The following is a 461,373-nucleotide window of genomic DNA, read 5'->3' on the forward strand; positions in this document are numbered from 1 at the left end:
GGGGCATGGATGTGCAGCAGGCCGTCTCGCTGCCGCATCTGGTAAACCGGTTCGGCACCTATGACGTTGAACTGGGGACCACCGCCGAAGGTTATGTCGATGCCCTGACCGAGCTTGGGTTCGAGGTGAACCCCCGCGACCTGACCTCGGGCCTGCACGCCATCGAAATTCGCGACGGGCTGAGCGGTGGCGCGGACCCTCGGCGCGAAGGCATCGCGCTGGGCGAATAGGTCTTGGGACTTGTCCCGCGTTGCCGGGCCTTTTAGTCATGAACTGAAAAGCCCGGCACCCTGTCGGGCAGGGGAGAACCAAGATGGTGCAGGCAACCGCGCTGCCCCGCAATGACGCGGGTATTGAAACGGCGATTGGAATTCTGAAACAGCGCTTTGGCGACCGGCTTCAAACCAGCGCCGCGATCCGGGAACAGCATGGTCACACCACGACGTGGATCGCGAACCAAAGCCCCGATGCCGTCGTCTTTCCGCAGACGACCAGCGAGGTCGCCGACATCGTAAAAACCTGCGCGGCCCACAAGGTTCCGGTGATTGCCTTCGGCACCGGCACCTCGCTTGAGGGGCACGTCAATGCGCCAGCCGGTGGGGTTTGCGTTGATCTGATGCAGATGAACAGGGTGCTGGCGGTAAATGCCAGCGATCTGGATTGTGTCGTGCAACCCGGCGTCACCCGAGAGGACCTGAACACCCATCTGCGCGATCAGGGCTTGTTCTTTCCCATCGATCCGGGGGCCAACGCTTCGCTGGGTGGAATGGCCGCAACGCGGGCCTCGGGCACCAATGCCGTGCGATACGGGACCATGCGCGACAACGTGCTGAGCCTTGAGGCCGTGATGCCAGACGGGCAGGTGATCCGAACCGGGAACCGCGCCAAGAAGTCTTCGGCCGGCTACGATCTGGCCCGGCTGCTGATCGGGGCCGAGGGGACGCTGGGCATCATTACAGAACTGACACTGCGGTTGCACGGGATACCCGAGGCGATCAGCTCGGCCCGCTGTTCCTTCCCAACCGTCGATGCCGCGTGTCAGGCGGTGATGATGACAATCCAATACGGCATCCCGGTCGCGCGGATTGAACTGCTGGATGAGATGTCGGTTCGGGCCGCGAACGCCTATTCTGGCCTGACGCTGCCCGAAACTCCCCTCTTGCTGCTGGAATTCCACGGGTCCGAGAATGGTGCCGCGGAACAGGCCGGCACCTTTGGTGAGATCGCCGCCGAGTTTGGGGGAACCGACTTCGCCGCAACCTCGACCACCGAAGAACGCAACAAGCTTTGGCAGGCGCGTCATGATATGTATTGGGCCTGCCTGCAATTGCGCCCCGGCGCACAGGGCATATCGACGGATGTCTGCGTTCCGATCTCGCGCTTGGCCGAAGCGGTTGGTGCCGCGCAAGGCAAAGCCGCCGAACTGGACCTGATTGCCCCGATTGTCGGGCATGTGGGCGATGGGAATTTCCACACGTTACCCCTGATCGATATGGACAACAAAGATGAGGTTGCCAGGGCCGATCAGTTCGTCGGCTGGCTGAACGATCTGGCGATCTCGATGGATGGAACCTGCACGGGTGAGCACGGAATTGGTCAGGGAAAGCGCCCTTATCTGGTCAAGGAACTTGGCGCTGCGACCCGGTACATGGCCACGATCAAGGCTGCGTTGGATCCGGACAATATCATGAACCCAGGAAAGATCGTTCCGGACCAATAGCCCGCTGTATCGCGGGCCATATTCGCTGTCTCACTGCGGCTTTTTAGGACACTGATTCAGCCTGCGGGTCGTTTTTTTCTTATCACCGGTCGGATGAATGTCGCGCCGCGCCCTGGATTTGCGCCATATGGGTGCAACTGAATTCAAGGGGAGACGCCCGGTTATGAAAACCCAAGTCAAAGCACTGGTTGTTGGCGGCGGCGCCGTCGGCACCTCGATTGCCTATCATCTGGCCAAAGCGGGCTGGGACGATGTGATGCTGATCGAACGGGATGAGCTGACCTCGGGCTCGACCTGGCACGCGGCGGGCCTGCTGCCGCTGTTCAACATGTCCTATGCGACGACCCACATCCACAAATACTCGGTCGATTTCTACAAGACGCTTGAGGAAGAGACCGGCCTGAACGCGGGCTTCGCCGTGGTGGGCAACCTGCGCATGGCGCAGACGCAGGAGCGTATGGATGAATACATGCTCTATGCCTCGACTGCCGAGACCTGCGATGTCGCCTATGAATGGCTGACGCCCGAGCAGATCAAGGACCGCTGGCCGCTGATCGAGACCAGCGACCTGAAGGGCGCGATTTATCACACTGAAGATGGCTATATTAACCCCGCCGACGTGACTCAGGCCATGGCCAAGGGTGCCCGTCAGCGCGGCGTGGACATCGTGCGCAAGATGCAGGCCGATGCCTTCCACTGGAACGGCACCCATTGGGAAGTCACCTGCACCAAGATGGTCGAAAAGGGCGGCAACCTCATCCCGTCGGATGAGCAGGTGGTGATCACCGCCGAGCATGTGGTGACCGCATCGGGCAACCACGCGCAGCGCACCGCCAAGATGCTGGGCATCAAGATGCCTGCGATCCCGGTCGAGCACACGTTCATCGTCATGGACAAAGACCCCGAACTGGTCAAATGGCGCGAAGCCGGCAACCCCGAACACCCCGTTGTCCGCGACGCCGACAACGAATCCTACGCGCGTGAGGAACGTGGCGGCTGGATTCTGGGCATCTACGAACATGGCGCGCCCGCTCAGTTCGAACATGGCGTGCCCGACAGTTTCCGCGCCGACCTGTTCCCGCTGGATCTGGACCGGATCGCCGATCAGTACATGGCCATGGCCGAGCGTGTGCCCTCCTGCGCCGAATCCGGTCTGAAAGACGATTTCAACGGCCCGATCTGCTACACCCCTGACGGCAACCCGCTGGTCGGACCGGCTCCGGGTCTGCGCAATATGTGGCTGGCCGAGGGCTTCAGCTTCGGTATCACCGCTGCAGGCGGCACCGGCTATTATCTGGCGCAGATGATGGTCGATGGCGAAGCCGAGATCGACATGGCCTCGCTGGACCCCAAGCGGTACTCGTCCAACTGGATGACCACAGAATTCGCAGCCCGAAAGAACGAGGAATGCTACGAACACGTCTACATCCTGCACCACCCGGATGAAGAGCGTGAAGCCTGCCGCCCGCTGCGCACCGTCCCTGCCTACGACCGCCAAAAGGCACGCGGCGCGCAATTCGGCTGGGTCAATGGCTGGGAACGTCCCAACTACTTCGGCCCGCTGGACGCGCCGGACAATTTCGACAAGGAAAGCCGCAGCTTCCGCCGCGGTGGCTGGTGGCAATATGCCGTCGAAGAAGCCAAGGCGATCCGCGAAGGCGTTGGCCTGATCGACGCGTCGGCCTTCACCAAGCATGTCGTGAAAGGCCCCGGTGCGACCCAGTTTCTGGATTGGTTCACCTGCAATAAGCTGCCCAAGGTCGGGCGCATCAACCTGACCTATGCGCTCACGTCGCATGGCACCACCCGCACCGAATACACCATCGTCCGCAATGGCGAGAACAACTACTACATCGTCTCTGCCGGTGCCTGGACCGAGTATGACGCCGACTATCTGCGCAAGGCGGCCGAGGACAAGATGGAGGAGTTCGGCTATATCGAAATCCAGGACGTGACCACCCAGTGGGGCGTCTTTGCCATCGCCGGACCCAAGTCGCGTGACGTTCTGAAAGAGGTCATCAAGGACACCGACCCGGACACCGCGCTGTCCAACAAGCGCTTCCCATGGCTGTCGGCGCGTCAGATCGAACTGGGTATGTGCCCGGTCAATGCGATCCGCGTGGCCTATACCGGCGAGTTGGGCTGGGAACTGCACCACCCGATCGAGATGCAGAACTACCTGTTCGATCTGCTGGAGAAAGCCGGTGAGAAACACGGCATGAAACTGGTCGGTGCGCGCGCCCAGAACTGGCTGCGACAAGAGAAATCCTATCGCGCCTTCGGCACTGAATTAGGTCGCGATGCGACCCCGCTTGAGGCCGACCTGCCGCGTTTTGTCGATCTGTCCAAGGATTTCCACGGCAAGGCCAAGCTGGAAGAGACCGGCGTGCGCGTGAAATGCTGCACGTTGCTGATCGACGGGCCGGACGATGCCGATCCGTGGGGCCGCGAGGCGCTTTACACGCCAGACGGTGAGCGCGTGGGCCGTCTGACCTCGGGTGGCTACTCGGTGGCGTTCGAAAAATCCATCGGTTTGGGATACGTGAAACCCGAACTGGCGGTCGAAGGCACCAAGCTGCAGGTCAAAATGCAGGACAAACTGTGGGATGCGGTTGTCACTTGCGACAGCCCGTATGACCCGAAAAACGAGGTCATCCGCAAGGACGGCTAATGGGTCGCAATAAATGGGCCGCCTGCGGCGCCCCATGCCTCCGGCGGAGGTATTTTTGAACAAGAGAAGCGGGGGCTGGTCACAAGATTCAGCCCCCCTGCTTTTGGCGAGGGGGGCCTTCTCCTGTTACGGTCATCGGCGCCTCCGCCTGTACCGCAAAAACACTGTCGCCGATCAGAGTTAACGATCCGTTACTTCTTCTGTTCAAAAATACCTCCGCCGGAGGCAAGCCTGCGACAGCAGGCTTTTTGAACAAGGCCGGCTGACTTATGCCGTGGCAATGAAGGCCAGATTGTTTGCGGGCATTTCAACGGTTTCGACGCGCTTCATCCCCTTGGCAAACAGCATTGATCGAATGTCGGCATCGTTTTTGTAACCAATTTCGGGGTCCTGCAGGACAAGCGCCTCATGAAACCGTTTATCTCCGTCACTGGTCAACAGCCCGTCCCGTTTGAACGGGCCGTACAGAATAAAGCGCCCACCGGGTGAGAGCTTTTTTGCGGTTTCCGACACCAGAGTTTCCGCCTCTTCCCAACTGATCAGGTGCAGCAGATTAATCAGCACGATCAGGTCCTTCGGCGCGAATTGCTTGCTCCAACCCGCTTGCGTTGCGTTCAGTTCCAAAGCCCGTGCGATGTTGGGGAGATTGAGTGCATATGCATCAATGCTGGCGCGGCGTTCGGGATCAATCTCTGTCGGCTGCCAGAACAGGTTGGGCAAACGCTCGGCAAAGGCGCAAACATGCTGGCCCGTGCCGCTGGCGATTTCGAGGGCGGAGCCGTCGGAGGGGGCCCACGCTTCCAAAAGGTCACTCAGAACGCCTGCGTTCCGGGTGGCGGCGGGCGCGACCAGTTTGCCGTTTTCCGCCGGGGTGGCGACGCTGGCATTTGGCGGAGGGATGCGCTTGCTCATCTGTTCAATCGGTCCGGGGTTAGCATGTCGATGATGGTTTGATCAAATATCGGAGTGTTTCCGACAACAAGATCTGCCAGAAACTGAGAAGCGGCTGGCGCGCTTTGGAACCCGTACCCGCCCTGACCAACGCACCAGATAAACGACCGTTCCAGCGGGTCGGGGCCCAACACCAACGTCCCATCTGGCGCAAAGCTGCGCAACCCGGCCCAGTTTGTCTCAATCCGCGTGACAGGTTCGGTCACCAAAGCCTCATACCGCGCCAAGCCTTCGGCCAGTACCATGTCGTCCGCATAGGCGTCATGCGGTGTAACCGGTGTTGCGTCGGCCGGAGATACCAGCAACTTGCCCGCATCCGGTTTAGCATACCAGCTTTCGTCTGTGCCCAGCATCATCGGCCAGCCCGAGACGTCGTGCCCTCCTGGGGCCGGGATTCGCGCCATGGAACGGCGGCGCGGGGTGATGCCGATGGGCTGAACGTCGGCCAGTTGTGCAATCTCATCCGCCCATGCGCCTGCCGCGTTGATCAGGTGGCGGGCGTCGAATACGTCTCCGGCCTCGACCCGCCAATGCGCCGATTTGTGAATGGCCGTCACCTTGTGCTTTGTCAGCACGGCCCCGCCATTTCTGCGAATGGTGCGCGAGAAATCCTGCATCAGGCGGTCCGTGTCGATGTCAAACGCGGCTTCGCTGAGTGCGGCATAGCCAACACCTGCGGGATCAAGAATTGGTATTCGGGAAACTGCATCTTCGACCGACACCCTGCTCATACCGAGACTGGTCAGATCAGCATTGAAGGCTTCACGCTGATCTTTGGCTGCGACCAACATCAGTCCGCGGGGTGTCAGGTAGCCTTCGTTCTCTGTATGCAGAAACTGGGCGCTGGCTTTGTTCAGCTCTACCACCGATGGCGGGCCGTAATTCTGCTCGAACAGGGCGGCCGATCGACCGGATGCATGATACCCCACGGCATCTTCTGCCTCAAACACGGTTACGGACCCGTGCTGTGACAGCCGGGCGCCTGCGCTCAGCCCCGCAATGCCGCCGCCGATGATGAGGAAATCAATCATATCATGTGCTTTCATTTAGGCAGCTACCCCAAAGGGTTTCAGGTTTCATATCGGTGTCTGAGGTCCCTGTTCGTCTCGACAGTCGGTCCGTGGACTATAAGCAAGCTTGAATTTGTGCTTCAACCCGGTCAAAGAAGTAGCAAAACAAACAGGAGGGTAAGGTGACCGCAGCAGAGCTTCATCCAATGGCCACCGGGCATATTCCCAGATACGTCGTCGCAGCTGACGGGAGCGATTACCTTTTCTCCGCCATGGTCGTTTTCTTTGTGGTGCTTGTGGTGCTGATCGGTGTTGGCTACCTGACACTTCATTCGGTTCCCGAGAAAATGGCGCATGAAAACAACCATCCGCAGTTCCAGTTGGTGGGAATTCTGGCGCTGTTGGCCCTGTTCACGCATAACGGAATTTTCTGGATTGCGGCCATTCTGGTTGCCGGGTTCCAGTTCCCGGATTTTGCGACGCCGATGAAGAACATTGCCGACGCTATTCGATCTTTGGGTCGGTCACCTGTGCCAGAGACGCTGCCCGAAGCGCCGCCCCCAGCCGCGCCGAGTGCGGACAAAACCGAAGCGCAGGAGCACTAAGTCATGATCGAGACGATGATCTGCGCCCTGATTACGGTGCTGCCCGACTATCTGTTCCGCCGCTTTGTCCAAGGTAAGCGGATCGGGCATGAGATTACGTTGTTCACCATGTGGTATGAATTGCGCTGGGGGCTGACCACCTGCGCCATTCTGGCCCTGACGGTCATCACCACGCTGTTCTATTTCCACCCGGCCAGCACAACCGCTGCGTCCTATTTCAGGACAGTCACCATCCTGCCGCAACTGGGTGGGCGCGTGTCCGAGGTCTATGTCCGCAACAACGAATTGGTGCAGGCGGGCCAGCCGATTTTCCGGATCGAAGACTTCACTCAGCAGGCGCAGGTTCAGGCCGCGCATGCGCAGGTTGCTCAGGTGCAGGCCTCGTTGAAAGTGGCCGAAACCGATCTGGCTGAAGCCGACGCCGGGATCGCCGGTGCCCGCGCCGCGCTGGATCAATCGCTTGAGGATCTGGAACGCAATACCACGCTGCGGGACGAAGGATCGAGCGCCGTTCGTCTGACCGAGATCGAGCGGTTGGAGAACCTGGTAGAGGAGCGCGAGGCGCAGGTTACGGCTGCGGAATCCCGGCGCGCGGCGGTGGTTCAGCAGATCGAAGAGTTGATCCCGGCCCAGTTGGCCAGCGCAAATGCGCAACTGGACGCCGCGCTGACCGAGTTGGACAAGACCGTGATCAACGCCGGAGTGACCGGCCGGGTCGAACAATTCGGGCTGCAAGTGGGGGATTACGTCAGTCCGCTTTTACGTCCTGCCGGTATTCTGGTGCCGTCGCATTCCGGGCATGACAGGTTTCAGGCTGCGTTCAACCAGCTTTCTGCACAAGTCATCAAACCCGGCATGATCGGAGAGCTGGGTTGCATGACCAAACCCTTTACCGTGATCCCGATGGTCGTGGTCGAAGTGCAGGACGTGATCCCCTCGGGCCAGATCCGCCCGTCGGATGAGTTGCGGGACGTGCAGACCAACAACAACCCCGGTTCTATTCTGGTGTATATGGAGCCACTGTATAAAGGCATGACCGACGACATTCCGCCGGGCAGTAACTGTCTGGCAAATGTCTACACCGACAACCACGAACGGCTAGAGCATGAATACCTTGGGTTTTGGGAAGGGGCCTTCCTGCATGTCGTCGACACCATCGGCGTGGTTCATGCTGCGGGATTGCGTCTGCGACTGATCCTGATGCCGGTGAACACTCTGGTCCTGACCGGCCATTGATCTGTCTTTGACCCCGGTCGTCAGACCGGGGTCGTATGCGGACCGGTAAAATTCCAGCACGCAAAGCGGTTTGAATTGATCTGTAGGCAGGCCGATGTGCTTCAGGTGACAGATGAAACTTTGAGGATGAATGCCCCGTCAAATCCCCAGTTGTGACGCTGCCAGATTGCGCAGCACCTCATCCGTGCCGCCGCCGATGGTCATCACCTTCACTTCGCGGTAAATCCGTTCCGAGGCCGTCCCCCGCATATATCCCGCACCGCCCAGAATCTGCACCGCCTCATCGGCGCAAAATTTCAGCGCGTCAGTTGCTGTTACCTTGGCCATCGAGGTGCGGGCGACGTGGATGTTCAAGGGGTCAGCGCCCTGCATGTAGCGCCAGATGATGTCATAGGTCAGGGTTCGGGCCGCATCGATCCGGGCCGCCATGTCGATCAGCTTGTGCTGAATGGCCTGACGCGCTGTCAGTGGTTTGCCGAAGGCGGTGCGTTGTCTGGCCCAGGCCAGGGCCTCGTCGTAGCAGACCTGCGCCATTGTGTAGGCATGCACCGCCAGGGCCAGTCTTTCATTGTTGAAGTTTAGCATGGCCGCCAGAAAGCCTTCGCCTTCCATACCCACCAGATTTTCAGCCGGAACGCGGCAGTTGTCGAAATGCAGATGCGCGGTGTCCGACGCCCACCAGCCCATCTTTTTCAGTTCTGTCCGGGTCAGCCCCGGCGTGTCGCCTTCGACAACCAGAAACGAGATGCCGGTCATGCTTTGATCGTCAGGATCTGTGCGCACAGCCACGGTCAGTTGATCGGCCTGCATGCCCGAGGTGATAAAGGTCTTTTCCCCGTTCACGATGTAATGGTCACCATCCCGGATCGCCGTGGTGCGCAGGGCGGCCACGTCCGATCCTCCGCCGGGCTCGGTTATGGCCAGCGCCGCGATGCGGTCGCCTGCGATCACCGGTTTCACGAACTTTTCAAGCAGTGCCGCGTTGCCGCTTTGCGCGATCGGAGGCAGCGCAATCGAAAAAGACCCCAGCGAGGCTGCAACGCCCCCCGCACCACAGCGCGCGATCTCTTCGGTGCCAACCACTTGCATGAACAGATCACCGTTCGCGCCCCCCAGATCTTCGGGGAAGGCGACGCCCTGAAATCCAACCTCGGCAGCTTTCTTGTACAGCTCGCGGGGAAGGCGACCGGCGTCTTCCCATGTGTCGATATTGGGCATGATCTCGGCCTCGACAAAGGCGCGCAGGCTGCTGCGGAAGGCCTGATGTTCTGCGCTGAAATGACGGTCGGGCCGCGTAATGTCGTACATGATGCTCTTTCCCCGGAACTGTGATCAGGTGCTTTTTCTGGACTGAACGAATTGCCAGACGATTTTTGAGAACTGGTCGATTTTGGATTGCAGGGCCATCGGGTCCGGCGCAAACCGCGCCTGAATCAACAGCCCGCGCAAATAGGTGCGGCAAAGATCCCAGACCGTCACCATCAATTCCGGATCATCGGGATAGGTGGCGCGCAGTTGCTGGTTCAAATCCGCGTCCCACTGCGCCAGCATATCGTTAAGCGCGAATTCCAGATTGGGGTCGGTGCGCGCAGCCACCATCAGTTCGACAAAGGCGCGCCCGGCCGAGGTGTTCACAACCCTTGACCACAGCAATTGCGCGATCTGCCCATAGTCCCCGGCGCTGTCCTGACCATGCGCGCGTCCGAAATAGCTGATCGCACCGGCGCGGGCGTTGTCCAACATCAGTTCCGCAGCGGCCACGATCATGTCGTGACGGGTTGGAAAGTGATAGTTCACCGATCCGCGCGACAGGCCTGACCGGCTTTGGATCGCGCTGAAACTGGTCTCGGCATAGCCAAGTTGGTCAAGGCATTCGATCACGGAATCCAGCACCGCGCGCCGTGTCGCAACGGCGCGATCCTGCTGGCGACGGGGCGATGTACCAGTTGCGTCAGACGAAGTCGCGTTGGTTTTCATGTTGACAGGCTGCTCTGGACTTGTGAAAAAAACAGGACGTCCTGTTTTATATGAGAGCCACAGTGCCATATCAATCATCAATTCAGACCAGCAGCGAAACTTTTCACGAAAATCAGGCGGCGATGCTGTCTCTGGTCGAAAAGCTGCGCGAGCTTGAGGCGCGGCCCGTGAAGCTGTCGGAACAGAAGCGCGAGCGGTTCGAAAAGCGCGGGCAGATTTTACCGCGCGAGCGTCTGGCCCGGCTGCTTGATCCCGGAATGCCGTTTCTGGCGCTGCACACCATTGCTGGGTATCTGATCGACAGTTCGAAAGAAGAGAAATCGGTGCCGGGGTCTTCGCTGATCGCGGGGATCGGATTTGTGAAGGGCGTGCGCTGCATCATCTGGGTGGATGACAGCGGCATCAAAGCTGGTGCGATGGGCGTCAAGGGGCTTGAGGCCGGGCTAAGCGTGCAGCGGTTGGCGCTGCGGCACAAGCTGCCCTTTGTTCATCTGGTCGAAAGCGCGGGGGCCGACCTGACCAATTACAAGGTCGAAATGTGGGCGCAGGGCGGCACAGCCTTTGCCAATCTGGCCCGGATGAGCGCGGCAGGCATTCCCACAATCGCAGTTCTGCACGGGGCCTCGACCGCGGGCGGGGCCTATATGCCCGGCTTGTCGGATTATGTGATCGGGGTGAAAAAGAACGGCATGGCGGCGCTGGCCGGGGCCGCCTTGGTCTATGCGGCCACCGGGGAAGAGGCGGACGAGAAAGAGCTCGGCTCGGCCGAGATGCACGCCTCGGTCAGCGGTCTGGTCGAGTATCTGGCCGAGGATGATGTGCAGGCGATTGCCATGGCCCGCGATGTGGTCGGCAAGCTTGACTGGAACAAGGGACAGTCCATGCCGCCGCGCCGCGCGTTTGAACCTCCGGTCTATGACCCGGCGGAACTGGCCGGGATTGTGCCTGCCGACCCCAAGGTGCCCTATGACGTGCGCGAAGTGGTGGCGCGTCTGGTCGACGGGTCTGAGTTTGAGGATTTCAAACCGGATTTCGGCCCGGCCACCGTCTGTATGCGCGCCTCGATCCACGGGTTTGCCTGCGGCATCATTGGCAATAATGGTCCGATTGATACGCAAGGGGCAAACAAGGCCACGCAGTTCTTCCAGCTTTGCGATCAGGCGGACATCCCGGTCATCTTCCTGAACAACACCACAGGTTACATGGTCGGCACCGCCTATGAACAAGCGGGCATGATCAAGCACGGCTCCAAGATGATTCAGGCAGTCACCAACATGCGGGTGCCCAAGATCACTATGTATATCGGGTCCAGCTTCGGGGCCGGGAATTACGGCATGGCCGGATGTGGCTTTGCGCCCGATTTTCTGTTTGCCTGGCCGAATTCGAAATCCGGTGTGATGGGGGGCGAACAGGCTGCCAAGACCATGGGTGTCGTGCAGGCCATGACCGCCAAGCGCAAGGGCATAGACGTGCCGAAAGAGGCGTTGGAGCAGCAAGGCAAGATCATCCGCCATATATTTGACGAACAATCCGACAGCTTCGTCACCTCGGGGCGTGTTCTGGACCATGGCATCATCGATCCGCGCGACAGCCGCAAGGTTCTGGCCATGTGTCTGGAAACGGTCGAGGAAGGCCGCAATCGCCGTCTCAAACCCAACGCATTTGGCGTGGGGCGGATGTGATGGACGGCGCTGCCTATAAGCATCTGGACCTTGAACAGCAGGGCGGGTGGCTGACGGTCTGGTTCAACGAACCGGCCCGTCGCAACCCGCTGACGTTCGAGCGGATCGATGAGTTGCTGGCCCTCTGCGCCAATTTGCTGGAACGCCGTGACATTCGCGGCGTGGTTCTGCGCGGTCGGGGCGGAGTGTTCTGCGCCGGAGGGGACCTGCGGGCGTTTCAATCCGCTTTCCAAGGAGCGGATGCGCGCGATGAGGTCATCGCGGCGTCGGTCCGTGGGGCTATGGTGTTCGATGCCATCGATCAGTTGCCGCAATTCGTGGTCATCGTGGTCGAAGGGGCCGCCATGGCCGGAGGTTTTGGCATGGTCTGCTGCGGTGATCTGGTGATCGCCGAGGAAAACGCCAAATTAGCCCTGACGGAGACCCGGATCGGCATCGTTGCCGCCCAGATCGCGCCCATGGTGCAGCGGCGGCTGGGGCGGCGTCAGACACGCCGTTTGATGCTGTCTGCTGCCACTCTGACCGGCCAGCAAGCCGTTGAGGTTGGGTTGGTCGATCAGTTGGTCAGCGGCGCAGACGGGATTGATGCGGCCTTGACCGACATTCGGGCGCAGATCACCCATGTATCCCCCAATGCTCTGGCGGTGACCAAGGCGCTGTTGCGCGACATGGAAAGCCTGCCACGACAGGACCAGATTGCCCGCGCCGCCGACGACTTCACCGGGTGCCTGCTGTCGCCCGAAGGGATCGAAGGCGTCACCAGCTTTATGCAGAAACGAAATCCGAAATGGGCCGAGGCCGAAGATGTTTGACACAATTCTGATTGCCAACCGGGGTGAGATCGCCTGCCGCGTCATCGACACCGCTCGGCGGCTGGGCCTGCGGACGGTCGCGGTTTACTCGGACGCGGATCGCGACGCGCGCCATGTGAAACTGGCGGACGATGCGGTTCATATCGGTGGCTCGGCCCCGGCGGACAGCTATCTGCGCGGCGATGCCATCATTGCCGCCGCACAACAGGCGGGCGCACAGGCGATCCATCCGGGCTATGGCTTTCTGTCCGAGAATGAGGCGTTTGCCGCCGCCGTTGGCGCGGCGGGGTTGGCCTTTATTGGCGCACCGGCCAGCGCAATCGCCGCGATGGGCAACAAGGCAGCCGCAAAACGGCTGATGATAGCGGCCGGGGTTCCCTGCGTGCCGGGTTATGAGGGCGAGGATCAATCCGACGCCGCGTTGACCGAGGCCGCCGCCAAAATCGGATTCCCGCTGATGATCAAGGCCGCTGCCGGTGGCGGCGGGCGCGGGATGCGGATCGTGCGTGGTGCCGACGATCTGGCCGCAGGATTGCAACTGGCCCGGTCCGAGGCGGAAAATGCCTTTGGGTTCGGCGAATTGATTCTGGAAAAAGCCGTCATCGCACCGCGCCATGTCGAGGTTCAGGTCTTTGCTGACGATCACGGCACAACCCTGCATCTGGGCGAACGCGATTGCTCGGTCCAGCGCCGTCACCAGAAGGTTCTGGAAGAAGCGCCATGCCCGGTGATGACGCCCGAACTGCGCAAGGAGATGACCGACGCGGCAATCGCCGCCGCCCGAGCGGTGGACTATCGCGGCGCGGGTACGGTGGAATTCCTTCTGGACGCCTCGGGTGCGTTCTACTTCCTGGAAATGAACACGCGGTTGCAGGTCGAACACCCGGTGACCGAGGCCATCACCGGCCTCGATCTGGTCGAGTTGCAGATCATCGTGGCGCAGGGCCTGCCCCTGCCGTTGACGCAAGCGGATGTACGGCTGGACGGGCACGCCATCGAGGCGCGGCTATATGCCGAAGACCCCGGCGCCGATTTCGCGCCCGCGACTGGCCCGATTGCCCTGTGGCAAACACCCGACGGCGAAGGGATGCGCACCGATACCGGCATCGAAACGGGGGGTGAGGTCTCGCCCTTTTACGATTCGATGCTGGCAAAGGTGATCGGCTTCGGCCCCAACCGCGACGTGGCGCGTCGTCGTCTGGTCGCCGGGCTGAAGGAAACCGCGCTGTTGGGTCTGACCACCAATCGCGGCTTTCTGATCGACGCGTTGAACCAGCCCGGTTTCGCCGACGGGTCGGCCACCACGGCCTTTATCGCCGAGACCTATCCCGATGGCGTCGACCCGGTTCAGGCCCGGCCCGCCGATTTCGCGTTGACCGCCGTTCTGATCCATTGTCAGGACCGCGACCGCCTGTTTGCGCGATCCACCGTTGTCAGCGAAGAACTGCTGGACTGGCACAGCGTTGCGCCGCTGCCGAACATGGTCACACTGATCCACGGCGAGGCCGAGGCCAAGGTCTCTGTCTCGCCGGTTGGCGATCATTTCGACGTCCGTTGCGGCGATGACAGCTTTGTCGTGACGGTTCAGGCCATGGGCGACACCAGCGCAACCCTGACGCTGGACGGGCGGCGCGTTACCGTCAGCTTCAACCGCTGGGGCAATGGCCAATTCGGTCTGCGCCGCGACACCGTTGACCTTACCTTCACGATTTTCGATCCGTTGGCCGCGTCAGGCGACGATGCGGGCGGCAGCCGGATCGTGGCTCCGATGCCGGGGGTTGTGGTCTCGATCAACGTCGCGCCGGGTGATGAGATCGAAAAGGGCCAGACGCTGGCCGTCCTCGAAGCGATGAAGATGCAGCACCAGATCACGGCCACGCGCGACGGACAGGTCCGCGAGGTTGTCACCCAGGCCGGTGCGCAGCTGACCGCTGGCGCGCTGATGATCGCGTTGGAGGAAGACACGCCGTGAATTCCGATCTGTGCAAAAATATGGGGCTGGAGTTCCCGCTGTTTGCTTTCAGCCACTGCCGGGATGTGGTCGCTGCGGTGTCGCGGGCAGGTGGGATGGGTGTGTTCGGCGCGGTGATGTACACGCCCGAGCAGTTGCGGCAGGAACTGGAATGGATTGACGCCAACGTCGATGGCAAACCTTATGGCGTGGACCTGATCGTGCCGAACAACCTTGCGGCCTCTGGCGCCGGGCTTGACCCCGACCAATTGTTGGCCGCGTTGCCCGCCGAGCAGAAACAACTGGCCGAACAAGTTTTGCAAAGCCATGGCATCGACACGTCCGGGATTGACGAGGATCGGATCAGGTTCCTGGATTTCGCCCGCAACATGGATGCAGAAGGCGCGCAGGCTATGCTTGAGGTTGCGTTCTCGTTCCCTATCAAGCTGATCGCAAACGCTTTGGGTGAGCCGCCGAAGATCATGATCGACATGGCGCATGAGCGGGGCGTTCCGGTGGCCGCTCTGGTCGGGGCAAAGAAACACGCCGAACGGCAGATTGCCGCCGGGGTGGATATTCTTGTGGCTGCGGGCGGCGAAGCGGGTGGTCATTGCGGTGAGGTTTCAACCATGGTGCTGACGCCCGAGATCGTCTCGGTCGCGCAGGGCAGGCCGGTTTTGGCGGCGGGCGGTATTGCCACCGGTCGGCAGATGGCGGGCGCGATGGCGATGGGGGCCGCGGGCGCGTGGTGCGGTTCGGTTTGGCTGACAACTGCCGAAGGGGAACCGGCGCAGCCGATCAAGGACAAGATGCTGGCGGCCACGTCCTCGGACACTGTGCGCAGCAGGTCGCGTACCGGTAAGGTGTCCCGACAGTTGAAATCGGCCTGGACAGATGCGTGGGAGGACAGCGAAGTTTCCCCCCTGCCGATGCCGTTCCAGACCATCGTCAGTGAGCCGGCATTGCATCTGACCGAAAAACTGGCCTCAGCCGGGCATCAGGGTGCGACCGAACTGGCGACTTATTGGGTCGGACAGGCGGTTGGATTGATGAATGAAACAACCTCGGCCGGGCAGGTCGTTCAGGATTTCAAAGCCGATTTTCTGGACGCCGTTGACCGGCTCAATACTCTGTTGGAGACATAATGGAACAGGTCACTGCCTTTCTGGAGGAAAGCGAAGCATTGGCTGCCGTAATCGAGGCGCAGTGCAACGGACGTTGGGATGCGCCCACCCAGTTCAAGGGGTGGACGGTGAATGATGTGTTGGTGCATCTGCATTTCTGGAACCGGGCTGCCGATCTGTCGCTGACCTCGGCGGATGCGTTCAATGCGATGCTGGGTGAAAGCCTGCCCAAAATCCAGACACTCGGGTTTCGGGCCATGGAAAACGCCGCCATCCCGGAACGGGGCGAGGCGCTGCTGACCCTCTGGCGGGATTACTTCCGCGATATGGCCACCCGCTGGCAGGGTGTGGATCCCAAAACGCGACTGCCCTGGGTGGGACCGTCGATGTCGGCGCGTTCGTCCATCAGCGCGCGCCAGATGGAGACCTGGGCCCATGGGCACGAGGTCTTTGACCTGTTCGGCGCGGAACGCGCCGAGAGCGACCGGATCAAGAACATCGTCATTCTGGGCGTCAACACATTCGGGTTTTCGTTCCAACTGCGCGGGAAAGAGGTGCCGCCTGCGATGCCTGCCGTCGAACTGACTGCGCCCTCGGGCGAGGTCTGGCAATTTGGCGACGCATCGGTGGGGCAGATCAGCGGTTCGGCCCTTGGGTTTGCGCAGGCGGTGACGCAGACGCGCAGCTATGTGGACACCGATCTGACCGTTTCGGGTGATCTGGCGCGGGAATGGATGGAAAACGCCCAGTGCTTTGCTGGCCCGCCTGAAACCACGCCGCCGCCCGGATCGCGGTTCCGGCAATAAACAGTCCTGACTCCGGAAAGGACGAGATGCAGCCGATCGACGCCAATACCCTGAAGCCCGTACCGCTTCACCTGATCGACACCGTCAGGCGTCTTGGGGATGCGCCCGCCTATTGGCACGAGGTTGATGGGGATTGGCAATCGCAAAGCTGGTCGGGGTTCGGGGCCGAGGTGGAACGGGCGGGTCGTGCATTGATCGCCTTGGGGCTTGACCCCGGACAGGTCGTTTGCATTCTCGGCCGCAATCGCCCGGAATGGGTGGTCATGGCCCATGCCGCAATGGCGGCCGGGTGCAATCCGACAGGGATCTATTTCACCTCATCAGCCAAAGAGGTCGATTATATCATCCGCCATTCGGATTGCCCGTTGGTCTTGTGCGACACCGACGAAAACCTGTCGCGGGTGCAATCGGTGCGGGCAGATGCCCCGGATCTGCGCCACGTCGTGTCCATGAACCGACAGGTGGCAGAGGCCGATGTGCTGTCCTGGCCCGATTTCCTTGGGCTTGGCGGGGCAGAGTTTCAGCCCGAATTGGACGCCCGCCGCAATGCGCTGACGCTGAAAGACACGGCACTTCTAGTCTATACATCGGGGACCACCGGGAAACCGAAGGCGGTTGTGCTGTCGCATCGCGCCGCGATCTGGATAACGCAGACGCTTGGTGAGTTCATGCAGGTCAAGGACGGCGCGCGTATGCTGTCATACCTGCCGCTGGCCCATATTGCAGAGTTCAACAACTCGATTTTGGGCCAAGCCGTGTTTGGAAGTCAGGTCTGGTATTGTCTGGACCCTTTGACCATGCGCGATGTGCTGCCCCTGTGCCGCCCAACGGTGTTTCTGGGCGTGCCGCGCGTCTGGCAGAAGATCGAAGAACGGATCACCACGGGTGTTGCTGCGGCAAAAGGGGCCAAAGGCGCGATGGCGCGCTGGGCACTGGGTGTTGGGCAGGAGGTGGCTCAAAAGCGGCTTGGGGGTCAAAAGCCCGGCTTTGGCCTTGCGCTGCAATACCGTCTGGCTGATCGGCTGTTGCTGAGAAGGGTGCGCCGCGCATTGGGGCTGGCGGATTGCGGTACGATCCTGTCCTCTGCGGCACCGATCTCGGTTCAGACACTGCAGTTCTTTTTCGGCCTCGGCATCGATGTCTATGAAGGTTACGGCCAGTCCGAGGCCTGCGGCCCCAGCACGATGAACTGCGCCAGCGCCAACCGATTGGGCAGTGTCGGCAAACCTCTGCCGGGCATCGAGGCGCGCGTTGCCGAGGACGGTGAGGTTTTGGTGCGTGGTCCGAACGTCTTTGATGGGTATCTGAAAGACCCTGAATCCAGCAGCGAAACCCTGACCGAAGATGGCTGGCTTCTTACAGGTGACTTGGGGCAGATCGACGAGGATGGGTTTGTCACCATCACCGGGCGCAAGAAAGAAATTCTGATCACCACCGGCGGCAAGAACATCTCGCCCGCCGCGATTGAAAATGACCTGACGGATATTCCGCTGGTCGAACACGCCATGTTGTTGGGAGATGGGCGCAAATTCGTGGCCGCGCTGCTGAGTATCTCAGAAGATGCGCTGGCCGCCTTTGCCAAGGCTGAAGGGTTGGACAATCCGACACCGTTGCATCCCCGCGTGCAAGAGGTTGTCGCTGCCGCCATTGCCCAGATCAACCCTCGTTATTCTCGCGTCAATCAGGTGCATGAATTCCGTATTCTGGACCGACCTCTGTCTCAGGACGCCGATGAACTGACCCCGACCCTTAAGATGAAGCGCCGGGTGATCGAGGAAAACCATGCCGCTTTAATCGACGCAATCTATGCAAATCCCCCCGAACAGGAGCCTTTATGAGCCCCCATTTGAACGACCCAACCACCCCCATCAAACCCGCTGCGTTTGGTGCCTGCCACGGCCTTAACCATGGATAAGGCGATCCTGACCTGTGCGCTGAACGGGGTGCTGACCAACCCGGCGCAGCATCCCGTTCCGGTTACCCCCGAAGACTGCGCAGCCTCGGCGCATGAGGCTTATGATGCAGGGGCGTCGATCATTCATGTCCATTACAGGGATCAGGGCCCCGGTCGCGGTCACTTGCCCAGCTGGGATCCAAAAGTTGCCCGCGACATTACTGATGCAATCCGCGATGCCTGTCCGGACGTGCTGATCAATTCGACCACCGGCTTGCCCGGTGCGGATATCAGCGCACCGGTCGGTGTGTTGCGTGAACTCAGGCCCGAGATTGCGGCCTGCAATGCCGGGACGCTGAACTACCTCAAGCTGCGGGCCTCGGGCGATTGGGCCTGGCCACCGATGGTCTTCGATAACCCGCCCGAAAAGGTGCAGGGCTTTTTGGACGTAATGGCAGAGACCGGAAGCATTCCCGAGTTTGAGTGCTTTGACGTGGGCATTGTCCGCTCGGTCGAGATGTATGTGCGTGCGGGAATGGCCAGGCAAGCACAGTATAACCTTGTGATGGGTGTCGCCTCGGGCATGCCGGTGGATGGTGATCTGCTGCGTCTGCTTCAGAAATACATGATCCCCGGATCAAAATGGCAGACAACGCTGATCGGGCGGGCGGACATTTGGCCAGTGCACCAGCTGAGCGCCGAGTTGGGTGGTATGTTGCGCACCGGGGTTGAGGACACGTTCTATCTGCCGTCAGGCGACAAAACCTCGGGCAACGGGCAGTTGATCGAAGCGCTGGCCACATGTGCTGGCAACGCCGGGCGCGCGGTCGCATCTCCGGCCGAGGCGCGCGCGATCTTGGGGATTGGCTGACCAGTCAGGCCGATTTCGTCTGCGCGCGACCAGCCTGCCACGCTTGCTGGGCCGAAAAAGCATGAGCCATTATTGACTCATGCTGCACTAGCACAATAGGAGGGGTCGGTCCGGTCGCATCGGGTGACCGGCACAGCCTTCCCGATGGAGCATATCGAAATGTCTGAACTGCGTGACACCGCAATGTCGTCCAAGGCCTGGCCTTTTGAAGAGGCGCGCCGGTTGCTCAAACGCTATCAGAAGAATGCGCCGGAAAAGGGCTATGTTCTGTTTGAAACGGGCTATGGCCCTTCTGGCTTGCCGCATATCGGCACGTTTGGCGAAGTTGCGCGGACCACGATGGTCAAGCGTGCGTTCGAGGCGCTGTCGGATATCCCCACCAAGCTGATCTGTTTCTCAGACGATCTGGACGGGATGCGCAAGGTTCCGACCAATGTACCGAACCCTGAGATACTTGAACAGCATTTGCAGCGCCCGCTGACCTCGGTCCCGGATCCGTTCGGTGAATACGACAGCTTTGGCGCGCACAACAACGCGATGCTGCGGCGGTTTCTTGATACCTTTGGGTTCGATTACGAGTTCTATTCGGCCAAGGAATTCTACGAGTCCGGGCAGTTTGACGAGATCCTCAAGCGCGCGGTCGAACGCTATGACGAGATCATGGCAATCATGCTGAAAAGCCTGCGGGAAGAACGCCAGCAGACCTATTCGATCTTCCTGCCGCTGCACCCGGAAAGCGGGCGGGTCATGTATGTGCCGATGAAAAAGGTCTGCGCCGAGACCTTCACGGTGACCTTTGACGATGAAACCGGCAAGGAATGGACCGTGCCCGTCACCGGCGGCCACGTGAAGCTGCAGTGGAAGCCGGATTTCGGCGCGCGCTGGGCGGCGCTGGGCGTCGATTTCGAGATGTACGGCAAAGAACACGCGACCAACGAAAAGATCTATGACGCGATCTGCCGTGCGTTGGGTGGCCGTGCGCCTGAGCATTTCAGCTATGAGCTGTTTCTGGATGAAAACGGTCAGAAGATCTCCAAGTCCTCCGGCAATGGCGTGTCGATTGACGAATGGCTGACCTATGCGCCGACCGAGTCGCTGGCCTATTTCATGTATCAAAAGCCCAAGACCGCCAAGCGGATGCATTTTGATGTGATCCCAAAAGCTTATGACGAGTATCATCAACAGTTGCGTGCCTATCCGGGTCAGGACCTGAAGGCGCAGTTGAACAACCCGGTTTGGCATATCCATGGCGGAGAGGTGCCCGAGTCGACCCTGATGGTGCCCTTTGCGATGTTGCTGAACCTGGCATCAGTGTCCGGGGCCGAGGACAAAGAGGCGTTGTGGGGCTTTATCCGCCGTTACGCGCCCGACGCGACTGCGGAAAGCCATCCCGATCTGGATCAGGCGGCGGGCTTTGCCGTGCGCTACTTCAACGACTTCGTCAAACCGACCCGCAAGCACCGCGCGCCAACCGATCAGGAACGCGAAGCGCTGGAGGCGCTGAAAGCTGCGCTTGAGGCCTATGACGGCCCGGTCGAGGACGAGGCGCTGCAATCAGTGGTCTATTCCATCGGACGCGAGCGGTTCGACCCGATGCGCGGTTGGTTCACGGCGCTTTATGAGGTGCTGCTGGGGGCCTCGCAGGGGCCGCGCTTTGGTGGTTTCATCGCGCTTTACGGCGTGGCCGAGACGATCGCACTGATCGACAAGGCCCTGGCCGGAGAGCTGGTCTGATTTGACCTGATCCCGCTTGGGGCTACCCTTCCGTCAGGAGGTGGCCCCATGCGTCGATTTTTGCTTGCTGTATCCCTGAGTGTCGCTCTGGCTTCGGGTGCCTATGGTCAGAGCGAAGAGATCGAGGCCAATATCGCGGCGCAGATCGAAGCGTTCGAAGCCGATGATTTCGCCACCGCCTTCACCTTTGCCAGCCCGAATATCCAGCGCCTGTTCCAGAATCCCGACAACTTTGGTGCCATGGTGCGCAACGGCTATCCGATGGTGTGGCGGCCGTCCGAGGTGCGGTTTCTGGAACTGCGCGAGATTGCGGGCGCGCTGTGGCAAAAGGTCATGATCGTGGATGGTGACGGCCGGGTTCACATTCTCGACTACCAGATGATCGAGCAGGAAAACGGTTGGAAAATCAACGGCGTGCAATTGCTGGGCAATTCCGACCCATCAGCCTGAGGCAACGCCACCGTCACGGTGGGATGAGCCGCAGTTAATCCCTTTTGGATACTCAGACTTTCGCGTTCGGGGTGGACCCGGGCTGAGGGTTTGAACGTGTCGCTGTTCTGTGCGGCGCGATTGGGAAAGGGATTTCTATGAACAAGGCAATCACCGACGGCATCGTTTTCATGCCGCCTCAATTCGCGGATGGTCTGGGGGTTTGGTCTGCGGGGGACGGGACACCGGGCTCGCCCACCTATGCCGGGTCGGGCACGGGGGCATTTGTGCCAGCGGATGCGGATTTTGGCGGCTGTCTTGAGATTCTGAAGGTCAATCCAACGCAGCAATTGCGCTATATGGGCCAGACGCCACTGCTGCCCGGCTGCTATCTGCAGATCAAGGCGCGTGTCAAAGCCGTCAGCGGTCCGTTGCCCGAGGTTCGGATTGCGGCCTGGGCTGGCGGGGCCGGGGATACAAACCTGACCGGCGTGATCGAAGAGGGGCCGGCGACGCAGCTTTCCGGCTATGGGGCAGTGCATGAAATCACCGCAATCGTCGGCACCGGGCGTCGCCCCGGGGTGGACATGCCCTGGGGTGTCGATGCGCTGTACGGCCATTTTGGTCTGGATATCCTTGGTGCCAACGGCGCACTGGTGCGGGTCGATGACATCGAGATCACGGATGTGAGCGGCGTGTTCCTGCGCGAGATGATCAGCGTTGTGGATGTGCGCGATTACGGGGCCATTGGCGACGGTGTCACCGATGACTCGGCTGCGTTCGAGGCGGCGGATCAGGCTGCGGGCGGTCGTCGGGTCTATGTTCCGCAGGGCACGTATCATTTGGCCGAAAATACCAGCATGGCGTCCGAGATGGATTTCGAAGGCACGGTGACCATGCCCGACGACAAGATGCTGCTGTTGACCAAGAATTTCGATCTGCCTGCCTACATCACCGCTTTCGGGGATGAGGAACTGGCCTTCAAAAAGGCATTTCAGGCTTTGCTGAACAACTCGGACCACGACTCGCTGGATCTTGGCGGGCGCAAGGTCGCGGTGACGGGGCCGATTGATATGGCGGCGGCTGTGCCCAACAAGCAAGGCTTCTCCACCCGACGTGTGATCCGTAACGGACAGTTCGACGTCAAAAGCAGCACGGATTGGGACACCGAGACCTTCACCTCGGTCGCCACCTATGACCCTTCCGACAATACCCGCCTTACGGATGTGGCCAATGTGGCGAATATCCCTGTTGGATCACTGGTGCAGGGCGCAGGCGTGGGGCGCGAGATTTACGTGCGATCCAAGGATGTCGGTGCGGGCGAGATCACGCTGAATGCGCCGATCTATGACGCCTCGGGCACGCAGACCTATACGTTCCAGTCCTTCAAATATCTGCTGGATTTCAGCGGCTTCAGTACGCTGCGCAAATTCGGCATGGAGCAGATCGAATTCCAGTGCAACAGCCGGTGCAGCGCCATCCGTCTGGCGCAGTCGGGCAGCACGTTTTCGCTGAACGATTGTTTCATCAGCCGCCCCAAAGATCGCGGCATCTCGTCAACCGGGACCGGGTGCAAGGGGATGCTGATCGACAATTGCCAGTTCCTGTCCGCCGAGGAATCCTTCACCGTGCCCGAGCGTAACTCGATTGCGCTGAACACAAACGCGAATGACATCAAGCTGCGCCATAACCGCGTCGTAAGGTTCAAGCATTTCGCCGTGGTGGGCGGCGACAACAACATGATTTTGGGCAATCATTTCTTTCAGGGGGACAGCATTCCGCAGGGCGTTCGCACCGCTGGCCTGATCATGATTGGCACCTACAACAGCTCGACCATTGCCCAGAACTACATCGACAACTGCTTTATCGAATGGAGCAACGAGCGCGACGCAGAACCCAGCTATGTTTCGGGCAATTCGTTCAGCGCCATGAGCATCACGGACAACATCTTCTATTCCAGCGAAGCACCGCCCTGGTTCAGCTATATCGTGGTCCGCCCCCATGGGCCGGGGCATTTTCTGAACGGGCTTTCGGTAACGGGGAACGTGTTCCGGTCAAGCAGCAGCGACATTGAACGCGCCGAGCGGGTGGATACAACGTTTGCTGACCTCAATAAGGATCGCCACGTCAATGTGACGTTCCAGAACAACACCTTTCACGGTATCGACAAGAAAGTAGCGAACCCTCTTCGGCTTCGCCATACACAGAACACGGCTGCCGGGACATGGAGCGTTTGGACCTCTGCCCGCTTGCCATTCAAGGGCAAGGCGCGAAGCTGCGATTCCGTCACCGCGCTGGGGGCGCTCAGAAGTACGCTTGGCACAGTTCGCTATGCCACGCCCTATGTCGATGTCGAGCAGGGGAACAACGAAGACGGTGTTCGCCTGCGGTGGCAGGAAAACCTGAGGGGTACGGCATCTGTTCTGGTGCGAATGGAGCGGTAAGTGCTCAGGCGGTCGCCCCAAGCGGGCGGCCGTCATTCTCTTGCCAAAATTACAAGAATCCAAGGAATTGCGCGACTTATAGGTTTCCTGTGCTAGGCTGAGATCAGCCAAAGGAGGATCAGATGCCGACCATCGCCAAAACCGCAACCGTGCAGACCGTCATTACAACATTTGAAATGACACCGGGAACCTGTCAGGACCTGTTGGAAGCGCTGACGGATGCCTATTCCAGCTTTATCTCCAAGCAGCCGGGATTCGTATCAGCGGGCCTTCATGTGAACGACGCGCAGACCCGCATTGCCAACTATTCACAGTGGGAACGCCGTGAGGATTTCCTGGCCATGTTGCGCACGCCCGAGATGCGGGACCGCAACCGCAAGCTCAATGAATTATGCAAGAGTTTCGAACCGGTCATGTACGAGGTGGCCGAAACCTTTGACCGATCCTGACCTGGATCAAGGCCTCTGATTTCCGCGTGGTTTACTATGACTGCGGTTAAACGGAGGCCCTAAAATGTATCACAACATTCTTGTCCCCATTTCCTTCGACACCGAACGGGATACGTCCGGCCCGATCAAACTGGCCGAGGTATTGGCAACACCGGACGCAAAGGTCACCTTGCTGCATGTTGTCGAGCATATTCCCAACTATGCGATTTCCTACATGCCCGCCGAATATCTGACCGAAGCGCGCAAGGCCATTCAGACCGAGCTGGATGACCTTGCCGCAAAACTGCCCAATGCCGAAGGGCTGGTGATCGAGGGGCATTCGGGCCGCAGTATCCTGGACTGGGCCGAGGCACACAGCCCGGATCTGATCATCATGGCATCGCATCGGCCGGGGATGCAGGACCTGCTGTTGGGGTCTACCGCGACGCATGTGGTGCGCCACGCAAAATGCGCGGTTCACGTGGTCCGATGACGTCTAGAAATCCGCAGGGCTCAGACGGTAGGCTTTTCCGAACCCTGCGTTGAGCAGCCCGTCGGTGATGTCAAAGCGAACAAACCCGAAGTCTGCAAAATCGACATAAAGCTTGGCTTTCGGGCGCAACTCCAGATAGCGCAGGCGCAGGTCCTCATGATCGGGTGTGCCTCGGGCGACCAACTGTGCTGTGGCGTGCAACGTCAGGCGCGGATGGGTCAGCGGATCGCCCTTGTCCGCCGGTTCTCCGATCAATAGCGCACAGGCTGGGTTCGCGTGCAGAGCACGGGTGTGATCGGACAGCGTTGAAATCAACGAGATCGGTTGCCCTTGCTCATCCGTCGCCAGTGCAATGCGCGACGATGATGGCAATCCGTTGTCCGGGCGCAGAAAAGACAGTGCCGCAAAAGTAGCGCTGCCCACCAGATCCCGCGCCAACTTGCGCGCTGCGTCGTCCGTGGGTTGGTATGGGTCGGCCTTGGGCATCGCACTCGGCTTACTGTCGCGTCAGAGGTCACCATTTGATACGGGTTTGGGGGACACAGTTCCAGCCCGTCGGGTCGCCGCCGCCTCGGCTTTGCCACAAATCGCGTGTACAGACGGGTATGGATTTGGATCGCCTCACGCAGGAACAGGATAACCTGACCCCGCAGCCCTCAAAGCGACACCTGCGCGCTGATGCGACGCGGCGGCGGGCTTTGTCGCCTTTTCGTATTGGGCTGATGGTCGTGGCCTTACCCCTGACAACCGCACTGATTGCGGCTAACATCTACATCCGAATGTCCGAGTTCGACCGGAACGGAGCGATCCTGCACCTCATCGCCCTGTCAGGCTGCGAAGCACCCGCAAAGCTTGGCTTTGGTCCATTCCGCAAAGGTTATGCCGGGTATCACGAACGCTATGACCCGGACCGCAACGGTGTCTCGTGCGAAAAGTCGGGTCAGGTGCGCGCCAACAAATCACCCACATCCGGCACGGCAACACAACGCGCTGTGGGGAACGCGAAATTCGTGCGCCCCTGATCCGGTCGGCCTGATTTCTTCACCTCAGGACAATTGAGCCCCGGCACAGTCGCGAAAGATGCGAACCTGCGGCGCGGCACCGTCCAACGGGAACTCGGCCAGCCCGTCCTGAGTGAATGCATAGGCGGTCTGATTATATTCCAACCCGTCCAGAACATTTCCGAACCCGGTATCCGCGACGGTCAGCGAAGCCGCGCCGTCCGACAACACATGGCGCGAGGTGGCAATTTCGATCGGGCTTGGCCCCTCAAACCGCATGGCAAACCATGGGGCCTGTGTCCAGGCCTCGGTCTTTTGCGTGACCGTCAGCGTGTAGAGAGGTTGGGACGGGTCGTAGGTCAGGAAGATTTCGGCCTGTTCGGTGTCATGCGACAGGGTGCAGATTTGACCCACCGAGGCCTCCCATGCGGTGGCCGGGGTGGCGAGGAGTATCGTGAGCAGAAGAAGGCGCATGACGGAAACTTAGCTGTCGATGGGCCTTGGGCAAGGGTGGTGATCTGTCTTTACGACAGACGTTAGTAGTGCACGAGGCGGCCTGATTGAAGGCGCTGACGGATTTTTCATAAAACTGCGCCAGATCCTCGGCCAGCACCACGCGGGTGCCCCGTACCCGGTCAATGGCGCTTTGGAATTCGTGCAGGCTGTGTGGGGTGTTCGTCATGACAACCGTTTTGAAAACACAACCTGTTTTTTCAAACGTGGAGGAGAGGGCGTTGGGCTGTAAGGGTAGTGTCGGGCTGTAGGATGGGTGATTTCACCCATCAATGTTCATCACAAAAAAGATGGGTGCGAGCACCCATCCTACGCTTGCTGACAGATTTTCCTGAGAAGCGCGCCTGGTCCTTTGCCTGTACCACACGAGCGCCGTGCACTCGGTGAATGGCGCATTAGATCTCACGCCTAGAGAGAACGTGTTGGGGTGCGTCACGGCAACCGTTTGGAACCACAATTTGTGATCTCAAACGCGAAATAGAAGGGTTTTGGCTGCAAGTTCTTAGTATACGTTTGTGAGTAGGTAAGGGTCATATCCCCTTTTTTGAGTTTAGAGAGCATTGGAGGAATGAGTTGAAAATCCATCCAGCGCCTTTGGTAAGATTATGAGATGCCAAAAAAAGATGATAAGGTATGTTGGTTTTTGAGGGTTTGGTATGAAACGTAGTTTGTATTTGCAATCAATAGTTGTGGTATTTGCACTATTCAGCACAACCACATTCGCACAGTTTTCAGATTCAACAGCCGAAGATGAAACGGAGCAAGATGATGCATCGGCTGGCCAAAGCAGCGAGCTTGAGCAGGAAGGCGGTGGCTGTAAGCTACTTACACTAAAACGGAAATCCGGCGAGACGTTGAGTTTAGATGAATCAACACAGCTGCTAAATTGTTTCGAAAGCCCACTTGAGTTTGGTGATGACTGGGAGGGCTTCATGGCAAACCAACCATCACCAGATGCATTCGGAGATCCAAACAACTTTGCCCCGTGGCTAACACTGGATGAACTCAATGTATAAAATTGATTTGTTACTATCTTTGGAGAAAACAGCAGTATTGTTTGGGTGCAGTTTAGCACTGGCCCTAACTTCAGTCTTAGCGTTGTTTTTGTTCAATTTGGTGAGGGACAGATGCGTTAGCGCCGAAGCCAAAATGGACGTTTCTTACGGAACGATTTTAGGACTTGTTCTGGTTTTTGGATGTTTGGCAGGCGTTATCGGGTTACTTATGGGTAGTAGCCGTACTGCCGCTGCAGGTAATGTTTTGCCGGTAGCATTGACGTTTATTGGCGGGTTGGCGATATTTTTGATCACAAAGGAAGCAAACAAAGCCGTTAACGTTTCAGCTTCTGTTTTGGCATTTTCATTGATGCTTCTCTTTGGCACGGTAATCGGTTCGTATGAACGAGCGAGAGCGACTGAACAGGTAGCTCTAAAAACCTGGGATATTGAGAGACAAAAGTGGTTGGCGCAGCGAGAATTTGCGATAAATGCCTATCGAGATACCCTGGGTTTGAAGCCACTTGGCGAAAAAAAGTAGAGGCTATCACCTCTTCCGCCGCTTCACATTCCCACCCCGTTGGCCCGGCCTCCCAGCCGTTGACCGCCCACGCGACCTAACCGCGTCTTCCGAGGCTTTCTCGACCGCCCACTGACGCGCCATGGGGTCGTCGGCGACGGCCAGGTCGACCGCTTCCAGACGTTTGATCTCATCCCGGATGTTGGCGGCCTCTTCGAACTCCAGGTTCTCGGCGGCTTTGCGCATTTGCTCGCGCAGACCGTCCAGATGGGCCTCAAGATTGGCACCGTGCATCGGTTTGTCGATGGTGGCGGTGACGCGGTTCATGTCCACGTCGCCTTCGTAGAGACCGGCCAGAACGTCCTCGACATTCTTCTTCACCGTTTCCGGCGTGATGCCGTGTTCCTCGTTATAGGCAAGCTGTTTGGCGCGGCGGCGGTTGGTTTCGCCCAAGGCGCGCTCCATCGAGCCGGTGATCTTGTCCGCATACATGATCACCCGGCCATCGGCGTTGCGGGCGGCGCGGCCAATGGTCTGGATCAGTGAAGTCTCGGACCGCAGGAATCCCTCTTTATCCGCGTCCAGGATGGCGACCAGTCCGCATTCGGGGATGTCGAGCCCTTCGCGCAGCAGGTTGATGCCGACCAGCACGTCAAACGCCCCCAGCCGCAGGTCGCGCAGGATTTCGATGCGTTCCAGCGTGTCGATATCCGAGTGCATGTAGCGGACCTTGATGCCCTGTTCGTGCAGGTATTCGGTCAGGTCCTCGGCCATGCGTTTGGTCAGCGTCGTGACCAGCGTACGAAAGCCGTTGGCGGCGACCTTGCGCACCTCGTCCAGCAGATCGTCCACCTGCATCGACACGGGGCGGATTTCGACCTCGGGGTCCAGCAGGCCGGTGGGGCGGATGACCTGTTCGGTGAAGACGCCGCCGGTCTGCTCGATCTCCCACTTGGCGGGGGTGGCCGAGACAAAGACGGATTGCGGGCGCATGGCGTCCCATTCCTCGAACTTCAGCGGGCGGTTATCCATGCAGGACGGCAGGCGGAACCCGTGCTCGGCCAGCGTGAACTTGCGCCGATAGTCGCCCCGGTACATGCCGCCGATTTGCGGCACGCTGACATGGGATTCGTCGGCAAAGACGATGGCGTTGTCGGGGATGAATTCGAACAGGGTCGGGGGCGGTTCGCCCGGTGCGCGGCCTGTCAGATAGCGCGAATAGTTCTCGATCCCGTTGCAGACGCCGGTGGCCTCGAGCATTTCCAGATCGAAATTGGTGCGCTGTTCCAGCCGTTGCGCCTCCAGCAGTTTGCCTTCTCCGACCAGTTGGTCCAGCCGGATGCGCAGCTCCTTTTTGATCCCGATGATCGCCTGCTGCATCGTGGGTTTCGGCGTCACGTAGTGCGAGTTCGCATAGACGCGCACCTGCTCCATCGTCGCTGCGCGTTCGCCGGTCAGCGGGTCGAACTCGGTGATCTGTTCCAGTTCCTCACCAAAGAAGGACAGTTTCCAGGCGCGGTCCTCAAGGTGGGCGGGCCAGATTTCCAGCGAGTCACCCCGCACCCGGAACGAGCCGCGCTGAAACGCCTGATCGTTGCGGCGGTATTGCTGGGCCACCAGATCGGCCATCACCTGCCGCTGATCGTATTCATTGCCAACCTTCAGGTCCTGCGTCATCGCCCCGTAGGTCTCGACCGAACCAATGCCGTAGATGCAGGACACCGAGGCGACGATAATCACGTCATCCCGTTCCAACAGCGCCCGCGTGGCCGAGTGGCGCATTCGGTCGATCTGTTCGTTGATCTGGGATTCTTTTTCTATGTACGTGTCCGAGCGCGGCACATAGGCCTCGGGCTGGTAGTAATCGTAGTAGGACACGAAGTATTCTACTGAGTTCTCGGGGAAGAAGCCCTTGAACTCACCATATAGCTGCGCCGCCAGCGTCTTGTTGGGGGCAAGGATGATGGCGGGGCGCTGGGTTTCTTCAATCACCTTGGCCATGGTGAAGGTCTTGCCCGTCCCGGTCGCGCCCAGCAGGACCTGATCGCGCTCGCCGTCGAGAACGCCGCCGGCTAGTTCCCTGATCGCTGTCGGCTGGTCTCCTGCGGGGGCAAACTCGGTATGCATCACGAACTGTTTGCCGCCTTCCAGTTTCAGGCGGGCGCGGACGTCTTCGGCGGTCAGTTGGGTCTTGTCGGAATGGGCATAGGGCATGGGCAGGCTCCAGGTCAGGCCCTTACATTTGTTCTTATTTTGTCCAACTGCAAGTCCTGATCTGGTTTTTGAAAACGCCTTTCAGTAATACGCAAGCCGACCGTCCGGGATTTGATCCGATTGCACCTGTGGCGGAAATTCGTCAGTGTTCATAAACCGGCTTAGAACGGCCCGGTTGGCCTCGGGCCGGGCATCGATTTCAAGGGTTCTTTCGTGGTGGATCAAGTTGCAATCCTCATCATGAGCTGAACCCTTTTTAGGCCACGTTGATGACAGTTTCTGGCATCAGTCGGATCGCTGAAACCCGCGACAATTGCGGACTTGTCCGCGCCGCTCGCGTGGCGCATAAACATGATCAGCCAAGTGAGGACGGAGAGGCGACATGCGCGCACGGATTTACCAGCCTTCAAGAAATGCGATGACCTCGGGCATGGCAAAGACCCGCAAATGGGTTCTGGAATATGCCCCCGCCTCGGCGCGCGAGGTTGATCCGCTGATGGGCTGGACCTCGTCCAATGACACGCAGACTCAGGTTCGGCTGAAATTCGATACCAAGGAAGAGGCGCTGGAATACGCCAAGGATAACGGTATCGAGGCGCAGGTCAGCGAGCCGCATAAGCGCAAACCCAACCTGCGCGCCCGGGGCTATGGCGAGAACTTCGCCACCGACCGGCGCGGCCCCTGGACGCACTGAGTGATCGACATTCGTCAGGCCGACCCCACATCGGACGCTTTGCGCCCGGTGGTCGAGGCGCATTTTGCCCATAGCCAAACGGCTGGCCCTGCGGAAAGCAATCATACAATGGATGCCGATGCGCTGTCCGGGTCGGGGATCCGGTTTTGGGCCGTTTATGACGGCGATCAACCGGTGGGATGCGGGGCGCTGAAGCTGTTGCCGGACCAAACGGCCGAGGTGAAATCGGTGCACATCCTGTCACAAGCGCGCGGACGCGGGCTTGCGCGCGCGATGATGGATCATCTTGCGGAACACGCCCGGTCGGAAGGGTTATCCGCGCTGGTTCTGGAAACCGGCGCGGCGCATTTGCCGGAATATGACGGCGCCCGCAAACTGTACGAAGCATTGGGATATTCCTATTGCGGCCCGATCTACGGCTATGAGGATGATCCCAACAGCGCCTTCATGCGCTTGGGCCTTGAACCCCGCCCGTAAAAACCGCAAGAAGGGCGCAGCGGTCCCTTAGCTCAACTGGATAGAGCAGCTGACTTCTAATCAGCAGGTTGAGGGTTCGAGTCCTTCAGGGATCGCCATTTCCAACCGATGCAACCGACCCATCGCGCGCGAAATCTCGTTTGTGTGATCCGGGTCACTGACCGGCCCCACAGAATCAGTCAAAGTGACCCTATTGATGAGTTGGCGTCAGTTGGTTTTATGACGTGAGTTTTTTTTAAAGTTCTCCCCAAGACACTTGGCGCGTTTGTTTCAAACGCGCCATTTTCTTTTGGCCTTGGGGGAGGGTGAGGGGCTGGGTGAGGGGGTCAGGCCAGCCCCTCGTAAGGGGTTACTGAGTGGTAGTGTAATCCGCTGACCTCAAACTAGCCCAAGTCTAAGGTCTCGGATATTGGGGGATTCCCGTACGGATCGCCTTTTCTGGTCGGATTTTCTGCGATTTCCCACAAAATTCGAGCGATTTTCGGGGCCTTTGATCAAAACAGGGCCAACCTTAGGCGTGAGTCTGACGGGTGATTCCCATCCGTCAAAAGGCGCTTGGCCTGTGTTTGCCTGTTTCCTCGTGGCATCCCGAAAAAAAATCTTGCAACCGGTTGCAAAGAGCAACATTGTGACGCCAAGTAAGATTCGGGAGAATTACATGCTGAAGGTCGGGCTGCTTGGTGCTGGTCGTATCGGACGTGTCCACGCGCAAGCCATTACGTCGCATTCGGAAAGCAAGCTATGTGCGGTGTCGGACGCAATGGCCGAAGCCGCGACGCAACTTGCCGAGGCGCATGGCGCGCAGGTGCAAAGCTCGGTCGAAATTATCGATAACCCGGATATTGATGCGGTACTGATCGCAACGCCGACCGACACGCATTCGGACCTGATCGAGGCTGCAACGCAGGCAGGCAAGGCGGTTTTGTGCGAAAAGCCGGTCGATCTGGACCTGCAGCGGGCGCTTGACTGCCAGACTGTTGTGGCCGGGCGCAAGCCACCTGTCATGATTGGGTTCAACCGCCGGTTTGATCCCAACTTTTCCGCGATGAAGGCCGCTGCCGACGCAGGTGAGATTGGCAAGGCTGAGCTGTTGTCGATCACCTCATTCGATCCTGCACCCCCGCCGGTCAGCTACATCAAGGTTTCGGGCGGGCTGTTCCGTGACATGATGATCCACGATTTTGACATGGCGAACTATCTGATGGGGGAAATCCCTTCCTCTATTTCCGCGGTCGGGTCCTCGGTCGTGGACCCCGAGATCGGGCAGGCCGGGGATGTTGATACCGCTGTTGTCACAATGACTTACGCCGATGGTCGGATCGCGGTCATCAAGAACTCGCGCCGTGCGGCATATGGTTATGACCAACGGGTCGAAATGCTGGGATCAAAGGGACTGCTGCAGGCCCAGAACATGCTGGAAAACACGGTGATCAAATCGACGGCGGACGGTGTTGTCGGTGCCAAGCCTACCTACTTTTTCCTTGAACGCTATATGCCCGCGTATCGGGCCGAATGGGATGCATTTGTCCAGGCCGCAACGTCGGGCGCGGCGGTTCCGGTGACTTTGGATGACGGTGTCGCTGCGTTGGCCATGGCCGAAGCGGCAACGCAATCCGCGCGGTCGGGCGCACCCGTCCAAATGGCGGAAATTTTGAAACCGGTTGCAAAATGAGCGAATTTCTTCAAACTGAAAACGGCTCGGTACCACTTCCGGCTACGACAGATTCGGTCCGACCGAGTGAATGGGGCGGATAGCCCAGGACAAAAACAGACGGTTTTTATGGGAGGAAACCAAATGAACAAGTTTGTGAAACGAGTGCTGATGGCCAGTGCTGTGGCGGTTGCGGCGGCCACGGGCGCTGCGGCGGAAGGCGAAAAGTACATCCTGGTCAGCCATGCCCCGGACAGCGACAGCTGGTGGAACACGATCAAGAACGGCATCGCGCTGGCGGGTGATCAGATGGGTGTCGAGGTCGAGTATCGCAACCCGCCCACCGGCGACATTGCCGATATGGCGCGGATCATCGATCAGGCGGCAGCCTCGGGGCCGAACGGGATCATCACCACTCTGGCCGATTATGACGTGTTGAAAGGTCCGATCACATCTGCCGTGGACTCGGGCATCGACGTTATCATCATGAACACCGGCACGCCGGATCAGGCGCGCGAGGTTGGCGCGCTGATGTATGTCGGCCAGCCCGAATATGACGCCGGTCTTGCCGCCGGTCAGCGCGCGAAAGGTGACGGCGTCACCAAATTCCTGTGCGTGAACCACGCGATCCAGCAGCCCACGGTGGGTGAGCGTTGCCGCGGTTTTGCCGATGGTCTGGGTGTTGAACTGGGCGATGCGATGCTGGACAGCGGCACCGACCCGGCGGAAATCAAGAACAAGGTTCTGGCCTATCTGTCCGCAAACCCGGATACCGATGGCATCCTGACTCTGGGTCCGGTGTCGGCTGATCCCACCGTTGCGGCGCTGAAGGAAAACGGCATGGCCGGTGACATCTATTTCGGTACCTTCGATCTGGGTGAGGAAATCGTTAAAGGCATCAAGGACGGCACCATTCAGTGGGGCATCGACCAACAGCCCTTCCTGCAGGCCTATCTGCCGGTTGTGATCCTGACCAACTACCATCGCTATGGCGTTCTGCCGGGCAACAACATCAACTCGGGCCCCGGTTTTGTGACCGCAGACGCCCTTGAAAAAGTCGAGGAACACGCGGGCGAATACCGCTGATCCCAACCGGGTGGCGCCAAGGCGCGCCACCCGCCTGACTTCAATCCGCACCTTTCAGATCGTGGAGGCACCCCATGTCCACCACCCAAGTCGCTGACGAACGCGTCAAGGAAATGTCCGCGCTGCGCCGCTGGCTGATCCGCCCCGAACTGGGCGGGATCGTTGGAACCGTCGCAGTCTTTACCTTCTTTCTTCTATTCGCCGCTGATTCCGGCATGTTCAACGCGCAGGGCGTGATGAACTGGGGCACCGTGTCCGCTCAGTTCATGATTATCGCTGTCGGCGCGTGCCTGCTGATGATCGCGGGTGAATTCGACCTGTCCGTCGGCTCGATGATCGGCTTTTCGGGCATGATGATTGCCATCTTTCTGGTGATCCTGGGCTGGCCCGCCTGGATCTCGATCATTGTGACTTTCATTCTGTGCATGCTGATCGGTGCCTTTAACGGCTGGATCGTGATCCGCACCGGGCTGCCCAGCTTTATCGTGACGCTGGCGGCGCTGTTCGTGCTGCGGGGCTTTACCATCTATCTGCCGCAAACCTTCGAGAACAAGACCATCATCGGCGGTATCCGCGACGCGGCAGAAGGCGACTGGCTGGCCCCGATCTTTGGCGGGAAAGTTCTGCAGGGGCTGTTCGTCTGGCTGGGCGACAACGGCATTATCGCCACGTTCGAACGCGGTACGCGCGCCGGCCAACCTGTTGTTGACGGTATCCCCATGCTGATCGTCTGGGCGATTGTCATCATTATCTTTGGCCATGTGCTGTTGACCAAAACCAAGTTTGGCAACTGGATCTTTGCGGCCGGTGGCGATGCCGAGGCCGCGCGAAACTCGGGTGTGCCCGTGAACAAGGTGAAAATCCTGATGTTCATGTTCACCGCCTTCTGCGCCACCGTATTTGCGACCTGTCAGGTCATGGAGTTCGGTTCGGCCGGGGCGGATCGTGGTTTGCTGAAAGAGTTCGAGGCGATCATCGCCGTGGTCATTGGTGGCGCGTTGCTGACCGGCGGCTACGGCTCGGTTCTGGGGGCGGCGCTGGGTGCGCTGATCTTTGGTGTGGTGCAGCAGGGGCTGTTCTTCGCAGGCGTCGAAAGCTCTCTGTTCCGGGTGTTTCTGGGCGTGATCCTGCTGGGTGCGGTGATCCTGAACACCTATATCCGTCGCATCATCACAGGAGAACGCTGAGATGACCGAAGACACCAAATTCCACCACGGCGACTCGCAAGAGCAAAAGCCGATCATCCGTATGGTCGACATTCAGAAACACTTTGGTTCGGTGATTGCGCTGGCTGGCGTCAGTTTCGACCTGAAACCGGGGGAATGCCATTGCCTGCTGGGAGATAACGGCGCAGGTAAGTCGACCTTCATCAAAACCATGTCCGGTGTGCACAAACCCACCGCGGGCGAGATTTTCTTCGAAGACAGGCCGATGCATTTCGAAGACCCGCGCGACGCGATTTCAGCGGGTATCGCCACGGTGCACCAGCATCTGGCCATGATCCCGTTGATGAGCGTCAGCCGCAACTTCTTCATGGGCAATGAACCGACGCGCAAAGTGGCCGGGATCAACTTCTTCGACAAGAAGCTGGCGGATGAGATCACCATGGAAGAGATGCGCAAGATGGGCATCAACCTGCGTGGCCCGGATCAGGCCGTCGGCACGCTGTCGGGTGGGGAACGTCAGACAGTTGCGATTGCCCGCGCCGTGCATTTCGGTGCGAAGATCCTGATTCTGGACGAGCCGACCTCGGCCCTTGGGGTGCGTCAGACTTCGAACGTTTTGGCGACCATCGACAAGGTGCGCAGTCAGGGTGTGGGCGTCGTGTTCATCAGCCACAACGTCCGCCACGCGTTGGCGGTGGGCGACCGCTTTACCGTGTTGAACCGGGGACAGACGCTGGGCACGGCCAAACGGGGTGAGATCACGCCTGAGGAACTTCAGGACCTTATGGCTGGCGGTCAGGAACTGGCCGAACTGGAAGGTTCGCTGGGCGGGACCGTTTAAAACACCGGTGCCCCGCAGGCATGCGGGGCGCCCGATCATTCAGTGGTGCAAGGCCACACATAAATCACAGGTCAGATTGGGTGGCCTGGAACCTTCAGAAATGTGAAAACCGACCTAAAGCCCATGGCGGCTTCGTGTTGAAAGGGATCATGATGAGCAAGACAGTCCGACTGACCGCGGCGCAAGCTCTGGTGCGCTATCTCGGGGCGCAGATGAATGAGGCCGGAGAGCCCTATATCGCCGGAGTCTGGGCCATTTTCGGCCATGGCAACGTGGCCGGTCTGGGTGAGGCTTTGCACGCCGTCAAAGACAGCCTGCCCACCTATCGCGGTCACAACGAACAGACCATGGCCCATTGCGCGATTGCCTATGCCAAGCAGATGCGCCGCACGCGGGCGATGGCCGTGACCTCATCCATCGGGCCGGGGGCCACGAATATGGTGACAGCGGCGGCATTGGCTCATGCGAACCGACTGCCGGTACTGATCATCCCCGGCGATGTGTTTGCCTCGCGCGGTCCGGACCCGGTGCTGCAGCAGATCGAGAATTTTGGCGACGGCACGGTCAGCGCCAATGACTGTTTCCGCCCGGTCAGCCGCTACTATGACCGTATCTCGCGGCCCGAACACCTGTTGACCGCGCTACCGCGCGCCTTCCGTACCATGACCGACCCGGCAGATTGCGGTCCGGTGACGCTGGCCTTCTGCCAGGACGTGCAGGCCGAGGCCTACGACTACCCCGAAAGCTTCTTTGAGCCCCGCGTCTGGTATCAGCGCCGCATCCGCCCGGACGAGGGCGAACTGGCCCGCGCCGTTGCCGCGATCAAGGCGGCGAAGCGCCCGGTCATCGTAGCCGGAGGCGGGGTGCATTACTCGGGCGCGACCGATGCGCTGCAAAGCTTTGTTGAAACCCACAACATCCCCGTCGCTGAAACGCAGGCGGGCAAATCGGCCTTGGCCTGGGACCATCCATTGAATCTGGGGCCCATTGGCGTCACCGGTGGAGAACCGGCCAATGATGTCTGCGCCGAGGCTGATCTGGTTCTTGCGGTTGGTACGCGGTTGCAGGATTTCACCACCGGGTCATGGGGCCTGTTTTCGAACCCCGAACGCGAGATGATCTGCCTGAACACCGCAGCCTATGACGCCGAAAAGCACGGAGCAATGCCATTGCAATCCGACGCACGCGTGGGCTTGCAAGAGCTGGGCGCAGGCTTGCAGGGCTACAGCGCCGATCCAGTGGCCGATACCCTGAAAGCCGATTGGTTCGGCAAGGTCGACAAGCTGACCGACGCGCCCGGCGACGGGAATGCTCTGCCTACCGACATGCAGGTGATTGGCGCGGTTCAGCGGGCCTCGCACAACGACACGGTTGTAATGTGCGCCGCCGGAACAATGCCCGGTGAGTTGCACAAGCTGTGGAAGGCCCCACGCCCCGGCGCCTATCACATGGAATACGGGTTCAGCTGCATGGGGTATGAGATCGCAGGTGCGATGGGTATCAAAATGGCCCAGCCCGAACGGGACGTGATCTGCTTTACCGGCGACGGCACCTATATGATGGCGAACTCGGAAATGGCCTCTGCCGCGATGATGGGCGTGTCTTTCACTGTTGTCATCACCGACAACCGGGGCTTTGGCTGTATTAACCGCTTGCAGATGGGCACCGGCGGGGCCGAGTTTAACAATCTGCTGGATCACGCGGTGCATGAGACACCGTCGGCTATTGATTTTACCGCCCACGCGGCGGCGATGGGGGCGACCTCGGTCAAGGTCAGCTCGATTGCTGACTTGGAAGAGGCTTTGGCCAAGCGTGCCGACATCAAAGGGCCTTATGTGGTGGTCATCGACACCGATCCGTACCCGTCCACCGAATACGGCGGTACCTGGTGGGAGGTTGCGGTGCCCGAGGTCTCAATCCGCCCCGAAGTCAACGAAAAACGCGCGGCCTATGAAGTTGCGATCAAGGAAAGAAATACGAAATGAGCGTGAAGATCGGTATCTCTCCGATTGCCTGGCAGAATGACGATCTGCCCGACCTTACGGCAGCCTATACCATGGAACAGGCGCTGAAAGAGGCCAGAGAGATTGGTTATACAGGCGTCGAGCGCGGCCAGCGGATGCCCGGCGATACCCAAGGTTTGCGCGCCTATCTCGACGGCAACGACATCGCCCTGTGCGGCGGTTGGTGTTCCGGTGCGTCGCTGGTCAACGACTTCGCGACCGAACGTGAGGCGGTGCGCGAACAGGTCGAGCAATTCGTGGCGCTGAACAGCCCGTGCATTGTCTATGCCGAATGCTCGAACACCGTGCAGGGGCAGATGGGCACGCCGGTCAATCACCGTCCGAAACTGTCGAAGGATGAGGTCAAGGCCTACGCAGCCAAGATCACCGAATTGGCGAAATGGATGGCCGATCAGGGGATGCCGATGGCCTATCACCACCACATGGGCACGATCATCGAAAGCGAGGATGACGTGAACTGGCTGATGGAGGGATCGGGCCCCGAGGTGAACCTGTGCTTTGACACTGGCCATCTGCTGTTTGGCGGCGGCGATGTGATGGCAACCCTGAACCGCTGGGGCGACCGGGTGCATCATGTGCATTTCAAGGACATCCGCCCTCAGATCGTGCAGACAACTCGCGAGAATGACCATTCTTTCCTGGATGCGGTGGTCGGCGGCGCTTTCACCGTTCCAAGCGATGGTTGCATCGACTTTCAGGCGGTCGCAAACGCGCTGAAAGCGATGGATTACGACGGCTGGATCGTGGTCGAGGCCGAACAGGACCCGGCCAAGGCACCGCCCTATGAATATTCCAAGATGGGCTACGACCACATTGTCGAGGTTTGCACACGGGCGGGATTGGAGATCACGGCGTAACACCCAGCCCCAAAGGGCAACACCAAAAGCCATGAGAAAGGAGACTGTCATGGTGACTCAACAGCTTGGATATGTCGGCTATTTCGACCGGGAATCCTGTGATCTGGATGAATTCAAGGTGTTGACCGCTCAGAACCTCTTGGCTGAAACGGTGCCTTTTGCGGCCTCCGTCGAAAAGAACGTGCCCGTCTATGACATGCAGGCGCTGCGTCAGATGTTGGAACAGCCTGATACACGCCGGGCTTTGCTGGCGGAGTGGGGCTGGGTTCTGGACAAATCCGCTGGTGTGATCGCTTTGAAAGGGGCATATCCGGACACCTCGATCATTGATCGGGCGACGGATGTGTTCCGTCAGATTATCGAGCAAGAACGCCTAAGCGGGGCGGGTGAGGGTGATCATTTCGCCGCCTCAGGCGCGAATGACCGGATTTGGAACGCGTTGCAAAAACAATGCCTGCGCGACCCCGAAGGCTTTGCGCTCTATTTCGGGAACACGGCGATCTCGGCGGCTTGTGAAGCATGGCTTGGACCGAACTATCAGGTGACGGCGCAGATCAATCAGGTGCGCCCCGGTGGCAAGGCGCAACAGGCGCATCGGGACTATCACCTGGGGTTTCAAAGCGCGGACAGTGCAGCCCGATACCCGGCCCATGCGCATCTGGTAACAGCCTCGCTGACGCTGCAGGGCGCAGTTGCGCATTGCGACATGCCGGTAGAAAGCGGTCCGACCAAGCTGCTACCGTTCTCGCAGCTCTACCCGCCGGGCTACCTGGCTTTCCATGATGAGGCCCACCGGGCGCATTTCGAGGACAGCTATATCCAGCTCCCACTGGAAAAGGGCGACGCGGTGTTCTTCAACCCGGCCCTGTTCCATGCGGCGGGCGAGAACAGCAGCACCAACATTCACCGCATGGCGAACCTGCTGCAAATCTCATCTCCCTTCGGGCGTGCGATGGAGGCGGTGGATCGTCAGGCGATGTCGCTGGCAGTGTTCCCGTCACTGGTCGCCTTGAAGCAGCGCGGGGCGTTGGACGCTGCGCAGTTGGAGGCCGCGATTGCGGCCACGGCTGAGGGTTATCCTTTCCCTACCAATCTGGACACGGACCCTCCGGTCGGGGGCAACGCGCCTGAAAGCCAGGCGGACATACTGCGCCGCGCTGTTGCGGAAGGCTGGACCGAGGCGCAACTGTCCAAGGTTCTTTCGGCCCTGAACCAAAGGCAAGCTGCCTGAAACAACAATCGGGCGGCCCGAATGGCTGCCCGCAAGGAGAACAAAATGGCAGATCTGCTCAAGAAACCCTTCGGCACGCGCGGCAAGGTCCACGATATCACCCCGGCCAGCGCCGGGTGGCGGTATGTCGGGTTTGGTCTCTATCACTTGCGGGCCGGTGACACCGCGTCTGAGGTCACCGGGGATCGTGAGGTCATTCTGGTCATGGTCGAGGGGAAGGCACAGATCACGGGGGCCGGGCAGGATTGGGGTGTTCTGGGTGACCGGATGAACGTGTTCGAGAAGACGCCACCGCATTGCCTGTACCTGCCGAACGGAACCGAATGGGAGGCCGTGGCACAAACCGACTGCGTCATCGCCGTCTGTTCCGCGCCGGGCAAAGGCGGGCACGCCGCGCGTCGCATCGGCCCCGATGGCATAACCTTGACCGAACGCGGCAAGGGCGTAAACACGCGCTATATCAACAACATAGCGATGGAGGCCGAGGACTACGCCGATAGCCTGCTGGTGACCGAGGTCTTCACGCCAAACGGCCACTGGTCGTCCTATCCCAGCCACCGTCACGACGAGGACGACTACCCCCGCATCACCTATCTGGAAGAGACCTATTACCACCGCCTGAACCCGTCCAACGGCTTCGGCATTCAGCGGGTCTATACCGATGACGGCCAGTTGGATGAAACTATGGCGGTGTCTGATGGCGACGTCGTGACCGTCCCGCGCGGCCACCACCCCTGCGGCGCGCCCTATGGGTTCGAGATGTACTACCTGAACGTCATGGCCGGGCCGCTGCGAAAATGGCGGTTCGTCCCGGCCCCCGAGGTCGAATGGATCATGGAGCGTGACGCTTAGCGCCTGCTGGATACCGGGCCCCGCCATTCCGGGGCCTTTTTGCTTCTATCGCTGCGACGGCGCACCAAAAGCGCGGATCACCATGCGAGCAGCAGCCTCGACGGGGTCATGCGTTTCCTTCAGGATGGTCACGCGGTCGAACCTGTCGGGGTCTGCATTCACGGCCTCGCGCAGGGCCTGACCAAAGGCCATGCGCAGTTCGGTTCCGATGTTGAACTTGCAAATTGCGGTCTCGCGGGCGAGGCGCGCGCGTTGTTCGACCGGCACGCCTGAACCACCATGGATGACCAGTGGAACCTCGGTCATGGCGTCGATCTGGCGGATGCGGTCTTCGTCGAGCCCGCCTTCCTTGTTTTGCTGTAAATGGACATTGCCGACCGAGATCGCCATCGCGTCCACGCCGCTGTCGCGGGCGAACTGCGCAGCCTCGGTCGGGTCGGTCCCGTTCGAGCCTTCGCCGCCGGAATAACCCACGAACCCGATCTCGCCCTCGCAGGAAATGCCTGCCGCGTGGGCCATCTCGGCAATTGCGGCAGTCTCGTCGATGTTCTGCTGCAGGGGCTTGCGCGATCCGTCGAACATCAGCGAGGTAAAGCCGCTGTCCAGTGCGATCTTGCACTCCTCAAACGTATAGCCGTGATCCAGGTGGGCCACTACCGGCACCGAAGCGTTCTCGGCCAGATGCCGGAACATCTTACCCAGAATAGGCAGGGGGGTGTGCTCGCGGCAGCTGGGTCCGGCTTGCAGGATCACTGGGGCATTTTCGGCGTCGGCCGCGGCCACATAGGCGCGCATGTCCTCCCAGCCGAGGGTCACAAGCCCGCCCACGGCATAGCCTTGTTCGTAGGCCGGTTGCAGGACGTCTTTCAGTGTGACGAGGGTCATTTGAACTTCGCGATCATGTCTTTGATGCCTGGAATCGTTTCGATCTGATAGGCATGCGTGGGCTGAAAATACTGCACCAGAGACCGCTGGCTAAGACCGCCGAGGATGGTGAAATAATACATCTCGTACCCCGGCAGCACGCAGCAGGGGTGATAGCCCTTGTCGATGCAGATCGTCGAGCCATCGACGATGTGATAGGCATCGCCCGGCTCGTTGTCCTCGCGCTGCAGCATTTGCAGGCCCGAGCCCCAGTTGGGCTTGAAGCGGAAGTTATAGGTCTCGTCATGGCGCGACTCGTCCGGCAGGCGGTTGGTGTCGTGCTTGTGGCTGGGGAAACCTGACCAGCCGCCCTGACCAACCGTGAACAACTCGCTCACCAGCAGGCGACCAACCTTGTCATGTTGTTTCTGGCCAAGGATGTGCTTGATTTTACGATGGGTTTTGGTGTCATCGCTGCCATATTGCACAAGGTCATGTTCGCGCACGTCGAACGGATCCAGCACCTTGTCGAACTTCGCGCCTGCGATGAAAACTTCGGCCTCGTCGGACACGCAAACCAGTTGTGCCTTGGCCCCGACCGGAACGTATACGCCCTCGGGCTCGCCATCCCAGACATCCTCGCCCCGGTTGCCCAGTTTGGGGAATTGCACCCCTTCGACATCTACATCCACACTTCCGGTGGCGGGCACGATGCAGGTCTCATACCCCGGTACCTGATATTCGAACGCCTCGCCACGGCGCAGTTTGACGATGTTGAAATAGTTCAGCGGCACCGTCGGATCGTCGGCATCCACAATGGGTTTGTTCTGGTTGTCATAGGGCGCGATGTGCATGGGAAACTCCTATGTGGTCGGGCCGGGATGATCGGCAAGGAACGCATCCAGTTCCGGGGTTGTGGGCATGGCGGGCGCGCAGCCGGGATTGGAAACCACGATGGACGCACAGGCTGAACCGCGCAGGACGGCCTGTTGCAGCGAAGCGCCAGCAGCGATCGAGGCCAAAAGCCCGGCCATGAAACTGTCACCCGCGCCAACGGGTTTGATCGCATCGACCGGGTAGATGCCCGTTTGAATCTCTTGCCCGTCGGTCAGGGTCACGGCACCCTTTTCGCCCATCTTGTAGATGACAACCCGGCCCGGTTTCGAGGCCAGTTCCCGGGCCTTGTCGAACCCTTTTTCGATGCCACCGGCCATGAAACCGAATTCTTCATCATTGCCGACGATCAGGTCGCTGGCCTCTCCGGCGCGGGACAGGACATCGGCGGCCACCTCGGGTGAGGGCCAGCTATAGGGCCGGTAATCGACATCGAAGATCACCGGCAACCCGGCTTTGTGTGCATTGTCAAAAGCGCGGAACGTGGCGCTTCGGGAAGGTTCCGAGGCGAATACCGTTCCGGCGGACAGGACAGCCGAGAATTCCCCATAGTTGACCCGGTCCACGTCATCTTCGGTCACCTGAAAATCGACGGCCCCGTTGCGATAGATGACGTTCTGGAAGTTCTCGGTCCGGCTTTCATACAACGCCAGAGAAGTGCGATATTCGCCGCCCAAAACGCGAATATAGGACGTATCCACCCCGTAATGCCGCAGCCGGTTCAGGCAAAAACGCCCGATTGCGTCATCCGAGACCGAGGTGACCAGCGATGCCTGACTGCCCAGCTTGACCAGACCCGCGCAGATATTGGCCGAGGATCCGCCAAGATCGGCGTGGAACGTCTCGGCATCTTCGCTTTTGACGTTGATGGGATCGGCAAACAGGTCCATGCCAGCACGCCCGAAAACTGCAAAACGGTTCCCTTTGATACCGTCCATCAAAGCGCTCACGTCATATTCCTCCGGCTTAGGGGCGTCGGCAAAGTTTGGACCTTGCGTTGAATCGATTCACACGATACTGATTTTGCAACCGGTTGCAAATGATATGTTCGGAGCCGTGACAGATGCCTGAAATCGGAATTGGAATCGTTGGTGGCGGCTATATGGGCAAGGCGCATTCCGTTGCCATGTCCGCCGTTGGTGCGGTGTTCAACACGGCGCTCAGACCTCGGCTTGAGGTGATTTGCGCGTCCACGCCAGCAAGCGCCGAGCGGTATCGGGAAGCCTATGGGTTTCAGCGCGCGACCCATGACTGGCGCGCTTTGGTCGAGGACCCAAAGGTCGAGGCTGTGGTGATCGCGTCCCCGCAGGAAACCCATCGCCAGATCGCCGAGGCAGCTTTTGCTTTGGGCAAGCCGGTTTTGTGCGAAAAACCGCTGGGTGCGTCGCTTGAGGACAGTCAGGCGATGGTCAACGCTGCCGAGGCTGCGGGTACCGTAAATATGGTCGGTTTCAACTATATCCGCACGCCTGCCAGCCAGTACGCCCGCCAGTTGATCGCCGAGGGCGAGATTGGCAATGTCACCTGGTTTCGGGGCGAGCATACCGAGGATTTCTATGCTGACCCGCAAGCCCCCGCCACATGGCGCACGACGGGGATGGCCAATGGAACAATCGGTGATCTGGCCCCGCATATGGTGAACGGCGCGATGGCTTTGATCGGACCAATTGCGCAGGTCATGGCCGATGTGGAAACCGTGCACCGCACCCGCCCCGGCGGAGAGGTCACAAATGACGATCACGCGCAGATGATGTGCAGGTTTGAAAATGGCGTGATGGGGAACCTCTATTTCAGCCGCGTCGCGACGGGGCGGAAGATGGGCTATGCCTATGAGATTTCGGGAACAAAAGGCGCGATCCGCTTTGATCAGGAAGATCAGAATGCCCTATGGCTTTATCGGCGCGAAGGGCCCGAGGCGCAGCGGGGATTCACCAAAATCCTGACTGGCCCGGCACATCCGGATTACGAACCCTTCTGTCAGGGACCCGGCCACGGCACCGGCTATCAGGATCAGATCATCATCGAGGCCAAGGATTTCCTGCGGGCTATCCACACAGGCGAAGCGATCTGGCCCACATTCCGCGACGGGCATCAGGTCAACCGGGTGCTGGCGGCGGCGCTGGCTTCCTCGGACCAGCGGCAGTGGAAAAACATCAGCGATTTCTGATCGCTTAACGATACAATCGATAGAGAGACCAAGACCATGGCAAAGCTGAAATGGGGCATGATCGGCGGTGGAGAAGGCAGCCAGATCGGGCCCGCCCACCAGTTGGGCGCGCAGGCGGACGGGATGTTCGAATTCGCCGCAGGCGCGCTGGATCATCGGCCCGAGGTGGGCCGTGAATATGCGCAACGGTTGGGTATTGCTGCCGACCGCGCTTATGGCAATTGGCAAGAGATGCTGGCGGGGGAGAAAGACCGCGATGATCGCGTCGATCTGGTGACGATTGCCACGCCAAACTCGACCCATTTCGAGATCGCCAAGGCGTTTCTGGAAGCCGGGTTCAACGTGCTGTGCGAAAAGCCGATGACGATGACGGTTGAAGAGGGCGAAGAGATCGTTCGCGTCGCAGAAGCCTCGGGCAAGATCTGCGCGGTCAACTATTGCTATTCGGCCTATCCGATGGTTCGTCAGGCCCGCGCCATGGTACGGGCGGGTGATATTGGCAAGGTCCGTCTGGTTGTCACCAATTTCAGCCATGGGCACCACGGCGATGCCACGGATGCCGACAACCCGCGCGTGCGCTGGCGCTACGATCCGGCGATGGCGGGTGTCTCGGGCCAATTCGCGGATTGTGGCATCCACGCGCTGCATATGGCCAGTTTCATCTGCGATGACGAGGTGAAGTCCTTGTCCGCTGATATGGCCTCGACCATCTCCAGCCGGGAACTGGAAGACGACGCGATGGTGAATTTCCGGATGGAAGGCGGCACGGTCGGGCGGCTGTGGACTTCATCCGTTGCCATCGGGCGGCAGCACGGGTTCGACATTCAGGTGTTCGGCGAAACCGGTGGGTTGCGCTGGGCGTCCGAGCAGCCGAACCAGTTGATTTACACGCCTGTCGGTGGGCGCACCCAGATCATCGAAAAGGGCGAGGGCGGGCTGCACGATGAAGTGCAGCGCCTGTCGCGGGTGGCGATTGCGCACCCCGAAGGCTTTCCGCTGGCCGTGGCCAATATCTACTGCGATCTGGCTGACGCGATCCGGGGCGAGACGCGCGACGGCTTGCCCGGCGCTGCGGATGGGGTGCGGTCTATCGCGGCAGTCCACGCCGCTGTCGCGTCCGGCAACGAGGACGGCGCTTGGAAAGACGCCCGCCCGCCGATGTTTCGCTGATCAAGGGCGGGGCCGCCGCAACGTGCCCCGCTCGATCACCCGACAGGGGAAAATCCGGGCCTCAGGGTATCTCTGAGGCTCTTTCAGCATCTCCTCGACCAGATCAACGGATGAGGTGATGATCTGCTTGATCGGCTGGTGAATGGTCGTCAGATCGACGCTTTCCCACCGGGCCATTTCCATGTCGTTCAGGCCGATGACGCCGATGTCCTTGCCGGGTTTCAGCCCATGATCCTTGAGCGCTGACAGCGCACCGATAGACAGGATGTCGTCGCCGCAGAAATACCCTTCGGCGGGTTTGCCTTGCAGCAGGCGCAGCATTTCCGCGCGCCCCGCCTCGAACGAATAGTTGTCGGCGAAGGAATGCGACACGTCCAGGTCGGGGTGCTGATCGGTTTCCTCAATGAACCCCCGATACCGATCCATGGCCGAGGTCGCATCTTTTGGCCCACCGAGGTAGCCGACGCGCTTGTACCCGCGCGAAACAAGCTCGCGCGCCGCCATGCGCCCGCATTCAACGTTATCGATGCCGACCACATGCACCTCGGGCGAGGTCGCCGACCGTCCGAAGGTGTGCACAACCGGCACGCCCGCATCGTGGAACGCTTTGGCAAAACTGGGGGGCAGGGTTGATGACGCGACAATGACCGCATCGACTGAATACTGACGCAGCATTCGCACGGAATTGGCAGGCTCGGTCTCGTCCGTCAGGTTTACGATCAGCGGGCGCAAGCCGCGCTCCTGCAGCGCGCGGGTGAACTGGTCGAACACCTCAAGAAAGATCGGGTTGTGGAAGTTGTTGGAGATCAGGCCGATCAGCTTGGTCCGCCCGGTCGTCAGCGATGAGGCCAGCGCATTTGGGCTGTAGCCTAACTCACGCGCCGCTTTTTCAACCTTACTGCGCGTCTTGGCCGAGACCGAGGCCCCTTCGGTAAAGGTTCGCGAAACGGCGGATCGGGACACCCCGGCAAGCGCCGCAACATCTTTCAAAGTCACGCTCACAGGGCGTACCGTTCATGCGGTTGGGGTGTGGGTGGGGTCGCGATAATCATTGGGTTTGATTATGCACTATTGCGAAGCGGCTGCAACCGGTTGCAACCTGCCTGAGGTGGTACGAGGCGGCTTGAAAACCGCCTCGACCGGGTATCATCAGCTCGCGCCTTGGGTTTCCAGCGCAGTCAGCAGCGTGCCCAGATTATGCTGGAACATCGCCAGATAGCTTGTGGCCGGGCCACCACGCTCGGACAGGGCGTCCGAAAACAGACGGCCACCGATCTCAATACCGGTTTCGTCCGAGATCTGCTGAACCAAGGCCGGGCTGGTGATGTTTTCAACAAACAAGGCTGCCGCACCTTCGGCTTTCAGTTGGTCGATCAGAACGGCCAGTTCCTTGGCGGACGGCTCGGCTTCGGTGTCGATGCCGACTGGCGCCAGGAAGGTCATGCCATAGGCGTCCGCCAGATAGCCGAACGCGTCATGGGCAGTGACGACAGTGCGGCGGTCTGCGGGCAGGTTCGCCAGTTTGGTTTTGGTTTCGGCGTCCAGTGCCTCCAGCTTGGCGATATACGCGTCGGCATTGGCGGCGATTTCATCCGCATGCTCGGGCATGGCGCCTTTCATCGCGTCCGCCACGTTGGTCACGTAGATCACGCCGTTCAACAGCGAGTTCCAGGCGTGGGGGTCAATTGCACCGTCGACCTCGACCGGCGTGATGCCGTCGGTTGCGACATGCACGGTGGCTTCGGTGCCCGATTCCGCGATCAGCGTGTCGGACCATGTCTCAAAGCCCAGACCGTTGACAAAGATGATGTCCGCTTGGGCCACGGCCTTGGCGTCCGCAACCGATGGCTGATAGACATGCGCGTCCGCATCGGGGCCAACGATTGTGGTCACTTCGGCCAGATCGCTCACGACCTCTTCGACCATGTCGCCGAGGATCGAGAAGCTGGCGACGACCTTGACGTGGTCTTCGCCTGCATAGGCTGGCAGGGCAACCAGTGCGAGGGATGCCGTGGCAATACCGGAATAGAGGGATTTCATAAGAGTCATTGAGCTCTCTCTTCTTGTGGAACTTGCGCAACGGGGATGTCTTTCGAAACGGACAGTTTGCGCAGCCGTCCGCCAAAACCAAGCGGCCCGAAGATGGCCGAAAACAGGAAGAACCCGCCCGCGACCAGCACGATGGCCGGGCCGGATGGCGTGTCGGGGAACAGGTAGGACAGGGTCAGACCGATCCAGCAGCTGGACAGGGCAAAGATGAAGCCCAGAACCAGTTGTGCCGTGATGGTGCTTGCCCAATACCGCGCGGCGGTTGCGGGCAGGATCATCAGGCCGACGGCCATCAGCGTGCCCAGCGTCTTGAACGCGGCCAGCAGGTTCAGAACCAGCAGCAGCATAAAGCCCTGATCGACCAGCCAGGGGCGGCGCGTCTGGGTTTCGAAAAACACCGGATCGCAGGTGCTGACAATCAAGGGGCGCAGCAGGACAGCAAAGGCCACCAGCGTCACGGTCGCGACCCCACCCACCAGCATCATCGACGCATCGTCAATCCCCAGGATCGAACCGAACAGGAAGCTTTTCAGCGGAACGGCGGATCCGGCTGCGGATAGAATGAATATCCCCACCGCCAAGGCGATCAGGTACAGCGAGGCAAGGCTGGCATCGCTGCGCAGGATCGTCCGGCGCGCCAGCAATGCCGTCAGAATGGCCACGCCGACGCCTGCAATCAGCCCGCCGACCAGCAGCGACATGACCGACAGACCTGCCGTCACGAACCCGATGACGATACCGGGCGTGATCGCATGGGCCATGGCTTCACCCGCCAGAGACAGGCGGCGCAGGACAAGGAATGCCCCCACCGGTGCGACCGAGGCCGACAGAACGGTGGTCGCCACAAAGGCGCGGCGCATGAAGGCAAAGCTCCACATTTCGGTAAGCAGATCAAACACGGGCATGCTCCGATGCTGAAGGGTTTCCACGGAACATCCACGAGGCCTGACTTTCGGACAGATACCCCTGCGCGACCAGCCGGTCGGGCGTCAGGACGTCATTCACCGGACCATGGGTCGCTTCTTGCCCGCCCAACAGCAGGGCATGGCTGCAATGGTCCAGAACCGATGACAGGTCATGCACGACCAGCACAACGGCGCGGCCCTCATCCCGCCAGCGGCGGATGATCGTCAGCAGATGCGCCTCGGTGCTTTGGTCAACGGCGGCAAAGGGTTCGTCCAGCAGGATCAAAGGGGCGTCCTGCATGATGACACGCGCGAACAGGGCGCGCTGAAGCTGGCCACCCGACAGCATGTGAAGCGGACGGTCGGCGATGTCCAGAACCCCGGCCTCGTCCAGTGCTGCGGTCATCCGGTCGCGCGCGGCGCGGTCCAGACCGGATCGGAAGCCAAACCCACGCCAGGCCCCCATCGCGGCCAGATCGCGCACGCGGATGGGAAAGCGGCGGTCAAACTCGGTCATTTGCGCCAAATAGCCGATGGCGCCGGGGCGGCCATTGGGCCAGTTCATGCTGCCCGAAAGCGGATCCAGCAGACCCAGCAGCATCTTCACAAACGTGCTTTTGCCCGACCCATTGGCCCCCAGAACGGCCAGAGTTGTGCCGGCTTCAATATCCATGGACAGGCGACGGAACAGCGTCAGATCAGGGTATCCAAGCGTCAGATCGCGGAGTTGCAAGACAGCCGTCATCACAGCACCACGTAAATCGCAAGACACAACACAGCCGACACGGCCAAAGCGCCAGCAATCAGCGCCACAACGCTGAATTCGGTTAGGCAGCGCCCTCGTGCACCCGAGTCGTCATGGGTAATGTGCCGCGTCATCGGGATACCCCAATGGCTTGCGCGCAAACAGGGGTGTTGCAGGTCACCGGGGCAACGGTCACCTGATGCGGGTTGCAGGGTGGAAATTCATTTGTTTGCAATGACAAAAGCATCGCCTCCTTCGCGAGGTCGAGGGCAAAGCGAGTGCAAGGTTTTGGACGGCACAGGCCGTTTGAAACATTGTCATCTCCCTCTGGGACACCCCGCCCAGGTTCATTCAAATTCGGATGGCAGGTCTCCTGACTTGCGGGTCAACGCTGTCCCGATCCTTCCCAGGCAAATGCCCAGTGGACGATCTCGGGTCGCTCGCCGCCTACAGTTGCGGGGGCAGTCACGGAATTGGCTATGGGGCCGCACCGTATTCCCTTTTATCCCTACGCGCAGAACGCGGTCGGGAACCATCGCGGGCGACAGAACACGAAACACCTTGATTCGACAAGAGCACGTTCTAGAACGTTGTTGTTATCGGACGCGCCGGTTTCGACGGGCAATAGAGCTTCGTGGCAACTTGTGGCATAAAAAGCGTGGTTTTGGGGCGGCGGGTCCGAACGGAGATCCGCAAGCGAAAAGGCCTGCCAAGCGTACGTTATAACCGCGCATTGCGTTGATTTCATGTATATGGAGAAGTGGTGGGCGACCCTGGAATCGAACCAGGCGTGCGTCTCCGCGAGGGAGTTACAGTCCCCTGCCACACCTTGCGGCCTGTCGCCCACTGTCAGGCGTTGCACCTGACGTGGAGGCGTGATTACTAGCGCACCAAAGGAGCGTCAACAGGAAAATTCCGCTTTGACGCAGGAAACCGAATTCCCGGCCCGGAGGCCCCCAAAATGAAAAAACCCAAGTGGGTTGTCGAAAAGGAACAGGCGCGAAAAGCCGCTGCTGCAGAGACCGTTTGGTTGTTCGGCCTTCACGCCGTACGCGATGCTCTGATGAACCCCAAACGCCAAAAACTGCGCCTGATCGTGACCCGAAATGCCCGCGACAAACTGGCCGAAGCCATTGAGTTTTCAGGGATCGAGGCCGAGATGGTCGATCCGCGCAAGTTCACGGCACCCATCGATGCAGGCTCGGTCCATCAGGGTGCGGCGCTTGAGGTCAAGCCGCTGGAGTGGGGCGGTCTGGCTGAAAACTGCATCGGGCGCGAACACCCGCGCGTGATCCTGCTGGACCGGGTGACCGACCCGCATAACGTGGGGGCGATTCTGCGCTCGGCCGAGGTTCTGGGCGCAAGCGCCGTGATCGGAACGCGGCACCATTCGGCCCCTGAAACCGGGGCGCTGGCGAAAACGGCCAGCGGCGCGTTGGAGCGTCAGCCCTATCTTCGGGTGCGTAATCTGGCCGACACGATCACCGAATTGCAGGAAATGGGCTTTCTGGTGCTTGGGCTGGACGGTGAGGCGCAAGAGACGATCGAAACCGCCCTGGGCGATCAGCGCGACCGGCCCGTGGCCCTGGTGCTGGGCGCCGAAGGGCCGGGATTGCGGCAAAAGACCAAGGAAACGGTTGATCAGCTGGTGAAAATTGACGCATCCGGCGGGTTCGGGTCCCTGAACGTCTCAAATGCGGCGGCAATCGCCTTATATGCCTCACGTCACCATTGAACAGGAGAGCGTCATTTCCGGACCATCCAAAATCGCCACCTGCTGTTACTGCGGGACCCGGGCTGCGCTGATTCTGACCGGTAAGAACCGGCACGAGTTGAGCTGTTCCAATTGCGGCGCGCCGTTGCATGACCTGAAGAAGCTGCCAAAGCGCAAAGTGGCAAAGCCCAGGCAGGAACGCACCGCAATCAGCCATGTTGCCCCGCCCAAGGCACGCAAGAAAAAAAAGAAGAAAAGCGTGTTGTATCGGGTGCTGGACGAAGCCTGGGACGTGATCGAGGATATTTTCGACTAAACTGCAACCCAGGCAGCACAGGCGTTCACAACCGCGTCAACAGGGGTTCCCGAAGCGTCAAAAAATTGCACTTTGATACTCTCGATTCTCAGTTGTGGGTTCCGTGATGCTTTGTCGTCGCTCCATCTTTGGTGCAATATTTGCTTTGGCCTTGGCGCCTGCCGTTCAGGCGCAGGATAAACCTGTCTATTTCGCGACCGAAGGGGCCGCGATGGCGGGGTACGATCCCGTGTCTTATTTTGACAGCGACGTTCCGATTCAGGGTCAGCCGACGATTGCCGTGATGTGGAAAGGGGCCGAATGGCATTTCGCGTCGCAGGAAAACCGCGAGCGTTTTGAAAGCAATCCGCGCGCCTATGCGCCGCAATTCGGTGGGTATTGTTCCTACGCGATGGCCAAGGGTGTGCTGAAAAGCACCGACCCGATGGCGTGGCAGGTGGTAGATGGCCGACTGTACCTGACGCATTCGCCGGAAATCGAGCAGATCTGGCAGCAGGACAGGTCGGAATACATCCAGATGGCCGAACAGAACTGGCCGGTGGTTTTGTACGAGGAATAGGCCGGTTTCCGCTTTTTGTGAAAAGTCATCACAAAAAAGAAGGCCCCCTCTTTTTTTCATCCGGATCATGCTTAAATGTCACAGTGACCGCGGAACGGAACTGCCGCGGGTCATTTCACTGTCCCTCGTTCCAACAACTGGCGCCCAAGGCTTCTTGGGCGCTTTTTTCTTTTTGCGGTCTGTGCTTAGGATGCCGCTATGCCTGACTATTCCGATGATCATCTGAAAGGTATCCTGCAGTGCACCAAACGTGTTGCTGTTGTCGGCGTTTCGATGAATCCTGTGCGGCCCAGCTATTACGTGGCGCGCTACCTGTCGCTGAAGGGGTATACCGTGATCCCTGTCAATCCGGGCCACGCGGGCAAGGACCTGTTTGGTCAGACAGTGCGCGGCAGCTTGGCCGAGATTTCCGAGCCCGTCGATATGGTGGATATCTTCCGACGGTCCGAAGCCGTTCCGCCGATTGTGGATGAGGCGTTGGAGGTCTTCCCCGATCTGCAGACCGTCTGGATGCAGATCGGCGTCGAACACGCCGAGGCCGCTGCCAAAGCGCAGGCGCGCGGCGTTGAGGTGGTGATGAACCGTTGCCCGAAGATCGAATATCAGCGCCTGTTTGGCGAGTTGCGCATGGGTGGATTCAGCACCGGCATCATCTCATCCAAGCTTTAGCTTATTCAGCCGGGTAGGGCCTCAGCCGGGCCACCTGCGTCTGGCGACGCTTTTCCAGAACCACATTGCGTGGCACCCAATCGTATCTTGTGTCCTCGGACAGGGGGGACCAGTACAGCACGCCGCCATAGCGCCACGGGTCCAGCACGATGCCTTGGTCCATAGGGTCTCCGGCGCGGCTGATGATGGCGGTGCTGTGGTCGATTCGGAACGGATTGTCCGCATTGGCGATGGCGCGGTGCAGGGTCAGTGTCTGGAACTGTTCCTGCTTCAGACGTCGTTCGACATCTTCGGCCCAATGCCAGCACAACCCGCGCGGGCGCAGCCCATTGTTGACCTTGGCATTGTGGATCAGGGGCGGGTCGGTGATCTGGTATTCCTGCACCAGTTGCGCGGTATAGGCATAGGCGACCCGGGCGGCGCGGTCGGCCTCTTCGGGATCGATGCCGGGGCCCAATTCGCGAATTTCGGTGGCCAGACGCTGGGCTTCATCGCCGGTCGACGGGGGCGGGGACGCACAGGCCCCCAACGTCACAAGGGCCAGAACAAAGGCCAAAGCTCTGATCATTCTCATGCCCTTAGGGTTACAGACCGCACAGCCCGATCATAGGGCCGGGGCGGTCGCAGCGAAACCCCGCAGCTTACCCCTTGGGGCGCGCGGCCTTTTCGGCGATACCGCTGAGGCCCTGACGCCGCGCCAGTTCGGCCAGCACATCGTCTAGTGCCACGTCCCGCGCCGCCAGCATGACCAGCAGGTGATACAACACATCCGCCGCCTCGGAGGTCAGCCCCGCCTTGTCATTCTTGACGGCTTCGATGATGGCTTCAACGGCCTCTTCCCCGAATTTCTCGGCGCATTTCTCGGGGCCTTTGGCCAGCAGCTTGGCGGTCCAGCTCGATTCAGGGTCGGCGGTTTTGCGGGCCTCAATGGTGGCGGCCAGATCGTTCAGAATGCTCATGTCAGCCTCATCGGGATGCCAGCGGCGGCCATATGTTCCTTGGCCTCGCGAATGGTGTATTCGCCGAAATGGAAGATGGATGCCGCCAGAACGGCACTTGCGCCGCCTTCGGTCACACCCTCGACCAGATGGTCCAGATTGCCGACGCCCCCGCTTGCGATCACCGGAACATCCACCGCGTCCGAGATCGCGCGAGTCAAAGGCAGGTTGAACCCCGCCTTGGTGCCATCACGATCCATCGAGGTCAGTAGGATTTCCCCAGCACCCTTGGCCACAACGGTCTTAGCAAATTCCACCGCGTCTATGCCGGTGGGTTTGCGGCCGCCATGGGTGAAAATCTCCCACTTGCCGAGGCTGACGGTCTTGGCGTCGATGGCGCAGACGATGCACTGGCTGCCAAACTGATCCGCAGCCTCGGCGATCACGTCCGGGTTTGCCACCGCAGCCGAGTTGAAGCTGACCTTATCCGCCCCCGCCAGCAACAGGGCCCGCACGTCGTCCTTGGTGCGCACGCCGCCGCCCACGGTCAGGGGCACGAAACACTGCTCTGCCGTGCGCTGCACCACGTCGAACATGGTGCCCCGGTTTTCATGCGTGGCGTGGATGTCCAGAAAACAGATCTCATCCGCCCCGGCGGCGTCATAGGCCTTGGCCGATTCCACCGGGTCGCCCGCATCGCGCAGGCCCACAAAATTCACACCTTTGACCACGCGGCCATCGGCAACATCCAGACAGGGAATGATACGGGTTTTCAGCATGGGTCGTCCTTTGTTGAGCGCACCTCTACCGGCAAAGCCCCGCCGATGCCAGACTTGTGATTGCCACCCCTCTCAAAGCTGTGAAAACTGTTCCCAAATTCAGCAGGAGATCAATGAGATGCGAAACCTCTTTTTGACGACCACATTCATTTTTGCAGGAGCAGTCGCCGCAATGGCAGACGATATCATCAAGGTGGAAACCGACAAATCCGTGGCCGAGGCGCTGGACGCGCTTGAGGCTGCAGTGGGCAATGCAGGCGCAACCGTCTTTGCCCGGATCGATCACGCGGCAGGGGCCGAGAAGGTTGGCACACCCATCCCGCCCAATCAGCTTCTGATCTTTGGCAACCCCGCACTGGGCACGCCAGCGATGCAGATTGATCCGCGCGCTGGTCTGTTCCTGCCGCTGAAAGTGCAGGCTTATGAGGACGAAAACGGGCAGGTCTGGCTGGCCTATGAAGACCCGAAAGAGACCATGGACGAGCTTGATGATGTCGAAAACTCGCCCGTGATCGAAAAGATGCGTGGTGCGCTGAACAATCTGACTTCGGCTGCCGCGCAGTAGGGGTTAAGACAGGGCGCGAATGGCCTCGGCCAGGTCAATCGCGCCATCATAAAGCGCGCGACCCGAAATAGCGCCGTTCAACTCAACGCCGCAGTCGCGCAGGGCGATCAGGTCGTCCAGTGAACTGACACCGCCCGAAGCAATCACCGGGATCGACACAGCCTGCGCCAGAGCGGCCGTCGCCTCGATATTCGGGCCCTGCATCGCGCCATCGCGGTTGATGTCGGTGTAGATGATCGCGGCAACGCCTGCGTCCTCGAAACTGCGGGCAAGGTCAGTGACCTGCACGTCGGTTTCCTCGGCCCAGCCTTTGGTCGCAACCATACCGTTGCGTGCATCGATGCCCACGGCGACTTTGCCCGGGAATGCTTTGGACGCTTCGCGCACCAGATCGGGGTTTTCGACGGCGACAGTGCCCAGAATGACGCGCGCCAGTCCCTTGTCGATCCAGGTCTCGATGGTTGCCATGTCGCGGATGCCGCCGCCCAGCTGCGCGGGTACATCGCAGGCTTTCAGAATCGCCTCGACCGGGGCGGCATTGACCGGCTCGCCCGCAAACGCGCCGTTCAGGTCGACCAGATGCAGCCATTCACACCCGGCCTCGACAAAAGCGCGCGCCTGCGCTGCCGGGTCCTCGTTGAACACGGTGGCTTTGTCCATTTCTCCGCGCAGCAGGCGAACGGCGTTGCCGTCTTTCAGGTCGATGGCGGGGTAGAGGATCATGTCGGGCGGCCCTATCTAAGTGTTACACGCGCGGCATATCGCACAGGCGGGGCAGGGGATGCAACGCGACGCTGGGTCATTCTTGCCCACACGCACGCCTCGGGTCAGACTGCCCGCAAATCAGGGAGGTTGATTATGAAGAAACTCACTCTTGCCGCCGGTTTTGTAGCACTGGCCACCGGTGCTTTTGCCGATCCGGTCGATGGCATCTGGAAAACCCAAGCAGGTGATGAAGGCGGTTACCTGCACGTATCCATTTCGGAATGCGGCAGCGCCGTCTGCGGAACCATTGACAGTGCATTTGATGGCAGCGGCAATCAAAACTTGGAATACGAGAATCTGGGCAAGCAAATCATTTGGGACATGGTCCCTGAAGGTGACGGGAGCTATGACAATGGCAAGATCTGGGCCCCAGACCGCGACAAGACCTATAACTCGAAGATGACTCTGGACAGCCAGAATCAACTGACCGTCAAAGGCTGCGTTGCTGGTGGTCTGGTCTGTCGCGGGCAGACCTGGACGCGCGTTCAGTAATTGCTCAGGGGGTCCAGGTCAGGAAATTCCCGATCATGCGCAGGCCCACATCCTGACTTTTCTCAGGATGGAACTGCATCCCAACCATTGTGTCGCGGCCGATCACGGCCGTGACCTCTTGCCCATAGTCCACATGGGCCAGCCGCTGCGCCGGATCGCTGACCCGGAAGTGGTAGGAGTGAACGAAATAGGCATGATCGCCTGAACGCACCCCATCGAACACCGGATGGGCGCTTTCCAGAACCAGATCGTTCCAGCCCATATGCGGCACTTTCAACGCGCGATCTGACGGCTCGATTCGAACAACATCGCCGCCAACCCAGCCCAGCCCGTCGGTTTCTGTGTATTCGTGCCCCTTCGAGGCCATCAATTGCATTCCCACGCAGATGCCCAGAAACGGGCGGCCCTTTTGTTCGACCGCCTCGACCATCGCGTCATAGATGCCCTTGTGCCCGCGCAACTCGGCAGCGCAGGCCGGGAACGCTCCATCGCCTGGCAACACCAGGCGATCCGCACGCGCCACGACATCCGCGTCCGATGTCACGACAACCTCACCCGCGTCCACCTCACGCGCCATGCGCTGAAACGCCTTCTCGGCCGAGTGCAGATTGCCCGACTCATAATCAATGATCGCAGTCAGCATGATACGGACCTGTTCTTCTTCTTGTTCCAAATACGGCGGGGTGAATTGGCCGCAGGCCAAGAGGGGCAGCGCCCCTTACGACCGCCTACAAAGCACCCTTGGTCGAGGGAATCGCATCCGCCTTGCGCGGGTCGGTCTCAACCGCCAGCCGCAACGCGCGCGCGACAGCCTTGAACGCCGCCTCGGCGATGTGGTGGCTGTTGAACCCGTGTAACTGATCTATATGCAGTGTGACACCGCCATGGGTGGCCAGCGCCTGAAAGAACTCGCGCACCAGTTCGGTGTCGAAATTGCCGATCTTGGGCGTTGGCAGGTCAACGTTCCAGATCAGGAACGGACGGCCCGACAGGTCCAGCGCACAGCGGACCTGCGCGTCATCCATCGGCAAATGACACTCGCCATAGCGACGGATGCCCTTCTTGTCGCCAAGGGCCTGCGTCAACGCCTGTCCCAGCGCGATGCCGGTATCCTCGACCGTGTGGTGATCGTCGATGTGGTAATCACCCTGCGCCCGGATCGTCATGTCGATCAGCGAATGGCGCGCCAGCTGGTCCAGCATGTGATCGAAAAAGCCAACGCCGGTCTGATTGTCATACTGGCCGGTGCCGTCCAGATTGACCTGAACCGAAATCTCGGTCTCAGCGGTCTTGCGGCTGATCGATGCGCTGCGCATGGGCGAATTCCTTTTGCTTCGAGGGAGCTTATAGACGGGGTGGGGCGGGTTGATCCAGACCATGTGTGGCATTCGCCGCAAACTGTTGCAGGGGATTGCACCCGGCCCGGCCCCGTGCCAGCCTGCCCGCAAGTCAATTGAAGGACCGACGCCATGTCCACTTGCGTTTTCATCCAGATTCGCTGCAAACCCGGCACCACCTACAGTGTGGCCGAGGAAATCGCGCTGCGCGAAATCCATTCCGAACTCTATTCGACAAGCGGCGAATATGACCTGCTGCTGAAGCTCTATATCCCGGAAACCGAGGACGTGGGCCATTTCATCAATGAAAACCTGCTGGTCATCCCAAACATCGAACGGTCACTGACCACGATGACATTCAAGGCTTTCTGAAGGTTTTTGGTATCTGGAGCGGGCGAGGCGATTCGAACGCCCGACCCTAACCTTGGCAAGGTTATGCTCTACCCCTGAGCTACGCCCGCATCAGATACATATGTGTCGGTCCAAAGACCTCTCAATGGAGCGGGCGAGGCGATTCGAACGCCCGACCCTAACCTTGGCAAGGTTATGCTCTACCCCTGAGCTACGCCCGCGCCGTTGAGTGAGGAGGGATGTATAAATTCCCACGCGGGGCTGCAAGTGGAAAATGCGGCGCAATCGAATTTTCTTTTGCGCCGCCGGGGCCCGTCAGATGGCAAGAACGAAGCTGGTGATGGCCGTACCCAAAAGGGCGATATAGGTCAGGATCATCCCGTACATCCGCAGCGGCTGAATCTGAGGCGTGCGGCCGAAACCATAGGCGTGCATCAGGCGTCCGACCAGAAGGGCCGCGCCAAATGCGTGGATCAGCCAGCCTTCGGCCCCCTGAATTTCGATCATCGCCAGCAACAGCAGGGTGAAGGGGGCGTATTCCAGGCAGTTCTCCTGCGTGCGCATCGCCTTGAGCACTTCTTCCTTCCCGCCATCCCCGAACGAGACCAGGCCCGAGCGGCGATACCGGACGACGAGAAGGCTGAGCACAACATACAGAATGGCGATGGGGGCCGCATAAAGCGGGGTGATCGATAGCATTGGTCCTGTTTCTCCTCGGGCCGTTATGCAACCGCCGGGTCGTCCGGGCGGCTTTACAGGCAAGGGGACTAAACCGGTCGGTTCAGTTCAGCCAGTCACAGTTTTGTGTAGATGTGGCATGTCGGTCGAATGCGTGCGGAAATTGCCACGATAGTCCTGTTGGACCCGAGGTGACCTGACGATTAGCGGCAGTTGTGGGGGCAGTTGAGCCCTGAGGTAATGGGGTAAGGCCGGAAAGCCGACCCGTGACGGTTGTACCTTGCAAAAACAAAGGCGCGCCGGTGGCGCGCCTTTTTTCGTTGATTGCTTGAATGTCAGTTACTCAAGCTCAACCAACAGGTCCTTGGCGTCAATCTGACCGCCGGGCTGAACATGGACAGCTTTGACAACTGCGTCGCGTTCGGCGTGGATGCCGGTTTCCATCTTCATCGCTTCGATGGTCAGCAGCATGTCGCCTTCCTTGACCTCTTGCCCGGCTGTCACAGCGACGGTTGCCACGACACCCGGCATCGGCGCGCCGACATGGTTGGGATTGCCGGCTTCGGCCTTCGGACGGGCCTGTGTGGTCGAGGTCACCATGCGGTTCGGTACCCGGATCACGCGGGGCTGGCCGTTGAGTTCAAAGAACACTTTGACCTCGCCCTTTTCGTCGGTGTCGCCAATGGCCTGACAACGGATTTCCAGCGTCTTGCCGGGATCGATTTCCGCCGTGATCTCTTCGCCCGGCTCCATGCCGTAGAAGAAGGTGCGCGTGGGCAGGGTGCGGACCGGGCCGTAAACCCGGTGGCGGCCCATGTAGTCCAGAAAGACCTTGGGATACATCAGGTATCCGTTCAGGTCCTCGTCATCGACCTCCATGCCTTCCAACTGTTTGGACAGATCGGCACGGGTGGCTTCCAAATCGACCGCTTCGACCCCCTTGCCGGGGCGCTCGGTATTGGGCGTTTCGTCCTTCAGCACCTTCTTGATGATCGACTCGGGGAACCCGCCCGGAGGCTGGCCCAGATTGCCGCGCATCATGTCCACCACCGAGTCGGGGAAGGCCACATCGGTCGACGGGTCTTCGACCTGTTCCCGGGTCATGTTCTGGCTGACCATCATCAGCGCCATGTCACCGACCACCTTGGACGACGGGGTCACCTTGACGATATCACCGAACATCTGGTTCACGTCGGCATAGGTCTGCGCGACCTCGTGCCAGCGTTCCTCAAGCCCGAGGCTGCGGGCCTGCGCCTTGAGGTTGGTGAACTGACCTCCTGGCATCTCGTGCAGGTAAACCTCAGAGGCCGGGGCTTGCAGACTGGATTCGAAAGCCGCGTACTGGCCGCGTACTGCTTCGAAATAGTCGCTGATCTCACGGATGGCCTTGATGTCCAGCCCGGTGTCCCGCTCGGTATGACGCAGCGCCTCGACCACGGTGCCCAGCGTCGCCTGTGACGTGTTGCCGCTGAAGCTGTCCATCGCGCAATCCACCGCGTCTACTCCCGCCTCGGACGCGGCCAGAATGGTCGCGCTGGCGATACCAGCGGTGTCGTGCGTGTGGAAGTGGATCGGCAGACCGACCTCTTCCTTCAGCGCGCGGATCAGGATTTTGGCCGAGGCCGGTTTCAGCAGGCCCGCCATGTCTTTCAGGCCAAGCACATGCGCCCCAGCATCGCGAAGCTCTTTCGCCATACCGACATAGTATTTCAGGTCATACTTGGCGCGGTCCGGGTCCAGAATGTCGCCGGTATAGCAAACTGTGCCTTCACAGATCTTGCCGCTCTCAACAACCGCATCCATCGCAACGCGCATATTCTCGACCCAGTTCAGCGAGTCGAACACGCGGAAGACGTCGATGTTCTTCGATGCCTGACGCACAAATTCCTGCACGACGTTGTCGGGGTAGTTGGTATAGCCAACCCCGTTTGCGCCGCGCAGCAGCATCTGAGTCATCAGGTTCGGCATCGCCTCGCGCAGATCGCGCAAGCGCTGCCACGGGCATTCCTGCAGGAAGCGGTAGGCCACATCGAAAGTCGCACCGCCCCAGCATTCCACCGAGAACAATTGCGGCAGGTTGGCCGCATAGGTCGGGGCAACCTTGATCATGTCGATCGAGCGCATCCGGGTCGCCAGCAGCGACTGGTGCCCGTCCCGCATGGTGGTGTCGGTGATCAGCAACTGCCGCTGCGCCTTCATCCAGTCGGCAACCGCCTGCGGGCCTTTCTGTTCCAGCAGGTTGCGGGTGCCCATCTGCGGTTCGGCCTTAGCGGCCGGGGCCTTGGCCTCTTTCAGATCAGTGCGCGGTTCCGGGCGGTCTTTGGTTTCGGGATGCCCGTTCACGGTGATATCCGCGATGTAGGTCAGAACCTTGGTGCCCCGGTCGCGGCGGCGCTTGAACTGGAACAGGTCCGGCGTCGTGTCGATGAACTTGGTGGTGTATTCATTCGACAGGAATGTCGGGTGCTTTAGCAGGTTGATGACAAAGTCGATATTGGTGCTCACGCCGCGAATACGGAACTCGCGCAGGGCGCGGTCCATTCGGGCAATCGCAGCCTCCGGCGTCGGCGCCTTGGCGGTGACCTTGGTCAGAAGCGAGTCGTAATAGCGTGTAATCACCCCGCCCGCATAAGCCGTGCCGCCATCCAGACGGATGCCCATACCAGTGGCCGAGCGATAGGCGGTGATGCGGCCATAATCGGGAATGAAGTTGTTCTGCGGGTCCTCGGTGGTGATCCGGGTTTGCAGCGCGTGGCCATTCAGGCGCACATCGGCCTGGCTGGCAGCACCGGTGGCTTCGGCCAGCGTTTTCCCCTCGGCGATCAGAATCTGGGCCTGCACGATGTCGATGCCGGTGACTTCCTCGGTGACGGTGTGTTCCACCTGCACGCGGGGGTTCACCTCGATGAAGTAGAACTTGCCGGTTTCCATATCCATCAGAAACTCGACGGTGCCCGCGCATTCATAATTCACATGGGCGCAGATCTTGCGGCCCAGTTCACAGATTTCCGCGCGCTGATCTTCGGACAGATACGGGGCAGGGGCGCGTTCGACGACTTTCTGATTCCGGCGCTGAACCGAGCAGTCGCGTTCGTACAGGTGATAAATCTCACCGTGCTTGTCGCCAAGGATCTGAACCTCGACGTGGCGGGCGCGGGTGATCATCTTTTCCAGATAGCCCTCGCCATTGCCAAACGCGGCCTCGGCCTCACGCCGACCTTCCAGCACCTTTTCTTCCAGCTCATCCTCGGACTCGATCGGACGCATCCCGCGCCCGCCGCCGCCCCAGCTGGCCTTCAGCATCAGCGGATAGCCGATCTCTTTGGCCTCAGCCCGGATCGCATCCATGTCATCGCCCAGAACCTCGGTCGCGGGGATCACCGGAACACCTGCCTCAATCGCCACGCGCCGCGCGCTGGCCTTGTCGCCCAGGGCGCGCATGGTCTCGGCCTTTGGTCCGATGAAGGTGATGCCGTTCTGAACACAGGCATCCACAAAGTTGGGATTTTCGGACAGCAGGCCATAGCCCGGATGGATCGCATCCGCGCCGCATTCCTTGGCCACCCGGATGATCTCATCAATCGACAGATAGGCCGCGACCGGTCCCATGCCTTCGCCAATGCGATATGCCTCATCCGCCTTGAAACGGTGCAGGCCCAGCTTGTCTTCTTCGGCGAAGACGGCGACGGTGCGTTTGCCCATCTCGTTGGCTGCGCGCATGACGCGGATAGCGATTTCGCCGCGGTTGGCGATCAGGATCTTGTTGAAGTCGGTCATTTTAGGTCCCGGTCATTTAGGTGTGGCCGTTTAATAGGCGGACAATACGCGCACGTATATCAGTCGTTCTGGGTAGAACCGGCATGTTATCGCTCGCAAACGCCGCCTTATGGCGGTTTCTCTTTAGCGTTGCTGCGGCGCAGCATCAATCGCAGAGTTGACCTTGCGGCACCTGATCCGGCGAAGCGATGCCCATTTGTCCCATATTGGCCAGCAAATCCTGCCGCAGAATGTCGATCACATGGGTCGGACCCTGCGCGCCAAGGGCCGCAAGCCCATACAGAAACGCCCGCCCCAGCATGACAAAATCCGCACCTTTGGCCATGGCGCGCAGAATGTCCAAACCACCCTCGACGCCGCTGTCGAAAATCAGCGGCAGGCTGCAGGCGGCGCGAATCTCGGGCAGCACGTCGATGCTGGCCGGTGCAGCGTCAAACTGGCGTCCGCCGTGGTTCGAGACCCAAAGCGCATCCACACCTGTTTTCTCAAGCCGTTCCGCATCTTCGGGTCGTAATACGCCCTTCACGATAAACGGCCCGTCCCAATGATCGCGCAGCCATTTGACATAATCCATGTCGGGCGAGGTGCGCAGCAGATACCCGATATGGGCGGTTGGGGGCAGGGTCTGCTGGCCATCGATATACTTGTCCAGGGTCCGCATCCTGGGCGTTCCGTGTCGCCACATGCCCATGGCCCAGGCCGGGCGCATCGCAACCTGAGCCAGCAATCGCGGCGTCAGACGCGGCGGCTGCGTCTGGCCCGAGCGCGTCTGACGTTCGCGCCGCGACGCAACCGGCACATCGGCGGTCAGAACCAGAGTCTTGAACCCGGCGGCACGTGCGCGGGCCAGCACATCGCTGCGAATCTCGGGGTCTTTGGGCGGGTAGAGTTGAAACCACGCGTTCCGGCCCAGATGCGGTGCCATATCCTCGGGCGATTGGCTGGCGACGGTCGACAAGGTGAAGGGCAGACCGGCCTGCGCGGCCGCACGCGCCAGCAGTGCCTCGGCATTCGGCCAGATCAGGCCGCACATCCCGATCGGAGCGATTCCAAAAGGCAAGGCGCAGGTCTGCCCCAAAAGCTCGACCTGTGTGTCGAACGTTAACTCTCCATGTAGGATCGAGGGGTACAGTCGCACATCGTCCAGCGCCTGCCGGTTGCGGTGCAAAGTGGTTTCCGTTCCGGTGCCACTGTCCACATATTCCCAGACAAAATGCGGCAACCTGCGCCGGGCGCGGCGTTTCAGATCCGGGATGCCGGGATACAAGCTGTGCAGGTCCATGCGGATTGATCCGACCTGCACGGCGATTCGGCAAGGGTGTAGGGCGATACGCTTCTTAGGGCGCGCATCTACTGATCAAGACAAGCCGTTCGAAGTACGCGTTGCTCCGAGTGTCCCGCGCGCGTTAAGAAAGTTGAAAGCGCGTGTGAACAAGCCGTGAACAAACTCTTTCCCTTGGCGCGCATCCGGCGTAGTTTGGAGCCATGAGCAGTTTTGACGAAATGGACGCCTTCGAGGGCGCATCGCTGTCGCAAAGAGCCATGGCTCGCTTTGGGCAGAACGAAGGCTTGTATCTTAAAGACCTTAACTCCTCGCAGCGAGAAGCGGCTGAACAAATTGAGGGGCCACTACTGATTTTGGCCGGTGCAGGGACGGGCAAAACAAAAACGTTGATGGCGCGTGTCGCACATCTTGTGCAGAGGCACGGCGTTAGATCAAACGAGATTCTTGCGGTGACGTTTACAAACAAAGCCGCCAAGGAAATGAGGGATCGGCTTGAAGTCACTCCTTATGAAGTCAAAGAACCGTTGAGGTGGATGGGTACCTTTCACTCGATCAGCGCTAAGCTGTTACGGCGGCATGCCGAACTGGTCGACCTGAAACCGAACTTCACCATTCTGGACAGCGACGACCAATTGCGTCTCGTGCGCCAAATTTTGGATGCAGAAAAGGTTGATCGAAAGAAATGGACGGACCGTTGGTTCCTTCATGAAATCGGAAACCACAAGAATAGAGCGGAGACGGCAAAAAAGGTTGGCGCTGGAAACGGTAAGCGAGCGGATCGTATTCCCGGAGCCGCAGCAGACGGTACAGGGTACCAGCGTTCAGTGGGTGATGTTTATATCCAATACCAAAATCGGTTACGCGAACTAAATGCTGTGGATTTCGATGACCTCCTGATGCACATGATCGCGATCTTCCAGACTCACCCGGACGTTCTGGAACAATACCAACGCTGGTTCCGCTATATCCTTGTGGACGAGTATCAGGACACCAACGTCGCCCAGTACCTCTGGCTGCGTTTGCTGGCCGGGGGGCACAAGAATATCTGCTGCGTGGGCGACGACGATCAGTCGATCTATGGCTGGCGCGGGGCCGAAGTGGGCAACATCCTGCGGTTCGAGAAGGATTTTCCCGGTGCTTATGTGGTGCGGCTGGAACAGAACTACCGCTCGACCCCGCATATTCTGGCGGCTGCGTCGAATGTCATTCGAGGCAATGAAAGTCGCTTAGGCAAAGAGCTATGGACCGACCGGGAAGAAGGCGAAAAGGTTCGTCTGATCGGCCATTGGGATGGCGAGGAAGAGGCGCGCTGGATCGGCGAGGAAATCGACGCGATGCAGGGCGGCACGCGCGGCGTGCGGCCGATGAACCTCGATGAGATTGCTATTCTGGTCCGCGCCTCGCATCAGATGCGGGCGTTTGAGGATCGATTTCTGACCATTGGTTTGCCCTACAAGGTGATCGGCGGCCCTCGGTTCTATGAACGGATGGAGATTCGCGATGCCATGGCCTATTTCCGGCTGGTGGTCAGCCCCGAGGATGATCTGGCGTTTGAGCGGATTGTGAACACGCCCAAACGAGGCCTCGGTGACAAGGCGCAGCAGACGATTCAGATGACGGCGCGGGAACACGGGGTGTCTCTAGTCGATGGTGCGCGGATTGCCGTTGATAACGGGCTGATCAAGGGCAAAGGCGGGAAGGCGCTGCGTGAACTGATCGATGGTCTGGCGCGCTGGAATGCGATGACGCGGGGCCCTCGGATTGAGGTCGATGATGACTCGGTTATCGACGATGGCGTGTCGCCGATCCGCTATGGCGCGCCCGAGCATACGCATATCGAACTGGCGCAGATTGTTTTGGACGAGTCCGGCTATACCGGTCACTGGCAGAACGACAAAACACCCGAAGCGCCGGGACGGCTGGAGAACCTCAAAGAACTCGTCAACCAGTTGGACAATTTCGAGAACCTGCAAGGGTTTCTGGAACATGTCAGCCTGGTCATGGATAACGAGCAGGATTCGGATGGGGCCAAGGTTTCCATCATGACGCTGCACGCGGCCAAAGGGCTGGAGTTTCCCGCCGTGTTCCTGCCGGGGTGGGAGGATGGGTTGTTCCCCTCGCAACGGTCGATGGACGAATCGGGCCTCAAGGGCCTCGAAGAGGAACGGCGATTGGCGTATGTGGGCATCACGCGGGCGGAAGAGGTTTGTACGATTTCTTTCGCGGCAAACCGACGGGTGTTCGGGCAGTGGCAGAACTCGATGCCGTCGCGGTTCATCGACGAATTGCCCGAGGATCATGTGGAGGTGCTGACGCCTCCGGGGCTGTATGGTGGTGGTCAGACAACGGCAGGGATCGAAACCCGCGCGGCGGAGGCGAATGTTTATAACTCTCCCGGTTGGAAGCGGATGCAGGCGCGGCAGGGCCAGTACGGTATGTCGCAACCGCGTGAGAGCCGGAATACGGTGATCGATGCCACGGCTGTGGCCAGTTTTACCCTGGGTGAAAGGGTCTTTCACCAGAAATTCGGCTATGGCGGTGTGGTTGGCATCGAAGGCGACAAGGTCGAGGTCGAGTTTGACAAGGCCGGGACGAAGAAGGTTGTTTCCCGGTTCCTGTCTGCCAAGGACGACGTGCCGTTTTGATCTTTTGCGAGGCTCTGCCTCGCGCTCCGAGGTATTTTTGAACAGAAGAAGCAGGGGCGTTCGCGCCCCTTTTTGCTGTGCGCAAAAGAAAAGCGGCGGTTCCCAGGGAGGAGGAGGGGGAACCGCCGCTCTTTGCAACATCAGAGCAGGGAGGAGGAGAGCCCTGATGTATCAGCACCCGGGTTTGAGCCCGGTATGGGTAAGACGCGGCGACGTCAGGGAGGAGAAGGACGTCGCCGCGCGCTTTCAACATCAGGGCAGGGAGGAGGAGAGCCCCGATGTATCAGTTTCCGGCGTTCAGGGCCGGTATAAGGTGCGGCAGCGTCAGGGAGGAGGAGAGACGCTGCCGCTGATTACAGACCCTAAAGGGAGGAGGAAGGGTCTGATCTCGGGTATTTCGGTGCGCTTAGCGAGCGGTGTAATCGTCAGCCGCCTGCATCGCTACGCGGCGGATCATCGAGCGGTGCAGGCCCAGATCGGCCAGCTCGCGGTTGGACAGGCCGGACAGTTCGTTGACCGTCTGGCGGTACATGCGGTGACGGGCAAAGCGGGTTTTTGCGGCTTCGATCAGCGCGCTCAGCCCGCTTGTGTGTGCGCCCTTCAGCGCGGTGGAATTTGCTGCAACAGCCATGTGCTTTACTCGGTCTCGTGTGTCTGTGCCGGTGTCGTCCGGCGCTTGCTTGAGACTGAAAATAGGCAAATGCTGCGATTGCACAATACCGGGCGACGTCAATGCTGCTATGCAGCAAATGCATAGATATCAGAATGTTGAGCGGGCACCCGTAGATTCCCCTTATAAATATGGGTTTTGGACACGCCTTTGCTTGTGGTTTGCGAAGCGGAAAAAAGTTACCGCAAGCATTCGCCATATGTTTGGGCGCTAACTTGGAAAATTTGTGCGTTGTAAAAGCCCAAGATTTCAGCAGCGCCTGCCTGTTTGGGGCTGTGACGGGCCCCACTTGGGAATTCATGGGATGTTCTTTGGATTGATGATCCAAGCAAGACTGCCGTGGATTTTGAGGTCATTGATTCGGGATTGGTGTCACGGTTTTTAGGCGGTATTTCCAGAAATCTGGGGTAAATCCGAAAAAAGTTGGGAAATCGTGGGAAGTCTTTTTCGCTTATAGAAATTGGAACATATGGGTAGTTTAATGCCCTTCTTGTCTATATGCAGTGTATATACGTCTGTGGATCATAGTGATATGATGGTCGCATCGCAGCTTGACGAACGCAGTGACCAAATTTTCCAGTTGATTTCCATGATTTCCCATGTCATCCCTTGTTCATCCGATGAGGACGAGGCAGCAGGGGCACATAACGACCCCAACCAATAATAATCAGGTTTCATACAGGCATCTCGCTTTCATCTATCAAGAGATCCGGCGCGCGGGCGAGCAGACATCCCCCCAGGTGGCGCGTGCAGCTGGACATCCCGCAAAGCGGGTCAATGCGGCGGGTTGATCAGTGGCAGCAGATCAACCCGCCGTTTTTCATCCGGGGGGAGCGTGAATTTGAGGTGGGGCGCAAGCGAAAGGGACAGTCGTCTTGGCGCGCAGGTTTAGAGGTGAAAGCCACCATAAGGTGGACACAAAGGGCAGGGTCTCGATCCCGGCCTCGTTTCGCCGTGTGCTTGAAGCGTCCGATCCCAACTGGCAGCCCGGTGACAATCCTGAGCTTGTGATTGTCTATGGCGATCACCGCCGCAAATATCTTGAATGCTATACAATGCAGGCGATCGACGAGGTTGATGCCAAGATCGATGCACTGCCGCGCGGCTCGATGGAGCGCAAGATGTTGCAGCGCATGTTCCACGGTCAGTCCTTCCCGACCAATGTGGACGAAACCGGGCGGCTGGTGCTGCCGGCAAAGTTGCGCAGCAAGATCGACCTTGAGAATGAGGCGTTCTTTATTGCCGCCGGTGACACCTTCCAGATCTGGAAGCCCGAGACCTATGAGGTCGAGGAACTGGCCAAGGCCGAAGAATGGATGGACGATCTGCCCGACGATTTCGACCCGATGGTCTATCTCGATGGCATCGGGGACGCGTGACGGCATGTCCGGCGCTGAGACCCCTTCCGATAAACCTCATATCCCTGTTTTGTTGCGCCCGTTGCTGGGCGCGGTGGCGCCGGTTTCAGGCGTGTGGTTGGACGGAACCTTCGGCGCGGGCGGGTATACGCGCGGCTTGTTGGAGGCCGGGGCTGACAAGGTCATCGGCGTGGACCGCGATCCGCTGGCCTTTGAGATGGCGGCGGGTTGGGCTGCCGAATATGGTGACCGGCTGGTGATGCAACCCGGCGTGTTTTCCCGGATGGACGAGTATGCCGAAGGTCTGGACGGCGTTGTGCTGGACCTCGGGGTGTCGTCGATGCAGTTGGATCAGGCCGAGCGTGGGTTTTCCTTCATGAAGGACGGGCCGCTGGACATGCGCATGAGCCAGGAGGGCGAAAGCGCCGCCGATCTTGTGAACCAAGCGACCGAGGCGCAACTGGCCGATATTCTGTTTCACTACGGTGAAGAACGCGCCAGCCGTCGGATTGCCAAGGCGATTGTCAAAGCGCGGGCCCAGGAACCCATCACCACAACCCTGCGTTTGACAGAGATCATCGAATCCTGCTTGCCGCGCCCGAAGCCGGGGCAATCGCATCCTGCGACGCGCAGCTTTCAGGGGCTGCGGATCGCGGTGAACGCGGAATACGAAGAACTGTTTCAGGGCCTCATGGCCGCGGAACGGGCGTTGAAGCCGGGCGGGCAACTGGCTGTTGTCACCTTCCATTCCATCGAAGACCGCATGGTCAAACGGTTCTTTCAGTCCCGCGCGGGCAAAACCGGTCGGGCAAACCGCTATGCGCCCGAAATGGAACAGGAATTGCCGCAATTCACTTTGAAAACACGCAAGGCCGTGGGCCCGGATGATCAGGAATTGCAGGAAAATCCGCGCGCGCGGTCGGCCAAGCTGCGTGTTGCGGTGCGAACCGAGGCACCGGCGGGGGAAATTGACGCCCGCGCAATCGGGATGCCGCAATTGGGGGGAAGGGCAAGATGAAGAGTGTTTTGTATGTGTTGACCGCTCTGTCCGTGTTCGGATTGGCGCTTTGGGCGTATCAAGAGAATTACCGCACCCAGCAAGTGTTGAAAGAAACGCAGAAATTGCAGCGTGAGATCGGCATGGCGCAGGTGCGTCTGGCGGTTCTGAACGCCGAATGGGCCTATCTGAACCGTCCTGACCGGTTACGGGAACTGGCGGATCTGAATTTCGAACGTCTGAGCCTGCTGCCCCTGCGGGCCGAGCAGTTTGGGCGTGCCGATCAGATCGCATATGCGGAAGACCCTGATCTGCCCATCGTGGATCCGATTGAATTGCAGGCGATTACTGACTTGCAGGCATTGGGCGAGGTGCAGATTCCATGACACGTACACCACTCCGCCCTTTGGCCCGTGTTCTGGATGCCCGTGCGCGTGGGGAAAATCCGAAGGTCATCGAACGCGAGAACATCCGTCAGCGTCATGAACAGATGAAAGACCGCGCCCGTGCCAGGGCCGAGGGGCGCCTGCTGGTGCTGGGCCTTTTCTTTTTCTGTGCCTTCTCGGTTGTTGGCTTCCGGATGGGGATGTTGGCGACGTCCGAGGCGCAAGAGCCGCTGGCCAGCGCGCCGGGGGCGGCGATTGCCATGCAGCGCGCCAATATTGTGGATCGTGAGGGTCGGATTCTTGCGACCAATCTGGACACTTATTCGGTCTACGCCCAACCGCCCCTGATGATCGATCCGATTGCGGCGGCGGATCAGTTGGTGGCGATCTTCCCCGATCTGGATAAAGAGCGTCTAGTCAAGGACTTCACTGGCGAGCGCAAATTCCTTTGGATCAAAAAGCGCATCTCGCCCGAGCAGAAGCAGGCTGTTCATGACATTGGCGATCCCGGCATCCTGTTTGGTCCGCGTGAAATGCGGCTGTACCCGAATGGTAAACTGGCCGCACATATTCTGGGTGGCTCGGGCTTTGGTCGTGAGGGCGTGAGTGCTGCCGAAGTGATCGGCGTTGCTGGAGTCGAGAAGAAATTCGACGACTATCTGCGTGATCCGGCCAACGGCAACAAGCCGCTGCAACTGTCGCTGGACCTGACCATTCAGGCCGCGGTCGAGCAGGTGCTGTATGGCGGCATGAAGATCATGAACGCCAAGGGGGCTTCGGCCGTTCTGATGAATGCGCATACGGGTGAGGTGGTCTCGGCCGCGTCGCTACCGTCTTTCGACCCCAATGATCGCCCGCGCCCGCCGACCTCGGGCTTTGATCCGTCGGACAGCCCGCTGTTCAACCGCTATGTGCAGGGCGTGTACGAGCTTGGCTCGGTCTTCAAGATCTTTACTGCCGCGCAGGCCGTGCAGCTTGGGTTGGTGAACTCCGAGACCATTATCGACACCTCGGGGCCGATGAAAATCGGTCGCTTCCCGATTGGTGAGTTCAACGGCAAGAACTACGGCAAGATCAGTGTTGCGGATGTGATCGTCCATAGCTCGAACCGGGGAACCGGGCGGTTGGCCTTGCAGATCGGTTCCAAACGACAGCAGGAGTTTCTGCAGACTCTGGGCATGTTTGAACCCACACCGTTCGAGATTGTCGAGGCCGCCGGGGGCGCGCCGCTGAAGCCCAAGAAATGGGGTGAACTGAGCACGGTGACCATTTCCTATGGCCATGGCCTGTCGACCAGCCCGATGCATCTGGCGGCGGGATATGCGGCGATTGCCAATGGCGGGCACTATGTCAGCCCGACGATCCTGAAGAAAAACGGCCCGCAATACGGCCCACGTGTGCTTTCGGACAGCGCCGCGTCGCAGGCGCAGAAGATGCTGCGCAAAGTGGTGACCGACGGCACCGCCAGCTTTGGCGATGTCAAAGGTTATGACGTTGCGGGCAAAACGGGAACGGCGGATAAACCCAAGCCGCGTGGCGGGTATTACGATGACAAGGTCATCGCGACCTTTGCCACCATCTTTCCGGCCTATGATCCGAAATACGTGCTGATCGTCACGCTGGATGAACCGTCAATCGTGGCCTATGGCGAAAAGCGCCGCACCGCAGGCTGGACGGCTGTCCCGGTTGCGGCTGAGCTGATCGGGCGGGTTGCCCCTTTGCTGGGCCTGCGTCCCCGGCTTGAGCCTGAGGCGGGCGCTGCTATAACCCTGACCTCGAATTAGGGTGCCAGAGAACAGGTGGGTCATGGGCGCAAGAACAAAGAAACTCAGCCAACTGGCCCTGACCGCGCGCGGCGGCGCAAATCCGGATATCACCGGGCTGGCGGTTGACAACCGCGAGGTCAAATACGGCTATCTGTTTGCAGCCCTTCCCGGCACCCGCGTCCACGGCGGCGAGTTCATCCAATTTGCCCTGCGCATGGGGGCCGCAGCTGTTCTGACCGACGCCGAAGGCGCACGGATCGCGGCAACCGAACTGGCCGCTTCCGACGCCGCCCTGATCGTGGTCGAAGACCCGCGTCAGGCGCTGGCCGGGTCGGCGGCGCTGTGGTTTGGCCAGCAGCCGCAGACCATCGTGGCGGTTACCGGCACCAACGGTAAAACCTCGGTTGCCAGCTTCGTGCGCCAGATCTGGACCGAGCTTGGCCATGCCGCCGTCAATCTGGGCACTACCGGTGTCGAGGGTGCCTGGACCGCTCCGTTAGCTCATACCACGCCCGAACCGATCACCCTGCATCGCTGTCTGTCCGAGGCTGCCGAGAATGGGGTCACTCATGCGGCGATGGAGGCGTCTTCGCATGGGCTAGAGCAGCGCAGGCTGGATGGCGTACAGCTAACCGCCGCCGGATTTTCGAACTTCACGCAGGATCATCTGGACTACCACGAAACCTTCGAGGCCTATTTTGCAGCCAAGATGGGCCTGTTCGACCGTGTTCTGCCCCATGACGGAACCGCAGTGATCAACCTCAGCGACCCAAAGGGAGCCCGCGTGCGCAAGATTGCCGAGGCGCGGGGACAGTCGGTGCTGACAGTCGGATTGGGCGAGGCCGATCTTTGCCTAATGAACCAACGCTTTGACTCGACCGGGCAGGATTTGCGGTTTTCCTGGCAAGGCAAGACCTTCCAGACCCGCCTGAACCTGATCGGAGGGTTTCAGGCCGAGAACATCCTGCTCGCCTGTGGATTGGTCATCGCCGCCGGGGATGAGCCCGAGCGGGTGTTCGAAACCCTGCCGCACCTGACAACGGTTCGGGGGCGCATGCAACTGGCGGCCACCCGTGACAACGGCGCAGCAGTATTTGTGGACTATGCCCATACGCCAGACGCCGTTGCCACGGCGTTAAAGGCGCTACGCCCGCATGTGATGGGCCGTCTGATCGCCATTGTCGGCGCGGGCGGAGATCGCGATGCCACCAAACGCCCGCTGATGGGTAAGGCCGCGACAAACCATGCGGATATCGTATTCGTCACCGATGACAACCCGCGCAGCGAAGACCCGGCCGCCATCCGCGCCGCCGTGATGGACGGCGCGCCGGGTGCGACCGAGGTGGGCGACCGGGCCGAGGCCATCCTTCGCGGCATCGACGCCTTGCAGCCGGGCGACGCGTTGCTGATCGCAGGCAAGGGGCATGAAACCGGCCAGATCGTCGGCGATCAGGTTCTGCCCTTCGACGATGTCGAGCAGGCGAGCATTTCCGTGGCCGCTCTCGACGGGAGGGTCGCATGACGCTCTGGACAGCGGCAGAGGCTGCCGAGGCCACCGGCGGGCGGGCAACCACGGATTGGCAGGCAAATGGCGTGTCGATTGACACAAGAACGTTGCAGCCGGGCGATCTGTTTGTTGCGCTGAAGGCTGCACGTGACGGGCATGATTTCGTGGCTCAGGCGCTTGAAAAAGGTGCAGGGGCGGCGCTGGTTTCCCATATCCCCGAAGGTGTGTCCGAAGATGCGCCGCTGTTGATCGTCAAAGATGTGCAAGCCGGGCTCGAGGCGCTCGGGCAGGCCGCGCGCGCGCGGACAGAGGCGCGCGTGGTCGGGGTGACAGGTAGCGTCGGCAAAACTTCGACCAAGGAAATGCTGGCAACCATTCTTGAAACTCGGGGCAAAACCCATGCCAGCGTCGCCAGCTACAACAATCATTGGGGCGTGCCGCTGACACTGGCACGGATGCCGCAGGATACCGAATATGCGGTGATCGAGATCGGGATGAACCACCCCGGCGAAATTGCTCCGCTGGCCCGCCAGGCCCGCCCGCATGTGGCGCTGGTGACAACCGTGGCTGCGGTTCATCTTGAGGCGTTTGAGTCGGTTGCAGGGATCGCCCACGAAAAGGCGGCTATTTTCGAGGGGCTGGAACCCGGCGGCGCAGCCATCGTGAATGCCGATATCGACCATGCCGAAATTCTGCGTCACACGGCGCAAGATCACGGTGCAGGGATCGTTGAATTTGGCCGTCAGGCCGCAGATTACAAGCTGGCGGGTGTGACTGCCGGGCCGGATTCGGTTCAGGCCCAAGCCGCGGTTGGTGACACGCAGTTCACCTTCAACGTCCAATCCGCCGGTACGCATTTTGCGATGAACGCTTTGGGTGCTTTGGCCGCTTGTGTCGAACTGGGTGTTAATCTGGATCAGGCCATCACCGGTTTGCGGCAATGGTCCCCGGTCAAGGGGCGCGGCGTGCGCGAGACCTTGCCGCTGGCCGCTGGCGGACAGATCGAACTGCTGGACGACAGCTACAACGCCAACCCGACCTCGATGGAGGCCGCCTTGGATGTGCTTGCTGCATCGCAAGGCGCGCGTCGCATCGCCTTTCTGGGTGACATGAAAGAACTGGGGTCGCAGGAACAGGCCATGCACGCAGCCATGGCCCAGGTCGATGCGATGGCGCGTGTGGACCAAGTGCATTGCATCGGTCCGCTTATGCAGGCTCTGCATCAGGCCCTGCCGAATGACAAGCGCGGGCTGTGGTTTGAAACCAGCGCCGAAATGGCCGAGCACCTGACTGATCTGATCAAAACCGGCGATACTGTGCTGGCCAAGGGCTCGCTGAGCATGGCTCTGGCGCGGATTGTTGACGGTCTGCGCAAAATGGGGCAAGGGGGCGCGCTTAACGGGTGAACGCACCCATGAGCCTCGTGTGAGAAGGGTTTTGTAATGCTGTATTGGTTGACCGCCTTGTCGGACGGAGGGGATTTCTGGAACCTCTTCCGCTACATCACCTTCCGCGCAGGCGGCGCCTTTATGACCGCGCTGATCTTTGGCTTCATCTTCGGCAAGCCGCTGATCAACGTGCTGCGCAGGAAGCAGGGCAAAGGCCAGCCGATCCGCGATGACGGGCCAGAGGGGCATTTTTCCAAGGCCGGAACGCCGACCATGGGCGGGTTGCTGATCGTCGGCGCGCTGGTGACATCGACGCTTGTCTGGGCGCGGTGGGACAATCCCTATGTCTGGATGGTGCTGTTCGTGACACTGGCCTACGCGGCCATCGGCTTTGCCGACGATTACGCGAAGGTTTCAAAGCAGAATACTAAGGGTGTTTCGGGCCGGATGCGGCTTGCGCTGGGCGTTATCATCGCCGTTCTGGCCTCGCTCTGGGCCACTTTGCATCATCCTGAAATCCTGCAAAACCAGCTGGCCGTGCCGGTGTTCAAGGACACTCTGGTCAATCTGGGCATCTTCTATATCCCGTTCGCTATTGTCGTTATCGTGGGGGCCGCAAATGCGGTGAACCTGACCGATGGTCTGGATGGTCTGGCCATCATGCCCGCGATGATCGCGGCCTCGACCCTGGGGATCATCGCCTACGCCGTGGGCCGGGTCGACTTTACCGAGTATCTGGACGTGCACTACGTGCCCGGCACCGGTGAGATCTTCATCTTCACCTCGGCCCTCTTCGGCGCGGGGCTTGGCTTCCTGTGGTACAACGCGCCGCCTGCGGCTGTGTTCATGGGCGACACCGGATCACTGGCGCTGGGCGGCGCGCTGGGCGCCATCGCCGTGGCCACCAAACACGAGCTGGTTCTGGCCGTCGTCGGCGGTTTGTTCGTGGTCGAAGCGCTGAGCGTGATCATTCAGGTCCTCTATTTCAAACGCACCGGCAAACGCGTCTTCTTGATGGCCCCGATCCATCACCACTATGAGAAAAAGGGCTGGGCCGAGCCGACCATCGTGATCCGCTTCTGGATCATCTCGCTGATCCTGGCGATGATTGGGTTGGCGACGTTGAAGGTGCGGTGAGCGATCAACCCCTTCGTGCATTTGTCGACTCTAAGTTGAAATGCATCTTCCAAAAGTGGTTGGAACACCTATGCTGATCGAAAGCTATTTGGATCGGTGCGGAATTGGATTGGTTTCTCGCGTTTTTCTCGCAATATGGAGTTCCTCTGGGCGGAGCTGCCGCTGCTCTCGCTATCATCGAAACAGTGTTCAAACCATTTCGGAAGCACTTTGGTGGCACTCAAACCGTAAAGTTGGATGAAGATACCAAAGCAGCGCTTGCTCCGTCGAAGGTTGCAGATAGCCCTACGTTAACAGTGCCCGAGTTCATCCGGCTTCGTCGAGAACTCAAAGCGGACCTCGAAGAAGAACTCGCTGCTGCTCACGAGGACGAGAAGGATCAACTGCGTGCACGAATTGCAACGCTGGAAAGCCAGATCACCCACCCAGAAGAAGGTCTGGCCGAGCTCCAAAAACGCAATGCGGAACTAGAGACGCTGCTGGAACGATCAGGTAATGAACTTGGCGAGGACCGTCTGGCAGAAGCACGCGCTGCTTTGGAAAAAGGCGACTACTCCATCGCGGATGACCTTTTTGCGGAAATCGAAGAAAGACGCAAACTGGAGATTCAAGAAGCCGCCCGCGCAGCGTTTGGACGCGGAGAGATTGCAGAGGCCGAAGTGCGCTGGGCGGACGCGGCAGAGCACTACGCCCGTGCGGCAAATCTAGATGCAAGCTTTGAGACCTTGCAAAAGGCAAGTGATTTTGCTGAGCGATCCGGCAACTATAACGCAGCCTTGCGTTTCAGTGGCGAACTTCTTGATGTTGCGCGAGGGGATGAGACACTGGAACGACTCACTTCAGCGTTGAACGAACATGCACTCAATTCTAAGAAACTCGGCCGCTTTCGACAGGCCGAGTTGCTTTATCGCGAGGCACTGGAGATCGACCAAGAAACGATTGGGACTGAGCATCCCAACCATGCTACACATCTCAACAATCTCGCTAGGCTCCTGGAGGACTCGGGCCGGTATGATGAGGCTGAACCGCTGTATCGCGAGGCGCTTGAGATTGATCGTAAAACGATAGGAGTTGAGCATTCCGATTATGCCACCAACCTCAACAACCTCGCGGGGCTGTTGAGGGCAACGGGTCGTTATGATGAGGCTGAGCCGCTCTATCGCGATGCGCTGGAGATAGGCCGAAAAACGATAGGAGTTGAGCATCCCAACTATGCCATCCGACTCAACAACCTTGCCGGGTTGCTAGAGGAGACGGGCCGTTATGACGAGGCTGAACCGCTTTATCGCGAGGCGCTTGAGATTGATCGCAAAACGATAGGAGTTGAGCATCCCGGTTATGCAGTCGACCTCAACAACCTCGCTGGGTTGCTGAGGGCGAAAGGCCGTTATGATGAGGCTGAGCCGCTCTATCGCGAGGCGCTAGAGATTGGTCGAAGAACGATAGGAGTCGAGCATACCGGCTATGCTACCCACCTCAACAACCTCGCAGGGCTGCTGAAAGTAACGGGTCGTTATGATGAGGCTGAGCCGTACTATCGCGAGGCGCTGGAGATTGATCGCAAAACGATAGGAGTTGAGCATCCCGATTATGCAATCGACCTCAACAACCTCGCTGGGTTGCTGAGGGCGAAAGGCCGTTATGATGAGGCTGAGCCGTTCTATCGCGAGGCGCTGGAGGTTTTTGAAACAGCTCTTGGGGTTGAGCATCCAAACACAATTGCGACTCGCAAAAACCTGAACGTCCTCCTCGCCGAAAAGCCCGACTAGCCCCGCTTGCATTCCTGCCAGCCATCGGTACAGGGTGGTCCCCGCCATCAAATACAAAGACGGAGCGTATGGATGATCCCGGTCAAAGGGTTTTCAGGACAGAAGGTTGCGGTTCTGGGGCTGGGCCGGTCGGGGCTGGCCACCGCGCGGGCGTTGCGCGCGGGGGGGGCACAGCCGGTGTGTTGGGATGACAATCCGGATGCGCGGGAGAGGGCTCAGGCCGAGGGGTTTGCTTGTACCGATCTGCTTCGGAACGGGGCGTTTGATCAGATTGCGGCGTTGATCGTGTCTCCGGGCATTCCGCATTTGTATCCGACGCCCAATCCGGTTGTCGCGGCAGCTTTGGACGCGGGCGTTCCGGTCGATAATGATATCGGGCTGTTCTTCCGCTCATTCGCAGGGCCGGAATGGAACAATTATGACACGCCTCCACGTGTGATTGCGGTGACCGGGTCGAATGGAAAATCGACTACGGCGGCACTGATCCATCACATTCTGACCGAGGCTGGGCGTGATGCGCAACTGGCCGGAAATATCGGGCGCGGGGTGCTGGATATTGATCCGGGCGGCGATGGCTCGGTCGTGGTGCTGGAGCTTAGCAGCTATCAGACGGAACTCGCCCGCTCTCTGACGCCGGATGTGGCGGTATTCACCAACCTTTCGCCGGATCATCTGGACCGTCACGGTGGTATGGGGGGCTATTTTGCTGCCAAAAGACGGTTGTTTGCCGAAGGCGGCCCGGATCGTGCTGTGATTGGCGTGGATGAGGCCGAGGGCGCGTTTCTGGCTGGGCAGATGGCCGAGGGGCCAGCGGATGATCGGGTGATCCGCATATCAGTCGAGCGCAAGCTGACCGGTCCGGGCTGGCAGGTTTTTGCCCGCAAGGGGTTCTTGTCGGAATACCGCAAAGGGCGGCAGGCGGGTTCGATCGATCTGCGGGCGATCAAGGGCCTGCCGGGGACGCATAACCACCAGAACGCCTGCGCGGCCTATGCGGCCTGCCGTTCGCTGGGGTTGGCGCCTCGGGTGATCGAAGACGCTCTGCACAGCTATCCGGGCCTGCCCCATCGCAGCCAGATCATCGCCGAAGCCGGGGGCGTGACTTATGTGAACGATTCCAAGGCCACCAATGTCGACAGCGCGGTGAAGGCGCTGGGCGCGTTCAAGCGGATTCGCTGGATCTGCGGCGGGTTGGAGAAAGAGGGTGGGCTGGACGCGCTGAACGATGCTGCAAGCGATGTGCTGAAGGCCTATGTGATCGGGCGCGAGGCGGCAGGTTTCGCCATGCAACTGAACGTGGATGCGCAAGTGTGCACGACCATGGTCGCAGCGGTCGAGCAGGCGATGGCGGATGCCGAGGCAGGTGAAACTGTGTTACTTGCGCCCGCTGCTGCAAGTTTCGACCAATATGATAACTTTGAACAACGCGGTGAGGATTTTGCCGACAATGTGCGGCAAAGGCTGGCTGAATAACGCGGTTGCAATCGACCGCCGGTTCATCTGCTCTGGGTCGCTATCGGCTTGACGCCCCACCGGATTTGGTCTTGCCTTGGCGGGACGTTAGAAAACGAGGTTACGGATATGTCCAACCGAAAGAAATTGATGGCCTTGCCAGCGGTGCTGCTGATTGGGGCCTGTGCAAGCTCGGGTGCCAACTATACGCCGATCATCGACGGCAATATTGGTCCGAATTACAACGCGGATCTGGCGCAGTGTCAGGCTCTGGCCCGGACACAGCCAACTGTTGATGGCCGAACGGCCGGCGCGGCGGCCATTGGTGCTGCGGGTGCGGCGGGTGCGAAGGCGATCATTGATGACAGCGCCAGCGACCTTGGCCGGACGGCTGTCGCAGGGGCGTTGCTGGGCGCGGGGGCAAGCGCGTTGCAGAACAACCAGAATCAGGAAGTTATTGTGCGCAACTGCATGCGCGGGCGCGGGTATAACGTCGTCGGCTAAGGGTGCTGACGGCTTGCGATGGCGGTTCCGGCGGAATGCCCCGAGGACCACGCCCATTGAAAGTTGTAACCGCCCAGCCAGCCGGTGACATCCACAGCTTCACCAATCGCATAGAGGCCGGGGATCTCCCTGGCCTCCATCGTTTTTGACGACAGGTCATCTGCGTCGATCCCGCCCAGAGTGACCTCGGCGGTGCGATAACCTTCTGTGCCCGAAGGGGTCAGGTGCCAATCGGACAGGGCGGCGATCAGGTCTTTGAGCGCCGCGTCGGACTGGTCGGCCAGATTGCGCGGCATCGGGATATGCTGGCTGAGGTAGTCCACCAGCCGCGCGGGCAGGTGGCGGGCCAGTTCCGTGGTTAGCGCCTTGCGCCCGCCGCTTTGACGTTGATCGCGCAGCAGGTCGAACAGGGGCAGATCGGGGATCAGGTTGACGCGGATCGCCTCGCCCTCGCGCCAATAGGACGACAGTTGCAGCACCGACGGACCGCTGAGCCCGCGATGGGTGAACAGCAGCGCCTCGTCAAAGCTAGTACGGTCGTTTGACAGCCGCGCTGGCAGCGAGACGCCCGAGAGGTCTTTGAATTTCCCGTCCGAGAAGGTGAACGGGACCAAAGCGGCACGTGTTTCGGTGATTCGCAGCCCGAATTGCTGCGCGATGTCATATGCCAGACCAGTCGCCCCCATCTTTGGGATCGACTTGCCGCCGGTGGCCAGCACGAGGTTGCTGCAAGTAAGGCTGAGGCGCTGACCTTCGCGGTCGACCTCAAGTTCAAACCCGGCCTCGGTCTTGCGCAGGTCCCTGAGTTCAGTTCGCACCCACAGCTCGGCCCCGGCGCGCTCCATCTCGGTCAGCAGCATCTGGATGATCTGTTTCGAGGAACCGTCGCAGAATAGCTGCCCCAGCGTTTTCTCGTGCCACGCGATATTGTGGCGCCCGACCAGATCGACGAAATCCCATTGCGTATAGCTCGCCAGGGCGGATTTGCAGAAATGCGGATTCTGGGACAGGAAATTTGCCGGTCCCGCATACATGTTGGTGAAATTGCAGCGCCCGCCGCCCGAGATGCGGATTTTCTCGCCGGGGGCTTTTGCATGGTCGATCACCAAAACGCGCCCGCCGCAGTGGGCGGCGCACATCATACCGGCTGCACCGGCCCCGAGGATGATCGTGTCGTAGGTCATGGGCGGGGGATGGCGTGGATTGAAGGGGATGGCAAGTGCACTCGGATCGATTGGAGCGAATTCGAGCGCAAAAATAACTCGATGGGGCTGGATCTAGTCTAGAGGAACTCGAAGCTTCTTGGGTCTGCGTCTTCCAAGCGGATCGACTATTTCAGAGCGCTTGCCACTATTGCCGAGATACTCTCTTGAAGATCGACGTCCATTGCGATCTTCGATGGTGATCACATATTTATTTCCGCTTGACTGAGATATAAAGCGCACCAGAAAAGCGGTGTAGTCAGAATAGTTTACTTGGTTTTGCTCGCAAAAATCAGGGAACGCGTTTCTGAACAGCGGAAGAAAGGTTGCCAACTCATCGTCGAGCAACTCACCGCAAGCCCGGCCCGTTAGGAAGTTGGCGATGAAATAGCCGTTTATATGTCGAGCCGCCTCGGCAAACACCGAAATTCCGATCATGTGGCCCGGCACAACGAAGCTAAGGCCACCAGCCAGTGAATCGGTGAAGTTATGGGCTACGCTATGAAGAATGCTGTGTTTCATGCCGCAACTCTAGCCTCGACGCTGAGCAGAGAAAAAGTAGGGTTCTGTTCTTTTGTGCGTTGCCCTTCATTTCCCTAGCCCAATCGCCAAAATCCCTGTAGACTCTCAACCAGATCCCGAAAACGGGACACGAGTGAGGCAGTAAGTGGCGGTATCTCATGACTGAGATGGTGTATGGCGCGGTCCAGGACCAGCGCGGGGAACCGATTCTACCAAAGTGGTGGCGTACGATTGATCGCTGGACGATGTCCTGCGTTCTGATCCTGTTTGTCATCGGGCTGTTGCTGGGGCTGGCCTCATCGCCGCCGCTGGCCGGGCGCAACGGGTTTGATCCGTTTCACTATGTTGAACGGCAGGTGTTGTTCGGCGGGCTGGCGCTGATTGCGATGCTGCTGACGTCGATGATGTCTCCGACCCTTGTGCGCCGTCTGGCGGTTCTGGGCTTTCTGGGGGCGTTCGTCGCGCTGGCCTTCCTGCCGATCTTTGGTACCGATTTTGGCAAAGGGGCGGTGCGGTGGTATTCGCTGGGCTTCGCCTCGTTGCAGCCTTCTGAATTTCTGAAGCCCGGATTTGTGGTTGTGGCCGCATGGTTGCTGGCGGCCTCGCAGCAGATCAACGGCCCTCCGGGGCGGTTGTGGTCTTTTGCACTGTGCATGGCGATTGTCGGGATGCTGGTGATGCAGCCCGATTTCGGGCAGGCGTGTCTGATCCTGTTCGGCTGGGGCGTGATGTATTTCGTGGCCGGGGCGCCCATGCTGCTGCTGGTTGGCATGGCGGGCGTGGTCGTGCTGGGCGGTATGTTCGCCTATTCCAACTCGGACCACTTTGCGCGCCGCATCGACGGGTTTCTGAATCAAGAGGTCGATCCGACCACCCAACTTGGCTATGCCACCAACGCCATCCGTGAAGGCGGTCTGTTTGGTGTTGGCGTGGGTGAGGGGCAGGTGAAGTGGTCTCTGCCCGATGCGCATACGGATTTCATCATCGCTGTGGCGGCCGAGGAATACGGCCTGATCCTGGTGCTGATCATCATCGCGCTCTATTCGCTGATCGTTGTACGCTCGCTTTTGCGGCTGATGCGCGAACGGGACATGTTCATCCGACTGGCGGGCACCGGTCTGGCCTGCATGTTCGGCGTTCAAGCGATGATCAATATGGGTGTTGCGGTGCGCCTGCTGCCTGCCAAGGGCATGACGCTGCCCTTTGTCAGCTATGGTGGTTCGTCCCTGATCGCAGGCGGCATCGCCATCGGCATGTTACTGGCCTTCACCCGCACCCGCCCACAGGGCGAGCTTGGCGATATTCTGCGCGGACGAGGTTGATGAGCAAACCCTACCTTCTGATTGCGGCGGGCGGCACCGGGGGCCACATGTTCCCGGCGCAAGCGCTGGCCGAGGCGATGCTGCACAAGGGCTGGCGCGTGCGCCTGTCCACCGATCCGCGCGGCGCGCGCTATACCGGTGCCTTCCCCGAAGGCGTTGAGATTGTCGAGGCATCCTCGGCCACTTTCGCGCGTGGGGGTCTCGCTGCCAAGGCGCTGGTCGGGCCAAAGATTGCTGGCGGCGTCGCCAGCATGGCCTTTCAGATGATGCGCGACAAACCGGAAGTGGTCGTGGGCTTCGGGGGGTATCCCTCGATCCCGGCACTGGGTGCGGCGACACTGCTGAAAATCCCGCGCATGATCCACGAACAGAACGGCGTTCTTGGACGTGTGAACCAACTGTTTGCCACTCGCGTTGCGCAGGTGGCCTGCGGCGTATGGCCGACCGACTTGCCGGAGGGCGCGCATGGTATTCACACCGGCAATCCGGTACGCGCCGCCGTTCTGGATCGTGCGGCTGCCCCCTATATCCCGCCGGGCGAATACCCGATGTCGGTTTTGGTGATGGGCGGATCGCAGGGCGCGCGCATCCTCAGCGATGTCGTACCCGGAGCGATCGCTGCATTGCCCGAATTCCTTCGATCCTACATCCGCGTCTCGCATCAGGCGCGGGACGAGGATGGCGACCGCGTCACCGCCTTCTACGCCGACCATGGCATCCGCGCCGATGTTCAGCCGTTCTTTGATGATGTGCCCCGCCGTATGTCGGACGCGCAACTGGTGATCAGCCGCTCGGGCGCGTCCAGCGTGGCTGATATCTCGGTCATCGGGCGACCTTCGATTCTGATCCCGTTTGCCGCCGCCGCTGGCGATCACCAGACCGCCAATGCCCGAGGTCTGGTACAGGCGGGCGGGGCGATCATGATCCCTGAAAATGCTCTTGACGTCGCCGCGTTGACCGAGCAAATGACCACGGTTCTGACAAACCCCGAAGCCGCACAGAAAATGGCCCACGCCGCCTTGTCGGTCGGGGCACCGGACGCCACCGAGCGTCTGGTTGCCCAGGTCGAGCAACTGGCGCAGAAGGAGACCACATGACCCCAGCAACCAAACTGCCGCAGGACGTAGGGCCGATCCATTTCGTCGGGATCGGCGGGATCGGGATGTCCGGCATTGCCGAGGTGTTGCTGAACCTTGGGTACAGGGTTCAGGGATCGGATCTGAAGGCGTCGAAAATCACCGACCGTCTGGCCTCGCTGGGAGCCGAGATTTTCGTGGGGCAAAAGGCCGAGAACCTCAAGAACGCTGCAGTGGTTGTCACGTCGACCGCGATTAAACCGGGCAACCCGGAACTGGATGAGGCGCGCGCCCAAGGCCTGCCTGTTGTCCGCCGGGCGGATATGCTGGCCGAACTGATGCGCTTGCGGTCAAATATCGCGATTGCCGGAACCCATGGCAAAACCACCACGACCACGATGATGGCCGAGCTGATGGTCGCGGGTGATTTCGACCCCACCGTGATCAATGGCGGCATCATTCACGCCTATGGCTCGAACGCGCGAATGGGGCAGGGCGAATGGATGGTGGTCGAGGCCGACGAATCCGATGGCTCATTCAACCGCCTGCCTGCAACCATCGCCATCGTCACCAATATCGACCCCGAGCATATGGAGCATTGGGGCGATTTCGACACGTTGCGCGATGGGTTCTATGAGTTCGTCTCGAACCTGCCCTTCTACGGTCTGGCTGTCTGCTGCACCGATCATGCCGAGGTGCAGGCTCTGGTGGGCCGTATCACCGACCGCCGCGTGCGCACCTATGGCTTTAACGCGCAGGCGGATGTGCGGGCCGAGAACCTGACCTACAAGGGCGGCGTCGCGCATTTCGACATCCACTTGCAATACGAAGACAAAGTGATCGAGGGCTGCACCCTGCCGATGCCGGGCGACCACAACGTTTCAAACGCGCTGTCTGCGGTGGCCGTCGCCCGCCATCTGGGCATGAAGGCCGCGGAAATCCGAGAGGCACTGGCCAATTTCGGCGGTGTGAACCGTCGCTTCACCAAGGTCGGCGAGGTCGATGGAGTCACCATCATCGACGATTACGGCCACCATCCGGTCGAAATCGCTGCTGTGTTGAAAGCCGCGCGTCAGGCGACCGAAGGCCGTGTGATCGCTGTCCACCAGCCGCACCGCTATTCCCGCCTGTCCAACCTGTTCGACGATTTCTGCACCTGCTTTAACGATGCCGACGTCGTCGCCATTGCCGAAGTGTTTGCTGCCGGAGAGGACCCAATCGAAGGCGCGTCCCGTGACGATCTGGTCGAAGGTCTGATCCGTCACGGCCACCGCCATGCGCGCGCGATCCTAAGCGAGGATGATCTGGAACGTCTCGTTCGGGAACAGGCTCGTCCGGGCGATATGGTCGTCTGCCTCGGGGCCGGTACGATCAGCGCGTGGGCCAACGGGCTGCCTGAGAGATTGCAAAGAAAACAAGCAGTTTGACGTTCATCCTCATTTGTCGCACAACCTGAAAGTGTGATAGAGTATTCACTGATACCGCGTACCCGTGGAGGGGGCGAATGGACTATTCGATGATCTTTGCCGCACTTTGGGTGATCTGCGCGACTATCGTGGCGCTGTTGCCGATGCGGCTGCAATTCCCTCCGGGAATCTTGCTGCTGATCTGCGCGCCGGTCCTGATCCTGTGGCTGGGTTATGATCACGGCTGGTTCTGGTCGGTTGCGGCCTTTGCCGGGTTCGTGTCGATGTTCCGCAATCCCATCCGCTTTTACTGGCGCAAATGGACGGGCCGGGAGGTCACGGAATGAGCTGGTCGATTGCTCTCGCCGCTGCTTGGGGTGTGGCCGCCAACGTGCTGGCGATGATCCCCAGCAAGGACAACCACTGGACCCGCGCCTACATCCTGATCGCGGTTGGCATCCCAATCGTTGGGTATGTCACGTTCGAGCATGGCCCCTGGATTGGCTTGCTGGTGCTGGGAATGGGGATGTCCGTGCTTCGGTGGCCAGTGATTTATCTGGGGCGGTGGCTGCGTCGGCGGGTCTGAGAAACGTATCCCTTATACGTCTTGCCTTGGACGCCTAAATCCGCGATCTAGCGGCCATGAGCACTCTTCCATCAACACGCGGCAGGCTGTCCCAAAATCGCAGCCTCAACGACCTGACATGGCTCCGTGTCGGAGGGCCGGCGGACTATCTGTTTCAACCTGCCGATCTGGAAGACTTGCGGGGCTTTCTGCGCGATCTGCCCGCAGATACTCCTGTTTTTCCGATGGGCGTCGGGTCTAACCTGATCGTGCGCGATGGTGGTTTGCGTGCCGTGGTGATCCGGCTGGGGCGCGGTTTCAATGGTATCTCCATCGACGGTAACACCGTCACCGCAGGCGCTGCGGCCTTGGATGCGCATGTGGCGCGGAAGGCGGCGGATGCGGGGGTTGACCTGACGTTTCTGCGCACCATTCCCGGATCTGTCGGAGGCGCGGTGCGGATGAACGCGGGCTGCTATGGCAGTTACACAGCGGATGTTCTGCGCAAAGCCACCATCGTCACGCGGCAGGGTGAGGTCGTGGACCTGACCCCAGCGGATCTGAACTTCCGATACCGCCAGACCGATCTGCCCGAAGGCGCGGTGTTGGTTTCGGCGACGTTCGAAGGCCCCTCGGGCAATCCGGAAGAACTGCACGCCCGCATGGACGCACAATTGAAAAAGCGGGATGAGACGCAGCCGACCAAGGACCGTAGCGCCGGATCGACCTTCCGTAACCCGGCGGGGTTCTCGTCAACGGGGCGGGAAGACGACGTGCATGACCTCAAGGCGTGGAAGGTGATCGATGACGCGGGGATGCGCGGGGCCACCAAGGGCGGCGCGCAGATGAGCCCGAAGCACTCGAATTTCCTGATCAATACCGGTGACGCCACCGCTGCCGACCTCGAAGGGCTGGGCGAAGAAGTGCGAAAAAAGGTTTACGAAACAAGCGGCATCACGCTAGAGTGGGAAATCATGCGGGTCGGCGATCCGCTGACAGAATAAAGCCCCAACCGTCAGACCATAACAGGCAAATTCAGGCGACGGATCAAAGGCATAACGCAGTACGGACCACGACATAAGGTCCGGGGACATTGAGGCGCACAAAGTGGGACTGTCGAGCAGGACAAACCCCAAAGTGGCGGTATTGATGGGCGGCCCCTCGGCGGAACGCGAGGTGTCACTCAGCAGCGGGCGCGAATGCGCAGCCGCCCTTGTGGGAGAAGGCATTGAAGTGGTCGAGCTGGACGCGGGTCCCGACCTCTATGCGCGCCTATTGGACATCAAACCGGATGTTGTATTCAACGCCCTGCATGGCCGCTGGGGTGAGGATGGCTGTGTGCAGGGTCTGCTGGAATGGATGCGCATTCCCTATACGCATTCGGGCGTGCTGGCCTCGGCCCTGGCGATGGACAAGCAGCGCAGCAAAGAGGCGTTTCGGGTGGCCGGGCTGCCCATCGCGGAAAGTGTGATTGCCGCCAAGTCGGATGTGATGGCCGATCACGTCATGCCACCGCCCTACGTGGCCAAGCCCAACAACGAAGGGTCCAGCGTCGGCATTTATATCGTGCATGAAAACGCGAACGGCCCGCCGCAGCTGTCCGAGGACATGCCCGATCAGGTGATGGTCGAACAATACGTGGCGGGGCGCGAGTTGACGGTGACGGTGATGGGCGATCGCGCCCTGACCGTGACCGAGATCATGACCGATGGCGGCTGGTATGACTATGACGCCAAATACAAGCCCGGCGGCTCGTGGCATGTGTTGCCTGCCGAGATTCCGTCCGAGATTTTCGATCTGTGCATGGACTACGCGTTGCGCGCCCACAATGTGCTGGGCTGCAAGGGCGTCAGCCGGACCGATTTCCGCTGGGACGACAGCAAGGGGCGCGACGGCTTGTTCCTGCTGGAGACCAATACTCAGCCGGGCATGACGCCGACCTCGTTGGTGCCCGAGCAGGGGCAGCATCTGGGCATGACATTCGGCCAGCTTTGTGTGTGGATGGTGGAGGACGCCTCATGCGACCGCTGACAGCCACCCGCGCGCCAGTGATTCACCGAACCAAGGCCCTGGCCGGTCCGGATGCCGATTTTGAATCTGCGGATACGGAACCCCATGACACTCAGCCCGTTCTGCGCTTGAGCGGAGTAAAGCTGTTCAACCGCACAGCGCGCCGGGCTGATCCTGCGCCGTCGCGGCTCAGCTATCGGTTCCAGCGGTGGATGCTGACGCCGGGCATTCGACTGGGTGTCAAGCTGGGCCTGCCGATTTGCGCGGTGGCTGCTGCCATCGGCCTGTACTTTGCGTCGGAAGATCGGCGCGAGGCGGTCAGCACCTATATCGCCGACATCCGCACCTCGATTCAGGAGCGTCCGGAATTCATGGTCAACCTGATGGCCATTGATGGCGCAGGGGCCGGTCTGGCCGACGATATTCGCGAAGTGGTGCCGTTGGATTTCCCGATCAGTTCCTGGGATCTGGATGTCGAACAGATGCGCGACACGATCACCGGGCTGGACCCGGTGAAATCCGCGACCGTGCGAATCCGGCCCGGAGGCATCCTTCAGGTCGATGTGGTCGAACGGCAGCCCGTGATCGTCTGGCGCACCCGTGACGGCGTTGAGCTGTTGGATGAGACCGGTGTGCACGTGGATCAGGCGGCCTCGCGCAAGGATCATGCGGGCCTGCCCTTGATTGCGGGCGAAGGTGCGGATGCGCGTGTGGCCGAGGCGCTTGAGATTTTTCAGACCTCGCGCAGCCTTGGCACTCGTGTACGGGGATTGGTGCGCGTGGGTGAGCGCCGCTGGGATCTGGTGCTGGATCGTGGTCAGCGGATCATGCTGCCGACCGAGCGCCCGGTGCGCGCGCTGGAGCGTGTGCTGGCGGTGAACGAGGTGCAGGACCTGCTGGAGCGTGATGTGGCCGTGGTCGACATGCGCCTTGGGAACCGGCCAACTATAAGAATGACCAAAGCCGCCAGCGAAGACTGGTGGAATACAAAAGTGAACGCGAGTAACGGGCAGTAGCAACCATGATGACCGATCTTTATCAGTCCCAGCGCGCCATGCGGCAGATGCGCAGACAAGCGATGCAACGGGGCGTTATCGCCATTCTGGATGTGGGCAGTTCCAAGATCGCATGCCTTGTGCTGCGGTTTGACGGGACCGGTCGGCTGAGCGAAGACAACACCATCGGGTCGATGGCCGGGCAGACCGGGTTCCGCGTGATTGGCGCGGCGACCACACGCTCGCGCGGGGTGCAATTCGGTGAAGTCACCGCGATGCAGGAAACCGAGCGCGCCATTCGCACCGCATTGCAGGCAGCGCAGAAGATGGCCGATATTCGTGTCGATCACGTGATCGCCTGTTTCTCGGGCGCAAACCCGCGCTCTTACGGTCTGGACGCGCAAGTCGATCTGGAAGGCCAGCTTGTGACCGAGGCCGAGGTGGGCCGAGTGCTCAACGCTTGCGACGTGCCGGATTACGGGGCAGGGCGCGAGGTGCTGCATGCCCAGCCGGTGAATTTTGCGCTGGACAACCGCTCGGGCCTGATCGATCCGCGTGGGCAGTTGGGGCAGAGCCTTGCCGTGGACATGCACATGCTGACTGTCGACGCTGTGGCGATTCAGAACATCGTGCGTTGCATCAAACGCTGCGATCTGGAATTGGCGGGGATTGCGAACTCGGCCTATGTGTCGGGCATCTCGGCGCTGGTCGAGGATGAGCAGGAATTGGGTGCCGCCTGTATCGACATGGGCGGTGGCACGACCAGCGTCTCGATCTTTATGAAGAAACACATGATCTATGCCGACTGCGTGCGCATGGGCGGCGATCACGTGACGCAGGACATCTCGATGGGTCTCGGCGTGCCGACTGCCGTGGCCGAGCGGATCAAGACCTTTAACGGCGGCGTCCATGCCACCGGGGCCGATGATCGCGACCTGATCGATATCGGCGGCGATACCGGCGATTGGGAGCATGATCGCCGTACCGTCAGCCGGGCTGAATTGATCGGTATCATGCGGCCTCGGGTCGAGGAAATTCTGGAAGAGGTCCGCGTGCGGCTGGATGCCGCCGGGTTCGAACATATGCCCAGCCAGCAGATCGTTCTGACCGGGGGCGGCAGCCAGATCATGGGGCTGGACGGTTTGGCCACGCGCATTCTGGGTCAAAGGGTCCGCCTGGGCCGTCCGCTGCGCGTTCACGGCCTGCCGCAATCGGCGACGGGGCCGGGCTTTTCCTCAGCCGTAGGTCTCAGCCTGTTTGCGGCACATCCGCAGGACGAATGGTGGGATTTCGAAATTCCGGTCGATACCTATGCCGCGCGCCCGTTCAAGCGCGCGGTGCGGTGGTTCCGTGACAATTGGTAAAACCCTTGGCGGCGCCGCTCTGGCGTTGTGGCCGGGTCTCGCCCCGGCCCAAACCCTGATCACGCCCGAGGTTTTTCTGGACGCCGTTATCGGCAAAACCGTCATGTTCTACGAGATCCGCAGCGGTGATCTGGTCGGAACGGAGGAATTCCTGAACCACAGAACTTCGGTCTGGCGGGAAGCAGGGAGGGGCTGCGTCTACGGGCAGATCACCACGCCCAACGGCCAGATCTGCTTTCTATATGACAATGACCCGGATGGCATTCCGGTCTGCTGGTGGCCGTTTCTGCATGAAGACCGCCTGATGGTCCGGCTGGCGTCATTGACAAACGGCGAAATTCAAGAGGTGCGCAGCATCACCGAAAACGGCTTGGACTGTCCAAGTGCCCCGATCAGCTAAAGAAACCGGTTGCGGCTGCGGGATTTATCCCTAAAGATATCCACAAGGCCCGTCAGAGGCCCGGCGGCAGGACATTGAGCAGTTTTCCGCCCTACCAAAACCGGGATTTCCGTCCGTGTGCAAATCAATCGCCACGGCGCGGTTTTCGGCTGTCTTGTGGCATCTTTAGGCCACTCCGCAAGATTTGGCGGCTGGTGCGAAATACCGCCGTTTGATGCCTTATTTCCTCCATATTTTGTGGATTTGCGCGATTTTTGACGTGACCTTTGCGCATCACAAGGATAGAATCGAACAAGGATAGGTAAGAAAAACACCGCTTTGGCGGAACAAAAATACAGGCGGACAGAGCATGACATTGAATCTTTCGATGCCCGGGCACGACGAACTGAAGCCTCGGATTACAGTATTTGGCGTTGGCGGCGCAGGCGGCAACGCGGTCAACAACATGATTGAAAAACAGTTGGACGGCGTCGATTTTGTCGTCGCCAACACCGACGCGCAGGCGTTGCAGCAAAGCCAGTCTTCGGCGCGGGTGCAACTGGGTGTGAAGGTCACCGAAGGTCTGGGGGCAGGGGCCCGTCCGACGGTTGGGGCCGCCGCCGCCGAAGAAAGCATCGAACAGATCGTCGATCATCTGGCAGGTGCGCATATGTGTTTCATCACCGCCGGTATGGGCGGGGGTACCGGTACCGGGGCCGCGCCGATCATCGCGCAGGCCGCGCGGGAACTGGGTGTGCTGACCGTTGGCGTTGTCACCAAACCCTTCCAGTTCGAAGGTGCCAAGCGCATGCGTCAGGCCGAAGACGGCGTTGAAGCGCTGCAACAGGTCGTTGACACGCTGATCATCATCCCGAACCAGAACCTGTTCCGTCTGGCCAATGAAAAGACCACGTTCACCGAGGCGTTCTCGATGGCCGATGACGTTCTGTATCAGGGCGTCAAGGGCGTGACTGATCTGATGGTGCGTCCGGGTCTGATCAACCTCGACTTCGCGGACGTGCGCGCCGTGATGGACGAGATGGGCAAGGCGATGATGGGCACGGGCGAGGCGACCGGCGAAGATCGCGCCATTCAGGCCGCCGAAAAGGCCATCGCCAACCCGCTGCTGGACGAAATCAGCCTCAAAGGCGCGAAAGGCGTGTTGATCAACATCACAGGCTCGCACGACCTGACACTGTTCGAACTGGACGAGGCCGCCAACCGCATTCGCGAGGAAGTGGACCCCGAGGCCAATATCATCGTCGGTTCGACCCTCGACACCGCGATGGAAGGCGGAATGCGTGTTTCGGTCGTGGCGACCGGGATCGATGCCACGGAAAAAACCAGCGATGTGCCGGTTGCGCGCCGTTCGATGTCCGAGCCGCTGACCCGCACCGTATCGGCCGAAGAACCTGTGCGTGAAGAAGCACCTGCCGCGGCAGAAGTGGCAGAGGCCGCGCCTCAGATGCCGGAAAATCGCGAACCCTCGCTGTTCGAGGCAACCGAAGAGCCCGCGCAATTCCAGCCGCGTGACGAACAGGACGATGATGGCCTTCCGCCGCCCGCCTACCAACCGCGTGTCGCTGAGTTCGAACCGCAGCCGGAACCTGTTGAGCAGGCGCCGGACGCCTACGCCGCGCAACCGCATGCGGCGGGAACGCCTTCGCCCGAAGCGCTGCAGCGCTTGCAGGCGGCGGTGCAGAATGTCCCCTCGGCAGCACAGCGTCTGACCGCAACACGGTCGCCGGAACCCGCGCCGCAGCCGCAAGCTGAAGCCGAAGAACGCCCCCGCTTTGGCTTTAACCGTCTGATCGACCGCATGACCGGTCACGCCGCGGATACCCCCACGCAGCCGGTCCGTCAGCAGCCCGCGATGCGGCAGGCTGACGCCACGGCACCAGCGCATGAAGAAGCGGATCCCGACCAGGAGCGGATCGAAATTCCGGCTTTCCTGCGCCGTCAAGCCAACTGATCGCGGTAACAAAATGAGCATCAGGGGTCGCCATCAAGCGGCCCTTTTTCTATATTTGTTAAGGATTTATGAGCAGATAAGCAGGGTTTTGCCGATCTGTTACATTGATGTTTCATTCAGTTACAAAGAGTGAGTTGAGCCTGACCGCCCGCTTCCTTAACTGGGTGTCCAACACAGCCGTCCGAGGCTGGACACCACTCGCTGAGGCCCATTTTGCAACATACGCTCAAATCTCCGGTCACGTTCAAAGGCGTCGGACTGCACGGCGGTCAGCCTGTTGTCATGGTTCTGAAACCGGCAGCAGCGGGTCATGGCATCTGGTTCAAACGGACGGATATCGAGCTGGGCAACGCTTTGATCCCTGCCATCTATGACATTGTCGAACGTACGCCGCTGTGCACCCGGCTGATCAATGATGCAGGCGTGTCGGTGTCGACCGTCGAACATATCATGGCGGCGCTGGCGGGTTGCGGCGTGCACAACGCGCTGATCGAGATTGACGGGCCTGAAGTGCCGATCATGGACGGGTCGTCCATCGACTTTGTCCGGGGCATCATGGCCAAGGGCGTGCGCCGTCAGGCCAGCCCGGTTTTGGCCTATGAAGTGCTGAAACCCGTCACCGCCTCGCGCGAGGGGGCCAGCGCATCTATCGCTCCGGCGGATGGGCTGATCATCGATTTCCATATCGACTTTGAAGATGCCGCTATCGGCAATCAGACCAAAACGCTGGATATGCGCAACGGATCCTTCGTGCGCGAGCTAAGCGATTGCCGTACCTTCTGCCGTCGCATCGACGTGGAAGCCATGCGCGAAAACGGTCTGGCACTGGGCGGCACGCTGGAAAACGCTGTTGTGGTGCAGGGTGACGAGGTTCTGACCCCGGGTGGCCTGCGCTATGCGGACGAAGCCGTTCGCCACAAGATGCTGGATGCGTTGGGCGATCTTTATCTGGCGGGTGGTCCGATCCTGGGTCATTTCACCGGTGACAAGTCCGGCCATTCGATGACCAACACCCTGCTGCGCAAGCTGTTCGAGACACCCGGCGCCGTGCGTCCGATCCTGTGCACACCTGAACAGGCAGCCCGCTTGCCGGGTCAGGGCCTTGTTCTGAATGAAATTCCGGCGGTCGCCTGATTCAATCAACTCTGACGACATTTGCGACAGAGCGCGCATAAGGCGTTTTGCACCGGAAATATCTATGCTAGACCATGGCTCAATTCGGGGCAAACCTCGTTGAGTATGATGACAAGGATGGGCGGTATGGTTGGCAGCAAAGCGGCAGTCAGGTTCGCGGGCGCGATTCTTCTGGCAGCAGTTTTGACAGCATGTGGTAACAGGGGCGCTGACCGCGAACAGAACCTTGAAGGCTTCACGCCCGAGCAGATTTATACGCGTGGCGAATATGAGCTGTCGCAGAATCGCTCGGACGACGCGGCTTGGTATTTCTCGGAAGTCGAACGGCTGTACCCCTATTCGGATTGGGCCAAACGCGCGCTGATCATGCAGGCGTTTTCATTCCATGCCGACAAGAATTACGAAGAAAGCCGCGCCGCCGCGCAGCGCTATATCGACTTTTACCCCACCGACGAAGATGCGGCCTATGCGCAGTATCTGCTGGCGCTCAGCTATTATGACCAGATCGACGAAGTTGGCCGCGACCAGGGCCTGACCTTTCAGGCCCTGCAAGCGCTGCGCACGGTGATCGAGGTTTACCCCGACAGCGAGTATGCCACCTCGGCAGTGTTGAAGTTCGATCTGGCCTTTGACCATCTGGCGGGCAAGGAAATGGAGATCGGGCGCTATTACCTGCGTCAGGATCACTATATCGCGGCCATCAACCGCTTCCGTGTCGTGGTCGAGGATTTCCAGACCACGTCGCACACAGCCGAAGCGCTGTATCGTTTGGTCGAGGCCTATCTGTCCTTGGGTCTGTTTGATGAGGCGCAGACCGCAGGCGCGATCCTTGGGTACAACTACCAGTCCTCGGAATGGTATGACGATGCCTACAAGCTGTTGACTTCGCGCGGGCTGGATCTGAAGAGCCGTGGCAACAACTGGCTCAGCCAGATCTATCGCCAGACGATCAAGGGTCAGTGGTTGTAAGCTGGTGACGGTCTGGGGATGCTAACACCCGATGCTGCGCGCCTTAGATATCCGTGACATGCTGATCATCGACCGGTTGGAACTGACGTTCCAGCCGGGTCTGAACGCGCTGACGGGTGAGACCGGGGCGGGTAAGTCGATCCTTTTGGATTCGCTGGGGTTCGTTCTGGGTTGGCGCGGTCGGGCCGAACTGGTCCGGCAGGGTGCAGCGCAGGGTGAAGTTGTAGCCGAGTTTGAGCTGCCCGACGGCCATCCGGCCCATGCGGTTCTGGCAGAGGCTGGATTGCCGGGCGGAGAGGAATTGATCCTGCGCCGCGTCAACACCGCCGAGGGCCGCAAGACCGCCTGGGTCAATGACCGTCGTTGCTCGGGCGAGGTGTTGCGGGCGCTGTCCGAAACGCTGATCGAATTGCACGGCCAGCATGATGATCGTGGATTGCTGAACCCGCGCGGCCACCGGGTTTTGCTGGATGACTACGCTCAGGTCTCGGGTCAGTTGGCATCGGTCCGCCGCGCGTGGTCCGAGATGTCGCGCAGCCGCAAGGCATTGGCCGAGACCGAGGCCGCGCTGGCCGCGATGCGCGCCGAAGAGGAATTCCTGCGTCATTCCGTGGCCGAGTTGGACAAGCTGGACCCGCAACCGGGTGAGGATGCCGATCTGGATGCGCGCCGCCGCATGATGCAGGGGGCCGAGCGGATCCGCGATGATGTCGCCCGGGCATTTGACCTGTTGGGCGGTGAGGGGGCCGAAGGCGCGATGTCGGACGCAATGCGCTGGCTCGAAGGTGTGTCCGACAATGCAGGCGGGCAGTTGGAAGACCCCATCGCTGCGCTGGGGCGTGCCCTGATCGAATTGGGTGAGGCGCAGGACGGTGTGAACGCCTGCCTTCAGGCGCTGGACTTCAATCCGGCGGAACTGGAAGCCGCCGAAGAACGCCTGTTCGCGATCCGCGCGCTGGCCCGCAAGCATAACGTGGCACCGGATGATCTGGGCCCGTTTGCAGATACTCTGCGGGATCGTTTGGGGCAGTTGGACGCCGGTGACGCCGATCTGGCCGAGTGTCGGGCCGCCGTCGAGGCTGCGCAGGCCACATATGATACGGCTGCGGCCAGGCTCAGCGCGACCCGCCAAAAGGCCGCCGGGCAGTTGGATGCGGCGGTCATGGCCGAGCTTGCGCCGCTGAAAATGGAACGGGCGGTGTTTCAGACAGAAATATCGCCAGCCGATCCCGGCCCCGAAGGCACTGATGCGGTGGCCTTCACGGTTGCCACCAACCCCGGCGCACCGTCGGGGCCGCTGAACAAGATCGCCTCGGGTGGTGAGCTCAGCCGGTTTCTGCTGGCGCTCAAGGTTTGCCTGTCCGGTGATGACAGTGCCCGAACGATGATCTTTGACGAGATTGACCGGGGCGTCGGCGGTGCCACTGCCGATGCGGTTGGGCGCCGACTGGCAGCCCTTGCGCAAGGCGGGCAGGTGCTGGTCGTCACACACTCACCCCAAGTGGCCGCGCGGGCTGCGCATCACTGGCGGGTGCAGAAGCAAGTAAGCGCGGGTCAGACCCTTTCGACCGTTGTGCCCTTGGCCGAAGGTGATCGCGTGGATGAGATCGCCCGAATGGTGTCGGGCGACACGATCACCGACGAAGCGCGCGCTGCCGCCCGCGCCTTGCTGGACGCCTGACGCCGTTTGTGGCGTTTCCTGGTGCCCCCACCGTCGCTATCGCACTTTTATATGGCCGCCCCGTGGCTTACTAAGGGGTATGTATTGATCCCCGAGGGCCAATGACCCAGTCAACCCGCACCGTTCTGCGCAACCAGCTCAATCAGGCCATGGCCGCGATCAAGGATGCGTGGCGGGTGATGCGGCGTCGTGGGCCCAGCCAGATTCAGTTCTGGTTCATCGCGCTGGCCATCGGAATCGCCGCCGGGTTCATGGCGCTGGGGTTCCGCAAGGCGATCCGCGCGCTGCAGGCGTATCTCTACGACACCGAGGATATTCTGCTGTTGCACAGCCATGCAGAGATGCTGCCGTGGTTCATGGTGTTGATCATCCCCATCATTGGCGGTCTGATCGTTGGTATCATCCTGAACAAGTTTACCGATGATGGCCGCGTGCGGTCTGTCGCGGACGTGATCGAAGGGGCCGCCGTCAGCGATGGCCGGGTAGAAACCAAGGCTGGTATCGCCTCGTTCTTCGCCTCGCTGATCACGCTGAGTTCCGGCGGCTCAACCGGTCGGGAGGGACCGGTGGTGCATATGGCCGGTGTCATCTCGACCTGGGTCAGCAACCGCATCCACGCCGACGGGATCACCGGGCGGGATCTGCTGGGGTGCGCGGTCGCCGCCGCCGTTTCAGCCAGCTTCAACGCGCCCATCGCCGGGGCGCTGTTCGCGCTTGAGGTTGTGTTGCGCCACTTCGCCGTGCACGCCTTTGCGCCCATTGTCATCGCCTCGGTCGCAGGGACTGTGATCAACCGGCTGGAATATGGCGATGTCACTGAATTCACGCTGGATACACCCGGATCGCTGCAATTCTACGTGGAACTGCCCGCCTTTCTGATCCTCGGGCTGATCTGCGGGTTTGTGGCCTTGCTGCTGATGCGCTCGATCTTCTTTGCCGAGGATATTGGCAACCACATCCAGAACCGCCTGTCTCTGCCCGGTTGGCTGCGTCCGGCTGTGTCCGGTGCGATGCTGGGCCTGCTGGCGATCTGGTTCCCGCATATCATCGGTGTGGGGTATGAAACGACGACCCGCGCCCTGACCGGCGATCTTGTGTTGACGACGGCCATCCTGTTTGCCGTGGTCAAGACCGTTGCGGTTGCCATCACCATGGGCGGGCGCATGGGGGGCGGGGTATTCTCACCCGCGTTGATGATCGGCGCGCTGACGGGGCTGGCCTTTGGTCTGATTGCCACCGGTTTGTTGCCCGACGTGTCGGGAACCCACACGCTCTATGCCTTTGCCGGAATGGGGGCGGTTGCGGCGGCTGTTCTTGGTGCGCCGATCTCGACCACACTGATCGTGTTTGAATTGACCGGAGACTGGCAGATCGGTCTGGCCGTGATGGTGTCGGTGTCGATGTCCACAGCGCTGGCCTCGCGCCTTGTGGATCGGTCGTTCTTCCTGACCCAGCTTGAACGTCGCAATGTGCATCTGGCCGCCGGGCCGCAGGCCTATCTGCTGGCCATGCTGCGAGCCGGGGCGGTGATGCGACCCATTGGCGACGCGCGCTCGATCACCGCTGACGAGGCGCGCGCGCTGATCGAGCAGGGCCTGTGTGTCAAGGCCAGCGCCACGCTGGAGGCTGCGATGCCCTATTTCGACCGGGACGACATTCCATGCATCCCGGTGATCATCCTGGAAGACGACGGGACCGAAACTCCGGTTGGTGCCTTGTATCATGTAGATGCGCTGAAGGCGTATAACCGCGCCTTGGCCGCCACAGCGGCCGAAGAGCATTCCTAGCCGCGATACACGCTCGCCGCATCGCCCAGATAGTTGTCCCACGCGAACCAGTACGAGATATGCCCGGCCACCCGTGGCAATTGTGTGCCATCCGGGCCGACCAGCATTTCTTCGGTCAAGGTCCACTTTCGGCCTGCTTCATCCACCAGACCGCCATCCGCAGCCTTGAACCTGTGCCCGGCACGTTCATAGGCGCGTACGGTGCGCCGATCCGGGTTGCCGATCAGGACCAAAGGCCGGTTCGCAATCGCATCGTTGATCACGCGGGTTCGGCTGAACGCATCCAATGGCCAGGCCCGTGCCGCGCCAAACTGACGGATCGCAAACACATAGTCCTTTTGCCGGTGCTGTGACTGATCCACCTGCGCCGGGAACATCAGTTCGGGTGAGGCAAAATACTCGCGATACACCACGCCCGAGCCATAGTTCCGTCGATGCCCGGTGTTCAACGACAAGGCCCGCGTGTCAGGGTGCGAGGTTTTCCAGCTATCCCAGGTGGTGATGACAACCGGCCGCTGTTTCAGTTCTATCCCGCTGTCAACCAGTGGGCCGACGACGGGCTTGCCGGTATATTGGTTCCACAGCGAATGTGTCTCGCGGTCAAACATCAGCTTGTTCGAACGGTAAAGGAACCCTGACGAGCCAAACACAAAGGGCTTGCGCCGACCCGCGACCTGCGTTTCGAACAAAATACCGGACCCGCATAGGGTGCAATAGGCCAGGGCGACAGGGACCCCGCCGATCACCTCGTTAAACATCTCGTGCCAGCCCATGATCCGCAGCGGATAGGCGCGCGTGTCGCCGTTGATCGAGACGCCAAAGACCAGATCATCGTCCCTGAGGTAACTGGCATCCGAGGCCGAGATCAGCGTCGGATTGTCCAATGAGGGAATGCCATCCTTGTAAACGCCGCCCCATGCGATCTCTTCCAGCCGGATTTTCATCCTGTCGCGCGTCAGGTATTCGGGCCGCAGGAACAGATCGAAATTCTGATCGATCCCCAACAGAACTTCGCGTTTGAACGGGATGAGCGACGGATGGGGGACCAGTTGCGGGTTCCGTTCCTGCCAGAGCATCCAGTCAAACCAGTCAGTGCCGTATTTCTGGCCCGAGAGGGTTTCAATCACTTCGGAAATCTCGTCCCGCCGCCGGTCAGAAAACCGCATCGCGGTGATCAGGGCCGGAACCACATCCGGGTTTCCTCGCCGTATCAGGTAAGCCATCTGTGCTTCAAAATCGGTACGACCGGAATACAGCGTGCTGCGTATGGCCTCCAGCACCGGATCGCTTTGCGCCCATACCGACCCCGGCACTAACGCTCCGACCCCGATCAACCCGGCAAATCTGCGACGTGAAACAGACATGGCACCCTCCTGTTCGCATCCACATTCAGTGTGCACGCCACACGCTTCACATGCACACCACAGTCGCGTGAGCAGGATACGCGAATTTGAAATTGGCTTTGCGTCGAAATTCGAATCTCGTCATGGTCGCGTCAGAATCCCGGAAACGGGACCAACACATGCGGTTGTTTCATCTGCCAGGAGCCAGCGATGTCGAACACAAATGGCGCGGTTGCTCTGAAAGATCAGGGGCTTGTTCTCCACACCGGTGGGCAGGACGTCTATTTCAACTATTACTGGCTGCGGGACAATTGCACCTCGTCTTTTGATCCCGAACTGCGTGAGCGCACGTTTGACATTACTTCGCTGACTCAAGCCCCGCAGGCCAGATCGGCCGAGGTTGAGGGCAATGATCTGATCATCGATTGGCTGGGTGAAGACCACCAAAGTCGATATTCAATCGACTGGCTGATGGGTTTTCAGACACGCGGCGGGCGGGATGATCCGGCGGTGCTTCCCAGAAAGCTCTGGCGGTCCGGGCACAGCGACAGCTTTCCACGGTTCAGCCAACATGACGTGATCCACGACATGCCAACCCGCGCGGCCTGGGCCCGTGCCTTGCTTGAAGAAGGCGTCGCCGTCATCACGGATATGGAGGACAGCGACGAGTCCTTGACCAAGCTCGCCAATTGCCTCGGGCTGGTCCGGCCCTCGGTCGCTGGTGAGTATTTTGATGTGAAGGTCCACATAGACCCCGTCAATCTTGCGTTCACGGCCAATGCGCTGGAGATGCATACCGACACACCGTCAGAAGAAATGGCGCCCGGTGTTCAGTTTCTGCATTGCCGCAGAAACAGCGTGGATGGGGGCTACAGCCTGTTTGTCGACGGGGCCGCCGTGGCCGAAGACTTCCGCGCCGAACATCCCGAAGACTTTGATCTACTGGTCCAGCATCAAGTGCCGTTTTTCTATGACCACGAAGATTTCGACTGGCGCGCGCATCAGCACGTGATCGAACTGGATACCAATGGCACCGTGTCAGGCGTGACCATCTCGCAGCATATGGCGGATGTGTTTGATTTGCCCCAGGACGTTCTGGATGCCTATTACCCGGCTTTCAGCAAGTTCCTGCGGGCAATCAACAGCCCCAAATACCTCAACCGCTTTCGCATGCAGGCCGGAGAGTGCTTTGTCTTCGACAACCACCGGATCGTTCATGGCCGCGAGGCGTATTCTGCCACAAGCGGAGAACGCTATCTGCGGGGATGTTACATCGACCGGGGCGAGATGCGATCAAGCTACCGCACGCTGGTGCGCAAGGGCTATGTCTGATCCGCGCCGCAGCCCAGGGCAAATACAGGTGAGCCAAACAGGTTTAAATCTGTTCAACCTTCACTGACTCCGCCGGATAAAACGCCAGATAACCCTTGATCTCGGCCATGGCAGGGATCGGGTTTTCATAGCTCCAGGCGGCGTTTTCTGTCACCGATGACTTGTTCACGATCGAATAATGCGTCGCGTCGCCCTTATGCGGGCAATGCGTAACCTTGTCCGTCTGATCCAGAAACGCCATCGCGATATCCGCGCGAGGAAAATAGACCACTGGATCCAGATCGCCTTCCAGCAGTACCAGAGCATTGCTGCTTTCGCCCAGAACCGCACCGCCCGAGCGAACGCTCCACTTTCCGTCCGCCTTCTCGATTGTGATCTCAGTCATATTTCGTCTTTTCCTCGCCTTTTTCGGGCCTCTCCTCTGCCCGTTCCATGTAACAGTCCGATGTCAAATCGGCGCTGTTGCGGCATCCAACCACAGTTGAGCCTCAGGGCCCAGCCTTGGCCGGATCTTTTCTGCAACGGCCTGATGATAGCTGTTCAGCCAGGCGCGTTCGGTGGAGGTAAGCATATCTACCAAGATCAGGCGCCGGTCAATCGGCACGTAAGTCAGCGTACGCCATTGCAGCATGGCGCGTTCATCATCGCCGTCAGGCAGGTTGGGGGCTTCTTCGACCACGACAAGGTTTTCGATGCGAATACCAAACGCGCCTTCGCGGTAATATCCGGGCTCGTTCGACAGGATCATGCCGGGCTCCAACGGCACGTGGCTGATCCGCGACAGGCGCTGCGGGCCTTCGTGCACGCTTAGGTAAGCGCCGACACCGTGACCGACCCCGTGATTGAAATCCTGTCCCGCCTGCCACAGCGGCACCCGGGCGATGCATTCAATGTCGCGCCCGGCCAGCCCGACCGGCCAGCGCAGCATCGACAGATTGATCATGCCCTTCAGAACGCGGGTGAAGCAGGCTTTTTCGACCTCTCCGACCTCGCCGATTCCAATGGTTCGAGTAATATCGGTGGTCCCGTCCAGATATTGCCCGCCACTGTCCAGCACCAGCAGATGGCCGTTTTCCAACCTGCTATCGGTCGCCTCGGTCACCCGGTAGTGCATGATCGCACCATGGGGGCCGGTTCCCGCGATTGTGTCGAACGAAATGTCCTGCAACGCATTGTCTTTGCGCCGGTTCTCTTCCAGCCGTGTCACGACCTGGGTTTCAGAGACGGTACCGGGGCCTTGTCCATCCAACCAGCATAAGGTTTCGATCACCGCAACCGCATCACGCAAATGCGCCTCGGCGCTGCCTGCGATTTCAGCCGGGTTTTTACAGGCTTTCGGCACGGCGCAGGGATCGCCGCCATCAACCATCTTGTCCCCCAAAGCGTCTGCAACGATCTGAGGTACCGTGTTCGGATCAACCTGAACGCGCCCCTCCAACCGACCGACAGCATCCAGAAACTCCGCAGGGTCCCGGACCGAGACCTGATCCCCCAAATGCTCGCGTACACCGTCCAGCTTTCCGGCGGCCATGAACAGATCAACCTGCCCAGCGGCGTGCAAAATCGCGAACCCGTGCGCCACAGGGTTATAGGCGATGTCCGAGCCGCGAATATTCAGCAGCCACATGATCGAATCCGGCAAGGTGATCAGCGCCGCCGCGCGCCCGGACGTATTCAAACCCTCCGCCAGTCGCGCGATCTTGCTTTCGGCGGTTTCCCCGGCAAATTCAATCGGATGGGCTGCCACAGGGTTCATTGGCGGGGCAGGCTGATCCGCCCAGATCCGGTCTACCAGATTGTCACTGCGCACCAGTTCAATACCGCTGCCCGCAAGCTCTTTCGCCACGGCCGAGACCTGACCGGCCGCGTGCAACCAGGGGTCAAACCCGACCTTGCCGCCCTGCGGCAACTGCTCTTTCAACCAGGTGCTCAGGCTGACATCCGGCCATGGGACCGGAGTGTAGACCTCGGCAACCTGCGCCTTGACTTGCGTCCGATACCGCCCATCGACAAACACACCGGCCACATCGCGCAGCGCAGCGCAGAACCCGGCCGAGCCGGTAAACCCGGTCAACCAGCCCAGCCGCTCATCCCGCGGGGCCACATATTCCCCCTGATGCGCATCCGCGCGCGGGATCAGAAACCCGTCCAGCCCCTCTTGCTCCATTTCGGCCCGCAATGCAGCCAAGCGCGGCGGCCCCTGTTCCGGACGCGCCGTAACTTCAAAAGACTGAAACATCGTTCCCTCCCTCAAACCGAAGGACGGCTTGAAACGCCGCCTCTTCTTCTTGTCTAAAATACGGCCGCCGGAGGCAAGGCCAGCCTTAGCTGGCCTTTTTCATTCCCATCACACGGGCGCGGGCGCGTGGATCGCTGTCGAACAGCGCCGCCAGTTGTTCGGTCATCGCACCGGCCAACTGCTCGACATCCGTGATCGTGACGGCCCGATCATAATACCGGGTCACGTCGTGGCCGATCCCGATAGCCAGCAATTCGACCATCTTGCGTTTTTCGACCATGGCGATCACATCGCGCAGGTGTTTTTCCAGATAATTCGCCGGGTTCACGCTGAGTGTCGAATCATCGACCGGAGCGCCATCCGAGATCACCATCAGGATCTTGCGCTGCTCGCGCCGCGCCAGCATCCGGCGATGGGCCCATTCCAGCGCCTCACCGTCGATATTTTCCTTCAGCAAACCCTCTTTCATCATCAGACCCAGGTTGGCCCGCGCGCGCCGCCAGGGCGCATCGGCCCCTTTGTAGATGATATGGCGTAGGTCATTCAGGCGCCCGGGTTGCTGCGGACGGCCATCGTTCAGCCATGCCTCGCGCGCCTGACCGCCTTTCCACGCGCGCGTGGTAAAGCCCAGAATCTCGACCTTCACATTGCAGCGCTCCAGCGTCCTTGCCAGAACATCAGCACAGACGGCGGCGATCGAGATCGGACGCCCGCGCATCGAGCCTGAATTATCCAGCAGCAGGGTCACCACGGTATCGCGGAACTCGGTGTCTTTCTCGACCTTGAAGCTCAGCGGTGTGGTCGGGTTTGCCACGACACGCGCCAGACGCCCGGCATCCAGAATGCCTTCCTCGCGGTCAAACTCCCACGACCGGTTCTGTTGCGCCTGCAAACGGCGTTGCAGCTTGTTGGCCAGACGGCTGACAGCCCCTTTCAACTGGTCCAGCTGCTGATCGAGATAGGCGCGCAGGCGTTCCAACTCGGCCGGTTCGGCCAGATCCTCGGCGGCGATCTCTTCGTCATGCGTGTTCAGGTAGACCTTGTAGTCCGGGTCAGCCTCGGACGCGGGGGGCGGGGCAGGCGGTTCCAGCGGGGCCTCGCCGTCCGGCATCTCGGCCTCATCGCCCATCTCATCTTCGGCCATCTCATCCATCGAGACCTGTGCCTGAGACTGATCTTGCTGTTCTTCCTGCGTTTGCTCGGGCGTGGCGTCGGCGTCTTGCTCGTCCTGATCATCCTGCCCGGTGCTGTCGGGATCGGGCTGTTCGTCCGCGTCGTCCTCGGCCTGATCTTCCTGCTCGTCATCCAGCTCATCCGGGTCATCGCCCAGCTGGTCGCCATAGCCCAGATCCTTGATCACCTGACGGGTGAATTTGGCAAACTCGGCCTGATCCGAGAGAATATCGTCGAGGTTTTCCAGCGTGCCGCCCGCCTGTTCCTCGATAAACCCGCGCCACAGGTTCATGACGTTTTCCGCTGCAGGCGGCAGATCGCGCCCGGTGGCCAGATGCCGGATCAGATAGCCTGCCGCCACCGACAGGGGCGCTTCGGCCGGTTGCTTGCATTGATCATACCCGCGCCGCAGCGCTTCGTGGCCAATCTTTACGTCGATGTTCGACGCCGTGCCGGGCATATCCCGCGCACCCATCGCCTCGCACCGCGCGACCTCCATCGCTTCATAAAGATCCCGCGCCATGTCGCCCGGAGGCGCATAGCGCGCATGGGTCGCGTCATCATGGTATTTGCGTTGCAACGCCAAGGCATCCGCCGTGCCGCGCGCCAGCAACACCTCTTCTCGAGTCATCCGGCGCGACACCTGAGGCAGCCGCATCGACTCACCCGACATGCCCGAGGGATCGACTGTATAGGTCACCGACAGTTCGGGATCATCGGCCATGACCTTGGTGGCCTCGGCCAGGGCCTTCTTGAACGGATCAGCAGGGTTGTCGTTCTTCTGTGCCATGTCCTAAGCCCTCATCAAAGTGACCTGCCAAACGCGGAGAAGACTAACGGATCCGCCTTCATCTGGCCAAAAATATCCCCGCCGGAGGCATTGCGCCCGAAACGGGCGCAATTCGGGTGCTTACCCCAAGCTCGCGCTCGCCGCGCTTTCCGGCAGTTCCTCATCAAAGCAACGCTGATAGAACTCGGCCACGGTCTGACGCTCCAACTCGTCGCATTTGTTCAGGAAAGACAGACGGAAGGCATAGCCGACATTACGGAAAATCTCGGCGTTCTGGGCCCAGTTGATCACGGTCCGTGGGCTCATGACGGTGGACAGATCGCCATTCATGAACGCGGTCCGGGTCAGGTCGGCGACTGTGACCATCTGGCTGACGGTCTTGCGGCCCTTCTCGGTGTTGTAATGCGGGGCCTTCGACAGAACGATCATCGTTTCGGCGTCGTGGCTCAGGTAGTTCAGGGTCGAGACCAGTGACCAGCGGTCCATCTGCGCTTGGTTGATCTGCTGCGTGCCGTGATAAAGGCCCGTGGTGTCGCCAAGACCAACAGTGTTGGCGGTGGCGAACAGGCGGAAGTTCGGGTTCGGCGTAATGATCTCGTTCTGGTCCAGCAGGGTCAGCTTGCCGTCATGCTCCAGAACACGCTGGATCACGAACATCACGTCGGCGCGGCCTGCGTCGTATTCGTCGAAAACGATGGCAACGGGGTTGCGCAGCGCCCAGGGCAGGATGCCTTCGTGAAATTCAGTCACCTGCTTGCCGTCGCGCAGCTTGATCGCGTCTTTCCCGATCAGGTCGATCCGGCTGATGTGGCTGTCCAGGTTCACACGTACGGCGGGCCAATTCAGGCGGGCGGCGACCTGTTCGATATGGGTCGATTTCCCGGTGCCGTGATAGCCCTGGATCATCACCCGGCGGTTATGGGCAAAGCCTGCCAGAATCGCCAGCGTCGTCTCCGGGTCGAACTTGTAGGTGTGATCAATGGCAGGCACACGGTCGCTGGCCTCGGCGAAGCCCTTGACCGCCATGTCGCTGTCAATGCCAAACACTTCACGGACCGAGATCTCTTCGGTTGGTTTTGCGTTGATGTCGATCGATCCGTCAGCCATGCGCCTTGTCCTTATCCTTTGACCCGTATTGCCGGGTTTGAACCCGTGTGTGGTGCAACATATTGCAGGCAAGGGCAAGGGAAAGCCGCCACTTGAAGAAGCTGACCGGATGTTTCTTTTCAACTGGCCTTATCGGTTGGTCTGAAACGATTACTGCAGGATCTCCTTACGCAATCTGATCAGGCTGCGCTCATCAACAAATCGTGGCGTTTGGCGCATGTAGTCCTGAAAGGAGCGGCCATAGCCCTGAAGCAGCCATCTTTCTTCGTTCAGAACGAACAGAAAGTAGATCAGGAACAGAATGGCGGCCAAGGCCAGGGTCAGCCACGATCCGCTGGAGATCCCCAGACCCACCGTTGCCAGCACCGAGGTAACATATTGCGGGTTGCGCGAATAGGCATACATGCCGCTTGTCACCAACCCGTCGCTTTCGCAGTAGGTATTGTCGAGCCCCAGAAAGCGGTACCCGCGCAGCGTGATGCCGAAGGAAAGCACCATGATCGGCACGCCGATGGCGTAGCGCACCCAATGGCCCCAGCCGTTCACCCAAACCTCGGACAAGGCGAACACGACGGTGGCGCCGCAAAACAGCCGAAACAGCCCGAACGCCGCGTGATGCCGCCACCCACTGGCGCTGGGCCACAATCCCAAACGCGGCAAGCGCAGGTTCAGGGCAAGATACAGGCTCAGCATCAGGGCCGAACCAAGGGCCAGCACCAATGAGACCTCTTGTACGGTGTAGATCAGGTTGTCCATATCGCAGTCCAAACTCGCTGTTCGCGCCAAATCGGATATGGGCAGAGTACACGGCCCACGGGATAGGCCGTAACAAGGGTTTGTAACAGGTTGAGGACGACGAGATGCTCTGAACGATCAGGTTCGTATTGGACGTCACGTTTGAGGGCTGTGGGGCCACCGCATGCAGGCGTCAGAGTTGCAATTTTCCAGCGCCGGTGATCGGCCAGAACCGCTCAGTCCTGATGCGCTTTTTCATATTCCAGCCGCGCAGCCTTGACCTGCTCCTGTCGCGTGCTGGACCAGAAGACCAACGGTTTCAGATGCTCCAGAAGGCTACGACCCAACGGGGTCAGTTCGTAAGACACAGCGACGGGAGGACCAGGATCAACGGTCCGTGTCAGATACCCATCGCGCTGAAGCCCCCGCAGGTTTTCGGTGAGAACCCGCTGTGTCACATCGCCGATGCAGCGCTTGATCTCTCCAAACCTTTTCGGTTCATCCTCAAGCGACAGGATGATGATCATGCGCCACTTGCCCGTAACATTCGACAGAACGGAGCGAATGGGGCAGTTCGATGCTTCGGCTTTGCTTTCAACGCCTATGGGTAGCATTTTTGCCTCGGTGCAAATTGTATACCAGCGTCGATTACCATACCGACGTTCGGCGCTTCAAGCGCCCTTGGACCAGATCAGGTATCCTAAAACATACCTTGTTTCATTTTAGTGCGTAATTGAAACGTAGTGCGATTTTGATACCAACTATTGCCGTAACGCGAATCAAAAGGACGCACGATGACACCTAAGGAACTGGTTATGGCTCTGTTTACAGCAGCCTTTGTCGAACATGACCCGCAAGCGGCCAAAGATCTGCTGGCCCCGGATTACATTCAACACAATCCCTCAATTCCAACCGGGGCCGACGCATTGCTGAGCGTTATTCCGGCAATCGAAGCCTCAGGCATGACCGTCACAACCCACCGCGTCATTGCCGAGGGGGATTATGTCGTCTTGCACAACACTTTTGAAAACGCCGATGCTTTTGGCGCCCCGACCCTTGTTGCCTTCGATGTGTTCAGGGTCGAAGACGGGCTGGTTGCTGAACACTGGGACAACTTGCAAGCCCCGCCTGAGACCTCGGCGTCGGGACGCTCAATGACAGATGGGCCGGTCGAGTTGGCCGATCATGGGAAAACGGCTGAAAACAAACAGCTTGTCGTCGGCTTCGTGCGGGATGTCCTTGCCGGAAATGCCCCCGAGAAAGTCACCGATTACATGGACCCTGCCGTTTATCGTCAGCACAATCCGAACATCGCGGATGGCTTGGATGGCCTAATGGCAGCGGTCGAGGCATTTGCGGCGCAAGGGATGGTCATCACCAAGTTCGAACCGCAGATTGTTGTTGCCGAGGGGAACTTTGTCTTCGTGGCGTCGGATGCCGTCATGGGTGGCGAGCCGTGGGCGTTTTTTGATCTTTGGCACGTCGAGAATGGCAAAATCGTCGAACACTGGGACGTCGTTTCGCCCATCCCAAACGAAATGGCCCACGACAACGGTAAATTCTGATTGTGCTTGGCAAGACCTATTGCATGGGGTGGGGGATTCCAGCCCGTGCAATTCGATCTTCAAATCAGGCGTATCTGATGATCCCACAACCCTGTTAACAAGCGAGGCTTGGGCCAGACGTCACTTGAAGTTCCGGCTATCCTTGATCTGATCCCAGGCCCAGACGACCTCTTGCAGCTGTTCCTCTTGCGAGCGGTCGCCGCCGTTCATGTCCGGGTGCAGTACCTTGATCAGCTTCTTGTAGGCCTTGCGGACCTCGGCTTTGGACCAGCTGTCATTGGCTTCCAGAATCTCGATTGCACGACGCTCGGTGGGCGGCAGGCGACGGCCTCCTCCGCCTGAGGTGCGGCCCTTGTTCTGGGTGCTGTTCGAACCCAACACCTGATGCGGGTCTTCGATGCCCAGGCGGGCCCAGGCACGGGCTTCGGGATCGCCCATGGGTTTGGTTTCACGTTCCCAAACCTTGTCTTTCGAACGCTGCGCGTTCAGCTCGGCCTCGGTCGTGCCGTCGAAGAAGTTCCATTTCTGGTTATATTCGCGCACATGCTGCTGGCAGAACCAGTAGAAATCATCCAATACATCCGGTGCTTTGGGCGCGCGGTACTTGCCGGGTTCTTCACATCCCGGGTGGTCGCAGATCCGCACCGAGGTCTCAGACGCGCCCGACATACCCCGACGCCCGCGCGGGTTCTTTTTCTTGGCGCTGGAAACGGACATATCAAATCCGAAGGGGTCTGACTTCGCCATGCTGTGATCCTCACGAACGCATCTTTTCGACTCGGAGGCAGCAGTTTAGTCTAAGCAGCCGAAAGTAGAAGAGGGGCGCGGCAAAATTTTTGCCGCTGAGCATAAAAATGAGCGTGACCGACGAAATCCGAACCCGCCTGCAAGCCGCATTCGATCCGCGCGAGCTTGAGGTTGTCGATGACAGCGAAAGCCATCGTGGGCATGCGGGGTATCAGGACGGAGGCGAGAGCCATTTCAACGTCCGCATCCGAGCCTCTGCATTCGAGGGGCAGTCCCGCGTCGCCCGCCATCGCGCGGTGCACAAGGCGTTGGGGGATATTGTGCCCCGGATCCATGCTTTGGCGCTGGATATCGACGTCTGACCCTGTTCCAAGCAAATCACAGAATCGCTTGGGCCGTTTTCCAGCGGTCGCCGTCAAAATTGCGTTTCTAATTCGCATGGGATTCCGGACTTGCAGAGCGATTGTTCAGGCTATGACTTTGGCGAGAGTTATAGAAACAGGCCAGGGACCAATTAGAGCGCCGTTTTTCGTCTTAATTTTAATTTAACAAACGATTTGTTGTATGAACATCTGGCGTGGTTTAGCGTCACGAAGCCTGCTGATTTGTTTTAGGGTGTTTTGGTGCGAGTACTATTTGTACAGGCCGGATTTGGGCCGGGTGGGGCGGAAAAAGTCATCTCAATGTTGTCGGGGCATTTCGCCCGGCGTGGGCTGAAGGTGCATGTGACGGCCTTCAGCATGCCCGAGCAGGGGCCGTACTTCGAAAATCACCCCGATGTTGAAATCAGCGCGCTGACCGGGAAGTCGGGGCAGCTCAGGCGCTTGATGCACATCCGAAAAACAGTGCGCCAATTCAAGCCAGATCTGGTGATCTCATTTCTGACCAAGGTCAACGTGCTGACCTTGCTGGCGACGCTGGACAAGCGCATTCCAGTCATCATTTGCGAGCGCAACAACCCAAAACGGCAAAATGCCCATCCCTTGTGGTTGAAGCTCAAGGCCGTGTTGGGGATGCGGGCTGCCAAAGTGGTCGCTTTGACACAGAAAGGTCTGGCGGATTTGCCACCGACACTGCGCAAGCGCGGCATTGTTATTCCGAACCCGATTACGCCCTTTGATGTCGTTGCCCCGACAAAGACCGGACCCGCGAGTCAATTGGTTTCGATCGGACGGCTGGTGCCCCAAAAGGGCTTCGATATGCTTTTGCAAGCCATGCAACGTATTCACGCGCACAGCCCCGAAACGACTCTGACAATATACGGAGAGGGGCCCGAACGCGGCGCATTGGAAACGCTGCGTCGGGATCTGGGGCTTGAGGGCGTTGTGAATTTGCCGGGCAATACGCCCGAGGTCGGTCTTTGGGCAAAAAACAGTGAGATCGTTTTGGCGACGTCCCGCTTTGAAGGGTTTCACAATGTTGTCGCCGAGGCGGCGGTCAGTGGTATCCCCATTGTGTCCTTTGATTGCGACTATGGCCCATCCGATCTTATTGATCACGGTCGAAATGGTTTTTTGGTGCCGACCGGAGATGTCGATGCGCTGGCCGCGTCTGCCTTGCAACTGATACAGGACCCGCACATGCGCACGGAAATGGCGGCCAATCACACGGACATACGCCACCGGCTGGCGCCGGACCTTGTGTTTTCGGTCTGGGATGACCTGATCGCCGAAGTCACGTCTTAGCGGTCGGGTACAGTCGGCAGGGTTTAGGCTTTGTCCGGCTCTTTTGCCGCATCATCGCTGTGTTTCAGCGTCAGGGGCGGCTCGTCTGCTTCTTCGGCGATGGGCTCGGGCGCTTGCACGGCCTCCGGCCCCGGAACAGGTTGCGCAAGCGGCACGCCTTCGGGTGTTTCGGTCGGCGACGGGGTGGGCACAACGGCCGCCGCGATCATCCGCCGGAACACCAGAACATTGCGCCAGTTCGTGGTCGATTTGGTCAGGCCCGAGCGTTCCTCGCTAGGCAGCAGTTCCGCCCGCTGGTATTCCCACCCCTCCTGCGCCATTTGGTTCAAAACCTGCTCAACCGAGGCCGCAAAGCGCCCCTCGACCGTTTTGACGCCCTTGGCCTTGGTGCCTTTTTGCGGGGCGGGGATCACCTTGTATTCGTAGCGCTGCATCAATTGTTTCCTAATGCCTGTTGCGGCCAACTTAGCACGCCAGTCCATGGGCGAAAGGGAGGTTGCGAAAATGGCGTCATTCAGCCGGTTTTCTGCGCCGCCTTGGCCACAACCGACAGGCACAGTTCGGTTGCCTGTGCCATGTCCTGTACCGAAATCCATTCCAGCGGCCCGTGAATGCACTGCATCCCGGTGAACAGGTTGGGGCAGGGGGTTCCGAACTCGGTCAGGCGGGATCCGTCCGTGCCGCCCCGGATGGGAACGGACAGCGGTTCGACGCCAAGTTCCTGACAGGCTTCGCGGGCCAGATCGACCGGCGTCATGTCCTTTTCCAGCCAATAGCGCATGTTGCGGTATTGATGGTTGATATCGCATGTGACGGTCGCACGCGGTTCGGTGGCCTGCACGGCGTCGCAGACCTGACGCACGATCTGCCGTTGCGCCTCAAGCCCCTCCATCTCGAAATCGCGCAGGATCAGCTTGATCTCCATCTCGGATGAGCCGCCATTCATATCGGTGACATGGATGAATCCATCACGTCCATCGGTGGTTTCCGGGGTCATGGTCGCCTGCGGCAAGGTCTGCACGATCTTGGCGGCGAGGTGGGCGGCATTAACCATCTTGTCCTTCGCCAGTCCGGGATGGATCGAGACGCCGGTAATTTTGATCACCGCGCGGTCGGCCGAAAAGCTTTCGTATTCGATCTCGCCCACTTCCTGACCGTCCAGCGTATAGGCGAAATCGGCCCCCAGGTCTTTGGGCAGTTGCGGGGTCACACCACGGCCGATTTCCTCGTCGGGGGTGAAGGCGATGCGGATCGGGCCGTGGGGGATGTCAGGGTTTTCGATCAGATGCCGCGCCATTGTCATCAGGATGGACACGCCCGCCTTGTCGTCGCCGCCCAGTAGGGTGGTGCCGGATGCGGTGATCAGGTCATGACCGATCTTTTCCGCCAGATAAGGATGTTCCGCAGGTGACAGCACCAGATCGGGATCATCGGGAAAGGAGATATCGCCGCCGTTGTACCCCTTGATCACACGCGGTTTGACTCCGGTGGCGTTGAACTGGGGCGCGGTGTCCACATGGGCCAGAAAGCCGATGGTCGGGCCGGGCGCGGTGCCGGGGATGGTCGCCACGACGACGCTGTCGCCGGTCAGTTCCACATCCTGCGCGCCGATTGCCGTTAGCTCATCCCGCAGCAGGTTCAGCATGTCGAACTGAATGTCGGTGCTGGGGGTGGTGGCCGAGGTCTCATCGCTTTGGCTGTCGATGGCCGCGTAGCGGACCAGACGGTCCTCGAGTTCCTGATCAAATCTGTTCTGCATGGCACCCTCCGTCATCTCTGCCGAAGAAAGGGCGCAAATGAAAACGGAGTCAAGCCGGTGGCCTGACTCCGTTCAATCCGGGTGAGCGGGGGCTTACGATCCCAGCTTTTTGCTGACCAGTTCGTTCACAGCCTTGGGGTTGGCCTTGCCGCCGGTGGCTTTCATCACCTGACCGACAAACCAGCCCGCCAGTTTCGGGTTCACCTTGGCCTTTTCGACCTGCGCCGGGTTGGCGGCGATGATCTCGTCCAAGGCGGCCTCGATGGCGCCGGTGTCCGTCACCTGCTTCATGCCGCGTTCTTCAACGATCTGCGCCGGGTCGCCGCCCTCGGTATAGACGATTTCGAACAGATCCTTGGCGATCTTGCCGGAAATGGCGTCTGACGCGATCAGGTCGATGATGCCGCCCAACTGCGCAGGCGAAACCGGCGAGTCGGTGATCTCGTGATCTTCTTTCTTCAACCGGCCGAACAGTTCGTTGATGACCCAGTTCGCTGCCAGCTTGCCGTTGCGGCCCTGTGCGACCTCTTCGAAATAGGCGGCGCTTTCGACCTCGGCGGTCAGGACAGAGGCGTCATAGTCGGTCAGGCCAAACTCGCTGATGAAGCGCGCTTTTTTGTCGTCGGGCAGTTCGGGCAGCTTGGCGGCGATGTCGTCCACCCACGCCTGTTCGATTTCCAAAGGCAGCAGGTCAGGGTCGGGGAAATAGCGGTAATCATGCGCCTCTTCCTTGGACCGCATTGAGCGTGTCTCGCCCTTGTCCGGGTCATACAGACGGGTTTCCTGATCGACCTTGCCACCCGCTTCGACGATGGCGATCTGGCGGCGGGCCTCAACCTCGATCGCCTGCTGAATGAACCGCATCGAGTTCATGTTCTTGATCTCGCAGCGCGTGCCCAGATGCGAGAAATCCTGCGTTTCCTGATACTTCTCATACGCACCCGGCAAACAGATCGAGACGTTTACGTCCGCCCGCAGGTTGCCGTTCTGCATGTTGCCGTCGCAGGTGCCCAGATAACGCATGATCTGGCGCAGCTTGGCGATATAGGCGGCGGCCTCTTCAGGGCCACGAATATCGGGGCGCGACACGATCTCCATCAGACAAACGCCGGTGCGGTTCAGGTCCACAAAGGACATATGCGGGTCCATGTCGTGGATCGATTTGCCCGCGTCCTGCTCCATATGGATACGTTCGATGCGGACCATGCGTGCGGTGCCGTCGCCCATTTCAACCAGCACTTCGCCTTCGCCCACAATAGGGTGATACAGCTGGGAAATCTGATAGCCCTGCGGCAGGTCGGGGTAGAAATAGTTCTTGCGGTCAAAGGCCGATTTCAGGTTGATATCCGCCTTCAGGCCCAGCCCGGTGCGCACGGCCTGTTCCACACAGAACTCGTTGATCACCGGCAGCATCCCCGGCATCGCCGCGTCCACAAAGGCCACGTTTGCGTTCGGCTCGGCCCCGAATTGGGTCGATGCGCCGGAAAACAGCTTGGCATTGGACGAGACCTGAGCGTGCACCTCCATCCCGATCACCAGTTCCCAATCGTGCTTGGCCCCGGCAATGGTTTTGACTTTGGGCATATCGTATGTCAGGTCGAGCATGGCGCGCCTCATATCCGCAGAAATCTAAGCCTGCGTATTAGGCCCGGCAGGGGCTAGGGGCAAGGGGGAAGGCGCGATTCAGTGCTGCGAAAACCGCAGGCCGGTCGGAGTGAAGGTCACATCCTTGCCGCTGCCCAGCTCATCCCGGAAGAAATCGCCAATCGCTCGCAAAGCATCGCGCTGTCCGCGCGCGGCGAACCGCTCGGGTGAGTTGATGCGGACCGAGTTGTTAAATCCGGCCGCCGCATGGGCCCAGATCAGCGGGTGAAGCTCGGTCAGGTGATCGCGGATCAGCCAGTTTGCAGCCTCGCGCATCTGGCTGCGCACCAGATCGGCCTGTTCGTTCAGGCCCAGCCCGTTTTGCAGCGTGATCGCGCAATAGGCGGACAGCATGTTGACCATCTGCTGATCGGGTCGCCGTTGCAGGATATCCCGCAGACCTTCCAGGAAATACTCGACATCCAACCGCGCGCAGGCCTCTTCGTCCAGCGCGATGGCGTCGAACTGAACCCAGGTATAACCACCTGCGCCCCATGTATTATGGGTACGGGCAGCGTTGCGCAGGGCCTGAATTTCCAGCTCCTCATAGCTGCCGAACCAACGGGGCAGCAGGTGACTGCCCATCGCGCGCATGTGGCGCTGGTTGTTCGGGTCCAGGGTGATCAGGCGTTCATATTCATCTGCAACCCGCGCCGTCGCCTTGCGTTGACCGGCCAGCAAGGCACATGCCGCAGCCGCGATCAGCGGGCTGTTGGGGGCGGCGGCTTTGCAATCCGGCAAGATTTGCGCCGCCCGGTCGAAATGCGCCGCACAGCGCGATCGATGCAGCGGCGGTAGGGTCGCATCCGCCGCGTTTCCGCGCCACGCCCATGCGATGTCGATATGGGCCAGCGCCACGACCAGAGCGATCATCGGGTCGTCGGGATTGTCGCGCAATTCGGATTCCAGATCTGAAATGCCACCCAGAAGGTCGTAATCCGAAATCGGTTTGCCGTCGGACAGGGCATGTTCTGCCGCCAGCACCACATCGGAACGCGCGCCAAAGGCCAAAAGATCGGCGATTGGCATCCCGTCCGGGGCCGCCTTGCACGCGTCGTCAGCGGCACGCATTTCCTTGGACAGTTCAGCCCAGCGATCCTGACGCGCCAGATGGCGGCCACGCTCAATCGTTTCGCGCCCGACCATGTCCTCGGGGCCCAATTTGGCCACGGGAATATTCAGCTGACCCTGCTCGGGCAAGGCTGCGGCCAAGGCGGACGTTGCGCTGAAATCAGACGCGGTTTGGGGTTTGGAAGCTGTCAATCGGGCAGAAAGCGCCCGTGCAAACCGGAACATGGTGGAACTCGAAAACTTAAAAACTGGTAACGTACGACTCAAAATTGGCCGGAAACTGCGGCTATTTCAAGTTAAATGCTCGTTACCTTTTATGAATTCTGCGCAATCTTGCATTGTTGCACGGATCGTTTCAGAAAACGGTAAAATGGTGGCGTTTGACGCGAAAACCGGCCTGTTCCAGCACGGTTTCGAATGCGCGATGCGGTGGAATCGACTCATCCGGCAGGCGGACCTTTTTGTCCGAGTGCAGAACCAGTGAGACGCGGACCGAGAAATCCCAGCGCGTGTCAAAGCGGATGTATTGGATTTCATCCAAGGCCATTTCGCCCTGTCTTTTGCCTGAAAACCAGCGCAGGCGATGCTGATCCAGTTGAACGCTGGCGCTGCTGTCCTGAACGACGTCCCAGATGGCGGGCAAGGTCGCAAGGGACAGCAACCCGACGATCCACCACACCGCGTCGAACAGGATGATCAGCGACAGCAATGCGGCATAGATACCGATCAGAATCAGAATCGTGCGCGGATTCCGGTTGTGCCGCGTGAACGTGTAGGTCGTCATGCGCCCAGAATGCGCGACACCATCTCGGTCGTGTCGCGTGACAGGTCTGGTGTCTCGGAAATGCGGGTCAGATGCGCGCGGATCAGGTCCTGACGGTCTGCGTCGTATCGCCTCCAGGTCTGGAAGGCCGAACACATGCGCGCGGTGGTCTGTGGATTCACCGGGTCCAGGCGAATGAGCCAATCGGCCAGCAAGCGATACCCTGCGCCATCGGCCTGATGAAACCCGGCATGGTTCATCGCCAGCCCGCCCATCACAGCGCGGAAGCGGTTGGGGTTTTTCCAATTGAAATCAGCGTGCTGTGTTAGCGTTTGGGCGGTTTTTGGCGTTGCCTCGGGCGCGGCCATCGCAATCTGCAGCCCGAACCATTTGTCGATCACCAGACGGTCATGCTGCCACTGATCATAGAACGCGGCCAGTTCGGCCTCGCCCTTGCGGGCGCGCAACAGGCAGGACAGGGCCGAGAGTTGCAGGGTCATGTTGTCCGATTTGGAATAGGCCTCCGCCGCCATCGCGCCGCCGTCCAACCGCGTGGTTAGGGCCAAAGCCGCACCTCCCAGCGCGCGCTTGCCGGATTGTTCCGCATCCGGCTTGTAGGGCGCGTCCACCAAAGCCTCGCTGTGCAGGCGGGGCAGCAGGTCTTGCAGATGCTGTGCCGTGGCCTGCCGCAGGGTCTCGGTCGCTGTCCAGATTGCCATCGGGTCGGGCGTTTCGCCCCGTTCATACAAAGCCGCCGCCAGTTCGGATTGCGTGGGCAGGCCCAGCATCAACGCGCGGTAGGCCGGGTCCAGATCGCCATCGCGTAATACCGCCAGCAAACCATCCAGGTAATCGGCATCCGGCACCGCCTCATCCGAGATCATCCGCAGCAACGTATCCTCGGCCAGCGCGCGCCCCGCCTGCCAGCGGTTGAACGGGTCGGTATCATGGGCCAGCAGAAACGCCCGTTCGGCATTCGAGTGATCTTGTTCCAAGATCACCGGGGCCGAGAAATCGCGCAGGATCGAGGGCACGGGTTTGGCCGCCAGACCGGTGAAGGTAAAACTCTGCTCGGCCTCGGTCAGTTCTAGCACCTCGGTTGCGCGGACCTCATCGCCATTGGGGCCAAGCAGGCCCACGGCGACGGGGATCACCTTCGGTTCTTTGGTGTCCTGACCCGGCGTGGGTTCGGTGCGCTGGCGCAACGTCAGGGTATAGGCGCCATCTTCCCAATGTTCGGCAACCGATACCCGAGGCGTTCCGGATTGGCTGTACCAGCGCTTGAATTGGGTCAGATCGCGGCCTGTTGTGTCCTCGAACACCTTGATCCAATCCTCGATGGTGCAGGCCTGCCCGTCATGGCGGTCGAAATACAGGCCCAGCGCCTTTGCGTAGGCTTCATCCCCGACAAGTCGTTTCAGCATGCCGATCACCTCGGCCCCCTTTTCATAGACGGTCGCGGTGTAGAAGTTGTTGATTTCCTGAAAGCTTTCTGGTCTCACCGGATGCGACAGTGGCCCGTTATCCTCGGGGAATTGCCGTGCACGCAGATCGATGGCGTCATGGATGCGCTTTACCGGGGCCGAACGCATGTCGGACGTGAACTGTGCATCGCGGAAGACGGTCAGCCCCTCTTTCAGACACAGCTGGAACCAGTCGCGGCAGGTGATGCGGTTGCCGGTCCAGTTGTGGAAATACTCATGCGCGATGATCGCCTCGATCCGTTCGAAATTCACATCGGTCGAGGTTTCCGGGCTGGCCAGAACGGCCGAGGAGTTGAAGATGTTCAGTCCCTTGTTCTCCATCGCACCCATGTTGAAATCGTCCACGGCGACGATGTTGAACACATCCAGATCGTATTCGCGGCCATAGACGTCTTCGTCCCATTTCATCGACTTTTTCAGGGCTTCCATGCCAAAGGCGCATTTGCCCTCGTCTCCGGGGCGGACCCAGAGGTTCAGGTCCACGTCGCGGCCCGACATGGTGGTGAAGCGGTCGGAATGCGCGATCAGGTCACCTGCGACCAGCGCGAACAGGTATGCGGGCTTGGGCCATGGGTCGGTCCATTCGGCCCAACCTTCGCCCTTGCCGGACGGGTTGCCGTTGGACAGCAGTACGGGCAGGTCGCCATTGATGCGCACAGTGAATGTGGACATCACATCGGGCCGGTCGGGGTAATAGGTGATCTTGCGAAACCCTTCGGCCTCACATTGGGTGCAGTACATGCCGTTCGACATATACAGCCCTTCCAGCGCGGTGTTGTTGCCCGGGTCGATTTCGACCTCGGCCTCCCAGATGAACGGCGCATCCGGGGCGGCGGCGGTCAGGCCCTTGTCGGTGAGTTCGGGCGTGACATCGACACCGTCAATGGCGGCGCGGATCAGGGTCAGGTCTTCGCCATGCAGGAAAAACGTGCGGTCTGTGGCCTCGCGGTTTGGCCGGAATGCAATGCGCGAGGTGACGCGGGTTGCGTGATCAGCCAGATCAAAGGTCAGATGCACATTATCCACCAGATAGCCGAAGGGCGCGTAGTCTTTCAGGTAGATTGTGGGGGCGGCGTCGCGCATCGGGGGCCTCGCATCGGTTCGTGTCTGGCGCGACGTTAGGGGCTGCGCCGCCGGGCTGCAAGCAGGGTGGCGTCGGCCATCCAGGCCTCGGGTTTTGGTTTGATCTGGTGTGTGTGGCGGGTTTGGGGGATGAATTTCCCAACAAGAGTTGCCTATCGGAAACATCCGTCCTAATTGAGGACGGCATACAGTGGCGTACAAAAGCGGGAGAAATGGTAGATGAGCAGCAGAGAAACCCGGAGCGGCCTGCAGATCTCCGCAGAGTTGACAGGTTTTATCGAGGGTCAGGCGCTGCCGGGTACGGGTGTGTCGCCGGAAACATTCTGGTCCGGCCTGTCCCGAATGGTCGAAGAGTTGGGGCCGAAGAACAAGGCGCTGCTGGCCAAACGCAACGAGATTCAGGGCCGCATCGACGGCTGGCATCTGGCGAATATCGGTCAGGATCATGACGCCGCCGCCTATCAGGCCTTCCTGCGCGAGATCGGCTATCTGGTTGAAGACGGCGCGGCGTTTCAGATCGAAACCACCAATGTCGACCCCGAGATCGCGCTGACCCCCGGCCCGCAGCTGGTGGTGCCGATCACCAACGCCCGCTTTGCGCTGAACGCCGCCAATGCGCGCTGGGGCAGCCTGTATGATGCGCTGTACGGCACCGACGCGATGGGTGATCTGCCCGAAGGTGGCGGGTACGATACCGAACGCGGCGCCCGCGTGATCGCCTGGGCCAAGTCGTTTCTGGATGATGCCGTGCCACTGGCCGAGGGGTCGTGGGCAGATGTTACCGGCCTGCACGTCGCGGGCGGTGCGCTGGTGCCCTCTCTGGCCAACCCGGCGGGCTTTGTGGGCTTTGGTGGCGCCGCGGACGCGCCCGAATTTGTGCTGCTGAAAAACAACGGCCTGCACATTCAGATCATGATCGACCCAACAAGCAATATCGGCGCGACGGACCCTGCCGGGATCGCGGATATGCGTCTGGAATCTGCGCTGTCCACGATCATGGACTGCGAGGACTCGGTCGCCTGTGTCGATGCCGCGGACAAGGTGGTGGCCTATAGCAACTGGCTGGGTCTGATGAAGGGCGACCTGACGGAAGAGGTCACAAAGGGCGGCAAGACCTTTACCCGCAAACTGGCGGACGACTTGGGTTACACCACCGCTGGGGGAGAGCAGGCAACGCTGAAGGGCCGCTCGCTGATGCTGGTGCGCAATGTGGGCCACCTGATGACCAACCCCGCCGTACTGGACGGTGAAGGGAACGAGATCGGTGAAGGGCTGATGGATGCGCTTTGTACCACTCTGATCGCGATGCATGACCTCAAGCGCGAGGGCGGCAACTCGGTCGCCGGGTCGGTCTATGTGGTCAAACCCAAGATGCATGGCCCGGAAGAGGTGGCCTTCTCGGTCGAGATTTTCGACATGGTCGAAGACATTCTGGGCCTGCCGCGCAATACCGTGAAGCTGGGCATCATGGATGAGGAACGCCGCACGTCGGTGAACCTTGGCGAGTGTATTCGGGCTGCGAAATCGCGGGTGGCCTTCATCAATACCGGGTTCCTTGATCGGACGGGGGATGAGATCCACACCTCGATGGAGGCCGGCCCGATGCTGCCGAAAGGCGACATCAAGAACACGCCGTGGATTGCGTCCTATGAGGATCGCAATGTCGATATCGGCCTGGCCTGCGGCCTGAAAGGCAAGGCACAGATCGGTAAGGGCATGTGGGCGATGCCGGACCGGATGGGCGACATGCTGGAGGCCAAGATCGGACATCCGCAATCCGGGGCCACCTGCGCCTGGGTGCCGTCACCAACTGCCGCAACCCTGCACGCGACGCATTATCATAAAGTCAGTGTTCTGGACCGTCAGGACGAATTGGCCGCTGGTGGACCCCGTGGCACGCTGGAGAATCTGCTGACCATCCCGCTGCTGGGTGGGCGCAACCTGAGCGCGGATGAGATCACCCGCGAGATCGAGAACAACGCGCAGGGCATTCTGGGCTATGTGGTACGCTGGGTCGATCAGGGTGTGGGCTGTTCGAAAGTGCCGGATATCAACGATATCGGCCTGATGGAGGACCGCGCGACCTGTCGGATTTCGTCTCAGGCCCTGGCCAACTGGTTGCACCACGACGTGGTAAGCGAAGAAAAGGTCATGGCGGCGATGCGGAAGATGGCAGCCGTGGTGGATCGCCAAAACGCGGATGATGCGGCCTATGTTCCCATGGCACCCGGCTTCGACGGTATTGCTTTCCAGGCCGCCTGCGATCTGGTTTTCAAGGGCCGCATTCAGCCTTCGGGCTATACCGAGCCGGTTCTGCATGCGCGGCGGTTGGAATTCAAAGCCAGCCGGGGCTAGGCGGCAATGGCGGGAACGAGGGGGCTGTCTGCCCCCTCGCACTCCCCCGAAGATATTTTTGGCCAGATGAAAGGGATCAGGTATGGGCATTTCCTTGCGCAAGGCGCGCACCATCATTCGTAAGGCTCTGGAAAAGGGGCATGAGATGGAGCTGAAGCCTCTGTCCGTTGTGGTTCTGGACGCGGGCGGTCATGTCATTGCGTTTGAGCGCGAGGATGGCGCGGCCCCCGGTCGGTTCGCGATTGCGCAGGGCAAGGCCTATGGTTCTGTCATGCTGGGCATGGCGGGGACGGCGCAGATGCAACGGGCCGAGGCGCAGGCCTATTTCATGGCCTCGGTGAACGGCGCCTATGGTGGTCAGGTCATTCCTGTGCCGGGCGGCATTCTGTTGCGGGACAAGAAGGGCGCTGTGATTGGCGCGGTTGGCGTGACCGGCGATACCTCGGACAACGACGCCGTGGCGGGCATGGCTGGGATCGAGGCCGCCGGGTTGACCGGAGAGATCTGACCAGCCGGTCGAATAGTTACGCTTGTGCGCAGTTGAACATTGCGTTGCGCTGTCATGCAGGGCGTGTTCTGTTGCACGTTCCCAAGTCTGCCGTTAGCGTCCATTCCAATCAGTGCAACAGCAAGGACATTGGAATGGCGCGGCCCGTCGTAGGCATCATTGGCAACTCTTACCTGATGAATGATCAATACCCGACCCATGCGGGCGGGACGATGAATTCGGATGCGGTGGCCAATGTCTCGGACTGTTTGCCACTGCTGATCCCGGCGGATCCGCGGTTTGTCTCGGTCGATGAGCTGCTTGAGACCTGCGACGGGTTTCTGCTGACCGGTGGTCGCCCCAATGTGCACCCCGAGGAATATGGCGAGCCTGCAACCGATGCCCATGGCGATTTCGACCGGGCGCGGGATGCGATCACCTTGCCGCTGGTGCGCGCCTGTGTGGAGCGTGGTCAGCCTTTCTTGGGCATTTGCCGCGGGTTTCAGGAGGTCAACGTGGCCATGGGCGGTACGCTGTACCCCGAGATCCGGGACTTGCCGGGCCGGATGAACCACCGGATGCCGCCGGACGGTACGCTGGAGGAGAAATTCGCCTTGCGCCATGTGGTGACGCTGACCGAAGGTGGCGTTTTCCACGACCTGTTTGGTGCTTCCGAGGTGATGACCAATACGTTGCACGGGCAGGGGGTCAAGACCGTCGGCCAGCGGGTTGTGATCGATGGTCACGCGCCGGATGGCACGCCAGAGGCGATGTATATCAAGGATGCGCCGGGCTTTACGCTGTCGGTACAGTGGCATCCGGAATGGGATGCGGTCAACGACCCGGTATCCCGCCCATTGTTCGAAGCCTTTGGGGCGGCTGTGCATTTGTGGAGTTGCGGCCGCAAAACAGGTGCCTTTCAGAAATCGGCCTGATACGTATCGGGCGTTTGCACATCCGCCACATTCTCAAATTTAGATTTTATTGTAGTCAATTTGGCTTGTCTGGCCGTGTTTGCGTTTGAGAGGCTTGAGCCATCGTGCTTTGCCTTGGGCCTTTTGCCCGAAACGCAACTTTGGGGCCTGATATGCGACGACCTTTAAAGCGGATGCGGCGGTACTCTGGTCTTTTTATGGCCGCGTGTTTTGCGACTTTTGGTATTGCCGCTGATGTAGCGGCGCAGCAATGCGGTTCTTTGGGTGAGTTACTTTATATCGGTCGCACCCCGAACTCGGCGTCATCCGTTTGGCTATCAGCGACCGGGCAAGGGAATTTCCGTCTTGAAGCCGCACAGCGCAACACAACGGTCGATACATGGAGCAGGTCACGCAATGGCGTTCATCTGAGTTTTTCACCTTTTGTGTCGAACGGAAACGGCGGCGTGCATCGGCTGTTCGAGGTAGGCGGAGCCCCAAACGGTCGCGATTGTTTGATCGACACCCAAAACCAACAAAGAAATTGGAGCTTGCCCGGTGGTGGCGGTAGCTCTGGTGGCAGCAACGGCGGGTCCGGTGGAGGGAACGGTAGCGGCGGTTCCGGTGGCAGCAGTGGTGGAACCGGTGGCGGCAGTGGAGGCTTCGGTGGCGGAAGCAGCGGTGGCGGCTTCGGTGGCGGAAGCAGCGGTGGCGGCTTTGGCGGCGGAAGCGGCGGCTTTGGCGGCGGCAGTAGCAGCGGCGGCACCGGCAGCAGCGGCGGAACGGGTGGTTTCGCGGGGAGTTCTGGCGGGTCTGGCGGGTTTCCCGGAGGTGGGTCGACAGCGGTCGTTGTGCCGCGTACACAGCCCGGCTCGTCTGGTGGTGGAACCGGCGTTGCCCGAGCGGAATGTGTAAACGCGGCGACAGGCAAGCTGGATCCCGCGCTATGTGACCCTCAAGTTGTTCCTATTGTTGCCGGGCCGCCATTGACGGAAGGCCGGGATCTTGCGCCGCCATCGCCATGGAACGTCTGGACGGATTTCTCCTATACGGAAATTGAGGATACGCGCGGCGCCAATGAGGTTGATGTCAATGACAGGTATTTCGCTGCTGGTATCGATCGGCTGGTACGAGAAGATCTGGTGATTGGCTTTCAGGTCGAGATGGAAAGTATTGATGTCGAAGGTTTTGAGGGTCAGTTCACTCAGGACACCCAAGGATTCGCGGCCGGTCCCTATTTCGCCTGGCGCATGTCAGACCGATGGGTTCTCAATGGCGTGGCAACGTTCGGCGAGTTTTCAACAGATGTCGGTGTGCTTGAGCTGAGCGGCGACTTTGACCGCACGCGCTGGCGCGCCAATTTGGAAGCTATTGGCCAATACGAGGCCGGGCGGTACCTGATCAGACCGTCTATCGCCTTTGACTACTACAATTACAGCGCCGAAGAGTACGACCTGACCGGCACGGTTCTGGGCCAGCCTACCAACATAATCGGCGAGGTTGCCAAAGTCAGATACAGTGCCCTAACGCCGGAGTTGGAGGTGAGCAGGCCGTTTGTCACGTCGCGGTCCGTTGTATCTCCGTTTGCGTCGCTCAGCGCAACCTACTGGTTCGAGCGGGACGAAATTGGGGTCAGCTCAACATCGCAGTCAGATGTGACATGGGCTACGCGTATCGGTGTACGGGGAAGAGCCAGCGAGGCTGTTTTCCTGGAAGCGACACTGGGGTATCTGGGTCTGTTCGAGGATGATTTGGATGCGACCGAGGCATCCATCTTCCTGTCGGTCAATTTCTGACTGTGTCGAGGGCAGATTGATCCCCGGCCCTGTACGGACAGGACCGGGGTGTTCGCTCAGATCAGCAGATTGAACTGCTTCATCAACGGCAGGGTGCGGGCGCGTTCGCCGGTCAGGTCGAACAGTGCGTTGCCTAGTGCTGGCATTGAAGGCGGCGTGCCGGGCTCGCCCGCGCCGCCCATATGACGGTTGGTTTCCAGCACGCGCACCTCGACCTGCGGGGCTGTGTGCATGCGGATCGCGTCGTAGTCGGGGAAGTTGTACTGCTCGACCTCGCCTTCGGCAAAGGTGATCTCGCCGTAACAGGCCGCCGACAGGCCATACATCATGCCGCCAAACAACTGGGCCTTGACGTTTTCCGGGTCCAGCGCCAGCCCCATGTCGCAGGCGATCCACGCTTTGTTGATGCGGATGGTGCCGTCTTCGTCGACCACTTCGATGACCTGAGCCACAGGTGTTCCGAAGCTGTACGTAAAGGCCACGCCGCGCCCGACGCCGTTGGGTGTTTGACCCGTCCAGCCGGACATTTCTTTCACTGCTTCCAGGCAACCGGCCGAGGGTGCATGTTCGCCCTTCATCAACTCCAGCCGGAATTCCAGCGGATCGCGGCCAGCGGCGTGGGCCAGTTCGTCCATGAAGGTTTCATGAAAAAACCCGTTGTGGCTGTTCCCGACCGAGCGCCAGAAGCCAACGGGGACATTCAGATCGGCGATATGGCCGCTCATGCGATAGTTCGGAACGGCGTAGGGCTGGTTAAAGAACCCTTCGACCAGCACCTTGTCCGGACCCGCGCCGGGAAGGCCGGTGTAGCGCCCGACCGCCTGCTGCGTGCAGGATTGTGCCGCCACTTGACCGTCGATCAGAACTGCCTTGCCGTCCTGAACCGCGCCCCGCATCCGGGCGATGGCGCCGGGGCGGAAATAGTCGTGGCGCATGTCTTCTTCGCGGCTCCAGGTGGTTTGCACCGGGGTTCCGGGCATGGCCATGGCAACCTTGGTGGCGATCTCGCCAAAGTCCAGCTCTCCGCGCCGACCGAATCCGCCGCCCAGATAGGTGGTGTGAATCTGCACCTGCTCGGTCTCTAGTCCGGCGGTGTTGGCGACGCGGAACTGGATCAGGGTCGGGGCCTGATTGCCGCACCACAGCTCCAGCGCGTCTCCGGTGTAAAGCGCAGTGGCGTTCATCGGCTCCATCGTCGCGTGGGCGAGGTAGGGCAGCTGGTATTCCGCCGTGATCTCGGTTGCGCCTTCGGGCGTGACGCTGACATCGCCGTCGTCGCGCATGGTCGAGTTCGGCGAGTCGTCAAAGGCTTCGGCGATCTTGGCGAAGATACCATCGGTGTCGGGCGGATAGGGCGCGTCGCCCCAGTCGACATCAATGGCCTCGACTGCCTGATTGGCGAGCCAGGTGTTGTTGGCGATGACCGCAACGCCGGTGCCCAGATCGACGATCTGTTCGACGCCAGGCATGGATTTTGCGGCGCTGTCATCAAAGCCGTTCATCGCGCCGCCCAGTTTGGGGTTCATGCGAATGGCGGCGAATTTCATGCCGGGCAGGCGCACATCGACGCCGAATTCCGCCGTGCCGGTGGCCTTTTCCACCATATCCAGACGCGGCTGGGTCTGACCCAGATAGCGCCATTCGGACGGATCGCGCAGGGGTACCTCGATCGGTTCACGCGCGGCGGCGTCCATCGCAAGCTCGGTATATGCGATCTTGTCGCCGTTAGGTGCGATCACATGGCCCGATGCGGTTTGCAGTTCCGACGGATCAACGCCCAGCCGGTCAGCGGCGGCTCGTTTCAGTGTTTCGCGCGCCGATGCCCCGGCCTGACGCATCCGTTCGAACCCGTCCTTCATCGAGGTCGAACCGCCGGTGACCTGCAGGCTGAGTGTTCTGCCCAGAACGCCCAAAGCCTCAGCCAGATTGTGCTGGAAATTTGAGATATCATAGCCCTTGTTTGGCAGACTTTCGCCAATCAGGGCCGAGTTGTAATAGGCCGCTGCAGCCGGGCCGTGCAGAACGGTGATCTGATCCAGATCGACGTCCAGTTCCTCGGCAATCAATGCGGCCCAGGTGGTTTGTACGCCCTGTCCCATTTCGGCGCGGGGGGCAAACAGCGTCACACCGTTCTGGTCGATCAGGATGAACGGGTTCAGCGCGGCCTCGCCTTCGCCGGGCTTCAGCGGGTTGGCGGCGGGGCGGGTGACGTAATAGGCCCCAAAGGCGACACCGCCGACAATTGCGGCAGACCCGATCAGAAAGGTGCGGCGCAGGATTTTTCCAACTTTGCCCATAATTTACGCCTCCTTCAATTTGCCAGCAGCGTCGTGGATTGCGGCGCGAATACGGGGATAGGTGCCACAGCGGCACAGGTTGCCTTGCATCGCTTCGTCAATGTCGCCATCGGAGGGTGAGGGGTTTTCGGCCAGCAAAGCCGCCGCCTGCATGATCTGCCCGGACTGGCAATAACCGCATTGCGCCACCTGATGGTCAACCCAAGCCTGCTGGATCGCCGACATCGCATCGGGCGCGCCTACGCCTTCAATCGTGGTCACATCGCCCCAGACATCCGAAAGGGCCACCTGACAGGAGCGCACAGCCTCACCATCGATATGCACGGTGCAGGCCCCGCAGGCGGCGACACCGCAGCCGAATTTGGTGCCGGTCAGGCCGACCTCGTCCCGCAAAACCCAAAGCAGGGGGACATCATCAGGCAGATCAACCTGATGCGCTGTTCCGTTTATTTTCAGGGTGGTCGCCATGGCGCACCTCTCGCTAGCTGTGGCAGTTTCTGACATAATTGGTGAAAAGTGTCAGTATGTCAATTGACAAAATAGACGAAAACTGTCAGAGCTTTGGAAATGAAGGATTCAAGTGAAGACAGACGGCAGGCAGCCATCCTGAATTCGGCGTTTCAGGCGTTTTCCAGCTATGGCTTTCGCAAGACCTCGATGGATGACATAGCGCGCGGCGCGGGAATGTCCCGTCCCGCCGTCTACCTTCACTACAAGAACAAAGAGGCGATCGTTCGCGAGCTGACGCAACTGCATTACGCAGAAAAGATTGCCGCCGTGGCCGAGGCTCTGGCGGGCGAAGGATCGGTTTCGGACGTCCTTGCGTCAGCGGTCAGGGCACAAATGGATGGTATGGCGGCTATTCTGGCCTCGCCCCATGGGGTTGAAATGCTGGATACGACCAAATCCATGTCGACCGACATAGTCGAACAGGGGGAGGCCGATCTGACCGATCTTTTCGCCGCGTGGCTGACCAGGATGCAAGCCGAAGGCCGTGCGCAAATCTTCGCCGCGCCGCATGAGACGGCCACGACCATTACAGCAAGCCTGAAGGGCATCAAGCTGACCTCATCCAGTGCTCAGGATTTTGAACAGCGCATTGCCCAGTTGGCGGCGTTGATCGGGGCCGGGTTGGAGGTCAGGTAACCCGCTGGCGGATCTTGTATTCGGGCCGGTCCCAAAGCCGGTTGCTCATGATATCCGCCAGAATTTCGACGGCCCGATCCACATCCCCTTCATCGATATAAAGCGGTGTGAACCCAAAGCGCATGATGTCCGGGGCCCGGAAATCTCCAATCACGCCACGGGCAATAAGCGCTTGCATCGCGGCATAACCGTTGGAGAACCGGAATGAGATCTGGCTGCCGCGCTGGACCGGATCACGGGGGCTGGCAAGTTCCAGATCGGGGCAGGTGGCCTCGACGCGGGTAATAAAGCGCTGGGTCAGTTCAATGGACTTGGTGCGCACATCGTCCATCTCGGCCATGTCCCAGATGTCCATTGCTGCCGACAGGGCGGTCATCTGAATAACCGGCGGGGTCCCGACCCGCATCCGTTCGATCCCGGCGCCGGGGCGATAATCCAGATCAAAGGCAAACGGAGCCTCGTGGCCCAACCAGCCGGACAAGGCCGGGCGCACCTGGTCAGAAAGGCGCGGCGCGACGTAGATAAAGGCGGGAGCACCCGGTCCGCCGTTGAGATATTTATACGTACAGCCGACGGCGAAATCGGCATTGCACCCGGCCAGATCCACCGGGATCGCACCTGCCGAATGCGCCAGATCCCAAACCGTCACCACGCCTTTGGCATGGGCCTGGTCGGTCAGCGCTTTCATGTCATGCATCCGCCCGGTGCGGTAATCGACCTCGGTCAGCATCAGAACGGCGATCTCATCCGTGATCGCTTCGGCCACCTGTTCGGGCTCAACCACGCGCAGTTCGTAGTCCGCGCCGAGCGATCGCAACAGCCCGTCGGCCATATACAGATCGGACGGGAAGTTGCCATTGTCCGACAGCACAACCCGGCGGTCCGGGTTCAGTTCCAAAGCCGAGGCAACCGCCTGATAAACCTTGATCGATAACGTGTCGCCGACAACAACGCTGCCGGGTTCGGCCCCGATCAGCCGCCCGATCCGGTCGCCCAGACCTACCGGCATCCCCATCCAACCGGCCTTGTTCCAGCCCGTGATCAGCATCTGGCCCCATTCGTCGGACATCATGGCCTGAACCCGGTCGGCCGCCCCTTTGGGTACAGGCCCCAAAGAGTTCCCGTCCAGATACACCATGCCATCTGGCAGCGTGAACATGGCCTTGGTTGCGGCGAAATCAGTCATGGCAGCTCACTTTATCGTTTCAAAGTCGCGGGTTACCTTGGGCGTAAACGATCCCCGCCGCCCTGTCCATTGAATGCGACATACTGAGGTTTTGCTATTTTGGCCTGAAAACGATAGGACAGCGCCCAGAAACGACACGTGCCCTTACGTGGCGTCAATCTTCGAGGATTGCGATGCGCTGGATCGATGTTCCCCCTGTTTGGCTTGCGGGTTTTGTCCTGTTGGCCTGGCTGCAGGCGCGGTTCCTCAGCTTTGGTCTGTCGCTTGACGGGGGGCTGACTGATCTGATCAGCGGAGTGCTGATCGGCGGCGGCATCCTTCTGGCGGTCCTGGCCGTTGTCGAGTTTCGGCGGCATCAGACCACCGTCATCCCCCATGGAACGCCCAGCGCGATGGTGCAGTCCGGCATCTACAAGCGCAGCCGCAACCCGATCTATCTGGGCGACGTTCTTATTTTGGCAGGGCTGATCCTGCGGTTCGACGCGGTCGTGTCGCTTGCCCTTGTCCCGATCTTTGTCTGGGTGTTGGAGCGGCGCTTCATTCTGCCCGAAGAAGACCGGCTGCGCCGCACCTTTCGCGCTGATTTCGCCCGCTACGAACGCAAGACACGGCGCTGGGTTTAGGAGGGGGCGGCAATGACACAACGTAACAAATGCTGCGCTTGCGAAATAAAATTGCGCGAGATACACGTTTTCTTAACAATCAATACCGAGGACCTGCTCGGCCTTGGAACCACGGGAGATTGCCAGTGAAAATAGGCACACCAAGAGAGATATATGAGGGTGAGAATCGGGTTGCGATGACGCCTGAGTCTGCTGTTCAGTTGCAGAAGCTGGGGTATGAGTGCCTGATTGAGACGGGTGCGGGTGCTGCGGCCGGGTTTTCGGATGCGGTTTATGAGGCGGCGGGTGTTGAGGTTGTGAAGACCGCGGCGGCGCTGTGGAAAGAGGCTGACATTGTTGCCAAGGTGCGCCAGCCGAATGCGACGGAACTCAAGCGTCTGACCAAGGGCAAGACCCTGATTTCCTTCTTCAATCCTGCCGGGAACGAAGAAGGCATGGAGCTGGCCAAATCCAAGGGCGCGAATGTGATCGCGATGGAGATGGTGCCTCGGATCAGCCGCGCGCAGAAGATGGACGCGCTGTCCTCGATGGCCAATATCGCCGGTTATCGTGCGGTCATTGAGGCGGGCAACAACTTTGGCCGGTTCTTCACCGGTCAGGTGACGGCGGCGGGTAAGGTGCCGCCTGCCAAGGTGCTGATCGTGGGGGCCGGTGTGGCCGGTCTGGCGGCGATCGGGACCTCGACCTCGCTGGGTGCGATCACCTATGCGTTCGACGTGCGCCCCGAAGTGGCCGAGCAGGTCGAATCGATGGGCGCCGAGTTCGTCTATCTGGATTTTGAGGAACAGCAGCAGGATGGCGCGGCCACCGGCGGCTATGCCAGCGTTCAGTCGGAAGAATTCCGCAACGCGCAGCTGGCCAAGTTCCGTGAGTTGGCGCCAGAAATGGATATCGTCATCACCACGGCGCTGATCCCGAACCGCGAAGCGCCTGAGCTTTGGACCAAGGACATGGTCGAAAGCATGAAGCCGGGCTCGGTCATCGTTGACCTTGCGGCGGAAAAGGGCGGCAACTGCAAGCTGACCGTGGCGGATGAGAAGATCGTGACCGACAATGGCGTGACCATCATCGGCTATACCGACTTCCCCAGTCGGATGGCGGCGCAGTCCTCGTCGCTTTATGCGACGAACATCCGTCACATGATGACTGACCTGACGCCTGAAAAGGACGGCCAGATCAATCACAACATGGAAGATGACGTGATCCGCGGCGCGACCGTGACCCATGAGGGCGAGATCACCTTCCCGCCGCCACCGCCGAAAGTGCAGGCGATTGCGGCGCAGAAGAAACCCGAGGTCAAGGAACTGACCCCGGAAGAGAAAAAGGCGCAGGAAATTGCGGCCTTCAAAGCGCAGACCAAACAGCAGTTCACCCTGCTGGGGGTCGGCGGCGCGCTGATGCTGCTGGTGGGGCTGATCGCTCCGGCCAGCTTCATGCAGCACTTCATTGTCTTTGTGCTGGCCATCTTCGTGGGCTTCCAGGTGATCTGGGGCGTCGCGCACAGCCTGCACACACCGCTGATGGCGATCACCAACGCGATCTCGTCGATCATCATCGTTGGGGCGTTGATGCAGATCGGGTCGGGGTCGTTCCTGGTCATTCTGCTGGCGGCGCTGTCCGTCTTCATGGCCGGGATCAACATCTTCGGCGGCTTCCTCGTAACCCGGCGCATGCTCGCCATGTTCCAGAAATCTTAAGGAGGCCGGGCACATGGAATTTGGCTTCACTACTGCCGCCTATGTCGTTGCGGCTGTTCTGTTCATCCTTTCGCTCGGCGGTCTGTCGAACCAGGAAAGCGCCAAGCGCGCGGTCTGGTATGGCATCGTCGGTATGGCGCTGGCGGTCTTTGCCACGCTGGTTGGCCCCGGTTCGGGTCTGTGGCTGCTGTCGCTGCTGCTGATCGCGGGCGGTGGTCTGATCGGTCAATATGTGGCGCAGCGCGTCCAGATGACCGAGATGCCGCAGCTTGTTGCCGCGATGCACTCGCTGGTGGGTCTGGCGGCTGTGTTCGTGGGCTTCAACGCGCATTTTGAGATCGGCAACGTGGCGCAGGTCATGGCGATTGCCGACAGCGCGTCTCAGGCGGATCTGAGCGATCTGGGCGCGTTTGCCAAGCTGATCGCCAAGAAAACCTCGGCCGAGCTGGCGATCCTGCATGTCGAGCTGTTCCTGGGCATCTTCATCGGTGCGATCACCTTTACCGGGTCGGTCGTGGCCTATGGCAAGCTGGCGGGCAAGGTGACCTCGGCGGCGACCAAGCTGCCCGGCGGTCATGCGCTGAATGCGGCGGCTGCTGGTCTGTCGCTGATCTGTCTGGTCTGGTACACTATGTCGGGCGGTCTGCTGCCGCTGATCCTGATGACACTGGCGGCGCTGTTCATCGGTTATCACCTGATCATGGGCATCGGCGGGGCCGACATGCCGGTGGTTGTGTCGATGCTGAACAGCTACTCGGGCTGGGCGGCTGCGGCGATCGGCTTCTCGCTGGGCAACGACCTGCTGATCGTTGTTGGTGCGCTGGTGGGCTCGTCCGGTGCGATCCTGTCCTACATCATGTGCAAGGCGATGAACCGTCACTTTGTCAGCGTGATCCTGGGCGGCTTTGGTGGCCCGCAGGGTGAGCAGATGGCCGTTGAAGGCGAACAAGTGGCCATTGACGCCGATGGTGTTGCAGCCGCGCTGAACGAGGCCGACAGCGTGATCATCATCCCGGGCTACGGCATGGCCGTGGCGCAGGCGCAGCAGTCGGTCAGCGAGCTGGTCCGCAAACTGCGCGCCAAGGGCAAAGAGGTGCGTTTTGCGATCCACCCCGTTGCCGGTCGTCTGCCGGGCCACATGAACGTGCTGCTGGCCGAGGCCAAGGTGCCCTATGACATCGTGCTTGAGATGGACGAGATCAATGACGACTTCCCGGAAACGGATGTGGCCATCGTCATCGGTTCGAACGACATCGTGAACCCTGCGGCGCAGGAAGACCCCAACAGCCCCATCGCCGGGATGCCGGTTCTGGAATGCTGGAAGGCCAAGCAGGTGTTTGTCTCGAAACGCGGTCAAGGCACCGGCTATTCGGGCATCGAAAACCCGCTGTTCTTCAAGGAAAACACCCGCATGTTCTATGGCGACGCCAAACAGTCGCTGGACAAGCTGCTGCCCATGATCGACTGATCAAACGGGTCGTAATCAAAACGCAAAGGGCGCCAATGGGCGCCCTTTTCTTTTTTGCGGCGCGTCGAATGGCCGTTCAGAAATCGATCTCGCCGGTTTCATCGTGGATCACCGCATCCACGTCGATCTCCACCATCAGACCGGGTTGCGTCAGACCCGCCTGAACGGCGGTCAGGACCGGGTCGATACCCTTGAACACCTCACCATGCACGCGGGCGAACTCGCCTGCCTTTGACAGGTCGGTCAGATAGGCCCGCACCCGGCCCACATGGCGCAGTTCGGCTCCTATCTGCTTTAGCGCGTCTTCGGTGCGGGACAGGATATAGCGCGTTTGCGCGCCCACATCGCCGGGCGCATGGATGCGCCCCGTGGGTTCGATTGCCGTCGTGCCCGCGACCCAGACAAATGGCCCGATCCGCTTGGCCCGGGAATACGAGGCAACCTCTTCAAACCGTCCGCCGGATTTCCAGATGCGGACCGTCACAGGCCCAGCCTCAGCCGGATGGCATCCGCAGCCGCTTGCAGCGCCGCCTGTTCTGAGGGCGTCAGGCGCAGTTCCTCGACCTCGACCAACCCGCCCGCGCCAAGATGGGCGGGCACGCCCAGTACCACGCCATCAATGCCATATTCGCCCTGCAGCATGACCGAGACCGGAACCGGGCCGGTCCGCGCACCCCGGATGTGGTCAATCAACTCGATCGAGGCATGGGCCGGGGCAATCGTCGCGGACCCCGATTTCTTGAGCGCCACAACCTGCCCGCCCCCGGTGATCGCATCCTGCACGCAGGCATCGATCTGCCCGGGCGACAGGAACACGTCCAGCGGTCGACCCTTGATGCGGGCGCGGCTGGGGATCGGGGCCATCTCGTCGCCATGGCTGCCGAGGGTAAACGCCTCGACATCCGCAGGTGTGACACCGGCGGCCATCGCCAGTGCGTTGCGGAACCGGCTGCTGTCCAGCGTACCTGCCATGCCCAGCACCCGTTCGCGCGGGAAACCCGTGGCGCGCAGCATTTCGACCGTCATTTCGTCCAGCGGGTTGGTCACTACGATCACGATGGCATCGGGGGCGGCGGACCGGATCGCCTCAGCCGCCTGACGGATCACACGGGCGTTCACGTCGATCAGATCGGCGCGGCTCATGCCCGGGCGGCGGGCGCGGCCTGCGGTGACGACGACAACCTCGGCCCCGGCCACCAGATCCAGAGACTCTCCGCCGGTACACCGGGCGCGGGCACCGGTGATGCCGGATGTGTGGTTGAGGTCCAGCGCGGTCGAGGCCGCCAGCCCCGGCGCGATGTCGATCAGCGCAATCTCATCCGCGATATCCGCCATTGCTGCCAGATGCGCGATGTTGCCGCCAACGCCCCCGGCACCAACCAGAGCCAGCTTACCAAGCCTGCGCGCCTCGCGTGGCGCGCGCGACGGGGCGACCCATTTGGGCGAGCGGCGATAGAGCACCCGGCGCATCGATACCGCGCCATCGGTGCGCGGCGGTTGCGGACGTTCCAGTGGCCCATCCACCAATGTGATGCCCACCCGTTCCGCCGTTTCGCGGGCCAATGCGGTCACGATGTCACCGGGCAAAACCTCGAACACGATCCGGCCGCGGCGGCGGGCGTCTTCGACCGCGTCCGAACCTATGACGCGCGGGGCAGCCATCACCCGGCCTGCCCGTCCACGGCCTCAATGGCGCGGGTGGCAGCCTCGACAGCGGTTTTGACCGAGTTTTCCGAGCCCGAGATAAACAGACGCCCGAACCGCCCCACGGCACGCACCTCGACAATGTCGATCTCGGCGGCTTTTTCAGCCTCATTCGCGGCGATTGAGATATAGGCGGCGGGCGCGCATTCCACGATGCCCAGCGTCTGCCCGGGCACGATCAGCGCCCCTTTGCGCCATTTGTTCAGCAATTGCGCCTGATAGGGTTCGACGCTGGTGATGATCTGCGTCGAACTGATTGCGGGCTTCAGCCGGTCCGACATCGACGCGCCAAGTTCCGCCAGCATCGCATCGCGCGCGGCGGACACTTCGGCATTCGAGGGTGAGCGCAGGATGAAAAACCCGAACTCGCGTTCCACCATTTGCGTCGTCGCCTCGACCGAAGACGCCTTGAGCGCCCGGTCGATCAGCGAGAACACCCCGTTGCCGGGCGCAAACTCACCAATCAGCACGGTGTCGCCGGACAAGGGCACCGAGCCCTGCACCGTCGCGCCGTTATAGGCGGCAAATTTAGGTTGCAGGTTGTCGATCTGCATCAGCGCCCGGATGGTGATCTCGCTCATGCGCCATACTCCTCGTAAATGTCGCGCCAGGGTCTGCTTTCATAGGCGACCCGCTTGATATTGATCAGATGCAGGGCCGTCACGTTGTCCGAGGTGATCGAGCCCGACCACGTGCCGGTGCCCAGCATGAAGGATGGTTCCAGATCGGTGGAATAGCCCATGCCGCCCATGATCCCCGGCGTGTTCACCAGCACCCGGCCTGTTGGGACCGTTGCGAACCGGGCCACCACCTCAGGGTCATCGGAGTGGATGACCGAGGAATGGCCCCAGCCTTCGAATTTGGCGATGGATTGTGCCAGCTCAATACCGTGATCGGTGGATTTCGCCTCATAAAACGCCAGCACCGGGTTCAGCTTTTCCGCCGAAAGCGGGCGGTGCCAGCCCACTTCGACCTCTTCCGACACCAGACAGCGGGTGCGCGGCGGGATCGAGAATCCGGCGGCATCGGCCAGCGCCTGCGGGCTTTGCCCGACCCGTTCCGGGTCCATCATCCGCGCGCCTTTGAAGATCACTTTGGCCAGCCGGTCGGCCTCGGCCGGGGTGCAGAAATAGGCCCCTTTGAGTTTCAGCTCGTGCCGCAGGTCGCGGGCGATTTCGGGGTCGGTAACCACGGCCTGCTCGCTGACGCAGGCGGTGCCGTAATCGAAACTTTTCGAGGCCACGATCATCTCGGCCACTTCGGCCAGATCGCGGGCTTTGGATTTATGCACGTAACAGGGCACATTGCCCGCCCCAACTGCCAGCGTCGGCTTGCCGCTGGAATAGGCGGCCTTGACCATCGCCGGGCCGCCCGTGGCCATCACGACCGAGGTGCGGCGGTGTCGCATCAACTCGGCTGTGCCCTGAATGGTCACCGCATCAAGGCATTGGATCAGCCCCTTGGGCGCACCCATCTGTTCGGCCACACGGGCCATGATGCGCACGGTTTCGATCCCGCAATTCACGCCGCGCGGATGTGGGGCGCAAACGATGGCATTGCCCGCCTTCACCGCCGACAGCACCTTGTAGATGATGGTCGAGGTTGGGTTCGTAACCGGAATCAGCGCGGCCACCACGCCCATCGGTTCACCAAAGGCGGCGACCTTGGTGGCATCGTCGCGCCAGAGCAGACCAAGGGTGGTCACATCGCGCAGATAATCCGCCACCGACAGGGCGTTGAACAGGTTCTTGACCCGCTTGTCGGGCACATTGCCATACCCGGTTTCCTCGACCGCCAGTTGCCCCAGCCGTTCAGCCTCGGGCTCGATGGCGCGGGCCATGGCGTCAACGATGGCATCCACCTGCGCGGGGTCGGTGCCCAGTAAGGCGCGGTAGGCCTCGAACGCGGTTTCAGCAGCGCGGCGGGCAGCGGCGATGGAGTTCAGGTCAGCGTCCATCACGCGCCTCCGGTGGCTATGGTGTCAAAGATACGGCGGGCCTGATCGACGTCGCCTGCTGTAATTCCGATCGTTTCCAGCCGGCGACCAGCGGCAGCCACGTCTGCGCCCAAAATCCGGTCTGACATGGCGATCAGGCTGCTGGTCAGCGGCGTCGGAATGCCTGCCAGTTCCCCGGCTGACACAAGTGGCACCAGAGAGCCCAATACCCCGTCGCGCATCAAACCGCGCGCGGCCCGCTGATCCGGGATCGGACGCGCACCGGCCCCCCGCTCGGCCCCGGCAAAGGTCGAGACCCAGTCTTCGGTCTGCGGCAGGTTGCGCACGCCAAAGGCGGCGGCAATGCGCCGCCTCTCGTCGGCGAGCCCGTGAATCACCGCCATCTGGTCGGCCCCGATCAACGCGCCAAAGGTCTGGTTCTCCGCAAGCGGAACACCACCCATCGGCACGGCGGGACCGCCGCTGCCCATCGCCGCCCCGCCAAGGATCAGCGCCGGTATCTCAACCGCGGCGGACAGGTCGCTGAATCCCGATGCCAGAACCGACTCGACCGGGTGCAGGTTCGGCAGGTAGCGCGACAGAGCGTCCAGGACCTGATCCCGCCCACGAGGTAAGGTCGCCGCAGCCATCGGTGCGGCTTGCGAGAGTGTCAGGCCCGAGCCCTCGGCCCGGTACCAGTAAGGCAGGCCCTGAACCTCGACCAGCGTGACATCGGCGGTGCATCCGCCGATCCGCAGCAGCCATGCGGTTTCAACCGCACCCAGCGACCGGCCCGGGGCCAGAACCAGTATCTGCCCGTCGCTCAGGTGATCGGCCAGCACCATGGCATAGGTCCGTTGTTTGTGGATCGGACCGGTCAGGAAAATCGCCTGAGCGTCGCGCACCGCCGCATCAAGTTCCGCGGTGGTGCGCACCGATGGACCGTCGCGGTCCACCTGATAGGTGCCCACCGGCCCATCGCCCTGAATGCCGATGCCCGAGGATTGGGCCAGCAGCGCCAATTCGGCCCCATAGGCCGAAAACAGGGTGACATCCGCCCCTTCAGCCAGACACAGCGCCGCCAGCAGGCGGGCGTCCGGCCCGCCGCCCAGAACGCAAATACGGTCGAGCCGGGGCGGCTCGGGCGCGTCCCGCGTGGCGCCGCGTGTCACGGCGCGGGTGAAATCCTCGAATCCGGCTGACATGAGACCTCCTCAGACGGGATCAGGCCGTCGATCCGGAACCGAGGCTGTCGATGATCCCCTCAAGCTCGTCATGAGGGCGCGCGATGACGTGGACCGAGACCACTTCGCCGACCTTGTTGGCCGCTGTCGCACCTGCGTCGGTGGCCGCTTTGACCGCGCCGACCTCGCCGCGCACAAGCGTAGTGACCAGCCCGCCGCCGGCTTTGGTCTGGCCCACGATTGCAACGCTGGCCGCTTTGACCATCGCATCGGCTGCTTCGATTGCACCGACCAGACCCCGGGTCTCGATCATGCCAAGGGCCATCTGCCCTGCCGCTGGTTTCGCCATTTTCTGTTCCTCCGAAGATAAAAGTTCCGCGTGTTGTGACTCAGGTGATCGAAACGCGATCCACCACTGCGACGATGGCCAGATCGACCGGAGCGGTGGACAGCCCCGCAGCCATGCGCGCCGCCGATCCGGTGACAAGCAGCACCGTGTCGCCGACCCCCGCGCCGCAGGTGTCGACCGCGACAAGCGCCGGGTCGATCAGTTTGCCCTTGCTGTCGATCAGATCGGTCAGCAGCAGTTTCGATCCCACCAGCTTGGCGTCCTTGGCGGTTGCCGTGACGGTTCCTGCGACCTTGCCCAGATGCATCAGAGCGTCCTCAGATAACGGTCCAGTTCGACCTGCGTGACCTGCTGGTTGAAGAAATCCATCTCGCGCTCGGCCTGTTGCACCACCAGTTGCCACTGCATCTCGCCCAGCACGTCGCGCAGCCAGTCCGAGCCCTGCGCCAGCGCAATGGCCGTTGGCAGATCGGTCGGGATCGGATCGCCGATACCCACTTCATAGGCGTTTCCGGGTGTGGGATCGGTGGGGGTCAGCCCCTGTTCGATCCCGTCCAGACCGGCGGCAATCTCGGCGGCGAGCAGCAGGTAGGGGTTCGCATCCGCCCCCGCATCGCGCTTTTCGACGCGCACGGCACTGTCGGAGCCCTCGATCACCCGAATGCCCACGGTGCGGTTGTCATAGCCCCAGCTGGTGTTGATCGGGCAGAACGTATAGGGCTGCCGACGGCGATAGCCGTTGACCGTCCCACCGCCGCAAATCGACATCTCGCACATGCGCTGTTGCAGACCAGCAATGAAGGATTTTCCGGTGTCGTTGATCTTTCCATTGTCGGCAAAGACGTTCACGCCATCCTTCCACAGTGAATAATGCGTGTGGAACCCGTTGCCGGACTGATCGAAGAACGGCTTGGGCATGAAGGTCGCCAGATAGCCATGGGCAATGCCCAACTGGCGGATCAGGGATTTGAACAGAACCACGCGATCCGCCGCTGCGAGGGCTTCGCCATAGCGGATATTCACCTCGATCTGACCGGCTGCGTATTCCGGGTTCGACTGTTCGATGGGAATGCCGCATTCGTTGATCTGCTGGCGGATCGGGCCAACGATATGTTCCATCCGCGCCGCGCGGCCCAGGCCATAGACCTGAATGCCGCTGTCGCGCGGCTGGCCGGTTTCGGGATCGAGCAGGTAGAACTCCAGTTCGGTGCCCACATTGACCTCAAACCCCATGTCGCGGGCGCGGTCGACCTGACGGACCAGAGCCTGACGGGGATCGATCGGCACCGGCTTGTGATCCATGCCCTCGGCGCGGCCAAAACAGACCGCAACGCCGGGTTCCCACGGTACCGGCACGGGCTGCGTCAGCGGAAATACATGCATGTCCGGATAGCCATTGTCGAAATTGACATAAGGCGTGTCCCAGACATCGCAGGTCATGTCGATGGCCAGCAGGGCAATCGACAGCGCATTGCCGCTTTGACAGACGTGATCCCAATGGCTGGCCGGAATGCGCTTGCCGCGCATGATGCCGTTCAGATCACCCACACCCAGAATGACGGTATGTATGCCCTCGGGCAGTTCAAACCCCGAACTCATTTGCGCGCGCTCCCTGTTTTTGGCTTTATAATTGCTGTATTCTGTATACAGTATTCACAAAGCCAGCCCGGAAACAAGGAAAATCTGCGCCATGTCCAAAAGCTCTGTCATCGTTGTCGGGGGTGGTATTGCCGGGGTCATGACCGCGCTTACCCTGCAACGGCGCGGCGAGACCGTGACGCTGATCGACCGATGGGAACCGGGACATTCCCGTGCATCTTCAACGGATTACAACCGGGTGATCCGCGCCATTTCCGGGCGGGATGAGTTCTATACGCGGTGGGCGCGCGAAAGCCGCCTGCGGTGGTTAGAGCTACAGGCCGAGAGCGGGCAGAACCTGATGTATGAATGCGGCGCGCTGATTCTGGCGACCGGCGGGCATTGCGACTGGGAAGATGCCACTGCCGAAACCTTCGACCGGGTCGGCGTGCCCTATTACAAGTTCGCGCGGCAGGACATCGAGGCCCGGTTTCCGCAATTCCGGGTGCCCGATATCTACTATGCCCTGTTCGAGCCCGAGGCCGGGATGCTGATGGCCCATCGCTGTGTGCTGACCGGGTTGGACCTGTTCCGCCGCGCGGGCGGCACCGTGCGGCGCGGCCGCGTCACCACCGACGGGTCCGAGCGACCGATGCTGGACGGCAAACCGCTTGAGGCTGATCTGATCGTCATCGCCACCGGCCCCTGGATGGCGGATATGTTCCCCAAAACGATCAAGCCGATCTCGACCGTGGTTGGGGTCAATGTCCTGTATACCTCGACCCCCGACGGGTCCGAGGATTTCGACATGAGCCGGATGCCCTGCTGGATCGATCACGGGCAGGGCTCGTTCGGGCTGCCGTCCTCCGAAGGGTCGGGCGTCAAGGCGGCGGTGGTGATCCCCGACAAGATCGATCTCGACAATGACGAACGGCTGATCCGCCGGGAAACGCTGGGCCGCACCCGCAGCTATATCCGCCACCGCCTGCCGGGGCTGGACGGGCAACGGGTGGTGGATTCCAAGTTCAACCAGATCATCCTGACGCCTGACACCCATTTCATCGTCGACTGGCACCCCGAGCATGACAACGTGCTGTTCGCCGGTGGGTGTTCGGGGCATCTGTTCAAACACGCGCCGGTGTTCGGAGAGTTCGTGGCAGGCGTCGGATTAAAGGATTTCAGCACCGCCGACCGGTTCAGGATCGCCGGTCGCAGAAAGCTGAGCCCCAAGGAAAGCCCCAGCGGGCGTTAACCCCCTTTAGTCGGGCCTGTAGGTTCCGCGAAACAGATCAACGGCCTCAGACACCGCCAGATCCAGGGGCACGTCGCTGCTGTGAAGGTCGGCCAGACCGGCATCAGCCTCATACCCGGTCAGAAACACATCGCGCCCGCGCTGGAACAGGTCGCGCAGGTGGACGGCCTGGTATTCGGGGTGAAACTGCACCGAACGCGCCGGGAAATCATAGTCCAGCGCCCCAACCGGGCAGTGACTGGCCGCCCCCGTCACCCGCGCGGATGGCGGCACCTTCGTCACTTGGTCCTGATGCCAGACATAGGCGTCCACATGATCGCCGCCATACTCAAAGCGCCGCGCGCCAACGATATTGCCAACCGCCGCCTTTTCGGCTTTGCCGCCATAGACATCGGCCATGATCTGATGGCCAAAACAGATGCCAAAGACCGGCTTTTGCCCGGCTTTGCACTCCACCAGAAACGCCCGCAAGGGCTGCATCCAGTCGGCGTCATCATAGACCCCAAACTCCGAGCCTCCAACGATGACGCCATCGAAATCCTCAAGCGCGGGCAGTGGCGCGCCGTCCACCACATCGGTTGCGGTAAACCGTGCCTCGGGCAGGTGCGGCGCAAGCCAGTTGCGGATCTGCTGCGCCGTGCGCGGCAGATCGTGCAACAGCGGCAGCGGATGGCCGGTCAGTTCAAGAAGCGCAATCCTCACCAATCAAACGCGCGGTCGATCCCGGCCATCTTGACGCCGGTAAAGGCCGAGGCCTCAAAGCTGAGCGCGCGCAGGTCTTCGACCTCCAGATTATGGACCGAGGATTTGCCGCAGGCCTTAGCCAGTGCGGTGATCTCCATCGTCATCGCGGTCAGATAGCGGGCGATGCGCTCGGCCCCGGCATGGGGGTTCATGCGCGCCTCAAGCGCGGGGTCCTGCGTTGCCACACCCACCGGGCAGCGACCCGTGTGACAGTGGTGGCACGCGCCCGGAGAGGTGCCCAAAGCGGTGTAATCCTCAAGATAGCGCGGGCTGTTGCACCCAAGGGCCACCATCGCCGCGTTGCCGATCATCACCGCATCCGCGCCCAAGGCCAGACATTTGGCGGCGTCCACACCCGACCGGATGCCACCGGCGGCGACAAGGGACACTTTGCCGGTCATGCCGCAGTCGTCCAACGCCTCGCGCGCGGCGCGAATGGCGCTCATGGTCGGGATGCCGGTGTGGTTCAGCAGCAGTTCGGGCGAGGCGCCGGTGCCGCCCTCGGCCCCGTCCACCACAACCACATCCGCGCCCGCTTTGGCAGCCACGGCGACGTCGAACCGGGGACGGGTTGCGCCCATCTTGATGAAGATCGGCACCTGATAGTTGGTGGCGATCCGCAATTCCTCGATCTTGACCGCCAGATCGTCGGCCCCAAGGAAATCCGGATGCCGGATGGTCGAGCGTTGATCGACCCCTTCGGGCAATGTCCGCATCTGGCTGACGCGCGGGCTGACCTTCATGCCCAGCAACAGGCCACCGGTTCCCGGCTTGGCCCCCTGCCCCACCACGATCTCCAGCGCGTCCGCACGGCGCAGATGGTCCAGATCGACCCCATAGCGCGCGGGCGACATCTGATAGAGTAGGCGTTGCGAGGCTTCGCGCTCTTCCTCCAACATGCCGCCTTCGCCGGTGCAGGTCATGGTGCCCACTTTCGAGGCCCCATAGCCCAGCGACGCCTTGGCCGAGGCCGACAGCGCGCCGAAAGACATGGAGGCGATGTAGATCGGGATTTTCAACTCCATCGGACGTTCGACCAATCCACGCCCGCCACCCAGAACGGTCGTCGTATCACAGCTTTCACGGTAACCTTCCAACGGCAGGCGGGTCATTGTCGCCGGGACAAAGGTCAGGTCGTCAAAGGTCGGCATCCGCTTGTTGAACGTGTTGTAGCCGCGCACCTGATACCGGCCCAACTGCGCCAAAGCGTGAACCTCCGAGATCGCCTCGGGCGTCCAGCGCGTCGATCCGCCTTCGTCGTATGAGGAGGGCACGCCCGCCGGGCGACCCTCGATTGCGCCTGCGTCGCGGAACCGGATTTCCTCCTCGGGGGCGACGTCGAATGGATACTCATAGGGTTTACTCAGATCATGAGCCATGCGCTTGCGTCCCTGCTTTCAAAATACCAAAGGCGTTGACCGGAAACCATCTTGCGCCAGTTCCGGGAGCTGTCGACCAGACCGAGCGGGTCGAGGATCGCATCGACCTCGGCCACTTCCTCGGCGGTCGGTTCGATCACGTTGACATCGACACCGACGCTGTCGACCTCGCCCGCGACCCAAACCTCACCTTCCCACAAAGCATCAGCGCAGGACTCGCCCGCGCCACCCAATGCGATGATCCGCCCGGAATGCGCCATAAAGCCGGATTGATAGCCTATCTTGCCTTCGACCACGATATTGCCGCCTTTCATGGCCACCCCGACACGCGGCCCGGCATCGCCCTTGACGTGGATCGTGCCACCAATCATCGCGGCCCCGCAGGACATGCCCGCATAACCACCGACAGTGATGTGACCCTTGGCCATGCCTTCGCCCACAGCCCAGCCGCAATTGCGTTCGATGGTGATACTGGCCCCGGTATTCAGCCCGCCGCAGTAATATCCAACCGAGCCTTCAAAGGTGATGTCCACATTATCCGGCAGGCCCACGCCCAGATTGTGCCGCGACAGCGTATCCACCACGCGGATCGGCCGACCTGTGGCACAGGCGGCCATGATGTCCCGGTTCACCTCGCGGATATGGCGCTTGCCAACCTCGATAACGATCTCATCCATCTGTGCTGCCACCTCGCTCATGCTGCCAGGGTCCGGTTGCCGACGCCCCAGATGCCGGTCAGCGAGGGGCCGTCATAATTGATCACGTCACATTCCTCGGTCATCACCCGGCGCACGGCCTGTTCCTCGGTCGCGGCGGCCAGATCGCCGTTGCGGTTGACGACGACCAGCGGCTTCATCGCAAAGCGGTCCTTGGCAAAGCCGATCCCGTCCGGCGTTGCGATCATGTAGGTAAAGACCCCGTCGATCGAGGTGATCGACTTTTTCAACGCCTGCTCCATCGTCAGGCCCGCTTTCATCTGGTCGCTGACCCAGACCGCGATCAACTCGCTGTCATTCTCGGTCAGGAACCGATAGCCCGCGCGGGTCAACCGGTCGCGCCAGGTGAAATAGTCGGTGATCTGCCCGTTATGGACAATCGCCACATCCGAAAACGGCCGCGCCCAGAACGGGTGCGAGGCATTGGGCAGAACCGAGCTTTCCGTCGCCAGCCGCGCGTGGCCCAGCCCATGGGTGCCGATCATGTCGCGCACGCCATGTTTCTCGGCCACCGCCTCGGCCCCGCCGATATCCTTGATGATCTCAAGACTGCGGCCGCAGGACTGAACCTCGATCCGGTCGGTCAGTTCATCGGCATCTGCGACCCAGGCCTGCAGATTCGACGGGTCCGAGATCTCGATCCGAAAACAGTAATGGCGGTTTTCATCCGTCACGATCCGGGGGTCGGACAGAAAGCTGCTGCCATGTTCACGCAGAACGGATTCAAAGGCGGTCAGGTCCGCATCCTGCCGGGACTTGTCAAACCCCATGCCACGCAGGACATACCCGGTTTCGCGTGGCACGCCATAGACAGCAAACCCGGTGCTGTCCGCGCCCCGGTGTTCCTGCGCATCCATCAGGTCAACCAGATCCGCACCAACCTTGCCGGGCGCGGCCAGTATCCTGCCAGCTATTCCACACATGAAGAGCTCCCTGTTCAATCGCGTTTGTATACTGTATACAGTACACGAGTAATAGCAACCCTATTCGCCTTGGCACCTGTTGGATTTTTGAATACAGAATTCAAAAGACAGAAAGAGAGGCTGCGAGTGGCTCTGAAACAAATAAAGACACAACGCCGACGGCTGGCGGATGAGGTCTATGATCAACTGGTCGACGCGATCATGAGTCGCGAGATCACGACCGAGGACCGGCTAGTGCAGGAAAAACTGGCCGCCGAGCTGAACATCAGCCGCACCCCCGTGCGCGAGGCCTTGATGCGGCTGGAAACCGAAGGCGTGCTTGAGGTTGCGGCCAGCGGCGGCTTTCGTCTCGCCCAGATGGATCAGAACGAGGTCCGGCAATTATATCAGGCGCGGGCCGCAATCGAAGGGCAGGCAGCACGGATTCTGGCCGTTCACGCCGAACCGGACGTGCTGAACCGGCTGCGAGATCTCATTCGTCGCGAAGAGGATCTGACAGACCCGTCCACCCGCGACTATTTCATCGCCAACCGCCGTATCCACCGGGCCTTCATGGTCGAGGCGGGCAACAAGTTCCTGTTGGACATGTTCGACATGATCTGGGGCAAGGCGATGGCGTTTCACCTGTTTTCGGCCATTGAAAACGTCGATATTTCAAAGTCCCTCGGAAACCATCTGATGCTGGTCGACGCCATTGCTTCGGGTGACGCGACCGAAGCGCTTGAAACCTTTACCGCCCATATTCAGGCCGGTTTTGACCTGCAGATCGAAGGGCTGAAGGAAGAACACAAAAACTGAAGCCGGTGACGGGCGGTCCAGACGGCCAGCCCGTCCGTGGATGACGCGACGATACAAATGCAAAGCAGGGGCCTCCGTGTCATCGTTTGTCAGAAATGACAGAAATGAACGTGAGCGCCATGACCACATCCGCATCAATGAGCCACCTGCCCACGCATGAGGTGCAAAACCAGCCCGTCCCCCGCGATGGTTTTGATCTTTGGGCCACCGACCCGATCCTGCGCGATCACATCGGGCTGAGTCAGGCCGATACCGCACAGATCGCCGATATGGGTGCCCGACTGGGCAGCGCCGAGATGCGCGAAGCCGGACGCGAGGCCAACCGGGTCGAGCCCAAACTGATCAGCTTTGACCGCTCGGGCCGCAGGCTGGACGAGGTGCGGTTTCACCCCGGCTATCACAAGATCATGGATCTGGCGTTTACCTCGGGCATTGCCGCAGCGGCCTGGGACGGGGCCAAGGGTGGGCACACTCACTACATGGCGGGCATGTATATGCTCAGCCAGGTTGAACCGGGAACAAGCTGCCCGGTGACGATGACCTATGCCGCCACGCCCTCGCTGATGGCCGCGCCCGAGCTGGAGCGGATCTGGCGGCCCAAGCTGACCGCGCGGGCCTATGACACGGACATGAAACCGGTACAGCAAAAACGCGCCGCCACCCTTGGCATGGCGATGACCGAGAAACAGGGCGGCTCGGATGTGCGGGCCAACACCACCGTGGCCACGCCCGATGGTGACGCCTATCGGCTGCGCGGGCACAAATGGTTCTGTTCGGCCCCCATGTCCGACGGCTTCCTGACGCTGGCGCAGGCCCCCGGCGGGCTGACCTGTTTTCTGGTGCCCCGCTGGCTTGAGGGCGAGCGCAATTCGCTGCATGTGATGCGCCTTAAAGAGAAGCTGGGCAACAAGGCCAATGCCTCGTCCGAGATCGAATATTACGACACGCTGGCCTATCGCGTGGGTGATGAGGGGCGCGGCGTGCCCACCATCATCGAAATGGTGCAGCACACCCGTCTTGGCACCGCCATGGCACCCGCCGGTCTGATGCGCGGCGCGCTGGCCGAGGCGAAATGGTGGGTCGAAGGACGCTCGACCTTTCAGCGCCGGTTGATCGACCAGCCGATGATGCGGTCGGTTCTGGCCGATCTGACGCTGGATTTCGAAGGCACAACCGCGCTGGCCCTGCACATCGCACGCGCCTTTGACAGCGGCTCGGCAGATGACATGGCCTATGCCCGTATCGCGGTCGCGCTTTCCAAGTTTCTGGGCAACAAGCTTGCGCCAACGATCGTCTATGAAGCGATGGAGTGTCTGGGCGGCGTTGGCTACACCGACGACACGCCCCTGCCCTTGCTGTTCCGTGAAACGCCGCTCAATTCGATTTGGGAAGGGTCCGGCAATGTGATCTGTCTGGACGTGTTGCGCGCCCTGACGCGCGAACCGGAAAGCGGTGAGGCACTGCGCGCGGATCTGGACAAGGCGCGCGGGGCCAACACCGCCTTTGATGCCGCACTTGATCAGCATTTTGCCCGCTGGCCTGCCCTTCCGGCAGAAGCGGAGGCCCGGTGGTTTGCCGAAAGCCTGGCCACGTTGATGACTGCGTCGGTGCTGCTGCGTCATTCACCCGCCGCAGTGTCGGATGCCTATGTCGCAACCCGCCTGAACCCGGAAGGGCGCGGCCGGATCTACGGGGCCGTCAGCGGCATGGACACCAGCGCCATTCTTGAGCGGCTGGGTTAACCCCCAACAGCCAACCGGTCCAGCCGTGCGGCGCGCGGCTGGGCAGCTTGCCTGATGCCTGAATGCAAGCCTTACATGCGCAAGACTTAGCTGTGCCCTTCCTTACCTGACCTGAATTCATCAGCGCCAGGGCACCCCCCGTTGCACCCCTGAATGACGCAATCGACAAACAGCTCAACTGCGCGTCGTTGCAGGTTGGACGTCCGCGTCGCCAGAAAAAAGGTCGAGGTCCAGTGCAATCGATCAGGGGCCAGCGCCTTTAGGTTCTTCTTCCGGCCCATGCTCTCGGCGTAATGAACCGGCAAAGGGCCCAAATAGGCTCCGGTTTCGATCAGCGTCGCCATCGCCTCCATGTTTGCCACAACGGCCTTGGGATCGCTGGGTTGAAGTTCGGGCGGCATCAGCGCGCTGTACGAGCGCTGGCAAATCTCGAAACGTGACGCGACACTCAGGTCAATATCCTCGTCCGGCCAGTCGAACAGCGGATGACCCCGACCGCAATACAGCCGGTGCTCCTCATCACACAGTTTGGTATAGCGCAATTCGGGTACCTGGCTTCGGAACGGCGCAATGGCCACGTGCACATCGCCCGAAATCAGCCTTTGCGTCAGTTCGGTCGGTGAGGCCACCACCATTTCCAGCCTGACCTCATTCGGGCGGTCAAGGAATTGTTGCAGGGACCGGGTCAGGTGCAGATCGGTCAGGGTATTCACCGCATCTACGATGCCGATCCGCAGATCGCCTGTGACGGCATCCCGAAGCTCCAGCAATTCGGCATCGAAATCCCGGATGTTGCGCAGGATCTCACCAGCCTTGCGATAGGCGATCTCACCCCGCTCGGTCAGGCGAAACCCACCGCGCCCACGTTCGCAGATCCGGTACCCCAACGCCTCTTCCAGATCACGGATTCGGATGCTGATCGCGGATTGGGTGATGCCCAAAGCGTATTGCGCATCCGTGAAGCCGCCGCATTCCACGACGGTCACGAAAGTTTCCAGCAGTGTATTTCTGAACAGTTTCAACGGCGTCAGCTCTGGCAGATTGTGCCGTTTACTTACACAACTTTCATTTATGTGAACATAAGCAATATGATATTTTTTCGTGTAATGATCTGTGCTGTGCTTCTTCCCAACAAGACCCCCAAAAGGATAAAAGGGAGGACCCCCGCATGACCTTCACTCTACGACAAATGCGCACGACCGCAGCCGCCGCCCTGCTTGGCCTTGCCCCGCTCACCGCCTTGGCTGAGGACTGGAAATTCGCCATCGAGGAAATTCCGGGCTCGATCATGGATGCCTATGCGCAAGAGTTCAAATCGCGCATCGAGGCCGCAACCGACGGCGAAGTCACCGTCACTGTCTTTCCGATGGGCACGCTGGGCACGCCCACCGAAACCGTGGAACAGGCCGCTGATGGCGTGATCCAGTTCACCAACGTTTCGATCGGCAACCTGGGTACTGTTGTGCCGGAAAGCCAGGTGTTCCTGCTGCCCTATCTGCTGCCCTCCGACCCGGCGGCGATTTCAGAGGTGCTGAGCAGCTCGGAAACCATCTATGGTCCGCTGAATGACGATTTCCGCAAGCGCGGTCTGGAAGTTCTGACCATGTATTCCGAAGGTCCGCAGGTCTGGACCACCAACCGTGAAATCCGCACCCCCGAGGATTTCGATAACTTCAAAATGCGTGTGATGGTCTCGCCTATTCTGGTCGAAACCTACAACAACATGGGCGCCAGCCCGACGCCGCTGCCGTTTGGCGAAGTGTTCGGCGCGCTGCAACTCGGTGCCATCGACGGTCAGGTCAACCCGATCCCGACCATCGAAGAGATGAAGTTCTACGAAGTCACCAGCCACCTGATCTGGGCTGGCGAGCAGGAACTGGTCACCACCGTTGTCGCCGGATCCGACTGGTTCGAAACCCTGACCCCCGACCGTCAGCAACTGGTACGTGACACAATGGCCGACATGACAGGCTTCATCGACGGTGTTGTCACCGATTTCAACCAGCAGCGTCTGGACATCATCAAGGAAGACAAGCCCGATATCGGTCTGGTCGTCCTGAGCGAAGAAGAGCGTGACGCCTTCCGCGCACGCAGCACCGGCACATCGGCAGCCTATGTCGAGACCGTAGGCCCCCGCGGTCAGGAATTGCTGGACGCCCTGCAGGCCGAACTGGCCGGAAATTAACCACTCCCCCACCACTCACTCCAAACTTCCTCACGCGCTCTGCGCGTGAGGCTTTCTAAAAAGGGGGGACACCATGGAAAACGGGACTGCCACTCCTTTCGGCATTTTGGGAAAGGTCGACGCCGTCATAGGCCGGATCGAAGTCTGGATCCTTGGCTGGGGCATTATCCTGATGGCCGTCAACACAATCGCCAATGTCTTTGGCCGCTATGTGTTCAACCAATCCATCTATTTTTCCGAAGAATTGAACGAGTTCCTGATCGTGATCGTCACCTTCATGGGGCTGGGCTATGCCACCCGCAAAGGCATCCATATCCGCATGTCGGCGATCTATGACGCGCTGCCGATCAAGATGCGCAAGGGCCTGATGGTCGTCATCGCCGCCACCACCGCCGTCGTCATGGCCGTCCTGGCCTGGTACGCGCTGGAATATGTGCAGAAAGTCGCCTCGCGCGGGCGGATCACCCCGGCGCTGCAACTGCCGCTGTATCTGACCTATGTCTGGGTGGTGATCGGTCTGGCGCTGGCCTCGTTCCAGTATCTGCTGACCGCAATCCGGAACCTGAATTTCGCCGATGAGGACGTCTACGTCTCGTACCTCGAAATTGACAGCTACGAAGACCCCGAAACCGCAGCCGCCATCAAGAAATTTGAGGAGGCCGACAAATGACCGAGTTGATGCTGGCCGTCATGATCGTCCTGCTGCTGGCGGGCTTTCCGATGAAAATGCCGCTGATCTCGGCCGCGGTGCTGGGGTTCTTGGTCTATTTCCCCACGATGAACATGCAGATCCTGATCCAGCAGATGATCGGAGGGGTCAAACCCGCCGCGCTGATCGCGGTGCCGATGTTCATTCTGGCCGCCGACATCATCACGCGCGGCCATTCCGCCAACCGTCTGATCGACCTTGTCATGAGTTTCATGGGCCATATCAAGGGTGGTCTGGCCATATCTGTCACCTCGGCCTGCGCCCTGTTCGGCGCAGTCTGCGGCTCGACCCAGGCGACCGTTGTGGCCATTGGTGGCGCGATGCGGCCCCGGATGCTGAAATCGGGCTATAGCGACAGTTTCTCGATCGGTCTGATCGTGAACGCCGCCGACCTTGCCTATCTGATCCCACCATCCATCGGCATGATCATCTATGGCGTGGTCTCGGGCACCTCGATCTCGCAATTGTTCATTGCGGGCATCCTGCCGGGGCTGCTGATCGTGGTGCTGTTTTCGGCCTATTGCATGTTCTACGCTTATCGCCATGACATCCCCGTGCTGCCGCGCGAGGGCTGGGGCAAGCGTTTCACTGCCCTGCGCAGGGCGCTGTGGCCCATGGGCTTCCCGGCCATCATCGTCGGCGGCATCTATGGCGGCGTGTTCTCCCCCACCGAGGCGGCGGCGATCTGCGTGCTTTATGCGGTGATCCTTGAGGTCGTGATCTTCCGCTCGATCAAGGTAAAAGACCTGTTCGACATCGCGTTGTCCACCGGGGCCATCACCTCGGTCGTGTTCATCCTGATCGCGGCGGGTGCGGCGTTCAGCTGGACGCTGAGCTTTGCGCAGGTGCCGCAAACCATCATCGCCGCGCTGGGTCTGGAAAACGCCAGCCCGCTGATGGTGCTGCTGGCGATCAACGTGGCCTTCTTTGTGGGTTGCATGTTCGTGGACTCGATTGTGGTGATCCTGATCCTGGTCCCGATCTTTGCCCCGATGATCAAGTCCAGCGGGCTGGACCCGGTGCTGGTCGGCGTGTTGATCACGCTGCAGGTCGCCATCGGTGCCGCCACGCCACCCTTCGGCTGCAACCTGTTCACGGCCATCGCCGTGTTCCGCCGCCCGTTCATCGAAGTGGTACGTGGCGTGCCCCCGTTCCTGATCATTTTGTTGATTGTGACAGGGTTGCTGATAGCTTTTCCCCAAATCGCGCTGTTCCTTCCGGAATTGGCCTATCGTTAAACCATAAGAAACGGAGAATTCATGTCGGGACATGGTTATGAATCTGGTCGTCTGAACCTGCCTTTTGTCGGCATTTCGACCTTCGGCAAGAAACCCTATGTCGAGAACTGGGACGAGATTGACGCCGATGTGGCGATCCTGGGCGCGCCGTTTGATTTCGGCTGTCAGTTCCGCTCGGGCGCGCGGTTTGGCCCGCGCTCGGTGCGTGAGGCATCGACCCTGTTCAGCTTTGGCCATGCAGGCGCTTATGACCACGAGGATGACGCCACTTATCTGGGCGAAGACGTCCGTATCGTCGATCTGGGCGACGCCGATATCATCCACACCAAGACCGAGGAAAGCCACGCCAATATCGAAAATGGCGTCAAGAAAATCCTCGACGCGGGCGCGATCCCGGTCACCATCGGCGGCGACCATTCGGTCAACATCCCCTGCATCAACGCGTATGCCGAGGATTGCGAAAAGAACGGCCCGATCCACGTGATCCAGATCGACGCGCATCTGGACTTTGTCGATGAGCGCCACGGCGTCACCATTGGCCACGGCAACCCGATGCGCCGCGCCATCGAAAAGGATTACGTCTCGGGCATGACCCAACTGGGCATCCGCAACGTGTCTTCGACCGCGAAAGAGGGGTATGACGACGCCCGCGCCCGTGGTTCGGACATCCTGTCGGTGCGGCAGGTGCGCAAGCTGGGCACCGAAGGTGTGCTGGACCGCATCCCCGAAGGTGTTCGGTATTACGTCACCATCGATATCGACGCCTTCTGCCCCTCAATCGCGCCGGGCACGGGCACGCCCAGCCATGGCGGATTCCAGTATTACGACGTTCTGGAAATCCTGCAGGGCCTCAGCAAACGCGGCGACGTGGTGGGCATCGACCTGGTCGAAGTTGCGCCCGCCTATGACCCCAGCGAAAGCACGCAGATTCTGGCGGCACAATTGCTGCTGAACTTCATCGGGTTCATCTTCCACAACAAGTAAGACGCACTGATACGAAAAACGACAGGCCCGCCAGATCACTGGCGGGCCTTTTTCTTGGACCAACACGCGTCTGAACCGCCAGTGGGTCCGGACGCAGGCATCGCTTGCGGCGTCAGAACTTCAGCTCATATTCGCCGCCCAGGCTCAAATACCCGGCCGCATCCACACCGGCGCGGGCAGTGACCTGCCCCAGCTGCAATCGCCGTGACACGTCAGCGGCAACAGACAGGGTCGAGAACCCGTTTCCACGCTCTCCGCTGATGCGGATGCCGTGCTGCCAGCCATGTGCTGTTTCATTGAAGCTTTCGTATTCAAGCTCGGCCCCAAGGCTGCAGGCATTGTCGAAACTTCCCGACGAGGCATAGCACGCCACAACCGGACTGAAGGCCAGAAGCGACGCGCCGTCGTTCACCTCGCGCTCGATCCGCAGTTCTGCAAAAAGCCGCGTGTTGGTCAGCGAGGCCAGTTCCACCAGACCCGATTCAGTGATGCTCTGGAACCGTGCAACCACATCCACATCGACCGACGGCGAATACGCATAGTCGATACCCGCGCGCGGGACGAAACGATAGGTCTCGCGGTCGATCTCACCCGACAGGGCCACGCCCGCGAAACCGGCAAAATACCTGTAATCGCCGGTCGCCGCGATGGTGCCAAAGCTTCTTTCGAAATCCAGATCGAAATCATGACGCCCGACGGCACCGCCCAGATAATAGTCGAGATACAGACCATTGCTGAACCGGTTCGCACCGAAGACACCGGCATTGACGCCAAAGCCCTGAATCTCGCCTCCGCCCTGCTGGTCACATCACCGGTGCTTCCATAAATCCCGACAAAGTAGCCGCGCACCCGGTCGTCGCTGACAAAGCGTTCACGACGGTATGACAGTTTCAGCAGGGTCTGCGACAGGCCGCTGTCTGTCTCGAGGAAGTTCAATGAGCCTTCGATGGTCTCCCACACGTCGCGCGCGCAATTGTAGTTCTGGTGAAACAGCCCACCATCCACCGCCACGTCCGAGCCATTGGCCTGCAAATTGAAGGTTCGGTCCAGGTCCGATGTGTTCTTGCAGGTGTCATACTGTTCCTGCGCTTCGATCGGAGTGAATTCGACCCGGCGATTGCTTGCCTTGCCTTGGGCCGTCGCGTTTGTGTCGATCGGACGGCTTTCGCCATACCCGCGTGCACGATACCCGACTGTGTCCACGCCACGGGCCGTCAGAGCCTGCAAAACCGCATCAACCCGCCGTTGGCTAAGCGCCAGATTGTAGGCATCCGATGCGTCGCTGTCGGTATGGCCGGCAATCTCGAATGCGCTGCCCTCACAGCTTCCCAGAATCTCGGCGATCTCATCCAGAATGGGATCGCTTTCCGGCTTGATAATTGCCTTGTCGGTATCAAACAGGATCGGCCGGTCGTTCAGATGATCGTTCACGGCGGTCGCACATTGACGCGCGCCGCGCTGTCTGAGGCGATCCAGCGCTCCGGCGGCAAAATCCCGGGCCTGCTGGCTTTGCAATTCGACAGTCGTGTCGCGATCTTCCTCCAGAATTGCAATCAGGTCCTCGGCGATCTCGTCGATCAGCGATGGGTTCGACACTTCCACACTCATCCGCGCCGTATCGCAGTTCGTGGGGTTCAATGTCTCGCAAATCTCGTAGGTAAAGACATAGGTGCCTGCGGTCGTGCCCGGAGCCACCTCGATCTCGCCCGCTGCGTTCATGGTGATGGAACCCGTCGCCGGGGCCACGTCCAGACCCAGAACCGTGACACCGTCGCGGGCCGTGCCCGTGTTGGTCAACGTGACTTCCGCCGGGTTCAGGGCGATGCCGTTCAGCGTGTCGTTATCCATAACCGAGGCCGTTGTTGCGCCGGTGATCCCATTCACCGCCGTCGGCGCATCATCCACCGCGTCAATCGCCGCTGCATCGACCATAACCGTCGCCTGCGCCGTGTCGCAGTTGGTGGAGTTCAGCGTCTCGCAGATCTCATAGGTGAAGACATAGGTCCCCGCCGTGGTGCCCGCAGCGACCTCGATCTCACCCGCTGCATTCATGGTGATGGAACCCGCCGTCGGGGTCACATCCAGACCCAGCACCGTCACCCCGTCATTCGCTGTGCCGGAGGTGCCCAGCGAGATATCCGCCGGGTCCAGAACAGAGCCGTTCAGAGTATCATTGTCCAGAACCGAGGCCGTTGTTGCGCCACTCGCCCCATTCACCGCTGTCGGCGCATCATCCACCGCGTCAATCGCCGCTGCATCAACCGAAACCGTCGCCTGCGTCGTGTCGCAATTGGTGGAGTTCAACGTCTCACAGATCTCATAGGTAAACACATAGGTCCCCGCCGTGGTGCCCGCAGCGACCTCGATCTCACCTGCCGCGTTCATCGTGATGGAACCCGCCGTCGGGGTCACATCCAGACCCAGCACCGTCACCCCGTCATTCGCTGTGCCGGAGGTGCCCAGAGAGACATCCGCCGGGTCCAGAACAGAGCCGTTCAGCGTGTCATTGTCCAGAACCGAAGCGGTCGTCGCGCCGCTCACCCCATTCACCGCCGTCGGCGCATCATCCACCGCGTCGATGACCGGGATCGGCAACACAATCGGGGTCGGGGTGCCCGGCCCGCCGGGGTTCGACGTTGGGTTTGTTCCGTTGTCGGACGCATCGGATACCGTCGTGCCGCCCAGATCATCGCCGCTGGCGGTCGCCATGTTGTTCAGGCTGGCCGGCGCCCCTGCCGCAGTGGGGTCCACATTCACGGTGAATTCGACCTGATAGCTGTCACCCGGCGCCAGAACGCCGTCGCTGCCCACAAGCAGGTCATTTGTGCCGTCATAAGACGCGCCATTGCTCGTCGGCAGGCTGGATCCTGCGCCGATGGTCACAGCACTGACCACCGGGGCTGACGTCACCCCATTGAAGGTCGAGCCGAGCTGATCCGATGCTGTCAGGTCGTCCACCAGGCTCAGCGTATCCAGCGTCAGGTTCCCGGTGTTCTGCACGACGATCGTATAGGTCACATTCGCGGTGCGATCGGCCAGCAATGCCCCCACAGAGGCCGATTTTGCAACGCCAAGCTGCGGGGCGGGCGTCAGCGTGAAGCGGGTCGGATCATCGGCCCCTGCCCCTTCGCCAAAGGCGGATTCATCCGACAAATCCGACTGGGGCGACCCCTCGGCGTCGACTGCATTGGCCGAGGCCTGGTTGTCCACAAATCCGGCAACAATGTCTGCTTCGGTAATGGCATAGGTCGCCCGGTGAACCGTTGTCTGTGCCAGCGTGAACGGGTCTGTCGGCTCGGTGCGACCGACAAGGTCTGCCTCGTCGCCATCACCATCGACATTCCCGCCACCTCTGACAAAGGCAGGGACCGGAGGTGTGCCGGTGCCCGTAAAGCTGGATCCGTCCTCGATCACATCGATGTCGAACATCGTCACGTTACTCAGGTTGCGCGTGGTGTATGTATAGGTGACGATTTCACCGGCCTGAGGCGGCGAGGACAATGCGGATGTATCTACCGCCTTGGTCACGGCGATGAACTGGTTGGGCTCATCGTGGTCAAGGAACCCGTTCTGGTCCCAAACCGCGCCGGGAAAGATGACCGAGATATCGTCAAACGTGAAATTGTCGCCGGTACCGGCTCCGTTATAGGTAATGGTCACGTTGCTGACAGGATTTGACAGATCGTAATTTCCGATAAACCCAAAGACCTGATTGCCCAGCGTCACCGAAGCGCCGGTATTCGAATCTGTTACGGTGCCGACCAGATTGCTTCCCACCCAATCCGTGCTGTCCCAAACCGGTGTGCCATCGAAGGAAATCTGCAGGTTCGAGATCGCACCGCCATCATGAATATCACCCAGATACAGACCGAACCCTACAACGGGTTGATTGAAATTGATCGACACGATTGCGGTCTCGCTTGGCGACCCGCCGATCTGGACCGTTGCCTGACGCGATCCGGTTCTTGGGGATGTGCCATACTCGGCGTTGTCGATATCCAGATCGCGGGGAAGGGCGCTGGAATGTGTCGCGGTGATCGAGAACCGGGAGTTTCTGAAGCCGTTCAGCGGTGAGTCGATTGCCGCGCCTTCGAAACTTTCGGAAAAGAACTGGCTGGAGGGTAAAGCGGCAAGCACGCTGTCCCACGCCGCCCCGTCCGTAAGGGTTCCGGTGCCGACGATGTTGGAGATTTGCGTGCCATCCAGCAAGGTGCCGAAGCCTTCCAGAGCGTCAGAGACACCATCGCTGTCGCTGTCCTGCGCAAGGGTCTCGACCGGTGTCAGTATCAGTCCCAACAAAAGCGCCCAAACGAAGAGGGTTTTGGCCAGGAAACCACCGCGCACAGGCAACGCGTTCACCTTCATTCTCATCACCACTTAACAGGCCCGCCGGGGGGCACAAATCACTTTGCCAAAGCGCCAGATATCAAAGTCCTGACCGCCGTTTCCATTGTTAAGGTGCTGGAGTTGCAGGTTGAATTTCGAAAAAAGCTACCGCAGAAGCGCCGCAGTTGCGGTCGCTTTCCTTAGGAAAACGCAATTTCGAAACGGATTTTTTTCAGCGCAATCAGAGTGTATTTGGTGCTGCCGAACGTTACTTGCACGCCCCATCTTGAAGGGCTGGCTTCTACTGACATTTTGTTAAGATCGCGACCAAATGCGGTTTTTGTGACTAAAATTTAGGCAATGTCGCGGCGCAGCATCGCCGCGACACGGCGGTCGGCTGTTGATCCCAGGGCTGAGGGCGCCGCACTAGCATCCGTGTGCCGGGCCACCCGCTGAATTCAGGATCTGTCCTTCTTGTCTTTAACCCACTGATCTGACATTTGTTTCTGCCCCGTTGCCGTCGTCATTCGACCGGGGACAGCAACCGATAAACAGGCAAAAGCCGTCGGAAATCATCGATGGATCGCCGCACCAGGTCCGGCCTGATAACACTTTCGTGATCAGCCCGGTCAATCCATGCCGAATACCCCTTGCGGCGCAGCGCATCTTGATTGGGGTGATCTTTGTCGAAACCGGATGGTACGCGTTTCAGATCGGGTTCGCTGACCCAAATGCCAGCGCCCTGCAACTCGGCAGTCAGTTTCAGCAACTCGGCCCCTTGTGGCCCCGCCATCGCGGTCCGAAACGCGGCCAACGCGGTTTTGTCATACTGGAACACTCCGCATCCCAGCGACAGCTTGCCCGGTGACAGCCCAAAGAACCACATCGGCGGCTGGCCCGCCTGCCCCTCGGGCGTGAAGGCAATGTGGAGATGCGCGTTGTACGGAGTCTTATCCTTGGAAAAACGCACGTCCCGATGGGTGCGAAAGATCTTGCTGGAATGGCTCTGACCGGTCAGGCCATGCAATGCCGTTGCCACGTCGCCTGCAAACTGTTTGCCGGGCTCTTTCAGGTGACGTTCATAGATTGTCTTGTTCGCGGCAAACCATTCTCGCGTGTTGTTCGCCTTCAACCCCTCAAGAAAGCCAAGCGCCTCGGGCGAGAAACAGTTGAATCCGGCCATCACATCCTCCGTTCAGTCTTTTGCGGGCAGGGCTGCGGCGTGTTCAAGGCACATCTGCAACCAGTGCTGCAGGGCATCGTCGTCACAATCCCCCTCATCAACACGGATAAAACCGCCCAGTTTGCGGGTTCCGTGAATCACCGTTTGGGCCGTTGGGTCCGTCAGCGCCGTGGCCTCGTTCGCCTTGCCGACCCGAAACATGAACCGGCCCACGCCGTCCTTGTGCCGTCGCACGCCGCCCAGCATGTTGCCGTTCAAAAAGAAACATTGCCCGCCCATCATCTGTTTCTCGGAAATCCCCACATGCGCGGCCAAAGCGTCACGCATGCGGGCGTTCAGTGCTTCGTCCACTGGCATCAGACGCCCGCGCCAAGGTGCCAGAGGATCGCCAGCGCCAGCACGAGCATGGTCAAGGTCGTCAGCCCGGCCCCAATCGCGCGGCCCTTGCCGTTGGTCGAGGCGCGCAGGCTGAAATAGTGAATCAACCGCGCAAGCAGCAAAACACCGCCACAAGTCGCCACCAGCCAGGTCGGGGTTCCCGCAACCTCGGCCCCCGCAAGGGCCAACAGGGCCAGCGGAACATATTCGACAAAGTTCCCATGCGCCCGCATCAGGCGCAGCAGCCCTTCATCCTCGCCATGCAGCAATTGGATCCCGGTCTGGGCGCGGCGCACTCCGACGGCGATGGCCATCGGAATGCTGATCAACACAAACACCGCCGTCACGGCGAGGGTGATTTCGGGGATATGTACCATCTGAACCCTCCTTCCACGCCGCGCTTAAGACGCCATGCTTTCATATGTGATCAGCGCGAACCGGGCTCCCTGAGGGTCGGTCAGCGTGACCATGCGCCCAACGCCCGGCATGTCCATCACCGGCTGAATGACCGTGGCACCCTTGGCCTGCGCCGTGGCAATACTTGCGTCCACATCTGCAACGGTGAAGAAGATCGTCCAGCTGCCATCGTCCTCGGGCATCGGGGAAAAGCCGCCAATGGCGGTTTCACCGACCACCGCAGCCGAATAGCTTGACCCGTCCTGCATCGGCATGTCGTTGATCGCCCAGCCCAGAACGTCCTGATAAAACGCCTTGGCCTTGCCCTGATCCGGGCCGGAATGGCCGATCCAGCCGGAATTGCCGATTGCGGTCATCTCAAGAATACTCATGGCTTTCTCCCTTGGTTGCGCCCGCCACATGCGGGTCTGATCCAAGGACGCATGAGCGGGGCCGTATCCCTACATCTCGCCCAATTCTTTTTGACTGATTGCGATTTTATCTGTGATTGCAACGCGTTCCGGGCCTGTTGGGGCGAGGGTCAGCGCCGTCTCAAACGCTGCAATCGCCGCCTTGTGGTCGCCGATGTCCTGCAAAAGACCCCCTCGCATCGCGTGAAACCAGCGATACGAGGACAAATCCGCAGCCAGCACTTCCATAGCCTTCAGGGCATCGCGCGGCCCGTACAGCTTGGCTTGCGCAGCGATCTGGTTCAGCCGCACAACCGGGGTTGGTTGCAGGGCGTAAAGGGCAGCATAGTGACTTTCGATGAAGGCCCAATCCGTCTGATCAGACGAGGCCGCGCGGGCGTGTTCCGCCGCAATCGAAGCCTGAATGATATAAACACCCCGATGGCCAATCCGCTGCGCTTTTTGCAAATGCGCCGTCGCCTCTGCGATGTTGGCCTTGTCCCACAGGCTGCGGTCCTGATCGTCCAACGCAACCAGCTTGCCCTGCCCGTCCATCCGCGCGCGCCGTCTGGCGTGTTGCAGCAACAAAAGCGCCAGCAGCGACGCCTGTTCGCCCATCGCAGGAAACAAACCCGCCAGCAGGCGGGCAAGGCGGATGGCCTCTTCACACAAGGTCAGCTTCATCTGCGTCGGCCCGGCGGAAGAGGACCAGCCTTCGCTGAACATCAGGTAGATCATCAGCGACACCTCACCCAACCGCGCGCCGCGTTCCGTCGGGCTGGGCGTTTCAAAGGCGACCCGGTTGCCGGCGATCTTCTTCTTGGCGCGGGTGATACGTTGTTCCATCGTCTTGGGTTTGACCAGAAAGCCACTGGCAATCTCATCCACGCTCAGCCCCGCCACGATCCGCAGGGCGATGGCGATCTGGTCGCGCCGGTCCAGTTCCGGGTGGCAGCAGATGAACAACAGCCGCAAGACATCGTCGCGCAGCTCATCAGGGTCAGGCGTTTCGGCGGGCATCGGCTGAAACTCTTCAGCGTGGAGCGACAGGATTGCGCTGCGGCGGCTGGACTTGCGCACGTGGTCCAGACCCGCGTTCCGGGCGGTGGCCAGCAACCACGCCAGCGGATCGCGCGGCGCACCGTCCTTTGGCCAGACCGTCAGCGCCTTTACGCACGCATCGGCAAAGGCTTCTTCGGCCATGTCGATATCGCCAAACACCCGTGTCAGCGCCGCAAGGGCGCGGGGGCGGTGTTGGGAAAATGTGGCCTCCAGCCAATCCGACATAGGCTATTCCGACGAAATCAGACCACCGGCCCAGGCAACAGGGCGCACTTCTAGCCGTGCAACGGGTGACGAGATCATCTTTGCATACTCCAGCGCCTCATCAAGATCCCGGAAATCTGCGGCGTAGAATCCCAGAAAACTCTCTTTGGTTTCCGAAAACGGCCCATCCGTGATCAGCGGCGCAGCGCCCTCGGCCGTTGCAGGTTCTATCGTGACGGCTGCGGTGGGCGGCATCAGTTTCATCGTCACAAACTCTCCCCGCGCCTTCAGGGCAGTTTGCAATGCGCCGTGGCCCGACATCACCTCATCCTGGCGATCCTTGGGCAATGCCTCGAACACGCCCGCCTGCCCGTAAATCGAGATTACATAGATCATTTCAGCCTCCGCAGTTCGGTTACATGCTGCAAGGACGCGCGAAGACATGCAAATCCGACAGCGGGTTTTGGCTTCGACAAAACCGTCCGGCACGCCCAAGTGCAAATCGCGGTGATTGTTCCAAGCTATGTACCCGTGGCGATAAAGATGCCGTAAGCTGGGGTCGAATGCCTGCAAGGGAACCTTCCGAATGATTGCCTATGTCACCATTGGTGTCGACGATATCGAACGGGCCGAGCGGTTTTATTCCGCGTTTCTGCCTGCCCTTGGATACTCGTTAGAAAGGTATCACGGGGACCTCAGCTATGCGCTGCCAGTGGAACCCGGCCAGCCCCCCTTGCCAGAGTTCTACGTCAAGTCACCGTTTGACGGACACCCCGCCTCGGCCGGGAACGGGACCATGGTCGCATTCGAGGCGCAAACCCAACGCCAGGTTCGCGATCTTCACGCGGCAGCCCTTGCAGCAGGGGGATCTGACGAAGGGCAGCCGGGGTTTCGCGAATCTTACGGCCCGCAATTCTATGTTGGCTACCTTCGGGACCCTCAGGGCAACAAGATCGCCTTGTTTTCCAGCAATCCGAATGAACCCAGGCGGGACGACTAGGCCGAGCGCAATCAGTCGCTGTGACGGGCAAGGATTTGCCCTAGGTAGCTTGTCGAATGCCATGTCTGGCTGGCACAGAATATCCCCGCACAGCCTTTCAGTTTCAAACTGTGCCCGGATGCAGCGCGAATGGATCCCCGAAACCGTCGCCCGGTTTCGGGGTCAAGCAACGCACCCCTCCAAACGGCCCCGTCCAGTGTAAGGTCGGTCAGGATCACATCGCCAATGCGCGCATGGGGGGTCTTGTCCTGGTCCCAGACCCAAACCAGACGACCGCATTTGGTGGTGGCCTCTGCCGTGCAGGGTTCAAACCTGACAATGACGCCCAGCCCCGGTGAGGCGTAGCTGCCAGAAAGCTCGAACGCATCTCCCCGGCCTGCCAGACACACACTGAAAATGACAAGGACCAGCGCCCCGGCTTTGAGGCGGTTCCCGGAGATCCGAGGGGCCGCCTTTGCGAACGCCTGCAGATAGTGCGGATGCTCGGTTTTCATCAGGCGATCCCACCACGAGAAGTAGAGGCCAAGATTGTAACCCGCATGGGCGTGGTGCAGATCGTGATGCGTCACCGTGGTCATCCAGCCAAAAACGGGGCGTCCTGTGGCTGTTGCGGGAAAGACCTCGACCCCGCAATGACCCACGGCATTTCGCAACATCATATGAGTCACAAAGATGAACAGCGCCACGGGATGTGCTGGGATCAGGATCAGTACCAAAGGCAGATAGGCGGCGTTCACCACGGCCTCGCCCAAATCAAAGCTGTAGGACGTGAACGGTGTCGGCTGATACGATCTGTGGTGCAGCCGGTGAAACCTCCGAAACAGAGGCGGATAGTGAAGGGCGCGATGGGTCCAGTAGAACCACGCATCGTGCAGGACGATCAGCAAGACTGTGCTGAGCAGGAAATAGCCCCACCCATAGGCCGCAACGTCCGGGTAGACTGTCATCAGGCCGGCTTTGGCCCCCAATGCGATTGACGTTCCAGCGGCGGCAAAGATCAAAACAGTGCGCAGGCTGGCCAGAACCTCTTGCCTGATCTGGCCTTTTGGCGGTTCCGTGGCTCTGATTTTCTGACCGCGCAGACGGCGGGACAGGAAAACGCTGATCACCAGATAGGTGCCGCCCGCGCCCACAACGTATCGCAGCAGGTCCGCGCCGAAGATATCGGCATAGATGGATGGTATTTCTGAAAGGGCTGTCATTGTTCGCTCCGTCATCAAAAGGGATATGGGCGGAACATGCGCGGGCGTGGTGAGCGCTGGCGCGCCGATTTCGAAACACGGCGCGGATTCTTCAGGATCGGTCAGGATTTTTCACAATCGGCAAGCCTGTGCCGTTGACCCGCGCGGGAAACCGGAATTTGCTTATGGCCACGATGCCGGACACAGCGATCTTTGATCTTTTCCTTCGGGGAAGCGCCTTCGGTGCGCTTGCGCTTTGCGCCCTGGTGTTTCTGACCAACGGCGCGCGGACGCGCAAAAGCGTGTCTGTTGCTTTGCTTTGTCTTGGCCTTGGCCCCTACCTTGTCCTGTCGTCCCCAAATATCGAGCTGGCCCCAGCCGCGCAGTCCGCGCTTATTATGGTGGCCTCGACCATCCCCGTTTTGGTGTACTGGGCCGCCATTGAACTGTTTCAGGACAGCGTTGGGATCAGGCCATGGCAGATTGTCATTGCCGCAATCCTTGTGGTCTCGGCCTGGCTGGCCCATCTGAACCTTCCCACAGGGGCTATCCGGGGTGCCTGCGCGTTGGTTCTTTTTGCGCATATCCTTGGCATTGTCATAAAGGGCGACGCGGATGATCTGGTGGCCACCCGCCGCCGGTTCCGGCGCTGGTTTCTGGCCTGGGTTCTGTGCCTCGGCATCATCATTACAGCGCTTGAGATCACGCAACTGGACCGTGCCCTGCCGCATTGGGTCTACATGTCCCAAGCGACGCTGATCTTTCTGTCGGCAGGCGCGTTCCTGCTGTGGTCGGTGCGATTGCGATCGGATATCTGGATCGTCCAGCCCGCCGGGCAACCAGAGGACGTGACGCTCAGCCCCGCGCAGGCCGCACTGATCGGGCGGATCGAAAAGACAATGTCAGACGGGCTGTGGCGCGAGGAAGGTCTGACCGTGACGCGAATGGCCGCCCATCTTGATACACCCGAGCACCGTATCCGGGCGGCCATCAATCAGGGCATGGGCCATCGGAACTTCCCCAGCTACGTCAACACCTTTCGCATTGACGAGGCTCGGAAACTGCTAATCGCGCCGGACATGGAGGACAGCACCGTGCTGAGCATCGCGTATGAAGTCGGGTTTTCGTCGCTTGGCCCGTTCAACCGGGCGTTCCGGGCCAGCACCGGCATGACACCGACCGAGTTCAGAAAACAATATGGCAAAGGCACCACCCCGGCCCCGGCTTAACGGCGGCGGAGCTTCCTTGCACGTCAATCTCCTAGCCCGTGTCGCCCGACATCTCGGCGTCCAAAAACGCTTCGGCGCTATCGACTTCCCTCAGCTTTCGGCCCTTGATCCACCAGAACCGGGTTCCGACAGTGCGGATGAACTGCCTGTCATGGCTGACCAGTAGACAGGTGGTATCCTGGGCGATCAACTCTGCCTCCAACAGTTCTTGCCCGGCGATGTCCAGGTGGTTCGTGGGCTCGTCCAGCAGATAGAAATTGGGATTCTCCAGCCGCAGGACCAGCATGGCCAGACGCGCTTTTTGCCCACCTGAAAGCTGACCGATCGGGCGGTCCTGCCGCGCAATCTCGATCCCTGCCCCGGCCAGAACCTGACGCGCGCGCCGGTCGCCAATGTCGGACCGGTGCGTGACAGCGATCATCGGCGTTGCCGCATCGTTCAATTGCTCAAAACTCTGACCTGAATAAGCCGGAATGATCGAGGATGCGCATCGGATCTGCCCCTCTTCACCAGTCAACGCACGCCGGACCGCCTGGATCAGCCGGGTTTTCCCGGCCCCGTTTGTGCCCAGCAAAACCACGCGGTCGCCCTTGGTGATCCATTTTTGACCGGTTCGGTACAAGGGCGCGCCATCGGGTTTGGTGATGGTCATATCCTCCAGTGACACCAGTGCCCTTGCATGGGTGCCGCTATTTGCCAGCCTGATTTGCCCCGCATCCTTTTCCTGATGTGCTGGCCTTGCCATCTCCTCAAGGCGTTCGGCACGTTCGGTCAGACGCTTTGTCTTGGTCAGCAACAGGTCCGAGCCCGAATTGATCCCGACATTCTTGAGTTTTGCCGCCTGGCGCCGCAATTGCCGCACCTTGTTCATGTCGTTGGAATACTGCCGCGCATCGGCCGTGTCCGCCTCGTCCAATGCCTCCCGCGCTGCAGAAAACGGCAGGTTGAACACGCGCGAATGGTCCGGCCGGATAAACAGCGTCCTGTTCGTTGTTTCGTCCAGAAACGCCCGGTCATGCGAGGTCATCAAAATGGCGACACTGTGCGGCAGGGCTGCAAGCCAATCCTGCAACAAGGCGATCCGGCGCAAGTCCAGATGGTTGGTGGGTTCGTCCAGTAACAGAAGATCCGGCTGATTGACCCAAGCCGCGGCAAGCAGCGCCGTTCGCTGCCAGCCCCCGCTGAGTTCGGCCAAAGGGACCTGCTGAACCTCGAACGGCACCTGCAAATCCGCAAGGGCCACGTCGACTTTCCAGCTTTCATACTCTGCCACCTCGGGCGGCAGGTTGCGAAGAACCCAGTCATACAACGTAACCGACAGCGCCGCATCGGGGACATCTTGCGGAACATATCCGACGCGCAGCCCCCTGCTGCGCGTGATTTCGCCGGATGTTTGTTCGATCAGACCAGCAAGGCATTTCAAAAGCGTGGATTTACCACGGCCATTGGCTGCAATCAGGCCAATGCGGTCACCTTTTGAAATGGTCAGATCAAGGTTCTGAAAAAGAGGAGTCCCCAGCGTTACGCCAAGCGACTTGGTATTGAGAAGAGTCATAACGGTCTCGTGTCACAAGAAATGCGCCGCCACGCGGCTTTGGGCAGACCGTCAATCGGATAAGGATTTGGTCAGCCCTGCAAACGGATTTGCAGGGCAAAACAGGGACCATGCTGAAGTCGGCGTGTGATGCGCATGCTCAGCAATTGCCCTCCTCTTGTGACCGTTCAGACAGGGAAAGGTTAGCCGGGCTGAGGTGTTCAGGCAAGTCGCAGCGGACGTCTTGATCTTGCATTCTTGCTGAAACAGGGGTGATGTTCGGGTGCCTACGGCGTGATTGCGACAGGAGCAGGCAGTGGATTCGCGTTCAATCGTCCTGACAATCGGATTTGGTCTGGTCCTGATCAACACCATGCCGGTCTGGATTGGCGATCTGGCGTCAAATGCCCGTCTGTCTGACGCTCAGGCCGGGGGTATCGGCAGTCTTGTCCTGTTGTCCGCCGCTGTGGCCTGCGCCACTGCCAGACACGCAATCCGTGCCGGTCTGGCAAAGATCGGCGTGCCGGTGTGCCTTGTCTATCTGGCCCTCAGCCCGCCTTTGAACGCTGTCTTCACACTGGTCGCCTGCTGTATTCTCGGGCTGGCGATCGGGTCTTTGGCCGGGTTCGCGACACGCGGTTTGGGCAGTCTTGGCACAGGGCTTCGCGTTATCAGCACGGCGATGACAGTCGGGTTGGTGGTCTCACTGATCGTCTATCTGGTATTGCCAGTATTGGGTATTTCGTCCTTCTGGGTTCTGGCTGTGATCTCTCTCGGCCTGCTCGCTGCGCCGCTGCAGACATCACCCGCCGGGCAGCACGTCAACTGGCGCAGCATCCTCGCGGATGTGCCTGCCCGATACCTTCCCTTTTTCGTGCTGATGGGTGCATATTGGACCTATCTGGAGCTTTTCGGAGGCAGGTTCGAGGACGCGCAGAACCTGCCCTTCTGGCTGCTTTCCAGCCTTGTAACAGGCGCGTTGGGATCAATCCTTGCCTCGCAGGTGCCAGCAAACTGGCGCGGCAGGGCCCAATCGCTGTCGATGTTCGCCGCCGCGCTGATCGGGGCGCTGAGCTACGTGGCGCCAACCCTGTTCCTGTTCGGCCTGACAATACTCTTGAACGGGTTCGCCTTGTTTCTGTTCTTTCCCCTTTATTTGGGAACCGCCGGTGACCGGGCACCGGGGGCGATGGCCGGATACCTGCTTGGGTTCGCTATTGGAGGGGTGGCCGGGGCCGTGCTGGTTCATGCTGCGGGATACACATCGCTGGCGGCCGCGATCCTGTTGTCCGGCGTTATTGGCCTTCTGCCGCGCCGGTAATGGTCAACCCTGCCCTGCGCCAGCTTGACAAGGCCTGCTCGACAAGGTCCGAGTTCGCCTCCCACATCGCCAGTTCCTGAAAGACGCGGGTTTCGAAGTCCGGGAAAACCTGCTTCAGGGCCAAAACCTCTTGCTGCGCCGCGTCCAGATCGTCGAGGGCGACATACAGCCAGACAAGATGCGCATGGTACCAATAAAATCCCGGCATCGGGACTTTCTGAAGCTCGACCAACGCCGCCTCGTTCAGTCCCAGTCTGGCGTATCTCCAGACCTTGGCGAAATGGTACCAACCGGGATGTTCCGGGCTGATGTCCATGGCCCGGTCCAACAGCTGCAATGCCTCATCTTCCCGGCCCAGAAATGCGTAGCAATGGCCGATTTCCGACAGCACATCCGAATGCCCCGGATTCAAGGCTAGCGCCTTTTGCGCCGCCTGATCAAAGGCGGCGACATCCATTGCGAACAACCGACACATAGCCAGTGCAACCCAGGCAAACGCATTGCGCGGGTCTGAGACAGTCGCCTTTTCTGCCGCCTCCGTCGCCAAGGCCAGGGCATCGATACCGGGCCTTTCGTTGACGTGATACCGAAACTCTTCCAGCAAGATGACAGAATAGGCCGCCCATCCGTCCGAGGCATCCGGGTGGCGATCCAATGCCTGCGGCAGTTCCTCGCGCAAACGGGCGTGCAATTCTATGTCGTAGGTGCGGTAAAACCGGCGAAACTCGGACACCAGACGAAAGATCGTCCAACTGGAATGGGACGTTTCGGTTCGGATTTCTGCGGCGATCCTGTCGGCCACCGGCCCATGCGGGCCAGCAAGTCGGCCTGCGCAGGTCAGGGCGATCTTGTCCTGCACATCAAACAGCGACGCAACCGTGGCCTCGCTATCGAACTGATCGGTAACCACAATCGCGCCGGTTTCCGTCGATACCAGTTGCACGCTGACACGCAATCTGGCTTCGGTCTGACGAACGCTGCCTTCGATGACAAACTCTGCCCCATAGCGGCGGCGGATCTCGTCATGATCCAGTTGAGCAGCCTGAATGGCGTCTGCGGTGGTGCGGGACAACACCTTGAAGTCCCGGAACCGGGACAGGCTTGCAATGATCTCGTCCGTGATCCCGTCGCAGATGAACTGGGCCTCTGCATCCCGGCTTGTGTTCTTGAAGGCCAAAACAACCAGACAAGGGACAGCCGGTTCAGGTCTGCCCCGCTCAGCCACCGGGGCGGGATCAAGGGCCATTCGGAATCCCACACCATGAACCGTCTTGATGACCCGCTGCGCCGTGCCGCTGTCCCCGACTGCGCGCCGCGCTTCTTTTATGGCGGTCGAAAGGGTGGCGTCCGTGACAATGCGATCCCCCCAGACTCTGAGAATCAGGTCATCCTTGCTGACGACAGCTCCGCCAGCCTCAAAAAGCGTGCGCAATATCCCTAGCGACTGCCGGGTCAGCCTAAGGGTCTGACCGCCATGGGTGGCCGTCACCTGATCAAAATCGATCTCGGCATCTGAAATCCGGACTTTCATGACCTCACACTAGCTGCACTGCAAATCCACGCAAAGCCTCAGACATTCTCAGGGTTTTCTCAGGTTTGCCTCAAGCCCGCATAGCGCCGCCGGGGTAGCACATCCTCATCACTGAACGAAGACACCCCATTCTCAGGAGGGAGGAAAGATGAAATACCGAAACGCTCTGCCGCAATTGTCCGGACATTCGATGATCACCGATGGTGGGTTAGAAACCTTTCTGATCTTCCAGAAGGGGATCGACCTGCCGCTGTTTGCCTCTTTCAAGGCGCTGGAGACCGAAGAGGGCGTGGCCGCCCTGGACGCCTACATGATGCAGTTCGCCGAGATGGCCGTCGCGGAAAAACGCGGATTTGTCATGGACACACCGACCTGGCGCGCCAGTGCCCGTTGGGCCGCCGAACTGGGCATCAGCCATGACACGTTGCGCGCGGTACACCGGGAAGCCATCTGCAACCTCAGCAAGCTACGCGACCGGATGGAAATCGAAGGCCGATCCCCCTTTGTCATCAACGGCGTCCTTGGCCCGCAGGATGATGGATACGCGCCGACGCGCATTCTGACACCGGATCAGGCCCAAGCCTACCATGACGCGCAGGTCGGCTGGTTCGAAGAGTTCGGGGCCGACATGGTCTCGGCCATCACGATGACCTACTCGGCCGAGGCTTTGGGTATCGCACGGGCCGCCAAGGCACGGGGCATTCCGGTGGCCATCGCCTTCACGCTCGAAACCGACGGGCTGTTGCCCTCGGGCGAGACCTTGCAGCAGGCGATCGAGGCGGTTGATGCCGATACCGACGCCTACCCTGCCTACTACATGATCAATTGCGCCCATCCGGACCATTTCGCCCATGTTTTGAACGGCGACTGGACCCGACGGATCATGGGGCTGCGTGCCAACGCGTCACGGCAAAGCCACGCCGAACTGGATGCTGCCGAAACGCTGGATGACGGCAAGCCGGCCGAGCTTGGGGCGCTTTATGCAGGACTGTCGGCGATGCTGCCGAACCTGACTGTCATGGGCGGATGCTGCGGCACAGACCACCGCCATGTCTCTGCGATCTGCAAGGCAACGGAACCCGCCTGAGATCGCCCAACCCTTCGGGCTTTTGGCCCTGACCAGATCGCCGCCTGCGGACAGGTCCGCGGGCGGGTGATGACCCATTGAAAACTGAAACTGAAAGGAAAATTCAATGTTCAAATCAATTCTCTCAACGCTCGCAATCATGGCGTCCACCGGAATGGCCTATGCGCAAGAGCCGCTGATGGCGTTCGATGTGGCCGAAGATCACACGCGGATCTTCATGGCGGCGGACCCTGTGCACGAAAACGGGATGCCGGCCCATGGCAACGCATTCGTAAGCCAGGGTTACATCTACCCCGCCGGCACGCTCAGCGATCAGACCAAAGGCGTCAATCAGGATGGCAGCCCGGCCTTTCCCGGACTGGTTCTGGGGACCTGGACCTGTGATGGGTACTTTGTCGGCGAAGGCGGCAACGCGACCTCGGGTGTCTGGGTCATCAGCCGACAGGTTTTTGAATTCAACGACGGGGACACCGTGATCACGCAAGGCCCCGAAATCGCTGATATCGGCAAGGAAAACCTGCGCCCGGTTACCGGATCGACAGGCGAATTTGTCGGGATTGAGGGAGGGCTGGTTCAAACCACACTGGGCTTCAACGAATTCATGGCCATCAACGCAACTTTCAAGTTTGAAACCGCCGAGAAGGATCACGCCTCTTACAAGGTCGATGACGGTGACTTTCTGGAATGGGACTCGGGCGTGCCCGTTGGCCCGATCGAGTTCACAGCCGACGCCAATTCCTGATCGCACTTAGCAGCGCCATGCCCGGTATCCGACCGGGCATGGTGCCTTGTGCAAATTCATCCAATTCACGCGTGGACGTTATGAAAGACACAACACTCCCTGAAATTCGACCTGCGTCCAGAAACGACGCAAAAGACCTTGCCAAGCTGATCGACATTGCAGGCGAGGGTATCCCCTCATGGCTGTGGGCAAAGTCAGTGGCCCCCGGACAAACCGTGCTCGACGTCGGCATGGCGCGGGCGCAACGCACCAGCGGCGGCTTTTCCTATACCAACGCTATTCTCGCCCGGAACCAGAACCACGTGTTGGGCATGGCGTTGACCTATCCGATTGAAACGGTGCCCGAAGGAAACATCGCGGACCTTCCGGATCCGATCAAACCCTTCGTCGAGCTTGAGGCGCTGTCGACCGGGACATGGTTTGTCAACGCGCTGGCCGTCTACGCCTCGGCCCGAAACCGGGGCATCGGAAGCGCGCTACTGGCCGAGGTCGAGAACACTGCCCGCCGGGCCGGGTACCAAAAGCTGAGCATTCAGGTCTATGGCCAAAATACCGGCGCGCTGCGGCTGTATCGCAGGCTTGGCTTTGAACCGGTCGCGCAGGCGCCCGTGCGGAACCACCCTTGCCAGCCCTACTACACCGGCGACGTCGTCTTGCTGATCCGCAACCTGCCCTGACCTGCCGTTTGACCGGGTCTGCACCCGCCCAGTGCTTGCCCCAGCCTTTTCAGGAGTTGAAAACAATGCACATCAGTTTGAGATCTTTGATTGTGACGCCCTTATTGGGCGTCATGCTCTCAACCTTCGCCCTGCCGCAGGTTTCCTGGGCCGAGCATTGGTTGCCCTTGCCCGATCCGCTGGAGGACACGGATTTCCTGTATGACGGTGCACCCTCGGACACGTTGGTCGAGTTGGGCCGCAACCTGTTTTTCGACCCGATCCTGTCCGGAAACAAGAACATATCCTGTGGCACCTGCCATGACCCCAGCCTGGGGTCGGGGGATGGTTTGGCCTTGGGCATTGGCGAAGGCGGTACAGGGACCGGGGCGCATCGCGTCACACATGATGCCGTCAACGGGCGCATTCCGCGCAACGCTCAGGCGCTTTGGAACATCGGGGCACGGGCCTACACAAGCATGTTTCACGATGGGCGGGTCGAGGCGATGGGCGCAACCATTCGAAACCCGGCCGGATCAGCCCTTCCGCCTGATCTGAGCAGCGTTCTGGCGGCTCAGGCGTTTTTCCCGGTGACATCGCCATTGGAAATGGCCGGTCAGTATGGCGAGAACCCAGTCGCCGATGCCGCAGCAACCGAGGACAGGGCGACAGTCTGGGCGCTGCTTGCAAAGACGGTTTCCGAAATTCCCGCATATGTCGCCCTTTTTGATGCCGCCTTTCACGAGATCAGGCAGCCATCAGACATTACCTACGCGCATATTGCCGAAGCACTTGCAGCCTTTCAGACCGTGGCTTTTCGATCTGACAACAGCCCGTTTGATCTGGTGTTGCGGACAGGGGATATGTCGCATCTGTCCCACGATGCGCAGGCAGGTCTGCAGCTGTTTTACGGCAAGGCGGGCTGTTCCGGCTGCCACAGCGGGCCGCTTTTGACCGATCATGGTTTTCACGCTATCGCCATGCCGCAGATTGGGCCCGGCAAGGGCCACGGGGCGGATCTGGAATACTGGCGCGAGACCGGGTTCTTTGCCCGAACCGAGGATGAGGGCCGATACAGGGTCAGCAAACGCGGCAAAGATCTGTTTGCGTTTCGTACCCCGTCTTTGCGAAACGTCGCGATTACAGGTCCGTGGGGGCATAGCGGCGCGTATGACACGCTTGAAGACGTCATCCGTCACCACATTGACCCGGTCGGCAGCCTGAACCGCTATGGTCTAAAACCCGATATCTTGCCTGAACTGAAACATGTCCAACGGCTTTCGGCGCGTGGGTCGGCCTTGAGTTTCACCGCAGTCGAACCCGACCGCCGGGGCGCTTTCGATACCCGCGATGGCTGGGTTCTTGAATCCCCCAACCTGAAAGCACGCATCGCCGCCGCGAACCAGCTCGAGCCGCGCCCCGATCTGACAGATCGCGACGTTGCGCATCTTGTGGCCTTTCTGAACGCGTTGACGGATCCAGCCACGAACACCCTGCGCCACTGGGTGCCCGATGACGTACCCTCGGGGCTTGATCCGCAGCCAAACTAGGTTGGAATTGGGGTTGCCGCACCCGGTCGGATCGAGACGGACCGAGATGCCATTCTGAAACAGCACCTTCGGGCTTTCGGATACCGCAATGCTGGTGAATCTGGCTCGTTCCGAGGTGTCAGCAGGTGCCCTTGGCGTCTCATGTTGAGGCTCAGCAAGATGCGACCAAAGACGTCAGGGCTTTACGAACAGTTTCCGGGGGCGGTTGCAAAAACACTCTGCCGGGCCGGACTCGCGGATCAGAATGGATTCAGTGATCTCCAGACCCCAATCCTGCATCCACAGGCCCGGCATGAAGTGGAAGGTCATTCCGGGTTCCAGGATGGTCTCGTCCTCATCCCTCAGGGAAATTGTCCGCTCGCCCCAATCCGGCGGGTAACTCAGGCCAATCGGATAGCCGCACCGCGCGCCGCGTTCGATCCCGGCGCGTTCCAGAGGGGCTGCCAGAGCGGCTGCAATATCCCGCGCCCGGTTGCCGGCGCGCGCCGCGTCCAGCCCGGCCTCCAACCCTTCGACCAGCGCCGCTTCGGCCCGTTTCATCTGCTCCGGAGGCTCACCCAGAAAGACCGAGCGGCAGAATGGGGCGTGGTAGCGCCGGTAACACCCTGACAGTTCAAAGAACGTGCATTCACCAGATTTGAACACGTCACCGTTCCAGGTCAGATGCGGCGCAGCTGCATCCGATCCGGACGGCAACAGCGGCACAATCGCAGCGTAATCGCCCCAATCCTCTCCAACCCCGGTGATCGCGTCGTGATAGATCTGCGCGACCAGTTCATTCTTACGCAGGCCCGGTTCGACCCTGTCCAGCACCCCATCGACGATATGCTCGGAAATCCGCGCCGCCTTGCGCATCAGGGCGATTTCTTCGCCGGATTTAACCGCCCGCTGCCAGTTCACCAAGGCGGTGGCATCCACAAAACTTGCGTTGGGCAGTTCGGCTTCTAGGGTCTGATGGGCCTTGGCCGAGTAGTAGTAATTGTCCATCTCGACACCGATACGGCTTGTACCATGACCGAACCGGGCGATGACCTGCGCCAGATCCTGCATCGGATGACGGGTTGTGGATTGCACAAAGTGATCGGCATATCCCAGAATGCGATCATCCCCCATCCACACCGTCCGCAGTGCGCCATTGCTGTCTTGCTGCCGCCCCCACCAGACCGGATCTGCATCGAGGAAGACTAGCACCCCCTGATGCACATAGAAGGACCACCCCTCATACCCTGTCAGCCAGGCCATGTTGGACGGGTCCTGAACGAACAGACAATCCAGACCTTTCGCCGCCATCGCGTTTCGGGTCTTGGCAAGACGACGGTCATATTCAGCTTGAGTGAACGCAGGGTCAGAATGAGTCATCGCCACCTCGGGTTATGAAACAGTTTGCGTTGACACAACCGCACCAAATGGCTCAGGTCAACGCAACGAAACGTCGGAGGTCCCATGCACACTGTCAACAACCCGCATCGGGGGGGTCAGAAACTGGCACCATCCGCCCCTTATCCATCGACAGATGCGGCGCGCGTGGCCGATTTGTTGGCGCAATGCCCCGCCGCTAGGGAAACGCCATTGGTCGAGGTTTCAGGGCTGGCACCGGTCGCGCGCCTGTGGGTCAAGGATGAACGCGGGCGGATGAATTTGGGATCGTTCAAGGCGCTTGGTGCGGCTTATGTGATCGCCCGGCATGCTGCCGAAGAAAAAGGCAAGCCGGACGCGACGACATTGCAGGGGCGTACTTACGTGACCGCCAGTGCAGGCAATCACGGGATGAGTGTCGCAGCCGGAGCCAGAATGTTCGGCGCAAAGGCTGTCGTCTACATTGCCGACACGGTGCCCGAAACCTTTGCCGACCGCCTGCGCGCGCAGAATGCGCAGGTTGTGCGCGAAGGCACGGACTATGCCGCCAGCATGGACGGCGCAAGCACGGCTGCCCGCGACAACGGCTGGATCCTGCTGTCCGACAGTTCGTGGGAGGGGTATTTCGATCTCCCCCACACGTTGATGGAGGGGTATTTGCAGATGGCCGCCGAAGCAGCAGAGCAATGCCCCGAGCCCCCGACTCATATCCTGCTGCAGGCAGGCGTCGGCGGGCTGGCCGGGGCGGTCGCGGCGTATGCGCGTACCGTTTGGGGAAACGCGCCGAAGATCGTCGTGGTCGAGCCCGAGGATGCGCCCGCCCTTCAGGCCAGCATTTCAGCAGGCGAATGCGTTTTCGCCGATGGTCCGGACAGCGTCATGGGGCGGCTGGACTGCAAGGAACCCTCGCTGATCGCGCTGAACGGGTTGGCCCGCGATGCGGATCAGTTCCTAACCCTTCGCGATGACGAAGTGACGACACATCTGGATGCGATGGAGGATGCGGGGCTGGCAACAACGGCCTCGGGCGGCGCCGGGGTTGCTGCCGTGATGAGCGCCGAGGCTCGGGCCGCAATAGGGATCGACGAAAACGCGCGCGTTCTCTGCATCCTGTCCGAGGTCGCGGAATGAGGGGGTTTGACCCGACCGAGTTTCAGGCCCGAACCGAACGCGCCCAACGACTGATGGATCAGGCGGGCTTGTCGGCGCTGCTTTTGACCACGGAAACAGATGTGCGGTATTTCACCGGCTTCCTGACCCGGTTCTGGGAAAGCCCGACGCGGCCCTGGTTTCTGATTGTGCCTGCCAGCGGCAAACCGGTTGCGGTGATCCCATCGATCGGCGCGGCCTTGATGGCACAGAGCTGGATCGACGATATCCGCACGTGGTCCTCACCGGATTTACAGGATGATGGCGTCTCGCTTCTGGTTGACGCGCTGACCGAACTGGCCCCTTCGAACGGTGTCATAGGCCTGCCGGATGGGCATGAGACCCACGCCCGAATGCCGCTGGCCGATCTGGAGCGGGTGCGTCGGGCCATCACTCCGCGCAGCCTGTCCGGCGATCATGGCATCCTGCGCCAGTTGCGCATGGTCAAATCTGCCGCGGAAATCACCAAGCTTGAAACCGCTTGCGGGATCGCCGGGCGCGCCTTTGCCCGCGTCCCGGAAATCGCGCGTGAAGGCGTGGCGCTGGATGAGGTGTTTCGCAAGTTCCAGATGCTCTGTCTGGAGGAAGGCGCGGATTGGGTTCCCTACCTTGCCGGGGGCGCAGAGCAAGGCGGATATAGCGATGTGATCTCGCCAGCCAGTCCCACCCCGCTGGCCAAAGGCGATGTGCTGATGCTGGACACCGGGCTGGTCTGGGACGGGTATTTCTCGGATTTCGACCGCAACTGGTCAGTCGGTCCGGCAACGCCCGCTGTCCGCGCGGCCCATGCGCGGCTGATCGAAGCCTCGGACGCGGCGTTTCAGATCGCCCGACCCGGTGCCACCGCATCGGATCTGTTCCATGCCATGAACACCATTCTGACCGCAGATAGCGAAGGAACCGACGCCGGGCGGTTGGGCCACGGGCTGGGCATGTCGCTGACCGAATGGCCCTCGCTCATCCCGACGGATCATACGGTGCTGGAACCCGGAATGGTTCTGACGCTGGAGCCCGGCATCGCCGTGGCGGACAAGATACTGGTGCACGAGGAAAACATCGTGATCACCGAAGATGCACCGCGTTTCATCAGCCCCCGCAAAGGGCCGGAGGTGGCCCAGCTATGACACCTATCCCCTACACTCTGGACGCTGACGATCCGGCCGCCTCACCGATGGGCCTGATCGTGCTGCAAACCGACGAAACGCTTGAGCCCGAGTTCAGCGACTACTTTTCGGACCGGAAATATCCGATCTACGTCACCCGCATTCCCAGCGGAATCCAAGTGACGACCGGCACGCTGGCCGAGATGGAAAACGCCCTGCCCGCCGCTGCCGATTTATTGCCCAAGGCGCGGCCATACAAAGTTGTCGGCTATGGCTGCACCTCGGCCAGTTCGGTGATTGGATCAGACCGTGTTGCCCAAATGGTCAAGAAGACCTGCAACACGGCCGAAGTGACAAACCCGTTGCGGGCTGCCGTGGCCTGCGCCGCGAATCACGGTGTTTCGAAATTCGCGCTTCTGTCTCCTTATATTGAGGAAGTGAACATTCCCCTGCGGCGCACTTTTGCTGAAAACGGAATCTCGACCGATGTTTTTGGCACATTCGGCGAATCAGAAGAGGCAAAGGTTGTGCGGATTTCCAATGATTCGGTTGTCTCGGCAGCCGTTGAATTGGGGTCGGATCCACAAGTGGATGCTGTTTTCTTAAGCTGTACCAACCTCAAAACTTTGTCAGCACTGCCGGAAATACGGGCGCGGCTTGGAAAGCCTGTATTATCAAGCAATCAAAGCCTTGCGTGGCACATGCGGCGCCTGAATTCCGTCAATTGAATTGTCAATTCGAGACCCCAGGAACAAAAAACGACATTCCTTGTTGCAAAACGTATTCGGCTTGGTCTTAATTCATGCGGACAGATCAATGAAATCCGGAAAAGCCGGATAATCATTTGACGAAACAGGGGGTCTTGTGACCGAAGCAATGAACGACGCCGCGTTTGTCGAATTTCAACGCGTTCAAAAGTCTTATGATGGCGAAATCCTCGTCGTTAAAGACCTCAATCTGGCACTGCCAAAAGGCGAATTTCTGACCATGCTCGGGCCGTCGGGCTCTGGCAAGACCACATGCCTTATGATGTTGGCCGGGTTCGAAACTGCCACCCATGGCGAGATTTTGCTGGACGGCAAACCCATCAACAACATTCCACCGCACAAGCGCGGAATTGGCATGGTGTTCCAGAACTACGCGCTGTTCCCGCACATGACCGTGGCCGAGAACCTCTCGTTCCCACTGGAAGTGCGCAAGCTGGGCAAATCCGAACGTGAGGCCAAGGTCAAACGTGCGCTGGACATGGTTCAGATGGGTGCCTTTGGCGGACGTCGTCCGGCGCAACTGTCCGGTGGTCAGCAACAGCGGATCGCTCTGGCGCGCGCGTTGGTGTTCGAGCCCGAACTGGTTCTGATGGACGAACCGCTGGGCGCGTTGGACAAGCAGCTGCGCGAGCATATGCAGTTCGAGATCACCCGCCTTGCGCATGAGCTGGGAATTACCACCGTCTACGTGACCCACGACCAGACCGAAGCGCTGACCATGTCAGACCGGGTCGCGGTGTTCGACGATGGCCGCATTCAACAGCTTGCACCGCCGGATCAACTGTATGAAGAGCCGGAAAACAGCTTTGTTGCGCAGTTCATTGGCGAGAACAACACGCTGGAAGGCGTGGTCAAGTCAATCGAAGGCGACACCTGCCTGATCCAGTTGGACGACGGCTCGGAAATCGATGCGGTGCCGATCAACGTGCACAATCCGGGCGAACGGACCAAGGTCTCGATCCGGCCCGAGCGGGTCGAGTTCAACAAGGACCGTCTGCATGCCGACGCGCATACGCTGAAAGCGACGGTCAAGGAATTCATCTATATGGGCGATGTCTTCCGCTTCCGCATGTCGGTTGCCGGAAACGACGATTTTATCGTCAAAACACGGAACGCCCCCGACGCCATTCGCCTGCAGGCCGGTCAGGAGATCGAGATCGGCTGGCTGGCACAGGATTGTCGTGCGCTCGACGCATAGACCAAGCCGCGCAAAACAAGCGGATCTATACGAGAGGGACCGGCTGATGAAGACCCGTGCATCAGCTGACCACATACATAAACGGGATGAACTGGGAGTTACACATGAAAGCAACCAAAACCCTTCTGACTACTGCCGCCGTTGCAATCGCCGCGGGCGGCGTGTCCGCGCAGGAAATGACGATCGTTTCCTGGGGCGGCGCATATTCCAAATCGCAGCTTAAGGCGTATCACGAGCCCTATTCGGAAAAGACCGGCGTCACCATTCTGAACGATGACAGCTCGGCCGAAGCGGTTGCCAAACTGCGCGCGATGAACGAAGCGGGCAACATTACATGGGATGTGGTCGATGTTGTTGCCGCCGATGCGATCCGTCTGTGCGACGAAGGTCTGGCGATGGAAATCGACCCTGACACCATGCTGGCCCCTGCCCCCGATGGCACGCCCGCGTCCGAAGACTTTGGCGACCTGCTGGTCAGCGACTGCTTTATCCCGCAGATCGTGTATTCGACCACATTCGGCTACCGCACCGATCTGGTTGGTGACACACCGCCTACCGATGTCTGCGCCGTATTTGATCTGGAAGCCTATCCGGGCAAACGCTCGCTGGAGAAGCGCCCGATCAACAACATGGAATGGGCCCTGATCTGCGATGGCGTTGCGAAGGACGATGTCTATGACGTTCTGGCAACCCCGGAAGGTCAGGATCAGGCACTGGCCAAGCTGGACACCATCAAGGACAGCGTTGTCTGGTGGTCTGCCGGTGCTGACACGCCGCAGCTGCTGGCGGATGGCGAGGTCGTCATGGGCTCGACCTATAACGGTCGTCTGTTCAGCGTGATCGAAGAGCAGAACCAGCCCGTCGCCATGCTGTGGGACGCGCAGGTGTTCGATCTGGACGGATGGATCATCCCGGCTGGTCTGAGCGAAGAGCGTCAGAAGCAGGCGCTGGACTACATCATGTTCGCCACCGACACTCAGCGTCTGGCGGATCAGGCCAAGTGGATCTCGTACGGTCCGGCCCGTGCCTCGTCGGCTCCGCTGGTGGGTCAGCATGCCGATCTGGGCATCGACATGGCACCGCACATGCCGACCGATCCGGAAAACGCAAAGAACACGTTCCTGTATAACTACGAGTTCTGGGCGGACTACCGCGACGACATCGACGCCAAATTCCAGGCGTGGCTGGCACAATAAGCCGGACCTGACGACATAGGATTGTCGGGGGCGGTGCGCCGCCCCCAGACCAAGACAAAACAGGGAATAACGATGACGGACGCAAGCGATAATGCAGGGCCAATGCTGGCGGCAGATGGGACGCCGCTGAAACAGTCGCTGGCCCGTTCTTTGCGGCGACAGAAAATGCGGGCTTTGCTGCTGATTGCCCCTTTGCTGCTGTTCGTGATGTTCTCGTTCATCATTCCCATTGCCTCGATGCTGTTCCGCTCGGTGGAAAACAGCATTGTTGCAGACACGCTGCCGCTGACCGTCGAAGCCCTCAAGGATTGGGACGACACGTCGGGCGAGTTGCCGGATGAGGCCGTCTATGATGCCTTTGTGCGCGATATGCTTGTCGCCATCGACAACAAACAGCACACCCGTCTGGGCTCGCGTCTGAACTACGAAGAAACCGGCATGTCTTCGATGTTCCGCAGATCCGGGCGTCAAATCAACAAAATGGATCCGGAAACGGACGGTCCATTCAAGGAAAAACTGATCGACGTGCACGATGGCTGGGGCGACCCAAAGACCTGGGCCGTGATCAAAACCCACTCGCCTGCTGTTACCAACGGTTATTTCCTGAACGCGGTCGACATGCGCCGCACCCCCGAAGGCGCGCAGGCCCAGCCCGAAGACAAACAGATCCTGATCAAGCTGTTCGGGCGCACGCTGTTCATGTCGTTGGTGATTACGGGGGCCTGTATTCTGCTGGCCTATCCGGTCAGTTACCTGTTGGCGACCTTGCCGATGCGGGTGTCGAACCTGCTGATGATCCTTGTCCTGCTGCCCTTCTGGACCTCGTTGCTGGTGCGAACTTCGGCGTGGAAAGTAATGCTGCAACAACAGGGGGTGATCAACGAAACCCTTGTCTGGCTCGGGCTGGTGGCGGATGACGCGCGGCTTGTGATCATCAACAACCAGATCGGTACGATCATTGCGATGACGCATATCCTGCTGCCCTTCATGATCCTGCCGATGTATTCGGTGATGCAGACCATCCCGCCCTCTTACACCCGCGCGGCGAAATCGATGGGCGCCACCAACTGGACCACGTTCTGGCGCATTTACTTCCCGCAATCCATTCCGGGTATCGGCGCGGGATCGATCCTCGTGTTCATTCTGTCGATCGGTTACTACATCACGCCCGAGATCGTGGGCGGCACCAAGGGCGTCTTTATCTCGAACCGGATCGCCTATCACATCTCGTCCTCGCTGAACTGGGGGCTGGCCGCGGCACTGGGGACGATCCTTCTGGGCGTCGTGCTGTTACTCTACTGGGTCTACGACAAGATCGTCGGCATCGATAACGTGAAGCTGGGATAATCAAAATGGCCGCACTGACTCTGATTTCCCGCAAACCCATGTCCATGGTCCTGCCCAGCGTCGCGCTGGCAGGGGCCTTCGCCGGTATCTTTGTCGGCGCAGGCAACGGATCGATCCTTCTGGGCCTTCTGGGCGGCGCTGTCCTGATTGCCGGGCTGGCCTGGGTCTACATCAACCTGCTCAAGAACGAGAAGCTGGCCCGTTGGGTCAACATCCTGGGTTTCGGCATTGTTGGCTTTCTGGTCGCCGGCCCGATGGGCGGCGTTCTGGGCCTGCTGGGCGGCTGGTTCTTTGCCTGGTTCACCTATTGGCTGTACGAGGGGCGTTATCGGCAGAAACTGCTGCCCTATCTGACGCCGAAACAGGTATTCTACCACTATCTGTTCCGGGTGATCTGCGGCGCGATCTTTGTGTTCCTGATCACGCCGATCCTTGTGGTTCTGCCCCTGTCGTTCAACGCACAGGATTTCTTTACCTTCACGCCCGAGATGCTGCGGCTGGACCCGGAAGGTTATTCGCTGAAGCACTATCGCGACTTCTTTACCAACAATGAATGGCAGCGCAGCTTCAAGAACTCGCTGATCATCGCGCCGATTGCGACGGTCATCTCGGTCTCACTGGGAACACTGGCCGCCATCGGGCTCAGCCAGTCCCACGTGCCGGGTCGGCGGGCGATCATGGGGATCCTGATTTCGCCGATGATCGTGCCCCTGATCATCTCGGCCACCGGCATGTTCTTTTTCTACAGCGACATCGGGAACTTCCTTGAAGGGACGCTGGGTATGAACAAGAACTTCGTGGGTTACGTAAAAGTGATCCTCGCCCATGCTGTTCTGGGCATCCCCTTCGTCATCATCACCGTGACCGCGACGCTGGTGGGCTTTGACCGGTCGCTGACGCGGGCGGCGGCCAATATGGGTGCAGGCCCGGTGCGGACCTTCTTCAAGATCCAGATGCCGCTGATCCTGCCGGGCGTGATCTCGGGCGGGTTGTTTGCCTTCATCACCTCATTTGACGAGGTTGTGGTGGTGCTGTTTGTCGGCTCGGCCAGCCAAAAGACGCTGCCCTGGCAGATGTTCACCGGCCTGCGCGAGCAGATCAGCCCGACCATTCTGGCAGTCGCCACGATCCTTGTGGTGCTGTCGATTGCTCTGCTGACCACGGTTGAACTGCTGCGCCGCCGGTCCGAGCGTTTGCGGGGTCTCTCGCCCGCTTGACGCAGGGACAAAGCTGATCTAACGATTCACCTGTTCACCCCAGCCGCGATGGCGTCGCGGACGCACTGGGGCGAACGGCTCTCGGAACCCGAGACCGCCTGTCCTGAACGCCGGGACAAGTGGCCGGGCTTTGCATACCCGGCAAAGATGAGAGACCAAGGATGAACGATATAGCTCAACGCCCCGAATTCTTCACTTGCCACAATGGTGACAAGGCCCCCCTGCCCTTTAGCAAAGCCGAATACAGCCGCCGCCTGAGCGCCCTGCGTGCCATCATGGCCAAGCGCGATATCCCGGCGGTGCTGCTGACCTCGATGCAGAACATCGCCTATTACTCGGGCTTTCTGTATTGCTCGTTCGGTCGCCCCTATGGCTGCGTTGTCACGCAGGACGCCTGCACCACCGTTTCTGCCAATATCGATGCGGGTCAGCCGTGGCGGCGCTCGGTTGACGAGAATGTGATCTACACCGACTGGAAGCGCGACAACTACTGGCGTGCCGTGGCCAGCCTGATCGGTGGCGCGAAACGGATCGGGATCGAAGGCGATCACATGACCCTGGCCGCACGCGACACCGCGCTGCGGATGCTGGACGCGCCCGAACTGATCGATATCGCACCCGACACGATGTTCGCCCGCATGGTGAAATCCGCGGAAGAGATCGAGCTGATCAAGGGCGGTGCGCGCACCGCTGATGTCGGCGGCGCCGCCATCCACGCGGCCATCCGCGAAGGCGCGACCGAGATCGAGATCGCCATGGCCGGACGCGACGCGATGGAAGAGGAAATCGCGCGGGCATATCCCGACTCCGAAATTCGCGACACATGGGTCTGGTTCCAGTCCGGGCTGAATACGGATGGTGCCCATAACCCGGTCACCAAACGGGCGCTGCAAAAGGGCGATATCCTGTCGCTGAACACCTTCCCGATGATCTCAGGCTATTACACCGCGCTGGAACGCACCCTGTTCCTGGGAGAGCCGGACGCCGACAGCCTGCGCCTGTGGAAGGCCAACGTGGCCGCGCATGAACTGGGCCTGAGCCTGATCAAACCCGGCGCGACCTGCTCGGGCATCACCGCCGAGATCAACCGGTTCTTCGCGGATGAGGGCCTGCTGCAGTATCGCTCGTTCGGCTATGGCCACTCGTTCGGGATCCTCAGCCACTATTACGGGCGTGAGGCCGGTCTGGAACTGCGCGAAGATATCGACACCGTTCTGGAGCCCGGCATGGTCGTCTCGATCGAGCCGATGCTGTGGCTCCCCGAAGGCCAGCCGGGCGCGGGTGGCTATCGCGAGCATGATATTCTGGTCGTGGGCGAAGACGGGGCCGAGAATATCACCGGCTTCCCCTATGGGCCGGGCCACAACATCATCGGTGCCTGACCGATCAAGGGTGGGGCCTTTGCCCCACCCCATTTTCCTGCGGCTGCGCGCTGAAAGCCCTATAAATAGTCAGCAATACAACCGTTTCGGGGCCATTTCGGCCGTTCCCCTTGCAAACTCGGATATGTTCGTCAAACTTCCTGCATGGGAGAATTCTTTGACGAAATGTACAATGGCGACGGATCTCTGCGCGGTCCTTACGAAGAAATCGGTCGCTGGTTTAATCACGAAGATGTCGCCAGATTACGGGCAAAACAGCGCGAAGCCGAAGAGGTCTTTCGCCTGACAGGCATCACCTTCAACGTCTACGGCAAGGCCGAAGCAGAAGAGCGGCTGATCCCCTTCGACATCATCCCCCGCATTATCTCGGGCCGCGAATGGCAACGGCTGGAACGCGGGATCGAACAACGCGTACGCGCGATCAACGCCTTTCTTTACGACATCTATCACCGGCAGGAAATTGTCCGCGCCGGTCGCCTACCGCCCGAGATGATTGCCGCGAATGAGGCGTTCCTGCCCCAGATGATCGGTGTCGCCCCTCCGGGCAAGATCTACACTCATATCGTCGGCATCGATCTGGTCCGCACCGGGCCGGATGAGTTCTACGTGCTGGAAGACAATGCGCGCACGCCCTCGGGCGTCAGCTATATGCTGGAAAACCGCGAGACGATGCTGAAGATGTTCCCGGAACTGTTCAGCGCCAACAATGTGCGCAACGTCTCGGACTATCCGCGCAATCTGCGGCGGTCGCTTGCCGCCTGCGCGCCCGATTGTGCCGAAGGTGAGCCGACCGTGGCTGTTCTGACGCCCGGCATCTATAACTCGGCCTATTACGAACATGCATTTCTGGCCGATCAGATGGCGGTGGAACTGGTCGAAGGCCACGATCTGCGCGTGGTCGACGGGCGCGTCTGTATGCGCACCACGCGCGGGTATCGGCCCATCGATGTGCTCTATCGCCGGGTCGATGACGATTTTCTGGACCCGCTAAACTTCAACCCCGACAGCGCACTTGGCGTTCCGGGCATTCTGGACGTCTACCGCGCAGGCGGCATCACCATCGCCAACGCGCCGGGCACGGGCATCTCGGACGACAAGGCAATCTATTCCTACATGCCCGAAATCGTCGAGTTCTACACCGGCGAAAAGCCGATCCTGCAAAACGTCCCGACCTGGCGTTGCGCCGATCCGAAATCCCTGTCCTACGTCCTCGACAACCTGTCCGATCTGGTGGTGAAAGAGGTTCACGGTTCGGGCGGCTACGGGATGCTGATCGGCCCGACCGCCAGCAAGAAAGAGATCGCAGCCTTCAAAGCAAAGCTAAAGGCGCGCCCGGCCAACTATATCGCGCAACCTACGTTGTCGCTGTCCACGGTTCCGATCTTTGCCCGCTCGGGGCTGGCCCCCCGCCATGTGGACTTGCGCCCCTTCGTGCTGGTCTCGCCCGACGGGATCAAGATCACGCCCGGCGGGTTGACGCGGGTTGCACTAAAAAAGGGATCGCTGGTGGTGAATTCCAGCCAGGGTGGCGGGACCAAAGACACCTGGGTACTGGAGGACTAAGCCATGCTGGGAAAAACTGCAGGTGGATTGTTTTGGATGTCCCGCTACCTGGAACGCGCGGAAAGCACGGCCAGATTGCTGGAAACCGGCCAACGCATGGCGCTGACCCGCACCCAGAACTCGGTCGAGGAATGGAGTTCGGTCCTGCGCACGGCGGGCGTTCTGGGCACCTATCAGGAGAAATATGACGAGGTCACCCGCGACAATGCGGTCGACTGGGTGCTACGCGATGGGGATAACCCGTCATCGGTCTGGTCCGTTGTCAAACAGGCGCGCGAGAATGCAAAACTGGTGCGCACGGCGCTGACCCATGATGTCTGGAGCGCAGTGAACGCCACATGGATGCAACTGGACGAGGCCCTTCGGCGCAAGGTGAACGAACGCGACTTGCCCGGCCTGCTGGAACTGATCCGCCATCAATCGGCGCTTGTGCGCGGCGCCATACTTGGCACCATGCTGCGCAACGACATGTTCGACTTCACCCGCATCGGCACCTTCATCGAACGCGCCGATAACACCGGGCGCATTCTGGACGTCAAATATTATGTGCTGTTGCCAACAGCCTTTTCGGTGGGATCGTCGCTGGACAATATCCAATGGGAAAGCATCCTGCGATCCGTCGGCGCTGGCGGGGGCTATCGGATGACGCATGGCCAAAAAACCTCGCCTTCGGACATCGCGCAATTCCTCATACTGGACCAGCGCATGCCGCGCAGCCTACATTTCTGTTGCCGCAAGATTCAGGAGAATCTGTCGTACCTGAAAAAAGATTACGGCTTCGCCGGTCCATCCTGCGAGGCGTCCAATGCGCTGTATGACAAATATCTGGATCGCGACATCGCCGATATCTTCGAGTTTGGCCTGCATGAGTACATTCAGGAATTCCAGAACGATCTCGCCGGGCTGAGCCGACAGATCGAAATCGATTATCGTTTCTATGAGTAAGCCATGAAACTGCATATCCGACACGAAACCCGATACGATTTCGACGCCCCGGTGCCTTTTGGCCTGCAACAGCTGAGAAAAACGCCCAAGTCGTTCCGCAACCAGAAGATCGACAGCTGGACCACGCAGGTGCTGGGCGGCCGCAAAGAGCTGAGCTTTGAGGATTACCACCGCAACACGGTGGAACTGATCAGTTTCGAGCCTAACACGCAAAGCGTCTCGCTGATCTCGGAAGGCGTGGTCGATATCTCGGACACCCACGGCGTTCTGGGACCTCATGAAGGGTCGATCCCGCTGTGGCTGTTTCAGCGCGACACGGATCAGACCAAGCCCGGCAAAGGCGTGGCCGCGCTGATCAAATCCCTGCCCGATGGCGAACCGCTGGACCGGTTGCACGCGCTGTCTGCCGCGATCCGCGATCATGTGACCTACAAGATCGGATGCTCGGAGCCCGACTGGACAGCCGAAGACGCACTGGAGGCTGGCTGCGGCGTCTGTCAGGACCATAGCCACATCTTTATCACCTGCGCCCGGGCGCTTGGCATTCCGGCCCGCTATGTCTCGGGCTATCTGATGATGAGCGATACCGAGGTTCAGGACGCCACCCACGCCTGGGCCGAAGCGCATCTGGACGGGCTGGGATGGGTCGGTTTTGACGTGTCGAACGGAATATCCCCCGACAGCCGCTACGTCCGTGTTGCAACCGGTCTGGACTATGCGCAGGCTGCCCCGGTAAGAGGAAGCAGAATAGGGGCAGCGGGCGAGCAATTGACAGTGCAATTGCAGGTCGCACAGCAGTAACGGAGACCAAGATGACCTATGCTGTGGGGATGCGGCTGAACCGTGGGCTGGTGTTCATGTCCGATACCCGCACCAATGCCGGGGTCGACAATGTCTCGACCTTCAACAAGATGTTCAACTGGACGATCGAGGGCGACCGTTCGATCACCATTCTGACCGCTGGCAATCTGGCCACGACGCAGGCGACGATCAGCCTGCTGGAAGAACGCACCAAGGTGCCCGCAGACCGATCCCCTTCGATCCTCGAAGCACCGACGATGTTTCAGGTCGCGCAACTGGTTGCCGATACGCTGAACGACGTCATCGAACAGCACGCCCGCTCGGGCCAACAGGCCGACAGCGCCTTTCACGCCACGCTGATCCTGGGCGGCCAGATCAAGGGCGGACCATCGCGCCTGTTTCTGATCTACCCCGAGGGCAATTTCATCGAGGCGGGCGACGAAACGCCGTTCTTCCAGATTGGCGAAACCAAATACGGACGCCCCATTCTGGTGCGTGCCTATGATCCCGACATGAGCTTTGCCGAAACGGTGAAACTGCTGCTTGTCAGCTTTGATTCGACCATCAAGGCCAACCTGTCCGTCGGCGCACCGCTCGACCTGTTTCTTTATGACGAAGACAGTTTCGAACCCGGTCAGCGCACCCGGTTCGAAGGGGACGATCCCTATTTCCGAACCATCTCGGATGGGTGGGGGGACGCGCTGAAATCTGCGCTGTCGAAACTGCCGGAATATGCACCTGATTAACGGGGGGTGTTCGGACCTTTGGGTCTGACAGACGGCAAGCCGAATCTCTTCCTTTTCGAAGGTGAAAACCGCAGTCGGAGATGATGACTGCGGTTACTTTTTCATTTTCGGTAATTTCAGCCACATTTTTGAAAAAATACGCAGGCCCTGATTTTCAGCGCGTTAAGGCATTTTTTCACCCAGCAAAAAACATTTTCGAGAAAATTGCAGTTTCCCCCGCCCGATAAGACAATTTCGTCAAAGCGGAGGAAGCGAAAATGTCCAACCAGAACCCGGTCTTTATTCCCGGTCCAACGAACATCCCCGACAGGTTGCGGCTGGCGATGCAGGTGCAGACTCAGGACCACCGCGCCCCGGATTTTGTACAGACCTTCGCACCGGTGCTGGAAGATACCAAGAAGGTCTTTGGCACAACCGAAGGTCAAATCATCACCTTCCCCTCCAGCGGAACCGGCGGGTGGGAGGCGTCGATCACCAACACGCTCAGCCCCGGCGATACCGTCCTGGTCGCCCGGTATGGCATGTTCAGCCATCGCTGGATCGACCTGTGCCAGCGCCACGGTCTGGATGTGCGCATCATCGAATGCCCCTGGGGCAGTGGCGCACCGGCGGATAAATTCGCCGAGACTCTGGCCGCCGATAAGAGCCATCAGATCAAGGCAGTTCTGGTCACTCATAACGAGACGGCCACCGGCGTACGCTCGGATATTGCGGCGGTGCGCAAGGCGATGGATGCCAGTGACCACCCGGCGATGCTGTTTGTGGATTGCGTCAGTTCGCTGGCCTCGATGCCTTTTGCCTTTGATGACTGGGGCGTCGATATCGCGGTTTCGGGCTCGCAGAAGGGGTTCATGCTGGCGACCGGAATGGCGATCCTGTGCGTCAGCCCCAAGGCGCTGGCAGCGATGGAAACGGCCCAACTGCCGCGCACCTTCTTTGATTTCCGCGACATGATGAACGCCAACGCCTCGGGCGGCTTTCCCTACACCCCGCCGCTGCAATTGATCTATGGCATGCGCGAAAGCCAGAAGATGCTGTTCGAGGAAGGCTTGGACAACGTCTATGCCCGTCATTTCCGTCTCGCCGAGGGCGTGCGCAAAGCCACCGCCGCTTGGGGGCTGGAACTGGTGGCGCAGTCCCCCGATCTTTACTCGGATACGGTCAGCGCGATCTATGTGCCCGAAGGCTTCGACAGCAATGCCCTGACCGACCACGCCTTCAACGCCTATGGCGTCAGCTTTGGCATCGGCTTGGGCGAGATGAACGGCAAAGCCTTCCGCATTGGCCATCTGGGCAGTCTGACGGATGTGATGGTGCTGTCCGGTCTGGCGACCATCGAAATGGCGATGGCCGATCTGGATTACCCGATCGAGTTGGGCAGCGGTGTTGCAGCGGCACAGGAATACTTCCGTCTGGGCCACGCCAATCCCATGCAATCCGCAGCGTAAGGACCCAAGGATGCTAGATTCAATGACCACAGCCGATTGCCTGACCCTTGCCGATATGCGCGAAGCGCATGAGCGGATCAGGCCACATGTCAACCGCACCCCGGTGCTGCGCTCGGCCTATCTGGACGATCTGACGGGCGCCCAGCTGTTTTTCAAATGCGAAAACTTTCAGGAGGCCGGGGCCTTCAAGGTGCGCGGGGCCTGCAACGCGGTATTCGGTCTGAATGACGAGGTCGCCAAGCGCGGTGTTTGTACGCATTCTTCCGGAAATCACGCGCTCAGCCTGTCTTATGCCGCCGGTCGCCGGGGCATCCCCTGCAACGTGGTGATGCCGCGCACAGCGCCACAGGCCAAGAAAGACGCCGTGCGTCGCTATGGCGGGATCATCACCGAATGCGAGCCCTCGACCACCTCGCGCGAGGCGGTGTTTACCGAGGTGCAGGCGCGTACGGGTGGCGAGTTCGTGCACCCCTATAACGACCCGCGCGTGATTGCGGGGCAAGCGACCTGTTCGGCGGAACTGCTGGAGCAGACCGACGGTCTGGACGCGATGGTCGCGCCGATTGGCGGCGGCGGCATGATCTCGGGCACCTGCCTGACAATGTCGAACCTCGCGCCCGAGGTGAAGATCTATGCCGCGGAACCGGAACAGGCCGATGACGCCTATCGCAGTTTCAAGGCCGGTCACATCATCGCTGATGACGCGCCGGTGACCATCGCCGACGGGCTGAAAGTGCCGCTGAAGGAAAACACCTGGCACTTTGTCTCGAACTTCCTGAGCGACATCCACACCGCCAGCGAAGACGAGATCATCGCCGCAATGAAGATCACCTGGAAATACCTGCGCATCGTGATGGAACCCAGTAGCGCGGTGCCTTTGGCGACCATTCTGAAAAACCCCGACGCCTTCAAGGCCAAACGCGTCGGCGTGATCATTACCGGCGGCAATGTGGATCTGGACAAACTACCCTGGACCCAGGGCTGAGGAGGACAACATGAACAAACCCGTAAACATCGAGCAACTCGAAGTCGGCTACGACATCCCCGCTGCCATCGGCATGGACGCATCCGAGATCCAGACCCCGGCCCTTGTGTTGGATCTGGACGCACTGGAGCGCAATATCCAGAAAATGGGCGACTACGCCAAAGCCCACGGCATGCGCCACCGGGTGCATGGCAAGATGCACAAATCCGTCGATGTGGCGCGGCTACAGGTCGAGCTGGGCGGGGCCTGCGGTATCTGCTGCCAGAAGGTCTCCGAGGCCGAGGTCTTTGCCCGTGGCGGGATCAACGATGTGCTGGTGTCCAATCAGGTGCGTGACCCGGCCAAGATCGACCGTCTGGCGCGGATGCCCAAGTTGGGCGCGCGGACGATCTGTTGCGTCGACGATATCGACAACGTTGCCGACCTGTCCGAGGCCGCGCAGCGTCATGGCACCCGGATCGAATGTCTGGTCGAGATCGACTGCGGCGCAGGCCGCTGCGGTGTCACCACCACGCCCGAGGTCATCGCCATCGCCAAAGCCATCGACGCGGCCCCTGGCCTCAAGTTCGCCGGCATTCAGGCCTATCAGGGCGCGATGCAGCACATGGACCTGTACGCGGACCGCAAAGCCAAGATCGACATCGCCGTGGCGCAGGTGAAAGACGCCGTGGATGGGTTGAAGGCCGAAGGGCTGGACTGTGACATCGTCGGCGGTGGCGGCACCGGGTCATACTACTTCGAGAGCGCGTCGGGCGTGTATAACGAACTGCAATGCGGCTCTTACGCATTCATGGATGCCGACTATGGCCGCATCCTTGACGAAAACGGCAACCGCATCGACCGGGGAGAGTGGGAGAACGCCTTCTTCATCCTCACCAGCGTCATGAGCCATGCCAAGGCTGACAAAGCCATTGTAGATGCGGGGCTTAAGGCGCAATCCGTCGACAGCGGCCTGCCGGTGATCTTTGGCCGCTCGGACGTGGAATACATCAAATGCTCGGACGAACATGGGGTCGTGTCGGACCCGGACGGGGTTCTGAAGGTCAATGACAAGCTGCATCTGGTGCCCGGTCACTGTGACCCAACCGCCAATGTCCACGACTGGTATGTGGGCGTACGGGGCGGCAAGGTCGAAACCCTCTGGCCCGTGTCCGCGCGCGGCAAGGCGTACTGAGGCGAGGGAAGGATCATGAAAGACATGACAGACACACCCTTGTTGATCGTCGGAGAAGACCTTTGCCGGCAACTGGTCGGCCGCGCCGAGGCATTCGATGCGGTTCGGGACGTCTTCGCCGCCATGGCGCGGGGCGACGCCTATAACTTCCCGGTCATCCGCGAAGCCATCGGCTATGCCGACGCGCTTTACGGCTTCAAATCCGGTTTCGACCGCGCTGGTCAGGTGCTGGGCGTGAAATCCGGTGGCTACTGGCCCGGCAATATGGACAAGGGGCTGACCAACCACCAGTCCACCGTCTTTCTGTTCGACCCCGATACCGGACGTCTGTCGGCTCTGGTCGGCGGCAATTATCTGACCGCCGTGCGCACAGCTGCGTCCTCGGCTGTATCCATCGCCCATCTGGCCCGGAAAGATGCCAAGGTGCTGGGTATGGTCGGCGCGGGTCATCAATCCACCTTCCAGCTGCGCGCAGCCGCAGAACAGCGCGACTTTGAAAAAGTCGTCGCCTGGAACCCCCACCCCGAAATGCTGCCCCGTCTGGGCGCGGTCGCGACCGAGCTCGGGTTGGAATTCGAGGCCGTCTCGCAACAGGACCTTGGCGCGCAGGCAGATGTCATCATCACCATCACCTCGGCTTTCGAGCCGCTGTTGATGAAAGACTGGATCAAACCCGGCACGCACCTGGCCTGCATGGGCACAGACACCAAAGGCAAGCAAGAGGTCGACGCGGCCCTTGTCACCGAAGCCACGGTTTTCACCGATGAGGTCGCCCAATCCATCTCGATCGGCGAGGCGCAGCACGCCGTTGAAGCAGGTACCCTGACCGAGGATCAGATCACGCCCATCGGGGCCGTGATTAACGGAACCCATCCGGGTCGCAGCAGCGAGGACCAGATCACCCTGTTCGACGGCACCGGAGTCGGCCTGCAAGATCTGGCAGTGGCCTCTGTAGCGGCCCGGCTGGCACAAGAGGCGGGGTTGGCAGACCAAGCCACGTTGTAACGCCCCGCTGACGCGTCACTCGGCGCTGATTTCTCCCGTCGGTGCCGGGTGCTTGCTGATCTGCCTTCCGGTGAAAACCAGCCGCTATACAAACAGCGAAACCTGCGCCACTAATAGCCTCCGGACGACCTGAGCCAAGAAGGAGCGCAGCATGAAGCTTTTACGTCACGGGCCAAAAGGCGCTGAAAAACCCGGCCTTCTGGATGCCAATGGCACAATCCGCGACCTCAGCGGTCATGTAGATGACATTGCCGGGGCAACGCTTGGCGACGCAGAACTGGACCGGGTGCGCGCAATCGATCCGACCAGTTTGCCAGCGGTGGACGCGGGCACCCGCATTGGCCCTTGCGTCGGTCAGGTTGGCAAGTTCATCTGTATCGGCCTCAACTACGCCGACCACGCCGCCGAAGCCGGCATGGACCTGCCCGCCGAGCCTGTGATCTTCTTCAAGGCAACCTCGGCCATTGCAGGGCCGAATGACGCCATCGAAATCCCCCGCGGATCAGAGAAATCGGATTGGGAGGTCGAACTGGGCGTCGTGATCGGCAAAGAAACCAAATACATCTCCGAAGCCGATGCCTTGAACCACGTGGCGGGTTATTGCGTGGTGAACGACCTGTCCGAGCGCGACTTTCAACTGCATCGCTCGGGCCAGTGGGTCAAAGGCAAGTCGGCGGACACGTTTGGCCCCATCGGCCCGTGGCTGGTGACACGGGATGAGGTGCAGGACCCTCAGAACCTGCCGATGTATCTTGAAGTCAATGGCCATCGCTATCAGGACGGCTCGACCCGGACGATGCATTTCGGTGTTGCCACGGTGATCGCACACCTGTCGCAATTCATGTCCCTGCAACCCGGTGATATCATCTCGACCGGCACGCCTCCGGGTGTGGGCATGGGTCAGACGCCACCGACCTACCTGAAACCCGGCGATCGTTTAGAGGCCGGGATTGCCGGGCTGGGTGTGCAACGACAAGTCACTGTTGCGGGATAAGGGTTGCGATAGCAGTTAGGCATCGTGAAGTCAGGTCAAACAGAGTACGCTGCCAACACGCCTTGATCTCAGCTTGCAGGGACCGACCGTGACGATCCGAATGCTGCGCACCCTTGTTGCGATTGCAGACACAAGAACTTTCAGCGCGGCGGCGGACGTTGTGCATGTCACCCATGCCGCTGTCAGCCAGCAGATGCAGACGCTTGAGGCGGATCTGGGCGTGGCACTGTTTGATCGCAGCACAAGAACGCCGGAACTGACCCCTGTTGCCCATCAGATCGTCGAAAAAGCCCGCAAGATCATCGCGGATTACGACAATCTGGTGCCTTCGGTGATGCAGGAAGGCGAATTGCAAAGCGTGATCCGGCTGGGCGTTCTGCGTACAACGCTGACCGGGTTGGCGCCGCAGGCCATGGCGCAGCTGAAAGCGCATCATCCCGGCATGGGATTACACCTGAAACCCGGATTGACCGGCGCTTTGCTGGCAGACCTGGCCCGCGGAAATCTGGATGCGGCTTTGGTGACCAAGCCCGCCGTCATGCCGCCGGGCGTTATCTTCCGGAAGCTGGTCGAAGAACCGATGCAACTGATCGCCTCGCTGGAGGAACCCGAACTAGACCCGATCACCCTGTTGAAGATCCGACCCTTTATCCGCTTCAACCGCAGCGCCGTGGTCGGGGCGCTGATCGACAACTGGATCCTGTCGAAACGCATCCGGGTCAATGAGGCGATGGAGCTGGACGGGCTTGAGGCCATAGCCAGCATGGTTCACGCCAATTTGGGCGTCTCGATCGTGCCGGACCTTGCCGTTCCGCCGATGGATCCGCTGCCACTCAACCGGCTAAACCTTGGTCCCGATGCGCCCCGCCGGACGCTGGGCCTGATCTATCCCGAGACCCAAAGCAAGATGCGGGCCATGGATGCGCTTTTCAATGCGCTGGCCGGTGTGATAGCTGCATCCAAAAGCACCGGACACACGCCTGCGCATGACATTTGAAACGGTTTTCTATCTGATCCTCGGCGCGGCGGCGGGTGGCTTTATCAACGGGCTTGCGGGCACCGGAACCGCGTTGTTTGCGCTTGGGTTCTACCTCGTCGTGCTGCCACCGGTAACAGCCGTGGCGATTGTCGCCCTCATGTCGGTTCTGGCGGGGCTGCAGGGGCTGTGGATCGTTCGGGCCGACATTCTGGCGCAGCCCCACAGGTTGCTGCGCTTTCTCGTGCCCGGCCTGCTTGGGGTGCCCATTGGCCTTGCGCTGCTGAACCAGATCGACGCCAGCACGTTGCGGATCGGTGTTGCGGGTTTTCTGATCCTCTATGGCGGCTATTTCGGTTTTCGCGCGACCCTTCCCGCGTTCGAGCGTCGAACGCCCTGGCTGGATACCGGGGTTGGCCTGACCGGAGGCATTCTGGGCGGGGCCGCCGCCGTCTCGGGCGCGATCCCGGCCATGTGGCTGTCGCTGCGGCCCTGGACCAAATCCGAGACGCGCGCGGTTTTGCAGCCGTTCAACGTGACCATTCTCAGCACCACGATCTTCCTGCTGTTCTTGAAGGGCGCCTATGACAGCGCGGCCGTGAAAGCGCTGCTGGTGACTGTCCCTTGCGGTCTGATCGCAGCGCAAATCGGCATCATGGTGTTTCGCCGCCTCAGCGACACAGGCTTCCGACGCCTTTTGATCTTGTTGACGCTGCTGGTGGGGCTGGGCGTAATGGCAAGCGAGGTTCTATAGTCCAAACGCAAGACCAATAGAAAGGGCCGACCGGGATGCTTGTATTCTACTATTCCAAAGGCTCCTCCGCGCTTGCCGCACATATCCTTTTGATCGAGGCTGGGGCAGAGTTCACGGCGGTCGAAATCTCAATTCCCGACGGGGCGCATCGCAGCCCGGATTTCTTGCGTAAAACCCCAAAAGGGCGCATCCCGGTTCTGGAAACGCCCGAGGGGCTTCTGACCGAAAACCCAGCTATTCTGGAGTATATTGCCGCCACCCATCCTAAGGCGGGTCTGTTGCCCGATGGCGACTTTGCGCAGGCACAGGCGCGGTCTCTCTGCGCCTATCTCTGTTCGACCGTACATGTCGGATTTGCCCATCTCAAACGCGGCAGCCGGTGGGCTGATCAGGACGCCTCGCTGCAGGATATGCGCGGTGTCGCGCCACGCAATCTTGCGGCCTCAGCGAATCTGTTGGAACAGCAACTGGAGATGACCCCTTGGGCGATGGGCGCACAGTTCAGCTTTTGCGACCCTTATCTGTTCCTGTTGCAGCACTGGATGGCCGCAGCCGATCTGTCGCTGGACCCTTATCCCAAACTGGCCGCACATAACGAAGCCATGCGCGCCCGACCGGCAACGCAGACTGTTCTGGCCCTGTACGGGTCACTGTAGAGCGGCCTCAGATCACTTCATCCCGTCGATCATTGCTTTCACCGTAGCGCTTCATGACAGCAGGTTTCGTGCCCTCATAGACCTGTTCGATAGTCTCGGCGATCTTGGCGTTTTCACGTTCAAACAGACAGTCTCCGTTCATGTCCGAGGCCACGATGAACGGCCCCATCCGCTTGCACCGGATCACCCACATCGCCTGCGCCAGACCCAGTTCCTGGTTCCAATGCACCGCCTCGACGTTTTCCACACCGCGCCCCAACAATGCACCGGTGCCGTAGCCCACGGTGGACAGGTAGACCGTACCATTCGGTACGAAATACTCTTTGTAATCCTTCGAGGACATCCCGCCCTTGCCAACGATCAGTCGCGCCCCGGTCTTGGCGATCCATTCCGGCAACCATTTGGCAAAGCGAAACGACGCGGTCGCCGTCACTGCCCCCATGTCAAACGATCCATCCGCATTGATCCGCGCCGCGGGTGAGCAATGAAAATTGGCGGCACTGTCCGAAGGTAATTCCATCGGGATATTCGCCTTATCCTCCAGCGCGCGCATATAGACACCTTCGCGGGCGGTATACATCAGCCCGGTCAGATACACGATGTCGCCAAGCCGCAGATCGGCGATGTCTTCGGCATTTGGCGTCGTGGACAGCTCAATCTCGCGCAAACTCATTCCGCGGCCTCCTGCACCGGGTTCCAGTCCACTGTTTCGCGGCGCTGATACGGCGTGAACCAATCCGGGTCGGTGCGATGCTCGACCCGACCATCGGCGTGGATGCGCGCGACGGCCCGGCGCGACGACAGGCAGAAGGCGTGGACCGACATGGGCATGCCCCCCGTGTGGCAATAGCCGACCTCGATATTGCAATCGATCACCATGTTCTTGCCCACAAACCCCATGGCGCCCATACCGATAGAGTTGCCCAGTTCCTTGAACTCATCCTCCATCTCGGCAATGCGCGGGTCCGAATTGCGGCTGCCCACCACACGCAGGGTCGAGGCGCGTTTGCCCAGCGTCATGCAGATATCCTTGGACCCACCCAGTCCGATTCCGATGATCGCGGGCTGACAGGCCAGACCGCGCTTGCCAAAGGCCATCAGGCTGTCGAGGTAGAAGCGTTTGATCCCCTGTATCCCGTCCGAGGGGAACAGCATCCGGTAATCGGTACCGAACAGCCCGCCTTTATGCACGGTGATCAGATCGATCCACGCGCCTTCGGGCTCGAACCCGTATTCGATCTCAGGCGCGCCGATGCCGACATTGTTGTCGTGATCCGTGCGCCACAAAGGATGCACCCTATTGGGGCGCAAAGGCACGCCATTTGTGGCATTTGCCGTTGCCCGCCTGAGAGCCGCTTCCAATGCAACCATGCCGCCTTCGATCTGCGCCTCGTTGCCCAGTTTGACAAACCAGCGCGGCACGCCGGTGTCGCCGCACATGGCCCGGCGGTCCTCTTTCGCGGCTTCGTAGTTCTCAAGCATAGCTTTCAGAACAAATGACGACAGATCGCCATCCTCGGTCTTTGCCGCCGCTTTCAGCCCATCGAGGTAATCTTGCGGGATCTCAATCGCCGCCTTGTCCATCAGCGTTTCGGCCGTGGATTGGATGAGCTTGATCGGTATCATCTAGCCGATACCAGAAGTCGCAATCTTTTTCAAAACCGCCATCAAAACTTGCCCCGTTGCATCTATGGCCATAGCCAGAAATCTTTGACTTCTGTGTGTTCTCAGTTCTTGTTTCAGCGCGTTGAAGCCATGGGTCGTTCTACCATTTTTGTCTGTCACGATGTGTTTCTTGCAACCATCGATCACTGGTATCAAAGTACGTCCTGCATCTAACTCGTCCAAACCGGGTTTCAATTTGTAAGAGAAGAAATTTTCACTCTCCGGGCCCTCAGCAAACAATAGGCATGGAGCATCCGAAAAAGGGACTCCCAACTTTTCAGCGATTTTGACAGATTTTCTCATTTCCGCGTCGGTCATTTCTTCCGCGTCATTTACGAATGAAACGAGAACCCAAAGCGAACTTCCTGACGCTTCGTCAAAAAAAGCCCAATTTCTTTTTAGGGCATTAATGTAGCCAACATCCAAAGGCGAGCAAATCAAGAAACACACGAAGCCCTCCTCTTTCCAAACATTGACACTGGAGTTTTCGACGTCGTGAATTGTGTATAGGCCACGCATTTTGTGCTCCGACTAAAACTAAACAATGCAATTCCGATACCACGGCATATCACTTCTCGGCCACCAAAGTCTCGGGCTCGCCCTTTGGCAGGATCGTTTCTCCGGGCTTCACAATTGTGAATTGAACAGGCTCCTGCGAAACTTCCACAGCCCCATCGACCTGTTTGGCAACCGTGAATGCGCTGTCTTCCATCGCGCCCGGCTCGGGGAAATCTTCGCGGTAATGCGCCCCGCGAGAGTTTTCGCGCGCCAGCCCGGCCCGGGTGATGACCTCGGATATATCACAAAGCGAGCGCAGGTTCAGCCAGTCATGCCAGGACAGGTTGAAGGCCAGATTGCTGCCCTCGACCCCCACATCCATCAGCGCGTCGGACACCTGCGCAATCCCTTGCAGGCCACGTGTCAGGCCCGGTTTGGTGCGCATCACGCCCACATCCTCCCACATCAGGTCCTGCAATCGTTTGCGCAGCGGTAGAACAAGGTCGGGTTTGCGTGACAGAGGATGGGTGGCGCGGTCAAGCTCGGCGGTCAGGGCTGCCTCATCGGGCTCACGCAGGGACATGGCCCTTACATCCGCGCCCATCACATCCCCTGCAATACCGCCATAAACCGTTGAATTGGCCACGCCATTGCCGCCCAATCGGTTCGACCCATGCGCGCCCCCGGCGTCCTCACCCGCAACATACAATCCTTCCATTGCCGTGCGCGTGTCTACATCGACAACCACACCGCCCATGAAATAATGCGCGGTGGGCACAACCTCGACCTTGCCAGCCGCCAGATCGAAGCCGCTGTCAGCACAGCGTTTCACCATGCCTTTGAACTTCTGGCGCACGGTCTCGGGGCCCAGATGGGACATCGAGATAAACACCCCCTCCTGTCCCGGATCGTTATTCTTGCGCATCTCGGCATAGATGCCGCGGCTGACCACATCCCGCGTGGCCCGCTCACCCTTAGGGTCATAGTCGAACATGAACCGCTGACCCGCGTGGTTCAGCAATTGCCCGCCCGCGCCCCGCAAGCCTTCCTCTAGCACTGTGCCGGTCATCCGCGTATGATCCCCCGCCAGCAGGCCGGTTGGGTGAAACTGCACCATTTCCATATCGCGCAGCGGGAGGCCCGCGCGCAGCGCCATGGCCAGCCCGTCCATTGTCTTATCCCCGGATGGGGTGTGATAGCGGTACATGGTCGGCCCGCCACCGGTGGCCATCAACACGCATTTGGCGCGGACAAAACGGAAGCGACCCGTGCGCATGTCGATCATCAGAACACCCGACAAGGCGCCGCCGTCCTTGCTGGGAACCAGCCCGATTGCGCGATGTTCCTGCAGTTTTTCGACGCCGCTGGCCAGCACCTTTTCCATCAGCCGGTTGATGATCTCGATCCCGGTCAGATCGCCCTTATGCACCGTTCGGTCCGCAGTCTGACCGGCGAAGGCTTTCTGGTGCAGCGAGCCGTCGGGATTGCGGTCAAAGAAACACCCGACCTCGTTTTCCAATTCCCGAATGCGCACGATGGCCTGTTCGCACAAACGCCACGCCATGTCTTGGTTGGGCAGCCATTTACCGCCATGGATGGTGTCCATGAAATGCCGCTCGACCGTGTCACCGCCACCCAAGGCGACATTGTAGCCACCTTGCACCATCCGCGTGCAGCCGCATTTCCCGATCAAGCCTTTGACGGCGATGGTGATCCTGGTGCCCTCGGGCGCGGTTTGTTGGGCATGCAGCGCGGCAAACAGCCCCGCGCCCCCGCTGCCGAGGATCAGAATGTCGGTATCGTGCCGGTCGATCTCGAAGTGCCGCATCGCTAGATCGCCTGCATGAAAAACAGCCCGGCCACGAGGAACGACATCGCTGCCGCCCCCGCCGCCAGCGTCTTCTGCGATGGACGCCAAGGCAGCCATTCCAGCGCCATCAGGCGCAGGCCGCCGAACATATGCACGGCCAGCAGGAAGACGAGGCCGATTTCGGCCAGCTTCACCGCGCCGGACTCGGTCATTGCCAGGGCCGAGTCCAACCGCGCGGGACCGGTCAGCGCCATGACCAGAACCCAGAAATGGATCGGCAGAAACAGCGCCAGAGCAATCCCGGACAAACGATGCAGAATATAGGCCAGCCACAGCGGATGGGCCCGAGACTGGATACCGCGCGCCGCCCTCATGACGCGGCCCCCACCGCAAACGTGACCGCCCATACCGCGCGTGCACCCAAAGCAAATAGCGCCAGCCCGGTCGCCCACATAAAGACGTCCAGTGCCCGACCCGTCAGGCCACCCCATTCAAAGGCAATGACCCGCAGACCAATGGCCCCGTGAATGGATACCGCAACAGCAAAAAGCCCGTAGAACAGGAACCAGATCAGTGAACCCTGCGTTCGCCCCAAAATCTCGACAGCGGTCAGCCCGCCCTGAATGGCGTAGATCATCACCGCAAGATGCCCCAGCACAAGCGGGGCCATCACCAGCGCCGTCACCCGTTGCAGCATGTAAAGGCGCAAATCCAGCATCAGCGCCCCTTCCGCAATATGGATTTCAGCGTCTCGCGTTTCAGACCGGCGATTGCTGACATCGGGTCCAGCTCGTTCGGGCAGTAGGCCGTGCAGGATCCCATCGAGTGGCAATTGTGGCAACCGCCCTGCCCCGACACCGCCTGCAGTATCTCGGCACGCCCGGCATCCCGGCTGTCATTCACAAGGGTCCAGGCCCGTTGCAGCGCGGCGGGTCCCAGATAATCCGGATGCGCCGCAACCGTATCGCAGGCCGCATAGCAGACCGCGCAGTTGATACACTCGATCCCGGCATTGGCCGTGACCCGTTCGGGGGTGGTTTCGTCGACCGGAGCAATCGGATCGTCTCGCGTCGATACGCCATGGTGAACGCCTTCGGCCGCGACCCATTTGTCGAAAAACGGATCCATGTCCACGACCAGATCCTTGATGACCGGAAGGTTGCGCAGCGGGCCGATGGTCACGCTCTCCCCATCCAGCACCTTTGAGATATGGGTTCGGCACGTCCAGCGCGGCACCCCATTGACCATCATGGCACAGGACCCGCACATCCCCACGCGGCAGGCAAAGCGATAGCTGAGCGTTGGGTCGGCATTCTGCTGAATCCACGAGACAACGTCCAGCACGGTCTGATTGTCCTGGGCCGGGACCTCGAACGCCTCAACGCGATCCGCGCCCCGTTCGATCCGAATGTTTAGCTGCGCCGCTGAATTCATACTCAAGCGTGTCCAGATGCTGTATGGCTGGAACAAAGCTTAACCGACAGTTTGCCTTAATGAACGCGAAAAAATCTTAAGCTTTGTGTAAGAGATAGTTTCGAAAGAGGTGCCGCCGTGGCCGATCTCCCAACTTCCGATCTGCAAGCCGCCCTGCGCGCCCGGTTCTCGGATGCGCCTGAAACGGTGCCCGACGCGGCTGCGCCGTTATACACCATGGCGGCCCGAGGGTCGTGCCGCAGTTTCCGCGACCAGGACATTCACGCTGACCTGCTGGATACACTATGCGCCGTTGCCTTGGCCGCGCCGACCAAAAGCGATCTGCAACAGCGGGATATCATCCTGCTGCGCTCACCCTCACAGCGCCGGAAACTGGCCGAACTGATCCCCGGTCAGGATTGGATTGCAAAGGCTCCGATGATCCTGATCTTCTGCGGCAACAATCGACGTCAAAGGCTGCTGCATGATTGGACAGAGACCCCTTTTGCCAATGATCATCTGGATGCCTTCTTCAACGCCATCACGGACGCCGCCGTCGCGCTTGGGGCCTTTGTCACAGCGGCTGAGGCGACAGGGCTGGGCTGCTGCCCGATCAGCGCGGTGCGCAATCAGGCCCGGATGGTCAGCGACCAGCTGAACCTGCCGCAGCATGTGTTCCCGCTGGCCGGTCTGGCACTGGGCTATCCGGTATCCCCTGCCCCCATTTCCAAGCGACTACCCTTGCGCGTGACATGTCACGAGGATGAATACCGCGAAACCAACCTGCGGGAGGCGATTGAAACCTATGCGCAGGAACGCGCGGTTGCGCAGCCCTACGCCAGCCAAAGGGACTCAGACTACGAAGATACGATACCGGGCTATACGTGGATCGACGACAAGACCCGGCAGTACAGCAAGCCGGAACGCGAAGAATTTGGCGACTATGTCCGCGCGCAGGGGTTTCGACTGACCTAGGTGCAATCCGTTTTCCCGTGTTTGTGGGCCATTGGGCCTCAGGCGGTTCAACACCTCATCCAAGCATCGACAAACCGTTCAGGGCGGGCCAAGCTTGCGCACAGCGTTCGGGCCGAAGCAGGGGGAAGGGATGACCGATTTTCGCCAGACATGCAGGATCACGGCACTTTGTGCCTTTCTGTTCGTGCTGCTCAGCCTGCCTTTGCACGCCCAGACTGCCCCGAACCCGCAAGAGGTGAAACGTATCGTCGATCACCGCTGCGTTGTCTGCCATAGCTGTTATGACGCCCCCTGCCAGTTGAAACTCACCTCGCCCGAGGGGTTGGCACGCGGTGGCAGCAAGCTAGCGGTTTATCACACCGAACGGCTGAAAGATGCGCAACCCACACGCCTTGGCATCGATGCCCAAACGATACCCGAATGGCGTGCGCTGGGGTTTCACCCGGTCATCGATGACCCGTCAGAACCAGCAGATGGTCCAAGCCTGTTAGAGCGATATCTCGAACTCGGTCGCCAGAACCCGTTGCCTGCCGATGGGCCGGTGCCCGAGGTTCTGGGCCTCGCGCTGGATCGCGCTTTGGCCTGTCCGACGCCCGGTGAATTCACCCAATTCCGGGACACAAACCCGCTTGCTGGTATGCCTTACGCCGCCGCAGCGCTGAACGACGCCGAATATGAAACGCTGATCACCTGGGCGCGCAGCGGTGATGCCCTGCCAGCCGCAGCCACCGAAATCCCTGACGCTGTTGCCGACCAGATTACCGCGTGGGAGGCGTTTCTGAACTCCGACGATCTGCGCCACCAGTTGATGAGCCGGTATCTCTATGAACATCTCTTTCTGGCGCGGCTGCATTTCAGCGACGGGCCGGACAGGCTGTTCTTCCAGATGGTGCGATCCACCACGCCTTCGGGGCAAGAGATCGACGTAATCGCCACCCGACGTCCTTTCGACGATCCGGGCAGCGACCGGTTTTATTACCGCCTCCAGCAAATCTCCGAAACTATCGTGCACAAAGAGCATCTGGTCTACGCGTTAAGCCCCGCACGGATGGAGCGGTACAGCCAGCTCTTTCTGACACCGGATTGGACGCTGGACAGCCTGCCCCCGTTCGGAGATGTCGAAGGCGGCGACCCGTTCAGCACATTCGCCCGGATCCCCGCCCGCAGCCGCTATCAGTTTCTGCTGGATGAGGCGTTGTTCTTCGTCCGTAGTTTCATTCGCGGCCCGGTCTGTCACGGCGAAACCGCTGTGGATGTGATCGAAGACCGGTTCTGGGTCAGCTTTCTGGACCCCGACGCCGATCTGTCGATTACCGACCCCAGCTACTTGCAGGACGGTGCCGCCGCGCTCGATCTGCCGGTGTCAAAGGCGGACGATGGCGCGCTTGGCGATCTGCAAGGTTTCTCGCACCAAAACCAAATCAGATATCTTGAGTTCCGAGACGCCCGATACCGCAACAGCCCGTGGCATCAGACCGGGTTCGGGTACGACGCCATCTGGGACGGGGACGGGACCAACCCCAATGCGTTGATCACGGTGTTTCGTCACTTCGACAATGCCTCGGCCATGACGGGCCTGCATGGTGACATTCCGGAAACGGCCTGGGTGATCGACTACCCCATTTTTGAACGTATCTACTATGACCTCGTTGCAGGCTATGACGTGTTTGGCCGGGTCGAACACCAACTCGCCACTCGGCTGTATATGGATGAATTGCGGATGGAGGGTGAAGATACGTTTCTGGCCTTCATGCCCAAAGACGACAGGCGGCAGATGCACGACAGCTGGTACCGGGGTGCGCTGGCAAAGGTGCACACCTATTGGCACCAGCGCCGGGTCGATGACAGCTTTCCAACGGGTATCGCGTATAAGACCGACACCCCGAAGCAGGAGTTCTTCGACACCTTATTAGCCCGCGGCAACGGGTTGTGGCCCCTGCAGGATCCGATCAACCGATGCACCAATGACACCTGCGCGCAGGGAACGGGCGGCGCAATGCGCGCGCTGGCAAGTCAGCGCGGAGACTGGGTCCGCTACCTGCCTGACCTGTCCGTGCTTGCGGTGGAAGGCCCGGATGACGAGGTCGCGTATTTCACCCTCGCCCATGACAAGGCCCATGACAACGTGGCCTTCCTGTTTCACGAGGCCGCCCGGCGCGACCCTGCCGCCGATGTACTGACGGTCATTCCGGGGTTCTTCGGCAGCTATCCGAATTTCTTTTTCCGCGTCCAATCAGATGACCTGCCTGCATTCATTGATGGTATGACCACCATCCGGTCCCAGTCGGATTATATCGCGTTTGTCACCCAATTCGGCATCCGCAGAACCAGCCCCGAATTCTGGGCACTCAGCGACAGGATGACGGCCGAGTTTCTGGGGCAGGCTCCGATTCAGGCCGGACTCTTCGACCTTAATCGTTACAAGGATCCCCGGTCTGATCAGGACCCGACCTGACCCCTGAAATGCAAAGACCCGGTGATCTGCCTCACCGGGTCTTTTTTAGCGTGACGTTTGAATTCAGGCAGCCTCGGTTTCCGGCTGACCCGCGTGAATATTCACTTCGCGCAGGATCAGCGACACCTGCGCTTTCAGCGCATCTGCGACATCCTCCATCGCGTAATGCCGGGCACCTTCTTCCCACCGCTGGTCCTCGGGCTTTTCCGGCTTCGATGTTTTGGGCCGGTAAGCCGACAGCCCGCCATGCAGGTCTTGCAGATGCTTTTGCACGTCCTTGGCAAATTGCGGCTTCTCCTGTTCGGGCAGGGTGTCAATGATCTCTTCAAACTTGAATGGATCGGATTTGCACAGGCCGTGCAACGCCTTCATCGGGGTATCGATGTCCGGTGTCAGGCAACTGTCCTTGGACAGGCGCGGATAGGCCTTGGTTGCGGCGGCGCGTTTGAACTTCAGCCACGATGTCAGCGTCAGATCCGGGGTCCCGGGATGCCAGTCCGACACTTTGGGCACGCTGCGCAGAACCACGGGGTCTTCGCTGTAAAGCGTCTCGAAATATTTCACCACCTTCAGACACACATCCTTGTCCGAGGCCAGGATTTCCGGCGTCAGGCCACAGTTCCGCCCGACCTGAGCGGCCACGGGATCCCCGACAATGGCGATGCCATAGGCCAGAACACATTTGGCCAGGGTCGAGTTCCACGCAATCGCGGTTCTGGCCGCCTTGCGGTTTCCGGGGTTGTTGCGGGCATCGACATACAGCTTCCAGCCGCGCAGGATTTTGGCCTGATCATACATCTTGTAGCCATAATCCGTCAGCGCCTTGGCCATCGAGGTTCCCGCCGCAATGCCTGTTGCCGCGCCCGTTACATCCCCAAGACGCGTGCCCTGAGACACCACACCCAGAACCGAGAAGAACGCATTGAAGGATTTCTGGCTGAGTTGAACGCTGGAGTTTTCCAGCCGTTCCTTCACCGCAGCCTCGTAGACTGATCCGCTGGCCGAGGCTAGGGCCGCGTTCTTGCGCCATGTGTTCAGCTCATCGCCTTTCCGCAACAGGGCAACAGCATCGACGCTGAGTTGGCGCAGTGAATCCGCCAGACCGGTTACCGGGAACAGCCGGGTCAGGACCTTGGTGCCACCGGCCGCAATGGTCTCGATCAGCTTGATCTTCATCTCCGACGCCTTGATTTCGGCGATCAGCGCATCCACCGCCTTCTTCGATTTTTCAACTGCCGCCTCATCCTTCGGGTCTGCAGGTGGGGTGGCGGCGGCAATAACGTCTTTCAAATGCTGAAATTCGGCATCGGCCTCTTCTTCGATGCTGGCCAGAAACTCTTCACGGCTGCCCTTGTCGGCCAGTTTCGCTTTCAGCGCATCCAGTTCCTTGCCGGTCTTTTCCGCTTCAAGCTTCTCGGTGGCCTCTTTGGTCTTGCGGGCGATGGCTTCATTGGCCCCCGGTTTGGCATGGTTTTCATTCAGCGCCTCAACCATCGATTTGATCGACGAATTGACGTCGGCGAAATAGCTGGCATAGCTGAAGGGCGCAAAGCCCGCCTCGCCCGGCGAAAGCTGGAAGGCCGAGCCGGACACATCCAGCCGCTGTTGCAAAAGTTTCTCGATTGACTTGTCCTGCAAATCCTCGGCTTCCGAGTCCGACAGCAAGGCCTTTTCCGGGTAAAGCGCCATCTCGCCATTCACAGTTGCGGACGAGGCCCCGATATGCGCCAGACCGGCGGTCAGATGACCTGCGAGCATTTTGAAATCCGGGTTCGGCTTGGCCAGTTCCTTGCACGCGCCGCCGACATTTGCGGTCATGATGAAAAAGGCGCGGATGCTTTCGGAAACAACCCCGGACAGATAGGGGCGTTCGTCAAATTCCTTGTCTACTTCATGGCTGCCGATGCTTTCGTCGCGGTGCTTGGTCAGATCTGAATCCGCCAGTCCCGAATTTACCTCGCCGCCCACCTGGTTCGTGGCGGCGGCGGCCTCGGCCAGAGTGTCACCCAGCGACGACAGGATGCTCATGACCGCCTTTTCGCGCGCCTCGGGCGTCTTGGCCTGTGCGGCCAGAAGGATTTTATCCGCCAGCTTGTTTCCATTGATCAGTGCGGCCAATGCACCCTGACCGGCGCTGAACCCCTGACGGTGATCATGAGTATTGCCGCCGTCTTCGTTCTGCGACCGGTCCGCAGTGGCCGCCGCGCTGAGTGCGGCGGTGACGACACCGCTCAGCACGTCATTTGCGGCGTCGGATGCGAAATGCAGGGTTTTGCCCACGTCCTTCTCGGGCTTTTCGGCAAAGCGAACGCCCTTTTCGGCAACGGTCAGACTGGTCGTTGCAAGGCTGGTGGCGGCCACGCGCAGCAACTGTTTCCCGGCGACCCAGCGCGGATCGGAAAATTGCTCTGCGGACAGGGCGGCGCGGGCGGCGTCAATGTCGTTGAACTCGGTCACGACGCTGGCAAGTTCGGGGTTTTCCTTTGCCTTTGCCAACACGGTCAACGTGCCAGCGTCGTCCGGCAGTTCCAGCTTGGTGCGTGTTTCGTCGATCAGCGCGTTTTGCTTTGCGCCCAGAACGGCGTTCTTGGCTTCCAACTCACGCCCGTCCGCCCGGCTTCGGCCGGTGATATCGAAATCGGCAAATGTCATTGAAGACGCGGCAATGGTCGAGGCCATCGTGATCGTGTCCTTGGCAATGCCCATGACCCTGAAAACGTCCTCGAATTTCGAGGCAGTGTCGGAATATTCATCCAGCTTGGCATCGTAAATTTCCGAGGCACCGTCGAACATCTTTTTGAATTCGCTGTAGGCGTCGGGTACGATGTTCGACGGGATGATGCCCTCGCGCACCAGGGGGGCCCATAATTCGCGGGCGATGTCTTCGTCGCTGAACAGGCCGCTGTCCTGCATCTCGTGCTGGCGGTCCAGAATCTTGGCCAGCGATTCACTTGCCGCCTTCATCACCTCGGGGGTGACACCGGTTGCGTCGGGCAGGTCGGCATAGCTGTCCACCTCGGACATCATCTTGCCGTTCAGCCAATCCATCTTGCCCTTGCCCGGCAGTTTGAACACGCCCGCATGACGTGCCATCGAGACCTTGAAATCCTGTGCCTCTTTGATGCCCTGTTTGTCCGCATCCAGTTTCGTCAGGATATCGGTCAAGACCGCCGCTTTCTGGGCCGTCGCCTCGGCGCTTTTTTCAAAGTCTACGGCCTTGCCCTGTGCGGTTTCCAGCCATTTGATCTGAGTGTCTGTAAAAGCCATGTCTATTCCTTGTTCCGGTCTTTACGCCGGTCTCATCAAATTCAGGACGCCAGTTGCAGCAGCCGGACTTCCAGTTGGGTCAGTTCGTCAACGGCGATGTGAAGTTTGTTCTGAACGCTGGTGAACGGGTGGTTGAGGTAATGCTGGATGCCCGCATTGCCCCGGATCTGAGTCAGCAGCGGGCGCACCTGCCGCAGGGCTTGTTCGCGCGCCTGTTTCCGGGCGGCAAGATCCTGATCCCGATCCGCGATGATGTCCGTGTGGGTCTTCAGACCCTGCAGAACCAGTTGCGAGGAGATGTTGTTCGCAAACCGCTGCAAGGCCGCCTGATCCACCACATTCTGTCCGTCGCCTTTCAGCGCATCGACCTGAGTGACAAAATCGTTCCGCACGAAATCGGCGGCATCCTGAAGGGTTCCGATGCACCGTTCGGCATAGGTGGTCAGCCCCTGCGCCAGATCGTCCCGGAAACCGGTGATCTCGCTGCGGATGAAGTCCATGCTTTGTTGCAGGTCGTTGAAACGCTCTTTGTTCTTGGCGAACTCATCCTTGGTGATCGAACGCTTTTCCAGAACCGTCAACTCATCCCGAAGATCCCGCAGCCGGGACAGATCAAAGGTTTCGGGATCGACACGGGAATGGCCTTTGAACTTGTCCAGAATGCGCTTGAGGCTGACCTTGTCGCGCAGCATCGCGTCCAGTTCGTCTTTCAGCGGTTTGGCCATGGCCGCGAATTCCTTGGCCCTGTCCTTGTTGTTCCGCCGGTCTTCCTGATCCTTGAGATAATCAGATGTGATCTGGTCCAGCTTCTGCTGATCGTGGTGGTTCAAATCAGACGTCTGCTTCAACTTCGCAAGATCATAGAGGATTTCAGCCTGCCGGGCGGTCTTCTTCTTAAGGTCGCCCATCTTTGAAAGGGCGTCGGACATATCCTCTTTGGTCAGCGCATTTTTTGCCAGTTCAAGCAGGTCTTCATGCTCGATCTTCAGCGGTCCGGCCCCTTTGGACTTTGCGAGCCGTTCGAAGAACGGGATCTTGTCATGCGGCAGAACTGCCCGGATCTTTGAAACCAGATCATCATTCACAAGCGCTGCGACCCTGTCCAAATCCTTGATCACCGCCGCGCTTTTGGTTTCAAAGTCCTTCCCGGTCTTCTCAGCCTCTTTGGCATTTGTGTGCAGCTCTTCGAAATCGGTGCGCAGCAGCTGCGAAAACTCGATTTTCGCAGTTTCAATCGGCATTGTGGTGTAGCCCGCGCTCAGCTTGCTGACCTTTTCAGCCAGGCGCAGCCTTTCCTCGATGTAGAACCCGGCGGTCCGGCCCGAGGCCAGTTTGTCGATCTTATCCGACAGATCGGCCAGCTTTTTCTTCAGCTTGGCATAGTCACCGGCGTTATTTGCAATCCCATCCAGAATGCCCTTGGCCTTTTCCAACTCTTGCTTGGCGATGCTGTCCACGCCCTTGACGCCCGAGGCGTGCAATTCATCCAGAAACTCGAGCGAGTCCAAAACGGCCTGCACGGTTTCCCGCGGGACCTTCTTGTTGCCCCGGCGCGGGATCTGGACGTAAACATCGTGGTCCAGATCCTTGTAGGTCCCGGCCTTGCGCTCGACATGTGTCTTGTCGTCTTTTGTTTCGATCCGGCCAAGGTCGTCGCGTTTGATCAGCTTATCGAACTGCTCACGGACTTCGGCCGTCACTTTCCCAAGCTCCGCGTCATCCCATTCCTTGCCTTTGGCTTGCTCTTCATATCTCTCGGCGCTGGATTTGAGCAAGTTGAGGTCGCTGACAGTGCCCAGAACGGTACGGCCTTCGCGCGCCTGAATGGATGCCAGTTCGGCTTCGATATTATGCGCCCACTGATCGAACCCTTCCTTGTCCAGGCTGTTGCGAATGACGCCGATCCGGTCGCTGGTCTTGGTCAGAACGCCGATGGCCTTGCCGGTTTTCTGAACCTCGTCTTCCAGCATTCCCCAATAGGCGTGTTCTTCGGGCGCGACCTCCTGCGACAGGTCTTTCAGCTTGGCCTCAAGGGACTTTGCCAACCCGACAAATTCGATCTGACGCAAGCTGCGCGCGGCCTCTTGTGTTTTGCTTGTCAGGGCTTTCAGCGCTGCCGAAGGTTCCGGCGCGGGCTGCGAAACCTGCGCCGCCAAACGGGCCGTGCGAATGTCTGACAGATCATGTTGCACATCGGTCAAGGTGGACTGCGCTTCGTCGAAACCGCCCAGTTTCGCCTGTGCCTCGGCAATCTCCAGCTTCCGGTCGCACAGGGCCAGCATCTCTGCAAGGATGCCTTGAGTCCTGTCATCAAGACCGGATGTCGGGATCAGCTTCCCTTCGGCCTCGCGCTGCTTTTTGATCAACTTCACCTGCGACTGGATAAGATCGACCTGAGATTTGTTCTGCGGCGCAGCCTGCGCGTTGCTGTCCTGCGCGCGCAATTCCTCTTGCAATTCGGCCAGTTCTTCATGGGTGGACTCGGCGTGCTCAAGCTCGCTGGCGATCAGTTGAACCGTGAACTCGGCCTGCACCTGATCCACGATTTCGCGAACCGGCTGTTCGGCTTGCACATCGGTTTCACTGGAAGTTTCCACCGACGCAGCGGGTCCGGCGTCCGGAAACGCCCATCCGCGCAATTTGTAGTAATTCTGAACCCAGTCCAATTGCTTTGGGTCCATTGTCGGGAATTCCATTGTTTCCGGCATTTAGGCTCTTACCCTTTACATATCCAGATCTTTAATTTGGAACGCAATGTGAAATAGATTACACAACCTCAGAGAGTATAACCTTTTTCACCACTTTCCTTTTCAAGACCCATACGCAGTCATCAATACGTGCCTGCCCCGATTCCAAATGCGGATCGGTTTCGGCTAAATAACCCGTAGACTGTATTCCGAGGGGGATTCAACTAAAGCAATTCAAAGTTTTCGTGTGGTTTGTTACCAAGGCAGCGAAGGCTTGAACCGCATACCACGCAGGGGTTTACGTAACCTCGCAAAAGGTAAAACAATCCCGATCAAAACGGCAGACTTGTTGTCCGTTTGGTCAAATACAAACCCAAACTTTATCAATTTTCTGGAAACCGGCACCGTTTCAGACCTGTTGATCAAAAAACCTGTAACCAAATACACGCAAATGTATATCAGGTTTAATTGTGCAGCATCGCCTCATATGCTCTTAGATCGAACTGTATGAGTCTCGGCACCCGAAAGTGCCGTAATTTCGTCCGGTGTGGAGTGATCACTGTGGATAAAGCGCAGATAAAAGAATTAAAGGCCAAATTGGCAATCGCGAAAACGAAACCGCTCAATTTCGCGTTTGCCCCGGCCAAGGCGGTCGCCGACAGTGCGTGTGAACTGCACGCAACAACCAAGGCAGAAAAGCTTCGCAAGACGGTCAAGGCCGACGCGGGGGTTTCAGACAATAAGGCGGTTGTGTGGGGCGTTGCCAAACTGGAAGACAAGTTTCTTGTCATCACCTGCGAGGATGAACCCAAGCGCCCGTCCGTCAAGGCGTTGCGGCAGTTTCTGAAAGCCGCCAAGCTAAGCTTCAAGGTTCGCATTCTGGATTCCAGCGGCAAGGTGCTGGATGACGAACTTGACGATGAAGATCAGGACATCGCCGATCAAGGCGCTGTGGCTGACGCTCCAGCTGATGAGGCCGACGACACCCCGGCTTCCGATGACATGGGCGAGTTGCAGAAGAAATTCGAAACGCTCAGCCGCATGACCAGGGCCGTTGCCGAGCAGAACCCTGATCGGTCGCAGGCCTTGCTGTCGGCGCTGCAAACCATCGGCGGTCTGGTCGAGGCCGGGGATCAGGACAAGGCCCGCGCGGGGATGGCCCGTCTGGCGGCGGCGCTGAAAAAGCAGGGTTCGGCTGACCAGCCAAAAACGGATGCCAAGGCGGTCAGTGCAACCTTCAAAAAACTTGTGCAGCTTCGATCTGACACCAACGCGAATTTCGACAAGCTGATGACCACCCTTGCCCAGCAGCCGGACCCAAGGATCAGCCGCATCGCAAATGACGATTACAAAAGCGTCTTTGGCGGGGCGACCGGCCTGCTGGACAGCATCGAAACGGATCTGTTTGCAGCGGCGGGCGTCTGGAACCAGACCCAGGGCGCAGAACGAAAAGCTGCCGAGGCGGAAATCCGTCACTGCATCCAACGTTTGCGCAGCCATTTGGACGGCAATGCGCTGATCGCGCTGCTGGAGGACAACCCGTTTGTATCCAGCTTGAAGATCAAGGCCCCTTTGCTGGCCGTTCTGAATGAGCTTGACGGCCAACTGACCGCCTGATTGCTTTAGCCAGACAAAAGCCCGCCCAATCAGGGCGGGCTTTTTTGTGCCTGAAACTCGGGTCAGCAAGATCGCTGACCCTTCGGTTTACAGACCAATCGCGCGGGACAGGCTGATTTCAGCAGATCCTACGGCTGCAACCAGCATGTCGATCTGTTGCCGCTCGACCCCTGCCAGTTCCGGATCGCTGGCCCGGATCAATGTGATGGCCTTTCGGATTTCCGTCTGCGCAGTTTGAATGGCAGCGCGCGCCTGATTGACGGCATCGCGGCGAATAGCGTCCCGCTGGGCCGCTGTGGTGGCAAGCGCCAGACGGCGGTTCGCCTCATCCCCGGCGGCGCGGATACCTGCGCTGGCGTCGCGAATAATGTCGCCGACCTCTTCCAACCCGGCCGGAAGATCATTGGCAATCGAATCCAGTTCACCGGCAAAATCGTCCAGAGCTTCGGCCAAACAGTCCAGATACTGGGTCAGGCCCTGATCCGCTGCCTCGCAGCTTGCAATCGCGTCCTCAAAATCGGCCGAGACACCTTCGACAATATCGGTTGTCCCTGTGGGGCCAACACCGGGGTTTACGGCAGTTCCCCCGCCGCCGGTGTCATCGGTGATATCCGTATCGACGGTTGGTGTGACATCCACGGTGGGAACCGGCGGCAATTGCGGTGGAACAACACTGCCGGGGCCGCCCGGAATGCCGATTGCGGGCGTAATCGTGGCGCTACCGCCAAGGGCGACAACACGAAACGCCTGTCCGTTGGCACTGTTCAGGTTGCTGGTATCAACGGTGAATGTCGTGGGGCCCACGTTCTGGCTGGCAAATGTCAGCGACTGAAAGATCGGAGAAGTATTCAGCGTGTCAGGGTCCGGCCCAAAGCGAAACTGCGATGGCCCGCCGGAAACTGTTCCGGTTGTGGTCGCTGCCGCCGTCTGACCCGCAATCGCTGTGGTCGGATCAGGAATGGCAAACACCACCGGCGAGGTTGAATAGTTGGCAGGCAAGAACCCGGCTGATCCCGGTGCCCAGACATTGTCGAAATCCCACCCCTGAGCGGATGCCAGGTCAAAGAATCCCTGCGTGTCCTGAAACTGCGCCGTCGTAAGGGCTGTTCCGCCATCGCTCGCGGTCTGGCCCGAGCTGTTGACGTCCCAGAAGGATGCGGTCACGGTTCCAAAGACCGGTGTATCGATGCCGGCTAGACGTGAGTTGTTGCCGATCAACCCCCCAACTTCATCACTTGTAGAACCCGTTGTCGTCACGACACCGGTTGAGTAGGATCGCTCGACCGAGCCTCCGGCATTTGATCCTGCCAACCCACCGACTGAAGTCAAACCGGACCCAGCCAAAGCTACGACCGCCCCTTGAGCGTAGGAATCTTGCGTCAACCCAAAGTTTGAACCGACAAGGCCCCCACCTACCAATTCGCCAAATCCAGTTTCGTCCTCAACCGTTACATTTCCAAGGCTATGAGACCGCTCAATATCCCCGAAGTTCAAACCTACTAACCCGCCAGCGGTAATGAAGTTTGCACTGGCATCAATCGGCAGGAAGGCGTTCACGGACGCGGTCGAGAAACTGTCGACAACGGTGCCGGTGTTGTTGCCAACCAGACCGCCGACAATCGCGCCACCAAGGTTGTTGTTTGCCTTTATGCTGCCGGATACGGCGACGCCGGAAATCTCTCCGGTGTTGAAACTGGCGACAATGCCGCCGGTGCCCACTGTCACGTTTGCGTTGGTCAACTGGAACTCGGTCAGCACGCCGTCGTTTGTATCTACAAAACCGCCGGATCCTGTTCCCTGATCGATCACCAGCCCGTCGATGATATTGCGATTGCCATCAAGCGTGCCCGAGAAGTTGCCGATGGGATCAAACCCGCCCGTCCATCCGGCGGTGACCGAAGCGTCGATGTTGTTGGCCAGCTCATAGTTCTGGGATCCCCGTCCCGCGCTGCCGATGCCCTGCAATCCGTAGACATCCGTCAACTGGAACGGGTTGGCCGCAGTGCCATCCCCGGCCAGCGCCCGCAGAAAGCTTGCGCCACTGCTGATCGAAAAATCCGCCGCAGCAAAGGACGGAAGTGTGCCCGAGACCTGTTCCCACGACCCCGCCAGCAGCGAGAATGCACCCACATCGATGGTGCCCCCTGCCCCGGTCGAGATCAGCCCGATCCCGTCCACCGCCCCAAGGGCGTTCAGGGTCAGGCTGCCGTTGGGTGCATTGATCGCGCCGTTGAATGTGATGGCGTTGTCCGCATTCAGCCTCAGGTCCGAGGTCGATATCCAGTCGATATCGGCGTTGATCGTGATGTTGCCGTCATCCGTGCCAACTACGTCCGAGGTATCCAGAATGACATTGCCCAGATCCAGCTGCGCCTCCAGCCCGGCTTCGGTCAGCGTGCCGGGTATGGTGATGTTCTGCGGGTCCAGCAGAAGCGTCCCCACCTCACCCTTCGGCGCGCGCAGATCGGCAAGTCCGCGATAGCGCAGGTCGACAAGGCCGGACACCTCGGCAAAACCACCGTCACCACCATTTGCCCCACCCCGGGCCGAGATGGTGCCGTTGAAATTGGTGAAGTCATCCGACCAGACGATGACCCGACCGCCATCACCCCGGTCGCCTGCATCCGCCGACAGGGTGGTGCCTGCGTCAACAAAGGTGGTCTGCGCGGTCTGCAAATCGCCGCCGCCCTGATAATCGCCCCCTACCCGGATGGTGCCGCCGTCGCCAGCGCCAAGCCCGTCGGCCCTGAGCGTCGCGCCGGTCAGGGCAATCGCTTCACCCGTGATCGTGATGCTGCCACCCGAACCGGGCCGCGCAACAGGTCTGGGAGAGCTGGCTACCTGCGCCACCGATGCCGATGTGTCAATCGTTCCACTGACCTGCACGCCACCACCGCTGCCGCCCAGCACCACCGCGCCGGACCGGCCCGAGACCGAGCGCGCCTCGATCACGCCGGACATATTGATGACCTGACGCGCCGCGTTTCTGGCGCTGGCGGCCTGAAGATGCACGCTGCCGCCATTGGCCTCGATCCGGCCCGAGTTCGACACCAGCGCCTCCATCAAGGCGTCATCCGTGTCCGAAGGCACTGCGACCTGCAAGAACCCGTCGCCCGAGACGTCCAGCGTCACCTGCTCGCCAGCGCCCAGACCGACCTTGCCCAATGGCACCCGGATCAGGCCCGAATTGCTGACCCGCCCGCCGATCAGGGCCGCATAGCCCCCCGGCACGATCGAGATTGTCCCCGCATTCTCGACCGCTGCCGAGTTGCCGTTGCCCGTGTAACGATAGGTGCCGTTCAGAAAATCCTCGTTCGAGATGTTCAGCGAGGATGCCACAAAACCAGCCGTGCTGACACTGCCGTTCGGACCAATGAAAATACCGTTCGGATTGACCAGATGCACCTGCCCGTTGGCGTTCAGTTGCCCGTGGATCTGGCTGGTGGTGTCACCGGTTACACGCCCCAGAAACACGCTGGCAGCGCCGGGTTGGTTGATGTCGACCCGCGCGCCTTCACCGATTGAGAAGCTGTTGAAATTGACAATGGCCGCGTTCGAATTCTGATTGATGTTCAGCTGGGTATTGCTGGGCTGGCTTAGAGTCGCGGACCCCGCAACCACCGATCCACCTGTGGGCAATGCCTGCGCCAAGGCGGTCGTCGCCCATAACAGGGCGGTTGCCGAACACCAGAAACCTGTCGTAATCTGTTTCATGACGGTGCTAGAACCTGCGATTGAAAGTGATGTTGAACCGGTTGCCGTCTTCGCCAAAGTCATCGCGTTCGCCTCTTCCATATTCCACTCGTACCGATGCCGACCGATAGGCCGAATTCTCAATTGTAAAAACGTCCAGACCGACGCCATAGGACGACGCGCGGGTCGTGCCCTGCTCAAGAACGGTGGGCTGTTCAACACCCAAAACGCCATGCGCGCCAAAAACGTAGGGTTTGATGACCAGCGGCAGGCCTGCTACCGCCGTCTGCTGGCTGCGCCCCAGCTCAGCCCGCAGAACCCAGCCGTCATCCCCACGCAACTCACCCGCATCGAAGGTGGACAATTCGCTGGGCCCGGCGATGCTGAATTGTTCCGACGTCACCAGCGGATCGCCAAAGCTGGTCTGAATCCGCCCGTTCACCGAGAGAGACCAGTTGCGGTCCAGCGGACGGTCGTAGCGCGCGCCCAGAACCAGTTTGGTAAAGACCGCGCTTGCGCCCTGCCGCGACAGCGGCGTGTCATCCGGCCCGACCGAGGCGCTGGCCCCGAAGGCGTCCAGGCCCCGCGACAAGGTGGCGTTGCCCGTCAGGGATGACCCGTTCTCGAACTGCCACGTACCGTCCAGCGAGGCGCGCAGAATGCTTAGATCATCTTCAAAGATCGGCAGGGACGCCGCGCCGATGACCAGATCCTGCGAATCGCTTACCCGGTCCAGAACAAGCTGCGACGACAGGTTGACCCGGCGCGAGCGTATCCACGGATAGAAAAGCCGCAGCGACAGGCGGTCAAAATTGCTGCTGCTGGGCAAAAGATCCGCGTCCGGAAGGGTGTCGCTTGTCGTCACCTCGGCGTTGAAGGTCAGACCATTGATCCCGATTGGGATAACCGCCCCGGCGGCCAGAATCCGATATTGCGAATCGGTCGAGAAAAACCGATCCGGCGCGCCGCCCGCGCGGAAATAGAAGGTCTCACCCAGACCCAGCAGGCCGTTGGCCTCGACCCCTGCATTCAGATTGACCGGTCCCAGCGTGTCCGATAGCGAATTGTCGAACCCGAAAGACCCGGTGAAGGTGCGAAACTCACCATCCAGCGTCAGAACAGTGCCGCCCCGGCTGTCGCCTTGTGACAAGGTCGAAGACAAACGGATGCCAAAGGTATCCCCGGCCAGCAACAAGGCGCGTTCGATGTCGTTCAGCAGGATACCGCGCTGTCCGATCAGCGGGTTTGTCACCGCCTGAACCCGCGCCCGGGCGGGCTCGGGAACACGGGATGCATCTATGCGCTCGACAAAACCGTCGATCACCACGATCCGCAACGTTCCCCCATCCAGCAGGGTTTGCTGCGGCAGGACCACGCGGCTAAGTGCATAACCTGCGGTTGTATATGCGTTTTCCAAACGTCGGGTGGCCCCGAATATCTCGGATACCGCAACACGCTTCCCGCGCAGGTTTTCGACGAAGGCCTCATTCGCGCCGGATAGCTGAGGCAACGCCCCTTCGATCTCAACCTGCCCAATTGTGACAAACAACTGATCCGCACCCGCCGGTGCCGGGGCTCCGGGATCGCGGGCAACGGTGACCGGCCCTGTGCTGCGCTGATTCTGCGGCTGAAAGGTGGATGGGGCAAGGTTGGATGCAGTCTGCGCCAGCGCGGTACCACCCACCCAAGTCACCATCAAACCCAGGGCCGCAGCCCCCAAAACCGAGGGCCGTCGCCTGATCACCCAAAGGCGCAACGCCTGTATACTTGTTAAAAACATCATCATGAATGACCCAATCGCGCGGATCGCACACCGGTTGCAACCCTCGCAAGATCAACACGCCGAGAGCGAGTTGTCACAATTGACCCTTGCTGAAATGCAAAGACGGTAACCGCCAATCACGACCACGTCAGGCGTCTTTCATCTGATCGACAACCGACCCAAAGCTTTGGATATACGCATCCCGGTACAAGTTTCAGGAGTCCTGGTAAGGTGGAAGCTACATCGACAATGAGCCTGCGCGACAAAGCCCGTATCTTTGTCGAATTGCCCGTGGTCACGAATGTCATTCTCGGCCTGATCATTTTCAACGCGATCACGCTAGGGTTGTCCACGTCTGACTGGGTCAAGGACAGTGTCGGCCCGGCGCTGGCGCTGCTGGACAAGATCGTCCTGTTCATATTCGTGGCCGAATTGTTGCTGAAACTCTTTGCCTATCGGCTGGAATTTTTCCGAAACGCCTGGAACATTTTTGACCTGGTTGTGGTCTGCGTCGGGCTGTTGCCGGAACGCGAGGGCCTGTCCGCCCTGCGGGGGCTGCGCGTCATCCGGGCAATGCGTCTGCTGTCAGTCATTCCCCAGATGCGCGCTGTGGTGAAAGCCCTTTTGGACGCGCTGCCGGGTATGGGCGCGGTGATCATCATGATCTCGATTGTGTTCTATGTCTTCGCAGTCATGGCAACACTGATGTATGGACCGGATTTCCCGGAATGGTTCGGAACGTTGGGGCGGTCTCTTTACACGCTGTTCCAGATCATGACGCTGGAAAGCTGGTCAATGGGCATCGTGCGCCCGGTGATGGAAGAACACCCGACCGCCTGGATTTTCTTTGTGCCCTTTATCGTCATCACCGCGTTTTCGGTTCTGAACCTGTTCATCGGTCTGCTGGTCAACACCATGCAGTCGGCGGTTGAAGACGAAGCAGGCCAGGAATTCTCGCGCCTGCGCGAGCTGGTCCGCAGTGAAACCGACATCGTCGACAGGAACGTGATCGAGCTGCTGGCTGAGGTGAAGAAACTGCGCACAGAGGTCGCGGCACTGAAAGATGACGGCAAATAGATTGGGTGACTCAGTTTGGTAATCCCGATCCCGCGAGGGAAATCCGCTTACCAGGACTTCCCGCTGTAAGGCTCGTCTTCAACATATTTTCGCAAAGCGTCGATGTCCGAGATCTCGGCGTGGTTGCGATTGATTTTTACGCCCACTGTCTTGAGCCGCGAAAAGGCGCGGCTCAGGCTTTCGGGCTTCATTCCCAGACGGCCCGCGATCAGCATTTTGTCATAGGGCAAGGACACATCACATTCGCTGGCATCGCAATCACACAGGTTCAGCAGAAATTCGGCCACGCGCTGCGCGCCGGTCTGCGCCTTCAGTTGTTCAAGCTGGGCCACCAGTGAATGCAGATGCGTAAAGGTTGACGCCAGAATCGAGATTCCGATTTCGGGATCCTCTTTCATCAATGAGATCAGGATCGGGCTGGGAATATGCATCACCTCGCAGGTCGAAACAGCCTCGGCCGAGACCGGGTACGGCACGTTGCGCAGGGCGACGGCCTCGCCAAAACTGTCGCCGCGTTTGAAGACGCTCACGACCGCCTCGGCGCCGGTGGGGGTCATGCGGAACAGTTTGACCCATCCGGCCAGTACCACGTGAACGGCCTGCGCCGTCTCTTCCTGCAAAAATATCGTCTCACCCCGATCATACTGACGCCAGATCGCGTGGCTCAGCAGTGTTTCCACATGCTGATCCGGTAAACTGCGCAGCAGCAGCGACTGGCGCGCGATTGCCTTTTGTGGCTCATGCGACATGAATATACCCCGTGTCTTTCCCGCCGCCCTTCAAGCACGGCCAGATCACCCTGTCCTTAAGCTATATCAAACTGGGCGCGGGTCTGCTCTGTTAAAGCCTGCGCCACTTGACAATTGTCATGTTGCGGTACGCGACGCTGCCTTACGCTTGATCCAAAGCCAGTAATCCGGGGAGCCCGCAACATGGACTACGAGCGATTCTTTACCCAGAGCCTTGATGACCTTCGGGACGAAGGCAACTATCGCGTCTTCATCGATTTGCAACGCCGCTGCGGGTCTTTCCCGAATGCGCGCCAAACCGATGGGCCGGTCCAGCGGGACGTACGGATCTGGTGTTCGAACGATTATCTTGGAATGGGCCAGCACCCGGCAGTGATTTCGGCAATGCACGATGCCCTGGACCGCTGCGGCGCGGGCGCGGGCGGGACGCGGAACATATCCGGCACCACCCATGATCATGTGCTGCTTGAGGCCGAACTGGCCGATCTGCACGGCAAGGAAGCCGCGCTGCTGTTTACCTCGGGCTATGTGTCAAACTGGGCCGCGCTGGGGACGCTGGCGGCGAAAATCCCCGGTCTGATCGTGTTTTCGGACGCGTTGAACCACGCTTCGATGATCGAAGGCATCCGCCATTCACGGGCGCAAAAGGTGATTTGGAAACATAACGATCTGGAGGATCTCGAGGCGAAACTGGCCGCCGCTGATCCGGATGCGCCAAAGATGATTGCCTTTGAGTCGGTGTATTCGATGGATGGCGACATCGCCCCGATCAAAGAGATTTGCGATCTGGCCGACAAATACGGCGCGATGACCTATCTGGACGAGGTGCACGCCGTTGGTTTGTACGGTCCGCGCGGCGGCGGAATAGCTGAACGCGAAGGCCTGATGGATCGCCTGACCGTGATCGAAGGGACGCTGGGCAAAGCCTTTGGTGTGGTCGGCGGATACATTGCGGCCTCAGCCGCGCTGTGCGATTTCGTGCGCAGTTTTGCCAGCGGGTTCATCTTTACAACCGCTTTGCCCCCGTCGATTGCCGCCGGGGCTGCCGCCTCGATCCGGCATTTGAAACAGTCGAATGCCGAACGTGACCTGCAAAAGGCCCGCGTGGCCCAGGTCCGCGCGCGGCTGGATGCCGAGGGCATTCCACATCTTCCCAACCTCAGCCACATCATCCCGGTGATGGTGGGCGATCCGGTGAAGTGCAAGTTCATCTCGGACACGCTGCTGGAGGAGTTTGGCATCTATATCCAACCTATCAACTATCCCACGGTCCCGAAAGGAACCGAACGTCTGCGGATCACGCCGTCACCGGTTCATACCGATGAAGATATCGACCATCTGGTGGGGGCGTTGTCAGTCCTTTGGCAGCGCTGTCAGATCGCGAGGATGCCGATGGCAGCCCAATAAACAAAGCCTCCCTTTGCTTTGCAGACTGCCGTCCCTGTCGGGGGCGGCTTTTTTCAGATCAGGTAGAGGCCAAAGATCAACAGCGAGAAGATGGTGAGAACCATGGTGAACCCGCGTAGCCAGTTTGGGCTGTGGGCCAGATCAAGGTATAGCGCGAGGATCAGCCGCGTTTTGATCAGGGCGAGAACCAGCACACCGGCAGCCACCACCTTTGGGCTGTGCAGCAGGGTCAGCAGCGCCGACGCAAGGCTGAGCGCCAGCAGGCCAAGCCAGGCGCGGGTCAAAGGGTCGGGACGCCTCCGGCGGCCGTTTTTGGAACGAGAAGAAGACAGGGGCATCTCGCTTATCCCAGCAGGTAGATCACGGGGAACAGCATGATCCAGACCAGGTCGACCATGTGCCAGAACTGTGCCCCCGCCTCGATGTTGTTTGGATCATCGCGCCAGGCGACCAGCAGCAGAATCGCGACCCCCGCCAGGACATGGGCGGCGTGAAAGCCGGTCAGCAGATAGTAAAACAGGAAGAACGGGTGGGTTTCATAGGTGATACCCTGCGCGGCCTTGCCGGTGTATTCCACGCCTTTGATGATCAGGAACACGATCCCCAGCGCCGCGGCCCCGGTCAGGGCGAGCCGGGATTTGAGGCGGCGTTCGGCGCGGCGCCAGCGCAACGCTAGCGCGGCAAGATAGCCTGAGGTCACAAGGACCACGGTATTGAAAGCCGCGCCAGTGCGATAGAGATGCGATTGCGCCTCGGCAAATCCTGCCGGGTCGGTCAGGCGCACGCCCATGAAGGCAATCAGGCCCGCGCCGAACACCAGCAGTTCCGAGATAATCAGCACCCACATCAGCAACTCGCCCGGAAGCTCGTCGATCAGAGAGGCGTCGCTCATGCGCCGACCAGTTGGCGGTAGATCTGCGGCAGCGCCATGGTCAGGCGGTGCGGGTCGGGGATGACCGCGAAACCACCCTGTCCGAACATGCGTGGGAACCAGCTTTTGCCGGTTTTGTCGATGGTGACGCCAAAGACCGAATGCCCGGCCCGGCGCGCCTCGCGCACGGCCATGCAGGTGTCTTCGATCCCGTGGCGGCCTTCGTAATGGTCCAGATCGTTGGGTTTGCCGTCGGTGATGACCAGCAGCAAGCGGCGTTTGCGCGACTGCGCCGCCAAATCGGCCGAGCAATGGCGGATCGCCGCGCCCAGCCTGGTGTAGTGGCCCGGGCGCAGCGACGCGATGCGCTGTTCGACCTTGGTGCCCATCGGCTCGTCAAACCGTTTGCAACGCTGGACGTAGACTCGCTGGCGTTTCAGCGAGCTGAAGGCGTGGATGGCGAAATCGTCTCCGCAGGCATTCAGGCCCCAGGCAAGCGCGGCAAGTGCTTCACGCTCAATGTCGATCACGGCGCGGCCCGTGACCGCGCTTTCGGTAGATCGGCTGACATCCAGCAGGATGGACACTGCCAGATCGCGTGCCTCGGGGCGGGATTGCATCCAGACGTGTTCGTTGCCTTCGCCACTGGCATGCCGGTCCGCTTGCGCACGCACGGCGGCTTCGATGTCCAGCTGATCGCCGTCCAGATGGCCGCGGGTCATCACGCGACCGGGGCGCAGCGCTTCGAACTGGCGTTTGACGGCGCGAATGCGACGGGCGGTGGCGGGGTCTTTGCCGAACTCGGCGGCATCCTCGCGAATATCGGCATCCGAGAGCAGGACGTTCACGTGATCCGGCAAATACTGGCCGGTGCGCACATCCCATTCAGGGTACAGGATACGGCCCGACAGACGCTCGCGATTCACATCCTCCGGAGCCAAATCCAGATGCAGTTTCAACCGCGTTGGCGGCGCTTTGGAGATCTGGCCCAGCCCGATCTCTTCCTGATCGTCGGCGGCCTTTTTGGCGTTGTCGGGGTCGTCATCGTCGATGCGCCGGTTGATGTTCAGGAACTCAGCCCAGCTGAGGATCGCCTCGAACTTGTGCAGGATAAAACTGTCGCTGCGGCTCGCCTGATCGGACTTGCGGCGGCGGGCGCGGTGGGTCTTTTCGCCCGATTCCTCGGGCGGGCCTTCGGTTTCGGGGTTTTCGACTTCGTTATGTTCCGAAAAACCGACGGCGCGCAGCTCGGGCCACAGTGGCACCGGGCGGAACGACTGGTAACCGCGCGGGGCGGTCAGATCGGCGTCCAGCGCCAGCAATTCCTTGGCCCTGTCGGACAGGGGCGCGGGATCGCCCAGCATGTTGCGGATCAGGTCTTCGACTGCGGCTTCAACAGGCGGCAGGTCGGGGACGTCGCGGTGATGCAGCAGACCTTTGCAAATCTCGACGTATAGCGGGTGCAGGCCCGACGCGTCCTCCAGTGTCGCGTCAATCATCTGTTGTGCAGCGGTCAATGCGCGCAGATCGGCGCGCAGCGGATCTTCCTCGTCAATGCGGGTTCCGGCATGGGCCGCCGCAGCGGCCAGCCAGACATAGAGCGCACCATTGGCCTCGCGCGCGGGGAAAACCGACAGGCTGTCGGGCAGGCGCAGAACCTCACCGTCGAATGAGGCGCGCGGCATCATCTCGGCCTCGGTCGCCAGACGGCGGCGCCAGTTCAGACGGTGGTGTGAAATTTCGGGTGAGACCGGGCGCAATTCAACGCCCGGGCTACCCCCAAGTCCCCGAAAGAGGACGGCCAGCCGCCCCGCGACCTCTGAGAGGTCGACCGCGGCTCCAACATGCACCTGGGGTGCATCGAGGCGGCTGGCAAGGGTGTGCCACAGTTTCCCGATCGTTTCTTCGGGTTCCCATGGCTCAAAATCGATCTTGACCATCGGCCGGCCTCACCCAAAGACAGCCGTGACAAGATCGAGGAGCCCGCGTTTGATGTCCTCGTCATCAGTCAGAGGTTCAATCATGGCGGCAAGGATGGCGCGGTCGGTGGACATGCCTTGCGCAATAAGCGTCGCGGCATAAACGACCAAACGGGTGGAGACGCCTTCCTCAAGGTCCTGACCCTTCAGCCCGCGCAACTTGCCGGCCAGTCGGACCAGCGGCTTGCAGCGTTCCAGCGGCAGGCCACTTTCCTGTGCGACGACCTCGGCCTCCATCTGAGGCGAGGGGAAGTCGAACTCCAGCGAAATGAACCGCTGCCGGGTCGAGGGTTTCAGGGTTTTCAGGATATTCTGATATCCCGGGTTGTATGAGGCCACCAGCATGAAGCCGGGGGCGGCTTCAAGCTCTTCGCCGGTGCGGTCGATCGGCAGGATGCGCCGGTCGTCGGTCAGCGGGTGCAACACAACGGTCACGTCCTTGCGGGCCTCGACCACTTCATCAAGGTAGCAGATCGCGCCCTCGCGCACCGCCCGGGTCAGGGGGCCATCGACCCAGACGGTCTCGCCACCTTTCAGCAGGTAGCGCCCGATCAGGTCGGCGGCGGCAAGGTCATCGTGGCAGGCCACGGTATAAAGCGGGCGGCCCAGACGAGCGGCCATATGGGCCACAAACCGGGTCTTGCCGCAACCTGTCGGACCTTTCAGCAAGACCGGCAGATCATTCTTGTAAGCAGCGCAGAACACATCGCATTCATCGCCTTGAGCGAGGTAGAAGGGGGCGTTTGCCACCCCCTCGTTCATTTTCATGGAGCCGTCCATATCCATCACTCCGCAGGGGTTTCGGCCGCGCCGGGTTCAATGATCTCTTTCCGGGGGACCCAGATCGAGTAGATGAACAGCAGCGCACCCAAGACGACCACCACACCAGAGCCAAAGCGCATCCAGAAGAAGATCGCGATCTGGTCTTGGACATCCATGAAGTAATCTCCGACCACGCGCTGCATATGGGTCTGCACGGTTCCGCCGAAGGTCAGGACAAAGGTCATGAAGACCATGCCGCTGGTCATCAGCCAGAACGAGCCCATGTTCAGCACCTGATTATACGGATCACGGTTCTTGAGGATCGGCATGGCATAGCTGAAGATCGCCAGGTTGAGGCAGACATAGGCACCATAGAAGGCCAGGTGACCGTGTGCGGCAGTGATCTGCGTGCCGTGGGTATAGTAGTTCACCCCGTGCAGCGTGTGCAGGAAGCCCCAGACACCGGCCCCAAAGAAGGCGAGCGTGGCACAGCCCAGCGACCACAGCAACGCGGCCTTGTTGGGGTGGTCCCGGCGGCCCTTCCAGACCATGACGAAGGCAAAGGCCATCATCGCGAAGAACGGGATCACTTCGAGGCTTGAGAAGATGGACCCGATCCACTGCCAGTACGCAGGCGTACCGATCCAGTAGTAGTGGTGGCCCGTCCCAAGGATGCCCGAGAACAGCGCGGCGGCGACGATGACGTACAGCCATTTTTCGACCACCTCACGGTCAACACCGGTCAGTTTCAGCATCAGGTAGGCCAGGATCGAGGCCATGATCAGCTCCCACACGCCTTCGACCCACAGGTGGACGACATACCACCAGTATTGCTTGTCCAGGGACAGGTTGCCGGGGTTGTAGAAGGCAAACAGGAACAGCAGCGCCAGACCCCAAAGACCCAACAGAAGGATGTTGGTAATTGCGGTTTTCTTGCCTTTCAGAACGGTCATCGACACGTTGTAAAGGAAGATCAGCGCCGCCACGACGATACCGGCCTTGACCCATTTGGGCTGTTCAAGGAACTCGCGCCCCTCTTTGCCCAGCAGCCAGTTGCCTTCGAACAGGTTGAACACATAGGTCACAACCACGCCCAGCGTACCGACCACAAGGATGATCAGCTGCAGATAGGCCAGCTTGGGCGAATGGATCTCGCGTTCGGCTTCTTCCGGGATCAGAAAGTAGGCCGCCCCGAAGAAGCCCAGGATCAACCAGACGATCAGAGAGTTGGTGTGCAGCATCCGCACGATGTTGAACGGCAGAAGCTCGCTCAGGAAGTTGGGCGACACATAGATCAGACCGGCCAGAAGGCCGCCCAGAACCTGTATCGCGAACAGGGCCATGGCTACTGCAAAGTAGGCATAGGCGATTTTTTGGGTTTCGTATTTCATTGCTCCGTTCCCTTTCTCAGCCCGCCTCGTTGGGCGGCCAGCCCTGAGCGTCGATATTGTCCGTCCAGATCAGGAAGTTGGTCAGGTCACGAAGCTCTTCGTCGCTGAGGTTGAAATTGGGCATCTGCCGACGACCGGGAATGCCGGTCGGCTGCGCCTCCATCCAGCCCTTGAGCGCCTCAAAGGCTGATTCCGGGTCGTCCAGCACGCCCCATCGGGTCATCACATTCGCAACTTCGGGCGCAAAGTAAGCGCCTTCACCCAGAATCGTGTGACAGTTGATACAGGCGTGTTTTTCCCAGACGTGCTTGCCCCGCACCACGCTTTCATCAAGCTTCGCCGCGTTTTCGGATCGCACGATATACAGGTGGGAATGGGCCGACAGGGCCAGAAAGATGAGGATGAAGAACAGGGACCCGCCATAGAAAATATTGCGGGCCATGCTCTTTGTCATGACTTCTCGCATCGCGCTCTCCTTTGCGCAGATTAGCTAGTCTGGTCACAATGGCGGTAAGGGCGCGGTGGCTCCTTAACGAAAGTCAAGACTATGGAAAGGAAGTCGGATCAGCCTGTTTTGGCGGCCTTCGGGCCGGTTAAAGCGGGCCACATGGCGACAAGATACAGCGCAAAAGCCGCGACCCAGAGACCGTCGGACAAAAGCATCGCCACCAGATACCCGGCGTTCAGTTCGGCCCCGACCCAGCGCGACAAAGCAGCCACCGCCATAAGCCCATAGGCCACAACCATCGGCGCAGGCGCAACCAGCGCCCGCCCGCTATGCCCCAGCGCGGCGCGGCTCATGACCGCAAGGGTCATGCCACCGACGCAGCCGATGCCCAGAACATGCAGGGCTGCGACCTCGTTCCCAAGACCCAGCACCGCCAGCCCCCAAAGGATCAGACCCAGCGCCAGCATGGCCAGCCCCAGATGCAGCGCCAGCAGAATCGGTTGCCGGGCCGCCCAGACCGCGCGCCAGCGGGCCATGCGCAGAATCTGCACAACGCCCAAAACCAGCGCCAACCCGCCTGCCACCGGCCCGACCCCCAGGACCAAGGCACAGAGCGGCACCAGCAAGGCCAAGGCCATTCCTGCCTTGTCGAATGTCGGGGCCGAGACCGGCCAGTTGACCTCGGGCACGCCTGCGCGCTTCATCGCGTTGCGCGTGAAGGCCGGCGTAATACGCCCGCCCAAAATGGCGATCATCGCACACAGGGTCAGAAGCCCGGCCCGAAGCCCGGTTTGCAGCGTGTCGTTGGTGATCCCCATCCACTCCAGATGAGTCATCAGATCCGCCACCCAGATCAGGCTGAGCAGAACCAGAAAGACCATGTTCTGCGGTTTCGGGCGTTTGATCAGCTGCGTCAGGATCTTGGCGGCCAGAATCGGTACAAAGGCCAGATCGACCACAGCCACCAGTGCCGCAGGCAGAGCCCCCGAAAACCACATCGCCATCCGACCGGCCAGCCACAGACCTGCAGCCAGGGTTATGAACCGCGCGCGCGCGTCCGGCGCGCCGGTCCAGTTCGGGACGGCGGTCAGGAAAAACCCGCCAAGCGCCGCCGTTGCATAGCCAAAGATCATCTCATGCGCGTGCCACATGGGCGGCGTCATGCCGTATTCCGGCGCCAGATAGGGCACTGTCAGCCACAGGCCCCAGACCAGACCGACAAACAGGCCATAAAGACCGGCCGACAGAAAAAATACACGGAACCCTTCACCAAAAACGCGTGTGATGATTGCGGGCATTGCTGCTCTCCTTGGTGTTTTCCAAGCCCTAGCAATGCGCTCCTGACCGCGACTTAACCAAAATCAAAAGCTGCGGAAAATATGACCCTCAGACACAGGTTTTTTAAAGTGCCTGAGGGGCCCCTTTTTCCGCTTTTGTTTACGAAATGCCGGGGCAGCGTTGACTTTCGTCAAGGATGACAAACGCGTGATGTCCCACCCTTGGACCTGCCTCACCAGCAAATGGAGAGTGATCATGTCACTTGGAATCAGCTACAACAAAACTGGCCGCGCCTTCGGGGTCGGTTTGGCGATGCTGCTGGGCAGCGTCGCCGCGCCAACCTTCGCTGAAGGCCCGACACTTAGCGACGAAGCCTTCGAGTCTTCCAAGCAACTTTACTTTGAACGCTGCGCCGGTTGCCACGGCGTGTTGCGCAAGGGTGCCACCGGTAAAAGCCTTGAACCGTTGGTTAAAACAAAGAATGCCGATGGTACCGTGACCGAATCCGGGACCCTGAAACTGGGTCAGGATCGGCTTGAAAAGATCATCGCATGGGGCACCGAGGGCGGGATGAACAACTTCTCGGACGTGATGTCCGAGGGTGAGATCCGCGATATGGCGACCTATATCCAGATGGAGCCGCCCAAGCCGCCCGAGATGTCGCTTGAACAGATGATGGCGACCCGCAAGGTCTATGTCGAACCCGAAGATTACCCGACCGAGCCGCTGCATGGCCGCAACTGGGAAAACTTCTTCGTGGTCATCGAACGTGACGTGGGCAAGGTGGCCGTGATCGACGGCGACACCAAGGAAGTGCTGGCGCATATTCCGACCGGTTACGCGGTGCACGTGCTGAAAGCGTCCGAGCACCACAAACTGGAAGAGCCGGAAAACCCGGGCCGCTTCTGGTACACCATGGGCCGCGACGGCAAGATGACCAAGATCGACCTGTGGCAGAACCCGGAAAACATGCTGGTGGCCGAAGTGACCATTGGCTATGACGCCCGCGACGTGGCCGTGTCGGGTGACGGTAAATACGTGATCGGTGGGGCCTATTGGCCGCCGCATTTCGCGATCGTCGACGCCCACACGATGGAGCCGAAAAAGGTCGTCTCGACCCGTGGCTACAACGTGGACGGGGATTATGTGGAAGAGGCCCGCGTGGCCGCAATCTACACCACCCCGAACGAGCCCACATGGATCGTGGCGGTCAAGGAACTCGGTCAGTTGTGGCAGGTGGACTATACCGACCTGGACAACCTGCGGATCGACAAGATCGACAGCGCCAAGTTCCTGCATGACGGGTTCTTCGATCCAACCGGCCGTTACTTCCAGATCGCCGCAAACGCGTCGAACAAGATGGTTGTGGTCGATACCGAGACCCACAAGCTGGAAGCTCTGATCGACACCGCGCCGCTGCCGCACCCCGGCCCGGGCGCCAACTGGGATGATCCGAACTGCGGTCCTGTTGCCGGAACAACCCACCTGGGCGAAGGTACGGTCACCGTTTGGGGCAACGACCCCGAAGGCCACCCGGATCAGGCATGGCAGACCTGTTATGAGGTCGAAACCGACGGACCCGGTCTGTTCATCCGGACGCACCCGGAATCAGATTACATCTGGGCGGACCAGACCAAGCACCCCGAGCCTGAGATCCAGCAATCGGTGCAGGTCATCGACAAGGCAACCGGTGAGATCGTGAAAACGATCCAGATCACCGAAGAGGAAGGCAACGTCGCCGTCCACTTCGAGTTCAACCAGGACGGATCCGAGGTTTGGGTTTCCAAGTGGAACCGCTCGACCTCGAAAGAACCGAACGGTGAGATCGTGATCTACGACGCCAAGACGCTGGAAGAGATCGGCCGCGTGAAGGGGCTGTTTGCTCCGACCGGGAAGTTCAACGTCTACAACCGCTCGAACCACGTCACCTGACGGGTTCGCAGCCCAAATCGGAAAGGGCGGGCCCCTCGCCCGCCCTTTCTTCGTTTTCCCCATCAGCTAAACGCGCCGGCCTGACACGCCGGGCCAGTTAGAACAGCCAACGGAGCCCGGATATGACCTCCGAACCTGATAAAAAACCACCGATCTGGCGCCGGTATTTCCTGTGGGGGATGCCCGTGGCCGGTTTCGCTGCGGCCTTTGCCGCTGGCATTATCTTCTGGGGCGGATTCAACACCGCCATGGAAGCGACCAACACCAAGGAATTCTGTGTCTCGTGCCACGAGATGCGCGATTTCGTCTATGAGGAATACACCGGCACGATTCACGACGTGAACCGATCCGGCGTCGGCGCGGTCTGTTCCGACTGCCACGTGCCCAAGGACTGGACCCACAAGATCATCCGCAAGATCAAGGCCTCGAAAGAGCTGTATGGCAAGATGGTCGGCACCATCAACACACGCGAAAAATTCGAAGCCAAGCGCGTGCATCTGGCGATGAACGAATGGGAACGGATGAAGGCCACCGACTCGCGCGAGTGTCGTAACTGTCACGATTTCGAATCGATGATGCCCGAGTTCCAGAAACCCCGCGCCCGTCAGCAGCACCTGAACGCCATGACCGTTGGCCAGACCTGTATCGACTGTCACAAGGGGATCGCACATTCGGACGCCCGCGACCGGGCCGACGAAGGGTATCTGGAAGAACTCGAAGCCCCGAACCCCGCGTTCATCCGCGAAATCCCGGCAGAATACCTGGCCAGCCTCGAGCGGATCGAAGCCAAGGAAGCCGCCGAAGCCGAGGCCGAAAAAGCCGCGCGTGTGGCTCAGCAGGAAGCTGTGCAGGCTCAGATCGCGGCAGCGGTTGACGCGGCGGTTGCGGAAGAACGGGCCAAAGCTTCGGGCGAAGAAGCGGCTGCACCGGCCGGTGGCGGCAGCGATGTCGGCACGAATGTCGATTGGGCTGCGGTGCCAACTGCGGATATGAAGCTGTTCTACCCCGGTCAGGCCTCGTTCGAATGGGTCCAGAACGGCAGATCCCACGGCGGCGCACGGCCTCTGACCAAAGGCGGGGACAAATGCACCACCTGTCACGCCGCCGAACTGGATGCGATCGGCAACAAGATCGTGGCTGGTGGCGAGCTGGAACCAACGCCGATCCCTGGCAAACGCGGTGTGATCGACGCAACCGTTCAGGCAGCGCATGATGATGAAAATCTCTACATCCGCCTGCAATGGCCGGATGCAGGTCACAACCCGGCGCCGTTTGTCGACGGTGGCAAGATGGACCCCGACAACCAGATCAAGGTTGCCATGATGATCACCGGCACCGGGATCGAGTTGGGTGATCAGGTGGGTTGCTGGGCCTCGTGCCACGCCGACAACAGCTATATGCCCTTTGATCCGGGTGCCGAGGCGATTGCCGCCAACGGGGACGTCTCGGGTCGTCTGACCGCACAGGACACGGTGACCAAATACATCAGCGAAAGCCGGACCGAGGTCGAAATCAAAGGCCGTCGCGGCAAGGCGCTGGGTGGTTGGGACAAGCTGCAAGCGGCAGAGCAGATCGAGCAATACCTGGCAGACGGCACCTATCTGGACCTGATGCGGGTTTATGCGGACGGCAGCGCCACCAATGGCTATCTGCTGGAACAGCGTGTGGTCAATGACGGTGACATCGCCGCCTCGGCCAGCCTTGATGCAGGTATGTGGACCGTGGTCTTCACCCGTCCGCTGAGCTCGGGCGCAGCCGGTGATGTGCCGCTTGAGGCCGGGCAGACCTATACCGTCGGCTTTGCCATCCATGATGACTTTGCCGCCGCACGGTTCCACCACGTGACGCTGGATACCAGCCTTGCGCTGGACGACGACAGCGCCTTCATCAACGTGGTCAAACAATAATGGACAGGGGCCGGATAATCCGGCCCCTTCCGCTTAGAAGAGGAGATTTGGACGATGAAACCCCAACACCTTCTTCCCGCGCTGCTGCTTTTGGCTGCGCCCGCCTGGGCCGATGACACTGCCGAACTGTGTGCCGAGGCCGAAGACCGCTATGTCGAGCTGTTCGGTCAGCCCTCTTCCGCTGTCGAGGATGCCGAGGTGGTGCTGATGTATAAATACACGTTCTGCCCGGTCGAGTTGACGGTCAAGGCAGGCACAACGGTGCGCTGGGTGAATGTGGACAAAAGGACCAGCCATTCCGTGTTGCTCAAAGACGGCAGCGCGCCTGAAAGCGATCGTTTGTTCCCTGAGGAATCGGTTGATCTGACCTTCTTAACCCCCGGTCCGCGGGACTATCTGTGCGGCCCGCATTGGGAGACGCAGAACATGATCGGAATGATCACCGTCGAACCCTAAGGCAGGACTACAGGCAAGAGAAAGGAGCGCGGGCGCAAATCCCGCGCTCCTTAACTTTAGTCAAGGAGGTTCTTTTTTGGTTGCGGCAGTCTTGGCGCATGACACGCCCGGCTGACCCAGCAACGTCACCAGATCGCGCAGGAAAACCTGGGTTCCGAAGACATTCAGACCAAGCGAGTTTGCACATGAGCGGTAAGGTTTTTCTGATTGGCGCAGGCCCCGGCGACCCCGAACTGATGACCCTGCGTGCGCTGCGGATGCTGCAAGAGGCGGACGTGGTGGTTTATGACCGTCTGGTCTCGGCCGATATCCTCGATTTGCACGCTTTTGGTGCGCGGCTGATCCCGGTCGGCAAAGCGCCCAAATGCCATACGGTGCCGCAGGACCGTATCAATGAAATCCTGGTTCACGAAGCCCGTGCAGGTCACACGGTTGCACGGCTGAAAGGCGGCGACCCGATGATTTTCGGGCGCGGCTCGGAAGAGGCCGCCTATCTGATGGCCCATGGCATCGCGGTGGAATACGCGCCCGGCATCACGGCAGCGCAGGGGGCGTCCTGTTCCACCGGTGTGCCGCTGACCCATCGCGGGCTGGCGACCTCGGTGCAATATGTCACCGGGCACCGGCAGGCCGACAAGGTGCTGGATCTGGATTGGAAACGTCTGGCCGACCCCGAGACAACGCTGGTTGTCTATATGGGCGTGGCCAATATCGGCCAGATCGCCATGGGGCTGATGACCGAGAATCTGCCCGGATCAACCCCGGTTCTGGCCGTTGGCAAAGCGACCCTGCCCGATGAACGCCGCCTTGTATCCCGGCTGGATCGGCTGGCCGCAGATGTGCGCGAGGCCGGGCTGCAAGCCCCCACGCTGTTCATCATCGGCAAGGTGGTCTCGCTTTACGCCGAACGCCCCGTGGCCGAATTACTGGAGCAGGCCCATGGCTAAGCTTGGACGCAGAAACGTTGCGCCCGGTGGCACCGCAGGGCAGCGCCCGAGCGCCCCCCCGGGCGGGCGCTTCTCGCCCACCCGCGGCAGGTCGCTGCCTTCAGTTCTACTTACATCTGCCGTGCTTGTGGCCACCACAGCATTCGCTGCTGACACGCTCGACCCGAACGCTCTGAAACGCCTTGTCCATCAGGATTGCGGTTCCTGCCACGGGCTGTCGCTGAAGGGCGGCCTTGGCCCGGATCTGCGTTCGGAAACGCTGGACCACTACGACCCTGAGGTCCTGACCGGTGTGATCCTCGACGGCATCCCCGACACTGCGATGCCCCCCTGGCGGCCCCTGATCAGCGAAGAAGAGGCCGAATGGATCGCCCGCTATCTGCTGGAACAGGAGGAATAATGAGACATTTGATCCTGACCCTCGCCGCCACCCTCATGATGACCACCGCGCAGGCGGAACCCACCGCAACCGGAGATCTAGGGTTGGTGATCGAACGCGCCAAAGGCTCGGTCCTGTTGGTGGATCAGTCCGACCGCGCGGCGCTGGCGCGGATCGAAGGGCTGGGCGATCTGTCCCATGCCTCTCTGGTTTATTCGCCCGATGAACGGTTTGCCTATGTGTTCGGGCGCGACGGCGGATTGACCAAAGTCGATATCGTCACTCGCCAGATTGCAAACCGTGTCGTGCAGGCCGGAAATGCCATTGGCGGCGCGATCTCGGACGATGGTAAGCTGGTCGCCGTGTCGAATTATGAACCCGGCGGCGTGCGCGTGTTCGATGCCGAGACGCTTGAGATGGTCGCCGACATTCCCACGGGCGGCAAAACCATCGGTCTGGTCGATGCGCCGGGCCGCCGGTTCGTGTTCACCATGTGGGACACGGGCGAAACCTGGATTGCCGATTTTGCCAAGGGCAACCCCGCGATCACCAAAATCCCCGAGATGGGCAAGAACCCCTATGACGCGCTGATCACCGCCAATGGCCGCACCTATATCACCGGCCTGTTTGGCGAGGACGGCCTGACCGCGCTGGATCTGTGGGCCGATAGCCCCGAGCCAATTCGCGTGCTGCCCGACTATGGGCGCGGGCAAGAGGAAATGCCGGTTTACAAAATGCCCCATCTGGAAGGCTGGGCCCTGACCGGGCGCGAGTTCGTTTTGCCTGCGGTCGGCCATCACGAGGTTCTGTGGATCGACGCCGACACCCTGACCGAAACCGGGCGCACCAAAACCCACGGCCAGCCGGTCTTTGCCATGGCGCGGCCTGACGGGCGGCAGGTTTGGGTGAACTTCGCCCACCCGCTGAACGACACAATTCAGGTGATCGATTCCGTGACCAAAGAGATCGTCCACGAATTCAAACCCGGCCCGGCGGTGCTGCATATGGAGTTCACACCGCGCGGGCACGAAGTCTGGCTTAGCGTGCGCGATGCGGGCAAGGTCATGGTCTATGACACGCAAACGTTTGAAAAACTGCGGGAAATCGAGGCCGACAGTCCATCCGGCATCTTCTTCACCGCCCGCGCGCACAGAACGGGGCTGTAAGCGATGCAACATATCACCGATCCGATTGATTGCCGCCTGCTGGACGATTTCCAGCGCGATTTTCCCATCACCGAACGCCCGTTTCAGGTTCTGGCCGACGCTCTGGGGCTCGACGAGGCCGAAGTGCTCGACCGTCTGGCGCGGATGCGCAAGACCGGGCGCATCACGCGGGTTGGCGCAACCATTGCGCCGGGCGCGGTTTCGGCCAGCACCCTGGCCGCCGTGGCCGCGCCCGAGGAACGTCTGGAAGACATCGCCGCCCTGATCGACGCGGAACCCGGCGTGAACCACAATTACCAGCGCGAGGATGACTGGAACCTGTGGTTCGTGGCCACCGGCCCGGACCGAGCGCATGTCAACGACACGCTGGCCCGGATCAGCAACCAAACCGGATTGCGGGTTCTGGACCTGCGTCTGGTGCGGCCATTCAACGTCGATCTTGGGTTCCGCATGTCCGGCAAAACCCGCAATGTTCCCGGCCCGCGAAAAGTGGATCGCGCGGCCATGCGCGACGGGGACCGCCCCTTGTTGCAGGCGCTTAGCTCTGGCCTGTCGCTGGTCGCTGAACCTTACGCCGCGCTGGCCCGGACCCTGAACCGCGATATGGGCGAGGTGATGGCCCGGATTGAGGCCCTGCACGGCGCCGGAATTATCTCGCGCCTTGGGGTCATCGTGCGGCATCGGGCGCTGGGATGGTCCGCCAATGCGATGGTGGTTTGGGATATGCCGGCCGAGCAGGTCAGCACCGCAGGCCCGGCGCTGGCAGCGCATCCCGGTGTCACGCTGTGTTATGAGCGTAACCCGGTCGAGGATGTCTGGCCCTATCGCCTCTATTCCATGATCCACGCGCGCTCGCGCCCAGAAGCAATGGAGGTCTTGGCCGGGGCCGCCGCCCTGCCGGAACTATTTGGTGCGCAACGCAAAGTGCTGTTCTCGACCCGCTGCTTCAAACAGACCGGCGCATTGATCCAACCGAAAGAGGCCGCCGCATGACGCTGGACGAAACAGACCGCGCGATCCTGAACCGGATGCAGGACGACCTGCCGTTGACCTCGCACCCCTATGCCGCCGTCGCCGACGAGTTGGGGATTGCAGAAAGCGATCTGCTGGCCCGCCTGTCGCGGATGAAAGAAGACCGCATCATCACCCGCTTTGGCCCCTTCTTCGACGCGGCTGCCATGGGTGGCGCATTCTGCCTGTGCGCCATGGCCGTCCCGCCCAAGGATTTCGAAACCGTCCTGACCAAAGTCAATGCGCATCCTGAGGTGGCGCATAATTATGAACGCACGCACCGGCTGAACATGTGGTTCGTGCTGGCCACCGAAACGCCCGAGGGGATCGGAGCCGTCGCCGATGCGATTGAACGGGAAACGGGGATCGAAGTGCTCCGCTTCCCCAAATTGCAGGAATTCTTCATCGGCTTCCGGGTGGCGGCATGATTGACGCATCAGACAGAGAGATTATCGAGGCGCTGCAAGGCGGTCTGCCTCTTGTGTCCGCGCCATATGCGCAGGTCGCGGCAGATCTTGGCATCGACGAGAACGCCTTGTTGGCCCGCCTTGCCGACATGAAATCGCGCGGCGTAATCCGCCGTATCGCTGCCGCTCCGAACCACTACAAGCTGGGGATGACATCGAACGGCATGACTGTTTGGGATGTTGACGACGGCTGCATCGCTGAACTTGGCGCTCATATCGGCGCGTTGCCCTTTGTCACCCATTGCTACGAACGCCCGCGCGCCCTGCCGGGCTGGCCTTATAACCTGTTTGCCATGGTCCACGGCGCCGACCGGGACGAGGTCGAGGAAAAGCGCGCACAGATCGCCGCCATTCTGGGCGATGCCTGCAGGGCCAAAGATATCCTCTATTCCACGCGCATCCTGAAAAAGACCGGGCTGCGCCTGAAAAAGAAAGGCTGAGACATGTTCCGCCTGACCGAATACATGCACCAACTTGTGAAACCGACCCCGGTGCGCAAACGCCGCCCCGGCCCGGTGAAACCGGTGGTGATCTGGAACCTGACGCGGCGCTGTAATCTGAAATGCCGCCATTGCTATACCGTCTCGGCGGATGTGGCCTTTCCGGGCGAGCTGAGCCATGAGCAAGCCATGGTCACGCTTGAGGATCTGGGCCAGTTTCGCGTTCCGGCCCTGATCCTGTCGGGTGGAGAACCGCTGGACCGGTTCGATTTCTTCGACATCGCCAGACGCGCGCGCGAGTTGGTGCCGATGCTGGCGCTTTCGACCAACGGCACGCGGATTTACGACGAAACCGCAGATAGGATCGCCGATGTGGGCTTCAGCTATGTCGGCATTTCTCTGGACGGGATCGGGGCCACAAATGACTGGTTCCGCGGGGTCGAAGGTGCCTTTGCCGACGCCCTGCGCGGCGTGCGCGAATGCAAGAAACGCGGCATCAAGGTGGGGCTGCGGTTCTGTCTGACCGAGGGCACCCAGCATCACCTGCCCGACCTGCTGCAGCTGTGCGATGACGAAGGTGTGGACAAATTCTATCTGTCCCATCTGGTCTATGCGGGGCGTGGTGACAAGAACCGCGGCGAAGACGCCGAACATCTGCGCACCCGCAAGGGGCTGGACCTGTTGCTGGAACGCGCTTGGGAGGCGGCCTCGGGCGGGCGGCCTCTGGACATCGTGACCGGCAATAATGACGCCGATGCCGGGTATTTTCTGAACTGGGTTCGGGCGCATTTCGACGACGCCAAGACCAACCATGTGCGCGAACATCTGGCCGCCTGGGGTGGGAATTCCAGCGGGTTGGGTGTGGCCAATATCGATAATCTGGGGCGGGTGCATCCCGATACCTATTGGTCCGATTACACGGTCGGCAATGTGAAGACCCAGCCATTTTCCGAGCTTTGGACCAGCGATGATCCGATGCTGGCCATGCTGCGCACCCGCCCGCGCCCGCTGAAAGGGCGGTGCGGGGCGTGTCAGTTGAAGGATGTCTGCGGCGGCAACACTCGTATCCGCGCCCTGCAACTGACCGGCGATCCCTGGGCCGAAGATCCGGCCTGCTATCTGTCAAATCAAGAAATCGGCGTGGATGATGCAGGCGAACGCCTGCAGGTCACGCCGTTCCGGGGGAAACGTCATGATCCGGCACATCAGTTCTTTTGATACCGTTTTCTCTGCTCGCCCGGCCCCTGCGCGGGTGGTGCGTGCAGGAGCCTCCGGCGGGAGTATTTTTGAAAAGATGAAGATCGGGGTTTTGTGTTCGATCCTGAGCGTGGGCGCGGCCTGGGCTGATGCGCCTGCGGATTATGCGGAACATTGTGCCTCGTGCCATGGGGAAAACAGGCTGGGCGGGGTTGGGCCTGCGCTGATCCCTGAAACGTTGAAGCGGATGCGGGGCCCACGGGTAGCGGCGGTGATCGCCGAAGGGCGCGCGGCCACGCAGATGCCGGGGTTCTCGCATGAGTTGGACGCCTTGCAGATTGAGGAACTGGCGGGCTGGTTGAAATCTCCGCTGGAGACCGACCCGGAATGGGGCGAGGCCGACATCATGGCCAGCCGGTCTCTGGACGAGGATTATGTGCCGGTGGAAGCGCCCGTCTGGGACAGCGACCCGATGAACATCACTCTGGCGGTCGAGACCGGGGATCATCACGTCAGCGTATTGGACGGCGATACGTTCGAGGTTCTGGACCGGTTCGAGACGCCATTTGCCGTCCATGGCGGCCCGAAATTCAGCCCCGATGGGCGTTATGTGTTCATCATGTCCCGCGATGGCTGGGTGCAGAAATACGACATCTGGGCGCTGCAACAGGTGGGCCGCGTGCGTGCGGGCCTGAACAGCCGCAACATCGCCATGTCGGGGGATGGCAAATGGGTGGCGGTGGCGAATTACCTGCCAAACAGCCTGACCCTGCTGTCGACCGAAGACCTCTCGGTCGCCAAGGTCATCGAGGTCAAGAGCAAGAAGGGCCAGCCCAGTCGCGTCTCGGCTGTCTATCAGGCACCGCCGCGCGAAAGCTTTGTGCTGGCCCTGAAGGACGTGCCCGAGATTTGGGAGGTCTTTTACGGGGCCAATCCGCCGCAATTCGGTTTGGGTCATGATTTCCGCATCGAAGGTCAGTTCAAAAACCCCGACCCGTTCCCGGTGCGCAAGATCACCACGCCCGACTATCTGGACGATTTCTTTTTCGATCAGAGCTATGAATACGTGATGGGCGCATCCCGCGACGGCAAGGGCGGGCAGGTGATCGATCTGGTCATCGGGCACAAGGTGGCAGATCTGGACCTGCCGGGGATGCCGCATCTGGGCTCGGGCATCACCTGGAAACATGGTGATACGACCGTGATGGCAACACCGCATCTGACCGATGGCACCGTGTCGGTGATCGATATGGAAAGCTGGGAAACTGTTAAACGGATCAAGACCGAAGGACCGGGTTTCTTCATGCGCAGCCATGAGAATTCGCCTTATGTCTGGGCCGATGTGTTCTTTGGCCCCAACAATGACGCGATGCATGTGATCGACAAGCAAAGCCTTGAGATCGTTAAGACTCTGCGCCCCGCCCCCGGCAAGACCGTGGCCCATGTGGAGTTCACCAAAGATGGCAGTCATGCGCTGGTGTCGATCTGGGAAGATGACGGCGCGGTGATCGTTTATGACGCGCAGACGCTGGAAGAGGTTCGCCGCCTGCCGATGCGCAAACCGTCTGGGAAATACAATGTCTGGAACAAAATCACCTTCTCGGAAGGCACCAGCCACTGAAGGGCGATGGCCGGTCTGGAAACTGGCCATTCTGCTTTACCCGGCCACGATGCTGACCGTGGCCATCAACCTGTTTCTGTTGGGCCTGATCCTGCACAGCGCGGGCTTCAGCGCAATCGAACCGGTGCCTGCGATCCTGTGGTCGATTCCGCTTGGTATTCCGGCAAGTTGGCTGGCCGGGCGCTGGGTGCGCGGGTTGATGGATGAGGCGGATGGGTAGGTCAGAATTTTTCAGACACCTGACCTAAGTCAAGTGTCGGCCTGAGAGAATCTCATAGGTTTTGGGAACGAACGCCGAGTTGGATTCTCAATGCTCATCTGCCGCCCCCCGCATACCTTTCTTGATCGCGTGTCCCGTGCGGCGTGCGGTGTGGTGGGCATTTTCCTGTTGCTTTTGCAAATGCTTGGCCCGGCGCTGGCGAGCGCCGGGGACAGCACATGGATCGAAATCTGCTCGGAGGGCGGCGCGGTTTGGGTTGAGGTGGATCTTGAAGAAACCGATGACCCGACCGCGCCCTGCCCGAAATGCGCTGACTGCGCCCTGTGCGCCGTCACCTCGGGGGCGCCTGTGCCCGAACTGCCTGCCGTGACACGGTTCGGATTTGTTCAAACCGCGCGCTGCGAAAACCCTGATCAGGTCTGTGTATACGATGTGAAACGATTGTGGCCCGAAACCCGCGGCCCCCCGTTGGTGCCCCAAGACACAACTGAACGCGCCCTGCGCGCGTCCATGGCGTTCACCCAAGTTACCGGAGGTGCGCCGTGGTCGTAAGTCGCGCAATCCATGCCCTGCTGGCCTTTACCCTGTCCTGCCTGATGGCGATCAGCGCCCATGCCGACAGCCTTGCCAGTTTCCTGCCCGATGTCACGCCTGCCGATCTGGTTCCCGGTGCCGATGCCTTTGGCCCGGTGCGCGATGACGTGCCCGTTGCCCCGGTTCTGAAGGGCGGTGAGACGGTTGCCTGGGCCTTTCTGACATCCGATTTCGTGGGCACCACCGGATATTCCGGCAAGCCCATCCACGTGGTCGCCGCCATCGACAGTGACGCGGTTTTGACTGGTGTGAAACTGGTCAAGCATTCGGAACCCATCGTTCTGATCGGCATCCCCAATTCGCGCATGGTCGAGTTGACCGAAGGCTATGCCGGTCTGGACCTCAAGGTTGAGGCCGAGACCGGGGGTGAGGGGCATGACCTCGACATCATCTCGGGCGCGACCGTCACGATCATGGTGATCGACGACAGCCTTGTGCGCGGCGGGATCAAAGTGGCGCGCGCGCTGGGTCTGGGTGGGTTGTCCCCCGTGCTGGCCGATGGGCCGAAGCGCGAAGTCGATATGGCGCAGGATGCGGTTTACGACTGGACCACGCTGTCCGGCGACGGCTCGGTTCGGCGGCTGACGCTGGATATCGGGCAAGTCAACGCGGCGTTTGAGGCCACGGGCGATCAGCGCGCCATCAAACGCCCCGAACCGGGTGAGCCCGATGACACTTTCATCGACATGCACATGGCGTTGGTCTCGGTCCCGTCCATCGGCAAATCGCTGCTGGGTGAGGCCGAATACCAGAACCTTGTGAACTGGCTGGACGAAGGCGAACAGGCCATTCTGGTGCTGGGGCGTGGGGCGTACAGCTTCAAAGGCTCGGGCTATGTGCGGGGCGGGATTTTCGACCGGATTCAGCTGATCCAGGGCGACAGTTCGGTGCGGTTCTTCGACCGTCAGCAGCGTCGTCTGGGTGAAGTGGCCGCGCCGGATGCGCCCAGCTTTACCGAACTCGACATCTTCAAAATCCCCACCGATGCCGAATTTGACCCGGCTGAACCCTTCCGCCTGCAACTGCTGGTGCAGCGCGCCGTGGGCGCGGTTGAGAAAACCTTTCTGACCTTCGATCTGGGCTACAAATTGCCGGAACAGTATCTGCTGCCGGTCACCACCCCTGTTGTGATCGACGACGCCACCGGCGAGGCTGCCGCCAAGGCCGCCCTGTGGCAGCGTATCTGGAAGGACCGCACGGTCGAGATCGCGGTTCTGGGCGTCATGCTGCTAGTGCTGACCGCCACCTTCTTCTTCCAGTTCCACGCCACCATGAATGCACGGGTTTTCTACTGGTTCCGCATCGGATACCTGACTATGACCCTGTTCTTCATCGGCTGGTACGCCAATGCACAGCTGAGCGTGGTCAACCTGATGGCGCTGGCAGGCAGCCTGCGCACAGGGTTCTCGTGGGATGCCTTCCTGCTGGACCCGCTGGTCTTTATCCAGTGGTTTGCCGTCGCCGCCGCCCTGTTGTTCTGGGGCCGGGGTGCCTATTGCGGCTGGCTCTGCCCGTTTGGCGCGTTGCAGGAACTGACCAACAAGATTGCCCGTGCGCTGAAGGTGCCGCAATGGACCCTGCCCTGGGGTCTGAACGAGCGCCTGTGGCCCGCGAAATACATGATCTTCCTCGGTCTCTTCGGCCTCAGCTTTGTCTCGATCCCGCTGGCCGAGAAATATGCCGAGATCGAGCCGTTCAAGACCGCGATCATCCTGAAATTCATGCGCGACTGGCCGTTTGTCGTCTTTGCGCTGCTGCTGCTGGGGATCGGGCTGTTCATCGAACGGTTCTACTGTCGCTATCTCTGCCCGCTGGGCGGAGCACTGGCGATCCCTGCCCGTATTCGCATGTTCGACTGGCTGCGCCGCTATCCCGATTGCGGCAGCCCCTGTCAGACCTGCGCCAACGAATGCCCCGTTCAGGCGATCCACCCCACCGGTGAGATCAATCCGAACGAGTGCGTCACCTGCCTGCATTGTCAGGTGCTCTACCAGTCCGAGGACAAATGTCCCGTCGTTATCCGCCAGTTGAAACGGCGGGCCAAGACAGGGTCGGTCAACCTCAAGACCCCCCTCGGACAACCACCGGCGAACCATCCGAACGCCAAACCGCAATCCGTTTCCTAAAAGGAGAAACGATCATGTCGGAACATGATAAGAAACTGAATATCACACGCCGTGGAATGCTGGGGGCAACCGCCACCGGCGCGGTGATTGCCGGGACCGGTCTGGGTTCAACCCTGATGACCGCGCGCGAGGCAAGTGCTGCTGCGAATGCGCATCTGGAACCCGGTGAGCTGGACGAATATTACGGCTTCTGGTCCTCGGGCCAGACCGGTGAGCTGCGTATCCTCGGCGTGCCGTCCATGCGCGAACTGATGCGGGTTCCAGTGTTCAACCGCTGCTCGGCCACTGGTTGGGGCCAGACCAATGAATCGCTGAAAATCCTGACCGAGGGCCTGCTGCCCGAAACCAAGGAATATCTGGCCGCAAACGGCAAGGTCACTTATGACAACGGCGACCTGCACCACCCGCATATGTCCTTCACCGATGGCACCTATGATGGCCGCTATCTGTTCATGAACGACAAGGCCAACACCCGTGTGGCCCGTGTGCGCTGCGACGTGATGAAATGCGACAAGATCATCGAGATCCCGAACGCGCATGACATCCACGGCCTGCGCCCACAGAAATACCCGCGCACCGGTTACATCTTTGCCAATGGCGAACACGAGGCACCGCTGGTCAATGACGGCCAGATCCTCGACGATCCGTCGCAATACGTGAATATCTTCACCGCCATCGACGGTGATACGATGGAAATCGCGTGGCAGGTAATGGTGTCGGGCAACCTCGACAACACCGATTGCGACTATCAGGGCAAATATGCCTTCTCGACGTCCTATAACTCGGAAATGGGTATGAACCTGGCCGAGATGACCGAGAATGAGCTGGACCATGTGGTCGTGTTCAACCTCAAAGGCATCGAAGAGGCTGTGGCTGCCGGGAACTATCAGGAACTGAACGGCGTCAAGGTCGTGGACGGCCGGAAAGAGGCCGGCGGCAACCTGACCCGCTACATCCCGATTCCGAACTCGCCACACGGTGTGAACGCTGCACCCGACAAGAAACACATCATGATCAACGGTAAGCTGTCGCCGACCGTGTCCGTGATTGATGTGGAAAAAGTCGATGCGCTGTTTGCCGACAACGCCGATCCGCGTTCCGCTATCGTGGCCGAACCGCAGCTGGGTCTTGGCCCGCTTCACACCGCGTTCGACGGCAAAGGCAACGCCTACACCACCCTGTTCCTGGACAGCCAGGTTGTGAAATGGGACATCGCCAAGGCCATCGAAGCCTATGCAGGTGCGGATGTTGACCCGATCCTCGACAAGGTGGACGTGCAGTATCAGCCGGGCCACAACTCGACCTCGATGGGTGAGACTGCTGAGGCCGATGGCAAGTGGCTGATTTCGATGAACAAGTTCTCGAAAGACCGCTTCCTGAACGTAGGTCCGCTGAAGCCTGAAAACGAGCAGTTGATCGACATCTCGGGCGACAAGATGAAGGTGGTTCATGACGGCCCGACCTTTGCAGAACCGCATGACTCGATCCTTGTGCACCGGTCCAAGGTGAACCCGGTCAACGTCTGGGATCGCAACGACCCGATGTGGGAAGATGCGCGCAAACAGGCCGAGGCCGATGGTGTCGATCTGGATTACGGCGCGGAAGAGCCGATCCGGGATGGCAACAAGGTCCGCGTCTACATGACTTCGGTCGCGCCCGTGTTCAGCATGGAGAAGTTCACCGTCAAACAGGGCGACGAGGTTACGATCTATGTCACCAACCTGGATGATGTGGACGACGTGACCCACGGGCTGTGCCTGTCGAACTTTGGCATCGCGATGGAGATCGGGCCGCAGGCGACCGCCTCGGTCACGTTCATTGCCGACCGTCCGGGCGTACACTGGTACTATTGCCAGTGGTTCTGCCACGCGCTGCACATGGAAATGCGCGGCCGGATGTTTGTTGAGCCGCGGAGCGCATAAACGATGCGCTGGTCCCTGCTCATACCGCTCCTGCTCGGCTCGCCCCTTTGGGCGGCGGACTGGGATGTGCCCAACCGGGCGGGGGTCATCAACGAGATACTGGCGCAGGCGGCGGATGGAGATACCCTCCGCCTGAGCCCCGGTGTTTACACCGAAACATTGGTTCTGGACCGGCCCGTCACGATTGACGGGCTGGGACAGGCCACCATCGACGGACAGGGCGAAGGCAGCGTCATCACCGTAACCGGGCCGGGCGTGACCGTGCGCGGGCTGACGGTGATTGGCTCGGGCTCGGACCATGACGGGATCGACAGCGGTATCCAACTGACCAAGACAGCCCAAGCGCCGGTGGTCGAGGATAACGTGCTGCTGGGCAATCTCTACGGCATCGACATCCATGGTGCGAAGGATAGCATTGTGCGCCGAAACCGGATCGAGGGGCGGCAGGACCGCCACATGAACGCGCGCGGCAATGGTGTCTATGTCTGGAACGCGCCGGGTGCGCGGGTTGAATCGAATGATATTCGCTATGGCCGCGACGGGATCTTTGTGAACTCGTCCAAGAAGAACACTTTCACCGGCAACCTGTTCCGCGATCTGCGTTTTGCGGTTCACTATATGTATGCCGACAACTCGGTCGTCAGTGACAATGTCTCAATCGGCAACGATCTGGGCTATGCGGTGATGTTTACGACCAATGTGACCGTGGCCAACAATGTCTCGATCGGCGACCGCGAACACGGCGTGATGCTGAACTACGCCAACAAGAGCACCATCACCGGCAATGTGGTGAAAGGTGCCAAGGAAAAATGCACCTTCCTTTATAACTCGAACAAGAATGAGTTCACCGACAACTGGTTTCAGGGCTGCGGCATCGGCATCCACTTCACTGCGGGTTCCGAGCGCAATCGCATCCTTGGCAACGCCTTTGTCGGCAACCGGACCCAGGTGAAATACGTCTCGACCAAATGGGTCGAGTGGTCCGAAGACGGGCGCGGCAACTACTGGTCCGATTTCGCCGCCTTTGATGTGGATGGCAATGGCATTGCCGATGCCCCCTATCGCCCCAACGACTCGGTGGATCATGTGCTGTGGACCCAACCCGCAGCCAAATTGCTGCTCGGCTCCCCCGCCGTGCAATTGGTGCGCTGGTCGCAATCGGCCTTCCCGGCGTTGTTGCCGGGGGGCGTGATGGACAGCAACCCATTGATGCAAGCCCCTGAACCCCCAGCAATGAAAAAGGTGCCTCATGACGGATAAGGCCCTGTCAATCGACCATGTTCTCAAGGATCGGGGTAAAACCCGCGTTCTTGACGATATCACCCTGTCCCTTGCCCCCGGTCAGCGCGTTGCGCTGCTGGGCCATAACGGCGCGGGCAAGTCGACACTGATCAAATCCATCCTCGGCCTGACGCCGATCCATGGCGGAGCCATCCGGATCGGAAACGCCACCCCCGGCAGCGCACAGGCGCGGCGGGAAACGGCGTATTTGCCCGAGGCGGTGTCGTTTCATCCGGCGTTAACAGGCCGCGAGCAACTGACCTTGTTCGCACAGCTATCGGGCGCGAAGGCGGATGTGTCGGGCCTGCTGGACCGCGTTGGCCTCAGCGATGCACTGGATCGCCGGATCGGCACCTATTCGAAAGGAATGCGCCAACGTCTGGGTCTGGCTCAGGTTCTGCTGGGCCAGCCGAAAGTGGCGCTGCTGGATGAGCCAACCTCCGGCCTTGACCCGATTTCGCGGCAAGACCTCTATGTCATTATCGACGAGTTGGCCGCGCAAGGCACCGCCGTCCTGATCGCGTCCCACGCACTGACCGAGGTCGAGGCCCGCACCGACCGCATAGCGATCATGCGCAAGGGCCGGATGGTCGCCGATGACACACTCAACAACCTGTCGGCGCTGGCCGGTCTGCCGATCCGCCTGAAGGTGCGCGCCAGCACCAACCCGGACGCCTTGGCCGCCGAACTGGGAGGCAACCGGATCAATGGCGCGTCGGTCGAACTGCTCTGCACCCCCGACGACAAGATGAAAGCCCTGCGCCGGATCGCCGGTCTGGGCGACGCGGTAGCGGATGTCGAGATGACCCCGCCCAAGCTGGAAGACCTCTATCGCCATTACGCTCAGGAGGATTTGCAATGACCCGCTTCCTCGCCATCACCCGCACCGAAATGCTGATCCTGCGCCGCAACCGCTGGCTGCTGGTCGCGACGCTGATCATGGTGCTGTTTGCACTGGCACTTACCTTCGCAGGCAGCGCCCCAACTGGCACGCTGGGCGTCGACATGCTGACCGTCTCGGTCGCGTCGATGACCACGCTGTCAGTGTATCTGGCCCCCTTGCTGGCGCTGATGATCTCGTTTGACGCCATCGCAGGCGACGTGGACCGGGGCAGCCTGTCGCTGCTGCTGTCCTACCCGGCGGGACGCGGAGAAATCCTGTTGGGCAAATTCACCGCCCATCTGGCCGCATTGGCCTTTGCCATGACCATCGGCTTTGGCACGGCAGGCGCGGTCGCCACCTTCTTTGGTGGCGCAGGGCCGGACAGCCTGATGGCTCTGGCGCGCCTGATCCTTACTTCCATCCTGCTGGGCGCCGTGTTTCTGGCGCTGGGATACCTGCTGTCCGCCCTGGCGAAGGGGGCCACGGCGGCGGCGGGTCTGTCGGCCGGGCTCTGGCTGGTCTTTGTCGTCCTCTATGATCTGGGCCTGTTGGGGGCTGTCGTCATGGACAAGGGCGGCGCTTTCACCCAATCCGTCTTTCCATGGGTGATGGTGGCCAACCCGGCCGACGCGTTCCGTCTGTGGAACATCGCCGCGACCGAGGGCGTCGCGATGGCATCCGGCATGACCGGGGCCGCGCAGGCCCTGCCGGTCTGGGCTGCGCCCGCCTCACTGCTGATCTGGCCGGTGCTGGGCTTTGCCCTTGCGCGGCTGGCCTTCCGGAGGGTCGAGCCATGAGATATCTTGCCCTGATCGCTCTGGTCGCGATAGCCGCCTGCAAGGAAGAGGTGGTCGAGGCCCCCGACCCGGTCGATCTGACCCCGGACGCGCTGAGTTTTTTTTGCCAGATGAACATCGCCGAACATGGCGGCCCCAAGGGGCAGATCCATCTGGAAGGCTACCCCACACCGCTGTTCTTTGCCCAGGTACGCGACATGGTGGCCTATCTCAAAAGCCCCGAACGGGACGCCAGAATCACCGCCGTCTATGTCAGCGACATGAGCGTCGCCCCCAGCTGGCGGCAACCGGGAATTTCCAACTGGATCGACGCCGAGGGTGCCAGCTTTGTGGTCGGGGCCAACGTCGCCGGCGGCATGGGCGCGCGCGAAGTGGTGCCCTTTGGCGATCCCGCCGCTGCCCAGGGCTTTATTGAAGAATATGGCGGCACTGCGCTCCCGCTGTCCGACATTCCTGACACCGAAGTTCTGGGGCCTGTCGATCTGGACCTCGCGCTGGAGACACCCGCATGACCACCCTGACCCGTCGCCGCTTTCTGACCATCTCAGCCGCTTGCGCCGCGTTTCCGGCAAAGGCTGCGACCGATCGCTTCGCCGAATGGCGCGGCATAGCAATGGGGGCGCAGGCCAGCATGCGCCTGAATGGGCTGGACAAGGCCGACGCCGCCCCCATCTTCGACGCTGTCACCGCCGAAGTCGCCCGGCTTGAAAATATCTTCAGCCTGTACCGCCCTGAGTCGGAGCTGTGCCGTCTGAACAAGGACGGGCGCCTGTCGGCCCCATCGCCCGAGATGCTGCAATTGCTCGGCTTGTGTACGGCCCTGCACACTGCGTCCGGCGGCGCATTTGACCCCACCGTTCAACCGCTGTGGGTGGCCTTGGCCAACAACGCAGACGCATCCACGCGCGAGGCTGCTTGGCGGGCGATTGGCTGGCACAAGGTCTCGGTCAATGCGACAGAGATACAATTGCCTTCCCCCGGTCTTTCCGCGCTGACATTGAACGGCGTGGCGCAAGGGGAAGTTACGGATCGCGTGACCAACCTTTTGAAATCATTCGGTCTACGGGATGTTCTGGTCAACATGGGCGAAATCCGCGCCGAGGGGCAACGCGGCGATGGCCGCCCATGGCAAGTCGGGCTGGCGGGTCCGGAAGGTCGCGTGCACCGCCAAATCGGTCTGCAGGACCGCGCCGTCGCAACCTCGGCCCCTTCGACAATGGCGCTGTCCGGGGGGCACGGGCATATCCTGAACCCAACGGGCGAAGGTTTGGTTCACCGCGCCATTTCGGTGTCCGCGCCCAGTGCTGCGCTGGCCGACGGATTATCGACGGCATTGTGCGCGCTTCCCAAAAACATGATCGACCCGGTTCTGTCGCAGTTTCCGGGCGCAAGGCTAGAGATGCAGATTTGATTTGATGGGCTTAACACATCCCTAACAGAACAGCGCCGTGGTCCACCTAGTCGGCTGCGCCTTGAAGTTGAAAGCCGCAACGCAATCAGCGCTTTCGCGCGACGATATAGCGGCTTGGCAATGTTCCGAATTGATCTGCCGTCTCGATTACCTCAAACCCCGCGGCGGCCATCTTTTGTTCAAGGGTCGCCACTGGCAAGAACTCTACAAACGGCGCTTTTCCGACGGCCTGCATCAACGGAATTGCGACGCGTCGGATCATCGCGTATTTGAACCCGCCACCACTTGGCGCGCAGACCGTTTTGGAAACGAAAAGACCGCCGGGTTTTATCAGTGACGAAATATGCTCAAGCGCCGCGTCCAGATCCGGCAGCAGGTGAAGCAGGTTGTGCGCCAGAACCGCGTCATATGTCGCATGGTCCGAGGGATGATCAAGAACCTCGGCCACTTGGAATGTGACGTTTTGCAAGCGTTCGCGTTCAAGCTTTTCCCCGGCGATCTCGATCATTCCCGGTGCCACATCCGTGGCGGTTATGTGGGCGACATGAGGGGCGAGCAACAGCGCCGTCGACCCGGTGCCGCAGCCGATCTCAAGCACGGTGTCATCGGGTTTCAGGTAGGATTTCGTGCGTTCCAGCGTCTTAAGATACCCGTCCATGTTCCGAATTGGATCGGATGCGTATTTTCGGGATATCCTGCTCCAGAATGCGGCATCTGTGGTTCGTGCGGCCATAATGCGTCTCTTTCGTAAATGGGTGTTTTGCGCCTGCTAAACTTAAACACAGATATATGGAATTGCCTCGAATTGCAGAAGTGTTATGCATTATTGCATGAACTGGACGGCGATCAATTTTGATTGGAACCAGGTGCGCTCATTTCTGGCGACGGCTGAAATGGGGTCTTTCTCGGCGGCGGCGCGCGTGCTTGAACAAACCCAACCCACCGTGGGCCGTCAGGTAGCAGCGCTTGAGCATTCCCTTGGCGTCACCCTGTTCGAACGGGTCGGAAAAACGCTGAACCTGACCAGCGCGGGTGAAGAATTGCTGGTGCACGTGCGAGAGATGGCCGATGTGGCAAACCGGATTTCGATAACGGCAACAAGCCAGTCGAAAACCATCGAAGGTCAGGTCAGGATTACCGCCTCGGACGTCATGTCCGCCTACCAGCTTCCGCCTATCCTCAAACAGATACGCAAACTCGCGCCGCGGCTGCAGATCGATGTGGTCGCCGCGAATGACCTGCGCGACATACAGCGACGCGAGGCCGACATTGCGATCCGACATGTACGCCCAACGCAGCCGGACCTGATCGCGAAACTGGTGGCCGAGGCGACAGCGCATTTCTATGCAACGCCTTCCTACCTGGATCAGGTGGGTCGGCCCAAAACCGAAGCAGAACTTGCCAAGCTGGACTTCGTCGGGTTCGGCGAAGTGCGCACAATGATCGGCTTCCTCAATCCGGCCGGGGTTCCGGTTACCGAAAAGAACTTTCAGATGGGGTCAAAAACCGGTGTTGTGTCCTGGGAACTGGTGCGTCAGGGGCTGGGCGTGAGTGTCATGTCAGACGACGTCGCCGCCATGACGCCCGGAGTTGAACGCGTACTTCCTGATCGGGACCCCTTCACTTTTCCAATCTGGCTGGCCACGCATTCCGAATTGCACACCGCACGACGCATCCGGTTTGTCTTTGACCTGCTTGCCGAGCAACTCGGCGGCAAGGCAGGTAGGAAGGTGTGATTGAAACTATTGACGGTTCTGAGAAACGCGTACGACATCCCTCAAGGACGACGCCGTTTCTAGGCCGTCTTTAGCCAACTTGTTACGTCAAAATGCACAAGGCTTTGCAGGGTCAGAATGTCTTCGCGATAAAAATCCACAAGCCTGTTGTGCAGCCCGGGTGTAAGACGCGGTGGCGCGGGCCAGCCGGACTTTTTGACTTTGTGCGCACTTGTGTGAATCGGATCGGAAAGCGTGTCGGGCGAGATGTCACATGGGATCTTCAGCTCGGAAAAAAGATGCCTGATCGCGGCAGCCGGGTTATCTTTCAGATCATCATAGCGGCAAACTATTATGTCAGGAAACACCGTTTTCCAATGACTTAGGATACGTCCGTACAAACCAATTGACAGCATAATGTGGTCATCTGTCATCAGATCGATTTCAGGTGTGTAGTCCAGCCGACCCTTGTGAATGTGATGCGTGAAGGCCGACCGGTAGCGATCAATTGGATTGCGTAGAATAACCACTGGGCGCACGTCCGGGACAGCACCTTTCATCTGACTGGCAATATCCACAAAAACATTGGGTGCCTGAAAATAATGTGGTGTGCTTTCAAGATAATATGCGGCACCGGGCTTTTCGCAGACGGGAAAATGCGCGCGGTATTCATCAAGCCGCGAAGCGCAGTCGGCCCGCCCCCAGAAATTCACCTCTTTCTTGGCGGACCCGAAAATATGCCGTGACGAAGACAGCACTTCATGCATCCAGGTCGAGCCTGACTTTTGAACACCGACTAAAAGAAGGTTTGGTAACCGCGTTGATGAACTTTTCAAAAGAACCCCACTTTTTGCTGAAGGCGATGGCAGGACGGTTTCACAACTCTTCTACGTCAGCGTTATCTGTAGGCCCAGAGGCAAAAGCAACCAAAGCAACAGGATCAAATCACGTTGTGATACGGCCAGCGCCGTAACATCATCCACCGCTTGATTTGGTTTACCTTTGATGATTAAGGTCAGCCGGTATTTTCGAGGCCGATGTGCTCAGATCAGTACCGACCAAAATTCGGAAGCAGTCCCGGACGGCAAAATAACCAAGCATGGCACCCTATTTCCTCAATTCAGGTATCAAGGTAACCCTGTCGGGCCGACGCATCCACCCCAACGAAGCTCAGAATCTCAAGCGAGTTTAATCAGAATGACCGACGCACCGCTTCCTTCACATATTGTACTGGTTCTAGGTATGCATCGCAGCGGCAGTTCCTCTGTGACCAGGGTGCTCAACCTCTTGGGATATGCATTGCCGAAAACACTGATCAAAGGAAATGCATCGAACAGACGCGGACATTGGGAAAGCCAACCCGTCGCCAGATTGAACGACCGTTATCTGAACGGTGCTGACCTGACATGGGCGGACTGGAGCCCTGGCAAGCTGAAAACGGTCAGCGCGGAAGACCGTCAGAATTTCGAGCAGGATATCAGGGCACTGCTCGCCGATGAGTTTCCTGCGGGTCAGCCTGTGGTTCTGAAAGAACCCAGGATTTGCAGGCTGGTGCCTCATTACCGCGCAGCGTTGGAAAATCAGGTTCCGATGACGGCCGTGATAACGGTTCGCAACCCGCTGGAGGTCATCGCGTCTTTGGTCAAGCGCAACGCGCTTTCGGAAACCAACGCTTGTCTGCTGTGGCTGAGATATATGTTGGATGCGGTGTCTGACACGGATGGGATGCAGCGCGCCTTTATTGCATATGAAGACTGTATTTCGGACCCGGTTACAACCTTGACGATGGCGGCAGAGCATTCGCACCTGTCTTATCCGAATGATCTGCAGACAGTTGTCCCGGAAATTGATGAATTTCTAAGCACCTCCCTGCGCAACCACACACGAACGCCCGAAGATGTCATTCACAACGATCTGACCCACGGATGGACCAGCGATGTCTACGAGGCACTGCGGTTGCTGAAACACGACCCGAATGCACCCACAGCGCTGGCGACAATTGCCCGTGTCCGACAAGAGCTTGATGAAGCATCACCGATGCTGAACTTCATCGTTGGTAATTACGACCGGGAATGCAGCGAGTTGAACCGTCGCGTCGCGTCGTTGACCGCCGCGCTGGACCTGAAGACAGAGCAGGTAAAGCTACTGCGCGAGCAACTGGAACAACCGCTGGCGAAAGTGGTTGCATCTTCGATCAAGGTAAATCGACGTTCTCTTCGGGATCGGTTTCGCAAGATCAGAAAGTCTCTCAAAAAGCGCGTTGGTAAGGCCTAGCGGCCGCTTCGCACCCGTTGACAAGCCGCCCCAATACGCTTCGGAAGATGCCGGTTACCAATACACCGGCGTCTGGTTCGTCGCGCAGCGCGACTTGGAAAAGAACCATGTTTCGATGGCATATCGCGGCTGCGTGTAACCCGGGTCCGACGATGTTGCGTGAAGGTTGAAGTGGTCAAAAAACAGCGCATCACCTGCGCCAAAATATGGTCTGACCGGTTTGATGTCAGGAAAGGTTTCGGCGACCGTTGCGCCTGAGATCGACCAGTTGAAAATCGCGCCATTCGTGCCCGGCTTCAAAACCTTAGTCAGTCGCTTCGGAATCAAATCCATCCCTGGACTTTCGGTGCCTTCGCCGCAATCTGTCAAAGCGACCCAGACATTCAGGCTTTGAATGTTCTTGTTCATGAACGCGCCATCCTGATGCCATTCAGCCTTATGCTTTAGTGGCGTGGCCCGGCGCAGCACGCATTTCTGGTAGGAAACGCATGGCTCGTCCTGAAAGTAACGCTGTAAAATTTCCCGCAACCCGACGCGTTCAAAACTGTCGAACAAATTGTGCGAAACGAGCGGAGACAGAAATGTCTCGATCGAACCACTGTCATTCAGGAATACATGCGCCGTTTCTCTGTCTAACCCGGCTTCCTTGGTCAGAGGCATGAAGTAAGATTTCTGGGTCGTGCTGCGATCGTCAGGCGCACCGTCCTGTGTGGCTTCTGCAAATGCTTTGGCCGAGTCCATGACCTCATCAATGTCTTTTTGGAATCGCAACGCCCGAGCCGGTTCAAAAAAGTTCCTGACGATTATCGCGCCGTAGTGATGCATCGCGCTGATGACAGCATCGCTTGTCAGCTCATGAATATCGACTTCCGGTATTCCATGCGGGCCCAAATCGAACAGGTTTTCGGGCGCCACGGGCCTGCCTCGCATCCACGAGGTGTTCAGATCGGTGTGCACGCTTTTACCTGCCATCACCCTTGAATCGCGCAGGCGCACCAAGTCGCCGATCTGACCGTCCTTGCGAAAAACCCCGGCTGCCTTCGAAACCTTCGCAACCAGCTCATCGTTCAGAACGGCCCCGTGTAAGGGCGATGGTACCTGTGTCATAAATGCGCGATCCCGTGATTCGTGTGGTTGTGTTGGTAAATTTACTCAATTACCACTCTGGGACGCGAGCAGAATTGAGAAAGTTCGGACGATGTCACCGAATACAAAAACACAGCGTCGGATAGATCAGTTGCTTCGGCACATCAGCGCGCTTGAAGAAGAACGTGATAAGCTGAAAGAGCGTGATCGCATCTATCAGGCGACGTTTGACAGGGTTACCGACAGCCTGAAATCCGAACGGCCGAAAGATGACGCCACGAAAGGTGCCTTTACCGGCCTGTCCATCGTTATCGCCTACTACGATATCCCCAGACAAATCGAACGGACCCTGATTTCGTGTTCACCGGACTATCAGGGCGTTTCTGACGGTGACATCGAGGTCATCATCATCGACAACGGCTCGAACGAACCGTTGCCTGCCGATCTTCAAGCCCGGTTTCCATTTGTCAGCCAGATCATCAGGGTGGATGGCCACCCCTCGCCCGTTTTCGGACTGAACCAGGGTATCGAAGCCGCCCGTCATGAGATGATCGCGCTGATGATCGACGGGGCCCATATGCTGTCACCGGGTGTCGTCCGCAATTCCGGCGAAGTCTACGAGAGATTCCAAAACCCGGTTATCAACGTACCTCAGTATATTCTGGGGGCTGAATCCCAGAACCTCACTCTGGCATCCGATGCATTTGAACGTGAGACCGAAGATCTGAAAGCGCTTGGCTGGCCCGCGGATGGCTATCGTCTGTTTGAATATGCGGTTTATCCAGGCGAGAACTATCGGCGCAGCTTTGTAGATGCTATCGAAACCAATTGCCTGATTACGACACGCAAAGTGTTTCAGGAAAACGGCGGCTTTGATGAGCGATACAGCGAGCCCGGCGCGGGGTTCGCAAATCTCGAGATTTTTTCGCGCCTTATCCATGAGCAGGACAACAGCTACATCATTCTTTCAGGCGAAGGCACATTCCATCAGGACCACAGCGGCGTGACGACGCAAAAATCACCGGAAGACCGCAACGTACTTGTCGCCGAATACAAGAACCGCCACGCAGAAGTCACCGGAAGCCAGGCCATCGTCAATGCGCGCAGCCCTATCTTATACGGCAAAACGCGGCGCATGACGCAGCGTGTACCGACCATCTCAACCGAGTTCGGCAAAGCCAGCAACAAAGTTCTGTCTCAGTTGGCAGACGTCTATATCAGCCGTATCCGCGCGGGCATTACCGAAAAATACGAACCGACCCTGACCGTTGGTCTTGTGCCGGATGAACGAAGGGCGCGGCCCCATCTTGCCCCTTTGGGTCTGCTATCCGAAGCTGCGCGCCGCAACGGCGTTGAAGAAAAGAAGCTGAGTTACCTGAATTGCTTACGACAGGTTCATCGTCATGTACGGCCTGAAAGCTATTTCGAGATTGGCGTGGATACAGGGGCAAGCCTGAGTCTTGCCAACTGCCCCAGTGTCGGTGTCGATCCGGCGTTTACTCTGTCAAATCAGATTAAAGCTCCGGCGCGGCTGTATCGGGAAACAAGCGACGATTTCTTTGCCAACACGGACAGATGCAAGGCACTGTTCCCGCAAGGCATCGATCTTGCCTTCATCGACGGCATGCATCTGGCCGAATATGTGGTGCGCGACTTCATCGAAACCGAGAAATGGATGGGTCGCGACGGCGTTATTCTGATCGACGACGTGCTGCCGGACAAGATCGAGATGCTGGAGCGCGACCGCCGGTTCAACGCCTGGTGCGGTGACGTCTACAAGATCGTCCCGATACTCAGGCGCTACCGGCCGGATTTGTCCGTATCGGTGTTTGAAACCTTTGTCGGGCCTTACCGCAAGGGTCTTGCCGTTGTCTCTGGCCTTGATCCCGACAACACCAAACTCGGGCGCCACTACAAGGAAATCGAGGCGGGGGTTCTGGGAGACACTTATGATGTCGCCTCGATCGAGGAACTGGACAAGGTGATGAAACCCGAACCGATTGCGTGTCTGGGCGCGGCAACCGGGCGACGACCTGTCCGAAATCTGGCGGCGTGTCTGGCGGATGGTCCCGTTGCAGATACTGTGACGGGATCTGAGGTCCCCACCACCCTGCGCCTGTCGGTCGTAGTGATTGCACATGAGATGGCCCGGGAAATTCCACGCACACTGCGTACGCTGTCCGCCAAAATGCAAAAGGACATCTCGACGGATGATTACGAAATAATCATCGTGGACAACGGTTCCACCGACACGAGCGGATTTGCCAGCTGGGTTGAAACAGCCCCCAATGCAAGGGTCATTTCCCTGCCAGCTGGCAATGTCTCCCCATGTCACGCCGTGAACATAGGGCTTGCCGCTGCCAAGGCGGATCAGATCGGCGTGTTCATTGACGGCGCGCGCATGGCATCACCCGGTATGCTGTCTCGCGCTTTGGATCAACTGAACACTGACCCAAACGCAATTGTCGGAACCTTCGGGTTTCATCTGGGGCACGAAGTGCAGGCCGATGCGGTTCAGTCTGGATATGACGCCTCTGCCGAGGATGCCCTTTTGGAAAACTCAGGATGGGAAGACGACGGGTATCGCCTGTTCGATGTTTCGGTATTCGCAAAGTCGTCAGGCAAGGGTTGGAAGGTTCTTCCGTCCGAAGCAAACGCTGTCTTTATGCACAAGAAACTCTGGATAGAACTGGATGGGTTCGAGGAGCGCTTCCGCTCGCCGGGCGGTGGTCTAGCGAACCTTGATCTGTGGAAACGCGCTTGCGAGAAACCGGGCGTGACGATTCATATGTTGCTGGGTGAAGGGACATTCCACCAGATACATGGTGGTGTTTCGAGCAATGCGCCGGTTTCAAAGCGACCTGCTTTCGACGCGGAATACGAAACGATCCGCAAGGCGCCGTACCGCCGCCCGGACGTTCCTGCCAATTTCGTCGGCTCTGAACGTGAAACGGCAAAACCGGTTTTGTGATCAGTTTTGAGTTCAGATCATGAACCAGCGGGACTATTTAGAGCATCGACGCACTGAAACATATGGGGAACCATACTTGCGCTGAAACAAATGCGCATTCGACGAGACGAGTGCCTTAAGGCTACGTCGGCATTGCCGAATGGCCCTATAGGATCGATGATAGGTAAGAATGACTAAGCTGACTGAAGGCAATAAAAAAGACTCGCTCTGGCAGCGCCATTGGGTTCCGCAGATCAAAAAAGCCGAGAACTGTCCGGCGTTCGACCAGAATTGTATGTCGCATCTTGCGGCTTCTGGACTGCCTGCGGCACATGCTATCCCTGAAAAAGACGGGCTTGTCGTTTGCAGTTTGCGGATCGGCAACATTCCGGCTGTGGACAGCTGGCACCTAATGGCCGTTTCGACGGCCGCAAAGCAGAACTGGCCCGAAACGGGTGCCAATCGCCATGCCAATTAGCCGGAGTGCAAAAATAAGAAGGGAACTTGTTCGGCCCGCCCGGCAACTCAGCCGCCTGATCTATCGATCCGCATCCAGCGTGTATTCGCCGTTTATCTACGACCATACCCAGCGGTCAAAGGTTCGAATCTCACCCGGCGCGGTCGCGTTGAAAGATCATGTCTGCATCTATGTGATAGCTCCTTTTTTTGGACTGTGGCCGTCAAGACTTGCCGCGTTGGACTACATGCTCGAAGCCGGAGTATCCCCGATCACGGTCTCGAACATGCCATTGTCGGAAAAAGACAAGGCATCCATTTCCGAACGAAGCGCGATTGTAATTGAACGTCCAAACCACGGTTATGACTTCGGCGCGTATCGTGAGGCGAACCTGTACCTGCGGGATCGGCTGGACAGCTTGACGCGCTTGACGCTTCTGAACGACTCGACCTGGTTTCCGGCTCCGGGATCGCAGAACTGGTTCGCGTCCGTTGAACAAAGCCCGACAGATTTTATCGGTGCGACCTCCAATTTTGGAGGATCTACAATTGTCCCGAAATCGCTAACGCCGGAGCCCTGGGATTATGGTTCTTTTGCGTCCGGCTACCATCTTCAGTCCTTCGCCGTGTCCTTTTCACCGAACGTGCTGCGCAATCAAAGTTTTTTTGAGTTCTGGAAAAACTACCCATTGGTCAATGACAAAGACCTGACCGTAAAAAGGGGCGAAAAGGGCCTGACGAAATGGGCGCTTGAACAAGGCCTTTCAATGTCAAGCACCTATCCGGTTGAACAGCTTGACAGCCTTATGGCAAATTTACCCTTTGAACGTCTGCAACAGATTTCCGAGAATGTGATCGTCTTGGGTAATCCCAGATTTGAAACGTTAAAGCGTGAAGTCCTGCAAAGCTGCCCCGACGCCGAAACACTTCGATCGTTTCTTCTTGCGGCCGCGAGATGCTTGGGCGTTTCTTACGCATTGCCTGATTTCAACCTAAGAGAAATGCGGTTTCCGTTTCTGAAGAAAACACCCGTCTGGCATCAGCGGGAAGCGTCCGACATTACAATGAGGATCATCAACAGCTTTGGCGACACCTGGGACGTTGCGGAAGAAGCGCAGTATCTAAGGCGAACTCTGTTAAAATAATCTAGCAAGCTACCAACGGCACCTGCCGCGCTCGGTCGAAATCTGTCAGCCCGCCTTCAGGTTTTCGCGGCAGGAATATCCGAGGCGACAACGTCATTGGCCTTTATCCGTGCGCCGTTCCCGATGGTAATGGGGCCGATGATCTTTGCGCCCGTACCAATGCTCACACCCTTTCCAATCGTAGGGCCGACATAATCGCCGTCACGCAAGCCAATCGTTACAAAGGGTCTGATCGTGGCGCGCGCTCCGATATGAGTAATGCCGTCAATGACCACCTGCCCATGCGGCAAAACGATACCAGGGTCCATAACGACAGGGGCACCAATGTGCACCTGAGCAATCAGGATGGAAAGGCGTCGAAGGACGGTCGGTAAGATTGGAACCCCATGTGCGCGCAGTCGCGCGGCAGCCCGAATCAAAACAATCGCGAGATACCCGTCAGCCTCCCAAATCATTCTTAGAACAACATGGGCGGCTGACCACTTTCTGCAAAGTTCGGCACTGTGCAAAGAGGCCGCGACAGCCTGTGCGTCTGCCAGAATTGCGGGGAAGAATTTGGGGTTCGCCCGACCGCGTTCTCTTAGGAATTCCCTTGGTGTCATATATGTACCCTCCGGCCGAGTAACCCTCACCCGATAATTGTTGATCACGTTTGGTGTTTCCAAGTAATGACCGGATCGTACAAAGACCACCAGAACCACTTGCGTGTCGATTTAGTGACACACGCATGCACACACGCGTGATATGCCTGATGGATCCGCCGGGCAGACCTTGAACTGACGTGCGCACCCACCTAGAAGTTTGGTCGCTCGCGGGGAACAAACAGCAGTAGTGTTGGTGATCCTCAGAGCGACTAGAGCAATACTGCAAAGCGGTTCGCGCAGGCCCAAAGAAGTCTTGGATTTACGCGAGCTTTCCGTCGTCCTGCCGCGAAAGGCCGCTGCCTTTGAACGTGGCATCACACCGGTTAGCCCGCCGCGCGGTAAACAAGGGTAGCTGCATGGGATTGGCCAAATCAATCAACCGCCGGATGATGCTGGTCCGCGACGAAGACTTTCGGACGGCGCTCAAAGTGTTGCTTGCAAGGCGCAATAAACGGCGTCAGTTCGAGCTTGAGAAGTTTGGCCGGTACTTGACCGAAGCGGGCTTGGGTCAGGATGATACAAATGCAGCAGAGTTCTTTGCCGCGTCTGCATCCAGTCACCTAGACCGGGAATGGTACGCGCAAGTAAATGGTCTGCCGTCTGCCAAAGACGCCCTGTCGCATTATAAATCGGACGGGGTAAAGTTTGCCCTGGCACCGTTCAAGGAACTGGCGGCTGAAGATGGCAAAACCCTTTCGATGTGGGGAATTGAGTACCTTGTGCGCATGGGATTTCCCTTGGGTGACACCGGAGATCAACCCCTGCGCCCCGATGATCGCCGGGCGTTGGACCCCTTTAGCCTAACGAACAGCAACAAAAAGCGTATTGCTGTTGTAACGGCAATTTTCGGTCAATTTGACTCGCTTGTTCCGATCGATCCGGCTTGGAAAGAAACTGCTGACTTCTTTGTGTTTTCAGATCGGGCATATGATGCAACCGGCGGATGGCAACAGGTACACGCGCCGTTTCACCATGCGGATACCCGCCGCAAGGCCCGGTTCACAAAGCTGAACCTTCCGGCATTTTTCTCCGACTACGAATGGGTGATCTGGATCGACGGCAACATAATGATGTGTCATGGCCCGGAAGATATTTTGAACTCGCTGGATCCCGAGTCCTTCGATTTTGCGACCTTCCGACATCCTGACCGTCAAGGTTTGATGGCCGAGGCCGCAAAATGCGTGCAACTTGCCAAAGACGATCTGCGTACGATGGCGCTTCACCTGAGCCAGAACCAATCCCACCCAGCGTTTCGCGACACTGATCTGTATGAAACTATGGTTATGGTTTTGCGCCCTTCGTCTTCGAAAGTTCGGCAGATGTGCAACAGTTGGTGGCGGATGCTGGCACGTGGCTCGAAACGCGACCAGGTTTCATTGCCTTTGGCCATTGCAGAAACACCCGATTTACGCGTCAAACACTTGCCCGGTGACATGCGGTCATCCGCGTATTTCGCGCGTACGAGGCATCGCGCATGAAAAGAAACAAAACTCCGACACCGACCGAGGTTATTGTCTGCGTCCACAACAGTTTTGACGATGTGCAAGCCTGTATCCAATCTGTTCTCGACACTCTCAGGAACGATGACCGGCTTATCATTGTAGATGATGGATCCGAGACGGAAACGCAGAAACTGTGTGAGGGATTTGCTGCCAGCAATCCCGGCAACTGCCACTTGATCCGTCGACCGCAAGGCAGCGGGTTCTGCAAGGCGGCAAATGCCGGAATGCGGTATTCCACTGCTGACATGATTGTTCTGCTCAACAGCGACACAATTGTAAGCGGTGACTGGCTAAATCGTCTCGATGCCTGCTTAAACTCAAATTGGAAGATTGGATTGGCCGGACCATTGTCCAACGCGGGGGGCTGGCAGTCCATTCCTTTCCTGCCGGGACCAGATGCACGGCCAAACGAAGTCACCTCAAACGGCGAAGTGATCGGTGCCATACATACACTATGCGGCGAATTCGCCGAGCGCTTTGGCTATCCGGTTGTCGAGCAGCTTAATGGATTCTGCCTTGCGATCAGTCGACCGGTGCTGGACGCCATCGGGATGTTCGACGAAGAACGTTTTCCAATGGGCTACGGCGAGGAAAGTGATTTTGTCCTGCGGGCGCAGGATGCCGGTTTTCTGTGCGCTGTATCAATTGACTGCTTTGTTTTCCATTCAAAAACAAAGAGCTACACGTCCGAGCAACGTCTAAAATATAACGACGCAGGCCAAAAAAACCTGAAAGCCCTGCACGGGGAACACCGGATTCGGAATGCGGTGTTAGGCACCCAATATCACCCGACCCTTGTGACGATCCGCAATGAAACCCAATCTTCCTTTGAACAGAATGGTTGGCTAGATGCGGGCAAAGGACAAACCGCTTAAGCGCACGAAATGATTGGTCAAGTACCCGTCTTGGGTGCTCGACCTCGTCTTGCGGCCTAACCCAACAGGGACTTCAGGTATTCGCCATAGGTGGATCTGGCGAACAGCTTTGCGCGTGCCTCCAGTGCGGCGTCATCTACCCAGCCGTTCAGCCAAGCGATTTCGTCCAGGCTGCCGGTCTGCATACCCTGACGGTCTGTAAGGGTTCGCACGAAATTACCTGCATCCAAAAGTGAGCCATGGGTTCCGGTGTCCAACCAGGCAAAACCGCGACCCATGGTCGAAACGTTCAGCAGACCGTCATGCAGGTACATTTCCAGCAATGACGTAATTTCCAACTCGCCGCGTTCGGACGGTTGCACCTGACGGGCACGGGCCGGTGCATCGCCGTCCAGAAAGTAAAGCCCCGTCACAGCGTAGTTCGATGGTGGAACTATGGGTTTTTCAACGATACCACGCACCTTGTCACCGTTGAAATCGACGACCCCATATCGCTCGGGATCGGCAACGCGATAGGCGAATACTGTCCCGCCGCTTTCCTGGGCATCCGCCTCTTGCAGCAACTCGGGCAGACCATGACCAAAGAAGATATTGTCACCGAGGATCATCGCGGACGGCGCACCATCCAGAAAATCCTCGGCCAAAGTATAGGCTTGCGCCAGGCCTTCGGGCGACGGTTGCGTAATCCAAGTGAGTGACAAACCATACTGACTGCCATCGCCCAGCAGTCGCTGGAACTGTTCTTGATCCTGTGGCGTGGTGATGATCGCAATCTCGCGGATCTGCGACAGCATCAGAACGCTCAGCGGATAAAAGATCATCGGCTTGTCGTAGATCGGCAGTAACTGCTTTGAGACCGCTGTGGTGATCGGATATAGCCGCGTTCCCGACCCTCCGGCCAGAATGATCCCTTTTCGTTGCATGTCCTATCCTTCTCCGGCGGGGCCGTTTGCCACCTTCATCTCGGATAACACATCCGAAAGGCCTGCTTTCCAGGCAGGTCGTCGAAGTCCGTAAATCTGTTCGATACGCCCGCAGTCCAGACTTGAATTCAAAGGCCTGCGCGCCGGGGTGGGGTATTCCAATGTCGGAATATCAACGATGCTGGTGGCCAGCCCGGCTTGCGCGACGATTTCGCGGGCGAAATCGGCCCAACTGACATCCGGGGCCCCGCTATAGTGAAACAAGCCTCCGTCGGCGCGCTGCCCGGATTTGGCAATGGTCAAAAGCGCATCAGCGATATTTGCGGCGGGCGTCGGACCGCCAATCTGATCCGCCACGATTGTCAGCTGATCGCGGGTTTCGGCCAACCGCAGAATGGTTTTGACAAAGTTGTTGCCATGGGCCGAAAACACCCAACTCGTTCGCAGGATGGCGTACCACCCGCCAGCTTGCGCGATCTGGCGTTCGCCGTCCAGCTTGGTCAGGCCATAGACACCCAAAGGGCCGGTCGGATCATGCGTGGACCGGGGAGTATCGGAAGATCCGTCAAAAACATAATCGGTTGAAACATGCAGGAAAGGCAGATCGCGCTGCGCTGCTGCCCGGGCCAATTCTCCCGGTGAGTCCCCGTTGATCAGCCGCGCCTGATCCGCCTCGTCCTCGGCCTTGTCGACTGCTGTGTAAGCGGCAGCGTTTATGATCACCGCCGCATCAGTTTGTTCGATGACGGCTGCACAAGCCAGTGGGTCGGTTAAGTCAGCCCGAGATCGATCCAGCGCTTCAACCGAAATTCCATGCGTCCCGGCACGCCTGCGCAACTCTGTGGCGACCTGACCATTGCGACCGAAAACCAGCGCTTTCATCTGACAACCCCAAGCCGCTTGCCCACACCGCTGCGCGTCTTAAGCGCATTCAACCAGGCAGCATTGTCCAGATACCACCGAACCGTCTGCTCCAACCCGGTTTCCGGGGTGTAGGATGGACGCCAGTTCAGCTCTTTCCGGACGCGGGTCGGGTCTATGGCATAACGACGGTCATGACCGGGCCGATCAGGAACATAGGTTATCAGATCGGCATAAGGCGTTTGACCCGGCTTCAACCGATCGAGAATGGCACAGAGCATTTTGACCAGTTCAAGGTTGGTCATCTCATTTTCACCGCCAATGTTATAGCTGCGGCCCAGCTCACCCTTTTTCAGCACCAGCAACAGCGCCTCGGCATGATCTTCGACATGGAGCCAGTCGCGGATATTGTCCCCTGCCCCGTAAATCGGAATAGGCTTGCCCGATAGCGCGTTCAGAATCACGACCGGGATCAGCTTTTCGGGAAACTGGAATGGACCGTAATTGTTCGAACAATTGGTGAAAACCACTGGCAATCCGTAGGTTTCATGCCAGGCGCGAACAAGGTGATCAGACCCTGCCTTCGAAGCCGAATAAGGCGAGTTAGGCCGATAGGGGCTGTCTTCAGTGAAAAGACCTTTCTCACCCAAGGACCCAAAAACCTCATCTGTCGAGACATGGTGAAAGCGGAAGCTTTCTGGTCGGCCGGCATTCACCCAATAACTGCGCGCCGCTTCAAGCAGAACATAGGTTCCGGTGATGTTGGTGTCGATAAAGGCGGCGGGTCCGTCGATTGAACGGTCGACATGGCTTTCGGCTGCCAGATGCATGACTGCGTCTGGTCGATGACGGCTGAGAATTTCGGCCATCGCATCCGCGTCCCGGATGTCGGCGTGCTCAAAAGAATAACCCTTCGCCCCAGAAACCGAAGCGACATTTTCCAAACAGGCCGCATATGTCAGCGCATCCACGTTGACGACCGAGTGACCTTTGGAAATAGCGCGCCGGATCACGGCAGAGCCAATGAAACCCGCGCCGCCTGTCACCAGAATTTTCATGACGCGTCCTCAATCGAGAACGGAGAGTCGAAGCCCCGCAGATTTGGCGCTGCTTTGTCTTTCTCTGACAATTGCGGCGCGGCACTGACCTGCGGCCAGATAATACCAATATCGGAATCGTCCCACCGAATGGACCCTTCTGTTTCTGGCGCATAGGTGTCCGAGCATTTATAGACAATCTCGGTATCCGGCTCCAACGTCATGAAACCATGGGCAAATCCGGCGGGGACCAGCAACATTCGGCCATTCTCAAAGCTAAGCTCTTCGCCGACCCAATGACCAAATGTGGGTGACCCCTTGCGGATGTCTACCGCCACGTCGAATAGTCGACCGCGCCCGCATCGCACAAGCTTGGCCTGCGCTTTTGGCGGGGCTTGGAAGTGCAGGCCTCGCACGGTTCCAGCAGCGCTGGACAGCGAGTGGTTGTCCTGCACGAAGACCGTGTAGATTCCACTGGCCGTAAACCTGTCCAGGTTATAGGTCTCTTCAAAAAAGCCCCGATGATCGCCAAACCGACTGGGCGTGATCAGTTTCACATCCGGAATGGCAAGAAGCCTAATCTCCATCGTCCCAGTTGCCTCGTTCAAATAGTGCCGTACCACTGATTTGTGTGGTCATCTCATACCCGTGCGATAACGCAAAGGTTTTTATCCGCGCTGGCAGTTGCACTGCGGAGTAACCACGCGTCATTCCGCAAGGCCCTACCGAGAGCTTTGTGAATTCTGGTGTGGCTGGGTTTCAGTAGGATGGCTGCGGTCAGGTGTTCGCTCAGTTCGATTCCAAAACTGCGTTCAGGAATTGTTGCGTGCGTTCCCGTTGTGGGTTTTCGAACAACTCCCCGGGGGTCGCCTGTTCTTCGATTGCGCCGTTGAAGAAGAAACAAACCCTGTCCGAGATGTCCTTGGCGAACCCCATCTGATGCGTGACCATCAGCATGGTCAGGTTATGGGCATCCACCAGTTTGCGGATGACATTGGTCACTTCGCCGATCACCTCGGGGTCCAGCGCAGATGTGACCTCGTCAAACAGCATGACCTTGGGGCGCATCGCAAGGGCGCGGGCGATGGCGACGCGCTGCTGTTGTCCACCCGACAGGCGCGAGGGGTGCTGGTCGCGTTTCTCGGCCATGCCGACCATCTGAAGCAGCTCCATCGAGCGTTCCTCGGCCTCTTTCCTTGGCAGGCCCAGAACCTGAACCGGCCCTTCCATGCAGTTTTGCAGGGCGGTCATATGCGGGAACAGGTTGAAATGCTGGAAACACATACCGATCTTGCTGCGGATGCGTCGGATATGGGCCGGGTTGGCGGGCACCAGAACGCCGTCCTTTTCCATATGCGTCAAGGGCTCCCCATCGACATAGATGACCCCGCCGTTGATCGTCTCCAGCGTCATCAGCATCCGCAGAACGGTGGTCTTTCCCGATCCCGACGGCCCGATGATCGTCACCATCTCGCCCGCGTCGATATCCAGATTCAGATTGTCGAGCACCGTCAGCGCGCCATAGCTTTTGCGCACGTTCTGAAACCGGACCATGGGGATGTCGTCACCCTCCAGACGCAAGGGGTACTGGCTCATGTCTTCGGTCATTTATCTCATTCCCATTTTGCGGCGTACCCATTTTTCGAACTGGGCAATCAGAAACGCGGTCGGCAGCGAGATCAAAAGGAAATTCACCCCCACCATGGTATAGGGTTCAAGGTAGCGATAGCTTTGGGCACCAACTGCATTGGCGGTATGCATCAACTCGGCCACGCCGATCACGGACAGCATCGGCGTGTCCTTGAAAATACCCACCAGATAATTGCCCATTCCCGATACGGCAGGCGGCAGCGCCTGCGGGATGATGATGCGGCGATAGGTCTGCAAGACCGGCATATTGATGGCCGTCGCGGCCTCCCACTGGCCTTTGGGCACGCTTTCGATGCCACCGCGATAGACCTCGGACAGGTAGGCCGCATAGTGCAGCCCGATGGCGATCAAACCGGATGTCCAGGGCGACAGGTTGATCCCGAGTTGCGGGCCCACATGGAAAACAAAGAACACCTGCAACAGCAGCGGGGTCGAGCGGATGAACTCGACAAATTCCCGCACGCACAGGGTCAGGATGCGGTAAGGCGTGCGCTGCGCCAGTGCAAACACAAGCCCCAGCACCACGGCGATGGCATATCCTCCGCCCGCAGCCAGCAGCGTTTTGCCCGTTGCGTCGATGAAACGCGGCAATTTAAATTGATCTTGAAACCAACAATGACAGAGTATTGAGCATGGTTGTCACACCATCGACAGTCTGGCTTCAGGCTCTTGTACGGGGATAGTTGGAAATGGAAGACACTTCAGTTCGTACGTCGGTACTAGATGCGATAGACAGCGAAATAAGGGCTTCTAAAAAGCAGCAGAAGATCTATTGGCTGCTCTCTACAGTACTTCTGCTGGTGGTCATAGTGGCCGGTGCGTTGGCCACGTTCCTGTCCGCCGTCAAAATAGACAACAACATCCTGACGGCGGCATTGGCCTTGTGTACAACGATTTTCGGAACCATCGAGAAGAACTTTGGGCTTGCGCAGAAAGCCTCGGGCTATCGTAAGGTGAAAGCACATTTTCAGAACTTGAAACTGGATATGCTGCAGACAAAGCCAGACGAGCCGGTCCCGGCAGAAGTATTCAAGAAAATCAAAGAGCTCAGGTTGCTGAAGGCGGAACTTACGGATGACTAGGGAACGCCGGAAGCACATTGACCTCATGCGATCTCTTGCTTCCGGAAACAGTGGCCAAACCAGCTGTACGGACATCTAAGCAAAGGTAAAATCTTGTATCCGTCGAATTCACCTGCGGCGGGTCCAAACTGACGTTTCCGGCTTGACGACCAAAACCCCCTATCTGTCTCGGCAAAAAATTGCCGGAGGTGTATCATTCTTTCCATGAACAGCGCTGTCAAAGCTCAGAGGGGGTTTACCTTGTGCAAGGTTCATTTTTCCGACAGGTGAACTCCTCTCACCCAAACTAAAACCTGGTACCGCGCGCCGTTACCTTTTGTTGATACAGCATCGGAAATCTGCCAGCATACTTTTCGGAAACGACCTAATTCGAAACCAATGAATGTATTTATTGCGAGTTTAGCGTGCACAAGAATTCAAGGCGATTATTGACAATATTGGCGGCAGATGTCGCCGGATTCACAAAACTCGTTTCTGAGGATGAAGAAGCCACCCTCCATCGCCTTGCAGAGCTTCGCTCGATTATGGATCCGATTATCGAGTCTTACGGAGGCAGGATTGCGAACACGGCTGGCGATAGTGTTCTGGCGTGTTTTGACAATCCCACCGGCGCGGTGGAAGCCGCTATTTCTATTCAAGAACAACACAATGCCAACAACGCTCAGCATAGAACAAGCGACCGCATGAGGTACCGGATCGGTATCAATATTGGTGAGGTAGTTCAGCAACCCAACGGTGATTTGTTGGGTCACGGAGTGAATGTAGCATCCAGGCTTGAGACGATTTCGGAACCTGGCGGCGTCTGCTTGGCTGAAAACGTTATTGAGCAAGTCAAAGGAAGCCTGGACTATCGGTTCACAAAGATCGGCGAGCATTTTGTCAAAAACCTTGATCAACCGCTAAAGGTGTACAAGGTAGGTGAGGCCACCTTGCCAACCTACGAGAAGGCCGCGCGTAGACTTCAGGCATGGGTTCGTGGGCAGTACTTCTTGCCCCTCTTGTTCGCGGTTGTCTTAGTATCTATTGGCTTCTCAGCCTTTGCCCTTCTGTCAAACAAATCCGACGAAGCCAAAAGTTTTGACCCTGAATACCTCGAGGATTTTCTGACCTTAGATCCATCTCCCGAAGAGTTGCTCGAATTTTTTGATTTGGTAACCGTCGGCGAATACGAGAATTCGACTTACTACGTAATCAGAACGTGGGGCGCAGAATTTGAGAGTCTTGAAAAGGTTTCCGAAGCCTTGGGTGGACACCTCGTTACCATCACTGACGAAGAAGAAAACGACTTTGTGTATCAACTGACGCTGGAAGATGAGGGGCACTGGGCGTTTGAGGGAAACCTCGCTCTGGGACCATTAATTGGCTTGGTGCAGGACCCCGAAGGCGCAGAGCCTGATGGTGGCTGGGGATGGGCAAATAATGAGCCCATGAATTTCTCCAATTGGAAGCGGGGTAGTCCCGACAACAGCAGCGGCAACCAGGATTTCGGAAATTTTCAAGGCCCCAATGTTCCCAAAACCAGCCCTCTTTGGAACGACACAACAATATGGAAGCGTTCGTTCATAGTTGAGGTTCCCAAACCCTAACTCCGAAATGCGCCAGTCACAGTTTTGCGGAAGTTTCATAATTCAAGCGTGGTGCTTGACTGAATCCAAAACACCTCACTAGCATCAGTGAAAAGTATTCTAGTGGAGTATAGGTGATATGCGGTCTTTTTTCGCTTTATTTTTAATATGTTGTGTTTGTTTTTTTGGCGCAAAACCCGTGATGGCCGATTTCGCAAACGCCCAAAAAAGACTGGAATTCTTCTCCGCGAATAGTTCCTACAGAAATGCCTGGTGCCCAGAACGTAAACCTTCCAAATTCACAACCGCACCAATCACTCAACCCTTCAAAACGGCATCCGGCAAAGACCGACCTCCCGCTGTTTTCATGAATGAACTCGGCGCAGCAAATTCCCATCTACTCCGTACCGGTTCCAAGGCGGACGCCAACCAGATCGCCGATCAGCTTGCGGCAGCCGCTCAGGCCAGATCATTCGAAAAGCAAGGTTTGTACGATGGCGTGAAGATAGACGCAGCCTGGTGGCAAGCGAACATTCTGCTCAACTTGTCGATGGTGCACAGTTCACTAAGCGCAATTCTGGGAAAAAATGACCCGAGAGTTGTCGCAATTGCGGATTGGGGAGATCGACTTGCGGCAAGGGCAGGCTCAGTAGGCGGTTTCGAGCAGATGTACGGTAAAGAAGGCCATGCCGCCCGTGCGGCTGGACTTTTGGCGTGGGGTGCAGAAACAGGTAATCGAAAGGCGTTCAAAAAAGGTGAAAGAGATCTAGCATATCTGGCGCGGCAAATGCGCCCTAACGCCCCTTTGGCCGGTACATTTGACCAAGCTCGCAACAAACGTCCGGCCAAACGGCAACTACATTACACGTTCATCACGTACGGGTACCTCGTGATTGCGATGGATGCATCGCGGCGTGGCGGTGGAAAAGGCTTTCGACATAAGAGCCGTCAGACAGATATCCATGGAGCATTGGTATGGCTTGTTCAGTCATCCGCAGCGCCGAATAACCCAGTTGGCTTAAGCGGTCCCCAAGATACCTTTTTCTGGACTACGCGAAGCGATAGGTACCACAACCTCGCTTGGGCGGAGGCTTATCTTCGTAACTATCCCAACACCCAAGCAGGATTGCTTTTGAAAAGAAAACTCAAAGGTCAACGTTCGCGCGGCGTGTTTGCCGGGTGGTATGGTGGCAACCTGACCTGTTCTCTTGGCCCCGGCAGTTAGGGCCAATCAAATATCGTGAGTGTCGCTTGCTTCCCCTGCCACGCCTGCGGCGTTCTTAGGACATTCGCGTCTCAGAGTGAGTCACGTAGTACCCGAAGCAAATTAGGTCTTTCGCCGTTTCGGAACCGCATCGCCGCCTTTTCCGGCCTTGGCCGCGGCAGCACGTGCGAGGTTCTTTTTGCTGTTTGGCTTCCCCTTTGGCGGCGGTGGGCCTTTTGAGGCGCCCCGGGTCGATTGCGTATCGCCGCCTTTGGGTGCAGCGCCACGGGCTTTGCGGCTTTTTGGTTTTGCCCCCGCCGCCTTGAACAGACCATCCCCGTCGCCTGTCCGAGCGTCGCGGCGTTCGTTTCTGTCAGAATGCTCAGGTTCCGGGCGTCGCTTCTTTGATTTGAAAGGCTCACGACCCTCGGGATCGGGTTTGCGACGATGCGGGGCTGTGGCCTGATCCCGTTTTACCTGATCGGGGCCCTTTTTCGGCCCAAACGGTTTGCCCTTGTGCTTGCGATTGGGTCCGGCCCGACCGGTTGCTGATAAGTCCGGGGCTTGATCCAGACGCACGAGGTCTTTGGTCTTTTCGATCTTCATATCGGGCCCAATGGCCGCCAGAAAACCTGCGACACTGGTCTCGCGGATTTCGACATAGGTCACGTCATCTGCAATCCGAATGGCCCCGATATCGTCTTTGGTCAGATCCCCGGCCTTGCAGATCATTGGCAACATATGACGCGGCGAGGCATTCTGATTGCGCCCCTCGGACAGCGAAAACCAAACGCTTGGGCCAAACGCCGCGCGTGGTTTCGGAGCGGGTTGATCGACCGCCGCCAGCTCTTCCGGTGCGGAATGGCGCAGCTTGTACTGACGCAGATAGGCCGCCGCGATCTGCTCGGGCGTGAACCCCTCAACCAGTTTCCGAACCGAAGGACGTTCGCTTTCCGTGATCTCTGCCAGCCAGTCATCTGAGGCAAGCATCCGGGCCTGATCGCGTTCGTTCACCTCGTCGGCGGACGGGGCCGTTCCCCAATCCGCCGTCAGTTTTGCGAATTTCAGAATGCGTTCCGCCTTTTTCCGCGACGAAGGTTCAACGACCAGCGCGCTGACACCCTTGCGTCCGGCGCGGCCCGTCCGGCCAGAACGGTGCAACAGGGTTTCGTGGCTGTTTGGCAATTCGGCATGGACCACCAGATCAAGGTTCGGCAGGTCGATGCCCCGAGCCGCCACATCCGTTGCAACACAAACCCGCGCGCGCCCGTCGCGCATGGCCTGCAAGGCATTCGACCGCTCGCTCTGGGTCAATTCGCCCGAGAGCGCGACGACGGAAAGCCCCCGGTTCGAAAGACGCGCGGTCAGGCGGGACACCATCGCGCGGGTGTTGCAGAAAACGATGGCATTTGGTGCCTCATAGTAACGCAGCACATTGATGATCGCGTTTTCCCCGTCGCGCGGGGCCACCATCATGGCGCGATACTCGATATCCGCATGCTGGGTCTGTTCGCTGACGGTGCTTACGCGTTCCGCATCGCGCTGATACCGCGTCGCAAGATTGGCAATCGCGCGCGGCACAGTGGCGGAAAACAGCAGGGTCTGACGGTTTTCGGGTGTTTCATCCAGAATGAATTCCAGATCCTCACGGAAGCCCAGATCCAGCATTTCGTCGGCTTCATCCAGCACCACTGCACGGATGGCTGTCAGGTCAATCGAGCCCCGCATGATATGGTCGCGCAACCGCCCTGGAGTGGCAACAACGATATGCGCACCCCGCGCCAGTGCGCGCCGCTCGTCCCGGATATCCATACCGCCCACGCATGAGGCCAGATAGGCACCCGCATCGGCGTAGAGCCAGCCCAGTTCACGCTTGACCTGCAACGCCAGTTCCCTTGTCGGTGCGACAACCAAAGCCAGCGGGGCACCTGATGCCCCAAGTTTTTCACCTTCGCCAAGTACCTTATGCGCAATCGCCAGACCAAAACCGATGGTTTTACCCGATCCGGTTTGAGCCGATACCAGCATATCGCGCCCTTCCAGCTCGGGCCGGGTCACAGCCTGCTGGACCTGGGTCAGAGTATCATAGCCCTTGCGCGCAAGCGCATCTGCAATGGTTTGTTTCACGGTGGTGGTTCTTTGTATCGGCCAGGTGATGTGGCTGCGCGTTATTGCAATCAGCGCATCATCCAAGGGTAAAGACCGCCCATTAACCGGTGTTATTCCCATTGTATAGATAAGAACCGGGGCAAAACCTCTGAAAAGCGTAAATGCGGTTCAGCCCTGCCGTCACGTATTTGGATGCATAGGGCCAGCCAATGCCCGCCTTCATTCAAACATGGTGTGGGGCCAGTCGGCTGAACTTCGGGCAACTCGGCTCGACTTCCCACGTGCAGGAAGCCCGCGACAATGCCTCTTGTATGCATTCATGGCCTCTTGGGTAACTCGCTGCACGATTCCATGTCACAGACTCCGTGCTTTTATTATGTGCATAATTTTATACTTTTGAACATTACATATGAAACAACATGAGGCCAAAACATCGCCGACGGCTACCGGGATTTGTCGCAAACTATGAGACCCAATTGGCGAACATGCGTGATCTGACGTTTGTTCCCGTCGAATAGCCTTTCAACCGGTTTCGGCATGATTTCGTTGAAAGGCTGTCATTTCCCCAAGGATGCAATTTTGTGCGCTGCGTACTTCTATCTGCGGTACACGGTGTCCTATCGTGACTTCTAAGAGATCATGGCTGAACGCGGCGTGCAGGTGGACCACACCACCCTCAACAGGTGAGTTGTTAAGTATTCACCAATAATCGCGGGGCGCGCGCAATCGAAGAAGCGACCAAAACCGAGTTCCTGGCGCATGGGCGGGATCTATGTTCGTGTTCGCGGCAAATGGATGTACCTTTATTGGGCCGTCGACAAAGCTGGAACGGCCCTTGATATCATGTTGCCTGGGCAGAGGAACCGTCCAACGGCAGTCAGGTTCTTTGCCAAAGCTCTGTCTTCTAATGGAATTCCAGACAAGATCGTCATTGACGAAAGTGGAGCCAAAGCGGCCGGCATTCGGCTATTTGCCAAGATCGCAGGATAGGTGTGTCCAGTAAGTCGCTGGCACTGGCCGCTCCAAAAATTTTCGACACATCCATGTTTGATAGGGTGGCCCTTCACATACATTTTAAAGCCAAATGTGCCGCTTGGGCGGTGCTATTCTGCTGCCTCGAAGCGCAGGCTACGCACCTCTGGGTCAACGCGGCCGTAGGCAGAGAGCAGACGCCCGGACCACTTCTGTGCTATGTAGTCGGCCATAAACCGAGACGGTGCCATCAGAGTCACCACGCCCCCTGCCCTGTCGGCCTCGGTCAGATGCTGGAACCAGCTGGACCAAAGCTCGGGATCGCGCCCGTGCAAAATGGTCTGAACCTGCGTCCAGACATCCGCGCCGCTCGAATCGGGTGCAGGTGGCTTCACCTTGAATGGCACGATATTGGTGTCACCCTTCGGCTCTTCGGTCATCCGCGCCTGGAAATCGGGGCCGATTGTGGGCCAGACCTCGGAGGTGTCCACCATCACCTGCTTCAGATCAAACTCATAAACTGCAACGCGACCACGGGCCGCCGGACGTTTGACGGTGATCCAGCCCATTGTTTTCAGCTTGGCCATTTCGCGTTTTACGGTCCGTTCGTTCACCGACCAGAGCCGGGCGATCTCTTCCCTGCCAATCGACAGCTCATTGCTGCGCCAGTTATAGCGGGTGGTAATCAGAGCGATAACGCGGAGAATGCTGCGCTGGCGGTGCTTGTCGCCGGATAGGGCGTGCACGGTCAACGCCGAGAGAATGTCATATTTAATAGCGGGCGCATTTCGCCCGACCGGTTTTGCAACCTGCATCCCTATTCTCACCGTTCTATCTGCCTCGGACGGATGGCACCGCCTAAATCGCGTCGTTTTCCAACGCTTTTCGTCGTATTGGCCTGATTAGCGTCCAAACCGACGATTCTGTCAAGCGGAGTCTGATTTGAGCGGGAGTTTGATCCAAATCCAAATCCAATTTCAAAAAGAAAATGGGTGAAGTGTTGGTGATGGGGGACAGCTTGGGAGTCCCCCTATTTCCTTGTTATGTCCCCCTAAATGGGGTGGTTCTACCGATTTCGTCCCCCTAAATACTGACGCTGGCAACGTTAGCTGGGCGGCGTTGGAGGCAGACGACCCCCGAATCAGTCGGTGGCTGGGAACCCCTTGTTTTCTTACCCGTGGGTACGATTGTTCACTCATCATATTTCCTTTTGCGAAATGTGCAATTTAAGCGTAAAAAGAGAAAACGTAGAAAATAGCGTCCCAAAGAACGAGACCTGAGGCATGTACACGCACGAAGACCTTAATGCATTGCGCAACCAGTCCCTCAAGCTGCAGGGCTGGATTCGCCAGCAGACCTTCAGCCCCGAGATGGAAAAGACCCTCCGCCGCTTTTCAAGCTGGGAAGTGTCCGAACTGATCTTTCGCGTCAACCAATCCACCTTTCGCGGTAAGCTGGCCGCCGACCCCTCGCTGCCCGGAGGCGAGGTTGAGCCTGATGGCCGCCAGCGCTGGTTCAGCCTGGAAGAGGTGAATGAGCTGCGCCGCCGGCTCAAGGTGAACCGCAAGTCCCTCATGCCGCCTCGCCCCGCCGGCAAACGCGCCATCCGAGCAGCCGTGGCCAACTTCAAAGGCGGCGCCGGCAAGTCCACTGTTGCCCTGCATTTGGCCCACGCCGCCGCGCTGGATGGCTACCGTGTGCTGGTGGTGGATTTCGACCCGCAGGCAACGCTGAGCCATTCCATGGGTCTGACTGACGTGGCTGAGGATTTCACTGTTTGGGGTATCATGGCCCGCGATCTGATCCGCGAGACCGAGAGGATGAACAACCGCCCCGCTGCTGCCGAATCAGGGACCGCCCTGCCCCATCGCGAGTTGCCGCCATCAATCACCGATATGGGTCTCGGCGATCTGCGCATCTCGGACTTCATCAAGCAGAGCTCGTGGTCGACCATTGATGTCGTGCCCTCCTGCGCTAACGCCGCCTTCGTGGAATTTGCCTCGGCGCAGTATCGGCATCTAAACCCCGAGTGGTCGTTCTTTGCCGCGGTGTCGCGCTATCTGGATCAGATCCCTGACGATGCCTATGACTTGATCTTATTCGATTGCCCGCCTGCGATCGGCTACCAATCTATGAACGCGGTGTTCGCCGCGGATATGCTCTACGTTCCCTCCGGCCCGGGCTATTGGGAATATGACTCGACGACGTCCTTCATCGGCCAGCTGGCCGAGGCGCTGGAAGATCTGGCTTATGGTTTCGATAAGACCTTACCCACGGGTAAGATTGGTCTGCCGAAAACGTTCTGCGAACTGCGCTTTCTGTTGACCCGGTACGAGCCGGGCAATGCGCTGCACCTGGCCATGTTCGACGCGTTCAAGAAGGTGTTCGGCGAACATGTGGCGGAACACCCGGTCGAGATGACACGCGCTGTCGAACAATCTGGCCGCTTCCTCAGTTCGGTCTACGAGATGGACTACCGCGAGATGACGCGCGAGACTTGGCGCCGTGCGCGCTCGACCTTTGACAATGTGTATGAAGAATTCCGGGGCGTGATGCTGTCGGCCTGGGATAAGCTGGAGGATGACGCATGAGCCGTAAACGCAGAATGTTCGACATCGACATGCCGGCCATGGATGACATCCCGGTTGGCAAGGTTCCGGACAAGGTGCTGGAAAAAAGACGCGGGCCGATGGCGACGGCGATCTCGGAAAACGCCGATGCGCTGCGCAATCAGCAATCGACCGAGGATTCCATCCGCGCCGAGAATGACCGTCTGGCGCATGAACTGGTTCGCTTGCGGTCCGAAGGTTTGGTGACCGAGCATGTGGCCTTGGCGGATGTCGTAACCGAAAAACTGACCCGCGACCGCAAGAGCGGTGTCGACCCCGAACTGGAGGAACTGAAAGACTCGATCCGGGATATCGGTCTGTCGAATCCCATTCGTCTCGAACGCCGGTCGGACGGTCGGTTCGACCTGATCCAGGGGATGCGCCGCCTGTCCGCGTATCGGGCTTTGCATGAGGAAACCGGCGACGAGACTTATGCGAAAATCCCGGCGGGCATTTCCGATGCGACCGATCTGAATGACAGCTACCGTCGGATGGTTGATGAGAACCTGATCCGCAAGGATATCTCCTTTGCAGAAATGGGTGCGCTGGCGCGGGCCTTCGCAGACGACCCGGCGAATGATTGCCCAGACGTGGACAAAGCCGTGGCGATTCTGTTCAAGTCCGCCAGCTATACCAAGCGGAGCTACATTAGATCTTTCGCCAGTTTGCTGATGATGCTGGACAAGGTGCTCATTCACCCCAATGAAATTCCCCGTAATCTGGGGGTCGAACTGAAACGCAAACTCGATGCCAATCCGGGATTGATCCGGCAAGTCAGCACGGCGGTGATGAGCGAACCTGATCGCGATGGCCCGCGAGAAGTATCCATTCTTCGAGAATTTGTGGAACCGAAGACCAGCGCGCTGAAAAAACCTATAGCATCCGGGAGCGGTAAAACGCGCCGTGCGAAAACCACATTTCAGGTGTCGGGTAGGGCAGGGGTGGCCAAGTGTTCGGCATCCAGTGGTAGGATTGAGTTGCGCTATGATCTCGACTTTACCCGTGTGGATAGAGCCAAGTTGGAACAGGCCATTGCCACTCTGATTGACGATTTGCAGGAGGATGACAGTCTTACCCATGGGTAAGATTGATACATGTAATTGGTAAGGCGAAGCGCCGGGTCCATAGCCCGGTGTTTTCTTTTTTGTTCCTACCCCAACAAATCCGCCGCCGGATTTTCTGTGATATCGACATCGTCATAGTATTTCTGCGCCTGTGCGAGGGAGCGGTGCAGCGACAGGCGCATGGCGGCCTGGATCGGGGCGCCGTCGAGTGCGGCCTGGGTCAGGAACCCCGAGCGCAACCCGTGCGGCGAGGCGAAGTCCTCAGGCAGCCCGGCCCGTGCCAGTCGATGTTTGACGATCTGCGCAATGGCATCCGGGCTGAGGCGGCGTTTCAGCACCCGGTCAGCCTTGGAGATGGGGCGGAACAATGGACCATCCTCGATCCCGCCAACCTCAATCCAATGCACCAGTGCCTGGGCTGCGCGGCCTTTCAGCAGCAGCCGTGGGGTCTCGTCCTTGGTGGTGGTCTTGGTTTCCAGCAGCGATATCCAGACCACGCCAGTCTTTTCGAACTCCTTTAACGAGAGGTCTTCGCGCATCAGAACGGTGAGTTCCGAGCGCCGTCTACCACCAGAAGCCCAACCCAGCATCAAGATGGCGCGGTCGCGGCAATCGCGCCGAGAACCCCGACAGGTGGTGAGCAACTGCTCGAGCACGTCCCGCGTGATCGGGTGCTGCGATTTCGGGGCAGGGGGCCGGGCTGTAGCGCGGCGCGCCTTGGCCCGGGCCTGTTTCACTTGAGGCGCGTCAAACGGGGAGGGGAGGTTCTTCATCCGGTGAAACGCCAGCCAGGACGCGATGCGCCGGTCTAAAGTGGACGGGGCAGGGCAGGCAAGCGACTTGCGCAGACCCCGGTCGATCAGTGCCTCACCTGCCTGCCGGGCGCGGTCCTCATTCGGTGCGTCTTCAAGATCGCGGGCGTGATCGAGAATGAAGGCTAGGGCTGTGGCCTCAGACTCGGGCCAGTCCAATGCAGCGTTGAACCGGGCAGATTTCCACGCTGTGACATATAGCAGGTCGCGCTCATAGGCCCTGAGCGTATTGGCGGGGGTGCCGCGGATATAGAGATCGGTCAGCGCCTCCTGGTCCGCTTGTGACAGGGCAGGGGAGGCGGCAGGCAAATACGGTGCGGGCGGTGTCATGGCTGCCATTCTGCGCGCATTTCCTCGCAAAATCAATTAGACATGATAAGCGGTACTTATCGGGAGTGACAGAAATCTGTCACCACGCCCAATGTAACGCGCAAAAAGGCTTGATTTTGATTGTAAAGCGGATGGAGGTCTAGAATTTTAGCAAAACCCGAGGATGTGTCGCAAACCCTTAGAATGGCTGTCACGCTATCCTTAATTACTGGTCTGTGCCCCCAATACGCTGCAATCCCATGCTCTGATCGGCTATTACCTTGACGGCTGGGATTACTGGTTCCGCTAAGTCGCGGCGGGCGCGTTCATTCAAAGACCTATTGCCGGGTAATCTGAATCTGCGCGCGCAGGCCCTGATCTCCGGCTTCGAAACTCAAGCCGCCGCCGTGTTGCTCGGCGACGGTTGCCGCGATGGTCAGGCCCAGGCCGAACCCGTCTGACGATCCGGTGTTCGAGCCGCGGCGGAACGGGGCCATCAGCGCCTCGATATCCGAGACCGAGAGATCGGTGCCTTTGTCCTCGACCGTGATCGTCGCGGTGGTGGCGTCGGTTTCCAGTTGCACCTCGGCGCGGCGACCGTATTTCAGCGCGTTGTCGATCAGGTTGGTCAAGGCGCGTTTCAGCGAAATAGGCCGCCCCATCACCAGCATGCGCCGGGTTTCCGGCAGAGATCCATGGCCGCGCCGCGACATGAATACCGACGGTGCGCCCTCGATCTTGACCGGAGCGATTTTTCTGAGCGTCACCGGCAGGTACATGTCCTGATAATCGGCCACGAGGGACTCGACCAAAGCGGTCAGAGAAATCTGCTGCGGCTCTTCGATGCTGAGTTCCGAGCGGGTGTAGGTCAGCACACTTTCGATCATGCCGGTCATCTGGTCCACATCGGCCTCAAGCTTTTCGCGCAGCTCGTCATCGGCGATCAGCGCGGCGCGCAGGCGAACGCGGGTGGCGGGGGTGCCGAGGTCATGGCTGACGCCGGACAGAACCGTGGCGCGCTTTTCCAACTGCATCCGCTCGTCATCCAGATGGGCGTTCACGGCCGAGACGATCTCGCGCAGTTCCGCCGGGCCGTCGGCGTCATAGCTGTTTGGCCCGCCTCGGCGTTTGCGGTCGTGCAGGGCGGTGGCGAAACGGGTGAAGCTGTCCGAGACATTGCCGACCGAGGTCAGAATGACCGCCAGCGCCACTATCGCGGCCAGAATGGCGGGCAAACGCAGGTCGGCGGGGGCGGCTTTGCAACCCCAGACCCCGGTGCCATCGACCCGCTGCCAGGGGCTGCGCCCGAATTGCGCGATCAGAATTGGCTCGCTGCAATAGGTGGCCAGCAGGCGGGTCAGGTTGGCCAGTTTCTCGGGGGGCGTTTGATCGATGCCGGACATGATATCCGAGACCGGATAAACCAGCCGGTCGGACATCACCGCCAGCGTCAGCTCGCGCCCGGCCAGAGGGGCAGTGTTGTCGGTCAGGATCGACAGGTTGGTGACAAAACTGCGGTCCGACAGGCCGGGTAGTTGCTCGAAGAGCCCGGCATCGGCCAGCGCTGCGGCCTGGGCGGGCAGGGGGGTGATGGTGATCCCTGGCGGGGGGATTTGGCCGATGCGCAGGTCCTCGTAGACCGCGAAGCCCGCGACATAGGCGCGGGTCAGGAAGTCCTCCCACGCGCGGGCCGAGGCGAACCACAGCCCCGCCGCCAGCAGGCCCGAGGCAAAGGCCGCCCCGGTCCAGATCCAGCCCAGGCTGCGCAGGCGCGGGGCGCGCGCTGTCATGCGTCTTCTTCCACCGAAACCTCGGCGGCGAAGACATAACCGACCCCGCGTTCAGTGCGTAGCATCTGCGGGTCTTTCGGGTTGGCCTCGATCTTGGACCGCAGCCGCCCGACCAGCATGTCGATGGCGCGGCCCTGCGCCTCGGGCTTGTCGGCGCTGCCGGTGACATCCAGCGCGGCGGCGATCTCATCCCGTGTCAGGGGGATATGCGGGTTGGCCAGCAGAACCTTGAGCAGCGCGGTTTCCCGTTGCGACAGGGATACCAGATAGCCCTCGGGCGAATGCACCTCATCGCGCTTGCCGTCATAGCTCCAGTCGTTGAACCGAAAGCTCTTGGTCCGGCGGCGATAGGCCAGCGAGGGGGTGCGCCTTGCGCGCTGCATCACGGCGCGGACACGGGCCAGCAGCAATTGGGGGTTGAAGGGCTTGGCGATATAGTCGTCGGCCCCGACCTCATACCCAGCCATGCGTTGATGATCGGCGGACAGGGCCGAGACCAGAATGATAGGCACATCCTGTTCGGCGCGCAGGCGGGCGCAGATTTCGACCCCGTTTTCGTCCCCCAGCATCACGTCCAGCAGAATCAGGTCGATCCGGCCCGACGTCAGATGCGAGCGGATTTCGCTTTCGGAACTGGCGGGCAGGGCGATGAACCCGTTCTGATGCATGAACTGGGTCATCATCGACCGCATCTCGGGGTCGTCATCCACCACCAAAAGTCGCGGAATGCTCACGCGGTTTCTCCTCCCGATTTCTGCGCCTCCGACATCATGCATTGTAACGAACGGAAACAGATTCAATGTCAACGTAACACGCTGTAACAAAAGCGGTGAAAATTTGGGCAGTGGCACGCATTCGTCGCGGATTCTGCGTTGCCAGATGATGATCCGGTCGCAGTAATGCAGCCATCGCTGCTTTTCGCAGTCACTGAGTTCTCAGGGAGGAGACACATAATGAATCGTTTTGCATTTGCCACCGTTTCGACACTGGCCATTGCGGTCGCGTCGTCTGTTGTGGCCGAGCCGCAGGCCGAAGTTCTGCATTGGTGGACATCGGGTGGTGAAGCCAAATCGGTGGCCGTTCTGCAGGAAGAGTTCGCCTCGAACGGCGGTACATGGACCGACATGCCGGTGGCCGGTGGCGGCGGTGATGCGGCGATGACCGCGCTGCGTGCCCGCGTTCTGGCCGGTAACGCGCCTACCGCCGTTCAGCTGAAAGGCCCCGCCATTCAGGAATGGTATGAAGAGGGCGTTCTGGCCGACATTTCCAGCGTCGCCGAGGCCGAAGGCTGGGCCGATGTGCTGCCCGCCTCGATCGCCGGTCACATGCAGTGTGAGGGCACGTGGTGCGCGGCACCTGTGAACGTGCACCGCGTCGACTGGATTTGGGCCAACGCCGACGTTCTGGCGGCCAATGGCATCGAAATGCCCACTACATGGGACGAGTTCAACGCCGCTGCCGAGAAGCTGCAGGCCGCTGGTGTGATCCCGCTGGCCCATGGTGGTCAGGCGTGGCAGGACGCGACCGTGTTTGAAACCGTGGTTCTGGGCATTGGCGGGCCTGAGTTCTTCCAGAAAGCTCTGGTTGATCTGGACCCCGACGCGCTGACCTCGGACACGATGGTTCAGGTCTTTGACCAGATGCGCACCCTGCGTGGTTACGTGGACGAGAACTTCTCGGGCCGCGACTGGAACCTTGCCACCGCGATGGTCATGAACGGCGAAGCGGCGTTCCAGATCATGGGCGACTGGGCCAAGGGTGAGTTCCTGGCGGCGGGCAAGAAGCCCGGCGAGGATTTCCTGTGTGCCTCGACCCCCGGTGACGGCTACCTGTATAACGTTGACAGCTTTGCCATGTTCGACGTGGACGGCGATGACAAGAAAGCCGGTCAGGACCTGCTGGCCAAGCTGATCGTTGCGCCGAACTTCCAGAAAGTGTTCAACCTGAACAAAGGCTCGATCCCTGCACGCACCGACGTTGCGCTGGATGATTTTGACATCTGCGCCAGCCTGTCGGCCGAAGACATGGGCTCGACCTCGGACGCAGGTTCGCTGCTGCCGTCTTATGCCCACGGCATGGCGCTGCGCGGGTCGCAGTCCGGTGCGATTACGGATGTTGTGACCGCGCATTTCAACTCGGATATGTCGTCGGCTGACGCAGTTCAGCAACTGGCGACCGCAGTGGCAAACAGCTACTGATCCAACACGCTCTGCCCCCTTTAGTGAGGGGCAGAGCATCTTTCCCCGGAGGCTAAAATGTCCGAATGGCTGGAAAACCACCTGCCCAAGGTGGTGCTGGCACCGTCGTTCATTGCCGTATTGATCTTTGTCTACGGCTTTATCGGATGGACGGCTTGGGTGTCACTAACCCGATCGAAACTACTGCCGAAATACGAGATCAACGGCTTCATCCAATATGAACGCCTGTTTGACTCCCCGCGTTGGGATACGGCAATCAACAACCTGTATATCTTTGGCGCGCTGTTCATCGTAATTGCGATGGTGCTGGGCCTGTTGCTGGCCATTCTGCTGGATCAGAAAATCCGCGTCGAAGGGGCGATCCGCACGATCTATCTGTACCCGATGGCGCTGTCGATGATCGTAACCGGCACGGCGTGGAAGTGGATCCTGAACCCCGGTTTGGGGATCGAATCCATGGTGCAGGGCTGGGGTTTCACAAACTTCGAATTCGACTGGCTGGTGAACCCGGATTACGCCATCTACACCATCGTAATGGCCGCGATCTGGCAGAGCTCGGGCTTTGTCATGGCGTTGTTTCTGGCTGGTCTGAGGTCGGTTGACGGAGAGATCATCAAGGCAGCCCAAGTCGATGGCATCCCCACATGGCGCATCTATACGGCGATCATCATCCCGTCGATGGCCCCGATCTTCCTGTCCGCCTTCATCGTTCTGGCGCATCTGGCCATCAAGAGCTTTGACCTTGTCATCGCCCTGACAGGCGGCGGTCCGGGGTATGCGACTGACCTGCCCGCTACTTACATGTACGCCATGGCGTTTTCGCGCGGTGACATCGGTCAGGCGGCCTCGTCCGCGATGATCATGATGCTGGTCGTCTTTGCCATCGTGGTTCCCTATCTTTATTCAGAGCTGAGGGCGAAAAATGACTGATCTGTCGATGCCCCAAACCCAAACCCGCACCCAAAGCGCCGCTGGCAAGATTGCCCTGCGTTGGCTGCTTTACATCTTGCTGGGCCTGTTTGCGCTGTATTACCTGATGCCGCTTTTCGTGATGTTGACCACATCGCTGAAAAGCCTTGAGGAAATCCGCACTGGCAGCCTGATTTCGCTGCCGCGAGAGGTCAGTTTCGACGCCTGGAAAACCGCTTGGTCCGGGGCCTGTACCGGTATCCAATGCGAAGGCCTGCGGCCATACTTCTGGAACTCGGTCCTGATCGCGGTGCCAGCGGTGGCCCTGTCGACCCTGCTGGGCGCGCTGAACGGTTATGTCGTGGCGCAGTGGCGGTTCAAAGGTGCCAACATCATCTTCTCGCTGATGCTGTTTGGCTGCTTCATCCCGTTCCAGGTGGTTCTGCTGCCGATGGCGCGCCTGCTGGGCATGATGGGCATCGCTGGAACCATTCCGGGTCTGATCTTTGTCCACGTGATCTATGGGCTGGGTTTCACCACGCTGTTTTTCCGCAACTACTACGTCACCATCCCGGCCGAGCTGACCAAGGCCGCGCGCGTCGATGGGGCCGGGTTCCTGCGGATTTTCTGGTCGATCTTCCTGCCGCTGTCACTGCCCATCATCGTTGTGACCGTGATCTGGCAGTTCACGCAGATCTGGAATGACTTCCTGTTCGGCGTGTCGTTCAGCCAGGCGGGAACGCAGCCCGTGACCGTGGCGCTCAACAACATCGTAAACTCCACCACCGGCGTCAAAGAGTACAACGTCGACATGGCCGCCGCGATAATCGCGGGGCTGCCGACGCTGCTCGTCTATGTCGTTGCCGGTAAGTATTTCATCCGCGGCCTGACCGCTGGTTCTGTGAAGGGATAAGACCCATGGCTCCTATTCTCGACATCAACAAACTCTATAAGAATTACGGCGCGACCGAGATTCTGAAAGACATCAACATCTCGATCGATCCGGGCGACTTTCTGGTGCTGGTCGGGCCGTCGGGCTGCGGCAAGTCCACCCTGCTGAACTGTATCGCGGGGTTGGAGGAGATCACCGGCGGCACGCTGTCCATCGGCGGCAATGACATGACCCATGTCAGCCCCAAGGACCGCGACATCGCGATGGTGTTCCAGTCCTATGCGCTGTACCCGACCATGTCGGTGGCCAAGAACATAACCTTTGGCATGAAGGTGCGCGGGGTCGATCAGGCGACGCAGGAGGCCAAGCTGAAACAGGTGGCCCAATTGCTGCAGATCGAGCCGCTGCTGAACCGCCGCCCCAGCCAGTTGTCCGGCGGTCAGCGTCAGCGGGTGGCGATGGGACGGGCGCTGGTGCGCGATCCCAAACTGTTCCTGTTTGACGAGCCGCTGTCGAACCTCGACGCCAAGCTGCGGGTCGAGATGCGGACCGAGATCAAGAAGCTGCACCAGACGCTGGATGCGTCGATTGTCTACGTGACCCATGACCAGATCGAGGCTATGACGTTGGCGACCAAGATCGTCGTTCTCAAGGGTGGTGTCGTGCAGCAGATCGGTAGCCCGGCCGAGATCTACAACAACCCGGCCAACCTGTTTGTGGCCGATTTCATGGGCTCGCCCGCGATGAACCTTATCCCGGCGCAGGCCAGCAAGAACGGCCCCGGCACGCAGATCGCCATTTCGCGCCCGTCCGGGGACACGCTGGTTCTGAACGATGCGCGCGAGTTGTCGCTGCCGCAGGACGTGATCCTTGGCCTGCGCCCCGAAGACATCGCCGAGGCCGGGTTCCGCGCCGGGGCAGGCGTGCAAGAGGCCGAATGTCTGGTCGATATGGTCGAACCCGCCGGGGCCGATACCTATGTGGTCTCGGAACTGGGCGGCAAGCAGGTCACTGCACGGCTGCACGCCGAAACCAGCGCCAAAGCCGGAGAGATGCTGAACTTTGCCATCGACATGAGCAAAGTGTCGTATTTCGCAAAAGAAACCGGCGAGCGGCTGAACTGACCCCATGCGACTGGTTGCGGATATTGGCGGCACAAACACGCGGCTGGCCCTGACAGGGGCCGGTTCCGAGTTGATCGAAAACGCCAAGGGCTACAAAAACGCGGACTACGCCAGGTTCGAGGATGTGATTTTGGCGTATTTCGATGAGGTCGGTGCCCGCGACCCCGACCAGATCGTGGTTGCCATGGCCGGGCCGGTCAGCGGCAACAAGGGCCGATTGACCAATCTGGATTGGGTTATTGACGGCCCTGCCTTGTCGTCGCGCTTTTCGGGCGCGCGGGTGCGTGTGATCAATGACCTGACCGCCTTGGGCCACGCGGCCTTTCACCTGAAACCTGCGCAACTTTTGTCTGTCGTGGAAAATGATCCACTGGGCTCTGAGCAACCACAGGCGCTGGTGGTGGGGATCGGCACCGGTTTCAACGTCAGCCCGGCGGTCGATCTGGGCGACCGGACGGTCTGCCCGCCGGTCGAGGCCGGGCATGCGAGCCTATATAGCTCGGTCAGCGCCGCGCTGGAGGACGTGCAACCGGGCCTGTCCGCAGCCTTTCCCACGGTCGAGACGCTGTTCTCGGGCCGTGGCCGCCGCAAGTTCCTGTCCTTGGTCACAGGGCAGCGCGTTGACAGCGCCACGCCCTATATCGCCAAAACCGGCGAACCCGGAAACGAAGTCTTTGACACGGCGCTTGAAAGCTACGCGCATCTGATCGGCGTGTTGCTGCGTGAATTGAAGGTGGCCTACCTGCCCACCGATGGAATCTTTCTGGCCGGGGGCGTTGCGCGCAGCTCGCTTGTGGGCAAACGGGCCGAGATTTGCTGCGCGGCTTTGTTACAGAAAAACGACTATGTATCGCTTTCGCCTTCGGTCTGGATCATCGATGACGATGCGGCGGCGCTAACAGGCTGCGCATCACTGGCCTGAAACCCGGTTTCGTTCAACGTCAAGTAAACAAGTTGGGATATCGGACTCAACCGTCTGGTAACGGCGTGGTGCACCCACTAAGCTCGGCCCGACCTTGCGGCAGAGAGGTTTTGTTCCTGCCGGCAAGGGCCGTTGTGGAGCCAAAATGCGTGTCAGTGTCGGGATCGCCGTATCTATACTTGTTGCCCTGTCGATCGGTGTATCGACCTTTGCCGTGCATTCCCTGTGGTGGACCACGGCACGGGAAAACAGCCGGATGCTGGCGGCCGAGATCAATGGCCAGATCGCCAATACCGTAAAAACCGAACTGGGCCTGACCCTAAGGTCGGCCGAGGCGGCCTGGGCCGCGGTGCGGACCATCTTTATCCAGAACGTCATCCAGACCCGTCAGGCCGACAAGCGCGAATTTGTGTTTCTGTCGCAGCTGCAGGCGCAGCCCAATATCTCGTGGATCACCTTCGGCTGGCCCGACGGCAATTTCTTTGCCGCCCATCGTCTGGGCGACAGCGGGCTGGAGATGATCGAGATCGACGAGAATATCCGCGACCGACAACTGCGCAAGGATCGCTACATCTTCATCCCCGGCGATATCCAGTTCGAGGAACGCAGCTTTACCGAAACCGGATACGACCCACGCGCGCATGCCTGGTACCGTAATTTCATAACCCGTGACACGCCCGACTGGATCGAGGTCCGGGACCTGCCGGACAGCGACAAGACCGTCTATGCCTTTGCCGGTCCAATTGACGTGCGCCGTCAGCGGCAGGGTGTTTTGGCTGTGGCCATCGACACTGACCGGTTGTCGCGCTTTCTGGGCTCCTTGCGCCCGGGCGAGTTTGGCGCGGCCTTTATCCTGAACGCCGATGGCAAGGTGATCGCCATTCCCGATCCCAAGGCGGATGAGGTCACTCCGGCCCGGATGGGTGAGGGGGAGCTGTATGAGGTTGCCAAGATCTCGGGCGAACGGTTGATGGCGGATGCGGAAAACAAGACGCCCGGCCCGGTGACCAAGCGGATCGTTTATGACGACGTGCCTTATGCTGTGGCGCTGACGCCGCTGGGGTTTTACGGCTGGCGGGTCGCTACGGTGATCCCGGAATCGGCTTTCCTGTCGGGGATCGACCGGACGCTGGTCAATCTCGTCTACATCCTGCTTGGGGTCGTGGTTGTGGCCATCGGTCTGGCGATCTGGTTCGTGCGCCACGTGGTGGCGAACCCGCTGTCCCGCGTGGCCGAGGACCTGAGCCGGATCGAGCGGTTTGACGTTGAACAGGTCTCGCGCCGCCCCTCGCGCCTGACCGAGTTGGAGAACCTGTCGGCGGCAACGGCCAGCATGGCGGTGGGTCTGTCGGCCTTCCGCAAATACGTGCCGACCGATCTGGTTCGGATGCTGGTGGCCGAAGGGATCAAGACCCAGCCCGGTGGTGAGACCAAACAGATCTCGGTTCTGTTCTGCGATGTGTCGGGCTTCACCGGTTTGACCGAGAAGCACGGCCCCAAGATCGTGGAGCTGATGGAGCCGTTTTTCAGCGCGGCCTCATCCACCATCGAACGGCATGACGGGACTATCGACAAGTTCATCGGCGACGCGGTGATGGCCTTTTGGGGCGCGCCCCGGGCGAACCCGGATCACGCCGAACATGCCTGCCGCGCGGCGCTTGAACTGATCGATGTGGTGGAAAAATCGGGCCTTCAACGCGAAAACGACAATGCGCTGCGGGTGCGGATCGGGCTGAACAGCGGTGAGGCCTTGGTCGGCAATATCGGGTCCGAGCAGCGGTTGAACTACACCGCGATTGGTGACGTTGTGAATGTGGCCAGCCGCCTGGAAGGGGCCAACAAGGGCTACGGAAGCTCGATCATCATCGGTCCCGAAACTAGGCGCGAGGCGGGCGAGTCCATCGTCGTGCGCGAATTGGACACGGTTGAGATCATGGGCCGGTCGAAGGAACTGGTGGTGTTTGAACTGATCGCCATGGCAGACAGTTTCACCGGGCCCCGCGACTGGATCGACGCGTATCAGACCGGTCTGTCCCACTTCCGCGCCGAACGCTTTGCCGAGGCTATCGCCGCCTTCCAAAAGGCCGACAGCTTGCGCGGCGGTGATCCGGCGTCGGTTATCATGATGAAACGCGCCTCCGCCCTGCAGTCTGATCCTGTACAGACCGCCTGAGCCTAGCGGGCGGCGGTCGTTATGAAGAAATAGACCCACTCACCTTTGAAATCCGCATCCTCGGCACGGGCATCGGCAACGCGTTGCCTGAGGAAATCCAGATACGGACCGGCGGGTTCGGCAAGGGGCCGTTCCCCTTCATACAAAGGCACGGATGAGGCGAAGGCCACGGCGATTTCCTGCCCGTAGGGCGGGCCGATGGTAATGAAAAGGCCGGGATCGCCCTGTTTCTCGGCTCCGATCTTCAGCGCCGCCTTGGCAGGCGTTTGCGTCAATGGGGCCGAACTGTTGGGGCTGAGGTGGATCACCTGACCGGCAGCGTCGAAATAATCGACATAGACATAAGCGTCGTAGTCAGCCCCGGTCAGGTCCAGCACCAGTTGCTGGCCTTGGGTATATATGAACTCGCGTGCATGAACGTCCTCACCCACCAGAAGCGAGTTGGTGATCTGGTCCGTCGATTGCGGCAGGCCGACGGATGCGATCCCGGATAGCGCGCCGCATTGGGGGCGCGGCAGGATCAGCAGATTGTCGGCCACCCGGATGTTTTCACCCATCCGGGCCTGCAAGGCAGACAGGACCGGCGCGCGCAAGCCGTCCTCGGGGATATGGCCGATCAGCTCCAGCGTGTTGGTCTCGGGCTGGAACTGAACCTGCAACCGGGCGCAAGGCACCTGAGACAGCAGCCCGTCGATCCCGTCGCGCAGATCCTGCGCGCTTTGGCCCACATCCTCGGGCCTTGTGAAACTTTGGAACGCGGCGAGGCTGACCGGATCGACCGGGCCATCGCCCGTGGCCGAAAACACGTCGGTGGCCTTGGCCGTTTCCGTTTCGGGGACCGTCTGGGTCAATGCCACGGGCTGCGCCTCAACCGCTGTCGCGCTTTCCGCTTTGGGGGCCGCTAGGGCCACCGCCTGGGTCGGTGCAATCCCGGCCTCGACCGCGTTCAGCGGCAGGCTGGCGGCAATCAGGGGTGCGGCTGCGACCTCGGCGGTCTCAAGCGGCAGGGGGGCATCCTGAACCGGGGTCAGGGCCTCGGCGCGCGCGGTCTGATCCTCGGCGTGAAGTTCAACGGATGGGGCCGCGATGGCCGTGGCCGAGGATTGCGGGATCGCGCCTTGTTGCAGTTGCGCGCCTGTTGCATCTGCGTTCTCGGCGGTGGTGGCCTCGGGCTGCGCCTCAACGGCGGTGCTTTGGGTCACCTGATGCGCTGACAGTTGCATCCGGGTTTCGGGCACGGGCTGTTCCGTGACGGGCTCGGGGTTGACCGAGTGCAGCAGAACCACGCCAGCCACGGCATGCAGCGCCACTGAACATAGCAGGGCCGCGCCCCATATCAGCGGCGCGCGCCTCATCGGATCGGCCCCGGCGGGGTGACGACCAGAACCACATCGCGTGCGCCTGAGGCTTCGAATTCGGCGATCAGCGGCAGAACTTCGCGCAAGGCGGCGTCCTGATGGGCGTTGATGCGGATCAGCAGGTCGGGGTTTTTGTCCAATTCCGCCTGAACCTGTTGCAGGGCATCCGCGCTGGTCACTTCGGTGCCGTCCAGCGCGAAGGTTCCGTCGATACTGACCGACAGGGTCAGACCGCCCGCAGGCATATCCGCACCGGTTTGCGCGACGGGGGGTAAGACGTCGAACGGGGCGGTTGCATCCATCCGGCCGATCAGCATGAAGAAGACCAGCAGGAAGAACACCACGTCGATCAGGGCAATGATTGTCTCGGGGCGATTGCGGGGTGCGGGGCGCGTGATCCTCATGGCCGCGCCTCCAGCCGGACAACACGCAGATTGGCGACACCCGCCTGTGTGACCACATCCATCACCGAGACCAGCGATTGCAGCCGGGCGCTGCCAGTGGGCAGGATGATCACCTGCGTCGCTGCGTTCTGGGTCAGGCGGTCGCGCAGCAGCAGGGTCAGCGCCTCAGGCTCCAACGCCTTGCCCTGAAAATGCGGTGCCCCATCCGCGCCGATGCGGATCAGCAGAACGCCCGAGGCATCCGGGCCGCTTGTCGCCGAGGCGGGGGCAGGGCGGTCGGATTGCGCCAGCGCCGGGATCATGTCGAGGTTCAGATAGGTCGAGGTCACCATGAAGAAGACCAGCAGAATCAGCATCACGTCGATCATCGGCACCAGTGAGATCACTGGCCGTGATGGTGTGCGTCTGCTCAGGCTGATCTCGCGCGACATCGATGGCCCCTTAATGCGCGCCGCGTTCTTCAAGTACCATCAGGCGACCCACCGCGTTTTCGATGGATTGTGCCCCGGCCTCGGCTCGCCCAGATAGCAAAGACGCCCCGATCGCGGCAGGTATGGCCACCAGCAGCCCGGCGGCGGTGGTCAGCAACGCCTGCCAGATCCCACCCGCCAGGACCGAGGCATTGGCCGAACCCTGCGCCAGTTCCAGTTCCTGAAACGACTGGATCATACCGGTCACGGTACCCAGCAGGCCCAGCAGGGGTGAGATCATGGCGATCAGCTCAAGCACGCGGATCCATGTGTTCATCGCCGTGAATTCAAGATTGCCGCGCCGGGTCAGTTCCGCCGTCAGGGCCGGGCCTTTGAAGCCGTCGATCAGCGCCTGCATCGCATAGGCGCAAACCCGGTCTGCCGGGGATTTGCCGGATGCCAAAACCGACTGAGCGGCCTGCCTGTCACCATTTGACCATTGCACAAGGGCCGCATCGCGCGCCGCTGCGCCGGATCGGACCGGGGCAAGTTGGATGACCTTGAACGCGATCACGGTCAGCGACAGCAAAGACAATGCGCCAAGAACGATCAGGATCGGGCCGCCGGTGCCCAGATTTTCAAACCCCAACATGGCTTATTGCGCCAGGCTGGCTGAGGTCTTGCTGTCCAGCGCCAGCAGCGGGAAGCAATCGATGGGTTCGGCATTCTGCGGCGTGCAGGCAGGCAGGTCGTGCAGCAGAACCTCGGAGATGTTGGCGCAGTCGATCTCGGGGATTTCGAACAGTTTCAGAACGGTGCGCTGGACGGGCAGGGGGGCCGCGTCGATGGACAGCAGCCGGTCGATCACGCCATTGCCGTCCAGAATGGCCAGCGACATCTCAAACTCTTCGAAACTGTTGCCGGTCTGGTTGCGGAACAGGAAAAAGGCGCGGCAGCCGCCGGTTTCACCGGGTTCGAACTTGTTCAGCTCGATCGACAGTTTGCCTTCATCCGCGTGCGCGATCACGGGCGACAGCGCCAGCAGGAAGGCGGCGAAAATCCCTGGTCTCATGTTTGGTTCCCTGTTCTTATGTGCGACGGCATTGATTTTGGGCCCTGTGGTGACGTCAGGACCCTGTCCGATCATTGCAGCAACAGGGCCAGACCGGGAAGATAAAACTGCGCGGTTCGTGAAAGCTTGAACCGGGCGGCGTTTTGAACACGCCCCGTAGCGCAAGGGCGAATATGTATGTTAAGTTCGACATAACCGGGCCAATGCGGCGGATTAACCACACAGAATGCAGATAAATAGCAAAGTGTTTGCCAGTCTTTAACTCCTGTGAACAAATTCATACACACGGGACCACACGCTGCGCTAAGCGGTGCAAGAGAACAAGAATCGACGAAAAAGTCAGATGCGAACGGGGAAAAAATGGATCTAACGTCTTATCTGGAACCCAGGGGGGATGATGCCCCGAGCGGCGAGAATCTGGAATACGATCCTGCGTTCACAGATTTGGAGATTGCCGCGCAGCCCGGCGAAGAACGTCAGATGGGCGACGAGGTTGTCGCGGCGGAAGAACAGGACTGGGGCTATGTCGAAGGCAAATCGCTGGCGGTCATGGACAAAAGTCACGACCTGCGCGCCGCAGTCTATCTGGCCGAGGCGGTGCTGCACACCAAGGGCTTGCCCGCCTTTGCGACCTCGATCGGGTATGTGAAATCGCTGCTGGAAGATTTCTGGGACAGCTGTCACCCCGAACTGGACGAAGATGACGGCGATGCCACGATGCGGATCAATGCGGTGCGTGGGCTGGCCTCGACCGATCGCATCGTGCGGGCGCTGCGCCGCACCGGCCTGACCGAAAGCCGGATGTTTGGCCACATGACCCTGCGCCATCTTGAGGTGGCCGAGGGCAAGATCAACATGCCGCCGGACATGGATGACATTCCCGATGCCACCAGCGTCGCGGCGGCGTTCAAGGATACCGATGATGAGGTTCTGGCGGCCAATGCCGGTGCGGTTGCGGGCGCGCTGGACGATGTGGCCGCAATCGATGCGGTCTTTTCCGACAAGACACCCGGCGAAGGCCCCGACCTTGAGCCGCTGACCGATGTCCTGAAACACATCAAACAGGCGCTGGCGCGCTATGCCGATGTGGGTGAGGTGGACGAGGATGATGCCGGCGACACCGACGCGGGCGCTGCCCCGGCGGCGGCGCGGGCTGCTGCGCCGGGGCCGTCGGGGGGCGGTGCGATCAACTCGCCCGATGATGTCACGATGATGCTGGATCGCATCATGGACTATTATGCACGCTGCGAGCCGTCCAGCCCGCTGCCGGTCCTGCTGGAACGTGCAAAGCGCCTTGTTAATGCCGATTTTCTGACGATTATCGAAGACATGGCGAAGGAAGGTCTGGATGAGGTCCGCCAGATTGGCGGTCTCAAGCAGGACGACGACGATTATTAATCCGGTCCGGCTGCGCCGGTACAGCGGATTGCAAGTAAAAACTGATGGATGAATCGAGGAGCATCAGATGGCTGACAGTTCACAGAAATTTATAGCCCGGAACAGGGCTCCGAGGGTTCAGATCGAATATGATGTTGAACTGTACGGGGCCGAGAAGAAGGTACAGCTGCCTTTTGTCATGGGCGTCATGAGCGATCTGGCGGGCAAGTCCGAGGTCGAACAACCCGCCGTGGCAGACCGCAAGTTTCTGGAGATCGATGTCGACAATTTCGATGACCGGATGAAGTCGATGGCCCCGCGCGCGGCCTTTACCGTGCCGAACACCCTGACGGGTGAGGGCAATCTGGCCGTGGATATCACATTTGAATCGATGGATGATTTCAGCCCGGCGGCCATCGCCGCCAAGGTCGAACCGCTGAAAGAGCTGCTGGATGCGCGCACGCAGTTGTCCAACCTGATGACGTATATGGATGGTAAGACCGGGGCCGAGGATCTGATTTCCAAGATCATGCAGGACCCGAGCCTGCTGAAGACACTGGCAGCCCAGCCCAAACCGGGCGGCGACGCCGCCGAGGAGGAGTAAAAGATGGCCGAAGAAGAAGCCAAGGTAGAAGCCGCCGAAGGCGCGACAGCATTTGGATCCTCGGAATTCGAGGCGCTGCTGACCAAAGAGTTCCGCCCCAAATCGGATCAGGCGAAAACCGCTGTTGAAAGCGCGGTCAAGACGCTGGCCGAACAGGCGCTGGCCAATACCGGCCTGATCTCGGACGACGCTCTGCGCTCGATCGAAGGGATCATCGCCGAGATTGACAAGAAGCTGACCGAGCAGGTGAACCTGATCCTGCACCATGCCGATTTCCAGCAGATGGAAAGCGCGTGGCGTGGTCTGCATTATCTGGTGAACAACACCGAAACCGACGAGATGCTGAAAATCCGCGTGATGAACATCTCGAAAAAGGACATGCACAAGACCCTGCGCAAGTTCAAAGGCACCGCGTGGGATCAGTCGCCGATCTTCAAGAAGCTCTACGAAGAGGAATTCGGCCAGTTCGGCGGCGAGCCTTACGGCACTTTGGTCGCGGATTACCATTTCGACCACAGCCCGCAGGATATCGAGCTGCTGGGCGAGATGTCCAAGATCGCAGCCGCGGCCCACGCGCCGCTGATCACCGGCGCCAAGCCCAGCCTGTTCCAGATGGACAGCTGGTCGGAACTGGCCAACCCGCGCGATCTGACCAAGATCTTCCAGACCCCGGAATATGCCGCATGGCGGTCGCTGCGCGACAGTGAAGATGCCAAATATGTCGGTCTGGCGATGCCACGCTTCCTGGGTCGTCTGCCCTATGGTTCGAAAACCGAACCGGTTGAAGAGTTCGCGTTCGAGGAAGACACCACCGGTGCCAACAGCGAAAGCTATAGCTGGGTGAACGCAGCCTATGGCATGGCGGTGAACATCAACCGTTCGTTCAAGGAATACGGCTGGTGCTCGCGCATTCGCGGTGTGGAAAGCGGCGGTACGGTCGAAGGCCTGCCGGCGCATACGTTCCCGACAGACGATGGCGGCGTGGACATGAAGTGCCCGACCGAGATCGCGATCTCGGACCGGCGCGAGGCGGAACTGGCCAAAAACGGCATGATGCCTCTGATCCACCGCAAGAACAGCGATTCGGCGACCTTCATCGGCGCGCAGTCGCTGCACAAACCGGCCGAATATGACGATCCGGACGCAACCGCGAACGCCAACCTGGCCGCGCGCCTGCCTTACCTGTTCGCGACCTGCCGATTCGCGCATTACCTGAAATGCATGGTGCGCGACAAAGTGGGTTCGTTCAAAAGCCGTCAGGACATGGAAACCTGGCTGCAGGACTGGATCAACCAGTATGTGGACTTCAACGCAGATGTCTCGGCCGAAGCGGAAAAAGCCCGCAAGCCGCTGGCCTCGGCCGAGGTCGTCGTAGAGGACGTGGAAGGCAACCCCGGATATTACACATCCAAGTTCTTCCTGCGTCCGCACTATCAACTTGAAGGTCTGTCGGTTTCGCTACGTCTCGTATCGAAACTTCCGTCAGAAAAAGGCGCATAAAAGTAAAAAAACCTGGCGGGATGTGAATTGTTTCACTGCCGCCGGGCCGACATTTCCGTAGACCGGAACCATAAACCTTAGAGGAAGGCAAAATGGAAAACGTATTCGTAAAAATCGACGGAATCCCCGGTGAAGCACGTGAGAAAGGTCACAAGGACTGGATCGCCTGTAAGACGTTGGCATGGGAAGTTGCCCGCACCTTGGACATGGCCGACCTGGGCACCACCCAGCGTGGCTATGCCAACGCCAACTTCGGCAAAGTCACCATGACAACCGAGCTGAGCAAGGCATCCCCCAAGCTGATGCTGTATGTTGCATCGGGCAAAGCGACCAAAGAGATGACTGTTCATCTGTGCCGGTCAGGCGATGACGACAAGAAAGGCATGGAGCCCTATCTGATCTTCACCCTGCGCCACGCAATCATCGACAGCTACTCGGTCGATGGCGGCGAGGATTCGATCCCGTCGGAAAACTGGACCATCGCTTATCGTGGTATCCAGATTCAGTACAAAGAAGCTGACTTCAACACCGGCAAACTGGGCAGCCCGACCGAGTTCCTGTGGAACCTGGAAACCGGCGACGTCAGCTAAGCCCTGCAAGACCATGGGTCCCGGCGGCGTGGGCTGCCGGGGCCTTTACGCATTTTTACCATCCTGACAGCGCGAGGGTTACATGACGCCGGAAGAGCATCTTAAATCAGGCGATCTGGCGGCCACGCTGGCCACTCTGCAAGACAAGATCCGCGCCAATCCCGCAGATGCCAAGCTGCGGATTTTTCTGTTTCAGCTGCTCTGTGTTATGGGCGACTGGAAGCGCGCGATCACCCAGCTGAAGCTGAGCGCCGAGATGGATGAAGCGGCCACGATGATGGCCAAAACCTATCGCGAGGCGATCATCTGCGAGGTCTATCGCGAAAAGGTGTTTGCGGGGGAAAAGACCCCGATGATTTTTGGCGAGCCGCAGGAATGGCTGGCCCATCTGATCGAAGCGCAGAAGCTGACCGCAGGGGGGCACTTTGATCAGGCCGCCGAGATGCGCGGGCGTGCCTTCGACGCCGCCCCGGCAACCTCGGGCACTGTGAACGGTGAGGCGTTCGAATGGATTGCCGATGCAGACATGCGTCTGGGACCGGTGTTGGAAGTGATCGTGAACGGCCGTTACTTCTGGCTGCCCTTTGCACAGATCGTCCGCTTGGACATCGATCCCCCCAGTGATTTGCGCGACGCGGTCTGGACCGCGTGCACGCTGACCGTCGCCAGCGGCGGCGAGGTCGCGGCACTGATCCCGACGCGCTATGCCGGCACCACCGAACAGGGCGACGATGCGGCGCGTCTGGCACGGGCGACAAGCTGGGCTGATGCCGGCGCGGATACTTTTGTCGGCCTTGGACAGCGATTGTTGGCGACAGATAAATCTGACGTCGCATTGTTGGATATTCGCGAACTGGTACTGGACGTCGCCGTGGAGGCCGAGGAAGCGGCAGGAGATGGCTGAAAAGACACTTGCCGAACGATTGCAGCCTTCGCTTCTGGATCGGCTGACCGATAACGCTCCGGATCAGAAGAAAGAAGGGCGCGATGCACGTGTCATCGATGTTGGCCGTCTGCGAGAGATTATCCAGCGCGATTTGTCCATGTTGCTTAATACCACCGATCAGTCCGATCTGATCGACGAAGATGTTTATCCCTACGCGTCGAAATCCGTGTTGAACTACGGCATTCGCGAAACCTCGGGCGCGTTTTCGACCCTGAGGCAGGCGCAGCGCATCCGGAAATCCATTGCGGATTCGATTGAGGTGTTCGAACCCCGGATCGTGAAAGGTTCGGTCGCGGTTGATCTGCGGTCGGAAAACCGCTCGGGCGAGATGCATGTCGAATTCGACATCCGCGCCGTGATGTGGGCACAGCCGATGCCGCTGGAACTCTATCTGCGCAGCCGGGTCGATGTGACCACCGGCGAAGTCGCGATTGAGCGGAGTTAGACGCCATGGATACGCGACTGCTGAAACATTACGAAACCGAACTGGCCTTTCTGCGGGAAATGGGGGCCGAGTTTGCCAGTGCCTATCCCAAGATCGCCTCGCGGCTGGGCATGGAGGGGATCGAAGTTGTCGATCCCTATGTCGAGCGTCTGCTGGAAGGCAGCGCCTTTCTGGCCGCGCGGGTGCAGTTGGAACTGGAGATGCAGTTCCCGACCTTCACCTCGAACCTGCTCGAGATTGTTTACCCGCATTATCTGGCCCCGACGCCGTCGATGATGATCGCGCAGCTTGAGCCGGACGTGGGCAACGCCGCGCTGAAAGAGGGGTATCCGATTGCCCGGGGGTCCACCCTGCGGGCGCGTCTGGCCGAAGGGGAACAGACGGCCTGTGAGTTTTCGACCGCATCGGACCTGACACTTTGGCCTATCGAGATTTCCGAGGCGGAATATATCGACGGTCGCGGAGAGCTGGTGGCCGCCGGTGTGGCCCGCGACACCGACGCCCGCGCGGGCATCCGGTTGCGGCTGAACCGAACCGATGGCGAGCCGATGGCTGAGCTTGAGATGGACAGCCTTGTGCTGCATCTCGACACGCAAAGCGGCAAACCCTGGGCGCTGCACGAATTGCTGGCCACCCAATGCGTTGGTCTGACCGGGCGTTCCACCGACCGCCGCGCCGACTGGACGACGCGCCTGACCGACGCGGATGTGGTGCCCAAAGGGTTCGAACCGGACGAGGCGCTGTTGCCGACCCCGCGCCAGTCTTTCGACGGCTATCGCCTGTTGCAGGAATATTTCGCCATGCCGGAACGGTTCCTGTTTGTGGAACTGACCGGGCTGAAACCCGCGCTCAGGCAATCGGCGGGGACGGATGTCGATATCTACATCCTGCTGAAAGATGGTATGCGCGACGTGGCCCCTGCGGTCACACCTGCGGCGTTTTCGCTGAATGCGGTGCCTGCCGTGAACCTGTTTCACCGCCGCTGCGACCGTGTGCATATCACCCAGATGGACACCCAGCACCACGTGGTGCCGAACCGGACGGCGGGGTTGGATTACGAGATTTTCTCGATCGAGCGTGTGACCGGTATCCAGTCTGAAGAGGAAGGAGATATTCCTTTCCGACCCTTCTACAGCGACACCGATCTGACGGCGGCGGGCGACAATCACTCGGCCTATTACACCGTCAAACGGCGGATGCGGCAGCGCAATGAAAAAGAGCGTCTGCGCGGGGTGCGAACCTCGTATCTGGGGTCCGAGGTCTACCTGACCTTGGTGGATCGGGCGCAGGCCCCCTATCCCGGATCGCTGGATCAGTTGGCAGTTGAAGCCTTATGTTCGAACCGTGACCTGCCCATGCTGCTGGCGGCGGGCGGCGACGATGTGTTCCACCTGCCCGATGGCGGGCCGGTTAAATCGGTGCGCACCCCGGTCACGCCAACGCGCCCTCATGCAACGTTGGCGCAAGGCGATGCGGCGTGGAAGCTGATCAGCCACCTGAGCCTCAACTACCTGTCCATCGCGGGCGACGGCAAGGAAGGCGGGGCAGGGGCGTTGCGCGAGCTTCTGGGTATTTACGCCCCCCTGGGCAACCGCGTGACGGAAAAGCAGTTGGATGGCGTGGTCTCGGTCACCAGCCGCCCCATTGTGCGCCGCATGAGCGACGAGGTGCTCAGCACCGCCGTGCGGGGTCTGGAAATCACGCTGGGCTTTGACGAAAGCTTTTACGAAGGCACCAGCGTTTACGTGCTGGGCGCGGTGCTCGAAAGGTTCTTCCGCAAATACACCACGATCAACAGTTTCACGGAAACCGTTCTGAAAACCGAACGACGAGGAGAGATTGCCAGATGGCGACCGGCAGCCGGACTGGGCAGGATCATCTGAGCCTGCTTGCCGCGCTTGCGGCCGACCCTGAGAGACATCATGTCTTTCAGGCGTTGCGGGTGATCGAAGCGCATTATGCCGATGCGCCGCGTCTGGGGGAATCGCGCCGCCCGCGCGAGGATCGCGTGCGTCTGGGGCAGGATGTCTCGCTGGCCTTTCCACCCACCACACTGACGCGGTTTGAACCGGCGACGGATGCGGCTCCGGGCAAGCTGAACAATCTGTTCTTCGGCTTCTTCGGCCCGCAAGGTCCGATGCCGCTGCACCTGACCGAGTTCGCTCGTGACCGGCAGCGCAACCACCGCGACCCGACCTTTGTCGCCTTTGCCGACATGTTGACCCACCGGATGATGAGCTTGCTCTATCGTGCGTGGGCCGCGGCGGAACCGGCCCCCAGTTTTGACCGGGGTGATGACCCGTTCGAACAGCGTGTGGCGGCCTTGGCCGGCTTCAAGGGCGCTGATTTCAGCGACCGCGACGCGATGCCCGACATGCTGCGCCGCTTTTTTGCGGGGCATCTGGGATCGGGGACCAAGACGGTCGAGGGTCTGATCGCGATCATCTCCGACTATTTCGGGGTCGAGGCCCATGTGCAGCAATTCATCGGCTCTTGGTTGGAGCTGGAACCGGATGACACATGGCAATTGGGCGGGCCTGCGCGGCTGGGTCAATCGACCAGCATTGGCAACCGGGTCTGGTCACGCTCGGCCAAGTTCCGTGTTCGCATCGGGCCTCTGTCGCTTGAGGATTACAAGCGTCTTCTGCCCGGCGGCGTGTCGCAAGAAAGGTTGGAGTCGATTCTGCGCACCTATGCGGGAGATACGCTGGATTGGGAGGTCAATCTGGTGCTGGCCGGCGACGAGGTGCCGCGCGCATCGCTGGGCGGAACCACACAGCTGGGCCATACCAGCTGGATCCGCACCCGCGATGACCCTGACAAAAACCGCCCGGACGCGGATGATCTGATTCTGTATCCCGGTTACGTAACACAAGAATTCGAGGCCGAAGAACTGGCCCACAGCGAGAGGTATTGAAGATGACGGAAATCAGCCGTGTGTCGCTATTCGGCAAGCTGAACAAGCTGGGCTATCAGGCCATTGAAGGGGCCACCGTGTTCTGCAAGATGCGGGGCAATCCGTATGTCGAGATCCAGCATTGGCTGCATCAGATCCTGAACGGTCAGGACAGCGACATTCACCGCATCATTCAGCATTACGATCTGGATCCGGGTAAGATCGCCTCGGAACTTACGCGCAGTCTGGACATGCTGCCGCGCGGGGCGTCCTCGATCTCAGATCTTAGCGATCATCTGATGGACGCGATGGAGCGCGGCTGGGTCTGGGGCTCGCTGCTGTATTCCGACAGCAAAGTGCGCACCGGGTATCTGATTTTGGGCATGCTCAAGACGCCCGCGCTGCGCAACATTCTGGCCAGCATGTCGCCGGAACTGGCGAAGATCGGTGCCGATGATCTGGCCGACAGCTTTGGTGAGGCCACCGATGGCTCGCCCGAGGATACGCTGGGCGCGCAGGACGGCTCTAACGTGGGTGGCGGAGCGGAACCCGGTGAGGCCAGCGGCGCGATGGCCCCCGGCGCGATGGGCAAGGGCGAGGCGCTGGAGCAGTTCTGCACCGACCTGACCGAACAGGCCCGTAACGGTGAGATCGATCCCATCGTGGGTCGTGACGAAGAAATCCGCCAGATCGTCGATGTTCTGATGCGCCGTCGTCAGAACAACCCGATCCTGACCGGTGAGGCGGGTGTTGGTAAAACGGCTGTGGTCGAAGGTTTCGCGCTGCGGATCGCTCGTGGTGACGTGCCGCCCGCGCTGAAAGATGTGCGCCTTTTGGTGTTGGATGTGGGCCTGCTGCAAGCGGGCGCGTCCATGAAGGGCGAGTTCGAAAACCGTCTGCGTCAGGTGATTGATGAGGTTCAGGCCAGCCCGACGCCGATTGTGATGTTTGTTGACGAAACGCACACATTGGTTGGTGCAGGGGGTGCCGCCGGAACCGGCGATGCGGCCAACCTGCTGAAACCGGCGCTGGCGCGGGGCACGCTGCGCACTATCGGCGCGACCACATGGGCCGAGTACAAAAAATACATCGAGAAAGACCCGGCCCTGACCCGCCGTTTTCAGGTGGTGCATGTGGAAGAACCCGATATCCCAAAGGCGGTTCTGATGATGCGCGGCATCGCCTCGATGCTGGAAAAACACCATCGCGTGCAGGTGCTGGACGAGGGGATCGAAGCGGCGGTTACTCTGTCCGCGCGCTACATCCCCGCGCGTCAATTGCCGGACAAATCGGTGAGCCTGCTGGATACGGCCTGTGCGCGGGTCGCGGTATCTCAGCACGCTGTTCCGGCCGAGGTGGATGACAGCCAGCGGCGGATTGAGGCTTTGACCACCGAGTTGGAGATCATCGAACGCGATGAGACCGCAGGCTATGACGTCGCAGACCGGCGCGAGGCCGTGAATGCCGCGAAAGAGGCGGAAGAGGCGCGGCTGGCCGAACTCAACGGGCGTTGGGAGACCGAGAAAAAGGTGGTCGAAGAAATCCTCGAGCTGCGGGCCAAGCTGCGCGCAGGCGGGCAAGAGGTCGAAGGCACCGGCACCGCCGAAGGCGAAGCCGCGACCGAGGAAGCGCCAGACGCTCAGCCCATCGACCGTGAGGCTCTGTTGGCTGAGTTGAAAGCGAAGAATGCCGAACTGGAAGAGGTACAAGGCGACAGCCCGCTGATTCTACCCATCGTAGATCATCAGGCGGTGGCCAGCGTGGTCGGTGACTGGACCGGTATCCCGGTTGGCCGCATGGTCAAGGACGAGATCGAGACCATTCTGAATCTGGAAACCCGTCTGGCCCAACGTGTGATTGGTCAGGATCATGCGATGAAAATGATCGCCAAGCGCGTTCAGACCAGCCGCGCGGGGCTGGACAATCCGAACAAACCCATCGGGGTCTTCATGCTGGCAGGCACCAGTGGCGTCGGCAAAACCGAAACCGCGCTGGCTCTGGCCGAAGTTCTCTATGGCGGTGAACAGAACGTCATCACCATCAACATGTCCGAATATCAGGAGGCGCACACCGTCAGCAGCCTGAAAGGCGCCCCTCCGGGCTATGTCGGATATGGCGAGGGCGGTGTGCTGACCGAAGCGGTGCGGCGCAAGCCGTATTCGGTGGTACTGCTGGACGAGGTCGAAAAGGCCCATCCGGATGTGCACGAGATCTTTTTCCAGGTCTTCGACAAAGGCGTCATGGAGGATGGCGAAGGCCGCGTGATCGACTTCAAGAACACGCTGATCCTGCTGACTTCGAATGTTGGTACCGAGATGATCATGGATATGTGCGCCGACCCGGACCTGATGCCCGATCCCGAAGGCATGGCCAAGGCGCTGCGCGATCCGCTGCTGAAAGTCTTCCCGCCGGCGCTGTTGGGACGTTTGGTGACAATTCCCTATTATCCGCTCAGCCCCGAAATGCTGGGCGAGATCACCAAGCTGCAGCTGGGCCGAATCAAGAAGCGGGTCGAATCCGCGCATGGCGTGCCGTTCGAATACACCGACGCCGTGGTGGACGAGATCGTCAACCGCTGTCAGGAGCTGGATAGCGGTGGTCGTATGATCGATGCGATCGTAACCAATACAATGCTGCCGGATATTTCGGCTGAATTCCTAAAAAGAATGATGGAGGGCGAAGAAGTTGCCAAAGTCGTGATCGATGTCACAGACGGCGACTTCACTTATGGGTTTGACTGAGCGGGACCTGAATACAAGGGCAACTGGAACTAGAAAATCCCGATAGCGGAGGAACGCTGAAATGGCCAAGAAAGAAGTTACATCCCACAAATTCTATGTCGTCGATCTGATCCGGTCGAAACCCAAACTGGAATATATCGAAATTCCCAGCTACCGCGTTGACGTCAAATTCGACGTCACCGCCAAGGGTCCGGTCCCGTCGACCACGCTGAAGCGTCTTGAAGCGACCGGCATGAAAGAGCTGGAACGCTACGAGAAGGTCATCACACAAGAGGCGGTCAAGCTCGACAAGAAAGTCGGCGAGCTGATGAAAACGCCGGGTCCGAAAGCTCAGGCTGAAGCCGAGAAGATGATCCAGGCGACCAACCAGATGATCTTGAACGCGCTGAGGTCTGCGGAAGGGGCGGCCAATGTTGCGATCGAAAAGCAGATCAAGGTCGAAGCCAACAAAGACAAGCTGCTGAAAGAGGCGCGGGTCAAGACCACGCTGAAAGTGACCGCAGGTGTGATCAAGATCGGCACCGCAATCACCCGGCTGGTGGCGACCTCGGGCGCAGATGTCATGGCCTACAAGACCATCGTCAAGCAGGTGTATGATCTGGGCAAAGAGGTTCAGCAGCAATTGAAGGGGGAAGAGGCGCTGCGCAAGGATCTGTACAGCGCGATCCAGAAATATATCACGCTGCGCGGTACTTCGATCATGCAGGCGGCGGAACGGCAGGGGATCACCGACACGTCGGGGATTTCGGTCAAAAAGCCGATGGAAGCGATCAAGAAGTTCACCGCCAAGGCCGTTGCCATGGGCGACGAGGTGACCAAGGGCCGCGATCCGAAGGCCATCGCCAAGGACATCATGGATTTTGCGATCAAGGGCTATCAGTCCTACCAGAAGGATTCGGACAAAAAGCGCAAGCTGTACCGGGAGCACACCACCAAGACCCGTCAAAAGGTGGATTCGCTGGGCAAGGCCGCTGACAAGCTGATGAAGGCCGCGAAATCCCAGAAAACGCTGAAGGAAGGCATCAAGCTGGGCGCCGAATGTATGGCCGTCAAGCGTGAGGCCAGCGCCATGGCCGCCAAGCTGGAAGAACGTCAGAAGTTCCTGGCCGAAATGGAAGCGCTGATGGAAGGCAACGGTCTGAAGGTGGATGACACCGCCATCATCGACAAGCTGAAGAAACTGGACAAAATGACCGTCCTGAAAGAGGCCAAAGAGATGGTGACCTCGGTCAAGGGTGTCATTACTCTGGTTGAAGGCATTAGCGACGTCGTCGGCTAAGACAAAAACACGCGCCGGGTGCAGGATGCTGCGCCCGGTGCCTATGTGACAGGAGGGCGTGTTGGAGACCGGTATCGAGAAGAGCGAAACGCTCCGCGACACCGCGCGCGAATTTGTCGAGCGCAAGGCCGTGACCAACACCATTCTGGGCGTGATCATCTTCAACGCGATCACGCTGGGCCTGTCCACGTCCGCGTCAATCCAATCCAGCATCGGCGATGTTCTTGTGGTGATCGACAAGATCGTGCTGGGCGTTTTTGTGGCCGAGCTGCTGGTCAAGTTTTACGCCTATCGTCTGAGTTTCTTCAAAAACGCATGGAATATCTTTGACCTGGTGGTCGTGACCCTGGGCCTGTTGCCCAACCGCGATGGTCTGTCCGCCCTGCGGGGGCTGCGCGTTATCCGCGCGATGCGCCTGTTGTCGGTCATCCCGCAGATGCGCGCCGTGGTTCAGGCATTGCTGGACGCACTGCCCGGCATGGGGGCGGTGATCATCATGATCTCGATCGTGTTCTATGTCTTCGCGGTCATGGCGACGCTGATGTATGGCCCCGACTTCCCGGAATGGTTCGGCACGCTGGGCCGCTCGCTCTATTCCCTGTTCCAGATCATGACGCTGGAAAGCTGGTCGATGGGCATCGTGCGCCCGGTGATGGAGACGCACCCGACCGCCTGGATCTTCTTTGTGCCCTTCATCGTCATCACCGCGTTTTCGGTACTGAACCTGTTCATCGGTCTGCTGGTCAACACCATGCAGTCGGCGGTCGAGGACGAGTCGGTCGAAGAATTCTCACATCTGCGCGAACTGGTGCGCAGCGAGACGGATATCGTCGATGAGCGCGTTAAGGAACTGCTGGAAGAGGTCCGGGCCCTGCGCCGTGAAGTGGCCGACTTAAAAGGGCAGAACAATGGCTGACAGTTCCCAGAAATTCATCGCGCGCAACCGCGCGCCCCGCGTTCAGATTGAATATGATGTCGAGCTTTACGGGGCCGAGAAAAAGGTTCAGCTACCCTTTGTCATGGGCGTGATGAGCGACCTGTCCGGCAAATCCACCGTGGAAACGCCGTCGGTGTCGGACCGCAAGTTCCTTGAGATCGATGTCGATAATTTCGACGACCGCATGAAGGCCATGGCCCCGCGGGTCGAATTTGCCGTGCCCAACACGCTGACCGGCGAGGGCAATCTGGCCGTTGATCTGACCTTTGAAAAGATGGCCGATTTCACCCCGGCCCAGATCGCCTCAAAGATCGAGCCGCTGCGCAAGCTGCTTGAGGCGCGGACCCAATTGTCCACGCTGATGGCCTATATGGACGGCAAAACCGGTGCTGAGGCCTTGATCGAAAAGATCCTGGCCGACCCGGCGCTATTGGGCGCGCTGGCCAACAGCCCGGTGCCCGAGCAGGACAGTCAGGCCACGCTGGATGCCCTGCGCGACGCTGCCCCCGAGGACGCGCACGAAGATACGTCTGTCGAGGATGCGCTGGCCTCGCTGCCCGAGACGGAAACTGCTGAGGAACAGGATCAGTCCGATGACATCCTGTCGGGACTGGCAGCAGCGGCTCCGGACGATGCGCCCGAGGATACATCGGTCGCAGACGCCCTGTCCTCGATCCCCGAGGTAGAGGCGTCGGAAGAGGCGGACGTCTCGGCGGATGTTCTTGCCGATTTGGCCGATGCTGCCCCGGCTGACACGCTTGAGGATACATCGGTCGCGGACGCCCTGTCCTCGATCCCCGAGGTTGAGACGTCGGAAGAGGCGGACGATTTGGCAGACGTTCTAGCCGATTTGGCTGAGGCCGCTCCGACGGGCACGCCTGAGGATACCTCGGTAGCGGACGCCCTGTCCTCGATCCCCGAGGTTGAGATTTCGGAAGAGGCGGACGGTTCGGCAGATGTTCTGGCCGATTTGGCCGAGGCCGCTCCGACGGACACGCCCGAGGATACCTCGGTCGCGGATGCCCTGTCCTCAATCCCCGAGGTTGAGATTTCGGAGGAGGAGGACGGTTCGGCGGATGTTCTTGCTGACCTCGCCGATGCCGCACCCGCTGAGCAGGCCGCTGACACGGCGACGGATGACGCCCTGTCGTCCCTGCCCGAGATTGACCTGCCCGAGGATGAAGACTCATCCGGCGATGTTCTGGCCGGTCTTGCCGACGCAGCCCCCGAGGATACTCCCCAAGATCAATCCGTGGACGACGCCCTTTCATCCTTGCCTGAAATGGAGGCAGCAGAGGAAGGCGACCAAAGCGACGATATTCTGTCAGAACTGGCGGATGCGGCCCCGGAAGAGGCTGACGCCGGTGCCGAGGTTGAAGACGCGCTGTCCTCGATCCCTGATGCGCCGGAAACGATCGAGGAAGACAACTCGGGTATTCTGTCCGACCTGGCGGATGCCGCGCCTGAGGAAACGGAAGACGACACCGATCTGGACGATTTGCTCGGTGATCTGGCCGACGCTGCTCCTGAGGACGAAGAGGATACGTCAGCCGATGATGTCCTTGCGACCGTTCCGGAGGTTGAAGCTGCCGAGGTAGAGGACGGTTCGGACGACATTCTGGGTGAACTTGCGGATGCTGCGCCGGAAGACGTGACTGAAGACGAAACCGATCTGGATGATCTATTGGGCGATCTGGCCGACGCTGCTCCTGAGGACGAGGAAGGTACATCTGCGGACGACGTCCTTGCGGCAATGCCTGAGGTGGACGCCGAAGATGAGCTGGATGAGTTGGATGACATATTGGGCGATCTCTCCGACGCCGCGCCACAAGAGGATACCGACGACGGTGATACGCTCGACGATGTGCTGGGCGATCTGACCAGCGACACTGAGAGCGAAGAAGAGACTGAGAATGATGCCGACGATTTGGATCTCGATCTGGACGACCTGCTGAGTGATGATGCTCCGTCCGATGATGATGCCGACACGGCGGAGAATGACGCGGACGACCTGGATCTCGATCTGGACGACTTGCTGAGTGACGATGCTCCGTCCGGTGATGACGTCGACACGGCGGAGGATGATGCGGACGACCTGGATCTCGATCTGGACGACCTGCTGAGTGATGACGCATCGTCCGATGATGACGCCGACACGGCCGAGGATGACGCGGACGATCTGGACCTCGATCTGGACGATTTGTTCGATGACGATACGCCGTCCGAGGATGATAAAGACACGACCGAGGGTGATGCTGACGACTTGGACCTCGATCTGGATGATTTGTTCAATGATGACACGCCGGCGGGGGATGACTCCGAAACGGCTGATGATCTGGATCTGGACCTCGACGATCTGCTGAGCGGCGATGATACGGAAAGCGGGGAATCGGGGGAGGCCGCGCCCGACACGGAAGGAGCCGAGCAATCAGGCGAACCGCAGCTTGCCTTTGGGCGGATGAGCGCGGATCGGCCGGACCCGGAACGTCTCAGGCGTACGCGATTCCGGATTGCCATATTCGGCGATTTCTCGGGCCGTTCGGCGCGCGGGCAGATCGAAACTGGGGACGCGTTGGCCGCGCGCAAACCGATCCTGCTGGACCCCGATACGGTCGAGGATGTGATCGAAAGCTTTGCCACAACGCTGGTGCTGCCGATTGGTAAGGACGGGGCCGGGATCGAGGTCAAGCTGAACGAATTGGACGACCTGCACCCCGATGAGCTTTATGAAAAGGTCGAGTTGTTCGACGGGCTGTCGGGCCTGAAAAGCCAGCTAAGTTCGGGTGCGACGGCAGATCATGCTGCCAAGCAGTTGATTGCCTGGGGTGAGGAATTTGGGCAGGCGGTGGTGCCGCCGCGCAAGACTTCGGGCGGCAATACGGTGCGCGCCGACCTGAAACTCAGCGATTTTCAGAAGCTGATCGGCGATACCTCGGGCGAATTGGCGCAAGCCTCGCCGGTGGATGATCTGCTGAAACGGGTGGTCGGCCCGCATATCCGCAAGCTGCCCAGCCCGGACGTGAGCGCCATGCAGACGGCGGTGGATGAGGCGCTGAGTGCGGCGATGCGGATGGTGCTGCATCACCCGGAATTCCAGTCGGTCGAGGCGCAATGGCGCAGCCTCGATCTGATTGCCCGCAGCGTCGAGGATGACGATACGCTGGATGTGATCCTGTATGATGTGTCCGCCGAGGAAATCGCTGCCGATCTGGCCGCCGAAGAGGATCTGGCCAAGACCGGTCTGGTGCGGTTGCTGACCGAAGAACCGCTGGATGAGGAAAACGGGCGCGGCGGATATTCGGCGATGATCGGGCTTTATACGTTCGAGGAAACGCCGCCCCATGCCGAGCTGCTGGGCCGGATCGGTCGGGTCGCGGCCCATGTGGATGCACCCTTCCTCAGCGCCATTACCCCGGCGTATCTGGACATCAAGAAAGAGGACCGGCACCCGCTGGTGGTCAAAGCCTGGGATACATTCCGCGCCATGCCCGAGGCGGGGCATGTGGGTCTGGCCTCACCCCGGTTCCTGCTGCGCCGGCCCTATGGCGCCAAGTCGGAACCGATCTACGAGTTCGACTTCGAGGAATTCACCGAGACCGAGGGCCTGCGCGGCATGCTCTGGGCCAACCCGGCGGTTCTGGTGACGATCCTGCTGGCGCGGTCCTTCAAACAGAATGGCAAGGCGATGAAACTTGGCTCGGTCATGAGCCTTGGGGGCATACCCTATCACTATGTCAATGACCGTTATGGCGATCAGGTGGCGCTGCCTTGCACGGAACGCAATATCACGCTGGACAAACACGAACATTCGGTCCAGCGCGGCTATATGCCGGTGCTGTCGGTCAAGGGTCGCGATGAAATCCGGCTGGGTTCGTTCAACTCGGTGGCCGGGCAGGAAATTCTGGGGCCGTGGACCGGCGTGCCGGTGCCGGAACCCTCGCCCGATGTGCCGCCCGAGCCCGAGGCAGAAGAAACGCCTGATGTGGATGATTTCGATCTGGATCTGGGTGGCGACGACTCGGATGATCTCGATCTGGGCGGCGATGATGCGCTGGATCTTGGGACCGACGATTTTGATCTGGATCTGGGCGATGGTGACTCCAGCGATCTGGACGATTTCCTGTCCGGGTTTGGCGATGACGACGACGATGAAGAAGACGACGAAGAAATGGACCCGGAACTGGCTGCCTTGCTGGCTGATCTGTGACGGCATGGCGAACAAGATGTGGAAGGAACGGTAAATGGCTGAGAGTTTGCAAAGCAAGGAATGGCCGCTTCGGATCACCGGGTCATATACGTATGACGAGGATGAGTTGGTCATCCGCCGCGCCATCGTGACCGAACAGCTGGGCGAGTTGACGGATATTCAGGTCGAGGTGCTTTCGCCTGACAAGTCCATCGCGCTGGACAAGCTGCTGGGCAAGATCATGACCATCCATATGGCTGCCGCAGAAGGGGCCGAGCGCAAGTTTACCGGTACCATCGTGCGGGTCGAGCGCCTGGCGCTGCGGGACGGGTTCGTGCAGCTGCTGGTCGAACTGCGCCCCTGGTTCTGGATGCTGGATCAGACCACTGACAGCCGCATCTTTCAGGAAAAGACTGCCGTGCAGATCATCGAGCAGATCTTTGGCGAATACGGGTTCTCCGACTTCAAGAAAAGCCTCAGCGCGACTTATCAGCCACGCGAATATTGCGTGCAGTATCGCGAGACGGATTTCGACTTTATCTCGCGCCTGATGCAGGAAGAGGGCATCTATTACTACTTCGACTACTCAAAGGCAGAAGACAAGCTTGAGACGCTGGTGCTGTGCGACGATGTCTCGGCCCACAAACCGATTGAAGGGGACTCGTCGGTCGAATACCGCCCGGGTGACGATTACAAGCAGCGCCTGTCGGATTGCGTGTCCGAGTGGGCCAGTTCCCAGCAGATCGTGCCGGGTGTCGTGTCGCTGCGGGATTTCGATTTCAATACACCCAACGCCAAGCTGGAAGTGCGGGCAAATACCAAGACCAAGGCCACGCACAACCATAAAAGCCATGAGCTGTATGACGCGCCGGGGCATTACTACAAGGAAACAAAACTGGGCACGACGCGCGCTCAGGTGCGGATGGAGGCTGAAGATGCCCGGTTCGACCGCCGCCGGGCGCGCGCCTCGGTCCGCGCGATGGAGGTCGGACGGACGTTTACGCTGAAGGAGCATCCTGACAAGGATCAGAACGATGATTACCTGATCACGGGCGCAACTTATTACCTGCAGACCACCGAAGGTTACGGGTTCGAAAAGAACGAAAAGGATCTGGACACCGGTGCGCTGGAATTCCCCGACGATAGCGGCGAGATGTTCATGGTCGAGTTCGACGCTCAGCCGAAATCGGTCAAGTATCGCTCGGCACTGACGACGCCGTGGCCCGAGATCTCGGGTCTGCACACGGCGATTGTCACCGGCAAAAGCGGTGAGGAGATTTGGACCGACAAGCATGGCCGCATCAAGGTGCAGTTCCATTGGGACCGCGAAGGCAAGAAGGACGAAAACACCACCTGCTGGGTCCGCGTTGTGACCCCGTGGTCCGGCAAGAACTGGGGCATGGTCAGCATTCCCCGGATCGGGCAGGAGGTTGTGATTCAGTTTGAAGAAGGCGACCCGGATCGGCCGATCTGCACCGGTATGCTGTATAACGCCGATACGATGCCGCCTTACGCTCTGCCCGCCAATCAAACCCAGTCGGGCATCAAGACGCGGTCTTCGAAAGGCGGTAGCGCCGAGATGTTCAATGAGCTGATGTTCGAGGACAAGAAGGGCGAGGAACTCGTGCGCTTTCAGGCGCAGAAGGATCACGAGAAACTGGTCAAGAACAAGTCCACCATCACGGTCGGCTATGACAAGCTGGATGTGGGCGGCAATGGCGGTGATGGCTGTCTGAGCCAGGTGGTCAAGAAAAACGTGGACGAGACGATCAAGGAAGGCGATCACACCTTCACCATCGAAACCGGCAGCCAGAAAGTCAGTATCAAGACCGACCAGACCGAAACCATCGAAGGGAAGTCCACCCGCACCGTGACGGGCAACCATGCCGAGACGATCAAGCAAGGCAACCTGACGACCGAGGTCAGTCAGGGCGATAAATCCACGACGGTCAAGATGGGGGACATCAAGGTCGATGCCAAAATGGGCAAGATCACCATGACCGCCATGAAGTCGATCGAATTGAAGGTTGGTGGCTCATCGATCAAACTGGACCCGACAAGCATCACGATCAAAAGCACGATGATCAAGGTTCAGGCCAATGCCAAGCTTGATGCGAAAAGCCCGATGACCACGGTAAATGGCGATGCCATGCTGACCCTCAAGGGCGGCCTGACGATGATCAACTAAGGGGGGCCGAGTGATGAGCGATAGATTTACCGGAATGGCCAAGGTGCCTCAGGTCCCTGCTGCGCGGATGCTGGCGGACGCCCATGCGCGGCTGGCCACCAAGCTGGACGCGCCCGCCAGTGCGCCGTTGGACGTGGTGCTGACCGAGCTAGAGGAAAAAGGCGCAGTGGTCGACATATTGCGCCTGCTGGGCGTTGCCTTGCCTGCGCGGGAACGGGTCTGGTGGTCCTGTCTGGCCGCGCGCGATTATATCGGCGAAGCGCCGGACAACAACACACCGGCATTGGCCGCGTCTGAGGAGTGGGTGTTCCGCCCGACGCCCGAGAACCGCGAAAAGGCCGAAGAGACGATCGATCTGGCTGAACCCGATGACGAGACCATCAATTGCGCGATGGGCGTGTTATACTCGGACGGAACGCTGGGCACGGGGGATCTGGCGACCATGCCAGCGCCGCCCGGCGCGGCCGAGATTATGGCATTTGCGATGAATGTTGTTGCAATGGATATGCACGAAGATGACTTTGATGCCTATGTGCAGTTGCTGATTGATCGCGGCGTCGATATTGCTCGGGGTGGGAATGGTAAGCTGGACCGCACGGAAGGCGGTCTGGAGACGAAGGAGTAGACATGGGATTTCCACAAGCCCGCGTCACTGACATGCATTTGTGCACGCTGCCGGCCCCGCCGCCAGCGCCGCCGCCTCCTGCGCCGGTTCCGATGCCGATCATGCCGCCCTGCTGCCCTACGGTTCTGGTGTCCAAACTGCCTGCGGCGCGTATGTCGGATCTGGCCACGCCCGCTTTCCCGCATCCGATTGTCAAAGGGTCTGCAACTGTGCTGATCAGCAAGCTTCCTGCGGCGCGGGTTACAGATAATTGCGCCTGTGGCGGTCTTATCATACCGCCGTGCTGCCCTACCGTACTGGTCGGAGGATGAAGACAAACGCATGACGGTCACGTTGAAATTCCAATCCACCGGCGTTGTGCCGGGCGACGGGCGCCCGGTGTCGATGCAGGGAGGCTCTTTGACCGTCGGGCGTGGCCCGGCCAATGATCTGGTGCTGCCGGACCCTGAACGCACGCTGAGCAAAAGCCATTTCGTGATCGAGGATCACAATGGCAATGTGGTGATCGTCGATCTGTCGACCAATGGTACGTTCCTGAACTACTCGAAAATCTCCTTGGGCCGCACGCCGACGCCGCTGAACAACGGCGATGTGCTGACCGCAGGCGGGTATGAGATGGTGGTCGAGATCGGGGCCGATCTGCCCACGTTCGAGGAGATGATCCCGCAGCCGATGCAACAGGCCGGGGTGTCCCCGGGCCAGTCGCAGAACGCGCCGGACCCGTTGGCCTTGCTGGACGATGCAGGGCCGGGCGGGGATTTTCTGGATGACCTGCTGGGCGGCGATGCCAAGGGACCGGGGCAGATTGCAACGCCCGACCCGATGGACGAGCTGTTGCCGCCGTTGGACGATGATGACCCGTTCTTTGCCAAGCCCAAGGACGTTCACGCGGATATGGGCGCAAGCGATCCGATGCATAACCCGTCGGCCAGCGATGCGTTTTCGGCACCGCAGTCCGGGGGCGGGGCGAACCTGATCCCCGATGACTGGGATGATGACGATCTGTTGTCACCCTCGGGCGGCGCACCGTCGGACCCGTTTGCCGCGCCCGAGCCGCCGCCACCTGCGGCCCCTCCGCCGGAACCTGCGCCTCCGCCACCCGCGAAACCGACGCCCGGCGGTCAGGCTGATATTGCACCACCCACCCCCGCCGCGCCTGCGCCGGAGCCGCCAAAGCCTGAAACACCTGCGCCTGTGGCCGCAGGTGATCAGGCCGCGGCGCGGGCGCTGTTGGAGGCGCTTGAGGTGGACGACCTGCGCATCGACGATGCCGATCTGCCCGCCACCATGGGCCGCATGGGCCGCGTGTTGCGCGCGATGATCACCGGTTTGCGGGAAATCCTGATGACCCGCACTTCGATCAAGTCGGAATTCCGCATCGACCAGACCATGATCAGTGCGGGCGGGAACAACCCGCTGAAATTTTCGATCAGCCCGGAACAGGCCATCGAGGCCTTGGTCAAGCCGCGCGTCAAAGGCTATCTGGCCGCAGAAGAAGCCACCGAACAGGCGCTGAACGACATCAAGGCGCATGAGGTTGCGATGGTCACCGGCATGGAAGCCGCGCTGAAAGGCGTGCTGGCCCGGCTGGACCCCGAGGTGCTGGCGGGAAAAATCGAAGGCTCGGGCAAACTTGGGTCACTTTTCAAGGGTAAGAAGGCCCAGTACTGGGAAGTATATGAAAAGATGTATGCTGAAATCTCGGATCAGGCAGAGAACGATTTTCATGATCTCTTTAGCCGGGAATTCGCGCGCGCATATAAAGAACAGCTGGAAAAGCTGAAATAACGCCCTGATCAGGGCGGCAAGAACAAGGGAGGGCAGCCATTGTCCTGGGACAGCAAGGTGCTTTGGACCGAAGGGTTGTTTCTGCAACCCCATCATTTCCAGCAGGCGGATCGGTATACCGAGGCGCTGGTGGCTGGCCTTGCGCGGCGCGTCACGCCCTATGCCTGGGGTGTCAGCGCGCTGGAGATCGACGATGAGGTTCTGAAGGTTGGGCAGTTTGCACTGAAATCCTGCTCGGGGCTTACCCCGGACGGGCAAGTGTTTCGTGTGCCACAAGCCGAAGACCACCCGCCCGCGCTGGAAGTGCCCGAAACGATCAAGGATTGCGTGGTCTACTTGACGGTGCCGCAGCGGCGGCAGGGTGCGTCTGAAGTTGATCTGAGCGGGGCCGAACAATCGGTCAGCCGGTTGCGCCCGGCGGAGCAGGAAATCTCTGACGTGATGAGCCAGCAGAAAAAGCCGGTGACGCTGGGCATCGGCAAGCTGCGCCTGCAATTCGCGCTGGCGGTGGATGATCTGGCCGACAAGCTGGCCATTCCAATTGCCAAGATCATCGAGGTACGCCCCGATAAGGAAATCATTCTGGATCGCGGCTTTATCCCCTCCGTTCTGGATGTACGCGCGGCACCCGCGCTGGCCGGGTTCATGAACGAATTGGAAGGGATGCTGTCGCACCGGATGCAGGCCCTGGCCGGGAGATTGTCAGAAGGCGGGCCCGCGAAGGGTGCCGCCGAGATTTCGGACTTCCTGCTGCTGATGACCATCAACCGCAACCTGCCGCTGGTGCGCCATTTCGCCAATATCGAGAATGTGCATCCCGAGCACGCCTACCGCGTCTGCGCCTCGCTGGCCGGGGAACTGGCCACCTTCATGAGCACCGAGAAAGAGGCCGTGCAATTCCCGGCCTATCAGCATGACAACCTTACGGAATCCTTCGCGCCGGTGATCCGCACCCTGCGCCAATACCTCAGCTCGGTTCTCGAGCAGACGGCGATTTCGATCCCGCTGGAGCCACGAAAATACGGTATCAGTGTTGGTGTCATTGCCGACCGCAAGCTGATCGGCAATGCGGGCTTCGTGCTGGCGGTCAATGCCGACATCCCCGCCGAAGACGTGCGGCGGCATTTCGCAGGTCAGGCCAAAACCGGCCCGGTCGAGGAAATTCGCCAGCTTGTGAACTCTGCCCTGCCGGGGATCACGCTGCGCCCGTTGCCCGTCGCCCCGCGCCAGATCCCCTATCATTCCGGCGTTGTCTATTTCGAACTGGATGCGGCCAGCCCCTATTGGGGCAAGATGACAACCTCGGGCGGGATCGCAGTGCATGTCTCGGGTCAGTATCCGGGGCTGCAGATGGAGCTTTGGGCGATCCGCAACCAGTAAGAGTGAACGCGATCACTGGCTGCGCCGAAACAATTTGATAGGGCTTCCCAAGTGGGTCACACTTGTGACGTGGAAGCCTTGAGGAAACAGGTCAAACGATGTCCGACAAAGATCCTTTCGCCGAACCGGACGATACCGACAAGACGGTGATCCGACCCAATCCGGGTGGGCGGCGTCAGGCAGGCGGTGCGCCGCAACAGCCTGCTGCGCCTCAGCAACCGGCGGGGTATCCGGACCCGATGCAGATCCCGCAGCCGTCGCTTGCGCCGGAACCTGCTGCTGCGCCCGCAGGGGCTGGCTATGGCGTACCCCCGGCACAGCCTCAACAATCGCGGCCCGCGCCGGGCGGCGGCGAAGAGGTGGCGACCACCGGCATGAACCGGCTGAACGCCTGCGCCGCGCCCCTGTTTTCTCTGATCAGCCGTATCCGCAACCGTGCCCAGCATATGGACCCGGACAAGCTGCGCCAAAGCGTCGTGGCCGAGGTGCGTTCCTTCGAAAACGCCGCCCTACAGGCGGGTATCGCGGCCCAGACCGTCAAGGTGGCGCGCTATGCGCTGTGTGCGACGCTGGACGATGTGGTGCTGAACACGCCCTGGGGCGGACAGTCCAGTTGGGCCACGCAGTCTCTGGTCGGTACCTTCCACCGCGAAACTGTGGGCGGCGACCGGTTCTACGACCTTCTGGCCCGTCTGGAACAGGATCCGGCCAACAATATCGAGCTGCTGGAATTCGTCTATATGTGCCTGTCGCTTGGGTTCGAGGGGCGTTTGCGCGTCGAACAGGGCGGTTCGGACAAGCATCTGCAAATCCGGCAGGGTTTGGCCCGGATCATCCGTGGCCAGCGCGGTGCGATTGAACGCGACCTGTCCCCGCATTGGGAAGGGGTCGACAAACCCTATCGCGCTCTCAGCATGTGGAAACCGGTCTGGATCGCCGTCGGCGTCACTGCCTTGCTGCTGATGATCGAGTTTGGCGGGCTGTCCTTCCTGTTGTCGAACAAGACCGAAAATCTGGTGGGTCAGATGTCGGTGATCGATGCAGGTCCGGTGGCCGAGTTACAGCGCCGCGCACCGCCTCCGCCGCCTCCACCTCCGCAGGCGCAGCCGCAGGTCGAGAAGGTGGTGGCCTTCCTGCAACCCGAGATCGACGAGGGGCTGGTTGAGGTTTTTGAAAAGGGCAACACGCTGATCATCCGCATTAAAGGCTCGGGCATGTTCGGCTCGGGTTCGGACCATTTGCAGGACAAGTTCCGCGAACCGGTGCGTCGTGTGGCTGTGGCCCTGAATGAAGAACCCGGCTCGGTCATTGTGGCGGGGCATTCGGACAATGTGCCGATCCGCTCGTCCCGGTTCCCGTCGAACCTTGCGTTGTCGCTGGCGCGGGCCAAGTCGGTGATGAACCAGATGGCGGGTGAGATGGGCAACCCGGATCGCCTGAGCGCCGAAGGCCGGGCCGATAGCGAGCCCATCGCCGATAACTCAACCCGTGAAGGCCGCGCGACCAACCGCCGGATCGAAGTCCTGCTGGTTCAGGAGGAGAACTGATGTATTTCCGCCGAATTCTGAGATACGTGTTCTTGTCGATCTACACCGTGCTGTTCTTCACGGCCACGGTGCTGTCATTCAGCCTGTTCTATTTCGGCCCTCTGATCGGGTCCGACGAGTGGCGTCCGCTGGACGGCACGGGCACGCGCCTGATCTGGTGCGGGGTGATCTATCTGATCTTCCTGATCATCGGACTGACCATATTCTTCATCCGGCGCAGGCGTGAAAAGAAACTGACCGAAGAGATCACGGAATCCGTCGCCGATGGTGGCGACATGATCGACAGCGAGATTGCCGAGCTGCGCGGCAAGCTGAAAACCGCGATGGCGGCACTGCGCAAGTCCAAGAACGGGCGGCGGCATCTGAACGAGTTGCCGTGGTACGTGATGATCGGCCCGCCGGGTGCGGGCAAGACCACGGCCATCGTGAACTCGGGCCTGAACTTCCCGCTGGCCGATGAGCTGGGCAAGACCGCCGTTGGCGGGGTCGGTGGCACGCGTAATTGCGATTGGTGGTTCACGGAAAACGCGGTGCTGATCGACACCGCCGGGCGTTATACCACGCAGGAAAGCGATGCCGAGGTCGACAATGCCGCCTGGATCGGGTTCCTGAATCTGCTGAAAAAGTACCGCAAACGCCAGCCCATAAACGGCGCGATGATTGCGATTTCCCTGTCCGATCTGTCTTTGCAGGACGAGATCACGCAGAAAGAACACGCCAAAGCCGTGCGCCGCCGCCTTGAGGAGTTGCGCGAAAAGCTGGGTGTGCGTTTCCCGGTCTACATCCTGTTCACCAAGGCCGACCTGATCGCAGGCTTTGCCGAGTTCCACGACAATCTGGGTAAGGAAGACCGCGAGCAGGTCTGGGGCTTTACCTTGCCGCTGGACAAGTCGAAATCCGAGCAATCTCCGGTCGCGGCATTCGATGACGAGTTTGCCCAGCTTCTGGGCCGCCTGAACGCGCAATCGCTTGAGCGGATGCAGACGGAAACCGACCCACAGCGCCGCGCGCTGATTGCGGGCTTCCCAATGCAGGTCGCCTCGGTCCGCAAGGTGGCGCATGAGTTCCTGACCGAAGTGTTCCAGGACAGCCGTTATCAGCATCGTCACATGCTGCGCGGGGTCTATTTCACCTCTGGCACGCAGGAAGGCACGCCGATTGACCGGCTGATGCTGGGCATGGCGCGCACCTTCGGGATCGGGCGTCAGGCGATCGGGTCCGGGCAGGGCTCGGGTCGGTCCTATTTCCTGACCCGCCTGTTCGATCAGGTGATTTTCCGCGAGGCCGGTCTGGTCAGTGCCGATGACAAGGTCGAGCGGCGTTATAAGATCACCAAATGGGCCTCGATGGCGGCGACGGTTGTGGCCGCCGCGACCGTTGGTGCGTTGCTGGTGCGCAGCTTCATGGGCAATTCCGACCTGATTGCCGAGGCGCAAAAGGGTGTGTCCGCCTATCAGGCCGCCGCCGCGACCCTGCCGCCCAGCCCGGTGGGGGATACCGATCTGGTGCCGGTGGTGCAGGCGCTGAACACGCTGCGCGATCTGCCGGCCAACCCGACCCTGTCCGATCCGGACCCCGAAACGCGCCTGACCTATGGCCTGTATCAGGGCGATGTCATCGGCACTCAGGCGGCGCAGACCTATCGCGCGGCATTGAACCAGCGCTTCCTGCCGCGTCTGCTGCTGCGTCTGGAAGAGCAGATGAGCGCCAATATCAACAACGCGGATGTGCTGTATGAGGCGCTCAAGGTCTATCTGATGCTGGGCTTGCAAGGCCCGATGAACCAGGATCTGGTCAAGGAATGGATGAATATCGACTGGACGGTCTCGTTCCCCGGTCCGGCGCGGGAAGAGTTCCGGGCCGATCTGAATGACCATCTGGACGCGTTGCTGAGCCAGCCGATGCGCGAGGTTGCCTTGAACGGTCCGATGGTCGAGCAGATTCAGGGCATCCTGTCCGAATTACCGCTGGCGCAGCGGGTTTATAACGGCATCATCTCCAGCCCCGCCGCCACCGCGCTGCCCGAATGGCGTATTACCGAGGTTGGCGGCCCTGCCGTGGGCCGGGTTCTGGTGCGGTCCTCTGGCAAGCCGTTGAATGACGGTATTGAAGGCATCTTTACCTATAACGGGTTCAACAACGTCTTCGTGGGCGAGGCCGTCGGCGTCGCCAAACGGGTGCAAAAGGAAAGCTGGGTTCTGGGTCCGCGCGGCGAGGCGGAACAGACCGAACAGGCGCTGGCCGCGCTCAGCCGGGACGTGCTGGACCTGTATTATAACGACTATATCGCGCGCTATGACGCGATGCTGGGCGATATCGATATTGTGCCCATGGAAAGCCTGAGCCACGCGGTTGAGGTGACCAATGTGCTGTCCGGCCCGACCTCGCCGATTGTGAATGTGCTGAACTCGATCTCGGACGAGACCAAGCTGACCGAGACCCGCTCGGTTCTGGGGGACACGGATGCTCTGAGCGAGGGGCTGTCGGACGCCGCCAGCCTGGAGCTGCAATCGGCCACCTCGGTCCAGACGCAGATTCTGCTGGAAGCACTGGCCAAAACCAGCGGCGCGAGCGTGACCGAGCCTGTGGCGGCGCCGGGACAATATGTCGAGGATCGCTTTAGCTGGCTGCATGATCTGGTCGATCAGCAAGAGGGCCAGCCCTCGCAGCTTGATCTGCTGATGGGGTCGCTGACCGGTGTCTATCAGGAGTTGAACAAGATGTCCTTCAGCGGCGTCTCGGACGGGCAGACCGGTCAGGCGCTGCAGCAGTTCCAGCAAGAGGCCGCGCGCATTCCCGGCCCGATGGAACGTTGGGCGGTGCAGATCATCGATGGGTCCTCGGGGATCACCTCGGACAGCACACGGTCGTCGATCAACGCGCGCTGGCAGGCCTCGGTTCTGCCGTTCTGCGAGCAGGTGGTGACGGATCGCTATCCGTTCAATCGCCGGTCCGGTGCGGATGTGGCGATGGGCGATTTTGGCAAGCTGTTTGGCCCGCAAGGTCTGATCGACAACTTCTTCAACGAGAATCTGGCCAAGCATGTGGATATGCGCACGCGGCCATGGTCGTGGAAATCGGGTGTGAACGAGGCCGATCTGGGCATTAGTCAGGCGGTTCTGACCCAATTCCAGAACGCCGCCGAGATCAAAGAGGCGTTCTTTGCCGGTGGCCCGCAGCCGCAGATTCAGTTCCAGATCATGCCCGAAGCGCTGGATCCCAAGGCCAAGGGCGTCAAACTTGAGATTGATGGCCAGTCGCTGGAATTCCGCCATCGCGGCGGGCTGCCCTCGCCCCTGGCGGTGACATGGCCGGGGTCGGTCGGGCTGGCGCGCGTCAGCTTCGAGCCGGAAAAGCGCAATATCGAAAGCGTGTTGTCCAAGGACGGCCCATGGGCGTGGTTTAGGTTGCTGGACGCAGCCGAGGTGCGGCGGACCAATGTGTCGGACCGCAAGAAGGTGATCTTTAACGTCGGTGGCCGGATCGCGATCTTTCAGCTGCAATCGGGCTCGGTGATCAACCCGTTTGCGCTGCCGGCGTTGCAGAACTTCAGCTGTCCAAAGTCGTTCTGATGCCAGCGGACGGGTTCGGCGCATTTGGCAAGATGCCCTCGGTCGGGGATTTCTTCCGGCTTGGGGTCTCACCCGCTTTTGTGCAGCCATGGGACGAATGGATTCAGCGCAGCATGCTAGCGGTTTCGCAGGTGATGGGCGACGCGTGGGATGCGCATTACATGTCTGCGCCGATCTGGCGGTTTTGCCTGTCGCCGGGCTTGAGCGGGCCGCAGAAGATGCTGGGTGTGCTGATGCCGTCGGTAGACCGTGTCGGGCGGCGGTTTCCGCTGACGCTGGTGGCCCCGGTCTCGAACGAGGGATCGGCGATCCTGACCCATTTCCGCACGGATCAGACCTTTCGCCAGTTGGAAGACATCGCTTTGGCCGCGCTTGAAGATGACATGACACGCGACAAGCTGGCTGGCAGCCTGGCCGAACTGACAGTGCCGGTGCAGCAACCAACGGCGCCGATCCGCGGGTATGAAAGCACCATGGTTCTGACACGGGGCGAGGCCGCAGACAGCGTGCTGCCCGATCTTGCCGCCGGATTGATGTCGCAAAGATATCGCACTCCCAGCATTTGGAGCACGGAAATCGGTGGCGTCCCGCGGATGATGGTCTGCGAAGGTTTACCGGCACTGGCAAACATGCAAGGCTTGTTCAACCTTCACGCCGCATTGTGGACCGAGGCAAGACCAATATGAATTCAAGTCACCGCGTTCGGTACAGTGCACGCAGCCATGTCGGTCACAAGCGCAAAGTCAACGAAGATTCAGTGCTGGCCCTGCCCGAGGAAAGCCTGTGGCTGGTGGCCGATGGCATGGGCGGGCATGAGGCCGGTGACTATGCCAGCCGTCTGGTGGCCGACATGGTGGCCTCGATCCAACCCGGTCTGGCCCCGTCGGATCGGTTGGGCGCTTTGCGCGACGCGCTGACCCGTGCCCATGCAGTGATCCGGCAGGAAGCGGCGGCGCGCGGGGGCGGCACCATCGGAACCACGGTGGCCTGCCTGATGCTGGCCAATGGGCATTTCGTCGGGCTTTGGGCCGGTGACAGCCGGATTTACCTGCTGCGCGGGGGCGAGATCCAGATGCTCAGTTCAGATCATTCCGTCGTGGCCGAGCTGGTTCTGGCCGGGCAGATGACCTGGGATGAGGCCGAGCAACACCCGCAATCCAACGCCATCACCCGCGCGGTTGGCGTCGGTGAGGAGCTGGAGCTGGACAAGGTCCGGGGCGAGGTTCAGCCGGGCGACCGGTTCCTGATCTGCTCTGACGGCCTCAGCAAATACGCGACTTTCGCGATGCTGCAAAAAGCGCTGTCGGAAATGCCGATCGAGACGGTCTCGGACCAGCTTGTGCAGGTGGCCCTGGATGGTGGCGGGGCCGACAATATCACCGTTGTGGTGGTGGATATTCTCTAGAATACAGATGGCAACGCCGGGATCGGCGGCGGCGAGGGCAGTTGCATCCCCGCGATGCTGTCTTTGATCGCGCCAATGTCGAAATTGCAGGCGTTGCATGGCCCCAGCGGCAGACCGGGCAGGGATTTTGCCATTTTCGCAAGGGATTGCAGGGTTGGAAGCACAGGCATGGGCGGGGCCTGAACGCTCATGGACATGGCCATGTTCACCGCGCCGCTTTGCGCCGCCTGTGCGCCTTGGGTGATGTCGTCGATCTTGGGCAGGGCGTCCAGTTGCATTTGCAGCGCCTGCGCGTCCAGCGGTACGGGAATATTCAACCGGGCCACATAGCTGAGCATCGCATTGATCCGGGCCACGCCAGCGGGCGTCAGGGCGTCGGGGCCGAATGCCTCTTGGATTGTCGCCAGGTCCGACAATTGATCCGCCAGCGCCTGCAACTCGTCCAGCGAGATTGGCAGGTTGGGGATTGGCACCGTGGACAGGGCGGCCAACTGGCCCATCAGCGCCTTCATCAGATTCGGGTCCGAGAAGGCCGGCAGGCCCAGATCGCCCGGCGCGGTTGCCGCCGGGGCCAGCAGCGCCAGTTCCTTGGCCAGATTGAGCTTGGGCAGTGGCAGCGCAAAGGGCGGCAGCGTGATCCGGGGCAGCGAGGCGGCAAAGTTCAGCGCCGCCGAGCAGGTCCCACGAGAGCTTCCGGCCTCGCCCAGTTCCATTTCCGATTCAAAGGAATAATCAAGCCCGGCCAGTGCCATAGGGCAGATACCTTGTGCCCGCAGCGCCAAGGTCATCTTGGCGGCCAGCGTGATGTTCTGCATTTGCGGGCCGGGGATCTTGGGCATGGCCTGCGCCTGCGGCATGACATTTGCGGCAAGGCTCAGCACCGCTTGCTGGATTTCGGCCAGCAGGGCGCGCGGGTCCGCCAAGGGGAAACCGGTCGCCGCCAGTTTCATCATCAGCGAAATCGCTCCACCGCCACCGGGCGGAAGGATCGCGGGCAGGGCGATGTTGGGTGCCTTCGCGTTCATCGTCGCCCTGAGGTATATGTCCGGCGTCATCGCGGGCAACATGGCGTTCAGCTTGAGGTCCGCGCGCGCCTGTCCGCTGGCTGTGCCCTGCAGGCCCAGCAGCGATAACAGTTTCATCATCTGCGGCGGCACCGCCTGCACCGACAGGTTGGCCGTTGCGTTCAGACCGGGCAGCGTTGCGGCATTGGATTTACAGAAACAGGGCATGACGCGGCCTACTGCTCCAAGGTCGTCAGGATGCGGCTGTCCAGAGACAGGATCTGCGTCTCGACATTGCGGTCCTGTTCGCGCAGCGCCTCGGCGTAACCGGCAGCGGACTCGGTGGTTGGGCGCATCGTGTTGAACAGCTGATTGTCGGTGTGCAGCACGATCACCTTGCTTTTGCCCAAGGCGCTGTCATCGACCTGAAAGGCAATACCGCCGTTGTCCTGGCTTTCGGGGATGGAATAGGCCACCCGTACGGACATCGGCCCGGAATCCCCGTCGCGCAACGCGGCAATCGAATTGTCCGGGCGGATGACGTTGGGCAGCAGGTGGAACACATTGCCTGAAACATCCAGCACAGACACCGACAGATAGCCGTCCTGCACATCATCCGGAAGGTCCACATCGATCACCGGGTTCTGGCCGACGATGAAATCGCCGGTCGGATTGGGGGCGTTGTTCTGCTCGCCGTTGTAGAAGGCGATCGAGATATCGCTGGTCGGGGCCGAGGGCAGGAAGTTCTCGATCAGACACAGGGTCGGGTTCAGCAGCGCCACCCGATCCAGATCGATGGGGCGCGGTCCGGCCAGCGCGGTCAGGGCGGTGTCCAGACCCACGAGACTGTCGCGCGAGGCCAGGGTGCCGCTGACTTCGATAGGAGTTTCCGGGCCATATCCGGCGGTTGGCACGTCGACCAGCGTCAGGGCGCCACAATCGGCCATGCCTGACAGGATCGGGCGGACCTCATCGGGGGACAGGAACAGGGATTCCAGTTCGATTTCGGCCGACCCCTGCAACCCGGCGGGCAGACCGGCGGAATAGAGCTGTTCCAACTGCGCATGCAGTGCCTGATCGGTGGTTTGTCCGGTCAGGCGGGCCTGATTGCCCTCGACCACCAGCCGCCATTCGTCCAAGGGCATGGCGGCGTCGATCACATCGACGACGGCGGTGCCCCAGCTGTCCGAGATGTCGCCCGAGGCCAGTGTCAGATCAACCTCGCCCCCTTCGCCGGTGATCTCGCCGGTCATCGCGTCGCGCACGGTTTCCGAGGGCACAAAGCCAACGGCGCGCGGCGGCAGGCCGTCGCGCTTGTCGGCGACCAGAGTATAGGGCGCGGCAACGGGATATTGAGGTCCGGTCAGCCCGTCGAAGACCCCGCCGAAATACCCGCCCGCGCCGACGCCTGCAACGGCAAGCACGCCAAACACCGCGACCAGCCAGCCGCGAGATTTTGTCGGTTCGTCCACCTGTACCGGTTTCGGAGTTGCAACCTCGGCCTTTGGGGCCGAGGCGGGGGTCGGTTTTGGGGCGGGGGCCGGTGCGACCGCCGCGCCGCGCGGTTTGATCACCGTGGCATCGTCCAGATCATCCGTTGCCGGTGCGGGCGCGCCATTGCGGGCCGTGGCCAGGGCGCGCAACACTTCTCCGGCTGTTTGGTACCGATCATCCGGGTTCGGAGCCGTCATCTTGTCGAGGATCGATTTCAACGGCTCGGGCACGCCTTCGGTATCCAAAGGCTCTTTCTTGTTTTCGACCACTTCCAGCAGGTTGCGACCCGCATCGGCCTTCTGGCCGCGGAAATTGGCCAGCAGCAGCGCGCCCAGCGAGTAGATGTCGGTGCGCTGGTCGGTCTTGCCCGACAGTTGTTCGGGCGCGGCATAGGCGTATTTCCCGGCGAACTCGCCACCGACGATGGTTTCCGCGCCGGGGTTGGTGTCCTTGGCGATGCCGAAATCGATGATCACCGCCTGCGCCGGGTCGCCATCGCGCAGGATGATGTTGTCGGGGCTCAGATCACGATGGACGATGTTGCGGGCATGGGCGGCCTCCAGCCCCTCACACACCCGTTTGCACACGGTCAGAACGTCACCGGCGGGCATCGGAGCTTCGCGCAGCTTCTGGTCCAGACCCGGACCATCGACATAATCCATCACCAGATAGACATGGCCATCGGCGGTTCGGTTGTTTTCGGAATAGCGGACAACCGCATCGTGGCGGATGTCGCGGATCTCTTCCTCGCGCGTCAGAAGGACAAGATAGTCGTCATTGCTGGAAAATTCGGCCTTCAGCACCTTCAGCGCGGCAAGCCGCCCGGAAATTTCCGAGCGGGCCCGATAGACGTCAGAAGTACCGCCCCGCCCAAGGATGGCTTCGATCCGATAGGTATTGTTCACCAGATCGCCCGGCTGAAACAGGTCGCCTGCGCGGGATTCAGTCATACTGCCCTCAGTCTTGTTAGTCAGGTGGTGTGGCGATCAGCCGAGGGCCTGAAATTCGACGCGACGGTTTTCATCGGCGCGTGGATTGTCCTTGTTCAGCGGTTCCGCCTCACCCACGCCTAGCACTTCGAGGCGTTCATCGGCAATGCCGCAATCGCCGACGAGGAAACGCTTGACCTCTTTGGCGCGCAGCAGCGACAGGTTCTGGTTGTATTCGGCGGAACCGGCGCTGTCGGTGTGGCCGATAATCTGGAAGACGTTGACGTCAACGCCCTTCATCGCTTCGCACAGGGCGGCCAGCTTGGGCTTTTCATCATCGCGCAGCGCGGCCGAGGCAAAGTCGAACCGGACCTGGATATTCACCTGATCTTCGGCGGCAACCGGCTGGTATTCTGTCGGCGCGGCAGCGACGGTGGTATCGGCATCATCGGTTGCTGCGGCGTCGTCGCCGGTCGAGGGCACGATCACCAGCCCGCGTGTCTTTTGCTTGTTGAACGCGTCGGTGATTTCGTCGGCTGTCAGATCATTGGATTGCGCCAGCGCGATCTGCGTGGTGCACAGGGCGGCAAAAGCCGTGGCCCCGATGAATTTCAGCGAAAAAAACGTGGACATATACCTATTCCTTACCTGTTTCACGCAAAGAGTACCCCTGCGCCCGACAACCGACAATGAAGAAAGTCACACTTCTGGCGTTCATTTTGGTGCAATGACGTGACATCCTGACGGGTGGCTTCTAGGTTCGGGTGAGAAGACGGCGGAAATAGGAAAATCCAAAGACATGCGCATCGTTCCAGCGATAATTCTGGGTGTGGCCATCATCCTGGCCCCGATCATCTGGTATGTTTTCCCTTTGATTGTCCCGCTTGAGGAGAATTTCGAAGGCCCCGCCATCGATTCGGGCGCCCGGATCGAGATCGAAATGCTAAGCCAGCAGGTCGAGGATATGCGCGACCAGATCGAACGCCTGTCGCTGGAGCTGTCGCGTTCGCAAAACAACTCGGCCGTTGTGCCGCAGGACAATTCGGCCGCTGATGATTACGGGTTTGACCGGTCCAGCCCGAACGACATCATAGACGCTTACGCGCAGGTCGTGCTGATCGCCAACCGCAACAACGTGAACAAAGGGTTAGAGCTGGCAAATTCGTCCTTCCTGCGCGACACGTTCGGTCTGCCGCGCGAGGATCTGACGGATGAGTGCCAGTCGATGACCAACCCGCGACTGGACGAGCTGCTGGTGCTGGAAGAGGTGGGTCCCGTGCGGGTGCGGATGCTGAAACCTGCGGTCGATTCCCTGCGCAATGTGTTCGAGAATATTCAGCGCACGGATCCGGACCTGTATGACCGTATCAACACCGCCGGATCCTTGTGTGTACGGCGCATTCGCGGGGCGACCTCGTCCGCGTCGGCGCATGCCTACGGTTTGGCGGTCGATCTGAACATCGACGGTGTTCTGGACACGCTGGGTGATGGCAAAACCCAGCTGGGCCTGACCATCCTGGCCGATTTCTTCCGCGATGAAGGCTGGGTCTGGGGGGCTGCCTGGGGGCGCGAGGATTCGATGCATTTTGAGGTCAGCCGCAACAAGATCGAAGAATGGGTTGAGGCCGGGCTGCTCTGAATTCGAAAAAACGATAATAAAATCGGCACATTGTGAAGTCAGACACAGACGGCTGCCGGATACCTGTGTTCAAGTTGTGGGGCAAATTCAACGGTGGCCAGAGAAGATTGAGTTCAACCTTGCTTTGGTCCCCTGATTGGGATTTGCTATTTGCAGACGACAGCGTGGGGCAGGTCGGAAAATGCGTAAAGGTTACCTTTAATATGATGTGGGTCCGACAGTTTGTGTGTCTGGCAGCCCTTGCTGCGCTTTGTGTTATCGGCGCGGCAGAGACGGCACTGGCACAAAGCGCGTCGAACCTTGCGCCCTCGACATTTCAGCCGCAGAATCAGCGTGGGACCGGGCCGGTTACGGTTGCGCGCGATCCCGGCGCACCGGCGCCCGAAGGGGCCGACCGGCTGTTTGTCACCGTCGGCAGCGTCCGGATTGAAGGGGCCTTGCCGCAGATGGAGGCTGCAAATGCCGGTTTTGTCGAACGGCTGACCGGCAAACGCGTCGCCGTGTCCGAGATTTTTGCCGCCACCAACCAGTTGGAAGGCGCGTATACCAATGCGGGCTTTGTGCTCAGCCGGGTTGTGCTGCCGCAGCAGACCCTGCGCGATGGCGGCACCCTGCGCATCGTGGTGATCGACGGATTCATCGAACGGATCGACGCCGAGAAAGTGCCCGAACAGGCCCGCGCGCGGGTGGTTGAGATCACCAAGCCGCTGATCGGCAAACGTGGCATCAAGCTGCAACAGATCGAACGCGCCCTGCTGCTGGCCGGGGATACGTTTGGCATCCGTTTGGCCTCGACCCTGTCGGCGGGCGACGCGCGGGGCGGCACGGTGCTGACACTGGATGGCCAGTTCAAGCAGATCACCGGCTCTTACGGGTTCGATAACACCCTGTCAGATCAGCTCGGCCCGGTGAACCTGAGCCTGGGGCTTGAGGTCAATGGCGCGCTGGAAATGGGCGAGACCTTCTATTTCAATCTCGGCGGCTCTCCAACCCGGTTCTTTTCCAGCGATCCGGAATATCGCATCGCGGCGGCGGGGGCCGTGTTCCCGATCGGCTATGACGGGCTGACCTTCAATGCCGAGGTCACATCCAGCGTGGCGCAGCCGGACTCGGATTTTCTGCCCAATGAAAGCACGTTCCAGCGTCTGTCGCTGCGGCTGTACTACCCGTGGATCCGGACGCGGAAACTGAATGTATCTTCGCAACTGATCTTCGACCGGGTCAGCGATTCACAGGATTTGCTGGTGGGCTCGCTGAACCTGCCGATTTATGACGATGATCTCAGCGTGCTTCGGGCGACTGTAGATGCCAGCTGGAACCAGACCAATGGCGGTTTCCTGACCGCCGGGGCCGTGCTGTCGCGCGGGCTGGATGCCTTTGGGGCCAGCGCCTCGGTCGGGCCGGGCGATACGCCCTTGTCGCGGCAGGGGGCCAGTGCCGAATTTACCAAGCTGGTACTGTCGGCGCAGTATCAGCGCCCGCTGAACGCAAACTGGTCGGTTAACGTCAATGGCCGCGTCCAGACCAGCTTTGGCGACCCGTTGGTGACCTCGGAACAATTCAGCATTGCCAGCAGCAACGAACTGTCCACATTTGACGCGGGCGAGCTGCGCGGCGATGATGGTTGGGTGCTGCGCGGTGAGGTTGGCCGTTCGCAACAGGTTCAGGTTGCCGATTTTCCGTTTATTTTCAAACCATACGTATTTGGCGCATATGGTGAACTTGGGGTGGAACAACCCACATTTTTTGAGCAAAGCACAACAACGGCTTATTCTTACGGCGTCGGTTTTGACGTGTTTACGATTGAGGATTCGGCCTATCGGTCCGGATCGGTACGAGTTGAATATGGGAGAGGTGAACGTGATGATCTGGGGGAAGACGGAAACCGCTTCAGCATTGTTGCAAGCCGCCGGTTCTGACGGCGCGACAGCTATGAAACACGGGCTTTTTGCACTGGCCTCGGCCTCGGCCCTTCTTTGGGGCACCACCGCGCTGGCGCAATCGCTGCCCAATGGCGGGACGGTGGCTGCCGGGAATGTGGTCATCACCCAGCCCAACGGCACTCGACTGAACATCAACCAGAACAGTGGCGCGGCCATCGTGAACTGGAACGGGTTCTCTATTGGCAAGGGTTCGACCGTCAATATCAACCAACCGGGCAAGAACAGCGTGATCCTGAACCGGGTCACGGGCGACACCACCAGTCAGATCCACGGACAACTGAACGCCAACGGTCAGGTGCATTTGGTCAATCCGAATGGCATTTTCATCGGTCCGAACGGGCATGTGAACACGGCGGGCTTTGTGGCCTCGACCCTGAATATCTCGGATGACGACTTCCTCAACGGACGTTACCGGTATAAGGGCAACGGCAACTCGGTTGCGGTCGAGAATGCCGGAACGATCTCGGTCGTGCCCGGCGGCTATGCGGCGCTGATTGGGGGCAAAGTGTCCAATTCGGGCCTGATCCGTGTGCCTTTGGGCAAGGTGGGTCTTGGGGCCGGTGAAAAGGTCACTCTGGACGTGTCGGGCGACGGATTCCTGCAGGTTGCGGTGCCGTCGAACAGCGACGATGCCTCGATGGAGGCGCTGGTGTCCAACTCGGGCCGGATCGAGGCGGATGGCGGGATCGTCCACCTCAAGGCAGCAAGCGCGCGCAATGCGGCGCGGCAGGTGATCAACATGTCCGGCGTGATCGAGGCGCGCACGGTCGGCGGTGTGTCCGGCGCGGTGGTGCTGGGCGGCAGCGGCGGCGCGGTTGAGGTCAGCGGTCGCATCGATACCTCGGCCAAGACCCTTGTGGCCAGTTCGCCCCGCCCGGTGGCGCGCGGTCAGGATGGCGGATCGATCACCATCACGGGTGAGGCGATTGCACTGCGTGGTGCGACGCTTAAGGCCAGCGGGTCAGGTAATGGCGAGGGCGGCAACATTCGCGTCGGCGGAAACTATCAGGGCGGCGTTGGATTGCAGACGGCCCATTCGACCTATGTGGATGGCGACACCCGGATCATCTCGGACGGCGGCAACCGCGGCAATGGCGGTGAGATCATCATCTGGTCGGACGTTCTGACCGAGTTCCACGGCAATATCTCGGCCCGTGGTGGGGCGCAGGGCGGCAATGGCGGTTTTGCCGAAGTGTCGGGCAAGCAGGATCTGGTCTATCGCGGGCTTGCCGATCTGCGCGCACCAAAGGGAACGGTCGGACACCTGTTGCTGGACCCGACGAACATCACGGTTCCCGGCACCATCGACGTAGCAACGCTTGAGGCAAACCTTGCGAATGGAGACGTGACGCTGGATACGTCCGGGACGGGCCCGGATGTCGGCAACATCACGATCAACGCGGATATCGACTGGACGTCCGGTTTCGATCTGACGCTGCTTGCGGACAACAACGTCGTCCTGAACGGCGCGATCACCACAAATGGTGGCTTGATCATCGATGCAGTGGGCACGATCACCACCGGGGCAGGGGGCATCGTGAATGTGGGCGCATTCACCTTGCTGAACGGATCGTGGCAGCAAATTTCCAGCACCCTGCCATCCTTCTTTGCCGCAGATTTCACCATCGAATCCGGCGGCACGTTCCTGCGGGTTCTTGGCGGGGCAGGGACGGCTGGCAACCCGTACCGGCTGACCGATATTTACGGATTGCAGGGGCTGGGTGGATCCAGTCAGAACTTTGAGCTGGCAAACAATATTGACGCTTCGGTGACCTCAAGCTGGACGCGAGGGTTTGAGCCGATGGACTTCGACGGCACGCTCGACGGCAACCGATTTGCGATTGATAGCCTGTTCATCGACGATGCATTTGCCTTTGGTGGCATTTTTGGTGATCTGAACGGCACCGTTCGCAACCTGAGCGTTACCAATGCCGATGTCACCTCGGCCGAGGGCGGCATTCTGGCGGGATCAAACAACGGCACGATTTCCGGCGTCATGGTGTCCGGCAGCTATACCAGCACCGATTTTGAGGCAGGCGGTATTGCCGGGTTCAATACCGGGACCATCATCGACAGCTTTTCTACTGCCTCTGTGAGTGTCTTTACAATTGAATCAGACTTTGTTGTTGCGGGCGGTCTTGTCGGAGACAACTCGGGCTCGATCATCCGGTCCAACAGCTCGGGTGCGGTTCTGGGCACAACCGCCGGCGGACATGCTATGGGGGGACTGGTCGGGGTGAACTCGGGCTCGATTACCGATTCTTACTCAACCTCGGATGTATTTGGCGTCAATCTGACAGATGTGCAGACCTTTACAGCGACATTGGGCGGGTTGGTCGGCAGGAATGTCGGCGGAACGATTAACCGCACGTACTCAACCGGTAGTCTTGGTTTTTCAGGAATAAACACCCCGACGTTTGGCGGGTTGGTCGGCAGCAATTCCGGGTCGGTCAGCGCGTCCTTCTGGAACACCCAGACCTCAGGTCAAAGTTCCAGCGCCGGGGGCACGGGCCTGACCACCGCGCAGTTGCAAAATACCCAAAGCTTCTACAACCGCGCCTCGGCACAGGGCTGGGATTTTGCCAATGTCTGGGCACCGGGCACCGGCAGCACGAACCCGGCGAACTACACCACGTCGCCGGTGGTCTTTGCCATCCCCAACCCGCTGGTCGTGGCGCAGGGGCAAACCGGCAGCGCATCGGCTACCGGTACCGTGGCAGGCGGCCCGTCGGTTTATCGCTTTGGCCCGGCTTCGGACAGTCTGAACACATCGCCGATCTTTGGATCGCCGACCTTCGCCAGCACGTCGCCCGGGACCACGACCTTTACGCTGAACACCTCGTCGCTGACCAGTTCCGGGGGGCAGGTCTATACGGTGGCGGCCTTGCCCGGTACGGCTGTGATCGGGGGCGGAACTACCATCGTCACCATCCCGCCGACGCCGACGATCAAGATCACGCCGACTGTGGACACGACAATTACCGGCGGTGGCAGTGGTGGCACGGTCACAACCACGGTTACCGAGGCTGAAACCGCGCTTGGTACTGTCGACAATGCCTCGCAGGATTTTGACGCCACGCTGTCGGCCTGTGCCTCGCAAGGGGCCGATGTCAGCGCCTATCTGGCCTGTCTGGCCGAGGCGATGGACGACTACGCCTCGGATCTGGATGCGATTGTCAGCGGTCTGCCGCCGGGGCTGGAATCCGTGGGCGACATCATTCGCGGCGCCAGCGCCGGTATTCGCGAAGCCGGTAATGATGCCAACCGCCGTCTGGCACTTGCAACCACCGCCGAGGAACGCGCCGCGATCCGCCGCGAGGCGGTGCAGGAAGCCCGCCGCCAGATCCGTCAGGCGCAGCGCGAAATTCGCAAGGCGATCACATTGATACGAGCGACCGATCCGGAACTTGTCAGCGTCCAGAACCAGCAGGTAGAGTCGATCGTGGCGGCCGTTGGACAAGCCGAAATCGGCCTGAGCCGCGCCATCGGTCTGTAATCCTTCGGAGGCATAGCCTATGTTCGTGATCCGTCTTTGTGCGGCCTTTCTGGTGACGCTGATCAGTGCCTGCATGGCGCTGGCCGATAAACGCGTGGCCCTTGTGATCGGCAATTCGGACTATGCGTCTGTCAGTCCGCTGGACAACCCGATCAACGATGCCTCGGACCTGACCCTTGCGCTGGAAGGGTTGGGGTTTGACGTGTTTCTGGGGATGGACCTGACACGGGATGAGATGCTGTCGCTGGCGGAATCCTATGGCGCGACAGCGGCGGATTCGGATGTTTCGCTGTTTTTCTATGCCGGGCACGGGTTTCAGGTGGGGGGGCGGAACTATCTGGTTCCGGTCGATGCCAACCTGACCAGCGCGTCGGACATCCCTGAACAGACCGTTGCGATGGAAGAATTCGTGACCCGGATGGAAAGGTCCGACGGTATTCGCCTGGTGTTTCTGGATGCCTGCCGCGACAACCCGTTCGAGGATGCCGGGATCAGCGTCGATAACGGTCTGGCCCGCGTCGGCAGCGCAGCGGATTTCCTGTTCGCCTACGCCACGCAGCCCGACAATGTGGCCTTTGACGGCACCGGCCGGAACAGCTTTTTCACCGAAGCATTGCTGAGCCATATCTACACGCCAGGGCAGGATATCTCGGACCTGCTGATCTCGGTCCGCAAGGATGTGCTGACCTCGACCGGGGGTCGGCAGATTCCGTGGGACAACTCGTCGCTGACGCGGCAGTTCCGCTTTGACAACAGCCCGGTGACAGCATCGGAAGAGACGCTGTTGTGGCAAGTGGCGGCGAACTCGCAGGAGCCGTCGCTGATGCAGCTCTATGTGGACCGCTACCCGCAAGGCGCGCATGTGAATGAGGTTGTGGCGTTTCTGGACCGGGCCGGGCAGGCGGGTCCTCAGACCCGCGCGCTGTCGGTCGAAGAAGAGGATGAACAGGCCGAACGCCTCTGGAAGTTGGCGCAACGCAGCCGGATGCGGCCCTTGCTGGAATTTTATCTGGAACAATACCCCGATGGGGTTCATGTCGATCAGGCCCGGAGGCTGATTGCATCCGTTCCGCGCCCAGAAGACAGCACGCCGGGCGGGATTTGCGAGCGTCTGGCGACCCATCCACGGGATCGCACCGCCAGCATTCCCGGTGTGCCCTTCACCCGTTTGCAGGAAAACGCCCTGACCGCGATTCAGGCATGCAGCGCCGCTGCCGCGCAATCCCCGGAGTTGTCGCATTACGTCGCCCTGCTGGCGCGAGCCACGATTGCCGCCGGGGATGTTGACCGGGCCGTGACCCTGTATAAGCAAGCCGCGGATGAGGGCGACTTGCGGGCCATGGTCTCGCTGGCGCAACTGCATGAAAGCGGCACCGGCGTGCCGCAGGACATGACCCGCGCGCTGGACCTGTATGAACGGGCCGCCGCCGGGGGCAGTTTCGATGCCATGATCAACCTGGCGGTCACCTTGTTCGAAGGTCAGATCGTGCCCAAGGACGAGGCGCGCGCCATTTCCCTGTTGCAGCAGGCCGCTGACGGAGGTTCGGCCAAGGCCACTTTCAATCTGGGCGTTCTGGCGCAGGATGGGGCGGCAGGCGTGCCTGCGCAAGCGCTTGGTTATTTCCAGAAGGCGGCCCAGAATGGCGAATATCAGGGCTATCTGGCCGCCGCCATTCTGCTGGACGAAGGACGCGGCATCCCGCGCGATCCGCAGGAGGCCGCGCGCATGCTGCTGCGCGGTGCGGCTGAGGATAACGGCGCGATCCTCGATCAGCTCTCGCTCGCCTCGGACCAGTGGTCGCGCGACACGATGATGGAGGTGCAGAAATTCCTGCAGACCGCTGGCTATTACAACAGCACCATTGACGGCGTACCGGGGCCGAACTTTGTCGAGGCCCTGCGCCAATGGCGCAGTGGCGGGTTCGACCCGGTCATTCTGGCCGCGAACTAAGCGCCAAGCCCCGCCCGGCAAAGGCGGGATCAGTTCACCGGAACAAACTCGATCCGGCGGTTGCGGCGTTTGCCCTCTGCCGTGTCATTCGAGACCACGGGACGGGTTTCGCCATAGCCCACTGTCACCAGACGCTCGGGCGCGATGCCTTTTTCGACAAGGTAGGTGTTCACCGCACGGGCGCGACGCTCGCTGAGGGCCAGGTTGTCCGCATCCGATCCGTCACTGTCCGTATGACCGCCGATTTCGATCTTCAGCTCGGGGCAGCGATCCACGATGTCATAGAGATTGGTCAACAGCGGGATCGAGTCGGTTTTCAGCCGCGCACTGCCCGAGTTGAAATAGATATTGCCGGTGCGCGACAGGATTTCCATCCGGCCCTCACAGGCGGTACGGTCCAGATCGCCCTTGGTTTCCAGCGCGGCCGCACCCGGCGTTGCCGACACAAGTTCCAGTTGCGGCGGTGTGCCCGCCTTGGCGCGGTCGAAGACAAAGCCAAAGCTGACAAAGCCAAAGGGCAGGATATCGACGCCAGCAGCCTCTTGCAGCTTGCCACGGCCTTCTTCCAGATTGAAATCGGGCAGGGCGATGGCAATCGGCGTCGTGTTCGCCACCGCCACCCGGTCATTATCGACCAGAGTGATCGCCACCTGCGCCACGCTGTCTTTGGTCACGCCATGCAGGGTCAGCCGATAGGGCAGGTCGATGATCTTGTGGCGGGACTGATGCAGATCGACCAGTTGTTCGGGCGGCAATTGGGCGGTGATCACGGCCTCGGGGAAGTTGAAGGTCTCGAAAAACAGAAACCGCATCCGCACGTTGCGCAGGTCGATCTTGGTATCGACACTGTCCATCTGCACCCGGATATCCGCCGCCCCGTCCGGGCCGATCACGCCCGACAATGTGGCAAACCCGGAATTTTCGGCGACCGAGTTCTTTTTCACCGACAGGAATTGCAGTTCCGAGGCTGCGGCATCCAGTTTCCAGCCGTGTTCGAACGGATCCACGTTTTGTGCCCACGCGGATTGTGCGATCAGCACCCCGGCTATCGCAGAAACGAGTCGCATCAGGGTTGAATGCGGCATGTGTGAACCTCTTCCTATTCTTGATACCTTTTTCGGGATATGGCAGGGCGTGGCCATAAGAAAGCCCAAAAAGGTTTGTAAGGGATTTCCGGGTCAAATGATGCCCGCGGATCACGGGCAAGGGCCGAATATTAGGATCAAGGAACCAGACGTGCTTGGACTGTGCAGAATACTGATTGCGATCTTCGCGATGACGTGGGCGGCAACGGCCATGGCCGAGCCGCGCATTGCGCTGGTGGTCGGCAATTCCGCCTATGGTTCGGTCTCTGCGCTGGACAACCCGGTCAACGACGCGCGTCTGATGGCCGAAAAGCTGGAAGGGCTGGGGTTCGAGGTCCGGCACCTGTCCGACAGCAATCAGATCGATATGAAGCGCGCCATTTCCCAGTTCGGGCGCGATCTGCGGCGCGGTGGTGAGGATGCGGTCGGTCTGTTTTATTACGCAGGCCATGGCGTGCAGTCCTTCGGGTCGAACTATCTGCTGCCGGTGGACGTGTCGCTGGACGACCCGGCGGATCTGGACCTGATGGCGGTCGAGGCGCGCTCGGTCCTGCATCAGATGGCCTCGGCCAACAACAAGACAAACATCGTGATTCTGGACGCTTGCCGGAATAACCCGTTCGAAGATCTGGCCGATATGGACGACAATGGTCTGGCCGAGATGAAGGCGCCCACCGGCACCTTTCTGGCCTATGCGACCGATCCCGGCGGTGTCGCGCTGGATGGTGAGACGGGCAACAGTCCCTTTACCCTGAGCCTGGCCAAACATATCGAAACGCCCGGCATGGCGATTGAGCAGCTGTTCAAGAAGGTCCGGGTCGAGGTTCTGGACCAGACGCGCGGCTTGCAGACGCCATGGGATACCTCGTCCCTGACGCAGGATTTCGCGTTTTCGCTGGAGACTGAAACCCGGATCGTTCAATCTCAGCAAAGCGAAGAGGAACAGTGGCAGCAGGCCGTGAACTCGCGCGATCCGGTGCGGATCATGCTGTTCATGCGCAGCTTTCCCGAAAGCGTCCACGCCGACAAGGCCAGCGATCTGTTGCAGGTTGTACTGGCCGAATCCTTCGGCACCGCCCTGACGCCCCCGACCCCCAAGGCAAAGCCCAAAGTGGCCGATGCCAATGAAACCGACCGTCTGATGTTCGAATTGGCGCAGGTGGACGATTCGATTCATTCCTACGAGGTCTATTTGCACAGCTTCCCGGACGGCGCGTTTTCGGATCAGGCCATCGAACGGCTGGCGGCGCTGCAGTTGCAGGGCGAGACGATGACCCGCAAGGCCGAGCCCAACGCGAAGGCCCCCGACACCCAGACCACCGGCACCATCGACGCCTCGGCTGCGGTGACGATGCAGTCGGTCCTGACCTTCGGAAACTCGCATGTGCGCGGCAAAACGATTGAAGAGCTGGTCGCAGGCTCACCGCAATTCCCGCCCATCGAGGGGCTGCCGGATGAACTGTGGAAGAACCAGAACTGTTCGAACTGCCACCAATGGACCGCTGACGCGCTGTGCGAACAGGCGCAGACCTATGTCAAACGTCCGGCAGCAGGCAACGTGGCCAAACAGCATCCGTTCGGCGGCGGGCTGAAGGTCAATCTGCGCCGTTGGGCCATTGACGGGTGCCAGGGCTGAGCGTCCTTGGATTGCGCCCTAAAATCACCATTTGCAAATCCTGGGTAAATTGGTCGTACAACCCACAGCTCAGTCAGATCCTTCGGAATCACGCCCGGCCTTTACGAACTCAGCCCGCCTATCAGCCCGTGCGCGAAAGGAGCGCTTTATGACGCTTGCATCCTTCGCCCCGACGGATGGCCGTCTGGGCGCGACTGGCCGCTGGATGGTTTTTGAGAAAGGCTTGCCGCAATGGATTTCGCAGCAAGCCGACGTCTCGGTTGCTAACGCTCAGCTATGGACCTCGATCTTGCAGATCGACATCTCTTCGACCTCGTCCCAGTCGATCTCAAGACCCAGCCCGGCACCGCCCGAGGCGTTGATGTAGCCGTCAGCGTCAACCTCGATCCGGCCAAGCGCGTCGACCTGGAAATCGGCATAGGGCACCGGCATTTCGAAATAGTCGCAATTGTCATAGGCCAGCATCAGATGCAGGTTTGCCGCCATCGACAGGGCGCAACCCCAGCTTTGGAACTCGACGTTGAAATTGTTGGCCTCGGCCAGCGCCATGACCTTGCGCGACGGCGTGATGCCGCCCGCGGTGGTGGCGTCGATGCGCACCCCGTCCCAGCAATCATGCCGCATGGCGTGGGCGATGTTGGGCAGGTCGACGATGGTGTTGCCGCCCGGCAGGATCGGCAGTTCGGTGCGGCGGCGCAGCTCGCGATAGCCGTCCAGATCGTGATCGGGAAAGGGCGCTTCGAGCCAGACATAGCCCATCTCATGCATCGCGCGGGCCACTTTCAGCGCGCCCTTGTGGCTGTAGTAGGCGTCGGCGTCGAACATGAAATCCAGCCCCTTGTCGCCATGGGCGGCGTGGACGGCGCGCATCATGTCGATATCGGCGTTGGGCTCGCACTTGTAGTGGAATTTGAACGCGCCAAAACCCTGTTCGCGCAGCTCGTCAATCAGATCGACATAAGGCTCGGGCCCGTCGAAAACCTGGGTCGAGGCATAGGCCTTGACCCGGTCGCGCGCGCCGCCGAGGAACATATAGAGCGGCATGTCCGCCCGTTTCGCGGCCAGATCCCACATGGCGATGTCCAGCCCGGCGATCGAGGTGTTGGGGATCGACAGGCGGCGCAGTTGCATCCATTTCCAGATGTCCTCGCGGCGCAGCGCCGCACGGCCCAGCAGCCCTTTGAGCAGCGGTCGCATCCCTTCGGCCACGGCGCGGTCGAAATCATGTTCGGTGCAGGAAAACACACCGCCCGCGCCCTCATACCCGTCCGAGGTGGTGATTCTGGCGATTGTATTGGTCGTCAGCAGTGCGGGCATGGTCGGCGACCATGAGAATTTGGGGATTCCGGTCTTGACCACGTAGACCTGGATTCTTTCGATCTTACCAAAACGATCTTCTGTCATTTCAGTCATTTGCGCGCCCTCGGATGCGGGGGTTGAGGTTGAGTTGCGTTGCTACGCTCTACTCAACTATGTCAAAGACTATTGACGATCAATAGATATATCAATTAATGCGCCAAAAATCGATCACCGCCCAAATGGCAGTCAGTTGTAGAGGAGACCGCAGATGGCCAGCTTTGAATCGCAGTGGCAGAGCACCTATAAGGACAGCGCGGGCAGCACTCTTCCCGTGTTCGCCGATGTCGATGTTGTTGTCGTGGGCGGTGGGGCCGCCGGTGTTGCGGCTGCTGAAACGCTGGGGCGCAAGGGGCGCTCGGTTCTGGTGATCGAACGCTATGGGTTCTGTGGCGGCGGGGCCGTGGCAGGCCTGTCCGGTACGATTTGCGGCATGTTCCTGTCGACCGAAAACGAAAAGGCCGCGCCCGAGCAGGTGGTCTTTGGCTGGGCCGAGAAATTCCGCGCCGCGCTGGAAAGCCGCAATGGCGTCAGCGGGCCGCAACGCTATGGCAAGACCTTCACCGTCACCCACGACCCGCTGGTCTGGCGCGAGGTTGCCGACGGTTTCCTGCGCGAGGCGGGGGTTCAGATCCTGTATCACTCGCAGGTCGTCGGCGTGTTGATGGAAGGTGATGCGTTTGGCGGCGTCATCGTGAATTCGAAATCCGGGCTGGCGCAGGTGCGGGCCAAGCGGATCATCGACGCCTCGGGGGATGGTGACGTGATCCACCGCGCCGGTTTTGCCACCACCAAGGGCAACAATGGCGCGATCCAGAACCCGACCATGATCTTCCGTATGGGCGGCATCGACGTGGATCGGTTCTGTGACTATTGGGGCGAGGATACGATCAGCCCGCAAAAGGTGATCGACAAGCTGATCGCCGCCGACAACGAAGGCAAGCGCCTGCCGCGCAAGAAGATCTGGATTTTCCCGACCACCCGTCCGGGCGAGCTGATGGTGAACGCCACCCGCATTCTGGGCTTTGACGGGCGCGATCTGGATGTGACCAACCCGGTTGACCATTCCGAGGGCGAGTTGGTCGCCCGCCTGCAGGTGCGCGAATACGCGAACTTCCTGCGTCAGCACATTCCGGGCTGCGAAGAGGGCTATGTCAACGACACCGGGGTCGAGATCGGCATCCGCCAGACCCGTACCGTGACCGGCATCGCCACCCTGACCAATGACGATGTGCTGGGCCGGGGCAAATCGCCCGACGCCATCGCCGCTTCGCCATGGCCGATCGAGTTGCATTCCGGCACCAAGCCCAAGGTCGAATGGCTGTTCGATGACGCCTACGAAATCCCCTATGGCACGCTGGTGCCGGTGCAGGGCGAAAACATCATCGTCGCGGGCCGCTGCCTGTCGGCCGAGCATGAGGCGCTAGCCTCGGCCCGTGTGACCGCGCAGTGCTTTGGCTATGGCCACGCTGCCGCGCTGGCGACCGATCTGTCGATCAACGAAGGTATCGCCATCCGCGACATCAAGGGCGCCGATATCCGCACCCTTCTGAACCACGAAGGCGCGCGCCTGTAACCGCGCCTTCGGTGCCGTCCCGGAATGCGCCTTGGGGCCGTCGTTTGGCGCCAAAGCATTCCGGACGGCGGCTGACCAAGGCGTACCGCGATCAGCCCATGGCAGGGCGCAGGTCGATGGTCGCCCTGGCAAATTCTTCAAGGTAATCGATCAGCGCATGTGATGCGGCGCAGGCTGCCGCCCGGTCGCCAGAGCTGACGGCGCGCAATATCGCGGCGTGCAGACCGGCGGCCTTCTGATAATCGTCAAAGGTCGCGTTGAAGAACCAAAACCGTCGCGACAGGCCCTGAACCGGGCGCATCGCGCGGATCAGATAGGGGTTTTCGGCTGCATCCGTCAGTGCTTCATGCGCCGTGCGCAGGGTTTTCAGGAAATCGGTCCGGTTTTCCACATTTTGCGCCATGCGGGGCAGGTCGTCGGCCAGCGCGGCCAGTTCCTTGCGCTGATGGTCCGAGGCGTTGTCACAGGCGGATTCGACACAGATTGCCTCGACCGCGCGGCGGACCTTCAGCAGTTTGAGCTGATCGCCCGCGCTGATCTGCGGAACCTGAATGCCGCGGCGCGACTGAACCTCGAGCATACCTTCATGTGCCAGCTTCTGCAGCGCCTCGCGGACCGGAGTGCGCCCAAGGTTCAACATCTCGCCCAATTCGCGTTCGGTATACAGGCCGCCGGGGGTCAGCTGGCCGATAACCACCATCGCCTCCAGCGCTTCATACGCCTTTTCCGTATCTGTCACACCAAACTCCGATCAATTCATATATCAGGGTCAGCCCTTATTATGCCAAGCCGTCCTCTTCTGCCAGTTCAGAGTCCCAAGGCGTGCAGTCATGGCTTTTCAGTTTCCTCGCGCAGCCAGTTCAGGAAAGTCTCGCGCGCTGGGGTCATCGCATGCGGGGACGGAGGGAACAGGTAATACCCTTCGACCTGTTTGACCGACGCCTCGAATGGCCGGACCAACTGCCCCTTTGCCAGCAGATCGGACACCAACGTATCATGGGCCATTGCCATCCCGGCATTGTTGAGCGCCGCCGTGATCGAAATCACGTAGGTCGAGGCCAGATTGACATTTCCGGATCTGCTGAACGGGATGTTGCTGGCCTTGCTCCAGGCATCCCATGTTCCGGTTGTTCCGGCACAATCGAACAGAACCGCGGTATTCAGGTCTATGTTTCCGCCTTGATAGCCGGGTGTGCAGACCGGAAAGAAATTGTCGGTGGACAAGCGTTCGGCGGACTCGAGCATTTCCTCGGGCCGTCCAAACCGGATTTCCATCGCCGCCTGTGATGCGTGGCGCTCGGGGTCCCAGATCGGGGTCACAATATCGAGAACAAGCCACGGATAGCGCGCATAAAGCCGGTGCAGGCGCGGGGTCAGCCAGAAGACGGAAAACGCCATGTTGCACTGCACGCGCACGATCTCGCCGCTGGGAGAGCCGGTAAAGGCGCGGGTCCCGCTGGCGATCAGGGCAAAGGCCTCGCGGATGCTGGGCAGATAGTTCGCGCCATCCTCGGTCAGCTCTAACACTCTGGTTTTGCGGATAAATAAGTCCCGGCCCAGATAAGCTTCGAGGTTTCGCACATGCTGGCTGACCGCTGATTGCGTCAGCCCAAGTTCATTGGCGGCGCGGGTGAAGTTCAGATGACGGGCGCTTTCTTCAAAGGCGCGCAGCCATGTCAGCGGGGGAAGGCCCGAGGCCGGGTCGATCATTCGCGATCACTCCATTAATTTTTCTAATAGTATAGCCAAAGATTCATCATTTGTCACCAAAGCCCATCCTGAGGCATCTCTTTTTGAATTCAGGAGGAGAGGGCCGATGCTGCAAGCCGCGCATAGCGAAAACCTATCACACTGGGCGGAACGGGCGGATCTGGCGGCAACGTTCCGCTGGACGGCGCGGCTGAACATGCACGAAGCGGTCGCGAACCACTTTTCCCTGGCGGTCAATGAAGACGGAACCCAGTTCCTGATGAACCCCAATCAGATGCATTTCAGCCGTATCCGGGCGTCGGACCTGTTGTTGCTGGATGCGAATGATCCCGAAACGCTGGACCGTCCCGGCGCGCCGGACCCGACCGCGTGGGGGCTGCATGGCTCGGTCCATCGCGGCTGCCCGCATCACCGCTGCCTGATGCATGTGCATTCGATCTATTCCACCGGTTTGGCCTGTCTGGCCGACAGCACCCTGCCGCCGATCGACCAGAACACCGCGACCTTCTTCAACCGCTATGTGGTCGATGAAAATTTCGGCGGGCTGGCTTTCGACGAAGAAGGCGCGCGCTGTGCCGCTGCCCTGCAGGACCCGAAGAAAAAGGTCATGATCATGGGCAACCACGGCGTTCTGGTCATGGGTGACAGCGTCGCGGACACGTTCAACCGCCTCTATTACTTCGAGCGCGCCGCCGAGACCTATATCCGCGCGCTGCAATGCAATGTTCCGCTGCGCGTCCTGTCGGACGAGATCGCCGAGAAAACAGCGCAGGAGCTGGAAGACTATCCCGGTCAGGCAGAACGCCATCTGGCCGAACTGAAAGCCATTCTGGACCACGAAAACGACGATTACGCGAGCTGAGATCATGCCAGACTACGTCCCAACGAATGCGGCTTCTTCCGGCGTCAAGCTGGACAAGAAGACCCTGAAATCCATCGCTGCCCGGTCTGATCGTCCGGGTCTGATCTATCTGGCCAAATGGGCGGTGGCCCTTGGCCTGACCGGCGCGCTGGTCTGGCTGAGCCTCGGGACGCTGTGGATGTGGCCCGCCATGTTTGTGCATGGCATCGTGCTAACCGTGCCCGCCTATTCCTTCAGCCACGAGGCGGCCCATGGCACCGCCTTCCGCACCCGCTGGCTGAACGAGACCGTGCTGTGGGTCACCTCGCTGCTCTATATGGAAGAGCCGCTGCACCGGCGTTACACCCACACCAACCACCACACGCATACATGGCATGTGGGCAAAGACAGCCAGATGCCGTTCGACACCCCGATGGGGTTCGGCGGCTGGATGACCGAGATCACCGGCTTTGGTCTGCTGCGCTTTCACATGCAGGTGTTCTGGCATCTGGCCATCGGTCACTACACCGACACCATGAAAATGGTAACGCCCGAGAACGAGTTCGCGAAGATGACCCGCAACGCGCGGATCATGCTGGCGATCTATGCGCTGATCGCGGTGGCTCCCTTCGTTGGCATCTGGTGGCCCGTCTGGTTCATCGTGATCCCACGTATCATGGGCGCACCCGTCATGCTGCTGTTCACTCTGATCCAGCACGTGGAATTGCAGGAAAACTCGCCCTCGATCCTGGACAGCACCCGGTCGTTCCGCGGGCACTGGCTGGCGAACTTCCTCTACATGAACATGAACAACCACGTCGAACATCACCTCTATCCGCAGGTGCCGTTCCACGCCCTGCCCAAGCTGGCCGAGGCGGTGCAGGACCAACTGCCCGAACCCGATCCCGGTTTCCTGCGCACCAATTGGGAGGTCTTCGTGGTCACGCTGCGCCGTTCGCTGGGCCTGTCGACCAAGGCGGGTTCCATCCGGCAGGCCCCTCATATGATCACCGGCGGCGGGCCGATCGAGCGTGTCGCGGAAAGGACAATGTAAATGAAGCGCATCTACGATTTCAGTCGTAACCCTGCGGTCCGCAACTATACGGTTGCGGACCTCAAGGCACTCAAGGGGTCGGGCAAAAAGCTGTCGATGGCAAACCCGGCGGATCGGGACCAGATCACCGCCTGTGTCGAGGCGGGGATTGACCTGTTCGTGGTCGGCACCGATCAGATGGAAGATGTGCGCGAACTGGCCCCGGCGCATTTCACCGGCGCGGGCTCAAGTTGGGCGCAGTTCGGATCAGATGATGAGATCGTCGCCCACGCTTATGAGGCGATGCGGCGCGGGGCGGATATGTACTATACCCTGCGGTCCTTCGACGTGATGGAGCGTATGGCCAGCGACGGCATCCCGGTGCAAAGCCATATCGGCCTGATCCCCACCTTCAGCCACCATTGCGGCGGCCTGCGCGCCTTTGGCCGCAAAGCGGATGAGGCGATACAGGTCTGGAACACGCTGAAACGCATGGAAGATGTCGGCGTCTTCGCGGTCGAGGTCGAATGTCTGGCCGAAGAAGTGCTGGAAGCGGTGAACGACAAAACCTCGGTCGTCACCTTCTCGCTGGGCTCCGGCATGGCGGGCGACGCGATCTTTTCGTTTGTGGCGGACATCTGTGGCGAGGCCAGCGAAGAGGATAAGCCACCGAAACACGCCTATGCCTTTGGACAGGTGGGCCGTCTGCACAAGCAGATCCACGAAGAACGCGTGGCCGCCTTGGGTGAATACCACCGCGAAGTCACGGCGGGCAACTTCCCCTATCCGCAAACCAACATCTCAATGCATGCGGGCGAGAAAGAGAAATTCCTCGAAGCCCTCGATAAATGGACGCCGACCCATCAATGAACGACGCCACCGACTATAGCCAAGCCTTCGCCGCCAAGCCCCAGCCGCTGACGCTTGAACAAGCCGCCTGGATCACCCCCCCGATGCAGGCCGTCGATACCGAAGGGATGATCGACGTGCCCCGGATGCGCCGGTATCGCCAGAACCGGCTGCGCGAACAGATCAGGGCGCAAGGCCTTGATGCGATCATTCTGGTCGAGCCGCTGTCGATCCGCTACGCCACCGGCGTGCGCAATTGTACCCTGTTCCAGATGCATATTCAGGCCGGGTATCTGTTCATGCCCGCCGAGGGGCCGGTGGTGTATTTCGACTCGGAACCGGGTCAGAATACAGGCAGCACGCTGGAGACCATCGACGAGATCCGGGACGATCTGCTGCCGCTTTCCTATATGTTCGCAGGTCCGCGCCATGACGAATGGACGCGCAAATGGGCCGATCAGATGGATGATCTGATCCAGAAACATTGCGGCCCGGGCAAACGGAAAATCGCCATCGAACGCGCCGGTTTCCATGCCGAGCAGGCGCTGGTCGACAAGGGCCACACTGTGTCGGATGTTGCCCCGGTTCTGGCCCATGCCCGCAAGATCAAATCGCCCGAGGAAATTCTGGCGATGAACCTGACCATTGCGGTGGCCGAGGATGGCATGACCCGGATGCGCGACAACCTGCGTAACGGCGTGATGGAGCAGGAACTGTGGGCACATATGTGGTCGGCCCTGATCGAGGGTGGCGGTGAATGGCTGGATTACCGCCTGCTGGCCTCGGGCGAGCGGACGAACCCCTGGCAGCAAGAGGCCTCATCCCGCATGATCCGCGCCGGTGATCTGGTGGTGTTCGATTGCGGCATGGTCGGGCCGTTCAGCTACGGCGCCGATATTTCACGCGCCTTCCGCTGCGGGCCGGGTCGGTCGTCTGACTATCAGAAAAGCCTGTATACCATGGCCCATACCGAGGTGATGGAAAACACCAAGCTGGTTCAAAGCGGTGCGGCCTATTCCGACATCGCGCTGAACCGCCACCTGCCGCCTGCGGGCTTTGGCGATCAGCCTTACCCCTGCATGATGCACGGGCTGGGCATGGCCGATGAATGGCCGGTGATCCTGCATTCCCCCGACCACCCGGAATTTTATGACGGCGAGCTTGAGCCCGGCATGGTGATCTGTGTCGAAAGCTATATCGGCGAGGTTGGCGGGGTCGAGGGTGTGAAACTCGAAGACATGGTGCTGGTCACGGAAAGCGGACCCATAACCCTGTCGCGTTACCCCTTTGAAGAAGAACTGATGACGAAAGAGGTCTAGGCACATGAGCGACTGGATTGAAGCCTGCAGCACGGATGACATCGACGAGGAAGACCTGATCCGCTGGGATCACGGCGGTCAGACCTACGCGATCTACAACACCGAAAAAGGCTTTTTTGCCACCGATGGCCACTGCACCCACGAAGAACAGCATCTTGAGGACGGTCTGGTCATCGACTGCGTGATCGAGTGCCCGCTGCATGGCGGACGTTTCGACATCTGCACCGGCAAGGCGCTGTCCGCGCCCTGTACCGAGGACCTGAAAACCTATCCCGTCAAAATCGAAAACGGTCACGTTTTTGTGCAGCTCGGATGACGCGCGCGGCTGATGACCTGTCGCTTCCATGCGGCGGGCCCATCAGCCAGCAACTAAGAAAACTAAGTCTACAGGAGGAGAAACATGAAACCACCCCTAATGGATCTGCCCATTAAGGTCGCAGATAGCGGCTTTTATCGAGGGTTTACAAAGGACGTAACCGTCTCGGCCAAATTGATCGTGGGCATCATTATCATCTGGGCCGTGGCCTTCCCTGATAATGCTGCTGCCTTTCTTGGCGGGATAAACTCGTTCATTCTGTCCACGTTCAACTACTGGTACGTCTACGCGATGGCGTTTTACGTGCTGACCTGTCTGGCGCTTGCGGTCTGGCCCGCATCCGGGCGGCTGAAACTGGGCCTGGATGATGACAAACCCGAGTTTTCGAACTTCTCGTGGTTTTCGATGATGTTCGGTGCCGGGATCGGTATCGGGATGCTGACCTTTGCAACAGCCGAGCCCATCTATCACTTCAAATCCAACCCCTCGACCATCATGGGCCTGACCGAAGGCGAAACGCTGGGCAACGTCCGTGACGCCTATATCTGGTCATTTACCCACTGGGGCGTGGCGGCCTGGGCCTCTTACGCGGTTGTTGGTCTGTCGCTGGGCTATTTCTCGTACCGTCGCGGCCTGCCGCTGACCATCCGGTCGGGTCTGACCCCGATCTTTGGCAAGGCGCTGTCCGGCCCGCTGGGCCACCTGGTTGACGTTGTGGCGGTTGTCGCAACCATTCTGGGTATGGCGCAAACGCTGGGCTTTGGCGTCGATCAGTTCGTGTCCGGCCTGTACCGGATCGGCTTTGGCGAATGGCTTTATACCGTTGACGCCGAAGGAACGCGCACCGTGTCCAAGGCGGCGATCATCTTCTCGCTGTTCGTGATCATGGGCGCCTCGACCCTGTCGGCGCTGTCCGGTGTGGGTAAAGGCATCAAGTGGCTGTCCAACCTGAACATGGGCCTCAGCTTCTTCCTGTTGGCCTTCTTCCTGATTTTTGGGTCGACCTTCTTTGGTCTGCAGGCTCTGTTTGTCGGCATCTACGATTATGTCACGAACCTGTGGTGGATCCTGTTCAACGTCTGGAGCAGCGATGGCGTCGAAGGCTCGGTGGCCGATCAGCTGGCCAGCTGGCAGGGTGGCTGGAACATCTTCTACTGGGCGTGGTGGATCGCATTCGCGCCGTTTGTGGGCCTGTTCCTTGCCCGCGTTTCGCGCGGCCGTACCGTGCGCGAATACGTGATTGGCGCGATGTTCATCCCTGGCCTGATGTGCTTTGTCTGGTTCTCGATGGTTGGCGGCACCGCCATTGATCTGGAACTGAACGGCGACGCCAACCGCGCCATTCTGGATGCCGGTCAGGCGGATCAGCTGTTCGCCATGCTGGGCGTGATGCTGAGCGAGGGTATGGCCTGGGTCATGTCCCTGGTCGTCATGGTCCTGCTGCTGACCTATCTGGTCACTACGGCGGACTCGGGCGTTCTGATCATCAACACGATCAACGCAGCCGGTGACGAAGGCCCGAAAGCCCGCCCGCATATCCTGTTCTGGGGTGTTGCCATGGCGCTGGTTGTCGGCGGTCTGATCATCGCGGGCGGCTTGTCGGCGATCCAGACGGCCATGGTGATCGGAGCACTTCCGTTCAGCCTTGTGATGGTTCTGATGGGCATCTCGGTCCTGAAGGCGATCTACAAGGACGGCAAACGCCAGGCCGCAGGTGTGAAAAGCACCGTAAACGACGAAGTTGCCGCCGAATAACGCGGCATAAAGATATGGGCCGCCGGTTTCGGCGGCCCATTTTTCCCGGCTAAAGGGCGGCAATAGTCCGAACCTTTGGTGCCAGAGAATGGCCTTCTCATCCCAGCCAGTGCAAACGCCCCCTCAGGTCTGACCCTGCAACCAATCGGAAAACAGCCGCGCCGTTTCGGTCTCAACAACGTGATGCGGTCTGAACAGGAAATAGCCGTAGTCGGACAGCACAATATCTGACAGCCGGGCCAATCTGCCAGTGCCCAATTCGTCGCTGACAAGATCATCCATCAAGGCGATGCCCTGACCGTCGATCACAGCCTGCGCCCGCACGTTCGGGTCCGGCACGATCAGCGCGTCCCGCCGGGTTTGCAGGGGCAGGCCCGCCAGGGTCAACCACTCGGACCAGGCGTTGCTGTCGTCGCGATCCCGCAGCAGTGTCAAACGCGAGATTGCGTTCCCGATGCCCAGTTGAGCGACCAGTTGCGCGGCTTCCGCATTGCCAACTGGGAACGATCGGATGGGCATGAAAGGCGTGACCACGCCGTCCTGCCAGTTTCCGTTGCCCCAGCGAATGGCCAGATCGACATCCTGCAACTCTTGCCCCGAGAACTGCACCATGGGTTGAATTCGCAGCTGGACGTCCTGATGGCTTTGCATGAAGGACATCAGCCGGGGCGACAGCCAGCGTGCCGCGAAATAGGTCGAAACGCCCACAGTCAGGGTTTTCGATGTTGTGCCCTTCAGGGCAAGCAATCCGGCCTCGATCCCCTCGTAATGCGTCTGACAGGCGGCCAGGACCTTTAGCCCTTCGCCGGTCAAAACCACCCCGCGCGGCGTGCGCCGAAACAAGGCCATGCCCAGATCACCTTCCAGCGTTTTGATCTGATAGCTGATGGCCCCCTTGGTCATGTTGAGCGCCTCGGCGGCGTCAGAGAAACTTGGGTAGCGGGCTATTTCGACAAACTGCCTGAGAAGATCGTGATGACGGAACAGGGTGCGCATAGTTTTTCGTACAAAATTCTTGAACGCATGGGAAAGAAAAACTCGATTTTCAAAGCCTGATCGCCATGCATAGCTTGTTCTGTTCTTACTGGTCGGAGGGATGTCGTTGGGCAGGTTGAACCCATCGGGTTTGTCAGGCGATCGCGGCAGGATGCGTCGCGGGCGTCTGTCGCGCCATAGCGCGCCGCCCCAGGTTCAGCCGTTTCAGGGACGCAAGATTCCGCCATACGCATTGCTGAACGAAGCCGCGCTTGCCCGGATCGAGGATCAGGCAGACTGGATTCTGGACAGGATCGGGGTCGAGTTTCGCGGCGACCAGACGGCGCTGACCTACTTCTCCGAGGCGGGTGCCCGGGTGGAAGGTGAGCGGGTGCGGTTCAAGCCGGGTCATGCACGCGCGCTGTGTGCCACCGCCCCCGAAGAATTCCTGCTGCATGGCCGCGACCCAAAGCACACCGTCACATTGGGCGGTGACAATGTGGTGCTGATGCCCGGCTATGGCTCACCTTTCGTCAGCGATCTGGCGAGCGGTCGGCGTTATGCCACGCTGCAGGATTTCCGGAACTTCGTGAAGCTTGCCTATCGCTCTCAGGCTTTGCACCATTCCGGCGGGACAGTGGTCGAGCCGACGGATGTGCCGGTCAACAAGCGTCATCTGGACATGATGCTGGCGCATCTGACCCTTTCGACCAAACCGTTCATGGGATCGGTCACCGCACCAGAGCGCGCCAAAGACAGTATCGAAATGGCGCGGCTGGTCTTTGGGCGCGACATGATGGATCGCCATGCGGTGATGCAGGCCAATATCAACGTGAATTCGCCGTTGATCTATGATCACACCATGTCCGGCGCGTTGCGCGTCTATGCCGAGGCGAACCAGTGCGTCTGCGTTTCACCAGCGATCTTCGCCGGAGCCATGGGGCCGCTTTCCGCCGCGGCTGTGGCGGCGCAGACTTTGGCCGAGGCGATGGTGGGGATTGCGCTGGCGCAGCTTGTCCGGCCCGGTTGCCCGGTGGTGTTCGGCTCGTTTCACTCGACAATGAACCTGCGCAGCGGTGCGCTGACCTTCGGCTCGCCCGAGGCCAACATGACCACAATGGCGCTTGGCCAGCTGGGCCGCAGGCTTGGCGTGCCCGTGCGGTCCGGCGGCGGTCAGATCACGGCCTCAAACGCACCGGACGGGCAGGCGATGCAGGACAGTGTTGGCGCGATGTGGGCGACGCTGTTGTCGGGGGCGCATCAGGTCTGGCACGCAGCGGGCTGGCTCGAAGGTGGGCTGGTAATGTCCTATGAGAAATTCATCATGGATCTCGACCACTGCGGCGCGATGCTGAAACTGTTGCAGGGGTTTGATACCGATGACGAGGCATTTGGCCGCGATGCCTATTTCGAGACCGGGCCGGGCAAAAACTTCCTGTCGACCAGTCACACGCTGCGCCACTACACCTCGGCCAATTACGAGCCGCAGATCGCGGATGCGGGCCCATACGAGACCTGGGTCGAGAACGGCGCGTTGACGGCGGATCAGCGCGCCTCGGCCCGCTGGCGGCAGATGCTGGACGACTACCAACACCCTGAAATGAAACCCGGTATTCGCGCCGCGCTTGAGGCGTTCGTTTCCGAGCGCAAGGCGGCAATGCCGGATGAATGGCACTAGAAAGGACCGAAAATGACCGAAGAGCTCAGCCGAACATCTGCCCTGGCATCCCGACACAGGGCGCTTGGGTCTGGGTTGGAGGATTGGAACGGCATGGGCACCGCCTGGACCTATGACACCGACCCCAATGATGAACATGACGCGGTACGGGAACGGGCAGGCATGTTCGACATGTCGCCGTTGAAAAAGGTCTTTGTGCGCGGCCCCGATGCGCAAGCGGCGCTGGACCATCTGACTACGCGCGATTTGTCCAAACTTGCACCGGGCAAGGCAGCCTATCTGTGCGTGCTGACCGATCAGGGCGGGATCGCAGACGACGCGATCGTGTCGAACAATGGCCGGGACGAATGGATGATCGTGCATGGCTCGGGCGACACGATGGCCTTGCTTGCGGCGTCGGCCAAAGGGCGCGACGTCGAGGTCGAGTTTGCCGACGATCTGCATGACCTGTCGGTGCAGGGTCCGGCCGCGCTGGAGATTCTGAACGCCCATACGGATATTGACCTGACCGGGCTGGCCTATTTCGAACACGCCATCGCAAATCTGTTTGGCCATCCCTGCCGGATCTCGCGCACCGGATATTCCGGCGAACGCGGGTACGAGGTTTTTGCGGATGGCGCAGTGATTGGGGACATCTGGGACAAACTGGTCGATGCAGGCGTGATGCCCTGTTCCTTCACTGCGCTGGACAAGGTTCGGATCGAAGCCGGTCTGCTGTTTTACGGCTACGACATGACCGAAGAAAACACGCCTTGGGAAGTTGGGTTGGGGTTTACGATCAGCACAACCAAGGGCGACTTCCGGGGCAAGGCGGCCGTGTTGGCGGCCAGGGGGAACGAAAAGGTCTGCAATGTTTGCCTCGATATCGACCACCCGGACATGGTTGCGGGCGGTGAAACACTGTTTCTGAACGGCGAGGATGTGGGTGTAATCAACAGCCCGTGTTTCTCGCATCGTATGGGAAAATCACTTGCGTTGGCGCATGTCAGGCCGGGCCTTGCGATTGGCACCAAACTCGAAGTGACGGGCGACGGTTTGAAGACATCGGCCTTGCTGGTGTCCAGCCCGGTCTATGATCCCGACAAGACCCGAACCCATGGTTAGAACCGCCACCCAACAATGGCATCAGGCGATAGAAGCCACTTGAAAGGCATGATCTGGGCAAAGATCGGGTAATGTTGCCGTCAGAACCCGGTTCCATCAGGTGGTTTTCATGCCCAAACACGTCCAAAAGAAGGTTGAAAGACAAGGCGTTGCCTGTGCGGGCAACTGGATCCTGGACACGGTTCACACAATTTCGCATTGGCCCGAGAAATCGGACCTTGCGCGCATTGAAACGCAGCATGTGGGCCTTGGAGGCGGTCCGGCAAATGTCGCGTTGGGCTTGAAGGCGATGAAGGTGTCTTACCCGATTTGGCCAATCGGTCTCATAGGCGCCGGAGCGTTGGGAGACGAAGTCCTGCGCCTGTGCAAAGAGGCAGGGTTGCCATTGGACGGGTTGCAGCGGACGGCGCAAGCGGCCACGTCCCAGACCCACGTGATGAACGTTCCGGGCGACAGTCGGACCTTCTTTCACTATCCGGGAACCAACAGCCATCTGGATGCATCCTCGATCAATATCGAGCATCTGTCAGAGTCTGGCGTCAAGCTGCTGTATCTTGGCTACCTGACCTTGCTTGATCAGTTGGACGTCATTTTGCCCGGGGGCGAAACCGTTGCGGCACAGGTTTTGTCAAAGGCTCGGGCAAAGGGCATTCAAACCTGCGTTGACCTCGTGTCGTTCAAGTCGGACAGGTTCAGGGATGTGGTCGAAGCCACGCTGCCCTCGATTGATGTTCTGTTTGCCAATGAACAAGAGGCCGAGCACGCGACCGGAGTGGTTGTGGCCGGTTCCGCCGATGCCATGATGCAGGCTGCCCGCGCTTTGAAGGCGGGCGGTGTGAAAAAGGCCGTTGTTCTGCATTCTCCAGAACAGGTCGTTTGGTGTGGCAATGACGCAGAGTATTCGATTGAACCGGACCCCATTCCTGTGGACCAGATCATCAGCCCGGTCGGCGCGGGGGATGCCTTTGCCGCCGGTGTCATTCATGGTCTGCACGAGGATTGGCCCATTCAAAGCAGCCTTAGGTTCGGGATGCGCGCGGCGGTGGCGTGCCTGTCAGGCTATACGGCAACCGAAGGTCTGACCGATCTTGTTGCGCCGACAAACCCGCCATAAGGGCGACAAGTGACTTTTGCCCGGCAGCGACGGCGGCTCAGGTCAAAATCCGCTCGACCACCCGGCGGCCGAAATCATGGGTTGGTCCTTCCCAATGCGGGCTGAGGCGTCCTCCGTCGTAAACCGGGGACAGGCGGCCCTGTTGCAACAGTTCCAGCATGCCCAGATCTTCGCGGTTCAGATCGTCCCACATCTGCATCAGTTCGGCCCGCGCCTCGGCATGGTCGTCCGAGGTGGCGGCATCGCCGATCAGAAAGACATGCAGTTCTTCGCGGGTTTTGTTCGGGGCAATCGGATAGCTGACCAGCACGGTGAATTGATCGGGGAAGACTTCGGCGGCGAAATGCGGGAAGCACAGGAACCAGAGGCCCCGTTTGGCATCCTGGTCCGACAGGCCGGAGTAGTGGGGCAGGCGGTCGCCTCGGCCTTCGCCCAGTTCCGGGAAGATATAGTCGTTATAGAACACATGCCGGTCCCATTCGCCGGACCAGCGCACGTTCATCGGCGCGAATTTCAGCAGCTTGGGATGCACGGAGAAGACGTGATAGCCCTCCATGTAGTTTTCATAAACCAGCTTCCAGTTGGCCTCGACCTCGAAATCGATCTTGCCCGCCCAGCGGATCGACGTGAAGTCATATCCCAGCGTCCGTTCAAGCATCGGTGCCAGCCACTCCTGCAGCGGTTCGGCATCGCCCGAGACGTTGACGAAGATGCAACCGTTCCAGACCTCGGACCGCACCGGCACCAGATCCAGCTTGTCGCCGCCACCATCCTTGAACCGGTCGGTCACGTCAGGCCCGCTGAAGTGCGGCCGCGCCCGCAGCTTGCCGTTCAGCCCGTAGACCCATGCGTGATAGGGGCAGGTCAGGGTTGATCTCTTACAAGGTTCCGTCACCAGTTTCAGCCCGCGATGGCGGCAGACATTGTGCAGCGCCCGAATTTCCCCATCCTGATCGCGCAGAATGATCAGCGGGGCACCTCCGATTTCCAACGGTTTCATGTCGCCGGGTTCGGGCAATTCGGTCGCCGCACCCGCAAACACCCAGGACCGGCGAAAACAGTGCTCTTTCTCAAGCGCCAGCCATTCGTCAGACCAATAGGCGGCATTGGGCAGCCCGCTGGCCTCTTCGATCGGGGCAAAGGTCTGGGCAAAACCTTCGGGGCCAAGCAGCTCCTTGACCTTTTGCAAAACTGGCGTGTCCGGGAATTGTCCGTCCATCTGTTGCTCCATTCAAAAAAATCTTGCGGGCTTAGGAAAATTATGCACGGTAAATTTTCATGAACGTCAAGAAAAATCATCAAACAAGTTCTCGAGACTCGCTTGGCAAACTGGGCGAAGACCTGCGCGCGTTGCGCAAGGCGCAGAAGATGACGCTGACCGATCTGGCCGAGGTGTCGGGGCGATCGGTATCCTTCCTGTCCAAGATTGAACGCGGTCTGGCCCGCCCTTCGGTTACTGCGCTGCAGGAAATTGCCGAGGCGCTTGGCGTTCCGGTGGGCTGGTTTTTCGAAACCGACATGCCCACCCCCGCCGAGGAACGCCCCTATATCGTGCGCGCTGACCGGCGGCGAAAGCTGACATACTCGGGCCTGTCGGGCACGGATTACATGGGGTTCGAAGACCATCTTTTGTCGGCCAGTCTGGACCGGCAACTGGCGATGGGTATTTCCACCTACGAACCCGGCGGCAGTACTGGCGATGACTTTTATACCCACGAAGGCGAAGAGGCCGGGATGGTTCTGAAGGGCGAGATCGAAGTGACGCTGGACGATCAGGTGTTTCACCTGAAAACCGGCGACAGTTTCAGCTTTTCCGCCGACATTCCACACAGGTATCGCAATCCCGGCAAGGTCGAGGCCCAGATCGTCTGGGCCAACACGCCGGTCACACTGAAAAGATAGGCAATGACGGAACACGCGCGCGTAGTTGTGATCGGCGGCGGCAATATGGGTGCGGGTGTGCTGTATCACCTGGCCCATATGGGCTGGACCGATTGTATCCTGATCGAGAAATCCGAACTGACCAGTGGTGCGACCTGGCACGCCGCCGGTCTGGTCAGCCGCATGGTCGGCGGGCAGGCGCTGGGGTCGATCCATGACTATGGCGTGGATCTGTATAAACGGATCGAGCGTGAAACCGAAGTCGGCGTCAGTTGGCACAATTGCGGCTCGTTGCGGGTGGCGACCAGCCCCGCGCATGTGGACTGGATCAACCACATCCGCGACGCGGTGCTGGCGCGCGGGCAAGAGGCTCATATCATCGACGCGGCCGAAGTGGCGCGGCTGAACCCGCTATATGACGTCGAGGCGGCGGGTGTTCTGGGCGCGATCCATACGCCGGATGACGGCCATGTTGATCCCTCGGGCACCTGTCAGGCCATGGCCAAGGGTGCACGGCAGTTGGGGGCGCAGGTGCGGCGCAATTGCCGGGTAACAGGCCTGACGCAGCTGCCCTCGGGCGAATGGCAGGTCGAGACCGAGCAGGGCACGATCATCGCCCAGCATGTGGTCAATGCTGCGGGGTATCACGCCCGGCAGGTGGGGGCGATGGTCGGGCTGGACCTGCCGATCACCACCATGCTGCACCACTACGTCGTGACCGACGAGGTGCCCGAATTTACATCGATGACGCATGAGATCCCCGTCACGCGTGACGACTATTTCTGCGGCTATACACGGCGCGAACAGGGGTCTGCCCTGATCGGTCTCTACGACAAGCAGGACCCGCAATCGGTCTGGCCCGATGGCTGCCCCTGGGACAGTGAGAACGAGCTGTTTGAGCCCAACTGGGACGGTATCACCCCGTGGCTGGAAAACTGTTTCGAACGTATGCCCGCCCTGATGAATCGCGGGATCAAGCGGGTGGTGAATGGCGGTATCACCTATACGCCTGACGGCGCGATGTTGCTTGGCCCTGCGCCGGGGTTGCGGAATTTCTGGCTGGCGTGTGGGGCTACCGTGGGCATTGCCTGGGGGCCGGGGGCAGGGCGCGCGCTGGCCGAATGGATGATCGAAGGCAGCGCGGGTATTTCGACCCGTGCCTTTGATCCGCGCCGGTTCGGCATCTGGGCAGACGCCGAATATGCCCGCCAGCGCGCGACCGAGGATTACACGCTGCGCCAAGCCATGCCCTATCCGCAGCACCAGCGCCAAACCTGCCGCGACGTGAAACGATCCGGCGCCCATGACCGCACCGCCGCACTTGGGGCCACGTTCGAAGAGGCAGGCGGTTGGGAACGCCCCCGCCTTTACGCGCCCGAGCCGATGGGCTGGCGGCGCACCAGCAGCTTTCAGCAAACCGCTGCGGAATGCCATGCGGTCCGCAATCATGTGGGCCTTGCGGATCTTTCGGCCTTTGCCAAATTCCGGATCGAAGGGCCGGGGGCCGAAGCGTGGCTGAACGCGGTCTGCGCCAACAGGATGCCGCGCGTGGGGCGGACCTGTCTGACACTGCTTCTGAACCGTAAGGGCACAATCGAAGGCGAGGCCACCATTGCCCGCACGGGGCCAGAGAGTATCTATTTTGTCACCGGCGCGCCTTCGGAACGGCGGGTCTGGGATTGGCTGACCCTGCATTGCGGTGTGCCGATGGAGGGCGTGACAATCCGGAACGAGACCGATGCAATCGGTCTCCTGTGCCTCGCCGGTCCCAAAGCGCGTGAGGTTCTGGAAACCGTCACCCCGGACGATGTCAGCAACAAGGCCCTGCCGTGGCTTTCGACCAAACAGATCACCATCGCAGGTATTTCCGTTCACGCCCTGCGGCTCAGCTTTACCGGAGAGCTGGCCTATGAGCTTCACGCCCGCAACGATCAATTGGGTGCGTTGTGGGATGTGCTGTGGAACGCTGGGCAGGCCCACGGCTTGGCCCCGTTCGGAACCCGCGCGCTGGACAGTCTGCGGATCGAGAAATTCTATCGCGGCGGCCACGAACTGGCCAACGATGCCAGTCACAAGGATGTCTGTCAGGAACGGTTTGCGGCCACCGACAAGGATTTCGTGGGCCGCTCGGCCATGCTGGCCCGCCAACCGCAAAGCCGCATCGCCCTGCTGGCGCTTCAGGGTGAACCCACGGATGCGCTGATCGGCGAAGCGGTGTTTCTGAACGGTGAACGGGTCGGCTCGATCACCTCGGCGGCCTATGGGCACAGCGTTGATCAGTCTTTGGCCATTGCCTTCCTGAAAGATCACGCACGCGCCGCCGGGACGTTGGTGCATGTCTCGCTTCTCGAGCGATTGATCGACGCGACCGTTCTGTCCGAGGCCCCATGGGACCGGTGCAACGACAGAGCAAAAGCCTGAAGCTAAGCCTGCGACCTCTTACCTGAACGCGCGTGCGAACTGATCGGTCAGTGGTTTTGTCAGGTAACCCAAAGGCGTGCGGTTTTCTGTGATCAGGTAGACCTCGGCCTTCATGCCGGACAAAAAGGACAGGTTGGCGTTGTTCAGTTCCTTGACAGAGTCGCGCGTCAGGCTGACCCATACCGGGTAGCGCGGCTCTTGCTCTAGCGACGGTGCGATCAACCGATATTCAGAGAGGTCGTCGCCTGGTTTGGTTCAGTGGCGTTGCGGGACGCTGAATGACTGTGGTTCAGACAGGCAGGCAACAGAGTTCAAGAAGCCGAGCAAAACGGACGCTGTCCAGACTGTCGAATTGCAACGCCAGCTCTGCCATTTCATCGGCGCGGTCCGATCCGAGGACGGGGTCGGCGAGCAGGTGGAATTTCTCGTGAATTTCGGCGTCGCTTAGCGGCATGTCTGCGTCACCGCGGGGGGTGCGGGGTGCATCGGCGATCTGGCGGCCATCGCTCAGAATAAGAGTCACCTGAGCCCAGCGTTTGTCGGTGCTGATACGCGTCATCTCGGGGTCGTCTATCAGGTGAATGGCGCGGCTGACGCGCAGGATGTCGGGGTCGCGCAATGTGTCTGCGCTTAGCTCTTCAATCCCCAGGCGGCCGCGCACAATCATTGCTGCCACCGGAAAGGCAATTGCATATGCAAATTCGTCCTGATTTGCCGGTTCGTGGCCTGCCAGACGGGTGGCGTAGTGAAAGGTTCGGATTTCTACACGTTCGATTTGCTGGTGGGACAGAGCATGTTCGCGCATCAGGTCCCGAACCGAATCAAGTGAGGGATGGGCCCAACGACAACACGGGTAAGCCTTGTAATGCGTGTGATCGACCAACCGCCAACCGGATCCCAGATCGTTCCAGAAGGCGGCGCCGTCATCGCCTTCACAGGTCAGGGCAGGGGCGCCCGTAAAGCCTTCCATGGCCAGATAGGCGGCGGTGACGCCTGATGGTGCCCCCCAGCCGACCCCGTCGCGCAGCATGGTCGGATGATCGATGCAGCGCATCATCTGGCTGCGCGGGCCGTGGTATTCGCCGATGCCTGCGGCGTGACGGATATGCTGCGCATGTCCGCCCAGCAGCTTTGCACCGGCTGCCGCGACGCCAACGGCCGTCCAGGCCCCGGATGTGTGATAATCGGCGCAGGTTGCGTGCTGTACCAGACCGGCGCGATAAGACAGCTCGTACGCAGTCGCCAGAAGCGTGGCAAAGTCACGCCCGTCCATCTTTGGCGCACTGGCCTGCGCCATTGCGATCAGCGCCGGGAAGATGGCCGATCCCGCATGGCCCTTGCAGGGTGTAGTGCCATCATGGGCGTCTATACTGTCAATCGTGAAGGCACCGGCCATTGCCGCGCCGACGGGGCTGACAGCGCGCCCGTCCATCAGCAATTGTGCCTGTCCCGCACCGCCCGCCCCGAAAATCAGCGGGGCCACGCGACGCGCGATTCCGGACAGCTCGGTGGTGGCCCCGATGGCCGCGACGCCCATGGTATCAAGAAAGGAGCGGCGCAGAGTCCACAACGCCTGTTCGGGCAAATCCTCATAGCGCAGTCCGGCTGCAAAAGCGTCGAAACTGGGGGTCACGCGTTTATCCTCTGCAATCAGAAGGGCTGTGTTCGCGGCTAACTTTCGTGGGCTTTGCGCAGAATATCCAGAAACAAATTCAACCGACGTCCCTTTGATGCGCTTTTTCGGACAATGGCTGCCATGGTCGACGAAAACTCGGCCTCGGGGCAGTTGATCTGTTTGAGGAAACCGTCCTTCACCAAAGCGCGTGCTTTATGTGTCGGCACGAACCCCAAGTATCGACCGGACAGAACCAGAAGCATCAAAGATTCTTCGTTTTGGACGAATGCGGATTTCCTCAGCATCAACTTTTGGTGAACGGCCATGTTGGGCGAGTTGAAGCTCAGACCGGCATAATTGTATTTGCGCAGCTGGTTCAGGGGGACGATGTCGGACGCGGAATGAAACAGCTCGTGCTCTCGGCCGCAGAACAACCGCATTCTTTCGACATAAAGTTCCGAGTAGGACAGCATCGGCGACTGCCGATGCAAGGGAACGATCCCCAGATTGAAGCGCCCGTTGATGACGCCTTCTTCGATGATGTTCGGCGGCTCCATGGATATGTCCAGTGTCACGCCCGGTGCCTTGTCGATGAATAGTCTGATTGCTTCGTCGAGGTTGGATTCCTCGTTTGAAGTGGAATGATCAAACAAGGCGATCCGCAGTTTTCCGGTCAGTTCCGAGCGCACATCCCCCAGCCCGTTCTGGAACTTGTCGATGGCCAGAAACAGCTCATTCGAGGAGTCCAGGACATACTGGCCGTCCGATGTCAGGGAAAACCCGGCGGCCCCCCGATGGCACAGTTTTGCGCCCAGCCGTGTTTCGAGATCGGCAATATGCTTGCTGATCGTCGACCGGCTGATGTTCAGTTCAAACTCTGCCGCTGTGAACCCACCACACCAAACAACAGTACGGAAGACCTGAAGCAGCCTGATGTCGACATCTGATATGCTAGTAATTGCTTTTTTCTGTGGCACGGGTTACGTGTAGTTTTCTGCACCTTTACGTCGATTACTTTATCTTAGCGTTACAGTCAAAACAACTTAGTGTTCGTGCGAAGTGAGTCTAGTGAGCGCTCGTTCATGTCAGAACACTTTCCAAAAACCAACGAACAGGAGGAGGTTTTATGACTCTGCTCAACAGTATCAAAACATTTGCGGCGGTTGCATCGCTTGGCGCATTGGCAATGGCCGCGCCTGCAAACGCCAAGAACTTCAAGATCGCTGTCGGTGACAGCGGCGGGTCCAGCCAGGAAGCAACCGGCCTTGCCTTCAAGGAAAAACTGGAAGAGCTGTCAGGCGGCAATCACACCGCGACACTGTTCCTGAACGGTCAGCTGGGATCCGAGCAGGACACCGTCAACGATGCCGCAATCGGCACGCTGGACATGTCGCTGCTGGCGATCAACAACGTCACGCCGTTCTCGCCTACCGTTGGTGTGTTCACGCTGCCTTACGTGATTCTCAGCCTGGAAGACGCGGAAACGCTGACCCAAGGCCCGATTGGTCAGGAACTGACCGAGAACACCATCAATGACGCCGGTGTTCGCATCATCGCCTGGACCTATACCGGTTTCCGTGTTTTGACGAACTCGAAAAAGCCGGTCAAATCGGTTGCTGATCTGGAAGGTCTGGTCATTCGCGTTCCCAAGAACGAGATCATGATCGATACCTACAAAGCGTGGGGCATCAGCCCGACCCCGATGGCATGGTCGGAAACCTTTGCCGGTCTGCAGACCAAAGTTGTGGACGGTCAGGACAACCCCTACACCACCATCAACGCGATGAAGTTCTACGAAGTTCAGGACTACGTCACCGAGATCCGCTATATCTTCTCGATCGAGCCTCTGATCGTGTCCGAGCAGGTATTCCAGGGTCTGTCGGCTGAAGATCAGGCCATGATTCTGGAAGCCGGTGAATACGCCACCAAAGCCTCGGCTCAGTTCCTGCGCGACAAGGAAGCCGAGATCAAAGAACTGCTGGTCGAAAAGGGCATGGAAATCCACGTTCCTGAAAACGACGAGGCAGAATTCATCGAACTGGCAACCACCGCCGTGTGGCCGAAGTTCTATGACAGCATCGGCGGCGTCGAAAAGCTGAACGCCGTGCTGGCCGCAATCGGCCGCGAGCCGGTCTCGGAATAATAATACAAAAAGACCAAGAGAGCGCCCAAGTGGCGCTCTCTCACTTCTAGGGAGGGGCATATGAAAACCTTTTTAGGGATCCTCAACAATATAGAAAGCTACCTTTGCCGCTTTCTGCTTGCGACATTTGTTTGCTTGTTGTTCCTTCAGGTTGTCGTCCGAACAGTGTTCAATTTCTCGTTCTCCTGGGTCGAGGAGCTGTCTGTCTACATGTTCGTCTGGTTCGTGTTTTTCGGCGCGAGCTATGCGGCCAAGATGGGCGCCCACAACCGGGTGACGTTCCAGTTCAAGTTTCTGCCGCCGCGTGCGATCAAGTATATCGAAGCGTTCGCCGACCTGTTCTGGATCTGCTTCAACCTGTATTTCGTCTATCTGGCGCTGGACTTCATCTTCAATCGGATGAACCGGTTCCAATCGTCCCAGACGCTCGGGTTCCACCTCAGCTGGGTCTACATCGTTCTTCCCATTGCATTTGCCCTGATGACCGTTCGCATTATTCAGGTGAACTACAAGAAAATCGTTCTGGACGAGGATCTGCGCGATCCGGACAAGGTTGACCTGGAAGAGGTCCGCGCAGAACTCGGCGAAGAAGGGGGCAAGTAATGGGCACCGAAATCATCTATATCCTGTTCGGCGGGTTCCTTCTGCTGTTGTTCATCGGCGCGCCGATCACGGTGGCGTTGGGTGTGTCGACGCTGATCACCTTCCTCGTGCTGGATGAAAACCCGATCAAGTTCGTCCAGATCGCCTTTACCTCGGTGGGGTCCTTCCCGCTGATGGCGCTGCCCGCCTTCATTCTGGCCGGTGCGCTGATGGAGGCGTCGGGCCTGTCCCGCAGGCTGATCAACGTGGCCGAAAGCTTTGCCGGGCCGTTTACCGGCGGCATGTCTGCAGCGGCGGTCTTTGCCTGCCTGTTCTTCGGCGCGATCTCGGGCTCGGGGCCCGCGACAACGGCGGCGGTGGGCATGCTGATGATCCCCGCGATGATCCAGCGGAACTACAGCCGCGACTATGCGTCGGCCATCACGGCCTCGTCCGGTGGTCTGGGCATCGTGATCCCGCCATCGATCCCGCTGATCATCTTCGGCATCGCGGCACTGGGTATGCCACCCCCACCCGAGGCGGTGGCCGAGCATGGCACCTTCCAGACTGTGTCGATTCCGAAACTGTTCATCGCGGGCTTTTTCCCGGCCTTCCTGATTGCCGGAAGCCTGCTGGTCATGAACTACATCCTGGCCAGAAAGCGCGGCTACAAAGGCACGACCGAAGGCTGGTCCGCCCGCCATATCTGGTGCGAGATGTACCGTGGGTTCTGGGCGCTGATGGCACCGGTGGTTATTCTGGGCGGCATCTATTCGGGCTTCTTCACCCCGACCGAGGCGGCGATTGTGGCCATCTTCTACACTCTGATCGTGGGTGCGTTCATCTACCGCGAACTGACATGGCCGAAGCTGTTCACCTCGCTTGAGACCACGACCTGGCTGACCGGCCGCGTGCTGCTGATCATGTTCACGGCGACGGTGTTTGGCCGCCTGCTGGTTGAAAACCAGATCCCCGCCATCATCGCGGACGGGATGCTGTCGATCACCGACAACATCTATATCATCTGGACGCTGGTGATCCTGTTCCTGCTGTTCGTCGGCATGTTCATGGAGACGCTGGCGACCATTCTGATCCTGGTTCCGGTGATGCTGCCGGTGGCCTACAGCATGGGGATCGATCCGATCCACTTTGGTGTTGTCATGGTCTGTACTCTGGGCATCGGCTTCCAGACGCCGCCATTGGGTGAAAACCTGTTCATCGCATCGGGTATTTCCAATATCTCGATCGAGCGTATTTCGGTGGCGGCCCTGCCGTTTGCCTTCATCAACACGGTGGCGATCTTCATTATCGCTTTCGTGCCCGAAATCGCGCTATGGCTCCCAAGGTTCTTTGGGTACTGATCCGCGACACGGAGGAAGAAGACAATGCTACCCAAAATCGAGAATATCCTGATCGCAACGGACCTGTCCGAAAACGCGGACAACGCGCTTCGGCACGCATTGAGCATCGCAATCGCACATGGGGCAAAAGCCCATGTGCTGCATGTCACCGAACCGTTGTCGCAGGATGCCATCGTCACCATGCGGATGTTCATTCAGGACGACAAATCCCGCAAGCAGGCCATCAAGGACCGGCACGATGCCGTGAAGTCTCTGCTGACGGACAATCAGCACGATTTCCTGAAATCGCTGACCCCCGAAGATCAGGAGAAATATTCCGCCGTGTCTTCGGTGGAACTGATCGACGGTCACCCTGCCGAATCGATTCTGAAACGCGCCAGAGAGCTGAAATGCGATCTCATCGTGATGGGGTCGCACGAACATGGCACGTCGCATACGTTTCTGGGCACAGTCGTAAAGCGCGTTCTGCGCAGATCAACCATTCCGACGCTTGTGGTGCCGAACCAGAACTAGCAAAACTCCCCATCGCTTTAGCGACCTGGGCAGCCTTTTGGCTGCCCTCTTTTTTTGGTGCCCCAAGGTTCACAGCCCGCTCCTTTTGGGCTTAGGACCCTGTTCAGGTCGCAAAGAGACAAGTGCACACCGCAAAACACCTAAGCCAAGCGATCCAGAATCGCGCATTGTGGGGTCAAACTGACATGAGAGACCCATGCGCTATTCCGGATTTCGGATCATCAAAGAGGCTTTGACCGGCCACAAAGGGTGGACGCCCGCCTGGTGCGACCCCGCGCCTCAAAGCGAATATGACATCATCGTCGTGGGCGGTGGCGGGCACGGGCTGGCCACCGCCTATTATCTGGCCAAGGAATTCGGCGAGGCCCGGATTGCCGTGCTGGAAAAGGGCTGGATCGGTGGCGGCAATGTGGGGCGGAACACGACCATCATCCGTTCGAACTATCTGCTGGACGGGAATGAACCGTTCTATGAGTTCTCGCTGAAACTGTGGGAGGGGTTGGAACAGGATTTCAACTTCAACGCCATGGTCAGCCAGCGTGGCATTCTGAACCTTGTGCACACCGATGCGCAGCGTGATGCGGCGCGGCGGCGGGGCAATGCCATGATCCTGAACGGCTCGGATGCCGAACTGCTGGATACCGAGGGCGTGCGGGCGATGTACCCGTTCCTGAACTTCAACAATGCGCGGTTCCCGATCAAAGGCGGCTTGCTGCACCGACGCGGCGGCACCGTACGCCATGACGCGGTGGCCTGGGGCTATGCGCGTGGCGCGGATATGCGCGGCGTCGATATCATTCAGAACTGCGAAGTGACGGGTTTTCGCATTGAAAACGGCAAGGTGCAGGGGGTCGAAACCTCACGCGGGTATATCGGGGCCAAGAAGGTCGGGGTGGCCGTTGCCGGATCATCCGGCCGGGTGATGGAAAAGGCGGGGATGCGCCTGCCCATCGAAAGCCACGTGTTGCAGGCTTTTGTCTCGGAAGGGCTGAAGCCGTTGATCGACGGCGTGATCACCTATGGTGCCGGGCATTTCTATTGCAGCCAGTCCGACAAGGGCGGGCTGGTCTTTGGCGGCGATATCGACATGTACAACACCTACGCGCAGCGCGGAAACCTGCCCGTGATCGAGGATGTGGTCGAAAGCGGTGTGTCCCTGATCCCGGCCTTGGGTCGCGTGCGCCTGTTGCGGGCCTGGGGCGGTGTCATGGACATGTCGATGGACGGCTCACCCTTCATCGACCGGACCGGGATCGAGGGGCTCTATTTCAACGGCGGCTGGTGTTATGGCGGCTTCAAGGCCACCCCGGCCTCGGGCTGGTGTTTTGCGCATCTGCTGTCCACCGACCGCCCGCATGAGGTTGCAACAGCCTATCGTCTGGATCGGTTCCGCACCGGTCACATGATCGACGAAAAAGGGGTGGGCGCGCAGCCCAACCTGCACTGACGGAGCCGACATATGATAATAAACCATCCTCTTCTCGGCCCTCGCGATGCGCAGGAATTCGTTTACCTCGGCGACGCTGTCATGATCGACCGCCCCGATTGGCAGGCAGACGACGCGGCCGAGGCGTTTCACGACTATCTCTATCTGCGCGACAACCCGGCGGGTGAGCATCAGGAGCTTTGGTATCACGAGCAGGGCGACCGGTCCTGGCTGGTGGTCACGCGCAACACGCTGACCCATGAAATTACCGATGTAAAACTGGCCCGCGACGTGGCCCGGGAACGGGGGCGCGGCAGATGAGTGGACAGATCAATCGATTGAGTGGTGGTCTGGTCGACCACGGGCAGAGCCTGAACTTCACCTTTGATGGCAAGCGTTATCAAGGGCTTGCGGGCGATACACTGGCCTCGGCGTTGTTGGCCAATGGCGTGCGCCTGATGGGCCGGTCCTTCAAATACCACCGTCCTCGCGGGGTGCTGACGGCTGGTTCGGAGGAACCGAATGCTCTGGTCGAATTGCGCTCGGGCGGGCGACAAGAGCCGAATACGCGCGCCACTGTGGCGGAGCTCTATGAAGGGCTGGACGCGCATTCGCAGAACCGCTGGCCATCGCTGCAGCGGGATGTTCTGGCGGTTAATGACCTGTTCAGCAATTTCCTGACGGCGGGCTTCTACTACAAAACCTTCATGTGGCCCAAGGCGTTTTGGGAAAAGCTGTACGAGCCGATTATCCGCCGCGCTGCCGGATTGGGCAGTGTTTCGGGACAGGATGATCCAGACCCATACGACAAGGGTTTCCTGCATTGCGACTTGCTGGTGATTGGGGCCGGTCCTGCCGGTTTGTCGGCGGCCCTGACCGCAGGGCGCGCTGGGGCGCGGGTGATACTGGCGGATGAGGATTTTGCCCTTGGTGGTCGGCTGAATTCGGAATCCTATGCCATCGACGACATGGCCGGGTCGGACTGGGCAGCTCAGGCCGTGGCCGAACTGACGTCGATGGACAATGTGCGCCTGCTGCCGCGCACAACGATTGTCGGCGCGTTCGATCATGGCATCTACGGCGCGGTCGAGCGGGTGGCCGACCACAAACCGCAACCCGGTTCGGCAGAGCCACGCCAGATCTTCTGGCGGATCTACTCGGAACGGGCGGTTCTGTGCGCCGGCGCAACCGAGCGCCCCATAGCCTTCCCGAATAATGACCGGCCCGGGATCATGATGTCGGGGGCTGTGCGATCCTACACCAATCGCTGGGCGGTGACGCCGCATGAACGTGTCGCAGTGTTCACCAACAACGACGACGGGCATCGCACGGCTGCGGATCTGATGGCAAAGGGCGTCAAAGTTGCCGCCGTCATTGACACGCGGGCCGATGCGCCTGCGGTCGACGGAGCGGAGCTGTTCGCCGGGGCTCAGGTCATTGGAAGCAAAGGGCGGCTGGGTCTTGAGACCGTCACGATCCAGACGCAACAGGGCTTTACCCACGACATCATCTGCGGGGCGCTGGCTGTCTCTGGCGGCTGGAACCCAAATGTGCATCTGACCTGTCATCAGCGCGGGCGACCCCAGTGGAACGAAGCGCTGGCTGCGTTTGTGCCAGGTGAGTCTCTGCCGGTTGGCCTGTCGGTCGCGGGTGCGGCGGCGGGAGTGTTGTCCACCCATGGAGCTATGGAAACGGGTGCCGCGCGTGCCGCCGAAGCACTGGCCGATCTGGGCATTCAGGCCACGCCGGGTGATGTTCCAACAGCCGAGGATGCTGCGGTCAATCTGCAACCCTTCTGGTATGTGAAGCAGGGCAAAGGTCGGGCCTGGATCGACCAGCAGAACGATGTGACCGTCAAGGATGTGAAACTGGCGCATCAGGAGAATTACGTCTCGGTCGAGCATCTCAAGCGCTACACAACCCTCGGGATGGCGACCGATCAGGGCAAGACCTCGAATATGGGTGGTCTGGCGGTGATGGCCGAGATGACCGGCAAGTCGATCCCCGAGACCGGTACAACCATCTTCCGTCCGCCCTATACACCGGTGGCGATGGGCACTTTGGCAGGCCGTGCAGTCGGCAAGCACTTCCACCCCACCCGCAAAACTCCCAGCCACACATGGGCCACCGAGCAGGGCGCGGTATTCACCGAAGTCGGCGACTGGCTGCGCGCGCAATGGTATCCGCGCAAGGGCGAGACCCACTGGCGGCAATCGGTGGATCGCGAGGTTCTGGCCACCCGCAACTCGGTCGGCATCTGCGATGTGACCACGCTGGGCAAGATCGACGTGCAGGGCGCGGATGCGGCGGAGTTTCTGAACAAGATCTACTCGAACGCATTTGCCAAACTGCCCGTCGGCAAGGTGCGCTATGGGTTGATGCTGCGCGAGGACGGGATCGCCTATGATGACGGCACCGCCGCGCGGTTTGCCGAGGATCATTTTGTTGTCACCACAACCACCGCCAACGCGGTGCTGGTCTATCGCCAGATGGAATTCGCGCGGCAATGCCTGTGGCCCGATCTGGATGTTCAGCTGATCTCGACCACCGAAGCCTGGGCGCAATATGCGGTGGCAGGTCCGAACGCGCGCAAGCTGCTGCAAAAGGTGATCGATGCCGAGTTTGACATTTCGAACGAGGCCTTCCCCTTCATGGCCTGCGGCGAAATCACCGTCTGCGGGGGCTGCCGCGCGCGGCTGTTCCGTATCTCGTTCAGCGGTGAGCTGGCCTATGAGATCGCCGTGCCCACCCGCTATGGCGACGCCCTGATCCGGGCGCTGATGGAGGCAGGGGAAGAGTTCGATGCGACCCCGTATGGCACCGAGGCACTGGGCGTCATGCGGATCGAAAAGGGCCATGCAACCGGGAATGAGATCAACGGGACCACAACGGCCCTGAATCTCGGTCTGGGGCGGATGGTCAGCAAGAAGAAGGACTGTATCGGCAATACGCTCAGCGAGCGGGCAGGCCTTAATGAACCGGATGCCTTGCGTCTGGTCGGGCTGAAACCTGTCGATGCCAGCCGGACCGTGACAGCCGGGGGGCACCTGATGAACAAGGGCGGCCCTGTCGATGCGGCCCACGATCAGGGTTATGTCACCTCGGCGGCCTATTCCCCGATCCTTGGGTCTTCGATCGGGTTGGGCCTTTTGAAGAACGGGGCCGAGCGGATGGGTGAGGTCATGCGTCTGGTCAATCCGCTGGAAGGGTCCGAGACCGAGGTCGAAATTGTCAGCGCCCATTTTGTCGATCCGGAAGGGGAGCGTTTGCGTGCATAAACTGAAAGCCATCACCGCCCTTGGATCTGCCGAGGCACGTGTCTCGACCATCGCAGGGCTGACGATAACCGAGGTGACAGACCGCGCCCTGGCCTCTGTTTCAATGCGTCTGGGGCAGGGCGCGGAATTTGCCAAACGGGCCAAAGACGTTTTGGGGTTCGATCTGCCGGGTCCCGGTGGCGCGGCTGTTGGGTCGTCATTTTCCGGGTTCTGGCTTGGCCCGGACAGCTGGATGATCGATGCGGATTATGCGGCGCATGAAACGCTGGCTGCAGACCTCAAGTCGGCCATGCAACAGACCGCCTCGGTGGTCGAGCAGACCGACGGATGGTGTCGATTTGACGTCACCGGCCCGACGGTCTGCGATCTGTTCGAACGGCTCTGCAACGTGGACATTCGCACGATGAAGGCCCAGACGGCGACACGCTGCGCCATTCATCACATCGGCTGCTACCTTTGGTGCCTTGAGGCGGGTCAAAGCTTTGCCGTGCTTGGGCCACGGTCGTCTGCCGGGTCCCTGCATCACGCATTGGAAGAGGCGGCGCAGGCCATCTCGGCGGGCTGAAACGATCAGTGCAACACGGTATCGCGGGTGACGCGGAACCGGTTACGATCTTGCCGGTCCTGGCGCGGTGACGCCCCGAATTGTTCTGCATAGTGGCGCGACATGGCGGTTGGGTTGGTGTAGCCGATGGCATGGGCAATAGATGTCAGGGAATCCTGCGTGTAGATCACCAATTGCCGTGCCGCGCGCAGGCGCAGATGCCGGTAATACTCTGCCGGGCTTTGATCCAGCGCCTGACGGAAGCAGCGTTCCAGATGTCGCGAGGATACACCGACCTGACGCGCAACATCGCGCGTTGTCAGTGGAAATTCCAGATTGTCGGCAAATAACCGGACCGCACGGGCCACGACGTGCGGCAGATGATCGGCGGTTTCGTCAGTTTGAAAGGTTGGCGTCTTTTGCGGGATATTGGGGCTGCGGATTGCCGGGTGCTGGAACCAGCAGGCGACCTCGGTCATCGTGGCCTCACCCAGCATGGCTTCGACCATGTGCAAGGACAGATCAAAGGCCGAGGCCGCGCCGGATGCGGTGCAACAGCGCCGGTTCACCGCGATCACGTCATCGGTTACGGCAATCTGGGGAAATTCGGCCTCGAACGCCGTACGGTACAGCCAATGGACCGAGCAGGTCTGCCCCTGCAAAACGCCCGAGCGGGCCAGTGGGAACACCCCGCCGCTGATCGCGCCCAACCGTGTGCCGTGGCGTGCGAGATAGCGCAGTTGCGCCGTAACCTCGGCAGGCGCGCTGAACTGGCCATCGGGTTCGGACAGGACAATCAGAAGATCGACATCGCGCAAGGCCTTCAGGGCGCACTCGGTTTGAAACGGGATACCCGCGCTGGCGGTAACGGGGCCTGCGTCCTCGGAACACAGCACCCAGGAAAACACCTGTTTGCGCGCGATTTCATTGGCGGCGCGCAACGGCTCGATCACCGAGGTCAGACAGGCCATCGGAAAGCCGGGCAGCAGCAGGAAGCCAACCGAAATCCGGTCTCGCCCGTCGAAATCAAGATCCTTCAAAGGGGCCGATAACTGGTGCATGTCAGCTTCCGTTGCAGGGAATTTCGATATACTATGGGGAAAAATACTTTCCTGACAAGAGTGGCTACACAAATCAGGGTCTCGTGTGCCATGGTTGGCAGAACCACCCTCGGGGATCAAGGGAATAGCGATGGCGCAGGCCGAAACGACCGATGACAAGCTGACATTGTCGCAGGACCCGCACAGGGTTCGCGACAGCGGTGAAAAGAACCTGGAAACGGCAATCGGGCGCGAAATCAAGGCGTTGCGCCTGCAACAGGGGACAACGATTGCCGAATTGTCCGGGTTGACCGGCCTGTCGATCAGTATGTTGTCCAAAATCGAGAACGGGGCGACCTCGCCTTCCCTGACAACCCTCCAATCTCTGGCCGATGCGCTGAGCACGCCGATCACGTCGTTTTTCCGACGTTATGAAGAAACCCGCAACGCGGTGCACACCAAATCGGGCGAAGGGGTCGAGACCGAGCGGGCCGGTACGCGGGCCGGGCACCACTATACCCTTCTGGGTCATTTGGGGGCCAATGCCAGCGGTGTCGTGGTGGAACCCTACCTGATCACGCTGACCGAGGAATCCGACCGCTTTCCGACATTCCAGCATGACGGGATCGAGATGCTGTATCTGCTGGAAGGCGAAGTGGATTACCGTCACGGGGACAGCATTTATTCGATGAAGCCGGGCGACACGCTTTTCTTCGATGCCGATGCCCCGCATGGGCCAGAGGGTCTGGTGAAACTGCCTGCAAAATACCTGTCGATCATCTCGTATCCACAGACAAGCTGACCATTTTCATCATTGGTGTCGTCTAAACCGGGCTGCTTGAGTGCTGCGCCGGACCGTGGACCTATTCCTGTTTTGTGGATTTTCCTCACAGGAATATTTATTTCTCAGTGTTGTTTTTCACACTTCGGCCTGCTAGCGTCAGATTCGACGAAATTTCAGAGGACCAAAGCGGATGTGTGGAATTGTCGGTCTGTTTCTCAAGGACAAGAGTTTGGAGCCTGAACTGGGCTCGATGCTGACGGATATGCTGGTCACGATGACGGACCGGGGACCGGACAGCGCTGGGATTGCGATTTATGGCGCCGAGTCCGATGGGACAGCAAAGCTGACGGTGCAATCGGATGCGCCGGATGAAGACTTTGCAACGCTGGCCGCCGATCTGGGCGAGGCGATTGGCGCGCAGGTTTCCTTGCAGGCCAACGACACGCATGCGGTGCTGCAGATGGACGGTGCCAAGGTCGAACAGGCCCGTCAGGCCGTGCGCGAACTGCGCCCCGGTCTGCGCGTGATGTCGGACGGCGCGGCGATTGAGATTTACAAGGAAGTTGGCCTGCCACGAGATGTGGCCGACCGGTTCAACCTGTCGACCATGGGCGGCAGCCACGGCATCGGACACACGCGGATGGCCACCGAATCCGCTGTGACCACCGAAGGCGCGCACCCTTTCAACACCGGCTCGGATCAGTGCCTGGTGCATAACGGCTCGCTTTCGAACCACAACGCGTTGCGACGCAAGCTCAAGCGTGAGGGCGTGCGGGTGGAGTCGATGAATGATACCGAAGTTGGCGCGGCCTATCTGACCTGGAAGATGCAGAACGGGGCCACCTTGGGTGAGGCGCTGGAAAGCAGTCTGGAAGATCTCGATGGGTTCTTTACCTTTGTTGTCGGTACCAAGGACGGGTTCGGCGTGGTGCGCGACCCCATCGCCTGCAAACCGGCTGTGATGGCCGAGACCGATCAATATGTGGCCTTCGGCAGCGAATACCGCGCTTTGGTCAACCTGCCGGGCATCGAAGACGCCAAGGTCTGGGAACCCGAACCCGCAACCGTCTATTTCTGGAGCCACTGAGATGCAGACTTACGATGTTGCAGAAAACGGCCTGCGCGGTTTGAATTCGACCCTTCAGGCCCAAAGCGTTGACACCAACCAGACCAGCTGGGAGGTCCGGAACCCCAAGGGCAGCCACGCCATTGCCGTGGGGCTGGACGCGCCCATCGAGGTGACGGTCAAAGGGTCCACCGGTTATTACTGTGCGGGGATGAACCAGCAGGCGACCATCAAGGTCGAAGGCTCGGTTGGTCCGGGCGTGGCCGAAAACATGATGTCGGGCACCGTGATCGTCGAAGGCGACGCCAGCCAATATGCCGGGGCAACCGGGCATGGTGGTTTGCTGGTGATCAAGGGCAATGCCAGCTCGCGCTGCGGGATCTCGATGAAAGGGATCGATATCGTCGTGCATGGCAATATCGGTCATATGTCGGCCTTCATGGCGCAGGATGGCAATCTGGTTGTCTGCGGCGATGCGGGCGATGCGCTTGGCGACTCGCTGTACGAGGCGCGGTTGTTTGTGCGCGGCTCGGTCAAAAGCCTTGGGGCGGACTGCATCGAGAAAGAGATGCGGCCCGAGCACCTTGAATTGTTGGCCGATCTGCTGGACCGCGCCGGAGCGGACGCCAACCCGGAAGAGTTCAAGCGGTACGGCTCGGCCCGTCAGCTTTACAATTTCGACGTCGACAACGCGGCTGCTTACTGAGGATATGGGTATGAAAGACACAGATCACGCCATCCCCCGCACCATGCCGATCCAGTCGGCGACCTTTACCAACCCGATCAATGCCGAAATCCGGCGGGCGGCGGCGACCGGCATCTATGACATTCGCGGTGGCGGTGCCAAACGCAAGGTGCCCCATTTCGACGACCTGCTGTTTCTGGGTGCCTCGGTCTCGCGCTACCCGTTGGAAGGCTACCGCGAACGCTGCGATACCTCGGTGACGCTGGGCACGCGCTTTGCCAAGAACCCGATTCAACTGGACATCCCGATCACCATTGCGGGCATGAGCTTTGGGGCCCTGTCCGGCCCGGCGAAAGAGGCTCTGGGCCGCGGCGCATCCGCGGCGGGGACGTCGACCACCACCGGTGACGGCGGCATGACACCCGAGGAACGCGGCCATTCGTCCAAGCTGGTTTATCAGTACCTGCCCTCGCGCTATGGGATGAACCCCAACGATCTGCGCAAGGCGGATGCGATTGAAATCGTGGTTGGTCAGGGCGCAAAACCCGGCGGTGGCGGCATGTTGCTGGGTCAAAAGATCAGCGACCGCGTGGCCGAGATGCGCACCCTGCCGAAAGGCATCGACCAGCGCTCGGCCTGCCGCCACCCGGACTGGACCGGGCCGGATGATCTGGAGATCAAGATCCTTGAACTGCGCGAAATCACCGGCTGGCAGGTTCCGATCTACGTCAAGGTTGGCGCGACCCGGCCCTATTACGACACTGCGCTGGCGGTGAAGGCCGGGGCCGATGTGGTGGTGATGGACGGGATGCAGGGCGGCACCGCTGCCACGCAGGATGTGTTCATCGAACATGTGGGTCTGCCGACGCTGTCGTGTATCCGCCCTGCCGTTCAGGCGCTGCAGGATCTGGGTGTGCACCGCGAGGTGCAACTGGTGATCTCGGGCGGTATCCGCACCGGCGCTGATGTGGCCAAGGCTATGGCATTGGGCGCAGATGCGGTGGCCATCGGGACTGCGGCTTTGATCGCCTTGGGCGACAATGACCCGAAATGGGAATCCGAGTACCAAAAGCTGGGCACCACCACCGGGGCTTATGATGACTGGCACGAAGGGCAGGACCCTGCGGGTATCACCACGCAGGACCCGGATCTGGCCGCGCGGCTGGACCCGGTCGAAGCGGGCCGCCGGTTGCGCAACTACCTGAAGGTGATGACCCTTGAGGCGCAGACCATCGCGCGCGCATGTGGCCATAATCACCTGCACAATCTGGAGCCCGAGGATCTGTGCGCCCTGACAATGGAGGCCGCCGCCATGGCGCGCGTCCCATTGGCGGGCACCGACTGGTATCCCGGCAAGGCCGGGTTCTGAACTGCAAGCGAAATGAAGGCGCGGCCCAAACGGGCGGCGCCTTTCTTCTTTTGAACCAACAGGGAAAGGAAGGCCGACCATGACGACAGATCTGGCAGCTTTCGCCAAGGAAAAAGGCGTCAAATATTTCATGATTTCGTTCACCGATCTGTTCGGTGGGCAACGGGCCAAGCTGGTCCCCGCACAGGCTATCGCGGATATGCAAGAAGAGGGCGCAGGTTTTGCCGGATTTGCCACCTGGCTGGATATGACCCCGGCCCATCCGGACATGCTGGCGGTGCCCGATCCGTCCTCGGTGATCCAACTGCCCTGGAAGCCCGAGGTCGCATGGGTCGCTGGCAATTGCGTGATGGAGGGCGAGGACGTCGCCCAGGCCCCGCGCAACGTGCTGCGCCGCCTGATCGACGAGGCCGCCGAAATGGGCATGCATGTCAAAACCGGGATCGAGGCCGAGTTCTTCCTGCTGACGCCCGATGGCGAGCAGATCAGCGATCCGTTCGATACGGCCGAAAAGCCTTGCTACGACCAGCAGGCGGTGATGCGCCGTTATGACGTGGTACGCGAGATCTGCGACTACATGCTGGAACTGGGTTGGGGGCCGTATCAGAACGACCACGAGGACGCCAATGGCCAGTTCGAAATGAACTGGGAATTTGACGATGCCTTGCGCACCGCCGACAAGCATTCCTTCTTCAAGTTCATGACCAAATCGGTAGCGGAAAAGCACGGCTTCCGCGCCACCTTCATGCCGAAACCGGTCGAGGGGCTGACGGGCAATGGCTGCCATGCCCATATCTCGGTCTGGGATGCGCCGGGCGCGGATGCAAAGACCAACGTGTTTGCCGGTGAGGGTGACGGTCCGACGGGCGAGGTCGGTCTGAGCGAACAGGGCAAGCACTTCCTCGGCGGCATCATGAAACACGCCAGCGCGCTGGCGGCGATCACCAACCCGACGGTGAACTCGTACAAACGCATCAACGCCCCGCGCACCATGTCGGGCGCGACTTGGGCACCGAATACTGTCACGTGGACCGGCAACAACCGCACCCACATGGTCCGCGTCCCAGGACCGGGCCGGTTCGAACTGCGACTGGCCGATGGCGCGACCAACCCCTATCTGCTGCAGGCCGTGATCATCGCGGCGGGCCTGTCGGGCATTCGGTCCAAGGCCGATCCGGGTCGCCGCTATGACATCGACATGTATGCCGAGGGCCACACTGTCACCGACGCACCCAAACTGCCGCTGAACATGCTGGACGCGCTGCGCGACTATGACAAGGATACCGAGCTGAAAGCTGCGATGGGTGACGAGTTTTCAGCCGCGTTTCTGAAGATGAAACATCAGGAGTGGAACTCTTTCGTCAGCCATTTCTCGCGCTGGGAAAAAGAACACACGCTCGATATCTGAGGTTCATCGCCCTTTTTAAAACAGGAAAGGCCGGAGTGTTTCGCAGTCCGGCCTTGCAGCATGACGGGACGCGCCCGCCTCAGACGCCTTCGATCAGCGCAATATCCGCCTGACATGCATCCCGGCGCCTTTCTCGTGCTGCGCGGTATTCGTCAGAGGCATAGCAGGCGCGGGCGTCCTCGATACTGTCGAACTCGATGATCACCCGGCGTTGCCATGGGTGGCCTTCCAGCGTTTCGGCCTCGCCCCGGGCCAGGAACCGCGCGCCGAATTTCTGAAAGGCCGCGGGTGCGATGTCCTGATAGCCCTTATAGGCCTCGGGGTCGGTGACGGTGACGTTGGCGATCCAATAGGCTTTGGGTTTTTCACTCAACTTGGTTTCTTTCATCTGATGCAAACAGCCGTTCGGCGATTTTGGTGGTGTCGTCCAGATGCCGCTCGACAGCTGCGCGGGCGGCGACCGGGTCGCCCGAGGTAATGGCGTCGCAGATCTGTTCCATATGGGTCAGGCCGGGCTGATCCCGATCGTCCGAAGACAGGGTCATCATGCGCAGCCTGCTGATCCGGCCATTCAGGCGCTGAACGATGTCCCAGGCGATGTAGTGGCCCGCGCCATCGAAAATCTCGGAATAGAAATCCGCCGTGGCGCGGAACAGGGCACCCGGTGCCTTGTTCTCAAACCCGCGTCTGAGATGGTCCAGCGCCTGTCTCAGCGCGCCTGTGCGTTCGGGCGTGATATTGCGCGCGCAGTGTTCCGCGGCGGCAGTTTCGAGCATGCGGCGAATATCGTAGATCTGGCGCGCATCCTCCCACGACATGACAGCAACGATAGGTCCGCGTCCGGGCAGGATGTCTACCAGACCTTCGGCTTCGAGATAGCGGATGGTTTCGCGGATCACGGTTCGGCTGACGCCCAACTGATCGCAAAGCGGGCGTTCGACCAGCCGCTCTCCGGGTTCGAACGTGCCTTCGATGATCGCCTCGCGCATCCGTTCCTGCACCATATCGCGCAGGGTCGCGGGGGGATGATCAATCTTGGTCAGTTTGGGTTCCGTCATGGCCAGATACCTATCGGTTTGGAAGATCGCTCGCAAGGTATGATTGACAGATGGTATGATGGTATACCAAATAGACCTGCACCGAATCGTAAGGAGCAGAGCCATGCCCGCCGAAATCCGAAAAACCCTGTTGCATGTGGAAAACACGCTGATCGAAGGGGGAAAGGTCGCCGAGACGCCGTTGAGGATGATTGCGGCTGTTGCGGTGATCCGGAACCCGTGGGCCGGGCGCGGTTTTGTTGAGGACCTGAAGCCCGAGATCCACGATTGCGCGCCGGGTCTGGGCAAACTGCTGACCGATATGGTGCTGCAGGCCGCAGGCGGGGGCGACATGGTCGAAGGGTACGGCAAAGCCGCCATTGTCGGTGTGAATGGTGAGGTCGAACATGGTTCGGCCCTGATCCACACGCTGCGGTTCGGCAATTTCTACCGCGAGGCGGTCGGGGCCAAATCCTATCTGGCCTTCACCAATACGCGCGGCCCGGCAAATGCGTCGATGCAGATCCCGCTGATGGACAAAAATGATGGCGGTCGGCGCAGCCATTATCTGACTATTCAGCTGCAAGTAGCGGACGCGCCTGCGCCGGATGAGATCATGATCGCGCTGGGGGCATCCATCGGGGGCCGCCCGCATCACCGTATTGGCGACCGCTATCAGGACCTCAGGGAACTGGGCCATGACGTCGACAACCCTGCAGCTGTCTGAGCCCTTCGGGCAGGTTGCCTGTCGCGAGGCGGGCCTGTCCCATGCCGGGAAGGCCCCTCCTGTGGTTCTGATCCACGGGGTCGGCATGCAATCGGCAGCCTGGGGTCCGCAGATTGAGGCACTGTCGGAAACGCATCACGTGATCGCGCTGGATATGCCGGGGCATGGGGGCAGTGACCGCATCCCTTCGGGGTCGGGACTGCCGGTGTTTCTGGACTGGTTGCTGGCCGTTCTGGATGCGCTGAGGGTTGAACGGGTCAGTTTGGCCGGGCATTCCATGGGGGCCCTGATTGCAGGCGGGTTTGCCGTGTGTCACCCGGACCGGGTTGCCCGCGTGGCCTTGCTGAACGGTGTGTTCTGCCGCGACGCCAAAGCCAGCAAGTCCGTGATCGAACGGGCCGAACTGATCGGAACCGGGTCCTTCGATCTGGACACGCCCCTGCGCCGTTGGTTCGGGGACACACCGACCGACCGCGCCGCGCGGGGCCACGTGGCGCAATGGCTGTCGGAGGTGGATATTGACGGCTACGCGACCGCCTATGGCGCATTTGCGCGAGGTGATGCGCTGTATGCTGACGGGTTCGGCAGGATCAAATGCCCGTTGCTTGCGCTGACCGGGCAGGACGATCCCAACTCGACCCCCGCAATGTCGCAAGCGATGGCAGAGGCTGCACCATACGGGCGCGCGGTTATCATCGAAAACCACAGACATATGGTAAACCTGACCGCACCAGACGCGGTGAACGCTGCGCTGACGGACTGGTTGCACATGCCATCTGAACAGGGTGAACTGACATGATTGAATTTGACCCGAACATGCTGAACAACCCGCGCGCCTTACGCAATGCCTTCGGCACCTTCATGACTGGCGTGACCGTTGTGACGGCCCATGACGATGCGGGCAATCCGTTGGGCTTTACCGCGAATTCCTTCACCTCGGTCTCGCTTGATCCGCCTTTGGTTCTTGTCTGTCTGGCCAACACCTCCAGCAACTATGAAACCTTCGCCAAAACATCGAAATTCGCGATCAACATCCTGTCCGAGGCACAGATCGCACTGTCCAATACCTTTGCCCGCCCGGTCGAGGATCGGTTTGCGAGTGTCGACTGGGAACCCGGCCCGCATGGCTCGCCCATTCTGGGGGGTGTCTCGGCGTGGTTCGATTGCGCCATGCACAGAACCGTCGAAGCGGGCGATCACCTGATCCTGATTGGTCAGGTCAAAGCCTTTGATCAGGATATCGCGCCGGGCCTGGGATACGCGCGCGGGGCCTATGTCACACCGGCGGCCGAGGCGAGGGCGCTCAGCAAACGCTCGGACATGGTGGTGTCGGCCCTGATCGAGCGCGACGGGAAGATCCTGCTACAGGACGATGGCAACGGCTATTTGACCATTCCCAATACCGACGATGTCTCGGGCGGCGCAAACGCGGCTCTTGCCCGGTTGATCGCCGACAGCGGTGTGAATGCCGAGCCCGGCTTTATCTACTCCGTCTTTCAGGACGACGCGCGCCAGCAGCAGCATATCTCGTTTCTGTGTCAGGCCGACGGCGGTGAACCGGTTAACGGGGTTTTCACAGAAGTTAGCCCGTCCACACTGATGGATGTGTCGGACCCGGCGCTCTGCACCATGCTGGAACGGTTTGCGGCGGAAAGTCAGATCGGGAATTTCGGGGTGTATTACGGCAATGAGGTGAGCGGGCGGGTCAAGCCTCTCACCGGGGGAGTTAAGCGGACATGAAATTCTCACTTTTTGCGCATATGGAGCGGATCTCGGCGGATCAGGACCAGAAGCAGCTGTATGACGAGTTCATCCAACTGTGCAAAATCGCCGATGAGGGCGGGATGCACGCGGTCTGGACGGGCGAGCATCACGGGATGAATTTCACCATCGCCCCAAACCCGTTCCTGAACCTGATCGACGTGGCGCGCCATACCAAAAATGTGCGTCTGGGCACCGGCACCGTGATTGCACCGTTCTGGCACCCGATCCGTCTGGCCGGTGAGGCGGCGATGACCGATATCATCACCGAGGGCCGTCTTGATTTGGGAATCGCACGCGGGGCCTACAGCTTTGAATACGAACGTCTGATGCCCGGCATGGACGCCTGGGAAGCCGGCCAGCGGATGCGCGAGCTGATCCCGGCGGTGCAAAAGCTGTGGCTGGGCGACTATGCGCATGAGGGCGAGTTTCACCAGTTTCCCAAGACCACCTCGGCCCCGCAGCCGGTTCAGAAAGACGGCCCGCCGATCTGGGTCGCGGCGCGCGATCCCAACAGCCACGAATTTGCCGTCTCGCATGGGTGCAACGTGCAGGTGACGCCGCTTTGGAACGGCGATGACGAGGTTGAAAGCCTCATGGTCAAGTTCAACGACGCCTGCGCCAAGTTTCCTGATGTAGCACGACCCAAAATCATGTTGTTGATGCACACCTATGTGGCCTCGGACGATGCAGACGTGAAACAGGCGGCGGTCGAGCTGAACCGGTTCTACAACTATTTCGGGGTCTGGTTCATGAACAAGCGCGATATCTCGCAGGGCCTGATCGACCCGCTGAGCGACGATGAGATTGCCGCGCATCCCTTCTATACCCCGGAAAACATGGAGCGTGATCTGGTCATCGGCACAGTCGACACCGTCATCGATCGGCTGCGCCACTATCAGGCGCTTGGCTATGATGAGTATTCCTTCTGGATCGACTCCAGCATGCCGTTCGAGCGCAAGAAAGCCTCGCTTGAGCGGTTTATCAAAGACGTCATGCCGGCGTTTCAGTAAAGTGGTGCCATAAGATGCAGCAGTTTCAACAGTATATCGATGGCGCTTTTTCGGATGGGGCGACGCAGTTCGACAGTCTGGACCCCGCCACCGGCGCGGTCTGGGCAAAGATGCCCGAGGCCAGTGCGGAGGATGTGAATAAGGCCGTTGAGGCCGCAGATCGTGCGTTTTTTGCGCCTGAATGGGCAGGGATGACGGCCACTGCCCGTGGCAAGTTGCTGGCCCGGCTGGCGGATCTGATTGCGGAAAACGCCCCGCGTCTGGCCGAGCTGGAGACCCGCGATACCGGCAAGATCATCCGCGAGACCTCGGCCCAGATCGCCTATGTCGCTGATTATTATCGGTATTACGCCGGGCTGGCTGACAAGATCGAAGGCGCGCATTTGCCCATCGACAAACCGGATATGGAGGTCTGGCTGCGCCGGGAACCCATCGGGGTTGTGGCGGCGGTGGTGCCCTGGAACTCGCAACTGTTCCTGTCGGCGGTCAAGATCGGCCCGGCTTTGGCGGCGGGTTGTACCGTGGTGCTGAAAGCATCCGAAGAAGGCCCCGCGCCGATGCTGGAATTTGCCCGCATCTTCGATCAGGCCGGGTTCCCCAAGGGCGTGCTGAACGTCATCACTGGTGGACCGGTGGTAGGGGCAACGCTGACCAGCCACCCGAAAGTGGCGCATGTCGCCTTTACCGGCGGGCCGGAGACTGCGCGCCATATTGTGCGCAATTCGGCCGAGAATCTGGCTTCAACCTCGCTGGAACTGGGCGGCAAATCCCCGTTCATCGTGTTCGAGGATGCCGATATCGAAAGCGCCGTGAATGCACAGGTGTCGGGGATATTCGCGGCAACGGGGCAAAGCTGTGTCGCCGGGTCGCGGCTGGTGGTGCAGGCCTCGATCAAGGAGGAATTCCTCGCTCGTCTTAAGGACAAGGCCGAGGCGGTTGTGATCGGTGCCCCCGACGACATGTCGACCGAGGTCGGCCCGCTGTGCACGCTGCGTCAGCGGGGCAATGCGGTCGACCTGATCCAGCGGTCTGTCGCGCAAGGGGCCAAGCTGATAACCGGCGGGCAGCCGATTGACCGCGACGGGTTTTTCTTTCCTCCGACCATTCTGGATTGTTCCGACGTGCCGGACGCCGACAGCCTGACCAACGAGTTTTTCGGTCCGGTCCTGTCGGTTGTTTCGTTCGAGACCGAAGCTGAGGCCATCGCCATCGCCAACAATACCCAATTCGGTTTGGCCTCGGGCCTGTTCACGCAGAACCTGACGCGGTCGCATCGCATGATCCGTGCCATCCGTGCGGGGATTGTCTGGGTAAACACCTACCGCGCCGTCAGCCCGATTGCGCCGTTTGGGGGCCACGGTCTGTCGGGCCACGGGCGCGAAGGGGGTCTGCAAGCGGCGCTGGATTACACCAAGATCAAATCGGTCTGGCTGCGCACCAGCGACGACCCGATCCCGGATCCGTTTGTCATGCGCTGAGTTGCGCGGATCGGCCTAGAAATCCAGACCCAGATCGACAGTCCGATAGGAATGGGTCAGCGCGCCGGAGGAAATGAAGTCCACGCCGGTCGCGGCAATGGCAGCCACAGTCTCTTGTGTGACATTGCCCGAGGCTTCTGTGACCAACCGACCGTTCACCAGCGCGACTGCCTCGGCCAAGGTTTCGGGCGACATGTTGTCCAGCAGCACAACATCGGCACCGCCAACCTCAAGCACTTGGGCCAATTGATCCAGCGTATCCACCTCGATCTCGACCTTCATCATGTGCGAAGCGCGGGCCTGCGTCGCCTCAAGCACCGCGCGCACGCCGCCTGCCGCCGCGATGTGGTTGTCCTTGATCAGGATCGCATCCGATAGTGAGAACCGGTGATTGAACCCACCGCCATGCAAAACGGCCTGTTTTTCGACGATGCGCAGGCCGGGCGTGGTCTTTCGCGTGCAGGTGATGCGCGCGCGGGTGCCCTTGGTTTCCGCGACCAAAGCCGCTGTGGACGTTGCCACGCCGCACAGCCGCCCGGCAAAGTTCAGTGCCACGCGCTCCGCCGACAGGATCGAGGATGCCTTGCCCGTGATCTCGATCAGCGTATCGCCCTTGGCGCAGGGCTGGCCATCCGCGATATGTGTCGAGATATCCAGCGAAGGGTCGATCAGACGGAACGCCAGCGCCGCGACCTGCATCCCCGAGACCACGGCATCCTCGCGCGCGTTCAAGCGGGCCGCATAGGCCGTATCCGACGGGATTACGGTCTGGGTGGTGATGTCGCCATAGGCACCCAAATCCTCCATCAGTGCTGAGCGCACCAGGGGTTCAAGGATCATGTCGGGCAGGGCCGGATGGGTCATGCTGCGTCCTTTGCAATGCGGTCCCGCAGGGTCAGCGCCTCGTTCAGCGTCAGGGCCGAGCGTTGGCCGGGGCCGGGGGTAAGGTCGGGGAAATCAGAACGGTAATGAGCGCCACGGCTTTCCTCGCGCAAAAGCGCGGCGGCGGCGATCAGCGTGGCGGTGGCGGTCATGTTCAGAAATACGTCGGAGTCCGGATGCCGGGCCTCAAGCGCCGCGATTTCGGTCAGGGCGCGATGCAGACCGGCCTGATCGCGGACAACGCCCACATGCTGGGTCATGGCATGGCGCAGGGCAGCCAGATCCGGAGTTTGTTCGGTTGCGGCGTCGGGGGTCAGCGTAACATCAACCTTTGGTGCAGTTCGCTGGGAAACAACGGCTGCAATGTCCTGTGCGCAGGCGCGGGCAAAGACCAGCGCCTCAAGCAATCCGTTCGACGCCAGCCGGTTCGCGCCGTGCAACCCGGTCGAGGCCGCCTCGCCACAGGCCCAAAGCCCGTTCAGCGAACTGCGGCCCGCCAGATCGGTTTCGATGCCGCCCATATGATAATGGGCCGAGGCGGTCACCGGGATCGGATCGCGCACCGGGTCGAGACCGTGGCGCAGACAGGCCTCGGTCACTGCCGGGAAATGGTCCGCGATCTGTGCGCCAATCGCCGCGCGGGTGTCCAGCGCCGGGCGCTTGCCCGTCTGCGCCTGTGTGTAGACGGCACGTGCAACGGTGTCGCGCGGGGCCAGATCGGCATCGGGGTGGATGTCGGGCATGAACCGATGCCCGTCATTGTCGATCAAAACAGCCCCTTCACCGCGCAGGGCTTCGGTCGCCAGCGGGGTGGGGTCTTCGCCGACGTCGATGGCGGTGGGGTGGAACTGGACAAACTCGGCATCCGCAATCCGCGCACCGGCGCGCGCGGCCATGCCGATACCCTGACCCCGGATGCGCGCAGGGTTGGTGGTTTGCGCATAAAGACCCGCCGAGCCGCCGGTCGCCAGTACATGCGCCGACCCGCGCAGCAGAACCTGTGGTGCGCCCGGCGCGTCGGCGCTGGTCAGATAGACACCGCTGACCTGCGCGCCGTCGCTTTCCAACCCAACCGCCAGAGCGCCTTCGATGACCTGAATTGAAGGCGTTTCGCGCAGGGCCACAATCAGCGCGCGCATGATCTCGGCCCCTGCCTGATCGCCCTTGACGCGGACGACCCGCGCGGCGGAATGCGCTGCCTCGCGCGATTGCACAAAGCCGCCATCGGCGGTGCGGTCGAACCCGGTGCCCAGATCGGACAGATCAAGGATATGTTCAGGTGCCGCCTTGGTCACGAACTCGGCCACCTCACGCAGAACCGACCCGGCCCCGGCGCGCATCGTGTCCTCGGCATGGGCTTGCGGGCTGTCCGTTCGCGCCATCGCCGCCGCAACACCACCCTGCGCCCAGGCCGAGCTTGCGCCGGATCCAAGCGGTTCGGGTGAGATCATGACAACGGGGCAGGGGGCCAGTTTCAGCGCCGTATAGACCGCCGCCAGCCCGGCCCCGATGATCACCACACGCGGTGTCTGAACGGTTTGCATATCGCCGATCAAATACCCAAATGGCGCGACAGGTCGATCATGCGCTGCACCGACAGGCGGGCCTTGTCCGCTACTTCTGCATCCACCTCGACCTGTCCGGTCATCGTGTCCAGCGCGAACAGCACCTTTTCCAGCGTGATTTTCTTCATGTAGGGGCACATGTTGCAGGGGCCGACAAAATCGACCTCGGGCAGAGAATCCGCGATATTCGACGCCATCGAACATTCGGTGATCAGCAGCGCCTTTTCCGGCTTCTCATCCGTGACGTATTTGATGATCCCGCTGGTCGAGCCCGAGAAATCGGCCTCGGCCACCACGTCCGGCGGGCATTCGGGATGGGCAATCAGACGCGTGCCGGGGTTCCATTCGCGGAAGTCGCGCAGATCGCTGGCGCTGTATTGCTCGTGCACGATGCATGAACCTTCCCACCAGACCACGTTCTTCTGCGGCACGTCGCGCGCCACGTTCTGGGCCAGATACTGATCCGGGGTCATGATGACGGTATGGCTGTCCTGCGCCGCAACGATCTGCGCCGCGTTCGATGAGGTGCAGCAGATGTCCGAGGCCGCTTTGACCTCGGCCGTGGTGTTCACATAAGACACGACCGGCGCGCCGGGATAGCGGCGGCGCATTTCCTCGACGCCTTCGGCGGTGATGGATTCCGCCAACGAGCATCCGGCTTCCATATCCGGCATCAGCACGGTTTTGTCAGGGCTGAGAATCTTCGACGTCTCGGCCATGAAATGCACACCGCATTGCACGATCACATCGGCCTCGACCTCGGTCGCCTTGATGGCCAGTTGCAAGCTGTCGCCGCCGAAATCCGAAATGCCGTGGTAAATCTCGGGCGTCATGTAGTTGTGGCCCAGAATGACCGCGTTGCGCTTGGCCTTCAGATCGTTGATCGCTTTGACGTAGGGCGCGTAGATCGCCCAATCCATCGGCGACACCACACGGGACATGCGGTCGTAGATGTCGCTCATGCTTTCAGCAAGCTGGGGCGAGGGGGCAAGATCATATTTTTCGGAGAGATGCGCGCGCTGCGCGGGAAGGTCGAACACGGGACTGTTTTTCTGCCTGTTAAACGCGTGGCGTTCCTCATATGGGGTCTTCAGTGGAATGACCAGCGCTCAGACAGGACGAATTTCCCAAAAATCGGATCAGGCGCAAAACAATCCGTTTTTTTGGCCCTTGTTTTGGGCATTATCGGAAATTTCCTGCCCGGTTTCGGCCCGACGCGGCCCTTTCAGGCGGCACCTGCGGGCAGCGAATCTGGTTGTCTTTTGATCCGTTCCCCCCTAGTCAGGCTTTTACCTCGGGGTGCGTGACAAAAACGCTGAGATGCCATGGGCGAACCCGTTGAACCTGAACCGGCTAGAACCGGCGGAGGGAAAGGTAACGGTTCATCCATCCTTGCCCTCTCGCCGCAATGGAGGATGACATGAAACATCTGCTGATTGCTGCGGGAATTCTGAGTGCAACAGCCGCCATGGCGGACGACAAACCTCAGCTGACCGTTTACACCTATGACAGCTTCGTCTCGGATTGGGGCCCCGGTCCCAAGGTCAAAGAGGCGTTCGAGGCCGTCTGCGATTGTGACCTGAACCTTGTTGGCGTTGAAGACGGCGCAGCGCTTCTGTCGCGCATCCGGCTTGAGGGCGAAAGCTCGGACGCGGATGTGGTGTTGGGTCTGGATACCAACCTGATCACAGCCGCCAAGGAAACCGGCCTGTTCGCGCCAAGCGCGGTGACCGCTGAATATGCGCTGCCGATCGAGTGGTCGGATGACGTGTTTGCCCCCTATGACTGGGGCTATTTCGCCTTTGTCCACAATGCCGATGCTGCGGCCCCTGCGAATTTCCGGGACCTGGCCGACAGCGACACCAAGATCATCATTCAGGACCCGCGCTCCTCGACCCCCGGTCTGGGTCTGCTGCTGTGGGTCAAGGCGGCCTATGGCGATGACGCGCCCCAGATTTGGGCCGGTCTGGCCGACAATATCGTAACCGTGACCAAGGGTTGGTCCGAGGCGTACGGGCTGTTTCTGGAAGGTGAGGCCGACATGGTCCTCAGCTACACCACATCGCCTGCCTATCACCTGATTGCCGAAGAAGACGCCAGCAAGGCGGCGGCGGCTTTTGACGAAGGTCATTATATGCAGGTGGAAGTGGCCGGGAAACTGGCTGGGACGGATCAGCCGGAACTGGCAGATCAGTTCCTGCAATTCATGGTCTCGGACGCGTTCCAGCAGATCATTCCCACGACCAACTGGATGTATCCGGCGGTGACTCCGGCATCGGGCTTGCCCGAAGGGTTCGATACGCTGATCACCCCGGAAAAATCACTGTTGTTGTCCCCGGATGAGGCTGCCGTTGCGCGGGATCAGGCGCTTGCGGAATGGCTGGGCGCGCTCAGCCAGTAAGCCCCTGGCCGGGTGTTGGCGCAGCGGCGCTGGTCGCTGCGCTGATCCTTGGGACGCTGGCCGCCGTTGCACTGCGGGCTGATGCAGCCGGCGGGTTCGGCCCGGCGGACTGGGCCGCGTTGCGCTTTACGCTGGTGCAGGCCGTCTTGTCGGCCCTGTTCAGCGCGGCGCTGGCGATCCCTGTGGCCCGTGCACTGGCCCGGCGGCGCTTTCCGGGGCGGCGCGCGCTGATCGCGCTGCTGGGTGCCCCGTTTATCTTGCCGGTCATCGTCGCAATCCTTGGTCTGTTGCAGGTCTTTGGCCGTGCGGGCTGGATTTCCGACGTTCTGGGTCTGTTTGGCTTGCCGCCGATACGGATCTACGGGTTGCACGGCGTCGTGCTGGCGCATGTGTTCTTCAACCTGCCGCTTGCCACACGGCTGATCCTGCAGGCGTGGCAGGAAATCCCCGCCGAGAGGTTCCGTCTGGCCGCGCAGCTGGGCTGTGACGGAATGGCGATGTTCCGTCTGATCGAACTGCCGATGCTGAAACGCATCCTGCCTGGCGTGCTGGCGGTAATCTTCGCGATTTGCCTGACCAGCTTTGCCGTCGCCCTAACGTTGGGAGGGGGGCCGCGCGCGACAACCATCGAACTGGCGATCTATCAATCCTTCACCTACGATTTCGATCTGGGCCGCGCCGCGCTGCTATCCGCGCTGCAACTGGCCCTGACAGCTGCTGCTGCCCTGGCTGCCCTTCGGTTTTCGCGGGGTGACGGGTTTGGCACCGGGCTGGACCGGGCCATTCGCCGCTGGGATGGAGGGGCACCCGTCTTCGACACATTCTGGATCATCGCCGCGGCTGCGTTTCTGCTGTTGCCGCTGGCGGCGGTCGTGATCTCGGGGATCGGCGGGATTTTCGACATGCCCGCGTTGGTCTTCCGCGCGGCGCTGACCTCGGTTCTGGTGGCAGCGGTCAGTACCTCCGTTTTGCTGATGCTGGCGTTGCCCATGGCGATGGCGGTTGCAACCGGACGACATGGCATTGTCGAAATCAGCGGCATTCTGGGCCTTGCAGCCTCACCCTTGGTGATCGGCACAGGCCTGTTCATTCTAATCCGACCGGTGATCAGCCCCACATCGCTGGCCTTGCCCGTGACCGCGTTGGTGAATGCGGTGATGGCGCTGCCGTTTGCGCTGCGCATTCTGGTGCCTGCTGCGCGTGATGTGGTCACCCGGCACGGGCGGTTGGCGCTGTCGCTGGATATGACCAGATGGACCTTTTTCACGCGCGTCCTGCTGCCGCGTATGCGCGCGCAAATCGGCTTTGCCGCAGGGTTGGCGGCGGCGTTGTCGATGGGCGATCTGGGCGTGATCGCCTTGTTTGCCGACCCGAAGGTTGCGACCCTGCCGCTGCAGATTTACCGCCTGATGGGGGCGTATCAGATGCAAGCTGCCGCAGGGGCGGCGCTGTTGTTGCTGGTGTTGTCGATGGGCGCATTCTGGCTTTTGGATCGTGGAGGGCGAGCGCATGCTGAAACTTGAGGGATGCGTCATCGAAAATGGCGGCTTCTCGCTGCATGCGGGTTTTCAGGTCGAGGCGGGTGCCAGCGTAGCAATCATCGGCCCGTCCGGTGCGGGCAAGTCAACGCTGCTGGAGGCGATCGCCGGGTTTCGCGATCTCAGGCAGGGGCAGATCCTGTGGCAAGGCGCGCGAATTTCCGACCGCGCGCCGGGCAAGCGCCCTGTGGCGATGCTGTTTCAGGACGGAAATCTGTTCCCACATCTGACCGTCGCGCAGAATGTGGCCCTGGGCATGCGTCCGAACGGACGCCTGACTGACGCTAAGCAGTCGCAGGTTCAGTCGGCGCTGGCGCGCGTGGCCCTGTCCGGGTTCGAGGCACGCAAACCGGCCGAGTTGTCCGGTGGTCAGCAAAGCCGGGTGGCGTTGGCGCGGGTGCTTGTGCAGCGGCGACAGCTCTTGTTGCTGGACGAACCCTTCGCGGCCCTTGGACCCGCGTTGAAGGCAGAAATGCAGGACCTTGTCGCGGATTTGCTGGCGGAAACCGGAACGACCCTGATGATGGTCAGCCACGACCCGCAGGATGCGCGACGGATCGCAAGTCAAACCGTGCTTGTGGCCAACGGACAGGCGCATCCTCCGGCAGCAACAGGCCCGCTATTCGAAAACCCGCCGCCAGAACTGCGCGACTATCTGGGGTGATCGGTTGGCAGAAGACTGCCCTTATCCCGATGCCTGGCTCAGATGCTGGCGGATCTTGGACTCGACCCTTGGACTGTACAGGTCTAAGCTGCCGCTATTGGCAAAGAGTTCGCGGACCGAGCGGTAGCTTTCAACCTTCTTCCACACAACAGGTGATGAGGTCGGCGCCCGGCCCGAAAGCGAGGCCAGATAGGACATTGTGCCAAACAACAGGCGCGATTTGTCCCGGTGTGGTTTGTTCAGAATATACAGGCTTAGCGGTGCGTCCGGTCCGCGCTCGGCATCGACGACAAATACCTGACCGGCGCGGAAGGCCGCTTTGCCATCACACCGCGTCCAACGGCGCGTCGAAGATTTTCCTTCGCTCAGCGCTTCGACGATCCGGCTGTAGACGGTCCCGTTGCGCTCATCCAAGAAGGCAACGTTGACAATCACTTTGGTCGGATCGTTGGGCGCGCGAAAGAACACCTGATACGATCCCAGGAAAGGTCGCAGTCTTTGCAGATCGCCCGGAAACACGTCGATCAGCGGGTCCCGACGTCGGTCGGCTTCGGTTTTGGCCAGTCGGGTGGTGTGGCGGCGCAACTCGGCCGGGTCGCCCAGCAAAATATGCTCGTCAACGCCAAAGAACCGACCGATCCGGCGCAGGTTATTGGGCGAGGGCTGACTGCGACCGCTGAGGTATTTGGCAAATTGCTGGTGGTTGATTCCGATGTCCCTGCACACCGCAGCAACCGAAGGGTGATCGGCGCACAGATAGCGCAGGTTCGCTGCCAGATGTTCATGCATATGCGGTTGGTCTTTCGCTTAAACTCGCTAAAGAAAGCATAATCTGGCGTTATTGTTAAGCCCATTTGGGCGCGCAATCCTTGGGCCAACGCATCCATGCCCAGGGGAGGTCAAGCAATGGATAAACTTCAGTATGTGCGGCAACTGGAACACCGCCTGCAAATGCGTCAGGTGGACCGCCGCCAGTTCATGCGTGGTGTACTGGCAACCGGGATGACCGTCAGCGCTGCAACCTTGCTGGCCGACCGGGCAATCGCTGCGACACCCAAGAAAGGTGGCAGCATGGTCGCAGGTATCGGCCACGGTGCATCCACCGAACAACTGGATCCGGGGCAGATCTCGGCAGGCTTCCTGATCCCGTTGAGCCTGGGTATGAACGGCTTCCTGACGGCTGTTGACGCCGACAGCAATGTGCAACCTTCGATTGCTCAATCCTGGGAAGCGTCGCCGGATGCCTCGGTCTGGACATTCCAGTTGCGCGACGGGGTCGAGTTTCACAATGGCCGCAGTGTGACCTCGGACGATGTGATCGCGTCGATCAACTATCACCGGGGCGAGGGTTCGACCTCGACCGGTGCGCCGCTGTTGGCAGGGGTCAAATCGGTCCGCGCGGACGGATCGCAAACCATCGTATTTGAACTGGAAGGCGGCAATGCGGACTTTCCGGCCATCCTCAGCGACTATCGTTTTGCCATTCTGCCGGCAGAAGGTGACAGAATCGACTGGCAGTCGGGCATTGGCTGTGGGGCCTATCAGTTGACCGACTTCCAGCCCGGCATCTCAGCCGATCTGGTGCGTCATGCCAACCATTGGAACGATGATGTCGCCCATGTGGATGAATGGAAACTGCTGGTGTTGCTGGATACGACCGCGCGTATGGCGGCCCTGTCGGCGGGCACCGTTGACGTTGCCGACAAGGTCGATCCGAAAACCGCCAAATTCATCTCGCGCGATCCCAATGTCACGTTGCATTCGGTGGCGGGCACCCAGCATTACTCGTTCCCGATGCTGACGAATACCGCGCCATTTGATGACAACAATATCCGTCAGGCGATCAAATGGGGCATCGACCGGCAGGAATTGGTCGACAAAATCCTGCTGGGCTATGGCGCGGTTGGCAACGACCACCCGATCGGATCGGGCCAGAAATACTTCAACGCCGAGCTTGAGCAAAAGACGTTCGACCCCGACAAGGCGAGATTCTATCTGAAACAGGCCGGGTTGGACTCGCTGGATGTCGAGCTTTCGTCGTCAGATGCCGCCTTCCCCGGTGCGGTGGACGCCGCGACGCTGATTTCGAACTCGGCGGCGAAATGCGGGATCAATGTCACCGTCAAACGCGAGCCCAATGATGGCTACTGGTCCGAGGTCTGGACCAAGAAACCCTGGTGCGCCAGCTACTGGGCCGGTCGCCCGGTCGAAGATCTGATGTTCTCGCTGGCGTTCCAGTCTGGCGTTGCCTGGAACGAATCCTTCTGGTCGCACGAAAAATTCGACAAGCTGCTGGTCGAGGCACGGGCCGAGCTGGACACCGACAAACGCCGCCAGATGTATGGCGAGATGCAGGACATTGTGGCCAATCAGGGCGGCGTTGCGATCCCGATGTTTGCCTCCTACGTCTTTGCCACGCGGCCCAGCGTCGGCACGCCGGAAAAATTCGGCTCGAACCTCGATCTGGATGGCAGCAGCTTTATGGAACGCTGGTGGAAAGCGGAATAGCAGCCGATCTATGATAGTATCGTGAAAGAAAAGGGGATGGCTTTTGCGGTCGTCCTCTGTCGTGTCGGGGATAGGATTCCATGAAACTCTTCATTGCAACGCTATCGACCGAGACGAATACGTTCTGCACAATGCCAACCGCGATATCGGGGTTCGAGGAGTATTTTCTGCGCCACGGAACCGCAACGCAGGAACCGCCCAACCTGATGACCGAGGCGTTGCATTTGTGGCGCGCAAAAGCAGAAGCCTTGGGGTGGCAGGTCATCGAAAGTCTGGCCGCCATTGCCGAACCTGCCGGGCCGACCACCCGTAGCTGTTATGATGCGTTAAGCGGTGAGATCCTGTCTGATCTGACCGAGTGCGGCGGCGCAGATATCATTCTGTTGCAACTGCATGGCGCGATGGTGGCCGAACATATCGAGGATTGCGAAGGCGACCTTTTGACCCGCGCCCGTGCGCTGTGCCCGAATGCCACGATTGGGGTGTCTCTGGACCTGCATTCTCATCTCACCGACAGGATGCTGCAGGCCAGCGATCTGATCGTGCATTTCAGGGAATACCCCCATGACGACGCAACCGCCTGCGCGGCTGAGCTGTTCGACCTGGCCCGGCGCGCCCATGTGGGTGAGATCGTGCCTTGCATGGCGTTTTATGACACGCGGATGGTGAATCTCTATCTGACGAAAGCGGGGGCGATGAAGGATTTCGTGGCCGAAATGGCCGCTGCTCAGACTGCGCCCGATGTGTTGTCGGTGTCTCTCAGCCACGGGTTTCCATGGGCGGATGTTGCGGATGTTGGCGCGCGGATGCTGGTCGTGACCGACAATCAGCCGCAACTGGCGGTCCAACTGGCAGAGACATTGGGCCGTCGGTTTTTCGATCTGCGTCACCGGGTGACCACTGACTATCTGCCGATTGACAGCGCGCTGGATCAGGTAGGAACGCGCGCAGGGCTGTGTGTTCTGACGGATATGGGTGACAATTCGGGCGGCGGCGCACCGGGCGACGCCACCTATCTGTTGGCCGCCATGCTGGACCGTGGGTTCAGGAATTTTGCCAGCGGGATGTTCTGGGACCCCGGCGTTGTTCGCATTTGTCAGGATGCGGGTATCGGCAGCACATTGACCGTTCGGCTGGGCGGCAAGACAGGCACGGTGTCGGGCGATCCCATCGATCTGCGGGCGACGGTCATGAATATCGCAGCAGGTCTGGGTCAGCATCTGGGAACAGGGTTAGAGCCGATGGGCACCGTGGTCTGGCTGCGGCTCGACGGCCAGATCGACCTGCTGGTCAACGACCTGCGCGTTCAGGTGTACCACCCCGAAGCGTTTGAGCAGATGGGTATCCGACTGGCCGAGAAATCGGCAGTGGCGGTGAAATCCCTGTTCCATTTCTACGGCCCGTTCAGCAAAATCTCGGATCACATCCTGCAGGTCGCCAGCCCGGGCGGAACCCAGCCCGCGTTTCGTGACATCGCCCTGCACAAGCGCAAACTTCCCTATTGGCCGGCCGTCGAACACCCGTTCGTGGATGACTGCCTTGCGGATACCGGTTAGCTGCCTCAGCCATCAGTTCGGGCCGACAGAATCCAGTCGCGGACGCTCTGGGCCTCGGGCGTCAGGGGGCGGGATTTCGACCAGACCAGATAGAAGCCCTTGCCGGTTCTCCATGTCCATTCCGGGCGCGCGGCCAACACGCCTTGCTGCACCAGATGTTCGACGATGTGGTGCCAGCCAAAGGCAAACCCTTCGCCCGCCATCGCCGCCTGCAAAACCAATGCGTAATCGTTGAGGCGCAGACCGCTGCGCGGCGTAACTTCGGATATGCCGAACGCGCTGAACCACTGATCCCACGAGGGCCGCTCGCGGATGGGTTCCTCAAGATGGATCAGGCGCTGGTTCAACAAGCCCGGCACGCTGCGCAAGGTCACTGCGGCGGCCATGACGCGGGGGGCGGCTACGGGGTATATAATCTCGTCATAGATCAGCTGCGCCTCGCAATCCGGCCAGTTGCCATCGCCGAGACGCACCGCAAGGCTGATGGTTTCGACCGTCAGGTCAGGCTCGCGGTCGCTGGATTGCAGGCGCAGGTCAATATCTGGGTGTTTTTGCTGGAACGAGGCAATACGCGGCACCAGCCAATAGTTGTTGAAGGCCGAAGAAGCGCTGAGCGTCACGTGGTCATTGCTGGCGAACTGCCGGATCGAGGATGCGGAATGCGACAGCATTTCGAACGCGCGGGTCACATCGGCAAACAATCGCGTTCCCGCATTTGTCAGGGTGATCCTGCGATGGTTGCGCCGGAACAGGATCACGCCAAGCGCGGTTTCCAGCTGTTTGATCGACGCGCTGACCGCCGGTTGCTGCACATTCAGCTCTTGCGCCGCTTTGGTGAATGACCCGGTCCGGGCGGCAGCTTCGAACACGACCAGATGACGGGGGGATGCGAGTTGGGACCAAAGGTTTTGCATAAATTCAGCTTATGCAAAAGATCAATCTTTTCAACCGTCACAGGCGGGCGGTTGCGCAGTATGACTATGCGCGAACAAGTCGATGAGGGTTTGCAATGGCACGGCGCGCACGGGGATCCAGACAACGACAGGACACGCAGCCAGCGTCTCCGTTTATCCAACGGCAAGCACCGTATTACGACCTGCTGGACGAAGAGCAGATTGCCCGGCTGGAACAGCAAGTCGACTGGATCATTCAGGATGTCGGCATCGCCTTTCGCGACGACCCCGAGGCGCTGGAATTGTGGAAAAGGGAAGGGGCCCGGATCGAAGGCGATATCGTGCGCGCCCCGGCGGACTGGATCCGCAGCCTGTGCGCCAAAGCCCCGCGTGAGTTTACGCAACTGGCCCGCAATCCCGAACGCTCGGTTCGGATTGGCGGGCGCAATCAGGTCTTCGCGCCGATCTACGGCGCGCCGTTTGTGCGCGATTTGCACGGCGGTCGGCGTTATGGCGACATCAAGGCGTTTCAGGACCTTGTGCGCCTGACCTATATGCACCCGAACCTGCATCACGGCGGCTTTGTCACCTGCGAGCCCTGCGACGTGCCAGTCAGCAAGCGCCATCTGGACATGCTGCTGGCCCATATGACGCTGAGCGACAAACCCCATCTGGGCGCGATCACCGAAATGAGCCGCGCGCAAGACAGTGTCGATATGGCCGAGATCGTCTTTGGGGCCGATGTGATGGCCGAAAACTGCGTCATCATGGGCAACGTGAACACCAATTCTCCGCTGTTGGTCGACAAGGTGGTGACCGAGTCCGCGCGGGTTTACAGCAGCCGGGGGCAGGGCATGATCGTCGTGCCGTTCATCCTGTCGGGGGCGATGGGTCCGGTCTCAACCGCCGCCTCGGTCGCGCAGGCCATGGCAGAGGCGATGATGGTCTGTGCATATGTTCAGCTTATCCGACCCGGCGCGCCCTTTGTTCTGGGCAACTTCCTGTCGTCGATGTCACTGAAATCCGGTGCGCCGACCTTTGGGATGCCCGAACCTGTGATCTCGAACTATGCCATCGGCCAACTGGCCCGCCGCGCGGGCCTGCCGCTGCGCTGTGGTGGCTCGCTGACGGCATCCAAGATCGAGGACGCGCAGGCCGCCTATGAAAGCGCGGATTCGATGCATTCGACCATGCTGGCCGGGGCGAATTTTGTCCTGCACTCAGCCGGTTGGCTGGAAGGCGGCCTGTGCACCGGGTTTGAAAAGCTGATCATGGATGCGGACCGGTTGGGGTCTTATCAAAAGGTTCTCAGCCAAGGGCTGGATACCTCGGATGAGGCACTGGCCCGCGACGCCTATGCCGAGGTCGGCCCCGGCGGTCATTTCCTGGGCTGCGGTCACACCATGCGCCACTATCAGAACGCCTTTTATGAACCCGCGCTGAGCCACAGCGAAAATGTCGAAAGCTGGGAGGATGAAGGCGCGAAAGACATGCGGACACGCGCTTATGACCGTTGGACCCAGATGCTGAGGGATTACGAAGCGCCGCCTATCGAAGAGGCCACGCGCGAAGCCCTGGAGGCGTTTGTGGCCAGACGCAAAGAAGCCCTTCCCGATGCCTGGTACTGATCGCCCCCTTGCCTTGACCCGGATGATGTAAGGAACACCCCCATGCCCGAGATTCAAAAAGACGAAACCGCCACCGGCAAACCGCTGCCGTCCCACGCCAAGGTTGTTGTAATTGGCGGTGGCGTTGTTGGCTGTTCGATCCTGTTTCACCTGGCCAAGTTTGGCTGGAAAGACGTAGTGCTTCTGGAACGGGACGAGTTGACCTCGGGCTCAAGCTGGCATGCGGCGGGGCAAATTCACACGATCAGTTCTGACCCGAATATCAGCCGCCTGCAAAGTTATACCATTGATCTTTATAAAGAGATTGAAGAAACATCGGGCCATTCGGTCGGCCTGCATATCACTGGCGGGTTCTACGCGGCCTCGACCAAGGAATGGTATGATTACCTGAAACGCGAACGCTCGAAAGCGCGCTATATGGGGCTGCATCAGGAATTCATCTCTCCGTCAGAATTGGCCGAACGGCACCCGCTGATCGATCCGAAACACTATTATGCGGCGCTATGGGATGATCAGGATGGTGATCTTGATCCGTCTGGGGCCACTTATGCATTTGCCAAATCCGCCCGCGTTCATGGGGCGCAATATTTCACCCATTGCGGGGTGACGGCAATATCTCAGCGGCCGGACGGCTCGTGGGACCTGACCACGCCCAAAGGGCGGATCAACGCCGAGCATGTGGTCAATTGCGGCGGTCTCTGGGCGCGTGAGGTGGGGCATATGTCCGGTATCCATCTGCCGGTGCAGCCGATGGAACATCACTATCTGATCACCGAGAAGATCCCTCAGATTGCCGAGCGGATGGAAAGCATGGGTGAGGCCGGTCGCCTGCCTGCCGGGATCGATTATGAGGCCAACATCTATTTCCGGCAGGAACGGCAGGGGATGCTGCTGGGTACTTACGAGCCGAAATCGACCCCGTGGAAAGTGGATGCCACACCCTGGGATTTTGGGCACGAACTGCTGCAACCCGACCTCGACCGTATTGCTGACCGGCTGGAGATGTCCTTCGAACGTATCCCCACGATCGGTCAGGCCGGGATCAAGGACATGATCAACGGTCCATTTACCTTTGGTCCCGATGGCAATCCGATGATCGGGCCGGTGCCGGGGATGAAGAACTATTGGGTCGCGGTTGGCGTCATGGCGGGCTTTTGTCAGGGCGGGGGTGTCGGCCTGACCATGGCCGAGTGGATGATCGACGGCGAACCCTCGATCGACGTTTGGGCCATGGATGTTGCGCGATTTGGCGAATTTGCGACGCCCGACTGGGGCACGGTCAAATCGTCCGAGAATTATGAGCGGCGGTTTGTGATGACCTTCCCCAACGAAACTTTGCCCAAGGGCCGGATGCAGAAAACCACCGCGCTTTATGACCGGCTGGTCGCCAATGGCGCGCGGATGGGGCAGGGGTTCGGTCTGGAAAACGCGCTTTGGTTCGCAGATGGCCCCGACGACGCGCACGAAGACCCGACATTCGAGCGCAATCGCAGCCACGACTATGTCGCGCGCGAGGTCAAGGCGGTGCAAGAGGCCGTGGGCGGGATTGAGATTGCCAACTTTGCCAAGCATGAATTCAAGGGTGAAGGCGCGCGTGCATATCTGGATCACGTACTGGCCGGATATGTGCCCAAACCGGGTCGCCTGACACTGACGCCGATGCTGACACCCAAGGGCAAACTGTACGGAGATCTGACTGTCGCCTGTCTGGCCGAAGACCACTTTGTCCTGTTCGGCTCGGGTGCGATGCAAGAGGCGCACCGCCGCTGGTTCGAAAAGGACCTGCCCGAGGGTGTGACCTATGCCAATGTCTCGGACGACTGGCATGGCATCGCGCTGTCTGGTCCAAAATCCCGCGACTTGCTGGCGCGGCTGACGCGTGAGGATGTCTCGGCCGACGCGTTCAAATTCCGTGACCTGCGTCAGACCTTTGTGGCCGGGGTTCCGGTAATTCTGAACCGCATCTCGTTCAGCGGCGAGTTGGGCTATGAAATCTACTGCAAACCGCAATATCTGCTGCGTCTGGCTGAGGCCATAGAAGAGGCCGGGGCCGATCTGGGTTATCGCTGGTACGGCGCGCGGGCGCTGATGTCGATGCGGCTGGAAAAGGGCTGGGGCGTCTGGACCCTGGAATTCCGTCCCGATTTCAATGCGGTCGAAAGCGGAATGGACGCGTTTATCAACTGGAAGAAAGATTTCGTCGGTAAAAATGCGACTGAGGCATCGCGTGCACAGGGCGTGAAGCAGAAACTGGTGACAATGACAATCGACGTGGACGGGATTGACGTTTCAAATGACGAGGCGATCCTGAAAGACGGCGCCGCTGTTGGATATGTCTCATCCGGCGGCTTTGCCCACCGGGTCGGGCGATCCATGGCGATGGGATATGTCGCGACCGAGCATGCCGCTCCGGGCACGGCGCTTCAGGTGGAAATTCTGGGTGAATTCTATGATGCCGAAGTTCTGGGCGGACCCATCTATGATGCAAACGGGGCCAACATGCGGGCGTAAAAACCGATGTGCATTGTGTTGCAATCAAGCAGAAATGTCCCAGTTGCCGCGGAACGGTAGTGCAGCCTGACAGGGTGGAGACCTCAAACATCGGAGCCCTGGCTGGCTGCACGCTTTTCTTTCGCTGCTTTCGCAAGCCTTGAGTTCCAGCCATTGTTGCGCCGGCCTGTCGGTTTGTAGCGTGTGGCCTGAGTGCCGACGCGGCGCTTCTTGGGTGGTGCTTTACCCTGCTCTTGCTTGATGTGCTCCAGCACTGCGCTCAGTCGCTTGTTCCCAATGATCGCCGTGTGGCTCACACGTTGATCTTTGTCGTAAGCAGAGTAGGGCAGTGGAACGCCCTTTGACCGGAATTCCAGCGTACCGTCCTGGTATTCATAGCTGTCCACATATTTGCCAACGAGGCCACGGGTGAGGTCATTCTCTTCAAGCGTTATCCGCTTGCGGTCGTAGCGTAGCACCAGGTTCCGGTCGACGTAGCGCTCGTCGCGCCAGCACAGGATGTCCCGCAGACGGTCGGGCTCGACATTCAGGGCCCGGTGCAGATTGTCCGGTCGACGCGGCGATTTGGTAAACCTGACGTTGTAACGCTGCATGAATCCCGGAAGGAAAGTGTTTGCGGCTTCCATGTCTGAGGTCCCAGCGAGCCGCAATTCCTTCACCAGCCGATCTTGTAGCGTGCGGTTGGCACGCTCGACACGGCCCTTGGCCTGGCTGCTGTTGGCGCAGAGGATCTCGATGTTCAACTCATTCAAAGCCCGGCCAAACTGGGTCATGCCATGGCCCGACTTTGCACCTTGCTGCGCTACCCGAAACACGGTGTGCTTGTCGGAATAGAAGGCAACAGGGCGACCATGATCAGCCAGGTAGCCATCAAGCGCTTCGAAATAGCTGAAGGTGCTTTCCGACTTCACGAACCGTAGCTGCATCAATGTGCTGGTCGCATCGTCGATGAAGACAAGCAGCGTGCAGGGCGGGGCGCGATCCTCGAACCAGCGGTGGTCAGATCCGTCGATCTGGATGAGCTCACCCAAGCATTCCCGGCGCAAGCGCGGCTGGTGGAACGTCCTGCGCTGTTTGCGAGATAACCAGATTCCGTCTGCCTGCATCCACTTGCGCAGCGTCTCGCGCGAGACGCTCAGATCATGATGTTCCAACAACATCTCAGCTGCCAGTGTCGGGCCAAAATCAGCGTATCGTTCTTTGACGAGTACCAGGGCAAACTCTCGAACGGCCGGATCAATACGATTGTTGGATCCACGGTCGCGCGCCTTGTGACGCAGCGCAGCCGGACCATCAGTCTGGAAAACCCTGAGCAAACGGTGAACTTGTCTGCGGCTCAAGTTAAGAACATTTGCGGCGGAAACCACCGTCATGCGGCCTTGGGAGACTTGGCTCAGCACTTCTATACGATTAAGCTCGCGTTCGCTCATGACAACCAATCCCACCGCCACACTCCAATCCTGCCTGCTCGACAGAGAAGTGTGACACTTCTACTTTGCTAATGTGGGACATTTTAACTTTGCTGCTTCAGCATTTAAGCCCTATAAGCAAGGTTATGTTAATATCGTGCGCGATCTTCTTTAGAGTCGAAACCCCACATTCCGCCTAGCCGGTTGCTTCATCCCTCAGACAGTTTCCGACACCCGGATCCGGTTGCGGAACAGATGGTCGTAATGCGGCTTCATGCGGCGGTGAACGCGGCGGACGCGATCCGGGGTGTTGGACAGATCGACATATTTGCGTTCCTGCCGGACAAGGCCGGTCGATTTGGCGAGGTTTGCGTGGAAGGATCCTCCGTCCCACCAGCTATGCGCTGAAGGATCGCCTCCCGCCTCCCAGCTCAGCGCCTCTTCGATGAATGGGATCCCGACGGCTTCGCAGAAGGCCTGGGTCATTTCGTACGGGTTCTCCAGCACATCATCGCTGTCGATCACCGGCGGCGGCGTTCCGTTCAAGGCAGTCAGAAGATCGTAAAGCGCGCGTTGCTCGGGAAAGCCGACCTCTAACTCGTCGAAATCGGGCCATTTGTTATACATCGACGTGATCGTTTTGGCCGGGTCACGGATCAGGAAAGCATGGGTGAAATGAGACAGGAACTCAGCATCCCACATGTGGTTGATATAATGCGGGAAATCCTTGATGAAGACAGGGCCTTTCTCGGCGCGGGCCCTGACGTCCGTCCACACGCTTTCAAGGGTCAGGCCGGGCGTTGTTTTCTCACCTTCCTTGAACCGGGGCCACATGGGATCCTCGCCCTGATACCAGGCTTCGCCGAAAGGTTCATGCAGACAGTCCAGATCGCCGCGCTGACGCATCATCCATTCAAACGCGGTCGAGGTTGAGCGTGGGATGGCCCAAAGGGCGACGATTTTGTGCATGTTCAGCCTTTCAGTGATGAGAGCAATCGGCCCTGCTGCGTTTCCGGGGCAATGCCGAGTGTCTTGAAAATCCGCCAGTACAGCGCCGTGTCATGGCCGATGATCGGTTTGCCCAAACGGCTTTCCAGCGCGACCTCATAATGCACCGGGCGTTGTGCGATCCCGTCAGATGGGCGGCGATAGTTGCTCATCCCGTTGATCAGGTAGGCGTCCACATTCGGGGCCTGCTCTGCTGTGTAGTCGAAGGACTTCCACAACAGGTCTTCGTCAAAGCACCAGATGCAGTCGTCAACCGCGTCCTGACTTTCAAACCAACCCTGATCGAAGAAATTGCCTGCCCAGACCACATCAAACCCGGCTTCGCGCAGGAAGCCAACCGTGCCGGTATACCAGCTGTCGGGGTGGTAGCAGGCACTCAGCGCGACCTTTTCAACATTCAACTCACGTAACGCCTCGACCATGGCATAACCCGCCATGTGAAAGGGGGTCTGGTATGTGTCGCTGAGTTGCTCGCAATGTTGCCGGATGCCCTCGACACCCAGACCGCTGGCATGGACCCAGTTCGAGCCGACCTGACCGCAGACATCCGCACCGTTATTGGCCATGCATTCAACGAATTCTTCCAAAAGGCCAAAGTTCTTTTGCCGCTGATCCAGACGGTGCGCGTAATCCGGCACGTGCAGCATCCGGCCATGCACGCCCACGCTGCGCGGGGCCATGCGCAGAAAGTCCGAAGGTGCTGCGTCAAAGTCATGTGGCGGGGCGGTAAACCCCACCTGATGCGGGAACAGCTTGACCTTGGGGTTCTGCCATTTTGGGGGTTTTACATAGCTTTCCATGCGCCAGCCTTGTGCCGTTCCGAACCTGTGGTGGGTTTTCGGACCTTGCTGCCGCGCAGCCCGAAATGCCATTGCTTTGACGTGCAGCATTCAATATCAAAACTGATATGGGTCAGCGCAAATATAACCTGCCGTCGATCAACGCGATGATTGCGTTTGAGGCGGTGGCACGATTACAGGGTTTTGCGCGGGCCGCAGAAGAGCTGAGGACATCGCAGCCCGCGATCAGCCGACATATCCGAAATCTGGAAATCCGGTTCGGAACCACCTTGTTCGAGCGGCAAGGCGCGCGCGTTTCACTGACCAGAAAAGGCAAGGATTTTTATCATTCTGTCGCGCAGACGCTGGATAACATGCAATCCGCCGTGAACAGCCTTGTGCGCCCGCAAAGCGAGGTGACAGTTGTGTGTTCCCATTCGGTTTCGCATCTTTTGCTGATGCCCCGCTATGGCGCGTTGCGCAGGGCGTTGGGAAGCGGTTCCGAGCTGCGATTGCTGACAGCGGAATACAACCTTCTGACCGCCGCCATTGATACCGGGGCCGATATCGTATTTGAATACGCTTCGGCCACTCCGGACGCGCCGCATGTGGTTTTATGCAAGGAAGAGATCAAGCCGGTCGGCACGCCCGCCATCGTTGAACAGGCCGTTGCCGCCCTTGCGGGCAAGGCCAAGCCCCCTCCTCTGCTCAGGCTGCAGAAAGAGAATTTCGGATGGATGGACTGGCCCGACTGGGTGAATGTGCATCCCGCCTATGCCGGGTGGCCGATTGCCGAAGAGTTTGACAGCTATGTCTACCTGCTGGAAGCCGCCGCAGCAGGGCAAGGTCTGGGCCTTGGCTGGCGCAGCTTTGTGGATTCGTACCTGACCCGGGGTGCCTTGGTCGAGATGCCGGTCGACTGGCATTCGAACAAAACCAAGTTCTTCGCGCGCCTGACACGGTTCGGACAGCAGAACCCGGTTGCGCATAAGTGCCTGTCCTTGCTGGAGCATCTGGATCAGCGCTGACAGGGTTTGGGCAGCGGATCAGAATGTCGCCTTGGCGTCCATCGCTTTGACACCGTCCTGCCGCCGCGCCCAAAGCTGGATATCTTCGCCGGTTCTGTTGCCCTCGATATTAAACGGGCCCATGCCCGCAATCGGCGACAGCCCACGAAACGCGAAGGTTTTTGGCGATTTGCCCTTTGTCCGGCAGGCCAGATCGACAAGAAGCGTGGCGGTCAGTGGGCCGTGGAAAACCAACCCGTCGTAGCCTTCGACCGACCTTGCATAATCAACGTCATAGTGAATGCGGTGGCCATTGAACGTCAACGCCGAGTAGCGAAACAGCATGACCTGAGACGGCGTCACCTGCTCAGAGATTTGCGCACCCTTAGGCGCAACCGGCGGGATCGGCTGCGGCGCATCTGGATGTGGGTCTTCGCGATAGACGATGTCATATTCTTCGGTCAGGGCGAGGTTGCCATCCTCAAGCATCAGCTCGTGCAGGACGGTTACAAAGCAAAGCGGCCCGCTGCGACCGGTCTTTTCCACGACGCTTTTGATGGTCGAGCGTTTTTTGACACGCGCGCCCAGAGGCAACGGCGCATGAAAGGCAAATCGCCCTCCGGCCCACATGCGCCGGGGCAGCGACACGGGCGGTAGAAAACCGCCCTTCTTTGGGTGGCCATCGCGTCCCAGGCCATCCATCGGCTGCGCCTCAAGGAAATAAAGCCAGTGCCATAGCGGCGGCAGCGGGTCACCGACCTGAAGGCTGGGGGTCCGACCCAGTGTCGCCTGCATGAAGCGCGCAGGCTCGGGCCGCAGAACGCCCGTGTGGGTCTCGGTCCGTCCGATCCAACTGTCGAGGGGCTTGGACATGGTGAGTTCGCCTGCAATTGCCAGGGCACTTGTGCCGCTGGCGCAGCGTAGGATCGACCGGTGCCAGGGGCAAGGCGGCAGCCCGGTGAATTGGGGCCGCCACTCAGGTTAGTCGATGATCGTGACCGGCTGGCCAAGCGCGTCCGCATCAGGTGTGACGCCAAGCCCCGGCCCTTCGGGCGGGGCGATGCGGCCGTTTTCACGCACCGGGCCATCCGGTGCCAGACGCGGGCCGACATAGTGGCTCAGGTCGCAGGTGTTCATGATGCCGCGCGCCGGTGTCGATGCCGCCAGATGCAGCAGCGCCGCCGTGGTGATGTCACTGCCCCATGTATCCTCGATGCACATCCGGGTGCCCAGGGTCAGGCACAGATCGCGGATTTGCCGCATCGCCGACAGGCCCCCCATCTTGGACAATTTCAACGCTGCGGCCTGCATACACCCGGCCTGATGCGCCTCGATCACCGAGGCGATGTCATGGGCGTTCTCGTCAATCTTCATCGGCAGACCGGTGGTGCGCTGGACATGGGCGCATTCCTGCAAGGTGGTACAGGGCTGTTCCAGCATCACGTCCAGATGCGCAGCGGCGCGACCCACACGGATCGCCGACAGCGCATCGCTGCCACAGTTCCAGTCGCCATAGACCAGGGGCCCTGCCCCAACGGCCTCGCGCACCTTGGCCAGACGTTCGACATCCATCTGCCAGTCATTGTCGGCACCTAGCTTGACCTGAAATTGACGCATGCCCTTGTCATAGGCATCCCGCGCCATGCGGGCCATTTCGTCCGGCGCGACACAGGTGATCGAGTGATAAAGCGGCATGTCCTTGACCTGTCGCCCACCCAAAAGGCGATGCAGCGGCAAGCCCGCCGCCTGCGCCGTCAAATCCCAAAGGGCCGTATCAAGGGCGGATTTGGCATAGCCGTGGCCCTGAAGGTACGAGTTCAGTTTCTCCATCAGGGTTTCAGGGCCAACAGGGTCGGCCCCGATCAGAACCGGGGCCAGTTCCATTACCGCAGGCACCACGCCCTTGGCATAAGCAGGCAGGTAATGGGGAATGGGGCAGACCTCACCCCATCCTTGCAGCCCGGTATCGGTGTCGATCCGCAACACCACCGAGGTGGTGGTGTCGCAGGTTTTTCCGTCTGCCATGTAGTAGGTCTCATGGCTGGTCAGGGGGACTTCCCACAGCGCGATGCGCGTGATCTTCACGTCAGGCTTCCTCTACTTGCTCAAGCTGTGGGGCGTCGGTGCGCGGCAGCAGGCTGGCCGGGTCATAGGCTGGCTCACTCAGAATACGCCCTTTGCGCGGCTTGCCCGCTATGATGACTTCGATCTCGGTGCCGGGCACATGCGCGCGCGGTTTGATATAGGCAAAGGCCAGAATTTTACCGACTGTATGGCCATAAGCGACCGAGGCCGTTGCGCCGACGATTTCGCCATTTACAATAACGGCTTCGCCGCCATGACCATCCTCGACCCCGTCCGGTTCGATCTCCAGATAGGCGCAGATCCACGGCATTTCGCCTGTCTCGGCCTGCTGCGCGCTGACACGGGTGGCCTCAACGCCCAGATAGTCTTTGTCCAGCTTCATGAAACGGCCCACATTGGCCTCGGGCAGCGTGACCTCATTGGTCAATTCGCCCGCACCGGGGAAGGCTTTCTCCATCCGCATCGCGTTCATCGCGAAGGACCCGTAATTGACGATGCCAAAGGGCGCACCTGCGGCCCAGAGCGCGGAATAGACGTCAACGCAGGCCGCGTCCGGCATGTGCAGTTCCCAACCCAGTTCGCCCGCATAGGACATCCGGAACGCCCAGACCTTGTGGCCTGCAACGGTGATTTCCTGTGCCGACAGCCAGCGGAACCCTGCATTCGAAAGATCCGCATCGGTGCATTGCGCCAGAACGTCCCGCGATTTTGGGCCGTTCAGCGACAGGGCCGACCATCCGGCGGACAGCGCCGTGATGGTTACATCCTCATCGGCGCAGTTGTGGTTCAGGTGGTCCAGCAGACGCTGTTCGAAGAAGGCGGCGCAGACCAGATAGAACCGATCATCCGCCATGCGTACCAGCGTGGTTTCCAACTCGACCCGACCCCGGCGGTTCAGCATATGGGTCAGCGTGATCGAGCCGGTTTTCTGCGGCATCTTGTTGGCGGTCAGACGGTCCAACAATGCGTATGCGTCCGGGCCCGAAACCTCGACCTTGGTAAAGGCGGTGACGTCCATAATGCCGACGCCTTGGCGTACGGCTTTTACCTCGGCGCCCACCACATCATGCACCACATTGCGGCGGAAGCTGTAGTGGTCGCGCTGCTCGACGCCGTCCATCGCAAACCAGCGGGGGCGCTCAAACCCGTAAACCTCTTCATACACCGCGCCTTTGTCCTTGAGGATCTCATAGAGCGGTGACGGCTTGATCGGGCGACCTTCCAGTCGGTTGAAATGCGGGAAGGGAATCTCGTGGCGCAGCTTGTAATCCTCATGCGCTTTGATGACCTGCCAGTCCTTTTTGGCATAGCTGCCAAAGCGGCGGGGGTCGTAATCGCGCATCGAGATATCGGCGGCACCCCGCACCATCCATTTGGCCAGTTCGCGTGTCAGGCCGGGGCCCCAACCGATCCCGATCTGGGTGCCGCAGCAACACCAGTAGTTCTTGACGCCCGGCGCAGGCCCAACCATCGGGTTGCCATCCGGCGGGTGGCTGATCGCGCCGTGGACCTCACGGGTGATGCCCAGTTCCGCAAAGATCGGCATGCGCTCCAGAGAATTCTCAAGCCATGGCATGACACGGTCATAATCGGCCTCGAATAGCCAGTTCTCGTATTCCCACGGGCACTCGTCATGCCAGACCGAGTTCGAGTTTTCTTTCTCGTAGATCCCGATCAGGCCCTTTTTCTGCTCCATCCGGATATAGCCCGAGACCATCTTGTCGTCGCGGATCACGGGCAGCTCGGTGTCCAGATCCTGAAACTCGGGCACATTCTCGGTCACGAAATAATGGTGCGTCATCGAGGTCATCGGCAGTTGCAAGCCCGACCATTCGCCCATCTGGCGCGCATAGGTGCCACCGGCATTGACCACATGCTCGCAAATGATTGTGCCCTTTTCGGTTTCAACCACCCATTCGCCCGCATCATTCTGGGTGATGTTCGTGGCGCGGCAATGGCGAAAGATCTTCACGCCTTTCTGACGCGCACCGGTGGCCATCGCCATGGTCACGTTTGACGGGTCCACATGGCCATCATCCGGGGTGTAAAGCGCGCCCAGAACGCCTTCCAGATAATAGAAGGGGTGCTTTTCTGCGATGAAGTCCGGCCTCACCAGCTCGATATTGAAACCCAGCGAACGGCCGACGGACAGGGTGTGGCGCAGCCAGTCCATCTCATCCTCGGTATAGGCCAGCCGGAACGAGCCGCAGCCGTGCCAGGTGACCGCCTGCCCTGTCTCTTCCTCAAGCGTCTTGGAATAAAGGCCGATGTTGTAATCGACCATCCGCCCCAGCCCGTAAGAACTGGTGGAATGGGTGATCTGCCCTGCTGCGTGCCATGTCGACCCGCTGGTCAGTTCGGCCTTTTCCAGCAGGACGGTGTCGTCCCCCCAGCCCTCATGCCCCAGATGATAGGCCAGGCCGCAACCCATGACGCCGCCGCCAACAATGACGACCTTTGCACGCTGCGGCAGTTCTTTTTTGGACATCGCAAAATTCCTGTTCGAGAGTCGCAGATTTCTGTGGATTTGATATTCAAACAAATGTACCACGGTCAATGATAAATGATACAAATGATCGAGAAACGGATCGGAATGGAACAAATGCGTGAATCGGCCCGCGACGAGAACGGTTTGTCGCTGGTATCGGATTCGCTGTCGCCCAAGGCACGCAAGGTCGTTGTGTTTTGTGCTGACACTGGGACTGTTCGGACCTTTTGCGATCACCCCCAGCACCCTGGCTTCTAGGATGAGGAACCCAAATGAATAAGCCGCTCACCCATTCGCTGGACGCCAGCTACTATACGGATTCCGCCGTCTTCGAGAATGAGATGAACGGCCTTCTGGCGCGGACCTGGCAATTTGCGGGGCATTCGGCGGATATCCCAAATGTCGGCGACTATTTTGCGTTTCAGATCGCCGGGCAGAACCTGTTTGCCATTCGCGGGCGGGATGAGGTGATCCGCACCTTCTATAACGTATGCCAGCATCGCGCCCATGAGATGGTGACCGGCACCGGGAACACGCGCGTTGTTGTGTGCCCTTACCACCAATGGACCTATGAGCTGACCGGTGGCCTGCGCGCCGGGCCGAACATCAAGAAAGTGCCCGGGTTTGATCGCGAAAAGATTTGCCTGACCGAGGTTCGGACCGAGATCTTTCTGGGTTTCATCTTCGTCAATCTCGACAGGGACGCCGCGCCGATGGACGAATGGTATCCCGGCGTGCGGGAAGAGATCGCCGAATTTGTCCCGCAGATCAATGACCTTGCGCCGTTGGAATGGGTGGAAATTCCCGAAAGCTGCAACTGGAAGGTTTCGGTCGAGAATTACTCGGAATGCTATCACTGCCCGACCAACCACCCGACCTTCGCGGAAGGCGTGGTGAAGCCCGAGACCTATGACATTCAGCCGGATTCAGATGGCGGCTATGTTCTGCGCCACACGACCGAGTGTCAGGCCCTTGAAAAGATGACCTACCCCATCGACATGACGGTGCCGCATGCGGGTGATTACCAGTCGTGGTTTCTGTGGCCGATGTTCTCGTTCCAGTGTTATCCGGGCAATGTGCTGAACACCTATCACTGGCGCGCTGAAACCGTCGATAGCTGCACGGTCTGGCGTGGCTGGTATACCGAAGGCGGCCATGAAAGCGATGTGATCCGCGGGCTTGCTGTGCAGGACCGGGAAACTACTGTGGCCGAGGATATTCGTCTGGTCGAATCCGTCTATCGTGGTTTGAAATCAAAAGGCTACGTGCCTGGCCCACTGGTGCTGGACCCCGAGGGCGGCGTGATGAGCGAGCATTCGATTGCCAAGTTGCAGCAATGGATGCGCGACGCGGTCGACTGAAACTCAGAATAGCGAAAGACAAGTTGTTCTAGGAATGCCAAGCGCGTTCCCTGAATACCCGGAGGCGCGAGATATGCATGACGTGAAACCCTATTGGCAGAACTATATCGACGGGCAATGGGTCGATGGCGGCGCGGGCCGCATTGATGTTGTCGATCCCGCCACGGGTGAGAAACTGGCCGAACACGCTTTGGCCGATGCCGCTGACGTGGACCGCGCCGTTCAGGCCGCGCGCCGGGTGCATCTGTCAGGCGCGCTTGGCGCGCTGCGCCCGGTCGAACGCGGGCGGATGGTTCAGGCCATCGGTCGCTATCTGCTGGATCATATCGATGAGATCGCGCCCGTTCTGACGCTGGAACAGGGTAAATCCCTTTGGGAAGCGCGGATCGAGGTCGAGGGCGCAGCGCGGTATTTCGAATATTATGGCAATCAGGCCGAAACGGTCGAGGGGCGCTCGATCCCGCTGGGGGCGAATTACTTCGACTTCACCACCTACGAACCTTACGGGGTTTCGGCGCAGATTATCCCGTGGAATTACCCGGTCGAGATGACGGCGCGGTCTTTGTCCGCCGCGCTGGCCACGGGCAACACCTGCGTGATCAAGACACCTGAACTGACCCCGCTGACCAACGCCTGGTTCGCCCACGCCGCCGAGGCGGTTGGTCTGCCCGCAGGCGCGGTGAATATCCTGTGCGGCTTGGGGCACGAGGCCGGGGCAGCCCTGTCCGCTCACCCGCAGGTCAACCAGATCGTCTTCACCGGCTCGGTTCCGACAGGCGTCGCTATCGCCACCGCAGCTGCGCAAAACGTTGTACCATGTGTGTTGGAGCTGGGCGGAAAATCGGCGGCTATCGTTCATAGCGACGCCGATATCGACGCCTTCACCAATGATGTCCGCTGGGGCATCTTCTTCAATGCCGGACAGGTGTGTTCCGCCATGAGCCGCGTGATCGTGCATGAGGATGTGCATGACACGCTTGTCGGAAAACTGGTGGACATGGCCGAGGGGCTGTCGGTCGGTGCAGGGATCGAGCGCGCCGAATTCGGTGCCAACATGGGTGCCATGGTCAGTCAGGCGCAACGGGACCGCGCCTTTGGCATGGTATCGCAAGCTGTGTCGGACGGGGCCAGGGCCGCAATCGGTGGTCGCAAGCTGAACCGGCCCGGCGCGTTTCTGGAACCGACCATCCTGTGCGATGTTTCACCCGATATGACCATCGCCAATGAAGAGGCCTTTGCCCCGGTTCTGTCGGTCCTGAAATTCAAATCCGACGCCGAGGCGATCGAGATTGCCAACGGTACCCCTTATGGTCTGGTCGGGGGCGTCTTTACCCGCGATATTGACCGCGCCACGCAGGCGGCCCGGCAAATCCGCGCCGGTCAGGTCTTTGTGAATGAATGGTTTGCAGGCGGCGTCGAAACCCCGTTTGGTGGCTATGGAAAATCCGGATATGGGCGCGAAAAGGGCCGCGAGGCGCTGTGGAACTACGTGCAAACCAAGAATGTCGCGATCCGGTTGAGGGCATAAGGTATGCGACACCCGCACTCCGTGGAAGATTTGGTCAATGCCGGTCTGTGTATCGGGTGCGGGTTGTGCGAGGCTTTGGCCCCCACGCGTTGGAAAATGGCCTATACGGCCGAAGGTCGGTTGCGCCCTGCGGAAATCGGGTCCGGCTCGGATGCCGAAATTCTGCGCGCCTGTCCCGGCGCGGTTGCGCGCCCGAATGCCGAACCTTCGGCGCATACGGATCAGATCTGGGGCGGCTATCACAGCATGCAGGAAGCCTGGGCCGCGGACCCGGACATTCGCTATCGCGCGGCAACCGGCGGAGTTTTGACGGCGCTTGGTGTTCACCTGCTGAGATCCGGGCAGGCCAAATTCATCCTGCATTGCGCCGCCTTGCCGGATGACCCGATGCGCACCGGTTGGTGCATCAGCGAAATGCCAGAGCAGGTCGTGGCGCGGGCGGGGTCACGATATGGGCCCAGCGACACTCTGGCCGGTCTGAGCGCTGCGCTGGACCGGGACGCGCCCTTTGCCATCATAGCCAAACCCTGCGACGCAGGGGCCGTGCGGGCGCGGGCAGAGGAAGATGAGCGGTTGCGCCGAAATCTGGTTGCCCTGCTGGTGATGGTGTGTGGCGGGGCGTCGGACCTTGGCAAATCGCAGGCGGTTCTGGATGAATATGACCTGTCGGAACGGGACGTGACCCTGTTTCGCTATCGTGGGTACGGAAACCCCGGTGCCACGCGGATCGAAACCGGCGACGGGCAGGTTTTTGAAAAGACATATCTGGATATGTGGGCGGACGAATCCGGCTGGCGCATCCAAAGTCGCTGCAAGCTCTGCCCGGATGCCTTGGGCGAAGCTGCCGATATTGCCGCAGCTGATATCTGGCCCGGTGGCGCACCGGTGGGTGAGGATGAGGGGTTCAACGGCGTGATCACCCGCACAACCGCCGGAGAGGATTTGTATCGCGCGGCCTGCGCCGCAGGCGATCTGCAGTCTGGGCAGACCATCACCCCGCGCATGTTCGACGATTTCCAACCCCATCAGGTCCGCAAGAAACACGCTTTGGCAGCCCGGTTGAGGGGCATGACAGCCGCTGGCGCCCCGGTCTACGCCCATGACAGTTTGCGACTGGATGCTCTGGACGCCAAGGACCCCGACGAAGAGGCCGGAACCGCCAGACGCGTGCGCGAGGGCCGCTTTTATGAAAGCCTTCCGAAGATTGAAACAGGAGACACGTAATGGACAATGATCTGTTCGAAAAAGGGCTGGAACAGCGCAAGGCGACGCTGGGGGCCGAGTATGTCGAAAAAAACCTGGCCGCAGCCGATGATTTCACGCGCCCCTTTCAAGAGGCGATGACCGCCTGGTGCTGGGGCTTTGGCTGGGGCGATGACACGATTGACGCCAAGACACGCTCGATGATGAACCTGTCCATGATCGGCGCGCTTGGGAAGATGCATGAATGGGAAATTCACTGCAAAGGCGCGCTGAACAATGGGGTCTCCAAGGAAGAGATTCAGGCGATCATTCATGTGATCGGCATCTATTGCGGCGTGCCGCAGTCACTGGAATGCTTCCGCGTCGCGCGCAAGGTTCTGGAAGAGCGTGGTCTGCTCTGACGTCTGTCCACAAGGCAAACATGCCATCTGAGTGACCATCCGTGGCCGGGAAAACGGCCACGGATTTCGGGGATTGTGCCCCTAAATGCGGCGTGATGCGCTTTCGGATGCGGCGGAAGGTACCAGTGCCCGCACCAGATCCTTCATGTCCAAAACGCCCACATCCTGTCCGTTGGATTGTACCTTGTAGGTCTTGTAGGTGTCGCCGCCGGACAGGCCGATCAGGTGCTCAAGGTTGTCGTCCACATCGACCACCCCGGCGAAATCGGTCTCGCCATTCATCGGGTGCATGACGGACCGCACGCGCAGAACGCGGGCACGGTTAATGTCGCTGACGAAATCCTCGATATACGGATCGTTCGGGTTCAGCAGGATATGCTGCGGTTCACCCTGTTGCACCACGTAGCCGTCTTTCAGGATCACAAGGTGATCGGCCAGTTTCAGCGCTTCGTCCAGATCATGAGTGATGAACACGATGGTCTTGTGCAGGTCCTTTTGCAGCTCCAGCAACAGATCCTGCATGTCGGTCCGGATCAACGGGTCGAGGGCCGAGAACGCCTCGTCCATCAACATAATCGGGCTGTCCGAGGCCAGGGCGCGGGCGATCCCCACCCGCTGCTGCATACCGCCCGACAATTGGTGCGGATAGCGCTTTTCGAACCCGGCCAGACCGACGCGGGCCAGCCACTTTCGGGCCTCTGCCAGACGTTCGTCATGGCTTTCGCCGCGCACTTCGCGGGCCATGGCAGCGTTTTCCTCGACCGTGCGATGCGGCAACAGCGCGAATTTCTGGAACACCATCGACATCACGTTGCGCCGCAGATCGCGCAGGCGCTGTTCGCCATAGCTCAGCACATCTTCGCCGCGCACATCGATACTGCCTGCCGTGGGTTCGATCAGGCGGTTCAGGTGCCGGATCAGGGTCGATTTCCCCGACCCGGACAGGCCCATGATCACGGTGATCTCACCTTCCTGCATGTCGACATTGATGTCACGCAGGCCCAGCACGTGCTGGTGTTTCTCAAGCAGTTCGGCCTTGTCCATGCCTTGCAGAACCTGCGGCATCACCGATTTCGGGTTTGCGCCGAAGATCTTGTACAGTCCTTTGATGGAGACAATCGGGGTCTTGGTCATATCATGCCTCCTTAGTGATGCGTGGATTCGTCGACGCGCGACAGGGCGGCCTTGGACACACGGTCCAGCAGGATTGCCAGCAAAACGATGCAAAAGCCCGATACCAGACCAACCCCAAGTTCGAGGTTACGAATGCCGCGCAGGACCAGAACACCCAAACCGGGGGCCGAGACCAGCGAGGCGATAACAACCATTGCCAGGCTCATCATGATCGTCTGGTTCAGACCGGCCATGATGTTGGGCAGGGCCAGCGGGACTTCGACCTTGAACAGCTTCTGGCGCGCGGTCATGCCAAATGCATCTGCCGCCTCGATCACGTCCTTGTTGACCAGACGGATACCCAGATCGGTCAGGCGGATGATCGGCACAATTGCATAAAGGATGATGGCAATACCGTAGAGTTTGGATTCCGTGACGCTGAACAGAAAGATCAGCGGGATCAGATAGACAAAGCTGGGCAGGGTTTGCAGCATATCCAGGATCGGGATGACCGATTTCTGCGTCTTGTCCGATTTCGACATGAGGATTCCGATCGGAACGCCAAATAGGACGCACAGGAAGGTGCAGACAAAGATGATCGACAAGGTCTGGACGGCGAATGTGTAGTGGTCGATGAAGGCCATGAACAGGAAGGTCACGGCAACCAGTATGGTGACCGACGCCTTGCGCACCGCCAGATGTGTCCCGATCAGGATCAGCGGGATCAGGATGAACCACGGGATTGCCAGAAACAGCCACAGCGACCCGTCCAGCATCCAGCTGAGCGGTTGCGTGAGCGGATCGAGAATGAATTTCAGACCATCCTTGATTGCCAGAAAACCATTCTCGACCCCCGATGTCATGTCCCGTGTCTGGGCGATGGCCGGGCAGGCATCGTGCAGCGCATCCAAAGACGGGAACGGCGTTTCATACCAGGGGGTCTTGGCTTCGCTGCCTTTGACCTGCGCCATGAGATCTGTGAGTGAAAGCTGTTCGCCGCCGGTCTTCCCGGCATTGCACCATTCCGTAAGGCCAAGCGTGCTGAATAGCCAATCGTAAGTTGCCATTGTACCCCTCTGCGTTCCGGGTCAGGCCAGCGAGGACGCCGCCCGGTGTTGGACTAGTTTTATTGTTATATTTGTGCGCAAACCTTAGCCCGAGCAGCAGCGTTTCACCAGCGATGCGATGCGTCTTTGCAAATCAATCTCAAATGTGCTGCATCTGCGTCAGTTCAGGTGTCTGGGCACGGTTTCGTCCCAATGGTCTTCGTGCACAAGCTCGTCACCTTCAAAGGCGCGCAGGCTTGCCTTGATCTGCCAGTCCGTCAGGCGGGCCGTCATACTGACCTCGGTTTCCGTGCGAATGGACCAGTCGCCGCGCGACATCTCATAGACCCACGTCGTTTGGCCCAAAGCGCCTTCGGGGTTATGGTCCGATGCGCTGAAGGATTCCCGGCCCTGCACGCTCAGTTCAAGGTTGTTGTCGACGATCCGGTATCGGCCTGTTGCGTGTTGTGAAACCACGGTTGTGACGCCGTTGACCACATCTTGGGTCACCCAACGCCCGCCTTCGGTTGCTTCCAGCATTTCGGTTTCCAGCGCCGGGGCCTGCTCGGCCGGCGGATACTCATGCAGCGTTTCGTCGATTGGGTTTGGCTGCCTGTCCGGCAGCGTCAGGCGGCAGTTTTCAAGCTTCAGCTCCAGTGTCGCGGCTTCCGGCGCGGGCCAGATCAGTGGGAAACACTGTGTCGAAAGCGCGATCCTGATGCGGCTGCCTGCCCCGAACCGATGCGCGATGGCGCGCAAAGGGATTTCGATCTCATAGTCCTGCCCCGGTACCAGAGGTTCAGGGCTTTCGTGACCATTGCGATGGGTCAGGTTCAAAACGGCATAGGTCACACGAGAGGATGTTCCATCCGGCAACACCTCATTCAGACGCGCTGCGATCTGGGCCACGGGTTTGTCCGAAGTGAAAGCCAGACGAAGAACCGGTTGGCCGACGATTTCAAACGGTTCGGTCAGGCGATTGCTGTCGAAACAGACCGACACGGCGTCGTCGCGCCGTTGATCGCCGGGTAAATCGCCGTCGCTGGCAAAGGCGCACCAGAAACCGGCATTGCCGCCAACCATGACCGGCGAATTGACAGGCACCCTGCCCGCGCTGCGCGGGGCCGCTGAAAGCCCCCCATTTTCATCGAAATACCAATGGCTTGCACCGATTGACGGCGATGGCCAGGTTTCCTCGGCCACCCAATGGCCTTCACGATGTTCCATTGCCGCTGCCGGGTCCGCGCTGTGCTGCATATATAGCCGCAGCATCGGTTCTTCCATGATGCCGGTGTCGCGACCTTTCAGCCAATGATCCCACCAGCGCAGAACCTCTTGCAGGAACCCGATTTGCGGCCCCGGATTCCCAGCGTTTGGCATCACATGCGCCCATGGTCCGATCAGCCCTTTGCGCGGCACTTGCAGATGTTCCATCATCCGAAAGACCGCCGGATAATACCCGTCGGCCCAGCCCGAGACTGCAAAGACCGGAATGCGGATGCGCGAGAAATCCTCGCACACCGAGCCATGTTTCCAATAGTCATCGCGGGTTTGATGCTGCATCCATGTTTTCAGCCAAAGGCCCGAGCCGCGCAGCCGGTCCAGCCACATGTCGCGCCAGCGATCACCGACATTTGCCGGGTCCGGCGGCATGGTGTTCTTGCCGAACATCGTCGAGGACCAGGTCAGTTGCTCACCCAGCACGCAGCCGCCGGAATAGTGGATGTCGTCGGCATAGCGGTCATCGGTTGAACACAGCGTCATCACCGCCTTCAAGGCCGGAGGTTGCAACGCAGCGATTTGCAGCCCGTTGAACCCGGACCAAGACTTTCCGGTGATGCCGACCTTGCCGTCACACCAGGTCTGCGCAGCGATCCATGCAATCACCTCGCACCCGTCCTGAAGTTCCTGCGGCGTGTATTCATCGGTCAACACGCCCTCGGAATCCCCGCTGCCGCGCAGGTCAACCCGCACCACGGCGTATCCGTGACCCGCGAGGTACGGGTACAATGTCACGTCCCTTTCGGCCATGATGTCGTTCTTGCGATAGGGTTGAAATTCAAAGATCGCAGGGACCGGTGGCGCCTCGGCGTTTTCGGGCATCCAGATCCGTGCACCCAATCTGCATCCATCGGACATGGCGATATCAGTGTGATAGATTTCGCGGACGGGATTGGGGAAATCAGAAACGATGTTCATGCGGGCACCCGCCTTCCTGCTGCGGGTTGAGACTCCAGTGGCTTCCAGCCCACGGACAGGTTTCGGTGCACCATCATGATTCCTCCTGTCGGTCAGCATTTTTGGCTTGGGCACTTATGTCAATTTTGAATTCCTCCGCCCTCGTGCAGGACCCGCTAAAGGGAAACCAACCGGGTCGGCGGTATGATCAGCGAACAGCGATATGACTGATTATGTTAATTCGGCGACTGTCTGAGAAAAATGACAGAACGGCAATTGATGCAATCTAGCGGTTCAATTGCCAGAAGCGCTCGATAATAATGGCGCATGATAAAAACGAATCTTGCTACAGGGAGAAAGCAATGAAACTCAAGACACTACTGGCTGCATCGGCTCTTGCGACCGGGTTCAGCGCAACCACGGCACTGGCCGATTGCGGTGAGGTTTCGATCACTGAAATGGACTGGGCCTCGTCCGCGGTTGTAACTGCGGTGGCCAAGTTCCTGCTTGAGAACGGATATGGCTGCACGGTTGCTGCGGTTCCGTCCTCGACCACGCCTGCGATGGCGTCGATTGCGGAAACCGGCGAGCCTGACATCCTGACCGAATTGTGGACCAACTCTTCACCGGTATATGAAGAGCTGCGCGCCGACGGCAAACTTGTCGAACTGGCGAATGTTCTGGCTGATGGCGGGGTCGAGGCATGGTGGATTCCAGCCTATCTGGCCGAAGAGCACCCCGAACTGACAACGGTCGAAGGTATTCTGGCCAATCCTGAACTGGTCGGTGGCCGGTTCCATGACTGCCCGTCGGGTTGGGCCTGTGATGTGGTGAACAACAACAACCTCAAAGCGCTCAACATGACCGAGAACGGGATTGAGCGGTTCCAGCACGGGTCCGGCGAAACGCTGGCCACCGCAATCGCGGCGGCCTATGCGGCGAAAGAGCCCTGGTTCGGTTACTACTGGGCACCCACTTCGGTTCTTGGCAAGTATCCGATGGTTCAGGTCGAAACCGCACCCTTCGATCAGGATGCACACACCTGCAACGGTGACCCGGAATGCGCAAACCCGGTGCTGTCCGCCTATCCGACCGCCAAGGTTGTGACCGCCGTGGCCCCGTCCCTGCTGGAGCGTGAGCCGGACGTAGTTGAGTTCCTCAAGAAGATGTCTTTCTCGAACGATCAGATGGGCACGGTTTTGGCCTGGCAGGATGACAATGGCGCATCTTATGACGAGGCCGCCGTTTACTTCCTGACCAACTATCAGGACACATGGTCGGAATGGCTGAACGACGATGCGCGCGGCAACCTGTCGGCGCTGCTTCAGTAAGCCAGTTTGTCAGATCCCTCCGGCTGCTTGAGTGTCCGGAGGGATGTGAGAGTAAAGAAAGCGCCGCGTGTTGAGCGGCGCTTTTTCTTAGCTTGTATCGCGCAATCCCGTTGTGGCTTTTTGCATCGCAAGGATCAATGCGTCCCGCTTGGCGGACAACTCCGCCGGGCTTTGGCCCTTCGCGGCCTCGCCGACGCCCGCGATCAGGTGTTGGGCGACGGATTCGTCCAGATGGATCTGGCCCAGATCGTCCCACCAGCCATTGAACGTGTCCGAGAAATGATCGCAAAACGCGCGCAGACCGCCCTCTCCCGCGCCGAGGTTGAACAGCATGGTTGGCCCCATCGCCGCCCATCGCAGCCCCGGCCCGGCCCAAACGGCCTTGTCCACATCCTCGACCGAGGCGACCCCATCCATCACAAGGCTGATCGCTTCGCGCCAGATCGCCGCCTGCAGGCGATTGGCCACATGGCCCGGTCGTTCCTTGTTCACCCGGATTGTGACCTTGCCGACAGCTTCGTAGAACCGCTCGGCCCCGTCCACGGCGCTGGCATCGGTTCGGTCATTTCCCATCACCTCGACCAGCGGGATCAGATGCGGGGGGTTGAACGGGTGACCCAGCACAAAGCGGGCGGGATTGGCCCAGCCGCCCTGCATCTGGCCCAGCGTCAGGCCCGAGGCTGAACTGGCCACGATGGCGTTCGGGTTCAGCACCGGTTCGATCTCGGCAAAGGTTGCGTGCTTGATGTTGATACGCTCGGGCACGTTCTCCTGCACGAAGTCCGCGCCCTCAACTGCGGCGGCGGCGCTTGGGTGAAACCGGATCGCATCCGGGTTGCCGTTTTTGGTCCGGCCCAGCTCGGTCAGGGTGGGCCAGGCCATCTCGATGTATTCACGCACGGATGTCTCGACCGTCGGGGACGGGTCAAACAGCGCTACCGACCGCCCCGAGGCCAGAAACAGCGCGGCCCAGCTGGCACCGATGACGCCGCCGCCCAGACAGGCAGTGTGTTGAAATTCCATCAGAACAATCCCGGATTGAGGGGTGAGGCAGCCGTCATGCCGCCATCCACCGTGAAACACTCACCGCTGACATAGGCGGCTTTCTCAGAGGCCAGCCATGACACCATATTGGCGACGTCCTGCGGTTGACCGAACCGGCCCACCGGATGACGGGCCAGCGCGTCAGCCATGGCTTTGTCGGGGTCTTGCGCCAGCGCGAACCCATCCTCGGCCATCTCGGTCATGATCCATCCGGGCCGGATCGCATTGCAGCGCACCTTGGGCCCGTGATCCACCGCGATGGATCGGGTCAGCCCGTGAACCCATGCTTTGGACGCGTTATACAGCGCCATGGACGGGTCCGCGACCATGCCCGAGATCGAGCCGATATTGATGATGTTGCCGCCATGCTCGCTCATATCCGGCAGCGCCGCGCGACACATGTTGAAGACGCCCTTGCAATTGACGTTCATCACCAGATCCCAGTCGGCATCGTCACTGTCGGCTATGGTCTTTTCGACCTGCACACCTGCGTTGTTGACCAACAGGGCAACCGGACCAAAAGCTGCTTTAGCGTCGTTGAACAGCCGCGAGGCATCGGCGGTTTTGGAGACGTCCGCAGTGACCCACATGACCGCTTCGGGCAGGCCTTCGGGCCGTGCGCCGCGTCCGCAGGTCACGACGTTGAACCCATCCGAGACCAGTTGATCGACAATGGCGCGCCCGATGCCCCGGCTTCCGCCTGTCACAAGTGCGGTTTGCTTATCCATGGGCGATCATCACATGTCTGACGGCGGTATACGCATCCAGCGCAAAGACACTCATATCGCAACCGGTGCCCGAGGATTTCATCGCGGCCCACGGCATCTCGGGCGTCGCCACGCCGTGGGTGTTTACCCAAGTGAACCCATAGCGCAGCTTGGCGCTCATCCGTATCGCGCGGCCCGTATTGTTGGTCCAGACTGACGAGGCCAGCCCAAACGGACCGGTATTGGCGACCCTCAGGGCCTCTTCTTCGGTACTGAACCGTGAGATGGTCACGACGGGGCCGAAGATTTCGGTGCAGAACACCTCGGCATCATGCGGGACGTTGGCCAGAACGGTTGGTTCGTAGAAAAAACCCGGACCGTCGATCATGTTGCCGCCCGTCACAACTTCGCACGTGTCGCGGGCACGGTCCACGAACCCGGCGACTGTGTCGCGCTGTGCGGTTGAGATGATCGGACCCATCTCGGTCCCTTCGGCCTTTTGCGCACCGACCTTTATCTGCGCGACCTGATCGGCGACGGCGGCGACTACTTTGTCATAGACCTCATCCGCGACCAGCAACCGGCAGGGCTGTGCGCAATCCTGCCCGGCGTTGAAGAACGAACCATAGCGCACCGTCTCGGCCACCGCGTCGATATCGGCATCCTCGAACACGATGACTGGGGCTTTGCCGCCCAGTTCCAGATGCACATGGCGGATCTTGCGCGACGCGGCTTTCATCGCCTCATACCCGGTTGCGGTTGAGCCGGTGATCGAGATCGCCTCGGTCCGTGGATCATTGATCATCCGGTCGCCGATTTCGCGCCCTGACCCGTGCAGTACGTTCACCACGCCTTTGGGCGCAACATCGGCGATCAACTGCGCCGCGCGCAGGGTCGAAAGCGGTGTCAATTGCGAGGGTTTCAGGGTCACAGGACACCCCGCCGCCAAAGGCGCGGCCAGTTTCCACGAGGCCATCATCAGCGGATAGTTCCATGGTGCGATTGCTGCGACCGGACCTACCGGGTCCTTGCGGATCATGCTGGTATGGCCTGCCACATATTCGCCCGCCGTCACCCCGGCCATGGTGCGCGCGGCACCGGCGAAGAACTTGAACGTGTCCAAGGTCAACGGCATTTCATCGTCTAAGGCCGAGGGCCATGGTTTGCCCGCGTCAAGACTTTCCAACTCGGCCAGTTCTTCGGCGTGATCCTGTAGCACAGTCGCGATATTGGTCAGCAATTCCGAACGTTCCGCCGGGCTGGTCTGACCGTAAGTGTCGAACGCCTCATGCGCGGCTGCGGCGGCTGCATCGGCCTGCTCGGGCGTGGCGGCGTTGATGGCACAAATCTCTTCGCCGGTTGCCGGGTTCAGAACTGGGATCGCAGCGCCCTGCCCTTCGACCAGTTCGCCGTTGATCAGCATTTTTGTCTGCATTGTAACCTCTCCTCAGAACGCCACCTGATCGCCGCCCTTCAGGCCCAGTCGCGAACGCGCCTCGGCCGGGGTAGCGACCGAAAGGCCGAGATTTTCTATGATGCTGCGGATTTTGTTGACCTGCTGCGCGCTGGACACTGCCTTTTCGCCGGGGCCGATATAAAGGCTGTCCTCCATCCCCACGCGTACATTCCCGCCCAGCAAAGCGCTTTGCGTGGTAAAGGGTATCTGGTGCCGACCGGCGGCCAGAACCGACCATTCATAATCATCCCCGAACAGCTTGTTGGCGATGGTGTGCATATGCATCAGGTTGTCCAGATCAGCACCGACGCCGCCCAGAATGCCAAACACCATCTGCACAAAGATCGGCCCGTCGATCCAGCCCTGATCCCGGATCCAGGCCAGATTGTAGAGGTGGCCCAGATCGTAGCATTCGAACTCGAACCGTGTGCCGTGGCCCTGCCCCAGCTCTTTCAGGCAGTATTCGATATCCGCGAAGGTGTTGCGAAAGATGAAATCGCGGGTCATGTACAGAAACTCGGGCTCCCACGCGTGTTTCCAGTTCGAGTATTTGTCTTTCATCGGGAAGATGCCGAAATTCATCGACCCGATATTCATGCTGGCCATCTCGGGCGAGGCGCGGGTGGCGGCGCGCAGACGTTCCTCGCGCGTCATGCCCAGGCCGCCGCCGGTCGAGACGTTCATCACCGCGTCGGTGGCCTGTTTGATGCGGGGCAGAAACTCCATGAACAGATCGGGGTTCGGGTCGGGCTTGCCGGTGTCGGGGTCGCGCGCATGCAGGTGGATGATCGATGCGCCCGCCTCAGCCGCTTCGATACTGGCCGTTGCAATCTGGGTCGGGGTGATCGGCAGGTGTTCCGACATGGTGGGCGTGTGGATGCCACCGGTCGGGGCGCAGGTGATGATGACGGATTTCTGCTTTGCCATGGATTAGAACCTCATCTGCTGCACTTGCGCGGACAGACCGCCATCCAAAACCCATAGCTGCCCCGAGGCATAGCGTGCCTCATCACTGGCCAGCCAGTTCACCAGATTGGCGATGTCTTCGGGGGTGCCATAGGTGCGCATCGGGTGCACATCGCGCACCGCCTGTTGCAACTGATCGATGGTCTTGCCGCCCCCGCCCGAGCCGTCACCGGTGAAGAAACTCTGCAACATCGGCGTGTCGATATAGCCGGGGCAGATCGCGTTTACGCGGATGCCTTCGGGGCCGTGATCGCAGGCCATGGCGCGGGTCAGGGCGTGCACCGCGCCCTTGGTGGCGCAATAGGCGGCGAGGCCGGGATCGGCGATGAACCCGTCATAGGAGCCGAAATTGATGATCGAGGCGCTGGTCCCGGATCTGGCCGCCGCCCGCAGCAACGGCAGAGCGTGTTTTGAGGTCAGGAACGTGCCGGTGCAATTGACCGCGAAGGATTGGTTCCACTCTTCCAGCGTGGTGTCTTCGATGGTCTTTTCGATCTCGATCCCGGCAGCGTTGACCAGAATGTCCAGCTTTCCGCATTCGGCCTGAACCTGCGCCATTGCGGCCTTTACGGCATCTTCATCGGCCACGTTCATTGGCACGAACCGGCTGCCGTCATCGTCATGGGCGTCCAGCGATCCCTGCGCCGTCAGATCAGCGGCATAGACCGTGGCCCCTTCGCGCAGGAACCGCGCGACAATGGCGCGCCCGATGCCGCCGCGCCCGCCTGTGACAAGCGCGACCTTGCTGTCAAGTTTCATCCATCTTGCCCTTTTTTAGCGGAGGAAAGCGGTAGCGGTCTGCGGCCACCGTCCAATCCATGTGATTGCGTACATATTGCTGGCTGGCATCCGAGGGCGGGTTGTAATCCCAATGCTCGCCCGCCCCGGCCTCCATCGCGGCATGCAGCGCGCGGCGGGACTTTTGCGTCGCGATCACGTCAGCCCGCAATTGCGCGCTATCCCATCGCGCGGCAACCTCGGCGGCGAAGGCCTGAGCCTGCGCCTGATAGGCCGGGTCGGCCGCAAGGTTGGTCTTTTCCAACGGGTCTTTCGCCAGATCATACAGCTGCGGCGGATCGGGGTCGCAATGAATGTATTTCAAAGGCCCCCGTCGGATCATGAAGACCGGAGAGGGCGTCATCTCGGCGCAGTATTCGCCAATGGCCTCGTCCACCGGATCGGCCTCGCCCCGCGCCAAAGGCATCAGGCTGCGGCCATCGACCGGTTCGCCAAACATGGTGTCATCTCCACCGGCGATCTCGACCAATGTGGGTAGCAGATCGACCAGCGAGCTGGCATTGGCCGCAACCCCCTGTGCCACGCCGGGGCCTGCCATGATCAACGGCACCCGCGCCGAGGGTTCAAAGAAGTTCATCTTGTACCACAGCCCGCGTTCGCCCAGCATATCGCCGTGATCTGCGGTCACGATGATGATCGTGTTGTCGAGCTCACCCATGTCCTCCAGCGTTTTGACCATCTCGCCGATCTTGCTGTCGAAATAGCTGACATTGGCCAGATAGGCGCGGCGGGCGCGGCGGATTTCTTCCTCGGTCAGCGGGACATAGCTGGCCTCGATCCCGTCCATGACCCGACGCGAGAACGGGTCCTGTTCCTCGGGCGATAAAACGAAGTCCGGCATGTCGATCTGATCGTCGGAATAGAGATCCCAGAATTCGGGCTTGGCGACGTAAGGGTCATGCGGATGGATGAAACTGGCCACCATGGCAAAGGGGGCATCATCGCCTGCGGCGCGATCCCGGCCCCGGTCGATCAGCCAGCGGCGGGCGGCAAAGCCAACCTCATCATCATAGTCGGTCTGAAAGGTTGCGAAGGCAACGCCGCTTTCCTTGACCGTCTGCATGTTGTGATACCACTTGTCGATCCGCTCATCCGGCGCTTCCCAATCGGGCGTCCATGCGAAATCCGAGGGGTAGATATCGGTGGTCACGCGATCCTCGAACCCGTGTTTCTGGTCCGGTCCGACAAAGTGCATCTTGCCCGACAGACAGGTGCGATAGCCCAGCGATTTCAGGTAATGCGCAAAGGTCGGCACTGTCGCTTTGAACTCGGATGCGTTGTCATAGGCGGCGATCCGGCTGATCAACTGCCCCGACATGAAGGCAAAGCGCGAAGGCGCGCAAAGCGGCGAGTTGCAATAGGCCGCATCAAACCGCATGCCCCGTGCCGCAAGCGCATCCATGTGTGGAGTTTTGGCAACCTTGTGGCCGTAGGCACCACAGTAATGCGGTGCCAGCTGGTCTGCCATGATGATCACGATGTTTGGCTGATTTGGCACGATGCCCCTCCCCTATAAGCCGCTGATCCTTTGTCTCAGGCGGGGGTTGGGGGCGGTTCGTATCGCATCGGTTTAGCGCCCGGTCGGGTTGAGAACGGAATACCTGTCATCGTGCCGCCGTTTTGTACGCATCCAGAACCAGACCGTGGAAATGATGCACGGCATGTTCCGATTGGCCTGAGCCATTGGCGTCATCCACGATACGGCCCTGTGTGAAAGCGGGCGTATTCATCCCGCGCTGAACGCTTTCGACAAGGTTGATATCCTCGACCTGCAGAACCTCATCCAGATAGCGGATGGTGTCGAGTTCCGCCTCGTTCGGCGTCGTCTCTTCGAGGAAAAAGTCATAGGTTTCCAGCGTGCGATCCGGTCCGGCGGGGATGACGTTCAGGATGATCATCGACGACCGCCCCGGATAGCGCATGATGCAGGTGTTGGGCCACAGCCACCAAACCGCGTGGGTTCTAACCGTCGCGTTCGAGACATCATAGGCACTGTTGGCCGTGTTCCCCGCATCCGCCATATGACTGGAATAAATGCCATGGGTGGTCACCTTGTAGGTGTCCATGTCCACCAAATCGCAAAAATCCTTATGCGCGGTCGGGCAGTGATAGCATTCAAGGAAATTATCGACCACGTTCTTCCAGTTCGACTTGATGTCATAGGTCAGACGGTGCGCGAAGGTCAGATCCTCGATATCCGGGGCCCAGTGTTTGATCTCGGTCGCCAGATCGCCGGTTGTTTCGGCCAGAGACTGCGCTGCCGGGTCCAGATTCACATAGACAAAACCGCAGAACTCTTCGACCTGAACCTGATCCAGACAGATGTCCTTTGGGTTGAAGTCCTGCAACTGCTCGGTATGCGGTGCGCGCACCAGATTGCCGTCCAGCTTGTAGACCCAGGCGTGATATGGGCACATGATGCGCGTGGTGTTGCCATCGCCTGAAAGCAGCTCATGCGCGCGGTGTTTGCAGACGTTGTAAAACGCGCGCAGCACGCCGTCCTTGTCGCGCACGACGGCGATGGGCTTGCCCGCGACCTCGACGGTCGTATACGCGCCCGGTTCCCGGACCTTTTCGACATGGCACACCCATTGCCACGTCTTCGCAATGATCGCTTCCAGGTCGGCATTGTGCCAAACCTGCTCGACATAGGCTTCCTTGCGCAATGACAGCGAGCGGGACGGGCTTTGATCATAGCCTCTGCCGATCTCCGCAAACTCTTTGGCCGATGGCAATTCAGTCATGGTGATCCTCATCCAAAGCGCACGAGGGCGCGCGTGCAAATCCGCTGGGTAGAGTGATTTAGCCGGGAATAATCGACCGATACTTTACATGGTTCGCCAACATTTGGCCTTAACTGGACGCGCCGTGTTTGCGATGCATGGGCCAGGCGCGGAATTCGAAGGGGATACGGCCTTCGATTCTGTCCCGCATGGGTGGCAGGCCAAACCGGTCCTTGTAGGCGCGGCTGAAATGGACCTGACTGGAAAAGCCGCAGGCGAACGCGATCTCGGACATGGCAAGGGTTGTCTGCGTCACCAGCCCACGGGCCCGGTCCAGCCGAATGTCACGGTAATACAGCACCGGCGTTTTCTTCAGATGCTGGGCAAAAAGGCGGTTGAGCTGCCGCTGCGAAATTTGCGCCGCCTTGCAAATCTCGCCAATAGTCAGCGGCTCTTCCAGGTTGTCTTCCATCGCCCGGATGGCGTTGCGCACGGTATCGGGGATCTTGGCCCCCAATGGTTCCATGAATTGCGGGTTCTGCGGGGTGCCGCGTTCGCGCAGGCTGGGGTGAAACACATATCGCGCGGCAGCGTTTGCCAGTGCGTTGCCATGTATGCCCTGCAGTATTTGCAACGCGAAATCGAACGAGGCTGACCCGCCGCAACAGGTGATCCGGTCGCCATCGAATTCGAACAGCGCCTCGGTGCAATCGACATCCGGATAAAGCTCGCGAAAGGCGTCGATATGTTCGTAGTGCACCGTGGCGCGGCGATGGCGCAAAAGCCCGGCCTCAGCCATGATGAACGCGCCGGTATCAATCCCGCCGAGTGTCGCCTGCTGCCGGGCGCCTCGGCGCAGGGCGGCCTGAATTTGGTCCGAGCCATGCTCCTCCGGGGTCCAGCTTGAAGAGACGATCAGAAAATCCACCGGCTGGGCAGAGGCGGTTTTCAGGCTCTGAGTCTCGATGCTGATGCCGTTGCTGGCCACGCATGGACCGCCGGTTTCCGACACCAGTTCCCAGCTGTAATGGGCCGCGCCTTCCAGATAATTCGCAGCCCGGAAGGGATCGATGAACCCCATGGTCGCAGCCATATTGAAGCTGGGGGTCACGATGACCCGAATTCGAATCTGATCGGATGGCTGCGACATTCAGATGGCCAATTTCGAAAAAATGACGGCGATAAAGCGTAAATCACATCCGCCATTCCCGCAAGTTTTGGCGGAATTGGTTACTTGCTCAGATCCTTTGTGGTCTGACGGTGAACCAAACGCACCGGGGTTTGGGTCAGCGCCGCTGGTACGTCATCGTCCTGAAGCCAGCGCAAGATGGTGTCCGCCACCTGTTTCCCAAAATCACCAACCCCGCACTGCACCGTCGACAAGGCGGGCCAGCATTCCGAGGCTTCCTGAATGTCGTCAAAGCCGATGATCTGAAAAGATGCGCCAATCGCGATCCGCGCCTCGTGGCAGGCGTTGATCATGCCAAACGCGACCAGATCGTTGAAACACAAGGCGGCGTCGCAATCCGGGTGATCCTTGAACAGGTCCGCCGCCGCCGCGTGACCAAAAGCGCGGGTGGATTTTCCTGTTACGACAACTGGTTGCAGCCCATTCTCCTGCACGATCTCAAGATAGCCCGAGATCCGTTCCTGCGTGACTTGCCTGCCTTCCAGTCCGCCAACAAAGGCAATCTTGCGCGCGCCGGTCTCCAGCAAATGACGGGTGGCAACGCGTCCACCGGCGCGGTAATCGGGGGCGATGAATGGGTATTTGCCGTTATCGCCTACCACCTGACGCAGGACTTGCATCATCGGGATGCCCGCACGCTCAACCGCCTTAAGGGTTTTTGAGACATCCCCGTAAGCAGGCGACAGGATCAGGGCCGAGACCCCGTGTTCCAACATGGCCGTGACCACCTGATCCTGAATCGCGGGGTCTTCATTGGTGTTTGCGACCACCACCGCATAGCCGCGCGACCCCAATGCCATTTGCAGCGAGGTGGCGAATTCGGTGAAAAACGGGTTGGTCAGATCGTTGATCACCAACCCGATCAGGGCGTTCCCGGTTGACCTCAGATTGGCTGCGGATCGGTTATAAACATAACCGATCTCTTTCATCGCTGCGTGAACCAGCGTTCGGGTTTCCGCTTTGACCTGCGCGCTGCCCTGCAACACAAGGCTGACCGTGGATTTCGACACGCCCGCCTTGTTGGCGACATCTATGATCGTCGGTCTGCGCATTCAGTCTATTGGTCTACCCCGTGCAGGTTCAGCAATGTTGTCATCCGCGCTGTAGCCCGATCCGGGTCCGAGAGCAAACCCGCCTGATCCGCAAGCCGGAACACTTCGGCGTAGTGACAGATGTCGCGGCTCGACTGGAACCCGCCGGGCATGATGAAATGGGTCTGCGCGCCGTTCAGCCAGGCCAGAAAGGCGATCCCGGCCTTGTAGAACCGCGTCGGGGCGCGGAAGATTTCGCGGCTGAGCGGCACGGTCGGGGCAAACAGCGCGTGGTAGCGATCCATGTCGTTCTGTGTCAGGGCCTCAAGCGCCTGCGCGGCCGCCGGGGCGATGGCCGCAAAGATGCCCAGCAGAGCATGAGAATAATGGCCCCCGTCCCCAGCGATCAGATCGGCATAGTTGAAATCATCCCCGGTATAGAGGCGCACGCCGTCCGGCAGGCGCCTGCGAAACGTCTCTTCATGCGCCTGATCGAGCAGTGAGATTTTGATGCCGTCGACCTTGGATGGGTTCTCAGCGATCAAAGACAGCACAAACTCGCTGGCCTGATCCACATCCGTGCTGCCCCAATAGCCGGTCAGGGCCGGGTCGAACATATCGCCCAGCCAATGCAGGATCACCGGTTTCGCCGCCCCGTCGATCAGCGCGCGATAGACGTCGTGATAGGTGTCCGGCCCAGCATTGATGGCCGGAAAGGCGCGCGAGGCCATCAGGATCAGTTGACCACCGGCGGCCTCGATCGCCTCGGCTTGATGTTCATAAGCGGACAGGATTTCCCCGGCCGTATTTAGCGCGCCCATGGGCACATGATCCGTCCCGGCCCCGCAGGCAACGCGTGGCGACAGGGGGTGCGCTTTGGCGGCCACCATCGTGCGCTGGATCAGTTCCAGCGCGGTCTCCCAATCCACGCCCATGCCGCGTTGGGCGGTGTCCATCGCCTCGGCCAGCCCAAGGCCCTGATCCCACAGACCCTGTCGGAAGTTCAGGGTCGCGTCCCAGTCTACCGCCGGTCGACCATCCCACGGGTTTCGCTCGGCCAGCGGGTCCGAGACCACATGTGCGGCCGCGAATGCGGTGCGCGTCAACGGTACCTGCGGCGCGCGGGGGATCAAGGGCGTTCCGGTCAGAGCATAAGGTTCCAACTGGCCGTCGCGGTTTGGCAATATCAATGTCATTGTCTCAGACCTCCAGATCCAGAACTAGAATGCCGTCGATTCCACCCACGGCGTTTGCGACCAGTTGCGCCCCGCACGCCTTGTGATCCTCGTTCGCCTGATAGGTCGCCAAAGCGTCCCAATCGTCGAAATCGATCACAAACCCATGCATATAGCCGCGTTCGATCTGTTCCGGGCTTTGGCTGCGGCCCCCGGTGAAGCCTTTGGCACCGGGCAGAGCTTCGGCCACCTTGGCCAGTCCATTGTAGATTTGGGCGACCGTCTCTTCGGTCACATCCGGGCGGAATTTCGTCAGAACGATATGACGGATCATTGCGTAAATCCTTGATCTTGCTTGATCATGTCGGCGGCTTTCTCGCCGATCATGATCGTGGGCGCGTTGGTGTTCGAAGAATTGACCGTTGGCATGATCGAGGCGTCGGCCACGCGCAGACCCTCGATCCCGTTGAAGCGCAGGCGCGGGTCCAGAACAGCCTCGGCATCATTGCCCATGCGGCAGGTGCCCGCGCAGTGGTGCGAGGTTTTGGAATGCACGCAGATGAAGTCGAAATACTCCTGCTCGGTCTTTACAGTCGGACCGGGCAGATGCTCCGCCAGAACATATGGTTTCAACGCATCCTGCGCGAGGATGTTCTGCACCAGTTTCAGACCCCGGATCGACATCTCTCGGTCATAGGGATCGGCCAGATAGTTCGGGTCGATCAAAGGCATCGCTGCCGGATCGGCGCTTTGCAACCGCACCGTCCCCCGAGATCGGGGCCGCAGGAAACAGGCGTTCAGGGTGACGCCGCCATTGGGCATCGCTTCGACCCCGGCCTCGATCCCGGTGCCCAGCCCCAAATGCATCTGAATGTCGGGCGAACGGGCGTCGGGGTCGGCGTACCAGAAGCCGCCGGTTTCAAACAGGCTGGACGCCACCGGCCCCTTGCGGGTGAGCAGATATTGTAGCCCGGCCCAAGCCGACAGGTGCAGCTTGGCGAAGCGGTCATAAGTGTGCGGGCCGGTGACCTCGCAAATCGAATAGAGATCGAGGTGGTCCTGCAGGTTCTCCCCAACCTGCGGCTGGTCATAGACCAGCTTGATCCCAAGGCTTTCCAGATGATCCGCCGGTCCGATCCCGGACAGTTGCAGCAGGCGGGGTGAGCCGATGGCACCGGAGGACAAAATCACCTCGCGCGCGGCAGAGATCTTTTCGCCGCTCATCATCTCAACGCCGGTTGCCCGTCCTTTCTCGACCGTGATCCGACGGACCTGAGCGTCCGTACGCACAGTCAGGTTCGGACGGTTCCGATTGGGTGCCAGAAACGCCATCGCCGCCGAGGACCGTCGCGCCTTGCGTTGGGTCAGCTGGTAATACCCGGCCCCGTCCTGTTTCGCACCATTCACATCCCGCGTTTCGGGGATGCCAACCTGCTCGGCGGCCCTGATATAGGCATCGCAGATCGGCAAAGGCGCGGCGGGCATCGACACGCCCAGCGGGCCGCCTTTGCCGTGGAACTCATTGTCGTAGCTGTCGTTGTCCTCGGACTTCTTAAAATAGGGCAGGACATCGTCATAGCCCCAGCCCTCGCATCCCATCTGCCGCCAGTCGTCATAATCCTGCGCAGCACCGCGTGTGTAGATCTGGGCATTGATTGCCGACCCGCCGCCGATCACCTTGGCCTGGGTGTAGTTGAACACCTTGTTTTGCATATGCTTCTGCGGCACCGTCGACCAGCCCCAGCTGCCAATGCCTTTGGTCATCTTGGCAAAGCCTGCGGGCAGGTGGAAAAACGGATGGCGATCCGAAGACCCGGCCTCAAGCAGCAATACCTTGGCCTCGGGTTCTTCGGACAGGCGCGCCGCAATGACCGAACCTGCCGAGCCGCCGCCGATCACGATGAAATCATATCCTTCAGACATCTTGTCCTCTGAGTTCCTTACAGGCGCGAGATCGAAAGCCCGCCATCCACGGGGATCGCGGCCCCGGTGGCGAATTGCATCTGGCCGTCCACGATGGGAACGATGACCGCGCCGATATCCTGCGGCTCACCCCACCGCGCGGCGGGGACCAACCCGCCTTCGATCCGGTCGGTGTATTTGTCACGCACACCAGCCGTCATTTCGGTGGCGATGATGCCGGGGCGCAGTTCGAAAACGCCGATCCCATGCGGGGCCATGCGCACCGCAAACAGCTGCGCCATCATCGCGGCGGCGGCCTTGGATACGCAGTATTCGGCGCGCTCGATAGACACCATCGTGGCGCTGACCGAGGTAACAAAGGTGATCGAGCGATAGCTGTCCTGAGGGTGCGCCAACATCCTTCGCGCGACCTCTTGCGCCAGAAAGAAGGCACCGCGAAGGTTGATGTTTTGCACGAAATCCCAGTTCTCGGGCGTAAGGTCCAGCATATCGCCCCGAACCGGCGCGCCGACGCCCGCGTTGTTGATCAGGGCGGTGATCGGTCCCAGCTGGGCCTCGACCTGATCCAGCAAGGCGGGCACGTGATCGATCTGGGACACATCATGCTGCACATAGATCGCGCCGGGTCCCAATTCGGACAAAGCGTTCCGGACCACTGGTTTGTCCGGGGCAGACCGTGACGCAAGCGCCACCTTGTACCCAGCCGCGATCAAGGCGCGCGAGATTCCAAGGCCGATGCCTTGCTGGCCCCCTGTGACCAAAGCAACTCCGGTCATGCTGCAAACTCCGTCTCTAAGATGTGGCGACCGGCGCGCAAGGCCAGTGCCGCGATGGTCAGGGCCGGATTGACCGCAGCCGAGGTCGGCAGGACCGAGGCGTCAACGATGAACAGGTTTCGGTGGTCATGGCTGCGGCAGAACGGGTCCACCACGCTGCTGGCTGGATCACGCCCCATCCGGGCTGTTCCGCATTGATGCGAGGGCGTGCGCCGGTCGAAGGGCCGCGACAGGACAATTGGAAACCCGGCCCGGCGCAGGTGCTGTTTCAGCTTGGCCACCAGTGCCTCATGCGCCTGCCAGTTCGAGCGTTTCCAGTCCAGCCGGATCTGATCACCTTCGACCGTTACCCGGCTGTCCGGATTGGGCAGGTCCTCGGACATCGCATAGAAATCAAAACTTCGGTTCGCGATCATTCCCGCGATTGGCCTCGGCAATCCGGTCTGGGACGCAAGGATTGGCCCCGTGATTTTGCCCAGCATCTGGATATTGCCCATCGGCGCGCCGCCCTGCCCGTCACCATTGTAATAGTCGTTGAACATCAGCGTCTTCTGATAGACCGCGCAGTTGCGGCGCAGCGGATGCAAAGCCAGAACCGCCGAGCAATTGTGGTTCATGAAATTGCGCCCAACCTGATCGGATCGGTTCGCCAATCCGGCGGGGCAATTGTCATTGGCGGATTTCAACAACAGCGCGGCGGACTGAACAGCCCCTGCAGATAACACGATCACCGGCGCGTGCAGGGTACCGTGCCCCTTGACCTCAACACCTGTGATGTGCCCGTCTTTGTCGCTCAGCAGTTTTTTGGCGGGTGCGTTCGTCAATAGTTCGACATTCTCGTGCTTCAGGGCATCCGCCAGAGCGCAGGTTTCCGCGTCCATTTTGCCACCGCAGGTGTTCGGAAACGCATCCCACGTGGTTTGCCCGGCCGAAAGCCAGCGGTCGATATCCACCCCCAAAGGGACAGATGCGGGCGACAGCCCCGCCCCGCGCAAACGCGCGCGCAGATCCGCGATGTCAGGCTCATCAGCTACAGGAGGATGCGGGTAAGCGCCGCTATGCGGCGGCTCGGTCGGGTCCTCATCGGCGGTTCCGCGCACCGCATAAAGCTGCTCCGCCGCCGTGTAGTCCGGTTCCAGATCTCTGTAACGGAGAGGCCAGCCAGGAGAGCGACCGCCCATATGCTGGCGCGGTTCAAAATCCTCGGCCCGGTAGCGGATCAGGGCGGCACCGTAGAATTTCGAGTTGCCGCCGACGCAGTAATAGTTGCCCGGACTGAAAGGCTGCCCTTCGCCGTCCAGCCAGGTTTCGTCGGGGCGGAAATGCCCATCCTCAAAGATCGCCTTGGTGTCCCGATCCACGGGCGAAGGGCGCAGATAGTCGCCGCGTTCAAGGATCAGAATGCGGCGGCCCGAGGGGGCCAGCGCTGCGGCCAGCGTTGCCCCTCCGACCCCCGATCCGATGATTATGACATCCGGGTTTGTCACGGAGTGATCCGCATCTCGCTTTCAGGGTCAAAGGCCACGGCCTTCTCCATATTGACGGCAAAGTCGAAATCCTGCCCCGGCGCGACCTCAGCGTCCGAGCGCATCCGCGCGATCACATCCCGGCCCCCCAGCTGCATCGACACAAACGTGTCCGAGCCTGCGGGTTCAGTGACAACAATCCGGTTGGTCATCTGCGCAATGTTCGAGGATTTGCGATCCGCGCCATCCATATCGGTGATGGTTTCGGGACGAATGCCCAACAGGATCTCACGCCCGTCCCATTCGGCCAGATTATCCTGACTGAATGGCAACTGCGCCATCGATCCGTCATGGGTGGCAACCTCGGCATGAGGACGACCGTTCAGCACGGTCACTTTCGCAGGCACCACGTTCATCGCGGGCGAGCCCATGAACGTTGCCACAAAGATATTGGCCGGGGTGTCATAGATTTCCTGCGGGGTTCCCAATTGCTGCACATAACCGCCATTCATCACCGCGATGCGGCTGGACAGGGTCATCGCCTCGATCTGGTCGTGGGTTACGTAAACGATGGTTGTGCCAAGATTCTGGTGCAGCTTCTTGATCTCGGTCCGCATATCGACACGCAGTTTGGCGTCGAGGTTTGACAGAGGCTCGTCAAACAGGAACACATCCGGTTCCCGCACCAATGCGCGGCCCATGGCGACCCGCTGACGCTGACCGCCAGACAATTGACCGGGCTTGCGGTCCAGCAACTGCTCGATCTGCAACAGCGTGGCGACCTCGTGCATCGCTTTGTCGCGTTCGGGCTTGGGGACGCCGTGCATCTCAAGCCCGAAGGTGATGTTCTGGCCCACGGTCATGTTGGGATAAAGCGCGTAGCTTTGGAACACCATGGCGATGTTGCGGTTCGACGGATGCACCCCGTTCATCACAGTGTCCTTGATACGAATTTCGCCGCTGGTAATGTCCTCAAGCCCCGCGATCATGTTCAGCAGGGTCGACTTGCCGCAGCCCGAGGGGCCCACCAGCACCAGAAATTCCCCCTCCTGCACCGAGATATCAACCTTGTGCAGCACCTCGACCGATCCGTAGGATTTGGTCGCGTTGTCTATGTCCAGAAAACCCATCAGGCCTTATCCTTTCACGGAACCCGCCATCAGGCCGCGGACAAAGTACCGTCCGGCCACGATATAGACGAGCAGAGTTGGCAGGGCCGCCAGAATGGCACCTGCGAAATGAACGTTGTATTCCTTCACGCCGGTTGACGACTGCACCAGATTGTTCAGTGCCACCGTCATCGGCTGGCTGTTGGCATCGGCAAACGACGCACCAAACAGGAAGTCGTTCCAGATGTTGGTAAACTGCCAGATGATCGACACCACCGCGATCGGCCCGGAACTGGGCAACAGGATGCGCCAGAAGATCTGGAAGAACCCCGCCCCGTCGATCTGCGCCGCCCGGATCAGCTCGGTCGGGAAGACCGCGTAGTAATTGCGGAAATACAGCGTGGTGAAACCGATCCCGTAGACCACGTGCACCAAGGCCAGACCCCAGGTGGTGCCCGCCAGACCCATCAGGCCCAGCATCCGCGCCATCGGGATCAGAACGATCTGGAACGGGATGAAGCAGGCAAACAGCATCAGACCGAACAGGATGGTGTCGTACTTAAAACGCCATTTGGTCAACACATAGCCGTTCAGCGCGCCAAGGATGGTCGAGACGATCACGGCCGGAACCACCATTTTGATCGAGTTCCAGAAGTAGGGCTTCAACCCGGTGGGATCGACACCGATCTGGGCCGAGGACCACGCTTTCAGCCAAGGCTCCAAGGTGAAGACCTGCGGCAGGTTCATCATGCCGCCGCCGGTGATCTCTTCCAATGGTTTTACCGAGTTCACCAGCATCACATAGAGCGGTAGAAGGTAGAACAGCGAGAAGAGGATCAGCACCACATAGATCAGTGTGCGCGTGACCCGACCGGTGCGAATTGCGGTATCCTGAGTTGCCTGGGACATCAGCGTTTCTCCCGCAATTCAGCATAAAGATAAGGGATCATGATTGCCGCGATGGTCATCAGCATGATCGTGGCCGAGGCCGCGCCGATCCCCATCTGGTTTCGGGTGAACGTGTAGGAATACATGAAGGTCGCGGGCAACTCGGTCGCGCGTCCCGGTCCGCCGCCGGTCAATGCAATCACAAGGTCAAACGTCTTGATAGCAAGGTGGCTGAGGATCACGAAGGCCGACAGGAATGCCGGGCGCAGTTGCGGGATAATGATCCGGCGGTAGAGGTTCCAGTTCGAGGCCCCATCCATCTGTGCCGCGCGCAGGATTTCGTTGTCGATGCCGCGCAGGCCGGCCAGAAACATGGCCATCACAAAGCCGCTGGTCTGCCAGACGGCGGCCAGAACAACCGTATAGATCGCGTAGTCTCGGTTTTTGATCCAGTCGAACTCGAAACTGGTCCAACCCCATGTGTGCATGACGTTTTCCAGCCCGATACCGGGGTCCAGAAACCATTTCCACGCGGTGCCGGTGACGATGAAACTCAGCGCCATGGGATAGAGGTAGATCGGGCGCAATAGCCCTTCGCCGCGAATTTTCTGGTCGAGGAAGATCGCCAGACCCAAGCCGATACAGGTGCAGATCACGATGTACAGGCTCGCGAAGATCCCCATGTTGATCAGGGACGTTTCCCAATGGCTCAGGCGCCAAAGCTTGTCGTAGTTTTCCCATCCGACCCATCCAAAGGTCGGCAGGATGCGGCTGTCGGTAAAGGACAGGTAGACCGAGAACAGAATGAACCCGTAAACAAAGACCAGCATCATCGCCAGCGACGGTGACAGGACCAGTTTCGGGATCCAGTTCTGAAGGCGTGTCTTGAAATCCGCGTCGGCTGAAGTTGCCATGGCGCGCCCTCCTTCAAGTCGGGGGTGTCTAAGGCGCGGGATGTGCCCGCTGGTGACAGGGCGGCGCGTTTGCCGCCCCGTCGGGAGGATCAGGTGATCACTTGGCGATGGAAACGGCGTCGACCAGTTCGACCACAGCGGTTTCGCTGTCGTACTCACCGTTGAAATGCGCCGTCACGACGTCATAGACCGCGTTCTTGACCGAGGCAGGGGCTGCGTGACCATGGGCCATCGATCCGAACAGGTTGCCCGAGGATGCAGCCGCCGCCAGATCCTTCATGCCCTGCTTGCCGCAGTCATCAAAGTCGGCGTCGCTGACATCGGTCCGCGCGGGAACCGAGCCCTTCACCACGTTGAACGCCGACTGGAACGACGGTGACAGGATCGCGCTGGCCAGCGCCGCCTGTTCTGCCGAAACGGAACCGCCCTGATCGAACATCATGAACTGGTCCGCGTTGAAGGTGACCTGATCAGCCGTGCCGGGGAAGCGGAAGCACAGGAAGTCCTGACCGGGCACCTTACCCGCATTCAGAAACTCACCCTTGGCCCAGTCGCCCATCATCTGGAAACCGGCCTCGCCATTGATGACCATTGCAGTCGCCAGGTTCCAGTCCCGGCCCGAGAAGTTCTCATCCACATTTTCGCGGATAAAGGCCATGCGGTCGAACGCCTCTTTCATGGCGTCACCACCCAGGGCTTCTTCATCCAGATCGATGAAAGCGGCTTTGTAGCCATCCGGCCCCAATGTCGACATGGCCACAGCGTCGAAAATAGTGGCGTCCTGCCAGGCCTGACCACCATGGGCAATCGGGGTCACTCCGGCGGCTTTCAGCGCCTCAACAGCGGCGACAAATTCTTCCCAGTTGGTGGGCTGAGCGATCCCGTTTGCATCCAGAACCGCCTTGTTGGCCCAGACCCAGTTGGTTGAATGCACGTTTACCGGGGCCGAGACCCACTTGCCGTCATGCTTGGCGAAGGCCTTCAGCGCGTCCGGTACAACATCGTCCCAACCTTCCTGCGCGGCCACTTCGTTCAGATCGGCCAAAGCACCTTGCGCGGCCCAGTCCTGAATGTCGAAGCCCAGACCCTGAACCGCCGTTGGCGCGTTGCCTGCTGTCACACGGGCGCGCAGAACGGTCATCGCCTGCTCACCGCCGCCACCGGCAACCGGCATGTCGGTCCAGCCGACGCCCTGACCGGACAGGTCATCTTTCAGAACGTTCAACGCGGCGGCCTCGCCACCCGAGGTCCACCAGTGCAGCACCTCGACCTCTTCCGCCTGCGCCAAGCTGGTCGTACACAGCAACCCGGCCACAATCAGAGATCTCGTCTTCAACAGATTACGCATTTTGTTTCCTCCCTTAATGCGATCTTGGTTCCGGCGGTTCGCTTCCCGCCGGTCAGTCTTGCGGCACCCAGGGCGCACGGCTGTTGCCGATGCGCATGACCACCGATTTAACCTCGAAAAATTCCTCGAACCCGTAGCGTCCGATTTCCCGCCCCTGCCCGGATTGTTTGACGCCCCCAAAGGCCACTTCGGGGAACCCGTCCATCCAGGTGTTGGTCCAGACCGTTCCCGCTTCGGCGCGTCGGGCGAATTCCAGGCAGGTGTGAACGTCGTCACTCCAGACCCCGGCGGACAGACCGTAAGCGCTATCATTGGTCAGGGCGATGGCCTCGTCCAGTGTTTTGAAGGTCAGAACCGACAAAACCGGGCCGAATACCTCATCCCGTGCAATGGGCATGTCGGGCTGAACATCTGTCACAACGGTTGGCTGGTAGAACTGATCGCCCAACCCGTCGACGGACAGGCGGTCCCCACCAAGGGCAATGGTCGCGCCTGCATCCTGCGCCTGTTTCACATAGGCATCGATCTTGGCGTTGTGCTCGGCTGTAACGATGGCCCCGACCTGGGTGCTGGGGTCCAGCGGGTCGCCGAACTTCACCTTGCGGGACAGCTCGACAACCTTGGTCGAAAACGCCTCGGCAATATCTTCATGCACGATGATGCGGCTGCTGGAGTTGCAGCACTGGCCGACGTTGAAATAGACGCCAAACACCACCGCGTCTGCGGCCGCATTCAGATTGGCGTCGGGGAAGATCACCTGTGGGTTCTTGCCGCCCAGTTCCAGCGCAACCTTCTTGAGCGTATCCGATGCCGTCTTGCTGATGGTTTTGCCCACGGCAGTCGAGCCCGTGAAGCTTACCATATCCACGTCTTCATGGGCAGAGAGCGTGCCGCCAACCGGCACGCCATAGCCCAGTACCATGTTGCACACCCCTGCGGGCAGCCCGGCCTCGATCAACAGCTCGCCCAGCATGATGGTGGTCGATGGTGTCATTTCAGAGGGCTTCACAACCACCGTGCAGCCTGCGGCCAGCGCAAAGGGCAGTTTCTGGCTGAGGATCCAGAACGGGAAATTCCACGGGGTGATGATCGAGACAACGCCAATGGGCTCTTTCAGAACCACACCCATCATATCTGCGCCCAGCGTGTTGTGGCTGTCGCCATGGGTGCTGCGGGCCAAAGACGCTGCATAGCGCCACAGATCGGCGGCGCCCCCAACCTCACCCTTGGACTGGCTGATCGGCTTGCCGCTTTCCAGTGTTTCGATCAGGGCAATTCGGTCGACGTTCTGCTCGATCAGATCCGCAACTTTCAGCAACACGGCCGCGCGGTCTTTGCCCGACGCGCGGCTCCAGACGCCGCTGTCAAATGCGTTGCGAGCGGCGGCGATGGCGGCCTTGGTTTCGGCCTCACCACCAAGGGCTGACCGGCTGACGACATGCCCGTGCGAGGGCGAGCGACGCTCGAACGTCTCAGCTGACGCGCTGCTTTGCCATGCGCCATTGATCAGATGGCGGCCTTCGAACATTTCGGGCAGCGCGAACGGGATCGCAGGGTTGATCGTGAGGTCTTTCATATGCGTCAAAGCCCTGAAAACTGGGGGTTACGTTTTTCCATGAAGGCCGCGACGCCTTCGTCCCGATCGGCTGAGGCCGCCGCCGCAGCGCTGCCAAGCGCCTCGATCGCGGCTGCTGAATCTTCGCCGACCGCCGCGTGAATCATGTTCTTGGCAATCTCGGTGGCGCGCGGGGACAGAGCCTGCGCCTCGGTGGCGATCTCAAGCGCGCGGGTCAGGACATCGTCGGCCACTTCGGCGGCATAGCCCAGGGCAACCGCGCGGTCTGCGCCAATACGGCGACCGAACAAAGCCATTTCCTTGACCGCCCCTTCAGGGATCAGCCGCGCCACGCGCTGTGTGCCGGACCAACCCGGAACAATCCCGATCCGCGCCTCGGGCAAGGCCAGAGTTGCGCGAGGGGCCATCAGCCGCAGGTCGCAACAACTGGCCAATTCCAGCCCGCCGCCAAAGGCATGGCCGTTGATCGCGGCAATTGTTGGTTTGCCCAGCCGTGCCAGGCGGTCGAAAATCCGGTGCCCGTCCCGCACCCAATGGCGGGCAAACTCTGCCGGGCTAAGCCCCCCCCAGGCACCAATATCCGCGCCACAGCAAAACGCCTTTTCCCCGGCCCCGGTCAGAACCAGAGACCGGATCGCGCTGTCCCGCTCGACCTGCTGCACATGCGCCTCAAGCGCATCCAGCATGTCGATGGTCAGCGCATTCAGCTTGGACGGATTGTTCAGCGTCAGGACAGCCGTCGCCCCGTCGATATGATAGCCAATCCTGCTCAAACCGTGATCCCCATTGGGCCTTCGGCGAACAGGGATTTCGGCATAAGGATTGCGTTTTCCGCAACCTGCACGCGGCCTTCTGACGCTGCCACAATGTCCTGCTGCGCGTTGATGCCCGGCATGATCTCGGTCGCGACCAGCCCCTGATCGGTCAGGCGGATGACACAGCGCTCGGTCACGTAGATCACATCCTGCCCAAGCTCGCGCGCCCGGCGGCCCGAGAAGGTGACGTGTTCCACCTGATCCACCATCTTGGTGAACTTGCCGGGGGCCGCGACGCTGATCCCGTCCGAACCCAGATCGATCTTGGCACCAGCCTCGAACCAGCCCGAAAACACGATCTTTTTCGCGCCTGCGGTGATATCGACAAACCCACCGCACCCTGCGGTCAGATACGGCTTCTTGCCCAGTTTCGAGACATTCACGTTGCCGTCCACGTCAACCTCAAGGAAGGACAGGAAGGACATATCGAACCCGCCGCCCTGAAAGTAGATGAACTGCTGCGGTGAGGGCACGTAGGCATGCGCATTGGATGCACAACCAAAGGCGAAACCGGTCAGCGGAACACCCCCGACGGCCCCTTGTTCGATGGCCCATGTGACGGCCTTGGGATGCCCTTCCTCCAGCAGAATGCGGGGCACCATGGCGCTGATACCAAAGCCCAGATTTGCGCTCATCCCCGCGCGCAACTCCATCGCAGACCGGCGCGCGATTACCTTCTCAACCCCGTGTTCGGCCAATGAGAAACTGTTCCATGGGCGCATGATCTGGCCCGAGATGGCGGGGTCATAGGGCGTTTCAGTGGTCTGTTTCTGATCCGGGTCCTCGACGATCAAGTCGACCAGATGGCCCGGCACGCGTACATCATGCGGACGCAGGCTGCCCTCGGCAGTCACCCGCTGCACCTGAGCGATCACCAGACCGCCATGGTTGCGCACGCAGATGGCCTGTTCCAGCCCGCCCAGATAAGCCCCTTCATGCTCATAAGTCAGGTTGCCGAATTCATCCGCCGTGGTGGCGCGCAGGATGCAGACATTTGGGATGATGTTGGGGAAGTGCAGCCAGGTCTGGCCGCCAAACTCGGCGCGCGCGACGATGGGCGAAGCGGCCCCGCGCGCATTCATCGCGCAACCCTCGCGGATCGGGTCCACGAACGTATCCAGCCCGACCTGAGTCAGAACGCCCGGACGCCGGGCCGCAGCCTCGCGGTGCATGTCGAACATGATCCCCGAGGGCACGTTATACGCAGCCACGCGGTCTTCGACGATCATTTTCCAGATCTCGGGCATTTCAAAGCTGGACGGACCCGAGGGGTATGATCCGGCCAGCACACGGGTCAGCAATCCGTCCTGCGCCAGATATTCCATGCCCTTGACGCCATACATATCCCCCGCCGCAATCGGGTGCATCGTTGTGATATTGCGTGGATGTCCCTCGGCCCGAAACCTCTCACCCATGGCTTTCAGAACCAGATCGGGGCACCCCAAAGCTGACGAGGATGAGACGGTGACAATCGCCTCATCCGGGATGCGGGATACGGCGTCGGATGCAGAAACAAGCTTGGTCATCAGAAGCCACCATAGTTGACGTCAACGCGCTGACCGGTTGCTGCCGCTTCGCGCACGCTCAGCGCGACGGACAGGGATTTGACCCCGTCCGGGCCATCGGCGGCGGGGCGTCCTTGCCCGGCTGCGGCGGCGACGAAGTCCGAGACGCCCTGCACGTAAAGATCATGGTTGGAATAGGGGATCGCTTCGCTACCGGCTTCGGTAACAAGGGTGATGTCACCCACCGGCTGCTGGGTCATGATACCCTTGGCAAAGATCGACCCTTGGGTGCCGTGCACCTCAAGACCCGAGCCCGCATAGGGATGGGTGAAGCTTTCATGGGTCATCACCATCGCGCCCGAGGGCATGGTCCAGACCGACATGCAGGAATCCTCGACCCCCTGCCCCATGCCGGAACTGGTCATTTGCGCCACAACGCTTGCGGGATCTTCCTGTAGCAGGAACCGGGTGACGTCCGCATCATGCACGACGATGTCGGGGATCACGCCGCCACCGGCGCCCGCGTCATTGATCCGCCAGCCCTGCAAGTGGCCCGGCAGGTGAACCGCGTGATGAATGCGCAGCGACAGCACCTTGCCGACGCGCCCGGCGGCGATGAGGTCCCGGATCGCGCGATGGGTGCCCGAGCAGCGCAGGTGATGGTTCGTGCCAAAGGTGACGCCTGCGGCTTCGGCGGCCCGCACCATCTCGACCGCTTCGCCCTGCGTCATGCCCAAGGGCTTTTCACACAGAACATGCTTGCCCGCTGCGATCGCCGCCAAAGCCTGCGCGTGATGCTTTTCATTGGTCGAGGAAATGTAGACCGCCTGAACATCCGAACCCGCCAGCGCCGTGGCTAGATCGGTGGTGGCGTTTGCAATGCCGTGGTCATCCGCCCAGATTTGCACCCGGTCAGGTGAGGTGCTGACAATCCAGGTCACCTCGTTGCCCGGCTGCTTGCGCACCGCGTTCAGCATATGTTGCGCGGCAATTGTGCTGGCCCCGACGAATACCCAGTTCATAGTAGATTCCCAAATTGGAACGTTCCAGAGATGTGTAGTGGAACGTTCCAATAACTTCAAGAGGAATCATTTGCCCCTGTCCGAACCCGCGCGCAGGTACTCATGATGCTGACGATAAAATGTAGAAAACCCGAGGGGTTTACGCTTCGACCAGATACCGTTCGGACAATGGCAGGCTGGCCGCGCCCAGCGATCTGGCGCTTGGGCCAACAGACCCGGCCGCGATCAGAGGTCTCTCAAGCCCAGTCAGGTTGAGCTGTGACATCTGTGATTCGACCTCGGCAATCAGCCGTGCCTTGATGTCCTCGGGCAGCCAGCCGTCGATCTTGACGCATTCAAAATCGATCAGGCTGCAGGATGAGACAATCGCACAGGCCAGTCCGAACCCGGCCTGTTGCAGCCAATTGTCCAACTCGACTTGTGGGATATGCCACTGATCGGTTTCCTCCCACATCAAGCCGTCGGTTGCGGTGACGGCACGTTCCAGGGTGTAGAGGCTGGCCACGTCGATCAACGGCTTCACAACGCCTGTTTCTATAGGAACGGGCATGGGCCCAAGCGCCCCTGCATTTCCCCGACCCGCATAGATCGAACCATTCAGGACAACGCCGCCGCCGATGAAATAGCCAACATAGAAATACAGGAAATCGCGCGGCCCGTCGGCGGGGCCAAAAACCAGTTCCGCACCGCAGGCCGCTGTTGCGTCATTCTGCAAAAAGACGGGAAAGTCATAGGCTTCGGCCAAATCCGCCTGAATGTCTGCCGTACGCCATGGGTCCATCTTTTTCTGCGCCACCTGAAGGGTTTGTGCCCAGTCCCACAAATAGAAAGGCATGGCGATCCCAAGGCCCGCGACGCGGGGTCGGGCCTCGGGCGACAGGTCAGAGATCATCCGATCCAGCGCCTGTTTGGCAAATTTCAGTGTCGCGTCCGGTCGCGGGTAGTCGTACGTCTGACTTTCGTGCTTTCGCACGCGCCCAAGAAAGTCGGTCAGAACCAATTCGGCGCTGCGACGACCTATTTTCAAACCGAAAAACAACGCCCCATCCGGGTTAAGTCGCATCGGGATCGAGGGTTGCCCGACCTTGCCCCGCACAGGCTCGCCCCGCAGCAGCAGACCATCCTTTTCCAGCTGCCGCATGATGACCGACACGGTCTGCGCAGACAGACCCGTCATCCGCGCGATTTCGGACTTGGCCAGCGCCTCATGTCTGCGGACCAGAGACAGGACCAGACGCTCATTCCGAGCGCGCATTCCGCTTTGGTTGGTCCCTTTGACCTCGGAAACCCGTTCTGACGGCGTGTTTTCCTGTGGCACTTCAACAGACACGTCTGACCCTCCCCTGTTCAAACCATGAGAAACCGGCGTCTTTCTGTCAATAATAAATAAGAGTGATTTATTTATTGACTCATTTTGAGATTCTTGTGATGGTTTTGCTGTGGGGTCGGGCCATTGCTGCCCGATCACCCATATGCCGGCACCGGCATGGGAGAAATTGGGAGGAGAACTTATGAAACTTGCGACTTTCGCAGGCGCGACAGCTTTGGCCCTGACGGTCACAGCAGGCAGCGCGTTTGCCGACACCACTGTTTGTTTGATCACCAAGACCGACACCAACCCCTTCTTCGTCAAGATGAAGGAAGGTGCGACCGCCAAGGCGGAAGAGCTGGGCATGACCCTGAAGGCCTTCGCGGGCAAGGTCGATGGCGACCACGAAACCCAAGTTCAGGCGATTGAGACCTGCATTCTGGACGGCGCAAAAGGCATTCTGCTGACCGCCTCTGACACCTCATCCATCGTACCTGCCGTGCAGCAGGCACGGGATGCGGGCGTGTTGGTGATTGCGCTTGATACGCCGCTGGAGCCGATTGAGTCGGCGGATGCGACCTTTGCTACCGACAACTTCCTGGCCGGGCTGCTGATTGGCCAATGGGCCAAGGCGACGCTGGGCGATGCGGCCAATGACGCAAAGATTGCCACGCTGGATCTGGCTGTCAGCCAGCCCACCGTGGACGTTCTGCGCAATCAGGGTTTCCTGCAGGGCTTTGGCGTCGATCTGGCGGACCCCAACGTGATCGGAGACGAGGATGACCCCCGCCTTGTCGGCAGTGACGTCACCGCCGGGAACGAAGAAGGCGGTCGCCGCGCGATGGAGAATCTGCTGGCCAAGGACCCGACGATCAACGTTGTGCATACCATCAACGAACCGGCTGCTGCGGGTGCGTACGAAGCGCTCAAGGCGATTGGACGCGAAAATGACGTGCTGATCGTGTCGGTCGATGGCGGCTGCCCCGGCGTGCAGAACGTGGCCGATGGCGTGATCGGCGCGACCTCGCAGCAATATCCGCTGCTGATGGCCTCGCTGGGTGTCGAAGCGGTCAAGAAATGGGCCGATGAGGGTGTGAAGCCCGAAAACACGCCCGGCAAGGACTTCTTTGACACTGGCGTTGCGCTTGTCACCGACAAGGCCGCCGATGGGGTCGAGTCGATCTCGGTCGATGAAGGCATGAACCTCTGCTGGGGTTAATCTGACGACGCAGGAGGCGGCACTGCGGCCTCCTGCCATCCAATCACACCTTTACCCGAAAACTTGCTAAAATGGTCCGCAGACGGGCTCTTGACGCTTGGGGGAACCTTTTATGTCCGATACGTCACGACAACCTGATGATTTCGAGGCCGCCGCGCAGGGCAGCCCGGAACAGGTCGCAGAGTTTGAAGATCATCACCGGGGATTTGTGGGAACGGTTCAGCATTTCCTGCATGTGAACCCCTCGCTTGTTCCGCTGATCGTTCTTGTTGCCGCCATTGTCATCTTTGGCGTTTTGCTGGGGTCGAAGTTTTTCTCGCCCTTTGCGCTGACACTGATCCTGCAACAGGTGCAGATCGTCGGTATCGTCGCAGCAGCACAGAGCCTTGTGATCCTGACCGCAGGCATCGACCTGAGCGTGGGTGCGATCATGGTGATGTCGTCAGTGGTGATGGGGCAATTCACCTTTCGCTACGGCCTGCCGCCAACGGTCGCGATCATCTGCGGGCTGGCTGTCGGGACAGCCATTGGCGCGATCAACGGATATTTGGTCAGCCGGGTCAAATTGCCCCCGTTCATTGTAACGCTGGGCATGTGGCAGATCGTTCTGGCCGCCAACTTCCTGTATTCGCAAAACGAAACGATCCGCTCGCAAGACATCGAAACAAACGCCCCGATCCTGCAAGTGTTTGGCGCGAAATTTAACGTGGGCGGGGCCGTTTTCACGGTTGGCGTCATCTTCATGTTGGTGCTGATATTGGTGCTGGCTTACGCGTTGCGGCACACGGCCTGGGGGCGGCATGTCTATGCTGTGGGCGATGATCCCGAAGCCGCCGAACTGTCGGGTGTAAACGTGCACCGCACACTGATGTCGGTCTATATGCTGTCCGGTCTGATCTGCGCCTTTGCGGGCTGGGCCCTGATCGGTCGCATCGGATCGGTGTCACCGACTTCGGGGCAACTGGCCAATATCGAAAGCATTACGGCGGTTGTGATTGGCGGGATTTCTTTGTTCGGCGGGCGCGGCTCGATACTGGGCTCGCTGTTCGGAGCGCTTATTGTCGGGGTGTTCACACTGGGTCTGCGCCTGCTTGGGGCGGATGCGCAATGGACCTTCCTGCTGATCGGTATCCTCATCATTGCAGCGGTCGCGGTCGACCAATGGATCAGAAAGGTATCAGCCTGATGGAACCCATTCTCAAAGGACGCAACCTTGTCAAACGCTACGGCAAGGTCACCGCACTGGACTATTGTGACTTTGACCTGATGCCGGGCGAAATTCTGGCGGTGATCGGGGACAATGGCGCAGGCAAATCTACGCTGATCAAGGCGGTTTCAGGCGCGGTCACGCCGGATGAAGGCGACGTCTGGCTGGATGGGCAGAAGGTGCAGTTCCATTCGCCCATCGACGCGCGGGAAGCCGGGATCGAGACCGTTTACCAGACCCTGGCCATGTCCCCTGCCCTGTCGATTGCCGATAACATGTTCATGGGGCGCGAGATCCGCCGGAGCGGCCCGTTAGGGTCATGGTTCCGAATGCTCGACCGTCCCGCGATGGAGAAATTCGCGCGCGACAAGCTGAGCGAATTGGGCCTTATGACCATCCAGAACATCAATCAGGCGGTTGAAACACTGTCCGGTGGTCAGCGTCAGGGCGTCGCTGTGGCGCGGGCGGCGGCCTTCGGGTCGAAGGTCATCATCCTTGACGAGCCCACAGCGGCGCTTGGCGTCAAGGAAAGCCGCCGGGTGCTGGAACTGATCCAGGACGTGAAATCGCGCGGCATTCCGATAATCCTGATCAGCCACAACATGCCCCATGTGTTCGAGGTCGCCGACCGTATTCACGTGCATCGTCTGGGCAAACGCTTGTGTGTGATCGACCCCAAAGACCATTCGATGTCCGACGCGGTGGCCTTTATGACCGGCGCGATGGACCCCCCCGGTGAAGGCAAGGCGGCGTGACGGCGGAAGGATCGACAGCCCCTGACCTCGCCCAGCAGATTGCCGAGGCGGTTCGGGCGCTGCCTGACCAGAAAACGCGGAACCTTGTGGCGATTGCAGGCCCTCCGGGCGCCGGGAAAACGACCATCGCGGCGTTGGCGCGGGACATGTTACAGCGGCAGGGGATCGCCACCGGCTTGGTCTCGATGGACGGGTTTCACTATGACAACGCCATCCTGATCAAGCGCGGTTTGCTGGAGCGCAAAGGCGCGCCGGAAACCTTCGACATCGCCGGGTTTCAGGCCATTCTGCACCGCCTGTTGACCGAAGATGAGGTCGCCGTTCCCGAATTTGACCGCGAGATTGACAAGGCCATCGCCGCGCGTGGACTGGTCGCGCCCGAGCAAAAGCTTGTTCTGGTCGAGGGCAATTACCTGCTGTTGGAAGAAGCTGGCTGGGCAAACCTTGCCCAGATATGGGCGCTCAGCGTCTTTCTGGATGTTGATCTGCCCACGCTGGAGGACAGGCTGACCGCGCGTTGGCTGGATCACGGCCTGCCCCCTGACGCGGCCCATGCCCGCGCACTGGCGAATGATATTCCGAACGCGAAACGGATTCTCTCCAACTCGCGGCCTGCGGATATAGTTCTGCGTTAGAGCCGGCTGACGTCAGTGTATCCCAGCCGTCAGTGTCCGCACCAACTGGCGTTGCACCAGCAACAAAATAACGGCGGGTGGCAACAGGGCCATCAACGCCAGCGCCATCCCCGCCGGATCCCCGATCCCGGCATAGACCATCCCGCTGACCAGCGTGCTATGGGTCAGGCTGGTCGTGGTGATGATGACCGGCCAGGCATATTGGTTCCAGCCGAACACGAACAGGATCGCAAACAGCGCGGCCATCATTGGCAGGGACAGGGGCAGGATCGTATCGAAGAAAAACCGCATCGGTCCGGCACCGTCCATTCTGGCGGCCTCCATCAGCTCAACCGGGATTTGCCGCAGGAACTGGTTCAGCACCAGAACGCCCAGCCCGCTGGCCGAAACGGGCAGGATCATCCCGGTGTAAGAGTTCAGAAGCCCCAGATCGCTGGTCACGGCGAAGGTGGGCAGCATCCGGCTTTCGATGGGAAAGAACATGGCCAGCAGGATCGCTGCAAAGATCAGGTTACTGTAACACAGGCGAAAATAGACCAGCGCATAGGCGGCCAGCATTGACACAGAGCATTTCAGGGCTGCCACGCCAACAGCCAGAACCAGCGAGTTCCACATCATCGCCCCGGCACTGATGCTGTTGCTGCTGACCCCGTTTTCCCAAAGGTTCCGGAACAGTGGCCACAGATTGCCGACGCCGACACCGGCCACAAGTTGCCAGCCCAAAACGGCAATCGGCCCGGTCATGACGACCGCTCCGACAATCAGGATCACATGGTCCAGTATGTTGGTTTTGCGCAATTTTTGTCCAACGCGCCGTTTTGGGTTCCTTCAGCCTGACCGGGATAGGCAAACTGCGCGGTTCGGTCAACGCGCGGAATTGCCCGGGCAGAGTTGAATCACGGGCACTTTGTCTATATATAGACATTAAATCTGTTTTCGGACAATGAGGACGCCATGGAAATCGCAACCCTGCCGCAAGAGGCCAACGCCGCCCCGTTGCTTGTCCCGGTTGAAGCCGCAGATCGCGCGCGGCTCAGCGGGCCGGGGTTGCGCACGTTTCGCAATATCGCGCAAGGCTGGGGGCTGAGCGAGGCGCAGCGCATTGCAACACTGGGGCATCCCGGTCGATCGACCTATCACGCCTGGATCAGGAAGGCGGTTGATCGCAAGCCGATCTCGTTGCCCTTTGACACATTGGTGCGCATCTCGGCCATTCTGGGTATCCACAAGGCTCTGTCGATCCTGTTTCTGGATCAGGATCAGGCGGTGAAATGGTTGACCAGCCCGCATAAGGGCACGGTCTTTGCAGGGTCGCCCCCGTTGCATCTGATCGTGACAGGTGGGCAGGACGGCATGATGACCGTGCGCCGCTATCTGGATGCCTGGCGCGGTGGTGACATGGGTCAGGGCGCGCCCGAGGGCAGTTTCGAACCGGTAACCGAAGACGACGTGGTCTTTTTGTGAGCTGGGATCTGACCGGGTACACCCGTGCCCGAGCCACATCTTCAACCTGCCGTATCATCCCGTCACGCTTCCCGCCTGTGTCCGCATTCGAAGATGTGGCCAGCGCCGACGATCTGGCAGACGTCTTTGAACTGGAAGGCTGGACCAATGACCGGCTGGTGGCCACGCGCTTGTCCCGGCTGGATCGGGCGCAATGGGTCTATGGCCGACCCAATGCCAGCATTGTCATGTCCTCGTTTCTGCACGGGTCGGTCACGGGGATGCGTTTCACCTCATCCCTGTTGGGCGCGTGGTACGCGGCCAGCGATCTCATGACCTCGGTGCTTGAAGTCGCCAATGGGCTGCGCAAGGAAATTTCACTCTCGGGTCTGACGCACAAACGCGAGGCCTATCGCGAATACGAGGCACGGCTGGTCGGCGATTTTGTCGATGTCTTTGGCAAACACCCCGAGTTTCATGACCCCGACGATACAAGCTATCCCGTTCCCCAACGCTTTGGCGAACATGTGCGACACGCGGGCCCTGGTTTGGGTCTGGTTGGCATTCGCTATGAAAGCGTTCGCAGGCCGGGACATGAAAACTGGGTCTGCTTTGACCCGCCATCGGTGCAAGATGTTGTTCAGGCCCGCCATTTCGAGATCGACATACGCCCGACGGGCAAAGTGACGGTCGAGGAATTGACGTAACCGCAGGGACATCAAAACCCTGCATTTCCCTGAAAAAGCCGATAACCCCGACGAAAATTCTGTTTACTGACCGCCACGTCCCGTGCACATTCGAGGCATGCCTTATTTCGAGCGAAAACCCTACGCCAGCATGCTTCGTGCAGTAGATCCGACCGCGCCGATGTTGGATCAAAACCCGATATCGGATTTGGCGCGCAGTGTTTTGGACGCTGAAACCGGTCAGAAACTGCCGCTGGACGGGCCATTTCAATGCCAGGAAACCTGCAGACCGGGCGGAACGGGAACAATTGTGCTGTCCGTTGCCGCACCGGCCGGGTTCGGTGCGGTTGAGATGCGGTTCGAGGCTGGTGATCTGACGAACGAAGAAGGTGCTGTGATCCCCGCCGACCGCCTGCGGGTCGAGCCTGCCACCCTAAAGCTGGGCGCGGGGGAAGTGGCCGATGTCAGCGTTATTCTGACGGTGCACGATCTGGTGGACCCCGGCCAGTATCATGGGCGGGTTCATTGTTTTGGCTCGGAACGCTCGGCCATCGTGGTAAAATTCGATATCGCCGCCCGTCAGACCTGACGCGCGACCAGATAATCCATGAACTGACCCAGAAAAGCCCGTGGGCCGCCCTGAGCCCCGGCAAACACGTTGTCAAACTCAGTGCGCGCTGACTGAAGCAGATCATCCGCCGCGCGCTGCGCGTACTCGACACAGCCGTAATGGTGCATCCGCGACAAAACCCAGTCGACATCATGGGTCGAGCGGTCTTGTCTGGGGTCGGACAGAAACCGGGACAGGCGGTCTTTTTCGCGCTGCTCGCCATTCAGGCTGAGCTGGCTCAGCATCAAGGTCCGTTTGCCCTCGTATATATCGCCGCCGATTTCCTTGCCGTATTTGTCTTGACTTCCGACAAGGTTCAGAACGTCATCCTGTATCTGAAATGCGGCCCCCAGAAAGAAGCCAAAGGCGTTGAAATCGTCCAGATTCAACCGGCCCGAGGCCACATCATCCGGTCGCGCGATCAACGCTCCAATCCGCAGCGGGTGGATAAAACTGTACCAACAGGTCTTTTTCAGACACATGGTCAGGTAATCCGCCGGGGTGACGTCCATCCGGTTGTCGCGAATCCACCCAAGCTCGATCGCCTGCCCTTCGATGGATTGCAGCAGAAGGTGATCGAACTCATCCAGCACGCGCGCCGATGTCTCGGGGCCCAGCGGGTCCAGATTGTCGCGCAACAGACGTAAAGCCAGCGCCTGCATGCCGTCGCCCGTATTGATCGCAAGCGGCACGCCGAGGCGTTTATGCATGCATTCCCGGCCGCGACGGAAATCGCTGACATCTTCAATGTCGTCATGGATCAGAAACGCGTTGTGCAGCAGTTCGATCACCGCTGCTGACACGATGGCATCTTCGGTTTTGCCGCCGAACGCCTCGCAGGTCGCCAGCAAAAGCGCCGGGCGCAGCCCCTTGCCGGACGTTTCGATATAGTCGCGGATTGGGCCGTACAGATAATCTTGGGGCTCATGCGTCGGTAGCCGGCCCAACAACGCCTGCCGCGCCTGATCCCCGTAAGAGGTCAGTTGTTCCAGAAATCCTTGCGTTGCCGCCGGATCCAGATGCGCGGTGGATGCGCTCACAGGCTCAGCCCTTCTGCGTGATGATGACTTTGCGGCGCGAACCGCCCGCCGCGCCGGGGTTCGGCTTTGAATTCAGCGATGTGCCCATGATCCGGTCCACGCCGGGCACGGATGAGGGCTCGGCCCCGGTTCCGACAACGTCCAGCGCGACCTCTTCGGCCTGCTCTGCACCCGGGATTGGGATGTCTACACCGGGCACGTAAGACGCCATCACGTCATACAATGCGGGCGGAGGGCACACCATCCGCAGCGCATCCGCAATCGCGGGTTCTTCGACAAACCCGCCGGGCTTGGAATACTCGCTGGCAATTGGGCCGACAGCGGCCAACGGCCCTTCACCCCCGCCCGTCGTTCCCGTGGTGTCCTGCGCGGTGCGCAGCGATGCCTGAACCGCCTCGGAAAACCGATCATCCCAGGGCAGACCGGCCTGATACCGCGCGTAATCATAGGCCCGCAGGGGGCGCAGAATATCCGGTTCGTGCAGATCCCAGATTTTGCAAAGCTCGGCGTCGGAGTTGCTGCGCCTTAGGATGCCATTGACAGCGCGCCGCGCGGCTTCGTTCGCGCCTTCCATGGTGGCAAGGTCGGTGAAGGTACGTACATAATCCGACGCTAGGAAGAAATTTGGGATCAGAGTCGCCGCGTTGGGCCGCAAGCGCCACGTGTTGATGCGGTTGACCAGCAGCGGCTCGACATTGCTCATCCGCGAGGGGTGCTCGGGGTCGGCGACAATATCGGGATCGAGGAACCAATAGTGCATATCCTCGTCGCGCAGAACGGTTTGGCCGTCCACGTTGAGGCTGCGTTTCATCTGCGCCCAGACCTCATCCGCGATCTCTTCGCGGGTGCAGTTGCGCGCGGTCTTGCCGTTGAGGCCCGGCTTGTCCCATTCGGAGATATCGATAGACAGCAGGCCCTTGGTCTTGCCCTCGGCCCAGTTCTCGAAATTGATATCGGGCCAGAACTGTTTCTGCGACACGGCAGTCAGGGCCCATGGACTGTCGATGAAGATCACGTGGCCATGGGTCAGTTCGACCTCTTTCGTCAGGTAATACTGGATGCCGTTCATCCACTGGACGTTCTCAGCCAACAGCTTCAACTTGGCCAGCGCCGGATCCAGAGCGGTCATCGACCGGGTTACAAGCGGCGCGATCCGTTCAATTGGCAGCGCGCTGATGAACCAGTCACCGGTGACCGTTTCCTCTTTCCCCGCCCGCTCGACGGTGGCGCTGACGATCCGTCCGTCGTGGCATTCGATGCCCGTGACTTTTGAATCGAAGTGATATTTCACACCCTTGCTCTCAAGATAGTTGAGCCAGGGCTGGATCCAGACCAGATTTGTCGGCCCGTTCAGCAATCGGTTGCAATGCGGTTCCGGTGTGGCAATGCCCAATTGCAACTGAATGGCGATATCGCCCACGGTCTTGGTGCTGGCCGTTGTGGCCTTGGCCGCCACCAGCGAGCGCGTGAGGCCAATCGCCAGAAACTTCTGATAGGCTTCCGACCGTTCTTCGGCCCCGATGAAATCCCACCAACCGGTGCGCTCATACTCATCCTCGCGCCGCTCCTTGCACGAGGTTGCAATGCGCCACATGCAGCTGATGAAATGTTCGACATCCTCGAACCCGATTTCATCCCGGGGCGAGATCGTGAAGGCAAAGGTCTTGAGCGCATCCGCGACCTCTTTCAGCGACCGGGGAGAGCGTTCGGGAACGATAATGCCCGGCTTGTCGAACTGGCTGACCAGAACCTGCGTGGTCGGCATCAGGTTATCGAAACAGGTGCCCTTGTCGTAATAGGGCGTGCGGGCCATCGTGTCGGTGATGTGGCGGTAGAAGTTCGGGAAAAAGCGGAACCCGTGTTCGCCCGGCAACCAGGGGCGTTTCACACCAGGCGGGAAATCCGCGCCGTCCATGTCGACCCATTGCTGAAGCGCCTCGATATGCTTGGCTTTCGATCCCCGGTCATCTTCGCTTTTCATCACGGGGATGCTGCGTGCCTTGCCCCCGGCGATCAGTTGTCGTTCATAAACCTCAACTTCGAACCCGCGCTCGATCAGCTCATGCGCGGCACTCATCCCCGCCACGCCGCCGCCCAGTATGACCACCTTCTCAGGCATCGGATGTTCCTTTCGCGGAATAGACGTCAAAGCGCAGTGTGACGTCGGACAGGCTCGCCTGCCCGATCCCGATCCCCTGCACCCGGTTCAGCCACTTATAGTTGGGGTTCGACGTCAGATAACGTGAGGCAATGTGTACCGGGGCCGTGGCGGGCAGCTGCCCCTTGCACAATGCGGCAAAGGCCGTCTGACCAAAGTCGCAAATGCCCGAGTCCTCGAACATGATCGGCGCGCCACCATCGTCCGGTTTGATCATCGCCCGCGCATTCAGACTGCCCACCCCGTCCGGTCGCACCTGCATCCAGTCGCCGCCCACCGGCTCAATCGTGCCATTCAGCTTCGGGCCGCAAACCGTGCCCCCTTCGCGGATGGCGAAATGCAGCCAAAGCCCTTCCGGGGTCTCTCCGGTGGTGCGAAAATTTGCGTCAAACGGAACCACAAAACGCGCGATATGGTCCAGAGCCGGCGATACCGGGGCCGCATCTGCTGCCGGTTTTTGCGCTGGCTTGACCTGCTGATAGCCCGGATCAACTTCGCGACCCCGGCTTGTCAGAACGGGGCGCCAGGACATCGGCTTGCCCGCCAAAGCAAGGGGCAAAGTGGCGGCGAATTGCTGCATTCCGGTCTTCGGGTCACACCCAACAGGCCACCCCCGCACCGCGCGTTCCGGTCCGCCCGCTTCGGAAAACAGCAATCGCAACGTGTCGTGCGACGATACAGCCGGTCCGGCCTCGACCAGAACCCGCTGAACCCCGCTGACGGTCTGGGTGACCGCCTCGGACCACCGCAGGGTAATCCCTTTGTCGGTGAACTCGCGCACGACCCCGTCCCCGATCAGAAGTGGATTTTGGTAACGGCCTTTTCTTCCTTGATCCTGAGACGGAATTTCTGCTGCACGCGGAAGACATGCTCACCCTCGGACGAGGTTTGCAGGTATTTGACCGCGATATCCGAAGGCACAACGATTTCAATCGGCGCCCCTTGCAGCGAGACCAGAACCGCTTCTTTTGCCGGAATGGCGCCAGAGCGCAGCAAAGGCCCGTCTAGGAAGGGAAGGATGCTGTCGCGCGGCAGAACCATCGAGTTTGCCAGCGGAGTTGTCACCGCCTCAAACAGATCGTTACCCATGACACAGGCAAATGGACCCAGATGGCCTTCGGTTTCCAGTTTGTTGATACCTTTCACGACCGCCTGGAACACTTCGGTTCCTGTGGCGTTAGTCCCCGTTTTGGTTCCTTTGGTAGGGTTATTTGCCCCGGCTTGCAAAAGCCCGTCATATGCGCCGCCGCCGCTGACGGTGAAAATGTTTGGCAGCTTCCCGGTCCCAGTTGAGGGTGGAGCCTGGTTTGCTGCAGGTTGCCCCTTGAACACAATCAAGTCTTCGACCCGGGCGACAACAGTGGCTGCACGCCGGAACATGAGCTGCGCTGCGGCAAGTTCCGGATCGGCAATCTGGGCACCCTTCAGAAACACATTTACCGATACGGTTGTCAGGCGCGAGGTGTCATAATCATTCACCACAAGGCGATCGACTGCACCGCCCCCCGTGGAATCCACCTCCAGCGTGTTCAGCGGAACCGATTGCGTATCGGCTGGCAACGGCCCGTACAGGGGTAGAAAACTGGCAGCGACCCGAGATCGAAGCGCCTCATCATGAACAACCTGATTGACGGTGCTCCACTGCTCTTGACTCCATTCAAGTGCCTCGGTCATCAAAAATCCCTCCAGTTGGTACTGCTCAACTGATCTTGGCAGCTTTTTCAATATTCGTCGTATCGCTCAGCGTTTCCAACAAACGCCGGGCGCGATCTTCCAAAACAACGGCACCGGTTTCCTGGGCAAGCTGCAGTGCCGTCTTGGCCTCAGCTATCGCAGCGTCCCATTCACCACGGGCGGCAAAGGCCTTGGCCCGGACCCGATGATATTCGGGCTTGTTCAGCGTCTCACCCCGATCCCAACCGGGCTGGCACACATGCTCAAGCCGCTCCAGAGCCGGATCAATATTGCCCTGATCAATCTGTAATTCTGAAAGAACAATCTGATTCTGCGGAAAAGTAAAGTTCCCACCCGCATTCGAGACGAGATCCATGTACGTTTCCACCCGCTCGGCCCCGCCTGCGACGTCGCCCATACCGGCCTGCGCCAGACCCATATAGATGTCTTGCATCGCGTGCAGATACAGGAAGCCTTCCTCATCCGCGATCTTGCGCGCTTCTTTCATTGTCTTGTCCATCCGCTCCCATTCCCCGGCATAGGGCAGGAACATCGAACAGGCCCCCATGATGTAAACAAGGTTGGGCGCGTGTTTCAGCGATCTGCTGATTTCGATGGATTCCAGACGGGCGGCCTCGGCCTCTTCAAACTTGCCAAGTTGCCATAGCAGACAGCCCTTGATGGCCTGGAAAGAGGCCGCCGTAGACGATTGAGTAATGGGCAACATCGCCAGATCCATTTCCGGTGTCAGCAGGTCCAGCCCATAGTCGACATGGTGCTGACATTCGGCAAACTCGCCCCGGAAATAATGCGTGAAGCTCAGGGCCCGCGACGCCAGAACCAGTGTGACCGGATCCTGCACCGCACCGGCCATTCCGGCCAGGGCCTGCCCCATCTCCATGGCGCGGTTCATCTGACCGCCGACGAAGAAATTGGTCCATCGGCAGAAAGTCGCCGCAAACAGCGTTTCGCCATCGCCAAGCGCCTGCGCAAGCTCCATCGCGCGGGCGGCGGTCTGGCCGACCTGATCCGATGACCAACCATAGATTGCCATATAGGCCGGAAGCACATTCATCTGCACGCGCAGTTCCAGACCATCGCGATCCGGTGCAACGGGCAGCGTGTCGATGTTGCGAAGCGCCGCACGGAATGCCGAAATGGCTGGCAGATTGGCCAAACGCGACAACGCCTGCTCGCCAGCTGTAATCCAGTGGGTGACGGCCACGTCATTCAGCCCGCCCAGATCGCAATGATGCGCGACTGTGTCGGGGGCCGGAGTTCCAAATGCTTCATGCCCGGCCAGAAGCGCCTCGGCGATTTGCAGGTGCAGCTTTTCGCGATCATCCAGCAGCAGCGAGTTATAGGCGGTATCCTGAACAAGCGCGTGGTTGAACGTGTAGGTCGGCGAACCGGCATCGCTGGTGGCCAGAACCAGCCCTGCGGCCATCAGCTGAATCAACGCCCCGTCCACATCCGTGCCATCCGGTGCAACCGCGCGGATCATCGGAGCGGTAAAGCTGCGCCCGATGACCGACCCAAGCTGCGCAATCGGTTTGGCCTTTTCCATCCGGTCAAGACGCGACATGAGCGAGTCCTGCAAGGTCGCCGGAATGCTCAGCATATCCAGAACCGCAGCGTCGATCGGTACGTCATGAGGCAGCTGATCCAGAACCGCCTTGGTCATTTCCTCGATATAAAGCGGCACGCCATCCGCCTTCTGGATGATCTGATGCACCAGAATAACCGGCAGGCTGCGCGGCTCTGCAACGCGGCGCACCAGCTCTGAAGCTTCCGATTTGCCCAAAGGTGTCAAATCGATGATCTCGGCCCGGCCTTCGAAATGCTCGGGCGGTTCATATTCCGGGCGATGCGACATCACGATCAGGATCGGCATTTGATCCAGTGCGCCAACCAGCGCGTCCAGCGCATCCAGTGTCGTTGCGTCTGCCCAGTGCACATCTTCCAGCACCAGCAACATCGCACCCTGCTTGTCGCAAACACTGCCGGCACATCGGATCAACAGGTCCAAAGACATCCGGGCCTTTTTCAACGGATCGGATTCGACCGGACCGTCTGCCGACAGACCGGCAAGATCCACCAGCAGCGGCAGATCGGCGTCAGTCAGGCGCGAGGCGTCCTGAACAAACTCGGCAATTGCCTGTTTCACCGCCTCTTCACCCGTGCCGTCATTGGACATGCCGCGAAGGTGCCCCTGCAGCGGATGCAGCGGCAAACTGGCCAGATGCGGAACGCATTGCAGGGTCAGCGGAACGGTATCCAGCGTCTCGGACAGGGACTTGATCAGCCGCGATTTGCCGATCCCCGCCGCACCACCAACCAACGCCAGCTTGCCCGAGCCGTCCTTTGCACTTTCCCACAGACCCGTGAGGGTCGACAGATCGCTTTGGCGCGAAACCAAAGTCACCGCAGATTGACCGGACCGCGCGTCAAACCGGCTGGGGGCGACTACTTCGGAGACGACCCGATAAACGGTGCGTTCGTGTTGAAAGCCCTTCAGCTCATGACTGCCGCGGGGTTCAAAATCAAACGCCCCTTTGGTCAACTGCCAGGTCTCGGATGCCACAATGGCCTCGCCCGGATCGGCCAGCCCTTGCAGGCGCGACGCAAGGTTTGCGGTTTCCCCAACCAGAAAATCCCCGGTGCCCAAGCTTTTGGACGACACGGTACCAACGACGACAAGACCGGTTGCAATGCCCGCCCGCAGATCCAGGTTTTCACCGTATTTGGTATCCAGATTCTGCACCGCCTCGATGGTTTCAAGAACCGCGCGTACTGCGCGTTCGGCATCATCCTCCATCGCTTTGGGATAGCCGAAATACATCATGATCCCGTCGCCCTGACGATACGCCAGGTGGCAGCCATGCCGTTTCATCGTTCCGATTGCGGTGTCCAGATACAGAGTCATGATCTGCATCAGCTCTTCCGGATCATAGCGTTGCGCCAATTGGGTCGAGCCAACCAGATCGCAGAACACCAGTGTCAGCTGGCGACGCTCGGCCACGCGGGACAGTTCGGGATTGTCCTCTACTTCCAGCCGCTTCAGCTCGATCTGGGCCTGCCGAAAACGCTTTCTCTGCCCGACTGTCAGGCCAAGATCGCGCAGCTCGGGATCTGTCAGATCGTCAAGAAGTTCATCCGAGATTTCTTCTTCGGCAAATCGGGATGCGTGTTCTTCCAACCCGGCCTTTTCAAGGACTGTGATCAGGCGGGCCGAATGGTCGACAACCTGAGTCATGGTTCCGTGCCTCTGCACATCTTAGTTTCCCCCTGTCACCCGTCCTAAACAACAGATTAACGGCAAAAACTTGCCGAATCTACACAATAGGATTGGCGCGGTTCTTAACTTGTTAGTTTCTGTTGCAAAAGAGTATCCGAATTACAGGGATTTACGGGGTTTCCAGCTACAATCTTCCGTTATTTAGGGGTTTAGACCAAAGCGCCTGACATATGTTCGGATCGCAATGTTCGTAGGCCTGCAACCATACCGCGAGCGGTGCTGAAAATCACTGATCCTTATGGAAGTTCTGCCGGTCATTCTGCGGAAAATCTGCACAAAAGCCCCCCGATCTCTGCGCGCATGGCTTCGCAAAGCTGCAATCGCGCCCGGCATTGCTGTGGGCAACAAAAACAGCAAGCAAGAGACAGAGCATGAGACAGGAACTGATCATTCAGGGCGTACCCGATCGCATCAAACGAGACGCATGGTGGCTGGAAACGGTCAGCACTCCGCAGTCCCAGCAACGGCGTCTTTCAACACCTGACGGGCCGTTGCTGAAATCCCTTCGGATGCAGCACGCGATCCCGTTGCTGGCGGCGTTGATCACGCTTGCGGATTGGCTGTTCTGGAACCAACCGGCGGGTATTTCGGTCGCGGTATTCTCGTTGCTCTTTGCGGTGGCCATCATGGTTGCCAGACCACTGCGGCCCAGCCCGATCCAATGGCTGGGGTCCATGACCTTTGCGCTTATGTGCAACTTGCCGGTTGCGGTTGATCTGCAACCCTTGTCGCTGATGTTCAGTTTGGGCGGGATCGTGTGCCTTGCCGTTTGGGTCGTTTATGGAAGCCGCTCGAACGAGCACCTTGTCCTGCGCTCGGCCCTGACACTGCCAATTTTTGGAAGCCTTATGCTGTTTCGCGACACCGCGCGGGCCAGCAAATCGGTCGATGTCGGATCGTGCGCTCGCAATCACGCGGCGTCGATGCTGTTGCCCCTGATCATGGGCGGGGTCTTTCTGGCCCTTCTGTCCAGTGCCAACCCGCTGCTGGAGGGTTTTCTGTCCCGGCTGGATCCGGGTCAGATGTTTGTGTTGGATTTCTGGCTTAGGGTGCTGTTTTGGGCCGTCGTTGCCTGTCTGATCTGGCCCTATCTCAACCTCAGCGAAAAGCTGCTGGGGTCGACCACAACCAAACCGGTTGCCAGACAGGCCGGGCCGGGTCGATCCGCCTTTTTGGTCAATCCAGCGTCGGTCCGAAACTGTCTGTTTCTTTTCAACGCCTTGTTTCTGGCCCAAACCGTCATGGACCTTGGCATCCTGACCGGCGGTGTCGCCCTGCCCGATGGGGTGAACTATGCCGAATACGCGCATCGCGGGGCTTATCCGCTGGTGGTCACAGCCCTGCTTGCAGGCGTCTTTACTCTGCTAACCCACAGCATGATCCGTGAGGACCGGACCTTGCGCGCTTTGGTCTACCTGTGGCTTGTGCAGAATGTTTTTCTGGTCGTCACGGCCGCGTTCCGGTTGCAGCTATATGTCGAAGCATATGCCCTGACTCACCTGCGCATTGCGGCATTTATCTGGATGGGTTTGGTCATGGTCGGGCTGGTTCTGACCCTGTTGCAAATCCACAATGGCCATAGCAGCGTCTGGCTGTTGCGCCGATGTTTCGCGGCCGCGCTGGCCACGCTGTATGTTTGCTGTTTCGTGAACTTCTCAGGGATTGTCGCCGATTACAATCTGCGCCATGGCGATCTGGCCTCGCGCGATACCTATTACATCTGCGGTCTGGGGGCCGATGCCTTTCCGGCCATACATGCAGTCGAAATGGAAACGGATCAACAGATTTGCGGTCGTGCAATGTATTATGATCTGCGCCGAGACAGGATCACCAACTGGCGCGAATGGGGCTTTCGGAGATGGCGTATCCAAGCCTATTATCGGCAGCAGAATTGAAGGACCGCCGTTGATGCCCGCACGCATTCTTGTTGTCGATGACGACCCCAATATCCTTGAGGTAACAGGGATCGCGATTGAAAAAGCTGGCTATGAAACGCTGTTCGCTACCGACGGCGTTTCCGCCTTGGGCAGTTGTCAGGCAGAGCGCCCCGACCTGATCGTTCTGGACATTGGCCTGCCCGAAAAAGACGGGCTGGAAGTTTGCCGCGAGATCCGTAAATCCTCGGACGTGCCGATCCTGTTTCTGACCGCGCGGGATGATGAGATTGACCGCATCGTGGGGCTTGAGATCGGGGCCGACGACTATCTGACCAAACCCTTTTCCCCGCGAGAGCTGGTGGCGCGGATCCGGGCCATTCTGAAACGCAGCACCGCATTGGTGGCGCAAGCGGACCAGGGCCTGACGCGGGGCCGCCTGCATCTTGATCCTGACCGCCATGTTTGCCGGTTCGACGGATTGGACGTGTCTCTGACCGGGTCCGAGTTCAGATTGCTGGCCACGTTGATGGCCCGGCCCGATCATGTCCTGTCGCGGGTGCAGCTGATCTACGCGCTGTATGGCTACAACATACACGTGTCCGACCGGACCATCGACAGCCACATCCGAAATGTTCGGGCCAAACTGGCCTCAGCCGGGTGTGGCGACGGTATCGTGACCATCCATGGTGTCGGGTTGAGGATGGGTTCATGCCTGCCCGGCTAAGCCGAAGATGGCGCCCCCGGCTGTGGACAGTTGTCCTGTTGGTCCTTGCAATCGTCCTGTGCCTACCCTTCGCCGGGCTGATCCTGTTTCGGTTCTACGACAGCCAGCTGGTGCAACAGACCGAGGAAAGCCTGCTATCCCAAGCCGCTGTAATGTCTGCGACTTTTGCCGAACTCTACGCGGACGCAGCCGGTGCGCAGCCGCCCGACCTAAGTTCGTTTTCCGTGGATGACGCGGTGTTCCCATCCCTGTCCGTCAATCGTGAAACGATCCTGCCGCCCCGCCCGGATGCGGTTCCGGTGACAGCATCAACCAGGCCTGTCTATCGCGACATTGCCGAATTGCTGACTCGCATGTCTGACGCCGCACAAGCGCAGACACTGGCGGGCTATCGCTTCCTGGATGCCGAGGGGCGTGTCTTTGCCGGTACCGCCGAGATCGGCAAGGGGATGGGCCATGTCGAGGAGGTCCAAGCCGCATTGGCGGGCGATACCACCTCGGTCGCGCGAACGCGGTTGCGCGATGACAAACCCCCCGCGCTCTATACGTTCAGCCGTGGTGCACGGGTGCGGGTCTTTGTGGCGATGCCGGTGTTCATCGATGAGACGCTGATCGGGGCCGTCTATATCAGCCGCACACCGAACCACATCTTCCGCTTTCTGTATGGCGAACGGTCCAACCTGATCAAGGCGGCCATCTTCGTCGCCTTGTCCACCGCCCTGATCGGCTACGTCTTCTGGCGCTTCATCACCCAACCCATTCGCCTGTTGATTCAGCGCAGCCAGTCTGCGGGCCATGGCGGCCAGCCATGGAAGCCACCCGAACAGCTCGGAACCCGCGAGTTGGAAGATCTGAGCCGCAGCTTTCAGTCGCTGACCGAACGTCTGCAACGCAAGCAGGACGCGCTGAAAACCTACACGGCGCATGTCACCCATGAACTGAAATCCCCCCTGACCGCTTTAAAAGGTGCGGCCGAGTTGTTGCGGGATGATGATCTGCCCCAGCCGCAAAGGCACAGGCTTCTGGATGCGATCGACAAAAGCAGTACGCGGATGGAGGATCTGCTTGCCAACATGCGCGCCTTCAGCCTGGCCGATCAGAGCGCGCTGGCCGGGTCCTGTTGCCTGGCCGATATCGAACCAGAGTTGCGGCGGGCATTCCCGAAACTGGCCCTGAAGATCGAGGCCGCAACCACCCGGTTACCGGTCGAGGCCCGCACACTGACGCTTATGCTGACCCATCTTTTGCAGAACGCGCAACAGCATGGGGCGCAAACGGTTTACCTCAGCACGGAACACAGCATTCGCAAGACCAGCCTGCGCATCAAGGACGATGGGGCGGGGATCAGTGAGGGCAATGTCGGCAAGGTGCTTGAACCCTTTTTCACCACGCGTCGGGACAGTGGCGGCACCGGCATGGGCCTGAACATCGTCAAGGCGACGGCCGAAGCGGTCGACGGGACGCTTGACATCGATCCCGGCAATGGCGGCGCTTGTTTTGTGATTACTTTCGATCAGGATCGCGACGCGACGCCATGAAATCGATCAGCTTCCGCATACGTGCAGGCAGCAAACGACGACTGGGGTAGACCGCATACATCTCGCGGGTCAAAGGGGTTGCGCCATCAACGGTCAGAGGTCGCAGACCGGCCCCGGTCATATCCGTTGGAAGCATCGCGACACCAAGATTGCGTCGGGCGGCATCCTCAAGGACGCTCAGATCGGTGAGGCTGTGCACGATATGCGAGGGGTGGATGCGCTCTCCTGAATCAAGAACCCAAGGCTGCCCCGCCACAAGGGCGGGCAGTTTCAGAAATTCTGCCCGTGTGATCGCGCCCTCCAACCCATGCTGTTTGACGAAGCCATCGCCTGCGCAGAAACAATACGGAATCGACCAAAGACGCTTTGCCACCAGACTGGAATCCCCAAGCGGCCCGACCCGGAAAGCAAGATCGACGTTGTACCGGAAGAAATCCAGCATTGCGTTTGTGGTTGTCAGTTCCAGTTGAATGTCCGGATTTAGGACCGCGAAATCCAGCAGGCGCGGGCCAATGGTGGTGCGTGCCGCCAGCGGTGGGGCCGTGATGCGGATCACGTGGCGGTTTGTGTCCTCGCCTATCACCGCAATGTCCTGCAACGCCTCGATGGGGTCCTGACAGCGATCCAACAGATGCCGTCCTTCCTCGGTCAGTCGGACTTGTCGCGTGGTGCGTTCGAAAAGTTTGGTTTCCAGAAGATCCTCAAGCGCCGCAATCCGCCGGCTGACACGGCTGAGCGGTATGTTCAACCGATCCGCCGCCTTGGAAAAGCTAAGATCCCGCGCGACGGCGGTAAACAGGGCAATGTCGTTGTAGATCATTATTCTATTTTTGGGAATTTATCTCCTGATCTCAACTATTATCTCGAATAGGCGATCTCTCTATCTTCGGTCCATCAAGACGGAGAAACCCATGTCCTACGCGATCAAACTCTCACAGACCGGCGGGCCTGATGTGCTGAGCAGGTCGGCCATTCACCCCGCAAAGCCCGGCGCGGGCGAAGTTCTGATCCGCAATCACGCGGCTGCGGTCAATTTCATCGACACGATCATTCGACGCGGCGAAATGCCCGACGGCATGATGCCCGCCCTGCCCTACATCCCCGGTGTCGAAGGCGCAGGTGTGATCGAAGGCATCGGCGACGGGGTCGACGGCTTTGCGATTGGGGACAGGGTCGCCTGGATGGGTCCGATTGGTGCCGGTGGCTACGGCACGCACTCGATCATCGGCGCAGCTTACGTTACCCGAATCAGTGATAGTGTCAGTTTTGAACTGGCCGCATCAATCCCCGTAAACGCCATGACCGCCTATCACATGCTGGTCAATCTGGGCGGCGCGGCAAAGGGAAAAACGGTTCTGGTGCATGCGGCTGCAGGCGGTGTCGGCACCATGATCCAGCACATCGCCAAACATCTCGGCATGACCGTGATCGCCTCGGCCAGTACCGACAAGATGGGCTATGCCAAAGCGCAAGGCGCGGATCATGTCATCGACTACCGAATCGAGGATGTCACGGCACGGGTGCTGAACCTGACCGGCGGTCGCGGCGTTGATCTGAGCCTGAACCCTATCTCGGGCGACACATTGACATCAGACATGGCGGCCCTGGCCCCCTTGGGAACCGTTGTGCTGTTCGGCTTTCTTGCCGGTCCGCCAACCGGGAGTTTTGCCGGGGACCTTGGGCAGCACTTTCAGAAATCCATCGCCGTGCGGGTCAGCGATATCTACACCTATTTCAACGATCAGCCGCAGGCATTCAACGCCGACCTTGCGACGGTTTTTGACCTGCTGGGTCAGGGTATTTTGCGCCCACAGATCACCACACTGCCGATAACTGAGGCGGCAAAAGCCCATCGTCGGCTGGAAAGCGGCGAAACCACCGGCAAGCTTGTACTGACAATCGAATAAGGAGATCGCTATGTCTGACGCATTGGAAACAAACCTGTCCGGCCAGCATGTCGTCATCGTGGGCGGCAGCAGCGGCATGGGCAAAGCGACCGCAAAACTGGCCAAATCCTGCGGTGCCAAAGTCACGATTGCAAGCCGCGACCCCGGCAAACTGCAAGCGGCTGCCGCTGAAATCGGCGATGTTGGACTCGCTCCGGTCGATACCACCGACGCTGCTGCGGTGACGGCATGGGCCGCCAGCCTTGGCACCGTTGACCATCTGGTCATCACGGCCTCAAGCGCGGCGCATGGTGCGTTCACGGAACTGCCCTTGGACCAGCTGCGCACCATGTTTGAGGCCAAGTTTACCGGGCCCTACATCACCGCACGCGAGGTGCTGCCCTATCTGACCGACGCAGGATCGATCACCTTCTTCTCGGGTGTTCTCAGCCGCCGTCCCTCGGTCGGGGCGACCGGGCTTGGGGCCGTCAATGCCGCCGTCGAAGCGCTGACCAAAGGGTTGGCCCTGGAACTGGCCGGACGCGCGCGTGTGAACTGTATCAGCCCCGGAATGGTTGCCACCGAAGCCTATGCCGCGATGCCGGAAGAGGCACGTCAGGGCATGTTCGCTCAGGTTGGTGACGGCTTGCCGGTCGGGCGTATCGGGCAGGCTGACGAGATCGCGATGGCCGTGGTCATGGCCATGGAAAACGGATTTCTGACCGGAACTGTTCTGGACATTGACGGGGGGCACATGGTGCGCGCCTGACGAAGGTTTGCCAAGGTTCTGAAACCCGCCTTTATGTCGTGTCGCCCTGTTCCCAGTCGCGCTTTAGCAGGAATTGGTTTTTGAAGTTCTTAAGACCCAGCATGACTTCGGAATCCACGATATCCTTGTCAGCGTGGATATGATCTTCCAGGAACGCGGCCAGATCGTCGGGTTCCTCGCACACCATTTCGACCATGAGATCATATCGACCGGTGACCCACAGGATGTAAACCACGCCCGAGACGGAACCCAGCCGCTCCGCCACCGCCTGAGGGGTGACGCCCGGTGCGACTTTCAGGCAGATCATCGCGTCCGCCTTGTATTCCGACGCCACCGGGTCCGCGATGGCGACAATCCGCAACAGACCCGCGTCCTTCATCGCATTCACGCGGTTTCGCACCGTCCCTTCCGAGACATCCAGCTTCTGCGCAATTTCCGAGAATGCCATGCGGCCATCCACTTCCAGCATCCGGACGATCTCGCTGTTCAGACGTTCTTCGACCGAGTGCGTCGCCCGCTGGCGGGTTGGTTTTGCTGTGTCTGGCTTTCGCGGTATGTTCAAAACGGGTTCCTATCACTCAAAGTTCTGACGCGTTTGCCGGCCAGCGCAAGGCATGTTAGCCAGTTCGCCCTGCTCTACAAGCCTTGGGTCTGTGCCCCAAAGGATCACTCGCCCAGCAACGTGCGAATGCCCGCATCCAGCGCAGCCGTAAAGCCCGGATCGTTGCCGGGATTGGCGGCGCAATGGCCCCAGGGTGAATCGTAGGGCCGGAACTCGGCATTCGGCATGTGCTGCGCCTCGATCGCGTTGTCTTCGGGGGGGAAATACAGGTCCTGCGCGCAGGGCATCAGGATCGCGCGGGCCTTGATCGCCCCTAGGGCGGCCTTGAAATCACCGTTGTAAAGCGGCCCGGCCGAGATGTCGCCCGCCTGCCATGTCGCCAGTTTGGCCAGCAGGTTGTTGGCGTCCCAGCCCTCGACATGGTCAACCTCCCAATCGAGCAGCAGATCCTCGATGCTGTCAAAGCC

At 60.1% G+C, this 461,373-nt stretch carries 405 protein-coding genes, 4 tRNA genes, 2 pseudogenes and 2 riboswitches (2 of these 413 cut by a window edge); of the genes and pseudogenes, 239 read left to right on the forward strand and 172 right to left on the reverse strand.

The features are described from left to right. The 3 genes from ggt to ACR0KX_RS02140 all read left to right on the forward strand — a co-directional run. Window positions 1–230, forward strand: the 3' end of a protein-coding gene (gene ggt / locus ACR0KX_RS02130; RefSeq protein ID WP_170622318.1) for a gamma-glutamyltransferase. It extends 1,564 nt beyond the left edge of the window; only the last 230 of its 1,794 coding nucleotides appear in the window; the start codon falls outside the window, past its left edge; it ends in the stop codon at window positions 228–230. Window positions 231–313: 83 nt separating this feature from the next. Then, window positions 314–1,720 carry an FAD-linked oxidase C-terminal domain-containing protein gene (locus tag ACR0KX_RS02135; protein WP_170622319.1) on the forward strand — a complete coding sequence of 469 codons (1,407 nt, stop codon included), beginning with the start codon at window positions 314–316 and terminating at the stop codon, window positions 1,718–1,720. A 163-nt stretch (window positions 1,721–1,883) separates the two neighbouring features. After that, window positions 1,884–4,391 (forward strand): GcvT family protein, encoded by a 2,508-nt coding sequence (locus ACR0KX_RS02140; RefSeq protein ID WP_480707794.1) that lies wholly within the window; start codon window positions 1,884–1,886, stop codon window positions 4,389–4,391. A 267-nt stretch (window positions 4,392–4,658) separates the two neighbouring features. Here ACR0KX_RS02140 and ACR0KX_RS02145 read toward each other — a convergent pair whose 3' ends face one another. Both ACR0KX_RS02145 and ACR0KX_RS02150 read right to left on the reverse strand, forming a co-directional pair. Then, entirely contained in the window at window positions 4,659–5,303 is a 645-nt protein-coding gene (locus ACR0KX_RS02145) for a DUF938 domain-containing protein (protein WP_170622320.1), read from the reverse strand. Further along, a complete protein-coding gene (locus tag ACR0KX_RS02150) occupies window positions 5,300–6,373 on the reverse strand; it encodes an FAD-dependent oxidoreductase (RefSeq protein WP_170622321.1) in 1,074 nt (357 codons plus the stop codon). Before ACR0KX_RS02150 ends, ACR0KX_RS02145 begins: the two co-directional genes overlap by 4 nt. Window positions 6,374–6,558: 185 nt before the next feature. On the opposite strand from ACR0KX_RS02150, the gene ACR0KX_RS02155 reads away from it, so the two are divergent. Then, a complete protein-coding gene (locus ACR0KX_RS02155) occupies window positions 6,559–6,957 on the forward strand; it encodes a hypothetical protein (RefSeq protein ID WP_170453124.1) in 399 nt (132 codons plus the stop codon). Window positions 6,958–6,960: 3 nt separating this feature from the next. After that, window positions 6,961–8,193 carry an HlyD family secretion protein gene (locus ACR0KX_RS02160; RefSeq protein WP_170622322.1) on the forward strand — a complete coding sequence of 411 codons (1,233 nt, stop codon included), beginning with the start codon at window positions 6,961–6,963 and terminating at the stop codon, window positions 8,191–8,193. Between the two features lie 138 nt (window positions 8,194–8,331). Here the strand turns inward: ACR0KX_RS02160 and ACR0KX_RS02165 are convergent, their stop codons facing one another. Further along, complete coding sequence (locus ACR0KX_RS02165; protein ID WP_170622323.1) at window positions 8,332–9,501, reverse strand: acyl-CoA dehydrogenase family protein; 1,170 nt, start codon at window positions 9,499–9,501, stop codon at window positions 8,332–8,334. Between the two features lie 24 nt (window positions 9,502–9,525). Next, on the reverse strand, window positions 9,526–10,170 hold the full coding sequence (locus tag ACR0KX_RS02170; protein ID WP_170622324.1) for a TetR/AcrR family transcriptional regulator: 645 nt from the start codon (window positions 10,168–10,170) through the stop codon (window positions 9,526–9,528). Window positions 10,171–10,292: 122 nt separating this feature from the next. Between ACR0KX_RS02170 and ACR0KX_RS02175 the strand changes: the two genes are divergently transcribed. From ACR0KX_RS02175 to ACR0KX_RS02230, 12 genes are all read left to right on the forward strand, one after another. After that, window positions 10,293–11,852 carry an acyl-CoA carboxylase subunit beta gene (locus ACR0KX_RS02175; RefSeq protein ID WP_480707795.1) on the forward strand — a complete coding sequence of 520 codons (1,560 nt, stop codon included), beginning with the start codon at window positions 10,293–10,295 and terminating at the stop codon, window positions 11,850–11,852. Continuing rightward, window positions 11,852–12,664: an enoyl-CoA hydratase-related protein gene (locus ACR0KX_RS02180; RefSeq protein ID WP_170622326.1), complete on the forward strand. Its 813-nt coding sequence runs from the start codon at window positions 11,852–11,854 to the stop codon at window positions 12,662–12,664. The genes ACR0KX_RS02175 and ACR0KX_RS02180 overlap by 1 nt, the downstream gene beginning before the upstream one ends. Then, window positions 12,657–14,636, forward strand: coding sequence for an acetyl/propionyl/methylcrotonyl-CoA carboxylase subunit alpha (locus ACR0KX_RS02185; protein WP_480707796.1), 1,980 nt, complete (start codon window positions 12,657–12,659; stop codon window positions 14,634–14,636). The genes ACR0KX_RS02180 and ACR0KX_RS02185 overlap by 8 nt, the downstream gene beginning before the upstream one ends. Continuing rightward, entirely contained in the window at window positions 14,633–15,760 is a 1,128-nt protein-coding gene (locus ACR0KX_RS02190) for an NAD(P)H-dependent flavin oxidoreductase (protein ID WP_480707797.1), read from the forward strand. The genes ACR0KX_RS02185 and ACR0KX_RS02190 overlap by 4 nt, the downstream gene beginning before the upstream one ends. Further along, the gene (locus tag ACR0KX_RS02195) at window positions 15,760–16,545 is read left to right on the forward strand and encodes a TIGR03084 family metal-binding protein (protein ID WP_170523153.1); all 786 of its coding nucleotides are present in this window, start codon (window positions 15,760–15,762) and stop codon (window positions 16,543–16,545) included. Before ACR0KX_RS02190 ends, ACR0KX_RS02195 begins: the two co-directional genes overlap by 1 nt. Window positions 16,546–16,571: 26 nt before the next feature. Then, complete coding sequence (locus ACR0KX_RS02200; RefSeq protein ID WP_480707798.1) at window positions 16,572–18,383, forward strand: AMP-dependent synthetase/ligase; 1,812 nt, start codon at window positions 16,572–16,574, stop codon at window positions 18,381–18,383. Between the two features lie 69 nt (window positions 18,384–18,452). Beyond that, window positions 18,453–19,310: a beta-keto acid cleavage family enzyme gene (locus ACR0KX_RS02205; RefSeq protein WP_170452250.1), complete on the forward strand. Its 858-nt coding sequence runs from the start codon at window positions 18,453–18,455 to the stop codon at window positions 19,308–19,310. Between the two features lie 159 nt (window positions 19,311–19,469). Next, window positions 19,470–21,044: a lysine--tRNA ligase gene (locus tag ACR0KX_RS02210; protein ID WP_170453123.1), complete on the forward strand. Its 1,575-nt coding sequence runs from the start codon at window positions 19,470–19,472 to the stop codon at window positions 21,042–21,044. Between the two features lie 48 nt (window positions 21,045–21,092). Continuing rightward, the gene (locus ACR0KX_RS02215; RefSeq protein WP_170452248.1) at window positions 21,093–21,494 is read left to right on the forward strand and encodes a DUF4864 domain-containing protein; all 402 of its coding nucleotides are present in this window, start codon (window positions 21,093–21,095) and stop codon (window positions 21,492–21,494) included. A gap of 137 nt (window positions 21,495–21,631) precedes the next feature. Beyond that, window positions 21,632–23,917, forward strand: a complete 2,286-nt coding sequence (locus ACR0KX_RS02220; RefSeq protein ID WP_170622331.1) for a glycosyl hydrolase family 28-related protein — start codon at window positions 21,632–21,634, stop codon at window positions 23,915–23,917. Window positions 23,918–24,039: 122 nt separating this feature from the next. Continuing rightward, window positions 24,040–24,366 (forward strand): antibiotic biosynthesis monooxygenase family protein, encoded by a 327-nt coding sequence (locus ACR0KX_RS02225; RefSeq protein WP_170452244.1) that lies wholly within the window; start codon window positions 24,040–24,042, stop codon window positions 24,364–24,366. A gap of 64 nt (window positions 24,367–24,430) precedes the next feature. Then, the gene (locus ACR0KX_RS02230; RefSeq protein WP_170452242.1) at window positions 24,431–24,838 is read left to right on the forward strand and encodes a universal stress protein; all 408 of its coding nucleotides are present in this window, start codon (window positions 24,431–24,433) and stop codon (window positions 24,836–24,838) included. 3 nt (window positions 24,839–24,841) lie between these two features. Here ACR0KX_RS02230 and ACR0KX_RS02235 read toward each other — a convergent pair whose 3' ends face one another. Next, window positions 24,842–25,324 (reverse strand): pyridoxamine 5'-phosphate oxidase family protein, encoded by a 483-nt coding sequence (locus tag ACR0KX_RS02235; RefSeq protein ID WP_170452240.1) that lies wholly within the window; start codon window positions 25,322–25,324, stop codon window positions 24,842–24,844. Window positions 25,325–25,443: 119 nt separating this feature from the next. Between ACR0KX_RS02235 and ACR0KX_RS02240 the strand changes: the two genes are divergently transcribed. Then, the gene (locus ACR0KX_RS02240; RefSeq protein WP_170622332.1) at window positions 25,444–25,860 is read left to right on the forward strand and encodes a hypothetical protein; all 417 of its coding nucleotides are present in this window, start codon (window positions 25,444–25,446) and stop codon (window positions 25,858–25,860) included. 24 nt (window positions 25,861–25,884) lie between these two features. Here ACR0KX_RS02240 and ACR0KX_RS02245 read toward each other — a convergent pair whose 3' ends face one another. Further along, window positions 25,885–26,313 (reverse strand): hypothetical protein, encoded by a 429-nt coding sequence (locus ACR0KX_RS02245; RefSeq protein WP_170622333.1) that lies wholly within the window; start codon window positions 26,311–26,313, stop codon window positions 25,885–25,887. Window positions 26,314–27,008: 695 nt separating this feature from the next. Here ACR0KX_RS02245 and ACR0KX_RS02250 point away from each other — a divergent pair. Both ACR0KX_RS02250 and ACR0KX_RS02255 read left to right on the forward strand, forming a co-directional pair. After that, complete coding sequence (locus ACR0KX_RS02250; protein WP_170452235.1) at window positions 27,009–27,368, forward strand: hypothetical protein; 360 nt, start codon at window positions 27,009–27,011, stop codon at window positions 27,366–27,368. Beyond that, complete coding sequence (locus ACR0KX_RS02255; protein WP_170452233.1) at window positions 27,361–27,888, forward strand: hypothetical protein; 528 nt, start codon at window positions 27,361–27,363, stop codon at window positions 27,886–27,888. Before ACR0KX_RS02250 ends, ACR0KX_RS02255 begins: the two co-directional genes overlap by 8 nt. 6 nt (window positions 27,889–27,894) lie before the next feature. On the opposite strand, the gene uvrB is transcribed toward ACR0KX_RS02255, so the two are convergent. Continuing rightward, a complete protein-coding gene (gene uvrB / locus ACR0KX_RS02260; protein WP_170622335.1) occupies window positions 27,895–30,081 on the reverse strand; it encodes an excinuclease ABC subunit UvrB in 2,187 nt (728 codons plus the stop codon). A gap of 382 nt (window positions 30,082–30,463) precedes the next feature. Between uvrB and ACR0KX_RS02265 the strand changes: the two genes are divergently transcribed. The 11 genes from ACR0KX_RS02265 (at window position 30,464) to iolB (ending at window position 40,960) form a co-directional block, all read left to right on the forward strand. Then, window positions 30,464–30,775 (forward strand): ETC complex I subunit, encoded by a 312-nt coding sequence (locus ACR0KX_RS02265; RefSeq protein ID WP_170452229.1) that lies wholly within the window; start codon window positions 30,464–30,466, stop codon window positions 30,773–30,775. Beyond that, window positions 30,776–31,252 carry a GNAT family N-acetyltransferase gene (locus ACR0KX_RS02270; RefSeq protein WP_170452227.1) on the forward strand — a complete coding sequence of 159 codons (477 nt, stop codon included), beginning with the start codon at window positions 30,776–30,778 and terminating at the stop codon, window positions 31,250–31,252. Between the two features lie 21 nt (window positions 31,253–31,273). After that, a tRNA-Arg gene (locus ACR0KX_RS02275) sits at window positions 31,274–31,350 on the forward strand. A 560-nt stretch (window positions 31,351–31,910) separates the two neighbouring features. Then, a complete protein-coding gene (gene iolG / locus ACR0KX_RS02280) occupies window positions 31,911–32,924 on the forward strand; it encodes an inositol 2-dehydrogenase (protein WP_170622336.1) in 1,014 nt (337 codons plus the stop codon). A 123-nt stretch (window positions 32,925–33,047) separates the two neighbouring features. Next, window positions 33,048–33,989 (forward strand): sugar ABC transporter substrate-binding protein, encoded by a 942-nt coding sequence (locus tag ACR0KX_RS02285; RefSeq protein ID WP_170452223.1) that lies wholly within the window; start codon window positions 33,048–33,050, stop codon window positions 33,987–33,989. 74 nt (window positions 33,990–34,063) lie between these two features. Further along, a complete protein-coding gene (locus tag ACR0KX_RS02290; RefSeq protein WP_170452221.1) occupies window positions 34,064–35,176 on the forward strand; it encodes an ABC transporter permease in 1,113 nt (370 codons plus the stop codon). 1 nt (window position 35,177) lies between these two features. After that, a complete protein-coding gene (locus tag ACR0KX_RS02295; RefSeq protein ID WP_170452219.1) occupies window positions 35,178–35,996 on the forward strand; it encodes an ATP-binding cassette domain-containing protein in 819 nt (272 codons plus the stop codon). Window positions 35,997–36,148: 152 nt separating this feature from the next. After that, window positions 36,149–37,981 (forward strand): 3D-(3,5/4)-trihydroxycyclohexane-1,2-dione acylhydrolase (decyclizing), encoded by a 1,833-nt coding sequence (iolD, locus tag ACR0KX_RS02300; RefSeq protein WP_170622337.1) that lies wholly within the window; start codon window positions 36,149–36,151, stop codon window positions 37,979–37,981. Beyond that, the gene (iolE, locus tag ACR0KX_RS02305; protein WP_170622338.1) at window positions 37,978–38,877 is read left to right on the forward strand and encodes a myo-inosose-2 dehydratase; all 900 of its coding nucleotides are present in this window, start codon (window positions 37,978–37,980) and stop codon (window positions 38,875–38,877) included. The genes iolD and iolE overlap by 4 nt, the downstream gene beginning before the upstream one ends. A 49-nt stretch (window positions 38,878–38,926) precedes the next feature. Then, window positions 38,927–40,108 carry a phytanoyl-CoA dioxygenase family protein gene (locus ACR0KX_RS02310; RefSeq protein ID WP_170622339.1) on the forward strand — a complete coding sequence of 394 codons (1,182 nt, stop codon included), beginning with the start codon at window positions 38,927–38,929 and terminating at the stop codon, window positions 40,106–40,108. Between the two features lie 45 nt (window positions 40,109–40,153). Beyond that, window positions 40,154–40,960, forward strand: coding sequence for a 5-deoxy-glucuronate isomerase (gene iolB, locus ACR0KX_RS02315; RefSeq protein ID WP_170622340.1), 807 nt, complete (start codon window positions 40,154–40,156; stop codon window positions 40,958–40,960). Window positions 40,961–41,005: 45 nt separating this feature from the next. Here the strand turns inward: iolB and ACR0KX_RS02320 are convergent, their stop codons facing one another. The 3 genes from ACR0KX_RS02320 to iolC are packed head-to-tail and all read right to left on the reverse strand — an operon-like array spanning window position 41,006 to window position 43,656. Further along, a complete protein-coding gene (locus ACR0KX_RS02320; protein ID WP_170622341.1) occupies window positions 41,006–41,845 on the reverse strand; it encodes a class II fructose-bisphosphate aldolase in 840 nt (279 codons plus the stop codon). Further along, window positions 41,842–42,678, reverse strand: coding sequence for a 5-deoxy-glucuronate isomerase (locus ACR0KX_RS02325; protein WP_170622342.1), 837 nt, complete (start codon window positions 42,676–42,678; stop codon window positions 41,842–41,844). The genes ACR0KX_RS02320 and ACR0KX_RS02325 overlap by 4 nt, the downstream gene beginning before the upstream one ends. Window positions 42,679–42,687: 9 nt before the next feature. Beyond that, window positions 42,688–43,656 carry a 5-dehydro-2-deoxygluconokinase gene (gene iolC / locus ACR0KX_RS02330; RefSeq protein ID WP_170622659.1) on the reverse strand — a complete coding sequence of 323 codons (969 nt, stop codon included), beginning with the start codon at window positions 43,654–43,656 and terminating at the stop codon, window positions 42,688–42,690. A 125-nt stretch (window positions 43,657–43,781) separates the two neighbouring features. Here iolC and ACR0KX_RS02335 point away from each other — a divergent pair, with 125 nt between their 5' ends. Both ACR0KX_RS02335 and ACR0KX_RS02340 read left to right on the forward strand, forming a co-directional pair. Further along, window positions 43,782–44,885 carry a Gfo/Idh/MocA family protein gene (locus ACR0KX_RS02335; protein ID WP_170622343.1) on the forward strand — a complete coding sequence of 368 codons (1,104 nt, stop codon included), beginning with the start codon at window positions 43,782–43,784 and terminating at the stop codon, window positions 44,883–44,885. 36 nt (window positions 44,886–44,921) lie between these two features. Beyond that, the gene (locus tag ACR0KX_RS02340; RefSeq protein WP_170622344.1) at window positions 44,922–46,055 is read left to right on the forward strand and encodes a Gfo/Idh/MocA family protein; all 1,134 of its coding nucleotides are present in this window, start codon (window positions 44,922–44,924) and stop codon (window positions 46,053–46,055) included. On the opposite strand, the gene ACR0KX_RS02345 is transcribed toward ACR0KX_RS02340, so the two are convergent. The 6 genes from ACR0KX_RS02345 to ACR0KX_RS02370 all read right to left on the reverse strand — a co-directional run bounded on the left by ACR0KX_RS02345 (window position 46,056) and on the right by ACR0KX_RS02370 (window position 50,599). Beyond that, complete coding sequence (locus ACR0KX_RS02345; RefSeq protein WP_170622345.1) at window positions 46,056–47,057, reverse strand: LacI family DNA-binding transcriptional regulator; 1,002 nt, start codon at window positions 47,055–47,057, stop codon at window positions 46,056–46,058. It lies immediately after the preceding gene. A 147-nt stretch (window positions 47,058–47,204) separates the two neighbouring features. Continuing rightward, a complete protein-coding gene (locus tag ACR0KX_RS02350; RefSeq protein ID WP_170622346.1) occupies window positions 47,205–48,104 on the reverse strand; it encodes a metal ABC transporter solute-binding protein, Zn/Mn family in 900 nt (299 codons plus the stop codon). Continuing rightward, a complete protein-coding gene (locus ACR0KX_RS02355; RefSeq protein ID WP_480707799.1) occupies window positions 48,101–49,003 on the reverse strand; it encodes a metal ABC transporter permease in 903 nt (300 codons plus the stop codon). The genes ACR0KX_RS02350 and ACR0KX_RS02355 overlap by 4 nt, the downstream gene beginning before the upstream one ends. Continuing rightward, window positions 48,996–49,754, reverse strand: coding sequence for a metal ABC transporter ATP-binding protein (locus ACR0KX_RS02360; RefSeq protein WP_170452197.1), 759 nt, complete (start codon window positions 49,752–49,754; stop codon window positions 48,996–48,998). Before ACR0KX_RS02360 ends, ACR0KX_RS02355 begins: the two co-directional genes overlap by 8 nt. Continuing rightward, complete coding sequence (locus ACR0KX_RS02365; protein WP_480707800.1) at window positions 49,754–49,888, reverse strand: hypothetical protein; 135 nt, start codon at window positions 49,886–49,888, stop codon at window positions 49,754–49,756. The genes ACR0KX_RS02360 and ACR0KX_RS02365 overlap by 1 nt, the downstream gene beginning before the upstream one ends. Window positions 49,889–50,100: 212 nt before the next feature. Then, window positions 50,101–50,306: riboswitch (cobalamin riboswitch) on the reverse strand. Window positions 50,307–50,515: 209 nt separating this feature from the next. Next, window positions 50,516–50,599, reverse strand: a tRNA-Tyr gene (locus ACR0KX_RS02370). Between the two features lie 116 nt (window positions 50,600–50,715). On the opposite strand from ACR0KX_RS02370, the gene rlmB reads away from it, so the two are divergent. From rlmB to ACR0KX_RS02390, 4 genes are all read left to right on the forward strand, one after another. Continuing rightward, window positions 50,716–51,489 carry a 23S rRNA (guanosine(2251)-2'-O)-methyltransferase RlmB gene (gene rlmB, locus ACR0KX_RS02375; RefSeq protein WP_480707801.1) on the forward strand — a complete coding sequence of 258 codons (774 nt, stop codon included), beginning with the start codon at window positions 50,716–50,718 and terminating at the stop codon, window positions 51,487–51,489. Further along, a complete protein-coding gene (locus ACR0KX_RS02380; protein ID WP_480707802.1) occupies window positions 51,449–51,784 on the forward strand; it encodes a hypothetical protein in 336 nt (111 codons plus the stop codon). Before rlmB ends, ACR0KX_RS02380 begins: the two co-directional genes overlap by 41 nt. A gap of 151 nt (window positions 51,785–51,935) precedes the next feature. Next, window positions 51,936–52,343 carry a YHS domain-containing (seleno)protein gene (locus ACR0KX_RS02385; RefSeq protein ID WP_480707803.1) on the forward strand — a complete coding sequence of 136 codons (408 nt, stop codon included), beginning with the start codon at window positions 51,936–51,938 and terminating at the stop codon, window positions 52,341–52,343. Window positions 52,344–52,541: 198 nt separating this feature from the next. Beyond that, window positions 52,542–53,012: a CoA-binding protein gene (locus ACR0KX_RS02390; RefSeq protein ID WP_480582324.1), complete on the forward strand. Its 471-nt coding sequence runs from the start codon at window positions 52,542–52,544 to the stop codon at window positions 53,010–53,012. 1 nt (window position 53,013) lies between these two features. Here ACR0KX_RS02390 and ACR0KX_RS02395 read toward each other — a convergent pair whose 3' ends face one another. From ACR0KX_RS02395 to hisF, 3 genes are all read right to left on the reverse strand, one after another. Further along, window positions 53,014–53,580 (reverse strand): hypothetical protein, encoded by a 567-nt coding sequence (locus ACR0KX_RS02395; RefSeq protein WP_480707804.1) that lies wholly within the window; start codon window positions 53,578–53,580, stop codon window positions 53,014–53,016. Window positions 53,581–53,653: 73 nt separating this feature from the next. After that, entirely contained in the window at window positions 53,654–53,971 is a 318-nt protein-coding gene (locus ACR0KX_RS02400; RefSeq protein WP_170452143.1) for a phosphoribosyl-ATP diphosphatase, read from the reverse strand. Further along, on the reverse strand, window positions 53,968–54,729 hold the full coding sequence (hisF, locus tag ACR0KX_RS02405; protein ID WP_170452141.1) for an imidazole glycerol phosphate synthase subunit HisF: 762 nt from the start codon (window positions 54,727–54,729) through the stop codon (window positions 53,968–53,970). The genes ACR0KX_RS02400 and hisF overlap by 4 nt, the downstream gene beginning before the upstream one ends. A gap of 172 nt (window positions 54,730–54,901) precedes the next feature. Here hisF and ACR0KX_RS02410 point away from each other — a divergent pair, with 172 nt between their 5' ends. Further along, a complete protein-coding gene (locus ACR0KX_RS02410; RefSeq protein WP_170452139.1) occupies window positions 54,902–55,294 on the forward strand; it encodes a DUF302 domain-containing protein in 393 nt (130 codons plus the stop codon). 3 nt (window positions 55,295–55,297) lie between these two features. Here ACR0KX_RS02410 and hisA read toward each other — a convergent pair whose 3' ends face one another. Beyond that, a complete protein-coding gene (hisA, locus tag ACR0KX_RS02415; protein WP_480625700.1) occupies window positions 55,298–56,017 on the reverse strand; it encodes a 1-(5-phosphoribosyl)-5-[(5-phosphoribosylamino)methylideneamino]imidazole-4-carboxamide isomerase in 720 nt (239 codons plus the stop codon). Window positions 56,018–56,152: 135 nt separating this feature from the next. On the opposite strand from hisA, the gene ACR0KX_RS02420 reads away from it, so the two are divergent. After that, complete coding sequence (locus tag ACR0KX_RS02420; RefSeq protein ID WP_170452135.1) at window positions 56,153–56,551, forward strand: DUF2147 domain-containing protein; 399 nt, start codon at window positions 56,153–56,155, stop codon at window positions 56,549–56,551. 4 nt (window positions 56,552–56,555) lie between these two features. Here ACR0KX_RS02420 and hisH read toward each other — a convergent pair whose 3' ends face one another. Beyond that, window positions 56,556–57,194 (reverse strand): imidazole glycerol phosphate synthase subunit HisH, encoded by a 639-nt coding sequence (hisH, locus tag ACR0KX_RS02425; protein ID WP_170452133.1) that lies wholly within the window; start codon window positions 57,192–57,194, stop codon window positions 56,556–56,558. Between the two features lie 85 nt (window positions 57,195–57,279). Further along, window positions 57,280–57,867 carry an imidazoleglycerol-phosphate dehydratase HisB gene (gene hisB / locus ACR0KX_RS02430; protein ID WP_170452131.1) on the reverse strand — a complete coding sequence of 196 codons (588 nt, stop codon included), beginning with the start codon at window positions 57,865–57,867 and terminating at the stop codon, window positions 57,280–57,282. A 153-nt stretch (window positions 57,868–58,020) separates the two neighbouring features. Between hisB and ACR0KX_RS02435 the strand changes: the two genes are divergently transcribed. Beyond that, entirely contained in the window at window positions 58,021–58,260 is a 240-nt protein-coding gene (locus tag ACR0KX_RS02435; RefSeq protein ID WP_170452129.1) for an Lrp/AsnC ligand binding domain-containing protein, read from the forward strand. Between the two features lie 14 nt (window positions 58,261–58,274). Here ACR0KX_RS02435 and ACR0KX_RS02440 read toward each other — a convergent pair. From ACR0KX_RS02440 to ACR0KX_RS02460, 5 genes are all read right to left on the reverse strand, one after another. Further along, window positions 58,275–58,349 (reverse strand) — tRNA-Gly (locus ACR0KX_RS02440). Window positions 58,350–58,385: 36 nt separating this feature from the next. Continuing rightward, a tRNA-Gly gene (locus ACR0KX_RS02445) sits at window positions 58,386–58,460 on the reverse strand. A gap of 94 nt (window positions 58,461–58,554) precedes the next feature. Beyond that, window positions 58,555–58,938, reverse strand: coding sequence for an MAPEG family protein (locus ACR0KX_RS02450; protein WP_170622355.1), 384 nt, complete (start codon window positions 58,936–58,938; stop codon window positions 58,555–58,557). A gap of 318 nt (window positions 58,939–59,256) precedes the next feature. Then, window positions 59,257–62,694 (reverse strand): pyruvate carboxylase, encoded by a 3,438-nt coding sequence (locus tag ACR0KX_RS02455; RefSeq protein WP_480707805.1) that lies wholly within the window; start codon window positions 62,692–62,694, stop codon window positions 59,257–59,259. A 145-nt stretch (window positions 62,695–62,839) separates the two neighbouring features. After that, window positions 62,840–63,976: an alpha-hydroxy acid oxidase gene (locus ACR0KX_RS02460; RefSeq protein ID WP_170622357.1), complete on the reverse strand. Its 1,137-nt coding sequence runs from the start codon at window positions 63,974–63,976 to the stop codon at window positions 62,840–62,842. A 203-nt stretch (window positions 63,977–64,179) separates the two neighbouring features. Here ACR0KX_RS02460 and ACR0KX_RS02465 point away from each other — a divergent pair, with 203 nt between their 5' ends. Next, window positions 64,180–66,624 carry a UvrD-helicase domain-containing protein gene (locus ACR0KX_RS02465; RefSeq protein ID WP_170622358.1) on the forward strand — a complete coding sequence of 815 codons (2,445 nt, stop codon included), beginning with the start codon at window positions 64,180–64,182 and terminating at the stop codon, window positions 66,622–66,624. A gap of 406 nt (window positions 66,625–67,030) precedes the next feature. Here the strand turns inward: ACR0KX_RS02465 and ACR0KX_RS02470 are convergent, their stop codons facing one another. Then, window positions 67,031–67,255 carry a DUF1127 domain-containing protein gene (locus ACR0KX_RS02470; protein ID WP_170622359.1) on the reverse strand — a complete coding sequence of 75 codons (225 nt, stop codon included), beginning with the start codon at window positions 67,253–67,255 and terminating at the stop codon, window positions 67,031–67,033. Between the two features lie 914 nt (window positions 67,256–68,169). Here ACR0KX_RS02470 and mraZ point away from each other — a divergent pair. The 10 genes from mraZ (at window position 68,170) to ACR0KX_RS02520 (ending at window position 79,558) form a co-directional block, all read left to right on the forward strand. Further along, the gene (mraZ, locus tag ACR0KX_RS02475) at window positions 68,170–68,673 is read left to right on the forward strand and encodes a division/cell wall cluster transcriptional repressor MraZ (RefSeq protein ID WP_170452117.1); all 504 of its coding nucleotides are present in this window, start codon (window positions 68,170–68,172) and stop codon (window positions 68,671–68,673) included. Window positions 68,674–68,677: 4 nt separating this feature from the next. Continuing rightward, a complete protein-coding gene (gene rsmH, locus ACR0KX_RS02480) occupies window positions 68,678–69,670 on the forward strand; it encodes a 16S rRNA (cytosine(1402)-N(4))-methyltransferase RsmH (protein WP_170622661.1) in 993 nt (330 codons plus the stop codon). Further along, a complete protein-coding gene (gene ftsL / locus ACR0KX_RS02485) occupies window positions 69,667–70,035 on the forward strand; it encodes a cell division protein FtsL (RefSeq protein WP_170622360.1) in 369 nt (122 codons plus the stop codon). Before rsmH ends, ftsL begins: the two co-directional genes overlap by 4 nt. Beyond that, a complete protein-coding gene (locus tag ACR0KX_RS02490; protein ID WP_480707806.1) occupies window positions 70,032–71,819 on the forward strand; it encodes a peptidoglycan D,D-transpeptidase FtsI family protein in 1,788 nt (595 codons plus the stop codon). The genes ftsL and ACR0KX_RS02490 overlap by 4 nt, the downstream gene beginning before the upstream one ends. 22 nt (window positions 71,820–71,841) lie before the next feature. Further along, the gene (locus tag ACR0KX_RS02495) at window positions 71,842–73,323 is read left to right on the forward strand and encodes a UDP-N-acetylmuramoyl-L-alanyl-D-glutamate--2,6-diaminopimelate ligase (protein WP_170622362.1); all 1,482 of its coding nucleotides are present in this window, start codon (window positions 71,842–71,844) and stop codon (window positions 73,321–73,323) included. Continuing rightward, the gene (locus ACR0KX_RS02500; RefSeq protein WP_170622363.1) at window positions 73,320–74,714 is read left to right on the forward strand and encodes a UDP-N-acetylmuramoyl-tripeptide--D-alanyl-D-alanine ligase; all 1,395 of its coding nucleotides are present in this window, start codon (window positions 73,320–73,322) and stop codon (window positions 74,712–74,714) included. Before ACR0KX_RS02495 ends, ACR0KX_RS02500 begins: the two co-directional genes overlap by 4 nt. A gap of 36 nt (window positions 74,715–74,750) precedes the next feature. After that, window positions 74,751–75,833, forward strand: coding sequence for a phospho-N-acetylmuramoyl-pentapeptide-transferase (mraY, locus tag ACR0KX_RS02505; RefSeq protein ID WP_170622364.1), 1,083 nt, complete (start codon window positions 74,751–74,753; stop codon window positions 75,831–75,833). Window positions 75,834–75,937: 104 nt separating this feature from the next. Then, complete coding sequence (locus tag ACR0KX_RS02510) at window positions 75,938–77,602, forward strand: tetratricopeptide repeat protein (RefSeq protein ID WP_170622365.1); 1,665 nt, start codon at window positions 75,938–75,940, stop codon at window positions 77,600–77,602. Window positions 77,603–77,674: 72 nt separating this feature from the next. Continuing rightward, window positions 77,675–79,075, forward strand: coding sequence for a UDP-N-acetylmuramoyl-L-alanine--D-glutamate ligase (gene murD / locus ACR0KX_RS02515; protein ID WP_170622366.1), 1,401 nt, complete (start codon window positions 77,675–77,677; stop codon window positions 79,073–79,075). Window positions 79,076–79,183: 108 nt separating this feature from the next. Further along, window positions 79,184–79,558, forward strand: a complete 375-nt coding sequence (locus tag ACR0KX_RS02520) for a glycine zipper family protein (protein ID WP_170452101.1) — start codon at window positions 79,184–79,186, stop codon at window positions 79,556–79,558. Here the strand turns inward: ACR0KX_RS02520 and ACR0KX_RS02525 are convergent. Beyond that, on the reverse strand, window positions 79,555–80,742 hold the full coding sequence (locus ACR0KX_RS02525) for a BaiN/RdsA family NAD(P)/FAD-dependent oxidoreductase (protein WP_480707807.1): 1,188 nt from the start codon (window positions 80,740–80,742) through the stop codon (window positions 79,555–79,557). The two genes, ACR0KX_RS02520 and ACR0KX_RS02525, sit on opposite strands and share 4 nt — an antisense overlap. Window positions 80,743–80,835: 93 nt before the next feature. Further along, window positions 80,836–81,282: a hypothetical protein gene (locus ACR0KX_RS02530; RefSeq protein ID WP_170452097.1), complete on the reverse strand. Its 447-nt coding sequence runs from the start codon at window positions 81,280–81,282 to the stop codon at window positions 80,836–80,838. Window positions 81,283–81,440: 158 nt separating this feature from the next. Here ACR0KX_RS02530 and ftsW point away from each other — a divergent pair, with 158 nt between their 5' ends. The 15 genes from ftsW (at window position 81,441) to ACR0KX_RS02605 (ending at window position 97,942) form a co-directional block, all read left to right on the forward strand. Further along, window positions 81,441–82,604, forward strand: coding sequence for a putative lipid II flippase FtsW (ftsW, locus tag ACR0KX_RS02535; RefSeq protein ID WP_170452095.1), 1,164 nt, complete (start codon window positions 81,441–81,443; stop codon window positions 82,602–82,604). Continuing rightward, window positions 82,604–83,701: a UDP-N-acetylglucosamine--N-acetylmuramyl-(pentapeptide) pyrophosphoryl-undecaprenol N-acetylglucosamine transferase gene (locus ACR0KX_RS02540; protein WP_170523369.1), complete on the forward strand. Its 1,098-nt coding sequence runs from the start codon at window positions 82,604–82,606 to the stop codon at window positions 83,699–83,701. Before ftsW ends, ACR0KX_RS02540 begins: the two co-directional genes overlap by 1 nt. Further along, a complete protein-coding gene (gene murC, locus ACR0KX_RS02545; RefSeq protein WP_170523373.1) occupies window positions 83,698–85,107 on the forward strand; it encodes a UDP-N-acetylmuramate--L-alanine ligase in 1,410 nt (469 codons plus the stop codon). The genes ACR0KX_RS02540 and murC overlap by 4 nt, the downstream gene beginning before the upstream one ends. Before the next feature lie 77 nt (window positions 85,108–85,184). Beyond that, a complete protein-coding gene (locus ACR0KX_RS02550; RefSeq protein WP_170452089.1) occupies window positions 85,185–85,433 on the forward strand; it encodes a DUF2484 family protein in 249 nt (82 codons plus the stop codon). Then, entirely contained in the window at window positions 85,430–85,672 is a 243-nt protein-coding gene (locus ACR0KX_RS02555) for a DUF2484 family protein (protein WP_170452087.1), read from the forward strand. The genes ACR0KX_RS02550 and ACR0KX_RS02555 overlap by 4 nt, the downstream gene beginning before the upstream one ends. Before the next feature lie 56 nt (window positions 85,673–85,728). Further along, on the forward strand, window positions 85,729–86,655 hold the full coding sequence (murB, locus tag ACR0KX_RS02560) for a UDP-N-acetylmuramate dehydrogenase (RefSeq protein WP_170452085.1): 927 nt from the start codon (window positions 85,729–85,731) through the stop codon (window positions 86,653–86,655). A gap of 103 nt (window positions 86,656–86,758) precedes the next feature. Next, window positions 86,759–87,682: a D-alanine--D-alanine ligase gene (locus ACR0KX_RS02565; protein WP_170452083.1), complete on the forward strand. Its 924-nt coding sequence runs from the start codon at window positions 86,759–86,761 to the stop codon at window positions 87,680–87,682. Beyond that, window positions 87,670–88,677 (forward strand): cell division protein FtsQ/DivIB, encoded by a 1,008-nt coding sequence (locus ACR0KX_RS02570; protein ID WP_170622367.1) that lies wholly within the window; start codon window positions 87,670–87,672, stop codon window positions 88,675–88,677. Before ACR0KX_RS02565 ends, ACR0KX_RS02570 begins: the two co-directional genes overlap by 13 nt. Before the next feature lie 8 nt (window positions 88,678–88,685). Beyond that, window positions 88,686–90,020, forward strand: coding sequence for a cell division protein FtsA (ftsA, locus tag ACR0KX_RS02575; RefSeq protein WP_170452079.1), 1,335 nt, complete (start codon window positions 88,686–88,688; stop codon window positions 90,018–90,020). After that, complete coding sequence (locus tag ACR0KX_RS02580) at window positions 90,007–90,420, forward strand: hypothetical protein (protein ID WP_170622368.1); 414 nt, start codon at window positions 90,007–90,009, stop codon at window positions 90,418–90,420. The genes ftsA and ACR0KX_RS02580 overlap by 14 nt, the downstream gene beginning before the upstream one ends. A 349-nt stretch (window positions 90,421–90,769) precedes the next feature. Continuing rightward, complete coding sequence (ftsZ, locus tag ACR0KX_RS02585; protein ID WP_170622369.1) at window positions 90,770–92,371, forward strand: cell division protein FtsZ; 1,602 nt, start codon at window positions 90,770–90,772, stop codon at window positions 92,369–92,371. A gap of 213 nt (window positions 92,372–92,584) precedes the next feature. Then, window positions 92,585–93,505 carry a UDP-3-O-acyl-N-acetylglucosamine deacetylase gene (lpxC, locus tag ACR0KX_RS02590; RefSeq protein WP_170622370.1) on the forward strand — a complete coding sequence of 307 codons (921 nt, stop codon included), beginning with the start codon at window positions 92,585–92,587 and terminating at the stop codon, window positions 93,503–93,505. Between the two features lie 126 nt (window positions 93,506–93,631). After that, window positions 93,632–94,474 (forward strand): outer membrane protein assembly factor BamD, encoded by an 843-nt coding sequence (locus ACR0KX_RS02595; RefSeq protein ID WP_170452073.1) that lies wholly within the window; start codon window positions 93,632–93,634, stop codon window positions 94,472–94,474. A 31-nt stretch (window positions 94,475–94,505) separates the two neighbouring features. Then, the gene (gene recN / locus ACR0KX_RS02600; RefSeq protein ID WP_170622371.1) at window positions 94,506–96,155 is read left to right on the forward strand and encodes a DNA repair protein RecN; all 1,650 of its coding nucleotides are present in this window, start codon (window positions 94,506–94,508) and stop codon (window positions 96,153–96,155) included. A gap of 101 nt (window positions 96,156–96,256) precedes the next feature. After that, complete coding sequence (locus tag ACR0KX_RS02605) at window positions 96,257–97,942, forward strand: chloride channel protein (RefSeq protein WP_170452070.1); 1,686 nt, start codon at window positions 96,257–96,259, stop codon at window positions 97,940–97,942. Here the strand turns inward: ACR0KX_RS02605 and ACR0KX_RS02610 are convergent. Then, on the reverse strand, window positions 97,939–99,306 hold the full coding sequence (locus ACR0KX_RS02610; protein WP_170622372.1) for a DUF3179 domain-containing protein: 1,368 nt from the start codon (window positions 99,304–99,306) through the stop codon (window positions 97,939–97,941). The two genes, ACR0KX_RS02605 and ACR0KX_RS02610, sit on opposite strands and share 4 nt — an antisense overlap. Before the next feature lie 189 nt (window positions 99,307–99,495). On the opposite strand from ACR0KX_RS02610, the gene ACR0KX_RS02615 reads away from it, so the two are divergent. Beyond that, the gene (locus tag ACR0KX_RS02615) at window positions 99,496–100,617 is read left to right on the forward strand and encodes a TauD/TfdA family dioxygenase (RefSeq protein WP_170622373.1); all 1,122 of its coding nucleotides are present in this window, start codon (window positions 99,496–99,498) and stop codon (window positions 100,615–100,617) included. Between the two features lie 43 nt (window positions 100,618–100,660). Here ACR0KX_RS02615 and ACR0KX_RS02620 read toward each other — a convergent pair whose 3' ends face one another. The 6 genes from ACR0KX_RS02620 to ACR0KX_RS02645 all read right to left on the reverse strand — a co-directional run bounded on the left by ACR0KX_RS02620 (window position 100,661) and on the right by ACR0KX_RS02645 (window position 107,275). Beyond that, on the reverse strand, window positions 100,661–101,002 hold the full coding sequence (locus ACR0KX_RS02620; protein WP_170452064.1) for a DUF427 domain-containing protein: 342 nt from the start codon (window positions 101,000–101,002) through the stop codon (window positions 100,661–100,663). A 63-nt stretch (window positions 101,003–101,065) separates the two neighbouring features. Further along, a complete protein-coding gene (locus ACR0KX_RS02625) occupies window positions 101,066–102,856 on the reverse strand; it encodes an aminopeptidase P family protein (RefSeq protein WP_170622374.1) in 1,791 nt (596 codons plus the stop codon). Between the two features lie 85 nt (window positions 102,857–102,941). Next, entirely contained in the window at window positions 102,942–104,819 is a 1,878-nt protein-coding gene (gene cobT / locus ACR0KX_RS02630) for a cobaltochelatase subunit CobT (RefSeq protein ID WP_170452060.1), read from the reverse strand. Between the two features lie 120 nt (window positions 104,820–104,939). Beyond that, entirely contained in the window at window positions 104,940–105,926 is a 987-nt protein-coding gene (cobS, locus tag ACR0KX_RS02635) for a cobaltochelatase subunit CobS (protein WP_170452058.1), read from the reverse strand. Between the two features lie 150 nt (window positions 105,927–106,076). Then, complete coding sequence (locus tag ACR0KX_RS02640) at window positions 106,077–106,682, reverse strand: PEMT/PEM2 family methyltransferase (protein ID WP_170622375.1); 606 nt, start codon at window positions 106,680–106,682, stop codon at window positions 106,077–106,079. Between the two features lie 215 nt (window positions 106,683–106,897). Next, window positions 106,898–107,275 (reverse strand): winged helix-turn-helix transcriptional regulator, encoded by a 378-nt coding sequence (locus ACR0KX_RS02645; RefSeq protein WP_170452054.1) that lies wholly within the window; start codon window positions 107,273–107,275, stop codon window positions 106,898–106,900. Window positions 107,276–107,476: 201 nt separating this feature from the next. Between ACR0KX_RS02645 and ACR0KX_RS02650 the strand changes: the two genes are divergently transcribed. After that, window positions 107,477–108,226 (forward strand): nuclear transport factor 2 family protein, encoded by a 750-nt coding sequence (locus ACR0KX_RS02650; protein ID WP_480707808.1) that lies wholly within the window; start codon window positions 107,477–107,479, stop codon window positions 108,224–108,226. A 120-nt stretch (window positions 108,227–108,346) separates the two neighbouring features. Here the strand turns inward: ACR0KX_RS02650 and ACR0KX_RS02655 are convergent, their stop codons facing one another. Beyond that, window positions 108,347–108,973, reverse strand: coding sequence for a J domain-containing protein (locus ACR0KX_RS02655; RefSeq protein WP_170452049.1), 627 nt, complete (start codon window positions 108,971–108,973; stop codon window positions 108,347–108,349). A 107-nt stretch (window positions 108,974–109,080) separates the two neighbouring features. Here ACR0KX_RS02655 and ACR0KX_RS02660 point away from each other — a divergent pair, with 107 nt between their 5' ends. Then, window positions 109,081–109,335 carry a BolA family protein gene (locus ACR0KX_RS02660; RefSeq protein WP_170452047.1) on the forward strand — a complete coding sequence of 85 codons (255 nt, stop codon included), beginning with the start codon at window positions 109,081–109,083 and terminating at the stop codon, window positions 109,333–109,335. Window positions 109,336–109,596: 261 nt separating this feature from the next. Continuing rightward, a complete protein-coding gene (locus tag ACR0KX_RS02665; RefSeq protein ID WP_170452045.1) occupies window positions 109,597–110,658 on the forward strand; it encodes a glycosyltransferase family 4 protein in 1,062 nt (353 codons plus the stop codon). A 23-nt stretch (window positions 110,659–110,681) separates the two neighbouring features. Here the strand turns inward: ACR0KX_RS02665 and ACR0KX_RS02670 are convergent, their stop codons facing one another. The 6 genes from ACR0KX_RS02670 to pepN form a co-directional block, all read right to left on the reverse strand. Continuing rightward, window positions 110,682–111,092: an MSCRAMM family adhesin gene (locus ACR0KX_RS02670; RefSeq protein WP_170523431.1), complete on the reverse strand. Its 411-nt coding sequence runs from the start codon at window positions 111,090–111,092 to the stop codon at window positions 110,682–110,684. 80 nt (window positions 111,093–111,172) lie between these two features. Then, on the reverse strand, window positions 111,173–112,417 hold the full coding sequence (gene pepT / locus ACR0KX_RS02675; RefSeq protein WP_170523434.1) for a peptidase T: 1,245 nt from the start codon (window positions 112,415–112,417) through the stop codon (window positions 111,173–111,175). 93 nt (window positions 112,418–112,510) lie between these two features. Beyond that, the gene (gatB, locus tag ACR0KX_RS02680; RefSeq protein ID WP_170622379.1) at window positions 112,511–114,022 is read right to left on the reverse strand and encodes an Asp-tRNA(Asn)/Glu-tRNA(Gln) amidotransferase subunit GatB; all 1,512 of its coding nucleotides are present in this window, start codon (window positions 114,020–114,022) and stop codon (window positions 112,511–112,513) included. Between the two features lie 78 nt (window positions 114,023–114,100). Beyond that, the gene (locus ACR0KX_RS02685) at window positions 114,101–115,324 is read right to left on the reverse strand and encodes a hypothetical protein (protein WP_480707809.1); all 1,224 of its coding nucleotides are present in this window, start codon (window positions 115,322–115,324) and stop codon (window positions 114,101–114,103) included. A 163-nt stretch (window positions 115,325–115,487) separates the two neighbouring features. Continuing rightward, a complete protein-coding gene (locus ACR0KX_RS02690) occupies window positions 115,488–115,916 on the reverse strand; it encodes a hypothetical protein (protein ID WP_480707810.1) in 429 nt (142 codons plus the stop codon). Continuing rightward, complete coding sequence (pepN, locus tag ACR0KX_RS02695) at window positions 115,913–118,462, reverse strand: aminopeptidase N (RefSeq protein WP_170622381.1); 2,550 nt, start codon at window positions 118,460–118,462, stop codon at window positions 115,913–115,915. Before pepN ends, ACR0KX_RS02690 begins: the two co-directional genes overlap by 4 nt. A gap of 219 nt (window positions 118,463–118,681) precedes the next feature. On the opposite strand from pepN, the gene ACR0KX_RS02700 reads away from it, so the two are divergent. From ACR0KX_RS02700 to ACR0KX_RS02720, 5 genes are all read left to right on the forward strand, one after another. Beyond that, window positions 118,682–120,817 carry a malate synthase G gene (locus ACR0KX_RS02700; protein WP_170622382.1) on the forward strand — a complete coding sequence of 712 codons (2,136 nt, stop codon included), beginning with the start codon at window positions 118,682–118,684 and terminating at the stop codon, window positions 120,815–120,817. An 82-nt stretch (window positions 120,818–120,899) separates the two neighbouring features. Beyond that, complete coding sequence (locus ACR0KX_RS02705) at window positions 120,900–121,325, forward strand: heme-binding protein (protein ID WP_170452025.1); 426 nt, start codon at window positions 120,900–120,902, stop codon at window positions 121,323–121,325. 134 nt (window positions 121,326–121,459) lie between these two features. After that, window positions 121,460–122,239 carry a gamma-glutamyl-gamma-aminobutyrate hydrolase family protein gene (locus ACR0KX_RS02710; protein WP_170622383.1) on the forward strand — a complete coding sequence of 260 codons (780 nt, stop codon included), beginning with the start codon at window positions 121,460–121,462 and terminating at the stop codon, window positions 122,237–122,239. 576 nt (window positions 122,240–122,815) lie between these two features. Continuing rightward, the gene (locus tag ACR0KX_RS02715; RefSeq protein WP_170622384.1) at window positions 122,816–123,133 is read left to right on the forward strand and encodes a hypothetical protein; all 318 of its coding nucleotides are present in this window, start codon (window positions 122,816–122,818) and stop codon (window positions 123,131–123,133) included. Continuing rightward, window positions 123,070–124,014: an autotransporter outer membrane beta-barrel domain-containing protein gene (locus ACR0KX_RS02720; protein ID WP_170622385.1), complete on the forward strand. Its 945-nt coding sequence runs from the start codon at window positions 123,070–123,072 to the stop codon at window positions 124,012–124,014. The genes ACR0KX_RS02715 and ACR0KX_RS02720 overlap by 64 nt, the downstream gene beginning before the upstream one ends. Before the next feature lie 56 nt (window positions 124,015–124,070). On the opposite strand, the gene ACR0KX_RS02725 is transcribed toward ACR0KX_RS02720, so the two are convergent. Both ACR0KX_RS02725 and ACR0KX_RS02730 read right to left on the reverse strand, forming a co-directional pair. Further along, entirely contained in the window at window positions 124,071–126,311 is a 2,241-nt protein-coding gene (locus ACR0KX_RS02725) for a molybdopterin cofactor-binding domain-containing protein (RefSeq protein ID WP_170622386.1), read from the reverse strand. 3 nt (window positions 126,312–126,314) lie between these two features. Beyond that, the gene (locus ACR0KX_RS02730) at window positions 126,315–126,779 is read right to left on the reverse strand and encodes a (2Fe-2S)-binding protein (RefSeq protein ID WP_170622387.1); all 465 of its coding nucleotides are present in this window, start codon (window positions 126,777–126,779) and stop codon (window positions 126,315–126,317) included. A 99-nt stretch (window positions 126,780–126,878) separates the two neighbouring features. Here ACR0KX_RS02730 and ACR0KX_RS02735 point away from each other — a divergent pair, with 99 nt between their 5' ends. Beyond that, window positions 126,879–127,457, forward strand: coding sequence for a TetR/AcrR family transcriptional regulator (locus tag ACR0KX_RS02735; protein WP_170622388.1), 579 nt, complete (start codon window positions 126,879–126,881; stop codon window positions 127,455–127,457). Here ACR0KX_RS02735 and kynU read toward each other — a convergent pair. After that, complete coding sequence (gene kynU, locus ACR0KX_RS02740) at window positions 127,450–128,643, reverse strand: kynureninase (RefSeq protein ID WP_170622389.1); 1,194 nt, start codon at window positions 128,641–128,643, stop codon at window positions 127,450–127,452. The genes ACR0KX_RS02735 and kynU overlap by 8 nt on opposite strands. A 173-nt stretch (window positions 128,644–128,816) precedes the next feature. Here kynU and ACR0KX_RS02745 point away from each other — a divergent pair, with 173 nt between their 5' ends. From ACR0KX_RS02745 to ACR0KX_RS02755, 3 genes are all read left to right on the forward strand, one after another. Further along, window positions 128,817–129,266, forward strand: coding sequence for a methyltransferase family protein (locus ACR0KX_RS02745; RefSeq protein WP_170452009.1), 450 nt, complete (start codon window positions 128,817–128,819; stop codon window positions 129,264–129,266). A 125-nt stretch (window positions 129,267–129,391) separates the two neighbouring features. Beyond that, window positions 129,392–130,963: a Re/Si-specific NAD(P)(+) transhydrogenase subunit alpha gene (locus ACR0KX_RS02750; protein WP_170622390.1), complete on the forward strand. Its 1,572-nt coding sequence runs from the start codon at window positions 129,392–129,394 to the stop codon at window positions 130,961–130,963. 13 nt (window positions 130,964–130,976) lie between these two features. After that, window positions 130,977–132,431 carry an NAD(P)(+) transhydrogenase (Re/Si-specific) subunit beta gene (locus ACR0KX_RS02755; RefSeq protein WP_170622391.1) on the forward strand — a complete coding sequence of 485 codons (1,455 nt, stop codon included), beginning with the start codon at window positions 130,977–130,979 and terminating at the stop codon, window positions 132,429–132,431. A gap of 76 nt (window positions 132,432–132,507) precedes the next feature. Here the strand turns inward: ACR0KX_RS02755 and ACR0KX_RS02760 are convergent, their stop codons facing one another. Genes ACR0KX_RS02760 through ACR0KX_RS02795 form a run of 8 tightly spaced genes read right to left on the reverse strand, consistent with a single transcriptional unit; the run spans window position 132,508 to window position 139,203 of the window. Further along, complete coding sequence (locus ACR0KX_RS02760) at window positions 132,508–132,915, reverse strand: Rid family hydrolase (protein ID WP_480707811.1); 408 nt, start codon at window positions 132,913–132,915, stop codon at window positions 132,508–132,510. After that, complete coding sequence (locus tag ACR0KX_RS02765) at window positions 132,912–134,093, reverse strand: malate dehydrogenase (protein ID WP_170622392.1); 1,182 nt, start codon at window positions 134,091–134,093, stop codon at window positions 132,912–132,914. Before ACR0KX_RS02765 ends, ACR0KX_RS02760 begins: the two co-directional genes overlap by 4 nt. Then, entirely contained in the window at window positions 134,093–134,716 is a 624-nt protein-coding gene (locus ACR0KX_RS02770) for a BMC domain-containing protein (protein WP_170611731.1), read from the reverse strand. The genes ACR0KX_RS02765 and ACR0KX_RS02770 overlap by 1 nt, the downstream gene beginning before the upstream one ends. Continuing rightward, window positions 134,713–136,092: an aldehyde dehydrogenase family protein gene (locus ACR0KX_RS02775; RefSeq protein WP_170622393.1), complete on the reverse strand. Its 1,380-nt coding sequence runs from the start codon at window positions 136,090–136,092 to the stop codon at window positions 134,713–134,715. The genes ACR0KX_RS02770 and ACR0KX_RS02775 overlap by 4 nt, the downstream gene beginning before the upstream one ends. Next, window positions 136,092–137,276, reverse strand: coding sequence for a hypothetical protein (locus ACR0KX_RS02780; protein ID WP_170622394.1), 1,185 nt, complete (start codon window positions 137,274–137,276; stop codon window positions 136,092–136,094). The genes ACR0KX_RS02775 and ACR0KX_RS02780 overlap by 1 nt, the downstream gene beginning before the upstream one ends. Before the next feature lie 19 nt (window positions 137,277–137,295). Then, on the reverse strand, window positions 137,296–137,604 hold the full coding sequence (locus ACR0KX_RS02785; protein WP_170622395.1) for a BMC domain-containing protein: 309 nt from the start codon (window positions 137,602–137,604) through the stop codon (window positions 137,296–137,298). Between the two features lie 40 nt (window positions 137,605–137,644). Then, window positions 137,645–137,911: a EutN/CcmL family microcompartment protein gene (locus ACR0KX_RS02790; protein ID WP_170622396.1), complete on the reverse strand. Its 267-nt coding sequence runs from the start codon at window positions 137,909–137,911 to the stop codon at window positions 137,645–137,647. Further along, window positions 137,911–139,203, reverse strand: a complete 1,293-nt coding sequence (locus ACR0KX_RS02795; protein ID WP_170622397.1) for a glutamine synthetase family protein — start codon at window positions 139,201–139,203, stop codon at window positions 137,911–137,913. The genes ACR0KX_RS02790 and ACR0KX_RS02795 overlap by 1 nt, the downstream gene beginning before the upstream one ends. 91 nt (window positions 139,204–139,294) lie before the next feature. Here ACR0KX_RS02795 and ACR0KX_RS02800 point away from each other — a divergent pair, with 91 nt between their 5' ends. Beyond that, on the forward strand, window positions 139,295–140,434 hold the full coding sequence (locus tag ACR0KX_RS02800) for an FAD-dependent oxidoreductase (protein ID WP_170622398.1): 1,140 nt from the start codon (window positions 139,295–139,297) through the stop codon (window positions 140,432–140,434). A gap of 6 nt (window positions 140,435–140,440) precedes the next feature. Here the strand turns inward: ACR0KX_RS02800 and ACR0KX_RS02805 are convergent, their stop codons facing one another. Genes ACR0KX_RS02805 through ACR0KX_RS02820 form a run of 4 tightly spaced genes read right to left on the reverse strand, consistent with a single transcriptional unit; the run spans window position 140,441 to window position 144,196 of the window. Next, complete coding sequence (locus tag ACR0KX_RS02805) at window positions 140,441–141,136, reverse strand: type 1 glutamine amidotransferase (RefSeq protein ID WP_170622399.1); 696 nt, start codon at window positions 141,134–141,136, stop codon at window positions 140,441–140,443. Next, a complete protein-coding gene (locus ACR0KX_RS02810; protein WP_480707812.1) occupies window positions 141,133–142,557 on the reverse strand; it encodes an FMN-binding glutamate synthase family protein in 1,425 nt (474 codons plus the stop codon). The genes ACR0KX_RS02805 and ACR0KX_RS02810 overlap by 4 nt, the downstream gene beginning before the upstream one ends. Further along, window positions 142,542–143,255: a GltB/FmdC/FwdC-like GXGXG domain-containing protein gene (locus tag ACR0KX_RS02815; protein WP_170622401.1), complete on the reverse strand. Its 714-nt coding sequence runs from the start codon at window positions 143,253–143,255 to the stop codon at window positions 142,542–142,544. The genes ACR0KX_RS02810 and ACR0KX_RS02815 overlap by 16 nt, the downstream gene beginning before the upstream one ends. Further along, complete coding sequence (locus ACR0KX_RS02820; RefSeq protein ID WP_170622402.1) at window positions 143,252–144,196, reverse strand: class II glutamine amidotransferase domain-containing protein; 945 nt, start codon at window positions 144,194–144,196, stop codon at window positions 143,252–143,254. The genes ACR0KX_RS02815 and ACR0KX_RS02820 overlap by 4 nt, the downstream gene beginning before the upstream one ends. 126 nt (window positions 144,197–144,322) lie before the next feature. On the opposite strand from ACR0KX_RS02820, the gene ACR0KX_RS02825 reads away from it, so the two are divergent. Beyond that, window positions 144,323–144,994 (forward strand): GntR family transcriptional regulator, encoded by a 672-nt coding sequence (locus ACR0KX_RS02825; protein ID WP_170622403.1) that lies wholly within the window; start codon window positions 144,323–144,325, stop codon window positions 144,992–144,994. A gap of 104 nt (window positions 144,995–145,098) precedes the next feature. Continuing rightward, complete coding sequence (locus ACR0KX_RS02830; RefSeq protein WP_480707813.1) at window positions 145,099–146,736, forward strand: acyl-CoA dehydrogenase family protein; 1,638 nt, start codon at window positions 145,099–145,101, stop codon at window positions 146,734–146,736. An 86-nt stretch (window positions 146,737–146,822) separates the two neighbouring features. Here ACR0KX_RS02830 and ACR0KX_RS02835 read toward each other — a convergent pair whose 3' ends face one another. Further along, window positions 146,823–147,758, reverse strand: coding sequence for a LysR family transcriptional regulator (locus tag ACR0KX_RS02835; RefSeq protein ID WP_170622405.1), 936 nt, complete (start codon window positions 147,756–147,758; stop codon window positions 146,823–146,825). 146 nt (window positions 147,759–147,904) lie between these two features. On the opposite strand from ACR0KX_RS02835, the gene ACR0KX_RS02840 reads away from it, so the two are divergent. The 4 genes from ACR0KX_RS02840 to speB all read left to right on the forward strand — a co-directional run bounded on the left by ACR0KX_RS02840 (window position 147,905) and on the right by speB (window position 151,852). Further along, complete coding sequence (locus tag ACR0KX_RS02840; RefSeq protein ID WP_480707814.1) at window positions 147,905–148,921, forward strand: TRAP transporter substrate-binding protein; 1,017 nt, start codon at window positions 147,905–147,907, stop codon at window positions 148,919–148,921. Window positions 148,922–148,994: 73 nt separating this feature from the next. After that, window positions 148,995–149,591 carry a TRAP transporter small permease gene (locus ACR0KX_RS02845; protein ID WP_170622406.1) on the forward strand — a complete coding sequence of 199 codons (597 nt, stop codon included), beginning with the start codon at window positions 148,995–148,997 and terminating at the stop codon, window positions 149,589–149,591. Next, complete coding sequence (locus tag ACR0KX_RS02850) at window positions 149,588–150,868, forward strand: TRAP transporter large permease (protein ID WP_170622407.1); 1,281 nt, start codon at window positions 149,588–149,590, stop codon at window positions 150,866–150,868. Before ACR0KX_RS02845 ends, ACR0KX_RS02850 begins: the two co-directional genes overlap by 4 nt. A 21-nt stretch (window positions 150,869–150,889) precedes the next feature. After that, complete coding sequence (gene speB / locus ACR0KX_RS02855) at window positions 150,890–151,852, forward strand: agmatinase (protein WP_170622408.1); 963 nt, start codon at window positions 150,890–150,892, stop codon at window positions 151,850–151,852. Between the two features lie 112 nt (window positions 151,853–151,964). On the opposite strand, the gene ACR0KX_RS02860 is transcribed toward speB, so the two are convergent. From ACR0KX_RS02860 to ACR0KX_RS02895, 8 genes are all read right to left on the reverse strand, one after another. Further along, a complete protein-coding gene (locus tag ACR0KX_RS02860; RefSeq protein ID WP_480707815.1) occupies window positions 151,965–152,324 on the reverse strand; it encodes a hypothetical protein in 360 nt (119 codons plus the stop codon). Next, window positions 152,306–156,217: an OmpA family protein gene (locus ACR0KX_RS02865; protein WP_480707816.1), complete on the reverse strand. Its 3,912-nt coding sequence runs from the start codon at window positions 156,215–156,217 to the stop codon at window positions 152,306–152,308. Before ACR0KX_RS02865 ends, ACR0KX_RS02860 begins: the two co-directional genes overlap by 19 nt. A 484-nt stretch (window positions 156,218–156,701) precedes the next feature. Further along, on the reverse strand, window positions 156,702–157,361 hold the full coding sequence (locus ACR0KX_RS02870) for a DUF2461 domain-containing protein (protein WP_170622411.1): 660 nt from the start codon (window positions 157,359–157,361) through the stop codon (window positions 156,702–156,704). A gap of 12 nt (window positions 157,362–157,373) precedes the next feature. After that, on the reverse strand, window positions 157,374–157,712 hold the full coding sequence (locus tag ACR0KX_RS02875; RefSeq protein WP_480707817.1) for a TfoX/Sxy family protein: 339 nt from the start codon (window positions 157,710–157,712) through the stop codon (window positions 157,374–157,376). A 5-nt stretch (window positions 157,713–157,717) separates the two neighbouring features. Further along, window positions 157,718–158,116: an MAPEG family protein gene (locus tag ACR0KX_RS02880; protein WP_170622413.1), complete on the reverse strand. Its 399-nt coding sequence runs from the start codon at window positions 158,114–158,116 to the stop codon at window positions 157,718–157,720. Window positions 158,117–158,140: 24 nt separating this feature from the next. Beyond that, window positions 158,141–158,527, reverse strand: a complete 387-nt coding sequence (locus ACR0KX_RS02885; protein WP_170622414.1) for a VOC family protein — start codon at window positions 158,525–158,527, stop codon at window positions 158,141–158,143. Window positions 158,528–158,596: 69 nt separating this feature from the next. Further along, the gene (locus ACR0KX_RS02890) at window positions 158,597–159,832 is read right to left on the reverse strand and encodes a sigma-70 family RNA polymerase sigma factor (protein WP_170622415.1); all 1,236 of its coding nucleotides are present in this window, start codon (window positions 159,830–159,832) and stop codon (window positions 158,597–158,599) included. Between the two features lie 3 nt (window positions 159,833–159,835). Then, a complete protein-coding gene (locus tag ACR0KX_RS02895) occupies window positions 159,836–160,207 on the reverse strand; it encodes a YciI family protein (RefSeq protein WP_170622416.1) in 372 nt (123 codons plus the stop codon). 190 nt (window positions 160,208–160,397) lie between these two features. Here ACR0KX_RS02895 and ACR0KX_RS02900 point away from each other — a divergent pair, with 190 nt between their 5' ends. Beyond that, window positions 160,398–160,811 (forward strand): VOC family protein, encoded by a 414-nt coding sequence (locus tag ACR0KX_RS02900; RefSeq protein ID WP_170622417.1) that lies wholly within the window; start codon window positions 160,398–160,400, stop codon window positions 160,809–160,811. Between the two features lie 11 nt (window positions 160,812–160,822). Here ACR0KX_RS02900 and ACR0KX_RS02905 read toward each other — a convergent pair whose 3' ends face one another. Next, window positions 160,823–162,013, reverse strand: a complete 1,191-nt coding sequence (locus ACR0KX_RS02905) for a sterol desaturase family protein (protein WP_170622418.1) — start codon at window positions 162,011–162,013, stop codon at window positions 160,823–160,825. A gap of 164 nt (window positions 162,014–162,177) precedes the next feature. Between ACR0KX_RS02905 and ACR0KX_RS02910 the strand changes: the two genes are divergently transcribed. After that, window positions 162,178–163,221, forward strand: coding sequence for a helix-turn-helix domain-containing protein (locus ACR0KX_RS02910; protein WP_170622419.1), 1,044 nt, complete (start codon window positions 162,178–162,180; stop codon window positions 163,219–163,221). A gap of 31 nt (window positions 163,222–163,252) precedes the next feature. Here ACR0KX_RS02910 and ACR0KX_RS02915 read toward each other — a convergent pair whose 3' ends face one another. Next, entirely contained in the window at window positions 163,253–164,776 is a 1,524-nt protein-coding gene (locus tag ACR0KX_RS02915; protein ID WP_480707818.1) for an ABC-F family ATP-binding cassette domain-containing protein, read from the reverse strand. Window positions 164,777–165,071: 295 nt separating this feature from the next. Between ACR0KX_RS02915 and ACR0KX_RS02920 the strand changes: the two genes are divergently transcribed. Beyond that, on the forward strand, window positions 165,072–166,076 hold the full coding sequence (locus ACR0KX_RS02920; protein ID WP_170622421.1) for an MFS transporter: 1,005 nt from the start codon (window positions 165,072–165,074) through the stop codon (window positions 166,074–166,076). Here the strand turns inward: ACR0KX_RS02920 and ACR0KX_RS02925 are convergent. Further along, complete coding sequence (locus ACR0KX_RS02925; RefSeq protein WP_170622422.1) at window positions 166,051–167,607, reverse strand: winged helix-turn-helix domain-containing protein; 1,557 nt, start codon at window positions 167,605–167,607, stop codon at window positions 166,051–166,053. The genes ACR0KX_RS02920 and ACR0KX_RS02925 overlap by 26 nt on opposite strands. Before the next feature lie 148 nt (window positions 167,608–167,755). Between ACR0KX_RS02925 and ACR0KX_RS02930 the strand changes: the two genes are divergently transcribed. The 4 genes from ACR0KX_RS02930 to ACR0KX_RS02945 all read left to right on the forward strand — a co-directional run bounded on the left by ACR0KX_RS02930 (window position 167,756) and on the right by ACR0KX_RS02945 (window position 171,642). Then, the gene (locus ACR0KX_RS02930; RefSeq protein ID WP_170622423.1) at window positions 167,756–168,694 is read left to right on the forward strand and encodes a homocysteine S-methyltransferase family protein; all 939 of its coding nucleotides are present in this window, start codon (window positions 167,756–167,758) and stop codon (window positions 168,692–168,694) included. Window positions 168,695–168,800: 106 nt separating this feature from the next. Next, window positions 168,801–169,436 (forward strand): hypothetical protein, encoded by a 636-nt coding sequence (locus tag ACR0KX_RS02935; protein ID WP_170622424.1) that lies wholly within the window; start codon window positions 168,801–168,803, stop codon window positions 169,434–169,436. An 80-nt stretch (window positions 169,437–169,516) separates the two neighbouring features. Further along, window positions 169,517–170,113, forward strand: a complete 597-nt coding sequence (locus ACR0KX_RS02940; RefSeq protein WP_170622425.1) for a GNAT family N-acetyltransferase — start codon at window positions 169,517–169,519, stop codon at window positions 170,111–170,113. 92 nt (window positions 170,114–170,205) lie between these two features. Continuing rightward, window positions 170,206–171,642: a cytochrome-c peroxidase gene (locus tag ACR0KX_RS02945; protein ID WP_480707819.1), complete on the forward strand. Its 1,437-nt coding sequence runs from the start codon at window positions 170,206–170,208 to the stop codon at window positions 171,640–171,642. Between the two features lie 174 nt (window positions 171,643–171,816). Here ACR0KX_RS02945 and ACR0KX_RS02950 read toward each other — a convergent pair whose 3' ends face one another. Beyond that, a complete protein-coding gene (locus ACR0KX_RS02950; RefSeq protein WP_170622426.1) occupies window positions 171,817–173,001 on the reverse strand; it encodes a M24 family metallopeptidase in 1,185 nt (394 codons plus the stop codon). Window positions 173,002–173,085: 84 nt separating this feature from the next. Here ACR0KX_RS02950 and ACR0KX_RS02955 point away from each other — a divergent pair, with 84 nt between their 5' ends. From ACR0KX_RS02955 to ACR0KX_RS03050, 20 genes are all read left to right on the forward strand, one after another. Continuing rightward, window positions 173,086–174,129 (forward strand): pyridoxal-phosphate dependent enzyme, encoded by a 1,044-nt coding sequence (locus ACR0KX_RS02955; RefSeq protein ID WP_170622427.1) that lies wholly within the window; start codon window positions 173,086–173,088, stop codon window positions 174,127–174,129. Then, the gene (locus ACR0KX_RS02960) at window positions 174,126–175,271 is read left to right on the forward strand and encodes a M24 family metallopeptidase (protein WP_480707820.1); all 1,146 of its coding nucleotides are present in this window, start codon (window positions 174,126–174,128) and stop codon (window positions 175,269–175,271) included. Before ACR0KX_RS02955 ends, ACR0KX_RS02960 begins: the two co-directional genes overlap by 4 nt. Then, a complete protein-coding gene (locus ACR0KX_RS02965) occupies window positions 175,268–175,978 on the forward strand; it encodes a maleate cis-trans isomerase family protein (RefSeq protein ID WP_480707821.1) in 711 nt (236 codons plus the stop codon). Before ACR0KX_RS02960 ends, ACR0KX_RS02965 begins: the two co-directional genes overlap by 4 nt. A gap of 148 nt (window positions 175,979–176,126) precedes the next feature. Then, window positions 176,127–177,215 carry an ABC transporter ATP-binding protein gene (locus tag ACR0KX_RS02970; RefSeq protein ID WP_170622665.1) on the forward strand — a complete coding sequence of 363 codons (1,089 nt, stop codon included), beginning with the start codon at window positions 176,127–176,129 and terminating at the stop codon, window positions 177,213–177,215. Between the two features lie 104 nt (window positions 177,216–177,319). Continuing rightward, on the forward strand, window positions 177,320–178,411 hold the full coding sequence (locus ACR0KX_RS02975) for an extracellular solute-binding protein (RefSeq protein ID WP_480707822.1): 1,092 nt from the start codon (window positions 177,320–177,322) through the stop codon (window positions 178,409–178,411). A gap of 72 nt (window positions 178,412–178,483) precedes the next feature. After that, complete coding sequence (locus ACR0KX_RS02980) at window positions 178,484–179,758, forward strand: ABC transporter permease (RefSeq protein WP_170622431.1); 1,275 nt, start codon at window positions 178,484–178,486, stop codon at window positions 179,756–179,758. Between the two features lie 5 nt (window positions 179,759–179,763). Further along, window positions 179,764–180,975 carry an ABC transporter permease gene (locus ACR0KX_RS02985; RefSeq protein WP_170622432.1) on the forward strand — a complete coding sequence of 404 codons (1,212 nt, stop codon included), beginning with the start codon at window positions 179,764–179,766 and terminating at the stop codon, window positions 180,973–180,975. 161 nt (window positions 180,976–181,136) lie between these two features. Continuing rightward, window positions 181,137–182,357, forward strand: coding sequence for an aminopeptidase P family protein (locus ACR0KX_RS02990; protein ID WP_170622433.1), 1,221 nt, complete (start codon window positions 181,137–181,139; stop codon window positions 182,355–182,357). A gap of 144 nt (window positions 182,358–182,501) precedes the next feature. Then, window positions 182,502–183,920, forward strand: a complete 1,419-nt coding sequence (locus ACR0KX_RS02995) for a circularly permuted type 2 ATP-grasp protein (RefSeq protein WP_170622434.1) — start codon at window positions 182,502–182,504, stop codon at window positions 183,918–183,920. A gap of 3 nt (window positions 183,921–183,923) precedes the next feature. Next, complete coding sequence (locus ACR0KX_RS03000; protein ID WP_170622435.1) at window positions 183,924–184,865, forward strand: alpha-E domain-containing protein; 942 nt, start codon at window positions 183,924–183,926, stop codon at window positions 184,863–184,865. A gap of 3 nt (window positions 184,866–184,868) precedes the next feature. After that, complete coding sequence (locus tag ACR0KX_RS03005) at window positions 184,869–185,666, forward strand: transglutaminase-like domain-containing protein (RefSeq protein WP_170622436.1); 798 nt, start codon at window positions 184,869–184,871, stop codon at window positions 185,664–185,666. A gap of 11 nt (window positions 185,667–185,677) precedes the next feature. After that, entirely contained in the window at window positions 185,678–186,412 is a 735-nt protein-coding gene (locus tag ACR0KX_RS03010; RefSeq protein ID WP_170622437.1) for a proteasome-type protease, read from the forward strand. A 257-nt stretch (window positions 186,413–186,669) separates the two neighbouring features. After that, complete coding sequence (gene bhcA, locus ACR0KX_RS03015) at window positions 186,670–187,860, forward strand: L-aspartate--glyoxylate aminotransferase BhcA (RefSeq protein WP_170622438.1); 1,191 nt, start codon at window positions 186,670–186,672, stop codon at window positions 187,858–187,860. Between the two features lie 10 nt (window positions 187,861–187,870). Further along, window positions 187,871–188,845: a beta-hydroxyaspartate dehydratase BhcB gene (gene bhcB, locus ACR0KX_RS03020; protein ID WP_170622439.1), complete on the forward strand. Its 975-nt coding sequence runs from the start codon at window positions 187,871–187,873 to the stop codon at window positions 188,843–188,845. Window positions 188,846–188,855: 10 nt separating this feature from the next. Beyond that, window positions 188,856–190,019, forward strand: coding sequence for a 3-hydroxy-D-aspartate aldolase BhcC (bhcC, locus tag ACR0KX_RS03025; protein WP_170622440.1), 1,164 nt, complete (start codon window positions 188,856–188,858; stop codon window positions 190,017–190,019). Between the two features lie 24 nt (window positions 190,020–190,043). Further along, the gene (bhcD, locus tag ACR0KX_RS03030; protein WP_170622666.1) at window positions 190,044–191,024 is read left to right on the forward strand and encodes an iminosuccinate reductase BhcD; all 981 of its coding nucleotides are present in this window, start codon (window positions 190,044–190,046) and stop codon (window positions 191,022–191,024) included. Between the two features lie 151 nt (window positions 191,025–191,175). After that, window positions 191,176–192,018, forward strand: coding sequence for a fumarylacetoacetate hydrolase family protein (locus tag ACR0KX_RS03035; RefSeq protein WP_480707823.1), 843 nt, complete (start codon window positions 191,176–191,178; stop codon window positions 192,016–192,018). A 100-nt stretch (window positions 192,019–192,118) separates the two neighbouring features. After that, window positions 192,119–193,015 (forward strand): LysR family transcriptional regulator, encoded by an 897-nt coding sequence (locus ACR0KX_RS03040; RefSeq protein WP_480707824.1) that lies wholly within the window; start codon window positions 192,119–192,121, stop codon window positions 193,013–193,015. After that, window positions 193,005–193,748 (forward strand): sulfite exporter TauE/SafE family protein, encoded by a 744-nt coding sequence (locus ACR0KX_RS03045; RefSeq protein WP_170622443.1) that lies wholly within the window; start codon window positions 193,005–193,007, stop codon window positions 193,746–193,748. Before ACR0KX_RS03040 ends, ACR0KX_RS03045 begins: the two co-directional genes overlap by 11 nt. Before the next feature lie 35 nt (window positions 193,749–193,783). Then, complete coding sequence (locus tag ACR0KX_RS03050) at window positions 193,784–194,404, forward strand: glutathione S-transferase family protein (RefSeq protein WP_480707825.1); 621 nt, start codon at window positions 193,784–193,786, stop codon at window positions 194,402–194,404. Between the two features lie 7 nt (window positions 194,405–194,411). Here the strand turns inward: ACR0KX_RS03050 and ACR0KX_RS03055 are convergent, their stop codons facing one another. Genes ACR0KX_RS03055 through ACR0KX_RS03085 form a run of 7 tightly spaced genes read right to left on the reverse strand, consistent with a single transcriptional unit; the run spans window position 194,412 to window position 199,811 of the window. Beyond that, window positions 194,412–195,077, reverse strand: a complete 666-nt coding sequence (locus tag ACR0KX_RS03055; RefSeq protein WP_480707826.1) for a fumarate hydratase C-terminal domain-containing protein — start codon at window positions 195,075–195,077, stop codon at window positions 194,412–194,414. Next, window positions 195,074–196,030 carry a fumarate hydratase gene (locus ACR0KX_RS03060; protein ID WP_480707827.1) on the reverse strand — a complete coding sequence of 319 codons (957 nt, stop codon included), beginning with the start codon at window positions 196,028–196,030 and terminating at the stop codon, window positions 195,074–195,076. The genes ACR0KX_RS03055 and ACR0KX_RS03060 overlap by 4 nt, the downstream gene beginning before the upstream one ends. Next, the gene (locus ACR0KX_RS03065) at window positions 196,031–196,588 is read right to left on the reverse strand and encodes a hypothetical protein (RefSeq protein WP_480707828.1); all 558 of its coding nucleotides are present in this window, start codon (window positions 196,586–196,588) and stop codon (window positions 196,031–196,033) included. Window positions 196,589–196,637: 49 nt separating this feature from the next. Continuing rightward, complete coding sequence (locus ACR0KX_RS03070; RefSeq protein WP_480707829.1) at window positions 196,638–198,395, reverse strand: L-aspartate oxidase; 1,758 nt, start codon at window positions 198,393–198,395, stop codon at window positions 196,638–196,640. 2 nt (window positions 198,396–198,397) lie between these two features. Next, on the reverse strand, window positions 198,398–198,751 hold the full coding sequence (gene sdhC / locus ACR0KX_RS03075) for a succinate dehydrogenase, cytochrome b556 subunit (RefSeq protein WP_480707830.1): 354 nt from the start codon (window positions 198,749–198,751) through the stop codon (window positions 198,398–198,400). After that, entirely contained in the window at window positions 198,748–199,095 is a 348-nt protein-coding gene (locus ACR0KX_RS03080; protein WP_480707831.1) for a succinate dehydrogenase, read from the reverse strand. The genes sdhC and ACR0KX_RS03080 overlap by 4 nt, the downstream gene beginning before the upstream one ends. Beyond that, a complete protein-coding gene (locus tag ACR0KX_RS03085; protein ID WP_170622451.1) occupies window positions 199,095–199,811 on the reverse strand; it encodes a succinate dehydrogenase/fumarate reductase iron-sulfur subunit in 717 nt (238 codons plus the stop codon). Before ACR0KX_RS03085 ends, ACR0KX_RS03080 begins: the two co-directional genes overlap by 1 nt. A 117-nt stretch (window positions 199,812–199,928) precedes the next feature. Between ACR0KX_RS03085 and ACR0KX_RS03090 the strand changes: the two genes are divergently transcribed. Both ACR0KX_RS03090 and ACR0KX_RS03095 read left to right on the forward strand, forming a co-directional pair. After that, window positions 199,929–200,765, forward strand: a complete 837-nt coding sequence (locus ACR0KX_RS03090) for a nitroreductase family protein (protein WP_480707832.1) — start codon at window positions 199,929–199,931, stop codon at window positions 200,763–200,765. A gap of 130 nt (window positions 200,766–200,895) precedes the next feature. Further along, window positions 200,896–203,220, forward strand: coding sequence for a fatty acid cis/trans isomerase (locus tag ACR0KX_RS03095; protein ID WP_170622452.1), 2,325 nt, complete (start codon window positions 200,896–200,898; stop codon window positions 203,218–203,220). 63 nt (window positions 203,221–203,283) lie between these two features. Here the strand turns inward: ACR0KX_RS03095 and ACR0KX_RS03100 are convergent, their stop codons facing one another. After that, the gene (locus ACR0KX_RS03100; RefSeq protein WP_480707833.1) at window positions 203,284–206,487 is read right to left on the reverse strand and encodes a hypothetical protein; all 3,204 of its coding nucleotides are present in this window, start codon (window positions 206,485–206,487) and stop codon (window positions 203,284–203,286) included. A 41-nt stretch (window positions 206,488–206,528) separates the two neighbouring features. Then, window positions 206,529–209,195, reverse strand: coding sequence for a DUF2408 domain-containing protein (locus ACR0KX_RS03105; RefSeq protein ID WP_170622454.1), 2,667 nt, complete (start codon window positions 209,193–209,195; stop codon window positions 206,529–206,531). A gap of 576 nt (window positions 209,196–209,771) precedes the next feature. Between ACR0KX_RS03105 and ACR0KX_RS03110 the strand changes: the two genes are divergently transcribed. Next, complete coding sequence (locus ACR0KX_RS03110; protein ID WP_480707834.1) at window positions 209,772–210,791, forward strand: hypothetical protein; 1,020 nt, start codon at window positions 209,772–209,774, stop codon at window positions 210,789–210,791. A gap of 87 nt (window positions 210,792–210,878) precedes the next feature. Here the strand turns inward: ACR0KX_RS03110 and ACR0KX_RS03115 are convergent, their stop codons facing one another. Beyond that, a complete protein-coding gene (locus ACR0KX_RS03115) occupies window positions 210,879–214,505 on the reverse strand; it encodes a two-partner secretion domain-containing protein (RefSeq protein ID WP_170622456.1) in 3,627 nt (1,208 codons plus the stop codon). 7 nt (window positions 214,506–214,512) lie between these two features. Beyond that, window positions 214,513–216,267, reverse strand: coding sequence for a ShlB/FhaC/HecB family hemolysin secretion/activation protein (locus ACR0KX_RS03120; RefSeq protein WP_170622457.1), 1,755 nt, complete (start codon window positions 216,265–216,267; stop codon window positions 214,513–214,515). Between the two features lie 228 nt (window positions 216,268–216,495). Here ACR0KX_RS03120 and ACR0KX_RS03125 point away from each other — a divergent pair, with 228 nt between their 5' ends. Beyond that, complete coding sequence (locus tag ACR0KX_RS03125) at window positions 216,496–217,323, forward strand: ion transporter (protein ID WP_170622668.1); 828 nt, start codon at window positions 216,496–216,498, stop codon at window positions 217,321–217,323. A gap of 47 nt (window positions 217,324–217,370) precedes the next feature. Here ACR0KX_RS03125 and ACR0KX_RS03130 read toward each other — a convergent pair whose 3' ends face one another. After that, window positions 217,371–218,072, reverse strand: coding sequence for a Crp/Fnr family transcriptional regulator (locus ACR0KX_RS03130; protein WP_170622458.1), 702 nt, complete (start codon window positions 218,070–218,072; stop codon window positions 217,371–217,373). 183 nt (window positions 218,073–218,255) lie between these two features. Here ACR0KX_RS03130 and hemA point away from each other — a divergent pair, with 183 nt between their 5' ends. Next, a complete protein-coding gene (gene hemA, locus ACR0KX_RS03135; RefSeq protein ID WP_170622459.1) occupies window positions 218,256–219,479 on the forward strand; it encodes a 5-aminolevulinate synthase in 1,224 nt (407 codons plus the stop codon). Window positions 219,480–219,532: 53 nt separating this feature from the next. On the opposite strand, the gene ACR0KX_RS03140 is transcribed toward hemA, so the two are convergent. From ACR0KX_RS03140 to ACR0KX_RS03170, 7 genes are all read right to left on the reverse strand, one after another. Further along, window positions 219,533–219,763 (reverse strand): cytochrome C oxidase subunit IV family protein, encoded by a 231-nt coding sequence (locus tag ACR0KX_RS03140; RefSeq protein ID WP_480707835.1) that lies wholly within the window; start codon window positions 219,761–219,763, stop codon window positions 219,533–219,535. Window positions 219,764–219,822: 59 nt separating this feature from the next. Then, window positions 219,823–220,371: a cytochrome c oxidase subunit 3 gene (locus tag ACR0KX_RS03145; RefSeq protein WP_170622461.1), complete on the reverse strand. Its 549-nt coding sequence runs from the start codon at window positions 220,369–220,371 to the stop codon at window positions 219,823–219,825. Further along, a complete protein-coding gene (locus ACR0KX_RS03150; protein ID WP_170622462.1) occupies window positions 220,368–222,290 on the reverse strand; it encodes a VWA domain-containing protein in 1,923 nt (640 codons plus the stop codon). Before ACR0KX_RS03150 ends, ACR0KX_RS03145 begins: the two co-directional genes overlap by 4 nt. Before the next feature lie 9 nt (window positions 222,291–222,299). Beyond that, complete coding sequence (locus tag ACR0KX_RS03155) at window positions 222,300–223,109, reverse strand: CbbQ/NirQ/NorQ/GpvN family protein (RefSeq protein WP_170622463.1); 810 nt, start codon at window positions 223,107–223,109, stop codon at window positions 222,300–222,302. Between the two features lie 5 nt (window positions 223,110–223,114). After that, the gene (locus ACR0KX_RS03160; RefSeq protein WP_170622464.1) at window positions 223,115–224,482 is read right to left on the reverse strand and encodes a cbb3-type cytochrome c oxidase subunit I; all 1,368 of its coding nucleotides are present in this window, start codon (window positions 224,480–224,482) and stop codon (window positions 223,115–223,117) included. Between the two features lie 16 nt (window positions 224,483–224,498). Further along, on the reverse strand, window positions 224,499–224,948 hold the full coding sequence (locus ACR0KX_RS03165; RefSeq protein WP_170622465.1) for a c-type cytochrome: 450 nt from the start codon (window positions 224,946–224,948) through the stop codon (window positions 224,499–224,501). A gap of 98 nt (window positions 224,949–225,046) precedes the next feature. Continuing rightward, window positions 225,047–226,228, reverse strand: a complete 1,182-nt coding sequence (locus tag ACR0KX_RS03170; protein ID WP_170622466.1) for an NnrS family protein — start codon at window positions 226,226–226,228, stop codon at window positions 225,047–225,049. Between the two features lie 235 nt (window positions 226,229–226,463). On the opposite strand from ACR0KX_RS03170, the gene ACR0KX_RS03175 reads away from it, so the two are divergent. From ACR0KX_RS03175 to ACR0KX_RS03270, 20 genes are all read left to right on the forward strand, one after another. Next, on the forward strand, window positions 226,464–228,140 hold the full coding sequence (locus tag ACR0KX_RS03175) for a cytochrome D1 domain-containing protein (protein ID WP_170622467.1): 1,677 nt from the start codon (window positions 226,464–226,466) through the stop codon (window positions 228,138–228,140). Window positions 228,141–228,262: 122 nt separating this feature from the next. Further along, window positions 228,263–230,047: a NapC/NirT family cytochrome c gene (locus ACR0KX_RS03180; protein ID WP_170622468.1), complete on the forward strand. Its 1,785-nt coding sequence runs from the start codon at window positions 228,263–228,265 to the stop codon at window positions 230,045–230,047. A 54-nt stretch (window positions 230,048–230,101) separates the two neighbouring features. Continuing rightward, complete coding sequence (locus tag ACR0KX_RS03185; protein ID WP_170622469.1) at window positions 230,102–230,503, forward strand: plastocyanin/azurin family copper-binding protein; 402 nt, start codon at window positions 230,102–230,104, stop codon at window positions 230,501–230,503. 185 nt (window positions 230,504–230,688) lie between these two features. Beyond that, a complete protein-coding gene (cobA, locus tag ACR0KX_RS03190) occupies window positions 230,689–231,450 on the forward strand; it encodes a uroporphyrinogen-III C-methyltransferase (RefSeq protein WP_170622470.1) in 762 nt (253 codons plus the stop codon). Then, entirely contained in the window at window positions 231,443–231,850 is a 408-nt protein-coding gene (locus ACR0KX_RS03195; RefSeq protein ID WP_480707836.1) for a c-type cytochrome, read from the forward strand. The genes cobA and ACR0KX_RS03195 overlap by 8 nt, the downstream gene beginning before the upstream one ends. After that, a complete protein-coding gene (locus tag ACR0KX_RS03200; RefSeq protein ID WP_170622471.1) occupies window positions 231,850–232,995 on the forward strand; it encodes a cytochrome D1 domain-containing protein in 1,146 nt (381 codons plus the stop codon). The genes ACR0KX_RS03195 and ACR0KX_RS03200 overlap by 1 nt, the downstream gene beginning before the upstream one ends. Window positions 232,996–232,998: 3 nt before the next feature. Further along, a complete protein-coding gene (gene ahbB, locus ACR0KX_RS03205) occupies window positions 232,999–233,988 on the forward strand; it encodes a siroheme decarboxylase subunit beta (protein ID WP_170622472.1) in 990 nt (329 codons plus the stop codon). Further along, a complete protein-coding gene (locus ACR0KX_RS03210) occupies window positions 233,985–234,434 on the forward strand; it encodes an Lrp/AsnC family transcriptional regulator (RefSeq protein ID WP_170622473.1) in 450 nt (149 codons plus the stop codon). The genes ahbB (ACR0KX_RS03205) and ACR0KX_RS03210 overlap by 4 nt, the downstream gene beginning before the upstream one ends. Beyond that, on the forward strand, window positions 234,431–234,913 hold the full coding sequence (ahbB, locus tag ACR0KX_RS03215) for a siroheme decarboxylase subunit beta (RefSeq protein ID WP_170622474.1): 483 nt from the start codon (window positions 234,431–234,433) through the stop codon (window positions 234,911–234,913). Before ACR0KX_RS03210 ends, ahbB (ACR0KX_RS03215) begins: the two co-directional genes overlap by 4 nt. Before the next feature lie 3 nt (window positions 234,914–234,916). Beyond that, window positions 234,917–236,131: a heme d1 biosynthesis radical SAM protein NirJ gene (gene nirJ / locus ACR0KX_RS03220; RefSeq protein WP_170622475.1), complete on the forward strand. Its 1,215-nt coding sequence runs from the start codon at window positions 234,917–234,919 to the stop codon at window positions 236,129–236,131. 76 nt (window positions 236,132–236,207) lie between these two features. After that, window positions 236,208–237,731 carry a nitrite reductase gene (locus ACR0KX_RS03225; protein WP_170622476.1) on the forward strand — a complete coding sequence of 508 codons (1,524 nt, stop codon included), beginning with the start codon at window positions 236,208–236,210 and terminating at the stop codon, window positions 237,729–237,731. Then, window positions 237,688–237,951 (forward strand): hypothetical protein, encoded by a 264-nt coding sequence (locus tag ACR0KX_RS03230; RefSeq protein WP_170622477.1) that lies wholly within the window; start codon window positions 237,688–237,690, stop codon window positions 237,949–237,951. The genes ACR0KX_RS03225 and ACR0KX_RS03230 overlap by 44 nt, the downstream gene beginning before the upstream one ends. Window positions 237,952–238,080: 129 nt before the next feature. Beyond that, window positions 238,081–238,503 (forward strand): hypothetical protein, encoded by a 423-nt coding sequence (locus tag ACR0KX_RS03235; RefSeq protein WP_480707837.1) that lies wholly within the window; start codon window positions 238,081–238,083, stop codon window positions 238,501–238,503. 44 nt (window positions 238,504–238,547) lie between these two features. Continuing rightward, entirely contained in the window at window positions 238,548–240,671 is a 2,124-nt protein-coding gene (locus tag ACR0KX_RS03240) for a 4Fe-4S binding protein (protein WP_480708387.1), read from the forward strand. Window positions 240,672–240,685: 14 nt separating this feature from the next. Next, window positions 240,686–242,593 (forward strand): TAT-dependent nitrous-oxide reductase, encoded by a 1,908-nt coding sequence (nosZ, locus tag ACR0KX_RS03245; RefSeq protein WP_170622479.1) that lies wholly within the window; start codon window positions 240,686–240,688, stop codon window positions 242,591–242,593. Window positions 242,594–242,596: 3 nt separating this feature from the next. Then, entirely contained in the window at window positions 242,597–243,853 is a 1,257-nt protein-coding gene (locus tag ACR0KX_RS03250; RefSeq protein ID WP_480707838.1) for a nitrous oxide reductase family maturation protein NosD, read from the forward strand. Further along, on the forward strand, window positions 243,843–244,736 hold the full coding sequence (locus ACR0KX_RS03255; protein WP_480707839.1) for an ABC transporter ATP-binding protein: 894 nt from the start codon (window positions 243,843–243,845) through the stop codon (window positions 244,734–244,736). Before ACR0KX_RS03250 ends, ACR0KX_RS03255 begins: the two co-directional genes overlap by 11 nt. Then, entirely contained in the window at window positions 244,733–245,554 is an 822-nt protein-coding gene (locus ACR0KX_RS03260) for an ABC transporter permease (protein WP_170622482.1), read from the forward strand. Before ACR0KX_RS03255 ends, ACR0KX_RS03260 begins: the two co-directional genes overlap by 4 nt. Then, a complete protein-coding gene (locus ACR0KX_RS03265; RefSeq protein WP_170622483.1) occupies window positions 245,551–246,066 on the forward strand; it encodes a nitrous oxide reductase accessory protein NosL in 516 nt (171 codons plus the stop codon). Before ACR0KX_RS03260 ends, ACR0KX_RS03265 begins: the two co-directional genes overlap by 4 nt. Next, window positions 246,063–246,965: an FAD:protein FMN transferase gene (locus ACR0KX_RS03270; protein WP_170622484.1), complete on the forward strand. Its 903-nt coding sequence runs from the start codon at window positions 246,063–246,065 to the stop codon at window positions 246,963–246,965. Before ACR0KX_RS03265 ends, ACR0KX_RS03270 begins: the two co-directional genes overlap by 4 nt. Window positions 246,966–247,050: 85 nt before the next feature. Here the strand turns inward: ACR0KX_RS03270 and ACR0KX_RS03275 are convergent, their stop codons facing one another. Further along, window positions 247,051–247,623 (reverse strand): class I SAM-dependent methyltransferase, encoded by a 573-nt coding sequence (locus ACR0KX_RS03275; protein WP_480707840.1) that lies wholly within the window; start codon window positions 247,621–247,623, stop codon window positions 247,051–247,053. A gap of 172 nt (window positions 247,624–247,795) precedes the next feature. On the opposite strand from ACR0KX_RS03275, the gene ACR0KX_RS03280 reads away from it, so the two are divergent. Then, window positions 247,796–248,701 (forward strand): LysR family transcriptional regulator, encoded by a 906-nt coding sequence (locus tag ACR0KX_RS03280; RefSeq protein WP_170622671.1) that lies wholly within the window; start codon window positions 247,796–247,798, stop codon window positions 248,699–248,701. Window positions 248,702–248,760: 59 nt separating this feature from the next. On the opposite strand, the gene ACR0KX_RS03285 is transcribed toward ACR0KX_RS03280, so the two are convergent. Further along, window positions 248,761–249,516, reverse strand: a complete 756-nt coding sequence (locus tag ACR0KX_RS03285; protein ID WP_170622486.1) for a sulfotransferase domain-containing protein — start codon at window positions 249,514–249,516, stop codon at window positions 248,761–248,763. 169 nt (window positions 249,517–249,685) lie between these two features. On the opposite strand from ACR0KX_RS03285, the gene ACR0KX_RS03290 reads away from it, so the two are divergent. Next, window positions 249,686–250,954, forward strand: a complete 1,269-nt coding sequence (locus tag ACR0KX_RS03290; RefSeq protein ID WP_170622487.1) for a hypothetical protein — start codon at window positions 249,686–249,688, stop codon at window positions 250,952–250,954. A gap of 54 nt (window positions 250,955–251,008) precedes the next feature. Here the strand turns inward: ACR0KX_RS03290 and ACR0KX_RS03295 are convergent, their stop codons facing one another. Next, window positions 251,009–251,950, reverse strand: coding sequence for a phytanoyl-CoA dioxygenase family protein (locus ACR0KX_RS03295; RefSeq protein WP_170622488.1), 942 nt, complete (start codon window positions 251,948–251,950; stop codon window positions 251,009–251,011). Between the two features lie 202 nt (window positions 251,951–252,152). Between ACR0KX_RS03295 and ACR0KX_RS03300 the strand changes: the two genes are divergently transcribed. The 3 genes from ACR0KX_RS03300 (at window position 252,153) to ACR0KX_RS03310 (ending at window position 256,591) form a co-directional block, all read left to right on the forward strand. Then, on the forward strand, window positions 252,153–255,011 hold the full coding sequence (locus tag ACR0KX_RS03300; protein WP_480707841.1) for a glycosyltransferase: 2,859 nt from the start codon (window positions 252,153–252,155) through the stop codon (window positions 255,009–255,011). A gap of 169 nt (window positions 255,012–255,180) precedes the next feature. Next, window positions 255,181–255,468, forward strand: a complete 288-nt coding sequence (locus tag ACR0KX_RS03305; RefSeq protein WP_480707842.1) for a hypothetical protein — start codon at window positions 255,181–255,183, stop codon at window positions 255,466–255,468. Beyond that, window positions 255,458–256,591, forward strand: a complete 1,134-nt coding sequence (locus tag ACR0KX_RS03310) for a rhamnan synthesis F family protein (RefSeq protein WP_480707843.1) — start codon at window positions 255,458–255,460, stop codon at window positions 256,589–256,591. The genes ACR0KX_RS03305 and ACR0KX_RS03310 overlap by 11 nt, the downstream gene beginning before the upstream one ends. Before the next feature lie 56 nt (window positions 256,592–256,647). Here ACR0KX_RS03310 and ACR0KX_RS03315 read toward each other — a convergent pair whose 3' ends face one another. Further along, entirely contained in the window at window positions 256,648–257,292 is a 645-nt protein-coding gene (locus ACR0KX_RS03315) for an LbetaH domain-containing protein (RefSeq protein WP_480707844.1), read from the reverse strand. A gap of 299 nt (window positions 257,293–257,591) precedes the next feature. Here ACR0KX_RS03315 and ACR0KX_RS03320 point away from each other — a divergent pair, with 299 nt between their 5' ends. Together ACR0KX_RS03320 and ACR0KX_RS03325 are read left to right on the forward strand one after the other, a co-directional pair. Further along, complete coding sequence (locus ACR0KX_RS03320) at window positions 257,592–258,713, forward strand: glycosyltransferase domain-containing protein (RefSeq protein WP_170622493.1); 1,122 nt, start codon at window positions 257,592–257,594, stop codon at window positions 258,711–258,713. After that, window positions 258,710–259,612, forward strand: a complete 903-nt coding sequence (locus tag ACR0KX_RS03325; protein ID WP_170630687.1) for a glycosyltransferase family 2 protein — start codon at window positions 258,710–258,712, stop codon at window positions 259,610–259,612. Before ACR0KX_RS03320 ends, ACR0KX_RS03325 begins: the two co-directional genes overlap by 4 nt. Before the next feature lie 56 nt (window positions 259,613–259,668). On the opposite strand, the gene rfbA is transcribed toward ACR0KX_RS03325, so the two are convergent. From rfbA to ehuD, 6 genes are all read right to left on the reverse strand, one after another. Beyond that, window positions 259,669–260,535 carry a glucose-1-phosphate thymidylyltransferase RfbA gene (gene rfbA, locus ACR0KX_RS03330; RefSeq protein WP_480584297.1) on the reverse strand — a complete coding sequence of 289 codons (867 nt, stop codon included), beginning with the start codon at window positions 260,533–260,535 and terminating at the stop codon, window positions 259,669–259,671. A gap of 3 nt (window positions 260,536–260,538) precedes the next feature. Further along, complete coding sequence (gene rfbD, locus ACR0KX_RS03335; RefSeq protein ID WP_480707845.1) at window positions 260,539–261,417, reverse strand: dTDP-4-dehydrorhamnose reductase; 879 nt, start codon at window positions 261,415–261,417, stop codon at window positions 260,539–260,541. Further along, window positions 261,414–262,454 carry a dTDP-glucose 4,6-dehydratase gene (gene rfbB / locus ACR0KX_RS03340; RefSeq protein WP_480707846.1) on the reverse strand — a complete coding sequence of 347 codons (1,041 nt, stop codon included), beginning with the start codon at window positions 262,452–262,454 and terminating at the stop codon, window positions 261,414–261,416. Before rfbB ends, rfbD begins: the two co-directional genes overlap by 4 nt. Continuing rightward, the gene (gene rfbC, locus ACR0KX_RS03345; RefSeq protein WP_480707847.1) at window positions 262,451–263,020 is read right to left on the reverse strand and encodes a dTDP-4-dehydrorhamnose 3,5-epimerase; all 570 of its coding nucleotides are present in this window, start codon (window positions 263,018–263,020) and stop codon (window positions 262,451–262,453) included. The genes rfbB and rfbC overlap by 4 nt, the downstream gene beginning before the upstream one ends. A 202-nt stretch (window positions 263,021–263,222) precedes the next feature. Next, window positions 263,223–264,041 carry an ectoine/hydroxyectoine ABC transporter ATP-binding protein EhuA gene (ehuA, locus tag ACR0KX_RS03350; RefSeq protein WP_480584291.1) on the reverse strand — a complete coding sequence of 273 codons (819 nt, stop codon included), beginning with the start codon at window positions 264,039–264,041 and terminating at the stop codon, window positions 263,223–263,225. Further along, window positions 264,042–264,674: an ectoine/hydroxyectoine ABC transporter permease subunit EhuD gene (gene ehuD / locus ACR0KX_RS03355; protein ID WP_480707848.1), complete on the reverse strand. Its 633-nt coding sequence runs from the start codon at window positions 264,672–264,674 to the stop codon at window positions 264,042–264,044. A 98-nt stretch (window positions 264,675–264,772) separates the two neighbouring features. On the opposite strand from ehuD, the gene ACR0KX_RS03360 reads away from it, so the two are divergent. The 3 genes from ACR0KX_RS03360 (at window position 264,773) to ACR0KX_RS03370 (ending at window position 267,955) form a co-directional block, all read left to right on the forward strand. Next, window positions 264,773–265,165 (forward strand): hypothetical protein, encoded by a 393-nt coding sequence (locus ACR0KX_RS03360; RefSeq protein WP_170622499.1) that lies wholly within the window; start codon window positions 264,773–264,775, stop codon window positions 265,163–265,165. A 404-nt stretch (window positions 265,166–265,569) separates the two neighbouring features. Further along, window positions 265,570–266,751, forward strand: a complete 1,182-nt coding sequence (locus ACR0KX_RS03365) for an adenylate/guanylate cyclase domain-containing protein (protein ID WP_170622500.1) — start codon at window positions 265,570–265,572, stop codon at window positions 266,749–266,751. Window positions 266,752–266,932: 181 nt separating this feature from the next. Next, window positions 266,933–267,955 carry a hypothetical protein gene (locus tag ACR0KX_RS03370; RefSeq protein WP_170630673.1) on the forward strand — a complete coding sequence of 341 codons (1,023 nt, stop codon included), beginning with the start codon at window positions 266,933–266,935 and terminating at the stop codon, window positions 267,953–267,955. Window positions 267,956–268,057: 102 nt separating this feature from the next. On the opposite strand, the gene ACR0KX_RS03375 is transcribed toward ACR0KX_RS03370, so the two are convergent. Beyond that, the gene (locus ACR0KX_RS03375) at window positions 268,058–270,061 is read right to left on the reverse strand and encodes a DEAD/DEAH box helicase (RefSeq protein WP_170622502.1); all 2,004 of its coding nucleotides are present in this window, start codon (window positions 270,059–270,061) and stop codon (window positions 268,058–268,060) included. Window positions 270,062–270,580: 519 nt separating this feature from the next. On the opposite strand from ACR0KX_RS03375, the pseudogene ACR0KX_RS03380 reads away from it, so the two are divergent. Further along, window positions 270,581–271,003: pseudogene (locus ACR0KX_RS03380) on the forward strand (IS6 family transposase); the annotation flags it as partial. Window positions 271,004–271,146: 143 nt separating this feature from the next. Here the strand turns inward: ACR0KX_RS03380 and ACR0KX_RS03385 are convergent. Beyond that, entirely contained in the window at window positions 271,147–271,830 is a 684-nt protein-coding gene (locus tag ACR0KX_RS03385; protein WP_170622504.1) for a DnaA N-terminal domain-containing protein, read from the reverse strand. 468 nt (window positions 271,831–272,298) lie between these two features. Here ACR0KX_RS03385 and ACR0KX_RS03390 point away from each other — a divergent pair, with 468 nt between their 5' ends. Both ACR0KX_RS03390 and ACR0KX_RS03395 read left to right on the forward strand, forming a co-directional pair. Next, window positions 272,299–273,606 carry an AAA family ATPase gene (locus ACR0KX_RS03390; RefSeq protein WP_170622505.1) on the forward strand — a complete coding sequence of 436 codons (1,308 nt, stop codon included), beginning with the start codon at window positions 272,299–272,301 and terminating at the stop codon, window positions 273,604–273,606. Beyond that, window positions 273,603–274,709 carry a ParB N-terminal domain-containing protein gene (locus tag ACR0KX_RS03395; protein WP_480707849.1) on the forward strand — a complete coding sequence of 369 codons (1,107 nt, stop codon included), beginning with the start codon at window positions 273,603–273,605 and terminating at the stop codon, window positions 274,707–274,709. Before ACR0KX_RS03390 ends, ACR0KX_RS03395 begins: the two co-directional genes overlap by 4 nt. A gap of 65 nt (window positions 274,710–274,774) precedes the next feature. On the opposite strand, the gene ACR0KX_RS03400 is transcribed toward ACR0KX_RS03395, so the two are convergent. The 3 genes from ACR0KX_RS03400 to ACR0KX_RS03410 all read right to left on the reverse strand — a co-directional run bounded on the left by ACR0KX_RS03400 (window position 274,775) and on the right by ACR0KX_RS03410 (window position 278,333). Continuing rightward, window positions 274,775–275,839, reverse strand: a complete 1,065-nt coding sequence (locus tag ACR0KX_RS03400; protein ID WP_480707850.1) for a tyrosine-type recombinase/integrase — start codon at window positions 275,837–275,839, stop codon at window positions 274,775–274,777. A 308-nt stretch (window positions 275,840–276,147) separates the two neighbouring features. Then, window positions 276,148–277,599 (reverse strand): sensor histidine kinase, encoded by a 1,452-nt coding sequence (locus tag ACR0KX_RS03405; RefSeq protein ID WP_480707851.1) that lies wholly within the window; start codon window positions 277,597–277,599, stop codon window positions 276,148–276,150. Further along, complete coding sequence (locus ACR0KX_RS03410) at window positions 277,596–278,333, reverse strand: response regulator transcription factor (protein ID WP_170630660.1); 738 nt, start codon at window positions 278,331–278,333, stop codon at window positions 277,596–277,598. Before ACR0KX_RS03410 ends, ACR0KX_RS03405 begins: the two co-directional genes overlap by 4 nt. Window positions 278,334–278,552: 219 nt before the next feature. Here ACR0KX_RS03410 and ACR0KX_RS03415 point away from each other — a divergent pair, with 219 nt between their 5' ends. From ACR0KX_RS03415 to ACR0KX_RS03440, 6 genes are all read left to right on the forward strand, one after another. Next, on the forward strand, window positions 278,553–279,797 hold the full coding sequence (locus ACR0KX_RS03415) for an ABC transporter substrate-binding protein (RefSeq protein WP_480707853.1): 1,245 nt from the start codon (window positions 278,553–278,555) through the stop codon (window positions 279,795–279,797). A 57-nt stretch (window positions 279,798–279,854) separates the two neighbouring features. After that, window positions 279,855–280,727 (forward strand): carbohydrate ABC transporter permease, encoded by an 873-nt coding sequence (locus ACR0KX_RS03420; RefSeq protein WP_170622510.1) that lies wholly within the window; start codon window positions 279,855–279,857, stop codon window positions 280,725–280,727. Beyond that, on the forward strand, window positions 280,720–281,619 hold the full coding sequence (locus ACR0KX_RS03425; protein WP_480707855.1) for a carbohydrate ABC transporter permease: 900 nt from the start codon (window positions 280,720–280,722) through the stop codon (window positions 281,617–281,619). Before ACR0KX_RS03420 ends, ACR0KX_RS03425 begins: the two co-directional genes overlap by 8 nt. Before the next feature lie 5 nt (window positions 281,620–281,624). Continuing rightward, a complete protein-coding gene (locus tag ACR0KX_RS03430) occupies window positions 281,625–282,722 on the forward strand; it encodes a sn-glycerol-3-phosphate ABC transporter ATP-binding protein UgpC (protein ID WP_170622512.1) in 1,098 nt (365 codons plus the stop codon). A 4-nt stretch (window positions 282,723–282,726) separates the two neighbouring features. Further along, window positions 282,727–283,644: a glucokinase gene (locus ACR0KX_RS03435; RefSeq protein WP_170622513.1), complete on the forward strand. Its 918-nt coding sequence runs from the start codon at window positions 282,727–282,729 to the stop codon at window positions 283,642–283,644. Window positions 283,645–283,789: 145 nt separating this feature from the next. Continuing rightward, entirely contained in the window at window positions 283,790–285,817 is a 2,028-nt protein-coding gene (locus ACR0KX_RS03440) for an adenylate/guanylate cyclase domain-containing protein (protein WP_170622514.1), read from the forward strand. Window positions 285,818–285,819: 2 nt separating this feature from the next. On the opposite strand, the gene ACR0KX_RS03445 is transcribed toward ACR0KX_RS03440, so the two are convergent. From ACR0KX_RS03445 to ACR0KX_RS03465, 5 genes are read right to left on the reverse strand one after another with little or no spacing between them, the layout of a single operon-like run. After that, entirely contained in the window at window positions 285,820–287,172 is a 1,353-nt protein-coding gene (locus tag ACR0KX_RS03445; protein ID WP_170622515.1) for a DUF4384 domain-containing protein, read from the reverse strand. Next, window positions 287,169–287,579, reverse strand: a complete 411-nt coding sequence (locus tag ACR0KX_RS03450; RefSeq protein WP_170622516.1) for an ExbD/TolR family protein — start codon at window positions 287,577–287,579, stop codon at window positions 287,169–287,171. The genes ACR0KX_RS03445 and ACR0KX_RS03450 overlap by 4 nt, the downstream gene beginning before the upstream one ends. Continuing rightward, a complete protein-coding gene (locus ACR0KX_RS03455) occupies window positions 287,576–288,010 on the reverse strand; it encodes an ExbD/TolR family protein (RefSeq protein WP_170622517.1) in 435 nt (144 codons plus the stop codon). The genes ACR0KX_RS03450 and ACR0KX_RS03455 overlap by 4 nt, the downstream gene beginning before the upstream one ends. A gap of 10 nt (window positions 288,011–288,020) precedes the next feature. Next, complete coding sequence (locus tag ACR0KX_RS03460) at window positions 288,021–288,641, reverse strand: MotA/TolQ/ExbB proton channel family protein (protein WP_170622518.1); 621 nt, start codon at window positions 288,639–288,641, stop codon at window positions 288,021–288,023. A 3-nt stretch (window positions 288,642–288,644) separates the two neighbouring features. Beyond that, entirely contained in the window at window positions 288,645–289,061 is a 417-nt protein-coding gene (locus tag ACR0KX_RS03465; RefSeq protein ID WP_170622519.1) for a hypothetical protein, read from the reverse strand. 360 nt (window positions 289,062–289,421) lie between these two features. On the opposite strand from ACR0KX_RS03465, the gene tssA reads away from it, so the two are divergent. From tssA to ACR0KX_RS03575, 22 genes and pseudogenes are all read left to right on the forward strand, one after another. Next, a complete protein-coding gene (gene tssA, locus ACR0KX_RS03470) occupies window positions 289,422–290,459 on the forward strand; it encodes a type VI secretion system protein TssA (protein ID WP_480707858.1) in 1,038 nt (345 codons plus the stop codon). A gap of 67 nt (window positions 290,460–290,526) precedes the next feature. Then, window positions 290,527–291,042, forward strand: coding sequence for a type VI secretion system contractile sheath small subunit (gene tssB, locus ACR0KX_RS03475; protein ID WP_039526464.1), 516 nt, complete (start codon window positions 290,527–290,529; stop codon window positions 291,040–291,042). Between the two features lie 3 nt (window positions 291,043–291,045). Next, on the forward strand, window positions 291,046–292,542 hold the full coding sequence (gene tssC / locus ACR0KX_RS03480; RefSeq protein ID WP_170622521.1) for a type VI secretion system contractile sheath large subunit: 1,497 nt from the start codon (window positions 291,046–291,048) through the stop codon (window positions 292,540–292,542). A gap of 92 nt (window positions 292,543–292,634) precedes the next feature. Further along, window positions 292,635–293,132, forward strand: coding sequence for an Hcp family type VI secretion system effector (locus ACR0KX_RS03485; RefSeq protein WP_170622522.1), 498 nt, complete (start codon window positions 292,635–292,637; stop codon window positions 293,130–293,132). Window positions 293,133–293,214: 82 nt separating this feature from the next. Then, window positions 293,215–294,036 carry a type VI secretion system accessory protein TagJ gene (locus ACR0KX_RS03490; protein WP_170622523.1) on the forward strand — a complete coding sequence of 274 codons (822 nt, stop codon included), beginning with the start codon at window positions 293,215–293,217 and terminating at the stop codon, window positions 294,034–294,036. Then, window positions 294,029–294,523 carry a type VI secretion system baseplate subunit TssE gene (gene tssE / locus ACR0KX_RS03495; protein WP_170622524.1) on the forward strand — a complete coding sequence of 165 codons (495 nt, stop codon included), beginning with the start codon at window positions 294,029–294,031 and terminating at the stop codon, window positions 294,521–294,523. The genes ACR0KX_RS03490 and tssE overlap by 8 nt, the downstream gene beginning before the upstream one ends. Before the next feature lie 5 nt (window positions 294,524–294,528). After that, window positions 294,529–296,406 (forward strand): type VI secretion system baseplate subunit TssF, encoded by a 1,878-nt coding sequence (tssF, locus tag ACR0KX_RS03500; RefSeq protein WP_480707860.1) that lies wholly within the window; start codon window positions 294,529–294,531, stop codon window positions 296,404–296,406. Further along, a complete protein-coding gene (gene tssG, locus ACR0KX_RS03505) occupies window positions 296,370–297,440 on the forward strand; it encodes a type VI secretion system baseplate subunit TssG (protein WP_170622526.1) in 1,071 nt (356 codons plus the stop codon). The genes tssF and tssG overlap by 37 nt, the downstream gene beginning before the upstream one ends. 2 nt (window positions 297,441–297,442) lie before the next feature. Beyond that, entirely contained in the window at window positions 297,443–300,160 is a 2,718-nt protein-coding gene (tssH, locus tag ACR0KX_RS03510; protein ID WP_170622527.1) for a type VI secretion system ATPase TssH, read from the forward strand. 61 nt (window positions 300,161–300,221) lie between these two features. Continuing rightward, a complete protein-coding gene (locus ACR0KX_RS03515) occupies window positions 300,222–301,439 on the forward strand; it encodes a hypothetical protein (protein WP_170622528.1) in 1,218 nt (405 codons plus the stop codon). A 58-nt stretch (window positions 301,440–301,497) separates the two neighbouring features. Next, window positions 301,498–302,355, forward strand: coding sequence for an ion transporter (locus ACR0KX_RS03520; protein WP_170622529.1), 858 nt, complete (start codon window positions 301,498–301,500; stop codon window positions 302,353–302,355). Continuing rightward, window positions 302,348–302,848: pseudogene (gene tssB, locus ACR0KX_RS03525) on the forward strand (type VI secretion system contractile sheath small subunit); the annotation flags it as partial. The gene ACR0KX_RS03520 and the pseudogene tssB (ACR0KX_RS03525), both read left to right, overlap by 8 nt. An 810-nt stretch (window positions 302,849–303,658) precedes the next feature. Next, the gene (locus ACR0KX_RS03530) at window positions 303,659–306,583 is read left to right on the forward strand and encodes a type VI secretion system contractile sheath domain-containing protein (RefSeq protein WP_480708388.1); all 2,925 of its coding nucleotides are present in this window, start codon (window positions 303,659–303,661) and stop codon (window positions 306,581–306,583) included. Between the two features lie 34 nt (window positions 306,584–306,617). Then, window positions 306,618–308,750: a type VI secretion system tip protein TssI/VgrG gene (locus ACR0KX_RS03535; RefSeq protein WP_170622531.1), complete on the forward strand. Its 2,133-nt coding sequence runs from the start codon at window positions 306,618–306,620 to the stop codon at window positions 308,748–308,750. A gap of 13 nt (window positions 308,751–308,763) precedes the next feature. Further along, window positions 308,764–309,375 carry a DUF6931 family protein gene (locus tag ACR0KX_RS03540; RefSeq protein WP_170622532.1) on the forward strand — a complete coding sequence of 204 codons (612 nt, stop codon included), beginning with the start codon at window positions 308,764–308,766 and terminating at the stop codon, window positions 309,373–309,375. A gap of 2 nt (window positions 309,376–309,377) precedes the next feature. Continuing rightward, complete coding sequence (locus ACR0KX_RS03545) at window positions 309,378–309,686, forward strand: PAAR domain-containing protein (protein ID WP_170622533.1); 309 nt, start codon at window positions 309,378–309,380, stop codon at window positions 309,684–309,686. A gap of 10 nt (window positions 309,687–309,696) precedes the next feature. After that, window positions 309,697–311,163, forward strand: coding sequence for a type VI secretion system-associated FHA domain protein TagH (gene tagH / locus ACR0KX_RS03550; protein ID WP_480707863.1), 1,467 nt, complete (start codon window positions 309,697–309,699; stop codon window positions 311,161–311,163). A gap of 39 nt (window positions 311,164–311,202) precedes the next feature. After that, window positions 311,203–312,543 carry a type VI secretion system baseplate subunit TssK gene (tssK, locus tag ACR0KX_RS03555; protein WP_170622535.1) on the forward strand — a complete coding sequence of 447 codons (1,341 nt, stop codon included), beginning with the start codon at window positions 311,203–311,205 and terminating at the stop codon, window positions 312,541–312,543. Window positions 312,544–312,641: 98 nt separating this feature from the next. After that, window positions 312,642–314,090, forward strand: coding sequence for a type IVB secretion system protein IcmH/DotU (gene icmH, locus ACR0KX_RS03560; protein ID WP_480707864.1), 1,449 nt, complete (start codon window positions 312,642–312,644; stop codon window positions 314,088–314,090). After that, window positions 314,090–317,662: a type VI secretion system membrane subunit TssM gene (gene tssM / locus ACR0KX_RS03565; protein ID WP_170622537.1), complete on the forward strand. Its 3,573-nt coding sequence runs from the start codon at window positions 314,090–314,092 to the stop codon at window positions 317,660–317,662. The genes icmH and tssM overlap by 1 nt, the downstream gene beginning before the upstream one ends. Next, window positions 317,662–318,348, forward strand: coding sequence for a type VI secretion system-associated protein TagF (tagF, locus tag ACR0KX_RS03570; protein ID WP_170622538.1), 687 nt, complete (start codon window positions 317,662–317,664; stop codon window positions 318,346–318,348). The genes tssM and tagF overlap by 1 nt, the downstream gene beginning before the upstream one ends. Next, complete coding sequence (locus tag ACR0KX_RS03575) at window positions 318,345–319,067, forward strand: protein phosphatase 2C domain-containing protein (protein ID WP_170622539.1); 723 nt, start codon at window positions 318,345–318,347, stop codon at window positions 319,065–319,067. The genes tagF and ACR0KX_RS03575 overlap by 4 nt, the downstream gene beginning before the upstream one ends. On the opposite strand, the gene ACR0KX_RS03580 is transcribed toward ACR0KX_RS03575, so the two are convergent. From ACR0KX_RS03580 to ACR0KX_RS03590, 3 genes are read right to left on the reverse strand one after another with little or no spacing between them, the layout of a single operon-like run. Next, entirely contained in the window at window positions 319,064–320,299 is a 1,236-nt protein-coding gene (locus ACR0KX_RS03580) for a hypothetical protein (protein WP_170622540.1), read from the reverse strand. The two genes, ACR0KX_RS03575 and ACR0KX_RS03580, sit on opposite strands and share 4 nt — an antisense overlap. An 8-nt stretch (window positions 320,300–320,307) precedes the next feature. Then, window positions 320,308–322,515, reverse strand: coding sequence for a serine/threonine protein kinase (locus tag ACR0KX_RS03585; RefSeq protein ID WP_170622541.1), 2,208 nt, complete (start codon window positions 322,513–322,515; stop codon window positions 320,308–320,310). A 36-nt stretch (window positions 322,516–322,551) separates the two neighbouring features. Continuing rightward, window positions 322,552–323,127, reverse strand: coding sequence for an OmpA family protein (locus ACR0KX_RS03590; RefSeq protein ID WP_170622542.1), 576 nt, complete (start codon window positions 323,125–323,127; stop codon window positions 322,552–322,554). Window positions 323,128–323,293: 166 nt separating this feature from the next. Between ACR0KX_RS03590 and ACR0KX_RS03595 the strand changes: the two genes are divergently transcribed. The 4 genes from ACR0KX_RS03595 to ACR0KX_RS03610 all read left to right on the forward strand — a co-directional run bounded on the left by ACR0KX_RS03595 (window position 323,294) and on the right by ACR0KX_RS03610 (window position 331,523). After that, a complete protein-coding gene (locus ACR0KX_RS03595; protein WP_480707867.1) occupies window positions 323,294–324,133 on the forward strand; it encodes a M15 family metallopeptidase in 840 nt (279 codons plus the stop codon). A gap of 203 nt (window positions 324,134–324,336) precedes the next feature. Continuing rightward, window positions 324,337–326,052: a ShlB/FhaC/HecB family hemolysin secretion/activation protein gene (locus tag ACR0KX_RS03600; RefSeq protein WP_170622544.1), complete on the forward strand. Its 1,716-nt coding sequence runs from the start codon at window positions 324,337–324,339 to the stop codon at window positions 326,050–326,052. A gap of 13 nt (window positions 326,053–326,065) precedes the next feature. Continuing rightward, window positions 326,066–329,572, forward strand: coding sequence for a two-partner secretion domain-containing protein (locus tag ACR0KX_RS03605; RefSeq protein ID WP_480707869.1), 3,507 nt, complete (start codon window positions 326,066–326,068; stop codon window positions 329,570–329,572). Between the two features lie 19 nt (window positions 329,573–329,591). Then, the gene (locus ACR0KX_RS03610) at window positions 329,592–331,523 is read left to right on the forward strand and encodes a caspase family protein (protein ID WP_480707871.1); all 1,932 of its coding nucleotides are present in this window, start codon (window positions 329,592–329,594) and stop codon (window positions 331,521–331,523) included. A 29-nt stretch (window positions 331,524–331,552) separates the two neighbouring features. Here ACR0KX_RS03610 and ACR0KX_RS03615 read toward each other — a convergent pair whose 3' ends face one another. Then, window positions 331,553–332,608 (reverse strand): OmpA family protein, encoded by a 1,056-nt coding sequence (locus tag ACR0KX_RS03615; RefSeq protein ID WP_170630601.1) that lies wholly within the window; start codon window positions 332,606–332,608, stop codon window positions 331,553–331,555. A gap of 151 nt (window positions 332,609–332,759) precedes the next feature. Here ACR0KX_RS03615 and ACR0KX_RS03620 point away from each other — a divergent pair, with 151 nt between their 5' ends. Next, the gene (locus ACR0KX_RS03620; RefSeq protein ID WP_480707873.1) at window positions 332,760–334,244 is read left to right on the forward strand and encodes a caspase family protein; all 1,485 of its coding nucleotides are present in this window, start codon (window positions 332,760–332,762) and stop codon (window positions 334,242–334,244) included. A 270-nt stretch (window positions 334,245–334,514) separates the two neighbouring features. On the opposite strand, the gene ACR0KX_RS03625 is transcribed toward ACR0KX_RS03620, so the two are convergent. After that, window positions 334,515–335,657 (reverse strand): mandelate racemase/muconate lactonizing enzyme family protein, encoded by a 1,143-nt coding sequence (locus ACR0KX_RS03625; protein ID WP_170622549.1) that lies wholly within the window; start codon window positions 335,655–335,657, stop codon window positions 334,515–334,517. Window positions 335,658–335,811: 154 nt separating this feature from the next. Between ACR0KX_RS03625 and ACR0KX_RS03630 the strand changes: the two genes are divergently transcribed. Beyond that, window positions 335,812–337,176 (forward strand): FAD-dependent oxidoreductase, encoded by a 1,365-nt coding sequence (locus ACR0KX_RS03630; protein ID WP_170622550.1) that lies wholly within the window; start codon window positions 335,812–335,814, stop codon window positions 337,174–337,176. A 91-nt stretch (window positions 337,177–337,267) separates the two neighbouring features. Here the strand turns inward: ACR0KX_RS03630 and ACR0KX_RS03635 are convergent, their stop codons facing one another. Next, entirely contained in the window at window positions 337,268–337,915 is a 648-nt protein-coding gene (locus ACR0KX_RS03635; RefSeq protein ID WP_170622551.1) for a GntR family transcriptional regulator, read from the reverse strand. 89 nt (window positions 337,916–338,004) lie between these two features. Then, complete coding sequence (locus ACR0KX_RS03640; RefSeq protein WP_170622552.1) at window positions 338,005–338,886, reverse strand: LysR family transcriptional regulator; 882 nt, start codon at window positions 338,884–338,886, stop codon at window positions 338,005–338,007. Between the two features lie 106 nt (window positions 338,887–338,992). Between ACR0KX_RS03640 and ACR0KX_RS03645 the strand changes: the two genes are divergently transcribed. The 6 genes from ACR0KX_RS03645 to ACR0KX_RS03670 all read left to right on the forward strand — a co-directional run bounded on the left by ACR0KX_RS03645 (window position 338,993) and on the right by ACR0KX_RS03670 (window position 344,999). Beyond that, a complete protein-coding gene (locus tag ACR0KX_RS03645) occupies window positions 338,993–339,748 on the forward strand; it encodes a class II aldolase and adducin N-terminal domain-containing protein (RefSeq protein WP_170622553.1) in 756 nt (251 codons plus the stop codon). Window positions 339,749–339,752: 4 nt separating this feature from the next. Further along, window positions 339,753–340,781 (forward strand): fatty acid desaturase, encoded by a 1,029-nt coding sequence (locus ACR0KX_RS03650; protein WP_170622554.1) that lies wholly within the window; start codon window positions 339,753–339,755, stop codon window positions 340,779–340,781. Further along, window positions 340,782–341,630 (forward strand): 3-methyl-2-oxobutanoate hydroxymethyltransferase, encoded by an 849-nt coding sequence (locus ACR0KX_RS03655; RefSeq protein WP_170622555.1) that lies wholly within the window; start codon window positions 340,782–340,784, stop codon window positions 341,628–341,630. Further along, on the forward strand, window positions 341,627–342,928 hold the full coding sequence (locus ACR0KX_RS03660) for a M24 family metallopeptidase (protein WP_170622556.1): 1,302 nt from the start codon (window positions 341,627–341,629) through the stop codon (window positions 342,926–342,928). Before ACR0KX_RS03655 ends, ACR0KX_RS03660 begins: the two co-directional genes overlap by 4 nt. 4 nt (window positions 342,929–342,932) lie before the next feature. After that, a complete protein-coding gene (locus ACR0KX_RS03665; protein WP_170622557.1) occupies window positions 342,933–343,244 on the forward strand; it encodes a non-heme iron oxygenase ferredoxin subunit in 312 nt (103 codons plus the stop codon). Between the two features lie 84 nt (window positions 343,245–343,328). Next, on the forward strand, window positions 343,329–344,999 hold the full coding sequence (locus ACR0KX_RS03670) for a BCCT family transporter (protein WP_480707875.1): 1,671 nt from the start codon (window positions 343,329–343,331) through the stop codon (window positions 344,997–344,999). Window positions 345,000–345,122: 123 nt separating this feature from the next. Here ACR0KX_RS03670 and ACR0KX_RS03675 read toward each other — a convergent pair whose 3' ends face one another. After that, window positions 345,123–345,995: a LysR substrate-binding domain-containing protein gene (locus ACR0KX_RS03675; protein ID WP_170622558.1), complete on the reverse strand. Its 873-nt coding sequence runs from the start codon at window positions 345,993–345,995 to the stop codon at window positions 345,123–345,125. A gap of 151 nt (window positions 345,996–346,146) precedes the next feature. On the opposite strand from ACR0KX_RS03675, the gene ACR0KX_RS03680 reads away from it, so the two are divergent. The 3 genes from ACR0KX_RS03680 to ACR0KX_RS03690 all read left to right on the forward strand — a co-directional run bounded on the left by ACR0KX_RS03680 (window position 346,147) and on the right by ACR0KX_RS03690 (window position 349,870). Then, complete coding sequence (locus ACR0KX_RS03680) at window positions 346,147–347,652, forward strand: trimethylamine methyltransferase family protein (protein ID WP_480707877.1); 1,506 nt, start codon at window positions 346,147–346,149, stop codon at window positions 347,650–347,652. Window positions 347,653–347,664: 12 nt separating this feature from the next. After that, on the forward strand, window positions 347,665–348,756 hold the full coding sequence (locus ACR0KX_RS03685; protein WP_480707879.1) for an aminomethyl transferase family protein: 1,092 nt from the start codon (window positions 347,665–347,667) through the stop codon (window positions 348,754–348,756). Between the two features lie 109 nt (window positions 348,757–348,865). After that, on the forward strand, window positions 348,866–349,870 hold the full coding sequence (locus ACR0KX_RS03690; protein WP_480707881.1) for a carbohydrate kinase family protein: 1,005 nt from the start codon (window positions 348,866–348,868) through the stop codon (window positions 349,868–349,870). A gap of 37 nt (window positions 349,871–349,907) precedes the next feature. Here ACR0KX_RS03690 and ACR0KX_RS03695 read toward each other — a convergent pair whose 3' ends face one another. Further along, entirely contained in the window at window positions 349,908–351,089 is a 1,182-nt protein-coding gene (locus ACR0KX_RS03695; protein ID WP_170622562.1) for an aromatic ring-hydroxylating oxygenase subunit alpha, read from the reverse strand. Between the two features lie 59 nt (window positions 351,090–351,148). On the opposite strand from ACR0KX_RS03695, the gene ACR0KX_RS03700 reads away from it, so the two are divergent. Together ACR0KX_RS03700 and ACR0KX_RS03705 are read left to right on the forward strand one after the other, a co-directional pair. Next, the gene (locus ACR0KX_RS03700; protein ID WP_170622563.1) at window positions 351,149–351,772 is read left to right on the forward strand and encodes a cupin domain-containing protein; all 624 of its coding nucleotides are present in this window, start codon (window positions 351,149–351,151) and stop codon (window positions 351,770–351,772) included. Between the two features lie 3 nt (window positions 351,773–351,775). Then, a complete protein-coding gene (locus tag ACR0KX_RS03705; protein ID WP_170622564.1) occupies window positions 351,776–354,172 on the forward strand; it encodes an FAD-dependent oxidoreductase in 2,397 nt (798 codons plus the stop codon). Between the two features lie 18 nt (window positions 354,173–354,190). Here the strand turns inward: ACR0KX_RS03705 and ACR0KX_RS03710 are convergent, their stop codons facing one another. The 3 genes from ACR0KX_RS03710 to ACR0KX_RS03720 all read right to left on the reverse strand — a co-directional run bounded on the left by ACR0KX_RS03710 (window position 354,191) and on the right by ACR0KX_RS03720 (window position 356,764). Further along, entirely contained in the window at window positions 354,191–354,394 is a 204-nt protein-coding gene (locus tag ACR0KX_RS03710; RefSeq protein WP_170622565.1) for a hypothetical protein, read from the reverse strand. Between the two features lie 67 nt (window positions 354,395–354,461). Further along, complete coding sequence (locus ACR0KX_RS03715; protein ID WP_480707883.1) at window positions 354,462–355,805, reverse strand: MmgE/PrpD family protein; 1,344 nt, start codon at window positions 355,803–355,805, stop codon at window positions 354,462–354,464. Window positions 355,806–355,843: 38 nt separating this feature from the next. Then, window positions 355,844–356,764 carry a LysR family transcriptional regulator gene (locus ACR0KX_RS03720; RefSeq protein WP_480707885.1) on the reverse strand — a complete coding sequence of 307 codons (921 nt, stop codon included), beginning with the start codon at window positions 356,762–356,764 and terminating at the stop codon, window positions 355,844–355,846. Between the two features lie 209 nt (window positions 356,765–356,973). On the opposite strand from ACR0KX_RS03720, the gene ACR0KX_RS03725 reads away from it, so the two are divergent. The 8 genes from ACR0KX_RS03725 (at window position 356,974) to ACR0KX_RS03760 (ending at window position 365,655) form a co-directional block, all read left to right on the forward strand. Beyond that, window positions 356,974–357,930, forward strand: a complete 957-nt coding sequence (locus tag ACR0KX_RS03725) for a TRAP transporter substrate-binding protein (protein WP_480708389.1) — start codon at window positions 356,974–356,976, stop codon at window positions 357,928–357,930. Between the two features lie 60 nt (window positions 357,931–357,990). Further along, complete coding sequence (locus ACR0KX_RS03730) at window positions 357,991–358,533, forward strand: TRAP transporter small permease (RefSeq protein ID WP_170622569.1); 543 nt, start codon at window positions 357,991–357,993, stop codon at window positions 358,531–358,533. After that, window positions 358,533–359,873, forward strand: coding sequence for a TRAP transporter large permease (locus ACR0KX_RS03735; RefSeq protein WP_170622570.1), 1,341 nt, complete (start codon window positions 358,533–358,535; stop codon window positions 359,871–359,873). The genes ACR0KX_RS03730 and ACR0KX_RS03735 overlap by 1 nt, the downstream gene beginning before the upstream one ends. A 24-nt stretch (window positions 359,874–359,897) precedes the next feature. Beyond that, entirely contained in the window at window positions 359,898–360,386 is a 489-nt protein-coding gene (locus tag ACR0KX_RS03740) for a universal stress protein (RefSeq protein WP_170622571.1), read from the forward strand. Window positions 360,387–360,582: 196 nt separating this feature from the next. Beyond that, complete coding sequence (locus ACR0KX_RS03745) at window positions 360,583–361,833, forward strand: sarcosine oxidase subunit beta family protein (protein ID WP_170622572.1); 1,251 nt, start codon at window positions 360,583–360,585, stop codon at window positions 361,831–361,833. A 12-nt stretch (window positions 361,834–361,845) separates the two neighbouring features. Further along, entirely contained in the window at window positions 361,846–362,133 is a 288-nt protein-coding gene (locus ACR0KX_RS03750; protein ID WP_170622573.1) for a sarcosine oxidase subunit delta, read from the forward strand. Continuing rightward, the gene (locus ACR0KX_RS03755; protein WP_170622574.1) at window positions 362,130–365,090 is read left to right on the forward strand and encodes a sarcosine oxidase subunit alpha family protein; all 2,961 of its coding nucleotides are present in this window, start codon (window positions 362,130–362,132) and stop codon (window positions 365,088–365,090) included. The genes ACR0KX_RS03750 and ACR0KX_RS03755 overlap by 4 nt, the downstream gene beginning before the upstream one ends. Beyond that, window positions 365,083–365,655 carry an aminomethyltransferase family protein gene (locus ACR0KX_RS03760; protein ID WP_170622575.1) on the forward strand — a complete coding sequence of 191 codons (573 nt, stop codon included), beginning with the start codon at window positions 365,083–365,085 and terminating at the stop codon, window positions 365,653–365,655. Before ACR0KX_RS03755 ends, ACR0KX_RS03760 begins: the two co-directional genes overlap by 8 nt. A gap of 5 nt (window positions 365,656–365,660) precedes the next feature. Here the strand turns inward: ACR0KX_RS03760 and ACR0KX_RS03765 are convergent, their stop codons facing one another. After that, entirely contained in the window at window positions 365,661–366,695 is a 1,035-nt protein-coding gene (locus ACR0KX_RS03765) for a GlxA family transcriptional regulator (RefSeq protein ID WP_170622576.1), read from the reverse strand. Between the two features lie 130 nt (window positions 366,696–366,825). On the opposite strand from ACR0KX_RS03765, the gene ACR0KX_RS03770 reads away from it, so the two are divergent. From ACR0KX_RS03770 to glnT, 5 genes are all read left to right on the forward strand, one after another. Continuing rightward, window positions 366,826–367,476: an XRE family transcriptional regulator gene (locus tag ACR0KX_RS03770; protein WP_170622577.1), complete on the forward strand. Its 651-nt coding sequence runs from the start codon at window positions 366,826–366,828 to the stop codon at window positions 367,474–367,476. A 172-nt stretch (window positions 367,477–367,648) separates the two neighbouring features. After that, complete coding sequence (locus ACR0KX_RS03775) at window positions 367,649–368,545, forward strand: class II glutamine amidotransferase (RefSeq protein WP_170622578.1); 897 nt, start codon at window positions 367,649–367,651, stop codon at window positions 368,543–368,545. 1 nt (window position 368,546) lies between these two features. Further along, window positions 368,547–369,230 (forward strand): GltB/FmdC/FwdC-like GXGXG domain-containing protein, encoded by a 684-nt coding sequence (locus ACR0KX_RS03780; protein WP_170622579.1) that lies wholly within the window; start codon window positions 368,547–368,549, stop codon window positions 369,228–369,230. 10 nt (window positions 369,231–369,240) lie between these two features. Next, window positions 369,241–370,578, forward strand: coding sequence for an FMN-binding glutamate synthase family protein (locus ACR0KX_RS03785; protein ID WP_170622580.1), 1,338 nt, complete (start codon window positions 369,241–369,243; stop codon window positions 370,576–370,578). A gap of 79 nt (window positions 370,579–370,657) precedes the next feature. Then, complete coding sequence (gene glnT / locus ACR0KX_RS03790; RefSeq protein WP_170622581.1) at window positions 370,658–371,986, forward strand: type III glutamate--ammonia ligase; 1,329 nt, start codon at window positions 370,658–370,660, stop codon at window positions 371,984–371,986. Between the two features lie 79 nt (window positions 371,987–372,065). Here glnT and ACR0KX_RS03795 read toward each other — a convergent pair whose 3' ends face one another. Then, window positions 372,066–372,359: a DUF1330 domain-containing protein gene (locus ACR0KX_RS03795; protein WP_480584133.1), complete on the reverse strand. Its 294-nt coding sequence runs from the start codon at window positions 372,357–372,359 to the stop codon at window positions 372,066–372,068. Further along, entirely contained in the window at window positions 372,352–373,044 is a 693-nt protein-coding gene (locus ACR0KX_RS03800; RefSeq protein WP_170622583.1) for a GntR family transcriptional regulator, read from the reverse strand. Before ACR0KX_RS03800 ends, ACR0KX_RS03795 begins: the two co-directional genes overlap by 8 nt. Window positions 373,045–373,147: 103 nt before the next feature. On the opposite strand from ACR0KX_RS03800, the gene ACR0KX_RS03805 reads away from it, so the two are divergent. From ACR0KX_RS03805 to ACR0KX_RS03825, 5 genes are read left to right on the forward strand one after another with little or no spacing between them, the layout of a single operon-like run. Further along, the gene (locus ACR0KX_RS03805; RefSeq protein WP_170622584.1) at window positions 373,148–373,750 is read left to right on the forward strand and encodes an amino acid synthesis family protein; all 603 of its coding nucleotides are present in this window, start codon (window positions 373,148–373,150) and stop codon (window positions 373,748–373,750) included. Then, a complete protein-coding gene (locus ACR0KX_RS03810) occupies window positions 373,722–374,549 on the forward strand; it encodes an alpha/beta fold hydrolase (RefSeq protein WP_170622585.1) in 828 nt (275 codons plus the stop codon). Before ACR0KX_RS03805 ends, ACR0KX_RS03810 begins: the two co-directional genes overlap by 29 nt. Then, a complete protein-coding gene (locus ACR0KX_RS03815) occupies window positions 374,546–375,490 on the forward strand; it encodes a flavin reductase (protein ID WP_480707890.1) in 945 nt (314 codons plus the stop codon). The genes ACR0KX_RS03810 and ACR0KX_RS03815 overlap by 4 nt, the downstream gene beginning before the upstream one ends. Further along, window positions 375,487–376,524, forward strand: coding sequence for an LLM class flavin-dependent oxidoreductase (locus tag ACR0KX_RS03820; protein ID WP_170622586.1), 1,038 nt, complete (start codon window positions 375,487–375,489; stop codon window positions 376,522–376,524). Before ACR0KX_RS03815 ends, ACR0KX_RS03820 begins: the two co-directional genes overlap by 4 nt. 14 nt (window positions 376,525–376,538) lie before the next feature. Further along, the gene (locus tag ACR0KX_RS03825) at window positions 376,539–378,002 is read left to right on the forward strand and encodes an aldehyde dehydrogenase (protein ID WP_170622587.1); all 1,464 of its coding nucleotides are present in this window, start codon (window positions 376,539–376,541) and stop codon (window positions 378,000–378,002) included. A 15-nt stretch (window positions 378,003–378,017) separates the two neighbouring features. Here the strand turns inward: ACR0KX_RS03825 and nadC are convergent, their stop codons facing one another. Genes nadC through nadA form a run of 3 tightly spaced genes read right to left on the reverse strand, consistent with a single transcriptional unit; the run spans window position 378,018 to window position 381,489 of the window. Then, window positions 378,018–378,866, reverse strand: coding sequence for a carboxylating nicotinate-nucleotide diphosphorylase (nadC, locus tag ACR0KX_RS03830; RefSeq protein WP_170622588.1), 849 nt, complete (start codon window positions 378,864–378,866; stop codon window positions 378,018–378,020). After that, on the reverse strand, window positions 378,863–380,428 hold the full coding sequence (locus tag ACR0KX_RS03835; RefSeq protein ID WP_170622589.1) for an L-aspartate oxidase: 1,566 nt from the start codon (window positions 380,426–380,428) through the stop codon (window positions 378,863–378,865). The genes nadC and ACR0KX_RS03835 overlap by 4 nt, the downstream gene beginning before the upstream one ends. Window positions 380,429–380,436: 8 nt before the next feature. Further along, window positions 380,437–381,489, reverse strand: coding sequence for a quinolinate synthase NadA (nadA, locus tag ACR0KX_RS03840; RefSeq protein WP_170622590.1), 1,053 nt, complete (start codon window positions 381,487–381,489; stop codon window positions 380,437–380,439). 245 nt (window positions 381,490–381,734) lie between these two features. Further along, window positions 381,735–381,838: riboswitch (TPP riboswitch) on the forward strand. Window positions 381,839–381,869: 31 nt separating this feature from the next. On the opposite strand from nadA, the gene thiB reads away from it, so the two are divergent. From thiB to ACR0KX_RS03855, 3 genes are read left to right on the forward strand one after another with little or no spacing between them, the layout of a single operon-like run. Next, a complete protein-coding gene (gene thiB / locus ACR0KX_RS03845; RefSeq protein WP_170622591.1) occupies window positions 381,870–382,850 on the forward strand; it encodes a thiamine ABC transporter substrate binding subunit in 981 nt (326 codons plus the stop codon). Next, entirely contained in the window at window positions 382,826–384,373 is a 1,548-nt protein-coding gene (locus tag ACR0KX_RS03850) for a thiamine/thiamine pyrophosphate ABC transporter permease ThiP (RefSeq protein ID WP_480707893.1), read from the forward strand. Before thiB ends, ACR0KX_RS03850 begins: the two co-directional genes overlap by 25 nt. Then, window positions 384,360–385,052 carry an ATP-binding cassette domain-containing protein gene (locus ACR0KX_RS03855; RefSeq protein ID WP_170622593.1) on the forward strand — a complete coding sequence of 231 codons (693 nt, stop codon included), beginning with the start codon at window positions 384,360–384,362 and terminating at the stop codon, window positions 385,050–385,052. The genes ACR0KX_RS03850 and ACR0KX_RS03855 overlap by 14 nt, the downstream gene beginning before the upstream one ends. Window positions 385,053–385,073: 21 nt before the next feature. On the opposite strand, the gene ACR0KX_RS03860 is transcribed toward ACR0KX_RS03855, so the two are convergent. Then, a complete protein-coding gene (locus ACR0KX_RS03860) occupies window positions 385,074–385,841 on the reverse strand; it encodes a helix-turn-helix domain-containing protein (RefSeq protein ID WP_480707895.1) in 768 nt (255 codons plus the stop codon). Between the two features lie 117 nt (window positions 385,842–385,958). On the opposite strand from ACR0KX_RS03860, the gene ACR0KX_RS03865 reads away from it, so the two are divergent. Both ACR0KX_RS03865 and ACR0KX_RS03870 read left to right on the forward strand, forming a co-directional pair. Then, the gene (locus ACR0KX_RS03865; protein WP_480707897.1) at window positions 385,959–387,560 is read left to right on the forward strand and encodes an ABC transporter substrate-binding protein; all 1,602 of its coding nucleotides are present in this window, start codon (window positions 385,959–385,961) and stop codon (window positions 387,558–387,560) included. 80 nt (window positions 387,561–387,640) lie between these two features. Continuing rightward, window positions 387,641–389,116, forward strand: coding sequence for a M81 family metallopeptidase (locus ACR0KX_RS03870; protein ID WP_170622595.1), 1,476 nt, complete (start codon window positions 387,641–387,643; stop codon window positions 389,114–389,116). Between the two features lie 5 nt (window positions 389,117–389,121). Here the strand turns inward: ACR0KX_RS03870 and ACR0KX_RS03875 are convergent, their stop codons facing one another. Next, window positions 389,122–390,030 carry a LysR substrate-binding domain-containing protein gene (locus tag ACR0KX_RS03875; protein ID WP_170622596.1) on the reverse strand — a complete coding sequence of 303 codons (909 nt, stop codon included), beginning with the start codon at window positions 390,028–390,030 and terminating at the stop codon, window positions 389,122–389,124. A 95-nt stretch (window positions 390,031–390,125) separates the two neighbouring features. Here ACR0KX_RS03875 and ACR0KX_RS03880 point away from each other — a divergent pair, with 95 nt between their 5' ends. Together ACR0KX_RS03880 and ACR0KX_RS03885 are read left to right on the forward strand one after the other, a co-directional pair. Then, window positions 390,126–391,637 carry a trimethylamine methyltransferase family protein gene (locus tag ACR0KX_RS03880; protein ID WP_170622597.1) on the forward strand — a complete coding sequence of 504 codons (1,512 nt, stop codon included), beginning with the start codon at window positions 390,126–390,128 and terminating at the stop codon, window positions 391,635–391,637. Between the two features lie 42 nt (window positions 391,638–391,679). Continuing rightward, window positions 391,680–394,148, forward strand: coding sequence for an FAD-dependent oxidoreductase (locus ACR0KX_RS03885; RefSeq protein ID WP_170622598.1), 2,469 nt, complete (start codon window positions 391,680–391,682; stop codon window positions 394,146–394,148). A gap of 83 nt (window positions 394,149–394,231) precedes the next feature. Here the strand turns inward: ACR0KX_RS03885 and ACR0KX_RS03890 are convergent, their stop codons facing one another. From ACR0KX_RS03890 to ACR0KX_RS03900, 3 genes are all read right to left on the reverse strand, one after another. Next, complete coding sequence (locus tag ACR0KX_RS03890) at window positions 394,232–395,593, reverse strand: ISNCY family transposase (protein WP_480708390.1); 1,362 nt, start codon at window positions 395,591–395,593, stop codon at window positions 394,232–394,234. Window positions 395,594–395,773: 180 nt separating this feature from the next. Beyond that, window positions 395,774–396,526, reverse strand: coding sequence for a sulfotransferase-like domain-containing protein (locus ACR0KX_RS03895; RefSeq protein ID WP_480584084.1), 753 nt, complete (start codon window positions 396,524–396,526; stop codon window positions 395,774–395,776). 2 nt (window positions 396,527–396,528) lie between these two features. Beyond that, window positions 396,529–397,455 (reverse strand): hypothetical protein, encoded by a 927-nt coding sequence (locus ACR0KX_RS03900; RefSeq protein WP_480707899.1) that lies wholly within the window; start codon window positions 397,453–397,455, stop codon window positions 396,529–396,531. Window positions 397,456–397,472: 17 nt separating this feature from the next. Here ACR0KX_RS03900 and ACR0KX_RS03905 point away from each other — a divergent pair, with 17 nt between their 5' ends. Continuing rightward, window positions 397,473–398,372 carry a LysR family transcriptional regulator gene (locus tag ACR0KX_RS03905; protein ID WP_480707901.1) on the forward strand — a complete coding sequence of 300 codons (900 nt, stop codon included), beginning with the start codon at window positions 397,473–397,475 and terminating at the stop codon, window positions 398,370–398,372. Between the two features lie 18 nt (window positions 398,373–398,390). On the opposite strand, the gene ACR0KX_RS03910 is transcribed toward ACR0KX_RS03905, so the two are convergent. The 3 genes from ACR0KX_RS03910 to ACR0KX_RS03920 form a co-directional block, all read right to left on the reverse strand. After that, window positions 398,391–399,224 carry an FAS1-like dehydratase domain-containing protein gene (locus ACR0KX_RS03910; protein ID WP_170622601.1) on the reverse strand — a complete coding sequence of 278 codons (834 nt, stop codon included), beginning with the start codon at window positions 399,222–399,224 and terminating at the stop codon, window positions 398,391–398,393. A gap of 108 nt (window positions 399,225–399,332) precedes the next feature. Continuing rightward, window positions 399,333–400,436: a mandelate racemase/muconate lactonizing enzyme family protein gene (locus ACR0KX_RS03915; RefSeq protein ID WP_170622602.1), complete on the reverse strand. Its 1,104-nt coding sequence runs from the start codon at window positions 400,434–400,436 to the stop codon at window positions 399,333–399,335. A gap of 1 nt (window position 400,437) precedes the next feature. Beyond that, window positions 400,438–402,924, reverse strand: a complete 2,487-nt coding sequence (locus ACR0KX_RS03920; RefSeq protein WP_480707904.1) for an FAD-dependent oxidoreductase — start codon at window positions 402,922–402,924, stop codon at window positions 400,438–400,440. A 272-nt stretch (window positions 402,925–403,196) separates the two neighbouring features. Here ACR0KX_RS03920 and ACR0KX_RS03925 point away from each other — a divergent pair, with 272 nt between their 5' ends. The 4 genes from ACR0KX_RS03925 (at window position 403,197) to ACR0KX_RS03940 (ending at window position 407,417) form a co-directional block, all read left to right on the forward strand. Continuing rightward, window positions 403,197–404,285, forward strand: a complete 1,089-nt coding sequence (locus tag ACR0KX_RS03925; protein ID WP_170622604.1) for an aromatic ring-hydroxylating oxygenase subunit alpha — start codon at window positions 403,197–403,199, stop codon at window positions 404,283–404,285. 73 nt (window positions 404,286–404,358) lie between these two features. Next, the gene (locus ACR0KX_RS03930; protein ID WP_170622605.1) at window positions 404,359–405,813 is read left to right on the forward strand and encodes an aldehyde dehydrogenase family protein; all 1,455 of its coding nucleotides are present in this window, start codon (window positions 404,359–404,361) and stop codon (window positions 405,811–405,813) included. A 3-nt stretch (window positions 405,814–405,816) separates the two neighbouring features. Next, window positions 405,817–407,037 carry a Coenzyme F420 hydrogenase/dehydrogenase, beta subunit C-terminal domain gene (locus tag ACR0KX_RS03935; RefSeq protein ID WP_170622606.1) on the forward strand — a complete coding sequence of 407 codons (1,221 nt, stop codon included), beginning with the start codon at window positions 405,817–405,819 and terminating at the stop codon, window positions 407,035–407,037. After that, a complete protein-coding gene (locus ACR0KX_RS03940) occupies window positions 407,037–407,417 on the forward strand; it encodes a carboxymuconolactone decarboxylase family protein (RefSeq protein ID WP_170622607.1) in 381 nt (126 codons plus the stop codon). The genes ACR0KX_RS03935 and ACR0KX_RS03940 overlap by 1 nt, the downstream gene beginning before the upstream one ends. Before the next feature lie 81 nt (window positions 407,418–407,498). Here the strand turns inward: ACR0KX_RS03940 and ACR0KX_RS03945 are convergent, their stop codons facing one another. The 3 genes from ACR0KX_RS03945 to ACR0KX_RS03955 all read right to left on the reverse strand — a co-directional run bounded on the left by ACR0KX_RS03945 (window position 407,499) and on the right by ACR0KX_RS03955 (window position 411,775). After that, window positions 407,499–408,551: a betaine/proline/choline family ABC transporter ATP-binding protein gene (locus tag ACR0KX_RS03945; protein WP_170622608.1), complete on the reverse strand. Its 1,053-nt coding sequence runs from the start codon at window positions 408,549–408,551 to the stop codon at window positions 407,499–407,501. A gap of 11 nt (window positions 408,552–408,562) precedes the next feature. Further along, a complete protein-coding gene (locus ACR0KX_RS03950) occupies window positions 408,563–409,597 on the reverse strand; it encodes an ABC transporter permease subunit (protein ID WP_170622609.1) in 1,035 nt (344 codons plus the stop codon). 159 nt (window positions 409,598–409,756) lie between these two features. Further along, window positions 409,757–411,775, reverse strand: coding sequence for a CocE/NonD family hydrolase (locus ACR0KX_RS03955; protein WP_480707907.1), 2,019 nt, complete (start codon window positions 411,773–411,775; stop codon window positions 409,757–409,759). Between the two features lie 341 nt (window positions 411,776–412,116). On the opposite strand from ACR0KX_RS03955, the gene ACR0KX_RS03960 reads away from it, so the two are divergent. Next, window positions 412,117–413,085: an ABC transporter substrate-binding protein gene (locus tag ACR0KX_RS03960; protein WP_170622611.1), complete on the forward strand. Its 969-nt coding sequence runs from the start codon at window positions 412,117–412,119 to the stop codon at window positions 413,083–413,085. 87 nt (window positions 413,086–413,172) lie between these two features. Here the strand turns inward: ACR0KX_RS03960 and ACR0KX_RS03965 are convergent, their stop codons facing one another. The 23 genes from ACR0KX_RS03965 to ACR0KX_RS04075 all read right to left on the reverse strand — a co-directional run bounded on the left by ACR0KX_RS03965 (window position 413,173) and on the right by ACR0KX_RS04075 (window position 438,771). Continuing rightward, the gene (locus tag ACR0KX_RS03965) at window positions 413,173–414,108 is read right to left on the reverse strand and encodes a 3-hydroxyacyl-CoA dehydrogenase NAD-binding domain-containing protein (protein ID WP_480707909.1); all 936 of its coding nucleotides are present in this window, start codon (window positions 414,106–414,108) and stop codon (window positions 413,173–413,175) included. Further along, complete coding sequence (locus ACR0KX_RS03970) at window positions 414,108–414,857, reverse strand: SDR family oxidoreductase (protein ID WP_170622613.1); 750 nt, start codon at window positions 414,855–414,857, stop codon at window positions 414,108–414,110. The genes ACR0KX_RS03965 and ACR0KX_RS03970 overlap by 1 nt, the downstream gene beginning before the upstream one ends. After that, window positions 414,850–416,271 (reverse strand): aminobutyraldehyde dehydrogenase, encoded by a 1,422-nt coding sequence (locus tag ACR0KX_RS03975; RefSeq protein ID WP_170622614.1) that lies wholly within the window; start codon window positions 416,269–416,271, stop codon window positions 414,850–414,852. The genes ACR0KX_RS03970 and ACR0KX_RS03975 overlap by 8 nt, the downstream gene beginning before the upstream one ends. A 12-nt stretch (window positions 416,272–416,283) precedes the next feature. After that, the gene (gene kce / locus ACR0KX_RS03980; protein WP_170622615.1) at window positions 416,284–417,219 is read right to left on the reverse strand and encodes a 3,5-dioxohexanoate:acetyl-CoA acetone transferase; all 936 of its coding nucleotides are present in this window, start codon (window positions 417,217–417,219) and stop codon (window positions 416,284–416,286) included. Between the two features lie 3 nt (window positions 417,220–417,222). Next, the gene (locus ACR0KX_RS03985; RefSeq protein WP_170622616.1) at window positions 417,223–418,017 is read right to left on the reverse strand and encodes an SDR family oxidoreductase; all 795 of its coding nucleotides are present in this window, start codon (window positions 418,015–418,017) and stop codon (window positions 417,223–417,225) included. Further along, window positions 418,007–419,554: a choline-sulfatase gene (betC, locus tag ACR0KX_RS03990; RefSeq protein WP_480707911.1), complete on the reverse strand. Its 1,548-nt coding sequence runs from the start codon at window positions 419,552–419,554 to the stop codon at window positions 418,007–418,009. Before betC ends, ACR0KX_RS03985 begins: the two co-directional genes overlap by 11 nt. Window positions 419,555–419,660: 106 nt before the next feature. Continuing rightward, a complete protein-coding gene (locus ACR0KX_RS03995; RefSeq protein ID WP_170622617.1) occupies window positions 419,661–420,800 on the reverse strand; it encodes a ring-hydroxylating oxygenase subunit alpha in 1,140 nt (379 codons plus the stop codon). Between the two features lie 109 nt (window positions 420,801–420,909). Then, complete coding sequence (locus ACR0KX_RS04000) at window positions 420,910–421,929, reverse strand: GlxA family transcriptional regulator (protein ID WP_170622618.1); 1,020 nt, start codon at window positions 421,927–421,929, stop codon at window positions 420,910–420,912. An 80-nt stretch (window positions 421,930–422,009) separates the two neighbouring features. Next, window positions 422,010–423,020, reverse strand: coding sequence for a LacI family DNA-binding transcriptional regulator (locus tag ACR0KX_RS04005; protein WP_170622619.1), 1,011 nt, complete (start codon window positions 423,018–423,020; stop codon window positions 422,010–422,012). 5 nt (window positions 423,021–423,025) lie between these two features. Next, on the reverse strand, window positions 423,026–424,195 hold the full coding sequence (locus ACR0KX_RS04010; protein WP_170622620.1) for a dihydrodipicolinate synthase family protein: 1,170 nt from the start codon (window positions 424,193–424,195) through the stop codon (window positions 423,026–423,028). A 4-nt stretch (window positions 424,196–424,199) separates the two neighbouring features. Then, window positions 424,200–424,508: a Dabb family protein gene (locus tag ACR0KX_RS04015; protein WP_170622621.1), complete on the reverse strand. Its 309-nt coding sequence runs from the start codon at window positions 424,506–424,508 to the stop codon at window positions 424,200–424,202. Next, window positions 424,505–426,097 (reverse strand): GMC family oxidoreductase N-terminal domain-containing protein, encoded by a 1,593-nt coding sequence (locus ACR0KX_RS04020; RefSeq protein ID WP_170622622.1) that lies wholly within the window; start codon window positions 426,095–426,097, stop codon window positions 424,505–424,507. The genes ACR0KX_RS04015 and ACR0KX_RS04020 overlap by 4 nt, the downstream gene beginning before the upstream one ends. A 17-nt stretch (window positions 426,098–426,114) precedes the next feature. Further along, window positions 426,115–426,873 carry a 3-ketoacyl-ACP reductase gene (locus tag ACR0KX_RS04025; protein WP_170622623.1) on the reverse strand — a complete coding sequence of 253 codons (759 nt, stop codon included), beginning with the start codon at window positions 426,871–426,873 and terminating at the stop codon, window positions 426,115–426,117. Further along, window positions 426,870–428,360 carry a GMC family oxidoreductase gene (locus ACR0KX_RS04030; RefSeq protein WP_170622624.1) on the reverse strand — a complete coding sequence of 497 codons (1,491 nt, stop codon included), beginning with the start codon at window positions 428,358–428,360 and terminating at the stop codon, window positions 426,870–426,872. Before ACR0KX_RS04030 ends, ACR0KX_RS04025 begins: the two co-directional genes overlap by 4 nt. Further along, window positions 428,357–429,469 carry a sn-glycerol-3-phosphate ABC transporter ATP-binding protein UgpC gene (locus ACR0KX_RS04035; protein WP_170622625.1) on the reverse strand — a complete coding sequence of 371 codons (1,113 nt, stop codon included), beginning with the start codon at window positions 429,467–429,469 and terminating at the stop codon, window positions 428,357–428,359. The genes ACR0KX_RS04030 and ACR0KX_RS04035 overlap by 4 nt, the downstream gene beginning before the upstream one ends. Before the next feature lie 6 nt (window positions 429,470–429,475). Next, window positions 429,476–430,357 (reverse strand): carbohydrate ABC transporter permease, encoded by an 882-nt coding sequence (locus tag ACR0KX_RS04040; RefSeq protein ID WP_170622626.1) that lies wholly within the window; start codon window positions 430,355–430,357, stop codon window positions 429,476–429,478. After that, a complete protein-coding gene (locus ACR0KX_RS04045; protein WP_170622627.1) occupies window positions 430,357–431,250 on the reverse strand; it encodes a carbohydrate ABC transporter permease in 894 nt (297 codons plus the stop codon). The genes ACR0KX_RS04040 and ACR0KX_RS04045 overlap by 1 nt, the downstream gene beginning before the upstream one ends. A gap of 97 nt (window positions 431,251–431,347) precedes the next feature. After that, entirely contained in the window at window positions 431,348–432,598 is a 1,251-nt protein-coding gene (locus ACR0KX_RS04050; RefSeq protein ID WP_170622628.1) for an ABC transporter substrate-binding protein, read from the reverse strand. Between the two features lie 52 nt (window positions 432,599–432,650). Further along, complete coding sequence (locus ACR0KX_RS04055) at window positions 432,651–434,174, reverse strand: aldehyde dehydrogenase family protein (protein ID WP_170622629.1); 1,524 nt, start codon at window positions 434,172–434,174, stop codon at window positions 432,651–432,653. Window positions 434,175–434,179: 5 nt separating this feature from the next. After that, a complete protein-coding gene (locus tag ACR0KX_RS04060) occupies window positions 434,180–434,947 on the reverse strand; it encodes an enoyl-CoA hydratase/isomerase family protein (RefSeq protein ID WP_170622630.1) in 768 nt (255 codons plus the stop codon). Continuing rightward, entirely contained in the window at window positions 434,944–436,515 is a 1,572-nt protein-coding gene (locus tag ACR0KX_RS04065) for a CoA-transferase (protein WP_170622631.1), read from the reverse strand. Before ACR0KX_RS04065 ends, ACR0KX_RS04060 begins: the two co-directional genes overlap by 4 nt. Then, complete coding sequence (locus ACR0KX_RS04070; RefSeq protein ID WP_170622632.1) at window positions 436,515–437,516, reverse strand: Gfo/Idh/MocA family protein; 1,002 nt, start codon at window positions 437,514–437,516, stop codon at window positions 436,515–436,517. Before ACR0KX_RS04070 ends, ACR0KX_RS04065 begins: the two co-directional genes overlap by 1 nt. Before the next feature lie 139 nt (window positions 437,517–437,655). Continuing rightward, window positions 437,656–438,771, reverse strand: coding sequence for an ROK family transcriptional regulator (locus tag ACR0KX_RS04075; RefSeq protein ID WP_170622681.1), 1,116 nt, complete (start codon window positions 438,769–438,771; stop codon window positions 437,656–437,658). A 256-nt stretch (window positions 438,772–439,027) separates the two neighbouring features. Between ACR0KX_RS04075 and ACR0KX_RS04080 the strand changes: the two genes are divergently transcribed. The 4 genes from ACR0KX_RS04080 to ACR0KX_RS04095 all read left to right on the forward strand — a co-directional run bounded on the left by ACR0KX_RS04080 (window position 439,028) and on the right by ACR0KX_RS04095 (window position 442,641). Continuing rightward, window positions 439,028–440,044 (forward strand): sugar ABC transporter substrate-binding protein, encoded by a 1,017-nt coding sequence (locus ACR0KX_RS04080; protein WP_170622633.1) that lies wholly within the window; start codon window positions 439,028–439,030, stop codon window positions 440,042–440,044. 112 nt (window positions 440,045–440,156) lie between these two features. Next, window positions 440,157–441,230: an ABC transporter permease gene (locus tag ACR0KX_RS04085; protein ID WP_170622634.1), complete on the forward strand. Its 1,074-nt coding sequence runs from the start codon at window positions 440,157–440,159 to the stop codon at window positions 441,228–441,230. Beyond that, window positions 441,230–442,006: an ATP-binding cassette domain-containing protein gene (locus ACR0KX_RS04090; protein WP_170622682.1), complete on the forward strand. Its 777-nt coding sequence runs from the start codon at window positions 441,230–441,232 to the stop codon at window positions 442,004–442,006. Before ACR0KX_RS04085 ends, ACR0KX_RS04090 begins: the two co-directional genes overlap by 1 nt. Beyond that, complete coding sequence (locus ACR0KX_RS04095) at window positions 442,003–442,641, forward strand: nucleoside/nucleotide kinase family protein (RefSeq protein ID WP_480584000.1); 639 nt, start codon at window positions 442,003–442,005, stop codon at window positions 442,639–442,641. The genes ACR0KX_RS04090 and ACR0KX_RS04095 overlap by 4 nt, the downstream gene beginning before the upstream one ends. A 12-nt stretch (window positions 442,642–442,653) precedes the next feature. Here ACR0KX_RS04095 and ACR0KX_RS04100 read toward each other — a convergent pair whose 3' ends face one another. After that, on the reverse strand, window positions 442,654–443,439 hold the full coding sequence (locus tag ACR0KX_RS04100; RefSeq protein WP_480707916.1) for an ABC transporter permease subunit: 786 nt from the start codon (window positions 443,437–443,439) through the stop codon (window positions 442,654–442,656). Between the two features lie 156 nt (window positions 443,440–443,595). Here ACR0KX_RS04100 and ACR0KX_RS04105 point away from each other — a divergent pair, with 156 nt between their 5' ends. From ACR0KX_RS04105 to ACR0KX_RS04115, 3 genes are all read left to right on the forward strand, one after another. Continuing rightward, window positions 443,596–444,105 carry an MbcA/ParS/Xre antitoxin family protein gene (locus ACR0KX_RS04105; protein ID WP_170622635.1) on the forward strand — a complete coding sequence of 170 codons (510 nt, stop codon included), beginning with the start codon at window positions 443,596–443,598 and terminating at the stop codon, window positions 444,103–444,105. After that, complete coding sequence (locus tag ACR0KX_RS04110) at window positions 444,102–444,791, forward strand: RES family NAD+ phosphorylase (RefSeq protein WP_480583991.1); 690 nt, start codon at window positions 444,102–444,104, stop codon at window positions 444,789–444,791. Before ACR0KX_RS04105 ends, ACR0KX_RS04110 begins: the two co-directional genes overlap by 4 nt. Before the next feature lie 130 nt (window positions 444,792–444,921). Further along, window positions 444,922–445,359 (forward strand): hypothetical protein, encoded by a 438-nt coding sequence (locus ACR0KX_RS04115; RefSeq protein ID WP_170622636.1) that lies wholly within the window; start codon window positions 444,922–444,924, stop codon window positions 445,357–445,359. Here the strand turns inward: ACR0KX_RS04115 and ACR0KX_RS04120 are convergent. The 5 genes from ACR0KX_RS04120 to ACR0KX_RS04140 are packed head-to-tail and all read right to left on the reverse strand — an operon-like array spanning window position 445,350 to window position 453,508. Further along, on the reverse strand, window positions 445,350–446,420 hold the full coding sequence (locus ACR0KX_RS04120) for an FPP/GGPP synthase family protein (protein ID WP_170622637.1): 1,071 nt from the start codon (window positions 446,418–446,420) through the stop codon (window positions 445,350–445,352). The two genes, ACR0KX_RS04115 and ACR0KX_RS04120, sit on opposite strands and share 10 nt — an antisense overlap. Window positions 446,421–446,424: 4 nt before the next feature. Beyond that, window positions 446,425–448,539: an FAD-dependent oxidoreductase gene (locus tag ACR0KX_RS04125; protein ID WP_170622638.1), complete on the reverse strand. Its 2,115-nt coding sequence runs from the start codon at window positions 448,537–448,539 to the stop codon at window positions 446,425–446,427. Then, window positions 448,532–449,359, reverse strand: coding sequence for a DUF3237 domain-containing protein (locus ACR0KX_RS04130; protein WP_170622639.1), 828 nt, complete (start codon window positions 449,357–449,359; stop codon window positions 448,532–448,534). Before ACR0KX_RS04130 ends, ACR0KX_RS04125 begins: the two co-directional genes overlap by 8 nt. Before the next feature lie 14 nt (window positions 449,360–449,373). Beyond that, entirely contained in the window at window positions 449,374–450,252 is an 879-nt protein-coding gene (locus tag ACR0KX_RS04135; protein WP_170622640.1) for an encapsulin, read from the reverse strand. Window positions 450,253–450,277: 25 nt separating this feature from the next. Beyond that, complete coding sequence (locus ACR0KX_RS04140; RefSeq protein WP_480707919.1) at window positions 450,278–453,508, reverse strand: adenylate/guanylate cyclase domain-containing protein; 3,231 nt, start codon at window positions 453,506–453,508, stop codon at window positions 450,278–450,280. 413 nt (window positions 453,509–453,921) lie between these two features. Between ACR0KX_RS04140 and ACR0KX_RS04145 the strand changes: the two genes are divergently transcribed. The 3 genes from ACR0KX_RS04145 to ACR0KX_RS04155 are packed head-to-tail and all read left to right on the forward strand — an operon-like array spanning window position 453,922 to window position 457,689. Then, window positions 453,922–455,445 carry a DUF4153 domain-containing protein gene (locus tag ACR0KX_RS04145; protein WP_480707921.1) on the forward strand — a complete coding sequence of 508 codons (1,524 nt, stop codon included), beginning with the start codon at window positions 453,922–453,924 and terminating at the stop codon, window positions 455,443–455,445. A 13-nt stretch (window positions 455,446–455,458) separates the two neighbouring features. After that, entirely contained in the window at window positions 455,459–456,151 is a 693-nt protein-coding gene (locus ACR0KX_RS04150; RefSeq protein ID WP_480707923.1) for a response regulator transcription factor, read from the forward strand. Beyond that, window positions 456,136–457,689, forward strand: coding sequence for a sensor histidine kinase (locus ACR0KX_RS04155; protein ID WP_480707925.1), 1,554 nt, complete (start codon window positions 456,136–456,138; stop codon window positions 457,687–457,689). The genes ACR0KX_RS04150 and ACR0KX_RS04155 overlap by 16 nt, the downstream gene beginning before the upstream one ends. Here the strand turns inward: ACR0KX_RS04155 and ACR0KX_RS04160 are convergent. Then, window positions 457,655–458,509, reverse strand: a complete 855-nt coding sequence (locus ACR0KX_RS04160) for a LysR family transcriptional regulator (RefSeq protein ID WP_480707927.1) — start codon at window positions 458,507–458,509, stop codon at window positions 457,655–457,657. The genes ACR0KX_RS04155 and ACR0KX_RS04160 overlap by 35 nt on opposite strands. Before the next feature lie 91 nt (window positions 458,510–458,600). Between ACR0KX_RS04160 and ACR0KX_RS04165 the strand changes: the two genes are divergently transcribed. Together ACR0KX_RS04165 and ACR0KX_RS04170 are read left to right on the forward strand one after the other, a co-directional pair. Then, window positions 458,601–459,596, forward strand: coding sequence for a zinc-binding dehydrogenase (locus tag ACR0KX_RS04165; protein ID WP_170622646.1), 996 nt, complete (start codon window positions 458,601–458,603; stop codon window positions 459,594–459,596). 10 nt (window positions 459,597–459,606) lie between these two features. After that, the gene (locus tag ACR0KX_RS04170) at window positions 459,607–460,344 is read left to right on the forward strand and encodes an SDR family oxidoreductase (protein WP_170622647.1); all 738 of its coding nucleotides are present in this window, start codon (window positions 459,607–459,609) and stop codon (window positions 460,342–460,344) included. 31 nt (window positions 460,345–460,375) lie between these two features. Here the strand turns inward: ACR0KX_RS04170 and ACR0KX_RS04175 are convergent, their stop codons facing one another. Further along, window positions 460,376–460,906: an Lrp/AsnC family transcriptional regulator gene (locus ACR0KX_RS04175; protein ID WP_480583955.1), complete on the reverse strand. Its 531-nt coding sequence runs from the start codon at window positions 460,904–460,906 to the stop codon at window positions 460,376–460,378. Window positions 460,907–461,010: 104 nt separating this feature from the next. After that, a protein-coding gene (locus ACR0KX_RS04180; RefSeq protein ID WP_170622648.1) for an alpha/beta fold hydrolase crosses the window boundary here: on the reverse strand, window positions 461,011–461,373 show its 3' portion. Its footprint extends 654 nt past the window's final position; the window shows 363 of its 1,017 coding nt (coding positions 655–1,017); the start codon falls outside the window, past its right edge — the gene reads right to left on this strand; the stop codon is at window positions 461,011–461,013.

The sequence above is a fragment of the Ruegeria sp. BG5 genome, from assembly GCF_056538425.1.

Bases quoted from the DNA above. Each gene is read 5' to 3' on its own strand.
- ACR0KX_RS02135 (WP_170622319.1), top strand. From the start codon at position 314: ATGGTGCAGGCAACCGCGCTGCCCCGCAATGACGCGGGTATTGAAACG.
- ACR0KX_RS02140 (WP_480707794.1), top strand. From the start codon at position 1,884: ATGAAAACCCAAGTCAAAGCACTGGTTGTTGGCGGCGGCGCCGTCGGC.
- ACR0KX_RS02145 (WP_170622320.1), bottom strand. From the start codon at position 5,303: ATGAGCAAGCGCATCCCTCCGCCAAATGCCAGCGTCGCCACCCCGGCG.
- ACR0KX_RS02150 (WP_170622321.1), bottom strand. From the start codon at position 6,373: ATGATTGATTTCCTCATCATCGGCGGCGGCATTGCGGGGCTGAGCGCA.
- ACR0KX_RS02155 (WP_170453124.1), top strand. From the start codon at position 6,559: ATGGCCACCGGGCATATTCCCAGATACGTCGTCGCAGCTGACGGGAGC.
- ACR0KX_RS02160 (WP_170622322.1), top strand. From the start codon at position 6,961: ATGATCGAGACGATGATCTGCGCCCTGATTACGGTGCTGCCCGACTAT.
- ACR0KX_RS02165 (WP_170622323.1), bottom strand. From the start codon at position 9,501: ATGTACGACATTACGCGGCCCGACCGTCATTTCAGCGCAGAACATCAG.
- ACR0KX_RS02170 (WP_170622324.1), bottom strand. From the start codon at position 10,170: ATGAAAACCAACGCGACTTCGTCTGACGCAACTGGTACATCGCCCCGT.
- ACR0KX_RS02175 (WP_480707795.1), top strand. From the start codon at position 10,293: ATGCTGTCTCTGGTCGAAAAGCTGCGCGAGCTTGAGGCGCGGCCCGTG.
- ACR0KX_RS02180 (WP_170622326.1), top strand. From the start codon at position 11,852: ATGGACGGCGCTGCCTATAAGCATCTGGACCTTGAACAGCAGGGCGGG.
- ACR0KX_RS02185 (WP_480707796.1), top strand. From the start codon at position 12,657: ATGTTTGACACAATTCTGATTGCCAACCGGGGTGAGATCGCCTGCCGC.
- ACR0KX_RS02195 (WP_170523153.1), top strand. From the start codon at position 15,760: ATGGAACAGGTCACTGCCTTTCTGGAGGAAAGCGAAGCATTGGCTGCC.
- ACR0KX_RS02200 (WP_480707798.1), top strand. From the start codon at position 16,572: ATGCAGCCGATCGACGCCAATACCCTGAAGCCCGTACCGCTTCACCTG.
- ACR0KX_RS02205 (WP_170452250.1), top strand. From the start codon at position 18,453: ATGGATAAGGCGATCCTGACCTGTGCGCTGAACGGGGTGCTGACCAAC.
- ACR0KX_RS02210 (WP_170453123.1), top strand. From the start codon at position 19,470: ATGTCTGAACTGCGTGACACCGCAATGTCGTCCAAGGCCTGGCCTTTT.
- ACR0KX_RS02215 (WP_170452248.1), top strand. From the start codon at position 21,093: ATGCGTCGATTTTTGCTTGCTGTATCCCTGAGTGTCGCTCTGGCTTCG.
- ACR0KX_RS02220 (WP_170622331.1), top strand. From the start codon at position 21,632: ATGAACAAGGCAATCACCGACGGCATCGTTTTCATGCCGCCTCAATTC.
- ACR0KX_RS02225 (WP_170452244.1), top strand. From the start codon at position 24,040: ATGCCGACCATCGCCAAAACCGCAACCGTGCAGACCGTCATTACAACA.
- ACR0KX_RS02230 (WP_170452242.1), top strand. From the start codon at position 24,431: ATGTATCACAACATTCTTGTCCCCATTTCCTTCGACACCGAACGGGAT.
- ACR0KX_RS02235 (WP_170452240.1), bottom strand. From the start codon at position 25,324: ATGCCCAAGGCCGACCCATACCAACCCACGGACGACGCAGCGCGCAAG.
- ACR0KX_RS02240 (WP_170622332.1), top strand. From the start codon at position 25,444: ATGGATTTGGATCGCCTCACGCAGGAACAGGATAACCTGACCCCGCAG.
- ACR0KX_RS02245 (WP_170622333.1), bottom strand. From the start codon at position 26,313: ATGCGCCTTCTTCTGCTCACGATACTCCTCGCCACCCCGGCCACCGCA.
- ACR0KX_RS02250 (WP_170452235.1), top strand. From the start codon at position 27,009: ATGAAACGTAGTTTGTATTTGCAATCAATAGTTGTGGTATTTGCACTA.
- ACR0KX_RS02255 (WP_170452233.1), top strand. From the start codon at position 27,361: ATGTATAAAATTGATTTGTTACTATCTTTGGAGAAAACAGCAGTATTG.
- uvrB (WP_170622335.1), bottom strand. From the start codon at position 30,081: ATGCCCTATGCCCATTCCGACAAGACCCAACTGACCGCCGAAGACGTC.
- ACR0KX_RS02265 (WP_170452229.1), top strand. From the start codon at position 30,464: ATGCGCGCACGGATTTACCAGCCTTCAAGAAATGCGATGACCTCGGGC.
- iolG (WP_170622336.1), top strand. From the start codon at position 31,911: ATGCTGAAGGTCGGGCTGCTTGGTGCTGGTCGTATCGGACGTGTCCAC.
- ACR0KX_RS02285 (WP_170452223.1), top strand. From the start codon at position 33,048: ATGAACAAGTTTGTGAAACGAGTGCTGATGGCCAGTGCTGTGGCGGTT.
- ACR0KX_RS02290 (WP_170452221.1), top strand. From the start codon at position 34,064: ATGTCCACCACCCAAGTCGCTGACGAACGCGTCAAGGAAATGTCCGCG.
- ACR0KX_RS02295 (WP_170452219.1), top strand. From the start codon at position 35,178: ATGACCGAAGACACCAAATTCCACCACGGCGACTCGCAAGAGCAAAAG.
- iolD (WP_170622337.1), top strand. From the start codon at position 36,149: ATGAGCAAGACAGTCCGACTGACCGCGGCGCAAGCTCTGGTGCGCTAT.
- iolE (WP_170622338.1), top strand. From the start codon at position 37,978: ATGAGCGTGAAGATCGGTATCTCTCCGATTGCCTGGCAGAATGACGAT.
- ACR0KX_RS02310 (WP_170622339.1), top strand. From the start codon at position 38,927: ATGGTGACTCAACAGCTTGGATATGTCGGCTATTTCGACCGGGAATCC.
- iolB (WP_170622340.1), top strand. From the start codon at position 40,154: ATGGCAGATCTGCTCAAGAAACCCTTCGGCACGCGCGGCAAGGTCCAC.
- ACR0KX_RS02320 (WP_170622341.1), bottom strand. From the start codon at position 41,845: ATGACCCTCGTCACACTGAAAGACGTCCTGCAACCGGCCTACGAACAA.
- ACR0KX_RS02325 (WP_170622342.1), bottom strand. From the start codon at position 42,678: ATGCACATCGCGCCCTATGACAACCAGAACAAACCCATTGTGGATGCC.
- iolC (WP_170622659.1), bottom strand. From the start codon at position 43,656: ATGGACGGTATCAAAGGGAACCGTTTTGCAGTTTTCGGGCGTGCTGGC.
- ACR0KX_RS02335 (WP_170622343.1), top strand. From the start codon at position 43,782: ATGCCTGAAATCGGAATTGGAATCGTTGGTGGCGGCTATATGGGCAAG.
- ACR0KX_RS02340 (WP_170622344.1), top strand. From the start codon at position 44,922: ATGGCAAAGCTGAAATGGGGCATGATCGGCGGTGGAGAAGGCAGCCAG.
- ACR0KX_RS02350 (WP_170622346.1), bottom strand. From the start codon at position 48,104: ATGACTCTTATGAAATCCCTCTATTCCGGTATTGCCACGGCATCCCTC.
- ACR0KX_RS02360 (WP_170452197.1), bottom strand. From the start codon at position 49,754: ATGACGGCTGTCTTGCAACTCCGCGATCTGACGCTTGGATACCCTGAT.
- ACR0KX_RS02365 (WP_480707800.1), bottom strand. From the start codon at position 49,888: ATGACGCGGCACATTACCCATGACGACTCGGGTGCACGAGGGCGCTGC.
- rlmB (WP_480707801.1), top strand. From the start codon at position 50,716: ATGAAAAAACCCAAGTGGGTTGTCGAAAAGGAACAGGCGCGAAAAGCC.
- ACR0KX_RS02380 (WP_480707802.1), top strand. From the start codon at position 51,449: ATGCGGCGGCAATCGCCTTATATGCCTCACGTCACCATTGAACAGGAG.
- ACR0KX_RS02390 (WP_480582324.1), top strand. From the start codon at position 52,542: ATGCCTGACTATTCCGATGATCATCTGAAAGGTATCCTGCAGTGCACC.
- ACR0KX_RS02395 (WP_480707804.1), bottom strand. From the start codon at position 53,580: ATGATCAGAGCTTTGGCCTTTGTTCTGGCCCTTGTGACGTTGGGGGCC.
- ACR0KX_RS02400 (WP_170452143.1), bottom strand. From the start codon at position 53,971: ATGAGCATTCTGAACGATCTGGCCGCCACCATTGAGGCCCGCAAAACC.
- hisF (WP_170452141.1), bottom strand. From the start codon at position 54,729: ATGCTGAAAACCCGTATCATTCCCTGTCTGGATGTTGCCGATGGCCGC.
- ACR0KX_RS02410 (WP_170452139.1), top strand. From the start codon at position 54,902: ATGGCAGACGATATCATCAAGGTGGAAACCGACAAATCCGTGGCCGAG.
- hisA (WP_480625700.1), bottom strand. From the start codon at position 56,017: ATGATCCTCTACCCCGCCATCGACCTGAAAGACGGCAACGCCGTTCGC.
- ACR0KX_RS02420 (WP_170452135.1), top strand. From the start codon at position 56,153: ATGAAGAAACTCACTCTTGCCGCCGGTTTTGTAGCACTGGCCACCGGT.
- hisH (WP_170452133.1), bottom strand. From the start codon at position 57,194: ATGCTGACTGCGATCATTGATTATGAGTCGGGCAATCTGCACTCGGCC.
- hisB (WP_170452131.1), bottom strand. From the start codon at position 57,867: ATGCGCAGCGCATCGATCAGCCGCAAGACCGCTGAGACCGAGATTTCG.
- ACR0KX_RS02435 (WP_170452129.1), top strand. From the start codon at position 58,021: ATGTCCACTTGCGTTTTCATCCAGATTCGCTGCAAACCCGGCACCACC.
- ACR0KX_RS02450 (WP_170622355.1), bottom strand. From the start codon at position 58,938: ATGCTATCGATCACCCCGCTTTATGCGGCCCCCATCGCCATTCTGTAT.
- ACR0KX_RS02455 (WP_480707805.1), bottom strand. From the start codon at position 62,694: ATGACCGACTTCAACAAGATCCTGATCGCCAACCGCGGCGAAATCGCT.
- ACR0KX_RS02460 (WP_170622357.1), bottom strand. From the start codon at position 63,976: ATGGACCTGCACAGCTTGTATCCCGGCATCCCGGATCTGAAACGCCGC.
- ACR0KX_RS02465 (WP_170622358.1), top strand. From the start codon at position 64,180: ATGAGCAGTTTTGACGAAATGGACGCCTTCGAGGGCGCATCGCTGTCG.
- ACR0KX_RS02470 (WP_170622359.1), bottom strand. From the start codon at position 67,255: ATGGCTGTTGCAGCAAATTCCACCGCGCTGAAGGGCGCACACACAAGC.
- rsmH (WP_170622661.1), top strand. From the start codon at position 68,678: ATGTCCGGCGCTGAGACCCCTTCCGATAAACCTCATATCCCTGTTTTG.
- ftsL (WP_170622360.1), top strand. From the start codon at position 69,667: ATGAAGAGTGTTTTGTATGTGTTGACCGCTCTGTCCGTGTTCGGATTG.
- ACR0KX_RS02490 (WP_480707806.1), top strand. From the start codon at position 70,032: ATGACACGTACACCACTCCGCCCTTTGGCCCGTGTTCTGGATGCCCGT.
- ACR0KX_RS02495 (WP_170622362.1), top strand. From the start codon at position 71,842: ATGGGCGCAAGAACAAAGAAACTCAGCCAACTGGCCCTGACCGCGCGC.
- ACR0KX_RS02500 (WP_170622363.1), top strand. From the start codon at position 73,320: ATGACGCTCTGGACAGCGGCAGAGGCTGCCGAGGCCACCGGCGGGCGG.
- mraY (WP_170622364.1), top strand. From the start codon at position 74,751: ATGCTGTATTGGTTGACCGCCTTGTCGGACGGAGGGGATTTCTGGAAC.
- murD (WP_170622366.1), top strand. From the start codon at position 77,675: ATGATCCCGGTCAAAGGGTTTTCAGGACAGAAGGTTGCGGTTCTGGGG.
- ACR0KX_RS02520 (WP_170452101.1), top strand. From the start codon at position 79,184: ATGTCCAACCGAAAGAAATTGATGGCCTTGCCAGCGGTGCTGCTGATT.
- ACR0KX_RS02525 (WP_480707807.1), bottom strand. From the start codon at position 80,742: ATGACCTACGACACGATCATCCTCGGGGCCGGTGCAGCCGGTATGATG.
- ACR0KX_RS02530 (WP_170452097.1), bottom strand. From the start codon at position 81,282: ATGAAACACAGCATTCTTCATAGCGTAGCCCATAACTTCACCGATTCA.
- ftsW (WP_170452095.1), top strand. From the start codon at position 81,441: ATGACTGAGATGGTGTATGGCGCGGTCCAGGACCAGCGCGGGGAACCG.
- ACR0KX_RS02540 (WP_170523369.1), top strand. From the start codon at position 82,604: ATGAGCAAACCCTACCTTCTGATTGCGGCGGGCGGCACCGGGGGCCAC.
- murC (WP_170523373.1), top strand. From the start codon at position 83,698: ATGACCCCAGCAACCAAACTGCCGCAGGACGTAGGGCCGATCCATTTC.
- ACR0KX_RS02550 (WP_170452089.1), top strand. From the start codon at position 85,185: ATGGACTATTCGATGATCTTTGCCGCACTTTGGGTGATCTGCGCGACT.
- ACR0KX_RS02555 (WP_170452087.1), top strand. From the start codon at position 85,430: ATGAGCTGGTCGATTGCTCTCGCCGCTGCTTGGGGTGTGGCCGCCAAC.
- murB (WP_170452085.1), top strand. From the start codon at position 85,729: ATGAGCACTCTTCCATCAACACGCGGCAGGCTGTCCCAAAATCGCAGC.
- ACR0KX_RS02570 (WP_170622367.1), top strand. From the start codon at position 87,670: ATGCGACCGCTGACAGCCACCCGCGCGCCAGTGATTCACCGAACCAAG.
- ftsA (WP_170452079.1), top strand. From the start codon at position 88,686: ATGACCGATCTTTATCAGTCCCAGCGCGCCATGCGGCAGATGCGCAGA.
- ftsZ (WP_170622369.1), top strand. From the start codon at position 90,770: ATGACATTGAATCTTTCGATGCCCGGGCACGACGAACTGAAGCCTCGG.
- ACR0KX_RS02595 (WP_170452073.1), top strand. From the start codon at position 93,632: ATGGTTGGCAGCAAAGCGGCAGTCAGGTTCGCGGGCGCGATTCTTCTG.
- recN (WP_170622371.1), top strand. From the start codon at position 94,506: ATGCTGCGCGCCTTAGATATCCGTGACATGCTGATCATCGACCGGTTG.
- ACR0KX_RS02605 (WP_170452070.1), top strand. From the start codon at position 96,257: ATGACCCAGTCAACCCGCACCGTTCTGCGCAACCAGCTCAATCAGGCC.
- ACR0KX_RS02610 (WP_170622372.1), bottom strand. From the start codon at position 99,306: ATGTCTGTTTCACGTCGCAGATTTGCCGGGTTGATCGGGGTCGGAGCG.
- ACR0KX_RS02615 (WP_170622373.1), top strand. From the start codon at position 99,496: ATGTCGAACACAAATGGCGCGGTTGCTCTGAAAGATCAGGGGCTTGTT.
- ACR0KX_RS02620 (WP_170452064.1), bottom strand. From the start codon at position 101,002: ATGACTGAGATCACAATCGAGAAGGCGGACGGAAAGTGGAGCGTTCGC.
- ACR0KX_RS02625 (WP_170622374.1), bottom strand. From the start codon at position 102,856: ATGTTTCAGTCTTTTGAAGTTACGGCGCGTCCGGAACAGGGGCCGCCG.
- cobT (WP_170452060.1), bottom strand. From the start codon at position 104,819: ATGGCACAGAAGAACGACAACCCTGCTGATCCGTTCAAGAAGGCCCTG.
- cobS (WP_170452058.1), bottom strand. From the start codon at position 105,926: ATGGCTGACGGATCGATCGACATCAACGCAAAACCAACCGAAGAGATC.
- ACR0KX_RS02640 (WP_170622375.1), bottom strand. From the start codon at position 106,682: ATGGACAACCTGATCTACACCGTACAAGAGGTCTCATTGGTGCTGGCC.
- ACR0KX_RS02645 (WP_170452054.1), bottom strand. From the start codon at position 107,275: ATGCTACCCATAGGCGTTGAAAGCAAAGCCGAAGCATCGAACTGCCCC.
- ACR0KX_RS02650 (WP_480707808.1), top strand. From the start codon at position 107,477: ATGGCTCTGTTTACAGCAGCCTTTGTCGAACATGACCCGCAAGCGGCC.
- ACR0KX_RS02655 (WP_170452049.1), bottom strand. From the start codon at position 108,973: ATGGCGAAGTCAGACCCCTTCGGATTTGATATGTCCGTTTCCAGCGCC.
- ACR0KX_RS02660 (WP_170452047.1), top strand. From the start codon at position 109,081: ATGAGCGTGACCGACGAAATCCGAACCCGCCTGCAAGCCGCATTCGAT.
- ACR0KX_RS02670 (WP_170523431.1), bottom strand. From the start codon at position 111,092: ATGCAGCGCTACGAATACAAGGTGATCCCCGCCCCGCAAAAAGGCACC.
- pepT (WP_170523434.1), bottom strand. From the start codon at position 112,417: ATGCAGAACAGATTTGATCAGGAACTCGAGGACCGTCTGGTCCGCTAC.
- gatB (WP_170622379.1), bottom strand. From the start codon at position 114,022: ATGCTCGACCTGACATACGATATGCCCAAAGTCAAAACCATTGCCGGG.
- ACR0KX_RS02690 (WP_480707810.1), bottom strand. From the start codon at position 115,916: ATGACGACCTACACGTTCACGCGGCACAACCGGAATCCGCGCACGATT.
- pepN (WP_170622381.1), bottom strand. From the start codon at position 118,462: ATGCGCGACGCCGCCCCCACAATCTACCTGAAAGACTACGCGCCCTTC.
- ACR0KX_RS02700 (WP_170622382.1), top strand. From the start codon at position 118,682: ATGAGCAGCAGAGAAACCCGGAGCGGCCTGCAGATCTCCGCAGAGTTG.
- ACR0KX_RS02705 (WP_170452025.1), top strand. From the start codon at position 120,900: ATGGGCATTTCCTTGCGCAAGGCGCGCACCATCATTCGTAAGGCTCTG.
- ACR0KX_RS02710 (WP_170622383.1), top strand. From the start codon at position 121,460: ATGGCGCGGCCCGTCGTAGGCATCATTGGCAACTCTTACCTGATGAAT.
- ACR0KX_RS02725 (WP_170622386.1), bottom strand. From the start codon at position 126,311: ATGGGCAAAGTTGGAAAAATCCTGCGCCGCACCTTTCTGATCGGGTCT.
- ACR0KX_RS02730 (WP_170622387.1), bottom strand. From the start codon at position 126,779: ATGGCGACCACCCTGAAAATAAACGGAACAGCGCATCAGGTTGATCTG.
- ACR0KX_RS02735 (WP_170622388.1), top strand. From the start codon at position 126,879: ATGAAGGATTCAAGTGAAGACAGACGGCAGGCAGCCATCCTGAATTCG.
- kynU (WP_170622389.1), bottom strand. From the start codon at position 128,643: ATGACTGATTTCGCCGCAACCAAGGCCATGTTCACGCTGCCAGATGGC.
- ACR0KX_RS02745 (WP_170452009.1), top strand. From the start codon at position 128,817: ATGCGCTGGATCGATGTTCCCCCTGTTTGGCTTGCGGGTTTTGTCCTG.
- ACR0KX_RS02755 (WP_170622391.1), top strand. From the start codon at position 130,977: ATGGAATTTGGCTTCACTACTGCCGCCTATGTCGTTGCGGCTGTTCTG.
- ACR0KX_RS02765 (WP_170622392.1), bottom strand. From the start codon at position 134,093: ATGGCTGCCCCGCGCGTCATAGGTTCGGACGCGGTCGAAGACGCCCGC.
- ACR0KX_RS02770 (WP_170611731.1), bottom strand. From the start codon at position 134,716: ATGAGCGAGATCACCATCCGGGCGCTGATGCAGATCGACAACCTGCAA.
- ACR0KX_RS02775 (WP_170622393.1), bottom strand. From the start codon at position 136,092: ATGGACGCTGACCTGAACTCCATCGCCGCTGCCCGCCGCGCTGCTGAA.
- ACR0KX_RS02780 (WP_170622394.1), bottom strand. From the start codon at position 137,276: ATGTCAGCCGGATTCGAGGATTTCACCCGCGCCGTGACACGCGGCGCC.
- ACR0KX_RS02785 (WP_170622395.1), bottom strand. From the start codon at position 137,604: ATGGCGAAACCAGCGGCAGGGCAGATGGCCCTTGGCATGATCGAGACC.
- ACR0KX_RS02790 (WP_170622396.1), bottom strand. From the start codon at position 137,911: ATGCATCTGGGCAAGGTCGCAGGAACCGTCACGGCAACCGCCAAGGAC.
- ACR0KX_RS02795 (WP_170622397.1), bottom strand. From the start codon at position 139,203: ATGAGTTCGGGGTTTGAACTGCCCGAGGGCATACATACCGTCATTCTG.
- ACR0KX_RS02800 (WP_170622398.1), top strand. From the start codon at position 139,295: ATGTCCAAAAGCTCTGTCATCGTTGTCGGGGGTGGTATTGCCGGGGTC.
- ACR0KX_RS02810 (WP_480707812.1), bottom strand. From the start codon at position 142,557: ATGGCTCATGATCTGAGTAAACCCTATGAGTATCCATTCGACGTCGCC.
- ACR0KX_RS02815 (WP_170622401.1), bottom strand. From the start codon at position 143,255: ATGAGCGAGGTGGCAGCACAGATGGATGAGATCGTTATCGAGGTTGGC.
- ACR0KX_RS02820 (WP_170622402.1), bottom strand. From the start codon at position 144,196: ATGTGTGGAATAGCTGGCAGGATACTGGCCGCGCCCGGCAAGGTTGGT.
- ACR0KX_RS02830 (WP_480707813.1), top strand. From the start codon at position 145,099: ATGAACGTGAGCGCCATGACCACATCCGCATCAATGAGCCACCTGCCC.
- ACR0KX_RS02840 (WP_480707814.1), top strand. From the start codon at position 147,905: ATGACCTTCACTCTACGACAAATGCGCACGACCGCAGCCGCCGCCCTG.
- ACR0KX_RS02845 (WP_170622406.1), top strand. From the start codon at position 148,995: ATGGAAAACGGGACTGCCACTCCTTTCGGCATTTTGGGAAAGGTCGAC.
- ACR0KX_RS02850 (WP_170622407.1), top strand. From the start codon at position 149,588: ATGACCGAGTTGATGCTGGCCGTCATGATCGTCCTGCTGCTGGCGGGC.
- speB (WP_170622408.1), top strand. From the start codon at position 150,890: ATGTCGGGACATGGTTATGAATCTGGTCGTCTGAACCTGCCTTTTGTC.
- ACR0KX_RS02865 (WP_480707816.1), bottom strand. From the start codon at position 156,217: ATGAAGGTGAACGCGTTGCCTGTGCGCGGTGGTTTCCTGGCCAAAACC.
- ACR0KX_RS02870 (WP_170622411.1), bottom strand. From the start codon at position 157,361: ATGGCCGGATTCAACTGTTTCTCGCCCGAGGCGCTTGGCTTTCTTGAG.
- ACR0KX_RS02880 (WP_170622413.1), bottom strand. From the start codon at position 158,116: ATGGTACATATCCCCGAAATCACCCTCGCCGTGACGGCGGTGTTTGTG.
- ACR0KX_RS02885 (WP_170622414.1), bottom strand. From the start codon at position 158,527: ATGAGTATTCTTGAGATGACCGCAATCGGCAATTCCGGCTGGATCGGC.
- ACR0KX_RS02890 (WP_170622415.1), bottom strand. From the start codon at position 159,832: ATGTCGGATTGGCTGGAGGCCACATTTTCCCAACACCGCCCCCGCGCC.
- ACR0KX_RS02895 (WP_170622416.1), bottom strand. From the start codon at position 160,207: ATGATCTATGTAATCTCGATTTACGGGCAGGCGGGCGTGTTCGAGGCA.
- ACR0KX_RS02900 (WP_170622417.1), top strand. From the start codon at position 160,398: ATGATTGCCTATGTCACCATTGGTGTCGACGATATCGAACGGGCCGAG.
- ACR0KX_RS02905 (WP_170622418.1), bottom strand. From the start codon at position 162,013: ATGACAGCCCTTTCAGAAATACCATCCATCTATGCCGATATCTTCGGC.
- ACR0KX_RS02910 (WP_170622419.1), top strand. From the start codon at position 162,178: ATGGCCACGATGCCGGACACAGCGATCTTTGATCTTTTCCTTCGGGGA.
- ACR0KX_RS02915 (WP_480707818.1), bottom strand. From the start codon at position 164,776: ATGACTCTTCTCAATACCAAGTCGCTTGGCGTAACGCTGGGGACTCCT.
- ACR0KX_RS02925 (WP_170622422.1), bottom strand. From the start codon at position 167,607: ATGAAAGTCCGGATTTCAGATGCCGAGATCGATTTTGATCAGGTGACG.
- ACR0KX_RS02930 (WP_170622423.1), top strand. From the start codon at position 167,756: ATGAAATACCGAAACGCTCTGCCGCAATTGTCCGGACATTCGATGATC.
- ACR0KX_RS02935 (WP_170622424.1), top strand. From the start codon at position 168,801: ATGTTCAAATCAATTCTCTCAACGCTCGCAATCATGGCGTCCACCGGA.
- ACR0KX_RS02940 (WP_170622425.1), top strand. From the start codon at position 169,517: ATGAAAGACACAACACTCCCTGAAATTCGACCTGCGTCCAGAAACGAC.
- ACR0KX_RS02950 (WP_170622426.1), bottom strand. From the start codon at position 173,001: ATGACTCATTCTGACCCTGCGTTCACTCAAGCTGAATATGACCGTCGT.
- ACR0KX_RS02955 (WP_170622427.1), top strand. From the start codon at position 173,086: ATGCACACTGTCAACAACCCGCATCGGGGGGGTCAGAAACTGGCACCA.
- ACR0KX_RS02960 (WP_480707820.1), top strand. From the start codon at position 174,126: ATGAGGGGGTTTGACCCGACCGAGTTTCAGGCCCGAACCGAACGCGCC.
- ACR0KX_RS02965 (WP_480707821.1), top strand. From the start codon at position 175,268: ATGACACCTATCCCCTACACTCTGGACGCTGACGATCCGGCCGCCTCA.
- ACR0KX_RS02970 (WP_170622665.1), top strand. From the start codon at position 176,127: ATGAACGACGCCGCGTTTGTCGAATTTCAACGCGTTCAAAAGTCTTAT.
- ACR0KX_RS02975 (WP_480707822.1), top strand. From the start codon at position 177,320: ATGAAAGCAACCAAAACCCTTCTGACTACTGCCGCCGTTGCAATCGCC.
- ACR0KX_RS02980 (WP_170622431.1), top strand. From the start codon at position 178,484: ATGACGGACGCAAGCGATAATGCAGGGCCAATGCTGGCGGCAGATGGG.
- ACR0KX_RS02985 (WP_170622432.1), top strand. From the start codon at position 179,764: ATGGCCGCACTGACTCTGATTTCCCGCAAACCCATGTCCATGGTCCTG.
- ACR0KX_RS02990 (WP_170622433.1), top strand. From the start codon at position 181,137: ATGAACGATATAGCTCAACGCCCCGAATTCTTCACTTGCCACAATGGT.
- ACR0KX_RS02995 (WP_170622434.1), top strand. From the start codon at position 182,502: ATGGGAGAATTCTTTGACGAAATGTACAATGGCGACGGATCTCTGCGC.
- ACR0KX_RS03000 (WP_170622435.1), top strand. From the start codon at position 183,924: ATGCTGGGAAAAACTGCAGGTGGATTGTTTTGGATGTCCCGCTACCTG.
- ACR0KX_RS03005 (WP_170622436.1), top strand. From the start codon at position 184,869: ATGAAACTGCATATCCGACACGAAACCCGATACGATTTCGACGCCCCG.
- ACR0KX_RS03010 (WP_170622437.1), top strand. From the start codon at position 185,678: ATGACCTATGCTGTGGGGATGCGGCTGAACCGTGGGCTGGTGTTCATG.
- bhcA (WP_170622438.1), top strand. From the start codon at position 186,670: ATGTCCAACCAGAACCCGGTCTTTATTCCCGGTCCAACGAACATCCCC.
- bhcB (WP_170622439.1), top strand. From the start codon at position 187,871: ATGCTAGATTCAATGACCACAGCCGATTGCCTGACCCTTGCCGATATG.
- bhcC (WP_170622440.1), top strand. From the start codon at position 188,856: ATGAACAAACCCGTAAACATCGAGCAACTCGAAGTCGGCTACGACATC.
- bhcD (WP_170622666.1), top strand. From the start codon at position 190,044: ATGACAGACACACCCTTGTTGATCGTCGGAGAAGACCTTTGCCGGCAA.
- ACR0KX_RS03035 (WP_480707823.1), top strand. From the start codon at position 191,176: ATGAAGCTTTTACGTCACGGGCCAAAAGGCGCTGAAAAACCCGGCCTT.
- ACR0KX_RS03040 (WP_480707824.1), top strand. From the start codon at position 192,119: ATGCTGCGCACCCTTGTTGCGATTGCAGACACAAGAACTTTCAGCGCG.
- ACR0KX_RS03045 (WP_170622443.1), top strand. From the start codon at position 193,005: ATGACATTTGAAACGGTTTTCTATCTGATCCTCGGCGCGGCGGCGGGT.
- ACR0KX_RS03050 (WP_480707825.1), top strand. From the start codon at position 193,784: ATGCTTGTATTCTACTATTCCAAAGGCTCCTCCGCGCTTGCCGCACAT.
- ACR0KX_RS03055 (WP_480707826.1), bottom strand. From the start codon at position 195,077: ATGAGTTTGCGCGAGATTGAGCTGTCCACGACGCCAAATGCCGAAGAC.
- ACR0KX_RS03060 (WP_480707827.1), bottom strand. From the start codon at position 196,030: ATGATACCGATCAAGCTCATCCAATCCACGGCCGAAACGCTGATGGAC.
- ACR0KX_RS03065 (WP_480707828.1), bottom strand. From the start codon at position 196,588: ATGCGTGGCCTATACACAATTCACGACGTCGAAAACTCCAGTGTCAAT.
- ACR0KX_RS03070 (WP_480707829.1), bottom strand. From the start codon at position 198,395: ATGCGGCACTTCGAGATCGACCGGCACGATACCGACATTCTGATCCTC.
- sdhC (WP_480707830.1), bottom strand. From the start codon at position 198,751: ATGAGGGCGGCGCGCGGTATCCAGTCTCGGGCCCATCCGCTGTGGCTG.
- ACR0KX_RS03080 (WP_480707831.1), bottom strand. From the start codon at position 199,095: ATGCTGGATTTGCGCCTTTACATGCTGCAACGGGTGACGGCGCTGGTG.
- ACR0KX_RS03085 (WP_170622451.1), bottom strand. From the start codon at position 199,811: ATGAATTCAGCGGCGCAGCTAAACATTCGGATCGAACGGGGCGCGGAT.
- ACR0KX_RS03095 (WP_170622452.1), top strand. From the start codon at position 200,896: ATGACCGATTTTCGCCAGACATGCAGGATCACGGCACTTTGTGCCTTT.
- ACR0KX_RS03100 (WP_480707833.1), bottom strand. From the start codon at position 206,487: ATGGCTTTTACAGACACTCAGATCAAATGGCTGGAAACCGCACAGGGC.
- ACR0KX_RS03105 (WP_170622454.1), bottom strand. From the start codon at position 209,195: ATGCCGGAAACAATGGAATTCCCGACAATGGACCCAAAGCAATTGGAC.
- ACR0KX_RS03115 (WP_170622456.1), bottom strand. From the start codon at position 214,505: ATGAAACAGATTACGACAGGTTTCTGGTGTTCGGCAACCGCCCTGTTA.
- ACR0KX_RS03120 (WP_170622457.1), bottom strand. From the start codon at position 216,267: ATGATGTTTTTAACAAGTATACAGGCGTTGCGCCTTTGGGTGATCAGG.
- ACR0KX_RS03125 (WP_170622668.1), top strand. From the start codon at position 216,496: ATGAGCCTGCGCGACAAAGCCCGTATCTTTGTCGAATTGCCCGTGGTC.
- ACR0KX_RS03130 (WP_170622458.1), bottom strand. From the start codon at position 218,072: ATGTCGCATGAGCCACAAAAGGCAATCGCGCGCCAGTCGCTGCTGCTG.
- hemA (WP_170622459.1), top strand. From the start codon at position 218,256: ATGGACTACGAGCGATTCTTTACCCAGAGCCTTGATGACCTTCGGGAC.
- ACR0KX_RS03145 (WP_170622461.1), bottom strand. From the start codon at position 220,371: ATGAGCGACGCCTCTCTGATCGACGAGCTTCCGGGCGAGTTGCTGATG.
- ACR0KX_RS03150 (WP_170622462.1), bottom strand. From the start codon at position 222,290: ATGGTCAAGATCGATTTTGAGCCATGGGAACCCGAAGAAACGATCGGG.
- ACR0KX_RS03155 (WP_170622463.1), bottom strand. From the start codon at position 223,109: ATGGACGGCTCCATGAAAATGAACGAGGGGGTGGCAAACGCCCCCTTC.
- ACR0KX_RS03160 (WP_170622464.1), bottom strand. From the start codon at position 224,482: ATGAAATACGAAACCCAAAAAATCGCCTATGCCTACTTTGCAGTAGCC.
- ACR0KX_RS03165 (WP_170622465.1), bottom strand. From the start codon at position 224,948: ATGCGAGAAGTCATGACAAAGAGCATGGCCCGCAATATTTTCTATGGC.
- ACR0KX_RS03170 (WP_170622466.1), bottom strand. From the start codon at position 226,228: ATGCCCGCAATCATCACACGCGTTTTTGGTGAAGGGTTCCGTGTATTT.
- ACR0KX_RS03175 (WP_170622467.1), top strand. From the start codon at position 226,464: ATGTCACTTGGAATCAGCTACAACAAAACTGGCCGCGCCTTCGGGGTC.
- ACR0KX_RS03180 (WP_170622468.1), top strand. From the start codon at position 228,263: ATGACCTCCGAACCTGATAAAAAACCACCGATCTGGCGCCGGTATTTC.
- ACR0KX_RS03185 (WP_170622469.1), top strand. From the start codon at position 230,102: ATGAAACCCCAACACCTTCTTCCCGCGCTGCTGCTTTTGGCTGCGCCC.
- cobA (WP_170622470.1), top strand. From the start codon at position 230,689: ATGAGCGGTAAGGTTTTTCTGATTGGCGCAGGCCCCGGCGACCCCGAA.
- ACR0KX_RS03195 (WP_480707836.1), top strand. From the start codon at position 231,443: ATGGCTAAGCTTGGACGCAGAAACGTTGCGCCCGGTGGCACCGCAGGG.
- ACR0KX_RS03200 (WP_170622471.1), top strand. From the start codon at position 231,850: ATGAGACATTTGATCCTGACCCTCGCCGCCACCCTCATGATGACCACC.
- ahbB (WP_170622472.1), top strand. From the start codon at position 232,999: ATGCAACATATCACCGATCCGATTGATTGCCGCCTGCTGGACGATTTC.
- ACR0KX_RS03210 (WP_170622473.1), top strand. From the start codon at position 233,985: ATGACGCTGGACGAAACAGACCGCGCGATCCTGAACCGGATGCAGGAC.
- ahbB (WP_170622474.1), top strand. From the start codon at position 234,431: ATGATTGACGCATCAGACAGAGAGATTATCGAGGCGCTGCAAGGCGGT.
- nirJ (WP_170622475.1), top strand. From the start codon at position 234,917: ATGTTCCGCCTGACCGAATACATGCACCAACTTGTGAAACCGACCCCG.
- ACR0KX_RS03225 (WP_170622476.1), top strand. From the start codon at position 236,208: ATGAAGATCGGGGTTTTGTGTTCGATCCTGAGCGTGGGCGCGGCCTGG.
- ACR0KX_RS03230 (WP_170622477.1), top strand. From the start codon at position 237,688: ATGTCTGGAACAAAATCACCTTCTCGGAAGGCACCAGCCACTGAAGGG.
- ACR0KX_RS03240 (WP_480708387.1), top strand. From the start codon at position 238,548: ATGGCGATCAGCGCCCATGCCGACAGCCTTGCCAGTTTCCTGCCCGAT.
- nosZ (WP_170622479.1), top strand. From the start codon at position 240,686: ATGTCGGAACATGATAAGAAACTGAATATCACACGCCGTGGAATGCTG.
- ACR0KX_RS03250 (WP_480707838.1), top strand. From the start codon at position 242,597: ATGCGCTGGTCCCTGCTCATACCGCTCCTGCTCGGCTCGCCCCTTTGG.
- ACR0KX_RS03255 (WP_480707839.1), top strand. From the start codon at position 243,843: ATGACGGATAAGGCCCTGTCAATCGACCATGTTCTCAAGGATCGGGGT.
- ACR0KX_RS03260 (WP_170622482.1), top strand. From the start codon at position 244,733: ATGACCCGCTTCCTCGCCATCACCCGCACCGAAATGCTGATCCTGCGC.
- ACR0KX_RS03265 (WP_170622483.1), top strand. From the start codon at position 245,551: ATGAGATATCTTGCCCTGATCGCTCTGGTCGCGATAGCCGCCTGCAAG.
- ACR0KX_RS03270 (WP_170622484.1), top strand. From the start codon at position 246,063: ATGACCACCCTGACCCGTCGCCGCTTTCTGACCATCTCAGCCGCTTGC.
- ACR0KX_RS03275 (WP_480707840.1), bottom strand. From the start codon at position 247,623: ATGGACGGGTATCTTAAGACGCTGGAACGCACGAAATCCTACCTGAAA.
- ACR0KX_RS03280 (WP_170622671.1), top strand. From the start codon at position 247,796: ATGAACTGGACGGCGATCAATTTTGATTGGAACCAGGTGCGCTCATTT.
- ACR0KX_RS03290 (WP_170622487.1), top strand. From the start codon at position 249,686: ATGATTAAGGTCAGCCGGTATTTTCGAGGCCGATGTGCTCAGATCAGT.
- ACR0KX_RS03300 (WP_480707841.1), top strand. From the start codon at position 252,153: ATGTCACCGAATACAAAAACACAGCGTCGGATAGATCAGTTGCTTCGG.
- ACR0KX_RS03305 (WP_480707842.1), top strand. From the start codon at position 255,181: ATGACTAAGCTGACTGAAGGCAATAAAAAAGACTCGCTCTGGCAGCGC.
- ACR0KX_RS03310 (WP_480707843.1), top strand. From the start codon at position 255,458: ATGCCAATTAGCCGGAGTGCAAAAATAAGAAGGGAACTTGTTCGGCCC.
- ACR0KX_RS03320 (WP_170622493.1), top strand. From the start codon at position 257,592: ATGGGATTGGCCAAATCAATCAACCGCCGGATGATGCTGGTCCGCGAC.
- ACR0KX_RS03325 (WP_170630687.1), top strand. From the start codon at position 258,710: ATGAAAAGAAACAAAACTCCGACACCGACCGAGGTTATTGTCTGCGTC.
- rfbA (WP_480584297.1), bottom strand. From the start codon at position 260,535: ATGCAACGAAAAGGGATCATTCTGGCCGGAGGGTCGGGAACGCGGCTA.
- rfbD (WP_480707845.1), bottom strand. From the start codon at position 261,417: ATGAAAGCGCTGGTTTTCGGTCGCAATGGTCAGGTCGCCACAGAGTTG.
- rfbB (WP_480707846.1), bottom strand. From the start codon at position 262,454: ATGAAAATTCTGGTGACAGGCGGCGCGGGTTTCATTGGCTCTGCCGTG.
- rfbC (WP_480707847.1), bottom strand. From the start codon at position 263,020: ATGGAGATTAGGCTTCTTGCCATTCCGGATGTGAAACTGATCACGCCC.
- ehuA (WP_480584291.1), bottom strand. From the start codon at position 264,041: ATGACCGAAGACATGAGCCAGTACCCCTTGCGTCTGGAGGGTGACGAC.
- ACR0KX_RS03360 (WP_170622499.1), top strand. From the start codon at position 264,773: ATGGAAGACACTTCAGTTCGTACGTCGGTACTAGATGCGATAGACAGC.
- ACR0KX_RS03370 (WP_170630673.1), top strand. From the start codon at position 266,933: ATGGCCGATTTCGCAAACGCCCAAAAAAGACTGGAATTCTTCTCCGCG.
- ACR0KX_RS03385 (WP_170622504.1), bottom strand. From the start codon at position 271,830: ATGCAGGTTGCAAAACCGGTCGGGCGAAATGCGCCCGCTATTAAATAT.
- ACR0KX_RS03390 (WP_170622505.1), top strand. From the start codon at position 272,299: ATGTACACGCACGAAGACCTTAATGCATTGCGCAACCAGTCCCTCAAG.
- ACR0KX_RS03395 (WP_480707849.1), top strand. From the start codon at position 273,603: ATGAGCCGTAAACGCAGAATGTTCGACATCGACATGCCGGCCATGGAT.
- ACR0KX_RS03400 (WP_480707850.1), bottom strand. From the start codon at position 275,839: ATGGCAGCCATGACACCGCCCGCACCGTATTTGCCTGCCGCCTCCCCT.
- ACR0KX_RS03405 (WP_480707851.1), bottom strand. From the start codon at position 277,599: ATGACAGCGCGCGCCCCGCGCCTGCGCAGCCTGGGCTGGATCTGGACC.
- ACR0KX_RS03415 (WP_480707853.1), top strand. From the start codon at position 278,553: ATGAATCGTTTTGCATTTGCCACCGTTTCGACACTGGCCATTGCGGTC.
- ACR0KX_RS03420 (WP_170622510.1), top strand. From the start codon at position 279,855: ATGTCCGAATGGCTGGAAAACCACCTGCCCAAGGTGGTGCTGGCACCG.
- ACR0KX_RS03425 (WP_480707855.1), top strand. From the start codon at position 280,720: ATGACTGATCTGTCGATGCCCCAAACCCAAACCCGCACCCAAAGCGCC.
- ACR0KX_RS03430 (WP_170622512.1), top strand. From the start codon at position 281,625: ATGGCTCCTATTCTCGACATCAACAAACTCTATAAGAATTACGGCGCG.
- ACR0KX_RS03435 (WP_170622513.1), top strand. From the start codon at position 282,727: ATGCGACTGGTTGCGGATATTGGCGGCACAAACACGCGGCTGGCCCTG.
- ACR0KX_RS03440 (WP_170622514.1), top strand. From the start codon at position 283,790: ATGCGTGTCAGTGTCGGGATCGCCGTATCTATACTTGTTGCCCTGTCG.
- ACR0KX_RS03445 (WP_170622515.1), bottom strand. From the start codon at position 287,172: ATGAGGCGCGCGCCGCTGATATGGGGCGCGGCCCTGCTATGTTCAGTG.
- ACR0KX_RS03450 (WP_170622516.1), bottom strand. From the start codon at position 287,579: ATGAGGATCACGCGCCCCGCACCCCGCAATCGCCCCGAGACAATCATT.
- ACR0KX_RS03455 (WP_170622517.1), bottom strand. From the start codon at position 288,010: ATGTCGCGCGAGATCAGCCTGAGCAGACGCACACCATCACGGCCAGTG.
- ACR0KX_RS03460 (WP_170622518.1), bottom strand. From the start codon at position 288,641: ATGTTGGGGTTTGAAAATCTGGGCACCGGCGGCCCGATCCTGATCGTT.
- ACR0KX_RS03465 (WP_170622519.1), bottom strand. From the start codon at position 289,061: ATGAGACCAGGGATTTTCGCCGCCTTCCTGCTGGCGCTGTCGCCCGTG.
- tssA (WP_480707858.1), top strand. From the start codon at position 289,422: ATGGATCTAACGTCTTATCTGGAACCCAGGGGGGATGATGCCCCGAGC.
- tssB (WP_039526464.1), top strand. From the start codon at position 290,527: ATGGCTGACAGTTCACAGAAATTTATAGCCCGGAACAGGGCTCCGAGG.
- tssC (WP_170622521.1), top strand. From the start codon at position 291,046: ATGGCCGAAGAAGAAGCCAAGGTAGAAGCCGCCGAAGGCGCGACAGCA.
- ACR0KX_RS03485 (WP_170622522.1), top strand. From the start codon at position 292,635: ATGGAAAACGTATTCGTAAAAATCGACGGAATCCCCGGTGAAGCACGT.
- ACR0KX_RS03490 (WP_170622523.1), top strand. From the start codon at position 293,215: ATGACGCCGGAAGAGCATCTTAAATCAGGCGATCTGGCGGCCACGCTG.
- tssE (WP_170622524.1), top strand. From the start codon at position 294,029: ATGGCTGAAAAGACACTTGCCGAACGATTGCAGCCTTCGCTTCTGGAT.
- tssF (WP_480707860.1), top strand. From the start codon at position 294,529: ATGGATACGCGACTGCTGAAACATTACGAAACCGAACTGGCCTTTCTG.
- tssG (WP_170622526.1), top strand. From the start codon at position 296,370: ATGGCGACCGGCAGCCGGACTGGGCAGGATCATCTGAGCCTGCTTGCC.
- tssH (WP_170622527.1), top strand. From the start codon at position 297,443: ATGACGGAAATCAGCCGTGTGTCGCTATTCGGCAAGCTGAACAAGCTG.
- ACR0KX_RS03515 (WP_170622528.1), top strand. From the start codon at position 300,222: ATGGCCAAGAAAGAAGTTACATCCCACAAATTCTATGTCGTCGATCTG.
- ACR0KX_RS03530 (WP_480708388.1), top strand. From the start codon at position 303,659: ATGGAGGCAGCAGAGGAAGGCGACCAAAGCGACGATATTCTGTCAGAA.
- ACR0KX_RS03535 (WP_170622531.1), top strand. From the start codon at position 306,618: ATGGCTGAGAGTTTGCAAAGCAAGGAATGGCCGCTTCGGATCACCGGG.
- ACR0KX_RS03540 (WP_170622532.1), top strand. From the start codon at position 308,764: ATGAGCGATAGATTTACCGGAATGGCCAAGGTGCCTCAGGTCCCTGCT.
- ACR0KX_RS03545 (WP_170622533.1), top strand. From the start codon at position 309,378: ATGGGATTTCCACAAGCCCGCGTCACTGACATGCATTTGTGCACGCTG.
- tagH (WP_480707863.1), top strand. From the start codon at position 309,697: ATGACGGTCACGTTGAAATTCCAATCCACCGGCGTTGTGCCGGGCGAC.
- icmH (WP_480707864.1), top strand. From the start codon at position 312,642: ATGTCCGACAAAGATCCTTTCGCCGAACCGGACGATACCGACAAGACG.
- tssM (WP_170622537.1), top strand. From the start codon at position 314,090: ATGTATTTCCGCCGAATTCTGAGATACGTGTTCTTGTCGATCTACACC.
- tagF (WP_170622538.1), top strand. From the start codon at position 317,662: ATGCCAGCGGACGGGTTCGGCGCATTTGGCAAGATGCCCTCGGTCGGG.
- ACR0KX_RS03575 (WP_170622539.1), top strand. From the start codon at position 318,345: ATGAATTCAAGTCACCGCGTTCGGTACAGTGCACGCAGCCATGTCGGT.
- ACR0KX_RS03580 (WP_170622540.1), bottom strand. From the start codon at position 320,299: ATGCCCTGTTTCTGTAAATCCAATGCCGCAACGCTGCCCGGTCTGAAC.
- ACR0KX_RS03585 (WP_170622541.1), bottom strand. From the start codon at position 322,515: ATGACTGAATCCCGCGCAGGCGACCTGTTTCAGCCGGGCGATCTGGTG.
- ACR0KX_RS03590 (WP_170622542.1), bottom strand. From the start codon at position 323,127: ATGTCCACGTTTTTTTCGCTGAAATTCATCGGGGCCACGGCTTTTGCC.
- ACR0KX_RS03595 (WP_480707867.1), top strand. From the start codon at position 323,294: ATGCGCATCGTTCCAGCGATAATTCTGGGTGTGGCCATCATCCTGGCC.
- ACR0KX_RS03600 (WP_170622544.1), top strand. From the start codon at position 324,337: ATGATGTGGGTCCGACAGTTTGTGTGTCTGGCAGCCCTTGCTGCGCTT.
- ACR0KX_RS03605 (WP_480707869.1), top strand. From the start codon at position 326,066: ATGAAACACGGGCTTTTTGCACTGGCCTCGGCCTCGGCCCTTCTTTGG.
- ACR0KX_RS03610 (WP_480707871.1), top strand. From the start codon at position 329,592: ATGTTCGTGATCCGTCTTTGTGCGGCCTTTCTGGTGACGCTGATCAGT.
- ACR0KX_RS03615 (WP_170630601.1), bottom strand. From the start codon at position 332,608: ATGCCGCATTCAACCCTGATGCGACTCGTTTCTGCGATAGCCGGGGTG.
- ACR0KX_RS03625 (WP_170622549.1), bottom strand. From the start codon at position 335,657: ATGACTGAAATGACAGAAGATCGTTTTGGTAAGATCGAAAGAATCCAG.
- ACR0KX_RS03630 (WP_170622550.1), top strand. From the start codon at position 335,812: ATGGCCAGCTTTGAATCGCAGTGGCAGAGCACCTATAAGGACAGCGCG.
- ACR0KX_RS03640 (WP_170622552.1), bottom strand. From the start codon at position 338,886: ATGATCGACCCGGCCTCGGGCCTTCCCCCGCTGACATGGCTGCGCGCC.
- ACR0KX_RS03645 (WP_170622553.1), top strand. From the start codon at position 338,993: ATGCTGCAAGCCGCGCATAGCGAAAACCTATCACACTGGGCGGAACGG.
- ACR0KX_RS03650 (WP_170622554.1), top strand. From the start codon at position 339,753: ATGCCAGACTACGTCCCAACGAATGCGGCTTCTTCCGGCGTCAAGCTG.
- ACR0KX_RS03655 (WP_170622555.1), top strand. From the start codon at position 340,782: ATGAAGCGCATCTACGATTTCAGTCGTAACCCTGCGGTCCGCAACTAT.
- ACR0KX_RS03660 (WP_170622556.1), top strand. From the start codon at position 341,627: ATGAACGACGCCACCGACTATAGCCAAGCCTTCGCCGCCAAGCCCCAG.
- ACR0KX_RS03665 (WP_170622557.1), top strand. From the start codon at position 342,933: ATGAGCGACTGGATTGAAGCCTGCAGCACGGATGACATCGACGAGGAA.
- ACR0KX_RS03670 (WP_480707875.1), top strand. From the start codon at position 343,329: ATGAAACCACCCCTAATGGATCTGCCCATTAAGGTCGCAGATAGCGGC.
- ACR0KX_RS03675 (WP_170622558.1), bottom strand. From the start codon at position 345,995: ATGCGCACCCTGTTCCGTCATCACGATCTTCTCAGGCAGTTTGTCGAA.
- ACR0KX_RS03680 (WP_480707877.1), top strand. From the start codon at position 346,147: ATGCGTCGCGGGCGTCTGTCGCGCCATAGCGCGCCGCCCCAGGTTCAG.
- ACR0KX_RS03685 (WP_480707879.1), top strand. From the start codon at position 347,665: ATGACCGAAGAGCTCAGCCGAACATCTGCCCTGGCATCCCGACACAGG.
- ACR0KX_RS03690 (WP_480707881.1), top strand. From the start codon at position 348,866: ATGCCCAAACACGTCCAAAAGAAGGTTGAAAGACAAGGCGTTGCCTGT.
- ACR0KX_RS03695 (WP_170622562.1), bottom strand. From the start codon at position 351,089: ATGGACGGACAATTCCCGGACACGCCAGTTTTGCAAAAGGTCAAGGAG.
- ACR0KX_RS03700 (WP_170622563.1), top strand. From the start codon at position 351,149: ATGAACGTCAAGAAAAATCATCAAACAAGTTCTCGAGACTCGCTTGGC.
- ACR0KX_RS03705 (WP_170622564.1), top strand. From the start codon at position 351,776: ATGACGGAACACGCGCGCGTAGTTGTGATCGGCGGCGGCAATATGGGT.
- ACR0KX_RS03725 (WP_480708389.1), top strand. From the start codon at position 356,974: ATGGCCGCGCCTGCAAACGCCAAGAACTTCAAGATCGCTGTCGGTGAC.
- ACR0KX_RS03730 (WP_170622569.1), top strand. From the start codon at position 357,991: ATGAAAACCTTTTTAGGGATCCTCAACAATATAGAAAGCTACCTTTGC.
- ACR0KX_RS03735 (WP_170622570.1), top strand. From the start codon at position 358,533: ATGGGCACCGAAATCATCTATATCCTGTTCGGCGGGTTCCTTCTGCTG.
- ACR0KX_RS03740 (WP_170622571.1), top strand. From the start codon at position 359,898: ATGCTACCCAAAATCGAGAATATCCTGATCGCAACGGACCTGTCCGAA.
- ACR0KX_RS03745 (WP_170622572.1), top strand. From the start codon at position 360,583: ATGCGCTATTCCGGATTTCGGATCATCAAAGAGGCTTTGACCGGCCAC.
- ACR0KX_RS03750 (WP_170622573.1), top strand. From the start codon at position 361,846: ATGATAATAAACCATCCTCTTCTCGGCCCTCGCGATGCGCAGGAATTC.
- ACR0KX_RS03755 (WP_170622574.1), top strand. From the start codon at position 362,130: ATGAGTGGACAGATCAATCGATTGAGTGGTGGTCTGGTCGACCACGGG.
- ACR0KX_RS03765 (WP_170622576.1), bottom strand. From the start codon at position 366,695: ATGCACCAGTTATCGGCCCCTTTGAAGGATCTTGATTTCGACGGGCGA.
- ACR0KX_RS03770 (WP_170622577.1), top strand. From the start codon at position 366,826: ATGGCGCAGGCCGAAACGACCGATGACAAGCTGACATTGTCGCAGGAC.
- ACR0KX_RS03775 (WP_170622578.1), top strand. From the start codon at position 367,649: ATGTGTGGAATTGTCGGTCTGTTTCTCAAGGACAAGAGTTTGGAGCCT.
- ACR0KX_RS03780 (WP_170622579.1), top strand. From the start codon at position 368,547: ATGCAGACTTACGATGTTGCAGAAAACGGCCTGCGCGGTTTGAATTCG.
- ACR0KX_RS03785 (WP_170622580.1), top strand. From the start codon at position 369,241: ATGAAAGACACAGATCACGCCATCCCCCGCACCATGCCGATCCAGTCG.
- glnT (WP_170622581.1), top strand. From the start codon at position 370,658: ATGACGACAGATCTGGCAGCTTTCGCCAAGGAAAAAGGCGTCAAATAT.
- ACR0KX_RS03800 (WP_170622583.1), bottom strand. From the start codon at position 373,044: ATGACGGAACCCAAACTGACCAAGATTGATCATCCCCCCGCGACCCTG.
- ACR0KX_RS03805 (WP_170622584.1), top strand. From the start codon at position 373,148: ATGCCCGCCGAAATCCGAAAAACCCTGTTGCATGTGGAAAACACGCTG.
- ACR0KX_RS03810 (WP_170622585.1), top strand. From the start codon at position 373,722: ATGACGTCGACAACCCTGCAGCTGTCTGAGCCCTTCGGGCAGGTTGCC.
- ACR0KX_RS03815 (WP_480707890.1), top strand. From the start codon at position 374,546: ATGATTGAATTTGACCCGAACATGCTGAACAACCCGCGCGCCTTACGC.
- ACR0KX_RS03820 (WP_170622586.1), top strand. From the start codon at position 375,487: ATGAAATTCTCACTTTTTGCGCATATGGAGCGGATCTCGGCGGATCAG.
- ACR0KX_RS03825 (WP_170622587.1), top strand. From the start codon at position 376,539: ATGCAGCAGTTTCAACAGTATATCGATGGCGCTTTTTCGGATGGGGCG.
- nadC (WP_170622588.1), bottom strand. From the start codon at position 378,866: ATGACCCATCCGGCCCTGCCCGACATGATCCTTGAACCCCTGGTGCGC.
- ACR0KX_RS03835 (WP_170622589.1), bottom strand. From the start codon at position 380,428: ATGCAAACCGTTCAGACACCGCGTGTGGTGATCATCGGGGCCGGGCTG.
- thiB (WP_170622591.1), top strand. From the start codon at position 381,870: ATGAAACATCTGCTGATTGCTGCGGGAATTCTGAGTGCAACAGCCGCC.
- ACR0KX_RS03850 (WP_480707893.1), top strand. From the start codon at position 382,826: ATGGCTGGGCGCGCTCAGCCAGTAAGCCCCTGGCCGGGTGTTGGCGCA.
- ACR0KX_RS03855 (WP_170622593.1), top strand. From the start codon at position 384,360: ATGCTGAAACTTGAGGGATGCGTCATCGAAAATGGCGGCTTCTCGCTG.
- ACR0KX_RS03860 (WP_480707895.1), bottom strand. From the start codon at position 385,841: ATGCATGAACATCTGGCAGCGAACCTGCGCTATCTGTGCGCCGATCAC.
- ACR0KX_RS03865 (WP_480707897.1), top strand. From the start codon at position 385,959: ATGGATAAACTTCAGTATGTGCGGCAACTGGAACACCGCCTGCAAATG.
- ACR0KX_RS03870 (WP_170622595.1), top strand. From the start codon at position 387,641: ATGAAACTCTTCATTGCAACGCTATCGACCGAGACGAATACGTTCTGC.
- ACR0KX_RS03875 (WP_170622596.1), bottom strand. From the start codon at position 390,030: ATGCAAAACCTTTGGTCCCAACTCGCATCCCCCCGTCATCTGGTCGTG.
- ACR0KX_RS03880 (WP_170622597.1), top strand. From the start codon at position 390,126: ATGGCACGGCGCGCACGGGGATCCAGACAACGACAGGACACGCAGCCA.
- ACR0KX_RS03885 (WP_170622598.1), top strand. From the start codon at position 391,680: ATGCCCGAGATTCAAAAAGACGAAACCGCCACCGGCAAACCGCTGCCG.
- ACR0KX_RS03895 (WP_480584084.1), bottom strand. From the start codon at position 396,526: ATGCACAAAATCGTCGCCCTTTGGGCCATCCCACGCTCAACCTCGACC.
- ACR0KX_RS03900 (WP_480707899.1), bottom strand. From the start codon at position 397,455: ATGCTGCACGTCAAAGCAATGGCATTTCGGGCTGCGCGGCAGCAAGGT.
- ACR0KX_RS03905 (WP_480707901.1), top strand. From the start codon at position 397,473: ATGGGTCAGCGCAAATATAACCTGCCGTCGATCAACGCGATGATTGCG.
- ACR0KX_RS03910 (WP_170622601.1), bottom strand. From the start codon at position 399,224: ATGTCCAAGCCCCTCGACAGTTGGATCGGACGGACCGAGACCCACACG.
- ACR0KX_RS03920 (WP_480707904.1), bottom strand. From the start codon at position 402,924: ATGTCCAAAAAAGAACTGCCGCAGCGTGCAAAGGTCGTCATTGTTGGC.
- ACR0KX_RS03925 (WP_170622604.1), top strand. From the start codon at position 403,197: ATGAATAAGCCGCTCACCCATTCGCTGGACGCCAGCTACTATACGGAT.
- ACR0KX_RS03930 (WP_170622605.1), top strand. From the start codon at position 404,359: ATGCATGACGTGAAACCCTATTGGCAGAACTATATCGACGGGCAATGG.
- ACR0KX_RS03935 (WP_170622606.1), top strand. From the start codon at position 405,817: ATGCGACACCCGCACTCCGTGGAAGATTTGGTCAATGCCGGTCTGTGT.
- ACR0KX_RS03940 (WP_170622607.1), top strand. From the start codon at position 407,037: ATGGACAATGATCTGTTCGAAAAAGGGCTGGAACAGCGCAAGGCGACG.
- ACR0KX_RS03945 (WP_170622608.1), bottom strand. From the start codon at position 408,551: ATGACCAAGACCCCGATTGTCTCCATCAAAGGACTGTACAAGATCTTC.
- ACR0KX_RS03950 (WP_170622609.1), bottom strand. From the start codon at position 409,597: ATGGCAACTTACGATTGGCTATTCAGCACGCTTGGCCTTACGGAATGG.
- ACR0KX_RS03955 (WP_480707907.1), bottom strand. From the start codon at position 411,775: ATGAACATCGTTTCTGATTTCCCCAATCCCGTCCGCGAAATCTATCAC.
- ACR0KX_RS03960 (WP_170622611.1), top strand. From the start codon at position 412,117: ATGAAACTCAAGACACTACTGGCTGCATCGGCTCTTGCGACCGGGTTC.
- ACR0KX_RS03965 (WP_480707909.1), bottom strand. From the start codon at position 414,108: ATGGAATTTCAACACACTGCCTGTCTGGGCGGCGGCGTCATCGGTGCC.
- ACR0KX_RS03970 (WP_170622613.1), bottom strand. From the start codon at position 414,857: ATGGATAAGCAAACCGCACTTGTGACAGGCGGAAGCCGGGGCATCGGG.
- ACR0KX_RS03975 (WP_170622614.1), bottom strand. From the start codon at position 416,271: ATGCAGACAAAAATGCTGATCAACGGCGAACTGGTCGAAGGGCAGGGC.
- kce (WP_170622615.1), bottom strand. From the start codon at position 417,219: ATGGCAAAGCAGAAATCCGTCATCATCACCTGCGCCCCGACCGGTGGC.
- ACR0KX_RS03985 (WP_170622616.1), bottom strand. From the start codon at position 418,017: ATGAAACTTGACAGCAAGGTCGCGCTTGTCACAGGCGGGCGCGGCGGC.
- ACR0KX_RS03995 (WP_170622617.1), bottom strand. From the start codon at position 420,800: ATGACTGAATTGCCATCGGCCAAAGAGTTTGCGGAGATCGGCAGAGGC.
- ACR0KX_RS04000 (WP_170622618.1), bottom strand. From the start codon at position 421,929: ATGTCGCAGCCATCCGATCAGATTCGAATTCGGGTCATCGTGACCCCC.
- ACR0KX_RS04005 (WP_170622619.1), bottom strand. From the start codon at position 423,020: ATGCGCAGACCGACGATCATAGATGTCGCCAACAAGGCGGGCGTGTCG.
- ACR0KX_RS04010 (WP_170622620.1), bottom strand. From the start codon at position 424,195: ATGACATTGATATTGCCAAACCGCGACGGCCAGTTGGAACCTTATGCT.
- ACR0KX_RS04015 (WP_170622621.1), bottom strand. From the start codon at position 424,508: ATGATCCGTCATATCGTTCTGACGAAATTCCGCCCGGATGTGACCGAA.
- ACR0KX_RS04020 (WP_170622622.1), bottom strand. From the start codon at position 426,097: ATGTCTGAAGGATATGATTTCATCGTGATCGGCGGCGGCTCGGCAGGT.
- ACR0KX_RS04025 (WP_170622623.1), bottom strand. From the start codon at position 426,873: ATGACCGGAGTTGCTTTGGTCACAGGGGGCCAGCAAGGCATCGGCCTT.
- ACR0KX_RS04035 (WP_170622625.1), bottom strand. From the start codon at position 429,469: ATGGGTTTTCTGGACATAGACAACGCGACCAAATCCTACGGATCGGTC.
- ACR0KX_RS04040 (WP_170622626.1), bottom strand. From the start codon at position 430,357: ATGTCCCAGGCAACTCAGGATACCGCAATTCGCACCGGTCGGGTCACG.
- ACR0KX_RS04045 (WP_170622627.1), bottom strand. From the start codon at position 431,250: ATGGCAACTTCAGCCGACGCGGATTTCAAGACACGCCTTCAGAACTGG.
- ACR0KX_RS04050 (WP_170622628.1), bottom strand. From the start codon at position 432,598: ATGCGTAATCTGTTGAAGACGAGATCTCTGATTGTGGCCGGGTTGCTG.
- ACR0KX_RS04055 (WP_170622629.1), bottom strand. From the start codon at position 434,174: ATGAAAGACCTCACGATCAACCCTGCGATCCCGTTCGCGCTGCCCGAA.
- ACR0KX_RS04065 (WP_170622631.1), bottom strand. From the start codon at position 436,515: ATGACCAAGCTTGTTTCTGCATCCGACGCCGTATCCCGCATCCCGGAT.
- ACR0KX_RS04070 (WP_170622632.1), bottom strand. From the start codon at position 437,516: ATGAACTGGGTATTCGTCGGGGCCAGCACAATTGCCGCGCAACATATG.
- ACR0KX_RS04075 (WP_170622681.1), bottom strand. From the start codon at position 438,771: ATGCGCGCTCGGAATGAGCGTCTGGTCCTGTCTCTGGTCCGCAGACAT.
- ACR0KX_RS04080 (WP_170622633.1), top strand. From the start codon at position 439,028: ATGAAACTTGCGACTTTCGCAGGCGCGACAGCTTTGGCCCTGACGGTC.
- ACR0KX_RS04085 (WP_170622634.1), top strand. From the start codon at position 440,157: ATGTCCGATACGTCACGACAACCTGATGATTTCGAGGCCGCCGCGCAG.
- ACR0KX_RS04090 (WP_170622682.1), top strand. From the start codon at position 441,230: ATGGAACCCATTCTCAAAGGACGCAACCTTGTCAAACGCTACGGCAAG.
- ACR0KX_RS04105 (WP_170622635.1), top strand. From the start codon at position 443,596: ATGGAAATCGCAACCCTGCCGCAAGAGGCCAACGCCGCCCCGTTGCTT.
- ACR0KX_RS04115 (WP_170622636.1), top strand. From the start codon at position 444,922: ATGCTTCGTGCAGTAGATCCGACCGCGCCGATGTTGGATCAAAACCCG.
- ACR0KX_RS04125 (WP_170622638.1), bottom strand. From the start codon at position 448,539: ATGCCTGAGAAGGTGGTCATACTGGGCGGCGGCGTGGCGGGGATGAGT.
- ACR0KX_RS04135 (WP_170622640.1), bottom strand. From the start codon at position 450,252: ATGACCGAGGCACTTGAATGGAGTCAAGAGCAGTGGAGCACCGTCAAT.
- ACR0KX_RS04140 (WP_480707919.1), bottom strand. From the start codon at position 453,508: ATGACTCAGGTTGTCGACCATTCGGCCCGCCTGATCACAGTCCTTGAA.
- ACR0KX_RS04145 (WP_480707921.1), top strand. From the start codon at position 453,922: ATGAGACAGGAACTGATCATTCAGGGCGTACCCGATCGCATCAAACGA.
- ACR0KX_RS04150 (WP_480707923.1), top strand. From the start codon at position 455,459: ATGCCCGCACGCATTCTTGTTGTCGATGACGACCCCAATATCCTTGAG.
- ACR0KX_RS04155 (WP_480707925.1), top strand. From the start codon at position 456,136: ATGCCTGCCCGGCTAAGCCGAAGATGGCGCCCCCGGCTGTGGACAGTT.
- ACR0KX_RS04160 (WP_480707927.1), bottom strand. From the start codon at position 458,509: ATGATCTACAACGACATTGCCCTGTTTACCGCCGTCGCGCGGGATCTT.
- ACR0KX_RS04165 (WP_170622646.1), top strand. From the start codon at position 458,601: ATGTCCTACGCGATCAAACTCTCACAGACCGGCGGGCCTGATGTGCTG.
- ACR0KX_RS04170 (WP_170622647.1), top strand. From the start codon at position 459,607: ATGTCTGACGCATTGGAAACAAACCTGTCCGGCCAGCATGTCGTCATC.